The organism is Methylobacterium sp. Leaf113, assembly GCF_001423325.1.
GTDB lineage: Bacteria > Pseudomonadota > Alphaproteobacteria > Rhizobiales > Beijerinckiaceae > Methylobacterium.
The window spans coordinates 1-450,061 of record NZ_LMNJ01000001.1 but is presented as its reverse complement, the minus strand read 5'-3'; the positions used below and the strand labels follow the sequence as shown (position 1 = coordinate 450,061).

431 protein-coding genes, 2 pseudogenes and 1 riboswitch (1 of these 434 cut by a window edge) are annotated in these 450,061 nt (G+C 68.5%); of the genes and pseudogenes, 206 read left to right on the top strand and 227 right to left on the bottom strand.

Annotation, left to right across the window (positions count from 1 at the left end):
- The 3 genes in view from ASF60_RS02095 to ASF60_RS02085 are tightly spaced (at most 14 nt apart) and all read right to left on the bottom strand, a layout consistent with a single transcriptional unit that may run on beyond the window.
- Window positions 1-219, bottom strand: partial view of a GGDEF domain-containing protein gene (locus tag ASF60_RS02095; protein WP_056179486.1) — the 5' end (the start) only. Its footprint begins 645 nt before the window's first position; 219 of the gene's 864 nt are visible here — the first part of the coding sequence; it begins with the start codon at window positions 217-219; its stop codon lies beyond the left edge, outside the window.
- Window positions 216-602 carry a DUF1987 domain-containing protein gene (locus ASF60_RS02090; RefSeq protein WP_056179483.1) on the bottom strand — a complete coding sequence of 129 codons (387 nt, stop codon included), beginning with the start codon at window positions 600-602 and terminating at the stop codon, window positions 216-218. Before ASF60_RS02090 ends, ASF60_RS02095 begins: the two co-directional genes overlap by 4 nt.
- A gap of 14 nt (window positions 603-616) precedes the next feature.
- The gene (locus ASF60_RS02085) at window positions 617-1,231 is read right to left on the bottom strand and encodes a SiaB family protein kinase (RefSeq protein WP_244476931.1); all 615 of its coding nucleotides are present in this window, start codon (window positions 1,229-1,231) and stop codon (window positions 617-619) included.
- Between the two features lie 348 nt (window positions 1,232-1,579).
- On the opposite strand from ASF60_RS02085, the gene ASF60_RS02080 reads away from it, so the two are divergent.
- Both ASF60_RS02080 and ASF60_RS02075 read left to right on the top strand, forming a co-directional pair.
- Window positions 1,580-2,308, top strand: coding sequence for a pyrimidine 5'-nucleotidase (locus ASF60_RS02080; protein WP_056180070.1), 729 nt, complete (start codon window positions 1,580-1,582; stop codon window positions 2,306-2,308).
- Window positions 2,305-2,727, top strand: coding sequence for a metallopeptidase family protein (locus tag ASF60_RS02075; protein WP_056179478.1), 423 nt, complete (start codon window positions 2,305-2,307; stop codon window positions 2,725-2,727). The genes ASF60_RS02080 and ASF60_RS02075 overlap by 4 nt, the downstream gene beginning before the upstream one ends.
- A gap of 61 nt (window positions 2,728-2,788) precedes the next feature.
- On the opposite strand, the gene ASF60_RS02070 is transcribed toward ASF60_RS02075, so the two are convergent.
- The 5 genes from ASF60_RS02070 to ASF60_RS02050 all read right to left on the bottom strand — a co-directional run bounded on the left by ASF60_RS02070 (window position 2,789) and on the right by ASF60_RS02050 (window position 6,766).
- Window positions 2,789-4,027 (bottom strand): hypothetical protein, encoded by a 1,239-nt coding sequence (locus ASF60_RS02070; protein ID WP_056179474.1) that lies wholly within the window; start codon window positions 4,025-4,027, stop codon window positions 2,789-2,791.
- Window positions 4,028-4,158: 131 nt separating this feature from the next.
- Window positions 4,159-4,683, bottom strand: a complete 525-nt coding sequence (locus ASF60_RS02065; RefSeq protein ID WP_056180067.1) for a DUF2937 family protein — start codon at window positions 4,681-4,683, stop codon at window positions 4,159-4,161.
- Between the two features lie 66 nt (window positions 4,684-4,749).
- Entirely contained in the window at window positions 4,750-4,929 is a 180-nt protein-coding gene (locus tag ASF60_RS25415; RefSeq protein ID WP_244478290.1) for a hypothetical protein, read from the bottom strand.
- A gap of 116 nt (window positions 4,930-5,045) precedes the next feature.
- Window positions 5,046-6,047 (bottom strand): WD40 repeat domain-containing protein, encoded by a 1,002-nt coding sequence (locus ASF60_RS02055; RefSeq protein WP_056179468.1) that lies wholly within the window; start codon window positions 6,045-6,047, stop codon window positions 5,046-5,048.
- A gap of 35 nt (window positions 6,048-6,082) precedes the next feature.
- Entirely contained in the window at window positions 6,083-6,766 is a 684-nt protein-coding gene (locus tag ASF60_RS02050) for a YoaK family protein (RefSeq protein ID WP_056179465.1), read from the bottom strand.
- Window positions 6,767-6,934: 168 nt separating this feature from the next.
- On the opposite strand from ASF60_RS02050, the gene ASF60_RS02045 reads away from it, so the two are divergent.
- Genes ASF60_RS02045 through ASF60_RS02035 form a run of 3 tightly spaced genes read left to right on the top strand, consistent with a single transcriptional unit; the run spans window position 6,935 to window position 8,901 of the window.
- On the top strand, window positions 6,935-7,363 hold the full coding sequence (locus tag ASF60_RS02045; RefSeq protein WP_056179462.1) for a response regulator: 429 nt from the start codon (window positions 6,935-6,937) through the stop codon (window positions 7,361-7,363).
- 46 nt (window positions 7,364-7,409) lie between these two features.
- Window positions 7,410-7,772 carry a hypothetical protein gene (locus tag ASF60_RS02040; RefSeq protein WP_056179460.1) on the top strand — a complete coding sequence of 121 codons (363 nt, stop codon included), beginning with the start codon at window positions 7,410-7,412 and terminating at the stop codon, window positions 7,770-7,772.
- A gap of 55 nt (window positions 7,773-7,827) precedes the next feature.
- Window positions 7,828-8,901 carry an ROK family protein gene (locus ASF60_RS02035; protein WP_056179458.1) on the top strand — a complete coding sequence of 358 codons (1,074 nt, stop codon included), beginning with the start codon at window positions 7,828-7,830 and terminating at the stop codon, window positions 8,899-8,901.
- Between the two features lie 18 nt (window positions 8,902-8,919).
- Here the strand turns inward: ASF60_RS02035 and ASF60_RS02030 are convergent, their stop codons facing one another.
- The 14 genes from ASF60_RS02030 to ASF60_RS01965 form a co-directional block, all read right to left on the bottom strand.
- Window positions 8,920-9,501 carry a DUF2939 domain-containing protein gene (locus tag ASF60_RS02030; RefSeq protein ID WP_244478289.1) on the bottom strand — a complete coding sequence of 194 codons (582 nt, stop codon included), beginning with the start codon at window positions 9,499-9,501 and terminating at the stop codon, window positions 8,920-8,922.
- A 47-nt stretch (window positions 9,502-9,548) separates the two neighbouring features.
- Window positions 9,549-10,106 carry an RNA pyrophosphohydrolase gene (locus ASF60_RS02025; protein WP_056179451.1) on the bottom strand — a complete coding sequence of 186 codons (558 nt, stop codon included), beginning with the start codon at window positions 10,104-10,106 and terminating at the stop codon, window positions 9,549-9,551.
- A 61-nt stretch (window positions 10,107-10,167) separates the two neighbouring features.
- Window positions 10,168-11,388 (bottom strand): divergent polysaccharide deacetylase family protein, encoded by a 1,221-nt coding sequence (locus tag ASF60_RS02020; RefSeq protein ID WP_200940886.1) that lies wholly within the window; start codon window positions 11,386-11,388, stop codon window positions 10,168-10,170.
- A 134-nt stretch (window positions 11,389-11,522) separates the two neighbouring features.
- Window positions 11,523-12,845, bottom strand: coding sequence for a S41 family peptidase (locus ASF60_RS02015; RefSeq protein ID WP_056179446.1), 1,323 nt, complete (start codon window positions 12,843-12,845; stop codon window positions 11,523-11,525).
- Entirely contained in the window at window positions 12,845-14,134 is a 1,290-nt protein-coding gene (locus ASF60_RS02010; RefSeq protein ID WP_443136720.1) for a murein hydrolase activator EnvC family protein, read from the bottom strand. The genes ASF60_RS02015 and ASF60_RS02010 overlap by 1 nt, the downstream gene beginning before the upstream one ends.
- A gap of 47 nt (window positions 14,135-14,181) precedes the next feature.
- Window positions 14,182-14,685, bottom strand: a complete 504-nt coding sequence (rlmH, locus tag ASF60_RS02005; RefSeq protein ID WP_056179440.1) for a 23S rRNA (pseudouridine(1915)-N(3))-methyltransferase RlmH — start codon at window positions 14,683-14,685, stop codon at window positions 14,182-14,184.
- Between the two features lie 13 nt (window positions 14,686-14,698).
- Window positions 14,699-15,040 carry a ribosome silencing factor gene (gene rsfS / locus ASF60_RS02000; protein ID WP_338011489.1) on the bottom strand — a complete coding sequence of 114 codons (342 nt, stop codon included), beginning with the start codon at window positions 15,038-15,040 and terminating at the stop codon, window positions 14,699-14,701.
- A 172-nt stretch (window positions 15,041-15,212) separates the two neighbouring features.
- A complete protein-coding gene (locus ASF60_RS01995) occupies window positions 15,213-15,836 on the bottom strand; it encodes a nicotinate-nucleotide adenylyltransferase (protein ID WP_056179437.1) in 624 nt (207 codons plus the stop codon).
- A gap of 30 nt (window positions 15,837-15,866) precedes the next feature.
- Complete coding sequence (locus ASF60_RS01990) at window positions 15,867-17,165, bottom strand: glutamate-5-semialdehyde dehydrogenase (RefSeq protein ID WP_056180061.1); 1,299 nt, start codon at window positions 17,163-17,165, stop codon at window positions 15,867-15,869.
- A gap of 106 nt (window positions 17,166-17,271) precedes the next feature.
- The gene (gene proB / locus ASF60_RS01985; RefSeq protein ID WP_056179434.1) at window positions 17,272-18,408 is read right to left on the bottom strand and encodes a glutamate 5-kinase; all 1,137 of its coding nucleotides are present in this window, start codon (window positions 18,406-18,408) and stop codon (window positions 17,272-17,274) included.
- A 76-nt stretch (window positions 18,409-18,484) separates the two neighbouring features.
- Complete coding sequence (gene obgE, locus ASF60_RS01980) at window positions 18,485-19,519, bottom strand: GTPase ObgE (RefSeq protein ID WP_056179431.1); 1,035 nt, start codon at window positions 19,517-19,519, stop codon at window positions 18,485-18,487.
- Between the two features lie 159 nt (window positions 19,520-19,678).
- Window positions 19,679-19,945, bottom strand: coding sequence for a 50S ribosomal protein L27 (gene rpmA, locus ASF60_RS01975; RefSeq protein WP_056179428.1), 267 nt, complete (start codon window positions 19,943-19,945; stop codon window positions 19,679-19,681).
- A gap of 39 nt (window positions 19,946-19,984) precedes the next feature.
- Window positions 19,985-20,299 carry a 50S ribosomal protein L21 gene (gene rplU, locus ASF60_RS01970; protein WP_055947814.1) on the bottom strand — a complete coding sequence of 105 codons (315 nt, stop codon included), beginning with the start codon at window positions 20,297-20,299 and terminating at the stop codon, window positions 19,985-19,987.
- A 210-nt stretch (window positions 20,300-20,509) separates the two neighbouring features.
- Complete coding sequence (locus tag ASF60_RS01965) at window positions 20,510-22,042, bottom strand: helicase HerA-like domain-containing protein (RefSeq protein ID WP_056179425.1); 1,533 nt, start codon at window positions 22,040-22,042, stop codon at window positions 20,510-20,512.
- 175 nt (window positions 22,043-22,217) lie between these two features.
- Here ASF60_RS01965 and ASF60_RS01960 point away from each other — a divergent pair, with 175 nt between their 5' ends.
- Complete coding sequence (locus ASF60_RS01960) at window positions 22,218-22,607, top strand: DUF2267 domain-containing protein (protein ID WP_056179422.1); 390 nt, start codon at window positions 22,218-22,220, stop codon at window positions 22,605-22,607.
- 200 nt (window positions 22,608-22,807) lie between these two features.
- Window positions 22,808-23,830 (top strand): GNAT family N-acetyltransferase, encoded by a 1,023-nt coding sequence (locus tag ASF60_RS01955; RefSeq protein ID WP_056179419.1) that lies wholly within the window; start codon window positions 22,808-22,810, stop codon window positions 23,828-23,830.
- A 7-nt stretch (window positions 23,831-23,837) separates the two neighbouring features.
- Here the strand turns inward: ASF60_RS01955 and ASF60_RS01950 are convergent, their stop codons facing one another.
- The 3 genes from ASF60_RS01950 to ASF60_RS01940 form a co-directional block, all read right to left on the bottom strand.
- The gene (locus tag ASF60_RS01950; protein WP_056179416.1) at window positions 23,838-24,698 is read right to left on the bottom strand and encodes an SDR family oxidoreductase; all 861 of its coding nucleotides are present in this window, start codon (window positions 24,696-24,698) and stop codon (window positions 23,838-23,840) included.
- On the bottom strand, window positions 24,695-25,840 hold the full coding sequence (gene queG / locus ASF60_RS01945) for a tRNA epoxyqueuosine(34) reductase QueG (protein ID WP_082507707.1): 1,146 nt from the start codon (window positions 25,838-25,840) through the stop codon (window positions 24,695-24,697). Before queG ends, ASF60_RS01950 begins: the two co-directional genes overlap by 4 nt.
- Window positions 25,841-25,956: 116 nt before the next feature.
- Window positions 25,957-26,649 (bottom strand): glutathione S-transferase family protein, encoded by a 693-nt coding sequence (locus ASF60_RS01940; RefSeq protein ID WP_056179414.1) that lies wholly within the window; start codon window positions 26,647-26,649, stop codon window positions 25,957-25,959.
- Between the two features lie 311 nt (window positions 26,650-26,960).
- On the opposite strand from ASF60_RS01940, the gene ASF60_RS01935 reads away from it, so the two are divergent.
- From ASF60_RS01935 to ASF60_RS25950, 6 genes are all read left to right on the top strand, one after another.
- Window positions 26,961-27,764: an undecaprenyl-diphosphate phosphatase gene (locus ASF60_RS01935; RefSeq protein ID WP_056179411.1), complete on the top strand. Its 804-nt coding sequence runs from the start codon at window positions 26,961-26,963 to the stop codon at window positions 27,762-27,764.
- A gap of 287 nt (window positions 27,765-28,051) precedes the next feature.
- Entirely contained in the window at window positions 28,052-29,911 is a 1,860-nt protein-coding gene (locus ASF60_RS01930) for a methylmalonyl-CoA mutase subunit beta (RefSeq protein ID WP_056179408.1), read from the top strand.
- Between the two features lie 65 nt (window positions 29,912-29,976).
- A complete protein-coding gene (locus ASF60_RS01925) occupies window positions 29,977-30,393 on the top strand; it encodes a hypothetical protein (protein WP_056179405.1) in 417 nt (138 codons plus the stop codon).
- Between the two features lie 191 nt (window positions 30,394-30,584).
- Window positions 30,585-31,019, top strand: coding sequence for a hypothetical protein (locus ASF60_RS01920; RefSeq protein ID WP_056179402.1), 435 nt, complete (start codon window positions 30,585-30,587; stop codon window positions 31,017-31,019).
- Window positions 31,020-31,179: 160 nt separating this feature from the next.
- On the top strand, window positions 31,180-32,253 hold the full coding sequence (locus tag ASF60_RS01915; protein WP_244478287.1) for a GGDEF domain-containing protein: 1,074 nt from the start codon (window positions 31,180-31,182) through the stop codon (window positions 32,251-32,253).
- A gap of 155 nt (window positions 32,254-32,408) precedes the next feature.
- Window positions 32,409-33,839 (top strand): methyl-accepting chemotaxis protein, encoded by a 1,431-nt coding sequence (locus tag ASF60_RS25950; protein WP_056179399.1) that lies wholly within the window; start codon window positions 32,409-32,411, stop codon window positions 33,837-33,839.
- Between the two features lie 26 nt (window positions 33,840-33,865).
- On the opposite strand, the gene ASF60_RS01905 is transcribed toward ASF60_RS25950, so the two are convergent.
- Together ASF60_RS01905 and lepA are read right to left on the bottom strand one after the other, a co-directional pair.
- The gene (locus ASF60_RS01905) at window positions 33,866-34,729 is read right to left on the bottom strand and encodes a glycosyltransferase family 2 protein (RefSeq protein ID WP_082507684.1); all 864 of its coding nucleotides are present in this window, start codon (window positions 34,727-34,729) and stop codon (window positions 33,866-33,868) included.
- Window positions 34,726-36,531: a translation elongation factor 4 gene (lepA, locus tag ASF60_RS01900; protein WP_056180052.1), complete on the bottom strand. Its 1,806-nt coding sequence runs from the start codon at window positions 36,529-36,531 to the stop codon at window positions 34,726-34,728. Before lepA ends, ASF60_RS01905 begins: the two co-directional genes overlap by 4 nt.
- Window positions 36,532-36,917: 386 nt before the next feature.
- Here lepA and ASF60_RS01895 point away from each other — a divergent pair, with 386 nt between their 5' ends.
- From ASF60_RS01895 to ASF60_RS01885, 3 genes are all read left to right on the top strand, one after another.
- Complete coding sequence (locus ASF60_RS01895) at window positions 36,918-37,661, top strand: response regulator transcription factor (protein ID WP_056179396.1); 744 nt, start codon at window positions 36,918-36,920, stop codon at window positions 37,659-37,661.
- The gene (locus ASF60_RS01890) at window positions 37,658-38,995 is read left to right on the top strand and encodes an ATP-binding protein (RefSeq protein WP_056179393.1); all 1,338 of its coding nucleotides are present in this window, start codon (window positions 37,658-37,660) and stop codon (window positions 38,993-38,995) included. The genes ASF60_RS01895 and ASF60_RS01890 overlap by 4 nt, the downstream gene beginning before the upstream one ends.
- Before the next feature lie 136 nt (window positions 38,996-39,131).
- Window positions 39,132-39,398 carry a hypothetical protein gene (locus ASF60_RS01885; RefSeq protein WP_056179390.1) on the top strand — a complete coding sequence of 89 codons (267 nt, stop codon included), beginning with the start codon at window positions 39,132-39,134 and terminating at the stop codon, window positions 39,396-39,398.
- An 85-nt stretch (window positions 39,399-39,483) separates the two neighbouring features.
- On the opposite strand, the gene ASF60_RS01880 is transcribed toward ASF60_RS01885, so the two are convergent.
- Entirely contained in the window at window positions 39,484-40,278 is a 795-nt protein-coding gene (locus ASF60_RS01880) for a HugZ family pyridoxamine 5'-phosphate oxidase (RefSeq protein WP_056179387.1), read from the bottom strand.
- A gap of 342 nt (window positions 40,279-40,620) precedes the next feature.
- Between ASF60_RS01880 and ASF60_RS01875 the strand changes: the two genes are divergently transcribed.
- The 5 genes from ASF60_RS01875 to ASF60_RS01855 all read left to right on the top strand — a co-directional run bounded on the left by ASF60_RS01875 (window position 40,621) and on the right by ASF60_RS01855 (window position 44,685).
- On the top strand, window positions 40,621-41,331 hold the full coding sequence (locus tag ASF60_RS01875) for a response regulator transcription factor (RefSeq protein ID WP_056179384.1): 711 nt from the start codon (window positions 40,621-40,623) through the stop codon (window positions 41,329-41,331).
- Window positions 41,332-41,398: 67 nt separating this feature from the next.
- On the top strand, window positions 41,399-43,159 hold the full coding sequence (locus ASF60_RS01870) for a sensor histidine kinase (RefSeq protein ID WP_056179380.1): 1,761 nt from the start codon (window positions 41,399-41,401) through the stop codon (window positions 43,157-43,159).
- Between the two features lie 20 nt (window positions 43,160-43,179).
- Complete coding sequence (locus tag ASF60_RS01865) at window positions 43,180-43,701, top strand: HPr kinase/phosphorylase (protein WP_056179377.1); 522 nt, start codon at window positions 43,180-43,182, stop codon at window positions 43,699-43,701.
- 125 nt (window positions 43,702-43,826) lie between these two features.
- On the top strand, window positions 43,827-44,228 hold the full coding sequence (locus tag ASF60_RS01860) for a PTS sugar transporter subunit IIA (protein WP_056179374.1): 402 nt from the start codon (window positions 43,827-43,829) through the stop codon (window positions 44,226-44,228).
- Between the two features lie 133 nt (window positions 44,229-44,361).
- Window positions 44,362-44,685, top strand: a complete 324-nt coding sequence (locus ASF60_RS01855; protein ID WP_056180048.1) for an HPr family phosphocarrier protein — start codon at window positions 44,362-44,364, stop codon at window positions 44,683-44,685.
- Window positions 44,686-44,701: 16 nt separating this feature from the next.
- On the opposite strand, the gene ASF60_RS23345 is transcribed toward ASF60_RS01855, so the two are convergent.
- The 3 genes from ASF60_RS23345 to ASF60_RS01840 all read right to left on the bottom strand — a co-directional run bounded on the left by ASF60_RS23345 (window position 44,702) and on the right by ASF60_RS01840 (window position 48,903).
- Window positions 44,702-45,601, bottom strand: a complete 900-nt coding sequence (locus ASF60_RS23345; protein WP_056179371.1) for a hypothetical protein — start codon at window positions 45,599-45,601, stop codon at window positions 44,702-44,704.
- A 139-nt stretch (window positions 45,602-45,740) separates the two neighbouring features.
- Window positions 45,741-46,862 carry a CobW family GTP-binding protein gene (locus ASF60_RS01845; RefSeq protein WP_056179368.1) on the bottom strand — a complete coding sequence of 374 codons (1,122 nt, stop codon included), beginning with the start codon at window positions 46,860-46,862 and terminating at the stop codon, window positions 45,741-45,743.
- 472 nt (window positions 46,863-47,334) lie between these two features.
- Window positions 47,335-48,903: a D-alanyl-D-alanine carboxypeptidase family protein gene (locus ASF60_RS01840; RefSeq protein WP_056179365.1), complete on the bottom strand. Its 1,569-nt coding sequence runs from the start codon at window positions 48,901-48,903 to the stop codon at window positions 47,335-47,337.
- Window positions 48,904-49,309: 406 nt separating this feature from the next.
- Here ASF60_RS01840 and queE point away from each other — a divergent pair, with 406 nt between their 5' ends.
- The 3 genes from queE to queC are packed head-to-tail and all read left to right on the top strand — an operon-like array spanning window position 49,310 to window position 51,069.
- Entirely contained in the window at window positions 49,310-49,942 is a 633-nt protein-coding gene (gene queE, locus ASF60_RS01835; RefSeq protein WP_056179362.1) for a 7-carboxy-7-deazaguanine synthase, read from the top strand.
- Between the two features lie 45 nt (window positions 49,943-49,987).
- Window positions 49,988-50,353 (top strand): 6-carboxytetrahydropterin synthase QueD, encoded by a 366-nt coding sequence (gene queD / locus ASF60_RS01830; RefSeq protein WP_056179360.1) that lies wholly within the window; start codon window positions 49,988-49,990, stop codon window positions 50,351-50,353.
- Window positions 50,350-51,069: a 7-cyano-7-deazaguanine synthase QueC gene (gene queC, locus ASF60_RS01825; RefSeq protein WP_056179357.1), complete on the top strand. Its 720-nt coding sequence runs from the start codon at window positions 50,350-50,352 to the stop codon at window positions 51,067-51,069. Before queD ends, queC begins: the two co-directional genes overlap by 4 nt.
- On the opposite strand, the gene ASF60_RS01820 is transcribed toward queC, so the two are convergent.
- The 4 genes from ASF60_RS01820 to ASF60_RS01805 all read right to left on the bottom strand — a co-directional run bounded on the left by ASF60_RS01820 (window position 51,035) and on the right by ASF60_RS01805 (window position 54,722).
- Entirely contained in the window at window positions 51,035-52,033 is a 999-nt protein-coding gene (locus ASF60_RS01820) for a Brp/Blh family beta-carotene 15,15'-dioxygenase (RefSeq protein ID WP_082507683.1), read from the bottom strand. The two genes, queC and ASF60_RS01820, sit on opposite strands and share 35 nt — an antisense overlap.
- A 4-nt stretch (window positions 52,034-52,037) precedes the next feature.
- The gene (locus ASF60_RS01815) at window positions 52,038-52,790 is read right to left on the bottom strand and encodes a bacteriorhodopsin (protein WP_056179353.1); all 753 of its coding nucleotides are present in this window, start codon (window positions 52,788-52,790) and stop codon (window positions 52,038-52,040) included.
- Window positions 52,791-52,909: 119 nt separating this feature from the next.
- Window positions 52,910-53,509, bottom strand: a complete 600-nt coding sequence (locus ASF60_RS01810) for a hypothetical protein (RefSeq protein ID WP_056179350.1) — start codon at window positions 53,507-53,509, stop codon at window positions 52,910-52,912.
- 40 nt (window positions 53,510-53,549) lie between these two features.
- A complete protein-coding gene (locus tag ASF60_RS01805) occupies window positions 53,550-54,722 on the bottom strand; it encodes a zinc-dependent alcohol dehydrogenase (RefSeq protein WP_056179346.1) in 1,173 nt (390 codons plus the stop codon).
- Between the two features lie 285 nt (window positions 54,723-55,007).
- Here ASF60_RS01805 and ASF60_RS01800 point away from each other — a divergent pair, with 285 nt between their 5' ends.
- Complete coding sequence (locus ASF60_RS01800; protein WP_056179343.1) at window positions 55,008-55,454, top strand: DMT family transporter; 447 nt, start codon at window positions 55,008-55,010, stop codon at window positions 55,452-55,454.
- Window positions 55,455-55,494: 40 nt separating this feature from the next.
- Here the strand turns inward: ASF60_RS01800 and ASF60_RS01795 are convergent, their stop codons facing one another.
- The 4 genes from ASF60_RS01795 to ASF60_RS01785 are packed head-to-tail and all read right to left on the bottom strand — an operon-like array spanning window position 55,495 to window position 59,153.
- Window positions 55,495-55,938 (bottom strand): secondary thiamine-phosphate synthase enzyme YjbQ, encoded by a 444-nt coding sequence (locus ASF60_RS01795; protein ID WP_443136715.1) that lies wholly within the window; start codon window positions 55,936-55,938, stop codon window positions 55,495-55,497.
- A gap of 23 nt (window positions 55,939-55,961) precedes the next feature.
- Window positions 55,962-57,686: a cisplatin damage response ATP-dependent DNA ligase gene (locus ASF60_RS01790; protein ID WP_056179336.1), complete on the bottom strand. Its 1,725-nt coding sequence runs from the start codon at window positions 57,684-57,686 to the stop codon at window positions 55,962-55,964.
- Window positions 57,683-58,141, bottom strand: a complete 459-nt coding sequence (locus ASF60_RS24205) for a hypothetical protein (RefSeq protein ID WP_156633756.1) — start codon at window positions 58,139-58,141, stop codon at window positions 57,683-57,685. Before ASF60_RS24205 ends, ASF60_RS01790 begins: the two co-directional genes overlap by 4 nt.
- Window positions 58,110-59,153, bottom strand: a complete 1,044-nt coding sequence (locus ASF60_RS01785; protein WP_056179331.1) for a ligase-associated DNA damage response exonuclease — start codon at window positions 59,151-59,153, stop codon at window positions 58,110-58,112. The genes ASF60_RS24205 and ASF60_RS01785 overlap by 32 nt, the downstream gene beginning before the upstream one ends.
- 41 nt (window positions 59,154-59,194) lie before the next feature.
- Between ASF60_RS01785 and ASF60_RS01780 the strand changes: the two genes are divergently transcribed.
- Together ASF60_RS01780 and ASF60_RS01775 are read left to right on the top strand one after the other, a co-directional pair.
- Window positions 59,195-60,139: a class I SAM-dependent DNA methyltransferase gene (locus ASF60_RS01780; protein WP_056179328.1), complete on the top strand. Its 945-nt coding sequence runs from the start codon at window positions 59,195-59,197 to the stop codon at window positions 60,137-60,139.
- A 261-nt stretch (window positions 60,140-60,400) separates the two neighbouring features.
- Complete coding sequence (locus ASF60_RS01775) at window positions 60,401-61,138, top strand: YoaK family protein (RefSeq protein WP_056179325.1); 738 nt, start codon at window positions 60,401-60,403, stop codon at window positions 61,136-61,138.
- A 34-nt stretch (window positions 61,139-61,172) separates the two neighbouring features.
- On the opposite strand, the gene arfB is transcribed toward ASF60_RS01775, so the two are convergent.
- Together arfB and ASF60_RS01765 are read right to left on the bottom strand one after the other, a co-directional pair.
- Window positions 61,173-61,595, bottom strand: a complete 423-nt coding sequence (gene arfB, locus ASF60_RS01770) for an alternative ribosome rescue aminoacyl-tRNA hydrolase ArfB (RefSeq protein WP_056179322.1) — start codon at window positions 61,593-61,595, stop codon at window positions 61,173-61,175.
- 39 nt (window positions 61,596-61,634) lie between these two features.
- Window positions 61,635-61,931, bottom strand: a complete 297-nt coding sequence (locus tag ASF60_RS01765) for a BolA family protein (RefSeq protein WP_056179319.1) — start codon at window positions 61,929-61,931, stop codon at window positions 61,635-61,637.
- 152 nt (window positions 61,932-62,083) lie between these two features.
- Between ASF60_RS01765 and ASF60_RS01760 the strand changes: the two genes are divergently transcribed.
- The 3 genes from ASF60_RS01760 to cobT all read left to right on the top strand — a co-directional run bounded on the left by ASF60_RS01760 (window position 62,084) and on the right by cobT (window position 65,918).
- The gene (locus ASF60_RS01760) at window positions 62,084-62,710 is read left to right on the top strand and encodes a J domain-containing protein (protein ID WP_056179313.1); all 627 of its coding nucleotides are present in this window, start codon (window positions 62,084-62,086) and stop codon (window positions 62,708-62,710) included.
- 285 nt (window positions 62,711-62,995) lie between these two features.
- Window positions 62,996-63,979 carry a cobaltochelatase subunit CobS gene (gene cobS / locus ASF60_RS01755; protein WP_056179310.1) on the top strand — a complete coding sequence of 328 codons (984 nt, stop codon included), beginning with the start codon at window positions 62,996-62,998 and terminating at the stop codon, window positions 63,977-63,979.
- Between the two features lie 37 nt (window positions 63,980-64,016).
- Window positions 64,017-65,918 carry a cobaltochelatase subunit CobT gene (cobT, locus tag ASF60_RS01750; RefSeq protein WP_056179308.1) on the top strand — a complete coding sequence of 634 codons (1,902 nt, stop codon included), beginning with the start codon at window positions 64,017-64,019 and terminating at the stop codon, window positions 65,916-65,918.
- Between the two features lie 33 nt (window positions 65,919-65,951).
- On the opposite strand, the gene addA is transcribed toward cobT, so the two are convergent.
- The 9 genes from addA to ahcY form a co-directional block, all read right to left on the bottom strand.
- The gene (gene addA, locus ASF60_RS01745) at window positions 65,952-69,443 is read right to left on the bottom strand and encodes a double-strand break repair helicase AddA (protein ID WP_056179305.1); all 3,492 of its coding nucleotides are present in this window, start codon (window positions 69,441-69,443) and stop codon (window positions 65,952-65,954) included.
- Window positions 69,440-69,688 carry a hypothetical protein gene (locus ASF60_RS01740; protein WP_056180045.1) on the bottom strand — a complete coding sequence of 83 codons (249 nt, stop codon included), beginning with the start codon at window positions 69,686-69,688 and terminating at the stop codon, window positions 69,440-69,442. Before ASF60_RS01740 ends, addA begins: the two co-directional genes overlap by 4 nt.
- Window positions 69,689-69,709: 21 nt before the next feature.
- Window positions 69,710-70,123 carry a PIN domain-containing protein gene (locus tag ASF60_RS01735; RefSeq protein WP_056179303.1) on the bottom strand — a complete coding sequence of 138 codons (414 nt, stop codon included), beginning with the start codon at window positions 70,121-70,123 and terminating at the stop codon, window positions 69,710-69,712.
- A gap of 67 nt (window positions 70,124-70,190) precedes the next feature.
- Complete coding sequence (gene addB, locus ASF60_RS01730) at window positions 70,191-73,319, bottom strand: double-strand break repair protein AddB (RefSeq protein ID WP_056179300.1); 3,129 nt, start codon at window positions 73,317-73,319, stop codon at window positions 70,191-70,193.
- A 64-nt stretch (window positions 73,320-73,383) separates the two neighbouring features.
- The gene (locus ASF60_RS01725) at window positions 73,384-74,121 is read right to left on the bottom strand and encodes a nucleotidyltransferase family protein (protein ID WP_056179298.1); all 738 of its coding nucleotides are present in this window, start codon (window positions 74,119-74,121) and stop codon (window positions 73,384-73,386) included.
- Window positions 74,122-74,157: 36 nt separating this feature from the next.
- A complete protein-coding gene (locus tag ASF60_RS01720; protein WP_056179295.1) occupies window positions 74,158-74,583 on the bottom strand; it encodes a VOC family protein in 426 nt (141 codons plus the stop codon).
- A gap of 8 nt (window positions 74,584-74,591) precedes the next feature.
- Window positions 74,592-76,118 carry a tRNA (adenosine(37)-N6)-threonylcarbamoyltransferase complex ATPase subunit type 1 TsaE gene (gene tsaE / locus ASF60_RS01715; protein ID WP_082507703.1) on the bottom strand — a complete coding sequence of 509 codons (1,527 nt, stop codon included), beginning with the start codon at window positions 76,116-76,118 and terminating at the stop codon, window positions 74,592-74,594.
- Between the two features lie 227 nt (window positions 76,119-76,345).
- Entirely contained in the window at window positions 76,346-78,844 is a 2,499-nt protein-coding gene (locus tag ASF60_RS01710) for a sensor histidine kinase (protein ID WP_056180042.1), read from the bottom strand.
- Between the two features lie 369 nt (window positions 78,845-79,213).
- The gene (gene ahcY / locus ASF60_RS01705; protein WP_056179286.1) at window positions 79,214-80,614 is read right to left on the bottom strand and encodes an adenosylhomocysteinase; all 1,401 of its coding nucleotides are present in this window, start codon (window positions 80,612-80,614) and stop codon (window positions 79,214-79,216) included.
- A gap of 333 nt (window positions 80,615-80,947) precedes the next feature.
- Here ahcY and ASF60_RS01700 point away from each other — a divergent pair, with 333 nt between their 5' ends.
- Window positions 80,948-81,280: a hypothetical protein gene (locus ASF60_RS01700; protein ID WP_156633754.1), complete on the top strand. Its 333-nt coding sequence runs from the start codon at window positions 80,948-80,950 to the stop codon at window positions 81,278-81,280.
- A gap of 3 nt (window positions 81,281-81,283) precedes the next feature.
- Here the strand turns inward: ASF60_RS01700 and ASF60_RS01695 are convergent, their stop codons facing one another.
- Together ASF60_RS01695 and ASF60_RS01690 are read right to left on the bottom strand one after the other, a co-directional pair.
- Window positions 81,284-82,900 (bottom strand): AMP-binding protein, encoded by a 1,617-nt coding sequence (locus ASF60_RS01695; RefSeq protein ID WP_056179280.1) that lies wholly within the window; start codon window positions 82,898-82,900, stop codon window positions 81,284-81,286.
- A gap of 10 nt (window positions 82,901-82,910) precedes the next feature.
- Entirely contained in the window at window positions 82,911-83,510 is a 600-nt protein-coding gene (locus ASF60_RS01690) for a nitroreductase family protein (protein WP_056179276.1), read from the bottom strand.
- 306 nt (window positions 83,511-83,816) lie between these two features.
- Between ASF60_RS01690 and ASF60_RS01685 the strand changes: the two genes are divergently transcribed.
- A complete protein-coding gene (locus ASF60_RS01685; protein WP_056179272.1) occupies window positions 83,817-85,190 on the top strand; it encodes a GGDEF domain-containing protein in 1,374 nt (457 codons plus the stop codon).
- A gap of 41 nt (window positions 85,191-85,231) precedes the next feature.
- Here the strand turns inward: ASF60_RS01685 and ASF60_RS01680 are convergent, their stop codons facing one another.
- A complete protein-coding gene (locus tag ASF60_RS01680) occupies window positions 85,232-85,471 on the bottom strand; it encodes a hypothetical protein (protein WP_056179269.1) in 240 nt (79 codons plus the stop codon).
- An 86-nt stretch (window positions 85,472-85,557) separates the two neighbouring features.
- Entirely contained in the window at window positions 85,558-85,785 is a 228-nt protein-coding gene (locus ASF60_RS01675) for a hypothetical protein (protein ID WP_056179265.1), read from the bottom strand.
- Between the two features lie 142 nt (window positions 85,786-85,927).
- Here ASF60_RS01675 and ASF60_RS01670 point away from each other — a divergent pair, with 142 nt between their 5' ends.
- Window positions 85,928-86,197, top strand: a complete 270-nt coding sequence (locus ASF60_RS01670; RefSeq protein WP_056179261.1) for a hypothetical protein — start codon at window positions 85,928-85,930, stop codon at window positions 86,195-86,197.
- Window positions 86,198-86,234: 37 nt separating this feature from the next.
- On the opposite strand, the gene ASF60_RS01665 is transcribed toward ASF60_RS01670, so the two are convergent.
- A complete protein-coding gene (locus ASF60_RS01665; RefSeq protein ID WP_056179258.1) occupies window positions 86,235-86,840 on the bottom strand; it encodes a glutathione peroxidase in 606 nt (201 codons plus the stop codon).
- Between the two features lie 176 nt (window positions 86,841-87,016).
- Here ASF60_RS01665 and ASF60_RS01660 point away from each other — a divergent pair, with 176 nt between their 5' ends.
- The gene (locus ASF60_RS01660) at window positions 87,017-87,541 is read left to right on the top strand and encodes a PRC-barrel domain-containing protein (RefSeq protein ID WP_056179255.1); all 525 of its coding nucleotides are present in this window, start codon (window positions 87,017-87,019) and stop codon (window positions 87,539-87,541) included.
- A 213-nt stretch (window positions 87,542-87,754) separates the two neighbouring features.
- Here the strand turns inward: ASF60_RS01660 and ASF60_RS01655 are convergent, their stop codons facing one another.
- Window positions 87,755-88,189 (bottom strand): histidine kinase, encoded by a 435-nt coding sequence (locus ASF60_RS01655; RefSeq protein ID WP_056179252.1) that lies wholly within the window; start codon window positions 88,187-88,189, stop codon window positions 87,755-87,757.
- Between the two features lie 321 nt (window positions 88,190-88,510).
- On the opposite strand from ASF60_RS01655, the gene argJ reads away from it, so the two are divergent.
- From argJ to ASF60_RS01635, 4 genes are all read left to right on the top strand, one after another.
- Window positions 88,511-89,761, top strand: coding sequence for a bifunctional glutamate N-acetyltransferase/amino-acid acetyltransferase ArgJ (gene argJ / locus ASF60_RS01650; protein ID WP_056179249.1), 1,251 nt, complete (start codon window positions 88,511-88,513; stop codon window positions 89,759-89,761).
- Window positions 89,758-90,492, top strand: coding sequence for an SIMPL domain-containing protein (locus ASF60_RS01645; RefSeq protein ID WP_056179247.1), 735 nt, complete (start codon window positions 89,758-89,760; stop codon window positions 90,490-90,492). Before argJ ends, ASF60_RS01645 begins: the two co-directional genes overlap by 4 nt.
- Entirely contained in the window at window positions 90,489-90,920 is a 432-nt protein-coding gene (gene mutT / locus ASF60_RS01640; RefSeq protein ID WP_056179238.1) for an 8-oxo-dGTP diphosphatase MutT, read from the top strand. Before ASF60_RS01645 ends, mutT begins: the two co-directional genes overlap by 4 nt.
- Before the next feature lie 63 nt (window positions 90,921-90,983).
- Window positions 90,984-92,540, top strand: coding sequence for a DUF6880 family protein (locus ASF60_RS01635; RefSeq protein WP_056179233.1), 1,557 nt, complete (start codon window positions 90,984-90,986; stop codon window positions 92,538-92,540).
- A gap of 9 nt (window positions 92,541-92,549) precedes the next feature.
- Here ASF60_RS01635 and ASF60_RS01630 read toward each other — a convergent pair whose 3' ends face one another.
- Together ASF60_RS01630 and ASF60_RS01625 are read right to left on the bottom strand one after the other, a co-directional pair.
- Window positions 92,550-92,909, bottom strand: coding sequence for a DUF427 domain-containing protein (locus ASF60_RS01630; RefSeq protein ID WP_056179228.1), 360 nt, complete (start codon window positions 92,907-92,909; stop codon window positions 92,550-92,552).
- On the bottom strand, window positions 92,906-93,784 hold the full coding sequence (locus tag ASF60_RS01625; protein ID WP_056179225.1) for a methyltransferase domain-containing protein: 879 nt from the start codon (window positions 93,782-93,784) through the stop codon (window positions 92,906-92,908). The genes ASF60_RS01630 and ASF60_RS01625 overlap by 4 nt, the downstream gene beginning before the upstream one ends.
- A 119-nt stretch (window positions 93,785-93,903) precedes the next feature.
- Between ASF60_RS01625 and ASF60_RS01620 the strand changes: the two genes are divergently transcribed.
- Window positions 93,904-94,131, top strand: a complete 228-nt coding sequence (locus ASF60_RS01620; protein WP_056179223.1) for a hypothetical protein — start codon at window positions 93,904-93,906, stop codon at window positions 94,129-94,131.
- Between the two features lie 49 nt (window positions 94,132-94,180).
- Window positions 94,181-94,945 (top strand): ComF family protein, encoded by a 765-nt coding sequence (locus ASF60_RS01615; protein WP_056179220.1) that lies wholly within the window; start codon window positions 94,181-94,183, stop codon window positions 94,943-94,945.
- Between the two features lie 61 nt (window positions 94,946-95,006).
- On the opposite strand, the gene ASF60_RS01610 is transcribed toward ASF60_RS01615, so the two are convergent.
- Both ASF60_RS01610 and ASF60_RS01605 read right to left on the bottom strand, forming a co-directional pair.
- A complete protein-coding gene (locus tag ASF60_RS01610) occupies window positions 95,007-96,263 on the bottom strand; it encodes a nitrate/nitrite transporter (RefSeq protein WP_056180039.1) in 1,257 nt (418 codons plus the stop codon).
- A 259-nt stretch (window positions 96,264-96,522) separates the two neighbouring features.
- Complete coding sequence (locus tag ASF60_RS01605; protein WP_056179217.1) at window positions 96,523-99,273, bottom strand: PAS domain S-box protein; 2,751 nt, start codon at window positions 99,271-99,273, stop codon at window positions 96,523-96,525.
- Between the two features lie 1,082 nt (window positions 99,274-100,355).
- Here ASF60_RS01605 and ASF60_RS01600 point away from each other — a divergent pair.
- Complete coding sequence (locus tag ASF60_RS01600; protein ID WP_056179215.1) at window positions 100,356-101,279, top strand: L,D-transpeptidase; 924 nt, start codon at window positions 100,356-100,358, stop codon at window positions 101,277-101,279.
- A 126-nt stretch (window positions 101,280-101,405) separates the two neighbouring features.
- Here the strand turns inward: ASF60_RS01600 and ASF60_RS01595 are convergent, their stop codons facing one another.
- The 3 genes from ASF60_RS01595 to ASF60_RS01585 all read right to left on the bottom strand — a co-directional run bounded on the left by ASF60_RS01595 (window position 101,406) and on the right by ASF60_RS01585 (window position 102,607).
- A complete protein-coding gene (locus ASF60_RS01595) occupies window positions 101,406-101,600 on the bottom strand; it encodes a hypothetical protein (RefSeq protein WP_056179212.1) in 195 nt (64 codons plus the stop codon).
- A gap of 301 nt (window positions 101,601-101,901) precedes the next feature.
- Window positions 101,902-102,264 (bottom strand): DUF6481 family protein, encoded by a 363-nt coding sequence (locus tag ASF60_RS01590; RefSeq protein WP_274533537.1) that lies wholly within the window; start codon window positions 102,262-102,264, stop codon window positions 101,902-101,904.
- A gap of 133 nt (window positions 102,265-102,397) precedes the next feature.
- Complete coding sequence (locus ASF60_RS01585) at window positions 102,398-102,607, bottom strand: cold-shock protein (protein WP_056180031.1); 210 nt, start codon at window positions 102,605-102,607, stop codon at window positions 102,398-102,400.
- Window positions 102,608-103,086: 479 nt separating this feature from the next.
- Here ASF60_RS01585 and ASF60_RS01580 point away from each other — a divergent pair, with 479 nt between their 5' ends.
- Window positions 103,087-104,097 carry an AraC family transcriptional regulator gene (locus tag ASF60_RS01580; protein ID WP_156633741.1) on the top strand — a complete coding sequence of 337 codons (1,011 nt, stop codon included), beginning with the start codon at window positions 103,087-103,089 and terminating at the stop codon, window positions 104,095-104,097.
- Between the two features lie 32 nt (window positions 104,098-104,129).
- Here ASF60_RS01580 and ASF60_RS01575 read toward each other — a convergent pair whose 3' ends face one another.
- On the bottom strand, window positions 104,130-106,760 hold the full coding sequence (locus tag ASF60_RS01575; RefSeq protein ID WP_056179207.1) for a bifunctional acetate--CoA ligase family protein/GNAT family N-acetyltransferase: 2,631 nt from the start codon (window positions 106,758-106,760) through the stop codon (window positions 104,130-104,132).
- 168 nt (window positions 106,761-106,928) lie between these two features.
- Here ASF60_RS01575 and ASF60_RS01570 point away from each other — a divergent pair, with 168 nt between their 5' ends.
- From ASF60_RS01570 to ASF60_RS01560, 3 genes are all read left to right on the top strand, one after another.
- Window positions 106,929-107,597, top strand: a complete 669-nt coding sequence (locus tag ASF60_RS01570) for a class II aldolase/adducin family protein (protein WP_056179203.1) — start codon at window positions 106,929-106,931, stop codon at window positions 107,595-107,597.
- 588 nt (window positions 107,598-108,185) lie between these two features.
- On the top strand, window positions 108,186-108,680 hold the full coding sequence (locus ASF60_RS01565) for a MucR family transcriptional regulator (protein WP_056179200.1): 495 nt from the start codon (window positions 108,186-108,188) through the stop codon (window positions 108,678-108,680).
- 346 nt (window positions 108,681-109,026) lie between these two features.
- Window positions 109,027-109,884 carry a restriction endonuclease gene (locus ASF60_RS01560; protein ID WP_082507679.1) on the top strand — a complete coding sequence of 286 codons (858 nt, stop codon included), beginning with the start codon at window positions 109,027-109,029 and terminating at the stop codon, window positions 109,882-109,884.
- Here ASF60_RS01560 and zwf (ASF60_RS01555) read toward each other — a convergent pair.
- From zwf (ASF60_RS01555) to ASF60_RS01535, 5 genes are all read right to left on the bottom strand, one after another.
- The gene (gene zwf / locus ASF60_RS01555; RefSeq protein ID WP_056179195.1) at window positions 109,864-111,378 is read right to left on the bottom strand and encodes a glucose-6-phosphate dehydrogenase; all 1,515 of its coding nucleotides are present in this window, start codon (window positions 111,376-111,378) and stop codon (window positions 109,864-109,866) included. The genes ASF60_RS01560 and zwf (ASF60_RS01555) overlap by 21 nt on opposite strands.
- A 135-nt stretch (window positions 111,379-111,513) precedes the next feature.
- A complete protein-coding gene (locus tag ASF60_RS01550; protein ID WP_056179192.1) occupies window positions 111,514-113,010 on the bottom strand; it encodes an efflux transporter outer membrane subunit in 1,497 nt (498 codons plus the stop codon).
- On the bottom strand, window positions 113,007-116,294 hold the full coding sequence (locus ASF60_RS01545) for an efflux RND transporter permease subunit (protein WP_056179189.1): 3,288 nt from the start codon (window positions 116,292-116,294) through the stop codon (window positions 113,007-113,009). The genes ASF60_RS01550 and ASF60_RS01545 overlap by 4 nt, the downstream gene beginning before the upstream one ends.
- Window positions 116,291-119,416, bottom strand: coding sequence for an MdtB/MuxB family multidrug efflux RND transporter permease subunit (locus ASF60_RS01540; protein WP_056180028.1), 3,126 nt, complete (start codon window positions 119,414-119,416; stop codon window positions 116,291-116,293). Before ASF60_RS01540 ends, ASF60_RS01545 begins: the two co-directional genes overlap by 4 nt.
- Window positions 119,417-119,420: 4 nt before the next feature.
- A complete protein-coding gene (locus ASF60_RS01535) occupies window positions 119,421-120,866 on the bottom strand; it encodes an MdtA/MuxA family multidrug efflux RND transporter periplasmic adaptor subunit (protein ID WP_056179186.1) in 1,446 nt (481 codons plus the stop codon).
- A 748-nt stretch (window positions 120,867-121,614) separates the two neighbouring features.
- On the opposite strand from ASF60_RS01535, the gene ASF60_RS01530 reads away from it, so the two are divergent.
- From ASF60_RS01530 to ASF60_RS01520, 3 genes are all read left to right on the top strand, one after another.
- A complete protein-coding gene (locus ASF60_RS01530) occupies window positions 121,615-122,772 on the top strand; it encodes an aminotransferase (protein WP_056179183.1) in 1,158 nt (385 codons plus the stop codon).
- 90 nt (window positions 122,773-122,862) lie between these two features.
- A complete protein-coding gene (locus ASF60_RS01525) occupies window positions 122,863-123,303 on the top strand; it encodes a DUF4112 domain-containing protein (RefSeq protein ID WP_056179180.1) in 441 nt (146 codons plus the stop codon).
- 37 nt (window positions 123,304-123,340) lie between these two features.
- Window positions 123,341-124,474: an ABC transporter permease gene (locus ASF60_RS01520; RefSeq protein WP_056179177.1), complete on the top strand. Its 1,134-nt coding sequence runs from the start codon at window positions 123,341-123,343 to the stop codon at window positions 124,472-124,474.
- Window positions 124,475-124,491: 17 nt separating this feature from the next.
- On the opposite strand, the gene ASF60_RS01515 is transcribed toward ASF60_RS01520, so the two are convergent.
- The gene (locus ASF60_RS01515; protein WP_056179174.1) at window positions 124,492-124,812 is read right to left on the bottom strand and encodes a hypothetical protein; all 321 of its coding nucleotides are present in this window, start codon (window positions 124,810-124,812) and stop codon (window positions 124,492-124,494) included.
- A gap of 94 nt (window positions 124,813-124,906) precedes the next feature.
- Window positions 124,907-125,554, bottom strand: a complete 648-nt coding sequence (locus tag ASF60_RS01510) for a transglutaminase-like cysteine peptidase (RefSeq protein ID WP_056179170.1) — start codon at window positions 125,552-125,554, stop codon at window positions 124,907-124,909.
- A gap of 340 nt (window positions 125,555-125,894) precedes the next feature.
- Here ASF60_RS01510 and ASF60_RS01505 point away from each other — a divergent pair, with 340 nt between their 5' ends.
- The gene (locus tag ASF60_RS01505) at window positions 125,895-126,281 is read left to right on the top strand and encodes a hypothetical protein (protein ID WP_056179167.1); all 387 of its coding nucleotides are present in this window, start codon (window positions 125,895-125,897) and stop codon (window positions 126,279-126,281) included.
- 76 nt (window positions 126,282-126,357) lie between these two features.
- Here ASF60_RS01505 and ASF60_RS01500 read toward each other — a convergent pair whose 3' ends face one another.
- Complete coding sequence (locus ASF60_RS01500; RefSeq protein ID WP_056180025.1) at window positions 126,358-126,756, bottom strand: DUF3775 domain-containing protein; 399 nt, start codon at window positions 126,754-126,756, stop codon at window positions 126,358-126,360.
- Between the two features lie 102 nt (window positions 126,757-126,858).
- On the opposite strand from ASF60_RS01500, the gene ASF60_RS01495 reads away from it, so the two are divergent.
- The 3 genes and pseudogenes from ASF60_RS01495 (at window position 126,859) to ASF60_RS01490 (ending at window position 128,924) form a co-directional block, all read left to right on the top strand.
- Complete coding sequence (locus tag ASF60_RS01495; RefSeq protein WP_056179164.1) at window positions 126,859-127,650, top strand: DUF429 domain-containing protein; 792 nt, start codon at window positions 126,859-126,861, stop codon at window positions 127,648-127,650.
- Window positions 127,651-127,664: 14 nt separating this feature from the next.
- Window positions 127,665-128,186 (top strand): annotated as a pseudogene (locus ASF60_RS23335) (NUDIX hydrolase); the annotation flags it as partial.
- A gap of 66 nt (window positions 128,187-128,252) precedes the next feature.
- Window positions 128,253-128,924 carry a carbonic anhydrase gene (locus ASF60_RS01490; RefSeq protein WP_056180022.1) on the top strand — a complete coding sequence of 224 codons (672 nt, stop codon included), beginning with the start codon at window positions 128,253-128,255 and terminating at the stop codon, window positions 128,922-128,924.
- Window positions 128,925-129,042: 118 nt separating this feature from the next.
- Here ASF60_RS01490 and ASF60_RS01485 read toward each other — a convergent pair whose 3' ends face one another.
- Entirely contained in the window at window positions 129,043-129,753 is a 711-nt protein-coding gene (locus tag ASF60_RS01485; RefSeq protein WP_056179161.1) for a DUF4142 domain-containing protein, read from the bottom strand.
- A 331-nt stretch (window positions 129,754-130,084) separates the two neighbouring features.
- Between ASF60_RS01485 and ASF60_RS01480 the strand changes: the two genes are divergently transcribed.
- The 7 genes from ASF60_RS01480 to nudC all read left to right on the top strand — a co-directional run bounded on the left by ASF60_RS01480 (window position 130,085) and on the right by nudC (window position 135,196).
- The gene (locus ASF60_RS01480; RefSeq protein ID WP_056179158.1) at window positions 130,085-130,942 is read left to right on the top strand and encodes a universal stress protein; all 858 of its coding nucleotides are present in this window, start codon (window positions 130,085-130,087) and stop codon (window positions 130,940-130,942) included.
- Between the two features lie 93 nt (window positions 130,943-131,035).
- Window positions 131,036-131,635 (top strand): hypothetical protein, encoded by a 600-nt coding sequence (locus tag ASF60_RS01475; protein WP_056179155.1) that lies wholly within the window; start codon window positions 131,036-131,038, stop codon window positions 131,633-131,635.
- Window positions 131,636-131,733: 98 nt separating this feature from the next.
- Window positions 131,734-132,333 carry a hypothetical protein gene (locus ASF60_RS01470; RefSeq protein WP_056179151.1) on the top strand — a complete coding sequence of 200 codons (600 nt, stop codon included), beginning with the start codon at window positions 131,734-131,736 and terminating at the stop codon, window positions 132,331-132,333.
- Window positions 132,334-132,411: 78 nt separating this feature from the next.
- On the top strand, window positions 132,412-133,044 hold the full coding sequence (locus ASF60_RS01465; protein WP_156633768.1) for a cytochrome b/b6 domain-containing protein: 633 nt from the start codon (window positions 132,412-132,414) through the stop codon (window positions 133,042-133,044).
- Complete coding sequence (locus tag ASF60_RS01460) at window positions 133,044-133,823, top strand: molybdopterin-dependent oxidoreductase (RefSeq protein WP_056179145.1); 780 nt, start codon at window positions 133,044-133,046, stop codon at window positions 133,821-133,823. Before ASF60_RS01465 ends, ASF60_RS01460 begins: the two co-directional genes overlap by 1 nt.
- A 46-nt stretch (window positions 133,824-133,869) precedes the next feature.
- Window positions 133,870-134,286: an HIT domain-containing protein gene (locus ASF60_RS01455; RefSeq protein WP_056179144.1), complete on the top strand. Its 417-nt coding sequence runs from the start codon at window positions 133,870-133,872 to the stop codon at window positions 134,284-134,286.
- 4 nt (window positions 134,287-134,290) lie between these two features.
- Window positions 134,291-135,196, top strand: coding sequence for an NAD(+) diphosphatase (gene nudC / locus ASF60_RS01450; RefSeq protein WP_056179140.1), 906 nt, complete (start codon window positions 134,291-134,293; stop codon window positions 135,194-135,196).
- Between the two features lie 12 nt (window positions 135,197-135,208).
- Here the strand turns inward: nudC and ASF60_RS01445 are convergent, their stop codons facing one another.
- Window positions 135,209-136,165 carry a D-2-hydroxyacid dehydrogenase family protein gene (locus ASF60_RS01445; RefSeq protein WP_056179137.1) on the bottom strand — a complete coding sequence of 319 codons (957 nt, stop codon included), beginning with the start codon at window positions 136,163-136,165 and terminating at the stop codon, window positions 135,209-135,211.
- A gap of 168 nt (window positions 136,166-136,333) precedes the next feature.
- Here ASF60_RS01445 and ASF60_RS01440 point away from each other — a divergent pair, with 168 nt between their 5' ends.
- The 3 genes from ASF60_RS01440 (at window position 136,334) to ASF60_RS01430 (ending at window position 141,371) form a co-directional block, all read left to right on the top strand.
- Window positions 136,334-139,732, top strand: a complete 3,399-nt coding sequence (locus ASF60_RS01440) for an error-prone DNA polymerase (protein ID WP_082507678.1) — start codon at window positions 136,334-136,336, stop codon at window positions 139,730-139,732.
- A gap of 167 nt (window positions 139,733-139,899) precedes the next feature.
- On the top strand, window positions 139,900-140,868 hold the full coding sequence (locus ASF60_RS01435) for a sensor histidine kinase (RefSeq protein WP_156633739.1): 969 nt from the start codon (window positions 139,900-139,902) through the stop codon (window positions 140,866-140,868).
- A gap of 38 nt (window positions 140,869-140,906) precedes the next feature.
- Window positions 140,907-141,371: a hypothetical protein gene (locus ASF60_RS01430; RefSeq protein WP_056179131.1), complete on the top strand. Its 465-nt coding sequence runs from the start codon at window positions 140,907-140,909 to the stop codon at window positions 141,369-141,371.
- A gap of 61 nt (window positions 141,372-141,432) precedes the next feature.
- On the opposite strand, the gene fae is transcribed toward ASF60_RS01430, so the two are convergent.
- Window positions 141,433-141,972 carry a formaldehyde-activating enzyme gene (fae, locus tag ASF60_RS01425; RefSeq protein WP_056179128.1) on the bottom strand — a complete coding sequence of 180 codons (540 nt, stop codon included), beginning with the start codon at window positions 141,970-141,972 and terminating at the stop codon, window positions 141,433-141,435.
- Window positions 141,973-142,186: 214 nt separating this feature from the next.
- Between fae and ASF60_RS01420 the strand changes: the two genes are divergently transcribed.
- On the top strand, window positions 142,187-142,402 hold the full coding sequence (locus ASF60_RS01420) for a hypothetical protein (RefSeq protein ID WP_082507677.1): 216 nt from the start codon (window positions 142,187-142,189) through the stop codon (window positions 142,400-142,402).
- On the opposite strand, the gene ASF60_RS01415 is transcribed toward ASF60_RS01420, so the two are convergent.
- The 9 genes from ASF60_RS01415 to ASF60_RS01375 all read right to left on the bottom strand — a co-directional run bounded on the left by ASF60_RS01415 (window position 142,399) and on the right by ASF60_RS01375 (window position 154,611).
- The gene (locus ASF60_RS01415; protein ID WP_056179122.1) at window positions 142,399-142,845 is read right to left on the bottom strand and encodes a hypothetical protein; all 447 of its coding nucleotides are present in this window, start codon (window positions 142,843-142,845) and stop codon (window positions 142,399-142,401) included. The two genes, ASF60_RS01420 and ASF60_RS01415, sit on opposite strands and share 4 nt — an antisense overlap.
- A gap of 143 nt (window positions 142,846-142,988) precedes the next feature.
- Window positions 142,989-146,741: a methionine synthase gene (gene metH, locus ASF60_RS01410; RefSeq protein WP_056179119.1), complete on the bottom strand. Its 3,753-nt coding sequence runs from the start codon at window positions 146,739-146,741 to the stop codon at window positions 142,989-142,991.
- 136 nt (window positions 146,742-146,877) lie between these two features.
- Window positions 146,878-147,795, bottom strand: a complete 918-nt coding sequence (metF, locus tag ASF60_RS01405; protein ID WP_056179117.1) for a methylenetetrahydrofolate reductase [NAD(P)H] — start codon at window positions 147,793-147,795, stop codon at window positions 146,878-146,880.
- A gap of 76 nt (window positions 147,796-147,871) precedes the next feature.
- Entirely contained in the window at window positions 147,872-148,912 is a 1,041-nt protein-coding gene (locus tag ASF60_RS01400) for an ArsR/SmtB family transcription factor (protein ID WP_056179113.1), read from the bottom strand.
- Window positions 148,913-148,983: 71 nt separating this feature from the next.
- Window positions 148,984-149,904 carry an ROK family protein gene (locus ASF60_RS01395; protein ID WP_056180015.1) on the bottom strand — a complete coding sequence of 307 codons (921 nt, stop codon included), beginning with the start codon at window positions 149,902-149,904 and terminating at the stop codon, window positions 148,984-148,986.
- 53 nt (window positions 149,905-149,957) lie between these two features.
- Window positions 149,958-151,349: a dicarboxylate/amino acid:cation symporter gene (locus tag ASF60_RS01390; RefSeq protein ID WP_056179110.1), complete on the bottom strand. Its 1,392-nt coding sequence runs from the start codon at window positions 151,347-151,349 to the stop codon at window positions 149,958-149,960.
- A gap of 289 nt (window positions 151,350-151,638) precedes the next feature.
- Window positions 151,639-152,553 (bottom strand): hypothetical protein, encoded by a 915-nt coding sequence (locus ASF60_RS01385; RefSeq protein ID WP_056179108.1) that lies wholly within the window; start codon window positions 152,551-152,553, stop codon window positions 151,639-151,641.
- A 325-nt stretch (window positions 152,554-152,878) separates the two neighbouring features.
- Window positions 152,879-153,289, bottom strand: a complete 411-nt coding sequence (gene msrB, locus ASF60_RS01380) for a peptide-methionine (R)-S-oxide reductase MsrB (protein ID WP_056179105.1) — start codon at window positions 153,287-153,289, stop codon at window positions 152,879-152,881.
- Window positions 153,290-153,411: 122 nt separating this feature from the next.
- The gene (locus tag ASF60_RS01375) at window positions 153,412-154,611 is read right to left on the bottom strand and encodes a YihY/virulence factor BrkB family protein (protein WP_056179103.1); all 1,200 of its coding nucleotides are present in this window, start codon (window positions 154,609-154,611) and stop codon (window positions 153,412-153,414) included.
- A 500-nt stretch (window positions 154,612-155,111) separates the two neighbouring features.
- Between ASF60_RS01375 and ASF60_RS01370 the strand changes: the two genes are divergently transcribed.
- A complete protein-coding gene (locus tag ASF60_RS01370; RefSeq protein ID WP_056179100.1) occupies window positions 155,112-156,809 on the top strand; it encodes a methyl-accepting chemotaxis protein in 1,698 nt (565 codons plus the stop codon).
- Between the two features lie 111 nt (window positions 156,810-156,920).
- Here the strand turns inward: ASF60_RS01370 and ASF60_RS01365 are convergent, their stop codons facing one another.
- From ASF60_RS01365 to ASF60_RS01355, 3 genes are all read right to left on the bottom strand, one after another.
- Window positions 156,921-158,450 carry a malonate--CoA ligase gene (locus tag ASF60_RS01365; RefSeq protein ID WP_244476927.1) on the bottom strand — a complete coding sequence of 510 codons (1,530 nt, stop codon included), beginning with the start codon at window positions 158,448-158,450 and terminating at the stop codon, window positions 156,921-156,923.
- 106 nt (window positions 158,451-158,556) lie between these two features.
- Window positions 158,557-159,963 (bottom strand): malonyl-CoA decarboxylase, encoded by a 1,407-nt coding sequence (locus ASF60_RS01360; protein ID WP_056179094.1) that lies wholly within the window; start codon window positions 159,961-159,963, stop codon window positions 158,557-158,559.
- Window positions 159,964-160,132: 169 nt separating this feature from the next.
- Complete coding sequence (locus ASF60_RS01355; RefSeq protein WP_056179092.1) at window positions 160,133-160,336, bottom strand: hypothetical protein; 204 nt, start codon at window positions 160,334-160,336, stop codon at window positions 160,133-160,135.
- A 576-nt stretch (window positions 160,337-160,912) separates the two neighbouring features.
- On the opposite strand from ASF60_RS01355, the gene ASF60_RS01350 reads away from it, so the two are divergent.
- Window positions 160,913-162,100 carry an MFS transporter gene (locus ASF60_RS01350; protein WP_056179089.1) on the top strand — a complete coding sequence of 396 codons (1,188 nt, stop codon included), beginning with the start codon at window positions 160,913-160,915 and terminating at the stop codon, window positions 162,098-162,100.
- Between the two features lie 25 nt (window positions 162,101-162,125).
- Here the strand turns inward: ASF60_RS01350 and cobD are convergent, their stop codons facing one another.
- Complete coding sequence (cobD, locus tag ASF60_RS01345; RefSeq protein ID WP_244476926.1) at window positions 162,126-163,157, bottom strand: threonine-phosphate decarboxylase CobD; 1,032 nt, start codon at window positions 163,155-163,157, stop codon at window positions 162,126-162,128.
- Window positions 163,158-163,166: 9 nt separating this feature from the next.
- On the opposite strand from cobD, the gene cbiB reads away from it, so the two are divergent.
- On the top strand, window positions 163,167-164,168 hold the full coding sequence (gene cbiB, locus ASF60_RS01340) for an adenosylcobinamide-phosphate synthase CbiB (protein WP_056179083.1): 1,002 nt from the start codon (window positions 163,167-163,169) through the stop codon (window positions 164,166-164,168).
- A gap of 32 nt (window positions 164,169-164,200) precedes the next feature.
- Window positions 164,201-165,268 carry a DUF3616 domain-containing protein gene (locus ASF60_RS01335; RefSeq protein WP_082507676.1) on the top strand — a complete coding sequence of 356 codons (1,068 nt, stop codon included), beginning with the start codon at window positions 164,201-164,203 and terminating at the stop codon, window positions 165,266-165,268.
- Window positions 165,269-165,422: 154 nt separating this feature from the next.
- Here ASF60_RS01335 and ASF60_RS01330 read toward each other — a convergent pair whose 3' ends face one another.
- The 4 genes from ASF60_RS01330 to cobU all read right to left on the bottom strand — a co-directional run bounded on the left by ASF60_RS01330 (window position 165,423) and on the right by cobU (window position 168,545).
- Window positions 165,423-166,877 (bottom strand): cobyric acid synthase, encoded by a 1,455-nt coding sequence (locus tag ASF60_RS01330; protein ID WP_200940882.1) that lies wholly within the window; start codon window positions 166,875-166,877, stop codon window positions 165,423-165,425.
- A gap of 54 nt (window positions 166,878-166,931) precedes the next feature.
- Window positions 166,932-167,300: a hypothetical protein gene (locus ASF60_RS01325; RefSeq protein ID WP_156633735.1), complete on the bottom strand. Its 369-nt coding sequence runs from the start codon at window positions 167,298-167,300 to the stop codon at window positions 166,932-166,934.
- Window positions 167,301-167,403: 103 nt separating this feature from the next.
- Window positions 167,404-168,015, bottom strand: a complete 612-nt coding sequence (gene cobO / locus ASF60_RS01320) for a cob(I)yrinic acid a,c-diamide adenosyltransferase (RefSeq protein WP_056179078.1) — start codon at window positions 168,013-168,015, stop codon at window positions 167,404-167,406.
- A complete protein-coding gene (gene cobU, locus ASF60_RS01315) occupies window positions 168,012-168,545 on the bottom strand; it encodes a bifunctional adenosylcobinamide kinase/adenosylcobinamide-phosphate guanylyltransferase (RefSeq protein WP_200940880.1) in 534 nt (177 codons plus the stop codon). Before cobU ends, cobO begins: the two co-directional genes overlap by 4 nt.
- 84 nt (window positions 168,546-168,629) lie before the next feature.
- Window positions 168,630-168,822, top strand: a riboswitch (cobalamin riboswitch).
- Between the two features lie 73 nt (window positions 168,823-168,895).
- Between cobU and ASF60_RS01310 the strand changes: the two genes are divergently transcribed.
- The 10 genes from ASF60_RS01310 to cobJ are packed head-to-tail and all read left to right on the top strand — an operon-like array spanning window position 168,896 to window position 179,184.
- Window positions 168,896-169,072 carry a CbtB domain-containing protein gene (locus ASF60_RS01310; RefSeq protein WP_056179075.1) on the top strand — a complete coding sequence of 59 codons (177 nt, stop codon included), beginning with the start codon at window positions 168,896-168,898 and terminating at the stop codon, window positions 169,070-169,072.
- Between the two features lie 27 nt (window positions 169,073-169,099).
- A complete protein-coding gene (locus tag ASF60_RS01305) occupies window positions 169,100-169,855 on the top strand; it encodes a CbtA family protein (protein ID WP_056179072.1) in 756 nt (251 codons plus the stop codon).
- Window positions 169,848-170,336: a DUF1636 family protein gene (locus ASF60_RS01300; RefSeq protein WP_082507675.1), complete on the top strand. Its 489-nt coding sequence runs from the start codon at window positions 169,848-169,850 to the stop codon at window positions 170,334-170,336. The genes ASF60_RS01305 and ASF60_RS01300 overlap by 8 nt, the downstream gene beginning before the upstream one ends.
- Window positions 170,333-171,367 (top strand): cobalamin biosynthesis protein CobW, encoded by a 1,035-nt coding sequence (cobW, locus tag ASF60_RS01295; protein ID WP_056179069.1) that lies wholly within the window; start codon window positions 170,333-170,335, stop codon window positions 171,365-171,367. Before ASF60_RS01300 ends, cobW begins: the two co-directional genes overlap by 4 nt.
- Entirely contained in the window at window positions 171,364-172,278 is a 915-nt protein-coding gene (locus ASF60_RS01290; protein WP_056179066.1) for a DUF4349 domain-containing protein, read from the top strand. The genes cobW and ASF60_RS01290 overlap by 4 nt, the downstream gene beginning before the upstream one ends.
- Window positions 172,279-172,294: 16 nt before the next feature.
- Complete coding sequence (gene cobN, locus ASF60_RS01285; protein ID WP_056179063.1) at window positions 172,295-175,627, top strand: cobaltochelatase subunit CobN; 3,333 nt, start codon at window positions 172,295-172,297, stop codon at window positions 175,625-175,627.
- Window positions 175,624-176,997: a precorrin-3B synthase gene (gene cobG / locus ASF60_RS01280; protein ID WP_056179060.1), complete on the top strand. Its 1,374-nt coding sequence runs from the start codon at window positions 175,624-175,626 to the stop codon at window positions 176,995-176,997. Before cobN ends, cobG begins: the two co-directional genes overlap by 4 nt.
- Window positions 176,994-177,626 carry a precorrin-8X methylmutase gene (locus ASF60_RS01275; RefSeq protein ID WP_056179056.1) on the top strand — a complete coding sequence of 211 codons (633 nt, stop codon included), beginning with the start codon at window positions 176,994-176,996 and terminating at the stop codon, window positions 177,624-177,626. Before cobG ends, ASF60_RS01275 begins: the two co-directional genes overlap by 4 nt.
- Before the next feature lie 11 nt (window positions 177,627-177,637).
- Window positions 177,638-178,429, top strand: coding sequence for a precorrin-2 C(20)-methyltransferase (locus ASF60_RS01270; RefSeq protein WP_056179053.1), 792 nt, complete (start codon window positions 177,638-177,640; stop codon window positions 178,427-178,429).
- On the top strand, window positions 178,426-179,184 hold the full coding sequence (gene cobJ, locus ASF60_RS01265) for a precorrin-3B C(17)-methyltransferase (protein WP_056179050.1): 759 nt from the start codon (window positions 178,426-178,428) through the stop codon (window positions 179,182-179,184). The genes ASF60_RS01270 and cobJ overlap by 4 nt, the downstream gene beginning before the upstream one ends.
- Before the next feature lie 20 nt (window positions 179,185-179,204).
- Here cobJ and ASF60_RS01260 read toward each other — a convergent pair whose 3' ends face one another.
- Complete coding sequence (locus ASF60_RS01260) at window positions 179,205-179,951, bottom strand: cobalt-precorrin-6A reductase (protein ID WP_056179047.1); 747 nt, start codon at window positions 179,949-179,951, stop codon at window positions 179,205-179,207.
- Between the two features lie 13 nt (window positions 179,952-179,964).
- On the opposite strand from ASF60_RS01260, the gene ASF60_RS01255 reads away from it, so the two are divergent.
- The 4 genes from ASF60_RS01255 to ASF60_RS01240 are packed head-to-tail and all read left to right on the top strand — an operon-like array spanning window position 179,965 to window position 183,816.
- Window positions 179,965-181,203, top strand: coding sequence for a bifunctional cobalt-precorrin-7 (C(5))-methyltransferase/cobalt-precorrin-6B (C(15))-methyltransferase (locus tag ASF60_RS01255; protein ID WP_056180000.1), 1,239 nt, complete (start codon window positions 179,965-179,967; stop codon window positions 181,201-181,203).
- Window positions 181,203-181,700, top strand: coding sequence for a cobalamin biosynthesis protein (locus tag ASF60_RS01250; protein WP_082507674.1), 498 nt, complete (start codon window positions 181,203-181,205; stop codon window positions 181,698-181,700). The genes ASF60_RS01255 and ASF60_RS01250 overlap by 1 nt, the downstream gene beginning before the upstream one ends.
- Window positions 181,697-182,509 carry a precorrin-4 C(11)-methyltransferase gene (cobM, locus tag ASF60_RS01245; protein ID WP_056179044.1) on the top strand — a complete coding sequence of 271 codons (813 nt, stop codon included), beginning with the start codon at window positions 181,697-181,699 and terminating at the stop codon, window positions 182,507-182,509. Before ASF60_RS01250 ends, cobM begins: the two co-directional genes overlap by 4 nt.
- Window positions 182,506-183,816 (top strand): cobyrinate a,c-diamide synthase, encoded by a 1,311-nt coding sequence (locus ASF60_RS01240; RefSeq protein WP_056179041.1) that lies wholly within the window; start codon window positions 182,506-182,508, stop codon window positions 183,814-183,816. Before cobM ends, ASF60_RS01240 begins: the two co-directional genes overlap by 4 nt.
- A gap of 17 nt (window positions 183,817-183,833) precedes the next feature.
- On the opposite strand, the gene ASF60_RS01235 is transcribed toward ASF60_RS01240, so the two are convergent.
- Window positions 183,834-184,238, bottom strand: coding sequence for a helix-turn-helix domain-containing protein (locus ASF60_RS01235; protein ID WP_056179038.1), 405 nt, complete (start codon window positions 184,236-184,238; stop codon window positions 183,834-183,836).
- A gap of 485 nt (window positions 184,239-184,723) precedes the next feature.
- Between ASF60_RS01235 and ASF60_RS01230 the strand changes: the two genes are divergently transcribed.
- Window positions 184,724-185,059, top strand: coding sequence for an antibiotic biosynthesis monooxygenase family protein (locus ASF60_RS01230; protein ID WP_056179034.1), 336 nt, complete (start codon window positions 184,724-184,726; stop codon window positions 185,057-185,059).
- Window positions 185,060-185,146: 87 nt separating this feature from the next.
- Here ASF60_RS01230 and ASF60_RS01225 read toward each other — a convergent pair whose 3' ends face one another.
- Complete coding sequence (locus ASF60_RS01225; RefSeq protein WP_056179993.1) at window positions 185,147-186,349, bottom strand: MFS transporter; 1,203 nt, start codon at window positions 186,347-186,349, stop codon at window positions 185,147-185,149.
- A 500-nt stretch (window positions 186,350-186,849) separates the two neighbouring features.
- Here ASF60_RS01225 and ASF60_RS01220 point away from each other — a divergent pair, with 500 nt between their 5' ends.
- Entirely contained in the window at window positions 186,850-188,352 is a 1,503-nt protein-coding gene (locus ASF60_RS01220) for an undecaprenyl-phosphate glucose phosphotransferase (RefSeq protein WP_056179990.1), read from the top strand.
- Window positions 188,353-188,440: 88 nt separating this feature from the next.
- Here ASF60_RS01220 and ASF60_RS01215 read toward each other — a convergent pair whose 3' ends face one another.
- Window positions 188,441-188,929, bottom strand: a complete 489-nt coding sequence (locus tag ASF60_RS01215) for a Fur family transcriptional regulator (protein ID WP_056179031.1) — start codon at window positions 188,927-188,929, stop codon at window positions 188,441-188,443.
- A gap of 122 nt (window positions 188,930-189,051) precedes the next feature.
- Here ASF60_RS01215 and ASF60_RS25945 point away from each other — a divergent pair, with 122 nt between their 5' ends.
- From ASF60_RS25945 to ASF60_RS01205, 3 genes are read left to right on the top strand one after another with little or no spacing between them, the layout of a single operon-like run.
- A complete protein-coding gene (locus ASF60_RS25945; RefSeq protein ID WP_274533536.1) occupies window positions 189,052-189,177 on the top strand; it encodes a hypothetical protein in 126 nt (41 codons plus the stop codon).
- Window positions 189,178-189,184: 7 nt separating this feature from the next.
- On the top strand, window positions 189,185-190,105 hold the full coding sequence (locus ASF60_RS01210) for a metal ABC transporter ATP-binding protein (RefSeq protein WP_082507672.1): 921 nt from the start codon (window positions 189,185-189,187) through the stop codon (window positions 190,103-190,105).
- Between the two features lie 38 nt (window positions 190,106-190,143).
- The gene (locus ASF60_RS01205; RefSeq protein WP_156376132.1) at window positions 190,144-190,968 is read left to right on the top strand and encodes a metal ABC transporter permease; all 825 of its coding nucleotides are present in this window, start codon (window positions 190,144-190,146) and stop codon (window positions 190,966-190,968) included.
- A gap of 64 nt (window positions 190,969-191,032) precedes the next feature.
- On the opposite strand, the gene ASF60_RS01200 is transcribed toward ASF60_RS01205, so the two are convergent.
- Entirely contained in the window at window positions 191,033-191,635 is a 603-nt protein-coding gene (locus ASF60_RS01200; RefSeq protein WP_274533535.1) for an exopolysaccharide biosynthesis protein, read from the bottom strand.
- Between the two features lie 364 nt (window positions 191,636-191,999).
- On the opposite strand from ASF60_RS01200, the gene bcsS reads away from it, so the two are divergent.
- Window positions 192,000-192,710, top strand: a complete 711-nt coding sequence (gene bcsS / locus ASF60_RS01195; protein WP_082507671.1) for a cellulose biosynthesis protein BcsS — start codon at window positions 192,000-192,002, stop codon at window positions 192,708-192,710.
- Here the strand turns inward: bcsS and ASF60_RS01190 are convergent.
- The gene (locus tag ASF60_RS01190) at window positions 192,677-194,320 is read right to left on the bottom strand and encodes a cryptochrome/photolyase family protein (RefSeq protein ID WP_082507670.1); all 1,644 of its coding nucleotides are present in this window, start codon (window positions 194,318-194,320) and stop codon (window positions 192,677-192,679) included. The genes bcsS and ASF60_RS01190 overlap by 34 nt on opposite strands.
- A 5-nt stretch (window positions 194,321-194,325) precedes the next feature.
- Window positions 194,326-194,589 carry a hypothetical protein gene (locus ASF60_RS24200; protein ID WP_156633733.1) on the bottom strand — a complete coding sequence of 88 codons (264 nt, stop codon included), beginning with the start codon at window positions 194,587-194,589 and terminating at the stop codon, window positions 194,326-194,328.
- Between ASF60_RS24200 and ASF60_RS01185 the strand changes: the two genes are divergently transcribed.
- The gene (locus ASF60_RS01185) at window positions 194,567-195,433 is read left to right on the top strand and encodes a methionyl-tRNA formyltransferase (protein WP_056179022.1); all 867 of its coding nucleotides are present in this window, start codon (window positions 194,567-194,569) and stop codon (window positions 195,431-195,433) included. The two genes, ASF60_RS24200 and ASF60_RS01185, sit on opposite strands and share 23 nt — an antisense overlap.
- An 18-nt stretch (window positions 195,434-195,451) precedes the next feature.
- Here ASF60_RS01185 and ASF60_RS25940 read toward each other — a convergent pair whose 3' ends face one another.
- Genes ASF60_RS25940 through ASF60_RS01175 form a run of 3 tightly spaced genes read right to left on the bottom strand, consistent with a single transcriptional unit; the run spans window position 195,452 to window position 195,996 of the window.
- The gene (locus ASF60_RS25940) at window positions 195,452-195,595 is read right to left on the bottom strand and encodes a hypothetical protein (RefSeq protein ID WP_274533534.1); all 144 of its coding nucleotides are present in this window, start codon (window positions 195,593-195,595) and stop codon (window positions 195,452-195,454) included.
- Window positions 195,549-195,848, bottom strand: coding sequence for a type II toxin-antitoxin system RelE/ParE family toxin (locus tag ASF60_RS25935; protein WP_274533533.1), 300 nt, complete (start codon window positions 195,846-195,848; stop codon window positions 195,549-195,551). Before ASF60_RS25935 ends, ASF60_RS25940 begins: the two co-directional genes overlap by 47 nt.
- Window positions 195,736-195,996, bottom strand: a complete 261-nt coding sequence (locus ASF60_RS01175; protein ID WP_056179019.1) for a ribbon-helix-helix domain-containing protein — start codon at window positions 195,994-195,996, stop codon at window positions 195,736-195,738. The genes ASF60_RS25935 and ASF60_RS01175 overlap by 113 nt, the downstream gene beginning before the upstream one ends.
- Before the next feature lie 83 nt (window positions 195,997-196,079).
- Between ASF60_RS01175 and ASF60_RS01170 the strand changes: the two genes are divergently transcribed.
- Window positions 196,080-196,253 carry a DUF2256 domain-containing protein gene (locus ASF60_RS01170; protein WP_082503960.1) on the top strand — a complete coding sequence of 58 codons (174 nt, stop codon included), beginning with the start codon at window positions 196,080-196,082 and terminating at the stop codon, window positions 196,251-196,253.
- A gap of 68 nt (window positions 196,254-196,321) precedes the next feature.
- On the opposite strand, the gene ASF60_RS01165 is transcribed toward ASF60_RS01170, so the two are convergent.
- Genes ASF60_RS01165 through ASF60_RS01150 form a run of 4 tightly spaced genes read right to left on the bottom strand, consistent with a single transcriptional unit; the run spans window position 196,322 to window position 199,000 of the window.
- Window positions 196,322-196,909 carry a nucleotidyltransferase family protein gene (locus ASF60_RS01165; RefSeq protein WP_056179013.1) on the bottom strand — a complete coding sequence of 196 codons (588 nt, stop codon included), beginning with the start codon at window positions 196,907-196,909 and terminating at the stop codon, window positions 196,322-196,324.
- Window positions 196,902-197,927 carry a molybdopterin-binding protein gene (locus ASF60_RS01160; RefSeq protein WP_056179010.1) on the bottom strand — a complete coding sequence of 342 codons (1,026 nt, stop codon included), beginning with the start codon at window positions 197,925-197,927 and terminating at the stop codon, window positions 196,902-196,904. Before ASF60_RS01160 ends, ASF60_RS01165 begins: the two co-directional genes overlap by 8 nt.
- A complete protein-coding gene (locus tag ASF60_RS01155) occupies window positions 197,924-198,625 on the bottom strand; it encodes an XdhC family protein (protein WP_056179007.1) in 702 nt (233 codons plus the stop codon). The genes ASF60_RS01160 and ASF60_RS01155 overlap by 4 nt, the downstream gene beginning before the upstream one ends.
- A gap of 9 nt (window positions 198,626-198,634) precedes the next feature.
- The gene (locus ASF60_RS01150) at window positions 198,635-199,000 is read right to left on the bottom strand and encodes an XdhC family protein (protein WP_056179002.1); all 366 of its coding nucleotides are present in this window, start codon (window positions 198,998-199,000) and stop codon (window positions 198,635-198,637) included.
- 184 nt (window positions 199,001-199,184) lie between these two features.
- Between ASF60_RS01150 and ASF60_RS01145 the strand changes: the two genes are divergently transcribed.
- Together ASF60_RS01145 and infA are read left to right on the top strand one after the other, a co-directional pair.
- Window positions 199,185-200,336, top strand: a complete 1,152-nt coding sequence (locus ASF60_RS01145; protein WP_200940878.1) for a branched-chain amino acid ABC transporter substrate-binding protein — start codon at window positions 199,185-199,187, stop codon at window positions 200,334-200,336.
- A 330-nt stretch (window positions 200,337-200,666) separates the two neighbouring features.
- A complete protein-coding gene (infA, locus tag ASF60_RS01140; RefSeq protein WP_056178999.1) occupies window positions 200,667-200,939 on the top strand; it encodes a translation initiation factor IF-1 in 273 nt (90 codons plus the stop codon).
- A gap of 105 nt (window positions 200,940-201,044) precedes the next feature.
- Here infA and ASF60_RS01135 read toward each other — a convergent pair whose 3' ends face one another.
- The 3 genes from ASF60_RS01135 to recO all read right to left on the bottom strand — a co-directional run bounded on the left by ASF60_RS01135 (window position 201,045) and on the right by recO (window position 204,423).
- The gene (locus ASF60_RS01135) at window positions 201,045-201,260 is read right to left on the bottom strand and encodes a hypothetical protein (protein ID WP_338011488.1); all 216 of its coding nucleotides are present in this window, start codon (window positions 201,258-201,260) and stop codon (window positions 201,045-201,047) included.
- 119 nt (window positions 201,261-201,379) lie between these two features.
- Complete coding sequence (gene parC, locus ASF60_RS01130; RefSeq protein WP_056178992.1) at window positions 201,380-203,629, bottom strand: DNA topoisomerase IV subunit A; 2,250 nt, start codon at window positions 203,627-203,629, stop codon at window positions 201,380-201,382.
- 53 nt (window positions 203,630-203,682) lie between these two features.
- Window positions 203,683-204,423: a DNA repair protein RecO gene (recO, locus tag ASF60_RS01125; protein ID WP_056178989.1), complete on the bottom strand. Its 741-nt coding sequence runs from the start codon at window positions 204,421-204,423 to the stop codon at window positions 203,683-203,685.
- Window positions 204,424-204,550: 127 nt separating this feature from the next.
- Here recO and ASF60_RS01120 point away from each other — a divergent pair, with 127 nt between their 5' ends.
- From ASF60_RS01120 to ASF60_RS01110, 3 genes are all read left to right on the top strand, one after another.
- Window positions 204,551-204,970, top strand: a complete 420-nt coding sequence (locus ASF60_RS01120) for a hypothetical protein (RefSeq protein ID WP_056178985.1) — start codon at window positions 204,551-204,553, stop codon at window positions 204,968-204,970.
- Between the two features lie 76 nt (window positions 204,971-205,046).
- Complete coding sequence (locus ASF60_RS01115; RefSeq protein ID WP_056178982.1) at window positions 205,047-205,751, top strand: gamma-glutamylcyclotransferase; 705 nt, start codon at window positions 205,047-205,049, stop codon at window positions 205,749-205,751.
- 213 nt (window positions 205,752-205,964) lie between these two features.
- Window positions 205,965-207,959: a methyl-accepting chemotaxis protein gene (locus ASF60_RS01110; protein ID WP_244478286.1), complete on the top strand. Its 1,995-nt coding sequence runs from the start codon at window positions 205,965-205,967 to the stop codon at window positions 207,957-207,959.
- A gap of 318 nt (window positions 207,960-208,277) precedes the next feature.
- Here the strand turns inward: ASF60_RS01110 and dnaE are convergent, their stop codons facing one another.
- The 24 genes from dnaE to ASF60_RS00990 form a co-directional block, all read right to left on the bottom strand.
- Complete coding sequence (dnaE, locus tag ASF60_RS01105; protein WP_056178978.1) at window positions 208,278-211,781, bottom strand: DNA polymerase III subunit alpha; 3,504 nt, start codon at window positions 211,779-211,781, stop codon at window positions 208,278-208,280.
- Window positions 211,782-212,080: 299 nt separating this feature from the next.
- Window positions 212,081-212,389 carry a Txe/YoeB family addiction module toxin gene (locus ASF60_RS01100; protein WP_056178975.1) on the bottom strand — a complete coding sequence of 103 codons (309 nt, stop codon included), beginning with the start codon at window positions 212,387-212,389 and terminating at the stop codon, window positions 212,081-212,083.
- A gap of 58 nt (window positions 212,390-212,447) precedes the next feature.
- Complete coding sequence (locus ASF60_RS01095; RefSeq protein ID WP_244478285.1) at window positions 212,448-212,654, bottom strand: type II toxin-antitoxin system Phd/YefM family antitoxin; 207 nt, start codon at window positions 212,652-212,654, stop codon at window positions 212,448-212,450.
- Window positions 212,655-212,727: 73 nt separating this feature from the next.
- The gene (locus ASF60_RS01090) at window positions 212,728-213,441 is read right to left on the bottom strand and encodes an ABC transporter ATP-binding protein (RefSeq protein ID WP_056178969.1); all 714 of its coding nucleotides are present in this window, start codon (window positions 213,439-213,441) and stop codon (window positions 212,728-212,730) included.
- A 14-nt stretch (window positions 213,442-213,455) separates the two neighbouring features.
- Complete coding sequence (locus ASF60_RS01085; RefSeq protein WP_056178967.1) at window positions 213,456-214,760, bottom strand: lipoprotein-releasing ABC transporter permease subunit; 1,305 nt, start codon at window positions 214,758-214,760, stop codon at window positions 213,456-213,458.
- An 8-nt stretch (window positions 214,761-214,768) separates the two neighbouring features.
- Window positions 214,769-216,094 carry a proline--tRNA ligase gene (gene proS / locus ASF60_RS01080; RefSeq protein WP_056178964.1) on the bottom strand — a complete coding sequence of 442 codons (1,326 nt, stop codon included), beginning with the start codon at window positions 216,092-216,094 and terminating at the stop codon, window positions 214,769-214,771.
- A 735-nt stretch (window positions 216,095-216,829) separates the two neighbouring features.
- A complete protein-coding gene (locus ASF60_RS01075; protein WP_200935860.1) occupies window positions 216,830-217,165 on the bottom strand; it encodes a DUF1467 family protein in 336 nt (111 codons plus the stop codon).
- A 5-nt stretch (window positions 217,166-217,170) separates the two neighbouring features.
- Window positions 217,171-217,575 (bottom strand): methylmalonyl-CoA epimerase, encoded by a 405-nt coding sequence (gene mce, locus ASF60_RS01070; protein WP_056178961.1) that lies wholly within the window; start codon window positions 217,573-217,575, stop codon window positions 217,171-217,173.
- 172 nt (window positions 217,576-217,747) lie between these two features.
- Window positions 217,748-219,421, bottom strand: coding sequence for a ribonuclease J (locus tag ASF60_RS01065; RefSeq protein ID WP_056178958.1), 1,674 nt, complete (start codon window positions 219,419-219,421; stop codon window positions 217,748-217,750).
- Window positions 219,422-219,434: 13 nt separating this feature from the next.
- Window positions 219,435-220,214, bottom strand: coding sequence for a biotin--[acetyl-CoA-carboxylase] ligase (locus ASF60_RS01060; RefSeq protein WP_056178955.1), 780 nt, complete (start codon window positions 220,212-220,214; stop codon window positions 219,435-219,437).
- Between the two features lie 4 nt (window positions 220,215-220,218).
- The gene (gene nuoN / locus ASF60_RS01055) at window positions 220,219-221,661 is read right to left on the bottom strand and encodes an NADH-quinone oxidoreductase subunit NuoN (protein ID WP_056178951.1); all 1,443 of its coding nucleotides are present in this window, start codon (window positions 221,659-221,661) and stop codon (window positions 220,219-220,221) included.
- Between the two features lie 12 nt (window positions 221,662-221,673).
- On the bottom strand, window positions 221,674-223,197 hold the full coding sequence (locus tag ASF60_RS01050) for an NADH-quinone oxidoreductase subunit M (RefSeq protein ID WP_056178948.1): 1,524 nt from the start codon (window positions 223,195-223,197) through the stop codon (window positions 221,674-221,676).
- Between the two features lie 31 nt (window positions 223,198-223,228).
- A complete protein-coding gene (nuoL, locus tag ASF60_RS01045) occupies window positions 223,229-225,391 on the bottom strand; it encodes an NADH-quinone oxidoreductase subunit L (protein WP_056178945.1) in 2,163 nt (720 codons plus the stop codon).
- Window positions 225,392-225,534: 143 nt separating this feature from the next.
- A complete protein-coding gene (gene nuoK, locus ASF60_RS01040) occupies window positions 225,535-225,840 on the bottom strand; it encodes an NADH-quinone oxidoreductase subunit NuoK (protein WP_055947368.1) in 306 nt (101 codons plus the stop codon).
- Between the two features lie 43 nt (window positions 225,841-225,883).
- Complete coding sequence (locus ASF60_RS01035; RefSeq protein ID WP_056178943.1) at window positions 225,884-226,504, bottom strand: NADH-quinone oxidoreductase subunit J; 621 nt, start codon at window positions 226,502-226,504, stop codon at window positions 225,884-225,886.
- A gap of 188 nt (window positions 226,505-226,692) precedes the next feature.
- Window positions 226,693-227,181: an NADH-quinone oxidoreductase subunit NuoI gene (nuoI, locus tag ASF60_RS01030; protein ID WP_056178940.1), complete on the bottom strand. Its 489-nt coding sequence runs from the start codon at window positions 227,179-227,181 to the stop codon at window positions 226,693-226,695.
- A 24-nt stretch (window positions 227,182-227,205) separates the two neighbouring features.
- Window positions 227,206-228,228, bottom strand: a complete 1,023-nt coding sequence (gene nuoH / locus ASF60_RS01025; RefSeq protein WP_056178936.1) for an NADH-quinone oxidoreductase subunit NuoH — start codon at window positions 228,226-228,228, stop codon at window positions 227,206-227,208.
- Window positions 228,229-228,240: 12 nt separating this feature from the next.
- Complete coding sequence (gene nuoG, locus ASF60_RS01020; protein WP_056178933.1) at window positions 228,241-230,322, bottom strand: NADH-quinone oxidoreductase subunit NuoG; 2,082 nt, start codon at window positions 230,320-230,322, stop codon at window positions 228,241-228,243.
- A gap of 46 nt (window positions 230,323-230,368) precedes the next feature.
- The gene (gene nuoF, locus ASF60_RS01015; protein WP_056178930.1) at window positions 230,369-231,670 is read right to left on the bottom strand and encodes an NADH-quinone oxidoreductase subunit NuoF; all 1,302 of its coding nucleotides are present in this window, start codon (window positions 231,668-231,670) and stop codon (window positions 230,369-230,371) included.
- A 1-nt stretch (window position 231,671) separates the two neighbouring features.
- Window positions 231,672-232,781, bottom strand: coding sequence for an NADH-quinone oxidoreductase subunit NuoE (nuoE, locus tag ASF60_RS01010; RefSeq protein WP_056178926.1), 1,110 nt, complete (start codon window positions 232,779-232,781; stop codon window positions 231,672-231,674).
- A 19-nt stretch (window positions 232,782-232,800) separates the two neighbouring features.
- Entirely contained in the window at window positions 232,801-233,991 is a 1,191-nt protein-coding gene (locus ASF60_RS01005; RefSeq protein ID WP_056178923.1) for an NADH-quinone oxidoreductase subunit D, read from the bottom strand.
- A 16-nt stretch (window positions 233,992-234,007) separates the two neighbouring features.
- Window positions 234,008-234,655 carry an NADH-quinone oxidoreductase subunit C gene (locus tag ASF60_RS01000; protein WP_056178920.1) on the bottom strand — a complete coding sequence of 216 codons (648 nt, stop codon included), beginning with the start codon at window positions 234,653-234,655 and terminating at the stop codon, window positions 234,008-234,010.
- 18 nt (window positions 234,656-234,673) lie between these two features.
- Window positions 234,674-235,261 (bottom strand): NuoB/complex I 20 kDa subunit family protein, encoded by a 588-nt coding sequence (locus ASF60_RS00995; RefSeq protein ID WP_056178916.1) that lies wholly within the window; start codon window positions 235,259-235,261, stop codon window positions 234,674-234,676.
- 90 nt (window positions 235,262-235,351) lie between these two features.
- Entirely contained in the window at window positions 235,352-235,717 is a 366-nt protein-coding gene (locus ASF60_RS00990) for an NADH-quinone oxidoreductase subunit A (protein ID WP_056179973.1), read from the bottom strand.
- 425 nt (window positions 235,718-236,142) lie between these two features.
- Between ASF60_RS00990 and ASF60_RS00985 the strand changes: the two genes are divergently transcribed.
- From ASF60_RS00985 to ASF60_RS00975, 3 genes are all read left to right on the top strand, one after another.
- On the top strand, window positions 236,143-237,276 hold the full coding sequence (locus ASF60_RS00985; protein WP_056178913.1) for a glycosyltransferase family 4 protein: 1,134 nt from the start codon (window positions 236,143-236,145) through the stop codon (window positions 237,274-237,276).
- Between the two features lie 160 nt (window positions 237,277-237,436).
- Window positions 237,437-239,767 carry an amylo-alpha-1,6-glucosidase gene (locus ASF60_RS00980; protein ID WP_056178910.1) on the top strand — a complete coding sequence of 777 codons (2,331 nt, stop codon included), beginning with the start codon at window positions 237,437-237,439 and terminating at the stop codon, window positions 239,765-239,767.
- 199 nt (window positions 239,768-239,966) lie between these two features.
- Window positions 239,967-240,638 carry a hypothetical protein gene (locus tag ASF60_RS00975; RefSeq protein WP_056178906.1) on the top strand — a complete coding sequence of 224 codons (672 nt, stop codon included), beginning with the start codon at window positions 239,967-239,969 and terminating at the stop codon, window positions 240,636-240,638.
- Between the two features lie 157 nt (window positions 240,639-240,795).
- Here the strand turns inward: ASF60_RS00975 and infC are convergent, their stop codons facing one another.
- Entirely contained in the window at window positions 240,796-241,317 is a 522-nt protein-coding gene (infC, locus tag ASF60_RS00970; protein ID WP_244476923.1) for a translation initiation factor IF-3, read from the bottom strand.
- Between the two features lie 188 nt (window positions 241,318-241,505).
- Window positions 241,506-242,738, bottom strand: coding sequence for a glycosyltransferase family 4 protein (locus tag ASF60_RS00965; protein ID WP_056178901.1), 1,233 nt, complete (start codon window positions 242,736-242,738; stop codon window positions 241,506-241,508).
- A 182-nt stretch (window positions 242,739-242,920) separates the two neighbouring features.
- Between ASF60_RS00965 and ASF60_RS00960 the strand changes: the two genes are divergently transcribed.
- Entirely contained in the window at window positions 242,921-243,700 is a 780-nt protein-coding gene (locus ASF60_RS00960) for an alpha/beta hydrolase (RefSeq protein ID WP_056178898.1), read from the top strand.
- On the opposite strand, the gene ASF60_RS00955 is transcribed toward ASF60_RS00960, so the two are convergent.
- Both ASF60_RS00955 and ASF60_RS00950 read right to left on the bottom strand, forming a co-directional pair.
- Window positions 243,697-243,981, bottom strand: a complete 285-nt coding sequence (locus tag ASF60_RS00955) for a DUF1150 family protein (RefSeq protein WP_056178895.1) — start codon at window positions 243,979-243,981, stop codon at window positions 243,697-243,699. The two genes, ASF60_RS00960 and ASF60_RS00955, sit on opposite strands and share 4 nt — an antisense overlap.
- A gap of 76 nt (window positions 243,982-244,057) precedes the next feature.
- The gene (locus ASF60_RS00950; protein ID WP_056178891.1) at window positions 244,058-244,528 is read right to left on the bottom strand and encodes an Hsp20 family protein; all 471 of its coding nucleotides are present in this window, start codon (window positions 244,526-244,528) and stop codon (window positions 244,058-244,060) included.
- Between the two features lie 593 nt (window positions 244,529-245,121).
- On the opposite strand from ASF60_RS00950, the gene ASF60_RS00945 reads away from it, so the two are divergent.
- The 7 genes from ASF60_RS00945 to ASF60_RS25930 all read left to right on the top strand — a co-directional run bounded on the left by ASF60_RS00945 (window position 245,122) and on the right by ASF60_RS25930 (window position 249,246).
- Entirely contained in the window at window positions 245,122-245,508 is a 387-nt protein-coding gene (locus tag ASF60_RS00945; RefSeq protein ID WP_443136719.1) for a Tat pathway signal protein, read from the top strand.
- Between the two features lie 53 nt (window positions 245,509-245,561).
- Window positions 245,562-246,254: a MotA/TolQ/ExbB proton channel family protein gene (locus ASF60_RS00940; protein ID WP_056178888.1), complete on the top strand. Its 693-nt coding sequence runs from the start codon at window positions 245,562-245,564 to the stop codon at window positions 246,252-246,254.
- Between the two features lie 155 nt (window positions 246,255-246,409).
- Window positions 246,410-246,907: a protein TolR gene (gene tolR / locus ASF60_RS00935; RefSeq protein ID WP_056178885.1), complete on the top strand. Its 498-nt coding sequence runs from the start codon at window positions 246,410-246,412 to the stop codon at window positions 246,905-246,907.
- Window positions 246,908-246,911: 4 nt separating this feature from the next.
- Window positions 246,912-247,988 carry a TonB family protein gene (locus ASF60_RS00930; protein ID WP_056178881.1) on the top strand — a complete coding sequence of 359 codons (1,077 nt, stop codon included), beginning with the start codon at window positions 246,912-246,914 and terminating at the stop codon, window positions 247,986-247,988.
- Window positions 247,989-248,016: 28 nt separating this feature from the next.
- Window positions 248,017-248,547 carry a metallophosphoesterase family protein gene (locus tag ASF60_RS00925; protein WP_056178878.1) on the top strand — a complete coding sequence of 177 codons (531 nt, stop codon included), beginning with the start codon at window positions 248,017-248,019 and terminating at the stop codon, window positions 248,545-248,547.
- A 159-nt stretch (window positions 248,548-248,706) separates the two neighbouring features.
- Entirely contained in the window at window positions 248,707-249,015 is a 309-nt protein-coding gene (locus tag ASF60_RS25400) for a hypothetical protein (RefSeq protein WP_082507668.1), read from the top strand.
- A 96-nt stretch (window positions 249,016-249,111) separates the two neighbouring features.
- Window positions 249,112-249,246: a hypothetical protein gene (locus tag ASF60_RS25930; RefSeq protein WP_274533532.1), complete on the top strand. Its 135-nt coding sequence runs from the start codon at window positions 249,112-249,114 to the stop codon at window positions 249,244-249,246.
- Between the two features lie 20 nt (window positions 249,247-249,266).
- Here the strand turns inward: ASF60_RS25930 and ASF60_RS00915 are convergent, their stop codons facing one another.
- On the bottom strand, window positions 249,267-249,575 hold the full coding sequence (locus ASF60_RS00915) for a hypothetical protein (protein WP_338011486.1): 309 nt from the start codon (window positions 249,573-249,575) through the stop codon (window positions 249,267-249,269).
- A 111-nt stretch (window positions 249,576-249,686) separates the two neighbouring features.
- On the opposite strand from ASF60_RS00915, the gene flaF reads away from it, so the two are divergent.
- Window positions 249,687-250,046 carry a flagellar biosynthesis regulator FlaF gene (flaF, locus tag ASF60_RS00910; protein WP_056178871.1) on the top strand — a complete coding sequence of 120 codons (360 nt, stop codon included), beginning with the start codon at window positions 249,687-249,689 and terminating at the stop codon, window positions 250,044-250,046.
- 87 nt (window positions 250,047-250,133) lie between these two features.
- Here flaF and ASF60_RS00905 read toward each other — a convergent pair whose 3' ends face one another.
- Entirely contained in the window at window positions 250,134-250,553 is a 420-nt protein-coding gene (locus ASF60_RS00905) for a flagellar biosynthesis repressor FlbT (protein WP_056178867.1), read from the bottom strand.
- 242 nt (window positions 250,554-250,795) lie between these two features.
- Between ASF60_RS00905 and ASF60_RS25395 the strand changes: the two are divergent.
- Both ASF60_RS25395 and ASF60_RS25390 read left to right on the top strand, forming a co-directional pair.
- Window positions 250,796-251,188 (top strand): annotated as a pseudogene (locus ASF60_RS25395) (flagellin N-terminal helical domain-containing protein); the annotation flags it as partial.
- A gap of 264 nt (window positions 251,189-251,452) precedes the next feature.
- Entirely contained in the window at window positions 251,453-252,451 is a 999-nt protein-coding gene (locus tag ASF60_RS25390) for a flagellin (protein ID WP_244478283.1), read from the top strand.
- A 118-nt stretch (window positions 252,452-252,569) separates the two neighbouring features.
- Here ASF60_RS25390 and ASF60_RS23325 read toward each other — a convergent pair whose 3' ends face one another.
- From ASF60_RS23325 to modA, 4 genes are all read right to left on the bottom strand, one after another.
- Window positions 252,570-252,974, bottom strand: coding sequence for a hypothetical protein (locus ASF60_RS23325; protein ID WP_082503915.1), 405 nt, complete (start codon window positions 252,972-252,974; stop codon window positions 252,570-252,572).
- 148 nt (window positions 252,975-253,122) lie between these two features.
- Complete coding sequence (gene modC, locus ASF60_RS00890; protein ID WP_056178862.1) at window positions 253,123-254,223, bottom strand: molybdenum ABC transporter ATP-binding protein; 1,101 nt, start codon at window positions 254,221-254,223, stop codon at window positions 253,123-253,125.
- Complete coding sequence (gene modB / locus ASF60_RS00885) at window positions 254,220-254,945, bottom strand: molybdate ABC transporter permease subunit (protein ID WP_056179963.1); 726 nt, start codon at window positions 254,943-254,945, stop codon at window positions 254,220-254,222. Before modB ends, modC begins: the two co-directional genes overlap by 4 nt.
- A 47-nt stretch (window positions 254,946-254,992) precedes the next feature.
- Window positions 254,993-255,784, bottom strand: coding sequence for a molybdate ABC transporter substrate-binding protein (gene modA / locus ASF60_RS00880; RefSeq protein ID WP_056178859.1), 792 nt, complete (start codon window positions 255,782-255,784; stop codon window positions 254,993-254,995).
- Between the two features lie 404 nt (window positions 255,785-256,188).
- Here modA and ASF60_RS00875 point away from each other — a divergent pair, with 404 nt between their 5' ends.
- From ASF60_RS00875 to ASF60_RS24190, 6 genes are all read left to right on the top strand, one after another.
- Window positions 256,189-257,127: a 50S ribosomal protein L11 methyltransferase gene (locus tag ASF60_RS00875; RefSeq protein WP_056178856.1), complete on the top strand. Its 939-nt coding sequence runs from the start codon at window positions 256,189-256,191 to the stop codon at window positions 257,125-257,127.
- Window positions 257,128-257,149: 22 nt separating this feature from the next.
- Window positions 257,150-258,976: an aminopeptidase P family protein gene (locus ASF60_RS00870; protein ID WP_056178852.1), complete on the top strand. Its 1,827-nt coding sequence runs from the start codon at window positions 257,150-257,152 to the stop codon at window positions 258,974-258,976.
- A 171-nt stretch (window positions 258,977-259,147) separates the two neighbouring features.
- Complete coding sequence (locus tag ASF60_RS00865; protein WP_056178850.1) at window positions 259,148-261,316, top strand: protein-disulfide reductase DsbD family protein; 2,169 nt, start codon at window positions 259,148-259,150, stop codon at window positions 261,314-261,316.
- Window positions 261,317-261,733: 417 nt separating this feature from the next.
- The gene (locus ASF60_RS00860) at window positions 261,734-262,966 is read left to right on the top strand and encodes an MFS transporter (RefSeq protein ID WP_056178847.1); all 1,233 of its coding nucleotides are present in this window, start codon (window positions 261,734-261,736) and stop codon (window positions 262,964-262,966) included.
- Window positions 262,967-263,145: 179 nt separating this feature from the next.
- Window positions 263,146-263,298, top strand: coding sequence for a hypothetical protein (locus ASF60_RS24195; RefSeq protein ID WP_156633731.1), 153 nt, complete (start codon window positions 263,146-263,148; stop codon window positions 263,296-263,298).
- Window positions 263,299-263,355: 57 nt separating this feature from the next.
- Entirely contained in the window at window positions 263,356-263,724 is a 369-nt protein-coding gene (locus tag ASF60_RS24190) for a hypothetical protein (protein ID WP_156633729.1), read from the top strand.
- Window positions 263,725-263,747: 23 nt separating this feature from the next.
- Here ASF60_RS24190 and tolB read toward each other — a convergent pair whose 3' ends face one another.
- The 5 genes from tolB to ybgC form a co-directional block, all read right to left on the bottom strand.
- Window positions 263,748-265,067: a Tol-Pal system beta propeller repeat protein TolB gene (gene tolB, locus ASF60_RS00855; RefSeq protein ID WP_056178844.1), complete on the bottom strand. Its 1,320-nt coding sequence runs from the start codon at window positions 265,065-265,067 to the stop codon at window positions 263,748-263,750.
- Window positions 265,068-265,218: 151 nt separating this feature from the next.
- Window positions 265,219-266,601, bottom strand: a complete 1,383-nt coding sequence (tolA, locus tag ASF60_RS00850) for a cell envelope integrity protein TolA (RefSeq protein ID WP_056178840.1) — start codon at window positions 266,599-266,601, stop codon at window positions 265,219-265,221.
- 13 nt (window positions 266,602-266,614) lie between these two features.
- Entirely contained in the window at window positions 266,615-267,061 is a 447-nt protein-coding gene (locus ASF60_RS00845) for an ExbD/TolR family protein (protein ID WP_056178837.1), read from the bottom strand.
- 27 nt (window positions 267,062-267,088) lie between these two features.
- Entirely contained in the window at window positions 267,089-267,805 is a 717-nt protein-coding gene (gene tolQ / locus ASF60_RS00840) for a protein TolQ (protein ID WP_056178834.1), read from the bottom strand.
- 252 nt (window positions 267,806-268,057) lie between these two features.
- Window positions 268,058-268,501 (bottom strand): tol-pal system-associated acyl-CoA thioesterase, encoded by a 444-nt coding sequence (gene ybgC, locus ASF60_RS00835; RefSeq protein WP_056178830.1) that lies wholly within the window; start codon window positions 268,499-268,501, stop codon window positions 268,058-268,060.
- Between the two features lie 382 nt (window positions 268,502-268,883).
- Between ybgC and ASF60_RS00830 the strand changes: the two genes are divergently transcribed.
- Window positions 268,884-271,643: a bifunctional diguanylate cyclase/phosphodiesterase gene (locus tag ASF60_RS00830; protein WP_082507667.1), complete on the top strand. Its 2,760-nt coding sequence runs from the start codon at window positions 268,884-268,886 to the stop codon at window positions 271,641-271,643.
- A gap of 9 nt (window positions 271,644-271,652) precedes the next feature.
- On the opposite strand, the gene ruvB is transcribed toward ASF60_RS00830, so the two are convergent.
- Window positions 271,653-272,705: a Holliday junction branch migration DNA helicase RuvB gene (gene ruvB, locus ASF60_RS00825; protein WP_056179959.1), complete on the bottom strand. Its 1,053-nt coding sequence runs from the start codon at window positions 272,703-272,705 to the stop codon at window positions 271,653-271,655.
- 210 nt (window positions 272,706-272,915) lie between these two features.
- Here ruvB and ASF60_RS24185 point away from each other — a divergent pair, with 210 nt between their 5' ends.
- Window positions 272,916-273,086: a hypothetical protein gene (locus tag ASF60_RS24185; protein WP_156633726.1), complete on the top strand. Its 171-nt coding sequence runs from the start codon at window positions 272,916-272,918 to the stop codon at window positions 273,084-273,086.
- A gap of 276 nt (window positions 273,087-273,362) precedes the next feature.
- On the opposite strand, the gene bfr is transcribed toward ASF60_RS24185, so the two are convergent.
- The 3 genes from bfr to ruvA form a co-directional block, all read right to left on the bottom strand.
- Window positions 273,363-273,860: a bacterioferritin gene (gene bfr, locus ASF60_RS00820; RefSeq protein WP_056178826.1), complete on the bottom strand. Its 498-nt coding sequence runs from the start codon at window positions 273,858-273,860 to the stop codon at window positions 273,363-273,365.
- 62 nt (window positions 273,861-273,922) lie between these two features.
- Window positions 273,923-274,180 (bottom strand): (2Fe-2S)-binding protein, encoded by a 258-nt coding sequence (locus ASF60_RS25385; protein ID WP_082507666.1) that lies wholly within the window; start codon window positions 274,178-274,180, stop codon window positions 273,923-273,925.
- A gap of 252 nt (window positions 274,181-274,432) precedes the next feature.
- On the bottom strand, window positions 274,433-275,050 hold the full coding sequence (gene ruvA / locus ASF60_RS00815) for a Holliday junction branch migration protein RuvA (RefSeq protein WP_056178824.1): 618 nt from the start codon (window positions 275,048-275,050) through the stop codon (window positions 274,433-274,435).
- A gap of 176 nt (window positions 275,051-275,226) precedes the next feature.
- On the opposite strand from ruvA, the gene ASF60_RS00810 reads away from it, so the two are divergent.
- On the top strand, window positions 275,227-275,868 hold the full coding sequence (locus tag ASF60_RS00810; RefSeq protein ID WP_056179956.1) for a YceI family protein: 642 nt from the start codon (window positions 275,227-275,229) through the stop codon (window positions 275,866-275,868).
- Here the strand turns inward: ASF60_RS00810 and ASF60_RS00805 are convergent.
- From ASF60_RS00805 to ASF60_RS00770, 8 genes are all read right to left on the bottom strand, one after another.
- A complete protein-coding gene (locus tag ASF60_RS00805) occupies window positions 275,852-276,160 on the bottom strand; it encodes a hypothetical protein (protein ID WP_056178821.1) in 309 nt (102 codons plus the stop codon). The two genes, ASF60_RS00810 and ASF60_RS00805, sit on opposite strands and share 17 nt — an antisense overlap.
- A gap of 20 nt (window positions 276,161-276,180) precedes the next feature.
- Window positions 276,181-276,606, bottom strand: coding sequence for a hypothetical protein (locus ASF60_RS00800; protein WP_056178818.1), 426 nt, complete (start codon window positions 276,604-276,606; stop codon window positions 276,181-276,183).
- Window positions 276,607-276,725: 119 nt separating this feature from the next.
- On the bottom strand, window positions 276,726-277,292 hold the full coding sequence (ruvC, locus tag ASF60_RS00795) for a crossover junction endodeoxyribonuclease RuvC (protein ID WP_056178815.1): 567 nt from the start codon (window positions 277,290-277,292) through the stop codon (window positions 276,726-276,728).
- Between the two features lie 294 nt (window positions 277,293-277,586).
- Window positions 277,587-278,333 carry a YebC/PmpR family DNA-binding transcriptional regulator gene (locus ASF60_RS00790; protein ID WP_056178813.1) on the bottom strand — a complete coding sequence of 249 codons (747 nt, stop codon included), beginning with the start codon at window positions 278,331-278,333 and terminating at the stop codon, window positions 277,587-277,589.
- Between the two features lie 424 nt (window positions 278,334-278,757).
- A complete protein-coding gene (locus tag ASF60_RS00785; RefSeq protein ID WP_056178810.1) occupies window positions 278,758-279,510 on the bottom strand; it encodes an HAD-IA family hydrolase in 753 nt (250 codons plus the stop codon).
- Entirely contained in the window at window positions 279,504-280,190 is a 687-nt protein-coding gene (gene rpe / locus ASF60_RS00780) for a ribulose-phosphate 3-epimerase (RefSeq protein WP_056178807.1), read from the bottom strand. The genes ASF60_RS00785 and rpe overlap by 7 nt, the downstream gene beginning before the upstream one ends.
- 33 nt (window positions 280,191-280,223) lie before the next feature.
- Window positions 280,224-281,084: a phosphoribulokinase gene (locus tag ASF60_RS00775; protein ID WP_056178804.1), complete on the bottom strand. Its 861-nt coding sequence runs from the start codon at window positions 281,082-281,084 to the stop codon at window positions 280,224-280,226.
- 29 nt (window positions 281,085-281,113) lie between these two features.
- A complete protein-coding gene (locus tag ASF60_RS00770) occupies window positions 281,114-282,175 on the bottom strand; it encodes a class 1 fructose-bisphosphatase (RefSeq protein WP_200940876.1) in 1,062 nt (353 codons plus the stop codon).
- 230 nt (window positions 282,176-282,405) lie between these two features.
- Here ASF60_RS00770 and ASF60_RS00765 point away from each other — a divergent pair, with 230 nt between their 5' ends.
- The gene (locus ASF60_RS00765) at window positions 282,406-283,362 is read left to right on the top strand and encodes a LysR family transcriptional regulator (RefSeq protein ID WP_056178801.1); all 957 of its coding nucleotides are present in this window, start codon (window positions 282,406-282,408) and stop codon (window positions 283,360-283,362) included.
- The gene (locus ASF60_RS00760) at window positions 283,359-284,582 is read left to right on the top strand and encodes an NAD(P)/FAD-dependent oxidoreductase (protein WP_056178798.1); all 1,224 of its coding nucleotides are present in this window, start codon (window positions 283,359-283,361) and stop codon (window positions 284,580-284,582) included. Before ASF60_RS00765 ends, ASF60_RS00760 begins: the two co-directional genes overlap by 4 nt.
- Before the next feature lie 18 nt (window positions 284,583-284,600).
- Here the strand turns inward: ASF60_RS00760 and ASF60_RS00755 are convergent, their stop codons facing one another.
- Entirely contained in the window at window positions 284,601-284,939 is a 339-nt protein-coding gene (locus ASF60_RS00755; RefSeq protein WP_056178794.1) for a helix-turn-helix domain-containing protein, read from the bottom strand.
- 292 nt (window positions 284,940-285,231) lie between these two features.
- Here ASF60_RS00755 and ASF60_RS00750 point away from each other — a divergent pair, with 292 nt between their 5' ends.
- The 7 genes from ASF60_RS00750 (at window position 285,232) to ASF60_RS00730 (ending at window position 290,141) form a co-directional block, all read left to right on the top strand.
- A complete protein-coding gene (locus ASF60_RS00750; protein ID WP_056178791.1) occupies window positions 285,232-285,729 on the top strand; it encodes an META domain-containing protein in 498 nt (165 codons plus the stop codon).
- A gap of 124 nt (window positions 285,730-285,853) precedes the next feature.
- Window positions 285,854-286,027, top strand: coding sequence for a hypothetical protein (locus tag ASF60_RS24180; protein WP_156633724.1), 174 nt, complete (start codon window positions 285,854-285,856; stop codon window positions 286,025-286,027).
- A 256-nt stretch (window positions 286,028-286,283) separates the two neighbouring features.
- The gene (cysK, locus tag ASF60_RS00745; protein WP_056178788.1) at window positions 286,284-287,261 is read left to right on the top strand and encodes a cysteine synthase A; all 978 of its coding nucleotides are present in this window, start codon (window positions 286,284-286,286) and stop codon (window positions 287,259-287,261) included.
- Between the two features lie 123 nt (window positions 287,262-287,384).
- Window positions 287,385-287,726 carry a hypothetical protein gene (locus ASF60_RS00740; protein ID WP_056179949.1) on the top strand — a complete coding sequence of 114 codons (342 nt, stop codon included), beginning with the start codon at window positions 287,385-287,387 and terminating at the stop codon, window positions 287,724-287,726.
- A gap of 2 nt (window positions 287,727-287,728) precedes the next feature.
- Window positions 287,729-288,004, top strand: coding sequence for a hypothetical protein (locus ASF60_RS00735; RefSeq protein WP_056178784.1), 276 nt, complete (start codon window positions 287,729-287,731; stop codon window positions 288,002-288,004).
- Window positions 288,005-288,008: 4 nt separating this feature from the next.
- Window positions 288,009-288,185: a hypothetical protein gene (locus ASF60_RS25035; protein ID WP_200940874.1), complete on the top strand. Its 177-nt coding sequence runs from the start codon at window positions 288,009-288,011 to the stop codon at window positions 288,183-288,185.
- A 300-nt stretch (window positions 288,186-288,485) separates the two neighbouring features.
- Window positions 288,486-290,141, top strand: a complete 1,656-nt coding sequence (locus ASF60_RS00730; RefSeq protein ID WP_056178781.1) for an acyl-CoA synthetase — start codon at window positions 288,486-288,488, stop codon at window positions 290,139-290,141.
- 140 nt (window positions 290,142-290,281) lie between these two features.
- Here the strand turns inward: ASF60_RS00730 and typA are convergent, their stop codons facing one another.
- From typA to ASF60_RS00695, 7 genes are all read right to left on the bottom strand, one after another.
- Window positions 290,282-292,102 (bottom strand): translational GTPase TypA, encoded by a 1,821-nt coding sequence (gene typA, locus ASF60_RS00725; RefSeq protein WP_056178778.1) that lies wholly within the window; start codon window positions 292,100-292,102, stop codon window positions 290,282-290,284.
- A gap of 155 nt (window positions 292,103-292,257) precedes the next feature.
- Window positions 292,258-293,574, bottom strand: coding sequence for an MFS transporter (locus ASF60_RS00720; RefSeq protein WP_056178775.1), 1,317 nt, complete (start codon window positions 293,572-293,574; stop codon window positions 292,258-292,260).
- Between the two features lie 129 nt (window positions 293,575-293,703).
- Window positions 293,704-295,155, bottom strand: a complete 1,452-nt coding sequence (locus ASF60_RS00715) for a hypothetical protein (RefSeq protein ID WP_082507665.1) — start codon at window positions 295,153-295,155, stop codon at window positions 293,704-293,706.
- Window positions 295,156-295,320: 165 nt separating this feature from the next.
- Entirely contained in the window at window positions 295,321-296,637 is a 1,317-nt protein-coding gene (locus ASF60_RS00710; RefSeq protein ID WP_056178772.1) for an ArgE/DapE family deacylase, read from the bottom strand.
- 51 nt (window positions 296,638-296,688) lie between these two features.
- Window positions 296,689-297,027, bottom strand: a complete 339-nt coding sequence (locus ASF60_RS00705; protein ID WP_056178768.1) for a DUF3325 domain-containing protein — start codon at window positions 297,025-297,027, stop codon at window positions 296,689-296,691.
- The gene (locus ASF60_RS00700) at window positions 297,024-298,562 is read right to left on the bottom strand and encodes a PepSY-associated TM helix domain-containing protein (protein WP_056179942.1); all 1,539 of its coding nucleotides are present in this window, start codon (window positions 298,560-298,562) and stop codon (window positions 297,024-297,026) included. The genes ASF60_RS00705 and ASF60_RS00700 overlap by 4 nt, the downstream gene beginning before the upstream one ends.
- Window positions 298,559-298,897 carry an iron transporter gene (locus ASF60_RS00695; protein ID WP_244476921.1) on the bottom strand — a complete coding sequence of 113 codons (339 nt, stop codon included), beginning with the start codon at window positions 298,895-298,897 and terminating at the stop codon, window positions 298,559-298,561. Before ASF60_RS00695 ends, ASF60_RS00700 begins: the two co-directional genes overlap by 4 nt.
- A gap of 397 nt (window positions 298,898-299,294) precedes the next feature.
- Here ASF60_RS00695 and minC (ASF60_RS00690) point away from each other — a divergent pair, with 397 nt between their 5' ends.
- On the top strand, window positions 299,295-299,960 hold the full coding sequence (gene minC, locus ASF60_RS00690) for a septum site-determining protein MinC (RefSeq protein ID WP_056178765.1): 666 nt from the start codon (window positions 299,295-299,297) through the stop codon (window positions 299,958-299,960).
- Window positions 299,961-300,171: 211 nt separating this feature from the next.
- The gene (locus ASF60_RS00685; protein WP_200940884.1) at window positions 300,172-301,113 is read left to right on the top strand and encodes a DMT family transporter; all 942 of its coding nucleotides are present in this window, start codon (window positions 300,172-300,174) and stop codon (window positions 301,111-301,113) included.
- A 44-nt stretch (window positions 301,114-301,157) separates the two neighbouring features.
- Here ASF60_RS00685 and ASF60_RS00680 read toward each other — a convergent pair whose 3' ends face one another.
- Together ASF60_RS00680 and ppk2 are read right to left on the bottom strand one after the other, a co-directional pair.
- A complete protein-coding gene (locus ASF60_RS00680; RefSeq protein WP_056178759.1) occupies window positions 301,158-301,952 on the bottom strand; it encodes an enoyl-CoA hydratase in 795 nt (264 codons plus the stop codon).
- Window positions 301,953-302,071: 119 nt separating this feature from the next.
- Window positions 302,072-302,989, bottom strand: coding sequence for a polyphosphate kinase 2 (gene ppk2, locus ASF60_RS00675; RefSeq protein ID WP_056178756.1), 918 nt, complete (start codon window positions 302,987-302,989; stop codon window positions 302,072-302,074).
- Window positions 302,990-303,155: 166 nt separating this feature from the next.
- Between ppk2 and ASF60_RS00670 the strand changes: the two genes are divergently transcribed.
- On the top strand, window positions 303,156-303,284 hold the full coding sequence (locus tag ASF60_RS00670; RefSeq protein WP_055945825.1) for a hypothetical protein: 129 nt from the start codon (window positions 303,156-303,158) through the stop codon (window positions 303,282-303,284).
- 19 nt (window positions 303,285-303,303) lie between these two features.
- Here ASF60_RS00670 and ASF60_RS00665 read toward each other — a convergent pair whose 3' ends face one another.
- Window positions 303,304-304,944 carry an ABC-F family ATP-binding cassette domain-containing protein gene (locus ASF60_RS00665; protein WP_056178753.1) on the bottom strand — a complete coding sequence of 547 codons (1,641 nt, stop codon included), beginning with the start codon at window positions 304,942-304,944 and terminating at the stop codon, window positions 303,304-303,306.
- A 123-nt stretch (window positions 304,945-305,067) separates the two neighbouring features.
- Window positions 305,068-306,252, bottom strand: coding sequence for a patatin-like phospholipase family protein (locus ASF60_RS00660; protein ID WP_056179936.1), 1,185 nt, complete (start codon window positions 306,250-306,252; stop codon window positions 305,068-305,070).
- 426 nt (window positions 306,253-306,678) lie between these two features.
- Here ASF60_RS00660 and ASF60_RS00655 point away from each other — a divergent pair, with 426 nt between their 5' ends.
- On the top strand, window positions 306,679-307,800 hold the full coding sequence (locus ASF60_RS00655; protein WP_056178750.1) for a histidine kinase dimerization/phosphoacceptor domain -containing protein: 1,122 nt from the start codon (window positions 306,679-306,681) through the stop codon (window positions 307,798-307,800).
- Window positions 307,797-308,240: a response regulator gene (locus tag ASF60_RS00650; RefSeq protein WP_056178747.1), complete on the top strand. Its 444-nt coding sequence runs from the start codon at window positions 307,797-307,799 to the stop codon at window positions 308,238-308,240. Before ASF60_RS00655 ends, ASF60_RS00650 begins: the two co-directional genes overlap by 4 nt.
- A 275-nt stretch (window positions 308,241-308,515) precedes the next feature.
- Here the strand turns inward: ASF60_RS00650 and ASF60_RS00645 are convergent, their stop codons facing one another.
- Entirely contained in the window at window positions 308,516-310,372 is a 1,857-nt protein-coding gene (locus tag ASF60_RS00645; protein WP_056178743.1) for an ABC transporter ATP-binding protein, read from the bottom strand.
- Window positions 310,373-310,552: 180 nt separating this feature from the next.
- Here ASF60_RS00645 and ASF60_RS23315 point away from each other — a divergent pair, with 180 nt between their 5' ends.
- Both ASF60_RS23315 and ASF60_RS00635 read left to right on the top strand, forming a co-directional pair.
- Window positions 310,553-311,206: a helix-hairpin-helix domain-containing protein gene (locus ASF60_RS23315; RefSeq protein ID WP_082507699.1), complete on the top strand. Its 654-nt coding sequence runs from the start codon at window positions 310,553-310,555 to the stop codon at window positions 311,204-311,206.
- Window positions 311,207-311,295: 89 nt separating this feature from the next.
- Window positions 311,296-311,511 (top strand): hypothetical protein, encoded by a 216-nt coding sequence (locus ASF60_RS00635; RefSeq protein ID WP_056178740.1) that lies wholly within the window; start codon window positions 311,296-311,298, stop codon window positions 311,509-311,511.
- Window positions 311,512-311,560: 49 nt separating this feature from the next.
- Here the strand turns inward: ASF60_RS00635 and ASF60_RS00630 are convergent, their stop codons facing one another.
- The 3 genes from ASF60_RS00630 to ASF60_RS00620 all read right to left on the bottom strand — a co-directional run bounded on the left by ASF60_RS00630 (window position 311,561) and on the right by ASF60_RS00620 (window position 315,678).
- Window positions 311,561-312,169 (bottom strand): GNAT family N-acetyltransferase, encoded by a 609-nt coding sequence (locus ASF60_RS00630; RefSeq protein WP_056178737.1) that lies wholly within the window; start codon window positions 312,167-312,169, stop codon window positions 311,561-311,563.
- Window positions 312,169-314,529 (bottom strand): Orn/Lys/Arg decarboxylase N-terminal domain-containing protein, encoded by a 2,361-nt coding sequence (locus tag ASF60_RS00625; protein ID WP_056178734.1) that lies wholly within the window; start codon window positions 314,527-314,529, stop codon window positions 312,169-312,171. Before ASF60_RS00625 ends, ASF60_RS00630 begins: the two co-directional genes overlap by 1 nt.
- Window positions 314,530-314,649: 120 nt before the next feature.
- A complete protein-coding gene (locus tag ASF60_RS00620; protein WP_056178731.1) occupies window positions 314,650-315,678 on the bottom strand; it encodes a CorA family divalent cation transporter in 1,029 nt (342 codons plus the stop codon).
- 281 nt (window positions 315,679-315,959) lie between these two features.
- On the opposite strand from ASF60_RS00620, the gene ASF60_RS00615 reads away from it, so the two are divergent.
- The 3 genes from ASF60_RS00615 (at window position 315,960) to ASF60_RS00605 (ending at window position 318,268) form a co-directional block, all read left to right on the top strand.
- Window positions 315,960-316,289: a type II toxin-antitoxin system PrlF family antitoxin gene (locus tag ASF60_RS00615; RefSeq protein WP_244478281.1), complete on the top strand. Its 330-nt coding sequence runs from the start codon at window positions 315,960-315,962 to the stop codon at window positions 316,287-316,289.
- A gap of 6 nt (window positions 316,290-316,295) precedes the next feature.
- A complete protein-coding gene (locus ASF60_RS00610) occupies window positions 316,296-316,799 on the top strand; it encodes a type II toxin-antitoxin system YhaV family toxin (RefSeq protein ID WP_443136718.1) in 504 nt (167 codons plus the stop codon).
- A 218-nt stretch (window positions 316,800-317,017) separates the two neighbouring features.
- On the top strand, window positions 317,018-318,268 hold the full coding sequence (locus ASF60_RS00605) for a NupC/NupG family nucleoside CNT transporter (protein ID WP_056178726.1): 1,251 nt from the start codon (window positions 317,018-317,020) through the stop codon (window positions 318,266-318,268).
- 33 nt (window positions 318,269-318,301) lie between these two features.
- Here ASF60_RS00605 and minE read toward each other — a convergent pair whose 3' ends face one another.
- From minE to dctP, 6 genes are all read right to left on the bottom strand, one after another.
- Window positions 318,302-318,601, bottom strand: coding sequence for a cell division topological specificity factor MinE (gene minE / locus ASF60_RS00600; RefSeq protein WP_056178723.1), 300 nt, complete (start codon window positions 318,599-318,601; stop codon window positions 318,302-318,304).
- Window positions 318,598-319,413, bottom strand: a complete 816-nt coding sequence (minD, locus tag ASF60_RS00595) for a septum site-determining protein MinD (protein WP_056178720.1) — start codon at window positions 319,411-319,413, stop codon at window positions 318,598-318,600. The genes minE and minD overlap by 4 nt, the downstream gene beginning before the upstream one ends.
- A 14-nt stretch (window positions 319,414-319,427) precedes the next feature.
- Complete coding sequence (gene minC, locus ASF60_RS00590) at window positions 319,428-320,135, bottom strand: septum site-determining protein MinC (protein ID WP_056178717.1); 708 nt, start codon at window positions 320,133-320,135, stop codon at window positions 319,428-319,430.
- A gap of 318 nt (window positions 320,136-320,453) precedes the next feature.
- A complete protein-coding gene (locus tag ASF60_RS00585; RefSeq protein WP_056178714.1) occupies window positions 320,454-321,806 on the bottom strand; it encodes a TRAP transporter large permease in 1,353 nt (450 codons plus the stop codon).
- Complete coding sequence (locus tag ASF60_RS00580; RefSeq protein WP_056178712.1) at window positions 321,803-322,477, bottom strand: TRAP transporter small permease; 675 nt, start codon at window positions 322,475-322,477, stop codon at window positions 321,803-321,805. The genes ASF60_RS00585 and ASF60_RS00580 overlap by 4 nt, the downstream gene beginning before the upstream one ends.
- Window positions 322,474-323,496, bottom strand: coding sequence for a TRAP transporter substrate-binding protein DctP (gene dctP / locus ASF60_RS00575; RefSeq protein WP_056178709.1), 1,023 nt, complete (start codon window positions 323,494-323,496; stop codon window positions 322,474-322,476). Before dctP ends, ASF60_RS00580 begins: the two co-directional genes overlap by 4 nt.
- A 182-nt stretch (window positions 323,497-323,678) precedes the next feature.
- Here dctP and ASF60_RS00570 point away from each other — a divergent pair, with 182 nt between their 5' ends.
- Together ASF60_RS00570 and ASF60_RS00565 are read left to right on the top strand one after the other, a co-directional pair.
- Window positions 323,679-324,335, top strand: a complete 657-nt coding sequence (locus ASF60_RS00570) for a GntR family transcriptional regulator (RefSeq protein ID WP_056178703.1) — start codon at window positions 323,679-323,681, stop codon at window positions 324,333-324,335.
- A 150-nt stretch (window positions 324,336-324,485) separates the two neighbouring features.
- Window positions 324,486-326,162, top strand: coding sequence for a methyl-accepting chemotaxis protein (locus tag ASF60_RS00565; RefSeq protein WP_056178700.1), 1,677 nt, complete (start codon window positions 324,486-324,488; stop codon window positions 326,160-326,162).
- Between the two features lie 12 nt (window positions 326,163-326,174).
- Here ASF60_RS00565 and ASF60_RS00560 read toward each other — a convergent pair whose 3' ends face one another.
- The 3 genes from ASF60_RS00560 to ASF60_RS00550 form a co-directional block, all read right to left on the bottom strand.
- Window positions 326,175-326,873 carry a GntR family transcriptional regulator gene (locus tag ASF60_RS00560; RefSeq protein ID WP_056178696.1) on the bottom strand — a complete coding sequence of 233 codons (699 nt, stop codon included), beginning with the start codon at window positions 326,871-326,873 and terminating at the stop codon, window positions 326,175-326,177.
- Window positions 326,874-326,981: 108 nt separating this feature from the next.
- The gene (gene zwf, locus ASF60_RS00555; protein WP_056178693.1) at window positions 326,982-328,460 is read right to left on the bottom strand and encodes a glucose-6-phosphate dehydrogenase; all 1,479 of its coding nucleotides are present in this window, start codon (window positions 328,458-328,460) and stop codon (window positions 326,982-326,984) included.
- A gap of 197 nt (window positions 328,461-328,657) precedes the next feature.
- The gene (locus tag ASF60_RS00550) at window positions 328,658-329,515 is read right to left on the bottom strand and encodes an SDR family NAD(P)-dependent oxidoreductase (protein ID WP_056178689.1); all 858 of its coding nucleotides are present in this window, start codon (window positions 329,513-329,515) and stop codon (window positions 328,658-328,660) included.
- 160 nt (window positions 329,516-329,675) lie between these two features.
- On the opposite strand from ASF60_RS00550, the gene ASF60_RS00545 reads away from it, so the two are divergent.
- Window positions 329,676-331,367, top strand: coding sequence for a L,D-transpeptidase family protein (locus ASF60_RS00545; RefSeq protein WP_056178686.1), 1,692 nt, complete (start codon window positions 329,676-329,678; stop codon window positions 331,365-331,367).
- Window positions 331,368-331,535: 168 nt separating this feature from the next.
- Entirely contained in the window at window positions 331,536-332,756 is a 1,221-nt protein-coding gene (gene zigA / locus ASF60_RS00540; protein WP_056178683.1) for a zinc metallochaperone GTPase ZigA, read from the top strand.
- Window positions 332,757-332,860: 104 nt separating this feature from the next.
- Here zigA and ASF60_RS00535 read toward each other — a convergent pair whose 3' ends face one another.
- Together ASF60_RS00535 and ASF60_RS00530 are read right to left on the bottom strand one after the other, a co-directional pair.
- Complete coding sequence (locus tag ASF60_RS00535; protein WP_056178680.1) at window positions 332,861-333,220, bottom strand: hypothetical protein; 360 nt, start codon at window positions 333,218-333,220, stop codon at window positions 332,861-332,863.
- Between the two features lie 93 nt (window positions 333,221-333,313).
- Window positions 333,314-334,372 carry an alpha/beta hydrolase gene (locus ASF60_RS00530; RefSeq protein ID WP_200935857.1) on the bottom strand — a complete coding sequence of 353 codons (1,059 nt, stop codon included), beginning with the start codon at window positions 334,370-334,372 and terminating at the stop codon, window positions 333,314-333,316.
- Window positions 334,373-334,636: 264 nt separating this feature from the next.
- Here ASF60_RS00530 and meaB point away from each other — a divergent pair, with 264 nt between their 5' ends.
- From meaB to ASF60_RS00515, 3 genes are all read left to right on the top strand, one after another.
- Window positions 334,637-335,635 (top strand): methylmalonyl Co-A mutase-associated GTPase MeaB, encoded by a 999-nt coding sequence (gene meaB / locus ASF60_RS00525; RefSeq protein ID WP_056178677.1) that lies wholly within the window; start codon window positions 334,637-334,639, stop codon window positions 335,633-335,635.
- A gap of 6 nt (window positions 335,636-335,641) precedes the next feature.
- Entirely contained in the window at window positions 335,642-336,265 is a 624-nt protein-coding gene (locus ASF60_RS00520) for a pyroglutamyl-peptidase I family protein (RefSeq protein WP_082507664.1), read from the top strand.
- Between the two features lie 225 nt (window positions 336,266-336,490).
- Entirely contained in the window at window positions 336,491-336,835 is a 345-nt protein-coding gene (locus ASF60_RS00515) for a CsbD family protein (RefSeq protein WP_056178674.1), read from the top strand.
- 81 nt (window positions 336,836-336,916) lie between these two features.
- On the opposite strand, the gene ASF60_RS00510 is transcribed toward ASF60_RS00515, so the two are convergent.
- The 3 genes from ASF60_RS00510 to ASF60_RS00500 all read right to left on the bottom strand — a co-directional run bounded on the left by ASF60_RS00510 (window position 336,917) and on the right by ASF60_RS00500 (window position 339,748).
- Window positions 336,917-337,702, bottom strand: a complete 786-nt coding sequence (locus tag ASF60_RS00510) for a 3-hydroxybutyrate dehydrogenase (protein ID WP_056178671.1) — start codon at window positions 337,700-337,702, stop codon at window positions 336,917-336,919.
- A gap of 114 nt (window positions 337,703-337,816) precedes the next feature.
- The gene (locus tag ASF60_RS00505) at window positions 337,817-338,560 is read right to left on the bottom strand and encodes an acetoacetate decarboxylase (protein ID WP_056178667.1); all 744 of its coding nucleotides are present in this window, start codon (window positions 338,558-338,560) and stop codon (window positions 337,817-337,819) included.
- Window positions 338,561-338,629: 69 nt separating this feature from the next.
- Window positions 338,630-339,748 carry a patatin-like phospholipase family protein gene (locus ASF60_RS00500; protein WP_244478279.1) on the bottom strand — a complete coding sequence of 373 codons (1,119 nt, stop codon included), beginning with the start codon at window positions 339,746-339,748 and terminating at the stop codon, window positions 338,630-338,632.
- Window positions 339,749-340,083: 335 nt separating this feature from the next.
- Here ASF60_RS00500 and ASF60_RS00495 point away from each other — a divergent pair, with 335 nt between their 5' ends.
- Entirely contained in the window at window positions 340,084-341,046 is a 963-nt protein-coding gene (locus ASF60_RS00495) for an acetyl-CoA carboxylase carboxyltransferase subunit alpha (RefSeq protein WP_056178664.1), read from the top strand.
- 351 nt (window positions 341,047-341,397) lie between these two features.
- Window positions 341,398-342,873: a L,D-transpeptidase family protein gene (locus ASF60_RS00490; RefSeq protein ID WP_056178659.1), complete on the top strand. Its 1,476-nt coding sequence runs from the start codon at window positions 341,398-341,400 to the stop codon at window positions 342,871-342,873.
- 26 nt (window positions 342,874-342,899) lie between these two features.
- Here the strand turns inward: ASF60_RS00490 and ASF60_RS00485 are convergent, their stop codons facing one another.
- The 4 genes from ASF60_RS00485 to ASF60_RS00470 all read right to left on the bottom strand — a co-directional run bounded on the left by ASF60_RS00485 (window position 342,900) and on the right by ASF60_RS00470 (window position 347,584).
- A complete protein-coding gene (locus tag ASF60_RS00485; RefSeq protein ID WP_056178657.1) occupies window positions 342,900-343,526 on the bottom strand; it encodes a LysE family translocator in 627 nt (208 codons plus the stop codon).
- A gap of 162 nt (window positions 343,527-343,688) precedes the next feature.
- Entirely contained in the window at window positions 343,689-343,946 is a 258-nt protein-coding gene (locus tag ASF60_RS00480; protein WP_056178656.1) for a hypothetical protein, read from the bottom strand.
- A gap of 134 nt (window positions 343,947-344,080) precedes the next feature.
- A complete protein-coding gene (locus tag ASF60_RS00475) occupies window positions 344,081-344,797 on the bottom strand; it encodes a PhoH family protein (RefSeq protein WP_056178653.1) in 717 nt (238 codons plus the stop codon).
- A gap of 414 nt (window positions 344,798-345,211) precedes the next feature.
- The gene (locus ASF60_RS00470; RefSeq protein ID WP_056178650.1) at window positions 345,212-347,584 is read right to left on the bottom strand and encodes an ATP-dependent helicase; all 2,373 of its coding nucleotides are present in this window, start codon (window positions 347,582-347,584) and stop codon (window positions 345,212-345,214) included.
- Between the two features lie 191 nt (window positions 347,585-347,775).
- On the opposite strand from ASF60_RS00470, the gene ASF60_RS00465 reads away from it, so the two are divergent.
- The gene (locus ASF60_RS00465) at window positions 347,776-348,027 is read left to right on the top strand and encodes a hypothetical protein (protein WP_056178648.1); all 252 of its coding nucleotides are present in this window, start codon (window positions 347,776-347,778) and stop codon (window positions 348,025-348,027) included.
- A gap of 158 nt (window positions 348,028-348,185) precedes the next feature.
- On the top strand, window positions 348,186-351,761 hold the full coding sequence (locus tag ASF60_RS00460; protein ID WP_056178643.1) for an AsmA family protein: 3,576 nt from the start codon (window positions 348,186-348,188) through the stop codon (window positions 351,759-351,761).
- 110 nt (window positions 351,762-351,871) lie between these two features.
- Here ASF60_RS00460 and ASF60_RS00455 read toward each other — a convergent pair whose 3' ends face one another.
- Window positions 351,872-354,025 carry a S9 family peptidase gene (locus ASF60_RS00455; protein ID WP_056178640.1) on the bottom strand — a complete coding sequence of 718 codons (2,154 nt, stop codon included), beginning with the start codon at window positions 354,023-354,025 and terminating at the stop codon, window positions 351,872-351,874.
- Window positions 354,026-354,479: 454 nt separating this feature from the next.
- Here ASF60_RS00455 and ASF60_RS00450 point away from each other — a divergent pair, with 454 nt between their 5' ends.
- Entirely contained in the window at window positions 354,480-354,914 is a 435-nt protein-coding gene (locus ASF60_RS00450; RefSeq protein ID WP_056178636.1) for a MucR family transcriptional regulator, read from the top strand.
- 223 nt (window positions 354,915-355,137) lie between these two features.
- Window positions 355,138-356,034 carry a DUF6456 domain-containing protein gene (locus ASF60_RS00445; protein ID WP_244478278.1) on the top strand — a complete coding sequence of 299 codons (897 nt, stop codon included), beginning with the start codon at window positions 355,138-355,140 and terminating at the stop codon, window positions 356,032-356,034.
- A 16-nt stretch (window positions 356,035-356,050) separates the two neighbouring features.
- Here ASF60_RS00445 and ASF60_RS00440 read toward each other — a convergent pair whose 3' ends face one another.
- From ASF60_RS00440 to ASF60_RS00430, 3 genes are all read right to left on the bottom strand, one after another.
- A complete protein-coding gene (locus ASF60_RS00440) occupies window positions 356,051-356,476 on the bottom strand; it encodes a SufE family protein (RefSeq protein ID WP_056178633.1) in 426 nt (141 codons plus the stop codon).
- Between the two features lie 115 nt (window positions 356,477-356,591).
- Window positions 356,592-357,632, bottom strand: a complete 1,041-nt coding sequence (locus ASF60_RS00435) for a sensor histidine kinase (protein ID WP_056178631.1) — start codon at window positions 357,630-357,632, stop codon at window positions 356,592-356,594.
- Between the two features lie 144 nt (window positions 357,633-357,776).
- Window positions 357,777-358,781, bottom strand: coding sequence for a 2-hydroxyacid dehydrogenase (locus ASF60_RS00430; protein WP_056178628.1), 1,005 nt, complete (start codon window positions 358,779-358,781; stop codon window positions 357,777-357,779).
- 288 nt (window positions 358,782-359,069) lie between these two features.
- On the opposite strand from ASF60_RS00430, the gene ASF60_RS00425 reads away from it, so the two are divergent.
- On the top strand, window positions 359,070-359,666 hold the full coding sequence (locus tag ASF60_RS00425; RefSeq protein WP_056178625.1) for an SH3 domain-containing protein: 597 nt from the start codon (window positions 359,070-359,072) through the stop codon (window positions 359,664-359,666).
- 60 nt (window positions 359,667-359,726) lie between these two features.
- Here ASF60_RS00425 and ASF60_RS00420 read toward each other — a convergent pair whose 3' ends face one another.
- The gene (locus ASF60_RS00420) at window positions 359,727-360,236 is read right to left on the bottom strand and encodes a cupin domain-containing protein (RefSeq protein WP_082507662.1); all 510 of its coding nucleotides are present in this window, start codon (window positions 360,234-360,236) and stop codon (window positions 359,727-359,729) included.
- Between the two features lie 323 nt (window positions 360,237-360,559).
- On the opposite strand from ASF60_RS00420, the gene ASF60_RS00415 reads away from it, so the two are divergent.
- On the top strand, window positions 360,560-361,684 hold the full coding sequence (locus ASF60_RS00415) for a glycosyltransferase family 61 protein (protein ID WP_056178621.1): 1,125 nt from the start codon (window positions 360,560-360,562) through the stop codon (window positions 361,682-361,684).
- An 18-nt stretch (window positions 361,685-361,702) separates the two neighbouring features.
- On the opposite strand, the gene ASF60_RS00410 is transcribed toward ASF60_RS00415, so the two are convergent.
- The 6 genes from ASF60_RS00410 to ASF60_RS00385 all read right to left on the bottom strand — a co-directional run bounded on the left by ASF60_RS00410 (window position 361,703) and on the right by ASF60_RS00385 (window position 368,355).
- A complete protein-coding gene (locus ASF60_RS00410; RefSeq protein ID WP_056178617.1) occupies window positions 361,703-362,638 on the bottom strand; it encodes an ABC transporter permease in 936 nt (311 codons plus the stop codon).
- Window positions 362,631-363,791 carry an ABC transporter permease gene (locus ASF60_RS00405; RefSeq protein WP_082507661.1) on the bottom strand — a complete coding sequence of 387 codons (1,161 nt, stop codon included), beginning with the start codon at window positions 363,789-363,791 and terminating at the stop codon, window positions 362,631-362,633. The genes ASF60_RS00410 and ASF60_RS00405 overlap by 8 nt, the downstream gene beginning before the upstream one ends.
- Window positions 363,784-365,298 carry an ABC transporter ATP-binding protein gene (locus ASF60_RS00400; protein ID WP_244478277.1) on the bottom strand — a complete coding sequence of 505 codons (1,515 nt, stop codon included), beginning with the start codon at window positions 365,296-365,298 and terminating at the stop codon, window positions 363,784-363,786. Before ASF60_RS00400 ends, ASF60_RS00405 begins: the two co-directional genes overlap by 8 nt.
- A gap of 62 nt (window positions 365,299-365,360) precedes the next feature.
- The gene (locus ASF60_RS00395) at window positions 365,361-366,446 is read right to left on the bottom strand and encodes a BMP family ABC transporter substrate-binding protein (RefSeq protein ID WP_056178614.1); all 1,086 of its coding nucleotides are present in this window, start codon (window positions 366,444-366,446) and stop codon (window positions 365,361-365,363) included.
- Between the two features lie 143 nt (window positions 366,447-366,589).
- Window positions 366,590-367,603 carry an isopenicillin N synthase family dioxygenase gene (locus ASF60_RS00390; protein WP_056178611.1) on the bottom strand — a complete coding sequence of 338 codons (1,014 nt, stop codon included), beginning with the start codon at window positions 367,601-367,603 and terminating at the stop codon, window positions 366,590-366,592.
- Between the two features lie 71 nt (window positions 367,604-367,674).
- Window positions 367,675-368,355, bottom strand: coding sequence for a cysteine hydrolase family protein (locus tag ASF60_RS00385; RefSeq protein ID WP_056179906.1), 681 nt, complete (start codon window positions 368,353-368,355; stop codon window positions 367,675-367,677).
- 462 nt (window positions 368,356-368,817) lie between these two features.
- Between ASF60_RS00385 and ASF60_RS25030 the strand changes: the two genes are divergently transcribed.
- From ASF60_RS25030 to ASF60_RS00365, 4 genes are all read left to right on the top strand, one after another.
- Entirely contained in the window at window positions 368,818-369,891 is a 1,074-nt protein-coding gene (locus ASF60_RS25030) for a hypothetical protein (protein ID WP_056178608.1), read from the top strand.
- Window positions 369,892-370,424: 533 nt separating this feature from the next.
- Complete coding sequence (locus tag ASF60_RS25025) at window positions 370,425-371,207, top strand: hypothetical protein (protein WP_200940872.1); 783 nt, start codon at window positions 370,425-370,427, stop codon at window positions 371,205-371,207.
- The gene (locus ASF60_RS00370) at window positions 371,128-372,408 is read left to right on the top strand and encodes a DNA-packaging protein (RefSeq protein WP_056178602.1); all 1,281 of its coding nucleotides are present in this window, start codon (window positions 371,128-371,130) and stop codon (window positions 372,406-372,408) included. The genes ASF60_RS25025 and ASF60_RS00370 overlap by 80 nt, the downstream gene beginning before the upstream one ends.
- A 36-nt stretch (window positions 372,409-372,444) precedes the next feature.
- A complete protein-coding gene (locus tag ASF60_RS00365) occupies window positions 372,445-373,602 on the top strand; it encodes a phage portal protein (protein WP_056178599.1) in 1,158 nt (385 codons plus the stop codon).
- Between the two features lie 76 nt (window positions 373,603-373,678).
- On the opposite strand, the gene ASF60_RS00360 is transcribed toward ASF60_RS00365, so the two are convergent.
- Window positions 373,679-374,116, bottom strand: coding sequence for a type II toxin-antitoxin system VapC family toxin (locus ASF60_RS00360; protein WP_056178595.1), 438 nt, complete (start codon window positions 374,114-374,116; stop codon window positions 373,679-373,681).
- Window positions 374,113-374,412, bottom strand: a complete 300-nt coding sequence (locus ASF60_RS00355) for a type II toxin-antitoxin system Phd/YefM family antitoxin (protein ID WP_056178592.1) — start codon at window positions 374,410-374,412, stop codon at window positions 374,113-374,115. The genes ASF60_RS00360 and ASF60_RS00355 overlap by 4 nt, the downstream gene beginning before the upstream one ends.
- Before the next feature lie 207 nt (window positions 374,413-374,619).
- Between ASF60_RS00355 and ASF60_RS25020 the strand changes: the two genes are divergently transcribed.
- The 3 genes from ASF60_RS25020 (at window position 374,620) to ASF60_RS00340 (ending at window position 378,013) form a co-directional block, all read left to right on the top strand.
- Window positions 374,620-375,231, top strand: coding sequence for an HK97 family phage prohead protease (locus tag ASF60_RS25020; protein WP_056178589.1), 612 nt, complete (start codon window positions 374,620-374,622; stop codon window positions 375,229-375,231).
- The gene (locus ASF60_RS00345) at window positions 375,228-376,544 is read left to right on the top strand and encodes a phage major capsid protein (RefSeq protein WP_082507660.1); all 1,317 of its coding nucleotides are present in this window, start codon (window positions 375,228-375,230) and stop codon (window positions 376,542-376,544) included. Before ASF60_RS25020 ends, ASF60_RS00345 begins: the two co-directional genes overlap by 4 nt.
- 275 nt (window positions 376,545-376,819) lie before the next feature.
- Window positions 376,820-378,013 (top strand): cupin domain-containing protein, encoded by a 1,194-nt coding sequence (locus ASF60_RS00340; protein ID WP_056178586.1) that lies wholly within the window; start codon window positions 376,820-376,822, stop codon window positions 378,011-378,013.
- A 58-nt stretch (window positions 378,014-378,071) separates the two neighbouring features.
- On the opposite strand, the gene ASF60_RS00335 is transcribed toward ASF60_RS00340, so the two are convergent.
- Together ASF60_RS00335 and ASF60_RS00330 are read right to left on the bottom strand one after the other, a co-directional pair.
- Window positions 378,072-378,989, bottom strand: coding sequence for a S1 family peptidase (locus ASF60_RS00335; RefSeq protein ID WP_082507658.1), 918 nt, complete (start codon window positions 378,987-378,989; stop codon window positions 378,072-378,074).
- A 136-nt stretch (window positions 378,990-379,125) separates the two neighbouring features.
- Complete coding sequence (locus ASF60_RS00330) at window positions 379,126-379,881, bottom strand: trypsin-like serine protease (protein WP_056179898.1); 756 nt, start codon at window positions 379,879-379,881, stop codon at window positions 379,126-379,128.
- Window positions 379,882-379,967: 86 nt separating this feature from the next.
- Between ASF60_RS00330 and ASF60_RS00325 the strand changes: the two genes are divergently transcribed.
- The 8 genes from ASF60_RS00325 to ASF60_RS00290 are packed head-to-tail and all read left to right on the top strand — an operon-like array spanning window position 379,968 to window position 383,636.
- Window positions 379,968-380,537: a head-tail connector protein gene (locus tag ASF60_RS00325; protein ID WP_056179895.1), complete on the top strand. Its 570-nt coding sequence runs from the start codon at window positions 379,968-379,970 to the stop codon at window positions 380,535-380,537.
- A gap of 23 nt (window positions 380,538-380,560) precedes the next feature.
- The gene (locus ASF60_RS00320; RefSeq protein ID WP_056178583.1) at window positions 380,561-380,917 is read left to right on the top strand and encodes a head-tail adaptor protein; all 357 of its coding nucleotides are present in this window, start codon (window positions 380,561-380,563) and stop codon (window positions 380,915-380,917) included.
- Window positions 380,914-381,348: a DUF3168 domain-containing protein gene (locus ASF60_RS00315; RefSeq protein ID WP_056178580.1), complete on the top strand. Its 435-nt coding sequence runs from the start codon at window positions 380,914-380,916 to the stop codon at window positions 381,346-381,348. Before ASF60_RS00320 ends, ASF60_RS00315 begins: the two co-directional genes overlap by 4 nt.
- Before the next feature lie 44 nt (window positions 381,349-381,392).
- The gene (locus ASF60_RS00310) at window positions 381,393-381,800 is read left to right on the top strand and encodes a phage major tail protein, TP901-1 family (protein WP_056178576.1); all 408 of its coding nucleotides are present in this window, start codon (window positions 381,393-381,395) and stop codon (window positions 381,798-381,800) included.
- A complete protein-coding gene (locus ASF60_RS00305; protein ID WP_056178573.1) occupies window positions 381,800-382,123 on the top strand; it encodes a gene transfer agent family protein in 324 nt (107 codons plus the stop codon). Before ASF60_RS00310 ends, ASF60_RS00305 begins: the two co-directional genes overlap by 1 nt.
- Window positions 382,120-382,338, top strand: coding sequence for a phage tail assembly chaperone (locus tag ASF60_RS00300; RefSeq protein WP_056178570.1), 219 nt, complete (start codon window positions 382,120-382,122; stop codon window positions 382,336-382,338). Before ASF60_RS00305 ends, ASF60_RS00300 begins: the two co-directional genes overlap by 4 nt.
- A 16-nt stretch (window positions 382,339-382,354) precedes the next feature.
- The gene (locus tag ASF60_RS00295; RefSeq protein ID WP_056178567.1) at window positions 382,355-382,951 is read left to right on the top strand and encodes a phage tail tape measure protein; all 597 of its coding nucleotides are present in this window, start codon (window positions 382,355-382,357) and stop codon (window positions 382,949-382,951) included.
- A 31-nt stretch (window positions 382,952-382,982) separates the two neighbouring features.
- A complete protein-coding gene (locus ASF60_RS00290; RefSeq protein WP_056178563.1) occupies window positions 382,983-383,636 on the top strand; it encodes a DUF2460 domain-containing protein in 654 nt (217 codons plus the stop codon).
- Here ASF60_RS00290 and ASF60_RS00285 read toward each other — a convergent pair.
- Complete coding sequence (locus tag ASF60_RS00285; protein WP_056179892.1) at window positions 383,617-384,558, bottom strand: pyridoxamine 5'-phosphate oxidase family protein; 942 nt, start codon at window positions 384,556-384,558, stop codon at window positions 383,617-383,619. The two genes, ASF60_RS00290 and ASF60_RS00285, sit on opposite strands and share 20 nt — an antisense overlap.
- A gap of 325 nt (window positions 384,559-384,883) precedes the next feature.
- A complete protein-coding gene (locus ASF60_RS00280) occupies window positions 384,884-385,498 on the bottom strand; it encodes a glutathione S-transferase family protein (protein WP_056178560.1) in 615 nt (204 codons plus the stop codon).
- 133 nt (window positions 385,499-385,631) lie between these two features.
- Between ASF60_RS00280 and ASF60_RS00275 the strand changes: the two genes are divergently transcribed.
- From ASF60_RS00275 to ASF60_RS00225, 11 genes are all read left to right on the top strand, one after another.
- Window positions 385,632-386,540 carry a LysR family transcriptional regulator gene (locus ASF60_RS00275; protein WP_056178557.1) on the top strand — a complete coding sequence of 303 codons (909 nt, stop codon included), beginning with the start codon at window positions 385,632-385,634 and terminating at the stop codon, window positions 386,538-386,540.
- 12 nt (window positions 386,541-386,552) lie between these two features.
- The gene (locus ASF60_RS00270; protein ID WP_056178554.1) at window positions 386,553-387,464 is read left to right on the top strand and encodes a DUF2163 domain-containing protein; all 912 of its coding nucleotides are present in this window, start codon (window positions 386,553-386,555) and stop codon (window positions 387,462-387,464) included.
- An 8-nt stretch (window positions 387,465-387,472) separates the two neighbouring features.
- Window positions 387,473-387,934 carry an NlpC/P60 family protein gene (locus ASF60_RS00265; RefSeq protein ID WP_056178551.1) on the top strand — a complete coding sequence of 154 codons (462 nt, stop codon included), beginning with the start codon at window positions 387,473-387,475 and terminating at the stop codon, window positions 387,932-387,934.
- 41 nt (window positions 387,935-387,975) lie between these two features.
- Entirely contained in the window at window positions 387,976-391,869 is a 3,894-nt protein-coding gene (locus tag ASF60_RS00260; RefSeq protein WP_056178549.1) for a baseplate multidomain protein megatron, read from the top strand.
- A gap of 50 nt (window positions 391,870-391,919) precedes the next feature.
- A complete protein-coding gene (locus ASF60_RS25380; protein ID WP_056178546.1) occupies window positions 391,920-393,440 on the top strand; it encodes a DUF2793 domain-containing protein in 1,521 nt (506 codons plus the stop codon).
- Between the two features lie 370 nt (window positions 393,441-393,810).
- Window positions 393,811-394,551 carry a lysozyme gene (locus ASF60_RS23300; protein WP_082507657.1) on the top strand — a complete coding sequence of 247 codons (741 nt, stop codon included), beginning with the start codon at window positions 393,811-393,813 and terminating at the stop codon, window positions 394,549-394,551.
- 92 nt (window positions 394,552-394,643) lie between these two features.
- Complete coding sequence (locus tag ASF60_RS24160) at window positions 394,644-395,171, top strand: hypothetical protein (protein WP_056178542.1); 528 nt, start codon at window positions 394,644-394,646, stop codon at window positions 395,169-395,171.
- Window positions 395,172-395,326: 155 nt separating this feature from the next.
- Window positions 395,327-395,674 carry a hypothetical protein gene (locus ASF60_RS00240; RefSeq protein WP_056178539.1) on the top strand — a complete coding sequence of 116 codons (348 nt, stop codon included), beginning with the start codon at window positions 395,327-395,329 and terminating at the stop codon, window positions 395,672-395,674.
- Between the two features lie 9 nt (window positions 395,675-395,683).
- Window positions 395,684-395,890 carry a hypothetical protein gene (locus tag ASF60_RS00235; RefSeq protein WP_056178535.1) on the top strand — a complete coding sequence of 69 codons (207 nt, stop codon included), beginning with the start codon at window positions 395,684-395,686 and terminating at the stop codon, window positions 395,888-395,890.
- 170 nt (window positions 395,891-396,060) lie between these two features.
- Complete coding sequence (locus ASF60_RS00230) at window positions 396,061-396,432, top strand: PepSY domain-containing protein (protein WP_056178533.1); 372 nt, start codon at window positions 396,061-396,063, stop codon at window positions 396,430-396,432.
- 86 nt (window positions 396,433-396,518) lie between these two features.
- On the top strand, window positions 396,519-397,196 hold the full coding sequence (locus ASF60_RS00225) for a response regulator transcription factor (protein ID WP_056178530.1): 678 nt from the start codon (window positions 396,519-396,521) through the stop codon (window positions 397,194-397,196).
- Window positions 397,197-397,198: 2 nt separating this feature from the next.
- Here the strand turns inward: ASF60_RS00225 and ASF60_RS00220 are convergent, their stop codons facing one another.
- The gene (locus ASF60_RS00220) at window positions 397,199-397,420 is read right to left on the bottom strand and encodes a hypothetical protein (protein WP_056178527.1); all 222 of its coding nucleotides are present in this window, start codon (window positions 397,418-397,420) and stop codon (window positions 397,199-397,201) included.
- Window positions 397,421-397,611: 191 nt separating this feature from the next.
- On the opposite strand from ASF60_RS00220, the gene ASF60_RS25925 reads away from it, so the two are divergent.
- From ASF60_RS25925 to ASF60_RS00180, 9 genes are all read left to right on the top strand, one after another.
- Window positions 397,612-397,746 carry a hypothetical protein gene (locus ASF60_RS25925; protein WP_274533531.1) on the top strand — a complete coding sequence of 45 codons (135 nt, stop codon included), beginning with the start codon at window positions 397,612-397,614 and terminating at the stop codon, window positions 397,744-397,746.
- An 11-nt stretch (window positions 397,747-397,757) separates the two neighbouring features.
- Window positions 397,758-399,176 carry a sensor histidine kinase gene (locus tag ASF60_RS00215; protein WP_056179889.1) on the top strand — a complete coding sequence of 473 codons (1,419 nt, stop codon included), beginning with the start codon at window positions 397,758-397,760 and terminating at the stop codon, window positions 399,174-399,176.
- Window positions 399,177-399,343: 167 nt separating this feature from the next.
- Window positions 399,344-400,828, top strand: coding sequence for a c-type cytochrome biogenesis protein CcmI (ccmI, locus tag ASF60_RS00210; RefSeq protein ID WP_056178524.1), 1,485 nt, complete (start codon window positions 399,344-399,346; stop codon window positions 400,826-400,828).
- Between the two features lie 242 nt (window positions 400,829-401,070).
- Window positions 401,071-401,619 carry a cytochrome c maturation protein CcmE gene (ccmE, locus tag ASF60_RS00205; RefSeq protein WP_056178521.1) on the top strand — a complete coding sequence of 183 codons (549 nt, stop codon included), beginning with the start codon at window positions 401,071-401,073 and terminating at the stop codon, window positions 401,617-401,619.
- Window positions 401,620-401,710: 91 nt separating this feature from the next.
- The gene (locus ASF60_RS00200; protein ID WP_056178517.1) at window positions 401,711-403,714 is read left to right on the top strand and encodes a heme lyase CcmF/NrfE family subunit; all 2,004 of its coding nucleotides are present in this window, start codon (window positions 401,711-401,713) and stop codon (window positions 403,712-403,714) included.
- Window positions 403,711-404,181 carry a cytochrome c-type biogenesis protein gene (locus ASF60_RS00195; RefSeq protein ID WP_056178514.1) on the top strand — a complete coding sequence of 157 codons (471 nt, stop codon included), beginning with the start codon at window positions 403,711-403,713 and terminating at the stop codon, window positions 404,179-404,181. Before ASF60_RS00200 ends, ASF60_RS00195 begins: the two co-directional genes overlap by 4 nt.
- 138 nt (window positions 404,182-404,319) lie before the next feature.
- Entirely contained in the window at window positions 404,320-405,018 is a 699-nt protein-coding gene (locus ASF60_RS00190) for a DUF1007 family protein (protein ID WP_056178511.1), read from the top strand.
- Window positions 405,009-406,016 carry a nickel/cobalt transporter gene (locus ASF60_RS00185; protein WP_056178508.1) on the top strand — a complete coding sequence of 336 codons (1,008 nt, stop codon included), beginning with the start codon at window positions 405,009-405,011 and terminating at the stop codon, window positions 406,014-406,016. The genes ASF60_RS00190 and ASF60_RS00185 overlap by 10 nt, the downstream gene beginning before the upstream one ends.
- 96 nt (window positions 406,017-406,112) lie before the next feature.
- Complete coding sequence (locus tag ASF60_RS00180) at window positions 406,113-406,889, top strand: hypothetical protein (protein WP_244478276.1); 777 nt, start codon at window positions 406,113-406,115, stop codon at window positions 406,887-406,889.
- Here ASF60_RS00180 and ASF60_RS00175 read toward each other — a convergent pair.
- Together ASF60_RS00175 and irr are read right to left on the bottom strand one after the other, a co-directional pair.
- The gene (locus tag ASF60_RS00175; protein WP_056178504.1) at window positions 406,844-407,428 is read right to left on the bottom strand and encodes a histidine phosphatase family protein; all 585 of its coding nucleotides are present in this window, start codon (window positions 407,426-407,428) and stop codon (window positions 406,844-406,846) included. The genes ASF60_RS00180 and ASF60_RS00175 overlap by 46 nt on opposite strands.
- A gap of 221 nt (window positions 407,429-407,649) precedes the next feature.
- Window positions 407,650-408,159, bottom strand: a complete 510-nt coding sequence (irr, locus tag ASF60_RS00170) for a Fur family transcriptional regulator Irr (RefSeq protein WP_056178502.1) — start codon at window positions 408,157-408,159, stop codon at window positions 407,650-407,652.
- Between the two features lie 384 nt (window positions 408,160-408,543).
- On the opposite strand from irr, the gene fabA reads away from it, so the two are divergent.
- The 3 genes from fabA to fabI all read left to right on the top strand — a co-directional run bounded on the left by fabA (window position 408,544) and on the right by fabI (window position 411,780).
- Window positions 408,544-409,110 (top strand): 3-hydroxyacyl-[acyl-carrier-protein] dehydratase FabA, encoded by a 567-nt coding sequence (gene fabA / locus ASF60_RS00165; RefSeq protein ID WP_056178498.1) that lies wholly within the window; start codon window positions 408,544-408,546, stop codon window positions 409,108-409,110.
- A gap of 172 nt (window positions 409,111-409,282) precedes the next feature.
- Window positions 409,283-410,509, top strand: coding sequence for a beta-ketoacyl-ACP synthase I (gene fabB / locus ASF60_RS00160; protein WP_056178496.1), 1,227 nt, complete (start codon window positions 409,283-409,285; stop codon window positions 410,507-410,509).
- 437 nt (window positions 410,510-410,946) lie between these two features.
- Entirely contained in the window at window positions 410,947-411,780 is an 834-nt protein-coding gene (gene fabI, locus ASF60_RS00155) for an enoyl-ACP reductase FabI (protein WP_056178491.1), read from the top strand.
- Between the two features lie 36 nt (window positions 411,781-411,816).
- Here the strand turns inward: fabI and ASF60_RS00150 are convergent, their stop codons facing one another.
- The 5 genes from ASF60_RS00150 to ASF60_RS00130 form a co-directional block, all read right to left on the bottom strand.
- Entirely contained in the window at window positions 411,817-412,386 is a 570-nt protein-coding gene (locus tag ASF60_RS00150; RefSeq protein ID WP_056178488.1) for an NUDIX domain-containing protein, read from the bottom strand.
- A 108-nt stretch (window positions 412,387-412,494) separates the two neighbouring features.
- Entirely contained in the window at window positions 412,495-412,764 is a 270-nt protein-coding gene (locus ASF60_RS00145; protein ID WP_244478275.1) for a hypothetical protein, read from the bottom strand.
- Entirely contained in the window at window positions 412,761-413,210 is a 450-nt protein-coding gene (locus ASF60_RS00140; protein ID WP_056178484.1) for an RNA polymerase sigma factor region1.1 domain-containing protein, read from the bottom strand. The genes ASF60_RS00145 and ASF60_RS00140 overlap by 4 nt, the downstream gene beginning before the upstream one ends.
- 240 nt (window positions 413,211-413,450) lie before the next feature.
- Window positions 413,451-414,494: a YihY/virulence factor BrkB family protein gene (locus ASF60_RS00135; RefSeq protein ID WP_056178481.1), complete on the bottom strand. Its 1,044-nt coding sequence runs from the start codon at window positions 414,492-414,494 to the stop codon at window positions 413,451-413,453.
- A gap of 62 nt (window positions 414,495-414,556) precedes the next feature.
- The gene (locus tag ASF60_RS00130; protein ID WP_056178478.1) at window positions 414,557-415,564 is read right to left on the bottom strand and encodes a LysR family transcriptional regulator; all 1,008 of its coding nucleotides are present in this window, start codon (window positions 415,562-415,564) and stop codon (window positions 414,557-414,559) included.
- A 101-nt stretch (window positions 415,565-415,665) separates the two neighbouring features.
- Here ASF60_RS00130 and ASF60_RS00125 point away from each other — a divergent pair, with 101 nt between their 5' ends.
- From ASF60_RS00125 to ASF60_RS00110, 4 genes are all read left to right on the top strand, one after another.
- Window positions 415,666-416,274 carry a YceI family protein gene (locus ASF60_RS00125; protein ID WP_056179883.1) on the top strand — a complete coding sequence of 203 codons (609 nt, stop codon included), beginning with the start codon at window positions 415,666-415,668 and terminating at the stop codon, window positions 416,272-416,274.
- A gap of 34 nt (window positions 416,275-416,308) precedes the next feature.
- Window positions 416,309-416,911, top strand: a complete 603-nt coding sequence (locus tag ASF60_RS00120; RefSeq protein WP_056178475.1) for a cytochrome b — start codon at window positions 416,309-416,311, stop codon at window positions 416,909-416,911.
- Window positions 416,908-417,504, top strand: coding sequence for a YceI family protein (locus ASF60_RS00115; protein WP_082507653.1), 597 nt, complete (start codon window positions 416,908-416,910; stop codon window positions 417,502-417,504). Before ASF60_RS00120 ends, ASF60_RS00115 begins: the two co-directional genes overlap by 4 nt.
- A 365-nt stretch (window positions 417,505-417,869) precedes the next feature.
- A complete protein-coding gene (locus ASF60_RS00110; protein ID WP_056178473.1) occupies window positions 417,870-419,048 on the top strand; it encodes an MFS transporter in 1,179 nt (392 codons plus the stop codon).
- Window positions 419,049-419,172: 124 nt separating this feature from the next.
- On the opposite strand, the gene ASF60_RS00105 is transcribed toward ASF60_RS00110, so the two are convergent.
- The gene (locus ASF60_RS00105) at window positions 419,173-419,478 is read right to left on the bottom strand and encodes a hypothetical protein (protein WP_056178469.1); all 306 of its coding nucleotides are present in this window, start codon (window positions 419,476-419,478) and stop codon (window positions 419,173-419,175) included.
- Window positions 419,479-419,645: 167 nt separating this feature from the next.
- Window positions 419,646-419,969 (bottom strand): ATPase inhibitor subunit zeta, encoded by a 324-nt coding sequence (locus ASF60_RS00100; protein WP_056178466.1) that lies wholly within the window; start codon window positions 419,967-419,969, stop codon window positions 419,646-419,648.
- 300 nt (window positions 419,970-420,269) lie between these two features.
- Between ASF60_RS00100 and ASF60_RS00095 the strand changes: the two genes are divergently transcribed.
- Window positions 420,270-421,715, top strand: coding sequence for a phospholipase D-like domain-containing protein (locus ASF60_RS00095; RefSeq protein WP_056178463.1), 1,446 nt, complete (start codon window positions 420,270-420,272; stop codon window positions 421,713-421,715).
- Here the strand turns inward: ASF60_RS00095 and ASF60_RS00090 are convergent.
- The 3 genes from ASF60_RS00090 to ASF60_RS00080 all read right to left on the bottom strand — a co-directional run bounded on the left by ASF60_RS00090 (window position 421,606) and on the right by ASF60_RS00080 (window position 424,049).
- Window positions 421,606-422,370 carry an endonuclease/exonuclease/phosphatase family protein gene (locus ASF60_RS00090; protein ID WP_162241283.1) on the bottom strand — a complete coding sequence of 255 codons (765 nt, stop codon included), beginning with the start codon at window positions 422,368-422,370 and terminating at the stop codon, window positions 421,606-421,608. The two genes, ASF60_RS00095 and ASF60_RS00090, sit on opposite strands and share 110 nt — an antisense overlap.
- A gap of 131 nt (window positions 422,371-422,501) precedes the next feature.
- Window positions 422,502-423,428: a histone deacetylase family protein gene (locus ASF60_RS00085; RefSeq protein ID WP_056178457.1), complete on the bottom strand. Its 927-nt coding sequence runs from the start codon at window positions 423,426-423,428 to the stop codon at window positions 422,502-422,504.
- 72 nt (window positions 423,429-423,500) lie between these two features.
- Complete coding sequence (locus ASF60_RS00080) at window positions 423,501-424,049, bottom strand: cupin domain-containing protein (RefSeq protein ID WP_056178454.1); 549 nt, start codon at window positions 424,047-424,049, stop codon at window positions 423,501-423,503.
- A gap of 178 nt (window positions 424,050-424,227) precedes the next feature.
- Between ASF60_RS00080 and ASF60_RS00075 the strand changes: the two genes are divergently transcribed.
- The 9 genes from ASF60_RS00075 (at window position 424,228) to ASF60_RS00035 (ending at window position 440,204) form a co-directional block, all read left to right on the top strand.
- Window positions 424,228-425,565 carry an aspartate aminotransferase family protein gene (locus tag ASF60_RS00075; RefSeq protein WP_056179877.1) on the top strand — a complete coding sequence of 446 codons (1,338 nt, stop codon included), beginning with the start codon at window positions 424,228-424,230 and terminating at the stop codon, window positions 425,563-425,565.
- A 33-nt stretch (window positions 425,566-425,598) separates the two neighbouring features.
- On the top strand, window positions 425,599-427,098 hold the full coding sequence (locus tag ASF60_RS00070; protein ID WP_056178451.1) for a CoA-acylating methylmalonate-semialdehyde dehydrogenase: 1,500 nt from the start codon (window positions 425,599-425,601) through the stop codon (window positions 427,096-427,098).
- A gap of 674 nt (window positions 427,099-427,772) precedes the next feature.
- Window positions 427,773-430,058 (top strand): AAA family ATPase, encoded by a 2,286-nt coding sequence (locus ASF60_RS00065; RefSeq protein ID WP_056178448.1) that lies wholly within the window; start codon window positions 427,773-427,775, stop codon window positions 430,056-430,058.
- Between the two features lie 221 nt (window positions 430,059-430,279).
- Window positions 430,280-432,598: a glycosyltransferase gene (locus ASF60_RS00060; protein ID WP_082507651.1), complete on the top strand. Its 2,319-nt coding sequence runs from the start codon at window positions 430,280-430,282 to the stop codon at window positions 432,596-432,598.
- Window positions 432,599-432,818: 220 nt separating this feature from the next.
- Window positions 432,819-433,787 carry a polysaccharide pyruvyl transferase family protein gene (locus tag ASF60_RS00055; RefSeq protein WP_056178442.1) on the top strand — a complete coding sequence of 323 codons (969 nt, stop codon included), beginning with the start codon at window positions 432,819-432,821 and terminating at the stop codon, window positions 433,785-433,787.
- Window positions 433,788-434,000: 213 nt separating this feature from the next.
- Window positions 434,001-435,050 (top strand): glycosyltransferase family 2 protein, encoded by a 1,050-nt coding sequence (locus ASF60_RS00050; RefSeq protein ID WP_244476913.1) that lies wholly within the window; start codon window positions 434,001-434,003, stop codon window positions 435,048-435,050.
- 466 nt (window positions 435,051-435,516) lie between these two features.
- Entirely contained in the window at window positions 435,517-437,313 is a 1,797-nt protein-coding gene (locus ASF60_RS00045) for a type I secretion system permease/ATPase (RefSeq protein WP_082507650.1), read from the top strand.
- A gap of 116 nt (window positions 437,314-437,429) precedes the next feature.
- Window positions 437,430-438,695 (top strand): HlyD family type I secretion periplasmic adaptor subunit, encoded by a 1,266-nt coding sequence (locus ASF60_RS00040; RefSeq protein ID WP_244476912.1) that lies wholly within the window; start codon window positions 437,430-437,432, stop codon window positions 438,693-438,695.
- Between the two features lie 180 nt (window positions 438,696-438,875).
- Window positions 438,876-440,204, top strand: coding sequence for a polysaccharide biosynthesis/export family protein (locus tag ASF60_RS00035; RefSeq protein ID WP_082503882.1), 1,329 nt, complete (start codon window positions 438,876-438,878; stop codon window positions 440,202-440,204).
- Between the two features lie 233 nt (window positions 440,205-440,437).
- Here the strand turns inward: ASF60_RS00035 and ASF60_RS00030 are convergent, their stop codons facing one another.
- Window positions 440,438-441,232 carry a ParB N-terminal domain-containing protein gene (locus tag ASF60_RS00030; RefSeq protein WP_056178433.1) on the bottom strand — a complete coding sequence of 265 codons (795 nt, stop codon included), beginning with the start codon at window positions 441,230-441,232 and terminating at the stop codon, window positions 440,438-440,440.
- Between the two features lie 1,460 nt (window positions 441,233-442,692).
- Between ASF60_RS00030 and ASF60_RS00025 the strand changes: the two genes are divergently transcribed.
- Together ASF60_RS00025 and ASF60_RS00020 are read left to right on the top strand one after the other, a co-directional pair.
- A complete protein-coding gene (locus ASF60_RS00025; protein ID WP_056178430.1) occupies window positions 442,693-443,841 on the top strand; it encodes a hypothetical protein in 1,149 nt (382 codons plus the stop codon).
- A 656-nt stretch (window positions 443,842-444,497) separates the two neighbouring features.
- Entirely contained in the window at window positions 444,498-444,989 is a 492-nt protein-coding gene (locus ASF60_RS00020; RefSeq protein ID WP_156376106.1) for a hypothetical protein, read from the top strand.
- Window positions 444,990-445,820: 831 nt separating this feature from the next.
- Here ASF60_RS00020 and ASF60_RS00015 read toward each other — a convergent pair.
- A complete protein-coding gene (locus ASF60_RS00015; RefSeq protein ID WP_056178424.1) occupies window positions 445,821-446,864 on the bottom strand; it encodes an acyltransferase family protein in 1,044 nt (347 codons plus the stop codon).
- Window positions 446,865-446,919: 55 nt separating this feature from the next.
- Window positions 446,920-448,368: an oligosaccharide flippase family protein gene (locus ASF60_RS00010; protein ID WP_056178421.1), complete on the bottom strand. Its 1,449-nt coding sequence runs from the start codon at window positions 448,366-448,368 to the stop codon at window positions 446,920-446,922.
- A 1,073-nt stretch (window positions 448,369-449,441) separates the two neighbouring features.
- Here ASF60_RS00010 and ASF60_RS25260 point away from each other — a divergent pair.
- Window positions 449,442-450,061: glycoside hydrolase family 16 protein (locus ASF60_RS25260; protein WP_210168775.1), on the top strand; the 620-nt coding region annotated here is incomplete at its 3' end.

Genomic DNA, 450,061 nt, shown 5'->3' with positions numbered 1-450,061 from the left:
CAGCTGCATCCGGTCGCTCATCCGCACCAGACGGCGCTGCTCGCGGTAACCTCGGCGATAGGCATCGGCCAGGGCCTGGACGCCGCCAGCCACATCGGAGAGGCCGGAGAGCATCGCCTCCGTCCGGGTCAGCACGGCCTCTTCGGCGTCGTAGAGACTGAAGGAATCCGACACCTTCTCCGGCGTGTTTCCAGTCGCGGCTCTGACTGCGCGCGTCATGCGGTTTCCCTCACCAGCTCGAAGCGTGCATGGGAGAAGTCGGCCGCGAAGTCCTCGCCCGCCTCCTCGATCGTCTCGTCGCCATCCAGGAAACGCCACTCGACCGTGACCCGACGTCCCTCTTCGGCGGCATCCTCGAGCGGCATGAAGAGGTTCATCAGCGCCTTGGCACTTGACGAGTTGAAGTAGGCCAGCCGGACCTCGAACACGATCGGGGTCTCGGACGCGATCGCCAGGTAGGCGCGCAGGGCCTGCAGCAACGGCCCGAAGAAGGCGGCCGCATCTTCGGGGTAGGATTCGCCCCGCAGGGACAGGTGCCCGGCCGCGAAGTCGAAGTCGACCTGCGGAGAGCGGTCCGTGGCGGGAATCTGGATTCGATCCATCGGTGGCAGGCTCGTCAGATATAGGCTTTGAGGCAGAAGAAGCTGCGCGCGGCGCCGAGCTCCTGAAAGTCGTACTCGACCGGCGCAGAGGACCGCCGTGCGATCTCGATCAGACCGATGCTTCCCCCGAGGCTGCCCTCATCCGGCGGCTGACGCAGCTTCTCGCGGTAGAAGGCCTTCAGCTCATCGCTGTTGAGGCTGGCGATATGGTCGAGCCGGGCCCGCAGCGAGGGCACATCCGCCTCGGGCAGTTCGTTGCCGCAGACGACGTAGAAGCGCCCCGCTTCCATGCCGACGACGATGACCCCGTTGCTGATCAGTCCCGGCGAGGGTCCGGACGGCTGCGCGACCTTGTCGGCGGAGTATCGGATGACGTTCTGCGCCTGCTCCACGAAGATCGCGAAGACGCGCTTGGCCACGGTCGCGTCCGTTTCACCCTGGCTCATCCGCAACCTCAGCACCTCGCCGAGCGAGAAGAGGACATTCTCGGAGATGTCGCCGCCGAAGGAGAGAATAACGCCCTGACGCCGGGAGGCATCGAAGAAGTTCATGAAATCGCGAGCGAGCAAAGCAATTTCTCCCGGTTTACGGGGTCGTACGCCGCGGCACACCTTGCGCTGTACGGCCACACTGCAATAGCCGCTCGTTCGTGTATGTCGGGTTAAGGTGATACGCCGGAAATTTCAACCGCGTCTTGAGCAGCATATCGCCAGATCAATGCCGGCAATGCCTATTCACCATTCAAATATTGCCGGATTGCCTAAATGCCAATCATTTTACGCTGGAACAGAACGGCCTCGATCGCGACCTGATCTCATTGCGATGGCCTCATGCCGATGGTCTGGCCGGCCACCTGCTTGTCGGATCGCTGCGGCCATGCTCTGAAAAGGAGCGACGCCACGCTTTCCTTCTCGGAGTCCGGCCCCTACTTCGAGCGGCCGGGCTTCCCCGCCCACCCCGAACCGCATTGCGACACCGTGTTCCTGCCCGGCGAGATTCACTTTACCACCGCCCAGTCCCGCGGCTTTCGCCACGTCGATACCTGGGTCTTCGACCTCGACAACACGTTGTATCCCAGCGATGCGCGCGTCTGGCCACAGGTGGACGAGCGCATCACGCTCTACGTCATGCGCCTGTACGGCCTGGACGGGCTGTCGGCCCGCGCCCTGCAGAAATACTTCTATCATCGCTACGGGACGACCCTGAAGGCGCTGATGGTTGAGGCTGAGATCGACCCGCACGACTTCCTCGATTTCGCTCACGACATCGATCACTCCACGATCCGTCTCGACCCTGCCCTCGGGGACGCCATCGAACGGCTGCCCGGTCGCAAGCTGATCCTCACCAACGGCTCCCGCCGCCATGCCGAGAACGTCGCGGCCAAGCTCGGTATCCTCGACCATTTCGAGGATGTGTTCGACATCGCGGATGCGGACTTCGTTCCAAAACCAGAACGCTCGACCTATGAGCGATTCCTGAAGCGCCACGGGGTCGACCCTCGTCGGGCAGCCCTGTTCGAGGACATCGCCCGCAACCTGGTCGTTCCGCACGAGATCGGCATGTCCACCGTTCTGGTGGTGCCCCCGACGGTCGACCCGTTTCGCGAAGCCTTCGAGCAGGAGGCCGTGCGCGAGCCGCATATCGACCATATCACCAGCGATCTGGCCCGGTTCCTGGAACAGCGCGTGCTGCCGGAACTCGTATGACCCGCGAGATCCCCCGAGACTGGACGTCGGCCCGAGCGCCGGGGCTCGTGGATTTCGAGGACCTGGCGCACGCCGCCTTCTCCAACCTTCCGCTGGTGTTCCGCAATCTCTGCGCGGGCCTCGTCATCCACATCGAAGACTTTCCCGACGACGAGACCTTGCAGGAAATGGACTGCGACAGTCCCTTCGATCTCCTCGGTCTATTCCGCGGCATCGGCCTGGCGCAGGGGGGCGATGTCGCGACCGGACAGATGCCGAACCAGGTCTGGCTCTATCGCCGCCCCCTTCTCGACGACTGGGCCGAACACGACGAGACCCTCGGCCATCTCGTCACGCATGTCCTCATTCACGAGATTGGCCATCATTTCGGCCTGTCGGACGCCGACATGGCGGCAATCGAGGCCGCCGCGGACGCGTAACCCCGTGCCCCTTATAAGAAGCGATCGTCCGGCGCCCGAAAAGCGTCCGCCGCTGTCGGGGTCAGGCCTTCAGCGCGGAGGGCAACAGGCTGGCCTTGGGCCGGCGGGTTCGGAACTGACCGCGCTCCACCGCCACGAAGACCAGGATGGCGACCGCCAGAGTGGTGAGCCACCACATCACGGTCATACCGACGCCGATACACGCGATGACGAAAGCGGACGCGAAGGCCGCCATCGCCCCCGGCACCAGAACGGAAGCTTCGCGCCCCGCTCGGCGAATGGCGGCATGCAGGGCGAATGCGGCGGCGAAAGCGCCCACCAGGCCGAGTTCGTACCAAAGTTCGAACAGCAGGGTGCGTGGCGCATTCATCGGCAGCAGGTTGACGAAGCGGCCGCGCAGGGCCGTCTCCAGGCCGTGCCCGGTGATGAGGCGCACCGGCTCGCTGGTGACGATCGTCTGCCATGCCTTCAGGCTGAGGACGCCGGGGGCGCGGCCGCCGAACAGGGTCGCGCCAATCGGGCGCGCCAGGAACGGGAGAACCGGACCCAGCACGAGAAGCGCCGCAGCGGTGCCCGCCAGGAGACGCGGAGTCGAAACCGGTCGGAAGGCGGTGAGCGCGAAGGCCACGGCTCCGATCGCGAGCGCGACCAGGGTCGTCGGGCCCGGGGAAATCAGGAGCGCCACCGACACCACCAGGCCGAGGCCAAGTGCCTCGCCATTGCGCCCGCGCGACCGAAGCCATGATACGGCAGGCCAGACGAACAGGATGAGAAGGATCAGACCCCGGTCCAGGATGGAATCCTCATCGGCGCGCAGGAAGCCCTGGCCGAACGGCCCTTGTCCCGTGAGCCCGAGCCCGATGGCGAACAGGGCTGCCGCCGCGACGCCCACCGGCAGGAGGTAGAGGTTGGCCGAACGCATCCGGTCGGGGAGAGCAAGATATCCCCCGATGGTCATCAGCAGGGTCGCGACGAGGTTGAGAAGCCGCTCGGTGGCGAGACTGAGGAACGGAGTCCAGATCAGCGACAGCGCCGACCACAGGATCACCAGGGCGCCGGCCAGGAAAGCGGACGAACGAAGCAGGCGCGTCGAGGCCGGCCGGACCGAACGGGACTTGCCGTCGATGGCGCTGGCGAGCACCAGCAGCGCAATGGAGATCGGTGCGAGGATCACGACCGCGCGCCGGGCGACTTGAGCGGCGACCGGCATGACCACGAACAGGCCGATGAAGCCGATCCGGCGCAGAAGCGCGGCGGCGTCGAGGGCTGGATCGATGGAGGTGATAGGCGCGCGCGGCATGGGTTCGATTAAGGCCGTGAATCGACGCCAGGATGGGGCCCGCGTGCTGAGGCACAGACCCTAGTCCACCCAGTTCGGCCGGGCTGTAGACGTCGTGCAACAGTCGGGCCTCCGCGGCCCGGCGCTCTGGTTCATGCCCGCCGGGGCACGGGTCGCGTGCGTCGGCCGACGACGCGCTGGCCGAGATCCACGAGCAGGCGAAGACCCGCCCAGGCGACGAGAAAGCCGAGCAGTCCTGCCGTCACGCCATCGGCCGTCGTGGGAATGGCGGGCGCGTAGTCCTGATAGGTTGCGCGCGCGAGAGCGAGGTCGGGATCACGCAGCAGGACGACGACGCGTCCGAGAGGCCCGGCTGCCTCTGCGAGCGCTTGGCGCTGCCGGGTCAACGCAGCGAGGCGCGCGATGTCCTGGCGAGCTGCCTCGCCGCGGCGGGCCACCAGTGCATCGCCGTCGCTGCGCAGGCGTGCGACAGCATCGTCCCGGCTTCGGCCAGTCGCGACAGCATCGGCTTCGAAGCCGGAGACGACACGGCGGAGTTCATCAAGGGTGCCGCCGAGTCGCTGGGCATATTGCTGAGCGAATTCCGGGGCCTGCGCCGCGATCGCGCCAACGAGGAGCCCGAGGGCGAGCCCGAGAGTGCGTAGGACGCGAAACATCGGCACCTCTGCGCGCTTGCGGGTGTGAGACAAAGCGTGGCGGCACGGCCGGTTCCGGTCGTTCCATCACGCCTCGCGCTCGCCCTCCTCCCTGGCGAACGCTTCGACGATGTCGGCCTCCGTAATCTCCGGCATCGCACGCAGGACCTTGATGGCACGAGTCGGCCGTCCGGACACCATGATGAGGATCACAGTCTCCAAGCCGGGGCAGGCCGGATCAGCACAGACAATCTCGCTGGCCTTCACGACGGCAGAATCCGGCAGGGCGCTACAACGTCGGACCCAGCCGACGATCGCCGCGCGGGCCGCCTGATCCGCAGGGGGGCGGCGGGCTCCAAATCCCAGCAAGGCCACGATGCGCCTCAGGCCGGAAGGTTGAGGATGCCGGCCTGCCCATCGGCGCAGCCAAAGGCAAGACGATTGCCGCGCCCATCCCAGGCCAGGGCCGAGATGGCGCTGTCTTTGACCGCCCGGCGCACCAGCAACTCGGAGGCGTCCGCGAATCGCACGAGCAGGATGCAGCCGTCCTCGTAGCCAATGGCCAACACGAGTGCCTTGGGGTGAAACGAGACGCGCGAGACTCGCGCCGGGCGCACGCCGCACTCGCGGGGGGCCTTACCGGTCGGGCCTTCCTTCGAGTCGAACGGCCAGACGATGGCCGCCTCGGCGCCGCTCGTGGCGAGCCAGTCGCCGTCGCCCGACCAGGACACCGAGCGCACCTTCGCCGGGTAGCCGGACATCCGCATATGGCCGCGGTCGGGCTGAAGGCGCCAGCCATGCAGGGAGTTCTCTTGCATGGTGGTCACCACAAAACGACCGTCCGGCGACCAGGTCACGTCGATATGAGACCCCTTCCACTCGACGAAATCGGGCGCGGTTTCGAGGTTCGGATACCAGAGGGTGGCGCCGTTGTAGTGTGCGACCGCGAGCCTGTAGCCCTTTGGCGCGAACGCAAGCCCGCGCGCTGTGGAGGGGGCCGCGAAGGTCTTCTCGCGGCCTTTGGCATCACGGGCGACGACGTTGCGGCCGGCCGCATAGGCGATGCCTCCATCGGCATGCAGGGCGAGAGCGTCGATCCAGGCGCCGTTCTTCACGCTCGCAACCTCGATGACCTCGCCCCGGCCCGATATCGCCACAACCCGTCCGTCATCGCCTCCCGTGACGAGGCGGCGGCCGTCACTGGCACCCACGAGAATACCGGCATCCGGATGCGCCTCCACCCGCTTGGCTTCTTCATCCGACACGACAAGAACGGCGCCGTCGCCGAGCGCGAACGCGACCGTGTCCTGCAGCCAGACCGCCTGCGTGACGTGGGCGCCGGCCACAACCGGCATGACGTGATCGAGGAGGGAGGGGGCTCTCATGCGGACAGATCTCTCGAAGCGCGAAACTCGCGGCCTCACCTCGCAACGATCTTGGTGCCACTCCCCTTGGACACGGGAGTGCGCGCGATCAGGATCGTCGCGACGAGCGCGAGGACACCGGCGATGCCGGCGGGAATAGCGAGGGCATACAACGCCAGCTTCCCATAGGCGACCGTTCCGGCGATCGATCCGATCAGGAGCGAGAACCAGACGACGGCATCGCCGACCCAGGCCAGACGGGCGCCGCGGCGTGCGAGTGCCAGCGCCAGTTTCTGCCCGAAGCCGAACAGCGCTCCCGTGACGAAGGTGGTTCCGGCCCGGAAGCCCTGAACATGCGAGAGCACGGCGTTCTGCGCACCCATGGCGAGGGCCAGCATGAGGGACGCGATGCCGGAATCGGGAGCCGCCGTCGCAGCCTGGAAGGCCGCACTCACCACCGCCGTTTCAAAACCGAGGATGACCGGCGTGACCCAGCGCGCCGGGGTCAGGGCCGAGAGGCCGCCGCCGCAGATCCCACCAAGCAGGAACGCGAGAATCAAGAGCGCCGGCAACAGCGCGTGGTGCAGGTTGCCGTGTCCGAGCGAGACCGCGAACTGGGTGGTATTTCCGCTCATGAACGAGGTGTAGAGGCCGCCGAGCCGGATGAAGCCAAGAGCGTCGACGTAGCCTGCAAGGGCCGTGAGGACGACTCCGAAGCCGAGGTGCCAGGTACGGGTCATGGATGCTGCGCGCACCCGTTCACCACCGAGCCCGCAAGGTTAAAGCTTCGCTTACCAAGTCCGCGCAATTGGAGTGAATGGCAGCGAACGATGCCGACCGGCCGCCCGTTTGTCTTGCGATCCGGCACGGGCCTCAGGGCCTCACGCCGGGTGAGTCGGAGTTGCGTCATGATTTCCTTCGCTTGCGCTTTTCCCACCGTGCCCGCCTTCCGTCCGCGCATCGCCACCGAGACCGTTCTGGTGGTCGAGGATGAGGCGATGGTTTGCGAACTGGCTGCCGAGGCCTTGCTCGACGAGGGCTACCGGGTCCTCACGGCAGCCGATGCCGACGCAGCCGAGGACATCCTGGCGCGGGAACGGGTGGACCTGCTCTTCACCGATATCGATTTGGCTCGCAACACGAACGGCATCGCGTTGGCGCATCGCGCGCGCCGGCACTTGCCGAACCTGCCGGTCGTCTACACCTCGGGAGGGCGCGGACATTTGTCCCAGGCCGATGCGGTCGCGCATTCCATCTTCGTTCCCAAGCCCTACCGGCTGAGCCAGCTCGTGGCCCTCGCCAACGAGATCCTGCGTTCCGACCCTCAGCACGCCTGAACCGGCCGCGCATCGTGCGCGCGCCGCCCCCCCCTGGAGCCCCACGATGCGCACCCCCCTCGCCACCGCCCTCGTTCTTTTCGCCAGCGCTGCCGCGGCACAGGCCGCCTGCGATGTGAAGGGCGCGAAGCTCGAAGAGGCGATCGCGGCGAAGAGCGAGCTGCGTGAAACCGCCAATAAGCAGACGGTGCGGGACCTGCGCACCCTTCGGGATGCCGCCATCGTGCTCGAAACCTACAAGTACGCCGCCGAGTGCGAGCGCCTCGTGGAGATCGTGCGCGCGCTGGCGGCCAATCCCGAGAAAACGATCGAGCGCGGAGGCGATACGGACGAGGACAAGGCCGAGGATCTCATGGAAGCCCGCGAGCCGAAGGCTCCGACCGCCGGAGAAACCCTGAAGCCCAAATAAACGGCTTGGGCGTTGAGGTGCGCATGACAGTGAGGCGTGGGGCAGACGAAACGGCATGGTCAAGGACATTCAGTTCCGCGAGGCGGGTCTCGCGCACGCGGCCCAGAGGCTGCCCTCCGTCGTAGTCGACGACTACAACATCGAGCTGAAGGACGGTGACGGCTTCATCGGCGATCGGGTCTCCAAATCAGCTTTTCGCGAGATGCTGGAAGCGTGCCGCGACAGCCTACGCGCGCTCGGTCCCGATCCTCTCGGCGACAAGAAAAGCTGTGATTTCTCGAAGCGGCGCCTCGACCAGATTCTGGTCGCCGACGACCCGCTCGCCTCGGGCGTCGTGTTCAGCGCTATCGAGGGCTTCGGACAGGAACTCGCGCGAGTGGTCAAAATCTTCCTGAACCAGGACGGGTGGGCCGGAACGCAGGCGATCGTGGTCGGCGGCGGGTTCAGCGACAGCCAGGTCGGCTGCCTCGCCATCGGTCGAGCCGGTGTCCTCCTGCGCGCAGCGGGTATCGATGTGACCCTCGAGCCCATTCGGCACCATCCCGACGAGGGCGGCCTGATCGGTGCGGTGCATCTGGCGCCCGCATGGATGTTCGCGGGATATGACAGTCTGCTCGCCGTTGACATCGGTGGCAGCAACATCCGTGCCGGCGTGGTGACGACGAACCTGAAGAAAGCGCCGGACCTCTCTCGCAGCGAAGTGTGGCGCTCGGAGATCTGGCGACATCGCGACGAAGATCCGATGCCGAGTCGGGACGAGGCTGTGGACCGGCTGATCGGTATGCTGTCGGATCTCATTCGCCGAGCGGACCGGGCCAGCTTCAGCTTGGCTCCCTTCATCGGCATCGGCTGCCCGGGCATGATCGAGGCCGATGGTACGATCAAGCGTGGTGGACAGAACCTGCCCGGACACTGGGAAGGCGACGACTTCAACCTTGTGGAGCGGATCGCGGCAGCGATCCCCAGGATCGGGGATCACGCCACCATGGTGGTGATGCACAACGATGCCGTGGTCCAGGGACTGAGCGAGGTCCCGAATCGCCAGGATGTTACCCGCTGGGGGGTGCTCACCATCGGCACCGGGCTCGGCAATGCCCGATTCACGAACCGGGGTGCGGACGAACCCTGATCCGCCGCACCTGAGCTGTCAGCGCGTCTTCGCGCTGGTGCGTACGAAGGACTGGGCGATGCGCTCGCGCAGCTCTTCGTTCAGTTCGATATCGACGAGGCGCCACGACCAGCCGCGGAGGCGCAGGCGGATCCGCAATCGCCGATCCCTCCCCGCCTCGGGTGGTATGCCGATCACGACGGTGCGGAACCCGCGCATCTCGGAGGCGCGATAGAACGGGATCAACCGCCGGACGCTTTCGATGTGCAGGCCACCTGCGGACTTGGTCTTCGGCCCGTCGCGTCCGAGCTCGACGGATTGCGGCCAGCCGTCGTCCAGAAGGTCGACCACCGTGGCAGGTGTCACCAGAGCCTCGGCGATTGGGATCGCCAGGGCGGCGGCGGCCTCGGCGATGCGCTGCCGATCCCGCGGCTCGACATCGGGTGCCGCCGGATCGGGCGCCTGGGCGGCCGCGACCGCCTGTCGGATGACCGACAATCGGAGAGTCCGGAAATTGACGTGCCGGGCGATGTAGTCCGTGTCGTGGGCCTGAACGGCGCGGGCCAGATCGTATAGAGCCCAGAGCGGGGTCAGCGTAAACGCGAACCAACCGATGACCAACAGAATCGGAATCGACCACCAGCGCATCGTGACCCGGCCTCAGGCGATCACGTGGCGGCGTGCCATGTGGTGAGCCCCGCGAAGGCATCCACCACACCCTCGTAGACCGGACGCTTGAACGGGACGATCAGGTCCGGCAGGCCGGACATCGGCTCCCACCGCCACGCATCGAACTCCGACGGGAAAGCCCCCGCGCCCGGATTCGCAACGTCGATCTCGTCGTCGGAGCCAACGAAGCCGAACGCGAACCATTTCTGGGTCTGGCCCCGGTATCGCCCCTTCCAGGCCTGCTTCAGCACGGCCGGCGGTAGATCGTAGGACAGCCATTCCGGCGCCTCGCCGAGGCGGACGACCGACGCCGAGGAAACATTGGTCTCCTCGTAGAGCTCGCGCAGCGCCGCGGCCTCGGGGTCCTCGCCGGCGTCGATCCCGCCTTGAGGCATCTGCCAGGCACGACCATCGGCAATGTGCTCCGGACCTGCATCTGCCCGGCGCCGTCCAATGAAGACGAGCCCAGCGCGCGAGATCAGGGTGATACCGACGCAGGAACGGTACGGAAGATCGGCGCCGTCGGCGGTCGGAGATGCGGTCATGGCGGGGACCATAGGCAGGCCGGTGAGGTGTCGCAACGCACGAAACGGCGTCGCCACGCAATTCAGAGTGGGGTCATGGCCGGTTGCTGGTCAGACGGGTGCCTGCACCGCTGCCGCCCAGGGCCACGCTGACGGGGACAAGCCTGATCCCCCGCATCTCCGCTTCGGCGGCCCAGCGGGCGATTCGGTCGATGCTCATCGGGAGCGCGCTGGCAGAGGCAAAAGCGAACCCCTTCTGCCGCGCCTGAGCTTCGAGGCGAGCCAGCTCCCGATCAATGGCGTCGGGACGCGGAAGAGCGTCGAGGACGATCTCTGCGCGGGCGACAGGCACTTTCGCTTTGGTAGCCAAAGACGCTGCCATTGAGCGCGGCGAGGTGCCGTCATCGACGAAGCCGAGGCCACGGGCACCGATCTCGCGCAAGATTGGCTCCAAAGCGGCCGGGTCGCTCGTGAGTTTGGCACCCATGTAGTTCACGATCCCGATGAACCCGGAGAACCGGCTCATCACCCAGCTCAAGCGATCGAGGTTCTCGGGCGGACGCGAGCTGGTCAGCAAGGTCTGTGGACCAGGGTCGCTGTCGGGATAGTCGAAGGGCTCCATCGGGGCCTGAAGCAGGGCTTCGTGCCCGGCTTCGCGGGCTCGCGCGACGGTTCGCTCAAGATCGCTGCCATAGGGCGCGAAGGCGAGGCTGACTGCCGGTGGAAGCCGGGTGATGGCGCTGGCCGTGGCCGCTTGGCTAATTCCGAGACCCGAGACCAGAATGGCAACCCGAGGGCCGGCTCCGCCGGTATCGGGCCGCGCATAGACGTCGAGCGCACGCAATCTGCCTTCGCCGAGACGCGGTATGTTGCCGTGGCGGCCGCGCTCGACGAGGCGCGGATCGGGAGCGGCGCTCAGGCGGATTGGTGCCGCGGAAGGGACCTGGATCACGACCGCGTCGGTTGGCGCCGCCGTTCCAGTCGGGCGCACCACCGTCACACCGGAGGCGTTCTCGACATCGCTGGCACTGCTGGAACCTGTTTTCGGACGTTCGACATTGGCTTGCACCTGGGCCGAAGCTTCGGGAGCAGCCTCCGACTGGCGCAGCGCGATGATCGCGGTAGCGCTCGGCTCGCCCCCCCCGGGATCGCCCACGACCATGAGAATGCTGGTACCCAGAACGAGGCCCGCCACGAGGCCGCCCAGCACCATCGGGGCGGTGACGCGCGCCTGCCGCAGCGACCGCAGCCAGGAACCAGCCTTGGGCTTGCCGCCGAGCGGTCGGGTCAGGATTTCGTCGGTGGCCACGCGCAGCCGCTTCCCCAGGCTCCCGGTCCGAAGTTTGTGGCGGTTCCGCCCGAAACGGCGACGGCCCCCAACATCGGTCCTGAACCGACATTGGGGGCCGCGGTGGTTAAGGCTTCGCTAAGGCGCGCCGGGCATCCGCCTCAGTTCGGCACAACTGCCTTCGGCGTGTTGGCCGCGCCCTTCTGGATTCCACGCAGGAAATCGAAGGCTGCCGTGAGCTGCTTGTCCTTGGCCGGGTCCGGCGGAACGTAAGCGGACGACCCACCGCGCTCCTCCACGTCCTTCTGCTTCAGGTGCCCCTTCAGGCCGGCCTCGCCCTTGGTCTCGTCCTTGCCCTTCAGTTCGTCCGGCACTTCCTGCAGGACCTCCTGATCCGGCTCGATCCCCTTGGCCTGGATCGAACGGCCCGACGGCGTGTAGTAGCGCGCGGTGGTCAGGCGGAGTGCACCGCTTCCGCCGAGCGGGATGATCGACTGCACGGAGCCCTTGCCGAACGACCGGGTGCCCAGCACCGTGGCACGCTTATGATCCTGCAACGCACCGGCAACGATCTCGGAGGCCGAGGCGGAACCGCCATTGACCAGGACAACAATGGGCTTGCCCTTGGTTAGGTCACCGGCCTTGGCCGAGAACCGCTGAGTCTCGTCCGGATTGCGGCCGCGGGTCGAAACGATCTCTCCGCGATCGAGGAAGGCATCGGAGACCATCACGGCCTGGTCGAGAAGGCCGCCGGGATTGTTGCGCAGATCCAGCACGTAACCCTTGAGCTTGTCGGCGCCGATGTCGGTATTGAGCTTATCGATCGCGGCACGCAAGCCATCGAAGGTTTGCTCGTTGAACTGAGTCAGGCGGATGTAGCCGATGTCGCCGCCCTCGGCGCGCGAGCGCACCGGCTTGATCTTGATCACATCGCGATTGAGCGTGACTTCGATCGGATCCTTCGACTCCTTGCGGCTGATCTTCAGCTTCACGGGCGAGTTCACAGGACCGCGCATCTTGTCGACGGCCTGGTTCAGGGTGAGGCCCTGAACCTGATCCTCGTCGATCTGAGTGATGATATCGTTGGTGAGGATACCGGCCTTCGAGGCGGGGGTGTCGTCGATCGGCGTGACGACCTTGATCAGGCCATCCTCCATCGTGACCTCGATACCCAGGCCGCCGAACTCGCCGCGTGTCTGCACCTGCATGTCGCGGAAGCTCTTGGAGTCCATGTAGCTCGAATGCGGATCGAGCGAGGTGAGCATGCCGTTGACGGCCGCCTCGATCAGCTTCGCCTCATCGGGCTTCTCCACATAGTCCGTGCGGATTTTCTCGAACACGTCACCGAACAGGCTGAGTTGACGGTAGGTCTCGGCGGAGGCCGCAACCGCGCTCGTCCCCGAGAGAAGGCGGGTCTGGGTCGCGACCATGGAAGACCCGACGCCGAGGAACGCGCCGACTAGAACGAGGGAAACCTTGCGCATTATCCGCGAACCTTCTCGCTGGGGCTTTTCGCCCACCAAGGCTCCGGGTCGATGGAGCCGCCGTCTTTTCTGAACTCAACGTATAAGACCGGATCGCTGCGATCACCGCCCGCCGCTTCGGGACTGGTGCCGCCCTCCCCCATCGCCGCCACCGGCTCGCCCGCGAGCACGAACTGGCCGACCTCGACGTTGATCTGGTCCATCCCCGCCAACAAGAGATAGTAGCCATCGCCGGCGTTGATGATCAAGAGTCGCCCGTACGACCGGAACTGGCCGGCAAAGGACACCCAGCCATCGGCCGGTGAGGAAACCACTGCTTTCGGCCGGGTCGAGAGCGATATGCCGCGGGTGCTTCCGCCATTACCATCGGGCTGGTTGAAGCTGCGCAGGAGGGCGCCGCTGACCGGGCGCGGCAGGTCCCCCCGCGTGTCGACGAAACGGACCTTCGGCGCCAAGCGAGCCGGGTCACGCGCCGCGGCGACCGCGAAGCGTTCCTGCGTGGCGCGGACCTCGCGGGATTCGGCGGCCCGGGCCTCCTCGGCGGCCCGCCGTGCCGACGCGACCTCCCCCTCCATCCGGTCGAGCAATTCCTTCAAGCTGCGAGCCTGAACCGAGAGTTCGGCAGTGCGGGTCCGCTCGGCGGCCAGCCCGCTCTCGACCTCGGCCTGTCGTGTCCGGCGCGCCGCAATGAGAGCATTCAGGCGCTGCTGTTCCCGCGCCCAACCCGCCAGATCGTTGGTCAATCCTTCGCGATCGGCAGCGATGAGACCCTTCAGGCGGACGAGTTCGGTCAGGTCGCCGGCCAGGGTCTCGGCTTCCCCGCGCAATTCGGGCACGACTGCACCAAGCAGCATCGACGTGCGGATGACCGCGAGCACATCCTCGGGACGGACCAGGACCGCCGGCGGCGGCCGGCGACCCATGCGCTGGAGCGCCGCAAGGATCTCCGCGATAACGCCCCGCCGGGATTCGAGCGAGCGCCGAAGTGCCGTCTCACTGGTTCCGAGGGTCTTCAGGCGGTCCTCGAGTCGGCTCATACGGACTTCGGTGGCCTGGGCCTGACGCGCGGCATCGACGAGGGCGGTGTTCAGCTTGGCCCGGTCGCCGCCGATGGCGGTAATCTCGGCCTCGAATTTGGCCCTGGCTCCCGTACTGGCCGCAAGCGCGTCTTCGATGCGCTTCAGGTTGTCGGCGCGGCGGGTCTTCTCGTCGAGCGCGTTCTGGACAGCCTCCGGCGTCGAGGGCTCCTCGGCGCGGGGTACGCACGTAAGAGCGAAGAACGCGGCCATCATCAGGCCGCTCCTCACCCCAGTACGTCTACGTCGGGTGCCCGATGTCATCGGTCGTCGAGGTTTCCGCGGTGATACGGGTGGCCGGCAAGGATCGTCAGCGTGCGGTACACCTGCTCCAGGGCGAGGACGCGCACAAGCCCATGCGGCAAGGTGGCGGCTCCGAACGACAGGGCCAGTTCGGCACGCGACCGGACGGACGGGTCCAGACCATCAGCGCCCCCAATCGCGAGGATAAGGGCTGAGCGTCCTGCATCACGCCAGCTCCCGACACGCTCCGCTAGGAGCTCGCTGGTCAGATCGGAGCGTCCGCGCTCGTCGTAGACAGCCAGCACGGCACCGGTTGCGGAAGCGTGCCCAAGGATGGCCGCCCCCTCCTCGGACGCACGGTCCTGTGCGCGCCGTGCGCGGCTCTCGGGAATTTCGGCGATGTCGCAGGCTGCGAACCCGAGTCCCCGCCCGACTTGAACGGCTCGCTCACGATATCGCGCGGCAAGATCTCGTTCGGGACCGGGCTTCAGACGGCCAACTGCCGCGACCAGCAAGCGCACGATGCGCTGGACTTCATTCGGCCAGGGCAGCGGCGGGACGGTCGGCCCCCCACATCTTTTCCAGATTGTAGAAGCCGCGCACTTCCGGTCTGAAGATGTGCACGATGATGTCGCCGGCATCGATCAACACCCAATCGCAAGCCGGAAGTCCCTCGACCCGAGCCGTACCAAGCCCTTTGGACTTGATCTCCTGGAGGACGCGATCCGCGATCGCGCCGACATGGCGCTGAGAGCGGCCTGACGTGATAATCATCGTATCGGCCAGGGAGGTTCGGCCCATGAGATCGATCTCAATCGTCTCCTCGGCCTTCATGTCCTCGAGACATTCGAGGGCGAGACTCCGGAGATCGTCGATCTTCCGGTTGGTGGATTCCTCGGAGCCCGGGGCTCCGGTGTGGACCGCGTCGTTCAGCGTCTGGGTTCCTGCAATCGCCATCGTCATCCCACCATCGTACTCCGAATAGGGATAAAGTGGAACGTGGCTCTTGCCTTTTCCATCGAAGGCGCCCGCCGTCCCGTACAGACGCCTACGCGAACACGTCTGGTGCGGCTCGCAGAGCCGTGGACGAGAGGGTCGAACGCGGCCCGTGGAGAAAAACCCAAGCTGGCGCTGCGCGATCAGGCAAGCTTGCCGCCTCCGACTCCGCGATGCGCCAGCGCGCAAGGACGCGGGCGGCGCGAGCGGCCGGTGCGGTCAGGGTGAAGCCCGGACGATCGACGATGGCGAGCGGCATCAGGGCGGCAATCTCCGAATATCCCTGCCAGCGGTGAAATGTCGCGAGGCTGTCGGCTCCCATGATCCAGACGAACCGCACAGCCGGATTTCTCTGTGTGAGGAACCGCAAGGACTGACGGGTGTATCGGGCGCCGATCTCCGACTCGAAATCCGTGACCCGGATTCGGGGATGGTCGGCGACGCGCTGCGCCCGTTCGACCCGGCGGTTGATGGCAGCGAGGTCGCCCCGATCCTTCAAGGGGTTACCTGGCGTCACCATCCACCAGATCGCATCAAGCCGCAGCCGCTTCAGGGCGACGAGGCTGACATGCCGATGGCCGAGATGCGCCGGATTGAACGAGCCCCCGTAAAGACCGATGCGCAGGCCCGGCGAAACGGGTGGCAGATGCGCCGGGCCCGACGCCTCAAGGCGCATCGCGCCTCGATCGGATCGCGGGAGTTGGCGTCAAGGGCGCGTCTGCCCGTTGCCGTGAACCCGGTACTTGAAGGTGGTCAGTTGCTCGACCCCCACCGGCCCACGTGCGTGCATGCGTCCGGTGGCGATGCCGATCTCGGCACCAAAGCCAAACTCCCCGCCGTCGGCGAACTGGGTGGAGGCATTGTGTGTGACGATGGCCGAATCGACCTCCGCCAGGAAGCGTGAGGCTTCCGTCAGGTCATCGGTGATGATCGCGTCGGTGTGATGCGATCCGTTGGTCTCGATATGTTCGATGGCGGCATCGAGACCGTCGACGACCCGAACCGAAATGATGGCGTCGAGATATTCGGTGCGCCAATCGACCGGCGTGGCGGCGCTAACGCGGGCATCGATCGCCTGCGTGGCCGAATCGCCGCGCACGGCGCATCCGGACTCAAGAAGCGCAATGACGAGCGGCGCCAAATGCGTATCGGCGCAGGCGCGGTCGACAAGCAGGGTTTCGGCGGCCCCGCAGATGCCGGTGCGCCGCATCTTGCTGTTGAGCACGATGGTGCGGGCCATCTCGAGGTCCGCGCCCGCCGCGACGTAGACATGGCAGATACCGTCGAGATGCGCGAAAACGGGGACGCGAGCTTCCGCCTGCACCCGCTCGACCAGACCGCGCCCGCCGCGCGGCACGATGACGTCGATACCACCGTCGAGGCCGGACAGCATGGCGCCGACCGCCGCGCGATCCCGGGTCGGCACGATCTGGATGGCGTCGGCCGGAAGACCCGCCGCCTCCAGCCCTGCCCGCATGGCACGCGCAATGGCCATGGCAGAGCGGTGGCTGTCGGACCCGGCGCGCAAGATCGCCGCATTGCCCGCTTTAAGGCAGAGCGCGCCCGCATCGGCCGTGACGTTGGGCCGACTCTCGAAGATGACGCCGATGACGCCGAGAGGCACGGCAATGCGTTCGATCAACAAGCCGTTGGGCCGCTCGAAGGCAGCGATCTGCCGCCCCACAGGATCAGGGAGCGCTCCAATTTTGGCCACCGCGTCGGCAATCGCCCCCAGACGCCCTTCGTCCAGGGTGAGGCGGTCGAGGAGCGCCTGGGTCTGGCCCGCGGCGCGAGCCGCCTCGACGTCGAGAGCGTTTTCCGCCAAAATCGTGTCTCGTTCCGCCCGGAGGCGTTCGGAGATGAGGCGAAGCGCGGTGTCCTTGATCTGAGCTGGAGCGAGAGCGATCTTGCGGGCCGCAGCACGGGCACGCTGGCCCAGGGCGTTCATCTCCGCGGAGAGATCGGCGGGGGGCGTAAACTCAGATCGCAGGTTCAGAACGGGCACGGCCTTCATCCTCGCGACCGTCGCGATGGCACGCGGCCGCCTTGTGTTCCGACCCGTCATGCCACGCCGGAGGCCATTAGAACAAGCTTACGGGCTGACGGATCAGCTATTCCCCCACCATCGCGAGGTCATCGCGGTGTACCATTTCCGCGCGTCCCGGATGGGTCAGAAGATCGGCGATTTCCCGGCTCGGCCGGCCGATAATGCGCAGGGCCTGGTCGCTGTCATAGGCCACGAGTCCGCGTCCAAGGGTCCGTCCAGCTTCATCCCGGATCACCACGGCATCGCCGCGTCCGAACCCGCCCTGGACGCGGGTCACGCCCACAGGCAGCAGGCTGGCGCCACCCTGGAGAGCACGCGCGGCGCCAGCATCGACGGTGAGGATACCACGTGGCTCCAGAGAGCCGGCGATCCAGCTCTTGCGCGCCGTCACCGGGTTCGAGCCTGATAGGAACCAGCTGCAGCGCCCGCCCTTCAGGATGGTACGCAGCGGATTCTTCTCGCGCCCATCGGCAATGACCATGTGGGTGCCGCCGCTCGCAGCGATCTTGGCTGCTTCGACCTTGGTGCGCATACCGCCGCGCGAGAGTTCGGAGGCCGGACCACCAGCCATCGCCTCGATCTCCGGCGTGATCCGCTCGATGATCGGAAGGTGCTGCGCATTCGGATCGGTATGCGGCGGGGCCGAATAGAGCCCGTCGATGTCAGAGAACAGCACCAGGACGTCGGCTCCGATCATCGTGGCGACGCGGGCGGCCAGACGATCGTTGTCGCCGTAGCGGATCTCGCTCGTGGCGACCGTGTCATTCTCGTTGACGACCGGGACGGCGCGCACTTCGAGGAGCTTGAGCACCGTGGCGCGGGCATTGAGGTAACGCCGACGTTCCTCGGTGTCCTGCGGCGTCACCAGGATTTGCCCGGCGGCGATGCCGTGATGCCCAAGGGCCTCGGACCAATGGCGCGCCAGGGCGATCTGCCCCACGGCCGCTGCGGCCTGGCTCTCCTCCAGGCGTAGGGTGCCGGGCGGATAACCGAGCACCGTCCGGCCGAGCGCGATGGCGCCCGATGAGACAACCAGCACATCCGTCCCGCTGGCGTGAAGATCGGCGATGTCCTCGGCCAAAGCGCTCAGCCAGGCATGGCGCAGACGACCGCGCACGCGGTCAACGAGCAGCGCCGAGCCCACCTTGATGACAATGCGGCGGAAGTCTTGGAGCTTGGGAATCTGGACGTCGGTGGTCATCGGCAGTGTCGGCGGGAGGACGGTGAAGCGTTTGTGACGAGCGCGTGTCGCCGGCACAAGGGCCGTGCGCTCCCGTTCAGGGCTGCCACGCCTCGGCCGGCTGCGCCTCAGCCTCTGCCAGCTTCGCCGCATCCATCTCGCGAGCAAGCGCCCGCAGGGCCTCCTGCACACCGAGGCCCGTGGCTGAGGAAAGCACCAGCGGCTTCTTCTTCGAGGCACGCTTCAGACGGGCAACCTGCTCCTTCAACACATCCGGGTCGACAACGTCGGCCTTCGAGAGCGCGACGATTTCGGGCTTTCCGTCGAGGCCGTTGCCGTAGGCTTCCAGTTCGCGCCGGACGAGCTTGTAGGTCTGGCCGGCATGCTCGTTCGTCGCCTCCACCAAGTGGAGCAGCACCCGGCAGCGCTCCACGTGGGCCAGGAACTTGTCGCCCAAGCCGACGCCGTCATGAGCGCCCTCGATCAATCCCGGAATGTCGGCAAGCACGAATTCCCGCTCATCGGAGCGCACGACGCCGAGTCCCGGATGCAGGGTGGTGAAGGGATAATCGGCGATCTTGGGCTTGGCCGCCGTCACGGTAGCGAGGAAGGTCGACTTGCCAGCATTGGGAAGCCCGACCAGTCCCGCATCGGCGATCAGCTTCAGGCGCAGCCACACCCACTGCTCATGGCCTTCCAAGCCCGGATTGGCGTGCTTCGGTGCCCGATTGGTCGACGTGGTGAAGTAGGCATTGCCAAAACCGCCGTTGCCGCCCTTGGCGAGACGCACACGCTGGCCGACATGGGTCATGTCGGCGATCAGGGTCTCGCCGTCCTCGGCCAGGATCTCGGTTCCGGCAGGAACCTTCAGCACCACATCGGCGCCGTTGGCACCGTGGCGGTTGGAGCCCATGCCGTGCTCGCCTTTCTTGGCCTTGAAGTGCTGCTGGTAGCGGTAGTCGATCAGGGTGTTGAGGCCGTCGACGCACTCGACCCAGACATCGCCGCCGCGCCCGCCGTCGCCACCGTTCGGGCCGCCGAACTCGATGAACTTTTCACGGCGGAAGGCCACGCATCCGGCGCCACCGTCGCCGGAGCGGACATAGACCTTGGCTTCGTCGAGGAATTTCACGGGCGGGCTCGGATCAGTTCGGATGTCGGGATGTCGTGTGTCGCCGGAACGACAAAGCATGAAACGACAACGGGGAAGATGGTTTCCCATCTTCCCCGGGATCATGTGGTGGCTAGGCCCTCTCCCGGGAAGATCCCGTGAGAGCCTCGGGGAAGCGCCTTACTCGGCAGCTTCCTGCATCGGGACAACGGTGACGAAGGCGCGACCGCGCTTCGTCTCAAACAGCACGCGGCCGGCCGCCTTGGCGAACAGGGTGTGGTCCGTGCCGATGCCGACATTGGTGCCGGGATGCCACTTGGTGCCGCGCTGGCGCACGATGATGTTGCCCGGAATGACGGCTTCCGAACCGAACTTCTTCACGCCGAGGCGCTGACCAGCCGAGTCGCGGCCGTTGCGGGACGAGCCGCCTGCTTTTTTATGAGCCATGGGAAATTACTCCGAAGTCTTGGATCTCAGGTCGGATCGTCAGGCGCTGATGCCGGTGATGCGGACCACCGTGTGATGCTGGCGGTGGCCCCGCTTGCGGCGGGAGTTCTGACGGCGGCGCTTCTTGAAGGCGATGACCTTCGCGTCGCGGCCGTGGCTGACGATCTCGCCGGTGACGCTGATGCCCGAGAGCAGCGGCGCGCCGACCTGAGTGGCGCCTTCGCCGTTCGTGAACAGGAGCACGTCACCGAAGGTGACGGCCGAACCGGCTTCGCCTTCGAGCGTGGCGATCGTGATGGTGTCGTTGGCGGCAACGCGATACTGCTTGCCGCCCGTCTTGATGACTGCGAACATCGTTCTCTCTTCGTGTTCTCTGCCGGCCTCCGGCGCGCCTCGCGGCGAATCCTGGACCGTCTTCTTGTTCAGGTCATCCGCACCATCGGATCGAGCCGGGGGCGAACGCGAAACGCGCGGACTTCGTCGAGGAAGCCGCGCGAGAGGGGGTGGATAGGCGGGGATGGGGTGATTTGTCAATGACGGCGGGTGGCACCGAGGTGACCGGGCCTACCGCTTCGTCAATCCGCCGAGCACGTTGCGAAGGATCGCATTGCCCACCTCGGTCCCGACTTTCCGTGCCATCGAGCGCGCGGCGTTGCCGAGGACCTGTTCGGCAAGGCTCGGGGGCGGGCGGCGCCCCTTCCCCACCGGCTTGGTGCCGAGAACGCCGCCGAGCCAGCTCCCGAGCATCCCGCCCAAACCGCCCTCCGTCACCTCCGGGCCGTCGGTTCCGCTGCCGTCGAGCCCCTTGCGGGCGGCCAGCATCTCGTAGGCACTCTCGTTGTCGACGGACTGGTCGTACTTTCCGTGCACGGGACTTTTTGCGATCAGATCGGCCCGCTCGGCCGGTGTGATCGGACCGACTCGGCCCTGCGGGGGTGCGATCAGGGCGCGCTCGACCACGGACGGCGTGCCCTTGGCTTCCAGGAACGAGACGAGCGCCTCACCAACGCCGAGTTCGGTGATCGCCTTGGCGACGTCAAAGCCAGGATTCTGGCGGAATGTCTCGGCGGCGGCCTTCACGGCGCGCTGATCGCGGGGCGTGAAGGCGCGCAAGGCATGCTGCACCCGGTTTCCGAGCTGGCCGAGGACCGATTCCGGTACGTCGAGAGGATTCTGCGTCACGAAGTAGACGCCGACGCCCTTCGAGCGGATCAGGCGTACCACCTGCTCCACCGCATCCAGAAGGGCCTTCGGGGCATCGTCGAACAGGAGGTGCGCCTCGTCGAAGAAGAAGACGAGCTTCGGCTTGTCGAGGTCGCCGACCTCCGGCAGCTGCTCGAACAGCTCCGAGAGCATCCAGAGCAGGAACGAAGCGTAGAGCCGGGGCCGCTGCATCAGCTTGTCGGCGGCCAGGATGTTGACGATGCCCCGGCCCTCGCGGTCCACCCGCATGAAGTCGTTGAGGTCGAGGGCCGGCTCGCCGAAGAACCGGTCGGCGCCCTGGTTCTCCAGCATCAGGAGTTGTCGCTGAATGGCGCCGACGGAGGCCGCCGAGACGTTGCCATACTGGCCCGAGACCGCCTTCAGGTTCTCGGTGAGGTAGAGCAGCAGGGCACGGAGGTCCTTGAGATCGAGGACCGGCCATTTGTTGTCGTCCGCGACCCGGAAAGCGATGTTGAGCACGCCCTCCTGGGTGTCGTTGAGTTCCAGCAGGCGCGCCAGCAGCAACGGCCCCATCTCGATGACGGTGCAGCGGATCGGATGGCCCTGATCCCCGAACAGATCCCAGAACACGGTCGGAAAGCGGTCGGGCTGGTAGGGAATGCCGAGCTCGTCGGCGCGCTTGACGAAGACCGGCTTCGACTCGCCGGCAACGGCCAGCCCCGAGAGATCGCCCTTGATATCGGCGGCGAAGACCGGGACGCCGGCATTGGAGAATCCCTCCGCCATCACCTGCAGGGTCACGGTCTTGCCGGTGCCCGTCGCTCCGGCCACGAGGCCGTGGCGGTTGGCGAGCCGAAGCGTCAGGCCCTCGGGTTTTAGACTTCCATCCTTGAGGGGCGCCTTGCCGACCAGGATCGTACCGTCGTCCTGCATGATCGTCCGCTCCTCGTGCCCGTCGCAGCGCCGAAGCGTCGACCGTGAGCGTTATGGCGCCCGGGCGCGGCATTTTCCAGCGGTTCGCCGAGCGCTCTTGATTTCGCGTCGGCGAGGCCGGATGGACAAGATCCCGACTGTGCAGAGATGCCGACCGTGCAGGAGTCCGTTTAAGATGGAAGAGTTGATCGCCCGCGTAACGACCCGGACCGGCCTTGATGCCGCAACGGCGCAGACCGCCATCGGCCACATCCTGGCCTTCCTGCAGAAGGAGGGGCCGGCCACGGAGGTGAGCCAGTTGCTCAGCGCTCTGCCGGGATCCGAGGCCGCGATCGCCGAAACCAATGCCGGCGAAGCCGGCGGCGGCGGCCTGATGGGCATGCTCGGCGGCATGATGGGTGGTGGCGTCATGGCGCTCGGGCAGAAGCTGATGGCTGCCGGCGTGCCGATGGGCCAGATGCAGCCGCTCGGCCAGGAATTGTTCGCCTATGGCCGCGAGAAGGCCGGCGAGGACGTGATGGGCCCGATCGTCGGCTCCGTCCCGGGCCTGAACCAGTTCGTCTGAGACCAGCGTCGGATCCTTCGGCGACTACCCATCGGGACGTCGCCGGAGTGTGGACCTTCTCCTCCGGCAAGCCCCTCTGGAAAAACAGCAATCCTTGTCATAAAAGCGTGTGCGCTTCGTGGTGATGTGACCTCCCGAAGGCACGAGGCCAAGGGCTCCAGCGGAGCACGCCTCGCGGTCCCGACAGGGCGGATTGGACGATGGTCCCGAACTTCGCGCGCGATGCCTCCACGGCGTGGCTTAATGGCTGGGAGGCGCACGTTCATGCGCCCTTCGCCCGGCTGAAGCAGCGCACCGCCGAAGCGGGGCGCAGTGGGCTTCTGCTCCCGGCGGGTGGGGCACCGATCCGGTTCAAGCCCCGCCTCAGAACGCCCCTCGCCGCCCCGGGGCTCGCGCCGACCCTCGGCCGTATCGGCTCCCTCGAGGTGCGGCTGGCCACCTCCGCTTCGGAGATCCGGCGGGCGCAGCGCCTGCGCTACCGGGTGTTCTTCGAGGAAATGTCGGCCGTCCCGAGCGGTCTCGCGATGCTGTCGCGCCGCGACGTCGACGAGTACGATGCGGTCTGCGACCACCTCCTGGTGATCGATCACGCCGCCACGGACACGCCGAACTTCGCCGCCAAGCCGTTCCGGCGCACCCAACCCAAGGTTGTCGGGACCTACCGTCTGCTGCGGCAGGATGCGGCCGACCGCAATTTCGGGTTCTACACGGCCGGCGAATACGACATCGCCCCTCTGATGGCGGCCAATCCGGGGGCGCGGTTCCTCGAACTCGGGCGCTCCTGCGTGCTGAAGCCCTATCGGACCAAGCGCACGGTGGAACTGCTCTGGGCCGGAATCTGGGCCTATGTTCAACACCATAGCATCGATGCCATGCTGGGCTGCGCCAGCCTGGAGGGGACGGACCCGGATCGGCTCGCACTCCCCTTGAGCTTCCTGCACCACCATGCCCGGGCCTCGGAGGGTTGGTGTGCCCGCGCCCTGCCGGAGCGCTACGTGGCGATGAACCGGGTGGCTCGCGAGGCCGTGGACCCGAAGGCCGCGCTCCAGGCGCTGCCGCCGCTGATCAAGGGCTACCTGCGGATCGGCGCGACCTTCGGCGACGGGGCCGTCGTGGACCATCAGTTCGGCACCACCGACGTCTTCGTGGTGCTGCCCGTCTCGGCCATCGCGGCACGCTACCGGGAGCATTTCGCGCCGGCGGCGAACCGCCAGGCGGCGTAAGGCAACCTCAGGTTCGTGCATCCGCCGCGAGGGCGGCCAAGCCTTCGCGGTAGGTCGGATAGGCGAGCGTCACGCCAAGCTCTTCTTGGATCAGGCGATTTCGCACCCGCTTGTTCTCGCCGTAGAAGCTGCGGGCCATCGGGCTCAGGTCGGCGGTCTCGAAATCCACCTCCGGCGGCAGCGGTAGGCCGGCGAGCTTGGCGGCATATTCGGTCACGACCTGCGGCGGGGTCGGCTCGTCGTCGGTGACGTTGTAGGTGGCACCGGCGCGGGGATGGGCGATCGAGGCCAGCAGCGTGGTCGCGATATCGTCGACGTGGATCCGGTTAAACACTTGCCCCGGCTTGATGATTCGCTGCGATTTACCCTCCCGCAGCTTCACGATCGGGTTGCGGCCCGGGCCGTAGATGCCGGAGAGACGAAAGACCTGGACGGCCTTGCCGGTCTCGGCGCCGAGGGCGTGCCACTGATTTTCAACGGCGAGGCGCCCACGGGAACGGCCGCTCACCGGGCGGGGCGGCGTCGACTCGTCGATCCAGGCGCCCTCGTGGTCGCCGTAGACACCAATGGTCGACAGATAGCCGATCCAGCCGATGCGACTGGCCGCGATGGCCTCGCGGTATACCGCGAGGGTCGTGTCGACGTCGCGGGCGGGCGGGGCCGAAACCAGCAGCACATCCGTATCGGCCAGGTCGGCCGCGATGCGGGGGTCATCGGAGTCCGGTCCGAAGGCCCGCATCTCGGCGAGATCGCTGGGGCCGGCCCGGGACGGATCGGTCACGGTGGCGCGGACCACGCCGAAGCGGTCGCGGGCACGCTCCACGAATCGACGGGCGGTGAAACCGAGTCCGAAGACGAAGAGGTTCATGTCGGCGTCTGTCCTGTCGTCTCGGGCGGGGTCGGGTCCAGGGCCGAGTCCCACTCGGCCCGGACCATGGCGTCGGTTTCGCCCAAACCCCGGGCGTTGAAAAGCGCGCGCAGCGGCGCGGGCGCCAGCAGGCGCCCGAGCGCCCACACCGCCATGCCGCGCACCAGGGGCGCGGGATCGTCCAGGCAGCGCTCGGCCTCGGCGGCGAGGCCGAGATCGCCGGAGTTGCCGATGGCGATGAGGACATTGCGCAGGAATCGATCCCGCCCGGTGCGCTTGACCGGCGTGCCGGCGAAGCGGGCGCGGAAGGCTGCGTCGTCGAGGCGGGCGAGGTCGGCGAGCGGCGGGGCGGCGAGATCGCTCCGGGCGGCCATCCGCCCCTCCGCGGCCGTCGCCGCGAACTTGTTCCAGGGGCAGACGGCGAGGCAATCGTCGCAGCCGAAGACGCGGTTGCCGATGGCCGACCGGAACTCCGTCGGAATCGGCCCGGCATGCTCGATGGTCAGGTAGGCGATGCAGCGGCGCGCATCGAGGCGGTAGGGCGCCGGAAAGGCACCGGTCGGGCAGATGTCGAGACAGCGCCGGCACGAGCCGCAATGGTCGGCCTCCGGCGCGTCCGGGGTCAGGTCGGCGGAGGTGTAGATGGCGCCGAGCAGGAGCCAGTTGCCGAGGGTGCGGGACACCAGCACCGTGTGCTTGCCCTGCCAGCCGAGGCCGGCGGCGGCCGCCAGCGGCTTCTCCATCACGGGAGCGGTGTCGACGAACACCTTCACGCGGACGTCGCCCTTGGCCGAGAGGTAGCCGCCCAGTTCCTTCAGCTTGCCCTTGACCACCTCGTGGTAGTCGCGGCGCTGGGCATAGGCCGCGATGGCGCCCCGCTCGCGCCGGGCCAGGAGGTCCAGGGGATCGGCCTCGGGGCCGTAATTCATCCCCAGCATGACGATGCTGCGCACGCCCGGCCACAGGGTGGCGGGGTCGGCGCGCTGGTCGGCCCGCTCGACCATCCAGTCCATGGTGCCGTGATGGCCCTCGCCGAGCCAGGCGGGGAGCCGGTCCTGCAGTTCGGGCACGGCGTCGGGCCGGGTGATGCGGATCGATTCGAAGCCGAGCAGCCGCGCCCGCGCCTCGACGGCCCGGCGCAGCTCCGCCCCGGCCAGGATCGGCCGCGCGGGTTTCGACGCAGGGCGGGCCGGCGACGCGGCGCGGGCCGCCGGCAGGTCCGGTGCGTCGTATGCTTGCGGTGCGTCGTGCGCTGCGTTCAAAAATCCAGGTTCGCGTAATGGTCCGCCGGGGCCATGCCGGGCACCCGGTCCGCCAGTAGCGTGCGGAACGACGGGCGCGACTTCACCCGCGCGTACCAGTCCCTCGCCGTCTCGTCCTCGTCCCATGGCACGTCGCCGAGATAATCCACGCAGGAGAGGTGGGCCGCCGCCGCGAGATCCGCATAGGTCAGATGGTCGCCCGCCAGCCATTTCCGGCGGGACATCAGGTAGCCGATATACTTCATGTGGTAGCGCACGTTGGTGCGCGCGGCGCGAATGGCGTTCATGTCCGGCGGGCCGCCGCCGTTGGCGCTGTTCATGAAGCGCTTCGAGATCTTCTCGGTGACGAGGTACTCGGTCACCTCGGCGTCGAACTTGACCAGGAACCAGTCGAGCAGGCGCCGGACCTCGACCCGCGCCGCCGTGGTCTCCGGCAGCAGGCGCCGGCCGCTGAGGCCGAGGCCCCGGGTCTCGTCGAGATACTCGGCGATGATGCCCGCCCCCGGGATCGCGAGCCCGGTCTGCTCCACCAGGACCGGCGTGGTCCCGGCCGGATTGATCAGCAGGAAGGCCTCGCGCCGGTCCCACGATCGCTCCTCCATCAGCGTCGGCTCCATGCCCATCTCGGACAGGACCAGGCGGATGAAGCGCGAATGCGGGCAGAAGGAGGAATGGTAAAGCGTCGCCATCGAGGCCGTTTCGAACGGGGGAGGTGTGCCGGGAGACGGAGCGCGTCGAGGCCCTGCGGGATGAGCGGCAAAGAAAGACTTATTGCCCGATCGTTGCCGCCTCATTAACACGCATGTCGCGAACGCGATAACCGTCCGTCAACCTTGATGGATCAGGCAACCTGGATGGATCAGGCAACCTGGATGGATCAAGGTCGAACCCGCAGGACGATTCACGCGCGTCGAGCGGTCCTGGCTGCCACCGCAGACCGGCCGGGGCTTTCGAACTCAAGTCCGACCGACACATCCCCAACCCGCGAGGCGAACAGATGATGGATGCGATGGGCATCGCAAAAGCGGTCGTGCTCGGCGTGGTCGAGGGGGCGACGGAGTTCATCCCGGTCTCGTCCACCGGGCACCAGCTCCTGGTCGGCCACTTCATCGGCTTCGAATCGCCGAACAACACCTTCGAGGTGCTGATCCAGCTCGGCGCGATCCTGGCCATCCTGGCGGTCTATTTCCGCCGGCTCCTCGGCATCACCCTGGCGCTGCCGAACGACCCGAAGGCGCGCCGCTTCGTCCTCGGCATCCTGCTGGCGTTCCTGCCGGCGGCGATCATCGGCGGCCTGTTCTCGAAATACATCAAATACTACCTCTTCAACCCCTGGATCGTGTGCGCGACCCTGGTCGCCGGCGGCATCGTGCTCCTCGTCCTCGACGACACCGACCTCGACGTGAAGAAGCGGGACGTCTTCGACTTCACCCTGCCGATGGATTTCAAGATCGGCCTGTTCCAGTGCATCGCGATGATTCCCGGCGTGTCGCGCTCGGGCGCCACCATCGTGGGCGCGATGCTGATGGGCGCCGACAAGCGCTCGGCCACCGAGTTCTCGTTCTACCTCGCGATTCCCACCATGGCGGGGGCCTTCGCCAAGGACCTGCTCGACAATTACAAGAACCTGTCGCGGGACGACACCGGCCTGATCGTCATCGGCTTCATCGTGGCCTTCATCTCGGCCTTCATCGTGGTGCGGACGGTGCTCGACTACGTCTCCTCCCACGGCTTCCGGCTGTTCGCCTGGTGGCGCATCATCGTCGGCTCGCTCGGTTTCGCCGGCCTGATCATTTTCGGATAGGCGATCCGGCGGATCGGCTTCGGATCAGCGATTCCGGGCCCGACGTCAGTCGATCGTCCGGCGGCGAAGGTTTTCGGACGGTCCTCCGAGACCGAACAGGCTGGAACGAGGACGACAAAGCCCGCGTCGAGCGTATTCGGCGCTGGGATATAAAATACAAGACGAGGGGGCGATTGCGTCCGTGCGCGACGCCGTGCAAGGGCTGTCCGGAACCAAGGTCCGGTCGTTCCTGGCCGGCGACCGGTCAGCATCGACCGGCGTAAAAGCACACGCGGAGGCCAGCCCCGATGGAAGACCGTCCCCTCGCCGACCTGTTCCCGCCCGCGACCCGCGAGCGTTGGCTCGGCCTCGTCGACGGGGTCCTGAAGGGCGGCGACTTCGAGAAGCGCCTGGTCTCCAAGACGGCGGACGGCATCCGCATCGAACCGCTCTACGATCCGGCCTCGCCGGTGGCGCAGCCCGCCCGGGCTCCGGGGCCGTGGCGCGTCTCGCAGCGGGTCGACCATCCGGACGGCGCCACCGCCAGCGCCCTCGCGCTCGCCGACCTCGAAGGCGGGTCCGATGCCCTGACCCTGGTCTTCGCCGGCGCACCGGCGGCCCGCGGCTACGGCCTCACCGCCACGACGGCCACCGACCTCGACGCCGCCCTCGGCAACGTGATGCTGCCGCTGATCGCCACCCGCCTCGATGCGGGCGCGCGCGGCCTGGAGGCCGCCCACCTGATCCGCGCTGTCGTGGCGGCGCGCGGCGAGACCCTGAAGGGCCTCGACCTCGACCTCGGCCTCGATCCCATCGGCGTCCTCGCCTCGGGCGGGACCCTGGCGGAAGATTTCGGCGCCGGGATCGCCGGCGCGCTCGCGACCTTCGACGCCGAGGGCTTCAGCGGCCGGGCCTGCCTCGCCGATGGCCGGCCCTACCACGAGGCCGGCGCCAGCGAGGCGACCGAACTCGCCGCCGCCCTGGCCACGGCGGTCGCCTACCTGCGCGCCCTGGAGGCCAATGGGCATGCGCTCGAACGCGCCCGCGACGCCGTCGCGGTGCTGCTCACGGCGGATGCCGACGAATTCCTGACCATCGCCAAGTTCCGCGCCATGCGCCGGCTCTGGGCCCGGGTGGAAGCGGCCTGCGGCCTCGCGCCGAAGCCCCTGCGCCTGCATGCCGAGACCGCCTGGCGGATGATGAGCCGGCGCGACCCCTTCGTGAACATCCTGCGCACCTCCATGGCCGCCTGCTCGGCCGGCCTCGGCGGTGCCGACGCGATCACCGCCCTGCCCTACACGGCGGCGCTCGGACTCAGCGACGCCTTCGCCCGCCGGGTGGTGCGCAACAGCCAGATCGTGCTGATCGAGGAATCCAACCTCGCCCGCGTCGCCGACCCGGCCGCCGGCGCCGGCAGCTTCGAGACCCTCACGGAGAAGCTGGCCGAGGCGGCCTGGACCGCCTTCCAGGCGATCGAGCGCGAAGGCGGCATCGTGGCGAGCCTCCGGGCCGGCGCGATCCAGGAGCGGATCGCCGCCACCCGGGCCACCCGGGCCAAGAACGTCGCCACCCGCCGCGAAGCGCTGACCGGCGCCAGCGAGTTCCCCTACCTGGCGGAGAAGCCCGTGACGGTGCTGGAGGTCGCCCCCGTGACGGCGCCGCCGGCCGGCGGCTTCGGCACCGGCCCAGCCGTGACCTGCGCCCCCCTGCCCTCCGGGCGCCTCGCCGAGCCCTACGAGGCCCTGCGCGACGCCTCCGACGCGGCCCTCGCGGCGACCGGCCGGCGGCCCTCGGTGTTCCTCGCCAATCTGGGTCCGGTCGCGGTGTTCAACGCGCGCTCGACCTTCGCCGCCAATGCCTTCGCGGCCGGCGGCATCGAGGCGGTGAACCAGGAGGGCTTCACCGATCCGGTGGCCCTGGCCGACGCGTTCCGCGCCTCCGGCGCCCGCATCGCCTGCCTGTGCTCGTCCGACGCGCTCTACGCCACCCATGCGGCGGATGCCGCCCGGGCGCTCAAGGCGGCGGGTGCCGTCACGCTGTACCTCGCCGGCAAGCCGGGCGACCTCGCTGAAGCCCTGACCGCGGCGGGCGTCGACGGATACCTCCAGGCCGGGGGCGACGTCCTGGCCCTGCTGACGGGAGCGCTGGCGCACGCGACGCAGGCCTGATTGCGCAACCGCGACCGCTCTTCGATGGTTTGTGGCCCGTCGAGTCGAACCCAGAACGGAAAGCCATGCGACGCCCAGCCCTTGCCGTCACCCCCCGGTCGATGACCGCTTTGGCGGCGACCTCCCTCGTGCTCCTGAGCGTCTCCGTCGGCAGCGCCGGTGCCGCCACCAAGAAGGTGCAGGTGCCCAACCGCTACGACGGGACCTGGAGCATCGAGGTGGTCACCCTCGACGGCCCCTGCGACCGCGCCTATCGCTACGGCGTGCAGATCCGGCGCGGGGAAGCCAGCTATGCCGGCGGCGAGTTCAACATCCGCGGGCGGGTGGCGCAGAACGGCGCCGTGCGGGCCGTGATCTCCCGCGGCGACGATCACGCCGACGTGATCGGCCGTCTCGGCCGCCAGGGCATGGGCAACGGCACCTGGACCACCACCGGCGTGATCGGCTGCAGCGGCCGCTGGAACGCCGAGCGCCGGGGCTGAGGCGCCTCCGGCCGGCGCGCCGGTCCGGGAATTTCTCTGCATCCCCCGGCCGAGCCCCTGTGATGGGCGTGCCACATCGGCACGCCGATCGCGGCCCCGAACGTCGACGGCCCGGTTCTGCCCTTCTCCCGACGAAATCCGTGAGGAATACTCAGGCCCGATCGAGAACGATTTGGCACGGGGCTTCCCTGATGAGAGCTTTGCTGTTCGGCGCGGTGGTGATGACCTTGGGCTGTGGCGCTGCGGCCGAGGCTGCGGGCCGCAATCCGGCCCACCCGCACCGGGTGATGTCGCCCCTCGAGATTGCGGCGACGGACTGCTTCGCCGAGACCGTGCTGGCCAATCCCGCCGCCCTGCGGCATGCCCGGGCCGGACGCTGGTACGAGGCCGCCGGGATCACCGGCTTCCTGTGTCGGCCCGAGGTCGACGCGATGATTCAGGCCCATGACCGCCTGTACGGGCGCGGCACCGGCGCCCGCTACTTCCAGACCGCCTATACCCGCCATCTCGGCCAGCAGCTCGCCGATCGCCTTCAGCCGATGCTGGAGCGCAAGGCGATGGCCAGCGCCGAGCCGCCCGCCGACAAGGCCGAGGTGGTCGAGGCCGTAGACAAGGCGGCCGAGTAGACCCCGAAGTCGATCTCCACGCAGATCGCGCCGCACGGCAGATCCCGAGGGCGAACCTTAACTTTGCGTCCGGTACGGTTTTTTGCCGAAACATCCCGGGTCGCGAAGGCGCTCCGGGACCTTGCGCTCGCTCCAAGACCGCACGCAGGAACCACCCGCCTTGGCTCGCACCGGGTACGACCTTCTCAGTACCCCGGCGGCCACCGCTCCGTCCGAGCGCCCGCCGGGTGTCGATCTGGCCTCGGCGGCCCTGCGGCTCGCCGGCAAGGTCGCGGATGCGGCGGCCGCGCAGCAGGCGCGCGATGCCGCGATGATCGCCGAACTCCGGCGCGACCTCGCGGCGCAGACCGCCCTGGTGCGGCAACAGGCCGAAACCCTCGCCGACCAGGAGCACGTGTTCGAGCGCGCCTCGGCGGCGGCCGGGATCGGCCTGTGGCAATGCCGCCTGCCCTGCGAGACCCTGCGCTGGAGCGCGGGCGTCTACGACCTGTTCGAGATGCCGCACGGATCGGCGGTGAGCCGGCAGGCGACCCTGGCCTGCTACACCGAGGAGGCGCGCCGGACCCTGGTGGCGATGCGCGCGGAGGCCATCGCCCGGCGCACGTCCTTCACCCTCGAATCCGAGATCGTCACCCTCCGGGGCAGCCGCCGGGCGATCCGGATCTCCGCCAGCGTGGAGGTCCGGGCGGGCCAGCCGGTCCGGCTCTTCGGGTTCAAGCAGGACATCACGGACGCCAAGCGGCACGCCGACCGGATGCGCTACCAGGCCGAGTTCGACCGGATGACCGGGCTGTCCAACCGCAGCGTGTTCGACGCCCGGCTGGCGGAGATGCCGGAGACCGGCGCCCTGCTGCTGATCGACCTCGACGGCTTCAAGGCGATCAACGACGCCCACGGGCACGCGGTCGGGGATGCCTGCCTGGCCGAAGCGGCGCGGCGCCTGCGCGACGCCTGCCGGGCGATCGATCTGGTGGCGCGCATCGGCGGCGACGAGTTCGCCGTCCTGATCGGCCACGATGCCGACGGGGCCGTCGGCGAGGCCATCGGTCAGCGCATCGTGCGGGCCATGCGGGTGCCGTTCGTCCATCGCAGCGTGAGCCTGCACTTCGGCGCCTCCGTGGGGGTCGCACGCGCCGCGCAGGCGAACCCGGTCGACCTGTTCACCCGGGCGGACGCCGCCCTCTACGCCGCCAAGGCGGCCGGACGCGGCACCGTGCGGATGGCGCCTCCGTAATCAGCGCGCCCTGGAATGGTGAAAATTCGCTCGCGGTCTGGCGTCACTTTGCGCTGCGCAACCCCCGGCTGGACAGGGTCCGTCAAGCCCGGCCTCCCTATCCTGGCGCGACGGGCGCCGCGCGTCCGCCCTGCCCTCCTTCGCCGAGGCCCCGCGTGCGCCGGACGACCTTGAAGACCCTGACGTCCTGGTTCACCCCCTCCCGGCGCGAGCCCGCGCCCAGATCCGCGCCGCACGATCTCGCCGCGATTCTCGCCTTCCTCGACGCCGTGGCGCGGGCCTGCAGCACGGCGCCGACCCCCGAGGCCGCCACCCGCGACTGCCTCGGGATCGTGGCCGGCTTCACCGGCTGGCCGATCGGGCACGCCTATCGCCGCCGCGACCCGGACGGGGCGATGCTGTCGATGCGGACCTGGTCCTTCGCGGCGGGCGACGGCGGGACGGACGCGGCGGACTTCGTGGCGATCTCCGAGCGGGCGGTGTTCGCCCCCGGCCAGGGCCTCGTCGGCCGGGTGGCGGCCGGCGGCGCGCCGGTCTCCTGCGCCGACGTGACGGCGCTGGCGGGCTTCGTCCGGGCCGGGACCGCCCGCCGCAACGGGGTGCGGGGCTGCTTCATGTTCCCGGTCCGCGTCGAGGAGCGGGTCGAGATCGTGCTGGAGTTCTTTTCGCGCGAGGCCGCAGAACTGAACGACGACCTTCTGGCGCTGATGGCCTATGTGGGCGACCGCCTCGCGCTGGCGCTGACCGAGCACGCCCGGCGCGACCGGGCGCACGCCCTGACGGTGACCCTCGACGGCATCGCCCGCCAGCTCGCCGAGACCACGGTGGCGGTGGAGGACGGAGCCCGGACGGTGCTGGGCGTCGCCGGCCACGTGGACGAGCGGCGCCTGGAGGTCGACCGCACCTCGGCGGAGGCCTCGCGGGAGATCGAGGCCGTGACCCGGGCGGCGCAGGACCTCGTCGCGCTCTCGCGCGAGGCCTCGGCCCACGCGGCGCAGGTGGGGACGGTGGCGGGCGGATCGGCCCAGGCCCTGGAGGCGGCGGTGGCGGTGTTCACCGACCTGCAGCACCGGATCGCCGGCGTCGGCAAGATCAGCGCGCTGATCTCCGCCATCGCGGGCCAGACCAACCTGCTGGCGCTCAACGCCACCATCGAGGCGGCCCGCGCCGGCGAGGCCGGACGGGGCTTCGCCGTGGTGGCGACGGAGGTGAAGGCCCTTTCGAGCCGGGTCGCCGAGGCCACCGCCGAGATCGGCGCCCAGGTCGACCAGCTCCGGCAGGTCGCCGCCCGGTCGACCGCCTCGCTGTCGCAGGTCCAGTCCGAGATCGAAACCGTTCAGCGCAAGGCCAGCGACATCGGCACCGTCAGCGCCGCGCATCAGGTCGCCGCCGGCGCGATCGCGGACGGGATCGGCCGCGCCCGTGCCACCATCGGGCAGACGACCGACCATCTCGACGCCCTGAGGGCGACCACCGCCGATGCGCTCTCGTCCTCGCGGGCGCTGGAGACCACCTCCGTGCGCCTGCGTGACCAGGGCCGGGACCTCGGCCAGGCGACGCGTCACCTGACGGGCCAGGGGGCCTGAAGCCTGCGACGCCGATCCGCCGGGCCTCAGCCCGGATCGGCCTGGGTGTCCGACGCAGCGCGCTTGGCGCGGCGCAGGAAGGGGAGCCCGGTGGAGGGCCGGCCGCGGGTGGCCTCGTGCATCTTGGCGATCCGGATGAAGCGGCCATAGGCCAGCACGCTCGCCATCACGAAACCGTCGAGGCCGGCGAGGAAGAACCGGCGCAGGATGTAGAATTTCAGGAAGTTGAGGGGGTATTCGAACACCAGGCGCAGGCCGGTCTCGAAGCGCGATCCGATCGGCTGGGTGTCGGCGGCGAGCTGCCCGACATAGTTCGACTTGGCGATGGCGTGGTTCCAATCGCGGAAGGTGTGGTGCCAGACCACGGACCGGATCGTCACCGGCTTCTCGGCCGTGGTGATCGCGAGCTTGTCCCAGTTCGGGTTGTCGGTCGTGCGGGCCACGCGCCGGTCGTAGAGATAGATGTTCTCGGTGCAGAACGCCCAGGGCGACGGCCGCGCGTGGTGCGGCAGCACCATCGCCTTGCGGACGATCATCAGGGACGGGATCTGGGGAGCCGCGAAGATCCCCCGGATCTCCAGGACGATCTCCGGGGTCAGGATCTCGTCGGCGTCGACGCTGAAGACGTGGTCGTGGCGGCAGAGGTCTTCGCCGAAGCGCCGCTGCGGCCCGAATCCCGGCCAGGGATTGACCACCACCCGGGCGCCGAGGGACTCGGCGATCGCCACCGTGGCATCGGTCGAGCCGGCGTCGATCACCAGGATCTCGGCTCCCAGGGGCAGGACCGAGCGGAGGCAGGCCGCGATGCGGTCGGCCTCGTTCAGCGTCCGGATCAGGACGGTGAGCGGGATGGGGGCGGCGTTCGGCTCCACCTCCGGGGCCCGGCTCAATCGTCCATCTTCAGGGCGGCGATGAACGCCTCCTGCGGGATTTCGACCTTGCCGAACTGGCGCATCTTCTTCTTGCCCTCCTTCTGCTTGTCGAGGAGCTTGCGCTTGCGCGAGATGTCGCCGCCGTAGCACTTGGCGGTCACGTCCTTGGACAGGGCCTTGATGGTCTCGCGGGCGATGATCTTGCCGCCGAGCGCCGCCTGGACCGGGATCTGGAACAGGTGGCGCGGGATCAGGTCCTTCAGCTTCTCGCACATGGCCCGGCCGCGATGCTCGGCGCGGGTGCGGTGGACCAGCATCGACAGGGCATCGACCGGCTCGGCATTGACCAGGATCGACATCTTCACGAGGTCGCCCTCGCGATAATCCGAGATGTGGTAGTCGAACGAGGCATAGCCCTTGGAGATCGACTTCAGGCGGTCGTAGAAATCGAACACCACCTCGTTGAGCGGCAGGTCGTAGACGACCATGGCACGCTTGCCGACGTAGTTGAGGTCGACTTGTGTCCCGCGCCGGTCCTGGCACAGCTTGAGAACGCCGCCGAGATACTCGTCGGGGGTGAGGATGGTGGCGCGGATCCACGGCTCCTCGATGGCGGTGATCTTCATCACGTCCGGCATGTCGGCTGGGTTGTGCAGCTCCTTGATGGTGCCGTCCGTCATCTGCAGGCGGTAGACCACGGAGGGCGCCGTGGAGATCAGGTCGAGGTTGAACTCGCGCTCCAGGCGCTCCTGGATGATCTCGAGGTGAAGCAGCCCGAGGAAGCCGCAGCGGAAGCCGAAGCCGAGGGCCGCCGAGGTTTCCATTTCATACGAGAACGACGCGTCGTTGAGCCGGAGCTTGCTCATGGCGCTGCGCAGGGTCTCGAACTCGGCGGCATCGACGGGGAAGAGCCCGCAGAACACCACCGACTGCACGTCCTTGAAGCCTGCCAGCATCTCCTTGCAGGGGCGCTTATCCTCGGTGAGCGTATCGCCCACGCGGGTGTCGGCCACCTCCTTGATCGAGCCGGTGAAGAAGCCGACCTCGCCCGGGCCAAGCTCGGCGATATCGGCCATCTTCGGCCGGAACACGCCGATCTTGTCGACGCCGTGGACCGCGTCGGCCCGCATCATGCGGATGTTCATGCCCTTCTTGAGCACGCCGTCGACGATGCGCACCAGCACGACGACGCCGAGATAGACGTCGTACCAGGAATCGACCAGCAGGGCCTTGAGGGGTGCGTCGCGGTCGCCCTTGGGCGGCGGCAGGCGGGTGACGATGGCCTCCAGCACCGCCTCGATGTTGAGGCCGCTCTTGGCCGAAATCGCCACGGCCTCGGAGGCGTCGATGCCGATCACCTCCTCGATCTGGGCGCGAATGCGCTCCGGCTCGGCCGCCGGCAGGTCGATCTTGTTGAGGACGGGCACGATCTCGTGGTTGGCGTCGAGCGCCTGGTAGACGTTGGCCAGCGTCTGCGCCTCGACGCCCTGCGAGGCATCGACCACCAGGAGCGAACCTTCGCAGGCGGCGAGACTCCGCGAGACTTCGTAGGCGAAGTCGACGTGGCCGGGGGTGTCCATCAGGTTGAGGATGTAGTCCTTGCCGTCCTCGGCCTTGTATTCGAGCCGCACCGTCTGGGCCTTGATGGTGATGCCGCGCTCCTTCTCGATATCCATCGAGTCGAGCATCTGCTCGCTCATGTCGCGCAGCGCCACGGTGCCGGTGGTCTGGATCAGCCGGTCGGCCAGCGTCGACTTGCCGTGATCGATATGCGCGACGATCGAGAAATTGCGGATGTTGTCGATGGGCGTCGTTGTCATCGAGGATGCGATCTCCGGCGCGCGCGGCCCGCCGTCCAAGGGACGGACCCGGCGCACGGTTTCTTGGAATGGGAAACAGGTCGCCCGCAGATAGCAGCGCCCGCCCCGTGCGCCAAGCGCAGGACCCCACGCGCAGGACCCCACGCGCAGGACCCCACGCGCAGGCCCCCGAGCGCAGGACCCCGAGCGCAGGACCCCGAGCCCATGGTCCAGGCGTATCGCCCAAACCCTACGGTCCCACCCCTGCGGCGAGTGCGCCGCCTGCGCCGGACCCGGCCGGGGAGCCGGGTCAGCGGCGGGCTTGCGGCGGCCTGCGATTTCCGGCTGATTCCCACCGCCCGCCGATTCGCCGCAGCGGCCGCATCCCCGGAGCCGAGACGTCAGCCATGAACCCCCTGGAGGAATCCGGTCCGATGCCGGACCTGGGCCACGTCCTCCTGGTGGAAGACGATGACGGCCTGCGCATCCTGGTGACCCGGGCGCTGCGGGACAGCGGCTACCGTGTCACGGGATGCCGCAGCGGCGCCGAGATGTGGCGGCTCCTGCCCCAGGGCGGGGTCGACCTGATCCTCCTCGACGTCATGCTGCCCGGTGCGTCGGGCATCGACCTGCTGCGCGCGCTGCGCGTCCGCTCCACGGTGCCGGTCATCATGGTCAGCGCGCGCGGCGAGGAGGCGGACCGGGTGCTGGGCCTGGAACTCGGGGCCGACGATTACATCGCCAAGCCGTTCGGGCGCCCGGAGCTGCTAGCCCGCGTCCGGGCGGTGCTGCGTCGCTCCGTCCTGGCGCCGGCGGCCTCCCCGGGCAGCGGCGAGGCCCTGGCCTTCGCGGGCTGGCGCCTCGACCTGCGCAGCCGGGCGCTGGTCGACCCGGGCGGCGCCGGCGTCGACCTGTCCGGCGCGGAATACGACCTCCTCCTGGTGTTCCTCGACCATCCCGGGCGGGTGCTCGGCCGCGAGCAGATCCTCGAACTGTCGCGCGCGCGCCTGGGATCGCCGTCCGACCGCAGCGTCGACACCCTCGTCAGCCGCCTGCGGCGCAAGCTCGACCCGCCCGAGGGCGAGCCGCCGGTGATCAAGACGGTGCGCGGGTCGGGCTACATGCTGGCCGCGAAGGTCGAGCGCCGGTGAGACGAGTCTTCGCCCTGGCGCGCAGCCTCGAGGCCCGGACACTCGTCGTCCTGCTGGCCGCCATCCTGGCCGTCCATGGCGGAGCCCTGCTGCTCTATCGCCAGTCGGCGGCCGCGGCCGCCGACGAGGCCTTCGCGGCCCAGGTCGCGTCACAGCTCGCCCTGGCCCGCGACGCGGTGATGCGGCGCCCGCCGGCGGAGCGGAACGCCGAGGCCAAGGCGCTGTCCAATCCGCATTTCGAGGTCGCCTGGACGGAGACCCCCGCCCCGCCCCGGCCCCGCAGCGACCCGGCCCTGGCCCCCCTGCACCGGCGCCTGACCGCCCTCGATTCCAGCCTCGGCACTGGCCTCTCCCTGGCGATGGAGGGCGACACGGACCCACTCCACCGGCTCGATCTCGGCGGGACGCTGGCGCTCGCGGACGGCAGCCAGCTCGCCTTCCACTCGGCCCACGCCTCGGGCATGGCCCTGCGCAATCCCTGGGCCATGCTGGCGACCGCGATGGCGATCCTGGTCGGCCTCGCCGCCGTGTTCCTGACCAGCCGGATCGCCCGGCCGCTGCGCGCGCTCGGCCACATCACCGGGCTGATCGGCCATGCCGTCGGCCAGGGCCGGATGGTGCCGGTGCCCGAGGTCGGCCCCGACGAGACCCGCGCGATCGCCCGCGCCCTCAACGGCATGCAGGTGCGGATCCGGGACCTCGTCACCGAGCGGACCCAGGCGCTCGCCGCCGTGTCCCACGATCTGCGGACGCCGATCGCGCGCCTGCGCCTGCGCCTGGACGGCGTCACCGACGCGGCGCAGCGCCACGCGATGGCATCCGACCTCGACGACATGCAGGCCATGATCGACTCGACGCTGGCCTACCTGCGCGGCGATGCCGATCCGGAGGTCCGGCGGGTCACCAACGTCGCCAGCCTGCTGATGAGCATCGCCGATGCCGGGCAGGATGCCGGACATGCGGTCGTCTACGACGGACCCGGCCGGGCGCTCGCCGCCATCCGGCCGGTGGCGCTCCGGCGCGCCCTCGACAACGTGGTCGACAACGCCGTCCGGTACGGGGAACGGGCCCGGATCGGCCTGACCATCGCGGACGCGACCCTGGAGCTGCAGGTCGACGACGACGGCCCCGGCCTTCCCGCCGACGCGGTCGAGCGGGCCTTCGCACCGTTCACCCGCCTGGAAACCTCGCGCAACCGCAACACCGGGGGGACCGGCCTCGGCCTGACCATCGCGCGCCGGGTGATCGAGGCGGAGGGCGGCCGCATCGGCCTGGAGACCCGGCCCGGCGGCGGCCTGCGGGTGCGGATCACCCTGCCGCGCCCGACCGGCTGAGGCGGCCGCGACCCGCCACGAGGGTCCGGTGCCCTGCGCCACACTTCGTCACAGACCCGGCATCGGGGAGCCAAACGCCTCGGCTACATCAGGTCTCGACGCAGCCGACGGGGCTGCGAGACTTGAGGACGAGACCATGTCGCGCATCACCATCACGCTTCTGTCCCTGGCCCTGATGACCGCCCTGGCGGGACAGGCCTCCGCCACGGAGGGCAGCGGAAACTCCGACAACCCGTCGCAAGCCGTCCCGAACACCGGCGGCGTCTCGGGCGGCCCGAACCACCACACCGACCGCGGCATGCCCGAGCGCGTCGACGTGACCGAGAGCACCAAGCCGGTGCACGCGGCCAAGGACGGCCACACGCACGACCACAGCAAGACGCATCCGCACGACAAGAAGTAAGGGCGCGACGGAGGGGCCGGGGCGAACGTCGATCCGGACGTTCGCCCCGGCGCGTTCGTGTCGGCGAAGCGATCCGCGCCCGGGCCTAATCGGCCGGGGCGGCCTCCCCGGCCCGTGCCCGGGCCGCCATCGCCACCAGGGCCTTGCGCAGGGCACCCATCTCGCGGACCGGCTCGGGGTAGAGCACCCGCGCGGTCCGGTCGCCGGTGAGGAGATCCAGGCCCTCCGGGTCGAGGCCGGTGAGCCGCCACGGCCCGGGTTCGGCGCCGGCTCCCTGGGCGTAGAGCGCGAGGGCGTCGGCGTGGTCGGCGTTCATGTGCTCGACGGCGCCGGCCTCGCCCGCCACCAGCCCCTCCGCGCCGGTGAGATCCAGGCGCAATTCCGCGGCCGTCAGCACGGCGGCCTTGGCGAAACCGCCGTTGAGATGCCCGGCCTTCGGCTCCAGAGCGAAGAACCCGAAATCCGGGAAATCGGCATAGAGCTTGGATTTCGGATGCCGGGCCACGAATCGGGCGCGGGCGCGCGGCTCGGCCGTCTGCGTCACGCGCCCGGTCACGGTCAGGCGCGGATGGGCCAGCGGGTCGCCCTTGCCGCCGGCGCTGAACAGCAGCGAGGCGCGGGAATCCGCCAGCAGGTTGCGGGTGTGGGCCGAGAGCCGCGACAGCAGCATCAGGGGCGTGCCGTCGACGTCGGTGGCGAGGGTCACCAGCGAGACGAAGGGCGTGCCGTCCTCCGGGTCGAGGGTGGCGAGCGCACCGGAGCGGATGCTGCGCAGGAGGTGCCGCGCCAGTCCGATCGAGTCGAACGGAGCCTCGGCCGCCGGAAGCGGAGCCGCCTGCCGGCGCGGCGCGGACCCGGCGTTGTTGTCAGCCTCGGCCATCGATGATCCCCCGAATTCGTGATCGCGCCGCGGCGCTCAGGCCGCGTTCAGCCGGCGGATCATAGCGGTTGCAATCCGCTCCGCACGAGAGCGCAGACATGCGGCCCAATGGCCTCAGTCAAGCACCAAACGGACAAACAACCGAGATCGCTCGCTTTTATCGCCCGTTGCCATTACACAGCCTGACTCTCCGCGCGAACGCGGCCCGCCTCCCCGGCACGGTCGCCACCGCGTTTTTGCCGATCCTTGCCCGCCGTCCACGACGGCGAATCAGGGTGGGATGCGGAGGGGCGGGCGCCGTCAGACGTCCGCCAAGCCGCATCCGAGCAACAGGACACGCGCATGCCGACCATCGCCCTCGTGGACGACGACCGAAACATCCTCACCTCCGTCTCGATCGCGCTCGAGACCGAGGGGTACCGCATCCAGACCTATACCGACGGCGCCTCGGCGCTCGACGGGCTGAAGCATTCCCCGCCCGATCTCGCGATCTTCGACATCAAGATGCCGCGCATGGACGGAATGGAACTTCTCAGGCGTCTGCGGCAGAAATCCGACCTTCCGGTGATCTTTCTGACCTCGAAGGACGAGGAGATCGACGAATTGTTCGGCCTCAAGATGGGCGCCGACGACTTCATCCATAAGCCGTTCTCGCAGCGGCTCTTGGTCGAGCGCGTGAAGGCGGTGCTGCGCCGCTTCGCCCCGAAGGACGGCCCGGGCGCCGCCGCCCGCGAGGCCGATGCCGCCGCCCGCTCCCTGGAGCGCGGCCTGCTGATGATGGATCCCGAGCGCCACACCTGCACCTGGAAGGGCGAGCCCGTGACCCTGACGGTGACGGAATTCCTGATCCTCCAGGCGCTGGCCCACCGCCCCGGCGTCGTGAAGAGCCGCAACGCCCTGATGGACGCCGCCTACGACGACCAAGTCTACGTCGACGACCGCACCATCGACAGCCACATCAAGCGCCTGCGCAAGAAGTTCAAGGTGACCGACACCAACTTCGACATGATCGAGACGCTCTACGGCGTCGGCTACCGCTTCAAGGAAAGCTGAGGTCCGGCCCCGGCCAGCCCCCTCCGGTTTCCCGCATAGCCCGCCCCTTCCCTGACAACGGACGATCGTGCCCTCCACAGACCAAGCCGAAATTCCGTCGCGCGGCGTGCTGGGCTGGCCGCGCCAGATCTGGAACGGGATCGGCCAACGCGCTTCGTCGAGCCTGACGCGGCGCATCGTCGTGCTCAACCTCGTCGGGCTGATCGCGCTGCTGTTCGGCTTCCTCTACCTGAACCAGTTCCGCCAGGGGCTGATCCAGGCGCGGGTGCAGAGCCTGCTGATCCAGGGCGAGATCATCGCCGGCGCCATCGCGTCCTCGGCCTCGGTCGAGACCGACGCGATCCGGATCGATCCCGACAAGCTGCTCCAGCTCCAGGCCGGCGAGGTCGAGGAACTGTCCTCCCCCCTCACCTTCTCGCTGAATCCCGAGCGGGTGGCCCCGCTGCTGCGCCGGCTGATCACCCCCACGGGCAACCGCGCCCGGGTCTACGACCAGGAGGGCGGCCTTCTGTTCGACACCCGCACCCTCTCGGCCCGGGGCGAGATGGGCCGGAGCGACCCGGACGTGCGCCCGCGCAAGCGCACCTGGCTGGAGGCGACCTGGGAGTCCCTGCAGGCACGGTTCGGGGCGCGCTTCGGCGGCGACGCCCCGCCCGGCGTCAGCGAGGATGTCGGCCCGGCCAGCGGGCACAGCCTGAAGGAGGTGCAGGTGGCGCTCTCGGGCGCGCGCGGCACCATCGTGCGCCGCAACCCGGCGGGCGAGACCATCGTGTCGGTGGCGGTGCCGATCCAGCGCGCGAATTCCGTGCGCGGCGCCCTGATGCTGTCGACGCAAGGGGGCGACATCGACCGGGTCATCGCCTCGGAGCGATTCGGCCTGCTGCAGGTCTTCCTCATCGCGGCGGCCGTGATGCTGGTGCTGTCGATCCTGCTCGCCGGTGCCATCGCGGGGCCGGTGCGGCGCCTCGCCGATGCGGCCGAGAAGGTCCGCCTCGGCATCAAGTCGCGCGAGGAGATCCCGGATTTCACCGGGCGCACCGACGAGATCGGCCACCTGTCGGGGGCGCTGCGCGACATGACCCAGGCGCTCTATCGCCGGATCGACGCCATCGAGAGCTTCGCGGCCGATGTCAGCCACGAACTGAAGAATCCGCTGACCTCCCTGCGCAGCGCCGTCGAGACGCTGCCGCTGGCCAAATCCGACGATTCGCGCAGCCGCCTGCTGGCGATCATCCAGCACGACGTGAAGCGCCTCGACCGGCTGATCTCGGACATCTCCGACGCCTCGCGCCTCGACGCGGAACTGGCCCGCGCGGAGGCGCGCCGGGTCGACATGCGCAAGCTGATGTCCACCGTGGTCTCGGTGGCCAACGAGCGCCGTCGCGCGAAGGACGCGCCGATCCAGTTCGACTGCGACGCGCCGGCCGGAGAGACCGATTCGCCCTTCACCATCTTCGGCCATGACAGCCGGCTCGGGCAGGTGGTCAACAACCTCCTGGACAATGCCCGCTCGTTCTCGCCCCCCGACGCCAAGGTGCGGGTGGCCCTGCGCCGGGTGCGCAACGACGTGGAGCTGATCGTCGAGGACGAGGGGCCGGGCATCCCCGAGCATGCCCTGGAGCGGATCTTCGAGCGCTTCTATACCGACCGTCCCGAGCAGGGGTTCGGTCAGAATTCCGGCCTCGGCCTCTCGATCTCGCGCCAGATCGTCCAGGCCCATCGGGGCACGATCCGGGCCGAAAACCGCCCGGGTCCGGCCGACGAGGACGGCGAGCCGACGGTGCGCGGCGCCCGCTTCATCGTGCGCCTGCCGGCGGCGGCCCGCTGAGCCCGGAGGCCGGCGCGGCGATGCCCGACCCGTCGCACCGGAGCGAAGCGGTGCATGCCAGCTGCATCGCCCTCGGCCGGGCCGGCCTGCTGATCCGCGGTCCCTCGGGGTCGGGCAAGTCGACCCTGGCGCTCCTGCTTCTCGACAGGGCCGCCCTGATGGGTACGCCGGCCGCCCTCGTGGCCGACGACCGCGTCCGGCTCACCTGCGACGGCACAGCGGTGATCGCGCATGCCGATCCGGTGCTCGCCGACCGCATCGAGGTGCGGGGCCTCGGGCTCCTGCGCGCCAACGACACCCTGTCGTCGGTGCCGGTCCGCCTCGTCGTCGATCTCGTGGCGGAACTCCCCCGCCTGCCGGAGCGCCCCCTGGCGTCCGTCGTGCTGCTCGATCGCGCCCTGCCGGCCCTGCGCCTCGATCCGGGCCTGCTGCGGTCCGGGCTCGGGCCGCGCCTCGTCCTCGACGCCCTCGCGGGCTGCGGCGGCGTGGCGCTTGGGACGCACCGGCCAATCCTGACGCTGCCGCCGGACCCGGGACCGTAGCGCCGGAGCCACCACCGTGGCATGATGATGACGGCCGAGCATACAAAACGCCGCAATCACCTTGCGCTCGACCGTGCGCTGCACAAAATGGCGGCTCCGCTCACAAGGCGTTGGAACCCGCGTCGATGATTGGAATGGTGCTCGTCACCCACGGCCTGCTGGCGACCGAGTTCAAGGCTGCCCTTGAACACGTCGTCGGGCCGCAGAAGCAGATCGAGACCATCACCATCGGTCCCGAGGACGATATGGAGCTGCGCCGGCTCGACATCATGACGGCCGTCGGCCGCGTGAATACGGGCAAGGGCGTCGTCGTGCTCACCGACATGTTCGGCGGCACGCCCTCGAACCTTGCCCTTTCGTGCATGAACGGCGGACAGGTCGAGGTCGTGGCCGGCATCAACCTCCCGATGCTGATCAAGCTCGCCAGCGTGCGCGATGCCGAGCCCCTCGGCGATGCCGTCCTGCACGCCCAGGAGGCGGGCCGGAAATACATCAACGTCGCCTCGCGCGTGCTCGCCGGCAAATAGCCTTTCTTACGCCCCCACCACAGCTTACAGGCATTCCAGGGACCCGCCCGACGCGGGGACCCGCCGAGGCCGTGCGACGCGGCGCGGTTCGCCAGCGAGGGAACGGCCAACGCCCATGAGCCACGACGAACCCATGAGCCACGACGAAGACGACGCCGAGGACACCCTCCCGCCGGTGCCCGAGGGCGGCCTGATCCAGGTGCTGCCGATCATCAACCGGCGCGGCCTGCACGCCCGGGCCTCGGCGAAGTTCGTCCAGACGGTGGAGCGATTCGACGCCGCCGTCACCGTCACCCGCTCGGGCGAGACGGTGGGCGGGCGCTCGATCATGGGCCTGCTGACCCTCGGGGCGGCGCAGGGCACCTCGATCGCGGTGGTGACCTCGGGCAGCGACGCCGAGAGCTGCATGAGCGCCATCGCCGATCTGCTCGCCAACAAATTCGGCGAGGACGAGTAAAGGACGGCGGCGCGGCTCAGGCCGAGCGGTCGGCGCGGCGCGGGGCGACCCCGGTGGAGGCATCCTCGGACACGCGGCGCCAGACCACCGCCTCGGCGCCATGCCCCAGGGTGATGCTGGCGGCGACGACCGCGTCGCCCCGCCGCGTCAGCGCGACGGTGACCTGTCGGCGCTGCGCGAACAGGCGCGTCACCACCCGGACCAGGGCGGCCTCGGACGGATCGCCGATGATCGGCGCGGCCGAGACTTGGGCGTCGAGAAGCAGGAACTCCTCCACCGCATCGCGAACCCGATAGGGATCGCTGATCCGCTCCACCCGGGACGCGGCCGGAACGGTGCGTACCCCGATCAGGCTGTGGGTCGGGATGCTGGCGCGCCGGATCACCGCGCGCAGGAGCCTCGGCCCCTCGGGCGCCTTCGGGGAGTCCACGGCCGATTCGAGCACCAGCACGGCCCTCGGACGCAACGCCCGCAGGTGGTCGGCCAGGGCCTCCCGGACCTCGCCGACGCTGTCGGGCGCGATGGTCGGCGTGACGGTGGTCCCGTGCGGCTGCCACGGCGCGATCCGGGCCTGACCCCAGAGCGTGTGCGGCATGGCCAGGGGCACGATCGCGGCAAGCTGGTCGGGGCCGTTGCCGGTGCGCCATGCGAGGGCAAAGACGAGATCGCGCCCGCCGGCCTGATGCTGGGCCGCCGACAGCAGGTAATCCGGATCGGCATGGACCGGGTCGGCCACCCGCACCCGCACCAGGAGAGCGCGCCAGGCCGCGATCTCGCCGTCGCTGAAGGCCGCCGCCCGCCGGAGGTCGATGCGCCAGGCGCTGGCGGCCGGGGCCGGAGACACTGGGCTCGCGCCACTCGCCGGGGCCGCCATCCGCCCCGCGCCGCCTTCGATGACCGTGAAAAGCTGTCTCATCGTCTCGATCCGATCCCGCCGATGTTCCATTTTGGAACAATGGAGCGCCCGGAGGCGCTGGTTGGGGGAGAGGTCTCAAGAACGATGCCGCCCGATTCCGGACGAACGGGCCTCGACGGCGGACGAAACCGGAGCCGGCTCAGCCACCCGGGATGGCGAGCGGATTGTTGGTCAGGGCCTCGGCATCCGGGCCATCGACGCGCGGCCGGCCGAGGAAGGCGTCCCACAGCCGTGTGACGAAGGCCGGGTCGAGATCGCGCACGATCAGCACGAGGCGCGAGCGGTGGTCGGCATCCGGCCAGGCGTCGAGATGCACCGGCGCGTGGATGATGTGCTGGACTCCGTGCACCACCAGCGGCCGCTCGGGCGCGTCGGCCAGGGCGACGAGCCCCTTCAGGCGCAGCAGGTTCGGCCCGTGGGCCGAGCGCAGGAGATCGAGGAACATCTCGAAGGCGGCCCGGGGCACGGGCACGTCGCTGGCGAGGCTGAAGGCCCGGATCGACGCATCGTGGCGGTTCACATCGTGATGATGATGGCCATGGTGGTGGCCGTGATCATGATGCTGGTGCGCTTCCCGCTCGACCTCGGCTCCGAGCCAGGCGCGCACATCGGCGCTCTTGCCGTCGAGGCCGAACAGGCCGCCGAGGAGATCGCCCGGGGCGACCGCGGCGTCCCGGAACGGGGCGGTCGGGTTCAGGGCGCGCAGCCGGGCCTCCAGGGCGCGGCCGTCATCGGCGGCGAGATCGCGCTTCGTCACCACGATCTGGTCGGCCACCGCCACCTGCCGCACCGCCTCCACATGGGCATCGAGGGTCGAGGCACCGTTGACGGCATCGACCACCGTGACGACGCCCTGCAGGCGATACCGGATCACGAGGTAAGGGTGGTAGATCAGGGCGTGCAGGATCGGGGCGGGATCGGCGAGGCCGGTCGTCTCGATCACCAGCCGGCGGAACGGCTGGATACGGCCGTTGTCGCGCTTGCGCAGCAGGTCTTCCAGGGTGGCGATCAGGTCGCCGCGCACGGTGCAGCACAGGCAGCCGGCGCCCAGCAGGACCATGTCCTCGTCGATCCGCTCGATCAGCAGATGGTCGAGGCCGATCTCGCCGAACTCGTTGACGATGACCACGGTGTCGGCCAGGGCCGGATCGCGCAGCATCCGGTTGAGCAGCGTCGTCTTGCCGGCGCCGAGGAATCCGGTGAGGACGGTGAGCGGGATCGGCTCGGGCGCGCGGGGATCGGGCTGGGACAGGTCGGTCATGACCCTGACCTAGCCCTCTCGGCGGCCCCGCTCAATCCTCGCGAGTGTTATAATGTTACAGAACGCACCCGGTGCGGTGGCGTATCGGTGGAGCTTTGCACCGGTCGGCGGGGCTGCTCTGTCGGATCGCTCGTGAAGCCCGCCTGTTGCGGCCGCGAGAGTCCTTCCTGATGGAAGGCCGCGTATGAAGCACACCGTCATTCCGGGGCGCAGCAGGCGAGCCCGGACTCCAGATCCGCCGACGGTGGAAAGTTCTGCACCCCCTGCGTGTCTGGATTCCGGGCTCCGCTCCGCGGCCCCGGAATGACGCGGTGTTGCAACGGGCCTGTGGGCGAGCACGTCAGCAATGCGCTCTGCCCTCGTCGCGCGCTGACCGAAGGTGGACGGCTCTGGGGCCGAGCGTGGGCGTGCGATAGCCCGCCCGGCCATCAACCCGCTCGCGCGACGCGAACGCGAATGCCGGGAGGCCGTCCTACTCGTCGGCCTGGGCCTTGCCGGCCGACTTGGTGGCCTTCGCCTTCGCGGCGGCACCGGCCGGCTTGCGCTCGGCCTTCGCATCGGTCTTGCCCCCAGCCTTAGGGGCCACCTTCGCCGCCGGCTTCTTAACGGTGCCGACCTTCAGCTTCGGGGCGCCCTCCAGCACGGGCGTCGAGTCGGCGGGAGCGTAGGCGCTGGCCGTGGCCGGAACGCCGGCCTTGCCGCGGGCGAGCGCCTTCTTCGGCTCGGGCTTGGTGGCGGGCTTGGTGGCGGGATTGGCAGCCGTCTTCGCCGATCCGGCTGCGGCGCCCTTCGCCTGTCGGGCAGCCTGGGCCGCCTCGCGCTTGGCCGCGACCGCGTCGAGCTTGGCCTTGCGGGCCTCGGCGACCTTGGCCGCCTTCTCGGCCTTCTCGGCCTCCTCCTGCTCGTTGAGCGCGATGGCGCCTTCGGCCGGATCGCGCCCGATCCAGACCAGGATCGGCTGCAGCGGCGCGCGCGGCGGCAGGGCGCGGTTGCGCAGGGCCGCGCTGTTCATGGTGGCGAAGGCCAGCGCCGCGGAGGGCGGCGCGGCGGCGGCCATCAGCTGCGCGTTGGCGTTGTCGGCGCTGGCTCCGGCGGCGCCCGCGCTCGCCGTGATGGCGCCCTGGCCCTCGTCCACCGGCATCGGCTTCTTGCGGTCGCAGATATAGGGCCGCAGGTCCGGAGGCTCGGAGACGCCCGAGGTCGGCAGGGCGTCGAGGGTCTGGGCACCCCAACCCGGGGACTGGCCGAAGCCGTAATCGAACAGATCGGCGGCCTTCAGGTCGCGCTCGCGGGCGCTGGGCTGGCCCATCACCACCGTGAGGATGCGGCGGCCGTTGCGGGTCGCGGTGGCCACCACGTTGAAGCCGCCCGAGCAGATGAACCCGGTCTTCATGCCGTCGGCGCCGGCATAGCGCCCGAGCAGGCCGTTGTGATTGGCCATGACCGAGCGGCCGAACTGGATGGCGCTGATCGAGAACAAAGCCCGGCTTTCGGGGAAATCGCGGATGAGGGCGCGGCCGAGAACGGCCATGTCGCGGGCCGAGGTCCATTGCCGCGCATCCGGCAGGCCGTTCGGATTGGTCCAGCGGCTTTCCCGCATGCCGATGCGCTGGGCGGTCTCGTTCATCATCTGGGCGAAGCCCTCGACCGAGCCGCCGAGATTCTCGCCGATCGCCCAGGCCACGTCGTTGGCCGACTTGACCATGATGATCTTCAGGGCGTTGTCGAGGGTGAGCTTGGTGCCCGGCCGGAAGCCCATCTTCGAGGGCGGCTCGGCGGCGGCCGCCGGCGAGATCGTCAGGAGCGTGTCGAGGGAGAGCTTGCCCTGCCGCACCAGGTCGAGGGCGACGTAGGCGGTCATCAGCTTGGTGATGGAGGCGGGAAACCACGGGTCGGTGGCCGCCTGGCCGTAGATCACCTTGCCGGAATCGACGTCGACCACCAGGATCGGGGCCGTCACGGCGCTCGCGGGTCCGGCGCCGAGCAATCCCGCCGCCACCGCGAGACCAACGACGAGCCGCCTCAACAATCCGTTCGACATCAGGCCTGTCTCAGAAAGGAACGCAACGGCGCGATCGAGGATCGGCCCGGGAGGACGGCCGGTCAACGGCCAAGCTTGCATGCCATCGACCTGGGGCGGCATCAAGCGCCGATGCGCAGGTCGCCGGAGGGTGGCACGACCCCCATCAAGACGGGTTCCGTGGCAACAGCATGGCGGACCGTCTCGCAGATGCGAGGAGTCGGCAATTACATGGTATAGGCCGGTTCAGTGCATGGGTGGGTGCCGCCTCGGCGCTGTGGTGCCGACGCCGCACGGCCCTTATGTGCGCGGGAGCCAGCTTTGGCAGGCGCCGGGGTTCTGCCGGGCGCCGGGCGATGGCACGAGAGTCTTTCAAGGTTTAAGGAGCGCCGGCCGGGTCGATGCGGGGTCGGGCGCCGAGGACGTGATGGGTTACGCGGTCAAGGAACTGTTCCACACTCTCCAGGGCGAGGGCGCGCAGGCGGGCCGCGCCGCGGTGTTCTGCCGCTTTGCCGGCTGCAATCTCTGGTCCGGCCGCGAGGAGGACCGCGCCACCGCCGCCTGCCGGTTCTGCGACACCGACTTCATCGGGATGGATGGCGAGGGCGGCGGGCGGTTCTCCACCGCGCCGGATCTGGCCGACGCCATCGCGAAAACCTGGGCGGGCGGGCCGCGCCACCGCTACGTCGTCTTCACCGGCGGCGAGCCCCTGCTCCAGCTCGACGAGGCCCTGATCGCGGCCGTCCACGCAGCCGGCTTCGAGATCGCGGTCGAGACCAACGGCACCCTGGCGGCCCCGCCGGGCATCGACTGGATCTGCGTCAGCCCGAAGGCCGGCAACCCCATCGTCCAGCGCAGCGGCCACGAGCTGAAGCTGGTCTTCCCGCAGGCCGAGGCCACCCCGGACGCCTTCGCGGATCTCGATTTCCGCCACCACTGGCTCCAGCCGATGGACGGGCCGGACCGGCTCGCCAACACCGCCGAGGCCGTGGCCTATTGCCGGCGCGACGCGCGCTGGCGCCTGTCGCTCCAGACCCACAAGATCATCGGGATTCCGTGAGGAACCCCGCAGGATCCCGTCCGCTCGCACGATGAAGATCACCCGATGAAAATCACCCAAGCCTTCACCTTCGAGGCGGCCCACCGCCTGCCGAACGTGCCCGAGACCCATCGCTGCCACCGCATGCACGGGCATTCCTACCGGGTCGAACTCACCCTCTCGGGCGCCATCGACCCGGCCACCGGCTGGGTGGTGGATTTCTTCGACGTGGAGCACGCCTTCGCGCCGGTCCTGGCCCGCCTCGACCATTATTGCCTCAACGAGATCGAGGGGCTGGAGAACCCCACCGCCGAGCACATCGCGGCATGGATCTGGGAGCGCACCAAGGCGGCGCTGCCGGCCCTCTCCTCCGTGAAGGTCTACGAGACGCCGATGTCCTGGGCCGAGTACGAGGGCGAGAGCCACCGATGAGCGCGGGCAGCGCCCTGGTCCTGTTCTCCGGGGGACAGGATTCGACGACCTGCCTCGCCTGGGCCCTGGAGCGCTTCGAGCGCGTGGAGACACTGGGCTTCGATTACGGCCAGCGCCACCGCATCGAACTCGACTGCCGGGACACCCTGCGGCGGGGCATCGCCGCCCTGAAACCCGAATGGGCGGCGCGCCTCGGCGAGGATCACACCCTGGCGCTGGACGCCCTCGGGCAGGTCTCCGAGACCGCGCTGACCCGCGATACCGCCATCGCGTTCGAGGCGGGCGGTCTGCCCAACACCTTCGTGCCGGGCCGCAACCTGCTGTTCCTCACCTTCGCGGCGGCGCTCGCCTACCGTCGGTCGCTGACGCATCTCGTCGGCGGCATGTGCGAGACCGATTATTCCGGCTACCCGGATTGCCGGGACGACACCATCAAGGCGCTGCAGGTGGCGCTCAACCTCGGCATGGATCGCCGCTTCGTGCTGCACACGCCGCTGATGTGGATCGACAAGGCCGAGACCTGGCGGCTGGCCGAAGACCTCGGCGGCCGAGCGCTCGTCGACCTCATCGTCGAGGACAGCCACACCTGCTATCTCGGCACCCGCGGCGACCGCCATCCCTGGGGCCACGGCTGTGGCCAGTGCCCGGCCTGCGACCTGCGCGCCAAGGGGTTCGCCAGATTCACCGCCGAGACGGTGCCGGCTGCGGGCGCCTGATCGGGGCACAAGCCGGGACCTCCAGCGACGAGGCTCCGAGCCGGCCCGCCAGCCGGTCGAGCAGGACATGCGGCACGGTCAGGGCGGAGAGCATCTGCAGCGTCAGGGCCAGCAGGGCGGCGGCGGCATCCGGGGACCCGGCGGCGTAGAGCGGCCACAGCCCGGCGCCGATCAGGAGCGTCAGGCCGAACACCGGCAGCGACGCGCGCACCGCCCGCGGCATCGTGTCGATGCCGGGCGCCCGGTGCAGGTCGCGCACCAGGGCGCGCATGTGACGGGGTCCGTGCAGACCGACGAAGTACAGGGTGAAGGCGGCAAGCGGGGGCAGCAGCCAGAAGGCGCAGGCGAGCGCGGCCATCTCGGCCAGCACCGTCGGACGACGACGCTGGCCGACGATCCAGCAGGCCGCCAGACCCAGCCAGAGCCACGACGCGGCGCTCCACCAGACGGGGAGTTGCGGGAGGGCGACCCGCGTGACGGCCGCGAAAAGGCCGGCCGTCTCGTCGGGGCGCAGCAGAGCCGGCAGCGCGATCGGCAGAGCCCCGCGCACCAGGGCCTCGAACGGCCGCCCCGGGCCGGCATCTTCCTCCCCGAAATGCATCACCGAGAGGGCGAGGAAGCCCGCCAAGGTGACGAGGGGCGCGATCTGCCAGGCGACGAGAACCAGCGCCGCGAGGCCGAGATACGGGACCGCGAAGATCCCGAACCAGGCCCGGCCATAGCGTGGGCGCAGCAGGGGCGCCGCCACCGCGCCGTCGAGGGCGCCGTGCGGGACACCGAGGACGATGACGACCGTGAGGGCGACGAGCCAGGAGGCCTCGCGCGGCAGGAGGGTAGAGGCGACCAGCACGAGCGCGACGAGCGCACCCGCTGCCGGCAGCAGCCATGCCTCCGCTCCCGCCCAGATCCGGCGGCGCGTTCGAACCGGTGTCCCGCGGAACGGGATGGACGCGCGCGCCGCCATTCCGTCAGGCCGCCCGGCGCAGGGGCGTCGCCGTGGCATGGCCTTCGGCGAGGTCGCGGTCGACGGCGCGGGTGGTCTCCCGGGTGGCCATGATGCCGTAGACGACCTTGGCGGTGAGATCGAGGATCGCCACGACGGCCAGGGCCACGGCCGGCGACAGGATGCCGAGACCGTCCTGTCCGACGAGGAGCACCACCGGATAGGCGCACCATACCGCGGTCAGGAACACGGCGTTGCGCCGGAAATCGGATTGCACGTCGGCCCGCTCGGCCGCGTTCTCCTCGCGCAGCTGGACGAAGATCCCGTAGAACACCGCCGCGAACGCGCCGCACGAGATGGCGAACCAGGTCCACTTGATCCAGGCGACCGTGGACAGGCCGAAGGCCAGGGCCGTGACGATCATGATCAGATCGGAGCCGATCAGACCCCAGACGACGGCCGGGCGGCGCATGCCCGAATGCATCGCGGTGCGCGCGAGGCCGAGCAGCAGCAGGGGCGTGGTGAAGGTCCAGTCGATGTAGCGCGCGAAATAGAACTGGCGCGCGGTGTCGGCCGCCTCGGGACCGGCCGGGAGAAGGATGTTGCCCTGCCCGGTCGCCATCGCGAAATAGGAACAGGCGGCGATGATCGGCACGATCCCGTGGATGATCGTATCCGCCTCCTCGGCCTGGGTGCGGCGCTTGCCCAGGAACAGGATCGCGGCGGCCCCCGCCGCCATGCCGGCAAAGCCGAGCCAAAGCCAGAATTGAGGCGTCATCAAACACTCGTGAGTCAGGGATGAAAAGCGCGCCCCGAACGTGGCGTCACCCCTGCCCAAGTTGTCTCAGCCCGGATCGTTGCCCGCCGCGCGGTCACAGTCGGGTGAGACCGACGCGTCTAGCTCCACGCTCGCAGACTTTCCGGCGTGGTGAAGTCCCGGGGCCGGACGTCGCGGGCGGCGCCGCGCATCGCCGCGACACCCCTCGGAAAGCCGCTGCGGCTCCGGTAATCCGCCCGCACCGGCTCCGAGGGGGCCAGCGGCGCATCCGAGAGCGCCCGGGCGCAGAGCAGATCGACCACGCCGACGCCGGCCAGCGCACCGAGGGCGACGGCGGTGTTGGCGCGATGACGCGGATCGCCGGTGAGGCCCGGCAGCACGGTGGCGAGGTCGAGGCCGTCTCCGGCGACCCGGGCCCAGATCCAGGGCGTCGGATCGTGCGCGCCCAGGATGCCGGCGCCCTGGACGATCTCGCGGACACCGTAGGCCCGCACCAGGGCACCGGCGCGCGGCATGCCGAGCCAGCGGGCGATCGCGTCGCCGCAGGTGACCTCCGTGACCCCGAGGGCGAGGGAGAACCAGCCGAGGCCCCGCGCCACTTGGCGGGTGGACGGATCGGGCCGGCGGCGGCGGTCCGAGGACAACCGGGCGGACGGGGCGTCGGCTCCCCCGCGTGCGCGGTGGGCGCTCGGCTCCTGACGGGACGCGGATGCGGGCATGCGGGCCTCCTGAATTCGGTCTGGATACGGGAGCGGACGGTCAGGGCCGGAGCACGACCTTGATGCAGTTGTCCTTCTTGTCGCGGAAGGTCTTGTAGAGGTCCGGACCGTCCGCCAGTCCGCCCCGGTGGGTGATCACGAAGGACGGGTCGATCTGGCCATCGGCGATGCGGGCGACGAGATCGTCGGTCCAGCGGTTGACGTGGGTCTGCCCGGTGCGGAGCGTCAGCCCCTTGTTCATCAGGGCGCCCATCGGGATCTTGTCGACGAGCCCGCCATAGACGCCCGGAATCGAGAGGATGCCGGCCGGGCGACAGACATAGATCATCTCGCGCAGAACCGTGGCCCGGTCGCTCTCCAGCATCATGGCCTGTTTGACCCGGTCGTAGACTTGCTCCAGCGCCCGGGGGGCGTGCGCCTCCATGCCGACGGCGTCGATGCACTTCTCCGGGCCCTTGCCGGAGGTGAGCTGGTTCAGGCGCTCGACGGTGCTCTCGGTGCTGTTGTCGATGGTCACGGCGCCGCCGGCGCGAGCCATCTCCAGGCGCTCGGGCACCCGGTCGATGCACACCACCTGGCGGGCGCCGAGCAGGATCGCGGAGCGGATCGCCATCTGGCCGACGGGACCGGCGCCCCAGATCGCCACCGTGTCGGTGGGCTGGATGTCGGCCTGCACCGCCGCCTGCCAACCGGTCGGGAAGATGTCGCCGAGGAACAGGACCTGCTCGTCGGTGAGCCCGTCCGGCACCTTGATGTGGGTCTTGTCCGCGAAGGGCACGCGGACGTACTCGGCCTGCCCGCCCTGATAGCCGCCGGTGAGGTGGGTGTAGCCGAACAGCCCGGCGGTGGTGTGCCCGAACGCCTTGGCGGCGAGGTGCTTGTTGCGGTTCGAGCGCTCGCAGACCGAGAAGAAGCCGCGTTTGCACTGGTCGCACTCGCCGCAGATGATGGTGAACGGGATCACCACCCGCTCGCCCTTGCGCAGGGTGCCGTTGACGCCCTTGCCGGTCTCGACCACCTCGCCCATGAACTCGTGGCCCATGACGTCGCCCTTCTCCATGCCGGGCATGAAGTGGTCGTAGAGGTGCAGGTCGGAGCCGCAGATGGCGCAGGCCGTGACCTTGATGATCGCATCCCGATCGTCCTCGATCCGCGGATCGGGTACAGATTCGCAGCGAATGTCCTGGGCGCCGTGCCAGACCAGAGCCTTCATCGCGTTCCTCCCATCGTCCGTGTTCCCATCGCCGATGCTGCGAGAACCGTGAATCCGGGCGTGAGTTCGGTGATCACGCGCTGACGCTCGGGTTTGCGGTGGACCCGAACGACGGGCGGGCTCCCGCCGAACAAGCGTCTTGCAATCGAGGCACGGGCCCGTCCTCGAAACCGATGCGATCCGAAATCAGAAATTGACGGCCGGGCCGTGGGATGGTTGTCGACCCGGACGAGGCGGCTCCCCAGAAAGCCGCGACGCCATCCCGTGCAGGAAAGCATCCGGCCCATGCTCAACCTCGTGCTTCCCCTCGCCCTCTCGATCATGGCGGGCGCCAGCATCGTGGTGCAGCAGGCGTTGATCGCGAACCTGCGGATCGCCCTGAACTCCTCGGCCTGGGCCGGGTTCGCAAGCTACTTCGTGGGGCTGCTGTCGATGGTGGTGCTGGCCCTGGCCCTGCGCGATCCGCTGCCGGCGGCGGGCCTGGCGGCGCGCATTCCCTGGTGGGCCTGGAGCGGCGGGTTCTTCGGCGCGGTCTTCATCGCCCTGGCTACGATCCTGGTGCCGCAGCTCGGCGCCGCCACCTTCCTGGCGCTGCTGGTCACCGGACAGATGCTCGCCTCGGTGGCGTTCGACCATTTCGGCTGGCTCGGCCTCGCTCAGCGCGCCCTCGACGGGCCGCGCATGATCGGGGTGGCGCTCCTGATCGGCGGGGTGATCCTGATCCGGCGATGACCCAACCGGCGATGACCGAACCGGCGAGCGGTGCCGGCGATCACGCCCCGAGCGCCTGCAGCACGATCTCGCGCCGGTGCGGCCGGTCGCGGTGCTCGACGAGGTAGATCCCCTGCCACGTCCCCAGCGCGAGGCGGCCGCCCGCCACCGGGATCGACAGGCTCGAATCCGTCACCATCGTGCGGATATGGGCCGGCATGTCGTCCGGTCCCTCGGCACCGTGGACGTAGCCGGCATGGCGGGGGGCGAGGCCGTCGAGGGCGGTGAGGAGGTCGGTCTGCACGTCCGGGTCGGCGTTCTCCTGGATCGTCAGGGAGGCCGAGGTGTGCCGGCAGAACACCGTGACGAGGCCGTCCGCGATCCCGCTCTGCGCCAGGAACGCCGCCACCGCCCGGGTGATGTCGGTGAAGCCCTGCCCCGGGGTCGAGACCGTGATCGTGGCGCCGGCCTGACGCGTCGCCGCACCGCTGGCGAACCCCTGCATCGCACTGATTTTTCCCGCCGGCCTCATCCTTGCGCCTCCGTCAGGGTTTCGCCCGGCGCGATCTCGCGCTCGCCGCGGGCCAGGATGGTCTCCAGGGCGTCGATCCGGTCGGCCTCCGCCGCCGGCTTGTCCCAGCGGATGCGGGCCACCCGGGGAAACCGCATGGCGACGCCGGACTTGTGCCGGGTCGAGCGCTGGACGCCCTCGAAGGCGATCTCCAGCACGAGGCCGTGGTCGAGGCCGTAGGACACCTCGCGCACCGGGCCGAAGCGCTTGGTGGTGTTGTTGCGGACGTAGCGGTCGAGCTTGGCGAGCTCGGCATCGGTGAAGCCGTGATAGGCCTTGCCGACCGGCACGAGTTCGGGCGTGCCGTCCTCGCGGTCGCGCCAGACGCCGAAGGTGTAGTCGGAATAGAACGACGAGCGCTTTCCGTGCCCGCGCTGGGCGTACATCATCACGGTGTCGACCCGGAACGGTTCGCGCTTCCACTTCCACCACGGCCCCTTGGGCCGGCCCGGCAGATAGACGCTGTCGCGGGCTTTCAGCATGACGCCCTCGATGGCGTCGGCATCCTCGCCGGCGCCGACAGCGGCCGGATCGGCGCGCGCGGCGGCCAGCTCGTCCCAGGTGGTGAAGGCCACCAGGGGCGAGAGGTCGATGCGGGCGTGGTCGAGGGCGGCGACGAACGCCTCGAGCCGCTGCCGGCGCGCTTCGAAGGGCAGCGGGCGCAAATCCTCGCCCTCCGCCTGCATCAGGTCGTAGGCGCGGACATGGGCGGGAAACTCCTCCAGCAGCTTCGGCGTCACGGCCTTTCGGTTCAGGCGCTGCTGCAGCACGTTGAAGCTCTGCACGCGCTCCTCGCGCAGGATCAGCAATTCGCCGTCGATGGCGCCCGAGAAGGTGATGGCCTCGGCCAGATCCGGGAAGGCGCCGGAGATGTCCTCGCCGGTGCGGGAATAGATCCGCGCCACCTGCACCCCGGCCTCGTCCCGTCCGCCGACAAGCTGGACCCGGATGCCGTCCCATTTCCACTCGCCGGAGAACGCCGCCGGATCGAGTTTTTCGAAATCCGCCTCCTCGTCGATCGGGTGCGAGAGCATCGGCGGCCGGAACGGGGCCGGGTTGAGGGTGGTGGGACGCTCGGCCCGGCCCTCGACCCAGGCGAACAGGGTGGCGTAGGGCGGTTCGAGCCCGTGCCAGACCTCCTCGACCGCATCGGCCTCGTGGCCGCCGAGCGCCCCGATGGCGGTCTTGGCGAGGCGGGCCGAGACGCCGACCCGGAGCGCGCCGGTGATCAGCTTCAGGAGCGCCCAGCGCCCCGTCTCGTCGAGGGCATCGAGCCACGCGGCGATCCGGGCGGGCAGGTCCGCCTTCTTCACGGTGCCGAGGGTCTCGACCACCTCGGCGAGGGTGGGCACGTGCGGGGGCGGGTTGTTGTGGCCCGGGCCGATGACCGACTCGCCATCCTGGGCCAGGGGTGCCGGCCAGATCAACGCCGTGGTCTCGGCGAGATCGCCGACGTAGTTGTGCGAGAGCCCGAACAGCACCGGATCGACGCGGGCCTCCACCAGCCCCCGGATCATCGCGGGCTTGGCCTCGCGAAAGCTCAGGCCGCCGGTCATCGCCGCCAGGGCGTAGCCGCGCTCGGGGTCCGGGGCATGGGCGAAGTAATCCTGCAGCAGGCGCAGTTTGGCGTTGCGGCGCGGCTCGTAGGCGAGGCGGTCGAGGAGATGGGCGAAGTCGTTCATCTTTTCGAACTACTTGGGAATTTTACCCTTATTGTTATCGGTTTTTTTCTAAAAGAAACAGATATATTACAAACCATTTGATTTTTCAGAATTTTTTCGCATAATCTATCTTGATAAAAATTGACATGCTTTTCTTCCCCAACGTCAACCGCAAATGGCGGCTGCATTGGAAATGGGTTTGTTGGCATATATTGTGTGCCATCCACATTTTTCCTTGAAGCAAACGAAAATCCAGTCACCTGAAATTTTTTTCCACCAATGTTCGCTAATCGAAGGTTCATTATTTTACCCAATCCATCATCAGGCAACAATATTAAATCGCCACCAATCGATGCCCTCAATCGGAAGCCATTTAATTTCCACTGAATAACATTGAATATTAGAGATAATACACTTATGATAAAGGCAATCACAGATATCGGGTCAATTTCCGATTTTAGCTGAAGGCTCATCATTGCCTAATTCCTCGTCGCCGTAGCCGAGCAGGTGCAGGGGCTTGGCCTTGATGCCTTGCGTCCCGCACCAATGCACCAGGGCGTCCTCCTGCCCGTGGGTGACCCAGACCTCGCCGGCCCCGGTCTCCCGGATCGTGCGGCACAGATCCGGCCAGTCGGAATGGTCGGAGATGCAGAGCGGGAGTTCGACGCCCTTCTGGCGCGCCCGGGCCCGCACCCGCATCCAGCCGGAGGCGAACGCCGTGACGGGGTCGGGGAATTTTCTCGACCATACGTCCTGAATCGAGGAGGGCGGGCACAGCACGATGGCGCCGTGCAGCTTGCCGCGCTCGGTGGCCACCACCTTGGGGGTCTCGCCCAGCGCAATCCCCTCCTGCTTGTAGAGCTCGGTCAGCTTTTCCATGGCGCCGTGCAGGTAGATCGGCCGGTCGTAGCCGGCCTCCCGCAGCAGGGCCATCACCCTCTGCGCCTTGCCGAGCGCGTAGGCGCCGACGATGTGGGCGCGCTCGGGAAACAGGGCCACCGAATCGATGAGCTTGCGCACCTCGTCGCGGGTGTCCGGCATCCGGAACACCGGCAGGCCGAAGGTGGCCTCGGTGATGAAGACATCGCAGGGCACCACCTCGAACGGCAGGCAGGTCGGATCGTAGGCGCGCTTATAATCGCCCGAGACCACCACCCGCACGCCCTGCGCCTCGATCGCGATCTGGGCCGAGCCGAGCACGTGCCCGGCGGGGGCGAAGCGCACGGTGACGTCGCCGATGCGGATCGCCTCGCCCAGGGGCGCCTCCTGCCGGCTGGTGCAGAACGCGTCGCCGTAGCGCACCGCCATGATGCGCAGGGTCTCGGGCGTCGCCATCACCCGGCCGTGACCCGCCCGGGCATGGTCGGCATGGCCGTGGGTGATGAGGGCGCGGGGCACCGGCCAGGTCGGGTCGACGTGGAAGCCACCGAGGGGGCAGTACAGCCCCTCCCGGGTCAGGGTGAGAAGATCGCTGGCGCTGAATGTCATCGGCGCGGCATATAGGGCGCCCGAGGCCCACGCGCAGCCACATGTCCCGCACGATCACCTCCGGCGACCTCCTCGCCGACCGGCGCTACGCCTATGCCCAGGCCTGCCTCGACGAGGGCGACCCCGACGCCGCCGCCGAGATGGCCGAGCAATGCCTGGAGATCGCGCCCCGCTTCGCCCCGGCCTGGTTCCTCCTCGGCCGCGCCCGCGAGGCCCGCCATGGCCGGACCGGTCGGCCCGACGACCATCATGCCGCCCTGCGCGCCTACGCCAATGCGCTGGAGATCGACCCCGACGACGCGCAAGGCGCGCGCATCGCCCTGGTGCGGATCGGCGCGGGCGCGGCCCTCACGGCGATCTCGCCGGGCTACGTGCGGGCGCTGTTCGACGCCTATGCCCCGCGCTTCGACCGCCACCTCGTCGGCGGCCTGGCCTATCGCGGGCCGGACCTGCTGGTGGAGGCCCTCGATGCGCTGGTGGGGAGCGGCACGCCGCTCGGCCGGGTGATCGATCTCGGCTGCGGCACCGGGCTCGTCGGCGCCGCCCTCGGCCACCGGCCGACCCATCTCACCGGGATCGACCTGTCGCCCCGGATGCTGGCCGAGGCCGCCCGGCGCGGCGGCTATCACCGGCTGGTGGAGGGTGAACTCGTCGCCGCCCTGGCGGCCGAAGCGGCCGGCGGCGCCGATTGCGTCACCGCGGCCGACGTCCTGATCTATGTCGGCGACATGGTCGGGATGCTGGCCGGCGCCGCACGGGTGCTGCGGCCGGGCGGGCACCTCGCCTTCACGGTCCAGTCCCACCCCGGCGACGGATGGGTGCTCGGGCCGGATGCCCGCTACGCCCATGGCGACCCCCTGGTGCGGGACACCCTGACGCGTTCCGGCTTCACGCCGGAGACCCTCGCGCCTGCCGTGATCCGCCGCGAGAACGGGGCCGACGTGGCGGGCCGGATCGTGGTGGCGCGTCGTGATGGCACGTCGTGAGGGCATGTCGTGAGGGCACGGCCTGCGCGGCGATCACGATCCCGTTGCGCCCCTTGAACCCGGGCGGGCAACACGGTTGAACCAAAACTCAGCGTCGCTGTTGCCAGCCGGGACCCGGGCGCTTCAGGCGCACCGGGCCCCGTCCGCGTCGCGCCGCCCCTGACGGCATCATCGGCTTGCCTCGGTGCTGTCCCGACCGCCCTTCGCCGACTGTGTCGCCCCGCGCAGACCGGCACGCCCCACAAGCACATTGGAGATCTCATGGCAGAGCCGCAGAACAAGTCGTTTCCGGCGAGCGCCGCGACGCGGATTCCCTTCGCGCTGGCGCTCTCGGCGGTGGCGGGCTGCGCCGATTCCATCGGCTTCCTCGAATTCTCTCAGCTGTTCATGTCGTTCATGAGCGGGAACACGACGCGCTTCGGCGTGTCGGTGAGCCGGTTCGACTGGGAGAGCACCTCGCGGGTCGCCTCCGTCATCGTGCTGTTCTGCTTCGGCGCCTTTGCCGGAACCTTGATCGCCGCCTGGGTCGGGCGCTGGCGCCTGTCGGTGCTGCTCCTGCTGCAATCCGTCCTGCTCACCATCGGCCTGATCGTCCCGCACGGGACCTTCGCGTTCCCGCTCCACGCCTATCCCATCGTGATCGCGCTCGGACTTCAGAACGCGACCCTGCAGGACGAGGGCGGGCGCAGCCTCGCGCTCACCTACGTGACCGGTGCGGTGGTGCGGTTCGGAACCGGCCTCGCGAACCTGCTCCTCGGCACGGTGGCGCCCTCGTTCTGGATCCAGGCGCCGCTCTGGGCGGCGCTCAGCACCGGCGCGGTCATCGGCGGCTTCCTGCAGATGCGTTACGGCGAGGACGCTTTCCTGTTTCCCGCGGCCGTCTCGGCCCTCCTGGCGATCATCGCCCTCGGGTTGACCATCGCCAAGCCCGGCAGCGCCTATGTCAGCGGCGAGGTCGAGACGCACCCGCCGGACGGCACGGCGGCGGTCCGGCCCTGATCGGCGCCGCCCGCGCCGGGGCGGTCGCACCGCCCTAATCGGCGCCCCCGCTCCCGCGCAGGCGCTTGGTCGCGCTCCGCTTCGACTTGTCGTCGAGGCGGCGCTTCTTCGAGGCGAGAGTCGGCCGCGTGGCGCGGCGCGGCGTCGGCGGCACCGCCGCCTCGGCCACGAGTTCGGCCAGCCGCTCGCGGGCGTCGGCCCGGTTGCGATCCTGGGTCCGGAAGCGCTGGGCGCTGATTACGATGACGCCGTCCACCGTGAGGCGCCGGCCGGCCAGCCGCATCAGCCGCACCGCCACGGCGTCGGGCAGGGAGGCCGAGCGCCGGGCGTCGAAGCGCAGCTGCACGGCGGTGGAAAGTTTGTTGACGTTCTGGCCGCCGGGACCGGAGGCGCGCACGAACGTCTCCTCGAGTTCCGCCTCGTCGATGGCGATATGGGGCGTGCAATGCAGGGCCAAGGCGGCGTCTCGTCTCTCGCTCGGGGCGTCGTGGCGCGATCAGGCCGCCTCGGCAGGGGTGCGGGCGCGCACCGCCAGGGCGTGAAGACCGCGCTTGAAGGCCGGATCGAGGGCCGCATTGACGATCCTGTGCCGGTCCACCCGGCTCTTGCCCTCGAACGCCGCCGCCACGACATCCAATCGGAAATGCGTCTCGCCCTCGGGCCGGGCGCCCATGTGCCCCGCATGCAGGTGGGATTCATCGATGACCTGCAGGGCCACCGGGGCCAGCTCGGCCTGCAGCGTCTCGGTGATCCACGCCTTCAGGGTGGGGGCTGCGGTCGCGTTTTCAGTCATGGCGGGTGGTTCCCTCGTTCGTTCCCGAGCGTTACGTCATGGGTCGCCGGAGCGTCGGCGACCCGCGTTCCGCGTCAACCCCCGACAGCCGCATGCGGCATCAGGCCCGCCGCTCTTGTGTCTCGGACCCACCCCCTCATAATCGCCCCATCATGGATCTCAACTCGCCCCTGTTCGACAGCATCCGCATCAAGCCGTCCTGCGACGAGCCGAAGACGGCTGCGACCCAGACCTGCGAGACCCCGGGGTGCAAGAATCCGGGCCTCTATCGCGCGCCCAAGGGGCGCAAGGCTGAAGGGCAGTACTGGCGCTTCTGCATGGACCACGTGCGCGCCTACAACGCCACCTACAACTACTTCGACGGCATGAACGACGCCGCCGTGCAGGCCTTCCAGAAGGACGCGATCATCGGGCATCGCCCGACCTGGGCGATGGGGGTGAACCCCGCCACCGCCGGCGAGAAGGGCAAGGCCGCCCCGAAGCGCGACTGGGCCTATGTCGATCCGCTGGACATCCTGCGCGCCGAGGGCGTCGGCGAGACCGCCCGGCGCAAGGCCGCGCCCGAGCCGCGCCGGCCCCGGCACTCGGCCGCCACCCTGAAGGCGCTGGACGTGCTCGGCCTCGACGAGAACGCGGATTCGGCCGCCATCAAGGCCCAGTACAAGACCCTGGTGAAGCGCTTCCACCCGGACGCCAATGGCGGCGACCGCTCGTTCGAGGAACGGTTGCGGGACATCATCCGGGCGCACGATGCGCTTCGGGCCGCGGGACTCTGCTGAGGCGTTCCCCCGCCCGCGCCGGCGACGTTCCGGAGCCCCCAACCGGCCCGGCCGAAGAGTTCCGGCACGATCGATGCACGTTTTCCGGGGCTCCCCTGCTCAAGGTGGGCGGCAATTGTCGCGCGAGGCCCTATATCGTGCGGAGTCACCCCTTGGCGTCGCCCGGCGCCGACCTTTAGATGGCGGTCGCGCGCGGCTCGGTTCCCGAGCCGTCAGACCCCGAAGCCCGAACAGCCTGCGTGTTCCGCGCCCGAAGCCCGGCGCCCGCGCCCCGACGAGGTCCTTATGCTATCTGACGTCACGCCCGCCTCGCTGCCCGACCGGAAAGTCTCCGTGCGCGAGGCCTTCGGCATCGACCTCGATCTCATGGTGCCGGCCTTCTCGCAGCGCGAGGAGCACGTGCCCGATCTCGACCCGGACTACATCTTCGACCGCGAGACCACCCTGGCGATCCTCGCCGGCTTCGCCCGCAACCGGCGCGTCATGGTCACCGGCTATCACGGGACCGGCAAGTCGACCCATATCGAGCAGGTCGCCGCGCGCCTGAACTGGCCCTGCATCCGGATCAACCTCGACAGCCACGTCTCGCGCATCGACCTCGTCGGCAAGGACGCGATCGTGCTGAAGGACGGCAAGCAGGTCACCGCCTTCCAGGACGGCATCCTGCCCTGGGCGCTCCAGAACAACGTCGCGCTGGTGTTCGACGAGTACGATGCCGGCCGCCCGGACGTGATGTTCGTGATCCAGCGCGTGCTGGAACTGTCGGGCCGCCTGACCCTTCTCGACCAGAAGCGGGTGATCAGCCCCCACCCGGCCTTCCGCCTGTTCGCCACCGCCAACACCGTCGGCCTCGGCGACACCTCGGGCCTCTATCACGGCACGCAGCAGATCAATCAGGGCCAGATGGACCGCTGGTCCATCGTCACCACCCTGAACTACCTGGCCCATGACCGCGAGGTCGACATCGTGCTCTCGAAGGCGGCGCACTACCAGCGCGACGGCGGCCGCGACATCGTCAACCGCATGGTGCGGGTCGCCGACCTGACCCGCAACGCGTTCATGAACGGCGATCTCTCCACCGTCATGAGCCCCCGCACGGTGATCACCTGGGCCGAGAACGCCGACATCTTCCAGGATATCGGCTTCGCCTTCCGGGTGACCTTCCTCAACAAGTGCGACGAGCTCGAGCGCACCCTGGTGGCCGAGTTCTACCAGCGCGCCTTCGGCAAGGATCTGCCCGAGAGCGCGTCGAACGTCGCCCTGAGCTAGTCTCCGTCCCTCTCCTTCGAGGATACCGTCGACCCGCATGTCGATCTCCAACCGCAAAGCCGGCGACCGGCGCGAGCCCGTCGCCGAACCGCTCAAGCGCTCGGTGGCAGGCTGCCTGCGCGCCATCGCCAAGCGCTCCGAGATCGAGGTGGTCTATGCCAGCGACCGCCCGGCCCTGACCGGCGATAAGGCGCGGCTGCCGGAGCCGCCGCGCAAGCTGACGCCGGAGGACGTGGCGATCCTGCGCGGCAACGCCGACTCGATGGCGCTCCGCCTCGGCTGCCACGACGTCGCCGTCCATCGCCGGCTGGCGCCCGAGAACGCCGGCGCCCGCGCGGTGTTCGACGCCGTCGAGCAGGCCCGGGTCGAGGCCATCGGCTCGCGCCGGATGTCCGGCGTCGCCTCGAACCTCTCGGCGATGCTGGAGGACCGCTACCATCGCGGCGGCAAGTACGAGGACATCACCGACCGCGCCGATGCGCCGATGGAGGATGCCGTCGCCCTGATGGTGCGCGAGCGCCTGACCGGCGCCGCCCCCCCGACCGCGGCCCGGAAGATCGTCGATCTCTGGCGCTCGCATATCGAGGAGAAGGCCGGCCCGAACCTCGACGGGTTGATCGGCTCGATCGAGAACCAGCGCGCCTTCGCCCGCTCGGTGCGCGACCTCCTCAGCTCCCTCGACATGGCGGACGAGACCCCGTTCGATCCCGAGGACGACGACAACGAGGACGAGAACGAGTCGCAGGACGACGAGCAGACTCCCAGCGAGGGCGAGGCCGAGGAGCAGTCGCAGGGCGACCGCTCCGAGATGGAGACCTCGCAGGAGGCCTCCGACGAGTTGCAGGAGGGGGCCACCGAGGCCGCCGACGCTCCGTCCGGCGAACTGCCCGACGAGACCGAGAACGCCGAATCCGAGGAAGCGTCCGAAGCCTGGCGGCCGCCGTCGCAGCGGGCCAACGAGCCGCGCGGACCCGAGTACAAGGTCTTCAATCCACGCTTCGACGAGATCATCCACGCGGAGGATCTCTGCGACGTCGAGGAGCTGGCGCGCCTGCGCACCTATCTCGACAAGCAGCTCGCCCATCTCCAGGGCGTGGTCGGACGCTTGGCGAACCGCCTGCAGCGGCGCCTGCTGGCGCAGCAGAACCGGGCCTGGGACTTCGACCTCGAGGAAGGGCAGCTCGATCCGGCCCGTCTCGTGCGCGTGGTCACCGATCCCTACCAGCCGCTCTCGTTCAAGCGCGAGAAGGACACCAATTTCCGCGATACCGTCGTGACCCTCCTGCTGGACAATTCCGGCTCGATGCGCGGGCGTCCGATCACCGTGGCGGCGACCTGCGCCGACATCCTGGCCCGCACGCTGGAGCGCTGCGGCGTCAAGGTCGAGATCCTGGGCTTCACCACCCGGGCCTGGAAGGGTGGGCAATCGCGCGAGGCGTGGCTGGCGGGCGGCAAGCCGAACGCGCCGGGACGCCTGAACGACCTGCGCCACATCGTCTATAAGAGCGCCGACGCCCCGTGGCGCCGGGCGCGCAAGAACCTCGGGCTGATGATGCGTGAGGGGCTGCTGAAGGAGAATATCGACGGTGAGGCCCTGGACTGGGCGCACAAGCGGCTCCTGGCCCGCCCGGAGCAGCGCAAGATCCTGATGGTGATCTCGGACGGCGCGCCGGTCGACGATTCGACCCTCTCGGTCAATCCGGGCAATTATCTCGAGCGCCACCTGCGCTGGATGATCGAAGACATCGAGACCCGCTCGCCGGTGGAGCTGCTCGCCATCGGCATCGGCCACGACGTGACACGCTATTACCGCCGCGCCGTCACCATCATCGACGCCGAGGAACTCGGCGGCGCGATGACGGAAAAGCTCGCCGAACTCTTCGAGGAGGATTCAGGCGGCGCGGCTCCGACCAAGCGGGCGGCCGGCGGGCGCCGCTAGGCTCCCGCCCTCCCCTCAGACTCCGCCGCCGGCTCAGGCCGCGCGGCGTGACAGGGCGTCGAGGGCTTCGGCGATCTCCGTCGGGTCGAGCCGGCGGATGACCGGACCGGAGGTCCAGACCAGCATCGGGACCACCCGGCGCCCCGGATAGATCTCGGCCAGCAGCGCCGCATAGAGGGCGATCTGCCCGGCCTCGGCGCGCGGCAGCGGCGCGCCCTCTGCGGGCGGCCGGCCAGTCTTGAAATCCGCCACCAGCACGGACTCGTCGGTCAGCGCCAGGCGATCGACCCGGCCGAAGACAGGGCGCGACACGCCCCCGACGCGCACGCGCCCGGACAGGGTGACTTCGGCCCGCGCCTCCCGCGCGAAGAGCGGAGCGAGGTCGGGTTCGTCGAGCAGCCGCAAGGTCGCGGCGACGATGCCGGCCTGCTTGGCCCGATCGAGGCCCGGCGAGCGGGCGCGGACGAAGGCGGTGGCGGCGGCTTCGCGCTGGCTCGGCTCGATCCGCGGCAGGTGCTCCACCAGCGAGTGGATCAGGGTTCCGCGCCGGCGTGCCTCGCTGTCGGCCTGCCGGCGGCCCGGCTCGCGGCGGGTGTCGGCCGCCCCCAGGGCACCGGACGGGGTCACGGGCGGCGCCGCCTCGATCTCGGACGCCACCGGCGCTTCGAGCCAGGCCGGCAGTTCCGGCGCGACCGGCGCCGCCGATGCCGGAGCGGCGTGCGGCGCCGCGGTGCCGCCATCCCGCCACAGGGTCGCGGGTCCGTGCGGCGTCTCCAAAGCGTCGCCCGGCCCGAATTCCTGCTCCAGACCGGTGCGGATCATCTCGCACCAGGCCGCCTCGCTCGGGGCCTCGTGCCCGCGATAGGGCGCGATGACGAGGCGGTCGGCCGCCCGCGTCATGGCCACGTAGAGGAGGCGGTTGTGCTCCTCGCGGGCGCGCGACTGCAGGGTGGCGCGGGCTTGCGTGACGGCGTCGCAATCGCCCGCCTTGGCCCCGGCCCAGACCGGCGGGAGCGGCCGGGCACCCTGGCCGAAGCGCTGCGCCCCCGGCAGCAGCGGCAGCAGCGGCGGATCGTTGCGGCCCAGCGCCTCGCAGCCGTCGATGACGACCACCACCGGAGCCTCCAGCCCCTTGGCGCCGTGGACGGTCATCACCCGGACCTCGTCGCGCCCGGAATCGAGGTCGCGCTTGACCGTGTGGCCCCCCTCCCCGCGTCCCGGGACGATGTCGTAGCGGGCGAGAAATCCGCCGAGGGAGGGCGCATCCGGCCCCTGCTCGGCCTGCGCCGCCGTCATCAGGAAGACGTCGATGGCGTCGCCCGCCTCGCCGCCGAGGCGTGAGACCAGGGCGCGGCGCCCGCCCCGGGCCCCCAGCAGCGTCGCGTAGAACCCGAACGGCCCCTCGCAGGCGGCGAGAGCGATCCAGGATTGCAGGGCTTCGTGCCCCCGGATCGCTGCCGGATCGCCGGCCGCGGCGTGGCGCGCCAGGGCATCCTCCAGGGTCTCGTGCAGATCGCGGCGAGCCGCGATCCGGACGAGGTCGTCGTCGTCAAAACCGACCAGCGGCGTCTTGAGGGCGCCCGCCAGGGTCAGGTCGTCGGCCGGCAGCAGCCCGGCCCGACCCACCGCCACGAGATCGTTGACGGCGATATGGGCGGCGATGTCGAGGCGATCCTGGCCGGCGACGGGCACGCCGAGGGCCTTCATGGCGCGGATCACCTCCTCGAAGGCGGCCGAGCGCTTGCGCACCAGGATGAGGATGTCGCCGGGCCGCCAGACCCGGCCGGTCTCGTCGCCGGTGGTGATCCAGGTCAGGGCCGCCCGCGCGACCCGGCGCGCGGTGACGACGGCGGGCGCGTTGGTCTCGGGCGCGTCGACCGGCGCCGCCCAGGCATCGGGCTCGGGCTCGTCGGCCGGCTCCTCCAGCGGCCAGAGTTCGACCGCGCCCGGCGCCGAGGCCCGGGCCGTGCTGTGGGTGGTGCCGACGGCGGTGTCCTCGAAGGACAGGCCCTCGTAGTGCTCGGGGATCTTGAAGGTGGCGTCGACCGCCCGCAGGACGCCGCCGGCCGAGCGGAACGACAGGTTCAGGTGGACGTCCGAGAAGGCGAGATCGGCCCCTTGCGCGGCCCGCTGCCATTCCCGGCGCGTGGTCTCGAACTCGCGCGGCTCGGCGCCTTGGAAGCTGTAGATCGACTGCTTCGGATCGCCCACGGCGAAGCGGGTGCGCGCCACCTCGCGGGCGCCCTCGCCGGACGCGAACTCGGCGGTGATGCGGCGCAGGATCTCCCACTGGTGCGGGTTGGTGTCCTGCGCCTCGTCGATGAGGACGTGGTCGACGCCGCGATCGAGCTTGTAGAGCACCCAGGTGGAATCGACCCGGCCGAGGAGGTCGAGGGTCTTGTGGATCAGGTCGTCGAAATCGAGCGCCCCGAGGCGGGCCTTCTGCGTCTCGACCCGGCGGTGGATCTCGGCCGCCAGGGTGAACAGGGCACGGGTGCGCTGAAGGGCCTGGACACCGCGCAACGTATCCTGCAGCGGCTCCAGCCGGTCGCGCTCGTCGCGCAGGGCCTGCTTGACGTCGTCGGGCACCGCCTTGGTTCCGAGGCTCTTGTCGGCTTTCGGCAGCCCCTCCTTGGTGAAGAAGACGCCGCGATAGATCTCCAGAGCCTCCGCCGGGGACTCGGCGCGAGCGACCTGCACCAGCCGGTCGGCGATGCCCTCGTCGGTGGCCTTGCCGGTGCGCATCCGCGCGGCGACGTCCGTCAGATCGCCGAGAACACCGTCGAGCATGCGGGCCTCGATGGCCTTCACGCTGTCGCCGGGCCGGACCCCGAGAGCGTCGGCGAGTGCGGCGAACGACCCGTCGAGCCCGAAGCGGTCGGCCAGGACGTCCCGCGCCCGCATCGCGTTGCGGATGGCCTTGCGCAGGGCGTCGCCCGTCGCCTCGGGGCCGACGATGGCCAGGGCTTCGCGCAGGTCGGGATAGGCGCCCCCGATGGCGTCGGCCAGGACGTTGCCCGTCTCGATGAGGAAGGCGTCCGCCGCCTGCGTGTCGTCCAGCACGACGAAGCGGGCCGGCACGTTCGCCTCGAAGGGGAACATGTGCAGCAGGCGCTCGCACAGGGCGTGCAGGGTCTCGATCTTCAGGCCGCCCGGCGTCTCGACGGCGCGGGCGAACAGGCGCCGCGCCACCTGCAGCGTCTTTCGCGAGGGGCGCTCGCCCGTCAGCTCGGTGAGTTCCGCCGTCAGGGTGGCGTCGTCGAGGGTGACCCAGCGGCCGAGCACGCGGAACACCCGGATCGACATGTTGGCGGCCGCCGCCTTGGTGAAGGTGAGGCACAGGATGCGGGCCGGCGGCGCCCCGTCGAGGAGCAGGCGCACGACCCGGTCGGTGAGCACCTTGGTCTTGCCCGCCCCCGCATTGGCCGAGACCCAGGCCGAGGCCCGTGGATCGGCGGCGCGGCGTTGCGAATCCTTGGTGAGATCGTCGACGACGAAGGCTTCGCGCATCGTTGTTCCACTCATCGCTCGGGCCTCATCGCGTCGCCGGGCGATGCCGGCACGTCCGGAGCCCTGTCGAGCAGCGCCAGGGCGGCGCCCACATCGGCGCGCGCGGACCGCTCCTGAAGCGCCCTCAATCCGCGCCGATGACCGAGCCCCTCCGCGATGAAGGCGACCAGCAGCTGATTGATGGAGACATTATCCTCGTCGGCGGCGCTCTTGGCCTGCACCATGACGTGGTCGGGCAGGCGGAGTGCGAAGTTCGGCATGGTCATCTCCTCCTTGATCGATCAGCGGGTCAGAAAGGCCCTGGGGCTCATCGCCAGGATTCCGAAAGCTGACAGGACCGGCTTCCGGAAGTGGCGATCGTGGGTCAGGATGATCTCGGCTCCGGCGGCCAGCGCGCATTCCACGTAGAGGTCATCCTTCGGATCATCCAGAAACGGCCTGAAGCGGAACCACGGCAGGGTCAGAACGGCCGTGGCGCAGAGGGCGTCCAGGATGGCGTCGATCCCGGCTTCGTCGATCCAAGGGTCCGGCCCCAGCAGGCCCGGCCGTTTCAGAACATCCTCGTATTCGAGCACCACCGCCGGCGAGAGGGCGAAAGCGAACCGTTGCGTCAGCACGCCCCTGAGGACGACGTGGGATGCGCCATTCCGTGATCGCAGCGCGCCAAGCACGACATTGGCATCAACGACGATCATGACGCCAAGATGATATCACCCGCGATATCAGTCAAGTGCGTCTCCCGGGTCATCCCATGGGCCTACCTCAGCCTTCGCCCTCACCGCCGAGGGACCATTCGAGCACCCGGGCCAGGTGGTCGTAATCGCCGTAGGACTTGGCGTATTTCGGGTAGGGCCGCGAGGTGTAGGCGGCCTCGCCCGTGAGAAAGCGGGCGACCAGGCCGCGGAAGCGGGCGACATGCTCGGTCACGATGGCCGGGACCTCGCGCTCGTCGCCGCGCGGGGCCTTCACGGCCAACGGCTCGAACGGTTTGCGGCCGCCCGAGGCGTGGACGTAGAGGAGATCGGGCGTCAGCGTACTGGCCGGGAAGCCCTCGAAGGCGCCCGCCATGAGCATGGCGGCCTCCAGGGTGAGTTGGGGCGAGAAACCGGCGAAGACCTCCTTGTTGCTCGGTGGCAAACCGGTCTTGAAGTCGACGATGCAGGCGCCTCCGTCGCGGCGGCGCTCGATCCGGTCGGCACGGGCCCGCAGGGTGAAGCTCTCGGTCCCCATGGGGATCACCCACTTGCCCGAGATCTCGGGATGGACCCTGGCCACATCCGCGCGCCGCTCGGTCTCCCAATCGAGGAATTTGGACGCCAGCCGCTCGTAGCGCGGCCACCACTCGGCATAGAGCTCCGGGTAGGTGTCCGAGATCGGCCGGAAGGCGTTGAGCGCAAGGTTGAACAGCCGCTCCACGGCGGCGTCCGGCAGGGCCTCGGGATGGTCCTCGGCGAATTGTCCGAGAATGTCGTGGATCAGCGTGCCCCGATCGGCGGCGCCGGGTTCGGCCGCCACCGGATCGAGGGGGTCGAGGCCGAGCACGTGCCGGGCGAAGATGACGTAGGGGTCGCGCACCAGGGTCTCGACCTCGGTGACGCTGAGCGAGCGCGGGAACAGCGCCGGATCGGGCTTCGGCCGCGGCTGCTTCAGGCGCGGCTGGGCCGGGCCGGTGCCCTGGTCGAGGGCGGCCGCGTAGGCCGAGAAGCGGCGCCCGGCCCCGAGTGCCCGATTCCAGCACGCCTCTCCGCTGAAGGCGCGCAGGCGCTGGAGGAAGCGCGACGGCACGGTCGGCGCGCCCTCGCGCTTGGCCGCCCGGGTGACGAGGGCGTCGTGGTGGCCCAGAGCCTGGACGAAGTCGTGCGCGCTCTGGCCGATGCGGCGCTCGGGCGGGTTGAGGCCGATGCGCTCGCGCATGGGCCGGTTGAGGAAGGCGTCGGTGGTCGTCTTCATCGGCCAGACGCCCTCGTCGAGGCCACCGAGCACCACGCGGTCGACGCTCATCAGGCGGGCTTCGAGCAGGCCGAGGATGCGCAGGCGCGGATGCGGGCGCCCGTCGCTGCAGGCGACCAGGCGTTCGCGGGCGAGCGCGGTGAAGAAGGCCGGATAATCGCCGAAGCGCCCGGGCAGAAGGCCGGGCTCGGCCATCTCCAGATCGTCGAACAGGGCGTCGAGCACCCCGAGGGAGGCGTCGTCGACGGCCTCGCCTTCGGCCGCATCGATCAACATGTCGAAGGTGGCACGGTGGTTCGCCGCGTAGGCGACGAGATTCCCGACGCCCCGATGGTCGACGTCGAGAAATCCCGTGAAGGCCAGTTGCAACCGATCCAGGAGATCGGCGGCCAGATCCCAGTCCTTTTCAGTCAGGCGGCGCTTGGCGCGCGGGCGCCGTCCGGTGGCGGCCCGCTGATCGGCCAGGGCCTCGCGCAGGCCCGCAAAGCCCGGCGCCGGGGCGGGGCCGCGCAGGGTGCCGATCTCCAGGGCGGCGGCGGCCCGCACCACGTCGCTGCGGGGCAGGCCGAGCCGGACATACGGGTGCGACAGGAGCGTGATGAGCCGGGCCGGCTCCAGATCGGCGGCCAGTTCCGCGGCGAGCCGGGCGAGACGCCCGGCCCGGCTGCGCGACAGGGCCTCGCCCCCGGAATCCTCGGCGACGATCCCCCAGCGCGCCAGTTCGGCCGCGACCCGTACGGCCAGGGCCCGGTCCGGCGTGACCAGGGCCGCCGTGGCGCCCGGCACTTCCAGGGTCTCCCGGAGCGCGATGGCGATGATCAGCGCCTCCTCCCGCTCGTCGGTGGCCTCGACCACGGCGAGCCCCTGCATCCCGGCCTCCGCCAGGGCCGCGCGGTCGGGCGGATCGAGATCGGCCCAGGCCTCGGTGGTCTCGGCCGGACGCAGGGCCTGCGACAGCAGGCCGAAGCGGGCGCGGCCCTCGGCGGAGGGGTCGCCGAGAGCGACCACCCGCGACCGGTCCAGGTTCAGACAGCCCGGCCCGAGGAGGCGATGCAGGATCGCCTGGGGATGGCCGTGGGCGATCTCCCGCGAGAACCCCTCGCCGGTCTCGATGGCGTCCCAGCCGGAGGCATCGAGGTCGGAATCGAGCCCCGGCAGCACCACGGCGCCACGCGGCAGGCCCGCCACCGCGCCGATGAGGCGGGCGGTCGCCGGCACCGAGCCGGTCGAACCGGCCACGATCACCGGGTCGCCCGGGCGCTCGCGGGCGAGGCGCTCGGCCTCGGCCAGGACGAGCCGGCGGGAACGGGACACCGGGTCGCTCATGCCGCGCTCGGCCAGGATACCGGGCCACGCCTCGGCGGCGATCTTCACGAAATCCAGGGTCAGGCCGAAATAGCGCGAGTACTCGGCCTCGACCGCGCCTCCGATCTCGGCCCAGGGCAGGCCCTCCACCGTGAGGGCGTCCATCAGGCGTTCAAGGTCGGCGGCGAGGCCGATCGCGTCGGCCGGGGAGGACGGCACCAGGAACGGCACGTCGTCGTCGATGGGCAGCAAGGTGCGGTCCACCGCCTCGGCCCAGCTCTGTACCAGGCGCGCCAGGATCAGCCGACGCTCCAGAGGCGGCATGGCCGGGGCGAGCAGGTCCGGTCCGTTCTCCAGGAGTGGATTGGCGGCAAGATCGAGTTCCGCCTCGTCCGCCTCGCCGAGGGGCACCATGCGCGGCAGGAGGGCCGCCTGTCCCAGCCGCGCCGCCAGGATCGCCGAGAGAGCACGCACCGCCCTCTGGGTCGGCAGATAGACGGTGACGGAGGCGAGCGCGTAGGGATCGCTGCCGATGTCGCCGACCAGCCGCCCGGAGATCAGGGCCTCGGCCAGGGTCGGCAGGAAGCGCGCGGCAGGCGGAATGGTGAAGACGTGGGATTCGTCGGAGGTCGGCATGCCATGATCCATGCCACCAAATGGCGCCGCCTGGAATGCGGCGCCCTGACGATCCCCGAGCGCTTCAGACCACCGGCGCCGTCGACTTCACGCGGGCCTCGGCGGCGGTGATCGCTTCCGGCGTTCCGACATGGAGCCATTGTCCGTCGAGACGGAGCCCGTACAGGCGCCCGGCCGCGATGGCGCGGTCGAACAGCAGGTTGAGGGAGAACGCGCCCTCGGGCGTGTCCGCGAACAGCGCCGGCTTCAGGATCGCGACGCCCGCGTAGATGAAGGGCGCCACCTCTCGTTCGCCGCGCCGCTCGAGAGCGCCGGACGAGGTCATGACGAAATCGCCGCCGCCCTCGTAGCCGAGGCTGGTGGCGGTGGGGGCGACCAGGAGCAGGATGTCCATCGCCTCCGGGTCCCAGGCGGCGATCAGGCGGCCGAGATTCGATTCCGGCCCCTCCAGCCAGAACGAATCGGCGTTGAAGACGACGAAGGGCGTGTCGCCGAGGAGCGGCAGCGCCTTCTTCACCCCGCCGCCCGTCTCCAGCAAAGACTCACGCTCGTCCGAGATCACGATCGCGGGCGCGGTCCGGCGCTTGCCGACATGGCCCTCGATCAGGTCGGCGAGGTAGTGGACGTTGACCACGGCGTCGGTGATGCCGCCCTCGGCCGCCCGGTCGAGGGCGTGGTCGAGCAGCGCGCGGCCGGCCACCTCCACCAGGGGTTTGGGCACCGTCGCGGTGATCGGGCGCATGCGCTTGCCGAGTCCGGCCGCGAGGACGAAGGCGCGGGTGATGGGAGCAGCGTCGGACATGGTGGCTTCGTCTCGTCGGGTCGGGATGGGATCGGCTCAGGCGGGCAAGCGTACGCTGCCATCGGCCAGGGGCAGCAAGTCCGGGTTCCAGGCCACCTCCCAGAGCGCACCGTCGGGATCGGAGAAGTAGCCGGAATAGCCGCCCCAGAACGCGTCCTCCGCCGGTTTCACCAGGGTGGCGCCCGCCTCGACCGCCCGCGTCAGCACAGCGTCCGTCTCGGCCCGGCTCGCGGTGTTGTAGGCGAGCGCGAAGCCCCGGAAGCCATGGCCCTGCGGGGCGATTCCCGCATCCCCGGCCAGGGCCGCGCGCGGATACAGGGACAGCACGAGGCCGCCGACCTGAAAGAAGGCGACGCCCTCCGTCGCATAGGTCGAGCGCGTCCAGCCCAAGGCCTCGTAAAAGCGCACGGCCCGGGTGAGATCGGCAACTCCGAGGGTGAGGAGGGTGAGGCGGGGCTGCATCCTGGGTCTCACGCCTCCTCGGCCGCGTCCGGGGCGGCCTTCGGCACGAGATGCGGCAGGTGCGCCTCGTGCCACAGGCGCAGGCGGGTCAGGGCCGGGTGGTTGAGGTTGCGGGCGAGATAGGCCTCGATGCGCGGCAGGTGGGCAAGGTAGCCGGGCTTGCCGTCGCGCCGGTCGAGGCGGGCGAAGATGCCGAGGATCTTGGTGGCGCGCTGGGCCGCCAGCACCGCGTAGGCCCGGGCGAAGGTCTGCATGTCGAACTCGGGCTCGCGGGCCCGGCGCTCGCGGACGTAGAGCCCGAGCAGGCGCAGTTCGAACTCGGCGGTCGCATCGACCCGCGCGTCCTGAAGCAGCGAGGCGACATCGTAGGCGGGATGACCCAGGACCGCGTCCTGGAAGTCGATGACGCCGATGCGCTCCAGCCCCTCGCGGTCCGGCAGCCAGATCAGGTTCGGCGAGTGATAGTCGCGCAGGGTCCAGGTCGGGCGATCGGGCTTGATGCTGTCGAGCACCTCCGCCCACAGGGCCACGAACTCGGACCGGGCGGCATGGGGCAGCTCGGCGCCCCGGACCGACGGGCAGTACCAGTCGGGCAGCAGCTCGGTCTCGAACACCAGGGCTTCGAGATCATAGGGCGGGAGCACGTGGTCGATCCCGTCGGCCACCGGCAGGACGCCGGGGAGTTCGGTGGCGTGGAGCTTCGCCAGCAGGCGCACCGCCTCGGCGTAGCGCTCCGGACGGGGGCCATTGGCATCCACCACCGGCTCGGAGCCGAGGTCCTCGATGATCAGCAGGCCCTCGGCGAGGTCCTCGCCGTAGATCCGCGGCGCCGAGAAGCCGAGGGCACGCAGGCCCCGGTCGACGCCCACGAAGGCATGCACGCTCTCGGCGAGCTTGACGATGGCGCTGTAGGGGCGGCCGTTGCGCACCGGCGGGCCGTCCGGACGGGGCGGCGAGATCATCAGCACCGCGCTCTTCCCATCCGGCTTCACCAGCCGCTCGTAGGCGCGCGACGAGGCATCGCCCTGCATGTTGATGCGGGTGGCCTCGTCCCAGCCGCTGCGGACCAGGAGGAGCCGGAGGGCGCGAGCCCGCTTGAGTCGCGCGTCCATGCCACCGCTGCCGTCGATGCGGGCGAAGCGGGCGCCATCGCCGAACTCGGCCCGGAGCGAGAGGTCGATCCACAGCATCGGCGCGTCGCGGGGGCCGAGGCGCTCGGGCCATTCCACCAACGTGATGGCGGTCTCGGCCATCTCGTCGAAGCCGAGTTCGACGAGTTCGTCGGGGCTGCGCAGGCGGTACAGGTCGGCATGCACGATCGGGCGACCGTTGGCCGCTTCGTAGGGCTGCATCAGCGTGAAGGTCGGGCTCGGCACATCGAGAGCCGGATCGCCGACCAGTTCGCGGATCAGCGCGCGGGCCAGGGTGGTCTTGCCGCCGCCGAGGCCGCCGGACAGGGCGACGATGTCGCCCGGCACCAGGAACTCGGCGAGGAAGCGGCCGAGATCCTCGGTGGCGCCCTCCTCCGGGAGCATGATCTCCCAGGCCGATTTCACCTCACGCTGGGGTGTGTCGGCACCATCCTCGTTCAACGCCCAACTCCTTCATGGCCGTGCGCCGTCGCGATCGGACCCGGATCGCGCGGAGACACGCTGTCATACCGGCGCATCCTTAACCAAATCGCGGGACCCACGAAGGCTCCCTCCCGTCGGTCCAAGGCTCCTTCCCAACGGTCATCGAGTCGTTGGTCCGACGAAGGCCGCTACTCGGCGGCATCCCGCCGCGCGCTCGGCTCGCTGATGGGAAAGGTGCAGGTGACGCGGGTTCCCGCGCCCGGGGCCGATTCCAGGCTGACGCGGCCGCCATGCAGTTCCACGAACGACCGGACGATCGACAGACCGAGCCCGACCCCGCGATGGCGCGTGCCCAGGGTGTTGCTCTCGAACCGGTCGAACACCCGCGCGGCGACCTCGTCCGGCATGCCCTGGCCCTGGTCCACCACCGCCAGGGTGAGTTCGGCGGCGTTGCGCCGGACCTCGACGCGGACCTGCTGGCCCGGCGACGAGAAGCCGACCGCGTTCGACAGGAGATTGAACAGGATCTGGCGCACGCGCTTGCCGTCGGCGACGAAGCTGCCGACGTCGTCGGGCACGTCGAGGTCGAGGGTGATGGCGGAATCGGCGAGCCGGTCCTCCAGGCCGCGCACGGCGGCGTCGACGGTGGAACGGACGTCGACCACCTCCCGGGACAGTTCGAGCGAGCCGGCATCGATGGAGGCGAGGTCGAGGATGTCGTTGATCATCACCAGCAGCGCGCCCGACGAGCGCATGATGTGACCGGAATATTCGCGCTGGCGCTCGTTGAGGGCGCCCACCGTCTCGTCGCCGAGGAGCTGGGTGAAGCCGATGATGTTGGTGAGTGGCGAGCGCAGCTCGTAGGAGACGTGGTTCACGAAGGTGTCGCGCAGCTGCGAGGTGCGCTCCAGGGCGTCGTTCTTGTCGGTCAGCGCGCGCTCGACGTTCACGCTGGCGGTGACGTCGATCAGGGTGAGCAGGGTCGCGCCCTCGGGCAGCGGCTGGGCGGCGCAATCCAGCACCGTGCCGTCGACGATCTCCAGGCGACAGGTCAGACCGGCGCGGCTCTCGAGCCCCGTGATGGCACCGCGGATGTCGATCCACGGGTCCTCGTCGGGCGAGAGCGTCTGGCAGGCGGCGATGACCGCATCGACCCGGGGACGCTCGCCCAGGGTCTCGGGGTCGAGGCGCCACAGAGTGGCGAAGGCACGGTTGGCGAAGGTGAGGCGGCCATCGGCGCCGAACACCGCCACGGGCTCCTTGAGGGTGTCGAGGGTCTCGGCCTGCACCCGCATCAGCGCGTTGTAGCGCGACTCGAGCTTCATGTTCTCGGAAACGTCGTCGAACAGGTAGGTCAGGCCGCCCTGCGGGTTGGGGTCGGCGACGACCCGGAGGGAGCGCCCGTCGGGCAGGTACCACCAGGCTTCGTTGGCCTCGACCGCGCGATAGGCGGCCAGCACGTCGGCCTTCCAGGACTTGAAGTCGGCCTGTTCGGGCAACTTGCGCAGGGCCCGCAGCCGGTCGAGGATCTCGCCGTCGAGGGGGCGGCTGTCGAGGAAAGCCTGATCGAGGTCCCAGAGCTGGCGATAGGCGGTGTTGTGGAAGATCAGGCGCTGGCGGGCGTCGAACATCGCCACGGCGGTCGGCAACTGATCGAGGGTGCGGACATTGGCGTCCATCTGGCGCTGGAGGTCGGCGCGCACGCTTTCCAACTCCGAGACGTCGACCGCGATGCCGACGCGGCCGGTCTCGATCGCGGTCTCGGTCACGTCCAGGGTCCGGCGCCCGCCGGCCACGACGGCGGAGAGGCGATGGGCAGCGCGACCGCCGGCGGCGAGCCGGGCGGCATCGTCGCGGGCGATGAACTCGCGCGCCTGCCGGTCGAGCAGCTCGACGCCGCCCTCGAGGGCGTTCTCGCGGGTCCCTGCCTCCACCGCCGCCACGTAGGCGAGGTTGACCCAGGCCAGGGCGCCGTCGCGGTTGCGGCGCCAGACCGGCTGCGGGATCGCGTCGAGGAGGCTGCCCAGGGCGGACAGGCCGCGCTTGGCCTCGTACAGGGTGAGACGCAGGTCGATCAGCTCGCGCTTTTCGTCCGTGGTCTCGCGCAGGCGCAGGATCGCGCGGCCGGACAGGGCCTGCCCATGCGCGTCGATGAAGCGGCCCGACTGGGTGCGCAGGCTCAGGCGGAATCCGGTTCCGCGCGCTCGCAGGGCCTCGACCGCCGTGTTGAGCGCATCGGCGTCGACCGCGTGCAGCCAGGTCTCGAAGCTGAGGAAGCCCGCAAGCGGGCCGGCGGCGGCGCGCTTGCCGTCGATGAGGCCGATATCGCCCTCGACCGTCGGCGTTCCGCGGCCGGACCACGTCACCAGCACCTGGCGCTCGGCGTTGAGCAGCATCTCGGCCCGGTCGTGCGATTCGCGCAACGCGGAGAGTTCGTTGACGAGGTCGCGCTCGCGCCGGGTCCAGCGGCTGCGCTCGCGCATGTGCAGCAGGGCGACGATGGTGGCGAACACCGTAAGGCCGATGAGGATCGCGAGCCCGGCCGCGTTGTGCGTGTACTGCCCGACCCCCGATGCGACAGCGCTGACGTCTATCCCCGGTCCGGCCGCGCGCGCCGGAGTGCCGGCGACGGCGACGACAAGGGAGCCGACGCACAGCAGAATGCGCGCCGCTCGATCGACCCTCATGATCCGTCCCGCCTCCACGAATCTTCGATGAGACGCCAAAGCGCGCCCTTCCCGCAGCCGCCTGAAGGCCGGCTGCGGGCCACTCCATCTGAGGAATCCGCCCACACTAGCGCGAGGCGGAATCCTCCCGGAAGAGGGTTAAGCTTAACTTTAGAGCCTTCAAGGGCGATGGGCGGCGGAGGGCGCAGAAAAGCCACACTGCGGCGCCCGGAAATGCGCCGCGGGTCCGAACACCATCAGGCCCGGCGCAACGCAATACGTGTCGCAAAACGCAAGAAGCCTCGCAAAACGCAAGAAGCCCGGCACATGGCCGGGCTTCGCGCGCCGCGTCAAGCGTCGGACGGTGCCCCGGAGGGCACCGCACCGGGCTCAGTAGCGGTAGTGGTCGGGCTTGAACGGGCCGTTCTCGGAGACGCCGATATAGGCGGCCTGGTCGGGACGGAGCTTCGAGAGCTTCACGCCGATCTTCTCAAGGTGGAGGAGCGCCACCTTCTCGTCGAGGGCCTTCGGCAGGGTGTAGACCTGCTTCTCGTACTTGCCCGGGTTGGTCCAGAGTTCGATCTGGGCCAGGGTCTGGTTGGTGAACGAGGCCGACATCACGAAGGACGGGTGGCCGGTGGCGTTGCCGAGGTTCACCAGGCGTCCCTCCGACAGGAGGATGATGCGGTGGCCGTCGGGGAAGGTGATCTCGTCCACCTGCGGCTTGATGTTCGACCACTGCATGTTCTTCAGGCCGGCGACCTGAATCTCGTTGTCGAAGTGGCCGATGTTGCAGACGATTGCACGGTCCTTCATGGCCCGCATGTGCTCGATCGTGATGATGTCCTTGTTGCCGGTGGCGGTCACGAAGATGTCGGCGCGCGGGGCGGCGTCCTCCATCGTGACGACTTCGTAGCCTTCCATCGCGGCCTGGAGCGCGCAGATCGGATCGACCTCGGAGACCAGCACGCGGCAGCCGGCATGGCGCAGCGACGAGGCCGAACCCTTGCCGACGTCGCCGAAGCCGGCAACCATGGCGACCTTGCCGGCCATCATCACGTCGGTGCCGCGGCGGATACCGTCGACCAGCGACTCACGGCAGCCGTAGAGGTTGTCGAACTTCGACTTGGTGACGGCGTCGTTCACGTTGATCGCCGGGAAGAGCAGCTTGCCCTCCTTGGCGAGATTGTAGAGGCGGTGAACGCCGGTGGTGGTCTCCTCGGAGACGCCCTTGATCGAGTCGGCGAGACCGGCGAACCAGCCCTTCGGCTTCTCGGCGAGCTTCTTCTTGAGAAGCGCGAAGAAGATTTCCTCCTCCTCGGATTCCGGCTTGTCGAGGAAGGCGGTGTCGCCGTTCTCGGCGCGCAGGCCCAGGTGCACGAACATGGTGGCATCGCCGCCATCGTCGAGGATCATGTTCGGCAGGCCGCCGTCATGCCAGTCGAACAGCTTCGAGGTGTAGTCCCAGTACTCCTCGAGGGTCTCGCCCTTGATGGCGAAGACCGGGATGCCGGCGGCCGCGATGGCGGCGGCGGCGTGGTCCTGGGTCGAGTAGATGTTGCAGGAGACCCAGCGGATGTCGGCGCCGAGCGCCTTCAGGGTCTCGATCAGCACGGCCGTCTGGATCGTCATGTGCAGCGAGCCGGCGATCTTCGCGCCCTTGAGCGGCTGCGACGGACCGAACTCCTCGCGCGTGGCCATCAGGCCCGGCATCTCGGTCTCGGCGATCGAGATCTCCTTGCGGCCGTATTCGGCCAGACCGATGTCCTTGACGATGTAATCCTGGGCCATTTCGTAATCGCTCCGTCTCTCGTTGCGTGTCGGCGAGGGCTATAGCAGGGCGGGCGACGGGAGGCAATCAAGATATAAAGATGTCTTTATGCGAACGGTTCCAGCCAGCGTCGTCCGGCCGGAACGAGCGCCCTGCATGACAAATCCCGTAGAACGTGCATTTTTTCAGATCAGTTGCGGCTGTGATCGGTGTGCCATTCGGGCAGGCTCCGGTGCAGGCGCACCACGCGGGGGCAGCAATCCATGATCCGGCACTCCGTCCCTTCGGCCGTGATCGGTCTTCTGGGGATCAGTCTTATCGGGATCGGGCCCGCTCAGGCGGGACCGAGGCGCGTGGCCACGTACGAGAAAGTGGTCTTGGGAGGCAGCCGCCTTACGGCGGCCTCGTTCGCGTCGCTGGATCCGACCTGCAAGTCCCTCGGCCCCATGACGATCAGCCTGATCGAAGCGCCGCATGACGGCCGCGTCCAGACGGGACAGGGACGGGAATACCCGAGCTTCTCGCTGTTCAACGCGCGCGCGCATTGCAATGCCCGCAAGCAGCCCGCCACCTTCGTGTTCTACACGCCGGCCCCCGGCTATACGGGCCAGGACGAATTCATGCTCGAACTCGTCGATCCGGCCGGAAATGTCGGCCGCGCCCGCTTCCGCGTAACCGTACGGTGAGACTCAACCTTCGTCGCGCAACTGGCGCCGGATGATCTTGCCCGTGGTGGTCATGGGCAGGCTCTCGCGAAACGCGATCTCGCGTGGATATTCGTGGGCCGAGAGGCGGGTGCGCACGAAGGCCTGGATCTCGCCCGCGAGAGCGTCGGAGGCGGCAAATCCTTCGCGCAGGACGACATAGGCCTTCACGATCTCGGTGCGCAGCGGGTCCGGCTTGCCGATGGCGGCGGCCAGCGCCACGGCCGGGTGCGCGCAGAGGCAATCCTCGATCTCGGCCGGGCCGATGCGGTAGGCCGCCGAGGTGATGAGGTCGTCCTCGCGCCCGACGAAATGCACGTAGCCGTCGGCGTCGCGCCGGGCGGTGTCGCCGGTGAGCATCCAGTCGCCCGAAAACTTCTTCTCGGTCGCCTCCGGCTGGTTCCAGTAGCCCAGGAACATCACCGGGTCGGGCCGGGCGACGGCGATTTCCCCGGGTTCGTCGACGGCGGCCTCGGTCCCGTCGGCCCGCAGGATCGCCACCCGATGACCCGGCACCGGACGGCCGGTCGATCCGGCCCGTGCCACGCCGGCCGAGGGGCAGGCGGCGAGGACGAGGTTGCACTCGGTCTGGCCATAGGCCTCGCCGATGGTGAGGCCGAGTTCCCGTTGGGCCCAGGCGAAGGTATCCGGACCCAGGGCCTCGCCGGCGGAGGCGATGTTGCGCAGGCGGGAGAGATCGAAGCGCCCGCGCGGATCGGCGACGCCGCGCAGCATGCGCAGGGCGGTGGGAGGCAGGAACGCGGTGGTGATCGCCCGTTCGGCGATCAACTGGAGCGCGGCCTCCGGCTCGAAGCGGAAGCTCGGACAGGCCACCACCGGCACACCGAGATGCAGGCTCGGCAGCGTCGCGTTGAGGAGGCCGCCGGCCCAGGCCCAGTCGGACGGCGTCCACATCCGGTCGCCGGCCTTCGGCGGGAAATCGTGCATCAGGCAGAAGCCCGGCAGATGCCCGAGCAGCACCCGGTGGGCATGAAGAGCCCCCTTGGCGAGGCCGGTGGTGCCGGAGGTGTAGATCATCAGCGCGGGATCGTCGGCCCGGGTGTCGCGGGCGGTGAACGCGTCGGATCCCTCCGCCATGAGGGCATCGCAGGCCACGGCCTCCCCGAGGGCGCCGTCGGTGCAGACCACGAGGTCGAGGTCCGGCAGGTCGGCCCGGATGGCCGCGAGCTTGGCGAGGCCGCCCGCGTCGGTGACGAGGGCGCGGGCTCCCGCATCGGCGAGGCGGTAGCGCAGGGCGTCGGGTCCGAACAGACCAGCGAGCGGCAGCGCGATGGCCCCGAGCTTGTAGGCGGCCGAATGGGCGACCACCACGGCGGCCGATTGCGGCAGCAGCACGCCGATGCGGTCGCCGGGGACGACGCCCCGGCCCCGCAATCCGGCGGCCAGCCGGTCGGATTGCGCCTTCAGGTCTGCGAACGTCGTCTCCGAGACCCGCGTCCCGACCACTTCCTGGATCGCCACGCGGCCCGGATCGCGGGCAGCCCAGCGGTCGCAGACATCGACGCCGATGTTGTAGCGCTCCGGGATGTCCCAGGCGAAACCGGCGACGAGACCGTCATAGTCGGGTGCGGGTCTCAGCACGGCATCCGGCTCAGGCGTCGATCGCCTTGAAGGCGCCGGCGAAGGCGAAGTCGGTGATCGGCCGACGTCCGTTCGGCACCTCCTTGGCGCGCTGCTCCTCGCTGAGTTCGGCCGGGTTCGCCACGCGCCCGACGGCGTAGGCCGCCTCGACCTGATGGTCCGCCGGCACCTTGAGCACGGTGACGGAGCGCTCCTTGTCGAACCCGCCCATGCCGTGCACGTGCCAGCCCTGGCGGATCGCCTGAAGCTGGAAGTTCGCCGAGGCGGCGCCGGTGTCGAGGGAATGGCTGGCCGAAGGCTTCAGGCCGTCGCCGGTCTTCATCAGCTTGCTCGACACCAGGATGACGAGGGCGCCGGCGCCTTCCGCCCACTTGCGGTTGGCCGGCACCAGCAGGTCGAGGAAGGTCTCCCACTCGGGGGTGCCGCGCAGGGCGTAGACGAAGCGCCAGGGCTGCGAGTTGTAGGACGACGGCGCCCAGCGTGCGGCCTCGATCATCCGGAGCAATTCGGACTCGGGCACCGCCTCGCCCGCGAAGGCGCGCGGCGACCACCGCTCGGTGAAGATCGGGTCGATGGCGTGGTCGGGCTGGCGCGGGTTCGAGTCGGTCACTGGCAGGCTCCCAAGGGTAGTGATCCCGGGCCGGTCGTCGCGCTCGGGATATCGGACCGGTGCGCCGTGCGCGCGTGTCGGGACCGGTTCAGGCCCCCTCCCGTGCAACGCCGAATCCAGTCCAACCCAGCCATGCACGAGATGGGCCGGGGGAGGCAATCGGCCATTTCGCGCCCCTCGGTCCAGCAGGACGAACGGCTTTCGCCGATCGCCGGCATTTTAGCGATCAGGGAAACCATGCCGACAGGACTTGTGAGCCAGATTCAGCCCTGGGCAGCCCTCGCCCGACCTTGGATTCCCCCATTCGTGACACGTTCGTCCGCTGCCCGATCGTCTGACGATCCGGGCCCGCAAGCCTGTCGCCGGGCTCCCTATCGCCACGTCTCCGCTCGCAAACCCGTCCTGCATGCGAGCGATCGCCGGCTCGCCCTCATCGAGCGGACCCTGCGGGCCACACGCTGGCGCCTCGCCTTTCCGGCCGAACTCGAAACCCGGTTCGAGACGGAGACGGGACCGCGCCGCGTGCGTCACCTGCGCCGGTCCATCCTCATCGGGCTGGCCGTCTTCCACCTCTATGGCTGGGCGGCTTTCGTCACCACGCCCGACATGGCGGGCCTGAACCTCGCCCTGCGGCTCTGCCTGATGACGCCCGTGGCGGTGGCGCTGTTTTGGTCTCTGAGCCGGGTCGGGTCCGAGACCCGCGAAGCCCTGTGCAGCCTCAGCGTCCTGATCGCCGCGCTGATCCCGGCCCTGATCCTGTGGCTCGGCACCGGGCCGAACGTCGCGCACGCGGCCACCGCGATCTGGCTGACGGTGATCTTCGCCAACATCTCGCTGGCACTGCGGTTCTTCTGGGCGTGCCTGATCTCCGGCGTCGTGTCGATCGCCGGAGGCCTCGCCATCGCGGCCCATCCCGAGATCGCGCCCGATCTCGCCCGGCTGGTGCGCCTCGACATGCTGATCGGCATCGCTTTCAGCCTGGGGGCCTGCCACCAGATCGAGCGGGCGCACCGGCGCAATTACCTGCACAGCCTGAGGGAATCCCTGCGTGCGCAGCAGCTCGTGGTGGCCAATGCCCGGCTCACGCGTCTCTCGACGACCGACCCGCTGACCGGCCTCGCCAACCGGCGCGCGTTTTCTCAGCGCCTCGAAGCCCTGTGGCACAGCTCCCGGCGCGGCGAACCCTTCGCGCTGATGCTGGTGGATGTGGACCATTTCAAGCGCTTCAATGACCATTACGGTCACGGGGCGGGCGACGACTGCCTGTGCGCGATCGCGGATCTGCTGACCTCGCGGACCGGCAACGCCGCCGACCTCGTGGCGCGTTACGGCGGCGAGGAATTCGCCCTGCTGCTGCCGAGGCTGGACGCCACCGCGGCCATCGCCCTGGCCGAGCGCATCCGCGTGTCGCTGAACGCCCTGGCCCTGCCGCATGCGGGACGCGACGACGGCCTCGTGCACGTGACCGTCAGCGTGGGCGTCTCGGCGAGCCCGGACGGTGCCGAGACTCCGGCGGACCTCATCGAATCGGCCGATGCGGCCCTGTACGAGGCGAAATCGGCGGGACGCAATTGCACGCGACGGGCGCCTCCGCAGCGGGCTGCGGCCGGAGCCGGTGCGCGCCCGCCGCTGGCGACCTGGAGGATTCCCGACCGGAAGGACCTGCGACGCTCGGCCTGAGCGCCGCAGGTCCTCCCGGTTTTTTTATCGGGCGCTTCGACTTAATCGACCACCTTGGCGGTCGGTCGATCGTTGCCCGGGGCGGTCTCGTCGTGCCAGTTGCCCTGACCGTCCTGATAGCGGATGCCTTCCGTCGATCCGGGCACCTGCTGCTCGGCCGCGGCCGCCTGGGCGGCCTGAAGAGCCTCGTCATGGCTCGGAAAGGTCTCGGAGAACACGTCACCGACCTTATAGGCGTAGCCGCCATCGTGCTCGACGATGCGATAGGTGATCTCGGACATCGACTGTTCCTTCCCCGTTACGTGCGCCCGTTCGGCGCGCTTACGCATACGGGAGGGCGAACACGGAGCGGTTCGGGAGGTTCCCCTCAGTGCCGCGTCGGGGTGATCCAGGTCAGGGTGGGAATGGCCGCCTCGCAGCCCGCGATCAGGGAGCCCCGCACGTCGGATGGATCGTAGCCCGGCCCGTCCGGAAATCCGATCACGTGGGTGGTGGCGCTGTCGGCACGGCGGATATGGGCGACCCATCCTTCCGGCGCCCGTTCGAAGACGATCTCGAAGACGGCCCCGGCGTGTTCGAACCGATGTGCTTTCATCTCGCCCTCTCTCACACGGCTCGAACCGGACAGGCCGGTCTGAGATCGCGCGCCGGATGTGGGGGCTTGCACTCTCGGAGCAAAGGATGTCGGAAGCGAGCGATCGTCCCGCCCCTCCCATCCGGCCAAGGCCAGGAGCCGCATGCGCCCGTCCCGTCCCGCCCTGGTCTTCGCCCTCGCCGTCCCGCTGCTGATCGCGGGGGGCGGCGCCCGAGCCGAGTTCAACCTGTTCGGCAGCGCCGACCGCACCCCGGCCAACCCCTTCGCGTCGAATTACGCCTCACCCCCGGTCCGCGCTACGGCCGAAGGGCAGCGGCGGAGCCGCCGCGCCAAACCGGCAGCCAAGCCAACAGCCAGTCCGGCGGCCAGGCCGGCTCCGGCCCTACGCCCACCGCGCGACATTCCCCAGTAGCGAGCCCCGGTAGCGCGGTTTGTCTCCGCGAGCCGGATCAGGCGGCCGGCAGCGCATTGGCGATCGCCGTGACGATGCGCGGATCGTTGGGCTCGACCGAGGACGGAAAGGCGCCGATCAGGCTTCCGTCGCGGTCGATCAGGTACTTGTGGAAGTTCCAGCCCGGCGTCGCGCCGGGCTTCTCGGCGGCGGCCCAGCGATAGAACGGATGGGCGCCGGGACCGCGCACATGGGTCTTTGCGGTAACCGGAAAGGTGACGCCGTGATTCTTGCGCGCGGCCTCCGCGATGGCGAGGCCGTCCAGCGGCTCCTGATTGCCGAAATCGGCGGACGGCACCGCGATCACGGCGAGGCCGCGATCGCCGAACCGGGTCCACAGGCCCTGCAGACCGGAAAACTGGCCGGCATAACCGCAGGCGGTGGCGGTGTTCACGATCAGGATCGGCCGACCGGCATAGGCCGACAGCGGCAGGGTGCCGCCCTCGGGCGTCTCGAACGCGAAGGCCCCGGCGCGGAGGTCACCGGCGAGCACCGGCCGAACGCCCCAGGCGAGCGCTCCGCCGAGGATCGCCAGGGCGTGGCGCCGCGACAGGGTTCGCCCGGTCCCGGGGCGGCTGAGATTGGAAGGCAGGAAGCTCGACATCGCGCCACACCCGTCTTGGCGGAGGACCCGTTCCACCGCACCCGTCGCTGACAACCTAACGCCGGCGCGGGGTTCGTCCATCGGCAGTGCCGCCGGACGGGAACCTTTCACGGAGGCTCGAACTTGAGCGTGTGCCATTACGGACCCCACGCTCGACCCTCGGAGAGACTTCGCCCATGCGCAGCCTGTTGCTCGGCACGACCCTTCTCGCTGCCAGCGCCACCTTTGCCCTCGCCCAATCGCCGGACGCCACGACGCCGGCGACCTCGTCCTCGGCGCCGATGCAGGCTGCGCCCGCCACCCTCGCCAACGATCTGCGCCCCACCTTCGTGGTGCAGAACAAGAGCGACATGGTCACCTCGAAGCTGATCGGCCTCACCATCCAGAACGGGGCCAGCGAGACCATCGGCGAGATCGCCGACGTGGTCCTCGACGACAAGAACACGGTGAAGTCCTGGGTGGTCGGCGTCGGCGGCTTCCTCGGCATCGGCACGAAGTACGTCGCCATCGATCCGAGTGCCCTCAAGCTCTCCCGCGTCGACGACACCACCCTGAAGGCGACCATCGACACCAACAAGGACCAACTGCGCGCCGCGCCGGAATACATCTATCTCGGCAAGGCCAAGGCCAACGCGGAGACCAAGCCTGCGGATTCGAGGCCTGTGGACTCCAAGCCTGTGGACACGAACAAGGCTCCGTAACCGCCGCTCCGGCGATCCCCACCCGTTCGGGAAGCCCTCGGCCTCGGCGCCGGGGGTTTTTTCTTATGAAGAGGGCATTTCCGCACGGCGACCGGAACCCTCCGACGCGGCTTGTCAGGAATCCGTCACGAAACCGGAGTAAGGCGCCCGGGAAACGCGGTCGGGGCGCGGCTTCGACGGTCGGGATGGTGAATCGACGTGGCGACGATTCGATCAGGCGGAGTTGCGCAGAGCGTCACGAACCGTGCTCGCGACGTTGTCGATGCGCCGGACCGCGAGGATGCCGGCGCGGGCTTCGGGGCGGTCGCCGTCGAACAATTCCTCGAGCAGCCGGGTCGGTTCGACGTCGCTCTCCAGCGATTCCAGATCGCTCGCGAACACGATGCGCAGATGAGGCCGCAGGGCACGGGCCTCCTGGACCAGCTTCTGGCAACACAGCTCGCCCTGAAGGCTGACATCCGTCACGAGGACATCCACCGGAAGACCGAGGGCCAGCACCGTCATCGCGTCGACACCGCAATCCACCGTGGTGGCAGCATAGCCAGCGCGCCGGATCTGCGACGTGACTTCGTCACGCCAATGCTTTTGCCGACCCGCGATCAGAACCTGGACGCCGTAGGCGCCACCCGGCGAGGCTGGTAGTTCCATAGTCGAGACTCCCCACTCGCGCCTGGACATCCGTGCCGATCACCCCGGAAACTGTGCGTCGCACCATGCTATGTCACGTTCGCTCGAACAGACAAGCCCTGCCGACAGGCGAAGTCTAGCGACGGACGCGTCCGGGAGGCTCGGCGCCCTCCCTCAAGTCTTCGACCGCCGAGGCGTTCCCATCCAAACCGCCCCGCTTCGCCGTCCGCCCAAACCGTGGCACGAGAGCCACCGTCGCGGTTGACGGGACCTGCGCCCACGAGGCAACACCGCGCGCGACGCCTGCGCGGGACCGTAGAGACGAGAGCCGGAGCTTCCATCATGTCATCCGCCAAATCCCCGCCCGTCTCGCCACTCGCGCCGACGTCGAACCCGGACCTGCCGCCGATCCGCGGCGTCGGCATCGCCACCGCGCAGGCCGGCATCCGCTATTCCGGCCGCACCGACGTGCTCTACGTGGCGCTGGCCGAGGGCACGCAGGCCGCCGGCGTGTTCACCCGTTCCAAGTGTCCGTCCGCCCCGGTGGATTGGTGCCGCGAAGCCCTGGGCAGTGCGGGCGCCCGGGCGTTGGTGGTGAATTCCGGCAACGCCAACGCCTTCACGGGCCTTCGGGGACGCGACGCCGTGGCGCTCACGGCACGCATTGCCGCCGAGGCCGCGCGGTGCCGGCCGGAGGAGATCTTCATCGCCTCGACCGGCGTCATCGGCGAGCCCCTCGACGCCACCAAGTTCGAGGGCGTGCTGGCCGATTGCGCCCAGCGGACCGAGGATGGGCCGAGCGCCTGGGCCGCCGCCGCCCAGGCGATCATGACCACCGACACCTTCCCGAAGCTCGCCACGCGCCGGGCGAACATCGACGGCGTCCCCATCACGATCAACGGCATCGCCAAGGGCGCGGGCATGATCGCCCCCGATATGGCGACGATGCTGAGCTTCGTCTTCACCGACGCCGCCCTGCCGCAGGACGTACTGCAGACGCTCCTCTCCGCCGGCACCGCCACCAGCTTCAACTGCGTGACGGTAGACGGCGACACCTCGACCTCCGACACGCTGATACTGTTCGCCACCGGCGCAGCCGGCAATGCCGCCGTCTCGGGCGCCGACGATCCGCGACTCGCCGACTTCCGCACCGCCCTCGACGACCTCCTGGTGGAGTTGGCCCAGCTCGTCGCCAGGGACGGCGAGGGCGCGCGCAAGTTCGTCACCGTGCAGGTGTCCGGCGCCAGCAGCGACGCCTCGGCCCACCGCATCGCGATGTCGATCGCCAACTCGCCCCTGGTGAAGACCGCCATCGCGGGCGAGGACGCCAATTGGGGCCGCGTGGTCATGGCGGTGGGCAAGGCCGGCGAGCCGGCCGACCGCGACCGTCTGGCGATCTGGTTCGGCGATGTGCGCGTCGCCCGGGAGGGCGCGCGCGATCCCGACTACAGCGAGGACGCCGCGAGCGCCGTCATGCGCGAACCGAACGTCACCGTGCGGGTCGACCTCGGCCTCGGCGACGGCGGCGCCCGTGTCTGGACCTGCGACCTGACCAAGCTCTACATCGAGATCAACGGGGATTACCGCTCGTGAGGCGCAGCCGCACCGCGCTCCTTCTCGCCCTGGCGCTTCTCGGACCTGGCACTGAGGTCCGGGCCGAGGACCGGCCCGCCGCGACGGAAGGGCAGATCAGCGTCGTCGGCCGCGCCCGCTCGGAGGTGGCGCCGGACTTCGCCTCGGTCGAGATCGGCGTCGAGAGCCGGGGTGCGACCCCGGCCGCCGCCCTCGACGGCGCCAGCACCGCCGCCAGGGCGATCCTGGCGCTCGCCGCCGAGTTCAAGGTCGCGGAAGCGGATCTCGGCACCTCGGCGGTGACGCTGCAGCCGGCCACCCGCTCGATGCGCCAGCCGGACGGGAGCTTCGCCGAGAAACCCGACGGCTACCGCGCCAGCAACACCGTGCGTGTGCGTCTCGCCGACATGGGGCGCCTCGGCGATCTGATGCGCCGGGCTCTCGATGGTGGCGCGAACCGAATCGACAGCGTCGGCTTCGGCCTGCGCGATCCGGATGCCGCCGAGAGCGCCGTGCGCAGTGCGGCGATGAAGGATGCGCGCCTCCAGGCCGAGCGGCTGGCCGAAGCGGCGGGCGTCACCCTCGGACGGGTCGTGTCGATTCAGTCCCCGGCCACGGGCGCTCCCCCGCCGATGGCCTTCGCGGCGCCCGCGCCGATGCGGGCCAAGCGCGGCGGCGCTCCGGTCCCCCTCGTCGCCGGCACCATCGAGACCGCGGCCGACGTCTCGGCGACCTTCGCGATCGCCCGATGAGCGGGACGAATCCTGCCACCCCCCTGCGCATCCTGCTGGTGGTCGCCGTGGCGCTGGTCGATGTCGATGGGCGGGTCCTCCTGGCCCAGCGGCCACCGGGCAAGCAGCTCGCCGGCCTGTGGGAGTTCCCGGGCGGCAAGATCGACCCGGGCGAGCGGCCGGAGGAGACCCTGATCCGCGAACTGGCCGAGGAACTCGGCATCACCGTGCAGGAGGCTTGCTTGGCGCCCCTGACCTTCGCGAGCCACGCCTACCCGGATTTCCACCTGCTGATGCCGCTCTACATCTGCCGGCGCTGGGAAGGCCTGCCGCGCGCGATGGAGGGGCAGGCTCTCAAGTGGGTGCGGCCGCGCGATCTGAAGGACCAGCCGATGCCGCCGGCCGATGCACCGCTGATTCCCTTCCTGTTGGACCTGCTCGGACCGTGATCCACTTGCCCTGAGGACATTCCGGAGGCCCGCGCCGCCTCGCCGGGAAGAGGACAGCGCACCATGGCACGCAAGGCCACCCCAGCCCCGGAGGCGTCCCGGCAGCGGAAACCGAGCTCCAAGGGCGCTTCGGCGAAAGGCTCTCCCGCGAAAGCGGCTCCCACCAAGCCGAAGCGGGCCTCGCGAAAAACCACGCCCTGTCCCGAGACCCTGACCGAACTCGGGCTGGAGCGGCTGATCCAGCTCGTTCTGTCCGAGACCGCGCGCAATCCGACCTTCAAGAAGCTGGTGACGGCGGCGGTCGCCAGCCTCCAGGGACCGGACGCCATCGCGGCCCTGGTCGACCGGCGCCTGACCGCTCTCGAACGCGGCCAGGGTTATATCGACTGGCAGAAGCAGCGCGCCTTCTCCGCCGATCTCGATGCCATGCTGACGACGGTGGTGAGCGAACTCGCGGCCCTCGACCCGCGGGCGGCCCTCGACCGGCTGATCCGCTTCCTCGGTGGCGCCGACGACGTCCTGGGGCGGGCGGACGATTCGAGCGGGCGCCTCCACGGCGTCTATGAACGCGCGGCCGACGCGGCCGCGAGCCTGATCGTCGACCTCCCGGGCGACGAGGCGGCCGCCTTCGCGGCACGGCTGGTGCCACGGCTCGGCGCGGACGGTCATGGCTTCGTCGAGACCCTGATGCACGACCTGATCCCCCGCTTGCCCGAGACGGCGCACACCGCCCTCGACATGGCTTTGAAAGCAGCGACGCCCGCCGCGCCGCCGGCCCGAACCGGCGGCGAGAAGGCCTGGACGGCCCAATGGGCGCGTAACCGCTTCATCCGGATGCGGCAGGCCCTGGCGGACCGGGCGGGCGACGTCGACGCCTTCATCGCCTTCGAGAAGGAGGCGTCGCCCGAACAGCCGGACCGGGTCCGGATCGCCGAACGGCTCCTGGCGGCGGATCGGGCGCCCGAGGCGCTCGAGTGGATCCGCAGGTCACAGAAGCGCGGGCCGGTCATCGTCACCCGCGAGGCGCTGTTGACGGGGCAATTCGATCACCATGCCCCGGAGCGGGCGCGGCAGGCCGTCGAGATCCGCATCCTCGACACCCTCGGGGACAAGGCTGGCGCACAGGCCCTGCGCTGGCAGGAATTCGAGCGCAGCCTCGATCCGGCGATGCTGCGGGCCTATCTCGCCAAGCTGCCGGACTTCGAGGACGACGCGGCGCTGGAGCGGGCCTTCGACCATGCCGAGGCCTTCGCGGACCGCTACCGCGCGCTGGCCTTCCTCATCCACTGGCCGAACCCCGACCGCGCCGCCCGCCTGGTGATGCAGCATCGCGGCAGCTGGGACGGCAGCCGCTATGACATCCTGGTGCCGGCCGCCGAGGCGCTGGAGCGAACGCAGCCGGCGGTGGCGAGCGAACTCTATCGCCTGCTCATCGACAGCATCCTGGAGCATGGCCGCAGCGCGGCCTACGGCCATGCCGCCCGCTATCTCACCGCTCTCGACAGCCTCGCGGCCCAGGTCGAGGAAGGGCGCCTGACCCCCGATCCGGAGGCGTATCGGGCCTCGCTGCGCCGCCTGCACGGCCGCAAGTCCGCGTTCTGGGCCCAGGTGCGGGACTGACGCGGTTCCTCACGCCAGCTCGATCGGGTCGATCTTGTCGGGATAGAAGGCGAGATGCCCCGCGATGGCGGCGACGGCCGGATAGGGCGCCTCGTAGCTCCACACCGCATCGGCGCGGGAGGCGTCCGGTGTGGTCAGGCTGAAGTAGCTGGCGTCGCCCTTGTAGGGGCAGTGCGTGCGGCGGGCCGTGGGGGTGAAATGCGCCCAGCGGGCATCGGCTCGCGGGACGTAGACCACGGGCGGATAATTCGCTTCCGTGAGCATCAGGGCCGCGTCGGTCTCGGCCAGGAGGGTGCCGGCGAGGCGGATGCGGATGCGCCCGGGATGCGGCACGATGGTGATCGGATGATCGGCGCCGGGCTGTCTCATGCGTCGGGTTCCTCGGCTGTGCGTTCGGTGGTGCCCAGGGCTTCGGCGAGCCGGGCCTGGGCGGTCCCGGGTTTCAGCGGCTTCTGCTGGCTCTCGTGCGGCGCCCACCCGGACAGCCACAGGATCTCGAAACTGGCGCGGACGCGGCCATCCGGATCGGCGAAGCGCTCCGCATAGAGGGCGGCCGCCCGCAGGAGCGTCTCGCGCCGCAGGGGCGTCCGGCGACGCTCGGTCAGGACGTTGGTCAGCCCCATTGCCCGCAGGTCGCGCATGAGCGCGAACAGGTCCCGGTAGCGGACCGTGACGGTCTCGACATCGGTCACCGGCAGGGCGAAGCCGGCGCGCTGGAGCAGGCTTCCCATCTCGCGAACCTCGGCGAAGGGAGCGACGCGCGGGCTGACGCCGCCCTCGACCTCGCTCTCGGCCTGTCCGAACACCTGCCGCAGTTCGGTCAGGGTCCGGCCGCCGAGCAGGCAGCCGATGAACAGCCCGTCCGGCCTTAGGCTCCGGCGCAGCTGCGCCAGGGCGCCCGGAAGGTCGTTCACGTGCTGAAGAGCCAGGAGCGAGACGGCGAGATCGAAGCGACCGGGCGCCAGCGGCAGCAGCTCGGGATCGGCCACGACGCTGCCGGGCTCAGGCCGGGCCGCCAGACGCGTGATCCGCTCGACCCGGCCGCCCGCGCGCAGGTGCTCGGCGGCGAGGGGCGACGGCGTGGCGAGGTCGAGAGCCTCGGGAAAGGTTCGGAGCACCGCTCCGAGACGATCGTCGAGATCCTCGACCACCCGCCGCAGCAGGAAATCGGCGTAGCCCTCGCGGTGGGCGCGGGCGAGGCGGTGGCGGGCAAGGCCCGTATCGAAGAGGGGTGGTGCGGTCATCGCGATCTTAGATGGCGCGGCGAGGCTCCGACCGCCACCCGCGCCGACACCGGAACGCCCGTCGGGCCTCCCTCGTTGAAGCGATACGATTCGATGACGAATCGAGGAGACGTGACGCCATGAAGTCTATCCTGTTCGGCGCGACCCTCGCTCTTGCGGGACTCAGCCTCGCCACCACCGGAGCCGACGCCAAGGGGTGCCTGAAGGGCGCCGCGGTCGGCGGTCTCGCCGGGCACGTCGCAGGCCATGGCGTCCTCGGTGCGGCAGCGGGTTGCGCGGTCGGGCGCCACCAGGCCAACAAACGCGACCGCCAGCAGAACCAAGCGCAGCCGCAACAGAACAACTGATCACAACCGAGAGTCGCATTCCGCCTATGCGGGCGGTAGGGTCGCCGTCATGGCCCCTGCCGCTCGCCCGTTCGTCGCAGGCCTGCGCGCCGCCTGGAGCGGTGCCCTCGCCCTGGTCTACCCGCCGACCTGCCCCGGCTGCGGCGGCGCCATCGCCGATCCGCATGCGCTGTGTGCCCGCTGCTGGGCGGGACTGAGGTTGATCGAGCGGCCCTTCTGCGACCGGTTCGGCACACCCTTCGCCGTCGACCACGGTACCGGAACCCTATTGTCGCCCCGCGCCATCGCGGAGCCTCCGGTCTTCGCTCAGGCCCGTGCGGTGGCGCTCTACGAGGGTGTCGCCTGCGACCTCGTCCATCGCCTGAAATACGAGGACCGCCTGGACCTCGCCGCCGTGCTGGCGCGGATGATGGCAGGTGCGGGCTCGGACCTGCTCGCCCGGGCGGATTGCCTCGTGCCGGTGCCTCTGCATCGCTGGCGCCTGTGGCGACGCCGCTTCAACCAGGCCGCCCTCCTGGCGCAGAGGATCGGGCGGATCGCGAATCGACCGGTGGAATGCGGATACCTCGCCCGGGTGAAGGCGACCCGCCCGCAGGTGGGGCTGAGCCGGGTCGCCCGGGCGACCAACCTTCAGGGCGCCTTTCGCGTCCCCGAGGCCAAGCGGCCGCTGCTGCAAGGGCGACGCGTTCTTCTTATCGACGATGTCATGACCACGGGCGCGACGGCCAATGCCGCCGCGCGGGTGTTGCTGCGCGGCGGCGCAGCGTCGGTCGATGTCCTGACCTTCGCGCTGGTCTCGGGCGAGGTCGGCTGAGCCGCCCCACGCGTGCGCTGACGGTCTTCAGACCATGACGTCCTTCAAGCGGTGACGGTCCTCAAGCAGTCACTTGGCCGAAGCGTCCGGCCTCGGCCGGTCCGGAAGCCGCCGGCTCCAGGACCTTGCCGCGCGGGCCGACCCAGGTGCCGACCCACTTGCGCTGCCACACGAGGAGGCAGACCAGCACGACCGCGGCGAAGAGGGCGTAGCCGACGAAGCCGAGGGCGAAGGAGCCGGTATACTGCTTCGACAGGCCCATGACGTTGGGCAGGATTGCGCCACCGAGGGCACCCACCTCGCCGATCATCGAACCGGCCACCGCCGTGTTCGCCGGCCAGCGCAGGGGCACGAGTTGGAACAGGGCGCCGTTGCCAGCCCCGAGCGCGGCGAAGCACAGCATGAACAGGGCCGTGGTCAGCGCCAGCGACGGGGTCGCGGTCAGGAGCAGGAACGACCCGACGGCGGCGATCAGCACGACGGACAGGACCAGGATGCCGCCGAGCCGATCGGCGAAGTATCCGCCGGCGACGCGGATGCCGGAGCCCATCAGGGCCGCCAGCATGGTGAGGCGGCCGGCCTCGACCTTGGTGACGGCGAACTGCTCGTAGAAGAAGGTCGGCAAGAAGTTCGACAGTCCGATGAAACCGCCGAAGGTAATGATGTAGATGAGGTTGAAGGCCCAGCCGTCCTTCTGGAACAGGCAGGAGATGTGCTCCTTGAAGGACTGGTGCTCGGCGTCCGGCGGCTCCTTGGCAAAGACAATCATGACGATCAGCGGGATCGCCATCACGCAGCCGGCGAAGCCGTACACGGCCTGCCAGCCATAGGCCTGGGCCAGCGGCGGCGCGAACAGCACGGCCAGCACGGTGCCGGAATTGCCGGCGCCGGCGATGCCCATGGCGAGGCCCTTGTGTTCCTTCGGAAACCAACCCGAGCCGAGGGACAGGGCGACGCCGAACGAGGCCCCTGCGATACCGAGCAGGACGCCCATGGCCAGCACTTCGTCGTAGGTGTCCACGTAGAAGAAGCCGAAGGCCATCGCCAGCATGATGACGCTCATCTCAGTGATGGCGGCGTTCTTGCGCCCGATATACTGGGCGAGGATACCGAGCGGGAAACGCATGATCGCACCGGCCAGGATCGGCAGCGAGATCATGAACCCGGTCTGGGCCGGAGTGAGCTTGTAGGTCTCGGTGATGAACGGGCCCATGGCGCCGTTGAGCACCCAGATGGCGAAGCAGAAATCGAAGTAGAGGAAGGCGGCGAACAGGGTCGGGGGATGACCGGATTTCATCACGGTCTTGAAGCTGGCCATGGAGTGCGTCTCGAGGTTCACGGCCGCCGGGCGACCGCTCATGCCAAGGGATCCGGACTCACGCCGTCCGCATGCGGAGCGCCGTTGCCCCGCGCGTCGCCGATCGGCAACGGGCTCCCCGAAGCACCGAACGTGCCAGGCCAGACGCGAGGGCTTCACGGTCTCCCGTCGGTGATCGATCGCCGTCGTGCGATGGCGCGTCAGGCGGCACTGCCCAGGAAATGGGCCTGACGGGGTCGGAATCCGGTGGACGCCGGGATCAGCCGTCGGCCTGGAACGCCGAGAGTGGCGCCGCGATGGCGCAGGTGACGCCATCGGGTGGAAAGTCCAGCGCGATGGTCCCGCCCACCTGCCCGGCGAGCCCGCGCTCGATGAAGCGCGACCCGAAGCCCTTGCGCGCCGGCTTCGTCACGGGCGGACCGCCGACCTCCGCCCAGGACAGGGCGAGGTGCGGCTCGCCGGCTTCGTCGCGGACCTCCCAGCGGATGGAGACATGCCCGGTCTCCTGCGAGAGCGCCCCGTACTTGGCCGCGTTGGTGGCGAGTTCGTGCAGCATCAGCGCCAGCGAGAGGGCGGGCTTGGCGCCGATCTCGAGATCCGGGCCATCGAGGCGGAAGCGGCCGGCCTGGTCCTCGTGCAGTTTCAGGGCGCCGCGCACCACCGGGCCGATTAGCGTGCTGCCGAGAGCGCCGCCCATCAGAAGGTCATGCGCTTGGCCCAGGGCGATCAGGCGGCCGGCCAGAACTTCCTTGGCGGTATCGACGTCGACCGCCGTCCGCATGGTCTGGGTGGCGATGGACTGCACCATCGCCAGCAGGTTCTTCATGCGGTGGCTGAGTTCGCGATTGACGAGTTCCTGCTGCTCCTCGGCGCGGAGGCGGGCCACGGCGGCACGGGTCCGGTCGACGACGTTGCGCACGAAGTCGAGGATGTCCGGGGTCCAGTCGCGCCGCTTCGAATCATGCAGGCAGAACACCGCCACCAGTTGCCCGCGCTCCATCAGGGGCAGGTTGATCACGGTGCGGACGTCGAGGGCGCGGAACCCTTCGGGATAGCCGGCCGTGCGCGGGTCCTGCTCCACATCCGCGATGACCACGTCCCGGCCCTGGCGCAGCTCGGGCAAATAGGAGCCGTAATCGTCGTAGCGATGCCGCCCGACGAGGCTGGCCACCCCCGGCAGCGTCCAGTCCCGGATGACGTCGAGATACACGCCGGACGGATCGAGGGTGCCGTAGGCGGCTCGGGTCAGACCGAGGGTGCGTCCCGCAATCTCGGCGGCCACGAAGGCGATCTCGGCCGGGTCCTGCGATTCGCGCAGGCGCTCGCCGAGTTCGACCAGGGCGGCCTGGCGCTCCTCGGCGCGCTTGCGCTCGGTGATGTCGACGGAGGCACCGGGGAAGCGCAGCGGCGTTCCGTCGGCGGCCCGCACCAGGCTTCCGCGCGCGATGACCCAGCGATGCGAGCCGTCGGGCTGAACGATCCGATATTCGCAGGCGAATTCCCTTGCCCCCGCGAAGAGCCGGTCCAGCTCCGCCTGGAACCGGCCCATGTCGTCGGGATGGAAGTTGCGGATGTAATCCGCCAACGGCGCGCCGAGGGCGGCGCGCTCCGGATCGACGGTGTAGATCCGAGCGAAGTTGGCGTCCGCGTAGATGACGTCCTCACGCAGATCCCAGTCCCAGGTCCCGATCATGCCGGAGGCGTTGAGGGCGAGCGCCAGGCGCTCCTCGCTCCGGCTCAGGCGGGCGCCCGCCGCCTTGCGCTCCGTAATATCGGTCAGGGTCAGCACCGCGCCTTGCACCAGCCCATCCTCGATGATCGGTGCGTTGTTGGTGACGACGTCGATGGGGGTTCCGTCCTGGCGGAAGAACGTGGTCTCGCGCTCGCGCAGGGCCTCCCCGCTCTTCAGCGAGCGCACGACCTCGCAGGCCTCGCGCGGATACGGTCGGCCGTCGGCATGGTGGTGATGCGCGGTGTCGTGCAGGTTGCGCCCGATCAGACTGCCGTTCGGCCAGCCGAGCATGGCTTCCGCCGCCGGGTTGGCGAAGGTGACGACGTCGTCGCGGGTCAGGCGGATCACGGCCTCGCTGAGATGGTCGGTGACCGTCTGGAGCAGCGTCGTCTGCTTGATCAGGGCGTCCTCGGCCTTCCGTTGGGCGGTGCGGTCGCGCAGGATCTTGAGGTAGCCGATATGGCTGCCGTCCTCGTCCTTCAGGGCCATCATCTCGCCCATCGCCCAGAAGCGCGTTCCATCCTTGCGGACGTGCCAGCGCTCGTCGTTGGCCCGTCCGAGCTCGCGCGCGACCCGCATCTCGTGCTCTGCCAGGCCGCGCAGGCGGTCCTCCTCGGCGAAGAAGAGTTCGGCCGGACGCCCCACGATCTCGGCCTCGGCCCAGCCGAGGATGCGCTCGGCGCCGACGTTCCAGCTTGTCACGAGGCCGGTGAGATCGAGGGTGATGATGCCGTAATCGATGGCGCTCTCGATGATCGCCGCGTTGTGCCGGTCGCTCGCGCGGCGCTCCCGCAGCGCGCGCCGCAGGTTCAGCTCGGTCATCACCTGCCCGGCCAGCGTCCGCAGGATGAAGGCTTGCGCCTCGGTGAGTTCCCGCGGCTTCACGTCGAGGACGCAGAGCGTGCCGAGCGCCGTCCCCTCGGGCGCGTGCAGGGGCATGCCGGCGTAGAACCGAACGTGCGGCGTGCCCGTGACCAGGGGGTTGTTCGCCGTGCGCGGGTCCCGGGTGGTGTCCGGGATCACGAAGAGGCCGTCCTGCTGCACGGCGTGGGCGCAGATCGATTCCGCCAGCGTGGTCTCGGCGCGATCGAAGCCGATCCGGGCCTTGAACCATTGCCGATCGGACTCGACCAGCGAAACCAGGGACACCGGCATCTCGAGAAGCATCGAGGCCAGCCTGACGACGTCCTCGAACGCCGCCTCGGGGGCGGTATCGAGGATGCCGTAGCGCGCAAGGGCCGCGGACCTGGTCTCGGGCGCGTCGCCGGTCCTACTCAATCGCCCCTCCGGTCGCGGTCGCACAGACGCGTTGCCGCCCATGACCGACACGGACGATCCGACGAGCGAACGCGTGGCCGCTGCAGCTTTACCTGCGTGCCGCCGATCTTCCTACGTAGAACGACGCGCAGACCGTAAAATTCGCCGAGGCCAATGCCCAAACACCTATATCCGGCCGGGCCGTTCATACGAAATCCGGTCGATCCCTGCGGGGCGGCGGCGTCGAACGACGTTGATTTCGCTTCGATCGCGCCGCGGCGAGCCGCCGTCCTTATGGTGCGCCACCACCTGCGTGACGGCGCACTGACGGTTCGGCGTGCCGATCATCATGGCCCACGAGGCCCTGGAACGCGACCTGTCCTGCCGTGACCAGATGCGGAGAGGCGAGAGCCATTGTCGAGACCTCCCCTTGGCCGAACGTCGTCGCGGCGGCGAGGTCGAGCCTGCGCATGTCCCGATACGGCGCCGCGGCGCTCCAGCCGCCTCAACGGCACACGGTGACGCCGCGGACGATCCAGCCCTCGCCTGCTTGCCACAACTTGCGGCGCGTGCGCTGACAGGTGGCGTTGTCGGGCTCGCTCGACGTCCAGGTGGTCGCCGGGACTCGCGCGTCCGCCGGCCTCGGCGTCGGCGTGCGGTTCGCCGAAGCCTCCCCCGGTACCAGAGCGACGAGCAGAAACGCCGCGAGCAGCGCTGGACGCGCGCGGAAGGTGTGATGCGGAGGGACCGGCACGGGTCGCGTTCCATGATTTTGAGTGGGGCCCCTTTCGGGTCACTTCCTATGGCGACACGGCCACGCTTTTGACAACCGCTGCCCGCGGCGTCGGACCTGATGACGACGGCTTTTCTGAAGACATGGTGAAAGTCTCCCGCCGGTCGCCGCGTGGCGAGTCTTCACGCGGTTGTTCGAAGAACTCCAGATCGATGCCGAGCCGTGGGCATTGTGCTCGGTTTGCATCGCCGACGACCTTTGGTAGTCACGCAAGGCTGCCCATCCTCAAGGTGACGTGACGCGCGCGTGACGACTTGCTAGGCCCGGCGTCGAGCGAACCATTTCAACGACGACCGCCCGAGCGACCTCCATGTCCCACACGACCCGCCGCACGCTTCTCACCGGGGCGACGACGAGCCTCGCGCTCCTCACACCCGTCGGGTCCGCCCTCGCCCAGAGCCGTGGCCTCTTCGGCGACGGCCTCGACGGCAATGGCCCGTATGACGACGAGCGTCTCTATCGCGACGAGGAGGGACGGCTCTATCGCCGACGGGGCGGCCAGTACGTGCCCTATTCGGATCGGGGCCAGGACCGCACTCTCGACCGGATGGGGGGGCAGCGGGGCCGTGCCGCAGTGGTCGACGATCCGGATGCGGATCTCTACGCGCCGCGCCAGGTTCCGCCGGCCTCGCCGCAACAGGCCGCGCCGGCCAAGCCCGTGGACAATGGCCCGATCGACTACAACCGCGCCTATGCGGCGATCACCGACGAGCCGTTCCCGGTCTACGCCTTCAACTGGCGCAAAACGAACCCCTCGTTCCTGCGCCAGGAGATCGCCTATACGGGCCCCGAAACGCCCGGCACCATCGTGGTCGACCCGCGGGCGCACCACCTAATCCTGGTGCAGCCGAACGGCCGGGCGCGTCGCTACGGCGTTGGCGTCGGCAAGCAGGGCTTCTCGTGGTCCGGGGCCTCGACGGTGAACTCGAAGCAGATGTGGCCGGACTGGTATCCCCCAAAGGAGATGATCGCGCGCACGCCGAAGCTCGCCAAGTCGGTGTCACAGCTCCAAAGCGGCCTCGGCGTGCCGGGCGGCGCGCACAACCCGCTCGGGGCTCGGGCGCATTATCTCTGGCAGGGCAACAAGGACACGCTCTATCGCATCCACGGCACACTGGAGCCGGATTCGATCGGCAAGAGCGTGTCGTCGGGCTGCATCCGCATGATCAATCAGGACGTGATCGACCTGTACGGCCGCGTCGAGATCGGCAGCCGCGTGGTGGTGCTGACCTGACGCGGTGGGAAGTCTGTTTCACGGAAACCGGGACAGCGGAGGCTGTCCCGGTGGTCATCCCGTCGATGCTGCAGCGTCCCGGAGACGCCACCCCTACCGGGGAACGATCGCCGGGCGGAACAGGCGTCAGACCTCGGTGATCTCGCCTTCGCGGACGGCGCGCTCGCTCGCCCCGGACTTGATCCGGTAGAATGGCTCGCCGGTCTGGTCCTCGGGCACCAGACGGACGATCTCGAAGATGTCGGACACGTCGGTCTTGGGGGAGGCGTAGCCGATCTGGGCCCGGCGCACGCGCTGGCCGAGTTTGAACTTGTGGGACATGGCGCGGATCTCCTCGATCGCGGCTCGACGGACAGAGGTCACGCCGAAGGGGGTGCGCCGGCTTCGGCGGACCCGGTGATGCGGACCGGTCCAGGAGGACAGATCATTGCCGGCAGGTTCGGGGCGAACCCGCCGTCGACCGCGAGATCGATCTCACGGTCGGACGATTTTCGGCGACGCGCTGAAATCAGCGACGCGCCATGGCCTTTCTCAAGAGCCTTGGCCCTAGCAACGACACTTCGCCTTATCGAAATGCCTTAGCCTTATCGAAAAGCCTTGGCCTTAGCGAAAAGCCTTGTCTTCAGCGACGAGCCTTGGCCTTGCGGGCTGCATAACGGGCATCGCGCTGCGCCTTCTGCTCGAGGCGGGCTGCTGCGGCCTGGGCGACCTTCTCCTCGGCAGCAAGGATCTCTTCCGCAGCGAGACGCTCCCGCTCTTCCTCGGCTTCGGCGGCGCGCTGGGCCTCGGCCTCGATGCGGGCCTGCTCGCGGGCCGCGACGCGGACCTCCCGCTCCCGGGCGATCTGGGCTCGCTCCGCCTTGCGGGCGACCACGGCCGGATCATCCGCCGGCGGACGATCGCGGAAGCGGGCCAGCGCTGCGGCGCGGGCTTCCGTCGCGGCCTTGAGGCGATCGGTCATCGAGTTCGGGTTGAATTGGCTCACACAGGATCCTGTTATGCGGGAGGCCGCGCTGGGCGCGCTCCCCTCGGAAAGGGTCTTAGAACACAAGCGAGCCGCCTCCCATGCGGGAGGCGGCTCTCGAAACAGGTCGGGCTCCGCGTGGGGCCCGCCTTATTCAGACGGTCTGGAGGCTACCGGCGGACTGCTTGCCGCTGCGCTTATCGGTTTCCATCTCGTAGGAGATCTTCTGGCCTTCGGCGAGACCACGAAGGCCAGCGCGCTCGACAGCCGAGATGTGCACGAACACGTCGCTTCCGCCGTTATCCGGCTGGATGAAACCGAAACCCTTTGTTTCGTTGAACCACTTAACAGTACCGACAGCCATCGTATTCCTTCGCCCTTGCGGGCTTATCTTCCGGAGATCCACGCGATCATGCGCGGCCGTCTCCATCACCAATCCGACGCCCAATAAGGGTAAGCCCGGTTCCGCTTCGAAACCGCGCCGCAGAAGTTCTGCCGTTGGGTTGATGGCGGTTTTGTACGCGCTTAGGCGACAATTAGCAAATCGAAAGTCAAATGATGTGCCGGGCGCGGTCGATCTGGATGCGCTGATTTGCGGATTATCGCGATCTTTTCCCGGACTGATCTGGCCTGTCGCATCGGGTGGGGCCGAATCGTTGCCGCCGTCGCGGCACCGGTGGAAAGGCCGAGCGGTCCCCTTTCGTCCGGTCTCTCCGGGACGCCCCTCAATGAGGCCGCTCCGGGACGGCGTTTGAGGAATCACCTATCTTGCTGGGAGGGAACTGAACGGCGAATCCGCTATTGTTGTCATCAGCGCCAAGCCTCGCAGTGGTGAACGCCGCCTTGCACGCATTGTCCCCGGACCATCAGGCCACGGACGGTCTCTTTCCGTTACGGCGCGTGCATTTCTCCAGCCGCGATTATCCGCCGGACGAAGCCGCTCACGTCTATCAGCTCATGTTCGCCAGTTCGGCCCTGGTCACACCGCTGGTGGCTCCATTCCAGGTGGAGATTACGAGCTTCTGGACCGAACACCTGCGTTTCCATTTCATGGATGGGGTGCCCTTCGTCTTTCACCGTCCGGCGCAGAAGCTTGGCTATGACGGTCTCGACGTTATCGTGTTCCAGCACATCGAGACCGGCGACATCATCGGCAATTTCGACGGGCGCGAAGTCCGCGCCGGCACGGGGTCGGTCTATGTCATCGATTTCTCGCGACCGACGATCATCCGCGATGCCCAGGGCATTCCCCGGCAGCGACGCAACTTCGTCAGCATGCCGCGCCCCTTCGCAAAGCGATGGTTCGGCCGGCTGGATCAGCTGCACGGCCTGGTGATCCCACCCGAGATCGCCGCGCCCTACACGGCGCAGCTGCTGCGCCTCCGCGAGCGCCTGCCGAATCGCGATGCCCTCGATGCCGAGACCCTCGGGCACACTGCGACCCTGATGGCCCAGGCCATCACCGGCGCCCTCGGGCACGGGACGTCGCATGCCGATCCGGCCCGGTCGTTCCGCAAGGCCTGCCTGTATATCGAGGCATCCCTGGCCGATCCCAATCTCAGCGCTACCGAAGTGGCGCGCAGCATCGGCGCGTCGCGCTCACGCCTATTCGCCATGTTCCAGCCGGTGGGCGGGGTCGAATCCTACATCCGTTCGGCCCGCCTCGCGCAGGTCAAGGCGGCTCTCAGCGCGCCGGCTCAGCCGCATCCCATCGCCCGGCTCGCCGAGGAGGCCGGGTTTCGCAGCGCCGCCCAGATGAGCCGCCTGTTCCGGCAGCATTACGGAATGACGCCGTCGCAATTCAGCGCCAGCGCCGACCCGGGCGGCGTGCGCCGGATCTCGGAACGGGCCTGATCGGAGGCCAGATCGCGCAAGCCTGAGACGCCCTACAGGGCCAGCGAGACCTTGACCACGCCGGCATCCTCCCTGTCGGGCCGCGTGGTGAACCCGAGCTGCTTGCACACCGCGAGCATCGGCCGATTCTCCCGCAGAACCGTTCCCTCGACCCGGGACAATCCCTCGATGCGGGCCCAGTCTATCATCAAGCTCATCAGGGCATGGCCGAGGCCCGTGCCCTTGCGGTCTCCGTGGATCAGGATGGCGTATTCGCCACTCTCGTGGTTGGCGTCGGCATGGAGCCGCACGGCGCCGAGCATCGCCCCGGTGGCGTCGTCGATGGCCACGAAGGCGATGGCGCGGGCGTAGTCGAGCTGGGTGAGCTTGGCCAGGAAAGCGTGGTTGAAGTCGCGCACCGGGGCGAAGAAGCGCAGGCGCAGATCCTCGGCACTGACCGATTGGAAGAAGGCGAGGAACAGCGCCTCGTCTTCGGGTCGAACCGGCCGCACCCGGATGGTCTCGCCCTTCAGGTGCAGCACACGCTCCCACTCGACCGGGTAGGGCCGGATCGCGAAGCGCGGATGATAGGTGCCCCGCGCGCGGCGGCCCGTCGGAGCCTCGGGCGCCACCATCACGCGAGCATCGAGAGCCAGGGCGCCGGTCTCGTCGGCCAGGAGCGGGTTGATGTCGAGTTCGCGGACCTCCGGGCAATCGGCGGCCATCTGCGCGAGCTTGACCAGCACCAGGGCCACCGCGTGGCGGTCCACCGCCGGGACGTCGCGATAAGCGGCGAGGCGCCGGGCGACGCGGGTGCGGTCGATCAATTCGGAGGCGAGCCGCAGGTCGAGGGGCGGCAGGCCGAGGGCCCGGTCGTCGATGACCTCCACCGCCGTGCCGCCGCGCCCGAACACCACCACCGGCCCGAAGGTCGGATCTTCGGCGAGGCCTGCGATCAGCTCCCGCTGCTTGCCGCGCCGGATCATCGGCTGAACCGCGAAGCCGGTGATCCGTGCGTCCGGCGCCAGCCGCCGGGCCCGCGCCAGGATATCGGCGGCCGCCGTGCGCACATCGGCCTCGCTGGTGAGATCGAGGCGGACGCCGCCCACGTCGGACTTGTGCACGATGTCGGGCGAGACGACCTTCAGCGCGACGGCGCCGCCCGCCGCGATGATGCTCCAGGCTGCGGTCGCGGCGGCATCGATGTCGGGCGCCAGCGTCAGGGGCACGCTGTCGATGCGGTAGGCCGCCAGCAGGTCGGCGACCGCCACGGGATCGAGCCAGGTCTGGCCCTGGGCCACGGCGCGGGCGACGATGGCGCGGGCCGCCTCGACATCCGGCGAGAAGTCGCGCGGCAGTGAATCCGGCGTGCGCATCAGGTCATCCTGCGCCTCGCGGTAGCGGACGAGATGCAGGAACCCCTCGACGGCGGCATCGTCGGTGGAAAAGCGCGGGATGCCGGCCGCCGCGAGCCGGCTCGCGGCTTCGGCCTCCTCGCCGATCGTCACGGCGAAGACGGGCTTCCGGCGCGCCCCGCTGCGACGGACCCGACTCACCGTCTCGGCGATGGCCGTCGCCACCGCGGTGCCGTCGGAGCGCGCCGTCGGCACGTGGACCGCCAGCACCGCGTCGTTGTCGGGGTCGGTCAGCAACGGCGCCAGGGCATCCGCATAGGCCTCCGGTCCCGCCGCGACGCCGAGATCCACCGGATTGCCCAGGCGTCCCGCCGCAGCCAGGATGCCGCCCCGGTCGGCGAGCCGGTCGGCGGCCAGGGCACCGATACCCCGCCCATTGCCGACGATCGCCAAGCGGTGGCCGGGGAAGGGCCGCTGCCGCCCAAGAGTTTCCACCGCGGAGAACATCGCGTCGAGGCCATCGACCGAGAGCAGGCCCGCCCGTCGAAACGCCGCCTCGTAGACCGTATCGGGCCGGGCGAGCGCGCCGGTATGCGTCGTCGCGTGGCGCGGCGGCGCCCGGTGGCGGCCCGCGCGCAGGACGACCACGGGCTTGGCCCGCGCTGCGGCCCGCGCCGCGGACATGAACTTGCGCGCGTCCACTACCCCATCGAGGGAAAGCAGGATCGCACGGGTGCGGATGTCGGCGGCGAAGTAATCGAGGCAGTCGGCCACGTCGATATCGCAGGCCAGGCCGAGAGACATCACGGCGGAGAAGCCGACGTCACGCCGCGCCGCCCACTCGACGATGCCGGCCGCGACCGTGCCCGATTGCGAGACCAGGGCGAGGTCCCCCGCCTTCGGTGCGCGCGACAGCAGGCTCGCATCCAACCGGGCGCCGGGAACCGAGAGACCGATGCTGCCCGGACCGAGCAGGCGCAGGCCGTGCCGGCGGGCTTCCGTCCTGGCCGTCTCGCAGAGATCGGCGCCGACATCCGGCGTCACGATGACGGCGGCCGCCGCGCCCCGCCGGCCGGCATCCGCGATGTGCTCGGGAATCGAACCGGCGGGGGTCGCCAGGATGACGAGATCGGGGGCGTCCGGCAGGTCGGCGAACGATGGAAATGCGCCGGACGCCGCATCGGAGCCGATCCGGAGAATCGAGCCGAGGAACTGCGCGCGCAGGAGATTCGCCAGGACCGCCTCGGCCAAGCCGTCGGGCCCATCCTCCAGGCCCGCAAGGGCGATCGCACGGGGCGCGACCAGAGCCTCGAAGCGGTAGGTACTCATCGGCCGAACTGCCTCTGCTCGGGGAATCGGACGGCTATTCTCGCGTCGCTCCGAAACCGGAGGACGCCACGGACCGGGCCGACCCGGCCTGGTGCCGGGCGCACCCGGCAGCCGGTGTTATAGACCGCCGGCGCCCGCACGGTAGGGCGTCCCATCCTGGAGATCCGCATGCCGACCACCCTCCCCGAGTCCAACGACAACGCGGCGCGCGCCGGTCTCGTGTCCGCGATGCGCGACCTTCTCGCCCTCGGCTTAAGTCAGGGCACTTCCGGCAACATCTCCGTGCGGTCCGCCGATGGCTTCCTGGTCACGCCCTCCGGCATCCCCGCCGAGGTGCTGCAGCCGGAGCATATCGTGGCCATGACCTTCACCGGAGAAGCTTCGCCCGGCCTCGCGCCGTCGTCGGAATGGCGCTTCCATCGCGATATCCTGGTGGCGCGGCCGGAGATCAACGCCGTGGTCCATGCCCACCCGACCCATTGCACCGCTTTCGCGATGTGCGGGCAGGACATCCCGGCGGTTCATTACATGATCGCGGCAGCGGGCGGCCCGACGGTGCGATGCGCGCCCTATGCGCCTTATGGAACGGAAGCCCTGTCGGCCCTGGCTCTTGCCGCCCTGAAGGACCGGACAGCCTGCCTGCTGGCCAATCACGGCATGATCGCCATCGGACCTGACCTGAAGAAGACCCTCTGGCTCGCGGTCGAGATCGAGGCGCTGTGCCAGCAATACGCGATCGCCCTGCAGGTCGGGCGCCCGATCCTCCTCGAGGACGATGAGATCTGGCGGACCGTGGAACGGTTCAAGTCTTACGGACCGCGCAACTTAGAGTTATAAGGCCTAGACCTTACGGCCACCTGCAAGAGTATTCCAAACCTGCCGGTGCGGGCCCGATGACACCTACGTAGATTTTTCTTCGAGCGATGGATTCTCGCTGCCGGCGCATCGCGGCTTTTTCCGGCCGCGAGACCAACCATTTTGGGTCTGGATTTTGTATTCAAGGACTAATTTAGGCCATCCGGCGGGTTTTGCTCGATATCGGCTCTAAAGGTCCGTTTGCGGTCAGATCGAACCCCGCTTTTGATCTGTAACAGATCGCTATCAACGACCCCGTCAAAATTCGTTGCGAGCGAAATGCCCGCCCGTCAGAACCGTTCACAGCCCTCAACGGGCATCTGTGTAGTTCTGCAGAATTTTGGACCAATCCAGGCCGGTTTCTCAGAATGCATGCAGTTGGTGGTCTATTCCAGTTCACTAGCAAATGCCGCGGTCTATCCATGCGAGACCTAAACAGCCTCTTGCCTTTTTCTTTGCGTCATCATAGCTAGAAGCAAGTCACAACCATGACGCCCCTTGTCAAACCTCCCCGGCGGCAGCTTCCCACCGGGGTCCGCAACCTTCACAAGCGCATTGAGAGATCAGGTAATGAGTGCTGAGACGGAAATCCTGCCCGACTACATCGAACTTGCGGCAGACATCGTGTCTGCGTTCGTAAGCAACAACTCAGTTCCGATCGCGGACCTGCCGGCCCTGATCGCGTCTATTCACGCGACCCTCGGCAAGCTGAATCAGTCCGGCGTCGAAGAGAAGGTCGAGCCGCTGACCCCGGCCGTTTCGGTCAAGCGGTCCATCACCCCGGACTACATCGTCTGTCTGGAAGACGGTAAGAAGTTCAAGTCGCTGAAGCGCCATCTTCGGACGCGCTACGAGATGACGCCCGAGCAGTATCGCACCCGGTGGAGTCTCCCGAGCGACTATCCGATGGTTGCGCCGAACTATGCCGCCGCCCGTTCGGAACTGGCCAAGAACATGGGTCTGGGCCAGCAGCGCCGGAAGCAGGACAACGTCCTCGTCGACATCGAAGCCAAGGCCGCACCGCTCCCGCGCGGACGTCGTCCGCGCCTCGCCGCTCAGGCCTGAGCCGGATCGCAAGCGACCGCGCCGGAAAGGCGCAGCGCAGAGGCCGGAGCATCACGCTCCCGCCTCTGCGGCGTTATCCACAGCGAGTGACCAATCGGGCGATGGAGCGTCCAGGCTCGTGTGAAATGCCGCTTTTTTCTTGGACCAGACCGGTCTTCGAAGAGGAAGGGCGCGCTCTGTACCTCTTCGCCCTGTATTCGGGCACCGCATCTTCAGACGCCGGGACGGAATTCCTGGCGGCCAATCCGACCCCGTTAGAGAACGCGCAACCCGCGGCTGGCACGGTCCGGCTCGATGAGGCCGGCGGTCGGATGACCCCGGCGCCTTCGGGGGTTGGAACCACATCATGTCGGACCGATCGCGTCTCGTGGCGCGCCTGTTCTGGACTTCGGTCTTGGGAGGGGGCTTCGCCCTCTGGTTCGGCCAGCCCGGCGCCATCGGTGCGGGTCTCGCGCTCGTCGCGATCCTTCTCCACCATCTCGACCGTCCCCGGCGCATCCGTCGACTGATCCGGCGGATCGCGCGCGGGCACGCGCCGACGCTTGCGCTCCGCCGGCGGCAGGAATGCTTCGTCGATGCCTATGGCAATCTGATCAGCGATGGATGGGAGCGGGAACGCGCCTATTTCGCCGAGCGCACCATCGTGCCGCAGCTCGAAGCCCGCGGGCTCGGGGCGGCGATCGACGACCTCTGGAACGAAATCCTCGACACCATCGAGCGCGTCGCATCAGAGATTAACCTGCCCGACGAGAGTGAGGCGCCAGAAGACGGCATCGCTTACGAACGCTACTGCGCCGAACGACTGCGGGAGGCGGGCTGGGCCGCCCGCGCGACGCAGGCCAGCGGCGACCAGGGGGCCGACATCGTTGCCGAGCAGGCCGGCATCCGTCTGGTGGTCCAGTGCAAGCGCTATGGTCGGCCGGTGGGGAATGGCGCCGTGCAGGAAATCGCCGCGGCCCTGCATTACTGGTCCGGCGACATGGCGGCGGTGGTCTCCAATGCCGGGTTCACGCCAGCGGCGCGAAAGCTCGCCGCCGCCACCGGAGTCCTGCTCCTGCACCACGATGCCCTGACGGAGCTCCAACCGGGATCACCGGACAAGGGCCGGCCGGCCAGTAGGCAAGGCGCGGGCCGGCCGATCTCGACAGCATCCCGGGGCGCGAAACCATCGAAAGCGACGCGGTCATCCCTCGCCGAGCGGTAGCCACCGATGGCCCTGGGCGGCCAGTAACGCGGTCGCACCTTCCGGCCCGTCGCTGCCGGCGGAATAGAACTCCACGGGGGCATCGATCCAGGCCTTCAGCAACGGATCGACCACCGCCCAGGCCGCCTCGATGCTGTCGGCGCGCTGGAACAGCGTCGCATCGCCGATCAGGCAATCGTAGAGCAGCGTCTCGTAACCGACGCTCGGCGTTTCCTTGAAGAAGTCACCGTAGTCGAACGCAGCGGTGACCCGACCGAGATCGAGTCGCGGCCCGGGCCGCTTGGCGTTCATGACGATATCCATCCCCTGCTCGGGGTCGATCCGGAAGCGAAGCACATCCGGGGTCACGGGCGCATCGGGAGCCGCGAAGGGCGAGCGGGCCGGAGGCCGGAAGTGAAGTGCGATCTCGGTCACGCGGTTGGTCATCCGCTTGCCGGTGCGGAGGTAGAACGGAACGTCCTTCCAGCGCGGATTGTCGATCGAAAGCTTCAGCGCGACGTAGGTCTCGGTCCGCGAATCCGCGGCGACGTTCGGTTCGTCGCGGTAGCCGGGCACGGCGTGCCCGTGCTCCCGACCGGCGCCGTACTGGCCTCGTACCGCCTGCGCGGGCTGAACCGGCTGCACCGCTTGGATCAGCCGGGCCTTCGCATCGCGGACATCCTCGGCATCGAGGGTCGCGGGGGGCTCCATCGCCACCATGCAGAGGAGCTGGAACAGGTGGTTCGGCACCATGTCGCGCAGCGCCCCGGTGGGCTCGTAGAAGGCACCGCGGGCCTCGACGCCGATGGTCTCCGCCGCAGTGATCTCGACATGGTCGATGTGGTCGCGGTGCCAGACCGGTCCGAGCAGACCGTTGGCGAAGCGGATCGCCAGGATGCTCTGCACCGTCTCCTTGCCGAGGAAGTGATCGATGCGAAAGAACTGGCTCTCCGTGCCGTGCTTCAGAATGCGCGCGTTGAGCGCTCGCGCCGAGTCGAGGTCGCTGCCAAACGGCTTCTCGATGACGACGCGGCGGAAGGCACCGGACTGTTCCTTGAGCAGGCCCGCCTCGCCCAGAGCATCGACGACCGGGCCGAAGAAGCGAGCCGAAACGGCGAGATAGAAGATCACGTTGCCGGACAGCGCACCCGCGAGGCTCGAAAAGGTCTCGGCGGCGGTGAAGTCGCCCTGGCGGAAGCTCAGTCGCTCGCGGACGAAGCCCCAGGCTTTCGGATCGATGCGTTCCGGATGGAATTCCGAGGTGCGGTCCGTGGTGAAGGACTGCATCGTCTCGGACAGATCCTTACGCCAGCCCTCGTCGGTGTTCGGGTTGTGGTCGACACCGATGACCCGAAATCCCGGATCGAGCAGGCCTCCGGCGGCCAGATTGTACAGGGCCGGCATCAAAAGTCGCTTCGTGAGATCGCCGCCGGCTCCGAAGATCACCAGGGTGCAGGGCGGTGCCGCCGGAACGGCCTCTGGCTCGGGTGCATCGGCGGGGGGTGTCTGATCCATGGCCCACGGCCTCCACTCACGGTTGCCGGGCGGCGCGCCGGCAAAATCCGCTCGTCAACCTGCGGCATCGCGGCACGTTCCGGCCAAGGTCGTGACAGATCGCACAGGCTGCCACGGACCGCTCGGCACCGGCCCCTACTCGTCCATGCGGACGGCCTGCCCGGAATCCACCGGCAACCGGGCTTCCTTCAGTTCCTCGCCGGTCGGCAGGCTGCGCACGTCCCAGCCACCGCCCAGGGCGCGGATCAGCGAGACGGCGGTGGTGAAGCGGTTGAGTCGGATCTGGAGGGCCGTGACCTCGTTGTTGAGGGCGAGCGCCTGCGCGGTGACCACGGTGGTGAAGTTCTGCGTGCCGGCCCGGTACTCGTTGAGGGTGATCTCCACGGCGCGGCGGGCGGAGGCCAAGGCCTCGTCCTGGGCCACCTGCTGGCGGGCAAGGATCCGCACGCCGGCCAGTCCGTTCTCGACCTCCGAGAAGGCTGTCAGCACCGTTTGACGGTAATTCGCGACGCTGGCGTCGTAGGCCGCACGGGTGATGCGCAGGGCTGCCGCGCGCGCGCCTCCGTCGTAGAAGACTTCGGACCCGGCGGCCGCCACCGACCAGACCTGGTTTGCGGCCGAGAACAGACCGTTCGCCGGGTTGCCGGAGATGCCGCCCGAGGCCGACAGCGTCACGGTCGGATAGAACGCCGCCACGGCGACACCGATCTGCTCGCTCTGGGCCTGAACGTTGCGTTCCGCCTGGGCCACGTCCGGGCGCCGCTCGAGCAGACCAGAGGGGATGCCGACCGGAACCCCAGGCGGACGCGCGGCCAGCGGCGCCACCGGGAGGCTGAGCTCCGACGGTGGCCGGCCGACCAGCAGCGCGATGGCGTGTTCGAAGGTGGCGCGCTGCAGACCGACGGCGATGGCCTGAGCCTGGGTGGTCTGCAGCTGGGTCTGCGCCGTGATCACGTCAGAGCGGGCTGCGACCCCGGCATTGTACTGGTTCTCGGTGATTGCGAGGCTTCTCTTGTAGCCCTCGATATTCTCGTTGAGCACGCGCTGGAGCGAATCCTGGTAGCGCAGCGTGAGATAGTTGGTGGCAAGCTCGGATTGCAGCGTCAGGCGCACGAGGGCGAGTTCGGCGGCGGTGGCCTGGGCGGTCGCGACCTCGCTCTCGATGTTGCGGCGGATGCGGCCGAACAGGTCGAGTTCCCAGCTCGCCTGCCCCTGGAGCGACACGTTGGTGCGCTCGATGCCGATGGTGCGGGACCGCGAGATGCTGGGGGCGCCGGTCACCGTGGGAAACAGCGCGGCGCGGGCCTGGGCAACGAAGCCGCGTGCCTGCTCGTAGGCCGCCACCTGGGCCCGAAGACTCTGGTTGTCGACGTCGACGAGGCGGATCAACCGGTCGAGGGTGGGATCGCGAAACACCCGCCACCAGTCGCCGCGCTCGGCCCCGTCGTTGGGCGCGGCCGGGCGCCAGCCCTTGCGGCTCGCCACAGAGGCGGCACTGTCCTCGCGGGTGCCGCCCTGCTTGAACGCCAGCGGTGTCTCCACCGAGGGACGCGAATAGTCCGGCCCGACCATGCAGCCGGAGAGGAGTCCGGCGAGACCCAGCGTCGTCAAAAGTTCGGGGCGCAGCCTCATTCGGCCGGGCTCAGCGCGGTGCCGTCCGCCGGCGCGCGGCGGCGCAGCCGGTCGAGATACAGGTACACGACGGGGGTGGTGTAGAGGGTCAGGATCTGGCTCACGATCAGGCCGCCGACGATGGCGATGCCGAGGGGCCGGCGCAGTTCGGAGCCCTCCCCGCCGGCGAGGATAAGGGGCAATGCACCGAGCATCGCGGCGAGCGTTGTCATCATGATCGGGCGGAAGCGCAAGAGGCAGGCCTCGAAGATCGCATCCTGCGGGGAGGCTCCGTGCGTACGCTCGGCATCGAGGGCGAAGTCGATCATCATGATCGCGTTCTTCTTGACGATGCCGATGAGCAGGAAGACCGCGATCAGCGCGATGACGGTGAATTCGGTGCCGGAGACGAGAAGTGCCAGCAGAGCACCGATGCCGGCCGAGGGCAGCGTCGACAGGATCGTGATGGGGTGGATGAAGCTCTCGTAGAGGATTCCGAGAATCGTATAGACCGCCAGCAGCGCGGCCAGGATCAGCAAGGGCTGGCGTGAGGACGATTCCTGGAAGCTCTTGGCCGAGCCTGCGAACTCGCCGTGGATGGTGGCAGGCAGGCGCAGATCGGTGATCGCCTGCTCGATGGCGGCGGTGGCATCGGACAGGCTCTTGCCGGGCACGAGATTGAACGAGACCGTGGTGGCGACGAACAGGCCCTGGTGGCTCACCTGCACAGGCGCGTTGCCGGTCTCCAGGCGGGCGAAGGCCGAGAGCGGAATCATGGTCTCCTTGGCGCTCGAGACCGGCGCGCTCGACGAGGCGCCGCCCTTGCCGCCCGCGATGGCGTTGGCGGCCGCGTTCCGGGCGGAGTCGGTCGCGATGCTGGCGGCCGTCGCATCGGCCGTTGCCGCCGTGCCCGCGGAGGCCGGGCCACCCGCCACCGTGCCCGCCACCGCGTTGGTGGTGGCCGAACCCCGGGCCTTGCCGCCCGAAGTCGAGACGTAAAGCATCTTCAGGGTGTCGGGGCTCTGGAGGTAGCGCGGCGCGATCTCCATCACGACGTGATATTGATTGAGAGGATTGTAGATCGTCGAGACCTGACGCTGGCCGAAGGCGTCGTAGAGCGTGTTGTCGATCTTGTCCGGAGTCAGGCCGTAGCGGAAAGCCGTGGCCCGATCGATGACGAGGCGGCTTTCGAGACCGCCCTCCTGCTGGTCCGAGGTGACGTCCCCGAAGATCGGGTTCTTCTGCAGCGCCTGAACCAGCTTCGGCGCAGCGGCATAAAGCTCTTCCGCCGTGTCGCCCTGAAGGGTGTACTGGTATTGGGCGAAGCTCTGGCGGCCGCCCATGCGCAGATCCTGGCGCGGAAACAGGTAGAGCCGGGCGCCGGCGACGCGAGACAGCTTCGGGCGCAGGCGCGCCATCACGGCGGTGATCGAATCGCGCTCGCCCCGGGGCTTGAGGCCCACGAAGACGTTGGCCGAGTTGGTGCCGCGCCCGCCGGTGAAGCCCACGACGCTGTCGACCGCCGGGTCGGCCTGCACGATGGCGGTCGCCTGCTCCAGCTTCTGCTTCATCGATTGAAACGAGATGCGCTGGTCGGCTTGGATGCCGCCCATCATCTGTCCCGTATCCTGCTCGGGGAAGAAGCCCTTCGGCACGATGATGTAGAGGTAGACGTTCAGGCCCACGGTCGCGAGCAGCGAGAGGGCCACCAGACGACGATGGCGCAGGGCGATGCGCAGGGTGCGTTCGTAGCCCCTCAGCATCCCGTCGAATCCGGCCTCCAGGACGCGCACGAACCCGTTCGGCCGCACGGCCCGATGAGGTGCCTCGCGCCGCAGCAGCAGCGCGCACATCATCGGCGTGGTGGTGAGCGAGAGCACCAGCGAGATGAGGATCGCCAGCGACAGCGTGACGGCGAATTCCTGGAACAGGCGCCCGACGATGCCGCCCATCAGCAGAATCGGCAGGAACACCGCGATGAGCGACAGGCTCATGGAGATGACGGTGAAGCCGACTTCGCGTGAGCCGAGAAGGGCCGCCTCGACCCGGGGCCTGCCCTTCTCGATGTGGCGCTGGATGTTCTCCAGGACCACGATGGCGTCGTCGACCACGAAACCCGTGGCGATGATCAGCGCCATCAGCGACAGGATGTTGAGGCTGTAATCGAGCAGGTACATCGCCGAGTAGGTGCCGACGATGGAGATCGGTACCGCCACCGCCGGGATCAGCGTGGCGCGGCCCGAGCGCAGGAACAGGAACACCACGAAGACGACGAGGACGACAGCGATCAGCAGCGTCTCCTCGGTCTCGGCCAGGGAGGCCCGGATGGTGGCGCTGCGGTCGCCCGTGACCATGAGGTCGATGTCGCCCGGAAGCGCCGCCTTCACCTGCGGGATCGCGGCCTTCAGCCCCTTGATCGTGTCGACGACGTTGGAGCCCGGCTGCTTGTAGATGAACAGGATCACGCCCGGCTTGCCATTGACGAGCCCGAGGTTGCGCCGGTCCTCCACCGAGTCCTCGATCTGGCCGACATCGGTGAGACGCACGGCGGCGCCGTTGCGATAGGCCACGACGAGATCCCGGTAGTCGGCCGCCACCCGGCCCTGGTCGTTGGCATAGAGCTGGTAGTGACGCGTCTCGGTCTCGATGGCGCCCTTCGGCGAATTCGCGTTGGCGGATGCGAGCGCCGCGCGGATGCCCTCGAGCCCGATCCCGTAATTGAACAAAGCCGTCGGATCGAGTTCGACCCGCACCGCCGGGAGCGAGGAGCCTCCGATATCGACGTTCCCGACCCCGGGAAGCTGGGACATCTTCTGCTGCACCACCGTGGCGGCGGAATCGTAGAGTTGTCCCGGCGTCAGGGTATCTGAGGTCAGGCCCAGGATCAGGATCGGCGCGTCGGCCGGGTTGAATTTCCGATAGGTGGGATTCGACCGGAGCGCCGTCGGCAGATCGGCCCGGGCGGCGTTGATCGCCGCCTGGACGTCCCGGGCCGCGCCGTCGATGTCGCGGTTGAGCCCGAACATCAGGACGAGGCGGACCGAACCCAGCGAACTCGTCGAGGTCATCTCGGTGACGTCCGCGATGGCGCCGAGGCGGCGTTCCAGGGGCGCCGCCACGGTGGTTGCCATGGTCTCGGGCGAAGCGCCGGCCATCTGCGCCTGGACCAGGATGACGGGAAAATCCACCTGCGGCAGCGGCGCCACCGGCAGCTTCAGGAAGGCGAAGATGCCGGCAAGCAGCACGCCGATGGTCAGCAGCGTGGTGGCGACCGGCCGCCGGATGAACGGCTCGGAGACGTTCACGGCAGCGCCTCGACGCTGTCGGCCCCGCCGGCGCGGCGGCCGGACAGGCGGCGCTCCAGGCGATCGAAGGCGAGGTAGATCACCGGCGTGGTGAACAGGGTCAGCACCTGGCTGACGATGAGGCCACCGGCGATGACGATACCGAGCGGCTGGCGCAGTTCCGAGCCGACGCCGGTGCCGACGATCAGCGGCACCGCCGCGAACAGGGCCGCCAGCGTCGTCATCAGGATCGGCCGGAAGCGCAGAATGCAGGCCTCGTAGATCGCGTCGCGCGGACTCATGCCTTCCTCGCGCTCCGCCTGGAGCGCGAAGTCGATCATCATGATGGCGTTCTTCTTCACGATGCCGATGAGGAGCACGATGCCGATGATCGCGATGATGTCGAGGGAGAGCCCGAACAGCATCAGCCCGATCAGCGCCCCGATCCCGGCCGAGGGCAGCGTCGACAGGATGGTGATCGGGTGGATGAAGCTCTCGTAGAGCACGCCGAGCACGATATAGACGGTCACGATGGCGGCCAGCACCAGGAAGAGCTGGTTCGAGAGCGCCGACTGGAAGGCGAAGACCGAGCCCTGCGGTACGACGCGGAAGCTCGGCGGCAGGTCGATCGACTGACGGGCCGCCTCCACCGCCGTGACGGCGTCGCCGAGGGCTGCTCCGGGGGCGAGGTTGAACGACACCGTGGTGGCGGGGAACTGGCCGAGATGGCTGATCAGCAAGGGGGCCCGCCGTTCGCTCACCCGCGCCACCGCCGAGAGCGGGACCTGGCCTGCGGCCACGGTCGAGGACGGCAGGTAGATGTGGTCCAGGCTCTCGATGGTCTTGTGCAGGTCGGGATCGGCTTCGAGGATGACCCGGTACTGGTTCGACTGGGTGAAGATGGTCGAGATGATGCGCTGGCCGAAGGCGTCGTAGAGGGCGTTGTCGACGGTGGCCGGGGTGATGCCGTAGCGGCCGGCGGTGGGGCGGTCGATGGTGATGTAGGCCGCCAGCCCGCTCGCCTGCAGGTCGCTTGCCACGTCCATCAGCAGCGGGGAGGCCTGCAGCGCCCGCACGAAGCGCGGGACCCAGGTCTCGAACTCGGTCAGGTTCGGGTTCTCCAGGATGACCTGGTACTGCGTCGCCCCGACCGCCGTGTCGATGGTGAGGTCCTGCACCGATTGCAGGTAGAGGCGGATGCCCGCGACATTGGTTGTGGCTGCCTTGAGCCGCTCGATGATCTCGGGCGCGCGGGCGATGCGCTGATCCTGCGGCTTCAGGTTGATCAGGAAGCGTCCGGAATTCAGGGTCACGTTCTGGCCGTCAACTCCGATGAAGGAGGACAGGCTCTGCACATCCGGGTCTTTCAGCACGATGGCGGCGAGCTTCTGCTGGCGCTCGGCCATCGCCGCGTAGGAGACGGTCTGGTCGGCCTGGGTCACGCCCTGGATGACGCCGGTATCCTGCACCGGGAAGAACCCCTTGGGGATCACAACGAACAGGTAGGCGGTGAGCGCGATCGTACCGAGGGTGACGATCAGCGTTAGCGTCTGGTGGCGCAGCACCACCCGCAGCATGCGGCCATAGCCTGCGATGATTCCGTCCATGAAGCGGCGCGCGCTGCGCGCGATGAGTCCCTCGTGACGGTCCTGGACACCGGGCACGTGCGCCTTCAGCAGGCGCGCGCACAGCATCGGCACGAGGGTGAGCGAGACCACCGCCGAGATGATGATGGTGGCGGCCAGCGTGATGGCGAATTCATGGAACAGGCGCCCGACCACGTCGCCCATGAACAGGAGCGGGATCAGCACGGCGATTAGCGAGACCGTGAGCGAGATGATGGTGAAGCCGATCTCGCGGCTGCCCTTGAGCGCGGCCTCCAAGGGCGAGTCGCCCTCCTCCACGTGGCGGGCGATGTTCTCGATCACCACGATGGCGTCGTCGACGACGAAGCCGGTGGCGATGGTGAGAGCCATCAGCGACAGGTTGTCGAGGGAGAAGCCGTAGAGATCCATCACCGCCAGGGAGCCGATCAGGGAGAGCGGCACCGACAGGCTCGGGATCAGGGTCGCCGAAACGCTGCGCAGGAAGAGGAAGATCACCAGCACCACGAGGCCGATGGCCAGCGCCAGTTCCACCTGGACGTCGTGGACCGAGGCACGGATGGTGGTGGTGCGGTCGGTAAGCACGGTGACGCCGATGGCGGCCGGCAGAGTCGCCTGAAGCTGGGGCAGCAGCGCCTTGATCTTGTCGACGGTACTGATGACGTTGGCGCCGGGCTGGCGCTGAATGTTCAGGATGACTGCGGGCGTCTCGTCCATCCAGGCACCGAGCTTGGTGTTCTCGGGACCGTTGACCACGTCGGCGACGTCCGAGAGCCGGACCGGTGCGCCGTTCTTGTAGGCGATGATCGCATCGTCATAGGCCTTCGGGTCGCGAATCTGGTCGTTGGCGTTGATGGAATAGGACTGTGTCGGCCCGTCGATGGTCCCCTTGGGGGTGTTGACGTTGAGGTTGGTGACCGTGGTGCGCAGGTCGTCGATGTTGAGGCCATAGGCCGCCAGGGCGCGAGCGTTGAAGCGGATGCGTACGGCGGGGCGCTGCCCACCGCCGGTGCTGACGAGGCCGACGCCGGCCACCTGAGAGATCTTCTGGGCCAGTCGCGTCTCGGCCAGATCGCGCACTTCCGTGAGCGGCAGGGTCTTTGAGGTGAGCGCCAGGGTCAGGATCGGTGCGTCGGCCGGGTTGACCTTGGCGTAGATCGGGGGCGCCGGCAGGTCGGAGGGCAGCAGGTTGCCGGCCGCATTGATCGCGGCCTGGACCTGCTGCTCGGCGATGTCGAGGGCGAGATCCAGGCTGAACTGCAGGGTGATGACGGAGGCGCCGGCCGAACTCTGCGACGTCATCTGGTTGAGGTTGGCGAGCTGTCCGAACTGCCGCTCCAGGGGGGCCGTCACCGCCGAGGTCATCACCTCCGGGCTCGCGCCCGGATAGAAGGTCTGGATCTGGATCGTCGGGTAATCGACCGACGGCAGCGCCGAGACCGGCAGGTTCAAATACGACACCATGCCGACCAGCAGGATCGCCAGCATGAACAGCGTGGTGGCGACGGGCCGCAGAATGAAGAGGCGGGACGGATTCATCGGCTCATTGGGCCTCGGCCGGACGTTGCCGGCGGCGCTCGCGTTTCTGGCCTTCGGGCGCGACGGCATCCGCCTTGACAGCATCGGGCTTGGCGCCCTCCGTCACCGGCGCGGCGGCCGGCATCGCGGCCCCATCGGCGGTCGGGCGATTGCCAGGCGCGCCGGTCCGAGTCTTGCCGGCCTCCTCGGTGATGCGCACGGGGGCGTTGTCACGCAGACGATCGGTGCCGTCGACGACCACGCGGTCGCCGACGCTCAAGCCCTCGGTGACCACCGTCCGCGGGCCGTCCGCCTCGCCGAGCTTGACCGGGCGGACCACCACCTTGTCGTCCCCCTGCAGCAGGTAGACGTAGGTGCCCGGGGTGCCGCGCAGGATCGCCGCGGTCGGAACGATGGGCGCGTCGCGCACGGTATCGACCACGAGCTTGGCGTTGACGAACTGATTGGGGAACAGCGCGTCGTCCTGATTCTCGAAGATCGCCCGCAGCTTCACCGTGCCGGTGGTGGTATCGATCTGGTTGTCCACGGTGTCGAGGACACCGGTGGCGATGATGTTGGTGTCACCCCGGTCGTAGGCCGTGACGGCGAGCTTGGCGCCGGAGCGCACGCGGCGCATCACCCGCGCGACGTCGTCCTCCGGCAGGGTGAAGACCACCGAGATCGGATGGAGCTGCGTCACCACCACGATGCTGGTCGAGGCAGCCGTGATGTAGTTGCCCTGATCGATCTGGCGCAGGCCGACGCGTCCCTCCACCGGCGAGACGATGCGGGTGTAGGTGATATTGAGCTTCTGCTGGTCGACGAGGGCTTGGTCGGCCGCCACCGTACCCTCGTTCTGCTTGACGAGGGCGCCTTGCGTGTCGACGTTCTGTTTCGAGATCGAATCCTGTTGAGAGAGCCGCTGGAAGCGGGCGAGATCGAGTTTGGAATTCTGCAGCAGCGCCTGATCCCGCATCAGTTGGCCCTGGTACTGGGCGAGCTGAGCCTCGTAGGGGCGCGAATCGATCTGGGCGAGGAAATCGCCCTTCTTGACGGTCTGACCCTCGCGAAAGCCGATCTCCGTGAGATAGCCGCTGATCTGCGAGCGCACCGTGACGGTGGCGAGCGGCGTCACGGTGCCGAGGCCCGCCAGCACGATCGGGACGTCGCCGGGCGCGACCGTAGCAATGCCGACCGCCTGGGGCGGCTCTGCGTGGCCGCCGCGTCCACCCGAACCCTTGCCGCGCCCGGGCGCGGTAGCGACCTGAGTTTCCGACTTCGGAGCGAGGTAGAAGCGATATCCGGCATAGCCGGCGCCTGCCAGGATCAGGAGCAGGATGAACCAGAAGCGAGCCCGGCTGCGGCGCCCGACGGGCGGTTCAACGGGCGTCTCCCGCGGGCGCGCGTCGCCAGGCAGCGTTCCCGGGTACTCGCGCGCTGTCTCGGTGCGGATGGGCGAGGTTTCGTTCATGGCGTGACGATCATGGCGTGTTGCAGCCGGCGTTGCGAGCGGGAGATTCGGCGGCCTCTCACGAGACACGCGGATTCGACCACCAGTCCATTCGGAACCGCCGGCCCGCTCGTGCGGAGACAGCAACCACGGATGCTCCGGGTCGATGTCAGACAAGACCGGCGCGCGCCCCGGCCCAGAATCGGGCAACGTCGCACCCGGCTCGCACCACGGGCCGGTGCGGGACGTCTTCCGAGCAGGGATACGGAATTCGTTGCCCCGGCCGGTCCCACGTCATCATGGCAGTCGCGACACGGCATGGGACGGGTTCTAGTAGACCAATACGACGCCAGTACGGCCTTCGCGTTTCCACGATATTGCTGGCGCGCCGGTCTTCAACGAGGGCCCGCAACGGGCGATCGAACATCCGGCGGGCGAGAAGACGGGCGGGTTGGCAATTCCCCGCAAGGCGAGTCTCAAGTCGACACGAAAGAGGCCGTCGCTGGGGTGAGCGACGGCCTCTTCTCGTAACGGACCGGAGCGGCAACGACACAAGTCCGGAACGAGGGGGCGAAGTCCCGTGCTGGCGATCGCCGCTCCAGCCGTGAACCGAAACCTAAGTGATGGGTGATGAAAGTCAACAATCGTCAGGTAGCGTTGAGCAGACCGGCGGGGAAGGCGTGCGAAGACGCACATTTCGTCCGGATGGACGAGCGTGCTACGCCTCCGGCTTCCGCGTCATTCCCGTTGTCTTCGAACCCAGCGTCTCATGAATCCCGTCCTTGCCGATCTGCCGACGACGATCTTCACGGTCATGTCGGGCCTCGCCCGGGACCTGAACGCGATCAATCTCGGCCAGGGCTTTCCCGACGACCCCGGCCCGGAGGATGTCCGCCGGAGAGCGGCCGAGGCGGTTCTGCACGGTGACAACCAGTATCCGCCGATGATGGGCCTGCCCGAGTTGCGCCGGGCGATCGCGACCCATTACGCGCATCACGAGGACCTCGACCTCGACCCGATGTCCGAGGTGATGGTGACCTCGGGTGCCACCGAGGCGATCGCAGCATCGCTGTTCGCCCTGATTGCGCCGGGCGACGAGGTGGTGCTGTTCGCTCCCCTCTATGACGCCTACCTGCCGCTGGTGCGCCGGGCCGGCGGAATCGCCCGGATCGTGCCGCTGCAGCCGCCGCATTTCCGGCTCGATGCGGCGGCCCTCGCGGAGGCCTTTTCGGACCGGACGAAGCTCGTCATCCTCAACAATCCGCTCAATCCCAGCGCGACGATCTTCGGGCGCGAGGATCTGGCGCTGCTCGCATCCTTCTGCACCCGGCACGACGTGATCGCGGTCTGCGACGAGGTCTGGGAGCACATCGTCTTCGACGGAGCGCGCCATATCCCCCTGATGGTGCTTCCCGGCATGCGCGACCGGACCATCAAGATCGGCTCGGCCGGCAAGATCTTCGGCCTCACGGGCTGGAAGGTCGGCTTCGTGATGGCGGCCGCCCCCCTCCTGCGCGTCGTCGCCAATGCCCACCAGTTCCTTACCTTCACGACACCTCCGGCACTGCAGACGGCGGTGGCCTACGGCCTCTCCAAGGAGGACGCTTCCTTCGCGGCGATGCGCGCCCGCTTCGCGCGCTCCCGCGATCGCCTGACGGCAGGCTTGAGCGAACGCGGATTTCGTGTCCTGCCCTCCCACGGCACCTATTTCCTCAATGTGGACCTCGCGCCGCTCGGCTGCGACGACGACGTCGCGTTCTGCGACACGCTGGTACGCCAGCACGGTGTCGCCGCGATCCCGATCAGCGCGTTCTATCCCGATGCCTCGGTGCGCCATCTCGTCCGGCTGTGTTTCGCCAAAGCCGACGATGTCCTGGACCGGGCCCTCGACCGGCTCTCGGCCGTCGCGCGGCCTGCAGCCCGATGAAACGGTTCGTGCAGACGGCGCTTGCGGGCGTGCGACGCCGGGGCCACATCACCGTTCATGACAACGCCGCGCATCGCCCGGAGCCCGACCATGGACTTCACTCAGACCGCCGGTGCCACGACCCGCTTTCGCGCCAAGGCGGACGATCGGGAGGCGACGCTGCTGCGCCTGGAGGCGTTCGCGCACCTGATGGATTCCGCCTTCGTGATCCCGGGCCTCAATCGGCGTGTGGGCATCGACGCCCTGGTCGGACTGGTTCCCGTGGTCGGCGATGTGGCAGGAATGCTGCTGGCCTCCTACATCGTGGTGGAAGCGCGTCGCCTCGGGGCCCCGCGCTGGCTAATCGCCCGGATGGCGCTGAACATCGCGGCCGATGGAGCGCTCGGAGCGGTGCCCCTGGCCGGAGACCTGTTCGACGCGGCCTTCAAGGCCAATCGCCGCAACGTCCGCCTGCTGCGCCGCCATCTCGAGCGCCATGGCGGTCTGCGCCCGAACGAGATCGAAGGCACGGCGACGCGCATCGACGGCTGAGCGGCCTCTCGGTGAGCGGCAGCAAACGGGGCGCTCGATGAACGAGGTCGCGCGACCCGAGAGGGCTCAGGCCGTCGCCCTGCCGCTGCCGCCCCGCGGTCTGTCGCCGCTTAATCGGCGACGGCTCGCCAATTTCCGACGCAATCGGCTTGGCTACTGGTCCTTCCTGATTTTCTCCGCCCTGTTCGTCACCAGCTTGTTCGCCGAGTTCATCGCGAACGATCGCCCTTTGGTGGTTTCCTACAAGGGCGAGATCCTGTTCCCGGTCCTGATCGACTATCCGGACGAGAAGTTCGGGGGGTTCTATGCCCGCCCGAACTACCGCTCGGCCGAGACCCGCAAGGAGATCGCCGATCACGGCTGGGCGATCTGGCCCCCGATCCCCTATTCCTACGACACCATCATCGACGGCTTGCCGACCCCCTCCCCGTCGCCGCCGACCTGGATGCTGACGGAGGCCCAGTGCCAGAATGTCGGGAAGTCGTGCTCCGAACTCGAGACGCACTGGCTCGGCACCGACAACACCACCCGCGACGTGCTGGCCCGCATCATCTACGGCTTTCGCATCTCGGTGCTGTTCGGGCTGATCCTGGCCCTGATCTCCTCGGCGATCGGCGTCGTTGCGGGAGCGGTCCAAGGTTATTTCGGCGGCTGGGTCGATCTGGCGCTGCAACGGTTCATCGAGGTGTGGAGCGGAATTCCGACCCTTTATCTGATCATCATCATCTCGGCCTTCATCGAGCCGGGCTTCTTCATCCTGCTGGGTATCCTGCTGCTGTTCTCGTGGGTGTCCCTCGTGGGCGTCGTGCGCGCGGAATTCCTGCGAGCCCGCAACTTCGAGTACGTCCGCGCCGCACGGGCCCTCGGGCTGTCGAACATCCGCATCATGAGCCGGCACCTGCTGCCCAACGCGATGGTGGCGACGCTGACCTTCCTGCCCTTCATCCTCAACGGATCGATCGGGACGCTGACGTCGCTCGACTTCCTCGGCTTCGGTCTCCCCCCTGGATCGGCGTCGCTCGGAGAGTTGCTGGCGCAGGGCAAGGACAACATACAGGCGCCCTGGCTCGGCCTGACCGGCTTCTTCGTCGTGGCGGTGATGCTGAGCCTGCTGGTGTTCGCCGGCGAGGCCGTGCGGGATGCCTTCGACCCGCGGAAATCTTTCCGCTGAGATCTGCGCGTGGGCCGTCAGAGCGGGCGCTGGCGTCCGCCGTCGAGAAGCCAGTCCTTGGCGCGCAGGAGCAGGGCCGGGCGGACGCGGGCGACGTCGTCACCGTCGACCAACGGTGAGACCGACAGAGCGGCGAGATAGGCCTGCTCGCTTTGTCGGCAGGTCCGCAGCGCAGCATCCGCGGCGATGATGCGGCTGGCGATCGCGGCCTGGAGGGCAAAGTTTCGCTGCAGGCACGAACGCCACGCGGCATGGCGATCGGGCACGGCCGCACCATCCTGCGCCACGGCGGACGACATCATCAGGAGAAGCAGGAGCGCGGTGGGGCGGATCGTCATGAGGCGGGGCTTCCCGAACGGGCGCACCCTCGCGTGACCACGCTTAACCGCGAGTTAAAGGATCGCGTTGTCCACAATCCCGAACCGGGACCACTCAGCGGTTGGCGGTGGTGACTGGCGACATGGCCCGACCAAGGGACACCCAGGCGACAGTATCCTGACTCTCACGCTTGATGAAGGTGTAGCCGGTCTGGCGCCAGGGCAGGATCGCACTCGTCTTGTTATCGAGAATGATGTCGCCCCGGTCGGTGATGAGGGTGAGCACGGCGTGGCCCTCGCCCTTCTCGTCGATGACCACGGTCATCCGCATGGCGCGGCGCGGTAGGCCCATCTCGGCCAGGAGCTTGCGCTTGAGGAGTTGAAAATCCTCGCAGTCGCCGGAGCCGTCCTCGGCTAGGTCCCACCGGTCGGCGACATGGAGGTGATCCATGTCAGTGACGGCCACCAGAGACTTGTTCACCCGGCGGTTGACCGCGACGATGGCGCTCCAGACCCCCGCCGTCAGGGTGATCTGGGTCGGCTCGGCGGTGTTCACGGAGCATTCGCTGGCATAGGTCGCGCAGAAATCGACCCAGGCGGCGATGGGACGGGTCTGGACACCGGCGCTGATGGCGCTCGGAACGGTCGGCAGCGAAGCCAGGGTCTGCGCAGCGGCGCCGGAGCCGGCGAGCAGGCCGGCGGCGCCGATGGCAGCACGGCGGACCGTCCGGGCCGAGAAACGCTGGGAAAACCCGTACCGCATGACCGCCCTTGGCCTCGTTAAGCTTCTGTTAACGAATGTCCCACGGCCGGCGTTGCACGACAATCGGCGGGTTAAGAAAAGGTTAACGGTGTGGATGATGGGGGTAACGGCTCCCTCGACCGGCACCCCAACGGTTCGCGGTTGCGGTTCGCCGTCTGCGACCGGCCGGCGCATTCGGCTGAGATGAGCGAGCAAGTCGTCCGGGCAGAATCCCAAAGGCGACGCTTGGGGTCGGTCGGTGGCGGTTCCCAGTGGGAAACGCCGCGGGCGCTTGTCACCGCGGGCCACGGCTCCATTTTCTCGACGGAGGGTGGTGGATCACGAAGACGAGGCTTCGACGATGGACCCAGATCACGCTGTTCGAGCCGATCGCTCGCAGGTGGCGCCGCTCGCGCTTGCTGCGGTCCTCTCGGCCGGGCTCTCGATGCCCGTGTCGGCCCAGGACCTGCCCTACATCGACCCGGCGCGAGGCACCCTATTGATCCATGGAAATTACTGCGGACCGGGCAATCGGAGTCCAAGGCCCCCGATCGACTCCCTCGATCTCGCCTGCATGCATCACGACATCTGTTCGCCGCCGCGCGGGGAAATCCCCACCTGTGCCTGCAACGACCGACTCCATCGCGAGGCCGAGGCGGTTTCGCTCGATGCGAGGCAGCCGCAAAGCCTGCGTGAGACGGCCGGTTTCGTCGCCGATACCGCCCTGGCATTGCCCTGCCAGCCGTGAAACGCTGCAGGTCCCGGACGGCTGCTCGGGCTAGGGCCGGTCTCGCTGATGCGGGACCGGTCCGGCTGTTTCGTCGTCAGGCCTGCGGCAGGTCCGGCGTGATCCCCAGATTGGCGAGCCCCTCATCGAGGAGATCGCCCGCGTTGGGGATGCCCAGGATCTCGTGGGCGGCGCCCTCCCCGGCCGCTTCGCGCTCGCGGGCGAACCGGACCGCGTCGGCCCATTCCTCCGGCTCCATGTCGCCACGCCCGATGTAGAGAAGGGCGAGCAGGTCGGCGCGCTCGTCATCGTTGAGGGCGCCGATCATGGCGCTCAGCTCCTCTTCGGTCGCATCGTCGGTGCCGGACACGAGCACGTCGGTGGCGCCGTCATCGATGGGATTGGAACCGGAATCGGGGTCAGTCGGCCCTTCCTTCACATCGATGGCCCGAACCCGCAGGATGATCTCGGTGACCTTGTCGACGGCGATGTCCATGAAAGCAGTCCTGTTTCGGCGGTCGCCGGCAGCGGCGGCCTTGAGCAGCGACAACGGGCCAAGCTCGATCCGGTTCGCGTGGCCGTATCCAGGGTCGCTCCGATGACGCGCTGGATCGGCGGCCTCGACGGCTGCCGCGGGGCTTGGGCCGGCGTCCTTCTCGATCTCGACGACCCGGCGCGCTACCGCGCCGCGCGTTTTGACCAAGTCGCCGACCTTCTCGACGCCCCCGAGGCGCCGCTTCGCGTCGGGATCGATATTCCGATCGGCCTGGACACCCACGTCGTCGCCGGCGGACGCATTGCCGACCGGGCCGCCCGGGCCATGCTCGGATCGGGTCGCGCCAGCGTCTTTCCGGTGCCGGCCCGGTGCGCGGTCTACGCAGCGACCTACGCGGAGGCCAAGGCCCTGTCCCGCTCGAACAGCACGCCGCCCTTCGCGCCCTCGATCCAGTGCTGGAACATCCTGCCCTATATCCGTGAGGTCGATGCACTCCTCGATCGCCGGCCCGAACTGGGCATACGCCTGCACGAGGTCCATCCCGAGATCGCGTTCCGCCGGCTCAACGGCGGGCGGGGCCTGTCGGCTGGAAAGAAGGGACCGGGGCGCCAGCAGGGTCTGGCCGAACGTCGAGCCTTGCTGGCCATTGCGGGCCTTCCGGAGGGCCTGATCGCCGCCCGTCCGCCCGGTGTCGGTGCCGACGATCATCTCGACGCGCTCGCCGGCCTCGTCGTGGCCCGCGATCTTCTGGACAACCGGGCCATCCCCCTGCCCGATCCGCCAGGACGAGACGATCGCGATCTGCCGATCGTGATCTGGATGCCGGCCGTTCCAACGGGTACGCCCCTGGCTCCTTTGGATTTCCCTGGTAAAGCGGGAAAGGACAGCGAATAACCAAGGAGTTGATCGTGACGCAGGACTCCTCCGTGACGCCGAACCTTCCGGTTCGCGACATCGCCCGAGCCTTGGTGTTCGATCCCGATGACCGCCTTCTACTGATCGCCTACGAAGCGGTGCGCCCGATCGATCCCGCCGCGCCCGAGGCACGCACCTTCTGGTTCATGCCCGGCGGCGGGCTTGAGCCGGGTGAGACGCATGTCGAGGCCTGCCGGCGCGAGCTTTCGGAAGAGATCGGCGTGACCGATGCCGCGATCGGCCCCCAGGTCGCATCCTGCGATGGCCCGTTCCACCTGTTCAAGACCCCGCGCTTCGCACGCGAGCGCTACTTCGTCGTCCGCCTGCCCGATGCCACCGTGGACACGAGCCGCCTCGCCGAGACCGAGGACAATCCCGTGCTCGGAACTCGCTGGTGGACCCTCGACGAACTGGAATCCACCGCCGAGCGGATCGAACCGGCAGGCCTCGCGCAGGTCGCCCGGGACGTCGTCGCCGGGCGGATGCCGGCCCCTCCCGTTGCCCTTGCCTGGCAATCACCCTCAGCCGGCACGCCCCATGAAGGCCAGCCCTCCACCGACACGCCAACAGAGGATTCCCGCATGTTCCCAGAGACGCTCAAATCCGGCTACCGCTCCTTCATTGACGGACGGCTCCCCGACGAAGCCAAGCGCTACGCCAAGCTGGCGCAGGGCCAGAGCCCGGAAGTGCTGATGATCAGCTGCTGTGACAGCCGCGTCTCGCCGGAAGTGATCTTCGATACCGGACCGGGCGAACTCTTCGTCATCCGCAACGTCGCCAACATCGTGCCGCCCTGCGAAACCGGCGGTGATTTTCACGGCACCTCTGCGGCGATCGAGTTCGCCGTGCAGGGGCTGGAGGTGAAGCACATCGTGGTGCTGGGGCATGCCAGCTGCGGCGGCATCAAAGCCTACGCCAACCCCTCGGCACCGCTTTCAAAGGGCGATTTCATCGGCAAGTGGGTGTCGCTCGTCGGTGCGGCCGCCAAGAAAGCCGGCGATCAGAGCGGGCCGGACTACCTGACCCGGCTCGAATACGCGATGGTCGCGCAGAGCCTCGAAAACCTGATGACCTTCCCGTTCGTGCGCAGTCGGGTGATGAGTGGGCGGCTGGCCCTGCACGGAGCCCATTTCGGCATCGCGCGCGGTGAATTGCTGCTGCGCGATCCGGATACCGGCGTCTTCAAGCCCGCGATCGACCGCGAGGGGCGCAGCCTCAGCCCGACCTCGCTGATTGGCTGCTTCCAGTCCTGACAGGACCCGCCAGCCACCCTGGCGAATACGAAAAAAGACGTCGAGCCCCGGGGCTCGACGTCTTTTTTTTCAGGTTATTCACCGGGAAACCGCGTCCCGGAGCTGAAGACCCGCTGGTTCAGCGGGCGCCCGGCAGGCGCTGGGCCATCTGGTAATGCGACTGCAGAACTGGAAGGGCCTGCTCGGCATGGGCGCGCAGAGCGGGATTCGGGCCCGAGGCGGCGTAGGAACGGAACATGCCGATCGTCATCTCGTGCGACTGGACCTGCATGCTACCGTAGAGACGGTCGAATCGCGGGCCTGCCGGAGTCTGCGACAGCTCGGAGAGCATCGCCTGCTGCTGCGGGTTCGGTTGGACGAGGGTGGTCCCGGCTGTCGTATCGACGTCGCCGGTGAAGGCACGGCTACCGGCGGCGGCACCGCGAGCCGCACCGCTTCCGATCCCCTCCACGCCCCCGACCGGTCCGCCGCTCAGGGTACCGCCGACCACACCGGTCGCAATCCCGGTCGCGGCACCGACGGCACCACCGGCCACGGCGAGCGGTGCAGTGACCAGACCGCCAAGCCCTTCGTTGCTGCGAGCGGCCGCATAATTGCCCTCGCCGCCGGCCAGCGCAACGTTGGCGGCGCGGTGATCGCGGATCGCCTCGCGGGCGAAGCGCAGAACCTGCGGATTCCGGCTCTTGTTGAGTGCGATCTGGCTCGACTGAATCTCGAAAGCGTTGGCCTGCATGGCCTCCATGCGGAAGTCACCCTGCATACCCTGCGCGAAGGCCGGTGCGGACAGAGCAGCCATGACAGCCGTGAGAGCGAAAGTCTTCTTGATCATGCGTTCCTCAATGCGAACAGTCAGAAGCGGCAGCACACACTACGAAGCGTATAGGCATAGAGCATCGCTGACCGGCTACGATTGCTGGGCCAACAACCCAAGATGATTTCAGTTCCCATCTCGAACTGGATTATTCGGCAGCTTCGCAAGCGAGAGGTCGATCTTCCAAACGGTCAAGCTTTTCGGCAAGTAAGCTTAAGATGCTCGGTTTTCTCGCCGGAGATGGGATCCCATGGAGAAAACCCTGTGTGGTCATGCCATCGGAGTTTTCCGAGGTCGCGTTTCGCACTAGCCTAACGGGCATTCGTGCCGTTGCGAGAAAGGCTCCGCGATGAAGACCCTGCTCGTTCCCGTTGCCCTCCACGATGCTCTGCCCTCCGTTTTCGAGACCGCCATCCTGACCGCACGGCGGTTCGGCAGCCTTATCGAAGGCGTGTCCCTCCGCCCTGCCCTCGCGGAGTACGTCCCCGTCGACATGGTCGGGGGAATGACCTGGCTGCGCGACGAAGAGGCGGACAAGGTCGAGGCCGAGCGCGCCGGAAACCAGTTCATCGACTTCATGACCAAGGCCGGTGTTCCCCTGGCCCCCGAGGGTCCGTGCAATCCGGAGGTTCTGGCCGCCGGTCCACGCTATCGCTGGCGGGCCGACGTGCCGGCCGGCGACGGTTTTCTCGGCCAACATGCCCGCCTGTTCACCGCCACGGTGGTGGGTCGGCCCGGCACCGAAGAGGGGGCTCCGCGGATGACCACCTTCGAGACCGCCCTGTTCGAGAGCGGTCGGCCCATCCTGCTGGCCCCTCCGATCGCCCCAGCCACCCTCGGGGATGCGATCCTGATCGCCTGGAACGGCTCGACCGAGACCGCCCGGGCCGTCGCCTTCGCCATGCCGTTCCTCCGTCAGGCCCAGCGCATCCGCGTCATCAGCGTCGAGGGCGGCACGGTCCCGGGCCCGACAGCCGAGGACCTTGCGCGCGCCCTCGCGTGCGAGGGCATCTCCGCTGATTTCCGGGCCTACTCGGCCGGACGACGCACGCCGGGCGAGGTGTATCTCGCGGAGGCCGAAGCCTTCGGCTGCGATCTTCTGATCAAGGGGGCCTATACCCAGAGCCGGCTGCGCCAGATGATCTTCGGTGGCCCGACGAGCCATCTCCTGACGCACGCGGCCATTCCCATGCTGATGGCACACTGACGCATCCGGGTCGCGCGCAATTGACTTGCGCGCTGGACAAAGGGAAGGCAGCGTCTCCACCGCCGGCCGGTGCCGGTTGCCAGGAGTCTCTGCATGAAGTCGCTGACCGTCGCCCTCGCCCTGTCCGGCCTCGCTTTCAGTCTGCCGGTCCGAGCCGATTCGCCCGTGGTCCGTATCCGGGGCACGATCGAGGCGGTGGACGGCGCGAGCGTGACCATCAAGCCGCGCCTCGGCGCCCCCGTGCAGGTGAAGCTCGGCGACTCGCTCCGGGTCGCGACCGCCAACAGCGCCAAGATCGGCGACATTCAGCCGGACAGCTACATCGGGACCGCGGCCACGCCGCAGCCGGACGGCACCCTGAAGGCCCTCGAAGTCGCGGTCTTCGCACCGAGCATGCGTGGAACCGGTGACGGTCACTATCCGTGGGATCTCGAAAAGGAGAACACCATGACCAACGGCGCGGTGGGCGCCCTCTCGGGAACCACCGACCGGACGATCACGGTGACCTACAAGGGTGGCGAGAAGACCATCACGGTGCCGGAGGGCGTCCCGGTCGTGGCGCTTGCGCCTGGCGATGTCAGCAAGATCAAGCCGGGCGCCCGGGTCGTCGCCTTCACCAAGGCGGATGCCGGCGGCGTCGCCGTGGCGGACCGGATGATCGTCGGCGAAAACGGCACCGTTCCGCCGATGTAACCGGGGCTGCAGCTCGGTCGAAAGCCTCGCAGAAACCCGCAGCCGCCGGGTGGCGGCGGACCCAAAGCGTCCGCCCAAAATCAACCAGGAAAAACGCCATGATGAAGACGCTGCTGGCCGGCCTGACGCTCGGCCTCGCGCTTGCCGCCGCGCCAGCGCACGCCGCCGATGTGGTGCGCTATCGCGGCACGATCGAGTCCGTCGAGGGGTCGACGGTGACGATCAAGCCCCGGATGGGTGAGACCAAAACCGTGATCTTCGGAGACGACACCAAGATCCTGGCCGCCAGCACCGGCAAGCTGTCCGACATCAAGTCGGAGAGCTACATCGGTACCGCCGCCATCCCGCAGCCTGACGGCACCCAGAAGGCCCTGCAGGTCACGGTCTTCGCCTCGTCGCTCCGCGGCACCGCCGATGGCCACTATCCGTGGGATCTCGGCTCCAATTCGACCATGACCAACGGCGCCATCGGCAGCCTGTCCGGCACCGAGGGACGCACCCTGCTGGTCAAGTACCAGGGTGGCGAGAAGAAGGTGATGGTGCCGGAAGACGTGCCCGTGACCCTGGTCGATCCGGGCGAGAAGAGCATCATGGTGCCGGGCGCCAAGGTCGTGGCCTTCACCAAGGCGGGCGCCGACGGCAAGCTCAATGCTGCCGTCCTGATCGTCGGCCGCAACGGCACCGTCCCGTCGATGTGATTGCTCCCTCGCCCCGCCGGCATCCCCCGGCGGGGTCGGCCCGAGATATTGGCCTAAGCTGCTGAGGTCCTGTTGACGATCGCCCTCGAAACACCCTCGCGACTCGTGGTGATCCATCCCCTCGTCGTGCGGATCACCCATTGGATCAACGCGGTCGCGGTGTTCTGCATGCTGTTCAGCGGCTGGGCGATCTACAACGCGTCGCCGCTCTTCCCCTTCGTGTTCCCGAAATGGGCGACCCTTGGCGGCTGGCTCGGCGGCGCCCTCGCCTGGCACTTCGCCGCGATGTGGCTCTTCGCCCTGAACGGTCTGGCCTACATCGCCTACGGCGTCCTCGCCCGGCACTTCGCCACCGCCTTCCTGCCCCTCAGCCCCGGCGCGGTCTGGCGCGACGCCCGGGCGGCCCTGCGGCTCCGGCTGAGCCACCGGATCGGGCGCTACAACGCCGTCCAGCGACTCGCCTACCTGATCGCGATCGTGCTGGGCCTGCTCCTCGTCGCCTCCGGCTGCGCCCTGTGGAAGCCCGTACAGTGGCAGACCCTGGCGAACCTGTTCGGCGGGTACGAGTGGGCCCGGCGAGTCCATTTCGGCGCCATGGCGGGTCTTGGCGCCTTCATCCTCCTGCATCTTGCCCTCGTGGTGGTCGTGCCGAGCACGCTGCTGGCGATGATCACCGGTCGTGCTCGCATCTCCGAGGAAACCGTCCGCTGATGACCCGCGATCCCGATACCGCCGCCCGGCTGAAGGCCCTGCGCAGGGACATCGCCCCGGAACTCGCGAGTCTGGAGCGCCGCATGCTCCTGCGCGGCGGCCTCTCGGTTGGCGCCCTGACGCTCCTATCCGGCTGCGACCTCTCCACGGGAAGCAACGGCACCCTGGCCGACCGGGTGCTCTGGGCCATGTCGCGGGCCAACGACCGGGTCCAGCAATGGCTGTTCGACCCGGCGACCCTGGCCCCCACCTACCCGGCCTCGATGATCGATACGCCGTTCCGCTTCAACGCCTATTACCCCCCGGACAACATTCCCGAGATCGACGAGGCGACCTGGACGCTCGAGGTTTCCGGCCTCGTCGCCGACAAGGCGCCCTGGACGCTGGCGAAGCTGCGGTCCCTGCCGCAGGAGAGCCAGATCACCCGCCACATCTGCATCGAGGGCTGGAGCCAGATCGGCCAGTGGAGCGGCGTGCCGCTGCGGAGCTTCCTGGAGCGAAGCGGCGCCGACCTCACGGCGAAGTATGTCGGCTTCAAATGCGCCGACCGCTATTACGGCAGCCTCGACATGCCGAGCGCCCTGCATCCGCAGACGATCCTGGCCCTCGACTTCGCCGGCCAGCCCCTGGCTCCCGAATACGGCTACCCCTTACGGGTCCGGGTGCCGACGAAGCTCGGCTTCAAGAGTCCCAAGCACATCGCGGCGATCTTCGTCACCAACGACTATCCAGGCGGCTATTGGGAGGACCAGGGCTACAATTGGTTCAGCGGGATCTGACGGCGGCCCTCGCATCGGCTACGGTTCCGCTCTACACCGCAATGGCATGGATACCGACTTCGCCCTCGACCCGCAGCTTGCTGCCGACACCGTGCATGTGGGCGACCTCGCCCTCTGCAGCGTCCTCCTCATGGATGATGCCCGCTTTCCCTGGTTGATCCTGGTGCCGCGCCGGGTCGGCGCCAGCGAGATCACGGATCTCGCGCCCGAGGAGGCCCGCAGCCTGATGGACGAGATGCGGATCGCCACCGGGGTGATGCTGGCCCTGGCCAAGCCCGACAAGGTGAATGTCGCCGCCCTCGGCAACGTGGTGGCACAGCTCCATGTCCACGTGATCGGGCGCTTCCACTCCGATCCGGCCTGGCCGAAACCCATCTGGGGCATCGGCACCGCGACCCCCTACCCCCATCATGCCCGCGCTCAGATGATCGACCGCATCGGCGCCCTGTTCGCGGCGGCCTGAAGCGATGAGCGACCCGCTGGCCCAGCTCGGCTACGTCCACAGCCGCCTCGTTCGCCACTCCGCCGAGAGCGCGGCGGTGATTCCCGACCTCGACGCACCCGGTGCGTGCATCGTCGTGCTGGCCGGGGACCGCGTCGTGCTCGCGGGCGAGACGGCGCTTTTGGCGCCGGACACGGCGACCCGTCTGGGCACGCGCAGCCTGACGCTGTTCCTCGGCCGCCTCGATGGGCACCCGGTCTTCGCCACCGCCGTGCCGGCGGAGGTGGCCGAGGGCCTTGAGGCCGATCCGGAGTTCCGCACCAACGACTTGCGCAGCCTCGCGGGCGAAGGCCGGATCGCCCCCCATGAACTCGGGCTCCTCGCTACGGCGAAGTCCCTGCTCGGCTGGCATGCGCGCCACGGCTTCTGCGCGAATTGCGGAACCCCGACGACCCTCGCGGCCGGCGGCTACCGCCGCGAATGCGCGGCCTGCGGCACGCACCACTTCCCCCGCACCGATCCCGTGGTAATCATGCTGATCACCCGGGGCGATGCCTGCCTGCTCGGACGCTCGCCGCGCTTCAACGAGGGCATGTATTCCTGCCTTGCCGGTTTCCTGGAGCCCGGCGAGACTGTGGAGGATGCCGTACGGCGGGAGACGTTCGAGGAGGTCGGCCTGACCATCGGGGCCGTACGCTACCACGCCTCGCAGCCCTGGCCCTTCCCGTCCTCGCTGATGATCGGCTGCGTTGCCGAAAGCCTCGACGACATCATCACAATCGACCCGGAGGAACTCGCCGACGCGCGCTGGTTCTCGCGGGCCGACGTCACCGCCATGCTGGACGGCCGCCATCCCGAGGGACTGACTGCGCCGCCCCCGCTGGCGATCGCCCACCTGCTGGTGCGGGCCTTCGTCGAGGGGCGGGCCTGAACCCGAGACCGTTCACGCGAGGACGCGGATCGGCGCACCGTCGAGATAAGCCGAAATATCCTCAACGATTTCAGGGAAGTAGGTGCGATAGTTGCGCTCTGTGACGTAGCCGAGATGCGGCGTCGCCAGGACGTGGGGCAGGCGACGCCAGAGAGAATCCGGCGGCAGCGGCTCGGTCTCGAAGACGTCGAGGCCGGCGCCGGCGATGCGGTTCTCGCGCAACGCGGCGATCAGCGCGGCCTCGTCCACGATCGCGGCCCGGGACGTGTTGATGAGGTAGGCGTCAGGCCGCATCCGGCTCAAGGCCGCGGCGTCGACGAGGCCGCGGGTGCGGTCGCCGAGGACGAGGTGGATCGAGACCACGTCGCTGTCCTCCAGCAGCGCCTCCAGGGAGGGCGCCAGGGCGACGCCCTCGGTTGCGGCCCGGTCGGCCGTGAGGTTCTGGCTCCAGGCGCTGACCCGCATGCCGAAGGCCTGGCCGATCCGGGCGACGCGGGCGCCGGTCTTGCCGAGTCCCAGGAGGCCGAGGCGGCGACCCGCGAGATCACGGCCGACGCTGCTCTGCCACGGTCCGCCGCTCCGCAGCGCCTGCACCTCGGGTACGAGGTGGCGGGCGAGGCCGAGGATCAGCGCCCAGGTCAGTTCCACCGGCGGTTCGGGGTGACTGGCGGTGCCGCAGACCGTGACGCCGTGGGCGCGGGCGGCGGCGAGATCGATCGCGGCGTTTCGCATACCGCTGGTGACGAGGAGCTTCAGGCGCGGCAGCCGGGCGAACAGGTCGGCCGGAAAAGGCGTGCGCTCGCGCATCAGCACCACGATCTCGCAGTCCTGGATCGCATCGACCAACGCGTCCCGTATTTCGAAGGTCGCGTCGAGGTCGCGGAGTTTGACGCGGTCCAGCAGCCCCGACCAATCCGCCATCGTCGGGCCGACGCCCTGGTAGTCGTCGAGGATCGCGCAGGTCAGCATGGGACATCCTGTCTGGGGAGGATGGGGCTACGCCACGGCGGAACGCTTGGCCAGGGGGCGGCGGGGCTTTGACTCCGGCGCCCGAAACCGGCACCCCCGGGATCGAATATGATCACGATTCGTTCTCAAGCTTGAGACGGGTTCGGCGACGCGGGGGGAGCGAGCGAGATGGGGCCGACATCCGGGCCGCCGACGTCCAAGCCGCCGACGTCCAACGGGCCGACATCCGGGCTGCCGGCCTACGCCGAACTCGCGGTGACCACGAACTTCTCGTTCCTGCGCGGAGCTTCGTCCCCCGGCGAGATGGTGGGGCAGGCCGCCGAACTCGGGCTGCACGCCATCGGCATCGCCGACCGCAACACCCTGGCGGGGATCGTGCGGGGCCATGCCGAGGCGAAGCGGCGCCGGGCCGCCGGCGAACCCGGCATCCGCTTCCTGCCGGGCGTGCGGCTGGTGACCGAGGACGGCTTCGAGGTCGTCGCCTACCCAATGGACCGGGCCGCCTATGGCCGCCTGTGCCGGCTCCTGACCCTGGGCAACCGCCGCTCGGAGAAGGGCCAGTGCCGGTTCGGCTTTCCGGAGCTTCTGGAGGCCAGCGCGGGGCAGATGCTGATCGCGATTCCCCCGGAGGATCTTGCAGGGAGGAACCTCGTGGGCAAGGACCTCGACGACACGCATCCGTTCCTGGAGCGGCTGGCGGTGCTGGCGGACCAGGCGCCCGGCCGGGTTACCCTGGCGGGCAGCCACCGCCGGCGCGGCGACGAGCGCCGCCGCCTCGGGCAACTCGCCGTCTGGGGAGACCGCCTCGGCGCGCCCCTGGTGGCGGTCTCGGACGCGCTCTACCACCACCCGGACCGACGCCCCCTGCAGGATGTCGTGTCCTGCATTCGCGAGGGCTGCACCCTGAACGCGGCGGGCTACCGCCTGGAGGCCAATGCCGAGAGGCACCTGAGGCCCGCCGATGCGATGGCCCGCCTGTTCGCCGACCATCCCGAGGCCCTGGCCCGCACGATCGAGATCGCCGAGACCTGCGACTTCTCCCTGGACGAACTGACCTATGAATATCCCGACGAGCCGGTGCCGCCGGGCTTCACCGCTCAGGCCTACCTCAGAGATCAGGTGATGAAGCGCGCCCAATGGCGCTATCCCGATGGCATTCCAGAACAAATCACGAACACGATCGAAGACGAGCTGCGCCTGATCCACAAGATGAACTACGCGCGCTACTTCCTCACCCTGTTCGACATCGTCGAATTCGCGCGCAAGCGCGGCATCCTGTGCCAGGGGCGCGGCTCGGCGGCCAATTCCGTGGTCTGCTACTGCCTGGGCATCACGGCGGTCGACCCCACCGAGATCCGGCTGCTGTTCGCCCGCTTCATCTCGGAAAACCGGGCCGAGCCCCCCGACATCGACGTGGATTTCGAGCACGAGCGCCGTGAGGAGGTGATCCAGTACCTCTACGACCGCTACGGCCGCGACCGGGCCGCGATCTGCGCCACGGTGATCCATTACCGCCCGCGCAGCGCCATCCGGGAGGTCGGCAAGGTCCTCGGCCTGCCCCCCGACATCACCGGCGTGATGGCCGACACGGTCTGGGGCTCCTGGGGCAAGGATCTGCCGGACGCGCATATCCGGCAGGCCGGGCTCGACCCGGACAATCCGCGGATCCGGCAGGCGCTGGAACTCGCCCATGCGCTGATCGGCTTCCCGCGCCACCTGTCGCAGCACGTGGGCGGCTTCGTGCTGACGCGCGGGCGCCTGGACGAGACCGTGCCGGTGGGCAACGGCGCCATGGCGGACCGCACCTTCATCGAGTGGGACAAGGACGACATCGACGTCCTCGGCCTGATGAAGGTCGATGTGCTGGCCCTGGGCATGCTGAGCTGCCTGCGCCGGGGCGTGGATTTCCTGGCGCGCGCGTACGGCCACGACTACCCGACGCTGGCCGACCTGCCGCGCGAGGACCCCGCCACCTACGCGATGCTGGCCCGGGCCGATTCGGTCGGCGTGTTCCAGGTCGAGAGCCGGGCGCAGATGTCGATGCTGCCGCGTCTGAAGCCGCGGGAATTCTACGATCTGGTGGTCCAGGTCGCGATCGTGCGGCCGGGTCCGATCCAGGGCGACATGGTCCATCCCTACCTGCGCCGGCGCCAGGGGATCGAGCCGGTGGAGTACCCCTCGCCCCATCCCGACCATGGGCCGGCCAACGAACTCGAGAGCGTGCTCCGGCGGACCTACGGGGTGCCCCTGTTCCAGGAGCACGCCATGCAGATCGCCATCACGGCCGCCGGATTCGAGCCGCACGAGGCCGACGGCCTGCGCCGGGCCATGGCGACCTTTCGGCACAACGGCCAGATCGTGAACTTCCGCACCAAGTTCGTCGAGGGCATGGTGGCCCGCGGCTATCCGCGCGACTTCACCGAGCGCTGCTTCAAGCAGATCGAGGGGTTTTCCACCTACGGCTTCCCGGAGAGCCACGCGGCGAGCTTCGCCCTGCTGGTCTACGCCTCGGCCTGGATGAAGTGCCGGCACCCGGACGTCTTCCTGGCGGCGATCCTGAACTCCCAGCCGATGGGCTTCTACCAGCCGGCGCAGCTGGTGCGCGACGCCCGCGCCCACGGGGTCGAGGTGCGCGGCATCGACGTCAATGCCAGCGACTGGGACTGCACCCTGGAGCCCGCCTCGGAGCCGCCGCCCCCCGGTGTCGAGCGGCGCTTCGCCGTGCGCCTCGGCCTGCGCCAGGTGAGCGGGGTGCCGCAGGCCGCCATGCACCGCCTCGTCGCCCTGCGGGGCAATGGCTACGCCAGCATCGAGGGCCTGCAGGCGGCCCTGGCGCTGCCCCGCAACGCCCTGGAGCGGCTGGCGGAGGCGGATGCGTTCCGCTCTCTCGACCTCGACCGGCGGGCCGCCCTCTGGGCGGTGCGGACCCTGGAGGGCACCTCGGCCCGCAAGGCCGCCCTGCGGGCGGGCGGGGACCGGCGGGCGCACCTCCTCGACACGCCGATGCCGCTCTTCGCCTTCCACGCCGATGACGGGCTGTTCCGGGCCGAGCCCGCCGTGGCCCTGCCCGCCCTGGAGGCCTCCGAGCACGTGGCCGAGGATTACGCCGCCACCGGCCTGTCGCTGAAGGGCCACCCGGTGGCGTTCTTCCGGGAGCGCCTGGCCCGCATCGGCGCGATCCCGGCCCGCGACCACCACGACGCCACCCGCGTGGCCCACAACGCCCGGGTCACGGTGGCGGGGCTCGTGCTCACCCGGCAGCGGCCGGGCACGGCGCGCGGCACGGTGTTCCTGACCCTGGAGGACGAGACCGGCATCGCCAACGTCATCGTCTGGCGCGACGTGTTCGAGGCCAACCGCGCCGTCGCCATGGGGGGGCGCTTCCTCGCGGTGCGGGGCCGGGTGCAGCGCCAGGGCCTCGTGGTCCACCTGCTGGCCGAGCGCTTCCGCGATCTCTCGCCGGCGTTGCGCGACCTGCGGGCGGGCGGCCTGCGCCTGCCGCCCGAGACCACGGATTTCGGGGCGCCCGAAGATCGACGAATTTACCGCAGTCGCGATTTCCATTGAGGTTAAATCACGACTGTCGCCCCGGCCCGCTGGTCAGCCGACGCCGGCCCCAGTAAATCTGGTGCGATTCCAAAGAGACGACGACGCTGCCCCAGTTTTCGACCCGCACCTTAAAGAGTCCGGTCTCATGGTGGAAAGGCTGGCAGGCCGTCCACGCGACCGAGCGCCTGCGCGCGCGCGTCTGGCTCGGCGAGGGCGCCGCACTGGCTGCCTCGGCCCTGGCCCTGGCCCTGCGCTTCGCCCTCGACGACGTGCTGCCGCCGGGCTTTCCCTACCTGACCTTCTTCCCGGCCGTCATCCTGACGACCTTCTTCTTCGGCCTGCGGCCCGGCATCACCTGCGCGATCCTGAGCGGTCTGGCCGCCTGGTACTTCTTCATCCCGCCGGACACCGGCTTCATCCTCGACGGGCCGAGCGCCCTGGCCCTGACCTTCTACGCCTTCATCGTCACGGTCGACATCGCGCTGATCCACATCATGCACCGGGCGGGCGAGCGGCTGCGCACCGAGCAGGCGGTGACGGCGGGGCTCTACGAGCAGCAGCGCACCATGTTCCAGGAGCTGCAGCACCGGGTCGCCAACAACATGCAGTTCGTGGCGGCCCTTCTGACGCTGCAGAAGCGCAAGGTCGGCGACGACCCGAAGGCGGCGCTGACCGCCCTCGACGAGGCTCGGGTGCGGCTCGAGACGATCTCGCGCATCCACCGCCGCCTCTACGATCCGAGCAGCATCGAGGGCCCGGTCGGCCAGTACCTCAAGGAACTCTGCGCCGACCTCCTCGATGCCACGGGGGCACAGAACATCGTCTGCCTGGTGGACATGCCCCCGGTGCGGCTCGACCTGTCCCAGCTCACCACCCTGTCGTTGCTCGTGGTCGAGTTGGTGACCAACGCCCTGAAGCACGCCTTCCCGGACGGGCGGCGCGGCACCATCACGATCCAGATCGAACGGCTCGATCCCGAGCGCCTGCAGCTGACCATCGCGGATGACGGGCGCGGCATGCCGGTGAACTTCGACCCGGAGACCAGCCGCAGTCTCGGCTTCCGCATCGCGCAGGGCCTCGCCGGGCAGCTCGGCGGGCAGCTCGATTACAGCAATGCGGGCGGCACCGTGGTCCGCCTCGCTTTCGCGGCCTGAACGCCCCTCACGCCGTCCCGGACAGCCGGAGCCCAGCCATGCGACCGCCCAGCGTCCCCCTGCTCCTCAGCGCGTTCTGGCTCGTCGTGGGTCTTGGCGGTTCCGGCCCCGCGCGGGCCGACGATTGCGACGGCCTCGCCGGCCGCATTGCCGGCGCCATGGGCGGCAAGGTCGGCCGGCGGACCGGCCCCAGCATCGACATCCGCGTTCCCGGCGGACTCAAGCTCGACCTGACCTGCCGGGCCGAGCCCATCGTGCAGGCGGCCTCGGCCGAACCGACGCCCTCGGCGGCCTATTTCGCCGACCTCGCCCTGGCGGCCGAGATCGTGATCGGCGAGAGCGCCGGCGCGGTCCAGGCGTCCATCGCCACGGCGCATGCCACCGCCCTCAAGGAGCGGCGCAAATCCTTCATCCAGCAGAACGGATGGTCGGCGAGCTGCTACACCGACACCAGCGGCTCGATCCGGACCCTGTGCTCGGTGGGACGGATTCCGCCGGGGTGATCCCCCCTCGGGAGGCGCGGATCAGCCGAGACCCGCACCCCGTCGTCAATCCCAGCGCAGATCAGTACTCGATCACGTCTTCCAGGGCGTAGTGCTTCACCGTCTTCCGGTTGGCGATGAGCTCGTCGATGGTGGGCTCACCCCGCATGGCGCGGCCGATGGCGAGCTTCGTCGCCTCGTAATTGGTGCGGTAGAGGTCCTTCTGGTCGAGGTTGGCGTCGTCGGCGCAGCGCGGGTCGAGCCAGATCATGATGATCATGCAGAGGTCGTCGAGGCCGTCCTTCGGCAGCACGCCCTCGATCACGCAGTCGATGATCGCGTCGCCGGTGGCGGCCTGGACCACGCCGCCGAGAAGCTCGACATAGGCGGCCGTGTGGATCGTCGCCTTGGTGGTCATCATGGTGGCCGGGCGCACGAGCTGGTTGAGGTCGCGCACCACGAACATCCGGGTGTGGCCCTGGACCTGGCCCATCATGCCGGCGAAGGCCTGGCCGGCCGGGCCGCGGGTGGAGCCGATCAGGACCTCGGGCATCGCGTCGGTGTACTGCCCTTCCGCCGCGAGCACGGTGGCCTCCCCGGTACGGAACCAGATCTCGGACATGGGGTCTTCCTCCAACGAATGATGCTCGGGCCCGGTCTTCGGGCCGCGTCGGGGCGCACAAACACCAGGGGGCGGCACGGCGTCAATCGAGGCCGCCCGATCTCTCCCGCCCGGATGCTCTTAACCGCGCCCCTGGCCTCGCGCCGCGGGATCGGTCATGCAGGAGCGCCGCCGACCGGGAGAGTCGACGGCGGGGAAGAGGCGCGTGAACCCGATGAGTACGGAACGGGACTGGAGCGTGGCGGTGGCGGCCACGCCGGACGGGGTGCGGATCGAGATCGGCCTGCCCGACCTCGACGGACGGCCCGTCACGGCGATCCTGGCCCTCGACCGGGAGGAGGCCCGCACCCTGGCCCGCGCGCTGCTCGCAGCCTCCGGCGACGCGATGGAGCGGACGTTTCCGCGCGCTCCCGGATCGGCCGAAGGTTAGAGACCGACGCGGTTGCTGCGGCCCGGCAGCCGCGGCACCTTGGCGTCGCGGGCCTCGATCGGCGCCGCGCAGGTGTAGCTGAACTCGGTCTGCAGGTCGGTGAACACGGTCTCGCCGCTGATCCGGCAATCTTCGCGCGCCGTCTCGTTGAGGTAGGTCCGGGCCGCCTCGCGGAAGCGCTTGACCCGGGTCAGGCCCGGATCGCCGCCGACGAACGCATCGTCGATGCCGCAACCGGTGGTCTCGCGCAGGCTGTTGGACACGATCAGCATCTTGCGGACCCGGCGCTGGTCGTAGACCTCGTAGGGGTCCTTGCAGCCGATGGTCACGACCTGGGGCGTCAGGCTGACATAGGTCTTCGAGATATAGGCGAAGCCGGTGCAACCCGAGGCGATGAGCCCGAGCGCGACGGTGGCGACGAGGGAGCCGGTGAGCCGGTACACGATTCAGGCGCCCTTCGCTGGTCTCGGGCCATGGTTGAGCCGGACCGGCATTGAAGCGCAGGCGGGCCCACGGTCAAGCCTCGCCCGGCCACATCCCGGTGTGATTCGATCCCGCCCCGGATTCCGGGACGGGATCGGGCGCCCTACTCCGCGGCGGCCGCGAGGTAGCGGGCCGGATCGTAGTTGAGGATCGGGCCGAGCCAGCGCTCGACCTCGCGCACATCCATGCCCTTGCGCACGGCATAATCCTCGACCTGGTCGCGCTCGACCTTGGCGACGCCGAAGTAATGCGAGTCCGGGTGGGCGATGTAGAGGCCCGACACCGAGGAGCCCGGCCACATGGCGTAGGACTCGGTGAGCTTCACGCCGATGCGCGACTCGGCCTTGAGCAGGTCGAACAGCGTGACCTTCTCGGTGTGATCGGGCTGCGAGGGATAACCGGGGGCGGGACGGATACCGGCATATTCCTCGCGCACGAGGTCTTCCGGCGCATACGTCTCGTCGGCGGCATAGCCCCAGAATTCGCGACGCACGCGCTCGTGCATGCGCTCGGCCAGGGCCTCGGCGATGCGGTCGGCCAGGGCCTTGACCAGGATCGAGCGGTAATCGTCGTTGGCCCGCTCGAAGCGCTCGGCGATACGCACCTCCTCCAGGCCGGCCGTGACCACGAAGCCGCCGACGTAATCGGCGATGCCGGTCTCGGCAGGCGCGACGAAGTCGGACAGGCAGGTGTTCGCACGCCCGTCACGCTTGCTCAGCTGCTGGCGCAGGCCGAAGAAGGTCGCGAGTTTCTCCGACCGGCTCTCGCCGGTGAACAGGGTGATGTCGTCGCCGACCGCGTTCGCCGGCCAGAAGCCGATGACCGCCTTCGGGTTGAACCAGCGCTCGGACACGATCTGGGCCAGCATCTCCTGCGCGTCGTCGAACAGCGCCTTGGCGGCCGGACCCTGATTGGGGTCCTCGAAGATCGCCGGATAGCGGCCCTTGAACTCGTAGGTCTGCAGGAACGGCGTCCAGTCGATGTAGGGCACGAGGTCGGCGACCTCGTAGGAGGAGTAGACCCGTGTACCGGTGAAGCTGGGCTTCCGGGGCTGGTAGCCCGACCAGTCGATCCGGAACGGGTTGGCCCGAGCCTTGGCCAGCGGTAGGCGCTGCTTGTCGAGTTCGGAGCGCGCATGCGCGTCCGAGACCTTTCGGTACTCGGCCCGGATGTTGGCGATGGTGGTGTCCCGCGTCTCCTTGGAGAGCAGGCTGGAGACCACGCCGACGGCGCGGCTCGCATCGGTGACGTAGACCGTTTGGCCCCGGTTGTACGAGGGGTGGATCTTCACGGCCGTGTGGACGCGGCTGGTGGTGGCGCCGCCGATGAGGAGCGGCACGTCGAAGCCTTCGCGCTCCATCTCGGCCGCGACGTGGACCATCTCGTCCAGCGACGGGGTGATGAGGCCGGACAAGCCGACAATGTCGACGTTCTCCTTGCGCGCGACGTCGAGGATCTTGGCCGCCGGCACCATCACGCCGAGGTCGATGATCTCGTAGTTGTTGCAGGCCAGCACGACGCCGACGATGTTCTTGCCGATGTCGTGGACGTCGCCCTTCACGGTCGCCATCAGGATCTTGCCGGCGGCCTGGCGCTTGCCGTCACCGCCGTTGGCGAGCTTCTCCGCCTCCATGAACGGCTCGAGGTAAGCCACGGCCTGCTTCATCACGCGGGCGGACTTCACCACCTGCGGCAGGAACATCTTGCCTGAGCCGAACAGGTCGCCGACCACGTTCATGCCGGCCATCAGCGGCCCTTCGATGACGTGGAGCGGACGTTCGACGCCGAGGCGGGCTTCCTCCGTATCGGCGACGACGAACTCGGTGATGCCGTTGACCAGGGCGTGCTCCAGGCGCTTCTGCACCGGCGCCTCGCGCCAGGACAGGTCGGCGGTCTTGGCCTGGACGCCGCCGCCGGACTTGAAGCGCTCGGCCGCCTCCAGCAGGCGGTCGGTGGAATCGTCGCGACGGTTGAGGACGACGTCCTCGCAGAGCTCGCGCAGTTCGGCCGGAAGCTCGGCGTAGATCGCGAGCTGGCCGGCATTCACGATGCCCATGTCCATGCCGACCTGGATCGCGTGATACAGGAACACCGCGTGCATGGCCTCGCGCACCGGCTCGTTGCCCCGGAAGGCGAAGCTGAGATTCGAGATGCCGCCCGAGATGTGGGCGTGGGCCAGGGTCTCGCGGATGGTCTTGGTCGCCTCGATGAAGGCGACGCCGTAGCCGTTATGCTCCTCGATGCCGGTGGCGACGGCGAACACGTTCGGATCGAAGATGATGTCTTCCGGCGGAAAGCCGATCTGCTCGGTGAGGACCTTGTAGGCCTTGGTGCAGATCTCGACCTTGCGCTCGTAGCTGTCGGCCTGACCCTGCTCGTCGAACGCCATCACCACCACGGCGGCGCCGTAGGAGCGGCACACCTTGGCGTCGCTGATGAACTTCTCGACGCCCTCCTTCATGGAGATCGAGTTCACGATCGCCTTGCCCTGGACGCACTTGAGCCCGGCCTCGATGACGTGGAACTTCGAGGAATCGATCATCACCGGCACGCGGGCGATGTCGGGCTCGGCGGCGACGAGGTTGAGGAACTCGACCATCGCCTTCTCGGAATCGAGCAGGCCCTCGTCCATGTTGATGTCGATGATGCTGGCGCCCGCCGCCACCTGATCGCGGGCGACGTCGAGGGACGCCGCGTAATCGCCGGCGGTGATCAGCTTCCTGAACTTGGCCGAGCCGGTGACGTTGGTGCGCTCCCCGACGTTCACGAAGGGGATCTCCTTCGTCAGGGTGAACGGCTCCAGGCCCGACAGGCGCATCAGGCGGGGCACCTCGGGGATGGCACGGGGCTTCACGCCCTCCACGGCCTGCGCGATGGCGCGGATGTGATCCGGGGTGGTGCCGCAGCAGCCGCCGACCATGTTGACGAGGCCGGCGGTGGCGAACTCGCCCACCAGCTTGCCCATGGCCTCGGGGCTCTCGTCGTAGAGGCCGAACTCATTGGGCAGGCCCGCATTCGGATAGGCGCAGACCAGGGTGTCGGCGATGCGCGACAGTTCCGAGATGTGGCCGCGCATTTCCTTGGCGCCGAGCGCGCAGTTCAGCCCGATGGTGAGCGGGCTGGCATGGCGCAGGGCATTCCAGAACGCCTCCGGCGTCTGACCCGAGAGCGTCCGGCCGGACAGGTCGGTGATGGTCCCCGAGATCATGATCGGCAGGACCATGTCCCGCTCCTCGAACACCGCCCAGGCCGCCGCCACGGCCGCCTTGGCGTTGAGGGTGTCGAAGATGGTCTCGATCAGGATCAGCTCGGCGCCGCCATCCATCAGGCCGCGGACCTGCTCGATATAGGCCTGCTTGACCCCATCGAAGGTCACGGCCCGGTAGCCCGGATTGTTGACGTCCGGCGAGATCGACAGGGTGCGGTTGGTCGGGCCGATGGCGCCGGCCACGAAGCGGCGGCGACCGTCCTGCTCTTCGGCGAGCTTGGCGGCCTCGCGGGCGAGGCGCGCGCCCTCGGCGTTCAGCTCATGGACGATCGATTCCATGCCGTAATCGGCCTGGGCGATGGTGGTGCCCGAGAAGGTGTTGGTCTCGCAGACGTCGGCGCCGGCCAGGAAGTAGTCGAGGTGGATCTGCCGGATCGCGTCGGGCTGGGTCAGGATCAGAAGGTCGTTGTTGCCCTTCTGGTCGTGGCCGTGATCGGGAAAGCGCGTGCCGCGAAAATCCGCTTCGCCGTAGCCGAGGCGCTGGATCACCGTGCCCATCGCCCCGTCGAGGACGAGGATTTTTTCCGCCGCCCGCTGACGCAGGGCCGCTTCGATCTCTTTTCCGTCAACGGGGCGCAGGTCGGTCATGGGCTTCTCACGCGTCAATCCGGGTTCGTGGAACCCGGAATCCGGAACCGCGACGGGTCCGGACAGTGAACTTCGATGGAGTCGGCGACTCTTGAGTCTCGGGCGTGCCGATCGGCGCGCCCGGGACAAGGGATGATCAGGCGGCCTTCGCCACCGTCTTCGGCGCCTGGGACCGCAGGCCGAGCACGTGGCAGATGGCGTAGACGAGGTCGGAGCGGTTCATCGAGTAGAAGTGGAAGTCGTTGACGCCGTGGTCGACGAGATCGAGCACCTGCTCGGCCGCCACCGCCGCCGCCACGAGGCGCCGGGTCTCGACGTCGTTGTCCAGGCCCTCGAACCGGGCCGCGAGCCAGTACGGCACCGAGGCGCCGGTGCGGCGGGCGAAGTTCGCAGCCTGCTTGAAGTTCTGCACCGGCAGGATGCCGGGGATGATCGGGATATCGATGCCGGCGGCCCGCACCTTGTCGACGTAGCGCAGATAGATGTCGTTCTCGAAGAAGAACTGCGTGATCGCCTGATCGGCGCCGGCATCGACCTTGGCCTTCAGGGCATCGATGTCGGCATCGAGCGAGGACGCCTCCGGGTGCTTCTCGGGGTAGGCCGAGACCGAGACCTTAAAGTCGCCGATGCGCTTGATGCCGGCCACGAGGTCGGCGGTCTGGGCATAGCCGCCCGGATGCGGCCGGTAGGCGGTGCCGACGCCGTCCTGCGGATCGCCGCGCAGGGCCACGATGTGGCGCACGCCGGCATCCCAGTAGGATTGCACGACCGCGTCGATCTCCTCGCGGGTGGCGTCGACGCAGGTCAGGTGGGCGGCCGGCTGAAGGCCGGTCTCCTTGACCATCCGGGCGACGGTGTTGTGCGTGCGCTCGCGGGTCGAGCCGCCGGCGCCGTAGGTCACCGAGACGAATTTCGGCTGGAGCGGCGCGAGGCGCTCGATCGAGGACCACAGGATCTTCTCCATCTCCTCGGTCTTCGGCGGGAAGAACTCGATGGAGACGCGGATCGGACGGTAGCCGTCGCGGCTGGCGCGATGGTGGGAGGCGGAAGGCATCGGGTTCGTCCTCTATGTCGGTCGGTTCAGACGGTCTGCGAAACGAGAGCAGGATCGGGATCTGCGGGGGACGCCCTCAGGCGACGGCCCGTTCCTGAAGGATTTTTTCCGGAGCGGGACGGGGTGGCGCCGCGGCCATCTCGGCGGCGTTGGTGGCGAGCCACAGCGTCACGGTCAACTGGTCCTCGACCTCGCCGGTGGGGGCGAGATCGCGGGTGGTCACGGTGGGCAGGCCGGCATCGTTGAGCCAGCCCGTCACCTGCTCGGGCGCGAAGCCGAGGCGGCGATGGGCCTGGGCCTCGCGCAGGAATTCGAGATCGTGGGGGGCGAAGTCCACCACCAGGAGGCGGCCGCCCGGGGCGACGAGGCGCGCGGCCTCGCGCAGGGCGCGGGCCGGATCGTCGAGATAGTGTAGCACCTGATGCACCAGCACGAGATCGAAGCCGCCGCGCCCGAAGGGCGGCGCGTGGATGTCGCCCTGGCGCAGATCGACCCGCGACAGGCCCATGCGCTCCAGGTTGGCCCGCGCCACCGACAGCATGGCGTGGTTGGAATCGAGGCCGACGGCCCGGGCGGCGCGGCCGGCCAGCAGGCCGAGCATCCGGCCGGTGCCGGTGCCGAGATCGATGAGGTGGCCGATCGGACGATCGCCCAGCGCGTCGAGGACGGCGGCCTCGACGGTGGCTTCCGGCACGTGCAGCGAGCGCAGGCGATCCCATTTCGGCGCCAGCCGGGCGAAGAACGCCTGGGCCGTCTCGGCGCGCTGCGCCCGCACCGCCTCGAGACGGGCGAAATCCTCGGACAGGGGCGGATGTGCCGCATCGAGGCCCGCGATCAGCGGCTCGACGAGGCCGGCGCGCTCTTCCACCAGGCGAAAGAAGGCCCAGGCCCCCTCGCGGTGCCGATCGACCAGCCCGGCCTCGACCAGCAGTTTCAGGTGGCGCGAGATCCGCGGCTGCGACTGGCCCAGAATGTCGGTGAGGTCCGAGACCGACAATTCGCCGGCGGCCAGCAGGGCCAGGATGCGCAGGCGCGTCTCCTCGGCGGCGGCACGCAGAATGGCCAGCGCATCGCCGAAGGGCAGGACAGGTCCGTCTTGAGATCCCGAGTTAGACATAAAGATATCTTTATGTGAAACCGGGCGCCGTGACAAGCGCCTCCGGGCCATCGTGATATCGGGATCGCCGCTCAGGCCCCCGGCAGGCCGGCGGGTCCGTCGTTCCACAGCCACGCGGCGCCCCGAACCCCGGAGGCATCGCCGTGCCGGCTGGCGACGATGGGGGTGTCGAAGGCATCGGAGAAGACATGCGGCGCGACCCGTTCGGGCAAGCCGGCAAGGATTTCGGGCACCCGTGAGAGACCGCCGCCGATGACGACGATGTCGGGGTCGATCAGGTTGATGCCCTGGGCGATGCCGCGCCCGAGCCGGTCGAGGTAGCGGGCGATCGTCGCGTCCGCCGCCGGATCGCCGGCGCGCAGGGCGGCGATCACCGCCTCGCCGCCGATCGGCGTTCCTGTGCGGCGGGCATGGTCGGCGGCCAGGCCCGGGCCGGACACCCAGGTTTCGAGACAGCCGTAGCGGCCGCAATAGCAGGCGGGGCCGGGGCGCTCGTCGTCGCGCGGCGCCGGCAGCGGGTTGTGGCCCCACTCCCCGGCGATGCGGCCGCGCCCGGACAGGGCACGGCCCGCGATCGCGATTCCGGAGCCGACGCCGGTGCCGAGGATCAGGGCCCACACGGTGCCGAGCCCGGCCCCCGCCCCATCGACGGCCTCGGACACCGCGAGGCAATTGGCGTCGTTCTCGACGCGGACGGGCCGGCGCAGGACGCGCTCGAGATCTCCGGCGAACGGCTGACCGTTCAGCCAGACCGAATTGGCGTTCTTGACGAGGCCGGTGCGGGGCGAGACCGCCCCCGGCATGCCGATGCCCACCGTGCCCGCGCATCCCGCCGCGCGCTCCAGCGACGCCACGAGGTCGGCGATGGCACCGAGCGTCCCCGCGTAATCGTCCCGGGGCGTCGCGACCCGCTGCTCGGCCCGGGTTGCGCCCCGTTCATCGAGGGCGATCCCGGCGATCTTGGTGCCGCCGAGATCGATGCCGATGCGCAGGCGCGCCGGCCGTGATGGGTCGGACGAAGCGCGGCCGGACAGAACCGGCCCCGTCAGCGGGCCGGAGCCGGGATCGGCGCCGCACCGTCGACATCCATGTTCGGCGCATGGTCCGAAATGTCGGTGCCGATCGAGACCGGGTGCTCCATGACCTGGCGCAGCTTGACCTGATCCAGCTCGCCCTCCCAGCGGCTGACCACCACGGTGGCGACGCCGTTCCCGATCAGGTTGGTGATGGCCCGGCACTCCGACATGAACTTATCGACGCCGAGGATCAGGGTCATGGCCGCCACCGGGACCGGGTTGTTGGGAATGGCGCTCAGGGTCGCCGCCAGGGTGATGAAGCCCGCCCCGGTGACGCCGGACGCCCCCTTCGAGGTCAGCATCGCGACCAGGATGATGGTGGCGTACTGGGCGAAGGACAGGTCCGCGCCCACGGCCTGGGCCAGGAACAGCGTCGCCAGCGTCATGTAGATGTTGGTGCCGTCGAGGTTGAACGAGTAGCCCGTCGGGATCACGAGGCCGACCACCGAGTCGGAGGCGCCGAGGCGGCGCATCTTCGTCATCATGTGGGGCAGGACCGTCTCGGAGGACGAGGTGCCGAGCACGATGAGCAGCTCGTCCTTGATGTAGGCGAGGAACTTGAAGATCGAGAAGCCGGCGACGCGGGCGATGCCGCCGAGCACCACCACCACGAACAGGAAGGCGGTGACGTAGAAGGTGCCGACGAGCCAGGCGAGATCGATCACCTTGCCGATGCCGTACTGGCCGATGGTGAAGGCCATGGCGCCGAAGGCGCCGATGGGCGCCAGCTTCACCACGAGGCCGATGATGCGGAAGAAGATCTGCCCGGCCGTGTCGATGGCGTGGGTGATGGCCTCGCCGCGCTGGCCCATGCCGGTGACGACGACGCCGGTGAGGATCGAGATCAGCAGAACCTGGAGCAGGTCGCCGGTGGCGAAGGCGTCGAAGAAGCTCTTCGGGATCAGCGCCATGATGTGGCTGGTCACCGAATCGTTGGCCGCCAGTTTGGCGTATTTCTCGACCGCCCCGGCATCGAGCTTGGTCACGTCGGCATTGAAGCCCGCGCCGGGCTTGACCACCTCGCCGACCAGGATGCCGATGAGGAGCGCGACGGTGGAGACCACCTCGAAGTAGACCAGCGCCTTCAGGCCGACGCGGCCGACCTTCTTCAGGTCACCGATCGAGGCGATGCCGTGCACGATGGTACAGAAGATGATCGGCGCGATCATCATCTTGATCAGCGCGATGAAGGCGTCGCCCAGCCACTTGACCGACTTGCCCCATTCCGGATTGAGCCAGCCGAGAAGGATGCCGAGCGCGATGGCGATCAGCACCTGGATGTAGAGAACCTTGTACCAGGGCTCCTTGTGGGTGCGGGGCGCGCTGGCTGCCGCCGCTCCGTGTGTCGTCACCTGGGCCATGATCCCTCCCGCTGCGCGCCGCGCAACCCATTGATTGTTAATCCCGACGCTAGCCAGTTTATTCGCGCCGCTCAATCGCGGGGCCGGGCGTCGGATGACAATTCGCGAGCCGTCACACGGACTTCGCGGGCACCTGTGGGACGCCTGCCTCGCTCCGCCGCCGGCCTGCCCTCAGTCTCCCCCGTCCGCGCACCCACGCGAAACCCGCCCCCGGTGAGGGAGGCGGGTGGCTGTCGATCGGGCGGCGCTGCGTCGGAACGGCGTTTCGTCGGGAGGCCGGCGCGCCGGTTCAGGTCTGCTGGGTGCGCCGGGGGCGGACGGTCCAGCGCTCGAACTCGGCGGCGATGTCCTCCTCGCCGCGCGAACCGCCCTTCGACGGAACCTGCGGGTTGCCGAGGGCCTGGGACAGGCTCTCGATCACGTCGTCGATGCGAGAATCGATCTGCGAGGCGGAATCGGGCTGACCCTCGGCCGGAGCGACATCGGCGTGGGGTTCGGGTTCGGGCTCGGCCATCGCGTGCGTCTCGACGGGAGCGGGCTCCTCGACCCGGGGCACCGGCGGAGCGGCTTCGGCCGCGGCGGGGGCCGCGACCGCACCACCGCCGGCCACGCGCCGCAGGGCCTTCATCATGCCGTCGCCCTCGTTCGCCTTCGGCGCGCCGTAGCGCCCGAAACCGAAGCGCGGCTCGACGAGATCCAGGATCGCATCGAGGGCGGCGTTGGACAGGCCGATCTCGCCGGGTTGCGGCACGCCCTGGAGCGCGACGGCGTGGCGGTCGTAGCTCGGGTCGCCGCTCACCTCGGGGCCGAACCAGGCCGGCACCGCGAAGCCCTGGGCCTCGTCCGGCCCGTCGAAGGCCACGGTCACGAGGTCGAATTCACCCGGGGCGACGTAGCGGTCGACCAGCGCTTCGCGGCCGCCCCCGAGGGCGAGCGCGGTGCGGTCGTAAGCGGCCTTGCCCGAGCACACGTCCATCAGCGCGTCGCCGTGGGCGCGCGGCACGTCGGTGCGCTCCTCGCTGGAGCTGCCGTCCGGCGCCGAGGTGACGAGGACGAGGTGGCAGGTCTGTCCGTCGACCCGGACGTAGGAGACGCGCCCGGCCTGCGGGGCGAAGTAGCCCTCGGAGATCCGCGAACCGCCGCGTTCCTTGCGGATGAGGCGCACCAGGGCGGGGGCCACGAGAAACCGGCGTACGAGGCTCATCGACATTCTCCGCGGAGTCGGCCGGCCCCGGGCGGGACACCGGACCGGCGCTGACGTCAGGGCCGCCGACCTCCAGCGATGCGAGGCCGATCGACCGGCTTCAGGCGGCTCGCCGCATCGGGCCGGACGACCCGCCACGTCGAACCATGACATAAGATAGGATATGCGATCATTCCCGGTGTCGCCGGGACCGATCTGGCAAGAATTCTCCGTTCCGGACTAAGCAAAACGACGGCGAAATCAAGACCATCGTGGCATTCCGGCGGGCTTCATCCCCATCCGGTTCTCGTCGAACATCGACGGGAACCGGGCGGGACCGGGCCGGTCAGGCCTCCGGTTCGAAGCGAAGGGACAGCCCGTTCATGCAGTAGCGCAGGCCGGTGGGCGGCGGGCCGTCGTCGAAGACGTGGCCGAGATGGCCCTTGCAGCGGGCGCAATGCACCTCGGTCCGGGTCATCCAGTGGCTGCGGTCGACCGTGGTCTCCACCGCCCCGTCGATCGGATCGAAGAAGCTCGGCCAGCCGGTGCCGGATTCGAACTTGGTGCCGGTGACGAAGAGCGGTGCGTCACAGCCGGCACAGTGGAACACGCCCGGGCGCTTCTCGGCGTTGAGGCAGCTGGTGCCGGCCCGCTCGGTGCCGTGCTCACGCAGCACCCGGTACTGTTCCGGGCTCAGGCGGGCGCGCCATTCGGCCTCGCCGAGGGATTCGATGTCGTCGGTGGGGGATGCGGACATGGGGCGACGGCTCCTGTGCGGGTGTCGGGACGTGCCCCTTATGTAGGCGCCGGACACCATCCCGGGGAGGCCAGCCCGGCAAGGTCGTCCCGGCAAGGTCGTCCCGACACGTCGCCGCCCCGTTAGGCCACCGCCCCCAGGGTGTCGGCCATGCGGGCCCGGCGTGCGCCCATCGGCCGCTCCGGTCCGGTGGTGGTGTCGCGCGCGGTCTGGTGCTCCATCTCGGCGTTGATCTCGCCGCCCAGCAGCACGATCGTGCTGGAGATCCAGATCCAGGTCATGAAGCCGATGGCGGCGCCGAGCGAGCCGTAGGTCTCGTTGTAATTGCCGAAGCTGGAGACGTACCAGGAAAACAGGATCGAGGCGGCGAGCCAGAGCAGGCCCGCCACGGCGCCGCCGACCCCGACCCAGCGCCAGCGCGGGCGCTCGCGGCTCGGACCGTACCGGTAGAGCAGCGACAGGCCGCCGAGGACGACGACGAGGAGGGCGGGCCAGCGCAGCAGGGCGATGAGCCAGGCGGTGTCGCTGAGGCCCACGAAGGTGAACACCACCGGCAGCACCACGATGCCGGTGAGGGCCAGGATGGTGAAGATCAGCGCACCGATGGTGAAGGTGAGCGAGCGCAGGTTCAGCATGATGAACGAGCGCTTCTCCTCCTCCTCGTAGACGATGTTCAGGGCATCGAACATCGCCTTCATGGCGGCGTTGGCGCTCCAGAGCGAGAGCAGCAGGCTGGTGAAGAAGGTCAGCCCGAGGGAGCCGCTGCCCTTGGCGGCGATGCGCTTGACCTGATCGCCGATGATCTCGATGGCCCCGGAGGGCAGCACCCCCTGCATGCTGGCGAGGTGCCCGTTGATCGAGCCCACATCGGCGACGAGGCCGTAGCAGGACACCAGCGCGGCGACGGCGGGGAACAGCGAGAGCAGCGAGTAGAAGGTCACGCCCGCCGCGACCGAGAGGACCCGGTCGGCCATGAATTCGAGATAGACCCGGGTGAGGATGTCCTTCCAGCCCGACGCGGTGATGTCGGCGGGCGACTGCGCGGCCCGCCCCCGCGCCACCTCTGTGGCGGCGATGTGCTCGGCGGCGGCCCCGGAATGCGAGCGCGCGCCTTGATCCTTGGAGGGAGAATTTTTGGATATCTGGTCGTTCGACGGAGACTCCTGGGACGGATGATCCGGCGCGCCAACCGGGCCGGTCCGGGCCGGTCGCTTCGGTGCGGCAGCGAGCGCGATCAGCGCGGTGCCGAGCAGCAGCGTCCACAGAACGGGGCTCGCCGGCTCGCCATCGGGTGCGGGACTGCGGCGGAGAGAAGATGGCATGGCAGAACCGGAACGAAGATGGACGGCGCGTAGGCGCCCGGGAGTCTCGGCGCCCCGTGTTCCGGGCGCCCGGGCTCAACGTGACGCAGGCTTGACCGTTCCGAATCCGGCCGCCTTTGCGGGAGCTTGCGCTCTGCGCCCGATCGCGCGGACGCGCCGCACCCGAAGCTCATCGTCTCCCGCGCCCGTTCCGGCCAAGACCAATTGACACACCAGAAATCCACCGAAGGTTGTACCATCCTCCGCCTTCTCTCCCTACGGGCCATTTCACTTCCAGACCGTTGGGATTACGCGCGAACGTTCTTCAGAGGCGAGGACATATTGATATAGAAAATCCGAAATCAGTATTTGATTTCTGCATAGTTCCTTTGATTCGATTTTTATTACATATTTTTCAAATAAGATTCAATGATTAATCCGATCTTCATCGCTGATCTATATCGTCCCGCATCGCAGAAGCTTTCATGTTTGACGGCTTCCCCACATAAGGAGCCGCGTGCGTGAGACTCGTCAATCAAGCCAGCGTCCTGGCCAAGATCGCCCTTCCCCTGCTCGCCCTGGGCGCCCTCACCCTTGGGCTCGTCTTCTACGCCCGCGGGTCGATGAACAACATCGCGGAACAATCGAGGCATGTGATCGAAGTCCTCAACGCCCGCCAGGAGGCCTATCTCAATGCCCAGTTGCGCATTACCGAGGCCGCGCTTCAGAGCCGGAACATGATTCTGGAGACGGGCGAAGAGCAAATGGCGAAATACAAGGTCCAGTACGTGTCGGCGACAACGGCGGCGCTGGAAGTGACCGACAGGCTGATCGACCTGGCCGATACACCGGAACGCCGCAAGATCGCCCAGGACCTGCGCGGATTGACGGAAGCCTATTTCGCGGTCCTGAACCGCGTGCTCCAGCACGGGCTCCGGAATGAGGCGGCGGCCGCAATCCAGGTTCTCCGGGACGATGCGCAACCCGCGCGGGCCAGCCTGAACAAGTTGCTGGACCAGCGTGCCAAGCGCATCACGGAGGAGATGAAAGCCGGAAAGGACAGCCTCGACGCGGAAACGTCCGACACGATCGCACGCCTGATCACCATCACCGCCGTCGGGCTCGTCCTCGCCGCCGTCCTGTGCGGCAGCATCGTGGTGCTCGGGATCACCCGGCCGCTGGGCCGCCTGGTCGCGATCCTGAACCGCATGGCCCAGGGCGAGATCGACGCCGACATCCCGGAAGCCCGGCGCGGCGACGAAATCGGCGCGGTCGGCAAGGCCGTGGACGGGATCAAGGCCATGGTCGCCCGCAAGACGGCCGAGGAGGCGGAGGTCCGCCGCATCGCCGACGAGGCCGCCATCGCCGCTCGCCGCACGGCGATGATCGAACTCGCCGACAGCTTCGAAGGAGCCGTGGGCGGCATCATCGGCATGGTCTCCGCCTCGTCCACCGAACTGCAGACGACGGCCCAGACCATGACCGCCACCGCCAGCGCGACCGCGTCGCAATCCACCACCGTGGCGGCGGCGGCCGAGGAAGCCTCCGTCAACGTCAGCACCGTGGCGGCGGCAGCCGAGGAACTCGGCAACTCGGTGCAGGAGATCGGCCGCCAGGTCGCGAACTCCTCCCAGATGGCCCAATCCGCCGTGACCGAGGCCGACACCACCTCGGTCCTGGTCCAGGAACTGAGCACCGCCGTGTCTCGGATCGGCGACGTGGTCAGCCTGATCTCGACCATCGCCGGCCAGACCAACCTGCTGGCACTCAACGCCACCATCGAGGCGGCCCGTGCCGGCGAGGCCGGCCGCGGCTTCGCCGTGGTGGCGGCCGAGGTGAAGGAGCTTGCCAACCAGACCGCCCGGGCCACCGAGGAAATCGGAAGCCAGATCGGTCATATCCAGGGGGCCACGGGACAGGCCGTCTCGGCGATCGGCTCGATCACCACCCGCATCCGCGACATCAACACGGTGGCCACGGCGATCGCGGCGGCGGTGGAGCAGCAGAGCGCGGCGACGCAGGAGATCGTCCGCAACGTGGCCCAGGCCTCGGTGGGGACCACCGAAGTGACGAGCACCATCACATCCGTCGCCCAGGCGGCGGACGAGACCGGCGCAGCCGCCAGTCAGGTGCTGGGGGCTGCGGGTGAACTGTCCCGCCAGTCGGAGCACCTCAACGCCGAGGTGCAGCGCTTCCTCGGCACCGTCCGCGCCGCGTAAGCAGCCGGACGCCGCGCGACCCGCCCGGGCCGAACGGCACTCTCCAGAACCGCCGGGCCATCGCACGCGATGCCCGGCGGCTTTGCCGTTCCTGCGTCTCTGCCCCTGCTCTCAGGCGGGACCGGCGTCGTAGAGGCCCGCATGGGCCTCGCGCAGCAGGTTCTTCTGGACCTTGCCCATGGTGTTGCGGGGCAGTTCGTCGACGAAGAGCACGCGCTTGGGACACTTGTAGCGGGCGAGCCGCCCTTCGAGGGTGCGCAGGATCGCGGATTCGTCGGGCACGCCCTCGCGGCCCACCACCACGGCCGTGACGCCCTCGCCGAAATCGGCGTGCGGCAGGCCGATCACCGCGGATTCGACCACGCCCGGAAGGGCGTCGATCTCGTTCTCGATCTCCTTCGGGTAGACGTTGTAGCCGCCCGTGATGATGAGATCCTTGCCGCGCCCGACGATGTGGACGTAGCCGTCGGGGTCGATCTTGCCGAGATCGCCGGTGACGAAGAAGCCGTCGGCCTTGAACTCGGCCGCCGTCTTCTCCGGCATGCGCCAGTAGCCCCGGAAGACGTTCGGGCCCTTCACCTCGATCATCCCGACCGCGTCGACGTCGAGGACCGCACCGGTCTCCGGGTCGACCACCCGCACGGCGACCCCCGGCAGGGCCGGCCCGACCGTGCCCGCCACCCGCGCACCCGCATAGGGGTTCGAGGTGTTCATGTTGGTCTCGGTCATGCCGTAGCGCTCGAGGATGGCGTGGCCGGTGCGGGCCTCCCAGTCCCGGTGCGTCTCGGCCAGCAGCGGCGCGGAGCCGGAGACGAATAGGCGGATGCCGGCGGTCGCCTCCGGGGTCAGGCCCGGCTCCTTGAGCAGGCGGGTGTAGAAGGTCGGCACCCCCATCATGGCGGTGGCGCGCGGCAGCAGGGCGAGCACCCGGGCCGGGTCGAAGCGGCCGAGGAACAGCATCGTACCGCCGGTGGCCAGCACGGTGTTGGTGGCCACGAACAGGCCATGGGTGTGGAACACCGGCAGGGCGTGGAGCAGCACGTCGTCCGCGGTGAAGCGCCAAGCTTCCCCGAGGGTGCGGGCGTTCGAGGCGAGGTTCTCGTGGCTCAGCATGGCGCCCTTCGAGCGCCCGGTGGTGCCCGAAGTGTACAGGATGGCGGCCAGATCCTCCGGCCCGCGGGCGACGTCGGTGAAGGCCTCTGTCTCGGCATCGGCGGCCTCGGCCAGGGTGCCATGCCCCTTCGCGTCGAGGGTGTGCAGCACCGGCACGCCAGCGCCACGCGCCACCGGCTCCAGGGCCTCGCGCCGGGCCGGATCGCAGACGAACAAGGCCGGCTCGGCATCCCCCAGGAAATAGGCGATCTCGGTGGGGGTGTAGGCCGTGTTCAGGGGCAGGAACACCGCCCCGGCGCGGACGGCGCCGAGATACAGGAACAGGAATTCCGGGCTCTTCTCAGCCTGCACCGCCACCCGGTCCCCGGGCTTCACGCCCGCCGCCGCCAGCGCCGCCGCGTAGGCCCCCGAGCGCACGATGAGGTCGGCATAGGAATAGCGCGCGCCCTCCCCGGTCTCCAGGAAGAGCTTGGCGGCGGGATCGGCCGGCAGGTTTCGGCGGACGAGGTCGAACAGGTGGTTGGTCATCGGCGTTTCGGACATGATGGCGACGGATACGCCGTCGATCGCGAGAATCCTACGATCTTCGGCGGGTCCCTTCGAGGAACGGCGGAAAGCGGGCTCGGCTGGCGGATCACGCCTCGGCCAGGGCCACCGCCCGCATCGGCGGCAGATTGGTGCGCAGCTCGCGGCTCACCGCGCTGGAGGCCGCGACGGTGCCGAGATTGGCGTAGGTCTCGTGGTTCTTCTCGATGGCCGTGAGGTCGTAGAGATAGTTGACCATCAGCCCGCGCGACTGGGCCAAACCCTTGCCCGAGACGTCGCCGAGGAAGTTCAGGCGCTCCAGCCGGGCGCCGTTGCCGAGATGGAACCGGGCCACCGGGTCGAGGGGCCGGCCGCGCTCGTTCTTGGCGCGCAGGAAGTAGGCGGCCGCGGCCGGGATCATCGCCTTGCGCACGGCCTCGCACTTGGCCTTGTCGCCGTGCCAGTCGGGCTCGTCGATCAGCCGCAGGGCCTCGACGTCCTCGCGGGTCAGTCCCTGCGGCGCGTCGGAGCGGCGCTCGCGGTCGAGCCAGGCCGAGAAGCCCGGCACCGGCGAGAGGGTGACGAAGGTCTTCAGGCTCGGGATCTCGCGGGCCAGATCCTCGACCACCTGCTTGATCAGGAAGTTGCCGAAGGTGACGCCGGCCAGGCCCTTCTGGCAGTTCGAGATCGAGTAGAAGATCGCCGTGGTGGCGGCCTTGAGGGGCAGCGGCTCGCGCTCGTGGGCTAGGATCGGCGCGATGGCGGGGGCGATGCCGGCGGTGAGCGCGACTTCGACGAAGATCAGCGGCTCGTCCACCAGGGCCGGGTGGAAGAAGGCGAAGCAGCGCCGGTCGGTCGGCTCGATGCGCCGGCGCAGATCGTCCCAGCCGGTGATCTCGTGCACCGCCTCGTAGCGGATGATCTTTTCGAGGATATGGGCCGGCGTGGTCCAGTCGATGTGGCGCAGCACCAGGAATCCGCGATTGAACCACGAGGCGAACAGGTGCTCGAAATCGCTGTCGAGGCTGTCGGCCGCGTCGATGAGGTCGGGGTCGGCCTCCTCCTGCCGCAGGTCGCGCCGCAGGCCGAACAGGTCCTCGCGCATCCGCACCAGGGCACGGGTTCCGTCGCGGGCGAGGTTCAGGCGGCGGATCAGTTCCTGGCTGCGCGGCTCGGCCGCGTCGTGGAGGACGCTGAGGGCCGCCCGTGTCGGATCGGCCCGGTAGGCCGCGATCGCCTCGTCGACGGCGGTATGGTCGGCGGCGAATTCGGTGGCGACGAGGCGCAGGAAGCTGCCGCGCTCCGGCTTCGCCAGGGTGGCGTAGCGCTCGAGGATCAGCCGGGCCAAAGCGACGCCGGAGGCCTCGCCGCGCCGGGAGATCAGGTCCTCGCAGAGCTTGACCAGTTCCTGGGCGGTGGCGCGGGCCGCCAGATCACCGCGCCCGATTCCGATGAGATCCCGGCCCCGGTCGCTGATGGTCTGGAGCAGATCGCCGAAGAAAGAGATCGCCGCCATGTCACGCCGCCTGACCCTTCGCTGACGCCCGGCACGGGCGAACCAAAGCCCCGCGCGTCGTGGGTACCCGGCTTGGCCGTTACTTTAGGGCGTGTCCGCTCCAGAGGCCAGAGACCGGGGCGGCAAAGCGTGTCGAGGCGCGAAAGACCAGCCGGCGCGACGGGAACACTCAGTTCTGGCCGCCGGATGCCGGGGCGATGTCGGCCCGGTCGGCCCGCTCGCGCCAATCCTCGACTCCGTGCTGGCGCGCGAAGCGCAGTTCGGCCGCCCGCAGCGCCCGCATCGGGTCCCGGGCCCGGGTGATGTCCACCGACCCGACGGTGAAGGGGACGCCGAAGATCTGCTTGGCAAAGTGGACGCGATACGTCGCCATTCGAAACTCCCTGGTCGATGAGCGGATCAGGCTGCCTCAGCCGGACGATCCCGATGGACGGACCGCGGGCGCGATCCGCAAGATTTGCTACCGCAAAGGCGCGTTTGTCACGGCGAACACCCGTCCCTGTTCAGACTCATCGCCTCGAAACCGGATCAGAGCGCAAGATGCGAAGAATTCCAAGTGTGACCCGAGCCGAAGCCCCCCGCCGCATCAGTCGCCGATAAGAATGTGTATATGGGACACGCGAAATCGGATGCAAAGCACCCCGCGACGTCATGGTTCGACGCCCGAATGCAAGACAATGCGCGATGACCGGACAGTGTATCTCAAGCTTGGTCGGCGCGGCCGCAGCAGCGCCGTTCCCGACCTCCGCGGGCGGAGGGACAAACCCAAGACGGGCGCGGGTTGCCGAAGCCGGCGCGCGGGCCTAACCGGTCGGCGAACGCCGCGTTCCGATTCCCCGATCCTGTCGCGCCCATCGGGCCTGCGACCTGCGAGCTTGTCCGACATGATGGCTGACTTCGATCCGCATCCGCGCGCACCGGCGCGGCGCTGGCTGCCGGTGGCCGGCGCATGAGCGCCCCATCGGGCACGGCCGCCCCCACGCCGCACGGCTTCACGCCCCGGGCCCGATTCGGCCTGACGCTGATCGCCGGCGGCGCGGTGGCCAACATCTACTACAACCAGCCCCTGCTGGCGCTGCTGGTGAACGAGTTCGGCGCCCGGGCGGCGCTCTGGGTGCCGACCGCCTCCCTCATCGGCTACGGCCTCGGCATCCTCGCGCTGGTGCCCCTCGGCGACAGCCTGTCCCGGCGCAGCCTGATCATCGGGCAGACCCTCGGCCTCGCTCTCGCGCTGCTGGCGGCGGCCCTGAGCCCGAACCTGGCGGCGCTCGCCGGCGCGAGCCTCGTCATCGGCATCCTGGCCTCGGCGGCCCAGCAGGCGGTCCCGTTCGCGGCCGAGCTCGCGCCGGACGCCACGCGCGGGCGCATGGTCGGCCAGGTGATGACCGGCCTCCTCACCGGCATCCTTCTCGCCCGCACGGCGAGCGGCCTCGTCGGCGCGCAGTATGGCTGGCGCGCCGTGTTCTTCGCCGCCGCCGGCATCGCGGTCCTGATGGCGGGCATCGCCGCCGCGACCCTTCCGGGCGCCGCGCAGACCCGCCCCCTGCGCTACCGCGCCCTGATGCTGTCGATCCTGCATCTGGTGCGGTCGCAGCCGGCCCTGCGCCGCGCCAGCGTCTCGCAGGGGCTGCTGTTCGCCGGCTTCAACGCCTTCTGGGCGACGCTGGCGCTGCTGGTGGAGGCGCCGCCCTTCAACCTCACCGCCGCCGGGGCCGGCCTGTTCGGGGTGATCGGTGTCGCGGGCGCCTGCGTCGCGCCGCTCTCCGGCCGCTTCGCCGACCGCCACGGCCCGCGCCCGATGGTGGTGATCGGCGCCCTTCTGGTGGTCGCCGCTTTCGCGGTGCTGTGGGCCGGGATCTGGTCCCTGGTGGCGGTGGGGATCGGCGTGCTGCTGATCGACATCGGGCTGAACGCCGCCCTGATCGCCAACCAGACCCGCGTCTACGCCCTGGTGCCGAGCGCGCGCGGCCGAATCAACACGGTGCTGTTCACGGTGATGTTCGTGTTCGGCGCATTCGGCGCCTTCGCGGGCTCGCAGGCCTTCCTGATCGCGGGCTGGTCCGGCGTCTGCACCGTGGGCATCGCCCTGGCGGCGGCGGGTTTCCTGGTCAGCGCGCTCGAGCGCAAGGGCGCCTGACGGCGCGCGGTCGGCCCGCCGCGCCCTAGCGCAGGATGCGCGACAGGCGGCACCACTCGGTCTTGTCCGCCGGCAGGCCGAAGCGCAGGCGCCCAGGCGCTCCGGCGAAGCGCCGGACGTAGATCCCGGCCGCACCGAGGCGCTCGAACAGGGCGGCCCCCGCGGGAAAATCGGCGGTGCGGAACAGGCCGGTGCCGCCGACCACAGTGCCGCCCGCCCGCGCGATCATCCGGTCGAGGCGGGCCGCATCCGCCCCCCGGGCGACCCGGGCGTCCTGCCGCCAGGCCTCGTCCGACAGGGCGGTCCGGCCGATGGCGAGCGCCGGCCCCGACACCGCCCAGGGACCCAAAGCCTCGGCGAGGCGTGCCGCCAGGGCGGGGTCGCAGAGGGCGAAGCCGAGGCGGATACCGGCGAGCCCGTAGGTCTTGCCGAAGGAGCGCAGCACCACGAGGTCCGGCACGATTGCGGGCGCCAGGGACTCGACCGGCTCCAGGTCGATGAAAGCCTCGTCGACCACGAGCAGGCCGCCGCGTCCGGCGAGGTCGCCGGCCAGGGCGAGCAGCGTCCCGGCGGTCCAGCGACGCCCATCGGGATTGTTCGGATTGACGATCACCACGACGTCGGCGCCGGCCGCCCCCCCGATCTCCGCCACGGTCGCGACGCGATGACCCGCGCGGGTCCAGGCCGCGGCGTGCTCGGCATAGGTCGGCCCCAGCACGGCGACCCGGCCCGGCGCCCGCAGGCGCGGCAGCGTCTCGATCAGGATCTGGGTGCCCGGCGCCGCCACGATGCGGTCCGGGTCGGCGACCCCGTAGGCGCGGGCGGCCGCCCGATGCAGGCCCGCGAGGTCGGCCGCCGAGGGCAGACGGTGGAAGGCGCTGGCCTCCAGGGCCGGACACGGATAGGGCACCGGATTGATCCCGGTGGAGAGGTCGATCCACGGCTCGGGCGCCTCAGGGAACAGGCTCCGGGCGGCATCGAGATCGCCGCCATGGGCGATCGGCTCTCTCACCGACACCTCTTCCGCCACCTCTTCCGCCACCGGGCCCGAACTCACCGAGACGCCATGTCCTGGACCGCCCTCACCCATCCGCCCGATACGCTCATCGTTCTGGTGCTGGCCCTCGCGATCGAAGCGGCGGCCGGCTATCCGGACCGGCTCTACAGGGCGCTCGGCCATCCTGTCACCTGGATCGGCGCGCTGATCGGGACCCTGGACCGGCGGCTGAACCGCGGCACGCCCGCCCGGCGCCGGATCGCCGGCGTGGCGGGGCTTCTGGTCCTGCTCGGTCTCGTCGGCGGCCTCGCCCTCGCGCTCACCGCCCTGGCGCGCGCGGCGGGGATGTGGGCCGCCCTCCCGATTCTCGCCGTACTGGCGGCGAGCCTGCCGGCCCAGCGCAGCCTGCACAGCCACGTCGCCCGCGTCGCCGCCGACCTGCGCCGCGACGGGCTCGCGGGCGGGCGCGTCGCGGTCTCGATGATCGTCGGGCGCGATCCCGAGAGCCTCGACGAGGCCGGCATCTGCCGGGCCGCGATCGAGAGCCTGTCCGAAAACTTCTCCGACGGCATCGTGGCACCGGCCTTCTGGATCGGGGTCGGCGGCCTGCCGGGCGGCACGCTCTACAAGGCGATCAACACCGCCGACAGCATGATCGGCCATCGCACCCCGCGCCACGAAGCCTATGGCTGGGCTGCCGCCCGCCTCGACGATCTCGTCAACCTGCCGGCCTCGCGGCTGACCGGGCTGCTGATCATCCTGGCGGCGGCGCTCCGGTCCGGGGCCTCCCCCGGCGCGGCATGGCGCGCCGTGCGGCGGGATGCGCGCCGGCACCGGTCGCCCAATGCCGGATGGCCCGAGGCCGCCATGGCGGGCGCCCTCGGCCTGCGCCTTGCCGGCCCGCGCACCTACGGCACCACCCGGGTCGAGGATGGCTGGATGGGCGATGGACGGGCGGAGGCGACCCCCGCCGACGTCGAGCGCGCCCTGGCCCTGTACCGCACCGCGTGCGGGCTCCTGTTCGGCCTCGCGGCCCTGCTCCTCGCCCTTTTCACCGGCGCCCTGCTATGAGCGCGGCACCGCCCCTCCCCCGGAGACCCGCCATGATCCGCCGCTCGCTCGTCGCCGCCGCTTCGGCGCTGGCGCTCTCAGGCCCGGCCTGGGCGCAGGTGCTGCATCCGGTCGACAGGACCTACACCGTCGCCGAGGGGCTGGCGGGCGAGATCACCAAGCACAGGAGCAAGCCCGCCGAGGACATCAGCGGCATCGCCTGTGCGCCGGCCGAGGCCGGCCCACGCACCTGCATGGTGGTGGACGACGAGGCGGCGGGCGCCCAGTTCGCCACGCTCCAGGGCACCACCCTCACGCCGGGGGCCGTGATCGACATCGTCGGCCGCAAGCCGCCGAAATCCGCCGTCGGCGCGCCTCCGGTCACGGGCGAATGCACCCTCGGCCAGGGCGCCTACCGGGAGATGGACGGCGAGGCCGTGGCCTATGCCGCCCCCGATTTCTACGTCACCGGCTCGCATGGCTGCAGCCGGCGTGGGCGCGAGTTCAAGCTGTCCACCGGCCTCCTCGCCCGCCTGCGCCCGAACCCGGACGGCACCGAGGCCCGCGTCGAGACGACCTACCGCCTCAACGACGCCCTGCGGACCGCCGACACGGTGGGCGCCTATGCCCTGAAGGACCTCGAGCCGCGCGAGGGCGGCAAGCCGCTGTCCGGCCTCAACGTCGAGGGCCTCGCGGTGATCGGGGACACGCTCTATGCCGGGCTGCGCGCACCGGTGCTGGACGGCACGGCCTTCCTGGTCTCGGTGCCCGTCGCCCCGCTGTTCGCGCCCGGCGACGCGCCGCTCGCCGCCAAGCCCGTGACGATCCCCCTCGCCCTCGGCGCTGATGCCGGCATCCGCGATCTCACCGCCCTGCCGGACGGGCGCCTCCTCGTGCTCTCGGGGCCGACCCGGAACGGCCTGTCCGTGCCCTATGGGCTGTTCCTGGCGGACCTGCCCTCGGGCCGGGTCACGCCGCTCGGCACCCTCGCGCCGCTGGAGGGCGACGAGGCCCGGGGCAAGCCCGAGGGCATCGTCCGCCTCGGCCCCGGCCGGGTGCTGGTGGTGTTCGACAGCGTGCTGAACGGCGGCCCGCGCGAATACGCGGTGGCGATTCCTTAGGAGCGCGACGCGCCACAGGGACCTGAGGAACAGGATCTCAGGGCAGATGGCGGCGTGCGCGAGGCGCGTCCATCTCGGATGGGGCCGGCGTCGGGTCGTTCCTCGCCGAGCCCATTCGGCGCGGACCCGGCGGTGAGCCAAGTCCGTTCCGTCGCTACGACGCCAGCGCGAGCAGCGCGTCGCAAGAGACATGCGCTTCGAGGTGATCGGCGAGACGATCGAGCACCGCCTCGATTCCGGCCTCGTAGGCGAGGCCGCTCGGGGCCGCGCCGAGACGGGCGAGCCAGGCGCCGCGCTGGCGGTCGTCGGCGAACAACCCGTGCACGTAGGTGCCGGTGACGCGCCCGTCGGCCGAGATCGCCCCGTCGTGACGCCCGTCGCGCAGGCGGATCGCCGGGCGCGCCGTGTCCGGCCCGGTGGTGTCGCCCACATGCATCTCGTAGCCCGAGAACGCGACCGCGTCGGGCAGGCTGGTGCCGGTGACGGCGGAGAGATGCTTGACCGGCGTCATCACGGTCTCGATGTCGAGGAGGCCGAGGCCGGCGACGGAGCGGGCCTCCCCCTCGATGCCGTGCGGGTCGTCGATGCGCCGGCCGAGCATCTGGTAGCCGCCGCACAGCCCGAGCACCCGCCCGCCGCGCCGGACATGGGCGCGGATGTCGATGTCCCAGCCTTGGGCGCAGAGGAATTCGAGATCGTCGATGGTGGTCTTCGAGCCCGGCAGCAGCACGAGGTCGGCGACCGGAATCGCCTCGCCCGGGCGGACCAGCACCACCGCCACGTCGGGCTCGGCCCGGAGCGGGTCGAGGTCGTCGAAATTGGCGATGCGCGGCAGCACCGGCACGGCCACGACCTTGCGCCGCGCGCCGCCGGGGGCCGATCCGGCAAGGCCGAGGGCGTCTTCCGCCGGCAGGCGCACCGCGTCGGGGAAGTGCGGGATCAGCCCGAAGCTCGGCCAGCCGGTCGCCGCCGCGATGGTGGCCATCCCGTCCGCGAACAGGGTCGGGTCACCGCGGAAGCGGTTGACCAGAAAGCCCCGGATCATCGCCGCGTCCTCGGCGTCGATCACCGCTTTCGTGCCGACGAGGCTGGCGATGACGCCGCCCCGGTCGATGTCGCCGAGCAGGATCACCGGCGTGCCGGTGGCCCGGGCGAACCCCATATTGGCGATGTCCCCGCGCCGCAGATTGACCTCCGAGGCCGAGCCCGCGCCCTCCACCACCACGAGGTCGGCCTGGGCCTTCAGATGCGAAAAGCTCTCCAGCACCGCACCGAGGAGACGCGGTTTCCAGGCCTGGTAGTCGCGCGCCTTGGCGGTGCCGACCATGCGGCCCTGGACGACGACCTGACTCCCGGTCTCGCTCTGGGGCTTCAGCAGCACCGGGTTCATGTGCACCGACGGCGCCACCCCGGCCGCGCGGGCCTGCAGCGCCTGCGCCCGCCCGATCTCGCCGCCATCGGCGGTGACGGCGGCGTTGTTCGACATGTTCTGCGGCTTGAACGGCCGCACGCTCAGCCCCCGCCGCGCGAAGACCCGGCACAGACCGGCGACGATCAGCGACTTTCCGACATCCGAGCCGGTGCCCTGGATCATGATGGCGCGGGTCATCGGGCAAGGACCTGTCAGCGTCGATGGCGCCGCATCGGAAGCGGAGGCCATCATTCAGGGGCGAAGATGCTGCGTGGCCTTCTGCTGCTGATCGAGCACGCTGGCAATCAGGGCGTCGCATTGCGGCTTCGCGCCCTTGCAGACGGCGCTCAACTGAATGTCGATCCGATCGCCCGTTTGAACGACCTGACGGCAGATGAAGGCCGGGAACTGCCCGGATTTCGGCTTGGCGAAGGTCCAGAGGATCAGGCGGCGCGGTTCCTCCGCGGCGATGAAGTCCGGCGTATCGAGCACGACGCGGCCACCCGCGCGGGTGATGTCACCGACCATCTGATCGATCGAGGCAGCCTCGTACCCGCACAGCGGGGCCGCGCTCGCGGACGACAAGGCGAACACGCTCAGAGCCGGCAACCACGGAATCACGCCCCGCATCTCCTGATTGAAACCCAGGGAACAGCGCAGGTTTCGCGCCCTCGATCAACAGGACGTTGCGCTTTCGGGTCGCCCCGTCGACAGACATCCGTTCCTAGAATTCGATGCCCACCTGGGCTTTCACCCCGGCGGCGAAGTGGTGCTTCACGGAGCCCATTTCGGTGACGAGATCGGCGGCCTCGATCAGGGCCGGCTTGGCATTGCGGCCGGTGACGATGACGTGGAGGTCAGGCCGGCGCGCCCGGAAGGCCGCCACCACGGCATCGAGGTCCAGGTAATCGTAGCGCAACGCGATGTTGAGCTCGTCCAGCACCACGAGGCGGATCGTCGGATCCGCCATCAGGTCGAGGGCCTTGGCCCAGGCGTGCTCGGCGGCGGCGATGTCGCGGGCCTTGTCCTGGGTCTCCCAGGTGAAACCCTCGCCGAGGGTGTGCCAGTCGATCCGGTCCCCGAAGACCTGGAGCGCGTGCTTCTCGCCCGTGTCCCAGGCGCCCTTGATGAACTGGACCACGCCGACGCGCCAGCCATGGCCCAGCGCCCGCAGCATCAGCCCGAGGGCCGCCGTGGTCTTGCCCTTGCCGGGACCGGTGTTGACGATGAGAAGCCCCTTCTCGATCGTCTTGCCGGCGACCTCGGCGTCCTGCACCGCCTTGCGCTTCTCCATCTTTTCGCGATGGCGTTCGGCGTCGTTCACGGCGTCCGTCATGGGGTGGCTCCAGCTTGGGGTTTCACGATCAGGGGCAGGCCCGCCACCAGGAAGACGACGTGGTCGGCCTGTCGCGCGAGGCGCTGGTGCAGCCGCCCGGCGGCATCGCGAAACCGGCGGGCCAGCGCATTGTCCGGCACGATGCCGAGCCCGACCTCGTTGCCGACCAGCACCACCGGGCCGGGCGCCGCCGCGCAGGCCGCCAACAGCGCGGCGGTGGCGGCCTCCACGTCGGCCTCGGCCAGGATCAGGTTGGTGAGCCAGAGGGTGAGGCAATCGACCAGCACCGGCCCGGGCGCAGCGGCCACCGCCCCGGCCAGGTCCATCGGCACGTCGCGGGTGATCCAGTCGGCCGAGCGGCGCTCCCGGTGGAGCGCGATGCGGTCGCGCATCTCGTCGTCCCAGGCCTGCGCCGTGGCGAGGTACAGCCAGGGGGCGGGACAGGCCTCGATCAGCCCCTCCGCGTGGGCGCTCTTGCCGGAGCGCGCGCCGCCGAGCACGAGAGTCAGTCTGGGAGGGAGGTTCGGCATGGGCCTCCTGTGCCCGAAATCGAGCCCTCGGGTCAAAGGCCGGAATCCGATCCGGGCCGCGTTGTCAGCGCGACGGCAACCGCGTAGAAGCGTGGATCGGACGGTGCCCCGGCGACGGGGTGAAAAGGGAATGCGGTGAGGGGGCGACCCTGAAACCGCAGCTGCCCCCGCAACTGTGAGCGGAGACGGGACTGCCATCGGCCACTGGAGCGATCCGGGAAGGCGGCAGGACCAGCGACCCGCGAGCCAGGAGACCTGCCGCCGAGAGTGGACCTGCCATCGAGCGTGGACCTTCCGTCCACCCGATCGATCCGTGACGGCCGCCGGCGGGGCGGCCAGGAGATGAACCGATGTCGACCAACACCCTCGTCCTGACCGGCACCCGCACCAACGAGCGTCTCGGCGCCGTGCTCTTCGCCGCCTTCCTCGGCCTCGGCCTCGTGTTCATGGCGGGCTTCGCCCCCGCGATGGCGCTGCACAATGCGGCGCACGACTTCCGCCACAGCCAGAATTTCCCCTGCCACTGAGCGCCTCCGCTTAAGGCAGACACCCCCATGATCATCCGGCTCGTGTCGGCGGCCCTGGTCGCCGGCTTCCTCGCGGCTGTGGTCGCGACGGGCCTGCAGCTCGCGCTCACCTCGCCGCTCATCATCGCGGCCGAGCGCTACGAGACGCAGGCCTCGGCAGATCCCGCACGCCTGTCGCCCGCCTCCCTGGTCGTGCGCGTCCACGGCGGTCACGATCACGGCACCAAGGACCCCTCGGTCGCGGGCGGCGAGGTCGCGCCCGACTGGCAGCCCGGCCCCGGCCTGCCGCGCATGGCCTTCACGGCGCTGGCCACCCTGGTGGGCGGCGTCGGCTACGCGCTGCTGCTCGGCGCCGTGCTGCTCGCCTGCAACCGCGAGCCAAGCCCCGAAACCGGCCTGCGCTTCGCCATCGGGGGGTTCCTCGCGGTGGCCCTGGCACCGGCTCTCGGGCTGGCGCCGGAACTGCCCGGCATGGCGGCGGCGCCGCTCGCCGACCGCCAGTTCTGGTGGGTGATGACGGCGCTCGCCACCGCCATGGGGCTGTACCTCATCGCGATCCGGCGCGCGCCGATCACCATCGCGGGGGGCATCGTGCTCCTGGTCGCCCCCCATCTCGCGGGCGCGCCGGAGACCAGCCACGCCGCCTCGAACCTGCCGGCGGCCTACGCGGCGCAGTTCGCCGCACGCTCGCTCGGCATCGCCTTCGTGTTCTGGGCCGTGATCGGGCTGGCCTATGGCTGGGCCTGGGGATTGTTCGGCAAGGCCCGGACGGCCCATGCCTGACCAGTCGACTGACCCGTTGCTGGATCAAGGACCCAAAGACCTGCGTCAGACGGACAGCGCCGCCGTCACGCTCTACGTCTGCGCCACCTGCCGGGCGGCCGGGGACGTCTCCGAGCCACGCGCCGGGGCGCGCCTGCTCGCCGCCCTCCAGGAGGCGGTGAGCGCGGGCGGTCATCCGGGCATCACGGTCGAGAGCGTCGAGTGCCTCTCGGTGTGCAAGCGGCCCTGCACGGTGGCGGTCGCGTCGCAGGGGCGCTGGACCTACGTCTACGGCGATCTCGATCCGGTCGCCTCGGCCGGCACCATCCTGGACGGCGTCGCGCTCTATGCCGAGACGCCGGACGGCATCGTACCGTGGAAGGCCCGGCCGCAGGAATTCCGCAAGGGCGTCGTCGCCCGTATTCCGCCGTTCTCGCCGCCGCTCCCGCCCACATTCCCGCCGCCCGTCGCGGCGCCCCCCCATCCGGACGCCGCCGAATGACCCTTGTCGCCAAGATTCCCTGCACGATCGTCACGGGCTTCCTCGGAGCCGGCAAGACCACGCTGGTGCGCCACCTCGTCGAGAACGCCAACGGCCGCCGCCTCGCGATCATCGTCAACGAGTTCGGCGATATCGGCTTCGACGGCTCGTTCCTGGCGGCCTGCGGCATCGAGGGCTGCGGCGACGAGGACATCGTCGAACTGGCCAACGGCTGCATCTGCTGCACCGTGGCCGACGATTTCGTGCCGGCCCTGAACAAGCTCCTCGACCGGGCCGATCCGCCCGAGCACATCCTGATCGAGACCTCGGGCCTCGCCCTGCCGAAGCCCCTTGTCCAGGCGTTCCAGTGGCCGGCCATCCGCTCGCGGGTGACGGTGGACGGCGTGGTCGCGGTGATCGACGGACCGGCCGTGGCGGCCGGCTTCTTCGCCGACGATCCGGCGGCTCTGGCCGCCCAGCGCGCCGACGATGCCAGCGTCGACCACGACAACCCGCTGGAAGAGGTGTTCGAGGACCAGCTCCTCTGCGCCGACCTCGTGGTGATGAACAAGGCCGACCTCCTCGACGAGGCCGGGCGCGCCAAGGTTCGGGCCGAGGTGCTCGGGCACCTGCCCCGCGCGGTGAAGATGGTCGAGGCCGAGCACGGCCGCCTCGACCCGCGCGTGATCCTGGGTCTCGAGGCTGCAGCCGAGGACGACCTCGACGCGCGCCCCTCCCATCACGGTGAGGGCGAGGACCACGACCACGACGATTTCGACTCGGTGGCCCTCCCGGTTCGGTCCGCCGCCACCGCCGAGGATCTGGCGATCCGCGTCGCCCGCGCCGCCGAGACCGCGGGCGTGCTCCGCATCAAGGGCTTCGCCGAGGTCACCGGCAAGCCGATGCGCCTCGTGGTCCAGGGCGTCGGCGCGCGGATCAGCCATCATTACGACCGGCCCTGGAAAGCCTCCGAGCCGCGGGACGGCCGCCTCGTCGTCATCGGCCTGAAGGGCTTCGACCAGGGCGCCGTCGCCGAGGCTCTGGCGGGATGAATCGCCGCGCGGCCCTGCGGCCCGTCCCGGCCGGGCTCCGCCGGCGGCGGCTGCCGCTCGCCGCCCTCGGTCTCGCGGCCCTGCTCGGAATCGGGGGCTGCCGGGATGCCAGGCGGTCGGACACGCCCGCCGGCGCACCGGTGAGCGCCACATCCCCGGCGCCGCGAACCGCGGTCAAGCTCGCCTATACCCACGAACTGACCATCGATCTTCCGGCGGATCGCGTCGGCGCGCACTTCGCAGCGGCGCGGGACCGCTGCGTGACCGACACGGTCCTCGACTGCACCCTGATATCGGCCTCGTTCGGCGAGAGTTCGCGCCCGTCCGGGCGTCCCTCCGCAAAGCTCGACATCCGCCTTCCGCACAGCGCGGTCGCGGCCTACCTCGCCTTCGTTACGGCGCCCCTTCCGGGGGAGCAGGCGAGCGATGTCATCCTGCAGCGCCAGGCGACCCGGGCCGACGACCTGACCCCGACGATCGAGGATGGCGTGCGGCGGCTCGCCCAGCGCAAAGCCTACCGCGAGCGCCTCGACGCCCTGGCCGCGAAACCCGACACCCGCGTCGAGGATCTGATCCGGATCGCGCAGGAAATCGCCCAGGTTCAAGCGCAGATCGAGGAGGACGAGGCCAAGCAGCGCGGCCTCGAGCGGCGCGTCGAGACCGAACTCATCGCGCTCTCGTTCCAGGCCGATCAGGCACGCGCAGGTCCCCTCGCTCCGTTGCAGGAGGCCTGGGCCAGGGCCGGCACCATCTTCGGGGCGAGTGCCGGCGCGGCCTTGCTCTTCGCCATCTGGAGCCTGCCCTGGCTCCCCCTCGTCGCTCTCGCGGTGCTTCTGTTGCGCGGCCTCTGGCGCCTGCGCCGCCGCCGTCGCGGCGGCCTGCGCAGGCCCCTGTCGGAGGAGCGGCCATGAGGCCGCGGCACCCGCCATGCACCTGATCCGCATCGATACGGTCTCCCTCGACGAGGGTGAAGCCGCGGTCGATCTCGGTCAGGCGCCGGGCGACATCGTCTTCCTGTCCTTCACCGATTCCGACCTGTTCGGCATGGGTCAGGCCTTCGCGAAAACCTTTCCGGCGGGTTCGCCCGAAGCGCCGACCCTGCGGCTGGCCAAGCTCGCGAAGCTGCGCCACCCGATGTCGGTCGACCTCTACGTCGATGCGGTGATCGCCAAGGCGCTGATCGTCGTCATCCGCTGCCTCGGCGGCCTCGATTACTGGCGCTACGGCATCGAGCGCGCGAGCGCGGCGGCGCGGGCCAACGACGTGATCCTGGTGGTGCTGCCGGGCGACGACCGGCCCGACCCGCGCCTCGACGGCTTCTCCACACGGCCGGACCTGGCTCCGGACCTCGACGCCTATTTCCGGGCCGGCGGCGCGGAAAACCTGCGCCGCCTGATCGGACGCCTCGCCGCCGAGATCGGATCGGCCGGGCCGGTCGAGCCGCCGCTGCCCCTGCCGCGCGGCTTCATTGCATGCCCCGGCTGCGGTCCCGTCGACGACGCGCAGGCGCTCGCGGCCGGGCGGCCGTTCCAGGCCCTTCCGGCCGAGGCGCCGCTGGCGCTGGTGGTGGTCTATCGCTCCAGCGTCCTGTCCGGCGACACCGTGCCGATTGCCGCGCTCGGTGCAGCGCTCCAGGCGCGCGGCCTCGCCGTGATGGCCGTGGCGGTGTCGAGCCTGAAGGACCCGGCCGCGACGAAGCCCCTGCGGACGGCGATCGCCGCGCACGGTCCCGCCATCGTGATCGCCGCCACCGCCTTCTCGGCGCGGGAGGACGCGGGCTTCGTCCTTGATGCCGCCGATTGCCCGGTCCTCCAGGCCTTCAGCATCGGTGCGGCGCGCGACGCCTGGGCCGCCTCCGCCCGCGGCATGGGCGCGGCCGATCTCGCCATGCAGGTCGCCCTGCCGGAATTCGACGGGCGCCTCTCCGGATTCCCGATCGGGTTCAAGGAGGAAGGTCCGGAGAGCCAGGGATTCGCCGAGCGCCGGGCCGTGCCGCATGCGGACGGCATCGCGGCCTTGGCCGACAGAGCCGCCGCCTGGGTCCGCCTGGCCCGCCTCCCCCGCACGGAACGCCGGCTCGCCCTGGTGCTCTCGGATTATCCGGCGCGCGGCGGGCGCGCGGGCTTCGCGGTCGGCCTCGACACCCCGGAGAGCGCGCGCGCGATCGTGGCGGATCTGGCCGAGGCCGGCTACGCGGTCGGCGACCTGCCGGAGAGCGATGCGCTGATGCGGGCGCTCACCCGGGGGCCGAAGGATTGCGTCGTGTCCCTCGACGCCTATCGGACCTGGCTCGGCACGCTGCCGGACGACGCCCGCGCGGCCGTCGATGCCGAATGGGGGCCGCCGGAGGCCGACCCGGCCTGCCGGGACGGGGCCTTCCGCTTCGGGACCGTGCAGGCGGGGGCCATCGCGCTGTTCCTCCAGCCCGATCGCGGGCGGGCGGCGGACCGCAAGGCCGCCTATCACGACCCCGACGCGGTCCCGACCCACGCCTACCTCGCCTTCCACCTCGGGCTGCGCACCCGGTTCGATGCCCTGATCCATCTCGGCACCCACGGCACCACGGAGTGGCTGCCCGGCAAGGCCGTGGCGCTCTCGCCTGCGTGCTGGCCGGCGCGTTCCATCGGGGCGCTGCCGGTGGTCTATCCCTTCATCGTCGACGATCCGGGCGAGGCGGCTCCGCTGAAGCGGCGTCTCGGCGGCATCGCCCTCGGCCACCTGACGCCGCAGACCGGCGTGACCGGGCTCGACCCCGACGCCGCGCGCCTGCGTGACCTCGTCGAGGAATATTCCGACGCCAGCGTGCTCGATCCGCGCCGCGCCGCGATCCTGGCGCGGACCATTCTCGACGAGGCCGCTTCGGCCGGCCTGCTCACCGGCGCCGGGATCGATACCGGCACGCCGATGCCGGATGCGCTGGCGGCCCTCGACGCGCATCTGTGCGACCTCGGCGAAGTCACCGCCCGCGACGGGCTGCACGTGTTCGGCCGAGCCGGAGCGGAATCCCCGGACGACGTGGCGGCCTGCGCCGAGGGCGAGCGCCTCGGCCTGCTGCGCGCCCTCGACGGCCGTTTCGTGCCCCCCGGTCCCGCCGGCTCGCCGTCGCGCGGACGCACCGACGTGATGCCTACGGGCCGCAACCTCGCCACTCTCGATCCACGCAGCCTTCCGACCCGGGCCGCCACCCTGCTGGGGGCCAAGGCCGCCGACGCGGTGGTCCTGCGCTACCTGCAGGACGAGGGCGCCTATCCGGCCCGGATCGTGATGGACCTCTGGGCCTCGCCCACCCTGCGCACGGGCGGCGAGGACATCGCCCATGCGCTGGCGCTGATGGGCGTTCGCCCGGTCTGGGACCATGCCTCCACCCGCGTCACCGGCTTCGAGGTGCTGCCCCTGGCGCTCCTCGACCGTCCGCGCATCGACGTGACGGTGCGGGTGTCCGGCGCGTTTCGCGACACCTTCCCGGAAACCCTGTCGCTGCTGGCCCGCGCCGCCGCGGCGGTGGCTTCGCGGGACGAGGAGGACGACGAGAACCCCCTCGCGGCCGCTCGCCGCCGCGGCGAGGCGGCGTCCCGCGTCTTCGGCGCGGCCCCTGGGCGCTACGGTGCCGGAGCCGGCGGGCTCGCCCTCGACGGGGCCTGGGACAGCCGCGACGATCTCGGGCGCGCCTATCTCGACGCCACCTCCTACGCCTATGGCGGCGCGACGGACGAGGCGGATGCGGGCTTCGCCGAACGCGTCGCCCGGGCCGATGCCTACGTGCACGCCTTCGACGTGGCCGAGCGCGACCTTCTCGACGGCGACGCCGCCGTGGAGGCGATGGGCGGGTTCTCGGCCGCCGCCGCGCTGACGGGGGGAACCCCGGCCCTCTACAGCCTCGACGTCGCGACGCCCGAGACGCCGAAGGCCCGCACCGCCCGCGAGGACGCCGCCCGGCTGATCCGGGGACGCCTCGCCCATCCGCGCTGGATCGCGGCGCAGCTCCGGCACGGCTATCGCGGGGCCCAGGACCTGGCGCAGGGCGTCGATGCCGTGTTCGTGCTCGCCGCGGCCACCGACGCGGTCTCCCATGCCGATCTCGACCGGCTCTACGGCGCGATGGTGGCCGATCTCGACACCTTCGAGACCCTGCGGGCGGCCAATCCGGAGGCGGCCCGCGCCATCCTGGAGCGCTTCGACGACCTGCGCCGGCGCGGCCTGTGGCAGACCCGGCGCAACGCCATGGCGGCGGACGAATTGCTGCGCGAGGCGGCCGAATGAGCGTGCCCTATCGCGTGGCCCCCCAAACGCCGGGCCGGCGCGTGTCCCCGGAGGCCCCGAGCCGCCGCGGCTGGTGCCCGAGCCTCGCCCGGCCGATGCCCACCGGCGACGGCCTGCTCGCCCGCGTCCACCCGCCCCTCGGTCGCCTCACCCCCGCCCAGGCCCGGGCGGTGGCGGACGGCGCGCGCCGCTTCGGCAACGGCCATATCGACGTGACGGCACGGGCCAACCTGCAGGTCCGCGGCGTCACCGAGGCGACCCGGTGCGGCCTCGCCGAGAGGCTGGAAGCGGCCGGGCTCGGCGATGTGCGCCATGACGGAGGGCCTCAGCGCCTGACCCTGACCACGCCGCTCGCCGGGCTCGAACCGGATGCGGGCGCCGATGTCCCCGCGCTCGCGCGGAAGATCGAGGCGATCGGGCTGGCGATTTCCGGGCTGCCGCCGAAGACCCTGGTGGCCGTCGAGTCGGCCGCAGGCGGGATCACCCTCGGCGCGGCGGAGGCCGATCTTCATCTCGTCGCCACGCGAGAGGGCTTGGCGCTGCATCTTGCCGGCGACGCGGCGAGGTGGGGTCTTTCCGGCGCGGAGGCCTTGGTCGTCGTGGATGCGGTCCTGCGCCTCCTGGCTGCGAGCGGGCAGCGCCGGATGCGGGATGTCCCGGCCGAGACGCGCAGGCACGGCCTGGAGCAATTCGGCCTGCGCCGGGTTCCGCCCTCCTTCGAAAGGTCCGGCCCGCGCCCGGGCGTATTCGCCCTGAATTCCGACCGTCCGGCATCCGCCGACCCGGTCGTGTCCCGTTCGCCAGCGGATGGTGCCCGCGCTCTCCTTGTCGATGCCCCCTTTGGGCGCTGCAGGGCCGATGCCCTCGACAAGCTCGCCGATACGGCGGCCGCCGCCGGCGCCGACGGGTTGCGCCTGTCGCCGACGCGCGGCTTCCTTCTCGTCTGCTCCAAGGTCAGTGCCGCCGAGACCGCGCGCGAAACCCTGGCCGCGGCCGGCTTTCTGACCCGGGCCGACGATCCGCGCGGCGCGGTGGCCGCCTGTCCGGGCGCCCCGGCCTGCGCCTCCGGCTCGACGCCGACCCTGGACGACGCCGCCCGCCTGGCGGAGGCGTTCCGGTCCTTCGCCACGCGGGGCCTGCGCGCCCATGTCTCGGGCTGCGCCAAGGGCTGCGCCCATCCGGGAGCGGCCGACCTCACCCTGGTGGGGCGCCACGGGCTCTACGACGTGGTGATCTCCGGCCGGCCCGATGCCTTGCCGGCGACGCACCTCCCTTTCGAGGCCGCGCTGGAGCGCGTAAGGAGGGCGGATTCGGCATCGTCTCTCGCCCAGATCTTCCCGCACCCTTCGCCAGGACCCGGACCGTCATGAGTTCCCGCCTCGACTACCTGCGTGACGGAGGGGAAATCTATGCCCGCTCCTTCGCGATGATCCGGGCGGAGGCCGATCTCGCGCGCTTCCAGGGCATTGCCGAGCGGGTCGTGGTGCGGATGATCCACGCCTGCGGCATGACCGACCTGCCCCGCGACGTGGAGGCCTCCGAGGATTTCGCCCGGGCCGGCGAGGCCGCCCTGAAGGCCGGCGCGCCGATCCTGTGCGACGTCCGCATGGTCGCCGATGGCGTCACCCGGGCGCGGTTGCCGGCCGACAACCGGGTGATCTGCACCCTGAGCGATCCGCGCGTGCCCGCCATGGCCGCCGCCATGGGCACCACCCGCTCGGCCGCCGCCATGGAATTGTGGCGCGAGCACCTGCCCGGCAGCGTGGTGGCGGTGGGCAACGCCCCGACCTCGCTGTTCCGGCTCCTCGAACTCCTCGACGAGGGCGTGGCCCCTCCCGCCGCCGTCATCGGCATCCCGGTCGGCTTCATTGGGGCGGCGGAATCGAAGGAGGCCCTGGCGCGCGACGGCCGGGTGCCCTTCATCGTGGTGCACGGACGGCGCGGCGGCAGCGCCATGACGGCGGCGGCCGTCAACGCGCTCGCGCAAGAGATCGAGTGAGAGATCGAGTGATGGACGCGAGCGAGGGGCTTCCCCCCGAGGCGGCGGAGCGCACCGAGATGCCCCGCCTGGCGACCACCGGCACCCTGTTCGGCGTCGGCATGGGGCCGGGTGAGCCGGATTACCTCACCGTCCGCGCCGTACGGGTGCTGGAGCGGGCGCCGGTGCTGGTGCATTTCTGCAAGAAGGGCCGGCGCGGCAATGCCCGCACCATCGCGGACGCGGTGGTGGCCGCCGAGCCGGCGCGCGAGTGCCCGCTGGTCTATCCCTACACCACCGAGCTTCACCCCGAGCATCCCGACTACGTCGCGGCGTTGGCCGCCTTCTACGACGACGCGGCCGCCCGCCTCGCCGACCATCTCGGCGCGGGCCGGGACGTGGCGATCCTGTCGGAGGGCGATCCGTTCTTCTACGGCTCGTTCATGCACCTGTGGCGCCGCCTCAAGGACCGCTTCCCCGTGGAGGTGGTGCCCGGGGTCACCGGCATGTCCGGCTGCTGGACCCGGGCCGGAACCCCGATCACCTGGGGCGACGACGTGCTCACCGTGCTGCCCGCCACCCTGGCGCAGGCCGACCTGGTGGAGCGACTGCGCGCCACCGACGCCGCCGTGCTGATGAAGCTCGGCCGGCACCTGCCCAAGGTGCGGGCGGCGCTGGCCGAAGCCGGCGTGCTGGAGCGCGCGGTCTATGTCGAGCGCGGCACCATGGCGGGCGAGCGGGTGATCGCGCTCAAGGACAAGCCCGACGACGACGCGCCCTACTTCTCGATGGTCCTGCTGCCCGGCGAGGGGCGCCGCCCGTGAGCGGTTCGCTGACGGTGATCGGTCTCGGACCCGGCGATCCGCGCCTGCTGACGGCAGCGGCCCAGGCCGCCCTGGACCAGGCCGAGGACCTGATCGGCTACATCCCCTACGTCGCCCGGGTTCCCGAGCGGCCGGGCCTGATGCGCCATGCCAGCGACAACCGGGTCGAGGTCGACCGGGCGCGCCACGCTCTCGAACTGGCCGCCTCCGGCCGGCGCGTGGCCGTGGTCTCCGGCGGCGATCCCGGCGTCTTCGCCATGGCGGCCGCCGTTTTCGAGGCGGTGGAGGCCGGCGACCCGGCCTGGGCCAGCCTCCCCATTACGGTCGAGCCCGGCATCACCGCCATGCTGGCGGCCGCGGCCAGGCTCGGCGCGCCGCTCGGCGGCGATTTCTGCGCGATGTCCCTGTCGGACAACCTCAAGCCCTGGGAGGTCATCACCGCCCGGCTGGAGGCCGTGCTGCAGGCGGATTTCGTGGTGTCCCTCTACAACCCGATCTCCTCGGCCCGGCCCTGGCAGCTCGGCCGGGCCCTCGATCTGGCGGCCGGAATCCGGCGCGGCGACACACCGGTGGTGTTCGCCCGCGCGGTCTCGCGCCCCGACGAGGCGATCCGGATCCTCACCCTCGATCAGGCCCGGGACACCACCGCCGACATGGCCACCGTGGTGATCATCGGCGCTTCGGCGACCCGGCTGATCCCGCGCGGCGACGCCACGCCCTTCGTCTACACGCCGCGCAGCGTGCCGGCCGCGTGATGCGCAGGGCGGCGCAGGCCTCAGAGGATGGCGATCCGATCCAGCGCGGCCGTCACGTCCGGCACGCTCGGCACCTCCGGTTTGTGCGGTCTGGCGACCATGATCACCGGCAGCCCGAGCGACCGCGCGGCGGCAATCTTGCCGTAGGTGGCGCTGCCGCCGGAATTCTTCGAGACCAGGACCTCGATCGCGCTCCCGGACAGGAACGCCGCCTCGGCGGCCTCGTCGAAGGGGCCGCGAGCCTGGATCGTGCTCAGGCGCGGCACCGCCAGATCGACGCTCTCGATAGCGCGGACGACGTAGTCGTGCTGGGGCGCGGCCGCGAAGGCCGCCACCTCCTGACGCCCGATGGTGAGGAAGACCCGGCGCGGCGCGGGGCCAAGCGCTCGGGCTGCGGCCTCCATGTCGGGCACCTCCGTCCAGTGGTCGCCGGACACCGGTTGCCAAGCCGGACGCCGGATCGCCAGCAGGCGCGTGCCGGTGCGGGCACAGGCCTCGGCGGCGTTGGCGCTCATCCGGGCCGCGAAGGGATGGGTCGCGTCGACCACCAGATCGGTGCGGTCCTGGGCCAGCCACGCGGCCAAGCCATCCGCGCCGCCGAACCCGCCGATCCGGGTCGGCACCGGCTCCGCCTTCGGCTGGCTGGTACGGCCGGCGAGCGACAGAGTGACGGCGTGGCGGTCTCCGCACGCCAGCAATCCGCGCACCAGCGCGCCGGCCTCGCCGGTGCCGCCCAGGATCAGAATCCGCATGCTTTCGCCGTCCATGGGGGCGTTCTCCATGACCGATGACACCGAGTCCACCCCGCGGCCGGCGGCGCCCTGGCTGACCATCGTGGGCCTCGGCGAGGACGGACGCGCGGGCCTGAGCCCCGCCGCCAGCGCGGCCCTCGACGGCGCAAGCCTGATCTATGGCGGGCGCCGGCACCTCGCCTTGGCGGCGCCTCTGGCGGCCGAGACGCGGATCTGGCCCAGCCCGATCGCCGAGGCCTATCCGGGTCTGCTCGCCCGGCGCGGAACACCGACCTGCATCCTCGCCACCGGGGACCCGTTCCACTACGGCATCGGCGCCGAAATCGCCCGCCTGGTTCCGGCCGACGAGATGCGGGTTTTTCCGCATCCGTCCGCCTTCAGCCTCGCCTGCGCCCGCCTCGGCTGGCCGATGGCCGAGACCGCTTGCCTGACCCTGCACGGCCGGGCGCTGCCCCGGCTGATCCCGCATCTCCAGCCCGGTGCCCGCCTCCTGGTCCTGACCTGGGACGGGACGACGCCGGGGGCGGTCGCCAGCCTGCTGCGCGAGCGCGGCCTCGGCGCCTCCCGCCTGACCGTCCTGGAGGCCATGGGGGGCGCGCGGGAACGCCGCCGCAGCGCCCTGGCTGACGGTTTCGCCTTTCAGGAGATCGACCCCCTCAACACCCTGGGCATCGAGGTCGTGGGATCGCCCGAAGCCCGGGTCGTCGGCTTGAGTCCCGGCCTCGACGATGCCTGGTTCGAGAATGACGGCCAGCTCACCAAGGCCGACATCCGGGCCGTGACGCTGGCCGCCCTGCGTCCGCGCGTCGGCCAGACCCTGTGGGACATCGGCGCCGGGGCCGGCTCGATCTCGATCGAGTGGATGCTGCGCCATCCGAGCCTCAAGGCCGTCGCCATCGAGGGCAGCCCGGTCCGGGCCGCCCGTATCGCCCGCAACGCCGACCGGCTCGGCGTACCGGACCTGCGGGTGGTCGAGGGCCGGGCCCCCGACGCGCTTGCCGGATTGCCCGAACCCGACACCGTGTTCGTCGGCGGCGGCATCACCGTGCCGGGCGTCCTCGATACGGCTCGGGCCGCCCTGCGCCCCGGCGGACGCCTCGTCGCCAACGTGGTCACCCTCGAGGGGGAGGCGGTGCTGCTCGCGGCCTTCGCGCGCCAGGGCGGCAGCCTCAAGCGCCTCGCGGTCGCCCATGCGGATCCGGTCGGGCCTCTGCACGGCTGGCGCAGCGCCATGCCGGTGACGCAGTGGAGCTGGGTGAAGGCCTGATGCCGGGCGATTCCGGCCCGCCCCATCCCAATGCGCCCCATCCCGGCCCACCTCTTGCCGGCCCACTTCATGCCGACCCTCCTCATGCCCGTGCGCCCGACCTCATCGCCGGGATCGGCTTCCGCCGCGCGACCCCGGCCGATGAGATCCTCGCGCTGGTGGCACGGGCCTGCGACGCGGCCGGAGTGCCGCTCGCTCGCGTGGCCCGCCTCGCCACCGCGGCCGACCGGGCCGGGGAGCCCCCGATCCGCAGCGTCGCCGACGCCCTAGGCCGTCCCCTCGACGCCATCCCGTCCGAAGCCATGATCGCCGTCGACGCGCAGGTATCCACCCGCTCGCCGCGGATCGAGGCCTCGCGCCGAGTCGGCTCGGTGGCGGAAGCCGCGGCTTTGGCCGCCGCCGGGGTCGGGGCGACCCTGGTGGTGCGGCGAATCGCCAGCGCCGGAGCGACCTGCGCCCTTGCGCTTCGCGCACAATCCGTCACGCAGGGCTCATGACCGTTCACTTCATCGGCGCCGGTCCGGGCGCGGCCGACCTCATCACCGTGCGCGGGCGCGATCTCATCGCGCGCTGCCCCGTCTGCCTCCATGCCGGCTCGCTGGTGGCGCCCGAAATCCTGGGCTGGTGCCCGCCGGGCGCGCGCATCGTCGACACGGCCCCCCTCGACCTCGACGCCATCGTGGCCGAATGCGCGGCCGCCCACGCGGCGGGCCACGACGTGGCGCGCCTGCATTCGGGCGACCTGTCGATCTGGAGCGCCCTGGCCGAGCAGACCCGCCGGCTCGCGCAGGCCGGCATTCCCTTCACGGTGACGCCGGGCGTGCCGTCCTTCGCAGCCGCCGCCGCGCTGCTGCGACGCGAACTCACGGTGCCGGGCCTTGCCCAGTCCGTGGTTCTCACCCGGACCTCGGGGCGGGCCAGCGCCATGCCGGAGCGCGAGACCCTCGCGGCCTTCGCCGCCACCGGCGCGACGCTGGCCCTGCACCTGTCCATCCACGTCATCGACACGGTGGTGGCCGAGCTGACGCCGTTCTACGGCGCCGATTGCCCGGCCGCGGTGGTGTTCCGCGCCACCTGGCCCGACGAGCGCGTGCTGACCGGAACCCTGGCGACCCTGGCGGGCCAGGTGGCGGAGGCCGGCCTGGAGCGAACGGCGCTCATCCTGGTGGGACCCGCGCTCGACCCGGCGGAGTTCCGCGAAAGCGCCCTGTATTCGCCCGATTACGATCGCCGCTTCCGCCCCACCGGCAGTACCGTGCTGGGAGAGCGCGCGGCCGGCTCACCGGCGACGGGAGAGCGCGCATGAGCGTGCCCGGCCTCCTCGTCGCGGCGCCCCGCTCGAGTTCGGGCAAGACCACCGTGACGCTGGCGTTGATGCGGGCGCTGGCCCGGCGCGGACTCGCCGTACGGGGCGCCAAGTGCGGACCGGACTACATCGACCCCGCCTTCCACCAGGCGGCCACCGGGCATCCGAGCTTCAACCTCGACAGCTTCGCCATGCCCGAGCCGATGCTCGATGCGGTGGCGGCCCTGGCGGCCACCGGCGCCGACCTCGTGGTGGCCGAGGGGTCGATGGGGCTGTTCGACGGTATCGTGGCGCATGAGGGCCGGACGGGGGCGAACGCCGACATCGCGGCGCGCTACGGCTGGCCGGTGATCCTCGTCCTCGACGTGTCGGGCGCAGCCCAATCCGCCGCCGCCCTCGCCCTCGGCTGCCGGGCCTACGATCCCCGCATCCACATCGCCGGGGTGGTGCTGAACAAGGTCGCGAGCCCGCGCCATCGCCGTCTCGTGGAGGCGGGCCTGAGCCGCATCGGCATGCCGGTGCTCGGCGCCCTGATGCGCGACGCCAGCCTCGTCCTGCCCGAACGGCATCTCGGCCTCGTCCAGGCCCGCGAGACCAACGACCTCGAGGCTCGCCTCGACCGGCTCGGCGACCTCGCCGAAGCGGGGCTCGACCTCGACGCGATCCTGGCCGCCGCGGCCGGTGCGGCGCCCGGCCCCGGCTCGGGCACCCTGCCCCGGCCGCCGGGCCAGCGCATCGCCCTGGCGTCCGATGCGGCCTTCTCGTTCCTGTACCCGCACATGGAGGCGGGCTGGCGCGCGGCCGGGGCGGAACTGGTCCCGTTCTCACCGCTGGCGGACGAGGCGCCGCCGGCCGATTGCGATGCGTGCTGGCTGCCCGGCGGCTATCCGGAGCTGCATGCCGGCCGTCTGGCGCAGGCCGATCGTTTCCTCGGCGGCCTGCGCGACTTCGCGCAGCATAAGCCGGTCCACGGCGAATGCGGCGGCTACATGGTCCTCGGCGAAAGCCTGGAGGACGCCGCCGGCGTGACGCACGCGATGGCCGGGCTGCTGCCCGTGGCGACGTCCTACAAGGCGCGCCGCCTCCATCTCGGCTACCGGGTCGCGACGCTTCTGGCCGAAGGGTCCCTCGGCGGTGCGGGCGCGCGCCTGGTCGGGCACGAGTTCCACTACGCCAGCGAGCGCAGCGACGCACCGACGCAAGAGACCGGCCTGGCTGCCGTGACCGACGCGGAAGGCGTGCCCCTCGGCATCGCGGGGCACCGGCGCGGCTCCGTCACCGGCAGCTTCTTCCACTGGATCGGGTAGGGCCTCGACGCGAGCCCCTACTCGGCAGCGGCGGCGGGCTCGGGGGCCTGCTTGCCCATCTTGGCGGCGGTGCGCACGATCGCCAGCACGTCGCGGCGCAGTTGATCGTCCTCGATCAGCGCGTAGGCCCGCAGCAACTCGATGGCGCCCTGCGCACTGAGGAAGCCGAAGACGTCCGACTGGGTGCCGCCGACTTCGTCCTCCTCGAAGAACGCCGAGACCGGAACCTCGAGGAGACGGGCGATCTCGCGCAGGCGACCGGCGCCGACGCGGTTCTGGCCCTTCTCATACTTCTGGACCTGCTGGAAGGTGACGCCCACGGCAGTGCCGAGTGCGGTTTGACTGAGGCCGCGCGCCTTGCGCAGTGCGGTGATCCTCAATCCGACGAGGCGATCAACGTCGGTAGTCTGCTTCGGCATCATCTCTCGATTCAGTCCCTAAAGAAATTCCCGCTCGGCCTCGCTCCCGGAAGGGCTGGGAGAATTGAGCGCTTTCGTACAAAGCTGTGCAGGACACCCCAAGCTCATTCATCACGAAACAAAGGCAGTCGAACGTCAATTTCACGAGCTCTGTGAGACTATCCTTGTCTGCCGTCAAATGCCACTGGGCGTTTTACTCCGCATCAGCATCGGACCTGACCATTCTGACAGCTTGACCACAAAGCCGGCACGGATTGCAAGCGCGACGTTGTGATCTCCAAGCCGAGATTCGCTGCATTGCGCTGTCATTCGCAGCACGAAACCCTTCGGCGTCACCTTCGGTAACGACACGGATCGGGGTTCAGGCGGGGCGGCTCCGGCCGCGGCCGCGACGCATGCGCCGAATCCGATGGTCTTTCCCCGGCCGGCGCCCCAGATTCCCTTCGTCGATGGGGACCGCCCCGGACGCCCGAAAACCCAGGTGGATCATGTTTATCGCAATGAATCGCTTCAAAGTCGTCAAGGATGCGACGGAAGATTTCGAGCAGGTCTGGCTCGGTCGTGACAGTCATCTCGGCGAGATGGCGGGCTTCGTCGAGTTCCACCTGCTGCGCGGACCCGAGCACGAGGACCACGTCCTCTATGCGTCGCACACCATCTGGTCGTCGAAAGCCGATTTCGAGGCGTGGACCCGCTCGGAGCAGTTCCGCAAAGCGCATGGCCGCGTGCCCTCGACCAAGCCCCTGTACCTGGGCCATCCGCAATTCGAGGGATTTGAGGCGATCCAGACCGTCGCGCGCCCCGATTCGGAGGCCGCGGCGTAGCGCGCGGGTCCTATTCCCGAGGACGGGGCCCGTCCGCGACCCCGCGCACCTCCGGCGTCGGGCCGGCTGTCGTGGCCGAGACGGGGGTCAGCGGCTGGCGAGGCGCGGCAGCAATGCCGCGCTGAGGCCGATCAGCGGCAGGTAGGCCGAGAGGGCGTAAACGAACTCGATGCTGGTGTGGTCGGCGACTTCGCCCAGGATCGCCGCCCCGAGCCCGCCCATGCCGAAGGCGAAGCCGAAGAACAGGCCGCCGACCAGCCCCACCCGGCCGGGCAGCAGTTCCTGGGCATAGACCAGGATCGCCGGCATCGCCGAGGCCAGGATTGCCCCGATCGGGATCGTCAGCGCCACCGTCCAGGCCAGGTTGGCATGGGGCAGGATCAGCGTGAACGGCAGCACGCCGAGGATCGAGCCCCAGATCACCGGCTTGCGGCCGACGCGATCCCCGATCGGGCCGCCCAGGATGGTGCCAGCGGCGACCGCCCCCAGGAAGACGAACAGGTAGACCTGGGACTGTGCCACCGACACGCCGAAGCGATGGATGAGATAGAACGTGTAGTAGGACGAGAAGCTCGCCATGTAGAAATACTTGGAGAAGATCAGCGTTAGCAGGATCGCGACCGTGGCGACGATGCGGGCGCGCGAGAGCGGCGTGACCGTCCCCGGGCGGGATCGGGCCGGCGCCCGGGCACTGGCGGCGAGCCGGTCCCGGTACCAGCGCCCGACGATGCCGAGGACGATGATGCCGGCGAGCGCGGCCAGGGAGAACCACGCTACGCTGGACTGGCCGTGCGGCACCACGATGAAGGCGGCGAGCAGCGGGCCGAGAGCCGTGCCGGCATTGCCGCCGACCTGGAACACCGATTGGGCAAGCCCGTAGCGCCCGCCGGAGGCGAGGCGGGCGACCCGCGAGGCTTCCGGGTGGAAGATTGCGGAACCGATCCCGACGAGGCCGGCCGCGAGCAGCAGCACGCCGTAGGTCCAGGCCATCGAGAGGAGCAGGAGCCCGACCAGGGAGGCGGCCATGCCGAGGGCCAGGGAGAACGGCATCGAGCGCCGGTCGGTATAGAGCCCGACGACCGGCTGCAGCACCGAGGCGGTGAGCTGGAACACCAGGGTGATGAGGCCGATCTGGCCGAAATCCAGGTGGAAGCTCTGCTTCAGCAGCGGATAGATCGCCGGAAGCAGCGACTGCACCAGGTCGTTGAGGAGGTGCGACAGGCTCAAGGCCGCGAGGATGGCATAAGCCGTCCCTCGGGCGGCGCTGGCTGGAGCCGGCGACGCAGGCATCGACTCGACGGTGTCATTCAGGGTCGGGGACATCGGAATTCCGTCACGCGCCGGGACGACGCACAGGTTTCTTTACCGTCACGCCGCGCAGCCGGAGGGCGCGCAGCAACGGCAATCTCGAGGCCGCCCGGAGACAAACCAAGGTTGCGCCAGAACAGCGCCGACACTATGCGCCGTGCTTGTCCACACCTGACGCGCGAAATCAACCGAAACTCGGCCCCTGTTCATCTCCAGTTGTTTTCTCATCGAGCAGTAGAGACGCCTCCCGGGCAGGCCGGATCGGAATCCCGGTCTGTACAGCGCACAGCCCGGCCGTCTAATCCTGCGGCGTTGCGGCAAGCCATGGTGACTGTCGGGCTGATCGCTCCCGGTGATCTCGAAACACTGCCGAGAAACGTCAGGTCCGGTCTTTGCTGAGTCTATCGCAGAAACCAAGATTGAGTCGCATTTTGTCTCAACTTGGGACAGTCTTCGCATCAGGACGGGACATGGCGCTCCAGATGTTTCACGATCGGATCCCGGAGGCTTTCGAGAAGCTTCCGGTCACACGCACGCGCCGCGATGTCTGGGCGGCTCTCCTGCCCCGTCGCCGACGGGCGGCGTTCCGCATGGGCCTGTCGGCGGCGACGGCCTGTGTGGATCTTCTCACCATCTTCACGGTCGCGGCTCTGGTCGACGTCACCTATTACGGCGGGCTCGTCGGTGCGATTCCCGAGGTCAGCACCAGCGGCAGCTTCGAACTCTCGGTGCTGGTCGGATTGTTCGTCCTCCTGACGCACATCGTGCGCGAGGATTACCGGATCGAGACGCTGCTGGCGGACCGGCCGCACCTGCGACGGACCGCGACCGCCTGGGTCGGAGCCTGGGCCATCGTCCTGGTGATCGGCTTCGGCACCAAGACGACCCACGATTATTCGCGCCTCGTCTCCCTGGGGTTCTTCTTCACGGGGTTGCCCGCGATGTTGCTGGTCCGGTGGGGCATGCTCAGCTTCGTCCGCAAGGCCGCGACACCGAACTCGGCCTCCACCAACCGGGTTCACCTCGTCGGCTACGAGGAGGATATCGCGCGGTTCTATGCCCACAACGACGCCGAAGCCCTCGGCCTGCGGGTTATCGGAACGAGCTACCTGCGCCGGATCGACACAATGGGCGACGACGAATCCCGCCGTGCCCAGCTGTCGGAGGATCTCGACCTCGCGGTTTCGGTGGTGCGCTTCCTGCGCCCGGACGACGTCTTCATCCTGGTGCCGTGGTCGGCATCCGCGGACATCGAGCGCTGCATCGACGCCTTTCTGCGCGTGCCGGCCGCCCTGCATCTGCGCCCCGGCGCCGTGATGGACCGATTCCCCGACCTCAAGCTCGCCCGGGTCGGCGGCCTGTCCGGCATCAACATCGGACGGCGCCCGCTTCAGGCCGGCGAACTGTTCCTGAAGCGCAGCCTCGATCTGGTGCTCGCCCTGATCGCCCTGGTGCTGCTCAGCCCGCTGTTCCTCGTGGTGGCGGTGCTGATCAAGCTGGACAGCCCCGGTCCGGTGTTCTTCCGGCAGAAGCGCTATGGCTTCAACCAGCAGCCCTTCGGCGTCTTCAAGTTCCGCAGCATGAAGGCCGCCGGAGACGCGGTGTTCAAGCAGGCGACCCGCAACGACAGCCGGATCACGCCGGTCGGCCGGGTTCTACGCCGCTCGAACATCGACGAGCTGCCGCAGCTCTTCAACGTGGTGCGGGGCGAGATGTCTCTCGTCGGCCCCCGCCCGCACGCCCTCGCGCATGATCGCAGCTTCGAGAACCGCATCGCCCTCTATGCGCGCCGTCACAACGTCATGCCGGGCATCACCGGATGGGCCCAGGTCAACGGCCTGCGCGGCGAGACCCTGACGGATCTCGACATGGAACGGCGCGTCCAGCACGACCTGTACTACATCGACAATTGGTCGGTCTGGTTCGACATCCGGATCATGTTCATGACTGTCTTCTGCGCGCGCGCCTACAAGAATGCGCGCTAAGGGGAAACGCCGCCCGAACAGGGCCCGCCGCTCGAGTCTTTCGTTTGTCGTGTCGGGATAACCGGCCTCCACGGATCCCTGACAAACGCTAGTCGTCGGCGGACCGCCCCCGACATGCGCCGCACTCGCCCTCGACTTCGAGGATCCGGCTCGTCGGCTTGAAGCCGACCTTGGCCAGGGTGCGCCCGAGCTGATCCTCGACTTCCGGCGACGTGGTCTCGTCGATGGTTCCGCAGTTGCGGCAGATCAGGAAGACGAGGCCGGCCCCGTCCGTGTGCGCGTGGCCGCAGGACACGAAGGCGTTCCGGCTGGCGATCCGGTGGACCAGTCCGTGCTCCGTCAGGAAGTCGAGGGCGCGATAGACCGAGACCGCCGCCACGCGCCGGCCGGGCTCGCTCAAGGCCTCGGCGATGTCGTAGGCCCCCATCGGCCGGGTCTGGCCTGCCACCGCCGCCAGCACGTCGCGACGCAGGCGCGTAAACTGGAGGTCGCGCTCGCGACACAGGCGCTCCGCCCGTGCGATCGCCTCCTGCGCGCCGCCGCAACCGTGGTCATGCGTCGCCGCATGGTCGTGCATGGTCTGCCCCGCGAACCCGGACCGTTGAACTGGCCGAGTGTTACAGTGTATCATCACCAACATAAGCCGACGCTTCCGTTCGGGCAAATGATCCATCCGTGACCCGACCCCCGCGTCCTCCCGTGTCCCTTCGCTCTCCCGCGCCCCTGCGCCGCTCGCTGTTCCAGGCCGGCGCATCGCTGCGCTTTGCGGTGGCCTTCGCCCTGAGCCTGCTGCTCTGGGGCGCCATCCTGTGGGCTTCGCGATGAGGTGCCGATGAGCTGCGACGTGCCCGGCGCCATCGCGCTCCGTGGGCTGACCCTCGGCTACGACCGTCACCCCGCCGTCCACCACCTCGAGGGAATCATCCCGCCCGGCGCCCTCCTGGCGCTGGTCGGGCCGAACGGTGCCGGCAAGTCCACGCTCCTGAAGGGCATAGCCGGCGAGATCCCGTGCCTGGAGGGCCGGATCGAACGGCCAGGGCTCGATGAGGCCATCGCCTACCTGCCGCAGGCCGCCGAGATCGATCGCAGCTTTCCGCTCAGCGTCCTCGATCTCGTGGCGATGGGATTGTGGCGTCGTCTCGGACCCTGGCGCAGCGCGCGGCGCCACCAGTCGACCCTGCTGGAGGCGCTCGCCACCGTGGGCCTCGCGGGTTTCGAGAAGCGCCTGATCGGCACCCTGTCGGGTGGCCAGTTCCAGCGCGCCCTGTTCGCCCGCCTGATCGTGCAGGAGGCCCGCGTGCTCCTCCTCGACGAGCCCTTCACCGGCGTCGACGGGCGTACCACCGCCGACCTCCTCGGCCTCATCGGCATCTGGCACGGACAGGGCAGGACCATCGTGGCGGCCCTGCACGATCTCGGACAGGTGCGGAGCCACTTTCCGCACAGCCTGCTGCTCGCGCGCGAGGCTGTCGCCTGGGGACCGACCGAACGGGTGCTGACGGCCCCGAACCTCGCGCGCGCCCAGAGCCTGTCGGAGGCCTGGGACGAGGATGCGGCGGTGTGCGCCGGGCACGATGCGGGCGGGACCGAACCGGCCCATCGACACGACCATGCTCACGTACACGATCATTCCGCGCACGATCATTCCGCGCACGATCATTCCGCGCACGATTCTGCCGCGCACGATTCTGCCGCGCACGACTCTGCCGCGCACGATCATTCCGCGCACGACCACCACGGGCACGCCGCGTGATCGACCTGCTGTTCGGCCCCTTCCTCGAATTCGGCTTCATGCGCCGGGCGCTCGTCGGCTGCCTCGCGCTGTCGCTCTCGGCCCCGCCGGTCGGCGTCTTCCTGATGCTGCGGCGCATGAGCCTGATGAGCGACGCCATGAGCCATGCCATCCTGCCCGGGGCGGCCGTGGGCTTTCTCGTGGCCGGACTGTCCCTGCCGGCCATGACCCTGGGCGGCCTCGCGGCCGGCCTCGCGGTGGCGCTGATGGCCGGCTTCGTGACCCGCTCCACGGTGATCAAGGAGGATGCGAGCCTCGCGGCCTTCTACCTGATGTCGCTCGCGGGCGGCGTCCTCCTGGTGTCGTTGCGGGGATCGCAGATCGACCTCCTGCACATCCTGTTCGGCAGCGTCCTGGCCCTGGACGATCCGGCCCTGTGGCTGCTCGGGGGCATCGCGACCGTGACCCTGTTCGGCCTGGCGGCCCTCTACCGGCCGCTGGTGATGGAATGCGTCGACCCGCTGTTCCTGCGCACGGTCAGCCGGGCCGGCGGGCCGGTGCATTACGCCTTCCTCGGCCTCGTGGTGATGAACCTCGTCGGTGGATTCCAGGCCCTGGGGACCCTGCTGGCCGTGGGGCTGATGCTGCTCCCCGCCATCGCGGCTCGGTTCTGGGCGGCCGACCTGTCCGGGATGATCCCGGTCTCGGTGCTGATGGCGATCCTGTCGAGCGTGATCGGGCTCAACGTCTCCTACCAGGCCGACGTGCCCACCGGACCGGCGATCGTGCTGGCGGCCGGGGCGCTCTATCTGGGGTCGATGCTGGTGGGACGCCGCGGCGGCCTGGTCTGGCGGCTGTTCCGCGCCCGGCACCTCGAAGCCTGACGGCGCGAGGCGCCACGGAGGGCCCCCTGGTGTGGGAAGCGCCGCCGGCGGGGGCAGGCGCGGCTCAGAGGTTGAGCAGGCTCATGATGCCGGAGATGATGGCGTAGACGAAGCCGGCATTGAGGAGGACGCCGACCGCCCCGATGGCGAGGCCCCCCATCACCACGACGCCGTCGCGCTCGACGAGTCCGAGGCCGACAAGACAGATGGCGAGGCCGAGGGGAATCTGCCCGACGATCGGCGCGGCCACGATCAGCGCCAGCGACAGGGTGAGGAGCAGGAGGCCGACGCCCCGCATGCCGAGGCCGGTTTCGAACAGGCTCATGCGCGGACGCGACCAGTGCTCGAGACGGCGCAGGAGCGGCACGGCGCGGCTCGCCGCGCGCTCGACGTCCCGGCGGGCGACAGACCGGCGCAGCAGCGCCCGCGGCAGCCAGGGCGAGGCCATGCCGGCCGTGATCTGGATCGCCACCAGCAGCAGCAGCAGCCCGCAGACCAGCGGGATCGGCGGCGGCATCGGCAGGCAGTTCGGCAGTCCGAGAATGACGATGAGGAGCGCGAAGGCACGATCCTTCAGCACGGCGACGATGTCACCGACGGTCAGCCGTTCACCCTCCTGCTCGGCGAGCACGGTGAGAACCTCGGAAGTTCTGGCAGCGGGTGACAAGAATGCTCGGCCATTGGCGACTGTCCTGCGCCGGGCTGTAGCCGAGTTGGGGGCCGAGGCCAAGCGGCGCATCCGCGCGCCGCGCGATGACCCTCGGGCGATTCGCCGAAACGTGACGCCGCGCCGCCAAGAGCAATACAATCTCAGATTGAATTACCGAAAATCCATTTCCGTGAGGTATGAAGATTGGGCAGAAAGCGACCGGGCCTGTTTCGAATCGTCACGATACTTTATTATAACCTGAAAATTCCGAGCCTGTTCTTGATTTCCATTAGATTGAGTCAAACACTACCGGCTTCGTATACCATGAAGCAGGCAGGCGGTGCGTGTGCGCGCGGGGCTTTTGGGCGGAGCCAACCGCTGGATGGGACCCGTCGCGGGCCTCGCCGGTCTGGTTGCATCCGCGCCGACCGCGCCGGTTCGCGGAGCGGAGTTCGCCGGTCCGTCCCCGGTATCGGTTCTTCTCTTCGGGAGCCTGGAGGCCGGGCCCTCCGTCTTCGTCACGACGGGCGCCAAGGCGGCGCTGGATCGGATCGATCGGGAGGGGTTCGTCGCCCTGGCCAGTGTGGGCGGTGGTCAGCGTCGGGAAACGGCAGGCATCCGCGCCACCACCATCGGAGCGGTCGTGTTCGGCTATCAATGGTTCGCCGATTGGGGCGTGGTCGCACTCTACGCGGGAGCGGAAGGCACGGCGGACGTGATCTATGGCTGCGGCTGCCTGCGGGCGCTGCCGCCCCGCTTCGGCCTGCGCCTGCACGGGGAGATCTGGGCGCGGCCCAGCGACGAAACCCTGTTCGTCGCCACCCTGATCCTCGGTAGTACGCGCGCCAGTGCCTGGGGCCGGGCCGCCTGGGGGTATCGGGCCTTGGGCGACTGGGTTTGGGGCGCCTATCTCGGACCGGAGGTGTCGTTCTACGGAGACGAGACCGGGTACCAGAAATGGGGCGCGGGCCTTCACGCCACCGATGTCGATCTCGGCCGGGTTCACCTCAGGTTCTCGGCCGGGCTGCAATTCGCCAGCGAGCGGCAGGATATCGGCCCCTATGTCGGGCTCACCGTCTGGTCGCCCTGGTGACGGGCGCCTCGGCGCGCCGTCGGAGGTTCGGGGAACGCGAGGTCGAGGGTGCCCTGCTCGGTGGATGGCGGGCCGACCGGGGCGCCGTCACCGAGGCGATCGAGAAACCGGGACGCCTCCGCGACGATCGCCGCCCGCCGGGCCGCGTCCATGCGCTCGATCGCGCGGTAGGGCATCGCCAGGCGGGGGTTGTCGCCCAGGCGGTCCGCGTGCCGGATGAGGAAGGCCCAGTACAGATAGTTGAATGGACAGGCCTTCGGACCGGACTTCTGGGCGACGTTGTAGGCGCAGGATCGGCAGTAATCCGACATGCGGTTGATATAGGCACCGGAGGCCGCGTAGGGCTTCGAGCCCATCACGCCGCCATCGGCCCACAGCACCATGCCGTGGACGTTGGGCAACTCGACCCACTCGTAGGCATCAGCGTAGACCACGAGGTACCATTCCTCGACCTGGGCCGGCGCGATCCCGGCGAGGAGGGCGAAGTTGCCCGTCACCATCAGGCGCTGGATGTGGTGGGCATAGGCGTGGGTCCGGGTGGCGTCGATGCACTGCGACAGGCAGTTCATCTCGGTCTCGCCGGACCAGTAGAACCACGGCAGATCGCGGCTCGCCGCGAGGGCGTTCGAGGTCGCGTAATCCGGCATCCGCGCCCAGTAGAGCCCGCGCACGTATTCGCGCCAGCCGAGGATCTGCCGGATGAAGCCCTCGACGCAGTGAAGCGGCGCCGCACCCGTCCGATAGGCACGCTCCGCCGCCCGGCAGACTTCGCCCGGCGTGAGCAGGCCGGCATTGAGCGCAGCCCCGATCAGCGCGTGATACAGGAAGGGCGCGCCGCTGCGCATCGCATCCTGATAGTCGCCGAAGCTGGGAAGACAGACAGCGAGGAAGTGCTTGAAGGCCGTGAGGGCCTCGCCGCGCGTGACCGGCCAGGCGAAGGCTTCGGTTGTGCCGAAATGATCCGGGAATTCGGCCTCTACCAGGGCGATCACCTCCCGGGTCACGGCATCGGGCGGGAAGCCGAGGCGTTCCGGCAGGATGTGGCCCTTCGGCAGCCCCTTGCGGTTTTCCGGGTCGAAGTTCCAGCGCCCCCCGACAGGCTCGGCCCCATCCATGAGCAGGCCGGTACGCCGGCGCATGCCGCGGTAGAACGTCTCCATGCGCAGGCTGCGGCGATCGCCCGCCCAGGCGGCGAACTCCGCCCGGGGACACAGGAAACGGTTGTCGTCGCGGATCTCCACCGGCAGGCCGAGATCGTCGCGCCAGGCCTGCATCATCTCCCAGACCCGCCACTCCCCCGGTTCGGTCACGACGATCCGGTCCGGGGCGTGGCGTGCGATCGCCCGTTCCAGCTCCCCGGTGAAGCTGCCGGTGTTGCCGGGCGCATCGAGCCGGACGTAGTCGACGGCGATCCCCTCCCCGTCCAACTCCGCCGCGAAGTGGCGCATGGCCGAGAACAGGAAGGCGATCTTCTGCTTGTGGTGGCGCACATAGGTCGCCTCCGCGCGGACCTCGACCATCAGGACGATGTCGTGGTCCGGGTCGAGATCCGTCAGGGTGGCGATGCGACGGGTGAGCTGGTCGCCGAGCAGGAGCCTGAGGGTGCGGATGGCGATCAGCCCTCGCCGCGCGCGGCCGGGCGCGCGGCGACCGAATTCGACATCCCGACCGGCGCCGCGTCACCCGTCGCGTCGGCGACCCGGTCCCGCCGCAGAGGCGCTTCCAGCCTGGCTACTCTCAACTTCGACGCTCCCAATTCGCCGCCGATCGGGTAGGTATGGCGAAAGCCGGTGACGGGGAGCCGTCGTCGCGCGGGATCGACCGATCCGTGACGTCGCAGGACCGCCGAGGGGCCCATGAAGTTCGCCTTTGCCGGCATCGATTTCCTCGGCGGCGTGTTTGAGGCCCTGATCGGGGCCGGCTGGACGCCGATCAAGCTGTTCACCCGCCCCTGCGACGGGCTCTACGACCACAACGAGGCGGTCGTGGCGAGCGCTCGCCGCCACCGCATTCCGATACAGCTCTCGCGGTTGAAGCCCGAGGATCTTGCTGCGCTGGCGGACGCGCAGGGGCGCGACTGGGCGCTGGTGGTCGCCGGCTATCCCTGGATGATCCGGGGCTGGCGAGGTTCTGCCGCCTACGGGCTCAACTTTCATCCGTCGCCGCTTCCGATGGGCCGGGGACCCTATCCGCTGTTCAAGGCGATCAGCGACGCCCAGTCCGAATGGGGCGTCACCGCCCATGTGCTCGCGGAGGAGGGTTTCGACACGGGCGACATCCTGGCCCAGGAACGCTTTCCCCTCGGCGCCCTGGAATCGCACGAGACCCTGCTGGCCAAGTGCCAGATGGCAGCGAGCCGCATCGCCTCCGGTCCCATCGCGCGCGATCTGCCGGCCCTCTGGAAGGCGCCCGTGCCCCAGGGCACCGGCTCGTACTGGCCGCGAGTGACGGATGCGGACCGGACCCTGGATTTTCGCAGCGAGGTCGACGCGATCCTACGCCGGGTGCGGGCCTTCGGCACCATCGAGACGATCGCGCGGATCGGCGAGAGCCGGGTCTACGTGGCGGCGGCGGAGGGCTGGCGCGAGGCGCACCGCCACCCGCCCGGAACCGTGGTGCAGCGCTATCGCCGCCACGTCGTCGTCGCCGCCCGCGACGGCTTCATCCAGCTCAATCGCTGGAGCCCCGTCCCGGCGACGGAGGTCGGGCATCTCGGGCGATAGGCATGCGACACCGGCTCTTCAGAGCGCAAGGCCGCGCACGCTCCGCCCATGGACCAGTGCAAGGATCAGCACACCGTCCGGGATTTCCTCATAGAGGATGACATGGCTCTCGAACTCATGTCGCCGTACGCCTTCCGCGAGCCGATGGGCGGGACGTCCCAAGGCCTGGATTGTCGGCGAGGAGGCGAAAGCAGCGATCAAGGCCTGTTCGATAGCGCTGGGCCTGAACGTCCCCGAAATTTTGAAGCCCGAAGACGAAGAGGTCGAGAAGATCGTCATCTGCCCTTTGCGTCAGGCGATACTCACCCACGCCTCGATCCGCGCGCCAGATCCTGTGCCTGCGCGAAGATCGCGTCGACGTCACGCGGACTGGAGCCGCTGGCCCGAGCCTCGGCGACGCTCTGGCGGAGATCATCCATCGTCATGGCCATTCCGCGCCGCTCCCGATCACGCCGGATCAGATCGGCAAGATAGGCGCTTGAACTGGCGTAGGCGCCGGTCCGGACCTGAGCGTCAACCCAATCCGTGATCGGATCGGGAAGGGAAACGGTCATGGTGGCCATCAAGCCCCCTTTTCGATCAATGCGCTGCACCCGACGATATCACGATGAAGCCGGTTGCGGCGCGAAGAATGGACCTGATCCTCATGGCGCGCATGCGCAAGAAAGCCGACCTGCCCACCAAGATCTGCGTCCAGTGCGGCAAGCCGTTCGCGTGGCGCAAGAAGTGGGAGCGCGTCTGGGACGAGGTCCGCTACTGCTCCGACCGGTGCCGGGCGGAGGCCAAGCGCGGCGCCCGCGCGGGGGAAGCCCAAAGCTGAATCCGAGAGTCTCTCGTTTTCGTTTGTCGTGTCGGGATGACCGGTTTCCGCTTGTCCCTGACACACTTCTAGCGAAGCGCGTCGAGGCCGGCGGGGGTGTCGACGTCCTGGGTCACGCCGACATCCATCGCGATCTCCAGCACGTCGGTGCGTCCGGCCAGCAGGCGCCCGGCGCCCTGGTCGCCCGTGAGGGTCGCGAGGGCGGGACCGAGCCGAGAGCGGTTGAGCAGGACCGGGTTGCCCCGCTGTCCGCCATGGACCGGCACCACGGCGGAGGGCGCCGGGTCCGCCACGCGAAACGCCTCGGCGAGACGCGTCAGGTGTTGGGGCGTGACGCGCGGCATGTCCCCGAGAAGCACCAGGACCGCCGCGACCTCGGCCGGGAACGCGGCGAGGCCGGCCTGGAGGGAAGTCGAAAGGCCCTGCGCGTAGTCCGGGTTCATGACCGGGACGAGATCGAGCCCATCGAGGGCGGCGCCGACCCGGTCGGCATGGGCGCCGAGCACCGCCACCACCGGGCCGAGCCCCGAGCCGAGGGCGGCCTCGGCCACATGGCGCACGAGGGGCTGCCCCCCAAGCGCCTGCAGCAGCTTCGGCTCCGTCCCGAAGCGGGTCCCGCGCCCGGCGGCGAGGAGGATGAGGCCGAGGTCAGGCATCGTCCTCGGCCGGGCTGCCGCCGGAGCGGGGCTGGGGCCGGGACACGATCTCCATGAGGAGCCCGCCGACGCCGAGGCCGACGATATCCGCGCGGGTCACCGCGAGGCCGGCCAGCAGCCGGTGCAGCACCCAGTCGAAGCCGTTCTCCTTGGGCGAGCGGGCACAGCCCGGTGCGCCGATCACCGGCACCTCGGCCACCGCCCCGACCAACAGGAGGTTGCCCGGGTCGACCGGCATCCCGAGATGCTCGACCCGCCCGCCCGCCGCCTCGATCCCGGCGGGAATGACGTCGCGCCGGTCGGCGATGGCGGAGGCGCCGAACACCACGACGAGTTCGGCCCGATCCTCCGCCACCGCCGCCCGGATCGCGTCCGCCACCGCTTCGCGGCGATGCGGGACGCGGGCCTCGGCGACGAGATCCGCCCCCGTCGGGGCGAGCCGGTCGCGCAGATTGTCCAGCGTCTTGTCGATGGTCGTGGGCTTGAGCCCCGGCAGCAGCGTCGAGACCACGGCGACCCGGCGCAGGCGATATGGCGTGACCCCCAGGGCACCTCCGGGCGCGGCCCGGCAGGCCCGCGCGAGAGCCTCGCCCGAGACCGCGTACGGAATGATCTTGACCGTGGCGACCATCTCGCCGGCCACCACCGGCTTGTAGGGAGCCAGGGTCGCCACCGTGATTGCCTCGTCGACCCCGTTGACGGCGTCGATGGCAGCCCGGTCGATGCGCAGCAATCCGGCGCTCGCCGCGTGCAGGTTGCAGCGCCCGGTGAAGGGCGGCGCGCGATCGAGATGCGGGCCGGCGAGATGCGCCGCGAGGCGCTCGGCCGCCGCATCCTCGGCCACGTCGCCGGGTTCCAGGGTGACGGCGACGAGCTCCGACAACCCCGCCGCGTCGAGACGCGCCGCATCCTCCGCGGGGATCACCCGGCCCTTCCGGAGGGTGACGTCGTGCGCCCGCACCGTGTGGGCGGCGATCAGCCCGACGGCCTCCCGGGTGGGAACGGCGCCGAACTTCACGGGGCGTCCCCGAGGCGCGGTGCCCGCAGCGCGGCAATGATCTGGGCCAGGATGGACACCGCGATTTCGGCCGGGCTGACGGCGCCGATGTTGAGTCCGATCGGCGCCGCGATCCGGCCGATCTCGGCTTCCGAGAACCCGGCCTCGGTCAGGCGGGTGACGCGGGCCGCGTGGGTTTTGCGCGAGCCAAGGGCGCCGACGTAGAAGCAATGCGCCCGCAGGGCCGCGACCAGCGCTGGATCGTCGATTTTCGGATCGTGGGTCAGGGCCGCCACCGCGCAGTAGCGATCGGGGGGTGGAACCGGCCCCGCGAAGGCATCGTCCGGCCATTGCGCCACGAGGTCGACGCTGGGAAAGCGCTCCGGGGTCGCGAAGGCGGTGCGCGGATCGATGACCGTCACCGCGAGGTCGAGGGCCTGGGCCATCGGGACCAGGGCCTGGCTGATATGCACCGCGCCAATCACCACCAGCCGCACCGGCGGGGCCTGCACGGTGAGGAAGACGCGGCGCCCCTCGGCCTCCGCGAGGCCGCTCTTGCCGGAGGCGAGATGCCGGGCGAGCAAGTCTGCGAGCGGGTCGCCGGCGATCTCGGCCTCTCGCACTACGCGCTGGGCGCCGCCGTCGAGGTCGGTCACCAGGATGGCGGCGCGGCGGGCGGCCCGTTCGGCATTGAGAATCGCGAGGGTTTCGAGCTGCATGGCCGCGCCTCAGGCCACGGGCTCGACGAAGACGCGGATGCGCCCGCCGCAGGACAAGCCGACCCGCCAGGCGGTCTCGTCGGCAACGCCGAATTCGATCACCCGCGCCCGCCCGTCGGCAATCGCCTCAAGACCTTCGGTGATCACCGCCCCCTCGACGCAGCCGCCGGAAACCGATCCTAGGAAGTTGCCCTCGCCATCGACCACGAGATGGCTGCCCACCGGGCGCGGCGCCGACCCCCAGGTCTCGATGACGGTGGCGAGCGCCACGGCGCGGCCCTCGCGCCGCCAGGCTTCGGCGGCGCCCAGGATATCGTTGAGGGCGATATCGTTGCGGGCGATATCGTTGAGGCGGTCGGTCTCGGTGGAGAGCATGGTCCTGACGAACTCCGGCGCGCGATCGGACCCGGCAACGGGACCCCTGACCCACGAATTAAGCGCCCGCGCGGCGGGGACAATGCGGCCTCGCGAACGATCGCGCCAGGGCGTGACTTCCCGCACCGACCCGCCGGCCCTATCCTGAGTGCCGGATTCTCACCGTCACGGACCTGCCCTCCCGATGCTCAGCCCGCGCGCCCAGGTCATTTCGCGAGCGTTCGCCTTCGGGCTCGCGGCCTGGTCTGTGACAATGGCCGGGCGCGCCGAGGCCCAGGTGCGGATCGGCGTGTCGGCTCCCCTGTCCGGCCCGGATGCGGCCTTCGGCCAGGGGGTGCGGCTCGGGGCCGAGCAGGCGGTTGCCGATCTCAACAAGGCCGGAGGCGTCAACGGCCAGCGCCTCGTCCTGGTGGTCGCGGACGATGCGGGCGAGGGCAAGCAAGCCCTGGCGGTGGCCCGGCGATTCGCGACCGACCGGGTCGGCCTCGTGGTGGGCCCTTTCGGTGCCGGAGCCGCCGGTCTCGCCATGCCGGCCTATGCGGAGGCGGGCATCGTCGCGGTGACGCCCGGGTCGACCGATCCAGGACTGACCGGCAAGGGTCTGTGGAACGTCTTCCGCACGGTGCCGAGCGAGTCCGAGCAGGGCACCGTCGCCGGGGCCTATCTGGTCGGCCACCATTCCGGGCAGCGCATCGGCATCGTCCACGACAAGAGCCTGTTCGGACGCGGCCTCGCGGAGATCGTCAGCCGGGCCTTGAAGGCGGCCGGACAGCCGGAGGTGGCCTTCGAAACCCTGAACCGGGGCGAGCGCGACGTCTCCACCCTGGTCGCCCGCCTCAAGCGGGCGCGGGTGGAGGTGGTGTATTTCGGCGGGCTCGCGCCGGACGCGGCCGTGCTCCTGCGGGCTTTGCGCGACGCCGGGGTGAGCGCGCCCCTCGTCGGAAGTGACGGGCTCCTCGATCCGGCCTTTCCGCAGGGCGCCGGGCTGGCCGCCGAGGGCACGGTGATGACCCTGGCACCCGAGCCGCGCCGCCTGCCCGAGCCAAAGGGAGCCAAGGCACCGCGGACGGCCGAGGCGAATGCCGTTGCGGCCCAGGCCTACGCCTCCGTCGAGGTTCTGCGCCAGGGCGTCGAGGGCGCCGGCTCCGCGGACGGACAGGCGGTTGCCGCGTTCCTGCACCAGGGCCGCCCCATCCGCACGATCCTCGGCGACCTCGCCTACGATGCCAAGGGCGACCTCAAGGCCGATCCGCGCCGGCCGACCACCCTGCTGCAGGTCTGGAAGCGGACGCCCGACGGCCGGATCGACTACGCCGGCAACACCGTCACGCCGTGAGACGTCGCCTCCCTGGACCGGTGCCGGCGCGATCCGCCGTCAAGCCACCCTGAAGGATTCATCCGACCGGCCATCCGCCCCGCGTCCCCAGCCCAATTCCGAAGCGACATCTTCCGGTCGTACCGAACCTTCGACCACAGCATGCCGCTTTCGTCGGCCCTCGCCTCGGGAAAAGCTTGCTTCGGAGCGGTCCGGACATTATGTCGGGGCAACGCTCGCCGGTGTTGCGCATCCGATGGGATCGGACCCGCCGCCCGCCGCGTTTTGCCGAACGGCTTCGTTTTGTGTCCCGGGTCGCCCCTTTTCAGGCCGTCCGGCTGGAGAGTGTGGATGGCGAAAGAAGAGTTGATGCAGTTCGACGGTCTCGTGATCGAGATCCTGCCGGACGCGCGCTATCGCGTGCAGCTCGACCAGGGGCACGAGATCGTGGCCTACACGGCCGGCAAGATGAAGAAGAACCGCATCAAGACTCTGGCCGGCGACCGCGTCACCGTCGAGATGTCGCCCTACGACCTGGAAAAGGGCCGTCTCGTGTTCCGGCACAAGGACGAGCGCTCCTCCGGCCCCCGTCCGCCGATGCGCGGCCAGTTCCGCCGCCGCTGATCCGACGCATCCGCGATGCCTCTCCGTTTCGAGAGGCATCGATCGACGAACGCGTATGCGTCCAGGGACTCCGAGGCGGTGTCGAGAGCGTGCGGCTCGCCCGCTTCACGCACCGATGAACTTGATGAAGGCGGTGCCCACCCCGAACAGGGCCGCACCGACCGCCATCCTGGACAGGGCAATCCGCCAGGGTGCGAGCATCCTGTCCCACTCGCGCGTCATGGCCTCGTCCATCAGCTTTTTCGGCTCGGCGACGAATTTTTCGCTTTCCTCGCGTGCGCGCCGGATGCGTCCGATCCGCTCCTCGAGGTCAGGCGTCAACGGTGTTGGACCCTCGCCCATCGGGATCGTCTTTCGTCGCGTGGAATCGCGTAGCTGATCTTGCCCTCCTCCCGTGAGGGATCCAGCGCGCGCGCGTGATGCGCGCGCTGGATGTTCTCCTACTTCCCGAACCGCTCGAACTTCGGGAAGCTCCGGGTCATCAGGGTGCCGGCATCGGAGCGGTGCCCCATCCATTTCTCCAGGATTCCCGCCTGGGCGAGCCGGGCCTCGCCGCCGGTCTCGCGCCAGGGCAGGCCCTCCGCGAGGGTGAAGATGTGAGCGTCGGTCAGGGCGGTCTGGCGGCAGCGCTGCAGGCGTACGCCCTTGCCGCGCACCATCTCGGGCAGTTCGCTCAGCGGAAAGACGAGCATCAGGCGGTCGGCGCTGCACACCGCGATGTGGTCACCGGCAGCCGGCACCAGCACGGCGGCGGTGGCCGGCGCGTCGAGGCCCATGATGCCCTTGCCCTTGCGGGTGTTGGCCACGAGCGCATCGGCCGGGGCCAGGAAGCCGCGCCCGTCGGTCGCCGCCACCAGGACCTTCCCGCCCGGTTGGTAGGGGATGGCGGCGACGATCTCGGTGCCGTCGTCGAAATCCACCATCAGGCGGATCGGATCGCCGAAACCGCGCCCGCCCGGCAGCTTGGCCGCCTCCAGGGTGAACACCTTGCCGTTCGAGGCCAGCACCAGGATCTTGGCCGTGGTCTCGCTCGGAAAGGCCAGCTTCAGGCCGTCATCGCCCTTGAAGGCGACGCCCGAGAGATCGGCGACGTGGCCCTTGAGCGCCCGGATCCAGCCCTTGTTCGAGACGATGACGGTGATCGGTTCGCGCTCCACCATGGCGGCGGTGAAGTCGATGCCGGCGGTGTCCGGCGGGTTCTCCAGGGTGGTGCGCCGGGCGCCGATCTTGGTCTCGGGTCCGAAGGTCTTCTTCACCGCGCGGATCTGCTTGGTGATGTCGGCCCATTGCAGCTTGTCGGAGCCGAGCAGCCCCTCGATCCCCTCCTTCTCCAGGGTCAGAGCGTCGAGTTCGCGCTGCATCTCCATTTCTTCGAGCTTGCGCAGGGAGCGCAAGCGCGTGTCGAGGATGGCGTTGGCCTGGATCTCGGTCAGCGCGAAGCGTTTCATCAGGGCGGGCTTCGGCTCGTCCTCCTCGCGGATGATGCGGATCACTTCGTCGAGGTCGAGATAGACGATGAGCAGGCCGCCGAGGATTTCCAGGCGGCGGTCGATCTGACCGAGACGATGGCGCGAGCGGCGCTGGAGCACGACGCGGCGGTGGTCGAGCCACTCGCGCAGCGCCTCGGCCAGGCCGATGACGCGGGGGACGAGCCCGCCCACCAGCACGTTCATGTTGAGCGAGATGCGCGATTCGAGCTCGGTGAGCCGGAACAGCGATTCCATCAGGATCACCGGATCGACGTTGCGGGCGCGCGGCTCCAGCACGATGCGGACATCCTCGGCCGATTCGTCGCGCACGTCGGCCAGCAGCGGCAGCTTGCGCTCCTGAAGCAGCTCGGCGAGCTTCTCGATCAGGCGCGCCTTCTGCACGCCGTAGGGGATCTCCGTGACCACGATGGTCCAGGTTCCGCGTCCCAGATCCTCTTTGGCCCAGCGGGCGCGCACGCGAAAACCGCCGCGCCCGGTGCGGTAGGCCTCGGTGATCGATTCGGCGCTGTCGATCAGGATGCCGCCGGTGGGGAAGTCCGGTCCCTTCACGAAGGTGAGGAGTTGGGCCGAGGTCGCCTCGGGATGACCGATCAGGTAGAGCGCCGCGTCGCACAGCTCGGCGGCGTTGTGGGGCGGGATCGAGGTCGCCATGCCGACCGCGATGCCTTGGCTGCCATTGGCCAGCAGGTTCGGGAAGGCGGCGGGGAGCACCACCGGCTCCTCCTCCTGCCCGTCGTAGTTCGGGCGGAAATCCACCGAATCGTCGTCGAGGCCTTCGAGGAGGAGGCGTGCCACCTCCGTCATCCGGGCTTCGGTGTAGCGCTGGGCGGCGGCGTTATCGCCGTCGATGTTGCCGAAATTGCCTTGTCCGTCGACCAGCGGGTAGCGCTGTGCGAAGTCCTGCGCCATGCGCACCAGAGCGTCGTAGGCTGCCGTGTCGCCGTGCGGATGGTATTTGCCGATGACGTCTCCGACGATGCGGGCGCATTTCTTGAAGGCCGAGGTCGGATCGAGCTTCAGGAGCCGCATGGCGAACAGGATGCGACGGTGGACGGGTTTGAGCCCGTCGCGGGCATCGGGCAGCGCCCGGTGCATGATCGTCGACAGCGCGTAGGCGAGGTAGCGATCCTCCAGCGCGGTCTTCAGCTCGACGCTCTCGATGCCATCGGGACTCGATGGCGGCTCGAAGGGCTGGCCCATCACGAACTCCCGGGCCTCAGACGACCCAAATCAGAACAAAACACGAACGGAATTTAGGCGTTCCGCGTGCCCAATGCAACGAAGCGCGCGCGCTCCTCCGGAGCCGGGATCGCGCGCGGCCCCCAGATGTGCTGGTCGAGGAAGTACCCCGTCAAGGTAAACCCCTCCGTAACGGCACGGGAATCGGGGGTCATCGGCGCCAGGCCCCCCGGATCGCGGGCGCGCAGGAAGTCGGGCAGCGCTAGGAGCTTGTCGCGATAGGGCTCGCCGGCCGAGGCGCTGACGGCCCGGCCGCTGCGGGGCGAGACGTAGATCAGGGCATCGTTGCCCCCCGTCGCCGCGCAGGCCGCGAGATCGAGGCCGAAGCCCAGTTCCGCCAGGAGCGCCAGTTCGAAGCGCACCATCAGGGGCGGGGCGATGTCGGGATCGTGCAGGTGGCCGATCAGGAGCCAGGCGGCCTCGAACAGTTCGGGATGCGGATCGCGCTCCGGCAGCAGCCGGAGCAGGCCGGCCAGATGGCTGACGCCGTAGAGCGCCAGGGCCGAGCCCATCAGCCGGGCGGCGACCGACTGGACCGGCTCGACCGCGAAGGCCCCGAGGCTCCCGTCGAGGCGCGCCCGCCAGGTGGCGCGGACCCGGTTGCCGGGCTGCAGCACCGGCTGCATCCGGCGTGAGCGTCCGCCATGCACCAGCCCGAGATGGCGGCCGTGATCGCGGGTCATCAGTTCGAGGATGACGCTGGTCTCGCCCTGTCGGCGCAGGCCGAGCACCAAGCCGTCGTCGGTCCATTGCATGGGCTGTCTTACGGCGGGGATCGCCCATTGCAAACGCGACGGGATGGCGCCGGTTGCAAGCCCGACGTTGTTCGCGCTTTGCGGGAATGTCACTACGCTCGACCACACCCGAATCGAGGCCCCCGCCATGCCATATCCCTGTCGACCGCCGAGCCTCGGGCCGACCCTGCTGGCGGTCCTCACCATCGTGGCTCTGGCGGGCTGCACCGCGCGCGGATCGATCCCGATGCCCGCCGCCACCGCGCCCATACGCGAGCGCCTCGCCGCCCTGGCGCTGAGCCAGACGGAATTCGGCTCACTCTCGCTGATCCCGGTCCGGTTCATTCACAGCCGGGTCTCCGGCCCCTTCCTCGACGAGGGCCGCACCCTCTACTGCGTGTCGAGCCGGATGCGGGGCCGCAGCTTCGGCCGGTCCGAACGGCCCAAGATCGTCATCCAGGAGAAGGCAGGCGTGCTCACCGTCATCAACGAGGACAAGGAGGCCTGCGACTTCCAACGCACCGAGCCGTTCCCCGAACTCGAGACGATGGCGGCCAACACGGGTTGAGCCAACATGGGGTGAGACGGCAACGGTTGAGCCGGCGCGTCTTGCCCTGCGGAGCGCCCGATGATTCGGTGGGGCCATGCCGGACCAGCCCCTCGCCCTGAGCCTCGACCTGATCGCCCGCGCCCACCCGCTGCCGGTGGCCGACGACGCCACCGCCCTGGCCCTGATGACCGACGCCGAGTTGGCGCCGGGCCTCGCCGCCGCCCTGGCGGCCCACCCCGCCCCGTCGGAGGGGCTCTGGGTGTTCGGCTACGGCTCCCTGATCTGGCAGCCGGAATTCGCCTATGCCGAGCGCCGCGTCGGCACGCTGCATGGCTATCACCGGCGGTTCTGCCTGTTGCAACGCCGGTTTCGCGGCAGCCCCGGCAATCCCGGCCTCGTCCTGGCCCTCGAGACCGGTGGCACATGCGAGGGCGTCGCCTTCCGACTCACCGGGGCGACGGCCGCCGAGACGCTGCTGCCGGTCTGGCGCCGGGAGATGCGGGGCAACGGCTATCTCGGATGCTGGGTGCCGGTCGCGACGGCGGCGGGGACGATCCAGGCCCTCACCTTCGTGGTCAACCGCGAGAGCGACCGCTACACCGGCCCGATCTCCGACGCGGCCATCGCCGAGCGGATCGCCGACGGAGCCGGACATCTCGGCCCCAGTGCCGAGTATCTGTTCCGCACCGTGGCCGCCTGCGTGGCGGAGGGCATCCGGTGTCCGCACCTGCTGACCCTTCAGGCCCTGGTGGCCGAGCGCCTGCAGGCACGCCTGGCGTCGAACGGGCCGAACGTCTGAGGAGACGTCGAGGCACCACAACGCCTCATTGAAATTACAACCATAGGTATCAGTTCGCCCGCTGTCGTTCCTCTACGTGCGATGAGCTTTATTGGCTCACCGAGACATCTGTATGGTGGAACGATTTGGATCAATACTTGCTGTTCAGACTTCTTTATTTGTTTCCATCTACGCCGATTGATCAGAGAAATTACTCTTCTGGAATACGTCGTCATGCTCGGAATTCGTTCGCGCCTCTATGCCGGCTTCGGCAGCCTGATGATCATCACCGGCGGGCTCGGGCTCACCGCCCAGTATCAGCTCGCCTCGGTGGTCGACGATTACGGCCTGAGCGCGCGGTTGGAAGAGGGCGCGCGCAACGTCTTCTCGGTCAATGGCCAGGGTGAGCGTCTGTCCGGTCTGGCCATGGAGTTCCAGGCGAACCCGAGCCCCGAGCGGGTGATCGAGATGGAGCAGGCCCGCGACGCCATGTCGGGCCTGCTGAAGCGTCAGGTCGACATCGCCCTGTCGGCCGAGCGGAAGGCCCTGTACGCCGCCATGTTCGACCAGACGTCGGCCCTCAAGGACGACATCCGGAACCTCGGGCAGGCGGGGGAGCCGGTGGCGCAGAGCAAGGCGACGCTGTTCAAGACCGGCGACGAACTCACCCGGGTCAGCGGCCTCCTCATGGCGGAGGTCCGCAAGACGGGCACCGCCGCACAGATCAGCCAGGCTGCGAACCTGGAGAGCGCCGTCCTGCTGATGCGGGTCAGCAACTGGCGCTTCCTGGCCACGCGCGACCCGAACGGCCCTGCGACCTTCGCCACCAACAGCCAGAAGGTGGATCTCGCGATGAAGGCCCTCCGGGCCCTCGATCCGGACGGCGTGTTCACACGTCCGACGAAGGCGCTCGACGAGACCGTGTCGGCCTATGTGGGCGCCTTCAACGGCGCGGTCGCCGCGCTGGAGGCGACACGAGCCGCCTATGACGATGCCTTGAAACCGCACCTGGCGGCTTTGGGCCGGTCCGGTCTGACCGTGCGCACCAAGATCGAGGCGGCGGTGGCCGAGATCCGGGCCGCCACGGAGGCGAGCGTGAGCCGGGCGCGCCTGATCCAAATCGCGCTGATCGCCCTCGCGCTCGCCCTCGGCGGCGCGCTGGCGTTCCTGATCGCCCGCAGCATCATCGGGCCGATCGTCGGGATGACGCGGGCGATGAGCCGCCTCGCCGCGGGCGAGACCGCAGTGGCGGTGCCCTCGCAGGAAGCCGTGGACGAGATGGGCCAGATGGCCAAGGCCGTGGACGTGTTCCGTCTGAACGCGATCGCCCGCATCGCCCTGGAAGAGCAGCAGGTCGCCGAGCAATCCACCCGTCAGCGCCGGGCCGACCGGGTCGACGCGCTCGTACAGGGCTTCGAGCAGACCATCGCGGGGGCGATCGGCATCGTCACCTCGGCCGCGACCGAACTCGACGCGACGGCGCAGTCGATGACCCAGGTGGCCGAGAGCACCAGCGGCCAGGCCGCCGCCTCCAGCGCCGCCGCGGCGGAAACCTCCGCCAACGTGCAGACCGTGGCGGCGGCCGCCGAGGAGATGGTGGCCTCCCTGCACGAGATCGAGCGGCAGGTGCAACAATCCAGCGCCGCGGCCGGCGTCGCGGCCCGCGAGGCCGAGGCGACGGATGCCACCATGGGAACCCTGACACAGGCCGCCGACCGGATCGGCGAGGCGGTGACGATGATCTCCAGCATCGCCGGCCAGACCAACCTGCTGGCGCTGAACGCCACCATCGAGGCGGCCCGCGCCGGTGAGGCGGGACGCGGTTTCGCCGTGGTCGCCGCGGAGGTGAAGGAACTCGCCGGCCAGACGGCTCGGGCCACGGATCAGATCAGCGGTCAGATCACCGCGATCCAGCACGCGACCGCTCAGGCCGTCGCGGCGATCCGGCAGATCGGGCAGACCATCGTGTCGGTCAACACCATCGCGGAGAACATCGCCATGACGGTGGTGGAGCAGACGGCGGCGACCGGCGAGATCTCGCGCAACGCGGCGGAGGCGGCGCGCGGCACCCACGACGTCTCGATGAACGTGTCCCGGGTCCTCGCCTCGTCCGGCGAAACCGGCACGGCCGCCCAGCAGGTCCTGATGGCGGCCGGCGAGCTCGCGACCCAATCGGTGAACGTGAAGCAGGAAGTCGAGGGATTCCTGTTGGCCATCCGGGCGGCGTGAGGAGCGGATTCGACTGATCCCCGCGCCCTCCCCCCCTTGTGGGAAAAGGGTAGGCGTGGGGGCGGGTCAGGTGACCCTCAAGCTACGGAGGCCAGCGGAACCACCCCCACCTTCAACGCCTCCCCACAAGCTCGATGGATCGCGGGCAGGCCCGAGATCCGCTGGGGAGGAGGGCCGCGTCGCGCTGAGATGACTGAATACGGTCGCTGACAGAATCGGATTTACGACGTCACGGAACGGCTTCGCGCAACCGCACGCTTTTCCGCAGACGGTGGCTCGGCTCGAACCGAGCCGGCCGCTGTTTGACGAAATGCCTCGTCAATTGACCTCGACCTGAACCACCCCCGGGACAGCCCGCAGGGCGCCGGCGATCTGCGGGGTGGCCTGGTAGCGGCCCGGCAGCTTGACCTCGACCTCGCGCTCACCGTCGAGAAGGAGGATGAGGGAGACCTCGCCCTCCCCGCGGACCTGGAGGCGCTGCTGCACGGAGGCGATCGGGCGCTCGTCCTTGAGATAGACGCGCATGCCCTTCTGGTGGCGGGCGACCGCCGCGTCGAGGGGTTCGGCGGTCATGATGCGGGCGCGCACGTCCTCGCCCTCGAGGTTGGCCTGGAGCTGGAGCACCAGCGGACGGCCCGGCTCCAGGATCTCGCGGTACTGGCCGAGCCCTTCCGAGAAGATGATCGCCTCGAAATGCCCGGTCTGGTCGGACAGGATGACGATGCCGAGCTTGTTGCCGGTCTTGGTCCGGCGCTCCGAGCGATCGAGCACGGAGGCCGCCACGCGGCCCACGCTGGTGGTGCCGGCCCGGACGGCGCGGCAGAACTCGGCCCAGGTCTGGACCCTGAGCTTGCCCAGGAGGTCGCCGTACTCGTCGAGGGGATGGCCCGACAGGAAGAAGCCGACCGCCTCGTATTCCTTCTTCAGCTTGTCGGCCATCGGCCAGGGATCGTAGGGGGGCACCCGCAGGGTGACGTCGGCGGCGGTGATGCCGCCGAACATGTCCTCGATGCCGGTGCTGGCCGCTTCGGCCGCGCCCTGAGCGAGCTTCATCATGGGCTCGATGGCGGCGCAGGCCCGGGCCCGATCCGGCTCGATGGTGTCCATGGCGCCGGCCGCCACCAGGTTTTCCAGGGTGCGCTTGTTGAGCATGCGCGGGTTGAGCCGGCGGGCGAGGCAGGCGAGGTCGCGGAAGGGCTTGTCGCCCCGCGCCTCGATCAGGGCCTCGACCGCCCCGCGGCCCACGCCCTTGATCGCCGCGAGGGCGTAGTGGATGCGCCCCTCGCGCACCTCGAAGCCGACGCCGGAGGTGTTGATCGAGGGCGGCTCGACGGTGATCTTCAGGCGCTGGGCGTCCTGGCGAAATTCGGCGAGCTTGTCGGTGACGTCGATGTCGAGCTGCATCGCGGCGGCCAGGAACTCCACCGGATGGTTCGCCTTGAGGTAGGCGGTCTGGTAGGTCAGCAGGGCGTAGGCGGCAGCGTGCGACTTGTTGAAGCCGTAATCGGCGAACTTGGCCAGCAGGTCGAAGATCTCGTCGGCCTTGGCCTTGGTGAGGTCGCGCTCCATGCAGCCCTTCACGAAGCGGTCGCGCTGGGCGTCCATCTCGGCCTTGATCTTCTTACCCATGGCGCGGCGGAGCATGTCGGCCTCGCCCAGCGAGTAGCCGGCCAGGACCTTGGCCACCTCCATCACCTGTTCCTGGTAGACGATGATGCCGAAGGTCTCCTTCAGGATCGGCTCCAGCTTGGCGTGCGGGTACCAGCTCGCCTCGTTGCCGGCGTCGCGCCCGAGCTTGCGCTCGCAATAGACCGGGATGTTGGCCATCGGACCCGGGCGATACAAAGCCACCAGCGCGATGATGTCCTCGAAGCGGTCCGCCTGCATCTCGACGAGGGCCTTGCGCATGCCGGCCGATTCCACCTGGAACACGCCCACGGTCTCGCCGCGCTTCATCGGCTCGTAGGTGGCCTTGTTGTCGAGGGGCAGCGAGGCGAGGTCGACGATGATGCCGCGCTGGGCCAGGAAGTCGGTGCAGCAGCGCAGCAGCGTCAGGGTCTTCAGGCCGAGGAAGTCGAACTTCACCAGGCCGGCGGCCTCGACCCACTTCATGTTGAACTGGGTCACCCGCATCCCGGTCTTCGGGTCGCGGTAGAGCGGCACCAGCTGTTCCAGCGGCCGGTCGCCGATGACCACGCCGGCGGCGTGGGTCGAGGCGTGACGGTGCAGGCCTTCGAGCTTCTTCGAAATTTCCATGAGGCGGGCCACGATCGGCTCCTCCTCGATCGCCTGCTGCAGCTTCGGCTCGCCCTCGATGGCCTGGACCAGGGTGACGGGGTTGGCCGGGTTCTGCGGCACGAGCTTGGTCAGCTTGTCGACCTGCCCGTAGGGCATTTCCAGCACGCGGCCGACGTCGCGCAGCACGCCGCGGGCGAGCAGGGTGCCGAAGGTGATGATCTGCGCCACCTGCCGCTCGCCGTAGCGCTGCTGCACGTACTGGATCACGCGCTCGCGGCCCTCGACGCAGAAGTCGATGTCGAAATCCGGCATCGAGACGCGCTCGGGGTTGAGGAAGCGCTCGAACAGGAGGCCGAAGCGGAGCGGGTCGAGATCGGTGATGAGGAGCGACCACGCCACCAGGGAGCCGGCGCCCGAACCGCGGCCCGGCCCCACCGGAATGTCGTGGTCCTTGGCCCACTTGATGAAGTCCGACACGATGAGGAAGTAGCCGGGAAACTTCATGCCCACGATGACGTCGAGCTCGAAGGCCAGGCGATCGCGGTAGACCTGCTCGGACATGCCCGGCGCGGTGCCGTGCTGAGCGAGGCGCAGTTCGAGGCCGGCTTCCGCCTGCCGGCGTAGCTCGGCCGGCTCGTCGAGGGGCGGGGCCGCCGCGATCTCGGAGGCGGCGGCGTCGGGTGCCGCGGCGGCGACCACGCCGAAATTCGGCAGGATGGGCTTGCGGGTGCGCACGCGGTAGGCGCAGCGCATGGCGATCTCGACGGTGGCGTTGAGCGCATCCGGCAGGTCGGAGAACAGCGCGCCCATCTCGGCGCGGGTCTTGAAGCCGTGGCGCGGCGTGAGCTTGCGGCGGCGGTCGTCCGAGACGAGGCGCCCGTCCGCGATGGCGAGCAGCGCGTCGTGGGCGTCGTAGTCGCCTTCCTTGGCGAAGAAGGGTTCGTTGGCCGCCACCACCGAGAGGCCGTGGCTGTCGGCGAGGCGCAGCAATTCCCGCTCGACCATGCGCTCGTCGGGCAGCCCGTGGCGCAAGATCTCGACGTAGAGGCCGTCCTCGCCGAAGGCGGAGCGCAGCTGTGCGAGGCGCCCCGAGGCGAGTTCGGCCCGGCCCATCCGCAGGGCGCTGTCGAGGGGGCCGGTGGAGCCGCCCGTGAGCGCGATCAGGCCGGCGCTCGATTCGGCCAAAGCCGCCACGCTGACGCGGGGGGCATCGCCGAGGGCGCCGTCGAAATAGGCCCGGCTCGCCAGCCGCAGCAGGTTGCCGTAGCCGGTCTCGTCCTGGGCCAGCACCACGATGTTGGCGCAGCCCGATTGCGCCAGCCCCACCCGCGCCATCGGATCGGGCGCCTCGAAGGCCACGGTGAGTTGCAGGCCCGGGATCGGCTGGATGCCGGCGCCGGACGCCTTCTCGGAGAATTCGAGCGCGCCGAACAGGTTGTTGGTGTCGGTGAGCGCCAGGGCCGGCTGCCGGTCGGCCAGCGCCGCCTTGACGATGTCGCCGACCTTCAGAGCCCCCTCGAGCAGGGAGAACGAAGAATGGACGTGGAGGTGGACGTAAGCGGGGTCTTTCAGGATGCGCGCCATGCGACCACCAGCCCGAGTCGGGGTTTCCAATCCATGACAAACCGATGCCGCGGCCCGTTTCGCTGTGGACCGCTCAGCCTCTGTGCCCCGGGTGCAACGCTATCGCAACGGCGCCAGTGCGACAGCCCAGGCAGCGACCGACACCGCCAGCAGCCCGAAGGCCATGAACTCGACCGCACCCGTCAGGATCATCCGCTTGAACATCGGCATCGCCTCTCGTTGAGGCCCCGAGTTTTGTTCTTGTTTTGTTCTTTGTAAAGCGGTTTTGCACATGCATGTGCGGCAAGGTTAGCGGATCGTCAATTCGGGGCGCGCCCTCGGAGCCCTCGCACGTGCCAGGCGTCGTAATGCCAGCGGCAGTGGAGGATTTCGAGGGCCCGATCCGGTCCCTGCCCGGCGACCCGGTAGACAAGGCGGTGCTCCCCGGTCATCCGTCGCGACCACCAGCCCTTGAGATGGCCTTTCAGCGGCTCGGGCTTGCCAATGCCCTGAAACGGATGCCGCCGGGCCTCACCGATCAACACGGTAATGCGCTGGAGGGTCGTTCGATCGGCCGCCTGCCCGTGAAGGTAATCGTCCCAGGCATGGTCAGACCAGACCAGCGTCACGGCTGGATCAGGTCCCGATCCGTCCCCCCGGCACCGTCGCGTTGCGCCATGGCTTCGGTCAGGCGCCGGGCATTCGCCGGTGTCCCGAGCAGGTGAAGGGTCTCACGCAGGCTCTCGAACTCGGCAAGCGGTAGGATGACGAGATCTTCGTGTTCTGCCGCGTCACCACCAGTTCGGCGCGATCCGTCTCGACCCGGTCGAAATGGGTCGCCGGGTTCTTCCGCAGCTCGGTGAAACCGACATGGGTCATGGCTCTAAGCCTCATGTACACACCCATGGACGTGTTCTGACGACTCTGCGGATGCAAGGCGGTGCCGCGATCAGGCCGCCCAGCCCGGTCACGCCACCTCTTCGATCAGCCCGTCCCGGATCGTCACCCGCCGGTCCATGCGGGCGGCCAGGTCCATGTTGTGGGTCGCGATGAGGGCGGCGAGGCCGGAGGCGCGCACCAGCGCCACCAGGATGCCGAAGACGTGGGCCGCGGTGTGCGGATCGAGATTGCCGGTCGGCTCGTCGGCGAGCAGCAGGCGTGGGCCGTTGGCGACGGCGCGCGCGATGGCGACGCGCTGCTGCTCCCCGCCGGACAGTTCGGCCGGCCGATGGACGAGCCGGTCCTTCAGCCCGAGGAAGCTCAGGAGCTCCGTCGCGCGCGCCTTGGCCTCGCGGTTCGACAATCCCCGGATGAGCTGGGGCATGACCACGTTCTCCAGGGCCGAGAACTCCGGCAGGAGATGGTGGAACTGGTAGACGAAGCCCATCTCCTCGCGGCGCAGGCGGGTGCGCTCGGCATCGGCCATCGCCGCCGTGGGCGTGCCCCCGAGGTAGATCTCGCCGCCATCCGGGCGCTCCAGCAGGCCGGCGAGATGCAGCAGCGTGCTCTTGCCGGCGCCCGAGGGCGCCACCAGGGCGACGAGCTCGCCGGGCCAGATCGCGAGGTCGGCCTGCCGCAGGATCTCGAGGGCACCGGTCCCCTGCGGGTAGCGCCGCTCCACCTTGGCGAGGAACAGGGCCGGGACCGGCTGCGCGCCGGGCGCCTCGGCTTTCGTGGTCATGGAGGTTCGGGCCTTCAGCCGTAGCGCAGGGCCTGCACCGGATCGAGCCGGGCGGCGCGCCACGAGGGGTACAGCGTCGCGATCAGCGACAGGGCGATGGAGGTGACCACCACGACGGTGATCTCGTTGGCGTTCATCTCGGCCGGGATCTCGGCGAGGAAGCGCACGGTCGGGTCCCAGGCGGAGGGGAACAGCACCCGCTGGATGCCCTTGATATTGACCGTGATCAGGATGCCGAGCGCCAGCCCGCTCAAGGTCCCGACCACGCCGATCAGCGCGCCGTTGATCAGGAACACCCGCATGATGGTGCCGGGGGTCGCCCCCATGGTGCGCAGGATGGCGATGTCGCTCGACTTGTCGCGCACCAGCAGGATCAGCCCCGAGATGATGTTGAGGGTCGCCACCACGACGATCAGGCTGAGGATCAGGAACATCACGTTCCGCTCCACCTCCAGGGCGCCGAAGAAGGTTCGGTTGCGCTGGCGCCAGTCGGTCAGCAGCACCGGGCGCTCGGCCGCCATCTCCAGATCGGGTCGCATCGCCGCCACCGATTCGGCATTGTCGAGATAGACCTCGATCAGGCTGACGTCGGAATCCCGGTTGAAGAAGGCCTGCGCCTCGGTGAGCGGCATGAACACGAAGGTCGAGTCGAACTCGGTCATGCCGATCTCGAAGATCGCCTTGATCGAATAGCCCTTGGTGCGGGGCGCCGTCCCGAACGGGGTCGAGGCCCCTTTCGGCGTCAACAGGTTGATTTGGTCGCCGGCCTGGACCCCGAGGGATTCGGCGAGCCGGCGTCCGATGGCGACGCCCGAGCCGTCGTCGAAGCCTTCGAGGCTGCCGCTTTTGACGTTGCTCGCGATGGCGCCGATCTTGTCGAGATCCTCGCCCCGGATGCCGCGCACCAGCACGCCGCTGCCGGCGCCGCCATAGGGCGAGGAGGCGAAGGCCTGCCCCTCCACCAGGGGAATCGCGGCCCGGACGCCGGCAACCTTGGACAGGCGCTCGGACAGGTCGGCATAGTCGGTGAAGAGCTTGTCGATCGGCGAGACGAAGACGTGCCCGTTGATGCCGATGATCTTCGACAGGAGCTCCGTGCGGAAGCCGTTCATCACCGAGAGCACGATGATCAGCGTGGCCACGCCGAGCGCGATGCCCAGCAACGAGAAGAAGGCCACCACCGAGACGCCGCCGCCCCGGCGCCGTGCCCGCAGGTAGCGCCCGGCGATGATCCACTCGAATCCGGCGAAGGGCGGCGTACTCCCGCGCTGGAACCGCGTGCGAAGACCCGCGAGCCTGTCCGTCAGGGCCCCCGCCATGATGCGCCTCAGACCCGCTTCAGACGGGCGAGCAGGTCGATCGGGGCGATGCTCTCGCGTTCGGCCCCGGCGCGCCGCTTCAGCTCGACCTTGCCCTCTGCGAGGCCGCGCGGGCCGACGATGACCTGCCAGGGCAGGCCGATGAGATCGGCGGTGGCGAACTTCGCGCCCGGGCGCTCGTCGCGGTCGTCGTACAGCACGCTGAGCCCGGCGGCCTCCAGGGTCGTCTGGATCTCCGCGCAGGCCGCGTCGGTGGCAGCGTCGCCGGTCTTCAGGTTGATCAGGGCGACGTCGAAGGGCGCGACGGAATCGGGCCAGATGATCCCGGCCTCGTCGTGCGACGCCTCGATGATCGCCGCCACGAGGCGGCTCGGGCCGATGCCGTAGGAGCCCATGTGGACCGGGCGATCGACCCCGTCGGGACCGGTGACCTTTGCGCCCATCGGCTCGGAATACTTGGTGCCGAAATAGAAGATGTGCCCGACCTCGATGCCGCGCGCGGCCATCTGCCTATCGCCCTGCACCTCGGCGAAGGCCGCCGGCTCGTGCATCTCGGAGGTCGCGGCGTAGAGCGAGGTCCAGCGGTCGACGGTGCCCTGGAGCGCGGCGACGTCCTCGAAATCGGTGGTCACCGGCGGGATCTCGAAGTCGAGATACTGGCTGTCGCAGTAGACCTCGCTCTCGCCGGTCTGGGCCAGGATGATGAATTCGTGGCTGAGATCGCCGCCGATCGGCCCGGTATCGGCCCGCATCGGGATCGCCTTGAGACCGAGACCCGCGAAGGTGCGCAGATACGCCACGAACATCCGGTTATAGGCATGGCGGGCGGCGGCCTGGTCGATGTCGAACGAGTAGGCATCCTTCATCAGAAACTCGCGCGAGCGCATGGTGCCGAAGCGCGGCCGCACCTCGTCCCGGAACTTCCACGAGATCTGATAGAGGTTCTTCGGCAGGTCCTTGTAGGAGCGCACGCTGCCACGGAAGATCTCGGTGACGACCTCCTCGGCGGTGGGCCCGAACAGCATCTCGCGGTCGTGGCGGTCGGAGATCCGAAGCATCTCCTTGCCATAGGCCTCGTAGCGGCCGGATTCGCGCCAGAGCTCGGCCGACTGGATCGCCGGCATCAGGATCTCGATGGCGCCCGCCCGGTCCTGCTCCTCGCGGATCACCGCGCAGACCTTGTTCAGCACGCGCAGGCCGAGCGGCAGCCAGGCATAGATGCCGGCGGCCTCCTGGCGTACGAGGCCGGCCCGCAGCATCAGGCGGTGGGAGACGATCTCGGCTTCCTTGGGCGTCTCGCGCAAGGTCGGCAGGAAATAGCGGGAGAGACGCATGGAAGGCCCTGGAAACAGCGTGCCAGTGGGTCAACGGCACGCCCCGGCACACAACACATTGCATCAGGAAAAGACAAGCGCGGCCAGGTGACACCGATCCGCTCAATCGCCGTTCCGGTGCGGTCACGCGGACAAATGCGCAGAACCGACACGCATTCCGGTAGAAAAGCGCAAGAATGTGTCACGAAGGACGTGACAATGAGAATTGTTGTTCCTATAAGCGCCCCGTGATGGTTGCACCGCCCAAGCAGCGGCGCCGCACGGTCCGAGTCTCGGGAGGAATTTCAGCCGCCACGCCGTCAGCAATGCGTGAGACAATCGAGGCTGAGCGCACTACCATCTTTACAAAGCAAGGCTTAGGCCTTGCTTTTTTTATGCCTAGACGCTTGCGCGGGGCTGGCATCGCCTCTTCGGCGTCTGCGTCGCTTGGGTGCCCTCGTCCAAAAGCGGTTCGATCGGAGATTCCATCCCCGGTGTCATTCCGGGGCGCCACAGGCGAGCTCGGACCCGAAGGGGCGCGCCGGCGGTGTGCAATTCAGAGCCGCTGACGGCGTAAGTTCCTGAACGACTTGCGTTTCTGGACTCCGAGCTCCGCTGCGCGGCCCCGGGATGACGGGGTGCTGCGTCTGGACTTCGCCCCCGATGCGAGCTTATGCGGTGACTCTGTCCCGGCGTCGACGGGGATGCGGCCCGACCGCTAAGAGACAGCTGCGTAAACCCGGTCGCGCCGTCGCCTCAGAGCCCCGCCAGCTCGAACACCTGGATCGTCACCAGGAAGACCACGCTCGCCAGGAGCGAGGTCAGGATCGCCTTCTCGCGCAGGCGCGGGCTGGCCGGCGCCCCCGGGTCCTGGCCGGGCACCATCCGTGCCGGGTCGCTCTCCACCTGGTTGCGCAGGGGCAGGATGACGAAGAGCAGCGTCCACCAGACCACGAAGTAGAGGGCGAGCGCACCGAACACCGAGAGCTTGAACAGGCTCACCGCGACGGCGACTGCCGTGGCAAGCACCACCACCATCACCCCGAGGGTGCGGAGGGTGGAGGCGGCCAGGGCCTGGAGGACTGCGCCCATTCGGCTCAGACCTGTTCCAGCTCGACGAGGGTGCCGAGGAAGTCCTTCGGATGCAGGAAGAGCACGGGCTTGCCGTGGGCGCCGATCTTCGGCTCGCCGGTGCCGAGAACGCGCGCGCCCTGGGCCTTCAGCTGGTCGCGCGCAGCCAGGATGTCGTCGACCTCGTAGCAGACGTGGTGCACGCCACCGTTGGGATTGCGCTCGACGAAGCTCTCGATCGGCGAGCCCTCGCCGAGCGGCGCCATCAGCTCGACCTTGCTGTTGGGCAGGTTCACGAACACCACCGTGACGCCATGCTCGGGCTGCGGCAGCGGCTCCGTGACGGTGGCGCCCAGGGTGTCGCGATAGATGGCGCAGGCGGCGTCGAGATCGCGAACCGCGATGGCGACATGGTTCAGGCGTCCGATCATGATGGGCTCCCCCCGTTATGCTTGCCCCGCGAAATGCCCCTCTCCCCTCTGCGGGAGAGGGTGGCCCGCGAAGCGGGACGGGAGAGGGGAGCACCCGTTCCGGAGAGGTCCACCCCTCTCCAACCTTGCTCCGCAGGCCCCCTCCCCCGCCGAGGGGGGGAGGGTCGATACCCTAGACCTCGACCACCTGCACGTGGCAGGCGGGCTTCTTGCCCCAGACCTCGTTCACGGCCGAACGGATACCCCGGTCGACCGCCTTCTCGACGGCCTCGGCGTCCTTGCGCTTCGGCTTGGACAGGCCCGACAGGGTCCGCGAGACCGACTCGACCACCACGTCCAGCATCGCCTGGCCGTTGCGGCCGCGATTGGGCAGGCCGATGATGTCGATGGCGGGCTCGCCCAGGATCTCGCCCTGGACGTCGATCGCGATGGCCACGGAGACCAGACCGGCCTGCGAGAGCTTGCGCCGCTCGGGGATGGCCCGGTCCTTGGCGTCGATCAGGACGTTGCCGTCCTTGAACAGGCGCCCGGCCTTGACGTGGTCGACGATCTCCGGCGTGCCGGGCGCGAGGCGCACGACGCTGCCGTTCCGGGCCTTGACGATGTTGGGAACGCCCTGGGCCCGGGCGAAACGCGCGTGCTCGTCCAGGTGCAGGGCCTCGCCGTGGACCGGGATCGCGGTCTGCGGTCGGGTCCAGGCATACATCTCCGCCATCTCGTCGCGGCGGGGATGGCCGGAGACGTGGACCAGCTTGGTGCGGTCGGTGACCACCTCGATGCCGGCATTGATGAGGTCGTTGATGATCGCGCCGACCGCCCGCTCGTTGCCGGGAATGGCGCGCGAGGAGAAGATCACGCGGTCACCCGCGGCGAGCGTGATGTCCGGATGGTCGTCGCGCGAGACCCGGGCGAGCGCGGCCCGCTCCTCGCCCTGCGAACCGGTGAGCAGGGCAACGACCTTGTCGCGCGGCAGGTAGCCGTAGCTGTCCGACGACCGGAATTCCGGCAGGCCGTCGAGGAAGCCGCATTCGCGCGCGACTCCGATGACCCGGTCCATGGCGCGGCCGACCGCGATGACTTCACGGCCACAGGCCTGGGCGGCCTCGGCCACGGCCCGCATGCGGGCGACGTTGGAGGCGAAGGTGGTGACCGCCACGCGGTGCGGCGCCTCGGCGATCAACTCGCGCAGGGTGGCGGCGACCTCGGCCTCGCTCGGGGACCGGCCCTCGCGCACGACGTTGGTCGAGTCGCTGATCATCGCCAGGATGCCCTCGTCGCCGAGCGCCCGGAAGGCGGCCTCCGACGTCACGTCGCCGAGGATCGGGGTCGGGTCCAGCTTCCAGTCGCCGGTGTGGAGCAGCAGGCCGTGCGGCGTGCGGATCGCGACCGCGTTGGATTCGGGGATCGAGTGCGAGACCGGCACGTACTCGATCTCGAAGGGACCGATCTGCACCCGGCGCCCGGCCTGGATCTCCTTCAGGATGACCTTGGGGGCACCCGGCTCGCTCAACCGGCGGGCTTCCAGCAGGTTCTTGGCGAACCGCGTCGCGTAGACCGGCGCCTTGAGCTTGGGCCACAGCTCACCGATGGCGCCGATATGGTCTTCGTGCGCGTGGGTGATGAAGATGGCGAGGAGGTCGTCCTTGCGCTCCTCGATGAAGCTCAGGTCGGGGAACATCAGGTCGATGCCGGGGAAACCCTCCTCGCCGGCGAAGCCCATGCCGCAATCGACCATGATCCATTTGCGCCGCTTCGGGGGGCCGAAGCCGTAGAGCGCCGCGTTCATGCCGATCTCGCCCACGCCGCCGAGCGGCACGAAGACGAGTTCGTCTTGCCCTGTCGTCATTGTCCGTCAAACCTCAAGCCGCCGTCGCGGCCGTTCCCAGATGCACCTCGCCCGCCGTCACGGTCCGTCGCGTTCCATCCTCCGAGCGGACGACGAGGCGTCCCGCTCCGTCGATCGTCTCGAAAATTCCGTGTACGAGGGTGTCGCCTGTCCGCACCGAAACCGGCGCGCCGATCCCGGCCGCGTCAGCGATCCAGCGCTCGCGGATTCTCTCGAACCCGCGGCCACGGTCCCATTGTCGCGCTGCGTCGATGACGGCGTCCGTCAGGTGGACGAACAGATCCTCGGCGCGCGTGTCGTACCGCATCTGCCTGAGGCAGGTTGCGGGATAAGGCAAGCCCTGTGGCGCCGCAGCGACGTTGACGCCGAAGCCCATCACGACCGCGCGACGCCCGCCGGGGCGGCTGTCGGCCTCCAGCAGGAGGCCCGCGAGCTTGGCGCCGGAGGCCAGAACGTCGTTCGGCCACTTCAGGCGGCACCCTTCGACGCCGGCAGCGGCGAGGGCGGCGGACAGGGCGACACCGGCGACGAAGCCGAGGGTCGGCACCTGGCCGGGCTCCACGTCGTCCACCGGCCACAGCAGGCTCGCGGTCAGGTTGCCGGGCTCGGAGGCCCAGGCATTGCCGCGCCGGCCCCGGCCCGCGTCCTGCCGATGGGCCACGATCCAGAGCGGACCGGTCTCGCCGGCCCGGAAACGCGCCATCGCCTCGGTGTTGGTGGAGTCGAGGCGCTCGTGGACGTGGAGGCGATGTCCCGCGACCCGCGCCTGCGGGCCGAGGCCGTATCCGCTCAAGGGGCTAGAACAGCGACTTGGCGGCGGCACCCGCGGCGTCCACCAGCGGGGCCGGCACGATCCCGAACAGCACCACCACGAGACTCGCCAACGCGAGGACGATGCGGGTGCCGGGCGCCATCGGCTCGTAGGCGGCCACCGGCTCGTCGAAATACATCACCTTGACGAGGCGCAGATAATAGAACGCCCCGATCACGCTGGTGACCACGCCGATGATCGCCAGGGCCACGAGGTCGGCTTTGATGGCGGCGGCGAAGACGTAGTACTTGGCGAAGAACCCGGCCAGCGGCGGGATGCCCGCGAGGGAGAACATCATCGCGGCGAGGCAGAAGGCCAGGACCGGATGGGTCCGCGACAGGCCGGAGAGATCGTCGACGGTCTCGAACATCTGGCCGCCGCGCCGCAGCGACAGCAGCACCGCGAAGGCGCCCAGCGTCATCGCGAGGTAGATGATCATGTAGACGACGACGCCCCGGATGCCTTCCGGCGAACCGGCGGCGAGGCCGACCAGGGCGTAGCCGACATTGCCGATCGACGAATAGGCCATGAGCCGCTTGAGCGAGCGCTGGCCGATGGCGGCGAACGAGCCGAGCGCCATCGAGGCGATCGCCACGAACACGATGATCTGCTGCCACACCGCCGTCACGTCCGGGAAGGCGCCGATGAAGAGCCGCACCGTCATCGCCATGGCGGCCATCTTGGGCGCCGAGGCGAAGAACGCCGTCACCGGCGTCGGCGAGCCCTCGTAGACGTCGGGGGTCCACATGTGGAACGGCACGGCCGCGAGCTTGAAGGCGACGCCGGCGGCCACGAAGACGATGCCGAGCACGATGCCGAAGCCCGCCGTGCCGTCGAGCGCCGCGACGATGCCCGGGAAGGAGACGGTGCCGGTGAAGCCATAGACCAGGGAGGCGCCGTAGAGCAGCATGCCCGAGGAGAGCGCCCCGAGGACGAAGTACTTCAGCCCGGCTTCCGTGGACTTCAGGTTGTCGCGATGGAACGCCGCGATGACGTAGGCGGCGAGCGACTGCAACTCGAGTCCGAGATAGAGCGAGATCAGGTCGTTGGCCGAGGCCATCACCATCATGCCGACGGTGCACAGGATCAGCAGGATCGGGAACTCGAACCGGTCGATGCGCTCGCGCTGGAAGTAGTCGCGCGAGAGCAGGATCGTGGCGGCCGAGCCGAGCAGGATCAGCGCCTTCATCACCTTGGAGAAGTTGTCGATGATGAACGAGCCGTTCAGGGTGGTGATCTTGGCGCCCGACTGGGACATGACCGCGAACAGCGCGAGCACCAGCAGGATCAGGGCGCCGACATTGACGCCCTCGGCGGAGCGCTCGCCCCGGAACGCCCCGTAGAGGATCAGCACCAGCACGCCGATGCTGAGGATCAGCTCCGGCAGGGCAGGCCCGAGCGCGGGCAGGACGATCTGAGCGGCGTTCATCGGATCAAGCCTTCAGCGCGACACGGACGGCAGGGTGGCCGCGGCGGTCTGCGTGTTCGAGAGCGCGGTCCGCATGCTCTGCATCAACGCTTCCGTCGAGGGCGCGAAGGTGTCGAGCACGGGGGCCGGGTGGACGCCGTAATAGATCGTCAGGGCGACGAGCGGCGCGATGATGATCTTTTCGCGGAGATCCAGGTCGAGGATGCCCTGCAGGTTGGGCTTCTCGAGCTTGCCGTAGATCACGCGGGCGTAGAGCCAAAGGGCGTAGCCGGCCGACAGGATGATGCCGAACACCGAGAAGAACGCCACCGTCGGGTTGGCCCGGAAAGCCCCCATCATGGCCAGGAACTCGCCGACGAAGCCCGACGTCCCGGGCAGGCCGACATTGGCCATCGTGAACACCATCATGGCCGCCGCGTAGAGCGGCATCCGCTTCACCAGCCCGCCATAGGCGGCGATCTCGCGGGTGTGCATCCGGTCGTAGACGACGCCGACGCAGAGGAAGAGCGCGCCCGACACGATGCCGTGCGAGATCATCAGGAACAGCGCGCCCTGGATGCCCTGCTCGTTCATGGTGAACAGGCCGAGCGTCACGAAACCCATATGCGCCACCGACGAGTAGGCGATGAGCTTCTTGATGTCGGTCTGCATCAGGGCGATCAGCGAGGTGAAGATGATGGCGATCACCGAGAGGGCGAACACCATCGGGGCGAAGGCTTGGCTCGCATCCGGGAACATCGGCAGCGAAATCCGGATGAAACCGTAGCCGCCCATCTTGAGCAGGATGCCCGCCAGAATCACCGAGCCGGCGGTTGGCGCCTCCACGTGCGCGTCGGGCAGCCAGGTATGGACCGGCCACATCGGCATCTTCACGGCAAAGGAGGCGAAGAAGGCCAGCCACAGCCACGTCTGCATATGCACCGGGAAGCGGGTGTGCAGCAGGGTCGGGATGTCGGTGGTGCCGGCGTGCCAGTACATCGCCATGATGGCGAGCAGCATCAGCACCGAGCCGAGCAGGGTGTAGAGGAAGAACTTGAAGCTGGCGTAGATGCGCCGCTTGCCGCCCCAGATGCCGATGATGAGGAACATCGGGATCAGGCCGGCCTCGAAGAACAGGTAGAACAGCACCAGATCGAGGGCGCAGAACACACCGATCATCGTCGTCTCGAGGACGAGGAAGGCGACGAAGTATTCCTTCACCCGGATGTTCACCGAGAGCCACGAGGCGCCGATGCAGAACGGCATCAGGAACGTGGTCAGCAGGATCAGCGGCATCGAGAAGCCGTCGACGCCGAGCTTGAACCGCGTGGTTTCGCTCAGCCAGGCATGGGTCTCGACCAGCTGGAAATTCGCGGTCGTCGCGTCGTAGCGGCCCCAGGCCACCAGCGAGAGCAGGAAGGTCGCGAGGGTCGTGATGAGCGCGGCCCAGCGGGCATTGCGCTTCGAAGCCTCGGTCTCCTCCCCGAGGGTGAGGATGAAGGCCGCGCCGCAGAGCGGCACGATGAGGAGGCCGGAGAGAATTCCGAGGCCTAACATGAGCGGGCGCTCCGATACGTGACGGCGGCCATCAATGGGCGACCTTGGGCAGGCCGGTCAGCATGTACCAGCTGATGAGGGCGGCGACGCCGACGAGCATGACGAAGGCGTAGTGGTAGACGTAGCCGGTCTGGAGACGGACGACGCCGCGGGTCACGTCGAGGACGCGGGTGGCGATCCCGTCCGGACCCATGCCGTCGATGACCCGGCCATCGGCCTCCTTCCAGAGGAACTTGCCGAAATCCTTGGCCGGTCGGACGAAGATCCGGTCGTAGAGTTCGTCGAAGTACCACTTGTTGAGCAGGAACCGGTACAGGCTCGGCTGCTGGGCTGCGAGTTGGCCCGGCAGTTCCGGCCGGCGGATATACATCCAATAGGCCAGCACGAAGCCGATCAGCATCATGATGAAGGGCGAGTAGGCCACCAGCGCCGGCACCGCGTGGATGTCGTGCATGATGTGGTTGTCCGGGCCGTGCCCCAGGGCGTGGCCCCAGAATGTCTCCATGCCCTCGCCGATGAAGCGGTTCTTGAAGATCAGCCCGGCGAAGAGCGCCCCGAAGGCCAGGATGCCGAGGGGGATCGTCATCACCAGCGGGCTCTCATGCGGCGTGTGCGCATGATCGTGGTGCTCGATGGCGCTGTGCGAGGCCGGCTCGACGTCGTGGCCCTTGTCGTCGTGGGCGACGCCCTCGTGGTGGCCCGGGGCGCCGTCGGCCTCAGCCGACGAATTGACATGGACGGCCTCAGCCGACGAACCCACATGCGCGACCTGGGCGGAGGCGCCGGCCTGGACAGCCGCATGCCCGGCGGCATGGTGATCGTCGTGATGCGCGGCGCCATGGCCGGCCCAGCGCGCCGGTCCCTCGAAGGTCATGAAGAACAGGCGCCAGGAATAGAACGAGGTCATCAGCGCGGCGACGACGGTGCAGATGAAGGCCAGGGTGTGACCGGGCCGCGTCGACGCATAGGCCGCCTCGATGATGGCGTCCTTCGAGTAATAGCCGGCTGTGAAGGGGAAGCCGATCAGCGCCAGGGTGCCGATGGTCATCATGGCCGAGGTGAAGGGAATGTAGCGGCGGAGATTGCCCATGTTCCGCATGTCCTGCTCGTGGTGCATCGCGTGGATGACCGAGCCGGCGCCAAGGAACAGCAGCGCCTTGAAGAAGGCGTGGGTGAAGAGGTGGAACACGGCGGCCGAATAGGCGCCCACGCCGAGCGCCACGAACATGTAGCCGAGCTGCGAGCAGGTCGAGTAGGCGATCACCCGCTTGATGTCGTTCTGCACGAGGCCGATCGTGGCGGCGAAGAACGCCGTGATGCCGCCGATCACCGTGACCACGATGAGGGCGTTGGGGGCGAGTTCGAACAGCGGCGACAGGCGCGCCACCATGAACACGCCGGCCGTCACCATGGTGGCGGCGTGGATCAGCGCCGAGACGGGGGTCGGCCCCTCCATCGCGTCGGGCAGCCAGGTGTGCAGCAGGAACTGGGCCGACTTGCCCATGGCACCCATGAACAGCAGCAGGCAGGCGAGCGTCAGGGCGTTCCAGTCGTAGCCGAGGAAGTGGAAGGTCGCGTCCTTGATCTCGGGCGCGCGAGCGAAGATGCCATCGAAGGCGATCGATCCCGTCAGCACGAAGACCAGGAAGATGCCGAGCGAGAACCCGAAATCGCCGACGCGGTTGACGATGAAGGCCTTCATGGCGGCGGCGTTGGCCGAGGGCTTCTCGTACCAGAACCCGATCAGCAGGTAGGAGGCGAGGCCGACGCCCTCCCAGCCGAAGAACATCTGCACCAGGTTGTCAGCCGTCACCAGCATCAGCATGGCGAAGGTGAAGAGCGACAGGTAGGCGAAGAAGCGCGGCCGGTGCGGATCCTCCTCCATGTAGCCGATGGAGTAGAGGTGCACGAGGGTCGAGACCGAGGTGACCACCACCAGCATGATCACCGTCAGGGTGTCGATGCGGAAGGCCCAGTCGACCACGAGGTCGCCGGCGGTGAACCAGGTCGCCACCTGCACGCGGGTGGCGTGCTCGGTGCCGGGCACCTCGAGGAAGGCGCCCCAGGACAGCAGCGCCGAGAAGGCGAGGAGGCCGGTGGTGATGCCCTCGCTGAGCTTCGGGCCGAGCTGGCGGCCGAACAGGCCGGCGAGCAGCGCACCGACGAGCGGGAGGAAGACGATCGCGTGATACATCGCTGGCTTGTCCGGCCTCCTGGGGTGCGCCCGGGCCCGCGCAGGGCGCGGGAGCCGATGCGGCGCCCTGTGTGTCGTGTCACCGGTCCGGCGCGCGGAGACCGCGACGCCGGACCGTCAGAATCGATGGGTGTCGGTTCCGCTCACCCCTTCATCATGTTGACGTCCTCGACCGCGATCGAACCGCGGTTTCGGAAGAACACGACGAGGATGGCGAGGCCGATGGCCGCTTCCGCCGCCGCCACGGTCAGCACGAACAGAGCGAAGACCTGTCCGGTGATGTCGTTGAGGTGGGTCGAGAAGGCGACGAGGTTGATGTTGACCGCGAGCAGGATCAGCTCGACGGACATCAGGATGACGATGACGTTCTTGCGGTTCACGAAGATGCCGAGCACGCCCAGCGTGAACAGGATCGCGGCGACCGTCAGGTAGTGGCTCAGGCCGATCATCGGATGTGGCTCCCGGTCTCTGCCGTTCGAGGTCCGCAGGCCATCAGACTTCCACGCCCTGGCGCGAGGGTACCTTGCGGGTCTCCACCGCCATGGCCTGCGTGCGCGCGTTCTGGACGGAGATGTTCTGACGCTTGACACCCGGACGGTCGCGCAGGGTCAGCACGATGGCGCCGATCATCGCCACCAGCAGGATCAGGCCGGCGAGCTGAAAGAAGAAGACATAGTCGGTGTAGAGCACCCGGCCGAGGGCCTGGGTGTTGGTGACCGCCTCGGCGCTGGCGACCGGGCCGAGGGGCGCCTGGATCAATCCGGGATCGATGGTCCACGACCCGACCACCAGCAGCAGCTCGATCAGGAACACCGCGCCGATCAGGGCGCCGATGGGCAGGTATTGCTGGAAGCCCTGACGCAGCTGGGCGAAATCCACGTCCAGCATCATCACGACGAACAGGAACAGCACCGCGACGGCGCCGACATAGACGACGACCAGGATCATTGCCAGGAACTCGGCGCCCATCATCACGAACAGCCCGGCGGCGTTCACGAAGGCCAGGATGAGGAAGAGCACGGAGGCCACGGGATTGCGCGAGGCGATCACCATGAAGCCCGAGGCGATGGTCACACCTGCGAACAGGTAGAAGAAGGCAGCGGCTGCGCTCATGCGATTCTAGAGATCAGCCGTCCCGAGGACGGCCCCTTCTGCCGAAACTGTGCCACGGCCCACCGGCCGCCCGTCTATAGAACCCGCCCCTGCGGTGCACAACCGCCTCGGCGCGCCTGGGCCGGTTCCGCGGAGGCAGAACCGGCGCTCTGTTTCATCCGCCCGGAGTCGGGCCGCATTCCGGTCGTTCAGCGGTAGGGCGCGTCCACCGAAAGATTGCGGGCGATCTCGCGCTCCCAGCGGTCACCGTTCAGCAGGAGCTTCTCCTTGTCGTAGAGAAGCTCCTCGCGGGTCTCGACCGAGAACTCGAAGTTCGGCCCCTCGACGATCGCGTCGACCGGGCAGGCCTCCTGACACATGCCGCAATAGATGCATTTCACCATGTCGAGGTCGTAGCGCGTCGTGCGGCGGGTGCCGTCGTTGCGGCGGGGGCCGGCCTCGATGGTGATGGCCTGGGCGGGGCAGATCGCCTCGCACAGCTTGCAGGCGATGCAGCGTTCCTCGCCGTTGGGGTAGCGACGCAGGGCGTGCTCGCCCCGGAAGCGCGGGCCGCGATGGCCCATCTCGAAGGGGTAGTTGATCGTGGCCTTCGGCTTGAAGAAGTACTTCATCGCCAGGACGAACCCGGACGCGAACTCCTTCAGCAGCAGACCCTTAGCGACCTGATCGAGCTTCATGGCTCGGATCTCCGTGAGGGGTTGTCAGGCGCCCGGCGCGAGGCCGGTGAGCTTGAGGACAAAGGCGACGACGATGACCGAGACGAGCGAGAGCGGCAGGAACACCTTCCAGCCGAGGCGCATGAGCTGGTCATAGCGGTAGCGCGGCACCATGGCCTTCACCATGGCGATCATGAAGAACAGGAAGCTGGCCTTCAGGGCGAACCAGATCAGGCCCGGCACCCAGGTGAAGGGCGCGAACGGGATCGGCGAGAGCCAGCCGCCGAGGAACAGCACCGTGCCGAGCGCGCACATGGTCATGATGGCCACGTACTCACCCAGCATGAACAGCAGGTACGGCGTCGAGGAATACTCGACCATGTAGCCAGCCACGAGCTCCGATTCCGCCTCCGGCAGATCGAAGGGCGGGCGGTTCGTCTCGGCCAGCGCCGAGATGAAGAACACCACAAACATCGGGAACAGCCAGAGCCAGTACCAGCCCAGGATGCCCAGCGAGGTGTCCTGTGCCATGACGATGCGCGACAGGTTGAGCGACCCGGCGCAGAGCAGGACGCAGATGATGACGAAGCCGAGGGAGACCTCGTAGGAAATCATCTGCGCCGCCGAGCGAAGCGCGCCCAGGAAGGCGTATTTCGAGTTCGACGCCCAGCCGCCCATCAGCACGCCGTACACTCCGAGCGAAGAGATCGCGAAGATGTAGGTGATGCCGACGTTGAGGTCGGCGATGGCCCAGCCCTCGGCCAGCGGGATCACCGCCCAGGCGGCGAGCGCCAGGGTGGCGAAGACCAGGGGCGCCAGCAGGAACAACGCCTTGTTGGCGCCGGCCGGGATGATCGGCTCCTTCAGGACGAATTTCAGCAGATCGGCGAAGGACTGGAACAAACCCCAGGGCCCGACCACGTTGGGTCCGCGCCGGAGCTGGACCGCCGCCCAGATCTTGCGATCGGCCAGCAGGGCGTAGGCGATGAAGACGAGGAGCAGCGCCAGCAGGACGAAGCTCTTGAGCACCAGGAGCAGGACGGTGCCGAGGATTTCCCAGAAGGTCATGGCAGGAAATCCTTATTCGGCCGCTTCGAGGCCGCGCACCCGGGCGAGGCTCGAACACTCGGCGAGCACCCGCGAGGCACGGGCGATCGCGTTGCTGAGATAGAAGTCCGGGATCGCCGAGGCGAAGGCGGTGCGGCTCGGCTCGCCGCTCAAGGCCGACAACGTCTCGACCGTGGCCACGGCGTCGCTCGGGGCGATCGCATCGAGGGCGGCGAAGTGCGGATGCTCTGCATAGAGGGCACGCCGAAGCGCCGCCAGCGAATCGAACGGCAGGCGCCGGCCGAGCACGTCCGACAGAGCGCGCAGGATCGCCCAATCCTCGCGGGCATCGCCCGGCGGGAAGCCGGCCCGATTGGTGGTTTGCACCCGACCCTCGAGGTTGACGTAGGTGGCGCTTTTTTCGGTATACGCGGCCCCTGGTAGGACGACGTCGGCGCGGGTGGCACCGCGATCGCCATGCGTGCCCTGGTAGATCACGAAGGCGCCGGGTTCGATTGTGACCTCGTCGGCACCCAAGTTGTATACCACGTCGAGCGAACCCGCTCCCGCGATCCCGGCGAAGTCCAGCCCGCCCTCCCCCGGCACGAAGCGGAGATCGAGGGCGCCGACCCGCGCAGCAGCCGTCTGGAGCACGCCGAAGCCGTTCCACTCGGGCGTCACCGCGCCGATATCCTTCGCGAGCTTCGCCGCGGCGGCCAGAATGGCGGCGCCGTCGGGTCGGGCGAGCGCCCCCGTGCCGACGATGATGAGCGGACGGCTGGCGGCCTTCAGGGCCTCGGCGAAGCTGTGCTGGCCGGAGGCGAGGTCCGCCAGCGTCTCGGGGCCGGCACCCAGATAGGTGTGCGGATAGGTGAGGTCGACGGGCTCGCCGATGAGGCCGACGGCCAAAGGTCCCATGCGCCAGCGCTTGCGGATGCGCACGTTGAGCAGCGAGGCTTCGAGACGGGGATTGGTTCCGACGAGCAGGATCGCGTCCGCGTCCTCGATCCCGGCAATGCCGGTGCCAAGGGTGTAGGCAGCCCGGCCCCAGGACGGGTCGATCGCTTCGCCGGCCTGCCGACAATCGAGATTCGTCACGCCAAGCGACGTCATCAGTGCCTTCAGCGCGTAGATCTCCTCGACACCGGCCAGATCGCCGACCACGGCGCCCATGCGCTTCGGGTCGGTGTTCTTCACCTTGGCGGCGATAGCACCGAACGCCTCACCCCAGGACGCAGGACGCAGGCGGCCATTCTCGCGCAGATACGGCCGGTCCAGGCGCTGGGTGCGCAGGCCGTCCACAGCGTGGCGGGTCTTGTCGGAGATCCATTCCTCGTTGATCCCCTCGTGAACCCGCGGCTCGATCTGCATGACCTCGCGACCGCGGGCATCGACCCGGATGGCGCAGCCAACCGCGTCCATCACATCGACAGATTCGGTTTTCGACAGCTCCCAAGGCCGAACCTCGTAGCTCTGCGGCTTGTGGACCAAGGCGCCGACGGGGCAGAGGTCGGCGACGTTGCCCTGAAGCTCGGAGCCCATCGCGGATTCGAGGTAGCTGGTGATCTCCATGTCCTCGCCGCGCCCGATGGCGCCGAGATCCGGCACGCCAGCGACTTCTGCCAGGAAGCGGACGCAGCGGGTGCAGTGAATGCACCGATTCATGGCGGTCCGCACCAGCGGACCGATGTATTTCTCCTCGACCGCGCGCTTATTCTCGCCGTAGCGGGTCGAGTCGACGCCGTAGGCCATCGCCTGGTCTTGGAGATCGCAGTGGCCGCCCTGGTCGCAAATCGGGCAATCGAGCGGGTGGTTGATGAGGAGGAATTCCATCACCCCCTCGCGAGCCTTCTTCGTCTGGCCCGAGCGTGTCAGCACTTCCGGCGGTTCGCCGTTGGGACCGGGCCGGCAATCCTTCACCGCATAGGCGCAGGAGGCCACCGGCTTCGGCGCGCCCTTGAGCTCCACGAGGCACATCCGGCAATTGCCCGCGATGGACAGCCGCTCGTGAAAGCAGAAGCGCGGAATTTCCGCGCCCGCCGCTTCGCAGGCCTGGAGCAGCGTGTACTCCGCCGGAACATCGACCTCGGTGCCGTCGACGACGATCTTGGTCATTCGCTGAGTCTCGGTCTCGAAACTTGGGGACGGGTCGCGGGGCGGATCACTCCGCCGCCATCGGCACCGGGTCGGAATGCGGATTGGCGCTGTAGCGGTCGATGCGCTTCTCGATTTCGGGCCGGAAGTGGCGGATCAGCCCCTGGATCGGCCAGGCCGCCGCGTCACCGAGCGCACAGATGGTGTGACCCTCGATCTGCTTCGTCACGTCGAGGAGCATGTCGATCTCGCGGCGCTGGGCCCGGCCCTCGGCCATGCGCAGCATCACGCGCCACATCCAGCCCGTACCCTCGCGGCAGGGCGTGCACTGGCCGCAGGATTCGTGCTTGTAGAAGTAGGCGATGCGGGCGATGGCCGAGACGATGTCCGTGGAGCGGTCGAGCACGATGACCGCCGCAGTACCGAGGCCGGAGCCGAGGTTCTTCAAAGTGTCGAAGTCCATCTTGGCGTCGATGATCTGCTCGGCCGGCACCAGGGGCACCGAGGAGCCGCCAGGAATGGAGCAGAGCAGGTTGTCCCAACCGCCGCGCATGCCGCCGCAATGCTTGTCGATGAGTTCGCGGAAGGTGATCCCGAGCTCCTCTTCGACGTTGCAGGGCTTGTTGACGTGGCCCGAGACGCAGAACAGCTTGGTGCCGGTGTTGTTCTTGCCGCCCAGGCCAGCGAACCACGCACCACCGCGACGCAGGATGGTGCCTGCCACCGCGATCGACTCGACGTTGTTGACCGTCGTCGGGCAGCCGTAGAGGCCCATATTGGCCGGGAACGGGGGCTTCAGGCGCGGCATGCCCTTCTTGCCCTCGAGGCTCTCCAGAAGTGCCGTTTCCTCGCCGCAGATATAGGCGCCGGCGCCGTGATGGACGTAAATGTCGAAGGGGTAGCCGTGGATGTTGTCCTTGCCGACGAGCCGCGCTTCGTAGGCCTCGTCCACGGCCCGCTGGAGGGCGTGCTTCTCGGCGACGTACTCGCCGCGGATATAGATGTAGCAGGCATGGGCGGCCATCGCGAACGAGGCCAGCAGGCAGCCCTCGATCAGGAGGTGCGGATCATGCCGCATGATCTCCCGGTCCTTGCAGGTGCCCGGCTCGGACTCGTCGGCGTTGACCACGAGATAATGGGGGCGCCCGTCGGACTTCTTGGGCATGAACGACCATTTAAGGCCGGTCGGAAATCCAGCGCCACCGCGCCCGCGCAGGCCCGACTGCTTCATCTCGTCGATGATCCAGTCGCGTCCCATCTCGAGGAGGAACTTAGTACCGTCCCAGGCGCCGCGCTGCTTGGCCGCTTCCAGCCCCGGTGCGTGCAGGCCATAAAGGTTCGTGAAGATGCGATCCTGATCGGCGAGCATGTCAGTTCCCCTTCTTGGGGGCGGGAGACCGAGGGGTGGACGGCTTCGCGCTGGAGGCTTTCGCCGTCGACGGCTTCGTGTCGACCGGCGGAGCCTCCGCAATGTCCGCGCTGGCACCCGATGCGGCCGGCTGGGGCGGCGGTTCGTTGCGTCGCAGATCCGATTGCGTCCCGGCTTCCGCGCCGGCGGCTTCGACCTTCGCGATCGTTTCAGGAGCAGGCATCGGTGCGGCCTGAGTTGGCGACGTCGCGGTCGACTCCTTGGGGTCGGCGGCGTCTGCCGTATCGCCGGCCTTCACAGGCATCTCCCCCGCTGCGGCACGCTGAGCCGGCGCGTCCGTCACCGGCTTCTCAACGGCACGGCCCGCATCGGGGCGAGCCGGCTTCGGCTCGGAAGCGGCACGCTGCTCAGACGAGGCGGCCTCGGCCTTGCCCTGCTCGGTGCCGGCCTCAGCTTCTTTGTCCTCGAAACGCTTGCGCCAAGCACCGACGCGCGATCCGTCGAACAAGGTTGCGTCGATAAGGGTGTCGGCACCACCGAGGGGCTCCGAAGAGGTTCGCCCGACCTGCGAGCCAACCTTCACCGGCCGCCCTGCAGCCAGATCGTCCATCAGCTTGCCGAGGAGGTCAGGTGTCAGGTCCTCGTAGTAATCCTGATTGATCTGCGCCATTGGCGCGTTGCAGCAGGCGCCCAGACACTCGACTTCGAGCCAGGAGAAGTTGCCGTCGGCGCTGACATGACCCGGAGCACCGAGACGGTGCTGCAGGTAGTCTTTCAACTCACGCGCGCCGCAGGAATCACATGGAACGGTCCCGCAAAGCTGGATCCAGAATCTACCCACTGGCTCCAGGGCGAACATCGTATAGAACGTCGCCACTTCGAGCACGCGAATATGCGGCATCCCGAGTTCGTCAGCCACCGCTTCGATGGCCTTCTGCGGCAACCAGCCGCCATTCTGCTCCTGCGCCTTCCACAGGAGCGGAATCACCGCCGAGGCCTGGCGCCCCTCCGGATACTTCTCGATCTGGCCCTTCGCCCACGCGGCGTTCTCGGACGAAAACGCGAAGGCGGCGGGTTGCTCGGATGCGGGGGCGAGTCTGCGGTTGGCCATCAGTTCTGAACCTTGATCGTCACCGGTCCACCTCGCCGAACACGATGTCCAGGGTGCCGAGCACGCAGGACACATCGGCCAGCATGTGGCCACGGCACATCCAGTCCATCGCCTGGAGATGGGCGAAGCCTGGAGCGCGGATCTTGCAGCGATAGGGCTTGTTGGTGCCGTCGGCGACGAGATAGACGCCGAACTCACCCTTCGGCGCTTCGACGGCGGCATAGACTTCGCCGGCCGGCACGTGGAAGCCCTCGGTGTAGAGCTTGAAATGGTGAATCAGCGCCTCCATCGAGCGCTTCATTTCGCGGCGCGGCGGCGGTGCGATCTTGCCGTCGGTGGCGGAAATCGGCCCCTGACCGGCTGGCTCGCGCAGCTTGATGCAGCACTGCTTCATGATCTTGGCTGATTCGCGCATCTCTTCCATGCGGATGACCTGGCGATCATAGGTGTCGCCGTTCTTCCCCACGGGGATGTCGAATTCCATTTCCTCGTAGGCTTCGTAGGGCTGCGATTTGCGCAGATCCCAAGGAATCCCTGAGCCGCGCACCATCACGCCGGAAAAGCCCCAGGCCATCGCTTCATCGACCGTGACGATGCCGATATCGACGTTGCGCTGCTTGAAGATCCGGTTTCCCATGACAAGGTTGTCGAGGTCGTCGACCACCTGCAGGAAGGGATCGATGAACGCCTCAATGTCATCGATGAGTGCGGGTGGCAGGTCCTGATGGACGCCACCGGGACGGAAGTAGTTGGCATGCAGGCGAGCGCCCGACGCGCGCTCGTAGAAGATCATCAGCTTCTCACGCTCCTCGAAGCCCCAGAGCGGCGGCGTCAGGGCACCGACGTCCATCGCCTGCGTGGTGACGTTAAGCAGATGGGAGAGGATGCGGCCGATCTCGCAGAACAGGGTGCGGATGAGTTGGGCGCGCCGAGGCACCTGCAACCCGAGCAACTTCTCGATGCCGAGGCAGAAGGCATGCTCCTGGTTCATCGGCGAGACGTAGTCGAGCCGATCGAAATAGGGCGTCGCCTGCAGGTAGGTCTTGTGCTCGATCAGTTTCTCGGTGCCGCGATGCAGCAGGCCGATATGCGGGTCGACCCGCTCGACGATCTCTCCGTCGAGTTCCAGCACCAGGCGCAGCACCCCGTGTGCGGCCGGATGCTGAGGCCCGAAGTTGATCGCGAAATTGCGGATGTTGTGCTCGGTCATGGCCTCGCTCCGCCGCTCAAGCCGACGTCTTCTCGTCGCCCGGGAGCACGTATTCCGTGCCCTCCCACGGCGAGAGGAAGTCGAAGTTCCGAAATTCCTGGGTGAGCTTTACGGGCTCGTAGACCACGCGCGCCTCATCCTGGTCGTAGCGGACCTCGACGAAGCCCGTAAGGGGAAAGTCCTTCCGCAGCGGGTGCCCTTCGAAGCCGTAATCGGTGAGCAGACGCCGTAAATCCGGATGGCCCGAGAACAGAATGCCGTAGAGGTCGTAAGTCTCCCGCTCGAACCAATTCGCCGCCGGGAAAACCTCGATGACGGAGGGTACTGGCGTCTGGTCGTCGGTCTGAACCTTCACGCGGATGCGGGTGTTATGGCGCAACGAGAGCAGGTGATAGACCACATCGAACCGCTTCTCACGGGCCGGATAGTCCGCGCCGCAAATGTCAATGAAGCAGCGGAAGGCACAGGCTGGATCATCGCGCAGATAGGTCAGTGCATAGACGATATCGCTTGCCTGGACCACGAGGGTCAACTCGCCGAACGCAATGGCACGCGAGACGATCGCGGGGCCAAGGGCACCGGCGACGTGATCGCCGATTCGCTCAAGCGCCGTCATTCCCGAGTCGGGACTCGTGTGAGGAAGGATGCTGATGCCGTTGGTCATGCCGGAGCGTCCTTATTCCTAGCGCTCGATCGTGCCAATGCGGCGGATCTTCTTCTGGAGCAGGAGTACGCCGTAAAGCAGCGCCTCGGCGGTCGGGGGGCAACCCGGAACATAGATGTCGACCGGCACCACCCGGTCGCATCCGCGCACCACCGAGTACGAATAGTGATAATAGCCGCCACCATTGGCACACGAGCCCATGGAGATCACGTAGCGCGGCTCCGGCATCTGGTCGTAGACTTTGCGGAGGGCGGGCGCCATCTTGTTGGTCAGGGTGCCGGCAACGATCATGACATCGGATTGCCGGGGCGATCCGCGTGGCGCGAAGCCGAAGCGCTCACAATCGTAGCGCGGCATCGACATCTGCATCATCTCGACGGCGCAGCAGGCGAGGCCGAAGGTCATCCACATGAGCGAGCCGGTCCGCGCCCAATTGATGAGGTCGTCCGTAGAGGTGACCAGGAAACCGCGATCAGCGAGTTCATTGTTGATCGACAGGAAGGTCGGATCGTTCGCGCCGATCGGCAGCCCCGTGTTGGGATCGATGATCCCTTTCGGAGCCGGCGCGATCGCCGGAGCGTGGGACAGGTCGGGGCTGAAGGCCATCGGTTTCTCGGGATCAGGCTTCGGGCAGGCTGAGTTCGGATAGACGGAGCTCGAACAGGCAGGCGTAGAGCAAGCTGTGATTCGTGAGCGCTAGTCCCACTCGAGCGCGCCCTTGCGCCACTCGTAGACGAACCCCACGGTCAGAACCCCAAGAAACGCCATCATCGACCACATTCCGAACCAACCGAGCTCACCGAACGTGATCGCCCATGGGAAAAGAAAGGCGACCTCGAGGTCGAAGATGATGAACAGGATTGCAACGAGATAGAAACGCACGTCAAACTTCATCCGCGCGTCATCAAAGGCGTTGAAACCACATTCGTAAGCTGAAAGCTTCTCGGGATCGGGGCTGTTATAAGCAACCAGGAAGGGGGCGACGAGCAGAGCTACGGCGATGAATCCCGAAACGCCGATAAAGACGATGAGCGGCAGATAGTCTGCCATCAGGCCGGTCATGCAGGACCCCTCGTGTTCGCGGGCGATTGCGACGCCCTGAGCGCCGTCGGCCACGTGGAATTGCTCCAATGCCAGACTGCGCAGGCGCGAGGCTTAGACGACCCCCTGGGGTGAAACAAGGGCATCGTGCGTCGCACAAAATCTCGCATGCATCCCAGGTAGTTCTTCGCCCGATCCACACAACACGACGGATGCGCGCAGGGTCGCCCCAGGGGGCCTCCTGGTGGGCACGAGCGAAGACTGATTCATCATACCGGACAGTGACCAGCGCGAGGATATCGGGGACATCCTGGGCCATTTGTCAGGGAGATCTGGCGGCAGGCGCGGATGGGGAACCATAACCTTGGCCGTCCGTTTCGTTCATGTCCCACTCAGGCCGGATCGCGTTAGGTCGGCGCAACATTCGACCTCACAGGAGACGCTTCGTGCGCATTGCCCAGATTGCTCCGCTGTCGGAGGCCGTACCCCCGAAGTTCTATGGTGGGACCGAACGCGTGGTCTCGTGGATCACGGAAGAGCTGGTTCGTCAGGGCCACGACGTCACTTTGTTCGCGAGCGGCGACTCTGAGACGTCCGCCAAGCTCGCGGCCTGCACGCCGGAGGGCCTGAGGTTGCTGGGCTATCGCGACCATACCGCAAGCCATCTTGCGATGCTCCACCATGTGCACAAACGGGCACATGAGTTCGATATCCTGCACTTTCATATCGACCTCTTGCAGTATCCGATGTTCGAGGACCTGAACCACAAGTGCCTCACCACGATGCACGGTCGCCTCGATGTGCCGGATTTCATGCCGGTCTATCGGACCTTCACGGGCATGCCCTTGGTGTCGATCTCAGACAACCAACGTGATCCGATGCCGGAGAACGTGAATTGGCTCTCGACGATTCATCACGGCCTGCCAGCACAGAACTGCCCGTTCTATCCTGAGGCCAAGGGCGGCTATCTCGCCTTCCTCGGCCGCATCTCGCCGGAAAAGCGGCCCGACCGGGCCATCGAGATGGCCATCCGCTCGGGCGTGCCGCTCAAAATCGCCGCCAAGGTCGACAAGGCTGACCAGGACTATTGGGACGAGGTCATCGAGCCGATGATTCATCATCCCCTCATCGAGTTCATCGGCGAGATCAACGAGGAGCAGAAGAAGGACTTCCTCGGAAACGCACTCGCCCTCGCCTTCCCGATCGACTGGCCGGAGCCCTTCGGCCTCGTCATGATCGAGGCGATGTCGGCTGGAACCCCCGTAATCGCATTCCGCAACGGCTCCGTGCCGGAGGTCATTGCCGATGGCATCTCGGGCGTCTTGTGCGATTCGATGGATGATGCGGTCGCGGCAGTCGATAAAGTCAAGTCGATGAGCCGAGCCGGGGTGCGCAAGCACTTTGAGGGGAACTTCACCGCTGAGTGCATGGTGCGCAAGTACGTGGCGGCCTACGAGCAATTGCTCACTGGCACCAATTCAGTGATCAAGCTTCCGCATGCGGGATCTTTCACGTCCCACTACGGCGAGTTGAATGGCTCGGCGCTGCCGCAGATCTCGGTCGCCGCCATGCCGGCCTGATCCGGCCAAACCTCGGTCTTTGCGGATCCGATTCTGCTGCTTCCGGAGCGGGCTGGCGCCGCAAGATTGCCGCACTACCTCTGCCACTGAGGGCCGCCGCGCCGCACTTTGCGACCGGCGGCTCTTTCGATTCGACCCCCCTTTTCGGAGATGCGCAGGCATGGCAGCGGATACACTGAAGGCGACCTCCGAGCCCGCAAGCGAGACGCGGATTTCTCAAGGCTTCCAGGATGCCGACGAAGTTCTGCCGCAGTACCATATCGAAGCGCAGACATCCCTGGTCGAACGCCCACTCCGCTCGCTGAAATACGGCGAAGCCTTCGCGGTTCTCGACAGCTACGGCGACATTGGAGTGCTGCCGGGTCCTGAAGGACTCTACTTCCAGGACACGCGCTATCTCTCCCGCATGCACGTCACCATCGAGGACCAGCGCCCCCTGCTGCTCTCCTCTGTGATGCAGGACGACAACGGCGCGCTCAGCGTCGACATGACGACGCCCGATATTCGCATCGACGCTCACGACGAGACCACGATCCCGCGTGAGTTGATCGCGATCGAGCGCACCAAGTTCCTGTTCAAGGGTGCGTGCTACGACCGGATCGGTCTACGCAATTACGATTCCCGCCATTGGCACCTCAAGGTCGCCGTCACCTTCGACGCGGATTTCCGCGACCTGTTCGAAGTTCGCGGCATGGATCGCCCGGTGCGCGGCAAGCGCAGCGTGCAGGTGGCGAGCGATGCTGAGGTCCAGTTCCGTTACGCCGGCCTCGACGAGGTGGTACGGACCACAAGTCTCCACTTCGGTCCGAAGCCGAAGCATATCGAGCCGGGCCGGGCCGAGTTCGTCGTTTCCCTGCCGCCCGGGGGGCGCGCCTCGCTGTTCCTCCGCGTCGTCTTTGAATCGCACCGCGCCTTCACCAGCGCGCCTGCCGCGGAGCGCGTCGGTGAAGATGCGGCCGCCGGGCTATCCCATGCCGCCGGCAGCACGGCCTCCGCGCGCCATCCGAAGGGCCTTGCCGAGGGTGTGATCTTCGCGCGGGCATATCGCGACTCGCGCCGTGATCTGCGGCAGCTCACCGCCGGCATCACCACGATCATTTCGTCGAACGACCAGTTCAACGAGGCCGCCTGTCGCGCAACCGCCGATCTTTATATGCTGGCGAGCCGGACGCCGGAGGGCATCTATCCGTTTGCTGGGATCCCCTGGTACTCGACGGTGTTCGGGCGCGACGGCATCATCACCGCCATGATGGCGCTTTGGATCGATCCGAACTTCGGAAAGGGCGTGCTGCGTTACCTCGCGTCGACGCAGGCCAAGGCGATCGACCCGGCCGCGGACGCGCAGCCCGGCAAGGTGCTGCACGAGACCCGTCGCGGCGAAATGGCCATGCTCGGCGAGGTGCCCTTCCGCCACTACTACGGTACCATCGACGGTACGCCACTCTTCGTGATGCTGGCCTGGGAATACTACGCGGTCACGGGCGACCTGGAAACCATCTCGGCGATCTGGCCGGCGCTCGAATTGGCGCTGGACTGGATGAACAAGTACGGCGACCGCGACGGCGACGGCTTCGTCGAATACGCTCGGGACACGGACAAGGGTCTCGAAAATCAGGGCTGGAAGGACAGCCACGATTCGATCTTCCATACCGATGGGAACCTCGCCAAGGGCCCCATCGCCCTCTGTGAGGTCCAAGGTTACGTGTATGCGGCGAAGAATGGGGCGGCTAAGCTCGCCTCCCTTCTCGGCCGGGACGACCTTGCCCAGCGTCTCGGCGAGGAAGCCAAGGCGCTCCGGCAGAATTTCGACAAGGCGTTCTGGTGCGAGGCGATCGGCACCTACGCCCTCGCGCTCGATGGCGAAAAGCGCCAATGCGCAGTCCGCTCCTCGAACGCCGGCCACGCGCTCTTCACCGGCATCGCGTTGCCAGAGCGTGCGGCCAGTGTCGCGGCCAACCTGCTGTCGAAGGACGGCTTCAACGGCTGGGGCGTGCGTACGATCGCCCGCGGCGAGGCTCGGTACAACCCGATGTCCTACCACAACGGTTCGATCTGGCCGCACGACAACGCCCTGATCGCCTTGGGGCTGGCGCGCTATGATCTCAAGCCCGAAGCCTCGCGCATCTTCCAGGGCATGTTCGATACGGCTTTGTACCAGGATCAGAAGCGGTTGCCGGAGCTGTTCTGCGGCTTCATGCGGCGCCATCAGCGAGGACCAGTTTCCTACCCGGTGGCCTGCTCACCGCAGGCCTGGGCTGCTGCGGCGCCCTTCGCCTTCCTGGCGGCTTGCCTGGGTCTGGAAATCGACCATGACCGCAACCGGGTCCGCTTCCGCAACCCGACCCTGCCGCCCTTCCTCGACGGCGTCTCGATCTTCAACCTGAAGATCGGCACCTCGCGGGTGGATCTGCGCCTGCAACGCTATGGCGAGGACGTCACCGTGAACGTTCTGCGCCGCACGGGGGATGCGCAGATCTCGTTGCTCAAATGATTCGATCGGGCGGCGCCTGAAACGTCGGTCTCCGGCGTCGTCCCTTCGTTTTCGCACTCTATGCCAGCGAATACCTTCCGGTCAGACATACGAATTTCGGCACGCGCTTACACAGAAGACTGTGGCACGCCCCCGCGCTGAGGATCGGCCTACAGCAGCTCTGAAGTGGGAAAGGCTCAAACCGAGACTGATATCAAGCATGCTTGTCGTGCTCTGTAGCCTCGTCCTGGCCGCTGCACGGGCCGACGTGAGGGTCGATGACATCCGCGAGGGCGAGCAGATCGCACATCCCGCGGCTGCATCGGACAGCTGTTCCTATCTGCTGTTCGTACCTCACGGCTACCCAGCGATGCCGCGCCAGGAATGGCCACTCGTGATTTATCTCCACCGCGCGGGCAGCCTCGGCGACGATCTGGATCTCGGGAAGCTATGGGGATTGCCCAAAGCCCTCACTTCGCACCCGGGCACACCGTTCTTCGTTTTCTCGCCGCAGGCCAAGGGCAGCCTTCAGATCGGTGGACGGTGGAAAACGGAGCGGATCAAGCGGTTGCTCGCCGACCTGCGCGGCATCTACAGAATCGATGCGAGCCTCATTTATCCGACAGGTTGGTCCATCGGCGGAAACGAGACTTGGCGCTGGGCAGTTAAGCAGCCCCATCTCTTTGCCGCCGCAGTGCCGATCGGAGGACATGGTAACCTCAACCGGGATGCCGATTTGCTGACGGTCTGCGCGTCAAAGGATATGCCGCTCTCGGCCTTTGACGGAGATCACGCCGCCAGACAAAGCAACCAAAGTCGTCGAGGCTCTCTACCGATGTCGCGGGGGCACACAGCAGCCTCGCCTGACCATCCTGCCCGCGACCGGCCATAACGCCGCCGATCCGGCCTAAGCTGTCCGGCCTTGTGGCTGCGGATGCTTAAACGGCGGCGGTCGACCGTGCCTTCGCTGGTCGCTCCTTCAGTCAACCAAAAAGGCGCCGTTCCGGAGGGAACGACGCCTTGATCAATTCCTACCTCAGACGGCTGCTTTAGCGCGGTGCCAGGATCATGATCATCTGGCGTCCCTCGAGCATCGGCTCGCTCTCGACCTTGGCAATCTCCTGAGTTTCGTTCTTGACCCGCTCGAGCAGGCGCAACCCGATATCCTGGTGCGCCATCTCACGGCCGCGGAAGCGCAGGGTCACCTTGACCTTATCACCTTCCTCGAAGAATCGAATCACGGCCTTCATCTTGGTGTCGTAGTCGTGCTTGTCGATGCCGGGACGGAGCTTGATCTCCTTGACCTCGACCGTCTTCTGCTTCTTGCGCGCTTCGTTCTGCTTCTTCTGCTCGTTGAAGCGGAAGCGGCCGTAATCGAGAAGCTTACAGACGGGAGGAACGGAGTTCGGAGCGATCTCGACGAGATCGAGGCCTGCCTCCTCGGCCAAGGCGATGGCGTCGAAGAAGGCGACGACGCCACGGTTCTGCCCGGTGTCGTCGATGAGCTGCACTTCGCGAACGCCACGGATATCCCGGTTGGCGCGCGGCCCGTCCTTCTGCGGGGCCGGCATAGCTCTCATAGGTCTACGAATGGCTTTGTTCTCCTAGTGAAACGACGAAACGGCAGCCCGCGAACCCAAGCCCCGTTTGGGGTCGATCCTGGCCACCCATCGCTCGCGAAATTCGTTGCGACACCTTGGCGAAAGTCTCGTGCAAGTCAACACGGTCGTCGCCGTTTGGTTCATCGGGTCCGACGCGGTCATCGGTGCGTGGCAAGCGCCTGCTTCGCAAGGAGGTCTGCGTAGACCGCGAGCGTATCGCCCACCATCCCCTCCAACGAAAAATGGGCTTCCACATGCACCCGTCCGCGGCGGGTCATGGCATCACGGGCACTCGCACCGAGCGAGAGCGCTTCGCAGAGGGCATCGGCCAAAGCCGCCGCATCACCGGGAGGAACCCGCCATCCCGTCCGCTGCGAAGTCGGCACCTCCGGCGGCGACAGCACCGTCTCCGGCACGGCACCGAGATCCGACACGATCACGGGCGTCCCGAGCGCCTGCGCCTCGACCGCGGAGCGCCCGAAAGCTTCCGGCTCCACCGATGGGACCGCAACGACGGAGGCTGCCCGGAACGCTGCGGGCATGTCGGCGCAATGCCCGACCCGATGCACGATGCCCCGCAGGCCGCGGGCGGCGACAAGGGCGTCGAGCTCGCGCTCGTAGGCGACGCGCCCCTGCGGGTCGCCGGCCAGCACGATCGCGACGTCGGTGACGCCCCGGTCCCGCATCAGGGCTGCTGCCTCGATGAGGACGCGCTGTCCCTTCCACGCGGTCAAGCGCGCGGCCAACAACACGACGCGCTCGTGAGGGGCGACACCCCAGGCCCGTCGCAGAGCCTCGACCCGGGCCGGGAGGACCGCGGCAGGCGTAAACAGGGAGAGATCGGTTCCGCGATGGATGACCCGGATCCGGTCGCCTGCCTGCTCCGGATGCAGAGAGCGGATCAGGGCCGCGGTATAATGCGAGTTGGCGATGACGACATCGCCGCGCGCCATCACGGAGTTGTACAGGACCTTGACGCCCGTTCGGCCGGAATAACTCCCGTGATAAGTGGTGACGAAGGGAAGCTTCATGCGGCGAGCGGCACCGAGCGCCACCCAGGCCGGCGCCCGCGAACGAGCGTGGACAATCTGCACCCCCTCACGCCGGCAAAGCCGCGCGAGCCGCCCGACATTCAACGCCATGGCGAATGGGTTCTTCGAAGCCGCCGGGAAGGGAAGCCAGACCCCTCCTTTCGCCTGCAACTCGCCCACCAGGCGCCCGCCCTCGGTGGCCACCAGGGCTCGGGCACCGGCGGCTGCGAGAGCTGCGGCGACATCGACGGTCGTACGCTCGGCACCGCCTGCGTCCAGTTCGGGGATAATCTGCAGGATGGTGGCACCGGAGAGCGGCGCGCGCTCGCTCGGAAATCCGCCGCGGACCTCGCCGTTCATAATACGCGCGCCGAGACGGCCCGAAGTTCGAGAGACGATTTCGGGTAGTCTTCCCGAAAGTGGCAGCGTCCGTCCGGCGTATCGGTCATGGACGCAGCTTGAACGCTGCGCTTTACGGCTCGGTAAACGAAATGCGAAAGCGATGCATTCAGTTCGAGGCACCGTCGAGCCAAGGTTGAGAAATGACGTCTGCGCAGGGCGAAGCTCCCGAATTCATCGTCGTCGGCGAAGGGGGAAAGGCACGACGAATCGCGGTGCGATGCCGGGCCGGCGATGGCTCCCCGATCGTCTGGCTCGGAGGCTTCCGCTCCGATATGGGCGCGACGAAGGCGATGGCACTCGATGCTTGGGCCGAACGGAATGGACGTGCATTCGTCCGATTCGACTATACCGGGCACGGTGAATCGGACGGTGTTTTTGCCGAATCTACCCTTTCGACGTGGCTTGCGGACGCCCAGGCGGTCATCGAAACCTTCGCGCCGAAGCGCCCGCTGCTGGTCGGATCATCGATGGGGGGGTGGATCGCCTGCCTTGTCGCGCAGGCTCTCACGAAACAGCAGAGGCCGCCATCAGGGCTCGTTCTCATAGCCCCGGCACTGGATTTCACGCAGGACCTGCTCTGGGAGCGTTTCAGCCCGGATATCCGCGCCACGATCGAACGAGACGGGGCTTGGTTGAGGCCCAGCGCCTATGATCCGTCCCCGGTGCCGATTACCAAAGCCCTCATCGCGGACGGACGAAGGCACCGCTTGCTTGGCAATGCCTTCGATCCAGGCTGTCCGGTTCACATCCTGCAGGGCATGGACGATCCCGATGTTCCCTATACGCACGCCTTGAAGGTGGTCCAATCCCTGCCGAAGGCCGGCACGCTGCTCACCCTCATCGCCGACGGAGACCACCGCCTGTCCCGACCGCAAGATCTCGCACGGCTGGTTAGGGCAGTGACCGACATGTCAGCCTAGTGAAGACTGACCGTGTACAGATCGTTGGCTGCGGCATTGGCCACGATCGCATCGCGCGAATCGGCCAACAGGATCGGCGCGCCGCTGGCGGACAGGAGAGCGAACAGGTCGAGACCAGGCGTGAGATCGGGAGCCTGCGGGAAGATGCGCTTCACCTCATCGGATCGGATAGCGCGCACATAGGCAATGTGCCCCTCACCCAAAGCCGCCAGATCGGCCGCGTTGAACTCGGCCGGGTCGAGATCGGCCTCGGTGATCAGATTGGTGTTGAACTCGGTCATGGACTGCCCTCCTTCTTGGCAGAGCGGTACACCGGGATCGCTTCCCGGTGGTCTATATGCGTTGAAGCCCCCAACATCACACCTCGTCGCGGGATGCGATGGCAATCTTGCGCACGATCCGGTCCGGCTCAGGCCGGGTCAGATCGATAGAAAGCAGGCCGTTGGATAGATCGGCACCCATCACCTCCATGCCGTCGGCAAGCAGGAAGGCCCGCTGAAACTGTCGCGCTGCGATGCCGCGATGGAGGAACTGCCGGGTCTTGTCGTCCATCTGCCGACCCCGCACCACGAGTTGGCTCTCCTCGAGCATCACATCGAGTTGGTCGCGGGTGAAGCCTGCGACTGCGAGGGTGATGCGAAGACGCTCCGGCTGTTGCTCGGTGCGTGGCAGCCGCTCGATGTTATAGGGCGGATAGCCATCATTAGCCGCCTTCGACACGCGGTCGAGGGCCTGCTCGATTTCGTCGAAACCGAGAAGAAAAGGGTGTCCGAACGGAGAGGGCCGAGTCGTCACAAACGCATGTCCTTCCAGCGAAGCCCGAAACATTGTTTCATGAGGCACTTCGGTGATCGGGGCCCGCCTGCGCAGCACCCCTTCCGGAGATCGCTCGCCGGTTACAGCGATATGGAGGTGGCTGCTGGGTGCATCAAGGGTCTGATGCATCAAGGGCTTGGTGCATCCTGGGTCTGGCCGGGATGCGCCATCTGCCTAACCTGCCATAAGCTCGGGTATTCTCGGCATTTCACCCCAGGATACTATGGCACATTGTAAGCTTGGCCACCGGAAGGCCGACGAGTAACAGTTTGGAATTCCTCTGATATTCGGCCCGGACCTTGATCTACGGTCACGACCTCGGATATGCCGGCCTCGCATGATGAGCGCCCCGAACGCGGTCTTCTGATCTCGTCCTATGGCGCATGTCGAATCGAACCCGTGCCCTCCCGGTCCGTTGCGACTGATTGTCGAGCCGGACCCCCGAGCAGGCGTCGGGAGCGTCGCGGAGGGCGACGGGACCCTTGAATGGAGCGCGCTGCGTGATCAGAGAACGGTCTTTGCAAAGTATCAAGACACATGCAGCGCGGCACCTCGTGTCAGGCCTCGCCTCCCTGACGATTCTCGCTGGCTTCGGCGGCGTGACGATGGCTCAGGACAAGGCCGCAGCGCAGGACAGCAAGGGACCTATTCTGAAGCTGGAATTGAACCGCCTGGAACCGGCGGGTGAGTCGTGCCGGACCTACCTCCTGGTCGATAACAGCCGAGGCCAGGCACTGAAATCCTTGAAGGTCGATCTCTTCGCGTTCGACAACGACGGGATCGCTCAGAAGCGCCTTGCCGTGGAACTCGGCCCCGTCCAGGACCGCAAGACAATGGTTCGGCTGTTCGACTTCCCGGCGATCGCCTGCCCGAAGATCGGCCGGGTCCTTCTCAACGATGTGCTCTCCTGTGAGGGCGGCGACGCCAGTCGCGAAACCTGCCTCGAGCGGATCGAGACCGAGAGCAAAACGGCAGCGACGTTCACGCGCTGAGCGGCGCCCTTCTTCCTATCGTCAGAAACCCGCACGCACCGAGAGAGCCCGCCATGGACCCGACAGCCGCGCCGGCCGGAGTCGCCCACGACTTATCCTTCTTCGGACTGTTCCTGCAGGCCGATCCGATCGTGAAGGGCGTCATGCTCCTGCTCGTGGTCGCCTCGATCGCGTGCTGGACCGTCGTGTTCGAGAAGATCGTACGGGTTGCGGCCGCCAAGCGTCAGGCTCGCGCCTTCGATGCCCTGGTGCGCTCCGGAGGCGCGCTGGAAGCCTCCGGTGGTGGCATCGACGCCCAGATCACGGGAGCTGCCGTCGAGGCTTGGCGCGATCAGGATGCCACCGAGACCCGTGCCGAGCGGCGCGATCGCATCGAGCGCGCGATGCGGGCCGCCCTGACTTCACGCATCAAGCGCTTGCAGACCGGGCTACCGTTGCTGGCCACCGCCGGCTCGACGGCGCCGTTCATCGGTCTGTTCGGCACGGTGTGGGGCATCATGAATTCGTTCTCGTCGATCGCGAAGAGCCAGGATACCTCCCTCGCCGTCGTAGCCCCCGGCATCGCCGAGGCACTGTTCGCAACGGCCATCGGCCTCATCGTCGCCATCCCGGCGGTCATGGCCTACAACAAGCTCATCAACGATGTCGGCCGGGTTCAGTCGAGCTTCATTTCGACCATCGGAATTCTCGGCAACCGACTCGCCCGCGACCGGACTGTCCACGGACGCGCCGCCGCAGCGGAATGACGGTGCGGATTGCAGCGGTGATCTCTCGGGCCTGATCGGGTTCCAGGTCAATTCAGAGCCGTTTCGGTACCACGACAGCGCCGATTCAGACACAGCAATCTCTGCGATGGGCCGGCTTACGGTCGTCCACCCTGGCCCCGGAGGGCCGCTTCACGATGGCAATGGGTTCGATCCGCGCCGGCGGCGGCGATGACGAGGATGGCCTCGACGCGGCGCCGATGTCCGAGATCAACGTCACCCCGATGGTCGACGTCATGCTCGTGCTGCTCATCATCTTCATGGTAGCCGCGCCCCTGATGACGACGGGCGTGCCGGTACAGCTCCCGAAAACGACCGCTCAGAAGGTAGCGCAGGCCCAGAAACCGCTCGAGATCTCCATCGATAAAGATGGCAAGCCTTATCTCGCCAAGGAAGAACTGTTCCCGGATACGATCCTGCCACGTCTGCGGACATTGGCAGCGCAGGATCCCAACCAGGTCATGCTGGTGCGCGGGGATCGCGACGTCCCCTATGGTCGGGTCATGGAAGTGATGGGGCTCGTCGGACAGGCGGGATTCTCCAAGGTCTCGCTGATCGCGCAATCACCCGGCGGCGCGCTGCCCTCGGCACCGGCGGCCCCTGCCCCTGCCGCCGCCAGCGGAACGCCACGCTGATCTCATGAGTGTCCTTCAACCCCCGAGCGCCTTCGCAACGACACGCGGCCCGGAGCGGCAAGGCCCATCCGGCCTCGCCTATGCTTTCCTGGTCGCTCTCGCGCTGCACATCGCGGCTCTCGTCGGCATGATGGTGTTCGGCGCCGCGCCAACGGCACCTCCTGGCGAAAACATCGTCACGATCGATCTCGCCCCGCAGATGACGGAGGCAGATACACAGTCGCCAGCCGAGCAAGCCGCGTCGAGCCCGGCTCCGCCCGAAGCGAACCCCGTCGAAACACCGGAAGCCGAGCCGGTGGTGAAGCCGATGGAGACGACGGAGGTCGCCCCACCGGAAGCCACCACGCCGCCGCCACCGGACGCGACACCCGTCGCCCCGGAAGCCACCACGATGGCCGAGCCGACGGATGCGCCGGTGCAGCCACCGGTGGAGGCGGTGGCGGAGCCGCCGCCGGAGGATCAGGTCATCACCTCGTCGGCGCCGGAAGCGCCCGCGCTGGCTCCGCCGCCACCCACCGTGGCGGTCGCTCCCAAGCCAACGGAAATCGAGAAGCCGAAGCCCGACCCGGCCAAGATCCTCGAAGCCAAGCGGGAGGCGAAGCGAAAGGCCGACCGTGAGGCTCGCCTGAAGGCAGAGCAAGAGGAGCGGCGCGAAGCCGCCAAAGAGGCGAAGGCCAAGGCCGCCAAGGAAGCGGCCCGCCGTGCGGCCGCGACCGCCAGCCAGGGGCGTGCGCAGCAGAACTCCGCGTCCGCGTCCCGTCAGAGCAGTGCCGGCGCTGCCGCCGGCGGCAATGACCCGAACGCCCTGCGCGCCTGGCAAGGTATGCTGAGCTCCGCCATTCGCGGCCGGATGAACGCCAATGCGGCGGCGGGGACCAGCGGCGGCGTCGCTGTGGTGCGATTCACCGTGTCCCGCTCCGGGCAGGTTCTGAGTGCGGGCCTTGCCAGCAGCAGCGGCATCGGTGCGATCGACAGCGCAGCCCTGGCGACCGTACGCGGCTCGCTTCCGCCCGCACCCGCCGGCATCACTCTGAGCAGCCTGGCCGTGACCGTCCCGCTGCGCTTCAGCCCAGGGCGGTAATCGAGGTGTCCGGCAGTAGGCGCTGATCATGCCGGTGTGGTTCACCAGCGACACGCATTTCGGAGATTCGCGGGTCCTGCGGATCGACAAGCGTCCCTATACGGACCTTGCGGCTCACGACGCAGCCTTGATCACCGCCTGGAGTGCCGTGGTGAAGCCGGAGGATGAGGTCTGGCATCTCGGCGACTTCGCTCTCGGCCCTTCGGACACCCGCATCGCCGAGATCCTCGCATCCCTTCCCGGAACCAAGCACCTGATCGTTGGCAACAACGATGGGCCTGGGACGCTGCACGCATCAGACTGGACGTCGGTTTCGCACTACGCCGAACTCACCGTCGACGACCGTCGCCTCGTTCTCTGCCACTACGCCTTTCGCACTTGGAACGGGATCGGGCGGGGGGCCATCAATCTGCATGGGCACTCGCACAACCGCCTGAAGCCCATACCCCGACAGTATGATGTCGGAATTGACGCTCAGGGTCCTGCTCCGGTCAGTCTTGCAGCGATCCTGACCTCCCGCCGCAAGCGGACGGCAGCGCACAAAAGCGTGGAACCTTAGCGGCGGGTCCGCCGTTTCCGGAACCTGAACGCAGGATGAGCAGCGCAACGCCTATTTCGTTTTGGGCCAAGCCAACTCTCAACTTGCGGACACTCTCGAACGATCCGTGAATTCAATTCACCGGCCGCACGCCCCAGTGTCCACATCTCAGGTGTTTCCATGCGTCACCCGCTTCGACTTACGCTCGGCACGATGCTCCTTATCAGTCTCGCGGCTCCTGCCCTCGCAGCCCCTGCCTGTCTCGATGCGCAGCGCAAAATCGATGAGGCCAACGCGCTCCGCTTCCAGTTCCGCCAAGAGGCTCGGCTCGGCAACCACGATCGCGCCTGTGACACGCTGGACGAGATTGGAGACCGCTATGCGGATGCCCGGGATGCATTCGAGGATTGCGGTGCCGGCGTCGTCGCTATCGACCTGCGCAGTGAAGCTCGCGCTCTGCGGGCTGCCAAAGCTGCGCACCGCTGCTGACTGACAGGGTGCGGACCCGCACGCCCCTCCGGACCCGAACGATGCACCTTCCCATCCCACCCGGCCGATGATTCGCCGCCGCCAAGGTCAGCCCTGATGAACACCACCGCCGACGTGAACGCCCTCCACCGTAACCCGGCCATCGGCCCGTCCTTCGCGGCAGCCCTGTGCGGCTTCCTCAGCACCACCGTGGCGACCACGATGGTGATGTTCCTGATCAGCAGCATCTGACTACCCGGCCTCTCCCGCCTTCAGGGAGCGACAAACCAGAACCGACGCTTTGAGAACAGCATGTCGGGCTGTCCAACGGTCGCCAGCGGGCGACAGGCAGGATCAAGGCGGTTGGTGGCCGGAGATTTGGCTGCCGGCATCAGGAGCGCATTCGAGACGGGAAACAGTCCCAGCTTGGCCTGGACGCTCGGATGTCGGACGGCCGAGATCGTGACCAGCCCGACCAGGAGGCCGCCCGCCATCGTCCCCAGAATGAAGTTCATCATGATGGTGGAATCCGGCGCCCGTCGCGTGGTCTGCGCGGGCGCGACCTTTCCCTCGCCGCTCATCTCGGCATGATTACGGCATAGGTTGATATTACGATCCCTTAATCATCGGCTGCCTAAGGTCGCCTCCGCTGCCCCGAATCGGGCTTGCGCACCTTGAGGGAGGATCGAGCGATGTCGTACGGGGCCAGCGCCTATGCCCGGGTTTCACAAACGGCGTTGTCGCCGCGCGAAGCGGAAGCCGCCGTGCTGATCAAGGCTGCGACCCGACTTCAAGCCATCCAGTCGGATTGGTCCAATCAGGCACCGGGGCTCAGTGAGGCCCTGAACTTCAACCAGAAGGTCTGGACCATCATCGCTGGGGCCGCCACTGCTCCAGAGAGTCCGCTGCCTGCTGAGATCAAGAACAGCATTGCCGAACTCTCGACCTTCGTCTTCAAACGGATGATCGATACGTTGATCGAACCGACCGCCGAGAAGTTGTCCGCCCTCATCAGCATCAACCAGAATATCGCCGCCGGCCTCCGCATGTAGGCTGACGGCGGCGTGCTCCTGCCGCACGAAAGAGCCCGCCGCTTCCCAGCGGTGGGCTCTTCCGATTCCTGCGGCAAGCTCCGAAATTCAGCGGTTCGTCGACGGATCGGGATTGGCTGGGGGCACCAGCCGTTCCGCTAGCGACTGCTCGTATTGGATCAGGTCCTTGCAGCGCTTCAGGGCTCGGTACAACTCGCCCTGCGCGATGAAATCGTGAATGTCGCGGAGATAGGGCGCCATGCTCGGCGCGGCCGCCATCAACGCATTGGCCTGGGTGATGAACAGGTCCTCCGCTTCGGGCGTGCTGTCCGCAAGATACAAGACCGTCAGAGTGACGTAGAGGCGCTTACAGGCCGTATCGGCCTCGCTCTCCAGGATGATGTCGCTCTCTCGCAGAAACTTTGTCACGGTCTCGATGACGAAGCTGGAGCGACGCGATCCATTGCGAATTGCCGTGCCGCCAATGAGCAGACGCTCGAACGGCTTGAGTTCGATCTTCAGAGGCATGGCGCTACTCGTTGCGGATCTGGGAGCATACTCGCCTAGCATGGTTAACAGAACCTAAATAAGGTGATGCGGGCGGATCGCCAAATAATTGATATATCTTTCTATTTTCAATATTCGCCATGTTTGACCGAGCTCATTAACAGTTCGTTCGCGAGGCTCATTAAGTCGATTGCAAGGGATCGATGGTCATCTGCGGTCGCCTCCAAAAACGGAGGCGCACCGATCAGAATGGATCGACCATCATGTCTTCAGGCGTCACCCTCACCGCTGCCACACGCCAGAACCTGCTTTCGCTGCAGGGAACTGCGGACCTCCTATCCAGCACCCAGAACCGGCTCTCGACGGGCAAGAAGGTCAACTCGGCCCTCGATGACCCGACGAGCTTCTTCACCTCTCAGGCCCTGTCGGGCCGGTCGGGCGATCTTGGTTCGCTGCTCAACGGTATCTCGAACGGCGTCCAGACCATCCAGGCTGCCAACCAAGGCATCACCTCAATCCAGAAGCTGGTCGACTCGGCCAAGTCCACTGCCAACCAAGCGCTGGCCGACAAGAGCTCGGTCACGAACGGAACCCCGGCGACCGCCGCAATCCTGACCGCCGTCACCGGCTTTCAGGGCACCACGACGGCCGCCACCGACGGCACGCAGGACTTCTCCGGCACCCGGAATGCAGTTTTCACTGTCGGCGACGGTACCAATTCGACGACTATCACGCTCGACGCTTCAACGCTGGGCGGTGTCACAAACAATGTGTCCAAGGTCACGGCAGACGACGTCGTATAAGCTATCAATAATCAGATCTCGAACGAAGCTGGGCCTGCTGCGGTCACCGCTTCCAAGACCACGGACGGCCGCATCGTATTCACTTCGAACGCGACAGGCTCGGCTTCTCAGGCCATCGTGACCAACACGACTGGCAACGAGGTCGACATCGGCTTTGGCACTGGAACTGCTGCTCAGACGGCCACGGGTGCAGCCGCGAAGAACAGTGCGACAGCCGCTGTCGTGTCCGGTGAGGCAATCGCTGCCGGGCCCTTCGATTTCTCCGGTGCTGCCCTCGCTCCCACCTTCGAGATTCAGCTCGGCTCAGGTCCCAAAAAGACCATCACCGTCGCCGACGGCGCGACGGCAAACGCGACCACACAGACTGAAATCGCGGCGTCGATCAACGCTCAGCTCAATGCCGATACCGGGTTTGCTGGAAAAGTCTCTGCCAGCTTCGTGTCCAATCGGCTTACCTTTACGACGACTGCAACCGGCTCATCCGAAAGCGTCAGCATCGGGAACGCAGCCGGCTTCAACCTCGGCTTCGGCACTGCTGGTTTGACAGCTGCGGCGAAAGTCGGCGTCGGTGAAGGCTCGGCCAGCGGCACCAACGCGACCCGGACCTCCCTCGCCAAGCAGTTCAACACCCTGCTCGACCAGATCACTCAGCAGGCCAAGGACTCGAGCTACAACGGCATCAACCTGTTGTACCGTTCGGGCACTGACGCGAAGGAAAACTCGCTGAAGGTGACTTTCAACGAGACCGGCTCTTCAAGTCTCAGCATTGAGGGTTCCAAGCTCGACTCGGATGGACTGGGCCTCACCTCGGTAACTGGCGGTTTCCAGTCGGATGATGAGATCAACAAGGCACTGACGGCAATCACCCAAGCCACCAGCCAGCTTCGTGCCCAGTCCTCGACCTTCGGCTCCAACCTCTCGGTGGTGCAGAACCGTCAGGACTTCTCGAAGAACCTGATCAACATCCTCGACACTGGCTCGGCCAACCTGACGAACGCGGACCTCAACGAGGAAGCCGCCAACTCGCAGGCCCTGTCGACCCGCCAGTCGATCGGCATCTCGGCCCTCTCGCTCGCCAACACGGCGCAGCAGGGTATCCTGCAGCTCCTTCGCTAAGGGATGAGCCCGTCGCCGGCCTTCGGGCCGGCGCTTTCTCCATCTATCCATCGAACCGTATAAAAAAGGCCGGGGCTCATCGCCCCGGCCTTTTTTTCGTTTGGGTCGGCGCTTCGGCTCAAGCCGTAAGGTCGAGCGGACGAGCAGATAGCTTGGCCCGGGCCTCGGCTGCCTCGGCATAGGCGCGGGCCTTGAGCACCACCGGGTCCGGCAGTTGTATCACCACGTCACCCGAGGCCGGATCGACTTCCTGATAGATCACTGTCTTGGTGTCCTGGTCGATCCGGATACGCGGCTCCATCGCGGCCTGAGCCGCTCGTGGGGTTCTGGCGTCCTCGTCCGGTTCAGGAGCCCGTGCCGTCCCGATCCGGGCATCGGAACTCTGGTCCTGACTGCGGATATCGACCTTGACCGCAGGCGCAAGGGGAGCTGGAGCCTGGACAGGCTGAACGGGAGAGATCGGGGCCGGCGTTGCGCCGACGACGTAGGATGCTGGCGTCGCGCCTAGGCTGGGGATCGACATCGCACGCTCCTGCGGTCGGCTGTTGCGGTCGTCTTCTAGACACGACGCGCGACGTGAATGGGATCTTAAGGAATCCGTTCGGGCGCGAGGATCTTGATCCGCAAGCTCAAGCCGACAATAAATTCAGCACTTGAATTTTAACGACCAATCAGATCTCGATCGCACCAACTCCGTGAGGGTCGAAGGCTACGCTCTTAATAATCGCGAAGACGGGTGTGCCGGGCGCGAGGCTAAGGTCCTGAACGGAGGCCCGCGTCAGGCGCGCGGAGAGTACGGCACCGCTGCAATCCACCTCCACCAGCACGGCACCCTCGGCCTGATCATGAAGGGCCGAGACGTGGCCGCACAATCGATTGCGGGCGCTCAGGCCCCGCGGATCGTCAAGAGAGAGCAGAACGTCGCGGGCAGGCACGTGGATTCGTACGGTGGTTCCGACCGCCTGGCTCAGACGTGGCACCAGCAGGCGCCCTGCACGGCCGGAGAGACGTGTCAGCCCGGCATTCGGCACGTCCGCCTCCACCACCATGTCGAGGAGCGCGCCGGCCTGGGCGGCATGAAAGGCGCCGAGGTCACCCCGTCGCAGGATGGCCTCGGCGGGTCCGGCGGCGGCGATTCGGCCGCCCTCCAACACCACGATGGTGTTGGCGAGCCGGGCGACCTCGGAGACCGCATGGCTGACATACACGATGGGGAGGCCGGCAATGTCGCGCAGGCGTTCGATCAAGGGCAGGATCTCGGCCTTGCGCTCGGCATCGAGGGCGGCCAGCGGTTCATCCATGAGAAGAAGGCGGGGCCGCGACAGCAGCGCCCGACCGATCGCGACCCGTTGGCTTTCGCCACCGGAGAGACCCACGACCTGTCGGTCGAGGAGGTGGCCGATGCCCAGAAGATCGATCACCGCCCCCGGTTCGAGCCCGGCGGCATCGCGCAGCCCGCGCGCGAACCAGCGCCCATAGGCGAGGTTCCGCCGCACCGAGAGGTGGGGTATCAACCGCGCCTCCTGGAAAACCGTTCCGATCCGACGCCGATGCGTAGGCACATGGATGTTGCGGACCGTGTCGAGGAGGATTTGATCGTCCAGGGCAATCCGGCCCCGGTCCGGCCGAACCAGCCCGGCCATGCAGGCGATCACCGTGCTCTTCCCCGAGCCTGAGCGGCCGAACAGAACGGTCAGCCCAGGAGGCGCCGTGAAGGCCGCGTCGAGGTGGAAGGCGTCCCGCTTGAGGGCGAGATCCACCGTGATCGTCATGCCCCCCCGCCTCCTCTCGCCATCTGCTCATGACCTTGGCCCAGCCGACGCCCGAGCCTGCGGGCGAGAAGCTCCGAAATGAGCAAGGCCCCCATCGAGATGGCCACCGAGATCAGGGTGAGACGTAGGGCGCCCGCTTCGCCACCGGGCACCTGGGTCAGCGTATAGATCGCCGACGGCAGGGTCTGGGTCTCGCCGGGGATATTCGACACAAAGGTGATGGTCGCCCCGAACTCCCCCATCGCCTTGGCAAAGGCCAGGACCGTGCCGGCCAACACACCCGGTAGAGCGAGCGGCAGAGTTACGGTGAGAAAGACGGCGAAGGGGCTGGCGCCCAGGGTCGCGGCGGCTTGCTCCACTCGACGATCCACGGCCTCCAGGGACAGGCGCATGGCCCGAACCATCAGGGGGAAGCCCATCACGGCGCAGGCTAGTGCTGCTCCGGTCCATCGGAAGGAGAGCACGATGCCGAACTCGGCCAGCATGCTCCCGAAGGTACCCCGTCGCCCGAAGGCGAGAAGGAGGAGGTAACCCGTCACGACGGGCGGCAGGATCAGCGGCAGATGGACCAGACCATCGAGAAGCGCACGCCCCGGAAAGCGCTTCCGCGCCAGCACCCAGGCGATCGCAAGCCCTGGGACGAGGCTTGCCAAGGTGGCGACGGACGCGACGCGCAGGCTCAGCGCGATCGCGCTTCCCTCATCTGGAGTCAGGCCGAACATGTCCAGGAGCGGATTGACCAAGGCTCAGTGGACCCGGATCGGACCGGTCAGGTCCGATTCTCCACGCCGATAACTGAGAACCCCTGGCGTTCGAAGAATACCCGTGCGGCCGGACTGCGCAGATAGGCGAGGAAATCCGCTGCGTCCGGGTTGGTTGAAGCCTTGGTGAGGGCGACCGGATAGATCACGGGCGGGTGGCTCGCGGCCGGAAACGCAGCGATGACCTTGACGCTCGTGTCCGAGATCGCATCCGTTGCATAGACGATGCCGAGGGGTGCCTCGCCGCGGGCGACGAGAAGGAGAGCGGCGCGGACATTCTCGGCCTGAGCAACCCGGTCCTTCACGCTGTCCCAAGCCCCAAGCGTTTCGAGGGCGGCCTTTCCGTATTTTCCCGCCGGGACCGCTTCGACATTACCCATGGCGATGCGTCCCTCACCCAGAGCCTTCGTGAGGTCGAGACCCGGCTTGAGATCGACGGTGAGAGACGAGTCCTTCGGCGCGATCAGCACCAAGGCATTGCGCAGAAGGCTGGTGCGGGTCGAAGCCTGAATGCTGCCCTTGCCCGCCACGTAGTCCATCCAGGCAAGATCGGCGGAGAAGAACAGATCGGCAGGCGCGCCAACCTCGATCTGCTTGGCCAGAGCGCTGGACGCTGCATAGGAAATCCTGACGGTCTTTCCCGTGGCCTTCGTCCAGGCCCCGCTAACATCATCCAGCGCGTTCTTCAGGCTGGCGGCCGCGAAGACCACCACCGGCGCCTCGGCACACGCAGGGGTTCTAGCGACTCCCAGGACCAGGCACAGGATCGCACCGAGCCACGCCCGCCGAATCTGCACCATCACCCTGTCTCCCGTTGCCAGCCAAGCCGATCCGGCAGGTCGGCCATAGCATGGTTCGGAACAACGCCGTCAGTTGCCGCGATCTTCGTCCTCCGAGGGCGAGCGCTCCGAGCGGTGCAGACGGCTCAACAGAACCAGCATCGAACCGGGAAGCGGCCCCGTCAGAGTTTCGGCATCCGAAAAGATGCCCCGGTCGCGAACGAGGCGACGGCGGGCCTTGGACCTCTCTGCGAGGACGACCGGCGTTCGACCGCCGGTTCTTCTGATTTTCATACGCACAACGCACGCTCCGAAACCGACGTGAGCCTGGAGAAGCCACAGCAAACGCGGATCTCACGCTTCCGTTCCGGCCAAGCTTCCGCGCCTGGTGGCGGCGGGACGTCGCGGGTGATAGAGCCCCGGGCATGCTCGAAGGCCTGCCCCCCCACCGCCCGACCCATGTGCTCCGCCTCCTCACCGATGAGGGCTCGGCGCGCGCGATGACCGATCTTCTCGGCGAGATGTTCGACCCGACTCAGACAGCGGTCGCCGCCTTCGAGGCGGAGGACGGACAGACGTGGAGGCTGGAGGCCTACTTCGCCGACGCCCCAGACGAGGACATGATCCGCGACTTGATCCGGCCCGTGGTGGGTGAACAGGCGGATGTCGCGAGCTTCGAGACCATCGATCAGCAGGATTGGGTCCGTGCATCCCTGGAAGGCCTGAAGCCCGTGCGGGCCGGACGCTTTCTCGTTCATGGCAGCCACGACCGCGACACGGTGCGGGCGAACGATCTTGCCATTGAGATCGAGGCGGCGCTGGCTTTCGGGACCGGCCATCACGGTACGACACTCGGCTGCCTCAAAGCCTTGGCGGAGATCCTCAAGCGCGGGCGCCCCGCCCACGTGCTCGATGTCGGCACCGGCACCGGCATCCTGGCCTTCGCGGCGGCCAAGGCGCTTCATACACCGGTCATCGCCGGAGACCTCGATCCCGAAGCGGTGACCACCGCTGTCGGCAATGCCCGCCTCAATGGCCTCGGGCCGGTGCTGCGGCTCTACCAGGGACCGGGCGTCCGCCATGCGCTCGCCAATCGACCGCGCCGGTTCGACGTGGTCTTCGCCAATATTCTGGCACGTCCCCTGAAGGGCTTGGCACCCTCCCTCACGGCGGTCGTTGCCGATCAAGGTATCCTGATCCTGTCCGGCCTGATCGAGCGCGACGTCCCGGGCGTCCTCTCGACTTACCGCCACCGCGGGTTTCACCTCGCCCGTCACGGCCTGATCGAGGGCTGGGCCACCCTGGTGCTGAAACGTGGCGGCAGCGCCCCACGTCCGCGTCGAGGCTGGTTGCGGCACTCCTGAGCCCGGCGTAACCCTGGGCGCCATGACCCGCGCCCGTTTCCAGACCTTCGACGATCCGAGCCACAGCCAGGGCGCAAGCCGCATCCGGGCCCTCCGCGAGGCCCTGCGTGCAGCCGGGCTCGATGGGTTCGTGGTCCCCCGTGCCGACGAGCATCAGTCCGAATATGTCGCCCCGCAAGCCGAGCGCCTCGCTTGGCTGACCGGCTTCACTGGATCGGCTGGTACCGCCGTGATCCTGCACGATGAAGCCGCGCTCGTCGTCGACGGACGGTATACCCTGCAGGCGCCGGCTCAGGTCGATACCGCCGTCATCACTCCGGTACCGCTGGCCGAGACTCCCGTCTCGGCCTGGGTCGGCGCCCACCTCAAGCCGGGCGAAGTTCTTGCCTACGATCCCTGGCTTCACACGCCCGACAGCGTGGCGCGCCTGGGGCGAGCAGCGAGTAAAGCCGGAGCGACCCTCCGAGCCGTGGAAGCGAATCCTGTCGACAGCGTCTGGACCGACCGACCCGGCTCACCCGCGGGCAGCGTGGTGGTCCATCCCTTGGCGTTCGCTGGAGAGGCCGCAGCCGAAAAGCTCGGTCGCATCCGTGCTGCCCTGGCTGATGTCGATATTGCGGCTCTGGTGATCTCCGATCCGCATAACCTCGCCTGGGCCTTCAACCTGCGCGGCTCCGATGTAGCGCATACGCCTCTGGCGCTCGGCTATGCAGTGGTGCCGCGCGAAGGGCGCGCCGCCCTCTACCTGACGTCGCCGAATCTCAGCCCGGAGTTGCGCACCGCACTGGAACCTCTCGCCGACCTTCATCCGCGCGCAGCCTTCGAGGATGGTCTCGCCGCGCAGGCGGCAAACGCCGCCCGTGTCAGGCTCGATGCCGGCACGGCGGCCTACGCCTTGAAGCTTCGTGTCGAGGCGGCCGGCGGGGTGGCTGATCTCGGCCCCGATCCGATCACCGCCATGAAGGCCGTCAAAAATCCATCGGAAATCGCCGGCACCCGGGCGGCGCATCACCGTGATGGCGTCGCGGTCACGCGCTTCCTCGCTTGGCTCGATGGCCAAGGCGAGGGGCTGACCGAGATCGCCGCGGTCAAAGCGCTGGAGGATTTTCGTGCGGAGAGCGGCCTTCTCCGCGATGTCTCGTTTCCAACGATCTCGGGCAGCGGCGCCAACGGTGCCATCGTGCACTACCGGGTGAGCCGGGAAACCAACCGACACATCCTGCCTGGCGAGCTGTTCCTTGTGGATTCCGGAGCACAATACGAAGATGGGACTACCGACATCACCCGTACGGTGGCGATCGGCATGCCGTCGGAAGCGATGCAGGATCGTTTCACACGCGTCTTAAAAGGACATCTGGGCATTGCCCGCGCGGTCTTCCCGCAGGGAACGACGGGTGCGCAGATCGATTCCTTCGCGCGCCTTCCACTCTGGGAAGCCGGGCTCGACTTCGACCACGGGACGGGCCACGGGGTGGGGGTCTTTCTGTCGGTCCATGAGGGGCCGCAGCGCATCGCCAAGACCGGAATGGTCGCCCTCGAACCGGGCATGATCCTTTCGAACGAGCCGGGCTACTACAAGCCGGGCGCCTACGGCATTCGGCTGGAAAACCTCGTCCTTGTCGAAACGCGGACGATATCCGGCGGCGAACGGCCGATGCTCGGTTTTGAGACCCTGACGTTGGCGCCCTTTGATCGGCATCTCATTCGCCTCGATCTGCTGACCCCCGAGGAGCGAGCCTGGATCGACAGCTACCATGCGCGGGTATGTGCCGAACTGAGCCCGGATCTGGACGTTGCAACCCGGAACTGGCTCGAGCAGGCCACGCGGCCATTGACCACTGTCGCTTGAGGCAGAGCCGCACCGGGCAGCAGACATGCACCGACTGTGCGACGATCCTGTCGACTCCGCCTGACTGTTCCGGCTCGGAAAAATCGGAGACAGAGGGTCTCGCGGCTTCGGCATTTTGTGCCCGCGTGGAACGGACGTAATCTCGCCGCTTCCGGAACCGAATAGGCCCTGATGATCCGGCTTCTCGCCCTGGCGCTTACGCTGTTCGGTCTCCTCCTTCCTGTCGCGCATGCGCAGGGGTTCAAGGTGCCGACCGACCTGGTGAAGGCGTCCCTCGTTGGGGAGCCTTCTGCGATCCGGCCTGGCGAGCCCTTTACGGTCGGCATCCGCTTGGTGATGCGTCCGCATTGGCACATCTACTGGCGCAATCCGGGGGATTCGGGCCTCGCCCCGGAGATTGCCTGGACCTTGCCCAAGGGATTTTCGGCTGGCCCGATCCAGTGGCCGGTGCCGAGCCGCATCCCGGTCGCGCATCTGATGAATTTTGGCTACGAGGGCGAGGCTGTTCTCCTGGCCGAGATGATGCCACCGGCCACGCTGGCGCCGGGTAAGGCCGTGACGCTGCAAGCCAAGCTGACCTATCTTGTCTGCGAGCGCGAATGCGTGCCTGGGTCGGCCGAGCTTCGCCTGACCCTGCCGGTCGCCGCCAGCGGAACCAGTTCTGGAACGGCACCGGGCGCGATGATGCTGTTTGCGGAGGCTCGAGCAGCCCTGCCGGTTCCCGCGCCTTGGCCAGTTCGCTACGGCAGCGAGAACGGGCGTCTGCAGGTCCACCTTGCCACGTCTTCCGACCTCAGGGCGTCTGCGGTTGCCTACTTCCCCTATGCGGAGACCGCGATCGAGAATGCGGCGTCCCAGCAGGCACGCAGCGATGCCAGCGGGCTGCATATCGATCTGGCACGCGGCGACGCGACGGAGGTCGCGCCGGCAAGCCTGCCGGGCGTTCTGGCCTTCGACGAGACGACGCCTGACGGCGTGGTCCGACGCGCCTACGCGGTCGGGGAGCCACCATCATCTACGGCTCTCGCCTCCACCGCAGCGTCTTCCGCTCCGGCCACGCCGATACCCACCCAGACATCAGAAGACGGGCTAACCCTTTGGAGCGCCGCCGGCCTCGCCTTTCTGGGTGGGCTCCTTCTCAACCTGATGCCCTGCGTCTTCCCGGTCCTGTCGATCAAGGTGTTGAGCCTTGTGCAGCATTCCGGCGAGCCGCTCCGGCGCATTCGGTTGCATGGCCTCGTCTACACCGCAGGTGTCCTGACAGCCTTCCTCACGCTTGCCGGACTGCTGATTGCGCTGAAGGGAGCGGGTGCCGGAATCGGGTGGGGCTTTCAGCTGCAATCGCCGTTGGTGGTCGCAGGCCTTGCCTACCTGTTGTTCGCTATGGGCCTCAGCTTGTCCGGCGTTGTGCATGTGGGTGCGGGGATCGTCGGGATCGGCGACGGACTGAGCCGACGGGCCGGGCTGGAGGGATCGTTCTTCACAGGCATCCTCGCCACCGTGGTTGCAACACCCTGCACCGCGCCCTTCATGGGATCGGCGGTCGGTTTCGCGCTGACGCAGGAGGCTGGTGTCAGCCTGGCGGTATTCGCCAGCCTCGGCCTCGGCCTCGCGCTACCCTTCCTTGTGCTGACGATCTGGCCAGCGGCATTGCAGCGTCTGCCTCGGCCGGGTGCCTGGATGGACACCCTGAAGGGTGCCCTAGCCTTTCCAATCTACGCCACGGTGGCCTGGCTGGTCTGGGTCCTGGCTCAGCAGGTTGGTGCGGCCGGCCTGCTCGCCGCCCTCATCGGCCTCGTCCTCGTGGGATTCGCGGCCTGGGTCTGGGAACGTGGCCAAGCGGCTGGGCGGGTGGGTGGCTGGATCGCACGCGGAACCGCCATCGCGGCGATGGTCGCGCTTGCCGCGCTCATCTTCGGACTCGACCGGGACAGATCCACGTCCACAACGGCGCAGGCGGAGCAGGACGCTTTCAGCCAAGCGCGTCTCGATGGACTTCTGGCAGAGGGCAAGCCGGTCTTCGTGAACATGACGGCAGCCTGGTGCATCACCTGCCAAGTCAACGAGCGCGTCGCCCTGCGATCCGATGCCGTTCAGGCTGGTTTGAAGGCGCGCGGAATTACTTATCTCAAAGGTGACTGGACCAACCAGAATCCCGAGATCACCCGCCTGCTTGAGCGCCACGGACGGAGCGGAGTTCCGCTATATCTCCTGTATGCAGGCTCTAAAGAGCCGACCGTCCTACCGCAGATCCTGACGCCCGGCCTGGTTCTGGAGGCTCTGAGTACGGTGTCTGTCTCAGCCGCCGATCGCAGCGCAGCCCTGAGCACTGGGCCATAGATCGAACCGAGCGTAGGCCAGACTCTGATGCCAGCGGGTATTCCAACGGCCACGCGGGCGAGGCGCGCCCGCTCACGGCTCGCATCGTCGCCGATGCTTTCTGCACCAAGCGTCCCTACAAGGCGGCCATGCCGCATGAGGAGGCGCGGAATTTCATCGAGAAGGACTGGGGCCGTCACAACGACCCGGCCTGCGTCGACGCCTTTCTGACCCGTTGGGAACAATGTCGTTCGGATCGACGAAACGCCAACGTCACTCAGTGAAACGTTCCCCGGCATGACCAAGCCTTGGCTCCATATTCCGGAATTGCCGCGCGAGAGTCCCTGCCAAGCTGCCTAACCCCGCCGGGACGGCACACCATCGGAATCTGTTCCGACATGCCTTGACGGGCTGGGCGCCCTCCCCCAGCACCACGCGATGAGCCCTGCTTCCGCGCCGCGATGGACCGTCTTCCGCAATCGCGATTTTCGCCTCTTCGGCTCCGCCCGCTTTCTCACCGGTCTCGCCTTCCAGATGCAGGCGGTCGCCGTCGGCTGGTTCGTCTACGACATCACCCACTCCGCTCTTGCTCTCGGCCTCGTGGGACTGGCGAGTTTCCTGCCCGCGATGCTGTCAGCCTTGGTGGCGGGCCATGTCGCCGACACCTACGATCGACGCATCGTAGCCGCCGCCGCCTACGCGGCCCTGGCTTTGGCCAACCTCGGCCTTCTCCTAGCGGCGCATCTCGGCACCACGACCCTTTGGCCGATCTACGGCCTCGTCGTCGTCATCGGCACCGGTCGTGCCTTCGCCAATCCGGCGTTGCAGGCCCTGCTGCCGACGCTGGTGCCACGCCCCCTGTTCGGTTCGGCCATCGCCTGGAACGCCTCTCTCTGGCAAAGCGCTTCGATCCTCGGGCCGGCGACGGGCGGCTTTCTCTATGCCCTCGGGCCGGCGGTCGTGTTTGGCGCAGCATCCGCCGGTTTCGCCCTGGCCAGCGGTCTTATCCTGGCGATCCGGTTCCGCCCTACCCCGGTTGCAGAGCGCCCACCGGTAACCTGGGCGACGCTGTCGGCTGGTCTGACCTACATCCGCACGCACCCCGTGGTCCTTGGCGCCATCTCTCTCGACCTCGTGGCGGTCTTGCTCGGGGGGGCCACCGCCCTCCTCCCGATCTTCGCGGCCGAGGTGCTGCATGTCGGCCCTCTCGGCCTCGGCGTCTTACGCAGCATGCCGGCGGCCGGTGCGGTGCTCACCGCGGTCGCCCTCGCCTACTGGCCCTTGCAGCGGCGTGCCGGCCTGCGAATGCTTCAGGCGGTGGGGATCTTCGGCCTGGCGACGGTGGGTTTCGGTCTCTCGACTTCTCTGCCGCTGTCGATGGCCTGCCTGTTCGTTACCGGCGCAGCCGACATGATCAGCGTCTTCGTGCGCCAGACCTTCGTTCAGGGTGAGACACCGGATGCGATGCGCGGCCGGGTCTCGGCAGTCAATTCCGTCTTCATCGGCGCCTCCAACGAACTTGGCGAATTTGAATCCGGCACCCTGGCGGCTCTGATCGGCGCCGTTCCCGCGGTCGTGGCCGGTGGACTGGCGACCCTGCTGGTCGCCGCTCTGTGGGGCCGAGTGTTCCCGGCGCTGCGGGCACGGGATCGGCTCCTGTCGGCGGAATGAGGAACGGGACGACCCCTTGCTCGGCATTGCTTCGAGCGAGTGAGGGATACATCGGCTCGGGACAAATCCTTCATCCATGATGCCAAGCCGTATCCGGCACCAATCCGTCCCTCAAAGCCGAGCTTTTATACATGACAGCCGAATGCACGCAGAGGTAGAGATACGAACCGGAGGATGCGATGGCCGACATCAAGGTGGTTGCCGGGAATTGCGGCAAAGGCAGGGGCACGTACCAGGCAGACGTTCTGACCAGCCCGGACGGCGTCGAGCGCTCGGTCGAAAGCATCTTCACCGATGAGGCCCACGGGGACGTCGCAGGCGCACGGAATTGAGGTGGACAGGTTCTCGACGGCCTGAAAGGAAGCCTCGCCCTTGCGTCGAACATCGACTTGAGCGGAACGGCGCTACTCGCCGCCACTGCATTGACCTCAGTGTCGGCCGAAGAGTCTCAGCCTCAGACCTTGCTGGAAATAACATTTCAGGATGGAGGCTTGCTAATCGCCTTGGCCGATCCACGACTTCCGGCTTTGATCAGTAACGATCGAAAGGTCCTGCGACGGGGCTTTGCCCGGGCCGCGCAGCGTGTAGCCCAACCGGTCGATGTCCCGACGAATGCCGAATTAACCCTGGTGGCGACGGCAAGCGATGCTGCGCAAGCCGCCGCAGGCGCCGTTCAGGCAGCGGCCGGAGCTGCCGGTGCCTCGCTGAGTTCCGCCTTCGGTTTCGTCCGTCGGACCGGAGGCTTCGAGCGCGGCTGAAGAACCAGCCGCGCTCGAAGCGTTTACTTCCCCGACAGCAGCGGCGACCAAGTCGGGTCGGACGCGTAGGACGGCGTCGGTACCGGCTGCTCAACCTTGCCGGTGATATCCACCATGTAGAGCTTGCCGCCGCCCTGGCCGCCTGGATCACGGAAAAACAGCACGTATTGACCATTCGGCGCGAAGGTCGGACCCTCGTTGTGGAAGCCTTCGGTCAGCACGCGCTCGCCCGTCCCGTCGGGCTTCATCACGCAGATAGCGAAGCCTCCTTTGCGCTGGCGCGTGAAAGCGATGAGGTCGCCGCGTGGCGACCAGGCCGGCTGCGAGGCCGATCCTTCGCCGAAGGAAATGCGGGTCGGGTTCGAGCCCGAGGCGCTCATGACGTAGATCTGCTGCGAACCTCCGCGATCCGACTCGAACACGATCTGGCTGCCATCGGGTGAGAAGGTCGGCGAGGTATCGATGGCGTTGCCGTTGGTGATCGGCGTCTGCGCCTTCGTGGCGAGGTCCATGATGACGATGTCGGCATTGCCGCCCTCCTGAACGCTCATCACGAGGCGGCGGCCGTCGGGCGAGAACCGCGGGCTGGTGCTCATCGAACCGGATTTGCCGAGCGCCTGCCGGCTCCCGGTCTCGAGGTTGATGACCTGAATACGCGGTTGCTGGCCGGTGGTCTGTGTCATGAAGGCGATGTCTTGAGTCGCCGGCGAATAGCGCGGCGCGACGACGGCGTTGTCGCCGTTGGTGAGCGCCCGCACATTGGCGCCGTCCTGGTCCATCACCATGAGTCGCTTGCGCCGGTTCTCCTTAGAGCCGGACTCGTCCACGAAGGCGATGCGACTGTCGAACCAGGGGCCAAGACCGGTGATCTTGGTATAGACTGCATCGGAGATGAGATGCCCGGTGCGGCGCGCGTTGGCTGGATCGGTGCCGTATTGCTGACCTGTCATCTGCTGGCCGGAGGTGACGTCCCAGAGCCGAAACTCGACTTTGAGCTTGCCCGAGGCGTCGCGCGCGACACGCCCGGTGATCAGAGCCTGAACACCGGCCGCCTTCCACTTGTCGAAACCCGGGACCGCATCGAAACCCGGGGCCTCGGGGAACTTCCCCTTCTCCACGGGGGTGAAATAGCCGGAGCGACGCAGATTGTTCGTGACCACGCTGGAGACAAGGAGGCCGAGGCTCGGATCACCCGAGAAATCCGTGACCGCAATCGGCATCGGCTGGAACGATCCACCGCCGATGCGCAGGTTGAGTTGCGCCGTCGCCGGGTTGAGGCCGAATAGAACAAGGGCCAGGAGAGCTAGGAGCGACGTCAGGCCCCTGGGAAGACTGGGATGCATGTTCGATTCCGTGGTCGTGGGAATGCGAGGATCGGGGATGGGTTCGGAGCGGCGGGCATGCGTCGACCCGGGACAAGGGACCGAGGCAGGACGAACCACGTCAGCGCCCGGCGTCCGGAAAGCTCTACGCCGTCACCACCTGACGGCGCTATCACACCCGCGAGAACTCGAACTCCGCGTTGATGGCTTTCCAGTCGTTGTAATACGGCGCGTACTGGGTCGGTATCTTGTAGGGGGCACATCGGCGCACGGCGCGCTGAGCCGCCTCGGCGATCGAACGATCGACCGCATTCGCGCCCCCCCGCATGATGCGAGGTTCGGTGGTCAACGTACCATCCGGATTGAGCCGGATATCGAGCATCGGCAGCACCACCCCTTGCGTAGCGCCTGGAGGCGCCACGTAACAACGCTCGATCTGCTGCTGGAGCATTCCCACGAGAGCATCGCGCAGGGACGGTGACAGGCGCTGGGCGTTGCCGGAGGCAGCCCCGAGGGACGCGGTGCGCTGTACCTCTCGGCCTGTGGCGCCGGTGGATTGCGATGGCGCCTTCGTGGCGAGGAGCGAGCGGATATCGCCCGCGCTGAACTTATCCGCGAGTTCGGCCTGCTTCTTGGCCTTGGCTTCCCCATCCGCCTTCGCCTTGGCATCGGCCATCGCCTTGGCCTTCGCCTTGGCGGCGGCATCCGCCTTGGCTTTCGCGGCAGCCTCAGCTTTCGCCTCGGCTTCCGCCTCCGCTTTGGCTTCGGCAAGTTCCTTCTGGCGCTCGGCCTCGGCCTTGGCTTTCGCCTCCGCGGCAGCCTTGGCCTTGGCCTCGGCTTCCTTCTCGGCCTTCGCCTCCGCGTCGGCCTTCGCCTTGGCTTCAGCCTTGGCTTTCCGGGCTGCCTCCGTCCTTGCCTCGGCCTTCGCAGCCTCGGCCTTGGCTGCGGCTTCGGCCTTCGCCTCTGCCTCGGCCTCCTGCTTCTCGATCAGTTCGGCAAGTTGCTCGCGCTTGATGGCTTCAGCCTTTGCCTTCGCAGCGGCGGCCTTCGCTTCGGCCGCTTCGGCTTTGGCCTCGGCAGCGGCCACGGCCTTCGCCTCGGCGGCGGCAGCGGCTTTCGCAGCTTCAGCCTTCGCGGTCTTTTCCGCCGCTTCCGCCTTAGCTGCTTCGGCCTTGGCTGCTTCGGACTTCGCTTCCTGCGGATCGGGTTCGCTGGAACGCAGCGGCATCTCCTCGGCGCTCGCCACCTTCATGTCGGCTGGTCGTTTCGGCGGGGCAGGAGCATCGACCTTGGCGTTCTCGGGCTCGCGCTCCTCGAACTTGTCGGCAACGCGGTCGGCCCGAGGCTTGGCGTTCGGCTGCGGCGCGTCGGCATTGCGTTCGCCCTTGGTGAGTTCCGAGTATTGCTGCTCGGTCATCACTTCAACGGGGACACCCTCTTGCGCATCGGGCAGCGCCGGGGCTGCCACCGACAGCAGGGCGACCGTCAGCAGGCCGACATGCGTCGCGGCCGAGACCCAGACACCCGGTTCACTGCGCTTGAAGGGAATCCGCACCGTCCCGCGCCCGCTACTTCTGATCTGGCTCAGTGACAAGGGCGACCTTCTTGAAGCCGCCCCCGGTTACGATCGCCATCACCTGCGCCACCCGGCCGTAATCCACCCGCTTGTCGCCGCGGACGAAGACCCGCTCGTCGAAGCCGGACTTCGACGTTTCGGTGAGCTTCGGCACGATGGTATCGTCGGAGAGTTCGTTCTCGCCCAGAAACACCTGACCGGACTGACGAATCGACAACGTCACTGGCTTGGTGTCGGAATTGAGTGGGCTCGCCTTTGATTGCGGGAGGTCGAGAGGCACCCCCACCGTCATCATCGGTGCCGCAACCATGAAGACGATGAGCAGCACCAGCACGACGTCGATGAACGGCGTCATGTTGATCTCGTTGATGGCAGCGTGTCGGCGTCCCCGCCGACGCCGTCCGCCCCCGCCCTGCGCTGCTCCGTGGGCCATGCCCATGTTCGTTCCTCGGCTATCGGTGTGGGATCAGGCGACGAGCGAGAGGCGCTCGTCGATCTGCCGCGAGAGGATGGCGGAGAACTCGTCGGCGAAACCCTCGAGGCGCGACTGGTTCTTGGCTACCGTCGCCTGCAATTTGTTGTAGGCGAGCACGGCCGGAATGGCAGCAAAGAGACCGATTGCCGTTGCGAACAGCGCCTCGGCAATGCCAGGCGCCACGACTGCCAGAGAGGTGTTCTTCGAGGCCGCGATCGACGTGAAGGCCGTCATGATGCCCCAGACCGTCCCGAACAAACCGATATAGGGGCCTGCCGAACCGATCGAGGCGAGAAAGAGCAAGCGGGACTCAAGGCGCTCGACTTCGCGCTGGATCGTTACATCGAGCACCTTGTCGATCCGCTGAGACAAGCTCTGGATCTGACGTCCGGAACCCTCGAAAGAGCGTTTCCACTCCCGCATGGCGGCCACGAACAAAGCGCCTTGCCCGACGGCCGGACGATCGTTGAACGAGCGGTAGAGTTCCTCGAGCGACCGCCCGGACCAGAATGCCTCCTCGAAGGCGTCCATCTCAGCCTTGGTCCGACGAAACAGCAGCGTCTTGTCGACGATGATCGACCAGCACCAGATCGATGCGCCGATCAGCCCGAGCATCACGACCTTCACGACGAAATGCGCCTGAAGGAACAGGCCGAGCAACGTCATGTCTGGGGCCGGCATCGCCTGCATGGCATCGGCTGGGTTCATGACATGATCCTCGAAAAACCCCGCGCGCAGGCGTCACGGATTCGGCGGTCCGACTCACGCGCCTCAATCAGAACCTTGTGCGATTTCAAGGCTCAATGGCTCGCGAATCTGTCGAAAGTATGGGGCGCCTTGTGCATCGCACACGCCCGCTCTCAGATCAGTTAAGCATGCGTCAGGGTTAACATTCCCTTGCCGTCCCCAGAGGTGAAGGTCGCCCTCATTCCGGCGAGGTCCGGGAGATCAGTCCATCGTTCAGCGGCTTGACTGCAGGTGATCACCGCTTTGGTCCGGGGCGAGTCTCAGGCGCAAACTGTCGGGCAGGCGGACTGCCCGACCGTCGCGAACGCAAGCGACGACGACCTCCGCCTTCACCAGTCCCTCGTCCCCGCGCCGAACCTCTTGGGCGAGGTGCATTGACGCGCCCTTCATCGCGGTCGTCCAGGTCCCGACCATCAAGATGTCGTCCATCCGCGCGGGCTTGGCATAATCAATCACCATCCGTCGAACCACGAAATGCAGACCTTCCGCATCTCGATGCAGATCGGACTGATCACCGGCGAGACTACGCAGGAGTTCGGTGCGCCCCCGCTCCATGAAACGGAGGTAGCTCGCATGGTAGACGAAGCCGGAAAAGTCCGTGTCTTCATAGTAGACGCGCACTTGCAGGGTGTGTTCGCCAGGATTCCCGAGGGTCAACGGTGAGGCTCCCGAATTCGTGATGGGGTACGGCGTAGATTGCGTCCTCGCCGTGTTTTGCGGCAGCAGTCGAAGGGATCGTCAACGCCGCTTTGGGGGAGGCGGACCGTTTGGATCGCTTAGTGGCTGGCGGCTCTAGCAGATTCGCGATCTCGAGCAACGAAGTTCCACTTCAATGTTCGGCCGATTAAAACCAGCGCGTGCAAACCATCCCAAGCACCGCCGCGCTCACGTCGGGAGGTCTCATAGGAAAAATTAACCCGTTTCCTCACTGGTCGCAAGAGATGCGCCTGTGCGCAGAGCTCTTGGCTCTTTGACGAAGCTGACTTGAGCGTTGCTGCATCAGTGAGCAAGCCATGATGATGGTGCTCAGGATGGTATCATGCTTTTGGCTAAGGCTCGGATACGATTTTCTTACCTGATCAATGTGATAAAAAACCTTCTCTCCAAATCCTTTGTCTTACCGACACTGGCAGATGCCTTGCTCGGACTCGCCATTGCGGCGAGCGCAGTCTTGTTCGTTATGGACCTTCACGACCGTGCTGTCTCCGACACGGAGCAGAACCTCATCAGCTTGACGACCGTCCTGGCAGATCAGGCCGACCGCGCCCTCCAGGCGATCGAATTGGTGCAGGAGGCAGTCATCGACGAGGTCCGAGCGGCCGAAATCACGACGCCAGCGGCATTCGACGTCCATCTCACGACGCGCGCCATGCACGAATCCCTCCGGGCTCGAACGGCGGCCCTGCCCCAGGTCAATGCTGTGACAGTGGTCGACCATACCGGGAAGCTGCGCAACTTCACGCGGTTCTGGCCGATCCCCGACGTCAATATCGCCGACCGGGACTACTTCAAGGCGCTGGCATCAAATCCTGCGCTTCAGCGCTTCATCAGTGAACCGGTCCAGAATCGCGGCAACGGAACCTGGACGCTCTATATCGCCCGCAAGATCTCCGCCCCGGATGGCAACTTCCTAGGTCTCGTACTCGGGGCCGTAGAGTTGCAGTACTTCACCGGCCTTTACAGCCAGATCGCGCCACAACCCGACTATGTCATCTCCATGTTCCGGACAGACGGGGTTCTTCTGGTCCGCCATCCGCATTGGGAGGGTGCGATCGGGCGCGGCTATTCGACGACCGGTGCCGCCCTGATCGCCGCGCAGAATCGGGCCGGCGGTGTCACTCGAACCGTCAGCCCTATCGATGCACAGGACCGTTTCGTCGCGACCAGAACTCTGTCGAATTACCCTGCGATCCTGAGCGTCAGCCGGACCACAGCGGCGGCGCTCGCACCCTGGCACCGTCACGCTATGGTGCTCGGCCTGTCGGCAGGCCTGCTCGATCTCGGCCTCATCGGCCTTCTGGTGCTTGGTTTCCGTCAGGCCCGCGGACAGGAGATGCTGCTGCGCGCTGAGGAGCAAGCCCGGAGCGAACGCGACCTCCGTCATCAGTATGCTCGCTTCGGGATCGCACTGGACAACATGGCGCAGGGCGTTTGCCTGTTCGACTCGGACGACAGGCTCGTCGTCATGAATGCGCGCTACATCGAACTTTACGCTGTGCCGTCGGACCTGCGACAGCCCGGAACGACACTCGCCTCGATCCGGGCCTATCTTGTCGCGTGCAACGGCGATCGAGGCCCGCCCTGGCCGAACCGGGAGAGTGCTTGGGAAATGCCGGCAGCCTTCACATGGGATCTCGCGGATGGGCGAGCCATCGCCATCAAGCACGTTTCCAACCGTGATGGCTGGCAATGCACGCATGAAGATATCACCGATCGGCGCCAGAGTGAGGCGCAGATCCTTCGGATGGCACGTCACGATACGCTCACCGGCCTTCCGAACCGTGCCTTCCTGCGCGAACATTTGGAGACCGTCCTCGATCAACGGATCTCCGGATCGCTCACGGCTGCCCTGTATCTCGACCTCGACGGCTTCAAGATGGTGAACGACACGCTGGGCCACCCGGACGGCGATGCCCTCTTACGCCAAGCTGCACAGCGCCTGCAGGACTGCCTGCGGGCGACGGACTTCGTCGCCCGTCTGGGCGGCGACGAGTTCGCTATCGTCCAATCCGGGATCGCCGATCCCGCGGATGCGGCTGATCTCGCAGCGCGCATCGGCGCCATGCTCCAGATCCCGTTCACGCTTCAGGACCAGGAGATCGTGGTCGGCACAAGTATCGGCATTGCGGTCGTGGATGCGGAGGCCGACACCGACAGCGATACCATTCTGCGCCGTGCCGACGTGGCACTGTATCAAGCCAAAGCAGCGGGTCGCGGAACCTGGCGTTTCTTTGCAGACGATATGGATACGGCGATCCAGCGACGTCATCGTCTCGGAGCTGAGCTACGCCGCGCGTTGGCTGCTGGCCAGTTCGAGTTGCATTATCAACCCCTCGTCGCGGCGCGGGCTCGCACCCTCAACGGCTTCGAGGCCCTGCTGCGCTGGCGCCATCCGGAGCACGGTCTGATCAGCCCCGCGACGTTCATTCCGCTGGCGGAGGAGACCGGATTGATCCGGCCCATCGGGGCCTGGGTGCTGGCTCAGGCTTGCCACGATGCGGTCGATTGGCCGGATGCTCTTAAAGTCGCGGTCAATCTCTCGTCCGTGCAGTTCGTCCGGGGCGACCTCGTCAATGACGTAGCCCAAGCGCTGATGCGTTCCGGGCTTCCCGCAAGCCGCCTGGAGCTCGAGATTACGGAATCCGTGCTGCTCCAGGACAATGCCGAGACCCTGAGGACCCTGCATCGACTCCAAGCCCTCGGTCTGCGGATCGCCATGGACGATTTCGGCACCGGCTATTCCAGCGTCAGCTACCTGCGGCGCTTTCCCTTCGACAAGCTCAAAATCGATCAGAGCTTTGTCCGGACTCTGGGGCGGGACGCAGGCAGCGTCGCCATCGTCCGGGCGATGGTGGGTCTAGGTAAGGCCTGCAACATGGGTGTTGTGGCCGAAGGTGTCGAAACGCTGGAGCAGGCCGCCATTTTAGAAGCCGAGGGCTGCGATGAAGTGCAGGGCTTCCTGTTCAGCCGTCCCCTTCCGCTCGCAGACCTGACGAGCTTTCTCGCGAACCCGGCATCCGCAATATCGAGCTTTCACGAAGCCCGGGTCGACGCGAAGCCGCAACGCGACGCGGCCTGATGGGTCGGTTCAGGCGTCCGGATCGTCCGCATTGAACAGGCCGAACTGCCCGCCCGATTCGCGTCGGGGCCCGGGAAATCCCATATGCCGAAAAGCGTGGGGCGTGAGCATCCGCCCGCGCGGCGTCCGCTGAACGAAGCCCTTTTGGATCAGGAACGGCTCGATGATGTCCTCGATGGCATCGCGCGGTTCGGACAGCGCGGCAGCGATGGTCTCGATCCCCACGGGTCCACCGTTGAAAGATTTTGCGATCATCGTCAGGTACTTGCGGTCCATGACGTCGAGACCCGCCGGATCGACGTCGAGGAGTTGAAGCGCCCGGTCGGCGATAGCACGCGTCACCGTCGGGGCATCGGCCACGATGGCGAAGTCGCGCACTCGGCGCAGGAGCCGCCCAGCGATACGGGGCGTGCCTCGCGCACGCTTGGCGATCTCGTTGGCCCCCTCGGCCGACATGCCGAGGCCCAGCACCCGGGCGCCGCGGCTCACGATCAGTTCGAGTTCATCGACGTCGTAGAATTCCAGGCGGATTGGAATGCCGAAGCGGTCGCGCAAGGGCGTGGTCAGAAGGCCAGCACGGGTCGTTGCGCCGACCAGAGTGAACTTAGGCAGCTCGATTTTCACGGAGCGCGCAGCCGGTCCTTCGCCGATGATGAGGTCGAGCTGATAATCCTCCATCGCTGGATAGAGGATTTCTTCCACCGCCGGATTAAGACGGTGAATCTCATCGATGAAGAGTACGTCGCGCTCTTCGAGGTTGGTGAGCTGCGCCGCCAGATCACCCGCCTTGGCGATGACGGGACCGGAGGTCGATCGGAAGTTCACCCCGAGCTCACGCGCTACGATCTGCGCCAGCGTCGTCTTGCCCAGGCCGGGCGGGCCAACGAACAGGACGTGATCGAGCGCGGAACCAGTCTTCTTCGCCGACTCAATGAAGATGCTCATGTTGGCACGCGCCGCCCGCTGTCCGATGAACTCGGATAGGCTCAACGGGCGGATCGATTGCTCCAGGTCATCCTCGCGCCGCTCGGGCGTGAGCAGCGACTCGGGCAGCGGGTGCAGGGTCGGCGATTTTGGTGCCGACGCCTTCGAGGCGGGTCTCGGAGGTTTGCTCACACGGACTCTCGGTAGTGGGCAGTGGCGCCCGCGTCCATCATCTGTTCTCGTGGCCGATGTCGCATAAAGGCGCCGCGCGCGCTACATTGCGTCGTGGAACAGGACCTCCGCAACGCCTCGGAAAGGGCTCGGCCACCCGGAGCGGAGCGCGGCGCCGTGAGCAGTGCGTTGCACGCGTACGAAGGGGCGGCCCTCAATGAGTTCGAGGACCTTCCCGGCGACAAGCTCGGCAACGAGCGCAGGGAGTCGATCGGTGGGTATGAATGGCGCGTCGCGCCGAGAGCGACATCGGCGGATAGCCTCAGCGGCCTGTTCGAGGTTCTCTGACCTGGGATGGAGGCTCGGGACCATATCGACGCGTTGCAGGGTTAGCCGCGATTGCCGTCCCTCAAGCACTAAGCACCGGCAACAGGGGACCAACCGTATGTCGAGATCGACGTCCGGTTAGAGGCGAGTTGGAGCCGCTTTCCTGTGCCTGAAGGCCCCGAAACCATTCTGGACCTCCCAGGGGCTCGGGTTACGCTTCGGCTGCGTGGGATCTGCCACGGCGTCTTCACCGGGTGAGCGCCGCGCTTGAAGCCCGGCGCCCGAGGCGTTCCGACGCTACTCGGCTTCCGGAGCGATCGGCTCCAGGCCGCCGATATGCTTCTGCGCGTAGAGCGGCAGGCCGATCTGCGAGATCAGCTCCAGCTGCGTCTCGAGGAAGTCGATATGGCCTTCCTCGTCCTCGGCCAAATCCTCGAACAGGCGCTTCGAGACGCGATCGTTGATCGAATCACAATATTTGGCGGCTTCAAGGTACAGGGCGCGTGCCTCATTTTCGGCAGCGAGGTCGCACTCGATGATCTCCTGGACGTTCTGGCCGATCCGCAGGGGATCAAGTTCCTGGAGGTTCGGGAAGCCGTCGAGGAACAGAATGCGATCGACGAACCGATCCGCATGGTTCATTTCTTCGATAGATTCCTTGCGCCAGAACTTGGCGAGATCGATGTAGCCCCAATCATTGAGCATGCGGAAATGGAGCCAATACTGGCTAACCGCCGTTAGCTCGCTGCGCAGTCCTCGATTGAGGTACTCGACGACCTTCGCATCACCCTTCATCCGCCCAATCTCCCTCGAAGCACGTTAAGCTGGAGGGGAGCTTCAGCACCCGGAATGGGCGCTCAGGCGGCAATCCCCTCCTCAGCAGTTTGGACCTTGACCAAACTACAGGAGCTCGCGCAAGTCGCCGTACACGCATGCGCCGCCTCATCGAGAGCATTTTGTAGAATGCCGCGGATGGTCCGGGCGCAGCGCCCGCATTTCGGGCTGCACCCGAGGCAGGCCTGAACCTGGGCCGGCGTACGCGGACAATCCGGGCCACGATGCAGGCAGGCGCGCACAGCTCGATCGGACAGGACGTTGCAGGAACAGACGATCATTGGGACCGTAACTCGTGCGTGGCTCGTGCCGCTGGGTGAGGCCATCGGGTAGGATGACCCCGATTGCTCCGTCGAAGGATGAGCGACAGTGATGCTTGAGCGCGAAAACCGAACCCATGCATCGAATTGGTCGCCAGATTAGAATTATTGAAAACTGCTTTGTTATCAGAAGGTTAGGTCTTCGCACCCGATCTGGCAACGGATGATGGCGAAGTCAAGGACGCAATCGTCTCGCGCGAGACGATGTCCACCTCAGCGAGCGAGTTCGCGCAGGCCCAGCCGGATCAGCGTCTTCGCCTCTGCGCTCTCTCCAGCCTGCTTCAACGCCTCGGCAATGGCAGAGGACGCCTGAACAGGAGCGTAGCCGAGATTGACCAGGGCCGAGATGGCATCCGTGACGGGTTGTGGCGCGGTGCGATTCTCGACCGCACCCGACAGCGCGATCACCGCAGGATCGATCGCTGCGAAGGCGGGGGCCTTGTCCTTGAGTTCCGCCACGAGGCGGGCGGCCAGACGCGGACCGACACCGGGTGCACGCGCGACCGCCCCCTTGTCCCCCATGGCGATAGCCGAGGCCAGGGCCGACGGCTCGAGCACCGAGAGCAACCCGAGAGCGACCTTGCTCCCCACTCCCTGTACGGTCTGGAGTAGGCGGAACCACTCGCGCTCGGCATCCGAGCGGAAGCCGTAAAGCCGGATCATGTCCTCGCGGACGTGAGTCTCGATCGCCAGATCTGCCGCCTCGCCGATTCCAGGCAGGCGCTGGAGCGTCCGGGCGGAGCAGTGAACCACGTACCCCACCCCTTGGACGTCGAGGATCACAAAGTCCTCGCCGTAGGAATCAATCACCCCCTTCAGCTTGCCAATCATCGCCTCAACCATTCTCCTGCCGCCGGAATGCCTACAAGGCGGCACACCGGAGCGCCATGTGCCGCGTCGCGCCAACGACAAGCGACTGTTCCCTCCCCGGCCTCGTATGTCTTGAGGCCGGGCGAGGTTCGTGAAATCAAAGGCGCCTGACCCCAGACACACGGATGACCGACCCGATGCGCCAAACCGCGCTGTTTCTCGCCTTCGGATTCCTGCTCACCGCCGGCGCGGTCGCGGCCGTCGAGACACCGGCGACTGCCACTGTGCCTTCGGCAGCGCCCTCCAGCGATCCAACTCAGGTGCGTCGGGGCTCCTATGTCCTCGATCCCGCACACGGCAAGATCACCTGGTCGGTGAGCCACCTCGGATTCTCGACCTATTACGGGTCGATCACGGATGTGAGCGCTCGGGCGGTGCTCGACCCGAAGGAACCCGGAAAATCCAGTCTCACGGTCACCATCGGTACGGACAGCATCAATGGCCTCAACGACCACCTCAATCAGAACCTGAAGTCCCCCGACTTCTTCGATACCGCGAAGTTTCCGAGGGCGACCTTTACGGCCACCAGCATCGAACCGACCAGCCCGACCACGGCGCGGATCAACGGCGACCTGACCCTGAAGGGCGTGACCAAGCCGTTCGGGTTCGACGCGACCTTCAATCAGGCCGGGACCAATCCGGTGAGTAAGGCCTATACCGTCGGCTTCGACGGACGGGCTGTCATCAAGCGCTCCGATTTCGGCATCAGCGCTTACCTGCCGATGATCGGCGACGAAGTTTCCCTGCGTCTCGAGGGTGAATTCAAGGCTTTAGAGTGACCCCACGCCCCGGCGCCCGCAGCCAGCGATAGATCTCGGCGAGCAGAGCCGTCACCAGCACCAGCATCGCCATTTCGATCAAGGCGGAAGCAAGAATCCGAATCGCCAAAACGAACGGGGAGAGATCTGCGCCAGCCCGCTCGGACCCGTGAAGCATGCGGTCGATGAAGCCCAGGGGCAGAATGGCTGCGACGAGGATCAGGCCGATCCGTCCCGCCGACCCACGGGTCATCGCGATCACCGCGCGCAGGTTCGCATCGGGAGCGCCAGCTGCCAGCGCAGGCGCAAGCATGCTGCTCCAGATCTGCAGGATCAGGATGGCGATCCACGCCGAGAGGCCGGGATCACCCGGGCTGATCCGAAAGTGTCGGTCGATAGCACCCGATCCAATACACCACTGACCAGAAGCCAGAACAGTTCGAGAGCCAGGAAGTCCTGGAAGGGGCCGGCTCGCCCAGTGACGATCGCCTGCACGGAGCCATCGACTCCGATGATCGTCCGGAACATCGCCATCCAGTAGGGGGCGAGTAGAATCGTACAGATCCCATCGACCAGGAAGATGTCTTCGTGGAAGCGGACGGGTGCGGCCGCATCAGCCATCAGCGTGTGCGCCGCTTCCTTGGCAAGAACGACGAGGAACGCGAAGGTTGTGGCGGGGCCGAGACTGCGCATGGACGGAGGCGCGACGATCAACGCATTCCGAAACGTGTCCGCCATCGGCAGCGTCGGACGCGTCATTCCAGGATCAGCCATTTCGCTCGATCTCCACCCAATCCGCTGGGATGCTCAGAAGGTGCGAACCGCCTAGCCGGGATGGGTGCATGGCCTCGACGTCTAAGTCGGGGCCATGCACCGCCTCAGTTGCGCGCCAGGGCGGCCGCGATCCGGGCCGCCGCGAGGCTGCTCGCCCCGGCGACGGGAGCGTGCTGGCGCTTCAGCGCATGCCCTCCCCGATGGCTGTTGTGGGTGATGGCGATGGCAAGTGCATCCGCTGCGTCGGCGACCTTGAACTGCGCCAGCGGCAGCAGGAACTTCACCATGGCCTGGATTTGCGCCTTCTCGGCATGCCCCGAGCCGGAGACCGTCTTCTTGATGAGATTGGCCGAGTATTCGAATACCGGCGTTCCGGCCAGAGCTGGCACCAGAAGGGCCATGGCGCGGGCATGGCCGAGCTTGAGCGTCGCCTGCGCGTCCTTGTTGACGAAGGTCTCCTCGACGGAGACCTCATCGGGCCGAAACGACTCCACGATGCGAGTGATGCCCTCGTAGAGTTCACGCAGGCGCAAGGCGAGCGGCAAATCTCCGTCAGAGGTGACGACACCGCAATCGACATAGGCGAGCTTCGTACCCGTGGCCGTCACGACGCCCCAACCGGTGCGCCGCAGGCCCGGGTCAATGCCAAGGATGCGGACGGGAAGCGTCATGCGAACACAATCATGGACGGGTCGGCTCCAGGCGCGGACTTCGCGCCGATCCGAGCGTTAGGGACATACCGTGAACGGAGCGTTATGCCAACGGCCACGGCGTTCGGATATGCGAACGCGTCAGCCCCACGTCAGATCAGCGTCGAAACTCTCTTGCGAGAGATTGGCGTGATCGCCGCCAGAGTTCTTGCTTCGGCCTTTAAAACGCGCGCGTGAGGCCGGCATTCTCGATGACGAGATCAAACGTGACCGCGACATTCTGAAGGCCGGCTCAAGCAACCGGTTCCAGAGCATTCAGCCCTGAAGCTTCTCCATGAGCGCGTCCGAGAGCGCGAAATTGACAAAGACGTTTTGGACGTCGTCCTGGTCCTCGATCACCTCGACGAGGCGGATCAGCTTCTCGCCGGTCTCGTCATCGACCTCGATGGTGTTCTGGGCCTTCCACACCAGGGCAGTCCGGCGCGGCTCGCCGAAGCGCGCCTCCAGCGCCTTCGAGACTTCGCCATAGGCGTCCTGAGCGCAGATGATCTCATGACCGTTCTCGTCCGAGCGCACATCGTCCGCGCCGGCCTCGATGGCGGCTTCCAGCACGGTATCGGCATCCGCAACCTTGGCGTCGAATTCGACGACGCCGACATGATCGAACATGAAGGAGACGGCGCCCGTCTCGGCGAGGCTGCCACCGGACTTGGTGAAGGCCGAGCGCACGTCCGAAGCGGTGCGGTTGCGATTGTCGGTCTGCGCCTCGACGATGAGCGCGGCACCACCTGGACCGTAGCCCTCGTAGCGGATCTCGTCATAGCTCTCGGCATCGGCACCCTGCGCCTTCTTGATCGCGCGCTCGATGTTGTCCTTGGGCACGTTCTCGACGCGCGCCGCGATGATGGCGGCACGAAGGCGGGCATTCATCGCCGGATCGGGCAGCCCGAGCTTGGCGGCCACCGTGATTTCGCGGGCGAGCTTGCCGAACAGCTTCGAGCGGACCGCGTCGACACGGCCCTTGCGGTGCATGATGTTCTTGAACTGGGAATGGCCGGCCATGACGTGACCCTAGACTGGAAGAACGAGGGCGGATCGCGAGGGCCATCTGCCGGGGCGGCACGCCCGCGATGCCGGACGAACGGATTTGGCCGGCTTATAGGCCGCCCGCCGCACCGATGACAACGCTGCGGCGCACCGTGGGCAACCCTGGCATCGGCGCGGTGGCATTCCGCTTCGCGGACGCTATCCTGTTGGAATGACGCACGATGCCATCCATCGAGAACGCTCCGAGACGCTCCTTGCGGACGCCCGAACCCAGCCTGAGATGACGCAACGCTGGCTTAAGCTGGGGATCGCGGGAATCCTCGGGGTGGTTGCCGGTGCGATCCTGTTCCCGAAGCGTGCCGAGGGCGAACCCATCGGACAGATCGGAACGCGCGGGCGCTCACGTGGAGGGCGCCCGAAAGTCTGACGTTGCGCGCACTCAGGAAGCGACGTGGGCGTGCCAGGCGCGCAGGGCACTCAAACTGACGATGCCACCCGGCCACGCGTGTCCGAAGAGGTGTCGGTGCGGCGCGCCGGGCTCGCCGAGATCCGAGACCGCGGAGAACGCGCCGTCGAGGCGGTGACTCTCGGTGTAGCGGCTGCGGGTGGCGATCACCGGCAGGCCTGCATCGAGGGCCGAGCGGATGCCGGCAGCGGAATCCTCGAAGGCGACGGCTTCCGAAGGAGTGACGTTCAGTCGCCGGAGGGCTAGGTCGAAGACGTCGGGGGCCGGTTTCTTGCGGGCCGCCTCGTCGCCGCAGGCGATCACGTCGAAGGGCACATCGCCCGCGGGGAAGTTGATCCGCAGCAGCGTGTCGACGTTGGGGCGGCTCGTCGTACTCGCCACCGCGAGTTTAATGCCCGCGGCCCGCGCCTCGGCGATCAGTCGGCCGACGCCTGGGCGCAGCGCGAGGTTGCCACCCTTCACTAGGTCTCCGTAGCGACGGGTCTTGCGGTCATGGATCTCCCCCATGCGCGAGCGCAAGGCATCAACCTCATCGGCATGCTCGGTCTCGACGTAGTGGCGCAGGCGCTCCTTGCCTCCCATTACCGTGAGAAGATCGGCATAGCGGGCCGGTGACCACGACCACGGCAGGCCCATATCCGCGAAGGCGCCGTTGAAGGCCTGCCGATGCAGATCCTCTGTTTCCGCCAACGTCCCGTCGACGTCGAAGATGAGTGCCCTCAGCATGCGAGGGGGCCGACTCCCGCAGACGCGGCACCGGCACGGATCGCGGCAATGCGCTCCGCGTAGCCCGCCGCACCGCCCTTGAACACGGCGTTGCCCGCCACGAAGGCGTTGGCGCCGGCACGCGCTGCAAGCGCCACCGTTTCGGGGCTGATGCCGCCATCGACTTCGATGTCGATATCCCGCCCGGCGGTCATCGTGCGAATTCGGCGGATGGTCTCCAGCGTCGAGGGAATGAAGCTCTGGCCACCAAATCCGGGATTCACCGTCATCACCAGGACGAGGTCGACGAGATCGAGAATCGGCTCGATCGCAGAGGCCGGCGTACCCGGATTGAGGGCGATTCCGGCCCGCTTTCCGAGATCGCGGATCGCCTGGAGCGAGCGGTGACTGTGTGGGCCGGCCTCGACATGGATCGAGATCGTGTCGGCGCCGGCTTCCGCGAAAGCCGCGAGGTAGGGGTCGGCGGGGGCGATCATCAGGTGCACGTCGAAGTGCTTGGCCGAGTGCGGTCGTAGCGCCTTGATCACAGCCGGACCGAAGGTGATATTGGGCACGAAATGTCCGTCCATCACGTCGAGGTGGATCCAGTCGGCACCCGCCTCGGACACCGCGCGCACCTCCTCGCCGAGCTTGGCGAAATCCGCCGAGAGAATTGAGGGCGAGATGATCGGGCCGTTCATGAATGGGGTCCTCTGCTGCGCATCACCGGAGCCTTATGCCATCCGGCGCTTGCGCTCGACGAGTTGCATGATGATCGGCGTCAGAATGAGCTGCATGGCAAGATCAAGCTTGCCGCCCGGGATGACGATCGAATTGGCGCGGCTCATGAACGAGCCCTGGATCATCGAGATCAGGTAGGAGAAGTCGATCCCCTTGGGGTCCTTGAAGCGGATCACCACCATCGATTCGTCGGCGGTGGGAATCCACCGCGCGATGAACGGATTCGAGGTATCCACCATGGGGACGCGCTGGAAGTTGATGTCAGTCCAGGTGAATTGCGGGCAGATGGTCTGCACGTAGTCTGGCATGCGACGCAGGATGACGTCGGTAACGGCCTCGGTGGAATACCCCCGGAACGAGCGGTCCCGGTGCAATTTCTGAATCCATTCGAGATTGATCACCGGCACGACGCCGATCTTGAGGTCCGCGTAGCGGGCCATGTCGACATTGTCGTCGACAACGCAGCCGTGCAGCCCCTCGTAAAACAGCAGGTCGGAGCCCGTGGGGAACTCCTCCCAGGCCGTGAAGGTCCCGATCTCGGTGCCGTACTGCGCCGCGTCCGCTCCGTCATGCGCATAGTGGCGCGTTCGCCCACGACCTGACTCGCTGTAGGTGCGGAACACCTCCTCAAGTTCGGGCAGCAGGTTGGCTCGCGGCGCGAAGTGGCTGAGGTTGGGCTCCTCGGCCATCATCCGTCGCATCGTGTCACGATCATAGGCGTGGAATGCGTCGCCCTCGATATAGACCGCGCTCACATCCTCGCGGCGAAAAATCTGCTCGAAAGTGTTGCGGACTGAGGTGGTCCCCGCCCCCGAGGAGCCGGTGACCGAGATGATGGGGTGACGCGCAGACATCGTTGTTCGTGCTGACCCGCGCCGGTGCGCTAGCTGCGCATCAGGCCGCGCTGCCCGAACAGGGGCGAGCGGCCGGCAGCGGCGTTGCGACCGTCGTAGTACTTCGCGACGCACGCGACCTCGTCGAGCGAACCGAAGATCAGCGGCACGCGCTCGTGAATGCCGGTGGCGCTGATATCGAGGATGCGGCGCTCGCCATCGATCGCACCGGCACCGGCCTGCTCCATCAGCATCGCAATGGGGGCGGCCTCGTAGAGGAGACGCAGGCGCCCCTGGGCGTAGCCCTTCCGGTTGTCGCCCGGATACAGGAAGACGCCACCGCGCAGGAGCACGCGCTGAGCATCGGCGACCAGCGAGCCTAGCCAGCGCATGTTGAAGTCCTTGTCCAGGGGACCGTCCGAACCGCGCAGGCAATCCTCGACATAGGCCTTCACAGGTCCGTCCCAGTGCCGGGCATTCGAGGCGTTGATCGCGTATTCCTTCGCCGAAATAACGACGTCCAGGCGCGGGTGCGTCAGGCGGAAGGTGCGTTCGGCGCGGTCGAGCGTGTAGATCTGCGTGCCGTGGCCGAGCGTGACGACCAGGGATGTCGCCGGCCCATAGGTCACGAACCCTGCTGCGATCTGCGCAGTGCCGGGGGTGGTGAAGGAGGAGATCGAATCCGCGTCTCCGGCCACAGCGGGACGGATGCCGAAGATCGACCCCACCGCCATATTCACGCCGATGTTGGATGAGCCGTCGAGCGGGTCGATCGCCACCGCGAGCGGTGCGCCGGCGGTGAGTTGCATCATGCCCTCGGCCTCTTCCGAAGCCACCACAGCGACCGGCGCACCGCGCAGAGCCTCGGTGAATCGCTCGTGGGCCAGGACATCGAGCGCTTTCTGGACGTCGCCGTCGCTGTTGTGCTCGCCGGTGGCGGCGAGATCGGCTCCGCCGAGCATGCCCCGGCCGATCACCTCGCTGACATCGACGGCGGCTTCGGCACAGGCGGCGACCACGGCCGCCGCATCGGCGAGTTGCGCATCGGCCGTTACCATTGTCGCGAGGCAATCCGCGAGAGTGGATCCGAACTCCAGAGACACCGTCGACATGAACGTCCGTCCTTCTTCATTCCTGACAGGGAGGTCCCGGCCGACAGCTTCGAAGCGGAAGACTCCGCTTTCGCTCACCGACCGTTCACCGTCGCATCCTGCCCCTTGGCACGAGAGCGGCCAGCGACACCAGGGCTTCGAAAGCTTCGGCCCCCTCACGGCCCACATCGTATCACCGAAAGAATTCTGAAAAAACTTGCGAGCGATTCCAAAAAAACTAAAACCGCCTGATGCGCAACCTTTCCCTCAAACAGCTCCAGGCCGTCGCCGCGGTCGCCCGCCTCGGCACCATGACGCGTGCCGCGCAGGAGCTCAACGTGACCTCGGCCGCCCTCTACGCGCGCATCCGCCAGTTGGAGGAGGAAGCCGGCCTGATGCTGTTCGACCGGACGCCCACAGGCTTGAAACCGACCGATGCCGGGCGCGAGATGCTGTGGGCGATCAACAGCATCAACACCGTGCTCGAAACCTGCGCCGACCGCCTGGAGACCCTGAAGGGGGGCAGCGGCGGACGTGTGGCCATGGGGGTGGTTTCCACGGCCAAGTACTTCGCTCCGGGGGTGATCGCCGGCTTCGTCGGCCTGCACCCGGCGGTGGAGATCAATCTCACGGTTGGCAACCGCGGCGCCATGGTCGAGGCTCTGCGCAACTACGAGATCGATTTTGCCATCATGGGCCGTCCGCCGCGCGATTTCGCCATTGAAGCAGAAATCTTCGGGCCACACCCGATCGTGATCATCGCAGGACCGCACCACCCCTTCGTCGGTCGCGCGGGCCTGACGCGAGCGGATCTCGCTCAGGAATCCTTTCTCGTCCGCGAGGAAGGCTCTGGCACCCGCACGGTGTTCGAGGAGTTCATGGCAGGCGTCATGATCAAGCGCGCCCGCCTGGGGATCGATTCCGGTTCGAACGAGACGATCAAGCAGGCTGTGATGGCAGGACTCGGCATCGCCCTCATCTCTGCCCATACGGTGGCAGCCGAACTGGACAGCGGGCGCCTCGCCGTCCTCAACGTGGAGGGCTTGCCGATCCGACGCGACTGGTACGCGGTACGCAGGGCCGACAAGGTTCTGGGCCCCGCTGCTGCGGCGTTCTGGGATTACGTTGCCAAGGACGGTGGCCGTTGGCTGCCCCAACTCCGGCTTTCGCAGAACCCGTCGTCGGTCACCGCGGAGTTCGAGGCATGAGCACGGCCGGTGTCGTCATCGTCGGCGCCGGTCAGGCCGGCTTCCAGGTCGCGGCCTCCCTGCGCGAGGCGGGCTTTGCCGATCCCATCACCCTGTTGGGCGACGAGGGCCTGCCCTATCAGCGCCCCCCCCTGTCGAAGGCTTATTTGGCTGGGAAGACCGATGCGGCCGGCCTCTGCCTGCGGCCGCCATCCTATTTCGTCGAACACAGGATCACCCATCGGTCGGGTGTGACCGCGACGGCAATCGACCGCCGGAAACGACGCGTGGCGCTCAGCGATGGAAGCGCGCTGGCCTACGACCATCTTGTGCTGGCCACTGGCGCCCGCAATCGATCGCTACCGGTCCCAGGGGCAAACCTGGCAGGCGTCCATCAACTGCGGACCCTCGCCGATGCAGACGCTCTCAGGGCGGCCCGTGACAGAGCAAACGCCATCGCGATCATCGGTGCGGGCTTCATCGGCCTGGAATTCGCCGGCATCTGTGCCGGCTCCGGCATTCCCGTGACCGTCATCGAGGCGGCGGACCGGCCGATGGCCCGGGCCGTCTCGCCCGAGACAGCTCGCTTCTTCACGAACGCGCACACCCGAGCCGGGATACGCTTCGCCTTCGGTGCCGGGGTTTCGGCGCTGGAGGGCAAGAATGGTCGCGTGGCCGAGGTTCAACTGGCCGATGGCTCCTCGATCGCAGCCGATCTTGTCCTGGTCGGCATCGGCGTCATTCCCAACGAGGATCTGGCCGAGGCCGCTGGTCTTGCCGTTGGCGACGGTATTCACACCGACGCGGTTCTGGCGACATCCGATCCGGGGATTTCGGCGGTGGGAGATTGTGCGTGCGTGCCAAGTCGGTTCGCGGCGGGGCAACCCGTCCGGATTGAATCGGTCCAGAACGCCGTGGATCAGGCTCGCTGTCTGGCGGCACGCCTGACCGGGCGCCCGACATCCTATGCCGCGGTACCGTGGTTCTGGAGCGATCAAGGGCCGCATAAGCTCCAGATCGCAGGTCTGACACGGCCGGACGATGTCAGCGTGCTGCGTCCGTCGGCAACGGGATTGTCGGTGTTCCGGTTCAGGGCGGGAGATCTCACCGGCGTCGAGACAGTGGACAGAGCCGCCGATCACATGGCGGCCCGGCGCATCCTCGGCCTTGGTCTCCGTTTGAGTCCCGAACAGGCGGCGGACGCGACGTGCGACCTGAAAGCTCTTGCCACCGCCCGATAGGATTTAACGGAGCAGTCTCTAGCGGTCGTTCTCGGTGTTGAGAGCATCCACCCGTGTGCCCTCGCCACGACCCTGCTCGCTGAGACGGACACCATCGGAGCCTCCGTCCTGGCTGAATAGGACCCCTTGGGTCATGAAGACGCTGCGCAGCGCTTCGATCTGACCCGATGGTGCCTCGCGCCCACCCGATTCGAAATCGCGCACGAAATCCTCACCGAGCCCGAGTTTGCCGGCAAGATCCGATTCCGACCAGTTGAGGAGCGCGCGTGCGGCGCGTGACTGAGCCGGCGTCATGGTATTCGGGCCGGAGGCCTCGGCCTGCAATCCGCTCGGGATACCCTCGTCCGATCCCACCACCGCGCAAACTCCCACATCGTGACACTCCGCCGGACAACGGCAGCATGGGGCGATCGTTCAATGAGAAATGGCGAGCATGGAAAAATTGTCGGCGTGTTGGTTTGTGGGGGATCGAGCCGAATCCAGCCTCACGTGGACTTGACCATATTTGTGCTGGAATCTTATCGGATTGGCCGCAGCGCACGTCCTGCTAGACGGTTGCGCGCGCGATGCCGCGGCGAGCCCCGGATCGGGACCGGCGCGGTTGCAACGTTCGACGCGACGCGAAGCGCGCTTGAAAGGGAGCCAGACGATGAGAGCAATCCCAATCGCCGTGGTCGCCGGCGCCATCGTGGCCGGGATCATGTCCACGGCGGCGAACGCGCAGATGGGCAACAACGTCACGGGATTCGGCCGCGACGCTCGCGAAAAGCCGGAGAAGAAGCAGTACGTTCCGGCCGCCAAACCGCAGGAAAAGATTTTTCCGCTCGACGCGACTTGGACGGCGGTCAGCCTGAACGGAAAGCCCTTCGGCGGCAACGACCGTCCGAGCTTCATGATCGACAAGCAGTATCGAGCCCGCGGCTACGGCGGATGCAACACCTTCGCGGCAACCGCGTTCCCGCTCAGGGAACAGCACCTTGCCGTCGGTCCGCTCGCACTGACCAAGAAGCCCTGCGACAAGGGTCTGGGTGCCAGCGAGCAGGATTTCTTCATTGCGCTCCGTACCGCAGGGCAATGGGATCTGGTCGGGTCGCAACTGGTGATCAAGAGCCAGAAGGGCGAGTTGCGTTTCGACCGGGCTCTCTGAAACGCGGGCTTTAAGGCTCCGTTGACGACGATCCGCGGTCGCGACCGCGGATTTACGCCGCGTTCAAGACGCCCTGCGCCTTCTTACCCCATCGCCGAGTCTCTTGGCGGATGGGGAGCATGTGATGAGCACGAGGCTGTCATGGACGACCGGCAGCAATGGCCTTCGGCCCGGCCTCCGGGAGGAAACCCGGTACGCCTGGCCCCAGAGCGTCCATGCGGGTGCCGCGATAATCGCGGGGGCGAGCCCCGCACTCGCCACGGTGATGATCGTTTGCGCGGCCCTGCTGATCCACTGATCCCCGGAGCCTCTCTGCAGCCTGCCTAGCGCGAAGAACTAAGTTCTCCGGCTTAAGCTTGGAACAGTAGAAAAATCCTACCGTGCTTCAATAAGGTCGGCATTAGAGAAGGATTGTCTTTGACCTCCGGGCTTTGCCGATTGCTTCCATGGAAACGACACGATATCTCCCGGCTCTGAGGTCGTCCCATGCGAGATCCGGCGCGTCCTTGTGCCGGCCGCCTGCGCGCCACCCACATGCTGTTCAGGAGAGATCTATGGCCGCGTCCCAGAGCCCCGCTTCCACCCGCATGCCGGGCCACGGCCACATCTTCGGCTCGATCACCGAGACCATCGGCAACACGCCCCTGGTGCGCCTGAACCGCATCACCAAGGAGCACGGGGTTGACGCCGAGATCCTGCTCAAGCTCGAGTTCTTCAACCCCATCGCGAGCGTCAAGGATCGCATCGGCGTCAACATGATCGACGCCCTGGAAGCCTCTGGGAAGCTGAAGCCCGGTGGCACCCTGGTGGAGCCGACCTCGGGAAACACCGGCATCGCCCTGGCATTCGTGGCGGCCGCCCGCGGCTACCGTCTCATCCTAGTGATGCCCGAGACCATGTCTCTGGAGCGCCGCAAGATGCTGGCGTTCCTCGGAGCCGAACTCGCGCTGACCCCCGGCCCGCAGGGCATGAAGGGCGCCATCGCCAAGGCCGAAGAGCTCCTCAACGAGATCCCGGGCGCGATCATGCCCCAGCAGTTTTCCAACCCCGCCAACCCTGAGATCCACCGCAAAACCACGGCCGAAGAGATCTGGAACGACACCCAGGGCCATCTCGACGCCTTCGTGGCCGGTGTCGGCACTGGCGGCACCATCACGGGTGTCGGTTCGGTGCTGAAGCCGCGCTTGCCCGGCCTGAAGATTGTGGCCGTCGAGCCCACCGACTCGCCGGTCATCTCCGGCGGCCAGCCCGGCCCGCACAAGATCCAGGGCATCGGCGCCGGGTTCATACCGGACAACCTCGACAAGTCGATCATCGACGAAGTCATCACGGTCTCGAACCAGGAAGCATTCGATACCTCGCGTCAGCTGTCACGTCTCGAAGGCATTCCCGGTGGCATCTCCACCGGCGGCAACGTGGCTGCGGCCCTGAAGCTGGCCGCCCGTCCCGACTTCCGCGGCAAGCGCATCGTCACCGTCGCCTGCTCCTTCGCGGAGCGTTACATCTCGTCGGCGCTGTTCGACGGTCTCTGATCAGCGATCGGGTCCGGCAGAACACGGCCGGACCCACCTCGTCCGTCTGTGCGGATGTGCGTCCGCCCACGAGGCAACCTCGTGGGCCGCGACGGGTTGAGCCTCCAAGATCAGGAGGACACCATGACCGACGAGCCGCGCGAGCGACCCTCGCTGAAGGATTTCGACGCCTACGCCGATCGCAATGGCCACGACCTGGGACAGGACAACGCCCGCGATGTCGGCCTCCCCTCTCGGACCCAGGGTGACCTGAAGGGCAACCCGATGGGTGAAGCCGAGACTGCCCGCATCGCCTCCGGCACGCCCGGATCGGATGCTTCGGACCAGACGGCGGCCGAGACGCCCTCCGCCAACCTCAAGCAGATCGGCGACGCCGCGCAGAACGCAGGGTCCGCACCGTCCGGCGCCGCGAAGGAAGCGATCGATCGCGCAACCGCGCCCAACGGTAAGGATGCGGGAGAGTAGCGATGCCGAACGACCAAATTCCCATCGTCGGCACCCGCAAGCCGGACGCCGATGTCGGCAAACCCGGCGCACCTGCCGTGGCAGGGGGCCGTCAATCCGCTGCGCAGACCTCCATCACGCAACAGGGCTCCGGTGGCGAGACGGATACGCGCCGCAACGCCGCCTGGACCGGAACGCCGAAGGGTCGCAACCCTGCTCCGGTCGGTGGTTCGTCGGATGGTCAGTCGGATCGACGCCAGCCCGGCGGCACCGGTTCCGAAATGAGTTCTGGAGAGTGATGCGATGACGGCGCAGAACGAAACGGATCGGCCGAAGGACAATGCCCCGGCGAAGGGCAAGCCCGCCAACACCGCGCCCGACGCGGTGATGGATCCGAACGAAAAGACGGACGGCAAGCCGGGGCAAGGGCCGAAGGGCGGTAACCAGCCGGATGGCGAGACGGACCCCGGCAGCGGCTGACGGGGAACGCTCCCGCGCCACGGCTCCAGACGCTCTCCGATCCAGCAAGCACATCGGGGAGAATTCGGACGAAGGCGCCAGTCAACGCCGGCTTGAAATTTAGTGTAGCGACAGTGATTCCGCGATTTGCGTCGAGCATCTGCGTATCCTGCTGCCGGCCGAACCGGCAGAGCTCCGTGCGGTGCCCGTCCTGCGCGTTCGTAACCGGCACCCCAGCGAACGATCGACTTCCACCAAGCCCCCCTGTCTCCTTGTGAGATGGGAGCGACGCGATACTCTGCGGATCAGGGAGATCCGCCGATGAATGCCTCGACAACGGCCGACAGGGCCGCGCCATCGATCTATGACCGGGACCTCGACCGGAACCCGGCGAATTACCAGCCGCTGACCCCGCTGAGCTACCTCGACCGGGCGGCGCGCGTCTTTCCAAACCACATTGCCGTCATCCATGGTCCCCTGCGGCGCAATTATGCCGAGCTATACAGGCGCTGCCGCCGGTTCGGGTCGGCGCTTGCGGCGCGTGGCATCGGGCGCGGCGACACCGTCGCGGTGATTCTGGCCAATACGCCGGAGATGATCGAGGTCCATTACGGGGTGCCGATGACGGGCGCCGTCCTCAACACCCTGAACACCCGCCTCGATGCCGCCGGGCTCGCGTTCTGCCTCGACCACGGCGAGGCCAAGGTGCTGATCGCCGATCGGGAGTTCGCCAAGGTCGTGGCCGCAGCCCTGGCTCAGGCCCGGGTGAGGCCACTGGTGATCGATGTCGACGACCTGGTATACACCGAGGGTGACGAAACGGTCGGCAGCCTCGACTACGAAACGCTCCTGGAAGAGGGCGACCCGGCCTGGGACTGGGCGATGCCGGGTGACGAGTGGGACGCGATCTCGCTCAACTACACGTCGGGCACCACCGGAAATCCGAAGGGCGTGGTCTACCACCATCGCGGGGCCGCGCTTCTCAGCCTCGGCAATGTGATCACGGGCAATCTCGGCCAGCACCCGGTCTATCTCTGGACCCTGCCGATGTTCCACTGCAACGGCTGGTGCTTCCCCTGGACGCTGTCGGTGGTCGCCGGCACCCATGTGTGCCTGCGGCAGGTGCGGGCCGGCGCGCTCTATGCGGCATTGGCCGAGCACGGGGTAACACATCTCTGCGGGGCGCCGATCGTGATGCAGCTCCTCCTCAACGCCTCCGAGGCCGAGCGCCGCCCCCTGCCCCGGCGGGTCGCCTTCCTGACGGCGGCCGCGCCCCCGCCCCAGGCGGTCCTCGGTGCCATGGGCGCGGCCGGCTTCGACGTCACCCACCTGTACGGCCTGACCGAGACCTACGGTCCGGCGGTGGTGAATGCCTGGCATCGGGATTGGGACGCCCTGGACGCCGAGGCGCGTGCGGAGAAGATGGCGCGCCAGGGCGTGCGCTACCCGGTGCTCGAGGGCTTCGATATCCGCGATCCCGAAACCTGCGAATCGGTGCCGGCCGACGGCGTGACGATGGGCGAGGCGATGTTTCGCGGTAACGTGGTGATGCGCGGCTACCTGAAGAACCCGAAAGCCACCGCGGCGGCCTTCGCGGGCGGCTGGTTCCGCTCCGGCGATCTCGGGGTCAAGCACCCGGACGGCTACATCCAGCTCAAGGACCGTTCGAAGGACATCATCATCTCGGGCGGCGAGAACATCTCGTCCATCGAGGTCGAGGACGCCCTGTTCCGCCACCCCGCCGTCTCCGCCGCCGCCGTGGTGGCCCGGCCGGACGCGAAATGGGGTGAGACCCCGATGGCGTTCGTCGAGCTGAAGCCCGACGCCACCGTGGAGGCCGACGCCCTCATCGCCTGGTGCCGCGACCGGCTGGCCGGCTACAAGCTCCCCCGCCACATCGTCTTCGGCGAGTTGCCGAAGACGTCGACCGGCAAGGTGCAGAAGTATCTTTTGCGCGCGCGCGCGAAGGAGAGTTGAGCCGGCATCACGGTCATCGATCGCAGGTCGGGACCCCGTCGATCGGTGGTACCGGGACGCCCTGAGATCGTATTCCAACGTAAAAAGGCCGGGCTTTCGCCCGGCCTTTCGTCGCACAAGTGGGTTGTGACTGGGGTCGCTTACGCCACCCCGCCCGAGCGCTCGAAGCGCTTGCGCTCGTTGGGGTCGAGGTAGGTCTTGCGCAGGCGGATCGACTTCGGCGTGACTTCCATCAGCTCGTCGTCCTGGATCCAGGCGAGCGAGCGCTCCAGGGTCATGCGGATCGGAGGGGTGAGGCGCACGGCCTCGTCCTTCGAGGTGGTGCGGATGTTGGTGAGCTTCTTGCCCTTGAGCACGTTCACCTCGAGGTCGTTCTCGCGGTTGTGCTCGCCGATGATCATGCCCTGATAGACCTTGGCGCCGGGCTCGATCATCATCGGGCCGCGATCTTCCAGGTTCCACATGGCGTAGGCCACGGCCTCGCCCTTGTCGTTCGAGATCAGCACGCCGTTGCGGCGGCCGGGCATCTCGCCCTTGTAGGGCTCGTAGGCCTTGAACAGGCGGTTCATGATCGCGGTGCCGCGGGTGTCGGTCATGAGTTCACCCTGGTAGCCGATGAGGCCGCGGGTGGGCGCATGGAAGACGAGGCGCAGGCGCGAGCCGCCCGACGGCTTCATCTCGATCATCTCGGCCTTGCGCTCGGACATCTTCTGCACGACGACGCCGGAATACTCCTCGTCGACGTCGACCACGACCTCTTCGACGGGCTCGAGGACGTTGTCGTTCTCATCCTTCGAGAGCACCACGCGGGGACGCGAGACGGCGATCTCGAAGCCTTCGCGGCGCATGGTCTCGATCAGGATGGCGAGCTGGAGTTCGCCGCGGCCCGAGACGAAGAACGAATCCTTGTCGGCCGCCTCCTCGATCTTGAGCGTGACGTTGCCCTCGGCCTCCTTGAACAGGCGGTCGCGGATCATGCGGCTCGTGACCTTGTCGCCCTCGGTGCCGGCCAGCGGCGAATCGTTGACGATGAACGACATGGTGACGGTGGGCGGATCGATCGGCTGGGCCTGGATCGGGGTCTCGACCTGCGGGTCGCAGAAGGTGTCGGCCACGGTGCCCTTCACGAGGCCCGCGATGGAGACGATGTCGCCAGCCTCACCCACGTCGATGGGCGCGCGCTCCAGGCCGCGGAAGGCCAGGATCTTCGAGACGCGACCGGTCTCCACCAGCTTGCCGGTGCGGTCCATGACCTTGATGGCCTGGTTCGGCTTGACGGTGCCGGACGCGATGCGGCCGGTGATGATGCGACCGAGGAACGGGTTGGCCTCCAGCAGGGTGCCGAGCATCCGGAACGGACCCTCCTCGACCTTGGCCTGGGGCACGTGCGCGAGCACGAGGTCGAACAGCGGTGCGAGTCCCTCGGTCTGGTCGCCGTCGGGCGCCGTCGCCATCCAGCCGGCGCGGCCGGACCCGTAGAGGATCGGGAAGTCGAGCTGATCGTCGGTGGCGTCGAGCGCCGCGAACAGGTCGAACACCTCGTTCACCACCTCGGTGATGCGGGCGTCCGGACGATCGACCTTGTTGATCGCCACGATCGGCTTCAGGCCGATCTTGAGGGCCTTGCCGACCACGAACTTGGTCTGGGGCATCGGGCCTTCGGCGGCGTCGACGAGCACGATCACGCCGTCGACCATCGAGAGGATGCGCTCCACCTCGCCGCCGAAATCGGCGTGGCCGGGGGTGTCGACGACGTTGACGCGGGTGTCCTTCCAGACGACCGAGGTCGCCTTGGCCAGGATGGTGATGCCACGCTCCTTCTCGAGATCGTTCGAGTCCATGGCGCGTTCCTCGACGCGCTGGTTCTCGCGGAACGATCCGGATTGCGACAGCAGCTTGTCGACGAGCGTCGTCTTGCCGTGGTCGACGTGGGCGATGATGGCGATATTACGAAGCTTCATGGGGTATCCGAAGCGAGAAGAGCCCGTCACGCGACGGGCCGCAGGAGGCGGCCGGCTACGCCGGGTCACGGGATCGAGCTATCGCGTCGCAATATAAGGTGTGGGCCTCCGGGGCAAGGGGCGACATCCGCCGGGCGCGGCATGCCCCTCCCCCGTCAGGTGCGTGCGGTTTCCGCGCGCAAAGCCCGGACCCGGTAGCGGCCGAGCGCCGTGACGCACACGAACGAGATCGCCGCGAGGGTGGTGCCGAAGGCGGCGATGGGCCACCAATGGCCCTGGAAGCGTTCGGCCAGGAGGGTGCCGACGATCGGCGTGAGCCCGCCCGCAAGGGCGCCGCACACCTGATAGGCCACGGAGATCGCGGTGTAGCGCACCCGCGTGGGGAAGGCGCCGGCCACGTAGCCGGCAATGACCGCGTAGAAGGTGGCGCTGCCGAGCACGTTGAGGGCGAGGCCGAGGGTCAGGGCCGGCACAGAGCCCATGTCGACCAGGAGGAAGAGCGGATAGGGTGCCAGCATCGCCCAGATCAGAGTGCCCTGGAGGAACAGGCGCTCGTTGCGAATCAGCTCCGCGATCCGCGCGCCCACCGGCGTCATCACGAACTGGACGCAGGCCGCCACCAGCAGCGCGTCGAGGATCGTGGCCCGGGGCAGGCCCAGATACTGGGTCGTGTAGGTGATCATGAAGGTGTTGAAGAGGTAGACCGAGCCGATCGCGAAGGTGTTGGCGCCGGCCGCCAGGGCCAGCGGCGTCAGGCTGGTGGCCAGAACCTCCCGAATCGGGGCCGGCGCCCGGGCGGCCCGGCTGCAATCCGCCTTGAAATCCGGTGATTCGCCGACGCCCAGGCGGATGAACAGGCCGACCAGGAGCAGGACCACGCTGACCAGGAACGGCAGGCGCCAGCCCCAGGCCAGGAAGCGCTCCGAATCCATGAGACCGGCCAGGCGGAAGGCCAGCAGCGACAGGATCTGCCCGGCCGGGCTGCCGAGTTGGGCGAACGACGCGAAGAAGGTCGCGCGCCCCTTCGGCGCGTGCTCGGCGGCCAGCAGAACCGCCCCGCCCCACTCGCCGCCGACCGCGATGCCCTGGAGGATACGCAGGCCCACGAGGGCGATGGGCGCCCAGATCCCGATGCTGGCATAGGTCGGCAGCAGGCCGATGCCGGTGGTGGCCAGCCCCATCATCACCAGGGTGACCACCAGGGCCTTCTTGCGCCCGAGCCGGTCCCCGACATGCCCGAAGATCAGTCCGCCGAGGGGCCGGGCGAAGAAGCCGACCGCGAAGGTGCCGAAGGCCGCCAGGGTCGCCACGAAGGGCGTCGCCTCGGCGAAGAACAGCGGCCCGAACACCAGGGCGGCGGCGGTGCCGTAGATGAAGAAGTCATACCACTCGATGGTGGTGCCGACGAAGGCCGCGATGGCGGCCCGGGCCGGTTGGCGCGGCGCGGGATCGGGTCTCGGGGTCGCGGACATGGGGTGGTCTCCCGGGCGAAGGAGCGGGGCGGCCGGACGGACCAGCAAGCCCCGGACCGCGCCGCGCGGTCAGGCCCTCGGCCCATCCTGACGCCCCGCGCGACCGGATGCGCGCGGGTCGCCCAGCCGCTACTTCGCCGCCACGGGCCGCACCGACCACGTCGCCCAGTAGACCGGGCGGCCGAAGACGCTGGAACCGTTCGCGCCGCCCGGCCCCGGCGCCACCCGGTCGAGCCAGGTCAGGAACCCGGCCTTGGCCTGATAACTCGTCGGGGTCGCGAGATTGCCGTAGCGGTCGGTCATCCAGAAATGCTGGCTGCGGCCGAACCGGCCCGAGCCATCGCCGCCCGAGCGCAGGCCGAGATAGGCGGTGGAGCGCATGATCGCCTGCGGGTCCGAGAACCAGGTCAGTCCGGCCAGGGAACCCGGGGCGAGGTCGGCGCTGTACTGCACGCAGATGTCGGCGACGGGGCCGTCCATGGTGTTGGCGGGACGGTTGCAGCGGTAGGCCACCACCCAGCGGTCCATGTCCCGGGCCTTGGCCACCCGCATCAGGCTCTGGGCCGGCAGCGGCTCCGCGATGGTGCGGGGCGCCGACCACACGCGGTCGGCGGTGAGATCGCGGCTGGTGCGCAGGTAGAGGCCCATCCGCCGGCTGGCCATCGGCGCCCCGCAATCGGAGGGCAGCACGTCGGTGTAGTAGTAGTGATAGACCTGATCGACCACGCTGATGGCGCCGACGAGGTCGGTGCGGTCGAGGCCCTGGCCGGCGCAGTTGCCGAGGACGGGGGCGCCGGTCTCGTCGAGGACGGCGCTGGGGCCCGGCGCATCGGCAGCAGCCTGCGCGCGACTGCGGCGGCCACGCCGTGACCGGCCCTCTGCTCGCTCCTGCGCTCGCCCTTCCGCCCGCCCCTCGCCGAACGGCGTCCAGGCGATGCCGTCCAGGCTGCGGCTGCGGATGTCGAAGCGGGTGAAGTCCAGGGTGCGGGCCTGGAGCAGCGCGTGCCGCTGACCGGATTCGGTGGGCACGGCCGCGAGGAAGAACACGTAGCTGTAGGCATCCCCGCCCCAGGCGCGTCCGGCCACGGTCATCGGATGGCGGGCGGCGATGCCCTCCTCCACCGGCACCGGTGCGGGGGGCGCTTCCGCCCGGCCCCGGCCGCCGCGCCGACGCCGCTCCTGGCTGCGCGCGACCGTGCGGGCCATCTCCCACAGGCGGCCCTGCGTCGGCGGCATCGCGGTGGCGAGCTGCTCCGGCATGGCGCCGGAGCGGATCGAGCCGCCGTCCAGGGCCTCGGTGGCGCGCCGCGGCGCGCAGGCCTCCGTCTCGCCGCGCCTGGATTTCGGGGCGGCCAACGGCGTCTCAGCCTGGTAGACGGCCTGGAGCGGCCCGGTGGCGGGCGTCGTCCGGACGAGCTGGACGCTGCCGGCCGATTCACAGGCGCGAGGGGTGAAGAACACGCCCTCGGCCTCGCCGCCCCGGCAGATCTCCAGGGTGCCGCCGCCGGTGACGTAGCAGCTGGTATCGGTGGTCTGCGCCGCCGCCCCGGAGATGCCCAGCGCCGCCATCAGGCCGGCCAACAGAGGCGCCGACGCGCGGTGATGGGCGCCGGACGGCGCGGCGGGTGGGGAAAAACGCTGATGTGTCACGGGCCTTAGGGGTAGCGCGCCGGGGCCTTTCGGCAAGGCGGCGACCGGGTGCCATCCACATCGCGTTGCGTCACGTTTTCGCGGATGCGGCTCGGGTCAGGGCGCGGACCGGCGCTCCGTCCCGCACCATTCGGCGATGAACAGCGCCATCGCGGTAGTGATCCGCTGGACCGAGGCGAGGCTCACGCGCTCGTCGAAGCCGTGGATGTTCTGACTGATCGGGCCGTAGCAGAGTGCGGGCACCCGGTCGTAGAGCGCGTAGACGCGGGTATCGAGATAGCTCGGCGACATGAAGCTCTCGAGGTCCCGGCCGGTCGCGGCCCGGTGCGCCCGCCCCAGCACCGCCTCCGCCTCGGAGCCCTCCGCCAGGGCGTAGCCCTCGGCGAAGAAGCCGTTGAAGGCGATCCGGGGCGGGGTGTTCGACAGGAAGGCGTCGTCGCGGGCGAAATCGGCCACCGCCTGCTCCACCGCGCGGGCGGCCTCCGCCGCCGAGAGCCCGGGATACAGGGCGATGCGGCAGTCGATCCGGCACCAGGCCGGCACCGACGAGGCCCAGTCGCCGCCCTCGATCCGGCCGACATTGAGGTTGATGGCGTCGGGCTGGTCGGCGAAGTGGGGATGGGCCGCCTTCTCGGCGTTCCAGCGCGCCTCCAGGGCCCGCAGGGCGCCGATCACCCGATAGGTGGCGTCGATGGCGTTGGCCCCGGCCCCCATCTCGCGGACATGGACCGGGCGGCCGCGCACCTCGACGGTGAACCACAGCACGCCGACATTGGCGCGCACGAGCTTCTCGTCCTCGGGCTCCGGGATCAGGACCGCATCGGCGCGGTAGCCGCGCAGATGGGTCATCAGGGCGCCGTTGCCGGTGGATTCCTCCTCCACCACGGATTGCAGGGTCACGGTGGCGGCCGGCTGCAGCCCGAGCCGCGCCAGAGCGTCGAGGGCGAACAGGTTGGCGGCATGGCCCGCCTTCATGTCGGCGGCGCCACGCCCGTACATCCAGTCGCCATCGATGACCGGCTCGAAGGGCGGGTGGGTCCACAGATCGGCCGGCCCCGGCGGCACCACGTCGACATGGGCCTGGAGGATCAGCGAGCGCCCGGTCTCGGCCCGCGGCCGATGGATGCCGACCACCAGGGGCGCCCGGGAATGCGTCTCCGACAGCGCGCCCCCGCCCGGATGGGCGGCGAGCGCCGCCGCGTCCATGGCGAAGCGATCGATGGCGTAGCCGCGGTCGCGGAAGGCGCGGAACACGAAATCCTGGATCGCGTGCTCGGCCCCGCGCGTCGATTCGAACCGCACCAGGGCCTGGGTGTGGGCGACCTGCTCGGGAAACCCGGCGGCGACGGCCTCGGCGATGCGGGCGGCCAAATCTGGGTCGAGCGCGGGGCTGAGAGCGGGATCGGGGGGCATCGGCTCTCCTGCGCGGCGACGGATCGCGTCAGGATAGCGAGGCCGGGGCGATCAGGCGAGGAGCACCGCCGCCAGGGCCAGCGGCAGGGCGAGCAGGGCGGCCGGGCGAATCCAGGCGGGCCGGTAGGACACCAGCGCGACCACCAGAAGGGCCGCGCCGGTGAGGGAGCCGATCCACTGCACGGGTCCGAAATTCCAGTCGGAGGTCAGGATGGCGGCCGCGAAGGACACCGCGATCACCGCCCATCCGGCGAGGCGCAGGCCCCGCGCGCGCGTCCGGCTCTGGCCCCGTCCGGCAATGGCCCGATGGTGCCGGTCCATCGACAGGCACAGCGCAGCGAGGCCGGCGAAGCTCAGGGCGAGGTTCAGGGCGATGGAGAGCGGAGTCATGCTTTGACGAGACCTTCGGGCGCCAGACCGCCGGCGGGGCGGGCCGCTCGGGCGGCCGCGCGACGACCTTCGTAGAGGGAGACCGCCCGGGCCCCGAGCGCCAGGACGAGGCCGAGCCCCAGCATCGCGGCATCGAAGGCCAGGAAGTCGAAGCCACGATCCGTGGTCAGGGCACCGACGATGGGCACGGCGCCGAAGAGGAGCCCGGCGGACAGGCCCATCTCGACCCAGGCCCGTCGGTGCGGCCGGGCCAGGGGCACCAGGGCGGCGAGCGCCCAGGCGCCGAAGAACACGCCGCCCTCCCAGGTCGCCCGGTGGGCGAGGTCGACGGGCAGCAGCCGGTTGGCGAGGAAGAACGCCGCCATCCCGATGGGCAGGCCCAGGATCGTGCCGATGTTGAGGCCGCGCACGAGGCGCAGGCCGAACCGGGGCGCCTCGCCGGCCTTCGGCATGCGGGCGACGCTCCACAGGACGAGACCGGTGGCGATGGTGGCCGCGCCCATCAGGCCGCAGAGGAAGAACAGCGCCCGCAGGACGGGGCTGGCGAAATGCGCCTCGTGCAGGCCCATGAAGCTGGTGAAGACGTGCGCGGCCGGCTTCATCGTGCCCACCCGCTCGACCACGGCGCCGGAAACGGCATCAAAGGCGATCTGCGGATGCTGGTGGGCCAGCCCGTGCGGCTCCTCGAACACCGCGACCACCGTGGCGCCGGCGTCGCCCGGGTTGTTGACGATGACCATCTCGAGGGGCTCGAACACCTCGCCCTGGGCGCGGGCCAGCAGCGGCGCCAACGGCAGGGCCTCGGCCGGACGGCCGGCGGCCGGGCGCCAGGTCGTGCTCTGGGCGGATTCCACGAAGAAGCGCAGGTCGTCGCCCTTGTAGGCGGCCGTCACCCCCCAGGGCATGTACATCAAGCCCAGCGTGACGATGCCCGTATAGGTGATCATCAGGTGGAACGGCAGGGCGAGCACGCCGGTGACGTTGTGGGCGTCGAGCCAGCCGCGCTGGGCCGACTTGTCCCGTCGGAAGGTGAAGAAGTCGGCGAAAATGCGCCGATGCGTGACGATGCCGGAGATCAGCGCGACGAGCAGGATCATGGCCGCCCCGCCGACGATCCAGCGGCCGAGCGTCGGCATCATCTGGAGTTCGTAGTGGAAGCGGTAGAAGAAGTCGCCGCCTTGGGTGTCCCGCGCCCGGGTGGGGGTTCCCGTCTCCCGATCGAGCAGGGCCTGGCCAAGGGGCGCCTCCAGGCTGTCCATCCAGTAGACGCCGATCACCGGACGGTCGGGCTGCGGCACCGAGACATACCAAGCCATGGCCTTCGGGGCATGCGTCTTCAGGTAGGCGATCCCGCGTTCGGCGGCGGGGATGGGGTCGGAGGGTCCGGCGCGCAGTTCCGGCCGCATCCACAGCGAGATGTCGGCACGGTAATAGGTGGCGGTGCCGGTCACGAAGACCGCGAACATCACCCATCCGGTGACGAGGCCGGCCCAGGTGTGGAGCCAGGCCATGGATTGGCGGAACCCCGGCCTCATGCGGGCGGCCCCGCCGCGACGAGACCGAGGGCGACCCACAGGCCCACGCCGACGAGCGCCATGGGAATTCCGAGTCCGATCGCGGCGCGCAGCAGGGTGCGGGCGGCGAAGACCCAGATGACGGCACCGGCCAGGATGGCGAAGCTGAGCAGTGTGGCGGTGGCCACCGCCTCCGAGCGCACCATCGGCAGGGTCAGCGACAGGAACGCGGTGGCGAGCGCCGCCAGGGCGTAGCCGCCGAAGGCTGCGAGCACCACGCGCCCGGCCACGGCTGCGCGGTAGCGCCAGCCTTGTCGCGCGCGGACCCTGTCCAGGGAAGCGGAACCATCAACCACGGGCAGCACCTTCGAGACGCGCGCGGGGCACACCCGCAAGATCAGGCAAGAGCGGCAGTCCCGGCCGTGCCAAACCTGCCGGCCGACCCCCGGATGTCGCGAGGATTTGCTCCGCTATAGCGATCCTCGTCTTGAGCCTGCAAACGCTATGTTATGGAATCATTCCAATTCGACATTCAAACGCTGCAAGAGGCGCGACATCCTCAAAGGCCCGGGATGGAACGGCGTCGGAAATCGTGTTGACGGACCGCAGGTCGCGCCCTGTGCCCCCGGAACGCGGGTTAGGATAAGGTGGCGATCAGCGCCCGCTTTCCGCGAACACCGCCCGAGAACAAGACACCCGATCGTGACCGCAAGCTCAACACGTCCCCCGATCCGCTTTCGCGGCCGTTCCTTCATGGCCCTGGTGCTCGCCCCGGTGCTGCCCGTCTCCGAGTGGCTTGCCGAACTCGACGCGCTGGCCCGGCGCTCGCCCGCCTTCTTCGTCGGGCGCCCGGTCATCCTCGACGTGGCCGGACTCGGGCTCGAACGGGAAACCCTCGTCGCCCTGGTGGCCGATCTCGCCGCCCGCGACGTCGCCGTGATGGGCATCGAGGGAGCCGATCCGGGCCAGCTCGGCGCCGGCCTGCCGCCGCCCCCGGCCGGGGGGCGTCCGGTCGACGCGGTTCCCACCCCGGAGGCGACGCCGGACGCCGAGGCGGACGCGCCGGTGATGCCGTCGGCGCCGGCGCCGTTCCGCTCGCTCATCCTCGATGCCCCGGTGCGCTCCGGCCAGACCATCCTGCACCTGGAGGGCGACATCACCGTGATGGGCTCGGTGGCCTCGGGCGCCGAGGTGATCGCCGGCGGCTCGCTCCACGTCTACGGCGCCCTGCGCGGTCGGGCGATCGCCGGGGCGGCGGGCAACCCGGACGCCCGCATCACCTGCCGCAAGTTCGAACCGGAACTCATCGCCATCGACGGCCTGTATCGCACGGCCGATGATCTCGGCCCGGTCCAGCGCGGCCTGCCGGCCCAGGTCCGGCTCGAGGGCGACGCGATCAAGGTGGCGGGCCTGGAATAGCCGCGGCGAGGCGGCGCAGCGGGGCGGGCCGTGCGGGCCTGTTCCACACGGATAACGGGCATCGATCGCACGCGCGCCTCTTCTGGATTGCGGAGCAAGGAACGGGAGGCGTGCCGGCGCGGCGCGTCGTAGGCGGGAGCAGGATCAAGTCGGAAGGACCTCCGCCGTGCCCCGCTCCGTCCCTCACACCCTGTCCGCGCCCGAGTGGGCGATGCTGCTCGCCCTGTCGGTGCTCTGGGGGGGATCGTTCTTCTTCACCGGTATCGCGCTCCAGGCGCTGCCGCCCTTCACCCTCGTCGTCCTTCGGGTCGGCGTGGCGGCCCTCGTCCTCAACCTCGCCCTGCCGCTCACGGGATCGCGCCTGCCCCGCACGCGCGCGGTCTGGACGGCGTTCGCCGGCATGGGGCTCTTGAACAACGTTCTGCCGTTCTGCCTGATCGTCTGGGGACAGACACACATCGCCTCCGGGCTTGCCGCCATCCTGAATGCGACGACGCCGCTCTTCGCCGTTGCGGTGGCCCACCTGTCGACCTCGGACGAACGGATGACGGGCAACCGGCTCGCGGGCGTTCTCGTCGGCCTGGGCGGGGTTGCGGTCATGATCGGGCCTGCCCTACTGACCGCTCTCGGGACGAACGTCCTGGCGCAGATCGCGGTTCTGGCCGCAGCCCTCTCCTACGCGGTGGCGGGCGTCTTCGGGCGCCGATTCAAGCAGATGGGCGTCCCGCCGGTCGCAACGGCGGCGGGGCAGGTCACGGCATCGACGCTCCTGCTGCTCCCCATCGCCCTCGTGGTGGATCGGCCGTGGACGCTGGCGATGCCGGGTCTGCCGGTCTGGGGCGCCGTGCTGGGCATCGCCACCCTGTCCACCGCCCTGGCCTACGTGCTCTATTTCCGCATCCTTGCGACGGCGGGGGCGACGAACCTGCTGCTCGTCACGTTCCTGATTCCGGTCTCGGCCATCCTGCTCGGCACCCTGGTGCTGGGCGAGCGCCTGGATTTCCGGCACTACCTCGGCATGGCCCTCATCGGCTGCGGCCTTGCGGCCATCGATGGTCGCCTGTTGCGACGTGATCGCCTGTCGAGATTTGGTCGACCGCAGCCAAGCAAGCCTTCCGATCCTCCCGGGGTCGATCTGGGGCGAGACATCTGAACGGTCCGTTGGTCGCGGGCGCGGATCGGCTGCGAGCGCCGTTCCTACCGGCCGGTCCAGTTCGGCGGCCGCTTGGCCAGGAAGGCCTCCATTCCCTCGCGAAAATCGGCGCTGGTGTAGCAGAGGCGGATGAGGTCGTCGCCGGGACGCTCGGCCCCCGTCGCATCCTCGCCCTGGAGGCGTCGCAGGCCCTCCTTGGTCGCCCGCAGGGTGAGCGGCGCGTGGCCGGCCATCAAGGTCGCGAGGTCCGTGGCCCGCGCTGCCAGCGCGTCGGCATCGGCCACCACTTCACCGACGAGCCCGATGGCCAGCGCCTCCTCGGCGCCGACGAGGCGGGCGGTGAAGATCATGTCCTTGACCCGGGCCGGGCCGATCAGGGCCGAGAGCCGGCGCAGGTTGCCGAGCGAGAGGCAATTGCCGAGGGTGCGGGCGATGGGAAAGCCGAGCTTGGCGTCGCGGGTGGCGATGCGCAGGTCGCAGGCGGCGGCGATGGCCGCGCCGCCGCCGGTGCAGGCGCCGGCGATCGCCGCGATGGTCGGCACCGCCAGCCGCTCCAGCGCGCCCATCACCCGGTCCATGAAGCGCTCGTAGTCGATCGCGTCCTGGGCGGTCTCGAAGCTCCGGAACTGGGCGATGTCGGTGCCCGCCGCGAAGGCCTTGGCCCCCGCGCCCGTGATGATCAGCGCCTTGATGCCGGTATCGGCCTCGATCCGGGCGCAGTGATCGATTAGCCCCTGGTACATGCCGAAGGTGAGGGCATTGCGCGCCTGCGGCCGGTTCAGCGTCAGGCGGGCGATGCCGCCCTCGGCCGTGAAGAGGAGTTCGTCGGTGCTGGTCATGCCGGATACCTGGACGGGGGCTGGACGGAGGACTGGCGGGCGAGAGGCGTGGAAGCGTCCCACACCCTCTCGCCCGGAGCACTCGGTCCGGGCAAGCGGCCGGCTTCGAATCAGCGTCCTCAGAACACGGGCGGCACGAACATCGCGGCCGGAACCGGGTGGCGGATGTAGTCCTCGTGGCGCTCGCGATCCGGCAGGTGCACGGGCGGATGCTCGACGTCGCCGTAGGGAATCTGCGCCAGGAGGTGGCTGATGCAGTTGAGACGGGCGCGCTTCTTGTCGACGGCCTCGACCACCCACCACGGCGCTTCCGGGATGTGGGTCCGGGCCAGCATGTCCTCCTTGGCCTTGGTGTAATCCTCCCACCGGCGGCGGGACTGCACGTCCATCGGGGACAGCTTCCACTGCTTCAGCGGATCGTGGATGCGCATGTTGAAGCGGAATTCCTGCTCCTCGTCGGTGATCGAGAACCAGTATTTCAGCACCACGATCCCCGAACGGGTCAGCATGCGCTCGAATTCGGGCACCGAGCGGAAGAACTCCTCCACCTCGTCGGGGGAGCAGAAGCCCATCACGCGCTCGACGCCGGCGCGGTTGTACCAGGAGCGGTCGAACAGCACGATCTCGCCGGCGGCCGGCAGGTGCGAGACGTAGCGCTGGAAGTACCATTGCGTGCGCTCGCGCTCGCTCGGGGCGGGCAGCGCCGCGACCCGGCAGACGCGCGGGTTCAACCGCTGGGTGATGCGCTTGATGACGCCGCCCTTGCCGGCGGAATCGCGGCCCTCGAAGATCACGACGACGCGCAGCTTGTGGGCCTGGACCCAGTCCTGCAGCCGCACCAGCTCGTGCTGCAGCCGGAACAGCTCGCGGAAGTAGACCTTGCGGTCGAGGCCGGGCGGACGGGCTGGCTGCCCGAGTTCGTCGGCCAGTCGCTCCAGGCGCTCGTCCTCCATCTCGAGTTCGAGTTCCTCGTCGAAATCGTCCGCCACCTCGCGGCGGATCGCCTCGACCTCCGCTGCCCGCTGCGCGCTGTCCATGCCCGACCCCAGACCCTGCCGTGGAAACCGAGGGGCTTAGATCACGGTTGTATGACAGGCCGGATACGGACTGGCGGCCCGGAGGGAACGTCCGCCGGCCCCTGCGTGTTGATGGTCAAGCTGCGCCGTTCCTGCCCGGCGCCCCACATCGCAAGAGGGTCACACCATGAGCCTGATCGGACGCATCGTCACCAAGCTCCTCGGCAACGAGGACCGTCCCGTGGTCCGCGACGACCGCAACTACGATTCCGGCACGCCCCTCGGCCGCCTCGTGACCAAGATCCTCCGGAAGTGAAGCCGGCAAGCCGGGCGGCTCAGGCCGCCCGGCGCTTGGACTTCTTGTCGCGACCCGGCTTTTCGCGGCCCTGCCCGGGCGCGCGCTGACCGGCGCGGGTCCGGTCGAGCACGAATTTCGCGTAATCGTCCATGTCCCCGGCAAACGGCTTGACCGTGTTGTCGGCCGCCAGCCACAGGCGATCCGCCACCAGCTCCATCAGCGAGCGATCGTGGGTGATGAGGATGACCGCCCCGCCGTAATCGTTCAGCGCGTCGAGGAGCGCCCTCCGGCTGTCGATATCGAGGTGGTTGGTCGGCTCGTCCAGAATGAGCAGGTGCGGCGCCTGCATGGCCACGAGGTTGAGGAGCAGGCGCGCCCGCTCTCCTCCCGAGAGCGCGTCCACTGTCGTCTCCTGCTTGTCGAACCCGAGCCCGAAGCTCGCGAGCTTGGCGCGCCTCCCCGATTCGCTGTCGTCGGGACGCTCGCGCCGGATGATGGCGAGCGGGGTGTCCTTCGGGTCGAGGGCCTCGATCTGGTGCTGGTGGAACCAGCCGACCTGCACCCGCCCTTCCCGCACCATCCGCCCGTCCCGCACCTGGAGCGCGCCCGCCGCCATCTTGGCGAAGGTCGACTTGCCGGCGCCGTTGACCCCGAGCAGCCCGATGCGGTCGTCGACGTCGAGGGTCAGGTTGAGGTCGCGCAGGACCGGCGCATCGTCGCCATACCCGATGGTGGCGTCGGTCAGGTGCATCAGCGGCGGCGCCAGGGGGCGCTTCGGCGAAGGCAGGTGGAACGGCGCCACGTGCTCCTCGATGGTGGTGGCGATCGGCTCCAGCTTGGCGAGGCGCTTGACGCGGGACTGCGCCTGCGCGGCCTTCGAGGCCTTGGCCTTGAAGCGGTCGATGAAGCTCTGCAGATGGGCGCGCTCGGCTTCCTGCTTCTGCTTGGTCGAGGCCTGGAGACGGGCCTTCTCGGCCCGGCGCTTCTCGAAATCGTCGTAGCCGCCGGTGTAGAGTTCGAGCTTGCCTCCGGCCACGTGCAGGATCGCATCGACCGAATTGTTGAGCAGCTCGCGGTCGTGGCTGATGATCAGGGCCGAGTGCGGATAGCGCTTGAGCCGGGCTTCCAGCCAGAGGGCGCCCTCGAGATCGAGGTAGTTGGTCGGTTCGTCGAGGAGCAGCATGTCCGGCTCGGCGAACAGCGCCGCAGCGAGGGCCACGCGCATGCGCCAGCCGCCGGAGAACTCCGCCATCGGACGGGTCAGGTCCTCCACCGAGAAGCCGAGGCCGGCCAGGATCTCGCCGGCCCGGGCCGGGGCCCGGTCGGCATCGATCTCGATGAGGCGGGCATAGATCTCGCCCAGGCGTTCCGGCTCGGCGGTCTCGAGTTCGGTGTTCAGCGCATCGCGCTCCACGTCGGCCGCCAGGATCGTGTCGATCAGGCTGACCGGGGTCGCGGGGTGTTCCTGGTCGACGGAGGCGACGCGGGCGGTCTTCGGCAGCAGGATGGCGCCGCCGTCGGGCTGCAGCTCGCCCAGGATGATCTTGAACAGGGTCGATTTGCCGACGCCGTTGCGACCGACGAGCCCGACCTTCGAGCCGGGCGGCACCGCCACGCTGGCACGGTCGAAGAAGCGTCGGCCCCAGGCGCTGAAGGTGAGGTCTTCGATCTGGATCATTGCGGGGGGCTCGCCGGGGGCGCGGGCACCGAATGAACCCTGACGCGATGCCTTCGCTCTATCGCAGCGCACCATGGAGCGCGAGGGGGGCGGCACGCATCCGACCCCCTCGTGCGACGCGCATTACTGGGCCGCGACCACCGACGCCTTCACCAGGGGCGCGACCGGCACGGTCTTGCGCCAGAATGTCCCGGTGCGGCCGGTCTGGTACCCGGTCTCGTACAGGCTGCGCATGTAGCCGGTGTCGAAGCCGCGCGCCGTCGAGGTGTTGGGCGCCGATTCATCGATATAGGCGAGGTTGAAGCCGATGCCGTTGCCGCGGGTGAAGGCGTAGGTCGAGGCCAGGGTGGCGCGGCTGCGGGCGCGGCTGGCGGTGGTGAACGAACGCTCGACGATGGAGAGCGTGTTGTTCTGGGCGAGATCGAATTCCGGCTCCAGGCGCCCGTTGATGATGACGTAGATGTCCGACTTGGCGCCCGCCTTGAAGCGGGCGTCGCGCAGCAGGAACGATTGCGGCAGGGTGAACACCGGCGTCACCACCGAGCCGTCGACATGCATCTCCTGGAAGGTGCGCTGCGCTGCCTGGACGTCGATGAGCTGGGGCGGGAACACGGCCGGGATGCTGGCCGAGGCGGTGAGCACGTCCGTGAACAGGTCGAGGGCGGCCGGGCCGCCGCTGGCCGCGATGGCGCCCATGTTCCAGATCACGGCGCGCTGGGCGTCGAGATTCGTCGTCACCACGAGGAGGCGCCGGCCCTTGGCGTGCTGCGCGGCGATGGCCGTGAGCAGGTCCGGCGTGACGTAGCGGCGCACGAGGTCGCGCAGGCGCCCGTCCCCGAACAGGCCGGAGCCGAACAGCACGTTGGCGAAGCTCGGCGACTGCACCAGGGTCGAGGCGATGCCGCTGGTGTAGATGTCCTTCAGAATGGCGTCGTATTCCGGCCCGACGAACGCGAAGGGCGCGATCAGCGCGCCCGTGGAGACGCCGGAGACCAGGGAGAACTCGGGACGCTTGCCGGATTCGGTCCAGCCGTTCAGCAGGCCGGCCCCGTAGGCCCCGTCGCCGCCGCCGCCCGAGAGCGCCAGGTACGCGAACGGAACCCGGCTGTTCTCGGGCCGCGCCGACATCTCGGTGAAGGTCTTTTCCGAGGCATCCGCGTAGGCGCGGACATTCGGATCGAGCCCCGGCAGCACGGCGGCGGCGGCCTCATCGGCCGTATAGGGAATGCGCGGCGTGGAGCCACAGGCTGCGAGCTGTCCGGCCAGGAGCAGGGCAAAGCCCGCCCGAGCCCATCGGAGACGACGCATGTTCGAGATGTCCACTGCCAGAATTCCGGAGGCCCAACCCCGGGGTAATCCTAGCACGGGAAAAGCAGCTTGGCAGTTGTCGTCTTGCGGCCAAGCCTCGCGACAGATGCGGGGTGTGGCATTCGCGCAGCAATCCGAGCGCGTCCGCCGACATTCGCCACGCGCGGGTGCGGAAAACCGCGATCCCGGCGCGCGGCGATGTCAAATGAACTTCCAAGGGGCGAAGCCGTTGGAGCACCGTACGGCAGCGGTTGTCCGCCGCCGGGGTGATCCGACGTCCCTATTACCATCGTGAAGCCTGCCCACGCCGACTGATCGCCCCGCGCGGGTCAGCCGTGTCGCCCGCATGCCGTCGACGGTCGTGACGAGGTCGGCGCGGGCGGGAAGGCCCCACGTGTCAGCGGGACGAGGACGAGGCGAGAGACGATGGAACGAGACGACGCGTGGCACCTCACGAGCGACCTCAGGGTCGAGGGCGGCAAGGGCGATCCCTTCGCCGCCGCGATCCGTGCCACCCGTATGGCGATGATCGTCACCAACCCGCGCCTCGACGACAACCCGATCGTCTTCGTCAACGACGCCTTCCTGCGTCTCTCGGGCTATGAGCGCTCCGAGATCATGGGGCAGAACTGCCGTTTCCTGCAGGGGCAGGACACCGACCCGAACGCCATCGGGCAGATCCGGGCCGCGGTCGATGCCCGGCGCGACATCGCCATCGACATCCTGAACTACCGCAAGGACGGCAGCCCGTTCTGGAACGCGCTGTACATGAGCCCGGTGATCACCGAAGGCGGGGACCTGCATTTCTTCTTCGCCTCGCAGCTCGACGTCACCGACCGGGTCGACGCGCAGATGCGGACGCAGAACGAGAAGGAGCATTTCGAGCGCGAGGTCGCGCGGCGGACGCGGGAACTGTCCGATGCCCTGGCGGCCAAGACCATGCTGGTCCACGAGGTCGACCACCGGGTGAAGAACAACCTGCAGATGGTGGCCTCACTCCTCACCATGCAGACCCGCAGTATCACCGATCCGACGGCCCGCGACGCGATGAAGTCGATGCTCACGCGCGTCGAGGCGTTGGGCACGGTGCACAAGCGCCTGTACCAGTCGCGCGACGTGGAGCGCTTCGACGTCGCGGAATTCACCCGGGAACTCGCCACGGACCTCGTGCGCGGCTCGGGCCATGCCGGCATCACCCTGCACCTGGACCTGGAGCCCGTGGAGGTTCCGGTCGAGAAGGCGCCGCCCGTCGCCCTGATGATGAACGAACTCATCACCAATGCGCTCAAGCATGCCTTCCCGGGCGACCGGCCGGGTCGCCTCTCGATCCGCGTCCATCCCGACGGTCGCTTCTTCGGCATCCGGATCGTCGATGACGGCATCGGCATGCCCCCGGACGTCGTGGGGGCGCGCTCCTTCGGCAAGCGCCTGGTGGAGAGCCTGGCGCGCCAGTTGAATGCCAGCCTGACCTGGCAGCCGGGCCATCCCGGGACCCTGATCGAGATCCGCCTGCCGCGCGAAACGCCGGGCGCAAAGGACAGCACGTGAGCGAGCCCCTGCGGGTCCTGATCGCGGAAGACGAAGCGCTCATCCTGATGCAGCTGGAGTTTCTCGTGGAGGATGCCGGCCACATCGTGGTCGGCACCGCCGCGACCTCCGACGAGGCGATCCGGGTCGCCCGGGAGACCCGGCCGGACCTCGTCTTCGTCGATCTCCAATTGCGGGGCGGTTCGTCCGGCATCGACATCGTCCGGGCCCTGCGCAGCGAAGACGCGATGGTCCTGATCTTCGTCACGGCCAACGCCCAGCACATCCCGGATCATTTCGAGGGTGCGGCCGGCGCCATCCCGAAGCCCTTCACCGAAGCCGCGATCTTCGACACGATCGCGTATTTCAGCGAATGCGTGCGCAGCCCGCCGCCCCGCGCCCCGCAACCCCTCGGCCTCTCCCTCGCACCGGCCTATCTGGCGAGCCTCGGCGGCGCGTGAGCGACATCTGACGTTCCGACCCCGCACCGAAGGTGCGGGAGGAGTGGCTTGGGAACTCCAGCCCTTCACCGCGAACCTTATTACCCTCAATGGCGCCGGATTTTTCCCCTGCTTCGGTCATACGGCGCCGTTTCATCAAGTCTGAAAGCAGACCGTCCGACCGTCTGCACGGGGCCGGCAGCAGACGGTCCCAGGCGCTCAGAGTTTGCCCACACCCGTTCGCCCCCTCGGGCGGCGGGCGGGTGGCCGAATGTCCGCACGCCGGTCACATCGCTTCAGCGGTAGCCGGCCGCCTGGAGTTCGAACAATTCGGCGTAGCGGCCGCCGAGGGCCTGTAGCTCGGCGTGGCTTCCCGATTCGATGACCGTTCCGCCATTGAGGACGAGGATGCGGTCGGCCATGCGGACGGTGGAGAAGCGGTGCGAGATCAGCACCGCCGTGCGCCCGTGGCTCAGTTCGCGAAAGCGCTGGAACACCTCGAACTCGGCCCTGGCATCGAGGGCGGCCGTGGGCTCGTCGAGGATCAGGATCTCGGCCTCACGCATATAGGCGCGGGCGATGGCGATCTTCTGCCACTCGCCTCCCGAGAGGTCGACGCCCTCGGCGAAGCGCTTGCCCAGGGGCTGGTCGTACTGGAGCGGCAGCCGCCTGATGACCTCGTCGGCCAGGCTGCGGCCGGCGGCCCGGGTGACCCGCTCGTCATCGTCGCGCGCATCGATGCGGCCCACCGCGACGTTCTCGCGGGCGGTGAAGCTGAAGCGCACGAAGTCCTGGAAGATGACCCCGATCCGGCTGCGCAGGTCGTCGAGATCGTAGGCGGAGAGGGGCAGGCCGTCGAGGAGCACGCGGCCTTCCGTCGGGTCGTAGAGCCGGGTGAGCAGCTTCACGATGGTGGTCTTGCCGGCGCCGTTCTCGCCCACCAGGGCCAGCACCTCGCCGGCCGCCAGATGGAAGCTCAGGTTGCGCACCGCCCAGGTTTCGGTGCCGGGATAGCGGAAGCCGACCGCCTCGAAGACGATCCCGCTCCGGATCGGGCGCGGCAGGGGCGCGGGGATCGCGGGCGAGCGGATCGCCGGCACCACCCCGAAGAACGAGAACAGGTCGTCGAGGTACTGCGCCTGCGCGGCGATCTGCGAGAAGCCCAGCAGCAGGCCCTCGATCAGGCTGCGCAGGCGCTGAAACGAGCCGGCCAGGAAGGCGAGATCGCCGATCGAGAACTGTCCCGCGGCCGTGCGCCAGACGATGGTGGCGTAGGCGAGATAGTAGGCCAGCGTCCCCAGGGCGGCGAAGGCCCCGCCCCAGCCGGCCCGGCGCAGGGCCAGGGCGCGGTTGTCGGCCACGAGCTTGGTGGCGAGTCCCCGGTAGCGCTCGGCGATGTAGCCGTTCAGGCCGAACAGCTTCACCTCCTTGGCGGATTCGACGCTGGCACCGAGGAAGCGCAGGTAGTCGATCTCGCGCCGCTCCGGCGTGCGCGTCCAGGCCAGGCGGTAGCCCTCGCGGTTGAAGTAGGTCTCGTTGAGGAAGGCCGGCACCAGGGCAACCACGAGCAGCAGGATCAGCCAGGGCGCGAAGGCCACGAGGCCGAGGGCGAAGGCCACCAGGGTGATGAGATCCTGGCCCTGGCCGAAGAGCTGGAACAGAAGGTTCGAGCGGCCCGTGACCTGACGGCGCGCCCGCTCCAGCTGGTCCTGCTGCGTGCTGTCCTCGAACTGCTCGAGGTCGAGATCGGCGGCGTGGCGCATCAGCTTCAGGGTCGCGGCATTGCCGTAGAGGTCGGCCACCAGCCCGTCGACGAGGGTGCTGGCCCGCCCCAGGAGGTCGGCCAGGATGGCGAGCCCGAACTCCGCCGCTACCAGAAGGGCGAGGTGCCGGAGGGCCGGATCGGCCAGCCAGGCTTCCGGGCCGAGGCCGCCCGGGTGGGGCCGGGCATGCTCGGCCACGATCGCGTCGAGGATGAGCTTGGCAAGGTAGAGCATGGCGACGGGCAGGCTCGCCCGCGCGAGGCGAAGGCCGAGGCTCGCCATGAGCAGGCGGGGACTGGCGGCGTAGACCAGGCGGAACAGGGCTGGCACGTGGCGCAGGGCGCCGAGGCGCGCGGTCCACGCGGAGGGAAGAGCAAGACGTTCGAGCATCGAGCGGGACCATGACCGGGACCGGTGCCCCCGTCGATCCCGTTCGCGTCGCGTCCAGGCCGCGTCCGTGTCGCAGCCGGAGGCCCTAAGCTCTTGAGGACAGAGGGTTCGACGGCGAGACGTGGCTTTGCGCCCTATGGTAGTCGTCACCGAATGTTCACCAAGGCGAGGCCGCCCACGATGCTCAGCGGTTCAGCGATCCTGCGGGTCGGCATCCTGATCGTGGTGGCGGCTGTCCTTGCCGGGATCATCCAGTTTCTCCGGCCGCATGGGGACGGCGCGACCGAAACGGCGACCGAGCCTTCGGCCGAGACGCGGACCGTGACTCCTCCGCCCTCCGTCGGGAAGGCCGGAACCCAGGCGGTGGTCCCGCCGGCGGTGACGCGGCCGGTGAGCCCTGTCGTGCCGGCACCCGCGCCGCAGGCATCGCCCATGCCCGCCCCGGCATCACCACCAGCCCCGACCTCGCCGCCGATGGCCGCCCCGGCTCCCACTCCAACCGCCGACGCGCGGATGCCTGCCTTTCCGCCTTCCTCGCCGCCCGCCTCACCCGCGCCCGGCCGCAGCAACGGGCACCCTGCCCGCCCGGCGTCGCCGTTCACCGGCGAGCAGGCCATCGACAACGCCGCCGAAACGGCGGGACCGCGCGGCGTGGCGGTGATCGACCTCAATACGGGCAGCGTCTCGGAGCTGAACGCCCTCAGGGGCGGCGGCATGATCGGACGCGCGATCGCGCAGAAGCGCCCCTATGCCTCCGTCGGCGAGCTGCTGTCGAAGCGCGTCCTCAGCCGCGCGGTGTACGAGCGGATCAAGGATCAGGTCACGGTGCGCTGAAACCCGTTTCGGGTAGCGCACCGCGCGGCGCCTGCCTACAATGCCAGCCCAGGAAGCCGGAAAGCCGCTTCGATCACCAGGGACGAGCCATGTTTGCGCAAGCCGGGGGCGTTACCTTTCGCGAGGATCTCGGCGTCGAGGAGACCACCGAGACCGACAACATCGTCCGCTGGGACGGCGAGAAGCTCTATGTCGAGCACGACATCTATCACAACGGTCAGCTCGTCCACCGCAAGTACCGCAAGAACGTCAGCGAGGCGGTCGCCCGGGCGCTTCAGGCGCTGATCAACCGGACGCAGCAATAGGCCGGGGCGGCGAACCTGCGACGCGCCTCGGCGCGTCCGCGTCCGCCTCCTACTTGCCGATCCAGTCGTGCTCGGCGACCACGGCTTCCACCGGGCGCGTCCAGGTGCCGGGCTGGTCGGAAGACCCCGTGCCGAGCGCGCACTGGACCATGACGCTGTCGCTCCAGCGCCCGTACTTGTAGCCCACCGCCGGCAGCAGCCCGACGCGGACGAAGCCGCAGGCCTCGTGGAGGCGCAGGGACGCCTCGTTCTGCGCGTCGATGTAGCCGATCATCTGGCGGTATCCACCCGCCGCGCAGGCCTCGATCAGCGCCGGCAGCAGGCGCCGGCCGATCCCGGCGTTCAGGTGCTCGTGGTGGACATAGATCGAGTGCTTCAGGGTGTAGCGGTAGGCCGGGCGCTTGCGGAACGGAACCGCGTAGGCGTAGCCGGCCACGATCCCGTCGCGGTCGGCCACGAGGTGCGGCAGGCGCTTCTTGCGCATGGCCTTCCGGCGCTTCTTCAGGTCGTCCGGGTGGAGCGGGTGCGCCTCGAAATCCCCGACATCGCCGACGCCGCGCCGGATGTGATGGGCGTAGATGTCCACCATGTCGGGCACGTCGGCATCCGACGAGGGCCGGATGACGAGGTCGGGATCACTCTCGGCCGCGCCCGCCATCAGCGGCTCTCGCGCATGACGCGGGGCTCTCGCATGACGTAGGTGTGGAACCGGATCGTCCCATCCGGATCGACGTCGCGGAACACGCCCTGGATCTCGGCCTCGAAGCCCGGGAACAGGTTCGCGGAGCGCTCGAACATCTTGAAGTAGTCCAGCATAGGTTTGGCCCGCTCGTCCAATCGCTCGCCCGGCAGCACCGTGCCGATGCCCGGCGGGTAGACCAGAAGCAAGGTCGTCGCCACACGACCCTCCGCCTCCGCGATCGGAACGTAATCGACGTTGTTGCGGGTGAGCTGCTGGACCGCCTCCTTCGGCGTCATCACCATCTCGGGCAGGTGGCCCGGCTCGAACTGCTTGCGCTGGAGCGTGCTGGTGCCGTGCTCGCGGTGGAAGGCGTGGAAGTCGGCGCAGAGGTCGCGCAGGCGCACGCCCTTGTAGCGGTTGGGCCGCCGCCGCACGAACTCGGGCATCGCCTCCTCGAGGGGCACGTTGTCGTCGTGCAGGCGCTTGAAGGCGACCAGCCCCGAGATCAGCGTGCCGGCCTTGGAGGATTCGACACCCGGCGTCAGCAGGAAGAGCAGCGAGTTGAGGTCGTTCTTCTCCGGCACGATGCGGTTTTCCCGCAGGTACTGGGCAACGATCGGCGCCGGCACCCCATGCTCGGCATATTCCCCGGTGTGCCGGTTGAAGCCCGGCGTCAGCACGGTGAGCTTGTTGGGGTCGGTCATCGCGTAGTCGGGCGCCACGTGGGTGAAGCCGTGCCAGTCGGCGCCCGGCGTCAGCTCCCAATATTTCACGTTGCTGGCGAGCTCGTCCGTCGAGAGGCTTTCCCACGGCACCCGGCCGTCCGGTCCCTTGACCGTGTCCGGCACGAAGGGGTCGAAGAACCAGCGCTTGAGCGGATCGCCCTCCTTCTCCTCGAACTCGCGGCGGATGGCGCGCACCTTCTTGCGCCACTCGATGCCGAGCCGGATGGTATCGTCCCACAGGACGACGCCGGAGCGGCCCTTCATCATCTGCGCGCCGACATCGAGGGAGGCGAACAGGGGATAGAACGGCGAGGTCGAGGCGTGGACCAGGAAGGTCTCGTTGAAGCGCCGGTGTTCGATCCGCCGGGTCTGGCCGCGGATGTGGCTGTCCTTGGTGTGGATCTGCGAGGCCTGGGAGAAGCTCGCCAGCTGCTTGTGGGTCGACTGGGTGGCGATGATGCCGGGCGAGGTCTCGTCGAGGCCCTTCAGGCCCATGGCGAAGCGTCCGGCGAAGAGCGGGTGGAACTTCATGAAGCCCGCCCAGGCCTCGTCGAAGAGGATGTAGTCGCAGAGATGCCCGATCTTATCGAGGATCATCTGCGCGTTGTAGATCGTGCCGTCGTAGGTGCATTGCTCGACCACGGCCACGCGGAACGGCCGCTCGCGGCGCCAGGCCTCCGGGTCGGTGATCAGCGGGTTGTCGCGGATCTTTTCGCGGATGCGCGTCTCGTCCAGGGCTTCGTGGTACATCGGGCCGATCAGCCCGTAGGCGTTGCGGTCGGTCTCCAGGAAGACCGGGATCGCGCCGCCGAGGAAAAGGGCGCCGTGATGCGCGGCCTTGTGGTTGTTGCGGTCGAACAGCACGAGGTCGCCCTCCGCCACCAGGGCCGAGAGCACGATCTTGTTGGAGGCCGAGGTGCCGTTGAGGACGAAGTAGGTCTTCTCGGCCCCGAAGATGACGGCCGCCTCCTTCTGCGCCTTCAGGGCCGGCCCCTCGTGGACGAGGAGGTCGCCGAGATCGAGCACCGAGTTGTCGAGGTCGTCGCGAAACACCGCCTCGCCGAGATGCTCGACGAAGATGCGCCCGATCGGCGAGCGGTTGTAGAAGATGCCGCCGTTGTGGCCGGGGCAGGTCCAGAGCTGGTTGCCCTGCTCGGCGTAGTCGACCAGCGCGCCGAAGAACGGCGTCTTCAGGGTCTCGGCATATTGCTTGACCCGGCTCACCAGGCCGCGGGCGATGTAGTCCGGGGTTTCCTCGGCGAGGAAGATGTAGCCGTCGATGAAGTCCAGCACCTCGACGGGGATGTCCTCCAGGCGCTTGCGGCGGACCATGATCACGATGGGCATTTCCAGCCCGCGCTTGCGCATGAGGTTGATGAGGGCGGCCGCCTTGCCGTCGAGGCCGCGCTTGCCCCAATCCACCACCATGCAGCCGATGGCCGAATCGGTCTGGACCGCGATGGCCGCGTCCTCGACGCGGCGCGCCCGTACCACCTCGAAGCCGAGCTTTTCGACCGAACCGATGATCTGCTGGACGCGCACACCCTCGAGGTCGTCCGGATCGAAGTTCGGCGCGCACATCAGGACGGTGAAGCGGCGAAAGAAGTCCATGCGGGGAAAGGCTCCAGAAGGCTGTTGGCGCACCGTTCGCGACGGGACGTGACGCTTCGATGACGATCCTGCGGCGGCGGCGGTGTTTTCAGGCTCCGGGCCGTGCGACAGAAAGCCGGCTTACGATCCGGCACGCCGTTTGACGAGCCCGAGGCGGCGGATCATGCCGTAGACGGCCAGCGCCGCGAGGCCGCAGAGGACCAGGGCGACGAGCGAGCCGTTCTCGAAATCGCCGAGGAACAGCCCCTTGGTGTTCATGCCGAACACGCCCGTCACCAGGGTCGGCGGCAGGAACAAAGCGGTGAGGATCGACAGGGTGAAGAGCTGGCGGTTGGTCTCGGCGGCCGTGCGGCCGGCGATCTCGTCCTGCAGCAGGCGGCTGCGTTCGGACAGGACCAGCATGTCGCGGTGGAGCGAATCGAGCCGCTGGACCACGCGGGCGGCCATGCTCACCACCGCCACCGGCAGGGCGTCGTCGGCCTCCTCGGTCTCGGATTCGAGGCGGTGGAACACCGCGCTGAGGCCCGCGAGCTGGCGATGCTGGCGCACGGCCTGCCGGCGGATCGGCGCCAGCGGTTTCGGGTCGTCGGGCTGGTCCTCGTCGAGCATCCGGTCCTCGATGGCATCGAGGTCGTCGGAGAAGCGCCGGGCGCAGGCATCGAGGGCGGCGGCGACGCTGGTGACGAACAGCTCCAGCAGCCCCGCCGGAGCCGGAACGCAGCGCCCGGCCAGCACCGCATCGCGGGCGGCCTCGGCGGCGGCGGTGGCATGCCGGCGCCCGCTGACCAGCAGGCGTTCGCCCAGGACGCAATGCAGACGCCCGGCCGGCTCGTCCGCGGTGCGGCCGCCGAATTCGCGCTCCCGGTCCGCGATCACGAGGCCGAGATCGCTGCCTTCGATGACCACGCGCTGGTGACCGTCGCGGGCGAAGGTGGCAGCGGCGAGCGCCGGAGGCCCGAAGCGCCCGGCGGCGATCAGCTCGTCGAGGCGCGCATCGACAAGGTCGAGATGCAGCCAGAGGAAGCCGTCGGCGACGGGCTCGGGCAGGCCGCCGCCGGTCTCCAGAAGCCGCCCGCAGCCCTCGGCGTCGAACACCATGGCGAAGAGCAGGCACGGCAGGTCGGTGACGTCGGTGAGAAGGCGCGGCATCGCGGGCAGCCCCGTTGCCGGCAAACCGCCGCCGGTCGCGGCTGGATCGCAGGCGCGGGCGACACTGTCATGACAGCCCGTTCTTCAGGGATGCCTTGAGATCTGGGGCGTTCCACCCCCCGCCGATGGTCCAAGATCATCGGACACCGTCACGCCTCACGAGCGAATCTGGACGCTCGGCGCCCGATCGCAAAGCGCGATCCTGAACCGTCAGCGAACTTCGCGTCTTGCCAGTTACCCATCCGCGAAGTAAGGAATTTTCCTTACAAACGGTAGAGGCTATGATGGCGATCCTGGTTCGCGAGCGGAGCAAGATCACCACGAAGGGTCAGACGACGGTACCCAAGGCCGTGCGTCGGGCACTTGGCGTGAGCTATGGCGGCGAGATCGCCTACGTCGTCGACGAGTTCGGTCGCGTGAGCCTGCTCAAGGCGGAGGAGGAGACGGACCCGGTAATCGAGGGATTCCTGGCGTTCCTCGCGCAGGACATGGTCCGCAACCCGGCGAACATCGCGGCTTTCCCCGCTGGCCTCGCGGAACGCATGACGGCGCTCACGGACGGGATGAACGTCGATCTCAATGAAGATATCGACGGAGCCGTGACGCTCTGAGCCATGATGACCGATGGCTGGACGATCTTCGCCCATCCACTGTTCCTCGATCAGCTCGAGAGGGCGACGGCGGCTGTCGAAGCAGCCAAGGCGGCCGATCCGAAAGGCTATCAGGCCACGGCGCAGGCGAAGCTCCTCGCCATGATCGCGAAATTGATCTTCGAGACGATTCCGTCCGATCCGACACGGCAGGAATATCGCCAGGGCGACACACTCGGGCGGTCCCGAAAGCATTGGTTTCGGGCCAAGTTCGGCAACGGCCGATTCCGCCTGTTCTTCCGTTATGACAGCAAGGCAAAGGTCGTCATCTATGCCTGGGTGAACGATGAGAACACGTTGCGGACCTACGGCTCGAAGACCGACGCGTATCTTGTGTTCAAGGGAATGCTCGACAAAGGCAACCCTCCCGACGACTGGCAAACGTTGCTGGCGTCGGCATCGACAAAGGCGGTTACTGAGCGCCTCGAAAAGGCCAAGCCGAAGAAGCGTGCGCGGCCTCGTCCGGATTGAACGACGACCACCGTTATTTTCCGCAGCGGAATCCATCGCCGGGACCGGACTGCGAGCCTCGCTCCACGAGGACGAGCGCAACACGCTCTGCGTCCAGAGACGAAGGGGCGACGGCATCCGATCGCCCCGCGATCAGCTCTCGGTGGATGCCCCGACTTCGCCCGCGACAAACGCCGCGGCATCGGGCTTGCTCTGCGCCGTCAAAACAGCGGGGCGGCATGGTCGAGAAGCTTTTTCACGCGGGCGCGAGCCTGGCTCTGCTGCTCGCCGTCGCGGTGCTGTTCTCCACCAACCGCCGGGCGATCTCGCCCCGGGTGGTGCTGTCGGCCCTGGCGCTGCAGGTGGCGCTGGGCGCGCTGGTGCTGTTCGTGCCGGCCGGCCGGGCCGGCCTCGCGGCGGCGGCGGGCTTCGTCCAGACCGTTCTGAATTACGGCGACCGGGGCACCGCCTTCCTGTTCGGCGGCCTCGTCGAACCGCGGATGTTCGAGCTGTTCGGTGGCAGCGGCTTCATCCTCGCCCTGCGCATCCTGCCGCAGATCCTCTACGTCTCGGCGCTGATCGCGGTGCTCTATCATTTCGGGGTGATGCAGGCGGCCGCGCGCGGGATCGGCGCCGTGCTGCGGCGGCTGATCGGAACCTCGCCGATCGAGACCTTCTCGGCGGTGATCACCATCGCCATCGGCCAGAGCGAGATCGCCATCGCGCTGCGGCCGTTCCTGATGGCGCTGACCTCGGCCGAGCTGTTCGCCGTGATGTCGAGCGGGGCCGCCTCCACGGCGGGCACGATCCTGGCCGGCTACGCGGCCCTCGGCGTTCCGATGGACTATCTGCTGGCGGCGAGCGTCATGGCGATCCCGGGGGGCCTGCTCTACGCCAAGATCCTGGTTCCGACGACGGAGCCCACGCGGGTGACGACCACGCGGGTGACCTTCGGCGAGACGCGGGCGGTCAACGTGATCGAGGCGGCGGCCGACGGCACCCAGAAGGGGCTGGCCGTGGCGGTCTCGGTGGGGGCGATGCTGATCGCGTTCACGGGGCTGATCGCCCTGCTGAACGGCTTCATGGGCTGGACGGGGGGCCTGCTCGGCTATCCCGCCTTGAGCCTCGAGGGCCTTCTCGGCGCGGTGTTCGCGCCGCTGGCCTGGTTGATGGGCGTGCCGTGGGATCAAGCCGGTCTCGTCGGCGGGGCGCTGGGTCAGAAGATCGCCTTCAACGAGTTCCTGGCCTACGCGCAGCTCTCGCCGGTGCTCAAGGGCGGTACCCTCGATCCGCGCACGGCCGCGATCCTGTGCTTCGCGCTGTGCGGCTTCGCCAACCTGACCTCGGTGGCGATCCAGCTCGCGAGCCTGGCCAGCCTCGCGCCGGAGCGCAGGGCGGAAATCGCCCGCTTCGGCCTGCGCGCGATCCTGGCCGGCACCCTGTCCAACCTGACGAGCGCGACGCTCGCCGGGTTGTTCATCGGGGCCTGACGGCTGTGCCGGCCGGGATGCTTGCGCGGAGGGTCATGCGGCGGCGAGTTTCACCGCCTTGACCTTTGCGGGACCGGCCTTGGCGACGGCCGTGAGCGGCAGCTCGATATCGATGTCGAGGGTCGACATGTCCTGGCCGCGGTCGAGGCGGATCTGGACCTTGTCGCTGTTGACCTCGACGTGCTTGGCGATGACCGCGAGGATTTCCTCGCGCAGCACCATCACGAGATCGGAGCCGCCGACCCCCGCCCGTTCATGGGCGAGGATGAGTTGCAGGCGGTCGCGGGCGACCGGCGCCGAGCCGCGCCGGTTGAACATGTTGAGGAGGCTCATGCTGCCCTCCGGGTGAAGAGTTTGTCAAGGAAGGACTTCTTGTCGGTGGGGACCGACATCGGGACCGCATCGCCGTTGAGGCGGCGCACGGCGTCGGTGTAGGCGCGGGCCGGGGCGCAGAGCGGGTTGTTCAGGGTCACCGGGCAGCCGACATTGGAGGCGCGCAGCACTTCCATGCTCTCCGGGATGATGGCCAGCAGCGGGATCGAGAGGATCTCGAGCACGTCCTCGATCTTGAGCATGTCGCCGCGATCGGCCCGAGCAGGGTCGTAGCGGGTGAGGATCAGGTGCTTCTCCATGGTCTCGCCGCGCTCGGCCTTGAGGGTCTTGGAGTCGAGCAGGCCGATGATCCGGTCGGAATCGCGCACCGAGGAAACCTCGGGGTTGGTCACCACCACGGCGACGTCGGCGTGGCGCATGGCCAGCGTGGCGCCGCGCTCGATGCCGGCCGGGGAGTCGCAGATCACCCAGTCGAACTTTTCGCGCAGCTCGTCCATGACGCGGGCGACGCCCTCGTCGGTGAGCGCATCCTTGTCGCGGGTCTGCGAGGCGGGGAGGAGGTGGAGCTTCTCCAGCCGCTTGTCGCGGATGAGCGCCTGGTTGAGCTTGGCGTCGCCGTTGACCACGTTGATGAGGTCGTAGACGACCCGGCGCTCGGCGCCCATCACGAGATCGAGGTTGCGCAGGCCGACGTCGAAATCGACCACCGCCACGCTCTTGCCGGCCTGCGCGAGCGCCGCGCCGAGGGCCGCCGTCGTCGTCGTCTTGCCGACGCCGCCCTTGCCTGATGTCACGACCAGAACTTTGGCCATATGAGCTGTCTCCCTCAATCCAAGGATGCGAATTTGATGGCGCCGCCATCGAGCCAGATTTGCACGGGCTTGCCGCGCAGGTGGTTACCCATCTCCTCGGCCGTGCGGACGAGGCGGTCGATGCCGAGAAGCTCGGGCTCGAACTTGCGGCAGCAGATGCGGGCGCGGGGGTTGCGGGCGGCACCGGCGATGGCCCGGCCGCGCAGCGCGCCGTAGACATGGATGGAGCCGCCGGCGAGGATCTCCGCGCCGGAAGAAACCGACCCCATCACGGTGACGTCGCCGGTGGGGTGGACGATGGATTGCCCAGACCGGACCGAACCCTCGATGGTGAGGGAGGTCGTGGCCGGCTCCGGGGGCGCCTCGAGCACCTCCGGCTCGGGCTGGACCGGAACCTCGATCGAGCTCAGGGGCCGCCCCTGGACCAGGAGCGGCGGGCGCCCCGGTCCGAGGAGGGAGACCTGCGTTCCCTCGATGCCGAGGATGCGGATCTGCCGGCTGCCGAGTTCGGCCAGCAGGGTGTCGAGGTCCGACGCGGCGGGCTCCAGCGCCGCCACGTCGAGGATCAGGGCGCGCCCGTCGAACAGCGTCGGCGAGCGCTTCAGCGCCTCGTCCAGATCGGCGAACCAATCCGGAAGCGGAGTTTCCGGAGCCAGCACCAAGGACTTGAAGGCACGGCCACGAAGCTGAACGGGTCTGCGGGGAGGGCTTGTGTCAGTCACGGGCTCTCGCGATTCCTTACCAGACCATTGATGCCCGGTATGGTTACCGCTTCGTTAACAACCCGTGCTCAAAGGATTAAAGGCGCGCATTTTCCTCTGATCCGATGATCCAGGGATGGGAGGATGGGCCGGGCGCCCCCGAGTCCGGCGCAGAGTTCGGCCCCGTTTCGCCCCGATCCCCTCCCCGCACCCCGGAAACGGATCGGCCCCGGCCGGGGCGCGCGACGGACTGCCCCTGTCGCACGCCCCATCCGGGGCCGGGTCGATTCGACGATGGCGCGGCTTGCGCGGCGCCGGCCCTTTGCGCGGCGCCGGCCCTCACCGCGTGGTGGGCAGGAGCCAATTCGGCAGCCACATGGCGATGCTGGGCACGAGGCAGAGGATCAGGATCGCCACGGCCATCAGGATCACGAAGGGCAGCGTGCCCCAGATGATGTCCCTGAGCGGGATGTCGGGGGCGATGTTCTTGATGACGAAGATGTTGAGGCCCACCGGCGGGTGGATCAGGCCCATCTCCATGGTGATGGTCATCACGACGCCGAACCAGACGAGGTCGAATCCGGCCGCCTTGAGCGGCGGCAGGATGATCGGTGCCGTCATCAGGATGATCGAGACCGGCGGCAGGAAGAAGCCGAGCAGGATCACGAGGCCGAGGATCGTCACCAGCAGCACCCAGGGCGAGAGCTGCATCGCCACGATCGCGCTCGCGGCCGATTGCGAGATGTGCAGGTAGCTCATCACGTAGGCGTAGAGGAGCGACATGCCGATGATGAGCATCAGCATGGTGGATTCCCGCAGGGTCGCGGCGAGGATCGGGTTGACGTCCCGGGGGCGCCAGACACCGTAGATGATGGCGATCAGGCCGAGCGCCAGCAGGCCGCCGAGGCCGGCGGTCTCGGAGGGCGTGGCGTAGCCGCCGTAGAGCGCCACCATCACGCCGGTGAGCAGGATCACGAAGGGCAGCACCCGCGGCAGCGTCGAGAAGCGCTGGCGCATGCTGTAGGTGTCCTCCGCCAGAATGGCCGAGGGGGTTCCGTGGCGCTCGTAGGCGTCCTTGGCGGCGGCGTATTCCGCGCGGAAGCGATAGACCGACCAGGTGGCGAACAGGGCGACCAGCAGTAGGCCCGGCCCGATGCCGGCGAGGAACAGGCGCCCGAGCGACTGCTCGGCGGCCACCGCGTAGAGGATCATGGTGATGGAGGGCGGCAGCAGGATGCCGAGCGTGCCGCCCGCCGCGATGATGCCGGCGGCGAAGCCCGGCGAGTAGCCGCGCTTGCGCATCTCGGGGATGCCCGCCGAACCGATGGCCGAGCAGGTGGCGGGGGAGGACCCCGCCATCGCGGCGAAGAGCGCGCAGGCGAAGACGTTGGCGATGCCGAGCCCCCCGGGGATGCGGTGCATCCAGGCATGCATGGCGGAGTAGAGATCCTGGCCCGCCCGGCTCCGGCCGATAGCGGCGCCCTTCAGGATGAAGAGCGGGATCGACAGCAGGGTGATGGAGGCCATCTCCTCGTAGACGTTCTGCGCCACCGTATCGAGGGAGGCGCCGGGCATGAAGACGTACATGAAGGCCAGGGCGACGAAGCCCAGGGCGAAGGCGATGGGGATGCCGGCGAGCATCGCGCTCAGCGTCGCGCCCGCATACAGGAAGCCGATGGCGGCGACGCTCATGGGTGGGAGCCCGTCTTGAGGGAAGAGTTGTTCAGGGAAGGGTTCTTCAGAGAAGGTTTGTTGAGATCGGCGCCGAGGCCGACCTTCGGGTTGGCCCAGCCGGCCGCGCGCGGCCCGTAGGTCAACGCCTCGATGATTTGCAGCAGGAATTGCAGGCCGAGGAAGCTCATGCCCAAAGCCATCAGCGCGTAGGGAATCCACAGGGGCGGCCCCCAGGAGGATTGCGAGACCTGACCGTCGACCCAGGCCTCGTGCAGCAGGCTCCAGCTCTTCCAGGCGAAGAAGGTGACGAACACGATGCTGATGAGGTCGGCCATCAGCAGGCGGACCCGGTTCACGCGCGGCGAGAGCAGTCCGCTCAGGGCCTCAATCGCCACGTGGCCGCGCTTGGCCTGGACGGCCGCGGCCGAGAAGAAGGTGGCCCCCACGATGAGGAACACCGCCATCTCGTCCTGCCAGTCGGTGGGCTCGTGCAGGGCGTAACGCACCACCACGCTGTAGCTGAGCACGAGGCAGGCGCAGACCAGGGCGATGCCGCCGAGCAGCATGATCACCCGGTTGATCGCCTTCATGCCCCGGTCGAGATGCCCGAGCAGGCCGGGAATCCGGGGCTCGGGGGCGACCGCCGCGGTTTCGGAAGCGGCCGAGGCCGCGTCGAAGGCGTGGCTCACGACACCTGCTCCGCCAGCTTGAGGAGCTCGGCGCAGTTCGCCGACTTGCCCGCGAAGTCCTTCCAGGCCGTCTCGCGGGCGATGTCGCGCCACTGGCCGAGCGTCTTCTCGTCGAGGTTCTGCACCTTGGCTCCGGCCTTGCCGAAGATCTCCTCGACCTTGGTGTCGTCCGCCTTGGCACCGGCCTGCCCGAAGGGCTCGAGCTCCTCGCCGATCGCCATGACGAGCTCCTGCTGGTCCTTGGGCAGGCGCTCGAACGCGATTTTCGACATCATGAGCGGCTCGAGCATGAACCAGTAGGAGCGCTCGCGGCCCGAGGTCAGGGCCTTCGATAGTTCCTCGAGGCGGAACGAGATCAGGCTGGTGGACGAGGTGATGACCGCATCGCAGGCCCCGGTCTGCATGGCGGCGTAGGATTCGCTGGAGGGGATCGACAGGGTCGCGGCGCCGGCCTGCTTCATCATCAGGTCCATCTCGCGCGATCCGCCGCGGACCTTGAGGCCCTTGGCATCCGCCGGGGTGTAGAGCGGGCGTTCGCGGCTGGCGACGCCGCCCGATTGCCAGACCCAGGAGACGAGGAGGATGCCCTTGGAATCGAGGATCTCGGTGATCTTCCGGCCGACCGGCGCCTTCTTCCAGGCGATGGCCTGCTCGTAGGAGCTCACCAGCGCCGGCATCAGGCCGATATTCATCTCCGCCACTTCGCCGCCGGCATAGGGCGACGGGTAGAGCGACAGGTCGAGCGCGCCCTTCCGCATGGCGCCGAACTGGGCGTTGGTCTTCATCAGGGACGAGCCCGGATAGACCTGCACCTCGATGGCGCCCTTCGAGCGCTCGGCCAGCAGGGCGGCGAACTTCCGCGACAGACGATCGCGGAAATCGCCCTCATCGATGGTGCCGCCGGGAAACTGGTGCGAGAGCTTCAGGGTGGTGGTGGCAGCCCGGGCGCGGGAGCCGAGCGAGAGGATGGCGGGGGCGGCGAGGCCGCCGGCGACGAGGGCACGGCGCGTCAACATCATGGCGAGTCTCTCCCTGGGCAGGCCTCTGGCCGCCTCCTTTTTGCAGCGCAGCATTTATACTGCACCGCCACTTCTTTATACATGAAACGACGTCTTGTATATTTTGTCAACGAAGATGAATAATGGAGCGCGCCTGATTGTTGTGAGTGGGCAGGATGAAAACCGGACTGGGATCTCCGCGCATGAACCAATCGCGTCGCCTCAGGCACACCATCGAAACCGAGATCGTGGATGGGCGTCTGTCCATCGGGGCACGCCTCGACGAGACGGAGCTGGCGGAGCGCTTCGGGGTGTCGCGCACGCCGATCCGCGAGGCCTTGCTGCAACTGGCGATGACCGGCCTCGTGGAGATCAAGCCTCGGCGGGGCGCCATCGTCAGCGCCCCGGATCCGCAGCTCCTGATCGCCATGTTCGAAACCATGGCGGAGATCGAGGCCTCGTGCGGCCGCCTCGCGGCGCGGCGTCTGGTGCCGGACGACGAGGCGGCCCTGAAGGCTGCCCTGGCGGCCTGCGGCGTCTCGGCGGCGGCCGGCGATCCCGAGACGTATTATGCCGAGAACTACGTCTTCCACACGGTGGTCTACCGGGCCTGCCGGAACGGCTTTCTCGAGGAGCAGGCGCGCCAGCTGCACCGGCGGCTCGCACCCTTCCGACGCCTCCAGCTCCGCGCCCGCAACCGCCTCGGGCAATCGCTCGCCGAGCACGAAGCCATCGTCGCCGCGATCGTATCGGGTGACGAGGCCGCCGCGTCCGACCGGTTGCGCGCCCACGTCATCGTGCAGGGGGACCGCTTCTCCGACCTCGTGGCCGGCCTGCGCTCGATCAACGCCGCGGCCTGACAAGCGCCGGGCTTTACGCAAGTCCTTGTCGCGGCACGCAACTCTGATCCCACAGGTTGAATCCGAGAAGATTCCGGAAAGCCATTCTTAAGGGCGTCATTCTAACCGTGTGGTGACACTGACAGACCTGCCGCTATTCGGACCCTTGCCATGCGCCCCTCCCTCAAGAAGACGCTGATCGGACTCTTCGGTCTGCTGACGGTCATCACGACGGGCCAAGGGCTCGTCTCGCTGGCAAAGCTCGACACCATCGGCGACCGCATCACAGTGCTGTCCGACAACGTTCTACCCTCGGTTGATTCCGCGCACACGATGAATGCTTTGGTGATGCGCATCCGCCTTTGGCAGTTCCGCTACGTCCTGGCCGAGACCGCCGAGGAGCGCGGCAACAGCGTCACCCAGGCCGCCGGTCTGGCCAAGGAGTTGGAGGCGAAGCGGGCCGCCTACCAGGCCCTGGTGAGTTCCCCCGAGGAGGGGGCGCTGTACGCGGACGTCACCGGCAAACTCGCGTTGATGAGCCAGGATTGGAGCCGGCTTCAGGGTATGGACCCGGCCCGGCGCGACGAGATCCTGACGCTGTTTCGCGGTGCCATGAACGCCGACTATCTCGCGACCTCGGGCGCCTTGCGCAAGCTGGTCACCTTCAACGACCAGGTCGGTGGAGCCGCCAAGGCGGCCGCGCGTGCCGAACAGGCCAGCGCGATGCGGGTCACCCAGATCATGCTCGGGCTGTCGGCCCTGATGGCGCTGGCCGCCATGGGCTACACCCTCCTGGGGGTGACCCGCCCGCTCGGCGCGATGACGGCGGCCATGCGGCGCGTCGCGGATGGCGACGCCGAAACCGAGATTCCCAGCGTGGGCCGCCGCGACGAGATCGGCGCCATGGCCGACACTCTTGACACCTTCCGGGCGAATCTCGTGCGCAGCCGGGTTCTGGAGGATGAAACCCGCCTCGCCCGGGCGGGCGCCGAAGCCCAGCGCAAGGCGGCGATGCGTGAGATGGCCGACGGGTTCGAGGGCGCTGTCGGCGGGATCCTCGGCCGGGTGACGGCGGCGGCGAGCCAGCTGCGCGGAACGGCCCAGAGCATGGCCGGCACCGCCTCCGCGACGGCGCAGCAATCCACCACGGTGGCGGCGGCGGCGGAACAGGCGGCGGCCAATGTCGGCATGGTGGCGGCGGCAGCCGAGGAACTCGGAGCCTCCGTGCAGGAGATCGGGCGTCAGGTCGACGGCTCGACCCAGCTCGCCCAGCGGGCGGTGGACGAGGCCGCCGAGACCGCGACGCAGGTTCAGGAACTGAGCGCCGCGGCCGCGCGGATCGGCGACGTGGTGGCGATGATCGCGAGCATCGCGGGCCAGACCAACCTGCTGGCGCTGAATGCCACCATCGAGGCGGCCCGCGCCGGTGAGGCGGGTCGCGGCTTCGCCGTGGTCGCCGCGGAGGTGAAGGAACTCGCCAACCAGACCGCGCGGGCCACCGAGGAGATCAGCGGGCAGATCGGCCGGATCCAGGGTTCGACCGGTCAGGCCGTCTCCGCGATCGAGGGCATCAGCAGCCGCATCCGCGAGATCAGCACCGTGGCGACCTCGATCGCGGCGGCGGTCGAGGAGCAGGGCGCGGCGACGCAGGAGATCGTGCGCAACGTGGGCGAGGCAGCCACCGGCACCGGCGAGGTCACCACGAACATCACCGGGGTCGCCGGAGCGGCCGAGGAAACCGGCGCAGCCGCGTCCCAGGTCCTGGCGTCGGCCTCCGAACTCTCACACGAATCCGAGCATCTGGCGCAGGAACTGGCACGCTTCCTCGGGACGGTCCGGGCGGCCTGACCGGCGCCCGGCTCAGGCCGTTGTGCCGGAAGCGTCCTGGCCTGCCGTCCCGAAATTCTCGGCGATCACCGGAGTCCGGGCCCGGATATGGGCGCGCATCAGCGGAGCCAGCGCCTCGCCGTCCCGGGCGCGGAGCAGCGCGATCATCTGCTCGTGCTCGCGGACGGATTGCGCCCATTGCTCCGGCGTCTGGTGCACGGCGTAGCGCGAGCGCTGGATGCGGCCCGAGAGGCTGTCGTAGATGCCCCCCAGGGTGGCATTGCGGCTCGCCCGCATGATGCCCTCGTGGATCGCCCGGTTGAGGGCGAAGTAGACGCCCTCCTCGCCGGCCTTCCAGGCCGTCACCATGGCGTCGTGGTCGCGGGAGATGCCGTCGATCTCCACATCGGTGATGATGCGGCAGGCAAGATCGGCGGCGGTTGCCTCGAGGCCGGCGATGACCTCGATCATTTCCTCGATCTCGGATTGCGACAGGCTGGCGACCCGGGCGCCGCGATTCGGCAGCAGTTCCAGCAGGCCCTCGGTGGCGAGGATCTTGATGGCCTCGCGCAGGGGCGTGCGGGAGATGCCGAAGCGCTCGGTCAACTCGCTCTCGTTGATCCGGGCGCGCGGTTCGAGCTCGCCCGAACAGATCAGGTCGCGCATGCGGTCGACCACCTCATCGTGAAGGTAGCGCCGGTTGATGCCGAGGCCCGTCTCGATCTTGTTCATGGGTCCACGACGTCTGGAAGAGAAATGAAGAATACGTCTTCGTGGTAATCCCTCGTCTGAGACCTGTCGAGAGAGTGCGGAATTATACCCCCGGTCCTCGCCCCGGCGTCAGCGGATTTCTTCGTGCCAGGTCCGGCCGTCGCGCTCGATCAGCGCGATGGCGGCGGTCGGCCCCCAGCTGCCGGCCGGATAGGGACGCGGCGGCTCGGGCCGGTCGGCCCAGGCCTTGAGCAGCGAGTCGGCCCAGGCCCAGGCCACCTCGACCTCGTCCCGGCGCATGAACAGGGTGGCGTTGCCGCGCACCACATCCATGAGCAGGCGCTCGTAGGCATCGGGGTAACGCTGCTTGAAGGTCTCCTCGAAGGAGATGTCGAGGTTGGTCGGGCGCAGACGCATGCCGCCCGGCCCCGGGTCCTTGGTCATGACTTCGAGCTTGATCCCCTCCTCCGGTTGGAGCCGGATGACGAGGCGGTTGGGCTCGCGCCCGAAGGCTTCCTCCGGGAAGATCGAGAACGGCGAGGCGCGGAACTGCACCACGATTTCGGAGAGCTTCTGCGGCAGACGCTTGCCGGTGCGCAGGTAGAACGGCACCCCGGCCCAGCGCCAGGACTGCACCTCGAGCTTGAGAGCCACGAAGGTCTCGGTGCGACTGTCGGTGTCGCCGCCGAGGTCGGTGCGGTATCCGTCCACCGGCTTACCCGCGACGGCACCGGCGGCATACTGGCCCCGCACCGTCACGGTCTGCACGTCGTGCGGGGTGATCGGCTTCAGGGCCCGCAGCACCTTCAGCTTCTCGTCGCGGACCGAATTGGCGTCGAGGGAGAGCGGGCTCTCCATCGCCATCAGGCAGAGGAGTTGCAGCATATGGTTCTGCACCATATCCCGCAGCGCGCCCGAGGTGTCGTAATATCCGGCCCGGCCCTCGACGCCGACGGTCTCGCCCACCGTGATCTGGACGTGGTCGATGACGTCCGCCGTCCACAGGCGCTCGAAGATGGTGTTGGCGAAGCGCAGGGCGAGTAGGTTCTGCACCGTCTCCTTGCCGAGGTAGTGGTCGATGCGGAAGATCTGCTCCTCGGGAAACACCTTTCCGACCGCGTCGTTGATGGCGCGCGCCGATTTCAGGTCCTTGCCGATCGGCTTCTCCAGCACGACGCGGGACTTCTCCCCGATCAGGCCGTGCTGGGCGAGGTTCTGGCAGATCGAGCCGTAGAGGTCGGGCGAGGTGGCGAGATAGTAGGGCCGCACCTGATCCGGACGCTCGGCGAGCTTGGCGGCGAGATCTTCCCAGCCGTCGTCCCCGGCCCCGTCGACCGCCACGTAGTCGAGATGGTCGAGGAAGGCCGCGATCGTGTCCTCGGCGAGATCGGCGGCGGGGACGAAGCGCTTGATCGCATCGCGCGCCCGCTCGCGGAACGCCTCGGTGCTCATCTCCGAGCGCGACGCCCCGATGATCCGGCTCGTGCCCGGGATCTGCCCATCCTTGAAGCGGTAGTACAGGGCCGGCAGCAGCTTGCGTGTCGTCAGGTCGCCGGTGGCGCCGAAGACGACACAGTCGAAGGAGGCGACGGGGATGATGGTGGCCAAGGGCGGCTCCCGTTCGGTTTACAAGTCGGCCCGCAGCACGTCGGCTCGCAGGAGGATCGTCACGCGGTTGCCCTGCACGGACAGGGCGCGAAGAATCGCACCCGCTGTGTCGGCTTCCCGGCGCCGCTATGCAAGGCGTCCGCCACCTGCGCGGCGTGCAGAACGGAGATGGTCCGGGCGAGCGTCGGTCGCGGCGATCAGGACCCGGCGAAGCGCTGGAACGCGGCGGCGTGGTCGGGGTGCCAGCGCGAGAGCGCCGGACGGTTCTCGATGATGTCCCCGGCGGCCCAGGCGATGCGCTTGGCGTCCTGCGCCCGGGTCGTCTCGTTGTCGGGGCAGAGAATGTAGAAATCGCCCTGCGCCAGGCCGGCCATCAGGACATCCACCGTCTCCTCCGGCGTCCAGGCCCCCTCGGGCTTCTCGGTGACGCCCCGCGCCCGGGTCAGGCCGGTATAGACGAAACCCGGGATCAGCAGATGGGCGCTGACCCGGGCGCCCTCCCGTCCACGCAGGTCGTGGGCCAGCGCCTCCGTGACGACCTTCACCCCCGCCTTCGACACGTTGTAGGGCGTGTTGCCCGGCGGTGTGGTGATGCCCTGCTTCGAACCGGTGACCACGATGGCCCCGGGCGCGCCACCGGCGATCATCCCGGGCGCGAAGGCCTGGATACCGTTGAGGACGCCCCACAGATTGGTGTCGAGGATGCGCCGCCAGGTCTCCGCGTCCGAGAACAGCGTCCCGCCGGCCTCGATTCCCGCATTCAGCATGACGACGGCCGGTGCGCCGCCGGTGGTGGCGGCGTCGCGGAGGGCAGCGACGTCTTCGGGACGGGCGACATCGGTCGGCATGGTGTAGACCGGGGCTTGGACCGAGCTGTCCCGCGCTACGGCGGCGACCGCCACCTGCGCGGCGTCCAGGGCGGAACCGGGCAGGTCGGCCAGCCAGACCGCCAGGCCCTCGGCGGCGAAGCGCTTGGCCGCCGCCAGCCCGATCCCGCTGGCCGCGCCGGTGACGATGGCGGTTCGCCCCGCCTGAAATGCCGGATGCCTGCTCATGCTGTCTCCTGTCGGACGGAAGTCTGCGGGGCACGCCCTGTGTGGAGGTGCCGTTGCACGCGTCAGGTAGGGCACCCCGTGGAGGCCGGCAGCCGGGCACAGGAGATTGGTAACCCTCTATGCGCATGGTTGGGGAGACTTCACACGCGAGAGACCCGCGATGCGTTCGCGCCACAGTGCCGTTCTCCTCCGCCTACCGGCGCGGTCCGTCCGCCCACCCGCTCGATCAATCCGCCTGCGCGCGGGCCTGTCGCAGATGGCGCTCGTCCTGGCCCTCGGCGGCACGGCCTGGGCGCAGGACGCCCGCATGCCGGCCAAGGCCCCGTCGGAGCCTCCCGCCAGGGTGACGACGGAGCTTCCGAAGGTCGAGACCCTGTCGGCCACCGCGCCGGTGACGCCCGCCGTCCAGGCCATCGTGCCGAATGCGGCCGACGCGGCGCCGGCCCCGGTGAAGAAGTCGCGGGAATTGCCGCCCCTGGTGGTGGCGCGGGTCTCCACCGACCCGGTCCCGACCCTCAGCCCCGCCACCTTCCTCGATACCCTGCGCATGGCCGACCGCTACCAGGCCATGGTCGATGCCGGCGGATGGACGGCGCTGCCCGCCGATCTCGTGGTGAAGCCCGGTGCCAGCAGTCCGGCGATCCCCGCCCTGCGCAAGCATCTGGTCCTGGTCGGCGATCTCCCCGCCGAGACAGCGATGAGCGATCAGCTCGACGCGCCCCTGGTGGCGGCGGTCAAGTCCTTCCAGGCCCGCCACGGATTGCCCGAGACCGGCCTGATCGGGCGCCAGACGGTGGCGGCGCTCAACGTGCCGGCGGCCACGCGCCAGCGCCAGCTCGCCGCCTCCGCGGCCCGGCAGATCGGCTCGAACTTCCCCTACGGCGACCGCTACGTCGTGGTGAACATTCCCTCGGCGACCGTGGAGGCGGTCGATCACGGCATGGTGGTGCGCCGCTACGTGGCGGTGGTCGGCAAGCCCGACAAGGCGACGCCCCGCATCGAGGCGCGCATCACCGACGTGAACCTCAATCCGACCTGGACGCTGCCGGTCTCCATCATCAAGAAGGAGATCATTCCGAAGATGCGGAAAGACCCGGGCTATCTCGCCCGCGAGCGCATCCGCATCCTCGGCCCCGGCGGCGTCGAGGTCGATCCGACCGCCATCGACTGGTCGACTGAAAAGGCGGCCAACTACACCCTGCGTCAGGATTCCGGCCTGGAGAACTCCCTGGGTCAGGTCCGCATCGACATGCCGAACAAGCAGGCGGTCTATATGCATGACACGCCGTCGAAATCGCTGTTCGCCCGCGAGGTCCGGTTTCACTCGCATGGCTGCGTGCGCGTCGCCCAGGTGAAGGAGCTGGCCGGCTGGCTCCTCGAAGGCACGCCCGGCCCCAACGGCCAGGGCTCGACCTGGGGTCCGATCGAGATCGAAACCAGCATCGCCACCAACGAGCGCCTGGACATCAAGCTGCCGAAGCAGATCCCGGTGACCTTCGTGTATCTCACCGGCTACGCGACGCCGGACGGCCGTGCCCATTTTCGCGATGACATCTACGGCATCGACAGCCCGGCGGTGCCGATGCCGGATGTGGCGGCGACGGGCACGATCGCTCCGCCGGCCAAGGCCAAATCGACGGATATCAAGTCAACGGATATTAAGTCGACCGTTGCCAAACCGACCGTCGCCCAGCCGACAGTCGCCAAATCGAGTGCGGCCAAATCGAGCGCGGCCAAATCGGGCGCGGCCAAGCCGGTCCGGTCCGCTCCGGTCACCGAGACGGCCGCGACGAACGATCCGGTTCCGCCGCGTTCGATCCCGAGTCGCGCCGCGCTTCCGCCTGTGGATTGATCGGCTTTCGGCCCACGCGGCGATCCGGGGCTCCGAAACCCGGAAATGAGCGGAGGGTCCGTCCGATCCACTCGGGCGGACGGGCGACGGACGGGGATCCACAACCTTGACAACGCCGAGCAACTCCTACGAATGTTACGTTATAACATTCCTAAAGGAGCTGTGTTCATGCTGCACCCCGATCTACGCCTGCCCGTGACCGTGCTGTCGGGCTTTCTTGGCGCGGGCAAGACCACCCTGCTCAACCACGTTCTGAACAATCGGGAGCAGCGGCGCGTCGCCGTGATCGTCAACGACATGAGCGAGGTGAACATCGATGCCGACCTGGTGCGGGGTGGCGAGGCCAACCTGTCGCGGACGGACGAACGCCTGGTGGAAATGACCAATGGCTGCATCTGCTGCACCCTGCGGGATGATCTACTGGCGGAGGTCCGGTGCCTCGCCGAGGCCGGGCGCTTCGACTATCTCCTGATCGAGGGCACCGGCATCGCCGAACCGCTGCCTGTCGCCTCGACCTTCTCATTCCGGGATGAGGAGGGGCGGGCGCTCTCCGACGTGGCCCGCCTCGACACCATGGTGACGGTGGTGGACGCGGTGAACCTGCTCAAGGATTACGGCTCGGCGGACTTCCTGAGCCATCGCGGCGAGACCGCGGGCGAAGGGGACACACGAACCCTGGTCGACCTCCTGGTGGAGCAGATCGAGTTCGCCGACGTCGTGGTCATCAACAAGGCGACGGATGTCTCACCCGAAGCGCTCGCCCTGGTGCGCTCCGTGGTGCGGGGCCTCAACGGCGATGCGCGGATCGTCGAGGCCTCCCACGGCCGCATCCCCCTGTCGACGGTCCTGGACACGGGCCTCTTCGACGAGGACAAGGCCCAGGAACACCCGCTCTGGTTCAAGGAGCTCTACGGCGCCGCGGAGCATGTGCCGGAGACGGAAGAATACGGGATCGGCACGTTCGTGTACCGGGCGCGGCGCCCGTTCGACCCGACGCGGTTCAACGCCTTCGTCGACGCGACTTGGCCGGGCCTGATCCGCGCCAAGGGGCATTTCTGGCTCGCCTCCCGGCCGGACTGGGTCGGCGAGTTCTCCCTGGCGGGAGCCGTGGCCCGGGTCAGCGCCATGGGCTTCTGGTGGCACGCGATTCCGCGGAGCCGGTGGCCGGAGGAATCGGAGTTCCGCAGCCGTCTCGACGCGGTCTGGAGCGAGACCTGGGGAGATCGCCGCCAGGAGCTGGTCTTCATCGGGACGGGCATGGACGAGGCGGCCATCCGGGCCGCCCTTGATGCTTGCCTGATCGACACCGGGCCGGACCAGGGCACCTTCGATGCCGCCCCCTATCGCCCGCTGCCCGATCCGTTCCCGCCCTGGCAGCGCGCGGCCTGACCTCCGTCCCGCCGATCATCGCGACCGGCGGGGCCTGGCGCGGGGCCAACGAAGGCGACGTTCAGTCCGGTCACCCGCGATCGGGCCACCGGACCCTTCGACGGTCAGGAATCGAGGCCGCCATCCTCGTCGATATCGACCAGGAACACGATGTCGGCGTCGTCTTCCTCATCGCCGTCCTCGTCCTCGTCGTCGTTCGACGCCTGGGCGTGGTGGGCATCCGGCTCGAAGGGCTCGTCCTCCTCGGAATCGTCCTCCGCGAGGGCGTCCTCGAAGATTTCGGTCTCCTCCTCGGTGGCGGGGCGGATCTTGAGCGGAGAGGTGCCGTTCCACAGCACCTTGCCGTCGCTCTTCATGGTCTGGATGTCGTCCTTGAAGCCATCGCAGGTGAAGAGGTCGTTGGCGACCTCCTCGGAGCCATTGATGACCGCGATGGCCACGCCATCGATCTCGAGAGTGAACATCGCGAATCCTTCCTGTCTGCGGCCGGGGCCGCCGTCCGTGTAGGGGCGAACGCGGCGCAGGCCAAGGGCTGGTTTCCCGACGGCAGCCGCGACTCAGGCTCCGCCGCTGGCCCGGGCGATGGCGCGCTTGACCACGCCCTGGACGTCGGGGTTCGACAGGAACAGGTCGTGGTTGATCAGCCCGCCGCCATAGTCGGAGGCATCGGCCACGCGCACGCCCAGCGCCTCCAGGCGCTCGCGATCCGCCGCCCCGGCCCGGACCACGCCGCCCGCGATGGCACCCGAGAGTTCCAGGGCGCGATCGTTGGTCGAGGAGATCACCGTGATCTTGTGCACGTCCGGCCCCATCCGCTCGACCGCGCTGGTGAACAGGTCGATGTCGATGTCGGGCGCAGCGAGCACCACCGCGCCGATGCGGGCCATGGCGGCCTCGCCGGCCTCGGCCCGCAGCATGCGCAGGGTCTCGAGGGTCAGCAACGTGCCCATGGAATGGGCGACGATGTTGATGCGCCCGCCGGATGACGAGTTCGCGAGCGCCTTCAGGAGATCTTCGAACCCGTCGCGCGACCACAGGGCGCTTTCGCGGTCGTAGCCGTAATCGAAGGTGGCCGCGGCCGAGGGCCAGGTGAACAGCGCCGAGGCGCCGCGGAAGCGGATGCCGTCCGAGAGCTTGGCGGCGCTGACCGCTGCTGACTGGAAGCTCTCGCGGTAGCCGTGGACGTAGATCAGGACGTCGCGTCCGAGGGCGGCCTGGGCGAAGGCCGCGGCCGCGCCCGGACCCGTCTCCACCTGCGGCACGGCGGTCACGGCCCAGTCACCGGTGACCACCGAGGAGACCTTGCCGATCAGCGAGCGGTCGGGCGCCGAGAGCCGCACTTCGGCGAAGCTGAGGCCGCGCCCGCGCTCGGAGCTGAAATAGGGGCTCTTCGGGGGCGAGCCGACCGGCTTGCGCGTGGTGGCCACGAGGAGGATGGGGCTGACGTCGAGGGCCGACTGGCGCTCGGGCACCCCGCCGCCCACCGCGTCGCTGACGAGACCGTCGGCCACGCAGCCCGCCAGCCCCGGCGTGAGGCCGGCCACCCCCGAGAGGGCGGCGAAACGCAGGAGCGCGCGACGGGTGGGAGCGTGGGGGCGGATCTCGGATCGAATCATGTCGTGCAAGGCAGCCCTGAACGTGGCGGCCCCGGGGCGGGCCTGACGTGGAGCTATCCTGTCGACGAGGATCGTGACCATGGCGGGGCGTGAGCGTGGCCGTGGCGATGTGGATTGCGGGCACAGGCAGTCCTGTGTCCCCGATCCCACAGGACTCGGACCTGTCTCGGACCCGGCTGGGATCACGCCGGTTTGCGGGGGAAGCGCTCCCGGGCAGGCGCGCCCCCCTCGACGAAACCCGGCGGGACCGGCAAAGAAGCAGCCATGGCCGTCTCATCCGCACCCGCCCTCGACATCGATGCCTTGCGCGAGCGGCTGCTCGGGGGAGACCGCGCCGCCCTGGCGCGGGCCATCACCCTGGCGGAGTCGAAGCGGGCCGATCACCGGGCGGCGGCACGGGCGCTCATCGATGCGGTGCTGCCGCACACCGGAACCGCGATCCGCGTCGGCATCACGGGCGTGCCCGGGGTGGGCAAGTCGACCACCATCGACGCGCTGGGCGCCAATCTGACGGCGGCGGGGCACAAGGTGGCGGTGCTGGCGGTCGACCCCTCCTCCACCCGCACCGGCGGCTCGATCCTCGGGGACAAGACCCGGATGGCGCGCCTCGCCCTCGATCCGAACGCCTTCATCCGGCCCTCCCCCTCCTCCGGCACGCTCGGCGGCGTCGCGGCCAAGACCCGCGAGACCATGCTGCTGTGCGAGGCGGCGGGCTTCGACGTGATCCTGGTCGAGACGGTGGGCGTCGGCCAGTCCGAGACGGCGGTGGCCGACCTGACGGACTTCTTCCTCGTGCTGATGCTGCCCGGAGCCGGCGACGAACTGCAGGGCATCAAGAAGGGCATTCTCGAGCTGGCCGACATGATCGCGGTCAACAAGGCGGATGACGGCGAGGGCGAGCGCCGGGCCAGCGCCGCCGCCTCCGAGTACCGCGCGGCCCTGCACATCCTCTCGGCCCCGAGTTCGACCTGGACGCCCCCCGTGGTCACGATCTCGGGTCTGAACAACAAGGGCCTCGACGGCCTGTGGGAGCGGATCGTCGATCACCGCAACAAGCTCACGGCCACCGGCGAGATCGCCCAGAAGCGCCGTGCCCAGGACGTGAAGTGGATGTGGGCCCTCGTCCATGAGCGCCTGCACCAGCGCCTCGTCGGCTCGGCCGAGGTGCGGCGCCAGACGGCGGAGGCCGAAGGCGCGGTGGGACGCGGGGAATCCTCGCCCGCCGCCGGGGCCGAGGCCATCGCCACCCTGATCGGCCTGTAGGGGCCAGTGCCCGGCGGCCTGTTGATCACCGGCTTCGGCCCGTTTCCTGGCGTGCCTCGCAACCCGAGCGCGGCGCTCGCACGCCGCGTCGGCGCCCTCGCGCGTGCCAAGGTCGGTGGCGAACCCGTGCGGGTCCTGATCCTGCACACAACCTACGCGGCGATCCCCGCGATGCTGGAGCCGGCCCTGGCCGAGGCTCCGGCCGCGATTCTGCTGTTCGGGGTCGCGTCCCGCGCCAAGCGGGTCCGGGTCGAGGTGCAGGGCCGCAACCGCACCAGCCGGCTGTTCCCCGATGCCTCGGGGCGGATCGCGGCGCGACCGACGCTGGAACCCGGCGGCCCGGCCACCCGGCGCTCGCCGGCGGCGGCGCCCGCCCTGGCGATTTTGCGCCGGAGCGGGATCGCCGCGATCCCGTCGCGGGATGCCGGGTGCTATCTCTGCAACGCCACCTATTTCCGCGCCCTCCGGGAGGGGCCTCCGGCGCTGTTCCTGCACATCCCGCTGCCGCCCAGGACCAGGCGGCCGGCCAAGGCCGTTCGCAGGCTACGCCAAGCCCCCGGGGAGACCCTCGCCCAAGCCTGCGCGGAGGTGGCGCGCCGTCTCGTCCTGCGCGCCCGCGCCCGCCGCTGACTTGCGGCTGCCTTGCGGCTGGCTTGCCGCTGCCTTACCGCCGCGCAGATCGCGGGGCCTTGGTTTGTCGGTGGTGGTTTGCCGGCGCCGGAAGATTTTCATCTCACCGCATGGGTCCCGTTGGCGCCGTCGGGCGTTCTGTGAAGGTCGGATGCGGGTACCCCGGCCTCGGATACGACTGCCTCGGACGGGCCGCCCGCATCATCCGCGTTGAGGAGAGAGAGAATGGTCGATACGGATCGCATCGTCGGCGCCGCCAAGGAAGTCGGCGGCAAGGTTCAGGGCGCTGCGGGAGACCTCGCCGGCTCCTCGCGCCACTCGGCCGAGGGCCGCTACCGCGAGGCGGAGGGCCGCGCCCAGGACATCTACGGTCAGGCCAAGGACACCCTGCGGGATGTCGCCGACAACGTCTCGGATTATGCCGGCGACGCCTATGAGCGTGGCGGCTCCTACCTGCGCGATGGCGGCCGCGTCGTCAGCCACCGCGTCGAGGAGAACCCCTTCGTCGCTCTCGTGATCGCGGGCGCCGTGGGTTACGGCCTCGCCCTGCTCCTGCACAGCCGCCGCTGATCGCAGGATCGTCACGGCCTCCGTTCCGCCCTCCATCGAGGCAGGGCGGAACGGAGGGTCACGGAACGGAGCGGTGCCGCGCTACTGCGCGGTCCAGCCGCCGTCCATCGCCATGTTGGCGCCCGTGATCTGGCTCGCCGCATCAGAGGCCAGGAATACCGCCAGGGCGGCGACCTGATCGATGGTGACGAAGGCTTTCGTGGGCTGCGCCTTGAGCAGCACCTCGTTGATGACCTCGTCCTCCGTCATCCCGCGCGCCTTCATGGTGTCGGGAATCTGGCTCTCCACCAGGGGTGTCCAGACGTAGCCCGGCGAGATGCAGTTCACCGTAATGCCGTGGGTGGCGAGTTCGAGCGCCGCCGTCTTCGTCAGGCCGACGAGGCCGTGCTTGGCCGCCACGTAGGCCGACTTGTACGGCGAGGCCACCATGGAATGTGCCGAGGCGGTGTTGATGATCCGGCCCCAGCTGCGCTGCTTCATGCCCGGAATGGCCGCCCGCATGGTGTAGAAGGCCGAGGACAGGTTGAGGCTGATGATCTGCTCCCACTTCTCCGGCGGAAACTCCTCGATCGGCGCGACGTGCTGGACGCCGGCATTGTTCACGAGCACGTCCACCGAGCCGAAGCTGTCCGCGCCCAGCCGGATCAGCCCCTCGATCTCGCCGGGCTTGGTCAGGTCCGCCGGCGAATAGACCGCCTTCACGCCGAACTCGGCCTCGATCCCGGCCCGCTCCTTCTCGATGTCCTCCGGCTTGCCGAAGCCGTTGATGACGACGTTGGCGCCCTCCTTGGCGAAGGCACGGGCATAGGCGAGGCCGATGCCGCTGGTGGAGCCTGTGACGACGGCGGTCTTGGATGTCAGGATCATGAAAACCTCCTTGAACGCTCTACCGAGGCGGATGCCGGTTCGGCGAGCGCGGGCGAACGAAGCCCGGGACTCGTGGTCCGGCGAGCCGGAGCACGGGTCGAGACGTCCGGGCGATCAGGCGAGATAATCGTGCAGCACCTGCCCGTAGGGCAATGTGAAGTCGACCACCATGTGTCGGCCTCCGACGATGCGGCGCACGGGCAGGTCGGCCACCCGGCAATTGACGTGCGGGATGAGGTGAAGCCGCGCCTCGCCCTCCCAGGCGCCATGGACGGTGATGTCCTCCAGGCGGTAGCCGACGAGCTGCGCCACCTTGGTCCCGCCGTCGACGTCGGGCAGGAGCTTGAGGTTGACGTTGAGCTTGCCGAGGCCCGCCTTCACCGCGCCGAGATCGTTCCCGAGGCTCCGGTGCTTGTAGGTCATGGTGCCCATCGCCACCCGTTCGTCGTCGTAATGAAGCGTGCCGGTGAGCGTATCCTTGGTGAGCTTGAGGCGCGGCACGCCCCACTTCTTCGGAAAGCCCCAGATCTCGCGCCCCGCCGTGATCGGCGGCTCGTCGTCGAGATACATCTGGATCGAGAAGTTGCAGGCCTCGCCCTTGTAGGTGGCCAGCGCGCCCGAGCCGCTCTCCTCGTAATCGCCGAACCCCGAGGAATCCGGCATCTTCATCCACTCGTAGTACACGAGGTTGTCCGGATGCGGCTCCAGCGGCTCGGGCAGGGCCCGGCGCAGGGCGTCCGCATCGGTCTCGTAGGTCACGATCAGGTATTCGCGCCGGAGAAAGCGATACGGCCCGCGCGGATAGCTCGGGCTGAAAGCCGGCATCGAGGGGACCTGAAGGATGTCGTCGCGGGTCACGGGGTCATCTCCCTTTGTAGGATGGGATCCCCTGGGCACGCGGGGATCCCTCGGGACGGTGCGGTGGGCTCAATCCCGCGCGTCGCGGGTGAGGTCGAACACGGAGACGCCGCTGGCGTCGTGCGGCCGGTCGCGCCAGGTCGGGCTGCGCAGGGAGCGCCGCATGTCGCCGACACCGGCGGCCCAATGCTCCAGCATGGTGGTGCGCGAGAACTCGTAATCCTTCGAGTTTCCCTCGTAGGCCTTGCGACGGTAGATCAGCTGCATGATCGTGACGGCGTTGTCGCGACTGATCCGCCGCAGGAACTCGACGTCGGGATCGCCCTGCCATTCGGGCGGCAGCTTGGCCAGCAGGTTGCGGGTCGCGGCCTTGGCCTTGCGGATCTCGATGGTCACGTCGGTGTTGAGCCGGGTCCGGCTGGAGAAGCGGATGTCCTTCTCGCGCTCGGCCGCCTCGATCAGCGTGCGGGGCATGGCTCCGCGCGCGGAGAACAGATCGACCTGGAACACCAGCAGGTCGCGCTGGCTCTCCTCGTCGAGGACGTATTGCAGCGGTGTGTTCGAGACGATGCCGCCGTCCCAGTACGGCTCGCCGTTGATGGTGACCGGCGGGAATCCCGGGGGCAAGGCCCCGGAGGCCATGATGTGCTCGGGGGTGATGCGGTCGCACCGGTTGTCGAAATAGGCGAAGTTGCCGGTGCGCACGTTGACCGCGCCGACGCTGAGCCGGGTTCGGCCTTCGTTGATCAGATCGAAATCCACGAACCGCTCCAGCGTCGCCCTGAGCGGCCCCGTCTCGTAGTAGCTCAGGGCCTCCGGCGCGCCGGCGGGATAGAGGGTGGCGGGAGGGATGCGGGGGCTGAAGAAACCGGGCACGCCGAAGGTGGCGATCCAGCCCGCGCTCGCCTCGTTGAACGCCGCCCGGGCCTTCTCGCCCGGGAACCAGGGAACCCCGGTCACCGCCGAGGAAACGAGTTCCCAGAAGGCCCTCATCCGCTCGACGCGACGCTCGGGCGGGTTGCCCGCGATGAGAGCCGCGTTGATGGCGCCGATGGAGATGCCCGCGACCCAATCCAGGGTGCGGCCGTCGGCGGCCAGCGCCTCGTAGATCCCGGCCTGATAGGAGCCGAGCGCTCCACCGCCCTGAAGCACGAGGACGTTGGATTCTCCGCTGGGAAATGCCGTCACGACCAGGGTCCTCTCAATCGTCCGAAGCGGGTGTCGCCTCGGCGGGTCTCCCGAGCCGACCCGCCGCCCGCGACCCAACCGATGGTTGCTCGATCCGGGTGACGCCACCATGACGCAGGGCCACCGTGATCGCCATCCAGGGGCGGGACGAACCGCGCTCATTGTCAGCCGAGGTGGGACCGAGGCCCCTCGCAGGACGCACCGATGGTTGACAGGCGGGGCTGCTTCGCCAACACCCCCCGCCCAGTCGCGGCTTTTGCCGCACGCCCTCCGCCGCGATCGTCCCTGACCCGGCCGCCCCGCGCGCGAGGGCGACGAACAAGGATCCCTGACCCATGTCGGTGACGCGCTCCTATCTCGATTTCGAGAAGCCGGTGGCCGAACTCGAATCCAAGTTGGAGGAGCTGAAGACCATGGCGGCGCGCGACGGCGCGGTCTCGATCAGCGAGGAGGTCGGACGCCTGGAGGCCAAGGCCGCCGCCGCCCTGTCCGACATCTATGCCGGGCTGACGCCCTGGCAGAAGACGCAGGTCGCCCGGCATCCGCAGCGGCCGCACTTCATCGATTACTGCGCCGGCCTGATCACGGATTTCACGCCCCTGGCGGGCGACCGGGCCTTCGGTGAGGACCAGGCCATCGTCGGCGGATTCGGGCGCTTTCGCGGGCGTCCGGTCTGCGTCCTGGGCCAGGAGAAGGGCTCCACCACCGAGACCCGCCTGCGGCACAATTTCGGCATGGCCAAACCGGAGGGCTACCGCAAGGCCGTGCGCCTGATGCAACTCGCCGACCGTTTCGGCCTGCCCGTCCTCGCCTTCGTCGACACGGCCGGCGCCTTTCCGGGCATCGAGGCCGAGGAGCGCGGACAGGCCGAGGCCATCGCCCGCTCGACGGAAGCCTGCCTCGCGCTCGGCGTGCCGAACATCGCCGTCATCATCGGAGAGGGGGGATCGGGCGGGGCCATCGCGCTGGCCACCGCCAATCGGGTCCTCATGCTCGAGCATGCCATCTACGGCGTGATCTCGCCGGAGGGCGCCGCCTCGATCCTGTGGCGCGATCAGGGCCGCGCCGCTGACGCCGCGACCGCCATGAAGATCACTGCGCAGGACCTGCTGCGCCTTGGAATCATCGACGGCATCATCCCCGAGGCCACCGGCGGGGCGCATCGCGGGCGGGAGGCCGCCATCGAGGCCGCCGGTTCCGCCATCGTGGCGGCCCTGACCGAGTTCCAGGGCCTGAGCCCCGACGAGATCCGCGACCGCCGAGCCGCCAAGTTCCTCGACATCGGGCGAAAGCTCTGAGGCACAGCAGACCGATGCGACACCCTGCCGCATCCGAGCCTTGGAACCAATCGGACTTCCTCCTCCGAGCGCCGGCCTGATTTTCGCCACACCTGTGCCGACCGGCGAGGCCGGGAAAGCCCTGCGGAATCAAGCCGGCTGGTGGCCCTGAACCCGTCTGCCGGGAAGCCCGGCTCCAATTGCGGCAAGATCGGGGAGATCAAGCGATCGTGACCGCAATCCACATGCGGCCGGGCCGGCCCGCCGCGTCGCCTTGCGGTAACAACCGGGTAAGTTTAACGACGCTAAGGGGTTGGGGAGTGGCATTCCAGGGGTGAGCCCCCGGAACGCGTGACTGAGGATAGGTTCCCCATGGCTATGCGCCCGCTCGTGGCCGCCGGTTTCGCTTTGCTCGCCCTGTCGCTCGGCGCCTGCCAGGACGGTTCGACGGGCGGCGGCGTTCCGCTTCGGGCCCTCGCCCCGGTGTCCCCCAAGACCGTTGCGCTCATGACCCAGAAGGGCATGTCGCAGAACGACCCGATCCTGATCCGCGCCTTCAAGAAGGAAGCGGAGATGGAGGTGTGGAAGCGGGCCTCCAACGGCCAGTACGCGCTGCTCAAGACCTTTCCGATCTGCCGCTGGTCGGGCCAGCTCGGTCCGAAGACCAAGCAAGGCGACCGACAGGCCCCCGAGGGGTTCTACACCGTGACGCCGGGTCAGATGAACCCGAACTCGTCCTATTACCTTTCGTTCGATACCGGCTATCCGAACGCCTACGACCGGGCCAATGGGCGCACCGGCAACTACATCATGGTCCACGGCACCTGCTCGTCGGCCGGCTGTTTTGCCATGACCGACGAGTCGATGGGTGAACTCTACGCCCTCGCGCGCGACTCCTTCGCGGGTGGACAGCGCGCGTTCCAGTTTCAGTCCTATCCCTTCCGGATGACGGCGGCGAACATCGCCAAATTCCGCAATGACCCGAACGCGCCGTTCTGGAAGAACCTCAAGGAGGGCTCGGATTATTTCGAGGCTCTGCGCGAGGAGCCGCGCGTGGGCCTCTGCGGCACCAAGTATGTCTTCGGCGGGGCCGATGCGGCGGCCGGCTCCTGCGCACCCAAGGTCGATCCGATGGTCGCCGAGAAGCGCGAGCGCGACAACCGCGAGGTCGCCGACCTCATCGCGAAGGGCACGCCGGCCACCCGCCTCGTCTATGACGACGGCAGCCAGAACCCGGTGTTCCGCAGCCAGCAGACCCCCGCCAACACCCTGACCTTCGCGAGCCTCGGCAAGCCCGAGCCGGAATTGCCGATCGACCCGAAGGAATATGCCCAGCATCGGCTCGGCGACGTCAGCCGCCCCGAGAGCCTGGCGGCCGGCGAGCGCGAGATCGAGGTCGACGCCAAGGGCCGCCCGGTGATGATGGCGACCGCCGCTACGATTCCGACCAAAACCGCCGCTGCGAACCTGTCCAGGAAGGGCGCCGGTCCGGCGGCAAAGCCCGAGCCCGTGGTGGCCGAGCCCGCCAAGCCCGCCCGCGTGATGGTGGCGGATGCGGACGGCGACCCGGCGGCCTACAAGAAGGTGCTCGGGAACCTGTTCAGCAACGGCACACCGGCGACCCCGGCGACCGATGCCGCCACCGTGCCGGCCGTCGCCCCGAAGCCTGAGGTCGGCGCGGCCAAGTCCGCACCGAAGCACGCGCCGGCAAAGGCCGCCCATGCCGCGCTGATTCCGACCAAGACGGGCAAGCCCGCGGACGACAAGGCGGCGAAACCGGCCTCGAAGGTGATCTCGTCCATCGGTGCCTCGCCGAAGACCACGGGGTCCACCACGCCCAAGAACTGACGCGGCCGAGCCCGGATCCTTCCGGCTCAGCGCGTGCCGAGGAGCATCGCTCCGAAGCCGAGGAAGATCCCACCGGTGATGCGGTCGAAGGCACGCCGCAGCGCCGGACGGGTCAGCGACGCGGCGAGCCGCCGGCCGCCCAGGGCATAGACCCCGTACCAGAACAGTTCCGCCCCCGCGAAGGTGACGACGAGGATCGCGAATTGCGGCGCTTGCGGCCGCGACGGATCGACGAATTGCGGCAGGAAGGCGCTGGCGAAGAGCAGGAGCTTGGGATTGCTCAGACCGATGAGCAGTCCGTCACGATAGAGCCGCCTCAAGTTCACCGATGCCGGTGCACCCGCGGCGCCGGGCATTTCCAACGCCCCGTCGTGGCCGCGCCAAGCCCGGATGCCAAGGATGACCAGATAGGCGACGCCGGCGTAGCGCAAGCCGTCGAACAGCACGGGCGACGCGAGGAGAACCGCACTCAATCCGGCGGCGGAGGCGACGAGCACCAGGATGACGGCGCTGAGGCAGCCCGCCATGGCGGCGACGCTGCGACGGAGACCGACGCGGACGCTGCGAGCCAGAATATGGAGCATGTTCGGGCCGGGCGTGCCGGACAGGAGGAAGACGACGCTGAGGAACAGCCACCAGGTCTGAAAGGTCACGGCCGGGCACTCCTGATCGCGTACGCTCCGACGCGACGATCGCTCCCGTCCTATCAGGCCTTCGCACGGCGTGACGCCCCCGCCGACACGCGGGGCAGCCGAGCGTGCAACGAAAAAAGGGCCCCGCGAGGGACCCTTCTCTCCATCGATCAGAGCGATCGATTACATGCGGCGCATCATCCGGCGATCCATACGACGGTGCATCATGCGACGCTCCATATCGCGGCGCATCATCCGACGCTCCATGCGACGGTGCATCATGCGACGCTCCATCCGGCGCTCCATGCGCATCTGCACCGTGGACACAGTCTCGGGGGCGGTCACGCCGATCGGGGCGCCGGGAGCGGCAGAGGCGGAGGTGGCGAGGCTGGCACCGCCGAGCGAGGCGAGCACGGCGAAAGCAAGGGTCAGTTTCCTCACGTGAAGACTCCCATTCTTTTGTGTCCGAGCGCGGCACCCGGTTTGTTCCCGAGGCCACAGGGCCTGGAAAATCTGTCGCGCACCGGAGTACGCGGCGGACCCCGTTCCGGTCCGCCGCTACCCCAACCCGCAAGTCAGAGATTCGTTTCCTCGAACGCCCGGACCCATTCAGCACAAATTCCCGAGCGCACGATGTCGTCGAGGGTAAATTCCACCACGGGCACTGGCATCATCCGGCTCTTGATGAGGTGGATGACGGTCCGAAGGCCGGACGTCTCGCGCAGGTCCGTCTGGGACACGTCGCCGTTGATGATCACCTGGCAATCGTCGCCGATGCGGGTGAGGAACATCTTGATCTCGGCCGTAGTGGTGTTCTGCGCCTCGTCGAGGATCACGAGGCAGTTCTTGAAAGTGCGTCCGCGCATCACCTCGAAGGGCACCACTTCGATGTCGCCGGTCTTGACCGCGATCTCGAAGGCGGCCTCGCCCATGCGCTCCTTCATGGTCTCGGTGAGGGGCGCGACCCAGGGGGCGATCTTCTCTTCCAGGGTCCCGGGAAAAAAGCCCAGTGAGCGGCCGGAGGGCACGTTCGGGCGGGTGATGATGACCTTGGCGATGCGGCGCTGGCGGAGCTGGTCCGCGGCGCGGGTGCCGGCGATGTAGGTCTTGCCGGTGCCGGCGGGCCCGAGGACGATGACTTGCTTGTGGAGGGCGAGGGCGTCGAGATACTGCGCCTGCCGGTCGGTGAGTGGTTGGATCGGACTGAGATTACGTTCTTCGTCGAAACGGGTCTTGTGCAGACGGACCGGACGGTCCTCAACGAGTTCAAGTCGTGTACGGCGTCTTTTCATCGATCAACACTCCAACCGGACTTGCCAACCTGGATTCAATCTGAGCCTGACTTGCTGAACTTGCTTCGCGTCATCTTACAACCGATCCCGTTCCGGCGATCCTTTCTGCTTCGCCCGCTTCACAGCCAATCCGGATCTTGCCCGCGAGTTCCGGCAAGGACCATCGTGCCTGTGGATGCCCGTCGCGACCCGGCGGGCCGCGGACCGTTGCGTTGCACGCACCATGCCGCGACAGGCGCGACAGGGGCGTGACAACCACTATTCTTGGCAATGATGTAAAAAGTCTGCGCTGATCCTGGCGCGCCGGGTGCAATGCAGCAACGACGTCGATTGGGTCGGCCCTGTGTCGGCAAAGACGCAGTCTCGGCCCTCATCGGTCGCGCGCTCCCCCGCGCTTCGCCGGGGCCTCGGGGATCAGGCCGCCTGGATGAAGCTGTCCAGCACCATCTTGCGGCCGGCCTTGTCGAAATCCACCGTGAGCTTGTTGCCGTCCACACCCGCGACGGTGCCGGGACCGAACTTGGTGTGGAACACTCGCATATCGACCGAGAAGGCCGACGGCGCTCCGGTCGACGTGGCGATCAGTTCGCCCTCGATCTGGCGTGGTCCGCCGCGCGCCGCGGGAGCGCGGTTGCCGACGCCGAAGCCGTTGGGGTTCGCCTTGGCGTACTGCGCCGTGTTGGCCTGCGCCCGCTGCCAGCCCGGCGTGCCGTAGGACGAGCCGAACGGAGTCGGGTTGCAATCGAAACGCGACGCGCCGGCCGAGAAGTGTGCGGGTGCGTCGAGCACATCGACGCTGTCCTCGGGAAGCTCGTCGATGAAGCGGCTCGGGACGGTGGAGGACCACAGGCCGTGGATGCGCCGGTTGACCGCGAAGGACAGCTTGGCGCGCTTGCGGGCCCGGGTGAGGCCAACATGGGCGAGGCGGCGCTCCTCTTCCAGTCCGGCGCGGCCGCTCTCGTCCAGCGCGCGCTGGTTCGGGAACAGGCCGTCCTCCCAGCCGGGCAGGAACACGGTGTCGAATTCCAGGCCCTTGGCGGCGTGGAGCGTCATCAGCGAGACGCGGTCGGCCCCCTCCTGCTCGCTCGCCTCCATCACCAGGGAGACGTGCTCGAGGAAGGCCGCGAGATCGGGGAACTCCTCCATGGAGCGCACGAACTCCTTGAGGTTTTCTAGGCGCCCGGCCGCGTCGGCGGACTTATCCTTCTGCCACATCTCGGTGTAGCCGGATTCCTCCAGGATGGTCTGCGCCACCTCGGAATGCGGCTGCGTACCCACCAGGCGCGACCACCGTGAGAAGCTCTCGACCAGGGCCCGCACGCCGGAGCGGGCGCGGGGCTTCAGCTCGTCGGTCTCGACCACGAGCCGGGCCGCCTGAAGCAGCGGCACCCGCTCGGCGCGGGCATAGGCGTGGAGCGCCTGCAGGGTGGCGTCGCCGAGGCCCCGCTTCGGGGTGTTGAAGATGCGCTCGAAGGCGAGGTCGTCGGCCGGGTTGGCGGTGACGCGCAGATAGGCCAGCGCATCGCGGATCTCGGCCCGCTCGTAGAAGCGGGGCCCGCCGATGACCCGGTAGGGCAGCCCGAGCTGGACGAAGCGGTCCTCGATCTCGCGCATCTGCGCCGAGACGCGCACCAGCACGGCGATCTCCGACAGCGGATGCTGCTTGGCCTGAAGGCTCTCGATCGCTTCCGCGAGTTGGCGCGCCTCCTCCTCCGAATCCCAGGCGCCGGAGACCGTCACCTTCTCGCCGGCGACATCCTCGGTGCGCAGGGTCTTGCCCAGGCGCCCCTCGTTCTTGGCGATGAGGCCGGAGGCGGCGCTGAGGATGTGGCCGGTGGAGCGGTAGTTGCGCTCCAGGCGCACCACCACGGCGCCGGGGAAGTCGTGTTCGAACCGCAGGATGTTGTCGACCTCGGCCCCGCGCCAGCCATAGATCGACTGGTCGTCGTCGCCCACGCAGGCGACGTTGCGGTGCCCCTGGGCCAGCAGGCGCAGCCACAGGTACTGAGCGACGTTGGTGTCCTGATACTCGTCCACCAGGATGTAGCGGAAACGGCTCTGGTAGTTTTCCAGGACGTCGGGGTTCTCGCGCCAGAGCTTGAGGCAGAGCAGCAGAAGGTCGCCGAAATCGGCGGCGTTCAGGGTCAGAAGCCGGGCCTGGTAGGCCGAATAGAGCGTGCCGCCCTTGCCGAAGGCGAAGGCCTGGGCCTCGCCCGGGGGCACCTGCTCGGGCAGGAGGCCGCGATTCTTCCAGCCGTCGATGGCCGAGGACAGGGCGCGTGCAGGCCAGCGCTTCTCGTCGATGTTCTGGTCGACGATGACCTGCTTCATCAGGCGGAGCTGGTCGTCCATGCCCAGGATCGTGAAGTCCGAGCGCAGGCCGACCAGCTCGGCGTGTCGGCGCAGGATCTTGGTGCCGATGGAATGGAAGGTGCCGAGCCAGGGCATGCCCTCGCCGGCCGGGCCGATGAGCCCGCCGATGCGGTGCTTCATCTCGCGGGCGGCCTTGTTGGTGAAGGTCACCGAGAGGATGTCGAAGGGTCGCGCCTTGCCCGTGGCGATGAGGTGGGCGATGCGCGTCGTCAGCACCCGGGTCTTGCCGGTACCGGCGCCGGCAAGCACCAGGACCGGGCCATCCGTGGCCTCAACGGCGCGGCGCTGCTCGGTGTTCAGCCCTTCGAGATAAGGGCTCGCCTGCGGCCGCAGGGAGGCCATGGCACGGGCGGCGATGGAGGTCGGGGCGGCGTCGGAGGCGGAAGCGCCGGCCGCGTCGAGAGGCTTCGTCATCGCGCATCCCTGGACCAAAACGCGAACGGCGTCGAGAGTGATGCCAGTCCCCTCCCGGTCTTCGGGGGTCGGCCGACCGGTCGGTGCCGTTCGGGACGTGCGGCAGGATGCCGAGATTCGGGAAGCCGCCTTTCCATCGACGCGCGGTCTCACCAGATCAGGACGAAACCCCACCGAACAAGGACGTTCCGATGCTTAGCCCCCGCCTGTTCTTCGTTGCCGGCCTCGCGCTCCTGACGGCCGGCCCGGCCCTGGCGCAATCCTCGCGCGCCATCGACAGCCTCAACGCCACCAACGACCGGCTCTCCGACCGCAGCCAGCTGCGCGGCATCGAGCAGCGCCAACAGTTCGACACCAACCAGACGCGGATGCAGATCCAGCGCAGCGACCTGTTCCGGCCGAGCGCACCCGCGGCACCGATCGTGGTTCCGGGCCGGCGCTGAGCTGCGGCCGGGCCGGGATCGGCGGGACTGACGCAGGCCTCGTGTCGGACGGAGCGACTTTGACCGCGCCAGGGCTCTGGCGCGCGTCGGCCTCCCCTGTGCTATGTCCGCGAACGGAGCAGGGGCGAGCCCCCGGGTGACGAGGCGGAACAAACACGGTGCGTGACATCCTGACCGCGCTGGCGGGCGCCGTCATCCTGCTCCTCGTTGCGGCCCTCGCCGTCCCACCCTTCGTGGCCTGGGAAAGCTATCGCGCCACCCTCGACCGCACGATCAGCCGCTCGCTGGGCGTGACGGCGCAGACGGAGGGCCGGATCGGCGTCCGCCTCCTTCCCTCGCCCAGGCTGAAGCTCGATCGCCTCCGGCTCGGCGCCGCCGCCGGATCGGCGCCGAAGCTCGATCACCCGCTCCTCGATCTCCAGGGCGTCAGGGCCGAACTTGCACTGGCACCCCTGCTGAAGGGCGAGATCCGCTTCACCGAGACCCGGATCGGCCGGGCCGAGGTCAAGCTGCCGGTCACCGACGGTGAGGCCATACTGCTGCCGGCCCGCGGCTTGGCGGAGGCCCTGCGGCGCGACCTCGCCATCGAGGATCTGACGATCCGGCAATTCGTCCTGACAACCCAGGTGCCGGCGACGGGGCGGACCGAGCAGTTCTATGCCGAAGCCCTGCAGATCTCGGCCCCGGCGCTGGGCGGACCCTGGCGCGCGGAGGGAACCAGTCGCGGCGTACCTTTCCGGCTCTCGACGGGCGAGATCGGGTCCGACGGCGTCAGCGTGAAGATCGCCGGCGGTGGCGATACGCAGCCGCGCTTCGAAGCCGATGCCCGTCTCAGCCTTGCGCCCGCCGGAACGGGCGCGTCCGGTCGGCGCTTGGCGACCGCGGTCGCGGAAGGCAGCGCCCGCATCGTCGTCGGGCCACCGGTCCAGGCGGCAGGCGCCTATCTGCCGTTCTCTCTCGGAGGCAAGTTCACCGGGCGCGGCCTCACAGCCCGGTTCACCGATGTCGCCCTGGAGATCGATCCCGGCGGACAGGCCCTGCGCCTCGGCGGCACGGGGCAGCTCGACCTGAAGCAATGGCGCGCCGGCCTCGCCCTCTCGACCCGGCGCCTCGACCTGGATGCCTTCCTGACCTCGGCGGCCGGACAGGCGCTGATCGCGCGCGGCGTTCCGGCGATCGGCGGCCGGAACGGCTTCGGCCTGCCCGTGATGGTCGATCTGGACCTCGCGGTGGAGAGCTTGGCCCTCGGCCTCGACGAATGGTCGCGGCTCGCCGCCAGCGGCACCCTCGACCGCACCGGCGGGGTCGTCCTGCGTCGGCTCGACGTGACCGCGCCGGGTGCGGCGGTGCTCGGGGCCAGCGGCGAGATCGACACCGAAGCGGGCCTGCGCTTCACTGGACGGTTGTCCGTCGACGCCCCGGCCTCCGACAGCTTCGGCCGCCACCTGCGCCGTCTCGGGTTCGAGGGTCCGGCCGTGGCCGTGATGGATGGCCGACCGGTCCAGTTGGCCACCGATCTGTCGGTGGACGCCTTGACGGTGTCGCTGCGCAACCTGCGGCTCGGCCTCGGCGAGGCGCGCGTCACCGGGAATGCCCGCTACGCGGCAGCCGACGGCGCTCATCGGGGGCGGTTTGATGCGCAACTGGTCGCGCAGGGCCTCGACATCGCGACCCTGCCGGTCCTCGGAGGCACGCTGGCCGACCTACGGGGCCACGATGTCGGGCTCACCCTCCTGGCCCGCGACGTCCGCTACGGCCCGTCCGGCGCGCATTCGGGTGGCGGCACCATCGCGGCCAGCCTCCAGTCGGACGGCCCGAGCCTCGTGGTCGACAGCCTCGACATCAGCGATCTGGCAGGCGCCAACGCCAAGCTGTCGGGACGCATCGATCCGGACGGCACGGGCCGGATCGCCGGGCGGGTCTCGGCGGCGGTGGCCGCCCCCCTGTTCGCGCTCCTCGACCGGGTCTGGCTGGCGGAAGCCCAGCGAATCCCGGCCTTCCTGCGCGCCGGAGCCCTCGACCTTGCCGTCAGCCTCGAACGGGATGCCGGCACGGCCGATACCCTCCGGGTCGCCGCCAAGGGCGAGGCCGCCGGTGGCCCCCTCGACCTCGACCTCCGGAGCCGTTCCGGCCGCATCGACAGCCTGGACCTCACCCTCGCGACGGCGGATGCGGGAACCTGGCTCGAACGCCGCGACATCCCGGCCCTGCGGCGCCCCGGCCGCCTTCGCCTCGTCGGTACGCCCGGCCCTGCCGAAGCCGATGGCAGACCGTTCGGGCTCGCCCTGCGGGTCAGCGGGTCCGTCGCCGACGTCACGATCGCGACGGTGCAGCCCGTCCTGCTGGACGGCCGCGAGAGCCTGCCCAGCGCCGGCGAACTGCACCTCAGCCTGCCGGACGTGGCGCCGTTCCTGACCCTCGCCGGCAGTGCCGTGCCGATCCCGGGTCCACTTCCGGCCGAGCTCGGCTTGCGCCTGTCCCGGGCCGGGCCGGATGCACGGGTGGGCCTCGTCGGCCGAGTCGACGGCGCGCCGGTGTCGGCCGACCTCACGCGCACGCCGGAGGGCGAGATCCACGGCAGCGCCAGCCTCGCGCGCCTGTCGCTGCCGCTCCTGGCCGCCGCCACGGTCCTGCCGTCCGAACCGTCCAAGGCCGCGGCCTCCGATCCGGCCAGCGCGCGCTTCGCGCCGGTTCCGGCCGCGCAAGCCTCCATCTCCCTCGCCCTCCGGGTCGATACCCTGGACCTCGGACGCGGACTGGTCGCGACCGGCGCAGCCCTGGGCGTCAGCCTCGACGGGGAGACCCTGACCCTCCGCGACCTCGACGCGACCCTCGCGAAAGGTCGGGTCGCCGGCAGCGCGACCGTGACGCGTCAGGGCGGCGGCGCGGCCGTTTCGGGCGAAGGCACGCTCACCGATGCGGCGATCTCCGGCCTTGCCGGTGGCGGCCCCGTGGCGGGTCGCGTTACGGCGCAACTGCGCTTCGGGGCCTCCGGTACCAGCCTCACCGGCCTGATGAACAATCTCGGCGGCAGCGGAGAGATCACTTTGGCGGGCCTCAGCCTGCCGGGTGCCGATCCGGCGGGACTCCAGCGGGCGGTGACGCGAGTGCTCGGGGAAGACGATCCCCTTCGCGAGGGGCGGCTCCAGGCCCTCGTGGTGGAAGAACTCGGCGCAGGTCCACTGACGGTGCCGGGGCCGGTCTCCAGCCCGGCAAGCCTCGTCGGCGGAACGCTGCGGGCCGGTCCCCTCACCCTGGAGCTGGGTGTCGCCAAGTGGAGCGGCACCTGGGGCTTCGACCTGCGAACCGCACGTCTCGACGCGCGTGGGACGCTCAGCGCAGGACAGCCGCCGAAAGGCTGGACCGGAGGGAACCCGGCGATCCAGCTCGGTTTCAGCGGGCCGATCCATGCCCCCGAGCGCAGCATCGATGCCGGGCCGGCGACGAACGGCCTTGCGGCCCTGGTGCTCCAGCGCGAACTCGAGAAGATCGAGATCTTCGAGGCCGACCAGAGCGAGCGCCAGCGCCGCCGCGCCCGCATCGAGATGGACAAGGCTCGCGCGGCGGCCCTGAAGGCAGCCGCCGATAAGAGTGCGGCCGAGGAGGCCGCCCGTGAAGCACGGGACGCGCAGGCTCGCGAGGCCGAAGCTGCCCGGGAAGCCGCCCGCGAGGCCGCGCGGCGCCTGCGCCCGGAGGCGGAGGCACCGCAGCCCGAGGCGACGCCTCAGCCCTAGAGTTTGTCAGGGATCAGCGGAAACCGGTGATCCCGACCAGACAAACGGAAACGAGGGGCTCGCGAGTCTGGTTGGTTCAGAATGAACCTGACAGGCTTGAGAAATCCGGCTCAGGCCTTACCGACGGCCCGGAGGGCGAAGGCCTGGATCAAGCCGACCTCTTCGAGGCGGTCGAAGCGTCCGGCCGCGCCGCCGTGGCCCGCCTCCATGTTGATGCGCAGCAGGATCGGGCCGCCGCCGGTCATGGTCGCTCGCAGGCGCGCGACCCATTTGGCCGGCTCCCAATAGGTCACCCGTGGGTCGGTCAGTCCGCCAAGCGCCAGGATGGCCGGGTACGGCTTCGCCGCGACGTTGTCGTAGGGCGAGTAGGACAAGATCGTCTCGAACGCCGTCAGGCTCTCGCGTGGATTGCCCCATTCGGGCCATTCAGGCGGCGTCAGCGGCAGTTCGCCGTCGAGCATGGTGTTGAGAACATCGACGAAGGGCACGTCTGCGACGATGGCGGCGAAGAGTTCCGGCGCAAGGTTGGCCACCGCCCCCATCAGCATGCCGCCGGCCGAGCCGCCATGGGCCACGATGCGGCCCTCGGCCGTGTAGTTCGCCTCGATCAGCGTCCGGGCGCAGGCGACGAAATCCGAAAACGTGTTGGGCTTCTTCTCGCGCTTGCCATCGAGATACCAGCGCCAGCCCTTCTCGGTCCCGCCGCGCACGTGGGCGATGGCGTAGACGAACCCGCGATCGACCAGCGACAGGAGGTTGGTGCGGAAAGCCGCCGGCATCAGCGTGCCGTAGGAGCCGTAGCCATAGAGCAGCAGCGGCGCCGAGCCGTCGAGGGGACAGTCACGGCGGTGCAGCAGCGAGATCGGCACCGTCTCGCCGTCCGGCGCCGTGGCGAAGAGACGGCGGGTGACGTAATCCTCCGGCTTGTGCCCGCTCGGCACGGTCTGCCGCTTCCGCAACTGCCGCGCCCGGGTCACGCAGTCGTAATCGTAGGTCTCGGCCGGCGTCGTCATCGACGAGTAGGTGAAGCGGATCACCGCCGTCTCGAACTCGTGGCCGGGCTGGAGACCCAGCGAATAGGCTTCCTCGGCGAAGGCCACCACGTGCTCGCTGCCCTGCGTGTCGCGCACGACGATCCGAGGGCGTGCATTCTCGATCTCGAGACGGACCAGATGGTCAGCGATCACGTGCTGATGGCGGATCATCACGCCCGGTCGATGGGCGATGACGTCGGTCCAGTTCTCGCGCGCCGGCGCTTCCAGGCGGGCGGTCACGATCTTGAAGTCCTCGGCACCCTCCGCGTTGGTGAGGATGAAGAGGTGATTGGCCCAGTTCTCGACCGAATAGATCAACAGGGGCTGGCGCGGCTGCACCACCATCAGGGTTCCGTCGGGCACCCGCCGGTCCAGCAGATGGACCTCCGAGGTCTCGTGATCGCTGGCGGTGACCGTTAGAAAATCGCCCGACTGCGTCTCCTCGATATGCACGAAGAAACCGGAATCCGGCTCCTCGTAGACGAGGGTGTCGGCCTCCTGCCCGGTGCCGATCCGGTGGCGCATGACCCGGGCGGGGCGATGGTTCTCGTCGACGGCGACGTAGAAGAACGCCTGGTTGTCGGCCGTCCAGACGACCTCACCGGTGGTCGCCTCGATGCGGTCGGGCAAATCCGCTCCGGTCTCGAGCGTGCGGACCTGGATGGTATGCAGTTCCGATCCCTTGGTGTCGGCGCTCCAGGCCAACAACGCGTGATCCTCGGAGTGGACCGCCGAGGCGATCTCGAAGAAGGCGAGCCCCTCCCCCTCCCGATCCCCATCGAGGAGGATCACTTCCCCCTCCTCCGGTCCACCATCCGCCGCCGTCTCAGCCCCCTGACCCGGCATGACGACGACGGTGCGCGGGCGCCGGCACACCAGCGGATGCTGGCCGCCCTCACGATGCCGGGTGTAATAGGCATAGGGCCCGTCCGGCTCGGGCACGCTGCTGTCATCCTCGCGGATGCGCGCCCGCATTTCGGCGACGAGCGTCCGGCGCAGGTCCGCGGTCTCGGCTAGAGCCGCTTCCGAGTAGGTGTTTTCAGCCGCCAGATACTCCCGAATACTATCAGGCAAAGCGGCAGGATCTTTCAGGACGTCGCGCCAGTTCTCAGCCTTCAGCCAAGCGTAATCGTCGCTCAGCACACGACCATGAACCTCGTAGCTGTGCGGCCTCACATCCGCGATCGGAGCAACGGAGGGCGTGGAAATCGATGCGGACTGGGACGCCATCGCGAAAATCCTGTCACAGGTGCGTGAGAAGGGGCCGTCTCGGTCCCCTCGTCCTGCCATGTGGCCCGGACGAGGCCGACAGGCAAGCAGCCCGGAGACAGGCCCACCTTCTGCCGGATCGGCACGGACAAGATTGCCAAATCGACCCGCCAAGTGGCTCGAGACCATCCCCCAATGGTTTCGATGTCAAATTCTGGTGATCAGAGATTGTTGAAATATTGTTCTAAGGTGTTGCTTAAGATTACCGAAGACGCGCATTGGCGTCTTGCGACCTGATCAGGAATAGCATATCCAGAAATCGTGGCGGGCGAAGTTGCTGCGCATTCTATAGCGCATGCGGGACAGATGGCGACGCGGCGGAACCGATCCGCAGAGCCTATGGGCGTGGACGCGCAAGCGTCCGAACTCCCTGTAACCCTTTCAAACGCATCGCATTAGGAGAATTCTTCCGATCATGAGCGACATCGAACATTCTGCGGATTATGTCGAGCTGACCGTCGACATTGTTTCAGCTTATGTGAGCAACAACCCGGTGCCTTCCGGTGAGCTGGCGCAGTTGATCACGCAGACTCACAGCGCTCTGAAGCAGATTGCCACCGGTCAGATCGAGGCGAAGGCCTCGTCTGCACCGCTTCAGCCGGCAATCTCCGTGAAAAAATCCATCACGGCAGACCATATCATCTGCCTGGAAGATGGGCGGACTTTCAAGTCGCTGAAGCGTCATCTGCGCGCGAAGTACGACATGAGCCCGGAGCAATACCGCGCCAAATGGGGCTTGCCGTCCGATTATCCGATGGTTGCTCCGAATTACGCCAAGGCGCGCTCCGACCTCGCGAAGGCGATCGGCCTTGGCCAGACCCGGAACGGGAATTACGACGAAGCCGCCTGAACAGGCCGCGACCGGCCTCCGGTCGATGCGATCGCTACCGCGGCGGGGGTGTCGACCCCCGTCTCGGGGACCGATCCCAGGATTGTCTGGTCCGGGCGCCGACGATGCGCCAACCCGGAATCGCTTTCCTGGAAAACGCGTCAAGACTTGATCTAGGCTTTTTTTCCCTTACTATCGAGGGCATGGCGCTTGCCCGCCACCGTTCTGAGTAATGGAACAAATCATGAACAAATCTCGCACGACCCCGCCTGTCGCCATCACGACCCCGTCGACCGACCGCGGCACCGGACGTGATCCGTCCGCTAATCCCGAGGGGACGGCGATCGGCCCGGAGGCCGGGCGTCTGCTCGCGGCTTTGGCACCGGAAGGCGCCTATGCGCTTCCCGATTCCACCGACACCGAGGGCTGGATCGTTCGAGAGGGAGGCAAAGGGATTTCGGTGGGAGGCGGCCGGTTCCGCCAGGGCGCCGGGGCCGAACTGCTGGCTCGGGATCTCGCGGAACGCGGCACGGGCCGGCGTGCCCGGCTGACGATCAGTCCGGCCGGACGCGCCCGCTTGCGGCGCGAGAGCGCGGGCGCCCATCCGCCCTATCTCGCCCAGCATCTCGAACTCGTGGGACGGGGTCCCGGGCCAGACCGACCCGTCCGGGACGCCACGGAAAGTCCTCTCGCCTGGATGGCACGCCGACGCGACCGCGACGGTACGCCTCTCATCGACGCGGCCTGCTTCGAGGCGGGCGAGCGCCTGCGCCGCGATCTCGCGGGGGCGGCGCTCATGCCCCGGATGGGACAGGACTGGAGTGGCGTGAAGGTCGATGGTTCGGGTCCGCGCGATCCGGCCGCCGGGTCCGACGCGATGCTGGCTGCGCGCCAGCGCGTGCGTGCAGCCCTCGGTGCCGTCGGTAACGACCTGTCCGGATTGCTGATCGACCTCTGCGGCTTCCTGAAGGGGCTGGAGCGGATCGAGGCGGAGCGGCGATGGCCGGCACGCTCGGCCAAGGTTGTCGCTCGTATCGCCCTGGCACGGCTGGCCGAGCATTATGGCCTGGAGCGCGAGGCCGTGGGGCCGAACCGCAGCCGCCTGCGCCAGTGGCGTGAGCCGGTCGCAGGCTTGAACTGAGGCGGTGCGCCTTGCCTCAGGCTGCCGTGAGACGGACCGCATCCCGGTGGATGCGCTCCGCCATGGCGCGAACGCCGTTGGAGCGCTTCGAGGTGAGATGGGCACCGAGGCCGATCTCCTTGAAGACCTGGAAGACGTCGACCTTTGCGATGTCTTCCGGCGTCTTGCCGTCATGAAGCGCCATCACCAGGGCGATCAGTCCCTTGGTGATGACCGAGTCGCTGGTTCCCCTCAGATGGAGGCGGGGCGGCTCCTGCGAGCGATCGATGTGGGACTCGACCCAGACCTGACTTTCGCAGCCGTGGACCCGATTGTCCTCGGTCAGCATGTCCTCGGGAAACGGCGGCAGGGCACGCCCCAGTTCGATCAGATACTCGTAACGGTCCGGACCCTCATCCAGGATTCCGAAATTGTCGACGATGGTCTCGATGGGTGGAAGCATGGTCCGGGTGGGCTCGCCTGGGTCGGATGTCTTCTGCGTCGGATGTCTTCTGCGTCGGATGTCTTCTGCGTCGGGTGTCTTCCGCATATAGTCCCTGCGCGCGCCAATGCGATCCTCAGGACGGCTGAGCCAGCACCTCCGGCAATTGCAGTTCCAGGGGCTCGGCGGCGGTGCCGACGCCCCGCACGGCGATCTCGGCTTGCGACGCATAGGCGGCGATCAGGCGCGGACCGAGGTTCGGCACCTCGAGCTTCCCCGGCGCGGCGCCCTCGCCCGCACCGGACACGATGTTCAGCCGCACCGGACCGCCGGCCGCCGCATCGATCTGGATCGCGATGGCGCAGGCGACGGATTCAGCCGTGGTGTCGAGGCACTCGGACACCACTTCGGCCACGATCATGCCGAGGGCATTGGCAGTGCGCGGCTCGACGAGACTGGTCCCGCGTCCGCCGACGGTGACACCGATCCGCCCGGCCCGGCGCAGTTGCCCGAGGCCGGAGGCGAGGCGGTGCAGGTAGTCGCGCAGGTCGATGGAGGCGATGTGCGGCGCTTCGTGCAGGTGCTGCTGCACCAGCGCGATGGCGCGCACCCGTTGCCCGAGCGCCTCGAAACTGCCCCGGCACGGAGCCGGCGCGGCACGCCCGTAGAGACCGATCAGGCTGACCATCACTTGGAGGTTGTTGCGGACGCGGTGGTAGACCTCGGCCAGCAAGGCCTCCTTCTCCACCAGGGCGCGCTCGGAATCCTCCTCGGCGTGCTTGCGATCGGTGATATCGAAGCAGGTGCCCAGGAACCCGACGAAATCGCCGTTCTCCCGCAGGGGCTTGGCCGTATCGAGAAGCCATCGGTACGCCCCGTCGTGACGCCGGAGACGGAATTCGGCCGTGAAAGGCTCTTGCGCCTCGAACGCCTTCGCCACCAGGGCGGCGTGACGCTCAAGGTCGTCGGGATGGAGACCGCGGCGCCAGCCGTGGCCGAGTTCCTCGTCCGGCGACCGACCGGTGAAGGCCAGCCAGGATTCGTTGTGATGAACGGCGGCGCCGTGATGATCGGCACGCCACATCATCAGGGGCACGAAATCCGCGAAACGGCGGAATTCGCCGCACCCCATTACGCTCACCGATGCCGCCTCGGTCGACGGTGTGTCCGCGGCCATGATACTTTGATCCACCCGTTCCTGGTACCGACCCCGCCATGGCCAGTGCCGGTCAACGTGCCGGGCATGGGCCCGTTCCGATCCTACGTTGTGACGAACGCCGTCATCCCCAGGGACCTGTGCCGATCGCCGGGAGGCCTGCGTTCAGAGCATGCTGGGAAGGATACGGTCGGGGGGCCGGTGCCCGTCCATGAAGGTCTTGATGTTGATGATGACCTTCTCGCCCATATCGACGCGGCTCTCGTGCGTCGCCGAACCCATATGCGGCAGGAGCACGACCTTGCCGGCGCGGGCGAGCTTGACGAGGCGGGGGCTGACCGCAGGCTCCTGCTCGAACACGTCGAGCCCGGCGCCGGAGATGTCGCCGGCCTCGAGCAGGCGCGCGAGGGCGTTCTCGTCGATGACCTCGCCGCGGGCGGTGTTCACCACCACGGCCTCGGGCTTCAGCAACTTGAGACGGCGGGCCGAGAGCAAGTGGTAGGTCGCGGGGGTGTGCGGGCAGTTGACCGACACGATGTCGACGCGGGCCAGCATCTGGTCGAGGGATTCCCAGTAGGTCGCGTCGAGGTCGCGCTCGATCTGGGCCGGAACCCGGCGGCGGTTGTGATAGTGGATCTGCAGGCCGAACGCCTTGGCCCGGCGGGCCAGGGCCTGGCCGATCCGACCCATTCCGACGATGCCGAGGCGCTTGCCGGTGATTCGCCGACCCAGCATCCAGGTCGGCGACCAGCCGGTGGTCCAGGCGTCGTCCGGAATGATCCGGGCGCCCTCGGTGACGCGGCGGGCGACCGCAAGGATGAGCGCCATGGTCATGTCGGCGGTGTCCTCGGTGAGGACGCCGGGGGTGTTGGTGACGGTGATGCCACGCTCCAGGGCGGCGGCCACGTCGATGTGATCGACACCGTTGCCGAAATTGGCGATCAGCCGCAGGTTCGGGCCGGCCTGGGCGAGGAGGCCCGAATCGATCTCGTCGGTGACGGTGGGCACGAGCACGTCGGCTTCGCGCAGGGCCGCCACAAGGGCGTCGGGCGCCAGGGCGGCATCGTCGGTGTTGAGCCGGATCTCGAAGAGCTCGCGCATGCGCGTCTCCACGGCCTCGGGCAGACGCCGCGTGACGACCACGAGCGGCTTGCGCTTCAACGACGACATGCACCCTCCCCGCGCACGGTGTCGCTCGGCGTCCACGTCCGATCCAACCGAGACCCGGCCCGAGATCCGACGCGGCGGACGACGCCGCAAGCTTACCGTGCGTTAACCACGCACCGGTCAAGACATTCGAGACGACGGGCCGGCAGCCCACAAGGCTGTGGCGACCCCGGGGGTCTTGCGACCCTGTGGGCCTCTCTACCAGAGAGGCGGCGGAACACAATGCACGCCGGGGCCCGCCGCCACCCTGGGGCGACGCCCGCCCCGGACAGCGTGAAGGATCACCGGACGATGCGCGCGCCTGCCCTGCTCCCGACCCTTTCCACCGCCTTGCCGGCCCTGTTGCTCGCCACCCTCCTGTCCACCGGCCCCGTCGCGGCGGCCCCGGCGGCGGGCGCCGGTCCCGACGTCGCGCTCGGGCCGGTGACCAAGCTGCCGTTGCCGCGCTACGCCAGCCTGAAAACCGACCGGGTCAACCTGCGCGAGGGACCCTCGAAGGACCACCGCACCCTCTGGGTGTTCCAGCGGGCGGGGCTGCCGATCGAGATCGTGGCGGAGTTCGAGACCTGGCGTCGCATCCGCGACTCGGAGGGCACCGAGGGCTGGGTGCTGCACTCGCTGCTGTCCGGGCGGCGCACCTCCGTGGTCACCGCCGGAAAGGGCGCGGACAAGAACCCGGACAAGGCCGCCGTGCCGCTCTACGCCAAGGCCGATGCCGCCTCCGGCGAGGAAGCCCGCCTCCAGGCCGGCGTGATCGGCAACGTCAAATCCTGCACCGGGACCTGGTGCCGCATCGTCGTGGCCCTGCCGTCGAAGCGGGGCGACGTCGACGGCTACATCCGCCAGGACCGGCTCTGGGGCGTCTATCCCAACGAGAAGGTCGATTAGGCGATCGGCCCGTCAGGATTTTTGCCTCTCGGCACTGCTGTCAGTCAGAAGTTGTGCCGGTCAGGATTGCCGCATGAAGGTGTCGGGGGTCCCCGTGCCGTCGGTGACGAAGCGGATGTCGCGGGGCTCGCGTCGGGGGGTGTCGACGGAGAGGAACACCATCGGGTGCTCCAGGATCTCGGGCACCGAATGCACCACCCCGCGCTTGAAGAACACCAGCGTGCCGGGGCCGACCGTGACCGGGGCCTCGTCGCCGAACGCCATCCGGCAGCGGCCGGACAGGACGTAGAGGTACTCGTCGCAGGAGGCATGACTGTGGGGCGGCGTCGGGTGGTAGACCCGGAACACCCGGGCGCTCGCGGCCGGATCGTCGGTGAAGCGATGATCCGCCACCATGGTGTCCGAGGTCTCGGGCAGGCGCGCCGCATAGGCCGCCACGTCGAAGACGCCATGCGCCGTCAGGCTTGTCAGGGCCGCCGGCAGGCTTGTCAGGGCCGCCGTCAGACTTTCCGGGTCCGCCGGCAGGCTTGTCGGGTGGTCCGCATTCTCCGCGAGGGTGTCGGTCCGCATCACTCGGGTGCCCCACTCGATCCTGATGGCGCGGGTTTTCGCGCGCGATGCGCCATCCTAGCGGAAAAAGCGCTGCCCGGGAGCCCGGACAATGGACCGGGGCCGGAACCGGTTCGCAAGTCCGGATCGCAAGTCCGGTTCGCACGACCGGATCGGCTTGGCGAATCCGGCTTGCCCAATCCGGCTTGCCCAATCCGGCTTGCCCAGTCCGGCTTGCCACGGCGGCGGGTCCCTGGGCATCGTCCCCCGGCGCGGCGCCCCGGGCGCAAGGCCGCAGGCCGGCGAGGGAGCGGGTTTGGCAGGCGGAGCGGACGGAGCGGCCCATGGCGGTGAGTGAACCGGACCTCCTGTCGGCCGACGACGTGATCGATCTCCGCCGCAACGTCGAGGGCGGGCGCGGCACGGTGATCGACGTGACCCGGGCGGAGCGCTCTCGCCTGATGCCGCCGGCCTTCCTGGCAGGCGCCGTCACACCGGACCTGCTGGGGCTCTATCACGCCCAGCACGTGGTGCTCGGGACGGCGGTCTACGCGCTGCCCGACGCCGAGATCGTCGGCGAGGGCATGATCCTCACCGAGGGCCGGTTCAACCTCAGCCTCGACCTGCAGACGGACCTCGACTACCTCAACCGCCACCACCGGGGCACGCGCGCCCGGCAGGCCGAGGCCAGGCGCGTCCAAGCCCCCGGCCGGTCGGTGCTGCTCGCCGGCCCCGGTCATCTCGGCTACGGCCACTGGCTCGTCGATTTCCTGCCGAAGCTCCACCTGCTGCGGGCAGCCGGCTACCGGGTCGAGCGCCTGAGCTTCCTGCTGCCCGACGACACGCCCGGCTTCGCCCGGGCCTGGCTGGCGCTCCTCGGCATCGGCGAGAGCCAGTGCCGGTTCTACGACCGGACCCGCGACCGCGTGGCCTGCGACGAACTCCTGGTGCCCTCGACGCTGCGGTTCGGCACGCGGGTGTCGCCTCTGTTCGCCGAGGCCGCCGCCGGCCTGCGCCGGGCCGCCCTCGGGCGGGGGCGCGGCTCGCGCACCCGGACGAAGCTGTTCGTGGCGCGCTCGGCCAACGCCCTCACCCACAGCCCCCGGCAGCTGGTGCAGCGGCAGCTGTTCGAAGATCTGGCCGTGGCCCGCGGCTTCACCCGCGTGACACCGGAGCGCCTCGGCCTGCGCGAGCAGGTCGCCCTGTTCCAGTCGGCCGAAATCCTGGTCGGCGAGTACGGCTCGGGCCTGCACGGCTCGATCTTCGCGGAGCCGGGCAGCCTCGTCCTGGCCGCCCGCGACAATCAGGCCGACCTCGGCTTCCTGCAATCGGGCCTCGACGCCGTGATGGGCCATCAGACCGGCTACCTGATCGGCGCCCCCGACCCGGAGGGCGGGGGCGGATTCTCGGTCGATCCCGCCGACCTCGCCCTGGCCTTCGACTGGCTGAGCTGGCCGCGGGATCGGTGACGGGGGTTTCGGGCCGGCTCAGCGACGCTCCTCGCGCATGTGGGCGACGCCGAGGGCCCGCGGCTCCAGGCTCCGGCCGTCCTGGCGCAGGCAGATCCAGATCATGACCGCGAGGGTGGCCAGGTAGGGCGTCATCAGGAGGAGGTATTGCGGCAGGGCGAGGCCGGCGGCGGCGATGCGGGGGATCAGCGCCTCGATGCCCCCGAACAGGAGTGCGCCCCCGAGCGCCCGCCAGGGCTGCCAGCGGGCGAAGATCACGAGGGCGACGGCGATCCAGCCGCGCCCGCCCGTCATGCCCTCGACCCAGATCTTGGCGACACCGACCGCGAGATAGCCGCCCGCGAGCCCGACCAGTGCCGAGCCGAGGGCGATGGCCCCGTACCGGGTCAGGGCGACGCCGATGCCGGCGGCATCGGCCGCGTCGGGGCCGTCGCCGACGGCCCGCAGCCGCAGCCCGAACATCGTCCGGTTGAGGACATAGGCGACGAGGGCGACGAGGGGGACCGTGGCGAAGACCAGGGGATCGTGCTGGAACAGGATCGGCCCCAGCACCGGAATCTCGGCGAGCGACCCCAGGGGAACGTTGTGCAGGCCCGCCACGGGCCGGCTGGTCCAGCCCGCCCGCGTGGCGATCACGCCGGTCATGCCCTGCGCCAGGAAGACCAGGGCGAGGCCACCGATGACCTGGTTGACCCGCAGCGTCACCACGAGCAGCGCATAGACCAGCGAGAGCAGAGCCGCCGCGAGCGCCGCCACGATCAGCGCGAGGAGCGGATAGTCGCCGACCCCGAGCAGAACGCCGATGCCGCTCATGGCGCCGATGAGCAGGAAGCCTTCGGCCCCCAGGGAGAGCACGCCGGCCTTCTCGGTGATGATGAGGCCGAGCGCGGCGAGCGCGTAGGGCAGCGCGAAGATTGGCACGTTGGCCAGCCAGTTGACGAGGAAGTCAAACATCGGGACGCCTTCCCGGCACCCATCGCACCCGGTGCCGCAAGAAAAAATCGGAGGCGGCGACGCCGATGACGATCACCGCCTGGATGAGTTGCACCATCGCGCTGGGGATGCCGTAGAACACCTGCAGGCTCTGTCCGACCACGTAGAGCACGCCGACCAGCACCGCGGTGACGAAGGTGGCGAGCGGATTGTTGCGGGCCAGGAACGCGATGAGGATGCCGGAGAAGCCGTAGCCGTTGAAGAACGACTGGGTCAGCCGGTACTCGACGCCCGCGCAGATGCTGAAGCCGGCCAGACCCGCCAGCGCCCCCGACAGCAGGGCGGCGGCCAGCATCACCCGCGTCATCGGCAGGCCCTGACCCTCGCCCAGGCGCGGATTGGCTTCGGCCACGCGGGAGAGGAACCCGAAGCGGCTGACGTTCAGCAGCCACCAGCACAGCAGGGTGAGGAGACCTGCCAGCGGCAGCGCCCAGGTCAGGTCACCCCAGCCGAGACTGCCGAGACGCTCGGCGAGGTCGTATTGCTTGGAATTCGGGAAGCTGCTCACCGGGTCCTGCCAGGGCCCGTACAGCAGCTGCAGCAGCCCGTTGAACGCGACGTAGTTCAACAGTAGCGTCGAGATGACCTCGTTCAGCCCGATGCGGATCTTGAGGACGGCCGGGATCAGGACCCAGGCTGCCCCGGCCAGCGCCGCCGCCAGCATCATCAGGCCGAGCCGCGCGGGCGCCGGACCGACATCGTGGATCGCGATGGCGGTCGCCGCCATCGCGCCCAGGATCATCTGACCCTCGATGCCGATGTTCCAGAACCGCACCCGGAAGGCGACGGCCGCCGCGAGCCCGACGATGGCGAGGGGGCCCGCCTGGACCAGCACCGCCGCCAGGCTGGACCGGCTGGTCACCATCGAGACGACGAATTCCTGGAAGAGATCCGCGAGGCCGACGCCGGAGACGACCAGGATGGCGGTCGCGAGCCCGATCCCGACGACGAGGCCGCAGGCGAGCACGACGCCCTGATACCAGCCGGAGACGTGCTGCCGGATCTCGACCGTGACGCGGCCGCGCCCCGCCAGCTTGGCCGCGGGCAATTCGGGCACCGGCACCGGCAGCTCGGGGGCGGGGGACAGGAGGGGAATGGGAAGGGTTTCAGGCATGGTGCACCATGGCGACGCCGATGGCCTGCCGGTCGGCGGGCGCGTCGAACTCGCCCACGATTCGGCCCCGGCTCATGACGCCGATCCGGTCCGACATCAGCATCACCTCGTCGAGATCCTCACTGATCAGGAGCACGCCCGCGCCCGCGTCGCGGGCCTCGCGCAGGCGGCGGTGGATATCGGCCGTCGCCCGCACGTCGAGCCCGCGGGCCGGAGAGTGGGCGAGGACGAAGCGGGGCCGGCCGGCGAATTCGCGGGCGATGACGAGCTTCTGCGCATTGCCGCCCGAGAGCAGGCTGGCCTTCTGGCGCGGGCTGCGCGCGCCCCGGATGTCGAAGGCCGCGATGGCGGCTTCCGTGCCGGCGCGGATCGCGGCGCGATCGACCCGGAGCCAGCCGCCGAAGCGCCCGGAGGTCAGCCCGCCCACCGCGTAGTTCTCGGCGACCGAGAGATCGCCGGCCAGGCCGTAGACCTGACGGTCCGCCGGGATCGCGGCCAGACCCCGCGCCCGGCGCAGCTTGGGACCGGTGGCGGTGACGTCGTCGCCCGCGAGCGCGATGCGCCCGGCCCCGGCGCGGCGCACCCCCATGAGGATCTCGGCGAGTTCGGTCTGCCCGTTCCCGCCGACGCCCGCGATGCCGTAGATCTCCCCCGCGCGGATCGTGAGGTTCAGGCCGTGCAGGGTCTGCAGCCCGTCCGACCGGGTGCCCGCGAGGTCTTCGACCGCGAGCACCGGGCCTTCGATCCGGGTGGCCGGGCAATGGACGGGGTTCGCGGTGGCGCCGACCACCAGGGTGGTGAGTTCGGCCGCCGTGAGGCTCGCCGGATCGGCGCTGGCGACGATGCGGCCGCCGCGCATCACGGTGACGCGGTCGGCATGGCGCTGCACCTCGCCGAGCTTGTGGGTGACGAGGATGACGGCCGCACCCTGGCGCGCCAGGGCCTGCATGGTGGTGAGCAGCGCCTCCGCCTCGCGGTCGGTGAGCACGGCGGTGGGCTCGTCGAGAATGAGGATACCGGCGCCGGCCACCAGCACCTTGAGGATCTCCACGCGCTGCTGCTCGGCCACCGACAGGCTTCCGACCGGCCGCCGGAGATCGACGGCGAAGCCCACCGCCTCGCTCTGCGCGCGGATGGCCGCCTCGACCTCGGCGAGGCCGGTGCCGTAGCGGGGCGCCCCCTGCGCCAGCAGGATGTTCTCGACGGCGTTGAAGGCTTTGACGAGCTTGTAATGCTGGTGGACCATGCCGATGCCGAGGTGCCGGGCCGCGACCGGCCCGCTCAGCTCGACCTCGCGGCCCCGCACGCGGATGCGGCCCTGGTCGGGCCGATAGAGGCCCGCCGCCACGTTCATGAGGGTGGATTTGCCGGCGCCGTTCTCGCCCAGCAGGGCGTGAACCTCGCCGGTTTCCACCGCGAAGTCGGCCTTGGCGAGCGCCTGAAAGCCGTCGAAGGTCTTCGAGACGCCGAGAAGTTCGAGGGCCATGCCCATCGCTGCACCGTCCATGGGGTTGATCGCTTCGTCGGACACGGGATGGCGGCCGGGTGCGAAGCCCGGCCGCCGAACGGTCATTTCTGGGTGATCACGCCCTTCACGTACCAGTCCATCTTCCAGAGGTCCGCGTCGCTCAGGACCTGTCCGGCCGGGACCCGCAGCTTGCCGTCGCGATCCTCGAGGGGGCCGGCATAGATCTGCTTGCCCTCGATGATCGCCTTGCGCTCGGCCAGGATCTCCTTGACCGCCGCCGGGGGCACGGCCGGACCGCAGCAAGCGATATCGGTGCCACCCTTGGCCATGCTGAGTAAGGCGCCGTTGGGCGCCGGCACCCACGTGCCGGCCATGATCTTCTTGATCTCGGGGAGCAGGGCCTTGTCCCAGGTCCAGACCGAGGAGCAGATGGTCGCCTTGGGGGCGAATTCCCGCATGTCGCGGTGGTGGCCGGTGCCGTAGATGCCGCGCTCCTGCGCGACGATCTGGGTGGCGGGCGTGTCCACGTGCTGGCCGAGCACGTCGACACCCTGGTCGACCAGGGCCTCGGCCGCGGCGCGCTCCTTCACCGGGTCGTTCCAGATGCCGGTATAGACCACGTTGAGCGTGGCGTTCGGGTTCATCTTGCGGGCGCCGAGTTCGTAGGCGCTGATCGTCCAGTTCACGACGCCGAAGGGATTGGCCGCGACGAAGCCGAGCTTGCCGGTCTTGGACACGGCGCCGGCGGCCATGCCGCACAGATACTGGCTCTCGTAGGTGCGCCCGTAGACCGATTCGAGGTTCGGCCCGTTGGTGGTGCCCGACAGGTTGAGGAAGGCGACGTCGGGATACTTCTCGGACAATTCCTTGAAGGTGTCGGAATAGCCGAAGGCGGTGCCGATGATGATGTTGTAGCCGCGCTTGATGAAGAGCTCGACCACCGGACGGATCGCCGTGGCGTTCTCCTTCACCCCGTCCACGGCCGGGATCTTCATGTCCAGCGCCGCTTCCATCTTCACGCGGGCCTCGTCGGCGGCCTGCGACCAGCCACCGTCGTTCTTCTGCCCGAAGATCACCATGGCGATCTTGGGTTCGGCCTTCAGCTTGAAGGGCGCCGCGACGGCCGGCGCGAGCGGGAGCAGGAGAGCCAGCGCCACCGCGGCGGCTTTGAAGAAGGGTCGTGTCATGTCGTGGAAACCTCCAGGAGAAACGCCGCCGGATGGGGGCGCAGAGAGCGGTGAGGGGTGGTGGGTGGACGGGGCGGGGCGCCGGCTGGCGTCACGACGCCGGCGTGACCCGGACGGTGTCGACGGAGGCGCGGCGCGCCATCTCAGGCTGCCCGCGCGACCCTGCCGAAGGTCGTCTGCTTGACGAACTTCGCGCGCAGGTGGGCGCCCGAGGTGACGGGCGCATATTTCGCGGGCCTGCCGGGTCCCTGGCAGGTCGGCAGGCAGGCCACCTCGGCGTCGTAGTTCGGCTGGTGGAAGAACACGATCGACAGACGATCGACGTTCTCCTCCGTATCGAATCTCGGGTTGACCACCCGATGGACCGTCGACGACCAGATGTCGTTGGTCCATTGCTGCATCAGATCGCCGATGTTCACGATGAAGGTGCCTGGAATCACCGGCACATCGACCCATGCGCCGAGCTTGTTCTTCACCTGCAGGCTCCTGTCGCCGATCTCCTTGCGCAGGATCGTCATGCTGCCGTAATCGGAATGGGCGCCGGCGCGGAGCTGATCGAGCAGCGGGGCGTTGGTCTGGGCCGGGTAGCGCAGGGCGCGCATCATCGAGATGCTCTTGTCGATGGTCGGATCGAAGTGGGTCTCGTCGAGCTTCAGCCCGAGGGCGAAGATCCGCATCAGGTCACGCGCCAGGCGGTCGACCGCGCGGAAATACGCCGTCCACACCGTCCGCAACTCCGCCGGTTCATTCGGCCAGATGTTCGGGGCGAAGTGCGGCCCGGCGGCGGCGCCGAACGCATAGGCATCGTCGGGCGGCACGTCGACCGGGCCGATCGAGAGCGATTCCTTGATGTCCGGCGGCGTCGGCGCGTCGAGGCTGAAGGAGAGGCCCTCCCCGCCCACGGCGCTGTAGCCCCGGACCTGATCGGGGGCCGGCCGTTCGACGGCGAGCTTCTCGGCATGGGGACGCTCGAAGAACGCCTTCGAGACCGCGTAAGTCGTCTCGATCAGCGATTCCGGGATGCCGTGGCCCGAAACCACCAGGAAACCGATATCCCGGCACGCCTGATCGACCTCGGCGGCGACGGCGGCTTTGCCCTCCGGCGTCCCCGCACGGTAGGGCGTCAGATCGATCACGGGAACCTGCAGAAGCGTCATGGCGAGGTCCTTAGTTTGACCATATGGTCAGAAACCGTAAGGCAAACCCCATGCCAGCACAGGTTGCGCACCTACGGCAGGCGGCAACGCCAGGCCTGCGTGATCATCGCGGCGTCGCTGACCAGGCCGAGATGCGTGGCGACGATGCGCAGGGCGGACGCCTCCAGGGCGGCGTCGGTGCCGGCGACGAGGTCGGCCGCCACGACGACGTGGTAGCCGAGGTTCGAAGCGTCGAAGGCCGAGTTGAGGATGCAGCAATCCGCCAGGCATCCGTCGAACACGATGGTGCGCGTGCCGAGGTTGCGGAGCAGAAAATCCAGGTCGGTCGGATGGAAGGCCGAGAGACGTTTCTTGCCTTCGACGATCAGATCCCGGTCCTCGACCTCGGTGACGAAGTCGTTCCAGCGTGTTCCCTCGATCGCATGCTCGTCGGCGTTGGGGATGTCTCCGACATGCAGCGGGAAGACCAGGCGCCAAGCGGCCTTCAGGCCGTTGACATCGTCGACGCCGCCTGCGCGAAGCCTGCTGCGCACGTGGATGACGCGGATGCCGGCCGCCCGCGCGGTCCGGTGAAACGCGTCGACCGCCGGTACGATCGCCCGGGCGCGGGGCGCCGGGCACGGGCAGGCCGGGTCGTCATCGAGATGACCGCGATGCAGGTCGATGGAGACGACCACGGTCGTTGCCGGATCGAAGAAGGGCGCGAAGGCCGCGCCGAGTTCCTGCGGCCGACCATCGATATAGCTTCGCATCGCGAGCGCGACTCCCACCGGCCCCACACCCATGCGGACGAGGCCCCCTGGGTCATCACTATCGGTCCCGCTCCGATCTTGCGACGATCAAGCTGCAACTGAATTAATCAGACTTGCTCTTTTATTTTTCAGTAAGTCCATCGCGCGCGCAGATCGGCCGATCTTGGGCAGGCGGCTCGTTGCGTGTGGCCTCCGGCAGCGCACGAGCGATCCACGCCCCATCGGCCTGGCGAACAGGAGGACGCCGCGTGCGGCGCACGGACGTTCGCCGGCTTTTGATCGGCGGCCCTCCCGGAACGAAGCGTTAGGAATCTCAGCGGAAAAGCCTGCGCGCCTGAAGACTTCGTAAGTCCCATCGCGGTCATGAGGATAGACCGCGAAACTCCCGGAAAGTCTGGTTTCGCGGCCCCTGCACGTTTGCGATCGTCCGGTCGCGCGCGTTTTCGGACTTGGAGAAACACCATGCGTTGTGGCCGTCTCGGAGGATCGCGCGTCGCGACCCTCGTCGTCATCCTCGGCGCGGGTCCGTCCCTCGCGGCCGAGCGGCAGCCCTTCGAGATGGTGAAGGGCTGGGAGATCGAGCGCACGATCGGCGACACCAGCCCGCACGCCTGCCTGATGAGCCACACCTACCAGGACAAGGACGACGGCAACGCCGTCAACGGCATCATCTTCGCCCTGGGTGAGACGGAAGCGGCGCTGGGCCTCGTCTATGAGAACTGGACGTGGGACAAGCAGGAGAGCGTGAAGGTGCCGTTCTTCCTCGACAAGACCCGCTACGACGCCGAGGCGCGCTGGATCGGCGACGGGCAATCCCTCACCGCCACCTTCCCGACGAGCATCGTCCCCAGGCTGATGGCGGCCCAGACCATCATCCTGAAGTTCGACAACGGCAACGCCGATTTCGAGATCGGCGGATTTGCGGAGGGCTACGAGTCCCTCCGGCGCTGCAACGCCGCCAAGGCCGAGATCGCCAAGGTTGAAACTCCCAAGGGCGAGGCTCCCAAGGTTGAGGCTCCCAAGGTTGAGGCTCCCAAGATTGAAGCTCCCAAGGGCGGAGCCGCCGTGGCCGCGGCCCCCGTGGCAGCCCCGCCGGCCCCTGCCCCGGCCCCCGCAGCCCCCGCACCGGCAGCCCTCGCGTCGGCCGGGCGCTATGAGATCACCACCATCGGCGAAGGCGCCGATTTCACCGGCTGCATGGCGCTGAACGAGCCTGCGGGCCTCGCCCTTGTGGCGGTCGGGCCGAGCCTCGGCCTCATCGCCACCTCGGCGAAGTTCCCCTTCCCGAAGGGCAGTGCCGTCGCGGGCGCCTGGACGGTGGATGGGGCCGGGGCCACCGACTTCGCCGCCAAGATCGACACCGCTCGGACCGTCTCGATCGATGTCCCCAACACCGTCGAAGCGGTGACGCGGCTCACCGCCGGCAAGAGCCTCGTAATCCAGGCGAACGGCATCGCGGTGCCCTTCGCCCTCGGCCCGATGCAGCAGGCCTTCACCGACCTGTCGACCTGCATGGGGACCAAGAAGGCGCCGTAACGCGAGGTGGCGTCGGCGGGGCGGCCCATCCGGCCCCCTCTCCTGAAAGGCAAAGCCGACCGCAGGCGCCAGTTTGCACGCCGAACAGTCTTGTAAGGCTCACCGTCATCCCGGGGCCGCGCAGCGGAACCCGGGACCCAGAAACACAGGTGATGCAAAGCTTTGAACGATCGGCGGCACAAAACATAACGCCGTCGGCGGCTCTGGATTGCACGCCGATGGCGCCCCCCTTCGGAGCCGGGCTCGCCTTCGGCGCCCCGGAATGACGGCGTGTCCCCCTCTACGATCGCGCCTCTTTTCCGAGAGGCCTGCCGTCCGACAGACGGGACCTGTGCGTGCGTGAAGCCGCGTGGTTCGATCGGGCGGGTACGAGGAACGGTTCGCTGCGCCCACCGAGACCCAGCACCGGAGGCCGATCTGCGCTCAGCCGTTCCAGAATAAAGTCCGAAATTAGGACTTTATGTTTGACAGCGCGACGCTCCTGAGGTATCAAGAGCCTACGCTCCAGAAGTGTGAATGACGGGGAGGCGGCGGTGGCGAAGCTCGAGCCGATCGTCGCGTCGATCCGGGATGCCGTCGCGGCGGCCATGCGGGACACCGCGCGTCCCGTCACCGCCATCGCGGCCGAGACCGGCGTGCGGGTCACCACCATCCGGACCTGGAACAAGCGCTACGGCTGGCGCCCGACCGCGGCGACGGCCTCCACGGCCTTCACGCCCGAGCGGTGGAAGCCGGAACGGCGGGCGGCGGTGGCGCGGCTCTACCGCGAGGATTGGATCGACATCGGCGACCTCGCGCTGGCGCTCGGCACGGCCCGGCACCGGGCCGAGGCCCTGTTCGCGCAATGCGGCCTGGAGGGGCGCCGGCCCGGCGAGGTCGGGCGTGCCCTGGGGCGGGAGGCCGATCCCCGCCGGATGCGGGCGGCGCTCCGCGCCCAGATCGCCCGTCAGATCCTGCTCTTCGATGCGGCGCTGAACGGGGTGGCGGGCACGCAGGCCTCCGCTGGCGACCGGGCCTCCGCCGGCGACCGGGCCTTCGACAGCGCTCGCGTGCTGCGGGACCTCGGCGGCCTGAAGCGCCTGCTCGACGAGACCACCGACGACACGGCGGGAGGAAGCGATGGAGCAGGCTCCGGCGACGACGAGGCGGCCGCCCGCGACGGGCCGGACGGCGATCTGCCCGCCCTGCGCGCGGAGATCGCGCGGCGCGCTGCGGCGCTCTGCGGCGAGCGGGCGGATGCCGGCCCTCCTGGAGAGCCTGCCGCCGCCCCTGATCCGGGCGCTGGCGACGGACTGGCTGCTGACGGCGCGGGATGACCAACTGCCGCCCTGCCCCGGCCTCGATCATTGGACCACCTGGGCGGTGATCGGCGGGCGCGGGGCGGGCAAGACCCGCACCGGTGCCGAGTGGGTCCGGGCCCTGGCGCTCGGCGACCCGGCCTTCACCCGGCGGCCGGTGGGGCGCATCGCCCTGATCGGCGAGACCTTCGCGGATGTGCGCGACGTGATGGTGGACGGGCCCTCCGGCCTCCTCGGCCTCACCGGTCGGCGGCCGCGCTGGTCGCCCTCGCGCCGACGCCTCGAATGGGACAACGGCGCGGTCGGCCTCGTCTTCTCGGCCGAGGAGCCGGATTCCCTGCGCGGGCCGCAATTCGGGGCGGCCTGGTCCGACGAGATCGCCAAGTGGCGCTACGCCGAGGCCGCCTACGACATGATCCAGTTCGGCCTGCGCCTCGGGCACCGCCCGCGCGGCCTCGTCACCACCACGCCCCGGCCGATCCCGCTGCTGCGGCGAATCCTGACGGATTCGCGGACGGTGGTCAGCCGGGCGCGCACCGCCGACAACGCCGCCAACCTCGCGCCGTCCTTCCTCGACGCGGTGGTGGGGCGCTACGCGGGCACCCGCCTCGGGCGCCAGGAACTCGACGGCGAGCTGATCGAGGACCGGGCCGATGCCCTGTGGATCCGCGACGGCCTCGAAGCCCACCGGGTCCCGCGGGCGCCGGAGGATTTGCGCCGCATCGTCGTGGCGATCGACCCGCCGGCCTCCTCTCGGGCCGGGGCCGATGCCTGCGGGATCGTCGCGGCCGGGCTCGACGCCGCCGGCCACGCCTACGTGCTCGCCGACGCCACCCTCGCCCGGGCGGCGCCGGAAGCCTGGGCCTCGGCGGCCCTGGCGCTCTACCATCGGCTCTCCGCCGACGGCCTCGTGGTCGAGGTCAACCAGGGGGGCGAGATGGCGATCGCCGTCCTGGCCCAGGTCGATGCCGCCGTGCCGGTGACGGCCGTGCGGGCCACGCGGGGCAAGTACCTGCGGGCCGAGCCGGTCTCGGTGCTGTACGCGCAGGGACGCGTCCACCATGTCGGCGCCCTGCCGGACCTGGAGGACGAACTCTGCGATTTCGGCCCGGACGGCCTCTCCTCCGGGGCCTCGCCCGACCGCCTCGACGCCCTGGTCTGGGCGCTGACGCACCTGCTGCTGCGGAGCGCGCCGGAGCCGCGCATCCGGCGGCTCTGACACCCGACCGACTCTCATCGCTTCCGCGAGGCCCCGATGGCGAACCTCCTCTCCCGGCTCGTGCGCCGCGCCGCGCCCGACACCAAGGCGGCCCCCGTGCCGGGCCTCGGTGTCGCCTTCTATGGCGAGGGTCGGCCCTCGTGGACGCCGCGCGACATCGGGGCGCTGGCCCGCGAGGGGTTCCAGCGCAACGCCATCGTCCACCGGGCGGTGCGGCTGGTGGCCGAGGCCGCCGCGAGCCTGCCGCTCGGACGGGTGGGCGAAAGCGCCGCCGGACCCCATCCGCTGGAGACGCTGCTGGCCCGGCCGAACCCGCGCCAGGGCGGGGCGGGACTGCTCGAAGCGCTGTACGGACACCTGATGGTCTCCGGCAACGCCTACCTCCAGGCGACGGGCCTCGACGGCGTGCCGCGCGAGCTGCACGCGCTCCGGCCCGACCGGATGCGGGTGGTGCCCGGCCCCGACGGCTGGCCGGTGGCCTACGATTACGCGGTCGGCGGGCGCATGCTACGATTCGACCAGGTGACGGAGGGCGTGGCCCCGATCCTCCACCTCACCCTGTTCCACCCGACCGACGACCATTACGGCCTCTCGCCGATGGAGGCGGCGGCGGTGGCCCTCGACATCCACAACGCGGCCGGCGCCTGGAACAAGGCGCTCCTCGACAACGCGGCGCGGCCCTCCGGCGCGCTGGTGTTCGCCACCGCCGCCGGCTCGACCCTGAGCGACGCGCAGTTCAGCCGGCTCAAGGGCGAGCTGGAGGCCAATTACCAGGGCGCCGGCAATGCCGGGCGGCCGCTGCTGCTGGAGGGCGGGCTCGATTGGAAGCCCCTGGCGCTCTCGCCCAAGGACATGGATTTCGTGGAGGCCAAGAGCGGCGCGGCCCGCGAGATCGCCCTGGCCTTCGGCGTGCCGCCCCTGCTGCTCGGCCTGCCCGGCGACAACACCCTGGCGAATTACGCCGAAGCCAACCGCGCCTTCTACCGCCAGACCGTGATCCCCCTGGTGCGCCGCACCGCCGAGGCCCTGGCCCATTGGCTCGCACCCGCCTTCGGCCCCATCCGCCTGGAACCGGACCTCGACGCCATCGAGGCCCTGGCGCCCGAGCGCGAGAGCCTGTGGCGCCGGGTCCAAGCGGCGGATTTCCTGACCGAGGCGGAAAAGCGCGAGGCGGTGGGCTACGGGCCGCGTTAGAGTTTGTCAGGGATCGGTGGAAACCGGTTATCCCGACACGACAAGCGAACAGGAAAGACGTGAGAATCTGCCTGGTTCAGAATGGACCCGACGGTTCTGGTGCGGACATCCCCCGTCCCGCCTGCGCAGACCCGGAGCAGGTCACGAACGCAACCGGATAGGCCGGAACGTGTCGGTCCTCGGAGAGGAAGACGGCGTCCTCGGCTTTCGCCTGGGCGATGAGCAGGTGATCCCACGGGTCCCCATGGTGCCGGGGAAGGTCGCCGAGTGCCAGCAGATGTGCTGGCGTGATCCCGACCACTTCGAAGCCCTGGTCCCGAACCGCGTCGAGGATGTCGCCGAGATCGGCCCTCAGCTTACCGACGCGCACCTTCACTTGGATCTCCCAGAGCGAGGCAACCGAGACGAGAACGTCGTTGGTGGGGTCTGCGATCAGGTCCCGAGCGGCCGGACCGAGCTTCGGGTCCGCGAGCAGCCACCAGAGCAGGGCATGCGTGTCGAGGAGAAGTTTCATTCCTCCTCGGTCTCCGAGACCTCTCCGTCCATCGCACGTCCCTCCATGGCGGCCAGCAACTCGGGCGGCAGGACATCGAAATCCGGCGCCATCTCGATCTGCCCGCGCAGCGTGCCAGGCCTGCGCCGGGGCAAGGGCTGGGGCGGGTGAACGATCGCGATGACCTCGTCGCGGGCGGTCACCGCGAAGGAAGCGCCATGACGGACCTGGCGCATGAAGCCGGAAAAATTACCGCGAAATTCGCGCACGCCGACTTTGGGGAGCGCGCGCGGAACCGTCTTGTCGTCCTGGGCCATGCTCTGCCTCCACCGTGTACACACGATGTGTCCACATTTGGCGCGAACGGTCAACGGGACGTGCCATCAGGCCGTCCGGACTCGATCACCACGGCCATCCGGCCTCTGCCGGGTTCTTGACCTCTCGCAGATTCGTCGGCCCGCGCGGCTCGGACGACGAGCCGGGCGCGGGCGGTTCGAATTCCAACTCATGCGGCGGAGCCCCCCATGGACGGCCATTTCACCGGCTATGCCAGCCTCTTCGGCGTGCCCGATCTCGGGCGGGACGTGGTGGCGCCCGGCGCCTTCGCGCAGAGCCTCGCGGCGCGCGGCGTCGCCGGCGTCCGCATGCTGTGGCAGCACGATCCGGCCGAGCCGGTCGGGCGCTGGCTCAGCCTGCGGGAGGATGCCCGGGGCCTGCGCGTCGCCGGCCAGCTCAACCTCGCGGTCCAGCGCGCCCGGGAACTCGACGCCCTGCTGCGCGACGGTTCGCTCGACGGGCTCTCGATCGGGTTTCGCACGCTGCGCGCCCGGCCCGAGCGCGGCGGCAACCGCCGGCTTGAGGCGATCGACCTGTGGGAGATCTCGCTGGTGACCTTCCCGCTCCAGGCCGGCGCACGGATCACCGCGCCGGCCCAGGCCGCTGCCACGCCAAATCAGGCCGCCGCCACGCCAAATCAGGACGCCGCGGCTCGCATCCGGGCGGGCGTCGCCCTGGCCAACGACATCCGGGCCCTGGCCCACCGCATGGCGCCGCACCGGCGCGCGGCTTCTCCCTCCACCCGGCCCGGGCCTCGGCCCGGCGCCATCCTGCCCGCCCGCTCAGCGAGGTTCGCATGACCGTTCAGATTCCCGGCCAGATTTCCGGCCACCCCCAGCGTCTGGCACCCGAGGTGAAAGGCCTGCTGCCGCCCCTGGAGGACAAGGCCGCCACCACCGCCGACCCGGCGGTGGGCACCGCGCTGACCGACCTCTCCCGCGCCTTCGAGGCCTTCAAGGAGACCAACGACGCCCGTCTGGCCGAACTCGAGGGCCGCGCCCCCGGCGACGTCCTCACCGAGGAGAAGCTCGCCCGCATCGACGCCGCCCTCGACACGGCCCGCACCCGCCTCGACCGGCTCACCCTCGACCACCGCCGCCCGCCCCTGGGCGGAGGCGCGCCGGCTCCGCGCGACGGGGCCAGCATCGAGCACAAGGCGGCCTTCGACCTCTATGTCCGGGCCGGCGAGAGCGGCGGTCTCAAGCGCCTGGAGGCGAAGGCCCTCTCGGCCGGCTCCGGCCCGGATGGCGGCTACCTCGTGCCGGCCGAGGTCGAGCGCATGGTGCTGACCCGGCTCTCCAACCTGTCGCCGATCCGGGCGCTGGCCACCGTGCGGGTCATCTCGTCGGGCCAGTACAAGCGGGCGGTCTCGGTGCGGGATGCCGTCTCGGGTTGGGTCGCCGAGACCGCGCCCCGGCCGCAGACCGACACCCCGGTCCTGTCCGAGCTGAGCTTCCCCGCCATGGAACTCTACGCCATGCCGGCGGCGACCCAGACGCTGCTCGACGACGCCATCGTCGACATCGACGCCTGGCTCGCCGACGAGGTCGAGACCGCCTTCGCCGAGCAGGAGAGCACCGCCTTCGTCACCGGCAACGGCGTCAGCCGCCCGCGCGGCTTCCTCAGCTACGAGACGGTGGCCAACACCGCCTGGGTGCCGGGCAAGCTCGGGACGGTGTCGACCGGCGTCGCCGGCGCCTTCCCGGCGGCGAACCCGTCGGACGTGCTGTTCGACCTCGTCTATGCCCTGCGCGCCGGCTACCGGCAGAACGCCACCTTCGTGATGAACCGGCGCGTGCAGGCCACGATCCGCAAGTTCAAGGATCAGGACGGCAACTACCTGTGGCAGCCGCCGCTGGCGGCCGGGGCCTCCGCGACCCTGCTGGGCTTCCCCGTCTCGGAGGCCGAGGCGATGCCGAACGCCGCCGCCGGCAGCCTCTCGGTGGCGTTCGGCGATTTCCGCCGCGGCTACCTCGTGGTCGATCGCGCCGGCCTGCGGGTGCTGCGCGACCCCTACTCGGCGAAGCCTTACGTGCTGTTCTACACCACCAAGCGCGTCGGCGGCGGCGTGCAGGACTTCGACGCGCTCAAGCTCCTGGCCTTCGCGGCCTGACACCGGCGCCCCGGACCTTCGGGTCCGGGGACTCCTTGCGGCTCCTGAGGCTCCTGAGGCTCCCGGGGCTCCTGGAGCTCCTGGAGCTGCGTGGGCGACACGGCCCTGGTCTTGATGAAACGGAAACGCTGTCGCGCGATCGTCAGACCAAGATGTGGATACACTCGGGCGCGGCAGGAAATTCAAGACGCACGCGGGCGCTTAAACAGTTCCGGGGCGCTCCCGCCGGCCGGAGACCTGTCGTCGCGGCGGCGCCCGCGCTCGAAGGAGGCACCATGGACCAGACCAACCGCCGCATGTTTCTCGGCGCGCTCGCGGCCGGAGGCAGCCTGGCCGCCGGTGGGGCACGGGCGGTGGAGGACGGCCATGCGTCGGGAGCCGACGTGGCCCCCGATTCCACCTTCCTGCGCACGATCCCGCGTAAAGCTGGCACCGCGCCCGCCTTCACGGCCTCCCTCGACGGCGGACCGATCAAGGCGACCTCGGGCGGCTGGGCGCGGGAGATCACCACGCACCAGCTTCCCATCGCCACCGGGATCGCGGGCGCCCATATCTTCCTCAATGCGGGCGGCGTGCGCGAGATGCATTGGCACGCCTCGGCCGAGTGGGGCTACATCATCGCCGGCCATTGCCAGGCGACGGTGATCGACGAGGCCGGCGAGATGGAGGTCGTCAACTTCGGACCCGGCGACACCTGGTACTTCCCGGGCGGCCACGCGCACGCGATCCAGACCCTCGGGACCGAGCCGTGCCACGCCATCCTGGCCTTCGACGACGGCCTGTTCGGCGAGCACGGGACCTTCGGGCTGACCGACTGGATGAGCCGGATCGACCCCACCCTCCTACGCGGCGCTCTCAATGTGCCGGAGGCGACGCTGGCGGCCCTGCCGGGCGGCGAGACCTACATCATCCAGGGGCCGGTCGTACCCCGCGACAGCGTGGCCGCGCGGGCCGAGCGCCTCCTGCCGCCGGCGCGCAGCCATCGCTTCGCGCTGGCCGATGCCGCCGCATGCGCCGAGGGCGCCGGCTCGGCGATGCGGGTGGCGCCCGCCAGCGCCTTCCCGGTCTCGTCGGGGATGACCGGCTTTCTGGTGCGCCTCGCGCCGGGCGCGGTGCACGCCCCTCACTGGCACACGCGCGCGAACGAGTGGCACTACGTGGTGCGGGGCCGGACGCGCGTCACGCTGTTCGCACAGGACAAGCACATGGGCGTGGCCGAGCTTGGGCCGGGCGACTGCGCCTACCTGCCCCGCGCCTGCGGACATTCGGTGGAGAACATCGGTGCAGAGACCGCCGAGATCGTCGGCGTGCACGACAGCGGCCTCTTCGATGAAACTCTGCTGGCGACCTGGCTGGCCCGGGTGCCGCGCCCGATGCTCGCCGCCAATCTCGGCGTCCGTGAACAGGCGGTTGCCGGGTTCCCGTCGGTGGCCCAGACCTTCAGCCGACCGGTGAAGGACCGCACCTGAGACCCGCATGAAGGGGTGGCGTCGACGCCTGACTGGGGTCGCGCCGGCGCAGACCGGATCAGCGCCGGCCGGGCTTGGCCATCCAGTCCGAGCGGGTGGCGCCGATCGAGGCGCCGGAGGGCATGCGGGCGAACTCGGCGGCGCGCTGGCTGATCCAGCCCGCATGCTCGCCCGTGGGGGTCACGGCGGTGAAGCCGCCGCAGGCGGTGCGGGCCTTGCGGTCCTGGCGCATGGCGCCGCTCGACCAGCTCACCACCCCGACGATCTGGTAGCCGCCGGGGACGGCGCGCAGGATCGGCCCGCCGGAATCGCCGAGGCAGGCGCCGGCCCCCGCCGTCTCGGCCATGCGGCGGCGGTCGGTGACCACGGTGACCCGGTTGGCAACCTGAAGCGAGCCGATCGAGACGAGATGGGCCTGGCGCAGGGTGCGGGCGGTGTTGCGGCGGTTCTCCGCGACGACGCCGAAGCCGGCGATGTCGACGGCGTCGCCGGTGTTGATGGCGCCGCCGCGCGGGTCGAGGGGCAGGAAGTCGTCGCTCAGGGGCTCGGCCAGCTTGATCAGGGCGAGGTCGATTCCCGGCTGGTCCTCCGGCGTGGTGCCGGGCACGAAATCCGGGTGCATGGAGGCCGCGATGGCGTTGATGCGGCGTGAGCGGAAGGCCCGGTCGACCGCCACCACGCTGTAGCCGGCCTGGTGCATCACACAATGGGCGGCGGTGAGCACGAGGTCGCGGGCGATCAGGGTGCCCGAGCAGATCTCGCCCTGGGTGCTCTCGATCCGCACCACCGAGGCGCGCAGCCCGTTGGGATCGCGCGAGACCTCACCGTTGATCACCGCCGAGGCCGGCGTCCCGAGGGCCGCCAGCACGAGCGCGGCCCCGGCCAGGGACGCCGCCGTGCGGCCCGTTCCGAAGGAGGCGGCTTGGATAAGAGCGGCTTGGATGAGGGCAGACGGGCGCGGCGCGGTCGGCAACATCGTGTCTCTCCCGCGTCCGGCGATGGTCTGGACGTGAACGGAACGGAGCGTACCGGAACGCAATGGCTCGGCCAAGCTCTGGTTCCGCCCGCCGCCCGATCACCGCAGGTCGAGGGTCACGCGGCGGCGCGGGCGCTCAGGGGGCGGACCAGCGCGCGGCACTCTGCCAGCCCCCCAGGGTGCGGTCGATCCAGGCCTGCTGCGGGGCCAGCAGGATGCCCTGCGAGATGCCGCCGCAGGCTTTGCCGGCGACCCAGGCCGAGACCGCCAGGACGGCCGGTCCGGCGGCGATCGGGCCGCCGCTGTCGCCGTGGCAGGCGCTCGCCCCGCCGGGGCCGGCGCCGAGCCAGACCAGAATGCGGCTCGGGCCGTGCGGCGCGACCACGCCGAGATCGACGCTGCGATAGGTGCCGGTGCTGCGGGCATCGCCCGGGGCCGCGACGCCGTAGCCCGAGAGCGTCAGGCGCTCGCCCGCGCCCGGCATCGTGGCGCTCAAGGTCGCCGGCACGAACCGGGCCGGCAGGGGGGCCGCGAGGCGCACCAGGGCGAGGTCGATGGAGCGGCGGCGGCCCGCCACCGCGCCGGCATCGTAGCCGGGGTGGAGGGCGCGGGCGGCGATCTCGGCCAGCACCGGCGCGCCGGCCGCGTCCTTGTAATGCACCCGGTGCTCGGCCCGGGCCGCAACGCAGTGAGCCGCGGTGAGCACCGCATCGGCCGCCACCACGATGCCGGTGCAGACGCCGCCGTTCGAGGACAGCACCATCACGGCCGAGGCCGCCGCCTCCGGGGCCGGGCGCCCGCCCACCACCGCGCCCGCCGGTCCGGCGGCAGCCAGCCAGGCCAGGGCGCCCGGCAATGCCAGGCGGACAAGCGGCCTCGATCCGCGCGCCATCGCGATCCTTCCTTCGCGCGCCATCGCGATCCTTCCTTCGCGCGCCATCGCGATCCTTCCTTCGAATGTCCCAGACGGAGACGACGATGACCCCGATACGCGTCGATGCCGCCATCGTCGAGCCGGTCACGCTCGCCGAGATGCGCGGCTACCTGCGCCTCGATCCCGACGACGGCGGAGCCGAGAACGCCCTGGTGGAGAGCCTGATCGCGAGCGCCCGGGCGCAGGTGGAGCTGGCCGCCGGCCGCATCCTGGTGCCCGGCCGCTATCGCCTGATGCTCACGGCCTGGCCGCGCGACGGCCGGCTGCCGCTATCCCTGAGCCCCGTGGTGGCCGTGGCGCGGGCGGGGCTGGTCGACGGCGCGGGCCTCGTCATCGATCTGGCGCCCGGTTTGGTGCGGGTCGGGGCGGACCCCATCGAGGCGCCGGGCCTCATCATCGATCCGGCCGTGCCGGCGCTCAATGAACGCGCTGCCCTGATCGAGGTCGATGCCGGGCACGGGGGCGCCGGGCCGCCGATCCCGCCGGGTCTGGTCCAGGCGATCCGGCTCCTCGTCGCGCACGCCTTCGAGCATCGCGGCGACGGCCCCGGCGACGGGTCGCCGCCGCCGGCGATCGCCGCCCTGATCGACCCGCTGCGCCGCCTGCGCCTGTAGCGCCGTTTCCCGGAGATCGTCCCATGGCTGACCCCTCGACCGGCGTGCCGATCGGCGCGCGGCGCCGCCGTTTCGTGCTCGAACGCCCGCTGGAGGAGCCCGACGGCTTCGGCGGCGTGGTGCGCCGCTACGTCGCCGGGCCGCTGCTGTGGGGCGCAATCGAACCGCTGCGGCCCGTCGCGCGGACGCGCTTCGGGCGGGCCGAGGCGGTCGCCACCCACCGGATCCGATTCCGGTTCGGACCCGAGATCACCCCGGCGATGCGGCTCGCGAGCGGGCCGCGCCGCTTCGCCATCCAGAGCGCGGGCGACCCGGACGGGCGCCGGCGCGAGGTGGTCTGCCAGGTCGAGGAACTCGTCGGCGAGGCCGGTGCCGCATGAGCCTGCCCCCTTCCCCCACCAGCCCGCTGCTCGCCCTGCGCGCCGCGATCCTGGCCTATCTCGCCACCGACGCCGCCCTGGCCCGCCTGATGGGCGGCTCCGTGCGCCTCGGCGACGAGCCGCCGCGCGGCAGCGCCCCCGTCTACGCCCTGTTCGGCGATGCCGAGATCCGCGACGATTCCGTCGACGGCGCCCGGCGCCACCGGCACGCCCTCGGGGTGACCGTGTTCGCCCGGCCCGGCTCGATCCGCAGCGCGGTCGATGCCGCCGAGCGCATCGCCGACCTGCTGTACGACGCGCCGCTGAGCCTCGCCGGCCACACCCTCGTGCGCCTCGACATGGAGGCCATCGCGGTGCGGCGCGACCCCGCCAGCGGCGAGGCCCGCGCCACCCTGACCCTGCGGGCGATCACCGAGCGCCGGCCCGCCTGATCCCCCCTCCCCCCTCGCCCCCCTCGAACATCCGGAGCTGAACCATGGCAGCGCAACGCGGCAAGGACCTGCTCATCCGCATCGCCAACGGCGGCGCCTTCCTGGCCGTGGCGGGCCTGCGCGCCCGCCAGATCGCCTTCAACGCCGAGGCCGTCGACGTGACCAACGCCGATTCCGCCGGGCGCTGGCGCGAACTCCTGGCCGGGGCGGGGGTGCGCCGCGCCGCCGTCTCGGGCGCGGGCGTCTTCCGCGACGAGGCCTCGGATGCCCGCCTGCGGCAGGTGTTCTTCGACGGCACGCTGGAGACCTACCAGATCGTGGTGCCGGGCTTCGGCACCCTGGAGGGGGCGTTCCAGATCGCCAGCCTCGAATATCGCGGCGACCATGCCGGCGAGGTGACCTTCGACATGGCCCTCGATTCGGCCGGCCCCCTCGCCTTCACGGCCGCCTGATGGCCAATCGCAGGCGCGGCGAGGTGGCGCTCGCCCTCGGAACGGAGCGCTACACCCTCTGCCTCACCCTGGGCGCGCTCGCCGAACTCGAGGATGCCCTGGGTGCCGCCGACCTCACCGACCTCGCGGCCCGCCTCGGCGAGGGCCGCCTCAAGAGCCGCGACCTCATCGCGCTGCTCGGCGCGGCCCTGCGGGGCGGCGGCCACGACCTCGACGCCTCCGCGGTGGCGGACCTGCCGCTGGCCGGCGACCTGGAGACGATGGGCACGGCCATCGGGGCGGTGCTGGCCGCCGCCTTCGGGGAGAGCCCCGCCCCCCCTTGAGTCCCACGGGCGGGACGGCGCCGGAGCCCCCCTCCGCCTTCCCGTGGGACGAGGCGCTGGCGCTCGGTCTCGGGCGTCTGCACTGGCGCCCGCGCGATTTCTGGCGTGCCACGCCGCGCGAATTGATGGCCGCCGCCGGCCTGTCCGGCCCCCGGGCCGCCCTCGACGGGACCGGCCTGCGCGACCTGATCGACCGCTATCCCGATCCCCCCTGAGCCGAGAGAATCCGCCATGACCGACACCGAACCCGGGAGCGGCACCGCCGCCCGTGCCGACACCGCCCGGGTCAAGCAACTGGAGACCCTCGACAAGCTCGCCCAGAAATTCGGCCAGAGCCTCTCGAAGGCGCTGACCGGCAATGTCGGGGCCGGGCGCCAGCTCGACAGCGTCCTGGGCAGCCTGACCACCAAGCTCTCGGACGTGGCGCTCAAGGCGGCCCTGAGCCCGGTGAAGGCCGGCATCACCCGGCTGGTCAACGGGCTGATGGGCGCGGGCGCCGGGGCGGCCGGGGGCGAGGCCGCCTTCGCCCGCGGCGGGGTGGTGGCGCAGGGCCGGGTGCGCCCGTTCGCGGCGGGCGGCGTGGTGGCGGCCCCGACCTACTTTCCGATGCGCGATGGCCTCGGCCTGATGGGCGAGGCCGGGCCGGAGGCGATCCTGCCGCTGAAGCGCGGCAGCGACGGCCGCCTCGGCGTCGCCGCCGGCGCCCAGGGCGCGAGCCCCATCACCGTCAACATCGCGACGCCCGACCTCGAGAGCTTCCGCCGCTCCGAGGCGCAGGTGGCCGCCGGCCTCGCCCGCGCGGTGGCGCGGGGCCGGCGCGGCCTGTGAGCGGGCGGGGCAGGTATCGCAGGAGCGCATCATGGCCATCGAACCGCCGAGCGACTTCCACGAGGTCCGCTTTCCCCTCGACGTCGCCCTGCGCGGCAGCGGGGGGCCGAGCCGCCTCACCGAGATCGTCACCCTGGCCTCGGGCCGCGAGCACCGCAACAGCCGCTGGGCCGATTCGCGCCGGCGCTACGATGCCGGCTTCGGCATCCGCACCCTCGATGCGCTGCACGCGGTGCTGAGCTTCTTCGAGGAGCGGCGCGGCCGGCTCTACGGCTTCCGCTACCGCGACCGGGTCGATGCGCGTTCGGGGCCGCCCTCCGGCCCGATCGCCGCCACCGACCAGGTTCTCGGGCTCGGCGACGGGACCACGCGGGTGTTCCAGCTCGCCAAGACCTACGGCACCGGCCCGATGCCCTATCGCCGGATCATCGCCAAGCCGGTGGCCGAGAGCGTGCGGGTGGCGGTGGACGGCGTCGCGGTGGCGCCCGCCCAGGTCGTCTGCGACGGCACCACCGGGCGTCTCACCTTCGCGGCCGACGCGGTGCCGGGCGCAGGCCTCCGGGTCACCGCGGGCTTCACCTTCGACGTGCCGGTCCGCTTCGACACCGACGATCTCACCATCGACCTGTCGGCCTTCAGCGCCGGCGAGATCCCGAAGGTGCCGCTCATCGAGATCGTGCCGTAGCCGGCGCAGCAAAGCGCAGCGGCCACGCGCCCGGACGCCGGATCACCGTGCGGGGGGCGAAGCGCCACAGGCGCTCGGCGCCGGGGAAGTCCGCACAGTCGGGGGCATCGAGGATCACCGTGGGGCGGCCGGTCATCTGCAGCAGGTCGCCGCTGGCGAAGTCGATGACCAGGAGCCCGGCGCGCGGGTTGGCCAGCATGTTGCCCAGCGTGTTGAAGAACCGGTTGCCGGAATAATCCGGCACCGTCAGCACGCCGTCCGATCCGACCCGGACGAAGCCGGCCGGGCCGCCGCGATGCGAGACGTCGACCTGCCGCGTCCCGTCCGTGCCCACCGCGTAGCTGGCGACGAACATCGTCTCCGCGCCTTCGATCAGCGCGCGGGCGCGCGCATCGAGGTGATCCGACACCTGGGCGGCAACCGGCGCCGCCGGGACCGGCTCCGGGGCGGTCCGAACCCGGATGTATTGCGGGCAATTGCCGAAGCTCTGCGCCACGCGGATCGCGAAGCCCTCCGGCCGGTGGCACGCCACGGTGCCGTTGAGGCGGTTGCGCCGCCGGGTGGCGAGGTCGATGCCGAGGAGCCCGATGGCGGCGCCGTCCGCCAGCCCGGCCTCGGCGGGATCGTCGGGCAGGGGCGCCGCCCGCACCCGCAGGTGCTCGGCATCGGGGGCGTCGAGGAAGCCCGGCGCCCCGGTCCGCACCGTCGCCCAGGCCTCGCCGGCCGGGTCGACCGTGCCCAGCACCACGAAGGGCAGATGCGCGTAGAAGGCGCGGTGCTGGTCGATCAGGTGGTCGCGGATCACCCGGGGACCGAGCTCGGCCATCCGCCCGGCGACCCCGACATGCGCCTGGATCGCGACCTCGCCCGGATGCCAGGGCCCGGCGGGGCGGATCTCCGAGCGCGCGTTGGGGAGGGACATGGGGAATCTCCCGAGATTGAGCTTGATCATGATCCGATGAAAGGTCTCGGCGGGATTGGGCACTCCGCCTCCTGACCGGCGCGGTGACGGCGGACGGCACCACAGGGTCTTTCCGGGGCGCCACAGATGAGCCCGGCCCCGGAGGGGCGCGCCGGCGGCGTGCGATCCAGAGCCGCCGACGGCATAACATCTTGCACCGTAAGACAGTCGCCGGGCTCCGCTGCGCGGCCCCGGGATGACGGGGTGCTGTGCGCGTGTTTCCCAGAGGACGAGTCGGATCCGCGCCAGCTTGCGACCGTTCGGAGCCAGCCACCTGCCGGGACGGTCAGGCGGCGCGCAGGCCGGCCGGACTTTGCGGGAACGGCACGAAGCCCGGCAGGGCCTCGATACGGGCGAGCCAGGCGCGGACCTGCACATAGGAGGCGAGGTCGACGTTCCCCTCGGGTGCGGCGGCGACGTAGCTGTAGAGCGCCACGTCCGCGACGGTGGGGCGGTCGCCGGCGAGCCAGGGCCGGTCTGCGAGTTCGGCCTCGACGCGGCCGAGGATGGCGTGGGCACGGGCGATGACCTCCGCGGCGTCGAAGGTGGCGCCGAACAGGGTGACCAGGCGAGCCGCCGCCGGCCCGAAGGCGATGGGGCCGGCCGCCACCGAGAGCCAGCGCTGCACCCGCGCCGCGCCGGCCGCATCCTCCGGCAGCCAGTCGGTACGGCCGAGGCGCTTGGCGAGGTAGACCAGGATGGCGTTGGAATCCGGGACGACCGTGTCGCCGTCGACGAGCACCGGCACCTGCCCGAAGGGATTGAGCGTCAGGAAGTCCGGCGCCCTGTGCTCGCCCCGGGCGAGGTCGACCTCGACGATGTCGCAGGGCTGGCCGACGAGGGACAGGAACAGCCGGGCCCGGTGGGCGTGACCGGACAGGGCAAAGTGGAACAGCTTCATGAGAGATCTCCTGTCGGGCCGGAGCGTCGGCGACATCCGCATTCAAGACCCTCCACCGGACCAGGAGAATGCTCTTTCTTCGGAAGCCACCGTTCCGCTGAATGGAATAGTCTGGACATCGGGAGGCGCAGGCATGGATCGGTGGCAGGCGATGCGGGTCTTCGTCCGGGTTGCGGAGGGCGGGGGCTTCGCCGCGGCCGCGCGCCAGCTCGCCATGAGCCCGCCCGCCGTGACCCGGGCGGTGGCGGCCCTCGAGGACCGGATCGGCACGCGGCTGCTGACGCGGACCACCCGCTCGGTGAAGCTCACCGAGGCGGGCGGGCGCTACCTGGAGGATTGCCGGCGCATCCTGGCGGAGATCGAGGAGGCGGAGGCCGCCGCGGCAGGGTCCTACGCCACGCCGTCCGGCACGCTCACCGTCACCGCGCCGGTGCAGTTCGGCCGCCTCTACGTGCTGCCCGTGATCACCGACTACCTCGCGCGCCATGCCGCCGTCTCCGCCCGCGCCCTGTTCCTCGACCGGGTGATCAACCTGATCGACGAGGGGGCCGATGTCGGCGTCCGCATCGGTCCGCTCGCCGATTCCGGGCTCACGGCGGTCCGGGTCGGCGCCGTCCGCCGGGTGCTCTGCGCCGCGCCGGGCTATCTCGAGCGGCACGGCCAGCCAGCGACCCTGCGGGACCTTCGCCACCACGCCGTCATCGGCTCGGCGAGCCAGGGGCTCGGGGCGGACGGACGCTTCGGCCCCGAGCCGGGGACGGCCGTCGCCCTGCGGTCCCGGCTGAGCTGCAACACCATCGATTCCGTCCTGGCGGCCGCGCTGGCAGGCCAGGGCATCGCGCAATTGCTGTCCTATCAGGTCGCGCCGGCCCTGGCCGAGGGGCGTCTGCGCCTCGTGCTCGAGGATCCGGCCGCCGCCGCGATGCCGGTCCATGTGGTGAGCCCGGAGGGGCGCCGGGCCCCCGCGAAGGTGCGTGCCTTCATCGACCTCGCCGTGGCGCGCCTCCGGGCTGATCCGCGGGTGAACCCGACCCATTCCTGAGGAGGTTGGACCATGCGCGATCTGCCCCCCGACCTCGCCGCGCATCTCGCCGGCGGGGCCACCACCCTGTGCCATGCCTGGGCGCTGAGCCGGCGCGACGGTGCCCGCCTCGGCTTCACCGACCACGACCGCGACCTCACCTTCGGCGGCCTGACCTACGCCGCCCGGTCCGGGCTGGAGGCCGCCGAGGCCAGCGCCGAACTCGGCTTCGCCATCGGGGGCGGCGAGGTGGCGGGCGCCCTCTCGGCCCTCGGCCTCACCGACGCCGACATCGCGGGCGGGCTCTACGACGGGGCCTCGGTGGAGACCTGGCTGGTGGATTGGAGCCGACCGGAGACGCGGCTCCTCCTCGATATCGGCACCATCGGCGAGGTGCGCCGGGCCGGCACCGCCTTCGTGGCAGAACTGCGCGGGCTGATGGACCAGCTCGACGCCGAGCGGGGCCGGACCTATCGCGCCACCTGCGGCGCCGATCTCGGCGATGCCCGATGCCGCGTGAATCTCGCCGACGCGCGCGTTTCCACCACCGGGACGGTGCGTGCCGTGCCGGAACCGGGCACGCTCGGCGTGACCCTCGCGGGCGTGTTCGCACCCGGCTGGTTCACCGGGGGACGGCTGACCTGGACCAGCGGTACCCAGGTCGGCCAGGAGGGCGACATCCGCGAACAGGCCGACGTTCAGGACCGCACCGGCGACGCGAGGGCGATCCGGCTCGACCTGTGGCAGGCGCCGGCCCGCCCGGTGGCGCCCGGCGACCGCTTCCGCCTCCATGCGGGCTGCGACAAGCGCCTCGCCACCTGCCGCGAGAAATTCGCCAACGTGCCGAATTTCCAGGGCTTCCCGCACCTGCCGGGCAACGACTTCGTGCTGCGCCCCGTCCCGGGCTCCGGCCCGGGCCTCGACGGCGGCAGCCTGTTCCGGTGAGGCACACCATGACGCCTGAAACGGGGATGACGCCCGGGACGATCGTCCTCCTGGCGCGCGGCTGGATCGGCACGCCCTATCGCCATCAGGCCTCGCTGAAGGGCGTCGGCTGCGACTGCCTCGGGCTGCTGCGCGGGGTCTGGCGCGAGGCGTTCGGATCGGAGCCGGAGGCCGCCCCGGCCTACGGCGCATCCTGGGCGGAATCGGCCCCGCCCGGCACCGATCCGCTGGCGGAGGCGGCCGGGCGCCACCTCGCGCCGGTTGCCCGCGCCGAGCCGCGGGCCGGCGACGTGCTGCTGTTCCGGTTTCGCGCCCACCTGCCGGCCCGGCACTGCGCCCTCGCGTCGGGCGCCGGCACGATGATCCACGCCCATGACGGCGCCGTCGTCACGGAGGTGGCCCTGACGGGCTGGTGGCGGCGCCACCTCGCCCACGTCTTCCGCTTCCCGATTTCGGGAGACGGAGGCTAGCCGCACCGCCCCCGCTCTCGCCCCCTCTTCCGGAGTCCGCCATGGCCACGCTGATCCTGCAAACCGCCGGGGCGGCGGCGGGTACGGTGCTGGGTGGCCCGATCGGCGGGATCATCGGCGGCGCCCTCGGGACGATGGCGGGGTCGGGCCTCGACGCGGCCCTGCTGGGGGGCCTCGCAGGGGGACGCACCGTCGAGGGGCCGCGCCTGTCGGACGTGGCGGGCCTGAGCTCGACCGAGGGCGAGCCGATCCCGCGCGTCTACGGCCGGGCCCGGATCGGCGGCACCCTGATCTGGGCGACGCGGCCCCTGGAGGTGGCGAGCACGGGCGCCGTCACGGCCGCCGGCGGCAAGGCGATCGGGGGCGGCAAGGTCAAGCGCACCGCCTATGCCTACTTCGTCGATCTCGCCATCGGCCTGTGCGAGGGCCCGGTGGCGGGCGTCCGGCGGGTCTGGGCGGACGGGCGCGAGATCGACCTGACCACCGTCGCCCTGCGGTTGCATCGCGGCGCGGCGGACCAGGAGCCCGACCCGCTCATCGTCGCCAAGGAGGGGCCTGAGAACGCGCCGGCCTATCGGGGCCTCGCCTACGTGGTGTTCGAGCGGCTGGCGCTCGCCGAATTCGGCAACCGGATTCCGCAATTCGCCTTCGAGGTGCTGCGCCCGGTGGCGGGCCTCGCCGGGATGATCCGGGCGGTCTGCCTCATCCCCGGCTCCACCGAGTTCGGCCTCGATCCGCTCCGCGTCACCGAGGAGGCCGGCTACGGCACCACGCGCCCCGCCAACCGGTTCCAAATGCAGGCGGGTGCCGACGTCGTCGCCTCCCTGGACGCGCTCCAGGCCCTGTGCCCGCGCCTCACCCGGGTCTCCCTGGTCGCGAGCTGGTTCGGGGACGACCTGCGCGCCGGCCGCTGCACCATCCGGCCCCGGGTCGACAACGCCGCCAAGGTCACCAGCGGCGACACCTGGGCGGTGGCGGGCCTGCGCCGCGACGCGGTCGCGCCCGTCTCGACGGCCCCGGGCGGCGGCCCGGCCTATGGCGGCACGCCCTCGGATGCGGGCCTGACCCGGCTGGTGGCGGAGCTGAATCGGCGCGGCCTCGGCGTGGTGCTCTACCCCTTCGTGATGATGGATGTCGCCGCCGACAACGCGCTGCCGGACCCGCACGACGGGCAGGCGGGGCGCCAGCCGGCCTATCCCTGGCGCGGGCGCATCACCTGCGACCCGGCTCCCGGACGGCCGGGAAGCCCCGACGGCACGGAGGTGGCCGGCGCCCAGGTGGCCGCGTTCTTCACCCAGTACCGCACCCTGGCGCTGCATTACGCCGCGCTGGCGGCCGGCTGGGCGGCGCAGGGCCTACCGCTCGCCGGCTTCATCGTGGGCAGCGAGTTCGTCGGCCTCACCCGGGTGCGGGCGGAAGCCGGGCGCTACCCCGCCGTGGAGGGATTTCGCGATCTCGCCGCCACCCTGCGCCAGCGCCTCGGCCCCGACGTCGCCCTCGTCTATGCCGCCGACTGGACCGAGTACGGCGCCGATGTGCGCGACGGGGGCGCCACTCTCCGGTTTCCCCTCGACGCCCTGTTCGCCGATCCCGCCATCGACGCGGTGGGCATCGACTACTACCCGCCCGTCACCGACTGGCGCGACGGCGCCGCCCATGCCGACCTGGCGCTGGCCGACGCCATCTACGACCCCGCCTACCTGAAGGACCGGGTCGGCGCCGGCGAGGCCTTCGACTGGTACTATGCCGACGCGGCCGACCGGGCGGCGCAGCGGCGCACGCCGATCACCGACGGGCGCTACGCCAAGCCCTGGACCTTCCGGGCCAAGGATCTGGTGGGCTGGTGGACGAACCGCCACGTGGAGCGGGACGGCGGGGTCGAGACCCGCGCGACCGCCTGGGTGCCGCGCTCGAAGCCGATCTGGCTCACCGAAATCGGCGTGCCGGCGGTGGACAAGGGCACCAACGGGCCGAACGTCTTTCCCGACCCGAAATCCGCCGAGAACGCCAGCCCGCCCGCCTCGCGCGGCACCCGCGACGACCTGATCCAGGCCCGCGGTCTCGCCGCGATCCTGGAGCGGTTCGACCCGGCCCTGCCGGGCTTCGAACCCGCCCACAACCCGGTCTCGTCCCTGTATGGCGGCCCGATGGTGCCGGCGGAGGCGATCTTCGTCTGGTGCTGGGACGCGCGACCCTACCCGGCCTTCCCGGACTTCGACAGCGTCTGGGCGGATGCGGGCAACTGGTCGGTGGGCCACTGGATCACCGGCCGGATCGAGGGGCTGGAACTCGACCAGCTCGTCGCCGCCATCCTGTCCGACCTCGGCATCACGGTGCCGGCGGCGATCACCGCGAACGCCTTCCTCGACGGCTACGTCATCGACCGGCCGATGTCGGCACGGGCCGCCCTCGAGCCCCTGGCGCAGCTCTACGGCCTCGACGTCTCGGCCCAGGCCGGCGCCCTGACGATCCGGGGGCCGCGCCGGGAGGTGCCGCTGGCGATCGCGGCCGACGACCTCGTGGTGCTGCGCGAAGCCGAAGCCCCCCTCGCCCGGGTCCGGGCGGAGGAAGCGGAGCTGCCGCGCTCGCTGGAGATCGGCTTCACCGACGGCGACACCGCCGAGTACCGCCGGGCGAGCGCCGCCGCGATCCGCCCCAGCGGTGCCCGCCGGCGCGAGACCCGGATGGAAGCCGCCGTGGTGACCCGGCGGGCCTGCGCCGAGGCCCTGGCGGAGGCCGCCCTCGATGCCCGCCTCGCGGCCCGGGACACCGCCCGCTTCACCTTGAGCCCGCGCCGGATCGACCTCGCGCCGGGCGACCTCCTCGCCTTGCCGGGCGAGCCCGGACCGCACCGGATCCTGCGCATCGCCGACAGCCCGCGCGGGCGCCAGATCGAGACCCGCGGCGTGCCCCTCCACGGCCGGACGCCCCGGACGGACGACCGCGCCGGGATGCGCCCCCGCCGCGCCGTGCCGGCCCTGGCCGGGCCGCCCTTCGCCGTCGCCCTCGACCTGCCGGCCGATCGCGGCAGCCCCACCGCCCTTCAGGTGTTGGCGGTGGCGGCGGACCCGTGGCCCGGGCCGGTGGCGATCTGGCGCGCCGAGGGTGAGGACGCGGCGCTCGTCCCCCACGGCTTCGTCGATCTTCCCGCCTGCCTGGGGGAGACCCTGACCGCCCTGCCCCCCGGCCCGCTCTGGCGCTTCGATCGCGGCGCCCGGCTCGATGTCCGCCTGCGCCACGCCGGCGATCTCGCCGCCATCGGCGAGGCGGCGGCGCTGGCCGGCGGCAACCTGTTCGCGGTCCGCAGCACGAGAGACGGGGCGATCGAGCTGATCGCGGCCGCCGGGGTGACGCTGATCGGGCCCGGGACTTACCGGCTGACGGGGCTCCTGCGCGGTCTGGCCGGCAGCGAGGCGCAGGCCGCCCGGGCCAGCCCCGCCGGCAGCCTGATCGTGCGCCTCGACGGGGCGGTGGTGCCGCTGGTGGAACGCCTCGACGAGGCCGGACGGCCCTTCCGCTACCGCATCGGCCCGGCGACGGGCGAGCCCGCCGATCCGGCCCATGTCGCCCTGCGGGCCACGGCCGGCCTCACCGCCCTGCGCCCCTCGAGCCCCGTCCACCTGCGGGCGCAGCGGGAGCCCGAAGGCGTGCGTCTCGCCTGGATTCGCCGGACCCGGCGCGACGGGGATTCGTGGGACGCCGCCGAGATCCCGCTGGAGGAGCCCGAGGCCTACCGGGTCACGGTGTTCTCGCCCGAGGGCCGGCCCCTGCGGGTTCTGACGGCGGCCGCGCCGGGCCTCCTCTACCCGGCGACGGACGAGGCGGCGGATTTCGGCGGCCCCCAGGGGCGCCTCGACGTCGCGGTGGCGCAGGTCGGTCTGGCGGCGGGGGTCGGCCCCGAGACCCGCGCGCAGGTGGCGGTCGCGTCCGCCTGATCCGCCGCGACGCCGCCGGAGATTCTCGACCCTCAAGCCGGAGCCGACCGATGCCCGAGACGACCCCCAGCCTGGCGCTGCCGCTGATCGCGGCGGGTCAGGCGCAGAAGCACGTCACGCACAACGAAGCGCTGATGGGCCTCGACGCGCTGGTCCAGCTCGCCTGCCGCGACAAGGACCTCGGCGCGCCGCCGCCCACCCCCGCCGAGGGCGATCGCTACCTGGTGCTGAGCCCGAGCCCGACCGGGGCCTGGGCCAGTCTGTCCGGACAGATCGCCCGCTTCCAGGATGGGCGCTGGAGCGGCCTCGCGCCCAAGCCCGGCTGGCTCGCCTGGATGCTCGACGAGGACGAACTCTACGCCTTCACGGCAACCGGATGGATCGGACTCCGCTCCGCTCCGAAGCTGCTCCAGAACCTGACGCGCCTCGGCATCGGCACCACGGCCGACGCCGCCAATCCGTTCGCCGCCAAGCTGAACACCGCCCTCTGGACCGCCCTGACGACGGCGGAGGGCGGCACCGGGGACCTGCGCTACACCCTGAACAAGCAGGCCGCCGGCAACATCCTGTCCCTGCTGTTCCAGAGCGCCTTCACGGGGCGTGCCGAGATCGGACTGTCCGGCAACGACGATTTCGCGATCAAGGTCGCGCCCGACACGGGCGGGTTTCGCGAGGCGCTGCGGATCGACCGGGCATCGGGCCGGGTCGATCTCAAAGGGCCGATGCCAAGCCCGCTCCTCGGCGCGCCCGCCCTGCGCCTGACCCAGGACCTCGCCACGGACGGCAGCCTGCTGGGGGGCGGCCTGACCGTGCAGGCCACCAGCGGCGGCACTCCCTGGCCCCTGGCGGGCCTTGCCGGCACGATGGGCACGGCCGGCGCGTCGAGCGGGTATCCGGGCGGCCTCGCGATCTTCGTGAAGCCGGCGGACGGCGCGCGCCCCGGCACCCTGCGCGAGGTGGCGCGCTTCGGCCCGGACGGCAATCTCGGCCTCGGCACCAGCGCCACCCTGACGACGAAGCTCGGGGTGGCGGGCATCATCGCCCACACGGCCGACAACACCTGGAGCCTCGGCACCCCGGCCCTGCGCGCCGCGGTGCTGTATGCCGGCACGGGCGCGATCAACACCTCGGATGCCCGCGAGAAGACGCCCGTCGTTCCCCTGGCCGAGGCCGAGATCGCGGCGGCGCACGCGCTCGCCCGGGAGATCGGCACCTTCCGGTTCCTTGAAGCGCTGGCGCGCAAGGGCGCCGGGGCACGCCGACATGTCGGCCTGACCGTGCAGCGGGCGACGGCGATCCTCGAAGCCCATGGCCTCGACCCATTCGCCTACGGCTTCCTGTGTCGCGACGCGTGGCCGGCCGTGCCGCCCCGGCCGACGATCCCCGCCTCCCCCGCCGAGGTCGATGCGGCGGGCGCCGAGATCGTCGCGGCCGTTCCGGCGGAGGACGCGGTGCCGGGCCGCGCCGCCGGGGAGCGCTACGGCTTCCGCACAGACGAGCTGCTGCTGTTCCTGGCCCGGGGCCTCGAAGCGCGGCTCACCGCCCTGGAAGCCGCCCCGAAGGGTGCCTGACCGAGAGGGGCCTGACCGAAAGGGGGCTCGCCATCCCTCCCGCGCCCCTCAGCGCAGGTAGCCCGCCGCCCGCAGGTCGGCCTCGACGGCGGCGCACAGATCGGCGAGCGGATTGTCGTTCTCAGCCGGGGGAAGGTCGAGGGGCCGCATGGACGGGAAGGTCCGGTTGAGCGCCGGCGCGGCCCCGCCGCCGGACCGGTCCTGCCCCCCTGATTTCTGCCTCAAAGCAGCCGAGATGAGCTTTCGCAACACATCCCCCTCCTGATCCCGCGTCGGAATCAGTTGTCGCGTAGAGATTCCGGCAAATCAACCGGAACTTCTGCGCTCATCACTTCAGTGCTCTCTCACTTTCATCATCCGGAGACGCGGCATGACCCTCAGTGCCATCGGCGAAGCCGTGCTCATCGCCCGCGAAGGCCGGCGCTTAAGCGCCTATCGCGACAGCGTCGGCGTCTGGACCATCGGGATCGGGCACACTTCGGCGGCGGGTCCGCCCCTGGTGACGCCGGGCCTTCGCCTGACCGAAGCGGCTTGCGACGCGCTCTTCCGCCGCGACGTCGCCCGCTACATCCAGGCCGTCGCCACGGCGGTCGGCGACGATCTGCCGGACCACGCCTTCGACGCCCTGGTCTCGCTCTGCTTCAACATCGGGCCGACGGCCTTCGCACGCTCCACCGTGGTCCGACGCCTGAAGGTCGGCGACCGCGACGGCGCGGGTAAGGCGTTCCTGCTCTGGAACCGTCCGGCGGAGCTGATCCCGCGACGCGGCGCCGAGGTCGACCAGTTCCGCACGCCCTATGCCGAGGCCCTGCCCCGGGCGCGACGGGGCGATGCGGCGGCGATTCCCATGCCCAACGCCGCCACCCCGCCGCTGCCGACCGCGCGCCGGACCGTGCCGCGCCTGCCGTTGTCGCCCCGAGCGCCTGCCCAGGCGCCAACGAAACCTCAGGCGCCAGTCCAGCCCGAGGCTCGCGTGACGCCCGAGACTTCTGTGGCGCCCAAGACTTCTGTGGCGTCCAAGACTTCTGTGGCGCTCAGGGTTCCGGTGAAACCGGGCGCCCTGGCGACGCTGTGGTCGGCGGTGCGTCGCCGCCTGCGCGGCGAGGCCTGACGTCCGGCCCTCGCGGCCATCCACCTTGCTCCGCCCATCCACCGCGTCCTGCCCCGCCCCCGCGTCCCGCCCTGCCCCCGATGGAGTTTCCGATGATCCGTTCTCGCATCCGCCGCGCCGGCTTCCTCGCCGCCACCGGCCTCTTTCTCGTCGCGACCACGCGTCCGGGTACGGCGGCGGAGATGGCCTCCGTCGCGCTGCCCTGGGGCGACGCCGTCGCGTCCGCGATCCAGGGCCTCGGGAGCGTGCTGGTGCCGCTCGCCGTGACCGCGGCGATGGCGGCCGTGGCCCGGCTGACCGGCCCGCTGCGCCTCCTGATTACCGCCAGCCTGGTGGAACGCCTCGTCCGCAACGTCGCCGATTACGCGGTCAACGCGGTGGCGGGCGCGACCCGCGGGCAGACACTGACGGTTCCGGTCGGATCGCTGGTGATCGCGCGCGCGGTGCAGCGCGGCCTCGACGCCGCGCCGGGCTGGCTCATCCGGGCGGCCGGCGGCGGCGCGGGCCTCGGCGAGAAGGTGTTCCGCAGCCTGCCGCTGACCGAGGAGGCGACGGTCGCCAACACCCTGGTGCCGGCCCTGCGCGCAGCCGAGGTGGAAAGCCGGCGTCGGACGCCCTGACCCTGCGGAACCCGGACGCGGCAAGCCGAATGACGCGCGAGGCCGGGCGGGCGAGAGGCCGCGCGCGCGAGGCCGGGCGCGGAAGCCTGACGACGGCAGGACCGGGCAGGTGCAGAACCGGGCAGACGGAGGACCGGGCAGACGGAGGACCGGATTTGGAAAAGATCGCCTTCGAAGCCGCCCGGCTCCTGGTCTCGCAGGAGGGCGCCGGCTGGATCGTCGCCGTCCTCCTCGGGCTCGCCTGCATCCACCTCCACCGTCAATCCTTGCGCGTGCAGGAGGCGCGCCTCGGCGACATCGGTGCGACCGCGACCGCCCTGGAACGGGCCTCGCAGACCAACGCCGCCGTGGCGGCGGCCCTCGAAAGCCGAACCCGCGTGCTCGAAGACCTGTCGCGGCTGGCGACCGAGACCGCACGCGACATCGAGCGCAACGACGCCCGCGCCCGGGAGAAGCTGGACGACATCCTGCGCCGTCTCGCCGAGACCCGGCCCCGATCTTGAGGACGTCCCATGGACCGCATCGCCCATCTCCTGCACGGACGCCGGAACCGCCGCCGGGCGGCAACCCTGCGCCTGTGCGCTGCCCGAATCCGCTTCGACCGCTCGGCGGCGGCCGTGCGCCGCGCCGCGCGCGACCATATCGACGGTCACGCCGTGGCCGGAACGCGCCTGCGCATGGCCCTCGCCCGCCTTTCGGCCCTGGCGGGGACGGCCTGAGCACCGGGTCGGACCGCACGGGAACCGATTGGCCGAGGTTATGCTTGGGGTTGTGCCGAGCAGGGTCGGGGGTTGAGCCGGACCAGGCTTGCCGGGTCGCCCTCGGCCCGACCCCGGCGCGCGCTGGCATTCAGGGCGCATTCAGTGCCTCCCCCCTAGACTGTTCCCACATGCGCATCCTCCTCGCCCTGTTGCTGATCGGACTGACCGTCGCGGGCTTCGCGACAGGTTCGATCGACACGTTCGCGGAGGAGACCACGACCGGCACCAGCTCGGTCGCGGCCCCCTTGGTCGCGATCCCCCGCAGCGAGACCTGCCTCAGTCCGGCGGATCTGCGCGAAGCGGTGGCCGACAAGCGGGTGATCGCCCCGGTGGCGGCCATCCGCGCCGCCCGACAGGTGATTCCCCGGGCGGAGATCCAGCGCGCGCGCCTGTGCCGGCAGGACGAGACCCTCGTCTACCTGCTCACGGCCCTGCGCCGGGACGGACAGTTCGTTCACGTCATCGTGGATGCGACCACGGGGCAGGTCAGCGGTCCGTGACGCCGTTTCGCCGGCGGCCGGAGACGGCTAACGTGCGCTGCGCGCCGACCCGCGGGTTCGGGCCATCATCGTAGGAGTTCGATACCGTGCGGTTGCTCGTCGTGGAGGATGACCGGGACATCAACCGGCAGGTGGTCAACGCCCTGGAGGAGGCCGGCTACGTCGCCGACAAGGCCTTCGACGGCGAGGAAGGCGGCTATCTCGGTGAGAGCGAGCCCTACGACGCCATCATTCTCGACATGGGCCTGCCCAAGACCGACGGCGTCAGCGTGCTGCAGAAGTGGCGCCGGGCCGGGATCAAGACCCCCGTCATCATCCTGACCGCCCGCGACCGCTGGTCCGACAAGGTCGACGGCTTCGATGCGGGGGCCGACGACTACGTGACCAAGCCGTTCCACATGGAGGAGCTGATGGCCCGCGTGCGCGCCCTGCTGCGGCGCGCGGCCGGCCATGCCACCAGCCAGATCGCCTGCGGGCCGGTGGTGCTCGACACCCGCTCGGGCCGGGTCTTCGTGGACGGCAACCCGGTCAAGCTGACGAGCCACGAGTACCGCCTGCTCTCCTACCTGATGCACCATACCGGCCGGGTGGTCTCGCGCGCCGAGCTGACCGAGCATCTCTACGACCAGGATTTCGACCGCGATTCCAACACCATCGAGGTCTTCGTCGGCCGCCTGCGCAAGAAGCTCGCGGTCGACCTGATCCAGACCGTCCGGGGCCTCGGCTACCTCGTCGACCCGAACCAGCCGGTGGCGCGGGGGTGATGTCAGGGGCGCGGGCTCATCGCGAGGCACCTGCCCTTGATCCGCGTCTGCATGGGCGCAAGCACGAGGGCGACGATGCAGCTTCCGTCCGCGGGCTTTCGTGCGATCACCAGGACGGCGGGTCGATCCGTCTGCGCCGCCGTTTGACCGTCGCGGTCCTCGTTCGACCAGAGGAAGGCGTAGCGGATCACGGTTCCGACGATCGGCGGCTCACCCGGGATCATCGTCCGCGGCCCGCGCTAATCCGGGTCCGTCAGTCCCCCTGAAACCTTGGCGCTCAAGATCGCGTCGGCGATGTCGTCCGGGGGTCATCGACCGTGGATGAGCTTGAACAGGTTCATGCCGCGCTCGCACGCAAACAATTATCGCGAACTACCCGTAGATTACGGAAAACCTGCAACAGGCGAGGTGAGACATGCGGCTCGGCGCAGGCTATGATTTGACCGTCGGCGATCTGAAATCGGTTCAGGTCGCCAGCGGTCACGCCACCATCATCGACCGCGACGATTTCCCTTCCAATCTGTGGCTCAGACCTGCAGCCGTGGCGTAGACTTGGTCCACATGATCCCCTCCCCGTCCTGGCTGCCCATGCGTCGCCGCTCGATCGCGGTACGCCTCGCCACCTCGGCGCTGCTGGCGAGTTCGGCGATCCTGCTGATCGCCGCCTGGATCCTGACCACCCTGTACCGCGAGAACACCGAGCGGGCCTTCGACAGCCGCCTGCTGGTCTATGCCAACAACCTCGCCACCGATCTCGTCTCGCCCAACGACCCGGAGAGCCGGTCCTTCACCTTGAGCGATCCGCGCTTCGACCTGCCCCTGTCGGGCTGGTACTGGCAGATCGGGCGCCCCGACGCGAAGCCGCGCGACCTGCGCACCTCACGCTCCCTGGTGGGCGTGCCCCTGAAGGCCGCCGCCACCTCCGACAGCAAGGCGGGCATCGGCCAGATCCGCCAGGGCTACGGGCGGGCCCAGGACGAGCGCCGCCTGCGCATCATCGAGCGCGACGTCGATATCGGGGAGGACGGCCGCTACACCGTGCGGGTGGCCGGCCCCGCCGACGAGATCGAGAACGACGTCGACCGCTTCCGCTTCTCGCTGATGGTCACCTTCGGGCTGCTCGGCCTGTCACTGGCGCTCACCACCCTGCTGCAGATCCGCTTCGGCCTCGCGCCGCTGGCCAAGCTGCGCACGGCGCTGGGTGCCATCCGGCGGGGTGAATCGGACCGCATCACCGGCGAGTACCCGCGCGATATCGCCCCCCTGGCGGGCGAGGTGAACCTGCTGATCGAGACCAACCGGGAGATCCTGGAGCGGGCGCGGACGCAGGTCGGCAACCTCGCACACGCCCTCAAGACCCCGCTCTCGATCATCGTCAACGAGGTCGGCGCCGCCGATGCGCCCGGTGACCTCGCGGCCAAAATCCGCGAACAGGCGGCGGTGATGCGCGACCAGGTCAACTACCATCTCGACCGCGCCCGGGCGGCGGCCCTGGCCGGCACCCTCGGCACCTCGACGGAGGTGGAGCCGGCGCTGGCCGGTCTGGTCCGCACCTTCGGCAAGATCTACCGCGACAAGGATATCGCCTACGAAGTCCATGTGCCTCCCGGCCTGCGCTTCCGGGGCGAACGCCAGGATTTCGAGGAGATGATCGGCAATCTCGTCGACAACGCCTCGAAATGGGCGCATGGCCGCGTCGCGATCCGGGCCGAGGCGGTCGGCAAGGACGATTATCCCCACCTTCTGGTGGCGATCGAGGACGATGGCCCCGGCCTCGCCCCGGACGATCGGGCCGCAGTCCTCGGGCGCGGCCGGCGCCTCGACGAGTCGAAGCCCGGCTCGGGCCTCGGCCTCTCGATCGTAGCCGATCTCGCGGCCCTCTACCGCGGCCGTTTCCGCCTGGAGGAGGCCGCGCTCGGCGGATTGCGGGCGGTGATCGAGGTGCCGGGGGACGCGCCGGCGGGCATCGTCCCACACTGACCCGCCGGACTGGGGCGACCGGACTGGGGCGGATTGATCCGCCCGGCATATCCGCTAGGGTTGCGCGCTCCCCCGAAGGGCTGCGCGTGACACCGTGTCGCCCGACGCCTGCATCGTGCTGGCGGGAACCCGCGTCTACATGCAAGCGGGGCAGCGTTCGGGGCGTGATGACGGCACTTTGGTTCATACTGGCGGTCATGACGGGTGCCGCGGTGTTCGCCCTGCTCTGGCCGATGTCGCGCCGGGCCAATCCCGCCGCCCCGCCCGAGGCCGGCGGTCTCGCCACCGAGACCGGGTTCTACGAGGATCAGCTCCGCGAGATCGAGCGTGACCAGGCCCGGGGCCTGATCGCCGCACCCGAGGCGGAGGCCGCCCGCACCGAGGCGGCCCGTCGCCTGCTGCGCGCCAACCGCGCCGGCGTTCCGGCGGCGCAGGACATCGCCGAGCCGGCCCTGCGCCAGCGCCGGGCGGCCTCGGCGTTCGCCCTCTCAACCATCCCGCTCGTCGCCCTTATCGCGTACGGCCTCTACGGCTCGCCGCACATGCCGGCCCAGGGCCAGGCCGAGCGCTCGGCCGCCCAGACCGGCGACCAGGATCTCCTCAAGGCGATCGGCCAGATCGAAGCCCGGCTCGCGGCCGATCCGACCGACGGGCGCGGCTGGTCGGTGCTCGCCCCCGTCTACATGCGGATGGGCCGGTTCGACGACGCCGCCCACGCCTACGAGGCGGCCGCCCGCCTCCTCGGTGAGACGCCGCAGCGCCTGTCCGATTGGGGCGAGGCCCTGGTGGCGGGCAGCAACGGCGCCGTCACACCCCAGGCCAAGGCGATCTTCCAGCGCGCGGTCGACCTCGATGCTCAGGCGGCCAAGCCGCGCTTCTACCTGGCGCGCGGCGCCGAACTCGACGGCGACATCCCGGAAGCGATCCGGCGCCTGCAGGCCATGGCCGAGGCTGCCCCCGCGGATGCGCCCTGGTTGCCCCTCGTGCGCGAAAACCTCGCCCGACTGAAGGGCGAAGCGGCCCCGGCCTCCCCTGACTCCGATCGCGCCGCCGCACTCCAGGCGCTGCCGCCGGCGAGCCGGGACGGCGCCATCCGGGCCATGGTCGACAGCCTCGACAAGCGCCTCGCCGACCGGGGCGGCACGCTCGAGGACTGGCTGCGGCTGGTGCGCTCCTACGGGGTGCTCAAGGAGACCGACAAGGCGGCCGCCGCCCTCGAGCGGGCGCGCAAGGCCCTGGCCGACGAGCCGGAGGCCAAGAATCGCCTGGACGAGATGGCGCGCGAGATCGCCCTCGGGGCGAATGCCGCGCCGGTCGCGCCGGCGGCCAACCCGGACGAGGCGGGGCGCGCCGGGACCGAGGCCGCCGTGGCGGCCGTCAAGGCGATGCCGGCGGCCGAGCGCGATGCCGCGATCCGTGGCATGGTGGCGGGCCTCGACCGCCGCCTGGCCTCCAAGGGCGGCAGCATCGACGATTGGCTGCGCCTCGTGCGCTCCTACAGCGCCCTCGGCGAGCGCGACAAGGCGGCTCAGACCCTCGACCGGGCCCGCATGGCGCTCAGCCCCGATCCCGGAGCGATCGAGCGCCTCGATGAATTGTCGCGCGAACTTCAGCTTCGCCCTCAGGCACCCCGGCCGGCGCCCAAACCCTGACATCGCAACCCGCCGACACCTCAACCCACGGACGTCCCGATACGGGCTCGGGGCTGCGCCGGAGCCGCGCGGCCCCTGACAATCGGTCCCGGCCCCGGCCCCGGCCCTTGACCGCGCCAGCCACTCGGCCGACACCGTGAGCCACCCGATTTTATCCTGGATCACGTCCACCGGACTGCAACGCCGGCGGGGCACACCCTTCCCGCCGCACCGCCCCGAGCCACCGAACCGGACCCCTTTCCGTGACACGCAAGAGCCGCCGCCTGATCCTGATCGCCGCCTGCGGTGCCGTGCTGGCCCTGGCGCTCGGCCTGATCCTGTCAGCCATGAGCGGATCGATCGTGTTCTTCCGCTCGCCCACCGAGGTGGCCTCCCAGGCGGTCGCGCCGGGAACGCGCTTCCGCTTGGGCGGCCTCGTCAAGGACGGCTCCCTTCAGCGCGGGCCGGACCAGACCGTGGATTTCTCGGTGACGGACACCAACGCCACCGTGCAGGTGCAGTATCGCGGCCTGCTGCCGGATCTGTTCCGCGAGGGCCAGGGCGTGGTGGCCGAGGGCACGCTGCAGCCCGGCGGTATCTTCCGCGCCGATACGGTGCTGGCCAAGCACGACGAATCCTACATGCCGCGCGAGGTCGCCGATGCGCTGAAGGCGCAGGGCCGTTGGCAGGAGGGCAAGGGCATGGTCGACAAGGGCATGGTCGACAAGGGTATGGTCGACAAACCCAGCCCGGCCGCCGAGGCCAAGCCTTCGGTGGGGGACAAGACCCTCGGTCAGCGCAGCGAGCGATGATGCGCCGCCGCGTCCAACATCTCGCCTCGCGACCCTCCGCTTTTCGACCCTTCGCCCCTCGGTCACTCTTTCCCGGAAGGACACCCCAGCCTTGCTGATCGAGGTCGGCCATTTCGCGCTGGCGCTGGCGCTGGCCCTGTCCCTGGTTCAGGCGGTGATGCCGGTCTGGGCCGCGCGTTCCGGCGATCAGGCCCTGCGGGCGGTGGCCACGCCGGCGGCCCTGGGCGCCTTCGCCTGCATCCTGTTCAGCTTCGGCGCGCTGACCTACGCCCATGCCACGTCGGATTTCTCGGTCCAGAACGTGATCGAGAACTCGCACACCACGAAGCCCTTCCTCTACAAGATCTCCGGCGTCTGGGGGAACCACGAGGGCTCGATGCTGCTCTGGGTCCTGATCCTGGCCCTGTTCGGAGCCCTGGTGGCGGTGGCGCGCGATTCGGTGCCCCCGACCCTGCGGGCCAACACCCTCGCGGTGCAGGGCCTGATCACCTTCGTGTTCGTGCTCTTCATCATCACGACCTCGAACCCGTTCACCCGGGTGAGCCCGGCCCCGGCCGAGGGCAACGACCTCAACCCGTTGCTGCAGGATTTCGGCCTCGCGGTGCATCCGCCGCTGCTCTACGTCGGCTATGTCGGCTTCTCGATCACCTTCGCGTTCGCCATCGCGGCGCTGATCGAGGGCCGCATCGACGCCGTCTGGGCGCGGGCCGTGCGGCCCTGGACGCTGACCGCCTGGAGTTTCCTGACGCTCGGGATCGCGATGGGCTCGTACTGGGCCTATTACGAGCTCGGCTGGGGCGGCTGGTGGTTCTGGGACCCGGTCGAGAACGCCTCGCTGATGCCCTGGCTCGCCGGCACCGCCCTGCTGCACTCCACCGTCGTCATGGAGAAGCGCGACGCCCTGAAGGTGTGGACGGTGCTGCTCGCCATCCTGACCTTCTCGCTCTCGCTGCTCGGCACCTTCATCGTGCGCTCGGGCGTGCTGACCTCGGTCCACACCTTCGCCACCGACCCGACCCGCGGCGTGTTCATCCTCGCCATCCTGATCCTGTTCATCGGCGGCTCGTTCACGCTCTTCGCCTGGCGGGCCCCGATGCTGCGCCAGGGCGGCATCTTCGCGCCGATCTCCCGCGAGGGCGCGCTGGTGATGAACAACCTGTTCCTGGCCGCCGCCTGCGCGACGGTGTTCGTCGGAACGCTCTACCCGCTGTTGCTGGAGATGCTGACCGGCGAGAAGATCTCGGTGGGACCACCCTTCTTCAACTACACCTTCATTCCCCTGGCGATCCCCCTGCTGCTCATCGTGCCCTTCGGCCAGACCCTGGCGTGGAAGCGTGGCGACGTGCACGCGGCGACGCAGCGCTTGTTCGCGGCCCTGGCCGTCGCCCTGGTGATCGGACTCGCCGTCCTGGCCCTGACCTGGGGCGGACCGATGATGGCCCCGGTCGGCATCGGCCTCGGCGCCTACCTCGTGGTCGGCTCCGCCATGGAGATCGTCTCGCGGGCCCGCGGCTATGGCGCCAATCGCACCCGGGGCGCCGCCGCGATCTGGCGCCGCGCCGCCGGCCTGCCGCGCTCGGCCTGGGGCACGGCCCTGGCCCATGCGGGCGTCGGCGTGGTGGTCCTCGGCATCGCCGCCCAAGGCTGGGCGACGGAAGGCCTGAAGACCCTGAAGCCCGGCGAATCCCTGGCGTCCGGCCCCTACGTGGCCACCCTCGACCGGGTCGGCCCGCGCGCCGGCGAGAACTACGCCGAGACCGCCGCCTTCCTCACCATCCGCAATACCGGCGGCGACTTCATCGGGACGGTGGAGACCGGCAAACGGTTCTATCCGAGCCGCAAGATGACGGTGACCGAATCCGGCCTGCTGACCATCGGGGCGAGCCAGGTCTATGCCAGCCTCGGCGAGGTGCTGCCCGAGGGCGCCATCGGCCTGCGGCTGTACTACAAGCCCCTCGTGCTGCTGATCTGGCTCGGGGCGGTGGTGATGGCGCTCGGCGGCGCGGTGTCGCTGACCGACCGGCGCATGCGGGTCGGCGCCCCGGCGCGGGCGAAGGCCAAGGCGCTGCCCCCCGGCATGGCGCCCGCCGAATGAGCCGCGCGCCCGCCAGACGCGCGGCCGTCGCGCTCGCCCTCTTACTCGCAGCCACGGGCGGCGCCCGCGCGGTTCAGCCGGACGAGGTTCTCAAGGACCCTGTGATGGAGGCGCGGGCACGGGACATCTCGTCGGGCCTGCGATGCCTCGTATGCCAGAATCAGTCCATCGACGATTCCGATGCGCCCCTGGCGCGGGATCTGCGCCTCATCGTGCGCGAGCGCCTGAAGGCGGGAGACGACGACGCGCAGGTGCAGTCCTACGTGGTCGGGCGCTACGGCGAATACGTGCTTCTGCGCCCGGTCTTTGCCCTGCACACCCTGCTGCTCTGGCTCACCCCGATCGCAGTGGTGATCCTCGGACTGTTCGGTCTCTGGCGCCTGTCGCGCCGCCGGGTGGAGTCGGCCCCCGAAGGCCTCAGCGCCGCCGAGCAGGCCGAGATCACCGCGCTGACCCGGCGGGACTGATCGGAGGCCGCCCCCACGGCCTCCCGGTCCGGCGCCTCGCTTTCGCCCCACTGACCCCGGAGACATCGGATCGCGCAGAGCCACGCGGTCAGCGCCTGTTAACGATGTCTTCACCTTAAGTCGCGAGCGTCCCGTGCCATGCCGATCGCGTCGCCGTTCCGCCTCCTGACCCTCTGCGGGCTGACGCTCGCGGCGTCCAGCCTCGCCACGCCGAGCCTTGCCCATCCGCACGTCTGGGTGACGACCAAAGCCGAAATTGCCTATGGCGAAGGCGGGCGGGTGACGGGCATCCGGCACGCCTGGAGCTTCGACGCCTCCTACTCGGCCTTCGTCACGCAGGGGCTCGACGCCAACAAGGACGGCAAGCTCACGCCTGACGAACTCGCCGGCCTCGCCGCCGAGAACACCGCCAATCTCGCCGAATTCGCCTACTTCACCAAGATGAAGGTCGGCGGCAAGGAACAGGCCTTCGCCGATCCAATCGAGCCCCGCATGGTCATGGAGGGCGACAAGCTCACGCTGAGCTTTCTGCTGCCCCTCAAGACGCCCGTGGCGCAGGGCCGCGGCGTCACCGCCCTGGAGGTCTACGATCCGACCTTCTTCGTCTCGTTCGCCCTGGCGGAGGGCAGCGATGCGGCCCGCCTCGCCGGAGCGCCAGCCGGGTGCGCCGCCACGGTGACGCGCCCGAAGACCGATCCGGGAGCGGACGGCAGATCTGCGGACGGCAAAACGGCGGATGCCAAGCCGGGGATGTCGGAAGCCTTCTTCGAGGCCCTGACCTCGGCCTCCAATTACGGGCTCCAATTCGCCAACCGGGTTATCGTCGCGTGTCCGTAGGCGCCGCCCTCGAGACCGGATCGCCCCGGTCCGCCCGGCGTCTCGGCCGACAGGCGCTCCTCGCCCTCGGGGCGGTGGTGGCGGCGACACTCATCGTCGCCGGCCTCGTCTGGCTGGTGAGCCCCGAGATGCGGGCGCCGGCGCCGCGCTCCCCCTTCGGGATCGGCTTTCGCGAGGCCGCCCCTGCCGCCACCGGCCTCGGCAGCTGGATCCTCGCCCTGCAATCGAGCTTTTCGCGCAGCCTTCAGGCCTCGGTCCAGGCGCTGAAGCAGGACGGCCCCTGGGGGCCGATGATGCTGCTGGGCTTCAGCTACGGCGTCTTCCACGCCGCTGGCCCGGGCCACGGCAAGGCGGTGATCGCCGGCTACATCGTCGCCGGCGAGCGAGCCCTGACGCGCGGCTTCACCCTGAGCTTTGCCGCTGCCCTGCTGCAGGCGCTCGTGGCCATCGCCCTCGTGGGGATCGGCACGCTGGTGCTCGGCGCCACCGCCGCGGGCATGACCCGCGCCGGCACGGTGATCGAGACCGTCAGTTTCGCCCTGGTGGTCCTCCTCGGCCTCAGCGTCACCTGGCGCAAGGCCGGGCGGCTCGCCGGGCTCGGGAACGCCGCCTGCGCGCCCGATTGCGGGCACGTCCACCTCACCGACGCGACCGCCCTCGCACGCCTCCACACCTGGCGCGAGCGGGCCGGGGTGGTGCTGGCAGCCGGCACGCGTCCGTGTGCCGGGGCCGTCCTGATCCTGGTCTTCTCCGCCTCGCAGGGCCTGCTTGCCGCCGGCATCGCCGCGACCTTCGCGATGGCGCTCGGCACCGCCCTGACCACGGGCGCGCTCGCCAGCCTCGCGGTCTTCGCCAAGGCCTTCGCCCTTCGGCTCGCGGGCGGACGCGGCCAGGCTGGCGCCCGCGCGGTCGGGACGCTCGAACTCCTGGCGGGCGCCTTCGTGCTGGTGCTCGGCCTCGCCATGCTGGCCGGGCTCGCGGCCAATCTCGGCGGCTGAAGGCGGGGGGCGCTCGTCAACCTCTCTCGTGAAGCTCTCTCGCAAAGCCCTGTGCGACGTGCCAGTCTCCCGGAGACTGGCGGGAGATCCAGAGGCATGGCGGCGGGCTTCGAACAGATTCTGAACTGGCGGCTCCTGGCCGGCTCCCATGATTTTCCCGGCCCGGACGGCGGCACCTGCATCAACGAAGCCGCCATCGTGGCGGCGGGCCTGCCCTACCGGGCGATCCGCGCCTCGACCGATTGCCCGCCCTGCTTCTCGCAACCCCTCGCCGCCTATGCCCTCGGGCTGAACGACGCCATGCCGGATGGTGAGCGCCCCCGGCTGATGGCCTTCGTGCTCCGCCTTGCCGGCTCCGCCGCCGAACCCGAGACCGAGGCGCGGCGCGTCGCTTTCCTGGCCGAGGCCAGCGTTCGGCGGATCCTGCCTCCCCTCCTCGACGCTGCTGGTCTCCCGGCCCTCGCCGCCCGCTGCGACGGCGCGTGTGGCCCCGAGGGTGCGCGCGCGGCGGCCCGCGATGCGGCCTGGGAGGGTGGAGCGTTGGCCGATGCCGCGTCACGACGGGGCGCCTGGACCCAGGGCGCCCGCGCGTCGGCAGTGGCCCGCGCAGCCTCGGCGGCCGTGAAGGCGTTCTGCGATGCACGCTGTGCCGCCGAGGTCGCGGAAGGGGCCGCTCCCTTCATCGACGGAACCTGGGCGGTGGGCGCCCAGATCCTCGATGAGGCCCTGGCGCTCGGGCGCGGCGCCCCGTCGATCGATGCGGGGCTGGCGCGGGACCGTTTCGATGCCGCGCGAGCACGGGCTGGCCTGCGCGGTCCGGGCTCGAGTCAGACGAGGACCGGCTCGGCGGTGGGGTCGAACGTGACGGTCTGACAATTGTCGAGCCAGACCCCGGTCAGGTGGTAGAAAAAGGTGCCGTGCCCGACCACCGCGATGCTGCGCTCCGGCCGGGCAGCCAACCAGTCGCGAAAACCGAGGACGCGGGCATCGAACAGGGTGCGGGGCTCGATGTGCACGCCGCTCGCATCCGGCTCGCCCTCGGCGTGCCACCAAATTTCCGGCAGGTGATCGACCGCGACGTCGGGGAACTCGGTGGCCAGGATCGAAGCGGCGCGGCCGACGTCGCAACTGCTTTCCTGGCATTCGCGGTGCAGCACCTCCACGAGGATGCGCGGCCGGCTCGGATGGTCGCCGAAGATACCCTGGGTGGTCTGAATCGCCCGGGTCAGCGGCGACGTGACCACGAGGTCGAAGGGGATGTCGTGCAGGGCCGTCCGGGCCGCCTGGACCTGGCCCAGGCCGCGCTCGGTCAGCCGGGCGTCCACGTGTCCAGGGTCGCGCCCGGTCAGCCGATGGGCGGCGTTGAAGGTCGATTCGCCGTGGCGGACGCAGACGATGCGGGAGGGAGCCATACCAGTCCGGTGTCAGAGGGGAGACGGGAGAGGCGGCCGGAGCCGCCGGAGCGATCATTCGCCCAGCGATAACCCGGGCCGGTCCCCATCGTTGCGGCACCGCCGCTCACGACGGGAGGAGGACGGCACCGGGACGGCTGCCGCGAACGAAAAAGGCCCGGTTGCCCGGGCCTCGATCGTGGTCTTGCGGGATCCGCCCTCGTCCCGGTTCAGGTCTTGGTTCAGGCCTTGCGGGCCAAGGGGGTGCGGCGACGCAGACGCACGATGACCTCGACGCCGGCGATTTCCATGCCCTCGGGCGCATCCGGCAGCGAATCGACCGTGATCCCGCAATCGGGCATGTCCAGCACCTGCCCCTCGTCCTCGAGGAAGAAGTGGTGGTGCTCGCTCGGATTGGTGTCGAAATAGGCCTTCGAGCCGTCAAGAGCGAGCTGACGCAGCAGGCCCGCCTCGGTGAACTGGTGCAGGGTGTTGTAGACGGTGGCCAGCGACACCGGCACCTTGGCGCGCATCGCCTCGTCGTAGAGCATTTCCGCCGTGAGGTGACGATCGCCCCGTCCGAACAGCAGCCAACCCAGAGACAGGCGCTGACGGGTCGGGCGCAGACCCGCCCGGCGCAGACGATCGCGCAGATCCGACAACGGACATCCGCGACGGCCGGCAGCCGCATCGCCGGCGGAAACGGAAGTCCGCGCGTTCAGCACGGCCTGCAGGGGCAGAAGGTTCGACATCGGGCTGACAAACATCCCACGCGGAAAACAGAACAGAATGAGGGAATATCTATACGGAACCCGCCGTCCTACCGCAACCCGAGCCACGCGCGGGGCTGCCAGACCGGGCTCCGTGTCCGGCCCATCGTCGGCCTCCCCGTTTCAAGTCCCCCGGCATTCCCATGCAGTGTTCCTCGGTGGATCTTCCGATCCCAGGCATCGACTTCGGGAGAACTTTGGGAGCTGGGGCAGCTTTGAGGTGCACAGGCCCTGTGTTAACGAAGCGCCGATTTCGCGCCGCATCGCCGGCGGAACCGGCTCGCGCCGGGTCCGCATCGGGGTTGGCGACACGAGCCCCAGGGGCCCCGCGCCCCGGACCCATCCTCGAGGACCGAACCGCTCATCATGTCTTCCGCTTCCGATCCGAACGCTCCGTCGGGCACCGCCCCGGCGACCGCCGCGCCCCAGCGGGCCTCGCACTATTCCTACGAGGAACTGCTCGCCTGCGGCCGTGGCGAGCTGTTCGGCGCCGGGAACGCGCAGCTGCCGCTGCCGCCGATGCTGATGTTCGACCGCATCGTCTCGATCGGGTCGGAGGGCGGCGCCCACGGCAAGGGCCACGTACTCGCCGAGTTCGACATCCGGCCGGACCTCTGGTTCTTCGGCTGCCACTTCAAGAACGATCCGGTGATGCCGGGCTGCCTCGGCCTCGACGCGCTCTGGCAGCTCGTCGGTTTCCACCTTGGCTGGCTCGGTGCTCCGGGGCGCGGTCGCGCGCTCGGCGTCGGCGAGGTCAAATTCTCGGATCAGGTCCTCCCCACGGTGACCAAGGTCGTCTACGGCATCGACATCAAGCGGGTCCGCCTCGGCAAGCTGGTGCTGGGCATCGCCGATGGCTGGCTCGAGGCCGACGGGACCCGCATCTACGAGGCGAAGGACCTGCGCGTCGCGCTGTTCCAGGCCCAGGCCTAGATTCCAAGCCTAGGCCCAGCTCTGGACCCAGTTCTAGACCCAAGCCGCGGGCGGCTGAACCCGACGCGGTTGAGATCGGGACGCCCGAGTCCTACCTGAATCCACGCGAAGGTGCCGTCTCAAGAACAAGCACCGCGAAGAACAAGCCCCGGCGGCGGAGAGCATCGTGTCCATGCGGCGTGTCGTGATCACCGGGATGGGCATCGTCTCATCCATCGGCAACAACACCGAGGAAGTCCTCGCCTCCCTGCGCGAGGCGAAGTCCGGCATCGGGCGCTCGGCCTCCTACGCGGAGCACGGCTTCCGCAGTCAGGTCGAGGGTCGCCCGACCCTCGATCCCGAGGGCGTCGTCGATCGGCGTGCCATGCGCTTCCACGGCGGCGGCACCGCCTGGAACCACGTCGCCATGGACCAGGCGATCCGGAACGCCGGCCTCGAGGCGAGCGACGTTTCGAACGATCGCACCGGCATCATCATGGGCTCCGGCGGTCCCTCCACGAAGGTCATCGTCGAATCCGCCGCCATCGCGCTGGACAAGGGTCCGAAGCGCGTCGGCCCCTTCGCGGTGCCCAAGGCCATGTCCTCGACCGCCTCGGCGACACTGGCGACGTGGTTCAAGATCAAGGGTGTGAACTACTCGATCTCCTCGGCCTGCGCGACGTCGAACCACTGCATCGGCAATGCCGCCGAGGTCATCCAGGGCGGGCGCCAGGACATCATCTTCGCGGGCGGCTGCGAGGATCTCGACTGGACCCTCTCGGTGCTGTTCGACGCCATGGGCGCCATGTCGTCAAAGTACAACGACACTCCGGCCCGGGCCTCCCGCGCCTATGACGCCAATCGCGACGGCTTCGTCATCGCGGGCGGCGCCGGCGTGCTGGTGCTCGAGGAATACGAGCACGCCAAGGCGCGCGGCGCGACCATCTACGGCGAGATCGCCGGCTACGGCGCGACCTCGGACGGGTACGACATGGTCGCCCCTTCCGGCGAGGGCGCGGTGCGCTGCATGCGCCAGGCGATCGAGGGTCTGAAGGGCGCCAAGATCGACTACATCAACCCGCACGCCACCGCGACGCCGGTGGGCGACGCAAAGGAAATCGACGCCATCCGCCAGGTCTTCGGACGCGGCGACGCCTGTCCGCCGATCGCCGCCACCAAGTCGCTCACCGGCCACTCCCTCGGCGCGACCGGCGTGCAGGAGGCGATCTACGCGCTCCTGATGATGAACAACGACTTCATCTGCGAGAGTGCCCATATCGACGAGATCGACCCGGCCTTCGCCGACATGCCGATCCTGCGCCAGCGCCGGGACGGGGCCAAGCTCGGCCACGTCCTGTCGAACTCCTTCGGCTTCGGCGGCACCAACGCGACGCTGGTGCTCAAGCACGTCGACGCCTGACCCGCGTGATCCGGAGCGCAGGCGCAGTCGTGCGGCCGCAGCTTAACGGTTCGTTCACGGCTCCGGGGAACCCAAAAGAGTCTTCCGCCGTTCCTTGTTTCTGAAGGAATTCTGGAAGGCTCCGCCATGTTGTGGTTCGCCCTCGGGACGGTCGGCGGCATCGCTCTTGCCGGGACCACCGCCGTCTACATCAAGCAGGTCATGATCGACCGCGCCAACTGCGACACCAACGGCCACTTCTGAAGGCCGCGCCCTCGCGACGCGGCAACCGATCGTTCTCGACAGACCCCGACGCGACCTCACCGCGACGGGGTCTGTGCGTTTTCGGGCCTGTGCAGACCGGCCCGGGATTGGACAGGGCCACGAGCGCCGCGCTAAGCCTCCCCCAACGGTGATGGGTCCTCAGGCGGCCCGCGTTCTGCGTCCGGGGGAAGTGCATGACAGGTTTGATGGCGGGAAAGCGCGGCCTCATCATGGGGGTCGCCAACGATCACTCGATCGCCTGGGGCATCGCCAAGGTTCTGCACCGGCACGGCGCCGAACTGGCCTTCACCTATCAGGGCGACGCGCTGGGCCGCCGGGTGACGCCGCTGGCCGCCTCGGTCGGCTCGGACATCGTGCTGCCCTGCGACGTCGAGGACGTCGCCAGCGTCGATACGCTGTTCACGGCCCTCGATGCGCGCTTTCCGGACGGGCTCGACTTCGTGGTCCACGCGATCGGATTCTCCGACAAGGGCCAGCTCAAGGGCCGCTACGTCGACGTCACCACCCGCGAGAACTTTTCCCGCACGATGACGATCTCGTGCTTCTCCTTCACGGAGATCGCGCAGCGCGCGGCCAAGCGGATGCCGCGGGGCGGATCGCTGCTCACCCTGACCTATGGCGGCTCCACCCGGATCATGCCGAACTACAACGTGATGGGCGTGGCCAAGGCGGCCCTCGAAGCGTCGGTACGCTATCTCGCGGGCGATCTCGGCCCCGACGGCATCCGGGTCAACGCCCTCTCGGCCGGACCGATGCGGACCCTGGCCGGCGCGGGCATCGCCGACGCGCGCCTGATGTTCAACCACCAGAAGGCCCATGCGCCCCTCCGCCGGACCGTGACCCAGGAAGAGGTCGGCGGCTCGGCCATGTACCTGCTCTCGGAGCTGTCGGGGGGCGTCACCGGCGAGATCCATTTCGTCGATTCCGGCTACAACATCATCTCGATGCCGCGTCCCGACGTGCTCCAGGCCCAGGACGAGGCCGGCGTGATCGGCGACGCGGTCTGACCCCTTCGCCGACACCATCGCCCACCAGTTCGCCGATTACCCGGCGAACAGGTCCGGCCTGCGGACCCGCAGGGCCAGCACCAGGGTCAGGGTCTTGAGGTCTGTCAGCTCACAGCGCTCCGCCATGCGGGCGAGGTCGGCCAAAGGCATCTCGACGACGCGGATGTTCTCGTGCTCGCCCTCTGCGCCACCTCCGCCGGCCACGCGGTCGGCCTCGGCATAAGCCGCCAGGAACAGGTGGATGCGCTCCGTCGAGATGCCGCCGCAGGAATAGGTGGCGCCGACGAAGTCCAGGTCACCGAGGCGAAGGCCCGCTTCTTCCAGCACCTCGCGCCGGGCGTTCTCCTCGGGCGTGCCGTCGTCGATCAGCCCGGCCGGTGCTTCGAGCTGGCTCTGCTCCCCGTTGGCGTACAGGGCGGGAACGCGCAGCTCGCGCACCAGCGTCGCGACCCGGCGCTCGGGATTGTAGGGCAGCACGCCGACGGAATTGCCGTGGTCCTCGATTTCCCGCTCGGCCTCGCTGCCGTCGGCGAGGCGAACCCGGGCCAGCGTGTAGCGGCTCCAACCGTCATGAAGGGTGCGCAGGCTGAGGATCTCGGCTTTCAACGGCGATGTTTCCTTAGCCAAAGGGACGATGGCGAAAAGGGGTGATGAGGAACCGGGTGATAGCGAAGGAGGCCGACGCGGCGTCCCGGACGACGGTTCGGCCGGCACTCACGGCCCTCCGGCCAGCGCGCCCTCGATCACCATGATGAGGGCGTCGAGATCGATCCGCCCGTCGACCGTGAGATACCCCGGCTCGCTGGCATCAAGCGTCAGCCCGGGCTCGCCGATCTCGGCCTGACGCTGCAGCTCGGCGATGATCGCCTCCGCGATGGTGCCCTGGATGTCCATGTCGATCTCCCGCGTGCGCATTCTGTCGGGGCCATCCTGGGCCAACGCCGGGGCGGGACCGAGGTTCGGGCATTCCAGGCCCACGCTCATCGCCCGAGCAGCATCAGGACTGCGAACAGCAGGGTCAGCACGATCAGGCCCGCCACGAGCACCGCGCGCCCGACTCGGCCCTCCTTGACGGGCGGATCGGCCTCGGCCTGTCCCTCGCTGGAGGCTGACGGGGCCTCCTGCCGTGGCTTGGCGCCGGACTCGCGCGGCGGGGAGGCGGGGACGGCCGGGCTCGCGGGACCGGGGGCGGGCGCGAGCGGCACCGGCGCGATTCCACCCGGATGGGCGAGCCCTGGAACCAGATCCTCCAATTCCACCGCGATGCCGGCGGCGTCGAGGTCCAGGACGACCTGCGCGATCGCCTCCGCGCTCATACTCTGGATCGGCAGGGCCGCCTGCAGGTCGGCCGGCGTGAGTTCGCCCCTCTCCCGCCCCAGGGCGATCAGGCGGTCGAGGTCGCGGCGTGCGAAAGCCGGGGCTCCGCTCAATGTCGGCCGCCCGTCATGGCGTTCCCCCGGCGGCCCCGGTCGGCTCCTCCCGGTGCGGGATGATCCGCATCTGCGGCCCGTATGCTGTCGCCGTCGGGCGTCTCGCCGGCCATCCGCCACTCCCTTCGCCAGACGCAGTCCGTGCGCCCCACGCGACGCTGTGGATCGAGAAACCCGGCTGGCCGTGGCGCTGTTCCCCATATGCCGGAACCGGGTCCGGAGCCGGAGCCGGGTCCGCCCTCACGCCTGGCTCGGCCCCACGCTGTCGGCGGCATAGGCCTGCCGGACGCCCAGCGGCTTCGGGCGTCCCTCGGTGCTGTCGCACCCGGTCTGGCGCTCCATCTCCGAGTTGATCTCGGCCCCCACCAGCATGATCACGATCGACAGCCACATCCAGGTCATGAAGCCGATGCCGGCGCCGAGCGAGCCGTAGATGCGGTTGTAGCTGTCGAAACTCGCCACGTACCAGGAGAAGAGCCCGGAGGCCGAGACCCAGAGCAGCGCCGCCAGGGTACCGCCCCAGGTTACCCAGCGCCACTTCGCCCGGTTCCGGCTCGGGCCGTAGCGGTAGATCAGCGACAGGCTGAGGCTCACGATGGCGAGGAGAACCGGCCAGCGCACGATTTGCAGGATCGTGTCGGTGGCGGTGACGACGCCGAGGCGATCGAGGATCGCGGGGAGCAGCACGACCGCGCTGGTGGAGACGAGGAAGAACACCACGCTGGTGATCGTGAACAGGAAGGTGGTGGCGTAGAAGCGGACCAGGGTGCGCTTCTCGCGCTCCTTGTAGATCACGTTGAGGGCATCGAAGAGCGCGCTGACCCCGGAATTGGCGCTCCACAGGGCGATCAGTAGGCTGATGCCGGATGTGGTGCCGAGGGAGCCTGTGCCACGCTGGGCGATCCGTACGAGCTGATCCGACAGGAGCTGGAGGGCACCAGGGGGCAGGATATCCGCCAGGAGGCTGACATGCTGGCTGATGACGTTGGGGTCCGAGAACAGCCCGTAGATCGAGACCACGGCGACGAGGCCTGGGAAGACGGCGAGCAGGGCGAAGAACGCGACGCCCCCCGCCGTAGTCAGCACCCGGTCCTGCGGTATCGCCCAGAACACCCGCCACAAGATGTCCCGCCACCCGGCCCGGGGGATGTCGGCGGGATCGGTCGCGCGGCGCCCGCGTCCGGGCTCGTGCGCGCGCTGGCGCGCCTGCGCCAGTTCGTCCGGATTCAGCGCCCGGGTGCTGACCGAGCGCCAATCCTCACCCTCGTCCTCGTCTTGCACCATGCCGAGATCCCGCCGGACCGCTCGTCGCCGGAACGCTGCCGCGCGGCGTTCGCCCCGCGCCCTCACACTCTGCCTGAATGCGCATGATCCGTCGCCACCGAGGCGCGCACCCGCGTGGGACGATCATGCCCGGCCATGCTGCAGATCGCGGCCTGCCGGGCCATCTCCGCGCGGACATGCTCGCGGAATAGCAGCACCCGCGCGGGAAGCTCCCGCCCCGCCAGGGTGACGGCCCGCAGAGTCCCGCCTCGGCTCGCCCAGGCGGGCAGGACGCGCACGAGGTCGCCCCGGACCAGGGACTTGGCGGCGACGAGGCTGGGGATGTGGCCGATCCCGGCTCCCGCCAGGGTAAGGCGCAGCACCGTGGCGAAATCCGTCGCCCGTACGGCCGGGCGCAGGGTGACGCCCTGCTCCCGGCCATCGCCGTCGGAGACGAGGATCTGGGTGGCCCCGAGGCGCTCGCGGGCCAGTACCACATCGTGCGCCGACAACGCGGCGATCTCGACCGGGGCCGGGCGTTGCGCCAGGTAGGCGGGTGCCGCGTAGAGACCGATGGTCAGGTCGGCGAGGATCGGGGCGGTGTAGCCGCTGTCGGGATGGTCGCCACCGCCGAGGCGCAGCGCCAGGTCGACCCGGTTGGCCGCAAGGTCGAGGCGGCTGTCGGTGATGAGAAGTTCGAGGGTGATCCGCGGGTGGCGCGCCCGAAAGCTCGCCACGAGGTCTGGCAGCACTTCGACCCCGAAATCGATCGAGGCCGTCACCCGCAGGTGACCGCTGGGCTGCGTGCGGGCGCCCCGGGCCGTCTGCAGGGCCTCGTCGAGGAGGGCGAGGCTCTCCAACGCCCGGGCATGGAAGGCGAGCCCTTCGGCGGTGGGCGAGACCGCCCGGGGCGTGCGGGCCAGCAGGGTCACCTTCAGCACCGATTCGAGGCGGGCCACGCGCCGGCTGACGCTGCCCTTGGTCTCGCGCAGGACCACGCCGGCCTGGGTCATGCTGCCGAGATCGACCACCGCGCAGAACGCACGCACGTCGTCGAGGTTTCCAGCGAAGGTTTCCAGATGCGCAACCATGTGTCCCCGATTAGCGCGCTATCGCACCGCGGGGAAGCGGCCTATCTGCGCTCCATCGAACGGCACCCCTCGGTGTCCCACGATCTCGGAGTCGCCACGTGATTCGTCTCTCCTCGTCGCTCATCGCCCTCACCCTCGCGCTCTCGGCACCCGCCCTGGCCCAGACCCCGCCGACCCGCGACCCGGCCCAGATCCAGGCCGGCACCTACGCGGTCGATCCCGGCCACACCCAGGTCGGCTGGACGGTCTCGCATATGGGCTTCTCGAACTACTCGGGCGGCTTCTCGGACGTGTCCGGCACCCTGGATCTGCAGCCGAAGAACCCCGGCGCCTCGAAGTTGTCGATCAAGATTCCGGTCGCCTCGGTGACGACGACCAGCGACAAGCTGACCGGCGAGCTGAAGGGCGACCAGTGGCTCGACGGGGCGAAGTTCCCCGAGATGACCTTCGTCTCCACGAAGGTGACGCCCGAGGGCAAGGACAAGGCCAAGGTCGCCGGCAACCTGACCCTGCACGGCGTGACGAAGCCTGTCACCCTCGACGTCAAGCTCATCGGCGCCGGCGTCAACCCGCTCAACAAGAAGGTCACGGTCGGCTTCGAGGCCACCGGCACGCTCAAGCGCTCGGAATTCGGCGTGAAGACCTACGTGCCGCTGATCGGCGACGACCTGCACCTGACCATCGCGGGCGCCTTCGAACGCCAGGACTAAGCCTCGGCCGTCCACCAGACTCACGGAGAGCGTCATGATCGGGACCGCCCGCACTGCGCCCCGGCCGCGCTACACCCGCGTCGCCATCGCGCTGCACTGGCTCAGTGCGCTGGCGGTGCTCGGGCTGATCGCGATCGGTCTCGTCATGTCGCATGGGGACCTGGCGCCGATGCGCCGGTTCCAGCTCTATCAATGGCACAAGTCGGTCGGAATCACGGTGCTGGTCCTGTCGCTGCTGCGGCTCGGCTGGCGCCTGTCCCATCGGCCGCCACCCCTGCCCGCGACGCTGCCGGCCCGTGAGCGGGCCGGCGCCCACGCGGCGCACGCCCTGCTCTACGGCTTCCTCCTCGGCCTGCCGCTGATCGGCTGGGCCGTGGTCTCGGTCTCACCCTTCAACCTGCCGACCGTGCTCTACGGGATCCTGCCCTGGCCGCACCTCCCGGTGCTGCCCGAGCTGGCCGACAAGGCTGCCATGGAGGCGGTGCTCAAGCAGGTCCATGCCTGGGGGGCCTGGATCCTTATCGGTCTCCTGCTGCTGCATGTGGGCGCGGCCCTGCGCCACCACCTCGTCCTGCGCGACGACACCCTTCGGCGGATGCTGCCCCAAACCTCGCCTCCCTCTGGATCGTCGCCATGATCACCGTCCGTCTCGCCCTCGTCGCCGCCCTGGCTCTTGCGTTCCTGGCTATCGCTTCCCTGGCGCGCCCCACCGGCGCCGAGGCCGCCGCCTGGACCGTGGATGCGGCCAAGAGCCGGATCGGGTTCTCGGGGGTCCAGGTCGGCGTACCGTTCCAGGGGCGGTTCAAGCGCTTCACCGCCCGGATCGACTTCGATCCCGCGGCCCCGGAGGCCGGGCACGCCGTGGTCGACATCGATCTGGCGAGCGCCGAGACCGGCGACGCCCAGCGCGACACCGCCCTGCCTCAGGCGGAGTGGTTCGACACCAAGGCGACGCCGCAGGCCCGTTTCGAGGCGACGCGGTTCGTCGCCAAGGGAGGCGATGCCTACGAGGCCGTCGGCACCCTGACGATCCGCGGCATCCGCCGCGACGCGATCCTGCCCTTCCGGCTGACCCGCGCGGGATCGACCGCCCGGGCGGTCGGGCACCTCGACCTCGTACGCACGCAGTTCGGCGTCGGACAGGGTCCCTGGGCCTCGGGCCAGTGGGTCGCCCTGGAGGTCGGCGTCGAGATCGACCTGACCGCGACGGAGACGGCGTCCAAGCCCTGAGACAGCGTGACCGGGCGTGCCAGTCATCGATCTCGTCAGGTCGCGCTCCGCTTGCGGCAGATCGCCAGCGCCTGCGTAACCGACAGGGCGTGGTGTCATTGCAGTCCGGTCGAGAAACGCGGACCCGGCAAGATGAGCCCGCCTATTTTGGTGGATTCTCTTCCGGGTACCTGGTCCTGGCACCTGGACATCTCGAGGCTTGCGACGAAATCTGTGGGTATGCTTCCGCTCCGGACGGCCCGTCCGGCCAGCGGCGATGATCTTCGCATCGACGTGGCCAGTTCCACCACGTATGGCGAAGGCCAGTCGAAACCGGGCTCGTCGGCCTTCGCAGGACGAGCGTCATCACACGAAAGACATCGGACCTGACGGCGGAGTTCTCGACCACGCGCTTGATCGTGATCCTGGCCTTCGCGGGCTTCGCCAGCACCTTCGCGGGCCGCTCCATCGAACCGCTCGTCGGCGTGCTGGCGCGCGACCTGCAAAGCGATCCCCATACGGTGGCGCTGCTCTCCACCGCCTTCGCCCTGCCCTACGCGCTGATCCAGCCCATCCTCGGGCCCGTCGGCGACGCCCTGGGCAAGGAGCGGATCATCGCGATCTGTCTCGCCATTCTCACCTTGGCGCTGGCCGGTTGCGCCGTCACCACCAACCTCGACACCCTGTTCGTGCTGCGGATGATCGCGGGAGGCAGTGCCGGGGGTGTCGTCCCGCTCGCCCTGGCGCTGATGGGCGACCGCATCCCGATCGAGCGCCGCCAGGTCGCCATCGGCCGCTTTCTGGTGGCTGTCATCCTCGGGCAGCTCTCAGGCTCGACCTTCGCGGGGCTGATCGAGGGGGTGATCGGCTGGACCGGGGTCTTCGCCATCACCTCCGCGGTGGCGGCCCTGGGCTGCGGCGCGGCCTGGATCGGGTTCGACAGGAGGGACGCCGCGGCGGCCCGGCGTCCGGAATTCCGCACGGCGGTGGCGCGCTACCGCACCATCCTCGGCAATCCGCGCGCCCGCATCCTGTTCGGGGCCGTCTTCATCGAGGCGATCTCGGTGTTCGGGATCTTCCCCCACCTCGCGCCGCTGATCGAAGCGCGCGGCGAGGGCGGCGCCCGCGAGGCCGGACTGGCGCTCGCCGGCTTCGCCGCCGGGGGGCTGCTCTATTCGGTCTCGGTCGGCCTGCTCCTGCGCTTCCTCGGAATGTCGCGAATGCTGATCGGCGGTGGGTTCATTTGCGCCGGGGCTCTCGTCACCCTCGGCCTCGCCGGCACCTGGCAGCTCGACTGTGCCGCCCTGGTGGCCATGGGTCTGGGCTTCTACATGCTCCACAACACCTTCCAGGTGCAGGTGACGGAGGTAGCGCCGACCGCCCGGGCCTCGGCGGTCGCGCTGCACGCCTTCTCGTTCTTCTGCGGGCAGGCGCTGGGCGTGGCGATCCTGGGGGGAGCCCTGCAGAGCCTGGGACAAGGGGCGTCCCTCGGTCTCTGCGCCCTGGTGATCGCCATCCTCGGGGTCGTCACGGCCCGGCGCCTGGCGACGACCCCCTCGCGCTAGAGTTTGTCGCGGATCGGTAGAAACCGGTTCTCCCGACCAGATATACGAAAACGAAAGCCTCGGGGGTCTGGCTGGTTCAGAAAGAACCTGACAGACTCTCGGACCCCCTCGTGCGAGCCGGACCCTACTGGTTGCCGATCGAGGGACCGCCCGAAGTGCCGCCGGTGCCGGGCGGGCCGCTGGTCGGTGTCCCGCCGATGTTGACGCCCGGGGTGCTGCCGGGGACAGAGGTCGGGCTGGGGTTGCCGGGCACCGCCTGAGCCGGGCGGCCGGCCGGACCCGTCGCGTCGGGCACTTCGCCGGGCGCCATCGAGGGCGGCCTCACGCCCGTATTGCCGGCGCCACCGGTGGGCGCCAGCGTCTGGGCGAAAGCGGGTCCGCACAGGCACACGCCCCATGCCGCCGCGTGTACCAGGGTCCGGAAATGCATGGATTCGTCCGTTTCGGTTGACGTCGGTGACGCAACCGCCGAAACACCCGGAAGTTCATGGGTCTGGACGTTGGTGGCCACGCGTTCCCGGATGGGCGCTCCTGTCTCCGGACCTCCGCGCCACCAGCCCCCTCACGTACCGACGCCTGTCCGGGCCGGAACGCGGTTCAATCCGGGCGAGGCGCCTGGGCTCCGGGTCCGGGTGGCCTGCACAACTGCTGGGCCAGGATTCCGATTTCGGCGGAGACGCCGTTCGCCCTCAGGTCGGCCTGGACCCGCTCCACGAGGGCCTGGCTGCGTGCCCCTTGGATAACCGAGGCCATCAGCTCGTCCGCGTAGGCGTCCGAGCTGAGCCGGTCGACGCCGAGCAGTTCGGCGGCATAGGCCGCCAGCGACTTCACGCCCTGACAATGCGCCAGGAACCGCGCCTCCTCGGAGCGGACGAACCGCATCTCGGCCGCACGCTCGCGCTCCTCGAACAAGCGAGACATCCCCGCCACCCTCCCTGAATATTGGCCAAGTTTTACGCCAAATCCTCTTCGCCTCCATTTACGAGATCGAAGACCAGTTTACCTTCACAAAGATCAAGCAACGGCGCGATCTGGAGCACCCGCAGGGCTTTCCTGGCTTCGACCGGACGCAAGCCGGCGCGACCGGGCCGAGCGCTCTGGATGTTTCGTCATGCTCCCGCGCACTCGGACTTCCGCGCACTCGGACCTCCGCGCACCGGGAATTGGCGCATCGGTCGACCTTGGCGTATCTCCCCGCTGGATCGAGGATCGGGAGCGGCGTTGGAACAGGCATTGCTCTCATGGATCGGCGCCCTGGCGTCGATTCCCACCGAGGTCGTCTGGCTTGCGGGCGCCACCCTGTCGGGCCTGATCAGCATCCACATCCTCCTGCGCAAGCGCGAGGTCGGCGCGGCCATCGGCTGGATCGGACTGGTGTGGCTGGCGCCCCTGTTCGGCAGCGCGCTCTACGCCCTGTTCGGCGTCAACCGGGTCACGCGCCGGGCGCAGAAGCTGCGCATCAAGCCGTCGCGCCCCAACCCGGCAGACCGCGCGGAGGAGCCCGAAGGACCGCCCCTGCCCGAGCGGTTCCGCCCCCTCGACCGGGCGGTCCAGCGCATCACCGCCCTCTCCCTCCAGGCCGGCAACCGCATCGAGACCCTGCGCAACGGCGATCAGGTCTATCCGGCGATGCTGGCGGCGATCGGCGAGGCGCAGCACTCGGTGGCGCTCTCAAGCTACATCTTCCGCAAGGATGAGATCGGGCGCGCCTTCCTGTCGGCGCTGGAGGACGCCCATCACCGGGGCGTCGCGGTGCGGGTCCTGGTGGATGGAATCGGCAGCGGCTACTTCTTCGCTGCCATCTATGGCGGGTTGCGACGGCGCGGCGTGCCCGTCGGCCGCTTCATGCATTCCGTGCTGCCCTGGCGGATGCCGTTCCTCAACCTGCGCACCCACAAGAAGCTGCTGATCGTCGACGGAGCGCTCGCCTTCACGGGCGGGATCAACATCGCCGACGAGAATCGCGTGGCAACGAACCCGCCCGAGCCGGTGCGCGACGTCCATTTCCGCATTGAGGGGCCAGTCGTGGCGCAGCTCACGGCGGCTTTCGCCAGCGACTGGGCCTTCGTGATGGACGAGGACTTGGAGGGGCCGCTCTGGTTTCCGCCCCTCGGCCCCTGCGGCGAGACCCAGGCCCGGGTCGTCACCTCGGGGCCGGACGCGGACCTGCGCAAGATCGAACTGGTGGTGCTCGAGGCGATCACCTGCGCCCGAACCAGCATCCGCCTCATGACGCCCTATTTCCTGCCGAGCGAGGTGCTGGTCAGTGCGCTCTCCCTCGCGGCCCTGCGCGGCCTGGCCGTGGACGTGATCATCCCGATGGACAGCGACCACGCCGTCGTCGACTGGGCGACGCGGGCCCATGTCGATCCGCTCCTGCGCAGCGACGTCCGGATCTGGCTCGACGATCCGCCGTTCGATCACGCCAAGCTCCTGGTGATCGACGACGCCTGGTGCTTCATCGGCAGCGCCAACTGGGACACCCGCAGCTTCCGCCTGAATTTCGAGCTGAACGTCGAGGCCTACGATCCGGGATTGGCCCGGCACCTCGATGCCTTCATGCGAGAAAAGATGAGCCTTCGGCTGACGCTCGAGGACCTGTCCCGCCGCGACCTCCCCGTCCGGCTGCGCGACGCAGGTGTCCGATTATTGCTGCCATACCTGTAGGCTTGTCGGCCTCCGCCGGGTCCCGCAGGGTGGACCCCTGGGTCGGCGCCAGGTGGACGATGATCGGCCGGTGATCCGATTCCCCGCGCGGCAGCACGCTGCGGCCGTGGCAGGTCAACCCGCGCACGAGGCAGCGGTCGAGCCGCAGGGGCACGACCCGCGCCATGGCGTGGGTCGGCAGGCGCGGACCGACGTCGCGGAAGCCCGGCAGCAGGGTCGGCCCGACGAGGTTGTAGTCGCCGATGACGGCGGCCCGTTCCGGCAGACTCTGCTCGATGCAGCGCAACTGCCGGCGGTTCAGCACCTGCCCGTGCGAGAGATGGACGTTGGCGACGCCGAAGGCGCCGAGATCGATGACCTGACTGACCCGGTCGAACATCGCCCCGGCGGGCAGCGCGATGGCCTTCGGGGCCGTGACGAACGGCGTCGGGCTCCAGACCGCAAGGCCATGGATGCGCCCGGGCATCTGGGCCCAGGCATAATGGCCGCCGACTTTGGCCCGCAGACCCTCGATCTCCTTCGTGGCCTCCTGCATCAGCACGAGGTCGGGCTGCTCGCGCTCGATCAGCGCGGCGATGCCGGCGACGTTGGCGCCGACCCGCCGCAACAGGTTCCAGCTGACGATCTTGCGCAGGCCCGGCCTGTCCTGGCCCAGGCGCCCATGGGAGGTCTGGAGGGCACGGGCCGTCAAGCGGGCCAAGCGACGATCATTCAGCATTGTCACATAGGTGGGTCAGGCGCCCGCCTCGGAAAGCCCGAGCCGGCGCGTCGTCGGAACCAGCCCCGTCACGACTCCATGAGGACCGCCACGTGCGCGGCGGTGGATTCGGCGAGGCCGCGCAGGTCATAGCCGCCCTCCAGCAGGGAGACGATGCGCCCATTGCAGGCCTGCTCCGCAATCGTCATCACCGCACGGGTCGCCCAGGCAAAATCTTCCGCTTCCAGCATCAAATTGGCGAGAGGGTCGCGCCAATGGGCATCGAAACCGGCCGAGATGATGATGAGGTCGGGCCGGAAATCCGTCAGGCGGGGCAGGATGCGCGCCGTGAACGCCTCGCGGAACCGCTCGCCGTCCGCTCCCGGCTTGAGGGGGGCGTTGACGATGGTGTCGTGGTCGCCGGATTCCGAGACCGCACCGGTGCCGGGATAGAGCGGCATCTGGTGGGTGGAGCAGAACAGCACGGCGGGATCGGCCCAGAAGATGTCCTGGGTCCCGTTGCCGTGGTGCACATCCCAGTCGACGATGGCCACCCGATCCACCCCATAGGTGGCCTTGGCATGACGGGCCGCGATCGCCGCGTTGTTGAACAGGCAGAACCCCATGGCGCGGGTGCGCTCGGCATGGTGGCCCGGCGGGCGCATGGCCGAGAAGGCGTTGCGGGCCTGGCCCGTCATCACCGCGTCGACGCCCTGGACCGCGGCACCGACCCCGCGCAGCACGCAGTCGATGGTGCCGGGCGACAGCACGGTATCGGAATCGACATGGACCAGTCCCTCGGCGGGAGCGGCTGCCACCATGGCCCGGACCCATTCCTCGGGATGGGCCAGCGCAACGGTCTCCAGGCTCGCGGGCTCCGGCGCCCGGCGGTCGAGGGCCGCGAAAGCCTCCGTCCCGAGCGCGTCCTGGACCGCCTGCATGCGCTCCGGCCGCTCGGGATGCCCATGCGGGGTCCGGTGCCCGAAGGCGGCCTCGTGGCTGAAGAGAAGGGTCATGCGGCGCTCCGAAGCCTGCGTCTACTCGTGGTATACCAGATCGTTCGGTGACGGCCAGAGGCGCATTCCACCTCAGAACGTCGGCGGCGTGCAGGCGCTCACGACCTCGCAGGCGACGGGACCGACGCAGCGGAAGCGATGAGGACGGCGGCTGTCGAACGAATAGGCGTCGCCCGGTCCGAGGATGCGACGCTCCGAATCGACCGTCACCTCCAGGCGGCCGGACAGGATGATGCCGCCCTCCTCGCCGTCATGGACCAGGGGCACGCGGCCGGTATCGGCGCCCGGTTCGTAGCGCTCCCTCAGCAATTGCAGGCTGCGACCGAACAGGTTGTCGCCGACCTGCCGGTAGGAGATCGGCGCCCGGCCGATCTCGGTGAGTTCGTCGGCGCGGTAGAACGCCTTGCGCGAGCGCTCCGGCTCCACCGCGAAGAACTCCGACAGGCCGATGGGAATGCCGTCGAGAATGCGCTTGAGGGCCCCCACGGAGGGGTTCACACCGTTCGATTCGATCAATGAGATCGTGGAATTCGGGACACCGGTGCGCTTGGCGAGCGCACGCTGCGACAGGCCGTGGGCGGTGCGGACGAAGCGCAGGCGCGCGCCGAGATCGATGCTCATCGGAACCCGTGAGTCGGCCCCAGGGCGGAACGCCCGTTAGGGATGTTCAGGATTCGCCGACATTGCCCGCAGAGCCCCCGTCTTATCAAGCACTTCGTCTCGCGCAGAAAAGGACTTGTCCGGCCGCGACAATCGGCGCTTCTTCGGAGGCAGCGACATCTCTGGGTTGAAGATCTTCATGGACCACCACCCGACAGCCAATGCTCCTGGGCTCGATGCCTACTGGATGCCCTTCACGGCGAACCGGCAGTTCAAGGCCGCGCCCCGCATGCTCGCCTCGGCCAAGGGCATGCACTACACCGCCACCGATGGACGCAGCGTCCTCGACGGCACCGCAGGCCTCTGGTGCGTCAATGCCGGGCATGGCCGGCAGGGCATCGCCTCGGCGGTGGAGCGCCAGCTCACCACCCTCGATTTCGCGCCTTCCTTCCAGATGGGGCATCCGGCGGCCTTCGACTTCGCCGAACGGCTCGCCGCCATCGCGCCGGGCGGCCCGGAAGCCGGGCTCGACCGCGTGTTCTTCACGGGCTCCGGCTCCGAATCGGTCGACACCGCCCTGAAGATCGCGCTGGCCTATCAGCGCGCCATTGGCCAGGGCACGCGCACCAAGCTGATCGGGCGCGAGCGCGGCTATCACGGCGTCGGCTTCGGCGGCATCTCGGTGGGCGGCCTCGTCAACAACCGCCGCGTGTTTCCGCTGCTGCCGGGCGTCGACCACCTGCGACACACCCACGACCCCGAGCGCAACGCCTTCTCGAAGGGCCTGCCCGCACACGGCGCGGACCTTGCCGACGATCTCGAACGCCTCGTGGCGCTCCACGGCGCCGAGACCATCGCGGCCTGCATCGTCGAGCCGGTGGCCGGCTCCACCGGCGTCCTCCTGCCGCCGACGGGCTACCTGGAGCGCCTGCGCGCGATCTGCGACCGGCACGGCATCCTGCTGATCTTCGACGAAGTCATCACCGGTTTCGGCCGCCTCGGCACGCCCTTCGCAACGGATTACTTCGGCGTGATCCCCGACCTCGTCACCACCGCGAAGGGGCTGACCAACGGCACCCTGCCGATGGGAGCGGTCTTCTGCGCGCGGCGTGTCCACGATGCGCTGATGCACGGCCCGGAGGCGGTGATCGAGCTGTTCCACGGCTACACCTATTCCGGTCACCCGGTCGCCTGCGCCGCCGGTCTCGCGACCCTCGACATCTACGCGCAGGAGGGCCTGCTCACCCGCGGCGCCGATCTTGCCGACGATTGGTCCAGCGCCATGCACGACCTGCGGGGCGCCGGCCACGTCGTGGACATCCGCACGATCGGCCTCGTCGCCGGCATCGAGCTGTCGCCCCGGCCCGGAGCCCCCGGGGCGCGAGCCTACGACGTCTTCGTCGACTGCTTCGAGCGCGGCCTCCTCGTCCGGGTCACCGGCGACATCGTCGCCCTGTCGCCGCCGCTGATCGTGGAGCGCGACCAGATCGACACCATGGCGTCGATTCTCGGCGACGCCATCGCCCGCGCGGCCTGAACTTTTCCGAAGCGCCTTCTGTCAGGACTTACGATGACCACCACGATCTCCCACTTCATGGGCGGCCGCACCGTCGCCGGCACCGGCACGCGCTCCGCCCCGGTCTTCAACCCCGCCACCGGCGAGGAGACCGGCCGTGTCGCGCTGGCCAGCACCGCGGACGTGAACACGGCCGTGGCCGCCGCCAAGGCGGTCGCCCGCACCTGGGCGTCGACCACGCCCCTGCGCCGCGCACGCATCCTCAATGCCTTCCTGCGCATCGCCGAGGACCGGATCGACGAACTCGCCGCCCTGATCACCGCCGAGCACGGCAAGGTGCTGTCGGACGCCAAGGGCGAGATCCAGCGCGGCCTCGAGGTGGTGGAGTTCGCCACCGGCATCCCCCAACTCCTCAAGGGTGAGGTCACCGAGAACGTCGGCACCCGCGTCGACAGCCATTCGCTGCGTCAGCCGCTCGGCGTGGTCGCCGGCATCACGCCGTTCAACTTCCCCGTCATGGTGCCGATGTGGATGTTCCCGGTGGCGCTGGCCTGCGGCAACTGCTTCATCCTGAAGCCCTCCGAGCGCGACCCCTCGCCCGCGCTGCTGGTGGCGGCCTGGCTCAAGGAGGCGGGCCTGCCCGACGGCGTCTTCAGCGTGGTGCACGGTGACAAGGAAGCGGTGGACGCCCTCCTGCACCACCCCGACATCGCAGCTGTCAGCTTCGTCGGCTCGACCCCGATCGCCCGGTACATCTACGCGACGGCGACGGCCAACGGAAAGCGCGCCCAGTGCCTGGGCGGGGCCAAGAACCACATGATCGTCATGCCCGACGCCGACCTCGACCAGGCGGTGGACGCACTGATGGGCGCAGCCTACGGCTCGGCCGGCGAGCGCTGCATGGCGATCTCGGTGGCGGTGCCCGTCGGCGAGAAGACCGCCGACGCGCTGGTGGCGAAGCTGATCCCCAAGGTGCGGGCGCTGAAGGTCGGGCCGGGCACCGATCCGGATTCGGAAATGGGTCCTCTGGTGACACGGGTCCATCGCGACAAGGTCAGCGGCTACATCGATGCGGGTGTGGCGGAGGGCGCCGAACTCCTCGTCGACGGGCGCGGCCTGAGCCTGCAGGGCTACGAGGGCGGCTATTTTCTCGGCGGAACGCTGTTCGACCGGGTCACCCCGGACATGTCGATCTACAAGGAGGAGATCTTCGGCCCCGTCCTGGCGATCACCCGGGTGCCGGACTACGCCACGGCGGCGAAGCTCATCAACGAGCACGAGTTCGGCAACGGGACGGCAATCTTCACCCGCGACGGGGATGCGGCCCGCGAGTTCGCCCACGGGATCGAGGTCGGCATGGTCGGCATCAACGTGCCGATCCCGGTACCGATGGCGTTCCATTCCTTCGGCGGCTGGAAGGCGTCGCTGTTCGGCGACCACCACATGCACGGGCCGGAGGGGGTGCGCTTCTACACCCGCCTGAAGACCATCACGACCCGCTGGCCCACCGGCATCCGCGCCGGTGCCGACTTCGTCATGCCGACGATGTCCTGAGCGGACCATCGAGTGCCCGCACACTATTTGACGACTCCGGCGCGCCGGGGTCGTCGCGGAACGCGGGTGCGATCTCGTCGCCGAGACACAGCGCTGGCGAAGTCACGCAAAGAGTGATGATGGACCGGATTCGGCGCCCGTCCGTAAGTATGCAGTAAAGATTCACACAGCGGACGTGGCTATCCAAGGTTCAACCCGATGTGTCGGCTGCTTCAACAGCGGCGGCACGCTTCGAATCTTCGGGATATTAATCTTAACGTTGATTTTCATACCGGCAGGTACAACCTGACATACGTTGGACCACCGTCTCTGAACTAAGAAATCAGTCAACAAAGGTCGACCCGCGCGACTGAAAGCACGAAGTTTTTGAATTCAGGCTGACGGACACCCAGTCATCGCCCCCGGATCTAACCATCCAGCACCAATGATTGATAGTATTACAAGATAACAAAAACTCGGACTTATTTTATTGATGCATGCGCTTCTGCACGTGCTTTCGAAAATTTGACCAGCCTTTACTGTGCTGGAGCCTCGCAGATCGGCTCCGATCGCCCGGACTCACGCGAGTTCGCGCGCAGTGCGGCATGTTGCTCGCGACCGGAAATCCGTTTATTGAACGCTACGATCCGTCTTATATTCATCCAGATCCGAACGGATTGCGACAGGCCAGCATAATGCTTCATGTGAAGGGTAGTTCTGCATCCTACCTTGATGCCGATCAGGATGCTGGGAACGAAGCCTTCTCGTGGCTTCCGTCGGCGTTCGCCTTCCTCAGACGATCACGGGTCATCGTTGCCGTTTCAGCATCCTTTCTGCTGGCCCTGGCCATCCTGTATCTTTTCATCGCAACGCCAAAATACGATGCGACCGCGGATATCCTGATCGATCTGCGCCAGGCCGAGCTGTTCCGGCAGCAGAACACCGCCACCGATGCGCAGGTGCTCAATGCCATCGTCGAGAGTCAGACCGAGATTTTAAGGTCGAACACCGCTGCCCTCGGCGCGATTCGACAGCTCGGCCCGTCGGTCGACAAGGAGCTGAACGAGAAAGGCCTGCTTCAATCGCTGTTGGGCCCGGTGATGGGGCTGATGGGCAGCGGCCCTCCCCTCACCCAGGAGCAGCTTGAGCTTGCCGCGGCCGAGAAGCTCATGACGCTGTACTCGGTGCGGCGCGTCGGCATCACCAACATCATCGAGGTCTCGGTCCGTACGCCGAACGCAGCGCGCTCCGCTCGCTACGCCAACGCCATCGCCGATGCGTTCATCGCCGATCAGCTCGAAGCGAAGTACGAGACGACCCGTCGTGGACGCGGATGGCTCGAGGGCCGTCTGGCGGAGCTGCGCGACCAGGCGACGGCCGCCGACCGGGCCGTCCAAGACTACAAAGCCAAGATGAATATCGTCGACACCGACAAGGGTCTGATGAGCGAGCGGCAGGTCGGCGACCTGAACGGAAGCTTGATCGTGGCCCAGGCGAAGACTGCGGAAGCCAAGGCCCGCCTCGACCGCATCACGGACATCGTCGACAAGAACATAACCGATGGATCGATGACCGATCTCACGCAGAATCAGGTCATTGTTCGTCTGCGTCAGCAATATTTCGATACCGCGAGGCGCGAAGCCGACATTTCGGCCAAGTACGGCACCAACCACGTCGCAGCCGTGAACGCCCGCGCCGAGATGGCGGAACTCCAGCGCTCCCTCCGCAGCGAATTCAACCGTCTCGCGGAAGCCTACAGGAGCGACTACGAGGTTGCGCTCTCGGGTGAGGCGGCCATCAAGAAGCGGCTCGACGGCCTGGTGGCCGATGCGGGAACCAGCAATCGCTCCCGGGTCGAGTTGCGGTCGCTGGAAAGCTCCTCGCAGACCTACCGGTCCCTCTACGAGAACTTCCTGCAGAAATACACGCAGGCGGTTCAGGATCAGTCCTTCCCGATTTCCGAAGCCCGCGTGGTCTCCCCGGCCAGGCCTCCCCTGCGAAAGTCATGGCCAAAGGGCCTCGTCATCATCGGTCTGGCCCTCGTCGGTGGCGTTGGGCTCGGGTTGATGATCGCCCTGTTCCGAGAGCTCGTTCGAAGCAGCCTGCGGACGCCGTCGGCCGTGGAACAGGTGACCGGCCTGGCCTGCGTGGCGATGATCCCCCGCGTCGAGACCTTCAAGACCCTCAAGGATATCGTGCCGAGAGCCCTGGCCGCGCTGGGCTTGAGGCCTCCCCTGGTCTCAAGATCCATGCTGGTCGACGCCGTGATCAATCCGAGATCCGGAACGGCGGCGGCCATGCAGGAGGTCAAGATGCTGCTTGATCGCCCGTCAAGCCGCGCCGGGAATGGCGGTCGGGTGATCGGGATGATCTCGGCGATTTCCGGCGAGGGCAAGACGATGGTTGCATCGAACCTCGCCCATTATCTCGCCCATTCCGGAAAGCGCGTTCTCCTTCTCGATTACGACCTTCGCTCACCGTCGATGTCACAGGCCCTCGCTCCGGAGGCGGAGACCGGACTTCTCGAGTCGATCAACACAGGACGGCTGCAAGGCCTGGTGACGCTGCAGGCCCGCGGCACCAAGCTGCACATGCTGCCGACGATCGCCGACCCTCAGCTCGATCATGCGTCGGAGATCCTGCGGTCTCCCAACAATGTCGCCCTGCTGAACGCCCTGAGATCATCCTACGATTTCATCATCGTCGACTATCCTCCGGCCCTCGACTTCCCGGATGTCCGTGCGACCGACGAGCTCATCGACGAATACCTTATGGTGGTCGGATACGATCGCCCGAGCCGACGTGACCTCGCGGAATGCATTCTGCGCGACCGGTTCGACACGACGCGGGTGCTGGGGATCGTCTTCAACCGGACCGATCCGAATCGGCATACCAAGCAGCGCTCGCGGATTGGACGGTATATGCCGTGGAACTCCGAGGGTGGCTCGCGCTACGTCGGCAATACGACGGCATCGTCCTGATCGCCGTTCCCGTCCCGGGCATCGTCCGCCTTCGACGCCCGGGCACGGCCCATGAGCCAGCCACAGACCGCAATAGCGTTGGCCAGAGTTCGATGGCCGAGAATCGATCTTCGCATCGCGAAACGGTTCGGTCGCACACACATTCGATGACCTCGCGGTCTCCCGCCACGGCGACGTCGCCGCTGGCCGGTGCGCCGCGGCATGACCCGACAGGCTGATCGATGGACGCTCCCTCGAAAGCGGCGCGAACGAGCCGGACGATTGCGGCGCCCGATCCAGGTGGGACCCGCGAGGCCACCGGCGCCCCCCGCATTTCCGTGATTATGGCCAATTATTGCGGTCGGGATCATCTGGCAGACGCGATCGAGAGCGTTCTCGCGCAGACTCTGACCGATTTCGAGCTGATCGTGGTGGACGACCGGTCTCCCGACGACAGCGTCAGCGTCATCCAGGGTTACGCCGAACGTGATCCACGCGTTCGCCTGATCGCACTCCAGGAAAACCTCGGCCCTGCAGGCGCACGGAATCGCGGGTTCGACGTCGCCACGGGGGACTGGATCGCCATCGTGGACAACGATGACCTGATCCACCCGTCTAGGCTGGCATTCCTGCTCGATGCAGCGCTCGCCGACCAGGCCGATATCGTCGCCGATGATCTGCTGATCTTCAACGACCGAAGCCCCGGCATCACCACGATGCTGCCGGAGGCGGCCGATGCGCCGTTCTGGGTCGATGCGGCGGGTTTCATCCGATCCAACGTGATCTATGCTCCGCGACCCTCGCTCGGCTTTTGCAAGCCGATGATCCGGCGGCAGGCCCTCGGCGCCCTGCGCTACGACGAGACGCTCCGGATCGGAGAGGATGCAGACCTCCTGCTGCGCCTCGTCGTCGCCGGACGCACCTTCCGGATCTACCCTGAACTCCTGTATTTCTACCGCAAGCACAGCGCCTCGATCTCCCACAGGTTCAGCGAGGATGATTCCCGCCGCCTGATCGACGTCGAGCAACGCTTGATGCGCGAGCATGCCAGGCTCGGTGCCGATGTCGTTGCGGCGCACCGGGAGCGGCTCGCATCCCTGGAGCGTGCCGCGGCATTCGCGATGCTGGTCGCCGGGCTGAAGGCGCGATCGCCGGCGGCCGTCCTCGGGGCCGTGCGCGCCGCGCCGGCGGCCTTGTGGCTGCTTCGACTGCCGCTGAAGGCCGCCCTGAAGCGGCGCCTGGGAGCCTGGAAGCGCCCCCCTGCCCTCCAGACCGAGCAGCCCGGAATCCTGGTGCTGAGCCGCCAGCGCATTGCGGGTGCCACCAACGGAAGTTCGGCCTACCTCATCAGCATCGCGCGTTTTCTGCGCCAGCACGGCTACCGGGTCAGCTACCTCTCGCCCTCTCCGACCACGTTCGGCCGGTGGCCGTTTCTTCGGGTGGTCGACGAAACACGATCGGCGTTCGACGCCTTTGTGGTCCGCGGGAGCGTTCGCGTCGGAAGTTATCTTCTGGTCCGGGATCCCAAGGTCTGGCTGCGGGCCTGCCTGTCGGTGGCGGAGGATCTTCTACTGCGGGTGCGAATCTTGGCGCGCCGGCGGATGGCGAGCGCTCCGTACGCGGTGAGCCAGCCCCTGACCCGGCAGGATTGCCTGTTCCTGGCGCGACAGGGACGCCAGGGCAACGATGCCATGTTGCTCGACTATGCCTTCCTGGCATCGGCGCGGCCCTATGTGCTGCGGCCGGACGCCCGCTCGCTCATCGTCATGCACGACCTGTTCTCCAGCCGTGTCGCACGCTTCGACAAGGCCAGCGCCCAGGATTCCGTGGCACTTCTCGATGCCGACCAGGAATACGCCCTGCTCGCCCAGTCCGACGGCGTCGTGGCGATCCAGAGCGCCGAAGCGGAGGCCGTTCGGGCGCGGTTGCCCGACCAACCCGTCATTCTCGCGCCCATGGCGGTGTCCGTCGTGGCCGAACCGGCACCGGGGCAGGACGGAACCCTCCTGTTCGTCGGCAGCAACACAGCACCCAACGTCATCGGGATGCAGTGGTTCCTGGCGTCGGTCTGGCCCACGATCCGCGCGCGGCATCCGACCGCCACCCTGCAGATCGCGGGCTCGGTCGCCCGGAGCCTGTCCAGCCTCCCAGAGGGAGCGACGTGCCTCGGCGTCGTCCCGGACCTCGCCCCTCTGTATCGTGAGGCCGGCGTCGTCATCTCGCCGCTGACGGTCGGGTCCGGACTGAAGATCAAGTTGATCGAGGCCATGGGCTTCGGCAAGGCGATTGTCGCGACATCGACGACAGTGGAAGGTGTCGAAACTCTCGTCGAGGGCGCCGTGGTGGTGGCCGACGAGGCGGCGACCTTCGCGGTGGCGGTGTGCGATCTCCTCACGGCGACGGCGCGTCGGACCCATCTCGCCCGGGAAGCCCTTGCCGTGGCCCGATCCTCTTTCGCAGCGGAGGCGTGTTACGGCCCCCTGCTTCCTGCCTTGTTCCCGAATCGGGAGACGAGGCGACCGGGGCTCAGCGCAGAGACCACAGGTGGCTTGACGGGATGACAGACGCCGGACAGGGATTGATCAGCGCTTGCAGCGAGGCTGACTGAACCGGTTGACGCCCTCGACAGAACGGCAAGATCCATTCGTTGCCACCTAAGTAATAATCATCGCTTTCGGAATCCAAATCCGATGAACCGTCACGACTTGGACAGTGGATTTGGATGAACAGACAATGCACGGCGTTCACGGACGCGCTTATCAGCAAATTTAGGAACCTGCCTTGAAACTACGATACTATCATACCAAGGTTCCCAACTTCGGCGATGATCTGAATGCCAAGCTGTGGCCGCATTTTGCCCCCGATCTATTCGACGACAGCACGACAGAAGCGTTTGTCGGCATCGGTACCATCATCGGCTTCCCCTGCGCGCCGCAAACCAAGCTGAACGTCTTCTCCAGCGGAGCCGGGAACGATCCGCTGAGCCGCTGGTCCGGCCTCGACGTCACCTACTGGTGCGTGCGCGGGCCCTTATCCGCCCGGCATCTCGGTCTCACCCCCGATATCGCCATTTCGGATGGGGCGGTCATCACCCCTCTGGCCGAAGGTTTTCCGCGCAAGCGCGTGAGCGAGCGCGGCGTGCTGGTAATCCCGCATTGGGAAAGCCTGAATGATCCGAGCTGGAACGAGATCGCGCGCCTGACCGGATTCGAACTCCTGGACCCGCGCGGCTCACCCGAATCCGTCATCGGTCGCATCGCCGAAGCGCGCTGCGTTCTCACGGAGTCCCTGCACGGTGCCATCCTGGCTGATACCTACGGTGTCGAATGGGCCGCGTTTGCGACAACGGGCAACTTCCAGATTTCCAAGTGGCTCGACTGGGCCATGTCCTGTGGCCACAAACTCTCGGTCACGATCGTCCCGCCTCCCACCGCCCAGGGAATCCTCAAGTACGGCCGGCCGGGAGCGCCGTTCGGCGACACGATCGGCATCACCGAGGGTGCCGCGATGGAGGAGATGCGGCGGCGAACTTCGGAACCCAAACCGCCGCGTCTTCAGGATCGCGCGAAGGGATGGATCAAGCAGACCGGTGTCATGAGCCGTTTTCTGAACATGTCGCCGGAGCGGACGGCGCAAGCTCTGATTGACCTCTCGTCGCGCCTGACAACGCCCAGTCGTGAATCGACCGTGAAGACGCTTCAGGAACGAATGCTCGATCGCCTCGAGCAGTTGCGGCGCTCCGCGCGCTAACGTTTTCAGGGCTCTTAGACACGTGAATTCGATGCTGCGGATCGTCTCCATCCCTTACCCAGCGGGTAGTCCGTGCGTGACATAGGCTCGACCGGCAACCGGCTCAATCTCGCGATGCCGATGTAGTCGAGGTTGCGTTCATCCGCCCGCTCCAATGCACAGCGTCGGCCGTCAAGGTTAATTTGATACATCGCCGCAGAATTACATAAAACATTGACGCACCAATTAATATTTCGTAAAAATTACACGTTCGAAGGCTGGAGCAGTGAAATGTCATCACCGGATGATGGAGTTATTGTCGTCGTTCCAGTGTTGAACGAGGAAAAGCACCTCAAGACCTGTATTGACGCGCTCCTGCGCCAGGATTGCAAGGCCATCACCGCCATCGTGATCGCGGATGGCGGCAGCACGGACGCGACGCGCCAGATCGCACGCGATCTCTGCAGCGCTCATGCGGTTGTTAGATTGGTGGAGAATCCCAAGCGCATCCAATCCGCCGCGGTCAATTTGGTCGCTGCCTCATCGATGCCGGGTGCAATCCTGGTGCGGGCGGATGCGCATGCCGATTACCCGAACGACTTCGTCTCGCTCTGCGTCGAGGCCCTGCGCGACCATGAGGCCGAAACCGTGGTCGTTCCCATGCGGACGGTGGGCCTTCAGCCTTTCCAGCGGGCTGTGGCGGCGGCCCAGAACAGCCTGCTGGGGAATGGCGGTTCGGCCCATCGGCGCAACACCGAATCCCGATTTGTCGATCACGGGCACCATGCGGCCTTCCGCAGGTCCTTCTTCTTGCGCATCGGCGGCTACGACGAAACCTTCACCCACAACGAAGATGCGGAATTCGATGTGCGGGCGGTCGCGGCGGGCGGCCGGATCTGGCTCTGCGCCGAGGCGATGATCACCTACTATCCGCGCGGGCGCCTCGACAGCCTCTCGAAGCAATACTTCAATTACGGGCGGGGCAGAGCGCGAAACATGATCGCACACCGCAGCCGGCCCAAGCTCAGGCAATTGGCGCCGCTGCTGATCAGCGGCTCCGCACTTGCCAGCCTGATCGCGATCCCGGTCATTCCAGAAGCCGCCCTGGTGCCGATCGCCTATGCCTGCCTCTACTCCGGATGGTCGGTCTTCGCGTCGGTTCGCACGCGCGATCCAGCCGTTCTCGGCATGGGGGTCGCCGCGGCCGCTATGCATGTGAGTTGGTCGGTGGGATTCGTCAAAATGGCAATCGAAGCCGGGCTTCGGCGCAGCGCCTCGGCGTAACGACGCTGAGGCGCCAGCCCCGATTCGATCGATCGCCCAATCGATAGACGGCAGAGGCAACCAACTTCTTCGGAACGGGCAAGACCAGCGAAGGTCGCCGCGCGCCCGTCGAGGGCTTCGGGCACCCGGTCCATCGGTGTTTTTCCGAGACATGTCCGTGCCGATGCCGGGCGACGGGTTTACCGTCTTAAGAACAAACTCCGATCGACTTTGGCTGTCAGTTGAGCCGAAACGCAACATCAGTTATCGATCCCACTTTGCCGTTTCCAGGATTCAGAAGCGACATCGTTTTTCAGACACGTTCCTATGCTCTTGAAGAAATCGGGCCCTTGATCGGACCCGCAGGTAGGGAACACCAACTCTTGAGTGACCCGCGGAGGGTGCGCTTAATCTTTTCGTGAGCCACATTTCCAGGTTCGCAGCTCGGCTCCGTTCGTCGGTACAAGTTCCAAGTGAGGTCAGGGTTGTGCATAAGGCGTCGGATACCCCCGAGATAACGGCAGCCATCAGCAAATGTCGCTTGGCATTTTTGTTCGTGGCGATCACCAGCGGCCTCATCAATATTCTATACTTGACCGCATCGTTCTTCATGCTCGAAGTCTACGATCGCGTCATTCCCAGCCGATCGATTCCGACGCTGGTCGGTCTCGGTCTCCTGGCCCTCGTCCTGTATGCCTTCCAGGGTTTGTTCGAGACGCTCCGGACGCGAATCCTCGGTCGAATCTCCGGGGCGGTCGATGAAGCGATCGCCCACCGGGTTTTCGACGTGGTCGCGCGTGCGCCTCTGCGGGGCCCGTCCGACCATGACGGGTCGCTGCCCATGCGCGACTTCGATCAGGTCCGATCCTTCCTGGCGGGACCGGGTCCGAGCGCGTTCTTCGATCTGCCCTGGATGCCGGTCTATATCGTCATCTGCTCCCTGTTCCATCCGCTGATCGGCGTCGCTGCCATCGTCGGTCTGGTGATCCTCTTCCTGCTGACACTCCTGAGCGACTGGACCACGAGCCGGAAGATCAAGTCGAGCGTGCACTACGGATCGCGACGCTACCTCCTGGCGGAAGCCGGACGGCGGAACGCGGAGGTCCTGGCCGCCATGGGCATGCGGCGCCGGTTCGGCGCACGTTGGGCTCACGTCAATCGCGAATACATGGATATTCAGCAAAACGTTTCGGACCTTGGCGGAGGCGTCGCCTCTCTCACCAAGGTCTTCCGCATGAGCCTCCAATCCGGCGTCCTCGCCCTGGGCGCGTTCCTGGTGATCAACAACCAAGCGACCGGCGGCGTCATTATCGCGAGTTCGATCCTGGTCGCACGGGCCCTCGCGCCGGCCGAGATGGTCATTGGAAACTGGAAAAGTTTCATCCAGGCGCGCCAATCCTGGAAGCGCCTCTCGGATGCACTGGCCCTCAATGCCCCCGAGAAGGACCTGCAGGTTCTGCCGGCCCCCACCCAGACCATCGCCTTCGAGAACGTGAGCATCTCGCCGCCCGGCTCGCGCCGCGTCGTCGTCAAGGGCGCGACGTTCTCCCTTGAGGCCGGACAGGGCTTGGGGATCATCGGACCATCGGCCTCCGGAAAGTCGTCGCTGGTGCGCGCACTGGTCGGGATCTGGCCCTGCGCGAGCGGGTCGGTCCGCATCGATGGCGCATCGCTCGATCAATGGACGTCGAACGAGCTCGGACCGCATGTGGGCTTCCTGCCGCAGGAGGTCGAACTGTTCGCCGGCACCATCGCGGAGAACATCGCGCGGTTCGAACCGGACGCGACGTCCGAGAGCATCATCGCCGCCGCGCAGGCGGCCGGAGTCCACGCCCTGATCCTGCGCCTGTCCGAAGGCTACGAGACGGCGATCGGAGATGGCGGCATCGGCCTCTCGGCCGGGCAGCGCCAGCGCGTCGGACTGGCCCGCGCGCTCTATCGCGATCCCTTCATGGTCGTTCTCGACGAACCGAACGCGAACCTCGACCATGAGGGCGAAAACGCCCTGACGTCGGCGATCATGAGTGTTCGCGAACGGGGCGGCATCTGCGTCGTCGTCGCGCATCGGCCCAGCGCCCTGGCGGCGCTCGATACGGTGATGCTGATCTCCGAAGGTCAGATCCAGGCGTTCGGTCCCAAGGATGATGTCCTGAAGCGGATTCTGAAGCCCACGTCGCAGTCCGATGCATCCGAGGCGGAATCCGATCGGAATCGACCACGGCCCACGGGGCAGTTGCGGGCCGATGGCGTGCCCGGCGCCCTGACCCTGCAGGAGAGTGCGTGATGTCCTCGACGAGCGTTCCCTCCCTGAGACCGGGCACCGGTATCGCCCGCTTCGCGCCTCCGCGCTCGCCGGTTCAGCTTCCGCCGGCCCGAGCCCACGGATCGCTGAACCGCCACATGATCCTCCTGGCGCTGAGCTGGGCGGTCCTGGTATTCGGCGTCGCCGGCTGGGCGGTCTTCACGAACATCTCCGCCGCTGTCATCGCGCCCGGCCAGCTCGTGGTCGAATCCGATGTGAAGAAGGTCCAGCATCCGACCGGGGGCGTGATCGGCCAGCTGCTCGTGCGCGAGGGCTCGAAGGTCAAGGCCGGCGACATCCTCATCCGTCTGGACGAGACGCAGACCCGCTCCAATCTGGAGATCATCCTGAAGGCGTTGGATGAACTGGATGCCCGCCGTGCACGGGACGAAGCCGAACGCGACGGCGTCCGGGCCGTCGTCTTTCCACCGGACCTGATGGAGCGTGCGGCGACCGATCCATCGGTGGCGCGCCTGATCGACGGTGAGGAACGCCTGTTCAGCACGCGGCTCTCCGGGCGTGAGGGGCAGAAAGCCCAGTTCCGCGAGCGCATCGATCAGCTTCGCCAGGAAGTGAAGGGCCTCACCAAGCAGACCTTTGCCAAGGACCGTGAGATCAGCCTGATCACCCAGGAACTCAAAGGTGTGAATGAGCTCTTCGCGAAGAACCTCGTGCCGTATGCCCGCGTGACCTCGCTCGAGCGCGATGCCGCCCGTCTCGAGGGCGAGCGCGGCCAGCTCTCCGCCTCCATCGCCTCGGCGCAGGGCAAGATGACCGAGATCGAGCTCCAGATCTTTCAGGTCGACCAGGATCTGCGCACGGAGGTCAGCAAGGACCTGTCCGAGATCCGCGGCAAATGGTCGGAACTGAGCGAGAAGAAGGTGGCCGCGCTGGATATGCTGAAGCGGATCGATATGCGCGCGCCCCAGGACGGAACGGTCCATGAGCTGACAGTGCACACCATCGGCGGCCTCGTGGTTGCGACCGAACCCGCGATGCTGATCGTTCCGGAAGCTGATCAATTGGTCGTCGACGTGAAGATCCAACCCCAGGACATCGACAATGTGCGCCTGGAGCAGAAGGCCCTCCTCCGATTTCCGGCTTTCAACACGCGCACGACGCCCGAAATCAACGGCGAGGTCTCACGCGTCGCTGCGGATGTGACGCACGACACCAAGACCGGTGTGAGCTACTACTCGGCGCGTATCCGAATCCCGGAGGATCAGAAGGCGCGTCTGAACAATCTGCGCCTCGTTCCGGGCATGCCCGTCGAAACGTTCATGCAGATCGGCGAGCGCACAGTCCTCTCCTACTTGACCAAACCGCTGACCGACCAGATCGCCAAAACCTGGCGGGAACGCTAGACCTGACGGGAACGCTAGACATGGCGAAAGCGATAGATAAGGCATGAGGGTCAGGCGCCTCAGCCGTGCCGCACATGCGACACGGCACCTTGAGATCGCGAGACGACGACGGTGCGTAGGTTTTTCTTGAGGCACGCCGCACCGCCAGCCAGGCTCCGGTGCGGCAGGGATGCAGATGGTATGACGGTCTTCGAGCGGTGGACAGTAAGGTTGAACGGACAGCTGACATACGCCACGGCAGCGTCGAAGCGTCCCGCTCATCCGGTGCGGTCCCTTGCGCTGGCGGTCCTTGCTGCGGTCACCGGCTTCACATCACCCGTGAGCGCAGCCGAATACAGGCTCCAGCCGGGTGACACCCTGGAACTGTCGGTGGCCGGGATTCCCGAACTCCGCCAGCGCCTCCCCGTCACGATCGACGGTGATATCTCGGTTCCTCTGGCCGGCGACATCAAGGCCCAAGGCAAGACGGTCGCGGAGGTCAGGGATTTGGTGCGAGAGGCCCTGCCACGCCAATCGCTGAACATGCGAACCTCGGGGAACGGTGAACAGCAGACGGTTGTGGCACCGGGCGAGATTTCGCTGGTCATCGCGGATTATCGACCGATCTACGTAACGGGCGATGTCAGCAAGCCCGGTGAGCAGCGCTACACGCCTGGCTTGAGCGTGCGTCAGGCCGTGTCGCTCGCGGGCGGCTACGACCTGCAGCGCTTCCGGATGGACAGCCCGATACTGGCGACGGCTGACCTTCGCGGCGAGTACGAGAACCTGTGGATCGACCTCGCCCAGGGGCAAGCGACGATCGCCCGGCTGCGGACGGAACTCGACGGAAAGCAGCAATTGGACGAGACCGGCCTGGAGAAGCTGCCGATTCCGGCATCGACCCAGGAAAAAATCCTCCAGAACGAGCAGGGCCTGCTGAAGTCGCGGCTCGATGATTATTCCAAGGAAACCGCACACCTCAAGAATGCGCAACGCATCACCGAAGAGCGTTTGACGGCTATTCAGGATCAGTATCGCAAGGATACCGAGGCGGCGAAACTCGACGTCGATGAGATCGAGCGCATCGCCGATCTCAACAAACGCGGCGTTGTTCCGTTGACCCGCGCAGTCGAAACGCGGCGCCTGAGTCTCACGACAGCCACGCGGGCGCTTCAGACGGGCGTCGAAACTGAGCGTGCGAAGCGGGATCTGCTGGAAGCCCAACGCAGTGTCGCGCGGCTCTCCGACCAGCGCCGGGCCGACCTGATGCGCGACATTCAGGATGCAACCGTCAAGCTCGCCCAGACCCGCAGCAAGCTCTCCGCGGTCGGCGAAAAACTCCTCTACACCGGCGTCGTCCGATCACAGATGGTGCGTGGGACCGGCGGAAAGCCTCAGGTAATCATTCACCGTCGGGGCGGTTCTGGTGTCGAGATCCTTCAGGCGGACGAAGATGCGTCGCTTCAGCCCGGGGATACGGTCGAGATTGCGCTGAAACTCGAGTACGAGTTCAAGCCATCCGCCAAATAACGCTGCCCCCCTCTCGACCGTCTCGCCGTTTCCACAACTGACGTGGCTCGGTGCGCAGTGCTCGACGATCGGCTCATCGATGAGACGGTGTGACCAGCTTTTCCACGAGTTCCTATAGGGCTTTGCGCATGATGACAGCGCGGGCCTTGCTCGATCAGGAGTACAGGGACGGGCGCGTTATTCCGGTTTGGATCGGCCTGTGAGCGCGCCTGCTGGGCCGATACGGCTCGGCGCTAATGGGTATTTGCCAGCTGAAGATGCCGGCCCGACCCGGCCTGGCTCAGCAGCCGCGCGAAGTTCTTGCGAATCTTCTCGGCGAGGGAACTGGTCGGGCCCTTCTCACCGTCCTTCGTGCGCTCGGAAACCTCAGTCGAGATTCGCTCCAGATCGATCTCGTTTGCGGCCGCGAGCACGCGCTCTTCGTAGCCCACGAGATCCGAGAAACTCGAGACGGCTTCGCAGAGGGCCTTGATCAGGCGAGCCGACAGCATGCCGGGCTTATTGTTGTTCGTCTGCGTCACGCACCGGAGGGCAATGACCAGATCGTTACGCTGATGCCGACGCAAGCAGGCGCGCAACGCACCCACGGCCATCGTCTGCCCGGGAACCTGACGGTCGGTTGCAATTGGATAGCGCAACAGGTTCACGTCGGCCTCGGAGCAGACATCGGTGATTTCGATCGCCCAGGTTTCGCGGGCCGTCAACGCGGCCGCATACAGAGCCATCGGCGTGATCGGCGTGATCACGCCATTGATCGCCTTGAAGGCGGCCGCTTGCTCTTCGTGAGCCGCGATCACGACCTGACAGGGAACTCTGTCGAATCCGCAGAGTGCTGCCGCCGTCGTGCGGTGCTGCCCGTCGATAATGGCAAACTGGCCGCCCTCTACGGGCGACACCACGACCGGCGCAAAAAAGGTCCAGCGGAAATCCCGAGCAATCCGGGCAACGTTGATTCGCCCACGGCCGACGATGGGGCGCTGATAGGACATATCAACGACGAGATCTTCGATCTTGAGCCATTGCAGCATCGGCGCTGGACCCGGCGCCGGAGCCTGTGGCGACTCGAACCCATCGACCGAAATTTGGCGCACAACGTCACCCACTGTTCCCTAACCAATCCACGGGATATACATAAAATTTAGAACCATCAAGAATACGAACCTGTTACCCACTGAGCGGCCTGGTAAACTACTTAGTACCGCCTTGCCCTGCATTGAATCGCCATGCAGGCAGTTTTGGTTGTCCGGCAATCAGACGACAGGTGTCCGGGTCTTTTTCTAATGAGTCTGAGCAAATATCAATCCGTCCGCCTCATCATAATGATATCTACAAATTATCGGCCACAGAGTCAGCAATCGATCCAGCTTTACTATTTGTAAGTATCTTATTACATACTTGTAAATACAATAATCAATACATAACAGAAAATTTTGTACGTCTAGGACCTGCCCCTGCTTCGCCGTTGGTCAAACGCGATTGTTTCGAGGAAATCCACACATCGATTGGAAGCTGACGTTTGAAACTGGCGTGTCGCCGCCAAGATCCCAGACCGTGAAGCACCGTGCGGAAGAGGCTGAGCGGTCAGCTTGTCGGGAGATATGGTTGACAGTCCCCCTCGAAGGTCCAGAAAGCTGGATGAACCAGCAGACTCGGAACCGCGCATGTGGGAATCCAAAGAATCTCTGCAGCGAGACGATCGGCCTCACTCACGAGAGAGTGTCGGCGAAGGGGACGGGCCTCTGCTGGTCTCCCGATCTCGCTCGTCAATTGGTTGAAAGGCGCGCCATCGCAGCACAGGCGGCCCTTCGGATACGATCGACGTCCGGTGCTGGAGGGATGCTTCGCAGTGCCGATCCGCAATGACATCGATCCGCGGCGATTGGCGGAGGCCTCATCCATCTTCCGCGTATGATCTTTTCTCGACGAGAACGAAATAGCAACAGAGTGAAATTCCGCGGCGGTCCGCATTTAGAAATCTGCAATGCTCTCCGCCGCTCGGCCTCAAGTCCGACAGAACGTCGGCACCGGTGGCAGCGACACCACCATGGGTGGAGAGATAGCATTCTAATGGCTCGGCGATGCTCTTCTTGGTCAGGCACCCGGGCGACCAGCCGAGTCTGCGGAACCCTCGCAACCGCGCAGCGGAGCCTTCATCTAAAGATTCGGTTGCCACTGACAAAGCTTCCTCGGTGAGCCATCGCGAGACACGTTCACCATTCTGCCAGCAAGAATGGTGGGCTCCGAGCAGGTGGAGTTCCAGCGCTCGCACAGGCTGAATGGGGTGAGGGGATTCTACACCTTTCCTAGCTTACTCAAGGTTGCGGAGCGGTCTGCGTGGAGCAAAGCGGCGCGTAGGTTCCCCTTACGTCGTGAGACATCCCTGTCGACAGCTCAGACGAATGCGAGGAAAACACCCGTCCGAACCTGGCACCGTGGCGGCTCTCGTCACCAGGTCTCCTGCGGCGCATCGATTGCGGAAGGCGCGACATTGAAGATCGCATATTTCGTCCACGATCTAACGGATCCGGCTGTTAAACGGCGCGTCAGCATGTTCAAGGCTGGCGGAGCGGAGGTTCTGCTCACCGGCTTTCGTCGCGGGGCAGTCCCGACATCCGTGGACGGCATCGTGCCTTACGATCTGGGCCAGACCGCCGATGCCCGTTTCGTCGCACGCCTGAGCGCAACGATGCGTCACGCGCTCCTGGGACGCCGGCTCCGGCACCGTATTGCCGGCGCGGACGTCATCGTTGCGCGAAATCTGGAGATGCTGGCCATCGCTCAAAGTGTCCGAGGCCGGCGAACCGCGGTGCCCCTAGTCTATGAATGCCTGGATATCCACCGCCTCATGCTTTCCCCGGGTCCGGCAGGCGTTGCATTGCGCACAATCGAAGGGGCGCTTTCCCGGAACGCCAGTCTGCTGATGACCAGCTCACCGGCCTTCGTCACAAACTACTTCGAGCCGCGCTCAAGTGTGAACCTGCCGGTTGTTCTCGTGGAGAACAAAGTGTTCTTGGGTCAGGCAGACGTGCCTGATCCGCCGCCCGGGACCAGGCTCGATATCGGCTCATGGAAAATCGGCTGGTTTGGCGCGATCCGATGCGCGAAAAGTTTTGCGATCCTCTCGGCGGTCACCCGGCGACTTGAGGGCCGCCTGAGCGTGATCATAAGGGGTCGGCCGGCCTACTCCGAGTTCTCGGACTTCGATGCCATGGTCGCTGCGGAGCCCTTCATCTCGTTCGAGGGTCCGTATCGCAATCCAGACGATCTGATGGCGATCTACGGAGAGGTCGACTTTGCGTGGGTGATCGACTTCTTCGAGGAAGGCCTGAACTCGGAATGGCTCCTGCCGAACCGCCTCTACGAGAGTGGCTGGGCCGGAACGATTCCGATCGTGCGGGACGCGACCGCCACCGGACAATGGCTCGCGCGGCAAGGCGCAGGCGTTCGCCTTCCGAATGACCTCGTCGAGAGCCTCGTTGGATTTTTTCGGGAACTCGCGCCCGCTCAGATCGATCGGCTCACGACCGAACTCGCTCAGATCGATCCGAGCAACTGGATCTGCACCCAGGCGGAGTGTCGTGATCTGGTCGGACGCCTGACCACGCGAGATCTGCACGGCTCGCGCCCCACGACTTAAGTCGAACGTCGCGGGAGGAAGGCCGTGCGCCGGCTCCTCCCTGAGCGGTGAGAGGACGAGCAACGCGAGCGTTTTCAGCCACGTCCGGCATTCAGGGGCGCGGAACGTGCTCTGCCAGCACTCCCGATGCAGTACCCTCGTGAAGGCTCAACCCAAAATACGAAGCTTTCATGGAAAGCTCTCGTGTGTCGGTTTTTGCGCCGCCTGTCGGCCTGCCAGTTGGTCCACTACGTGAGCCAAGTCTCGACTCTATCTTCGTTCTATAAACAGTCATCTTGCCAGCATCTACCGGGATGCAATGCATCTCGCTGCATGCGCCAGCAATGATTAAGCGGCAGGATGTGCACTTTTATCATCATGCAAGCTGGTCGGCCGCAGTGCAGCGCCGCTTGCTTGGTTGAGATTCACAGACACAGCCCTAGCATTGCTGAAAATCTGTGAATTTCAGAACTGATGCAATTCAGTAACTACGCCATTTGGCTGCGCCAAAACTACCTAGATGCCCATTTGGATGATTGACTCCGTGTCGCCCCCTAGTTAACACGCCGTTAGGGACGTTTCAGCAAATGAACGCGTCCTTCATAGTGCACAAATTTCCTGATTATTGATCATCGTTGCCACGGCTGCCGTGTGCACAAGCTCTCGAGGATACGACAATGGCAATGGTTGATGGTGTTACGACCGCTCCCGACGCGAATGGTAAAATTCAGGGTAATGGCGGCGACGTAGACAAGATGGCCGGTGGAAGCGGCAACGATCAGCTTCAGGGTCATGCTGACTTCAACCAGTATTATGGCGGCACCGGCAACGACACCTTCGTTCTGGCTGCGAAGTTCGGTCAGGAAACGGAGGTCGCATCCAAGGATTTCGGGACCCTGGCGACCTACATCACCGACTTCCGCGGCGCGGGTGGCCCTGGCGCCGGCGAGCAGGACTTTATCAATCTGAGCGGCTTCGGTTCCGATGCCAAACTCGACCTCCTCGGCGCCGGCGCTGAGACTGCTTCGGGTGCGAAGGTGTATTACTACAGCATCTTCAACACCAACACGGGCGACTACTACAACTTCGCTGTGAACTCGCTGAACGGCAAGGCGCTCGACACCGGCGACTTCAATTTTTACGCTCCGCACGACGGCGCGTTGGTCTAACACTCGCCTAGCCTTTCAAAGTTAGGGACAGCCTGTGAAAAAAAGGCGGCGCACGCGCCGCCTTTTTTCGTTTGTGTTTTCATGTCTTCTTCTATCGATGGGAACATCCGATCCGACCGATCGCTTGAACGGGGCTGGGCGGCAACCTTGATATGGCCGGCGTCGTCGGTCACTGGGACGCCAGATCCGGGATGGTGACGGCTGCACAGGCGGCCCGTAGCCCTGTGCCGGGTTCCGGTTGGATTCAATATCCATATTTTTCTATAGCTCGATCAAGGGTCGCGTTTCTTCGAAGGAGGATCGGTAGCCTCCGCCGCGCGCATGCGTCCCGAAGCTCGCGCATGCGTCCCGAAGCTTTCGTCGAAAGGACGGACAGTCACCGTTGTCTCATGCCGATCCGACCGTAAGGCCCGGGATCAGGCGACTCCTCTTGGAGACGCATTCGCGGAGCGCTTGAAAGAGTGTCTCGCCACGAGGACCTTCGGTTCGAGGCAGTGTGCAGCGGATGGGCCCGGAGATGCCGCGCAGACGCATCGCGTCAGCCCGCGCCAATCACGCCCAGCCTCCTCGCTGGTCGGCAGGTTCGGTAAAGGGCGCTGCATGCCGTGGTGCTTATCAGCGGCCTGTTCGGCGTGGCGCTCGCAAGACGCCGGAGGTCTCCCGGGTTCGGTCGCTGGCATGCCGGCGTCGCCTGGAGACAGATGGCCTTTTCGCCACGACGTCCGGCACTCCCCGTTTCGACAAAGCCGGATCGGCGACGTCCTCCTCCAGGCCGTTGCGTCTTCGATCCCTCATCAGTTCGGTGCAGCCCGGGATCGAGCCGCAGCCCAACTACAAGGCACCCGCCGGATTCTTCGGGCGAGAGAGATGGAGCAGGCGTCGTGCTACCCGTGTCATCGGTATCTCGAGGGTCCGATACACCAAGAGAGCCAACGCAATTGATATCGCGTATATGACTAAGACAACCAACAAGCTCAAAGGGAGAGACAGGGGCTGAAGCTTGTTCGACAGCTTGATGACGACTTGGGCAACGAACGGATGCGTTAGATAGAGGGAGTAACTTGCATCACCGATCGCCACGAGAGGACGCCAGCTCAGGGAAAGCCCTCCCCGATCCATGATGAGCGCTGCAACGACCAGAACGGCCGCAGGGATCCCGGCAATCGGCAGCATACTCGATGACAGGACGGCGGCGAGCAGCATCGCCGGAAGAGCGATGATTGCGAGGCACAGTGCGATGACGGCCGCCCGCTTGCTGTGCGGGAGGATCGCATAGATTCGGGCAACGATCATGCCCAGGGCAAACTCAAGGATGACGGGCCGCGTAAAGAAGAGAGCTGGGACATTCTCAAAGGTGATGGCCTGACCCAGTACTGTCGTTGAGACCAGCACCCCGATCGCAACCAGGACCCTCAAATTCAGATCTTTGATGAAGAGACAAAGGGCAAACACTGCATAAAACATCATTTCATAATTTAACGTCCATCCCAAGAACAGCAGAGGCGCAACTTTTCCGTCGTCTCTCAAGTAAGGCCAAAAAGCCAGGGAGTTCACGAGATTCGAAAGGCTTGCTTTGGTTGCTCCGAGCAGTTGGGGTTGCAAAACCGCAATGGCGAAGATCGCGATGGTTAACAGCCAGTATAAAGGAGCAACCCTGGCCACGCGATTTGCGAAGAAGCCGAGGGGGGTCGGGCCATTTCGGTCCGACGTATAAACCATGATGAAGCCGCTGATGACGAAGAATAGATCAACCCCCGTGCTCGCGGCGATCCCGATATAATGAAAATTTCCGAACGACTTTATGATCGCTTCGCAGTGGACAATAACGACAAGGAGGGCCGCCAATCCTCGAAGAACCTGAATATTCTGAATCATTGGGCCACCCTCATTACACTCGCATCAAGCGACAGCGCTTCCACCTCTACCAACATCAGGTCGGCTTCGCCGGGGATCGCTTTTCTGCGATCTTGACGCGCACCAGGTTCGAAATCTTCGAGAGATCACGCCGATAGATCACGAGGACGGACGCCATCGCTAAAACAGAACTGAGGGCGATCATCAGAACTGACGCAGGGATGCCGTGGAGTCCTGTGGGCGCCGATAAGGCGACGGCGCGCGTCGCGCCTGCAGCAATGAGAGAGAACAGCAGCAAGGGAGAGAGCACGTTCCAAAAGCAGGTGGCGATCACCGGCCCGGTTTCCCGGCGGGTCAGATAGGCGGACACGAGATAGAAGACCCAACTCTTCAGCGCGATGGCCAAGGCAACCCACACGAGGCCGTATCGCGAGAGCAATACGACAGAGCCAAGTCCGACAATCATCGAACACAGCGCGTAGATGAGGAGAACGTGATTCCGCCCGCTGACCGAAAGCAGTGACCCGTAGATGCCGCCATAGATCCGCGCCAATCCGGACAGTGCGAGAAGCGCACAGACGGGCGCAGCACTGAGCCAGCGATCCCCAAAGACCCATCCGACCCATTCCTCGGGAAAGGAGACGAAGATGATGATTGGCAGTCCGAACAGCACGGTGGTCAGTCGCATCGCGGTCGTAACGATTTCAGAACGCGGCGCCGCACCCCGGCTCGCGAAGAGCGGTTGATACATGATGACCGAGAAGGATGATGAGGTGCTCATCAAGACCGTCTCGATGCGCTTCGCGAGATTGTATGTTCCGACGAGCGCGGCGGACACAAAGCCTGAAACGACCAGCGTATCCGCATAATTGTTGGCGGCGGCGACGATGCGAACGGCCGACGAGTAGCCGGCCTCGCGAAACAAGGCTTTCAGGGGCGCCGTCCCGAGCGTGGGTCTGACGCGGCCCATCTGGCCCCGAGCCACCAGGAAGAAGTTCAGCATCGACTGGAGGAGATAGTAAAGGATCAAGCCCTCGAGAGCGTGGCCCGCAAAGGCCAGGACCGATCCCACGCCCGCCGCGACGAAATTGGCGATGACCGTCCGCATCGCCAGGCGCCGGAAGGTGAGTTGGCGCGCGAGGGCGGCCTGCGGCTGGACCGACGTGACGTCGAACAGCAATTTCGGCGCGAGGAGAAGTAGGATCGGGCCGATCGCCTGAAGATCGGGCATGTATCGCCCGACCAGAACGATCACGCCCATATAAACCGCGGTTGCGATCAGGCCACTGAGAAGGAGCAGTCCCAGGGAGGCGCATTCCTCTTCGCGCGTCGTCTCCGGACGTAGCAGGACCTCATACAGCCCCTGGGGACAGAAGGTCTTGAGAATTTCGAGGATCGAGACGGCAATACCGACCGCGCCCACTTGGTACGCCTCGCCGGTGCGAGCAAAAATAATGAACAGCAGGAAGGGGATGACCACCGTCGCGGCGGTATTCAAAAGCGACCAGATCACTGGGCCGAGCATGTCTCACCAACTTTCGCGCCACCATCGGGATCGCCACGGTCCTGTTAGCCCATGTTTCCAGGGAAGGCGATGAAGCGGTGCGCACGGGTTCGCGGTGGATTCCAAGCCTGCGCGGCGCAGCCGTAGGCACCGGAACCAGTGCCGATGCTGGATCGGCAGCGGCTGGGATGACGCCGCTCCAGAACGCCTCCGCAGGCGCGAACCGCAGCCGCGGGAGACCCTTCAACCGAGCGGATTTGGTAGGGTTTTCGATTTGGTAGGCATTTGCATCATCCCACGAGAGCAACGCTCGCAAATGCTCCGATGCAAGCAATTTGATCGATCGATCGAACGTTTATTTCGAGCGGATACAACCAGATGTCCTCATCGCATTGAGGACGACCCCGGTGGCCACATATCTCAACTCCGCTGGAAGCACGCTGTCGACGAGTGGGGCAACCAGAAAAGGGTTCATCGCACCTGCCAAAGAGACTCTTGCCGGAACAACCGGAAACGATGCTCTGCGGACAGGCGGTGCCAGCACCCTCGTTGGCGGCCTCGGCGATGACACCTATTTTGTGTATGGCAAGAACGACATCGTTTCTGAGAAAAGCGACGAAGGAACCGATACGATCAACTCGACGGCGAATTATTATGTTCTGCCAGCGTTCGTCGAGAACTTGATCTTAGCAGGGCTCCATTCGAGCGGCAAAGGCAATGCGCAAGACAACATCATCGTCGGCACAGGTTCCGGCAACCAAACCCTGAATGGCGGCGCCGGAAACGACGTGCTGATCGGTAGCGCCGGGAAAAACAGCTTCATCATCGCCAAAAGCGAAGGCTCGGATGTCATCGTTGGATTCGATCATACGAAGGACGTGATCGAACTTGATAACTATCAAAGCTTGAATAGCTTCGAAAAACTCAAATCTGCGATGTCCCAGGTCGGGGCGGATACGGTCATCAAGCTCGAGACTGGCGAAACGCTGACCCTGCGCGATCACAAGGTCGAAGATCTGTCCGCGGCGAATTTCCGCNGCGCGGCGGGTGAGGCCGCTCATGCCCGACCCAGGACCGAAAAACTCAAATCTGCGATGTCCCAGGTCGGGGCGGATACGGTCATCAAGCTCGAGACTGGCGAAACGCTGACCCTGCGCGATCACAAGGTCGAAGATCTGTCCGCGGCGAATTTCCGCCTGCCCGTCGATATGTCGAAGTATCAGCTGACCTTCTCGGACGAGTTCAACACCTTTTCGGGATCCGCAACCGGAGTCGCGACGACGTGGCAGACGAAGTATCCGCARGCCGGACTCCGCACCCTGCCCAACAACAAGGAAGATGAATACTATTCCGACAGCTCGGTCGGGGTGAACCCCTTCAGCGTCAAGGACGGCGTYCTCGATATCACYGCCGCGCGCGCGACCCAGGGCGTCGAAACCCCRCTCGGCTCGGGCCTGGATTGGACYTCCGGCGTCATCACCACCTACAAGTCCTTCTCCCAGCTGTATGGCTACTTCGARRTTCGCGCCCAGCTTCCCGCCGGCAAGGGCTTCTGGCCGGCCTTCTGGCTCCTGCCGGCCGATCTGTCCTGGCCGCCCGAACTCGACGTGTTCGAGGTGCTCGGCGACGAGCCGGGCACGATCTACGCCAGCACCCATTCCAAGGTCGGCGGTCCCAATGTGACCGAGACCCAGACCGTCTTCGGAATCGACAC

Bases quoted from the DNA above. Each gene is read 5' to 3' on its own strand.
- ASF60_RS00750 (WP_056178791.1), top strand. From the start codon at position 285,232: ATGAGAGCAATCCCAATCGCCGTGGTCGCCGGCGCCATCGTGGCCGGG.
- ASF60_RS01375 (WP_056179103.1), bottom strand. From the start codon at position 154,611: ATGCCATCTTCTCTCCGCCGCAGTCCCGCACCCGATGGCGAGCCGGCG.
- ASF60_RS01810 (WP_056179350.1), bottom strand. From the start codon at position 53,509: ATGCCCGCATCCGCGTCCCGTCAGGAGCCGAGCGCCCACCGCGCACGC.
- ASF60_RS01170 (WP_082503960.1), top strand. From the start codon at position 196,080: ATGGCGCGCATGCGCAAGAAAGCCGACCTGCCCACCAAGATCTGCGTC.
- ASF60_RS01710 (WP_056180042.1), bottom strand. From the start codon at position 78,844: ATGAGGGTCGATCGAGCGGCGCGCATTCTGCTGTGCGTCGGCTCCCTT.
- ASF60_RS01760 (WP_056179313.1), top strand. From the start codon at position 62,084: ATGGATCTCAACTCGCCCCTGTTCGACAGCATCCGCATCAAGCCGTCC.
- ASF60_RS01520 (WP_056179177.1), top strand. From the start codon at position 123,341: ATGAACGAGGTCGCGCGACCCGAGAGGGCTCAGGCCGTCGCCCTGCCG.
- ASF60_RS01805 (WP_056179346.1), bottom strand. From the start codon at position 54,722: ATGAAGGCTCTGGTCTGGCACGGCGCCCAGGACATTCGCTGCGAATCT.
- ccmI (WP_056178524.1), top strand. From the start codon at position 399,344: ATGACGGCACTTTGGTTCATACTGGCGGTCATGACGGGTGCCGCGGTG.
- ASF60_RS24160 (WP_056178542.1), top strand. From the start codon at position 394,644: ATGATCCGTTCTCGCATCCGCCGCGCCGGCTTCCTCGCCGCCACCGGC.
- ASF60_RS01570 (WP_056179203.1), top strand. From the start codon at position 106,929: ATGCCGACCACCCTCCCCGAGTCCAACGACAACGCGGCGCGCGCCGGT.
- ASF60_RS00410 (WP_056178617.1), bottom strand. From the start codon at position 362,638: ATGTTTGACTTCCTCGTCAACTGGCTGGCCAACGTGCCAATCTTCGCG.
- ASF60_RS00865 (WP_056178850.1), top strand. From the start codon at position 259,148: ATGATCCGGCTTCTCGCCCTGGCGCTTACGCTGTTCGGTCTCCTCCTT.
- nuoG (WP_056178933.1), bottom strand. From the start codon at position 230,322: ATGACCAAGATCGTCGTCGACGGCACCGAGGTCGATGTTCCGGCGGAG.
- ASF60_RS01165 (WP_056179013.1), bottom strand. From the start codon at position 196,909: ATGCCTGACCTCGGCCTCATCCTCCTCGCCGCCGGGCGCGGGACCCGC.
- ASF60_RS00515 (WP_056178674.1), top strand. From the start codon at position 336,491: ATGGTCGATACGGATCGCATCGTCGGCGCCGCCAAGGAAGTCGGCGGC.
- ASF60_RS00790 (WP_056178813.1), bottom strand. From the start codon at position 278,333: ATGGCCGGCCATTCCCAGTTCAAGAACATCATGCACCGCAAGGGCCGT.
- ASF60_RS00810 (WP_056179956.1), top strand. From the start codon at position 275,227: ATGCGCCAAACCGCGCTGTTTCTCGCCTTCGGATTCCTGCTCACCGCC.
- ASF60_RS01920 (WP_056179402.1), top strand. From the start codon at position 30,585: ATGAGAGCTTTGCTGTTCGGCGCGGTGGTGATGACCTTGGGCTGTGGC.
- nuoN (WP_056178951.1), bottom strand. From the start codon at position 221,661: ATGAACGCCGCTCAGATCGTCCTGCCCGCGCTCGGGCCTGCCCTGCCG.
- ASF60_RS00180 (WP_244478276.1), top strand. From the start codon at position 406,113: ATGGCGGCGGGCTTCGAACAGATTCTGAACTGGCGGCTCCTGGCCGGC.
- ASF60_RS01665 (WP_056179258.1), bottom strand. From the start codon at position 86,840: ATGTCGAGCTTCCTGCCTTCCAATCTCAGCCGCCCCGGGACCGGGCGA.
- ASF60_RS00425 (WP_056178625.1), top strand. From the start codon at position 359,070: ATGCGCGCGCCTGCCCTGCTCCCGACCCTTTCCACCGCCTTGCCGGCC.
- rpe (WP_056178807.1), bottom strand. From the start codon at position 280,190: ATGAACGGCCCGATCATCTCGCCCTCAATTCTCTCGGCGGATTTCGCC.
- ASF60_RS00830 (WP_082507667.1), top strand. From the start codon at position 268,884: ATGCTTTTGGCTAAGGCTCGGATACGATTTTCTTACCTGATCAATGTG.
- ASF60_RS00340 (WP_056178586.1), top strand. From the start codon at position 376,820: ATGGACCAGACCAACCGCCGCATGTTTCTCGGCGCGCTCGCGGCCGGA.
- ASF60_RS01840 (WP_056179365.1), bottom strand. From the start codon at position 48,903: ATGTCGAACGGATTGTTGAGGCGGCTCGTCGTTGGTCTCGCGGTGGCG.
- ASF60_RS00530 (WP_200935857.1), bottom strand. From the start codon at position 334,372: ATGATTCGATCCGAGATCCGCCCCCACGCTCCCACCCGTCGCGCGCTC.
- ASF60_RS01775 (WP_056179325.1), top strand. From the start codon at position 60,401: ATGGCAGAGCCGCAGAACAAGTCGTTTCCGGCGAGCGCCGCGACGCGG.
- cobG (WP_056179060.1), top strand. From the start codon at position 175,624: ATGAGCGTGCCCTATCGCGTGGCCCCCCAAACGCCGGGCCGGCGCGTG.
- ASF60_RS01845 (WP_056179368.1), bottom strand. From the start codon at position 46,862: ATGACCGACCTGTCCCAGCCCGATCCCCGCGCGCCCGAGCCGATCCCG.
- ASF60_RS25925 (WP_274533531.1), top strand. From the start codon at position 397,612: ATGCGGCTCGGCGCAGGCTATGATTTGACCGTCGGCGATCTGAAATCG.
- ASF60_RS01875 (WP_056179384.1), top strand. From the start codon at position 40,621: ATGCCGACCATCGCCCTCGTGGACGACGACCGAAACATCCTCACCTCC.
- fabB (WP_056178496.1), top strand. From the start codon at position 409,283: ATGCGGCGTGTCGTGATCACCGGGATGGGCATCGTCTCATCCATCGGC.
- ASF60_RS00620 (WP_056178731.1), bottom strand. From the start codon at position 315,678: ATGCCGCGCCTTCTCACCGACGTCACCGACCTGCCGTGCCTGCTCTTC.
- ASF60_RS00415 (WP_056178621.1), top strand. From the start codon at position 360,560: ATGGCGGTGAGTGAACCGGACCTCCTGTCGGCCGACGACGTGATCGAT.
- ASF60_RS01500 (WP_056180025.1), bottom strand. From the start codon at position 126,756: ATGGACATCGCCGTCGACAAGGTCACCGAGATCATCCTGCGGGTTCGG.
- ASF60_RS23300 (WP_082507657.1), top strand. From the start codon at position 393,811: ATGACCCTCAGTGCCATCGGCGAAGCCGTGCTCATCGCCCGCGAAGGC.
- ASF60_RS01865 (WP_056179377.1), top strand. From the start codon at position 43,180: ATGCCCGACCCGTCGCACCGGAGCGAAGCGGTGCATGCCAGCTGCATC.
- ASF60_RS00290 (WP_056178563.1), top strand. From the start codon at position 382,983: ATGGCCATCGAACCGCCGAGCGACTTCCACGAGGTCCGCTTTCCCCTC.
- ASF60_RS23315 (WP_082507699.1), top strand. From the start codon at position 310,553: ATGCTCAGCGGTTCAGCGATCCTGCGGGTCGGCATCCTGATCGTGGTG.
- ASF60_RS01880 (WP_056179387.1), bottom strand. From the start codon at position 40,278: ATGGCCGAGGCTGACAACAACGCCGGGTCCGCGCCGCGCCGGCAGGCG.
- ASF60_RS01635 (WP_056179233.1), top strand. From the start codon at position 90,984: ATGGCACGCAAGGCCACCCCAGCCCCGGAGGCGTCCCGGCAGCGGAAA.
- ASF60_RS01495 (WP_056179164.1), top strand. From the start codon at position 126,859: ATGACGCGCTGGATCGGCGGCCTCGACGGCTGCCGCGGGGCTTGGGCC.
- ASF60_RS01440 (WP_082507678.1), top strand. From the start codon at position 136,334: ATGGGGCCGACATCCGGGCCGCCGACGTCCAAGCCGCCGACGTCCAAC.
- ASF60_RS00280 (WP_056178560.1), bottom strand. From the start codon at position 385,498: ATGAAGCTGTTCCACTTTGCCCTGTCCGGTCACGCCCACCGGGCCCGG.
- ASF60_RS01885 (WP_056179390.1), top strand. From the start codon at position 39,132: ATGTCGCGCATCACCATCACGCTTCTGTCCCTGGCCCTGATGACCGCC.
- ASF60_RS01460 (WP_056179145.1), top strand. From the start codon at position 133,044: ATGACCCGCGATCCCGATACCGCCGCCCGGCTGAAGGCCCTGCGCAGG.
- ASF60_RS00945 (WP_443136719.1), top strand. From the start codon at position 245,122: ATGGCTCAGGACAAGGCCGCAGCGCAGGACAGCAAGGGACCTATTCTG.
- ASF60_RS00175 (WP_056178504.1), bottom strand. From the start codon at position 407,428: ATGGCTCCCTCCCGCATCGTCTGCGTCCGCCACGGCGAATCGACCTTC.
- ASF60_RS01430 (WP_056179131.1), top strand. From the start codon at position 140,907: ATGCGACCGCCCAGCGTCCCCCTGCTCCTCAGCGCGTTCTGGCTCGTC.
- ASF60_RS00550 (WP_056178689.1), bottom strand. From the start codon at position 329,515: ATGAGCAGGCATCCGGCATTTCAGGCGGGGCGAACCGCCATCGTCACC.
- ASF60_RS24195 (WP_156633731.1), top strand. From the start codon at position 263,146: ATGGCCGACATCAAGGTGGTTGCCGGGAATTGCGGCAAAGGCAGGGGC.
- ASF60_RS00765 (WP_056178801.1), top strand. From the start codon at position 282,406: ATGCGCAACCTTTCCCTCAAACAGCTCCAGGCCGTCGCCGCGGTCGCC.
- ASF60_RS00470 (WP_056178650.1), bottom strand. From the start codon at position 347,584: ATGACGAAGCCTCTCGACGCGGCCGGCGCTTCCGCCTCCGACGCCGCC.
- ASF60_RS01205 (WP_156376132.1), top strand. From the start codon at position 190,144: ATGCGCCGGGCGCTCGTCGGCTGCCTCGCGCTGTCGCTCTCGGCCCCG.
- cobN (WP_056179063.1), top strand. From the start codon at position 172,295: ATGCACCTGATCCGCATCGATACGGTCTCCCTCGACGAGGGTGAAGCC.
- ASF60_RS00435 (WP_056178631.1), bottom strand. From the start codon at position 357,632: ATGGCCGCGGACACACCGTCGACCGAGGCGGCATCGGTGAGCGTAATG.
- ASF60_RS00660 (WP_056179936.1), bottom strand. From the start codon at position 306,252: ATGCGTCGTCTCCGATGGGCTCGGGCGGGCTTTGCCCTGCTCCTGGCC.
- argJ (WP_056179249.1), top strand. From the start codon at position 88,511: ATGTCATCCGCCAAATCCCCGCCCGTCTCGCCACTCGCGCCGACGTCG.
- ASF60_RS01335 (WP_082507676.1), top strand. From the start codon at position 164,201: ATGATCCGCCGCTCGCTCGTCGCCGCCGCTTCGGCGCTGGCGCTCTCA.
- ruvC (WP_056178815.1), bottom strand. From the start codon at position 277,292: ATGACGCTTCCCGTCCGCATCCTTGGCATTGACCCGGGCCTGCGGCGC.
- cobU (WP_200940880.1), bottom strand. From the start codon at position 168,545: ATGCCGAACCTCCCTCCCAGACTGACTCTCGTGCTCGGCGGCGCGCGC.
- ASF60_RS00260 (WP_056178549.1), top strand. From the start codon at position 387,976: ATGGCCACGCTGATCCTGCAAACCGCCGGGGCGGCGGCGGGTACGGTG.
- ASF60_RS00445 (WP_244478278.1), top strand. From the start codon at position 355,138: ATGAACAAATCTCGCACGACCCCGCCTGTCGCCATCACGACCCCGTCG.
- parC (WP_056178992.1), bottom strand. From the start codon at position 203,629: ATGGGCCAGCCCTTCGAGCCGCCATCGAGTCCCGATGGCATCGAGAGC.
- ASF60_RS01385 (WP_056179108.1), bottom strand. From the start codon at position 152,553: ATGAGCCTCGTACGCCGGTTTCTCGTGGCCCCCGCCCTGGTGCGCCTC.
- ASF60_RS01820 (WP_082507683.1), bottom strand. From the start codon at position 52,033: ATGGCGGCGCGCGCGTCCATCCCGTTCCGCGGGACACCGGTTCGAACG.
- rpmA (WP_056179428.1), bottom strand. From the start codon at position 19,945: ATGGCTCATAAAAAAGCAGGCGGCTCGTCCCGCAACGGCCGCGACTCG.
- ASF60_RS01525 (WP_056179180.1), top strand. From the start codon at position 122,863: ATGGACTTCACTCAGACCGCCGGTGCCACGACCCGCTTTCGCGCCAAG.
- ASF60_RS01735 (WP_056179303.1), bottom strand. From the start codon at position 70,123: ATGATCGTCGTTGATGCCAATGTCGTGCTTGGCGCGCTGCGATCACGG.
- bcsS (WP_082507671.1), top strand. From the start codon at position 192,000: ATGGGACCCGTCGCGGGCCTCGCCGGTCTGGTTGCATCCGCGCCGACC.
- modB (WP_056179963.1), bottom strand. From the start codon at position 254,945: ATGTTCGGCCTGACTCCAGATGAGGGAAGCGCGATCGCGCTGAGCCTG.
- ASF60_RS00940 (WP_056178888.1), top strand. From the start codon at position 245,562: ATGGACCCGACAGCCGCGCCGGCCGGAGTCGCCCACGACTTATCCTTC.
- ASF60_RS01585 (WP_056180031.1), bottom strand. From the start codon at position 102,607: ATGGCTGTCGGTACTGTTAAGTGGTTCAACGAAACAAAGGGTTTCGGT.
- nuoL (WP_056178945.1), bottom strand. From the start codon at position 225,391: ATGTATCACGCGATCGTCTTCCTCCCGCTCGTCGGTGCGCTGCTCGCC.
- ASF60_RS01860 (WP_056179374.1), top strand. From the start codon at position 43,827: ATGATTGGAATGGTGCTCGTCACCCACGGCCTGCTGGCGACCGAGTTC.
- infA (WP_056178999.1), top strand. From the start codon at position 200,667: ATGGCGAAAGAAGAGTTGATGCAGTTCGACGGTCTCGTGATCGAGATC.
- queE (WP_056179362.1), top strand. From the start codon at position 49,310: ATGGGTTACGCGGTCAAGGAACTGTTCCACACTCTCCAGGGCGAGGGC.
- ASF60_RS00860 (WP_056178847.1), top strand. From the start codon at position 261,734: ATGAGCCCTGCTTCCGCGCCGCGATGGACCGTCTTCCGCAATCGCGAT.
- ASF60_RS00710 (WP_056178772.1), bottom strand. From the start codon at position 296,637: ATGCCCCCCGATCCCGCTCTCAGCCCCGCGCTCGACCCAGATTTGGCC.
- ASF60_RS00560 (WP_056178696.1), bottom strand. From the start codon at position 326,873: ATGAACAAGATCGAGACGGGCCTCGGCATCAACCGGCGCTACCTTCAC.
- ASF60_RS00035 (WP_082503882.1), top strand. From the start codon at position 438,876: ATGACGGTCTTCGAGCGGTGGACAGTAAGGTTGAACGGACAGCTGACA.
- ASF60_RS01575 (WP_056179207.1), bottom strand. From the start codon at position 106,760: ATGAGTACCTACCGCTTCGAGGCTCTGGTCGCGCCCCGTGCGATCGCC.
- ASF60_RS00335 (WP_082507658.1), bottom strand. From the start codon at position 378,989: ATGTTGCCGACCGCGCCGCGCCCGTCTGCCCTCATCCAAGCCGCTCTT.
- ASF60_RS01065 (WP_056178958.1), bottom strand. From the start codon at position 219,421: ATGACGACAGGGCAAGACGAACTCGTCTTCGTGCCGCTCGGCGGCGTG.
- ASF60_RS25380 (WP_056178546.1), top strand. From the start codon at position 391,920: ATGCCCGAGACGACCCCCAGCCTGGCGCTGCCGCTGATCGCGGCGGGT.
- ASF60_RS00320 (WP_056178583.1), top strand. From the start codon at position 380,561: ATGGCTGACCCCTCGACCGGCGTGCCGATCGGCGCGCGGCGCCGCCGT.
- nuoI (WP_056178940.1), bottom strand. From the start codon at position 227,181: ATGAAGCTCGATCAGGTCGCTAAGGGTCTGCTGCTGAAGGAGTTCGCG.
- typA (WP_056178778.1), bottom strand. From the start codon at position 292,102: ATGAAGCTTCGTAATATCGCCATCATCGCCCACGTCGACCACGGCAAG.
- ASF60_RS00420 (WP_082507662.1), bottom strand. From the start codon at position 360,236: ATGCGGACCGACACCCTCGCGGAGAATGCGGACCACCCGACAAGCCTG.
- ASF60_RS01935 (WP_056179411.1), top strand. From the start codon at position 26,961: ATGGATGCGATGGGCATCGCAAAAGCGGTCGTGCTCGGCGTGGTCGAG.
- ASF60_RS01035 (WP_056178943.1), bottom strand. From the start codon at position 226,504: ATGAGCGCAGCCGCTGCCTTCTTCTACCTGTTCGCAGGTGTGACCATC.
- ASF60_RS01925 (WP_056179405.1), top strand. From the start codon at position 29,977: ATGCGACGCCCAGCCCTTGCCGTCACCCCCCGGTCGATGACCGCTTTG.
- recO (WP_056178989.1), bottom strand. From the start codon at position 204,423: ATGCAATGGACCGACGACGGCTTGGTGCTCGGCCTGCGCCGACAGGGC.
- ASF60_RS00010 (WP_056178421.1), bottom strand. From the start codon at position 448,368: ATGCTCGGCCCAGTGATCTGGTCGCTTTTGAATACCGCCGCGACGGTG.
- ASF60_RS01350 (WP_056179089.1), top strand. From the start codon at position 160,913: ATGAGCGCCCCATCGGGCACGGCCGCCCCCACGCCGCACGGCTTCACG.
- ASF60_RS00270 (WP_056178554.1), top strand. From the start codon at position 386,553: ATGCGCGATCTGCCCCCCGACCTCGCCGCGCATCTCGCCGGCGGGGCC.
- ASF60_RS00395 (WP_056178614.1), bottom strand. From the start codon at position 366,446: ATGACACGACCCTTCTTCAAAGCCGCCGCGGTGGCGCTGGCTCTCCTG.
- addB (WP_056179300.1), bottom strand. From the start codon at position 73,319: ATGCCGACCTCCGACGAATCCCACGTCTTCACCATTCCGCCTGCCGCG.
- ASF60_RS00775 (WP_056178804.1), bottom strand. From the start codon at position 281,084: ATGTCTGCGCGTCACCCCATCATCTCGGTCACCGGCTCCTCGGGGGCG.
- ASF60_RS00235 (WP_056178535.1), top strand. From the start codon at position 395,684: ATGGACCGCATCGCCCATCTCCTGCACGGACGCCGGAACCGCCGCCGG.
- ASF60_RS00975 (WP_056178906.1), top strand. From the start codon at position 239,967: ATGCTTGTCGTGCTCTGTAGCCTCGTCCTGGCCGCTGCACGGGCCGAC.
- ASF60_RS00285 (WP_056179892.1), bottom strand. From the start codon at position 384,558: ATGTCCCTCCCCAACGCGCGCTCGGAGATCCGCCCCGCCGGGCCCTGG.
- ASF60_RS00950 (WP_056178891.1), bottom strand. From the start codon at position 244,528: ATGTTTCGGGCTTCGCTGGAAGGACATGCGTTTGTGACGACTCGGCCC.
- ASF60_RS00345 (WP_082507660.1), top strand. From the start codon at position 375,228: ATGACCGTTCAGATTCCCGGCCAGATTTCCGGCCACCCCCAGCGTCTG.
- ASF60_RS00680 (WP_056178759.1), bottom strand. From the start codon at position 301,952: ATGACCAGCACCGACGAACTCCTCTTCACGGCCGAGGGCGGCATCGCC.
- ASF60_RS01740 (WP_056180045.1), bottom strand. From the start codon at position 69,688: ATGCCGAACTTCGCACTCCGCCTGCCCGACCACGTCATGGTGCAGGCC.
- ASF60_RS00305 (WP_056178573.1), top strand. From the start codon at position 381,800: ATGGCCAATCGCAGGCGCGGCGAGGTGGCGCTCGCCCTCGGAACGGAG.
- cobO (WP_056179078.1), bottom strand. From the start codon at position 168,015: ATGACGGACGCCGTGAACGACGCCGAACGCCATCGCGAAAAGATGGAG.
- queD (WP_056179360.1), top strand. From the start codon at position 49,988: ATGAAAATCACCCAAGCCTTCACCTTCGAGGCGGCCCACCGCCTGCCG.
- ASF60_RS00265 (WP_056178551.1), top strand. From the start codon at position 387,473: ATGACGCCTGAAACGGGGATGACGCCCGGGACGATCGTCCTCCTGGCG.
- ASF60_RS01725 (WP_056179298.1), bottom strand. From the start codon at position 74,121: ATGTCCGACGCTGCTCCCATCACCCGCGCCTTCGTCCTCGCGGCCGGA.
- ASF60_RS00315 (WP_056178580.1), top strand. From the start codon at position 380,914: ATGAGCCTGCCCCCTTCCCCCACCAGCCCGCTGCTCGCCCTGCGCGCC.
- ASF60_RS01000 (WP_056178920.1), bottom strand. From the start codon at position 234,655: ATGACCAACGGCATCAGCATCCTTCCTCACACGAGTCCCGACTCGGGA.
- ASF60_RS01565 (WP_056179200.1), top strand. From the start codon at position 108,186: ATGAGTGCTGAGACGGAAATCCTGCCCGACTACATCGAACTTGCGGCA.
- ruvA (WP_056178824.1), bottom strand. From the start codon at position 275,050: ATGATTGGCAAGCTGAAGGGGGTGATTGATTCCTACGGCGAGGACTTT.
- ASF60_RS00325 (WP_056179895.1), top strand. From the start codon at position 379,968: ATGACCCCGATACGCGTCGATGCCGCCATCGTCGAGCCGGTCACGCTC.
- ASF60_RS24180 (WP_156633724.1), top strand. From the start codon at position 285,854: ATGAGCACGAGGCTGTCATGGACGACCGGCAGCAATGGCCTTCGGCCC.
- ASF60_RS01360 (WP_056179094.1), bottom strand. From the start codon at position 159,963: ATGGCGGCGATCTCTTTCTTCGGCGATCTGCTCCAGACCATCAGCGAC.
- cobT (WP_056179308.1), top strand. From the start codon at position 64,017: ATGTCGATCTCCAACCGCAAAGCCGGCGACCGGCGCGAGCCCGTCGCC.
- nuoK (WP_055947368.1), bottom strand. From the start codon at position 225,840: ATGATCGGCCTGAGCCACTACCTGACGGTCGCCGCGATCCTGTTCACG.
- ASF60_RS00705 (WP_056178768.1), bottom strand. From the start codon at position 297,027: ATGACTCCGCTCTCCATCGCCCTGAACCTCGCCCTGAGCTTCGCCGGC.
- mutT (WP_056179238.1), top strand. From the start codon at position 90,489: ATGAGCGGGACGAATCCTGCCACCCCCCTGCGCATCCTGCTGGTGGTC.
- cysK (WP_056178788.1), top strand. From the start codon at position 286,284: ATGGCCGCGTCCCAGAGCCCCGCTTCCACCCGCATGCCGGGCCACGGC.
- ASF60_RS02035 (WP_056179458.1), top strand. From the start codon at position 7,828: ATGGTCAAGGACATTCAGTTCCGCGAGGCGGGTCTCGCGCACGCGGCC.
- ASF60_RS00720 (WP_056178775.1), bottom strand. From the start codon at position 293,574: ATGTCCGCGACCCCGAGACCCGATCCCGCGCCGCGCCAACCGGCCCGG.
- ASF60_RS00545 (WP_056178686.1), top strand. From the start codon at position 329,676: ATGCGTTCGCGCCACAGTGCCGTTCTCCTCCGCCTACCGGCGCGGTCC.
- ASF60_RS01095 (WP_244478285.1), bottom strand. From the start codon at position 212,654: ATGAGGCTTAGAGCCATGACCCATGTCGGTTTCACCGAGCTGCGGAAG.
- ASF60_RS01655 (WP_056179252.1), bottom strand. From the start codon at position 88,189: ATGGAACTACCAGCCTCGCCGGGTGGCGCCTACGGCGTCCAGGTTCTG.
- ASF60_RS00145 (WP_244478275.1), bottom strand. From the start codon at position 412,764: ATGAGCGTGGGCCTGGAATGCCCGAACCTCGGTCCCGCCCCGGCGTTG.
- ASF60_RS00785 (WP_056178810.1), bottom strand. From the start codon at position 279,510: ATGCTGAGGGCACTCATCTTCGACGTCGACGGGACGTTGGCGGAAACA.
- ASF60_RS01445 (WP_056179137.1), bottom strand. From the start codon at position 136,165: ATGCTGACCTGCGCGATCCTCGACGACTACCAGGGCGTCGGCCCGACG.
- ASF60_RS00360 (WP_056178595.1), bottom strand. From the start codon at position 374,116: ATGAAACTTCTCCTCGACACGCATGCCCTGCTCTGGTGGCTGCTCGCG.
- ASF60_RS00430 (WP_056178628.1), bottom strand. From the start codon at position 358,781: ATGTCGTCGTTGAAGCGCAAGCCGCTCGTGGTCGTCACGCGGCGTCTG.
- fabI (WP_056178491.1), top strand. From the start codon at position 410,947: ATGACAGGTTTGATGGCGGGAAAGCGCGGCCTCATCATGGGGGTCGCC.
- msrB (WP_056179105.1), bottom strand. From the start codon at position 153,289: ATGTCCGCATCCCCCACCGACGACATCGAATCCCTCGGCGAGGCCGAA.
- ASF60_RS01785 (WP_056179331.1), bottom strand. From the start codon at position 59,153: ATGACATTCAGCGCCAGCGATCTTCTCACCCTGACCCGGGAGGGGCTG.
- ASF60_RS00135 (WP_056178481.1), bottom strand. From the start codon at position 414,494: ATGGTGCAAGACGAGGACGAGGGTGAGGATTGGCGCTCGGTCAGCACC.
- ASF60_RS00365 (WP_056178599.1), top strand. From the start codon at position 372,445: ATGGCGAACCTCCTCTCCCGGCTCGTGCGCCGCGCCGCGCCCGACACC.
- ASF60_RS02010 (WP_443136720.1), bottom strand. From the start codon at position 14,134: ATGGCCGCGTTCTTCGCTCTTACGTGCGTACCCCGCGCCGAGGAGCCC.
- tolR (WP_056178885.1), top strand. From the start codon at position 246,410: ATGGCAATGGGTTCGATCCGCGCCGGCGGCGGCGATGACGAGGATGGC.
- ASF60_RS01560 (WP_082507679.1), top strand. From the start codon at position 109,027: ATGTCGGACCGATCGCGTCTCGTGGCGCGCCTGTTCTGGACTTCGGTC.
- ASF60_RS01680 (WP_056179269.1), bottom strand. From the start codon at position 85,471: ATGTCCGAGATCACCTATCGCATCGTCGAGCACGATGGCGGCTACGCC.
- ASF60_RS00040 (WP_244476912.1), top strand. From the start codon at position 437,430: ATGATCCTCCTGGCGCTGAGCTGGGCGGTCCTGGTATTCGGCGTCGCC.
- nudC (WP_056179140.1), top strand. From the start codon at position 134,291: ATGAGCGACCCGCTGGCCCAGCTCGGCTACGTCCACAGCCGCCTCGTT.
- ASF60_RS00800 (WP_056178818.1), bottom strand. From the start codon at position 276,606: ATGACGCGTCCGACGCTGCCGATGGCGGACACGTTTCGGAATGCGTTG.
- ASF60_RS02065 (WP_056180067.1), bottom strand. From the start codon at position 4,683: ATGTTTCGCGTCCTACGCACTCTCGGGCTCGCCCTCGGGCTCCTCGTT.
- ASF60_RS00905 (WP_056178867.1), bottom strand. From the start codon at position 250,553: ATGCCTCTGAAGATCGAACTCAAGCCGTTCGAGCGTCTGCTCATTGGC.
- ASF60_RS00390 (WP_056178611.1), bottom strand. From the start codon at position 367,603: ATGACGCTTCTGCAGGTTCCCGTGATCGATCTGACGCCCTACCGTGCG.
- nuoH (WP_056178936.1), bottom strand. From the start codon at position 228,228: ATGACCTTCTGGGAAATCCTCGGCACCGTCCTGCTCCTGGTGCTCAAG.
- ASF60_RS00070 (WP_056178451.1), top strand. From the start codon at position 425,599: ATGACCACCACGATCTCCCACTTCATGGGCGGCCGCACCGTCGCCGGC.
- ASF60_RS25935 (WP_274533533.1), bottom strand. From the start codon at position 195,848: ATGATCTCCGCCAGAGCGTCGCCGAGGCTCGGGCCAGCGGCTCCAGTC.
- ASF60_RS25030 (WP_056178608.1), top strand. From the start codon at position 368,818: ATGCGTTGTGGCCGTCTCGGAGGATCGCGCGTCGCGACCCTCGTCGTC.
- ASF60_RS01480 (WP_056179158.1), top strand. From the start codon at position 130,085: ATGAAGACCCTGCTCGTTCCCGTTGCCCTCCACGATGCTCTGCCCTCC.
- ASF60_RS00930 (WP_056178881.1), top strand. From the start codon at position 246,912: ATGAGTGTCCTTCAACCCCCGAGCGCCTTCGCAACGACACGCGGCCCG.
- ASF60_RS00400 (WP_244478277.1), bottom strand. From the start codon at position 365,298: ATGGACGGTGCAGCGATGGGCATGGCCCTCGAACTTCTCGGCGTCTCG.
- nuoF (WP_056178930.1), bottom strand. From the start codon at position 231,670: ATGCTCGCCGATCAGGATCGCATCTTCACGAACCTTTATGGCCTGCAC.
- ASF60_RS01260 (WP_056179047.1), bottom strand. From the start codon at position 179,951: ATGGACGGCGAAAGCATGCGGATTCTGATCCTGGGCGGCACCGGCGAG.
- ASF60_RS25035 (WP_200940874.1), top strand. From the start codon at position 288,009: ATGACGGCGCAGAACGAAACGGATCGGCCGAAGGACAATGCCCCGGCG.
- dctP (WP_056178709.1), bottom strand. From the start codon at position 323,496: ATGATGTTGACGCGCCGTGCCCTCGTCGCCGGCGGCCTCGCCGCCCCC.
- ASF60_RS01485 (WP_056179161.1), bottom strand. From the start codon at position 129,753: ATGATCAAGAAGACTTTCGCTCTCACGGCTGTCATGGCTGCTCTGTCC.
- ASF60_RS00220 (WP_056178527.1), bottom strand. From the start codon at position 397,420: ATGATCCCGGGTGAGCCGCCGATCGTCGGAACCGTGATCCGCTACGCC.
- ASF60_RS00965 (WP_056178901.1), bottom strand. From the start codon at position 242,738: ATGAACGGCGAGGTCCGCGGCGGATTTCCGAGCGAGCGCGCGCCGCTC.
- ASF60_RS01475 (WP_056179155.1), top strand. From the start codon at position 131,036: ATGAAGTCGCTGACCGTCGCCCTCGCCCTGTCCGGCCTCGCTTTCAGT.
- ASF60_RS01225 (WP_056179993.1), bottom strand. From the start codon at position 186,349: ATGCCTGCGTCGCCGGCTCCAGCCAGCGCCGCCCGAGGGACGGCTTAT.
- ASF60_RS01300 (WP_082507675.1), top strand. From the start codon at position 169,848: ATGCCTGACCAGTCGACTGACCCGTTGCTGGATCAAGGACCCAAAGAC.
- ASF60_RS01795 (WP_443136715.1), bottom strand. From the start codon at position 55,938: ATGCAGGGGTTCGCCAGCGGTGCGGCGACGCGTCAGGCCGGCGCCACG.
- ASF60_RS01510 (WP_056179170.1), bottom strand. From the start codon at position 125,554: ATGCGGTACGGGTTTTCCCAGCGTTTCTCGGCCCGGACGGTCCGCCGT.
- queC (WP_056179357.1), top strand. From the start codon at position 50,350: ATGAGCGCGGGCAGCGCCCTGGTCCTGTTCTCCGGGGGACAGGATTCG.
- ASF60_RS01595 (WP_056179212.1), bottom strand. From the start codon at position 101,600: ATGTCCCACAAGTTCAAACTCGGCCAGCGCGTGCGCCGGGCCCAGATC.
- ASF60_RS01625 (WP_056179225.1), bottom strand. From the start codon at position 93,784: ATGACCGCACCACCCCTCTTCGATACGGGCCTTGCCCGCCACCGCCTC.
- ASF60_RS00740 (WP_056179949.1), top strand. From the start codon at position 287,385: ATGACCGACGAGCCGCGCGAGCGACCCTCGCTGAAGGATTTCGACGCC.
- modA (WP_056178859.1), bottom strand. From the start codon at position 255,784: ATGGTGCAGATTCGGCGGGCGTGGCTCGGTGCGATCCTGTGCCTGGTC.
- ASF60_RS01610 (WP_056180039.1), bottom strand. From the start codon at position 96,263: ATGGCCAGCTTCAAGACCGTGATGAAATCCGGTCATCCCCCGACCCTG.
- ASF60_RS02015 (WP_056179446.1), bottom strand. From the start codon at position 12,845: ATGCGCAAGGTTTCCCTCGTTCTAGTCGGCGCGTTCCTCGGCGTCGGG.
- ASF60_RS00805 (WP_056178821.1), bottom strand. From the start codon at position 276,160: ATGCTTGCGCCTGCGCTGGCAGCTGGCGCTCCCGATGCGAACCTGCGC.
- ASF60_RS01110 (WP_244478286.1), top strand. From the start codon at position 205,965: ATGCTCGGAATTCGTTCGCGCCTCTATGCCGGCTTCGGCAGCCTGATG.
- ASF60_RS00565 (WP_056178700.1), top strand. From the start codon at position 324,486: ATGCGCCCCTCCCTCAAGAAGACGCTGATCGGACTCTTCGGTCTGCTG.
- ASF60_RS00085 (WP_056178457.1), bottom strand. From the start codon at position 423,428: ATGACCCTTCTCTTCAGCCACGAGGCCGCCTTCGGGCACCGGACCCCG.
- ASF60_RS00355 (WP_056178592.1), bottom strand. From the start codon at position 374,412: ATGGCCCAGGACGACAAGACGGTTCCGCGCGCGCTCCCCAAAGTCGGC.
- ASF60_RS01670 (WP_056179261.1), top strand. From the start codon at position 85,928: ATGCGCCCGTCCCGTCCCGCCCTGGTCTTCGCCCTCGCCGTCCCGCTG.
- bfr (WP_056178826.1), bottom strand. From the start codon at position 273,860: ATGAAGGGTGATGCGAAGGTCGTCGAGTACCTCAATCGAGGACTGCGC.
- ASF60_RS00700 (WP_056179942.1), bottom strand. From the start codon at position 298,562: ATGAGGCCGGGGTTCCGCCAATCCATGGCCTGGCTCCACACCTGGGCC.
- ASF60_RS01550 (WP_056179192.1), bottom strand. From the start codon at position 113,010: ATGAGGCTGCGCCCCGAACTTTTGACGACGCTGGGTCTCGCCGGACTC.
- ASF60_RS25400 (WP_082507668.1), top strand. From the start codon at position 248,707: ATGCGTCACCCGCTTCGACTTACGCTCGGCACGATGCTCCTTATCAGT.
- ASF60_RS01150 (WP_056179002.1), bottom strand. From the start codon at position 199,000: ATGCTCTCCACCGAGACCGACCGCCTCAACGATATCGCCCGCAACGAT.
- ASF60_RS00370 (WP_056178602.1), top strand. From the start codon at position 371,128: ATGCCGGCCCTCCTGGAGAGCCTGCCGCCGCCCCTGATCCGGGCGCTG.
- ASF60_RS01050 (WP_056178948.1), bottom strand. From the start codon at position 223,197: ATGTTAGGCCTCGGAATTCTCTCCGGCCTCCTCATCGTGCCGCTCTGC.
- ASF60_RS01120 (WP_056178985.1), top strand. From the start codon at position 204,551: ATGCCATATCCCTGTCGACCGCCGAGCCTCGGGCCGACCCTGCTGGCG.
- ASF60_RS01955 (WP_056179419.1), top strand. From the start codon at position 22,808: ATGGTCCCGAACTTCGCGCGCGATGCCTCCACGGCGTGGCTTAATGGC.
- ASF60_RS01220 (WP_056179990.1), top strand. From the start codon at position 186,850: ATGTTTCACGATCGGATCCCGGAGGCTTTCGAGAAGCTTCCGGTCACA.
- ASF60_RS02090 (WP_056179483.1), bottom strand. From the start codon at position 602: ATGGATCGAATCCAGATTCCCGCCACGGACCGCTCTCCGCAGGTCGAC.
- ASF60_RS01530 (WP_056179183.1), top strand. From the start codon at position 121,615: ATGAATCCCGTCCTTGCCGATCTGCCGACGACGATCTTCACGGTCATG.
- minC (WP_056178765.1), top strand. From the start codon at position 299,295: ATGGCCCTGGTGCTCGCCCCGGTGCTGCCCGTCTCCGAGTGGCTTGCC.
- addA (WP_056179305.1), bottom strand. From the start codon at position 69,443: ATGAGTGGAACAACGATGCGCGAAGCCTTCGTCGTCGACGATCTCACC.
- ASF60_RS00475 (WP_056178653.1), bottom strand. From the start codon at position 344,797: ATGAAAAGACGCCGTACACGACTTGAACTCGTTGAGGACCGTCCGGTC.
- ASF60_RS01815 (WP_056179353.1), bottom strand. From the start codon at position 52,790: ATGACGCCTCAATTCTGGCTTTGGCTCGGCTTTGCCGGCATGGCGGCG.
- ASF60_RS00645 (WP_056178743.1), bottom strand. From the start codon at position 310,372: ATGCTCGAACGTCTTGCTCTTCCCTCCGCGTGGACCGCGCGCCTCGGC.
- ASF60_RS02040 (WP_056179460.1), top strand. From the start codon at position 7,410: ATGCGCACCCCCCTCGCCACCGCCCTCGTTCTTTTCGCCAGCGCTGCC.
- ASF60_RS00875 (WP_056178856.1), top strand. From the start codon at position 256,189: ATGCTCGAAGGCCTGCCCCCCCACCGCCCGACCCATGTGCTCCGCCTC.
- modC (WP_056178862.1), bottom strand. From the start codon at position 254,223: ATGACGATCACGGTGGATCTCGCCCTCAAGCGGGACGCCTTCCACCTC.
- minE (WP_056178723.1), bottom strand. From the start codon at position 318,601: ATGAGCCTCCTCAACATGTTCAACCGGCGCGGCTCGGCGCCGGTCGCC.
- meaB (WP_056178677.1), top strand. From the start codon at position 334,637: ATGGCCGTCTCATCCGCACCCGCCCTCGACATCGATGCCTTGCGCGAG.
- ASF60_RS00605 (WP_056178726.1), top strand. From the start codon at position 317,018: ATGGTCGAGAAGCTTTTTCACGCGGGCGCGAGCCTGGCTCTGCTGCTC.
- ASF60_RS01995 (WP_056179437.1), bottom strand. From the start codon at position 15,836: ATGCGCCTTGAGGCGTCGGGCCCGGCGCATCTGCCACCCGTTTCGCCG.
- ASF60_RS00845 (WP_056178837.1), bottom strand. From the start codon at position 267,061: ATGGGCATGGCCCACGGAGCAGCGCAGGGCGGGGGCGGACGGCGTCGG.
- ASF60_RS00585 (WP_056178714.1), bottom strand. From the start codon at position 321,806: ATGAGCGTCGCCGCCATCGGCTTCCTGTATGCGGGCGCGACGCTGAGC.
- lepA (WP_056180052.1), bottom strand. From the start codon at position 36,531: ATGACAACGACGCCCATCGACAACATCCGCAATTTCTCGATCGTCGCG.
- zigA (WP_056178683.1), top strand. From the start codon at position 331,536: ATGCTGCACCCCGATCTACGCCTGCCCGTGACCGTGCTGTCGGGCTTT.
- nuoE (WP_056178926.1), bottom strand. From the start codon at position 232,781: ATGGCCAACCGCAGACTCGCCCCCGCATCCGAGCAACCCGCCGCCTTC.
- ASF60_RS00925 (WP_056178878.1), top strand. From the start codon at position 248,017: ATGCCGGTGTGGTTCACCAGCGACACGCATTTCGGAGATTCGCGGGTC.
- ASF60_RS01420 (WP_082507677.1), top strand. From the start codon at position 142,187: ATGAGTACGGAACGGGACTGGAGCGTGGCGGTGGCGGCCACGCCGGAC.
- ahcY (WP_056179286.1), bottom strand. From the start codon at position 80,614: ATGGCCCAGGATTACATCGTCAAGGACATCGGTCTGGCCGAATACGGC.
- ppk2 (WP_056178756.1), bottom strand. From the start codon at position 302,989: ATGGACAGCGCGCAGCGGGCAGCGGAGGTCGAGGCGATCCGCCGCGAG.
- ASF60_RS25385 (WP_082507666.1), bottom strand. From the start codon at position 274,180: ATGATCGTCTGTTCCTGCAACGTCCTGTCCGATCGAGCTGTGCGCGCC.
- ASF60_RS02070 (WP_056179474.1), bottom strand. From the start codon at position 4,027: ATGCCGCGCGCGCCTATCACCTCCATCGATCCAGCCCTCGACGCCGCC.
- ASF60_RS01270 (WP_056179053.1), top strand. From the start codon at position 177,638: ATGGACGCGAGCGAGGGGCTTCCCCCCGAGGCGGCGGAGCGCACCGAG.
- ASF60_RS00685 (WP_200940884.1), top strand. From the start codon at position 300,172: ATGCTGCTCGCCCTGTCGGTGCTCTGGGGGGGATCGTTCTTCTTCACC.
- ASF60_RS01540 (WP_056180028.1), bottom strand. From the start codon at position 119,416: ATGAATCCGTCCCGCCTCTTCATTCTGCGGCCCGTCGCCACCACGCTG.
- ASF60_RS02055 (WP_056179468.1), bottom strand. From the start codon at position 6,047: ATGAGAGCCCCCTCCCTCCTCGATCACGTCATGCCGGTTGTGGCCGGC.
- ASF60_RS01085 (WP_056178967.1), bottom strand. From the start codon at position 214,760: ATGGCGGGGGCCCTGACGGACAGGCTCGCGGGTCTTCGCACGCGGTTC.
- ASF60_RS00405 (WP_082507661.1), bottom strand. From the start codon at position 363,791: ATGCCTGAAACCCTTCCCATTCCCCTCCTGTCCCCCGCCCCCGAGCTG.
- ASF60_RS00060 (WP_082507651.1), top strand. From the start codon at position 430,280: ATGGACGCTCCCTCGAAAGCGGCGCGAACGAGCCGGACGATTGCGGCG.
- ASF60_RS00980 (WP_056178910.1), top strand. From the start codon at position 237,437: ATGGCAGCGGATACACTGAAGGCGACCTCCGAGCCCGCAAGCGAGACG.
- metH (WP_056179119.1), bottom strand. From the start codon at position 146,741: ATGACCGACCTGCGCCCCGTTGACGGAAAAGAGATCGAAGCGGCCCTG.
- ASF60_RS01660 (WP_056179255.1), top strand. From the start codon at position 87,017: ATGCGCAGCCTGTTGCTCGGCACGACCCTTCTCGCTGCCAGCGCCACC.
- ASF60_RS00665 (WP_056178753.1), bottom strand. From the start codon at position 304,944: ATGATCCAGATCGAAGACCTCACCTTCAGCGCCTGGGGCCGACGCTTC.
- ASF60_RS00760 (WP_056178798.1), top strand. From the start codon at position 283,359: ATGAGCACGGCCGGTGTCGTCATCGTCGGCGCCGGTCAGGCCGGCTTC.
- ASF60_RS01765 (WP_056179319.1), bottom strand. From the start codon at position 61,931: ATGACTGAAAACGCGACCGCAGCCCCCACCCTGAAGGCGTGGATCACC.
- ASF60_RS00195 (WP_056178514.1), top strand. From the start codon at position 403,711: ATGAGCCGCGCGCCCGCCAGACGCGCGGCCGTCGCGCTCGCCCTCTTA.
- cobW (WP_056179069.1), top strand. From the start codon at position 170,333: ATGACCCTTGTCGCCAAGATTCCCTGCACGATCGTCACGGGCTTCCTC.
- ASF60_RS01185 (WP_056179022.1), top strand. From the start codon at position 194,567: ATGAAGTTCGCCTTTGCCGGCATCGATTTCCTCGGCGGCGTGTTTGAG.
- ASF60_RS00020 (WP_156376106.1), top strand. From the start codon at position 444,498: ATGGCAATGGTTGATGGTGTTACGACCGCTCCCGACGCGAATGGTAAA.
- ASF60_RS01455 (WP_056179144.1), top strand. From the start codon at position 133,870: ATGGATACCGACTTCGCCCTCGACCCGCAGCTTGCTGCCGACACCGTG.
- ASF60_RS00065 (WP_056178448.1), top strand. From the start codon at position 427,773: ATGCTTCATGTGAAGGGTAGTTCTGCATCCTACCTTGATGCCGATCAG.
- ASF60_RS00610 (WP_443136718.1), top strand. From the start codon at position 316,296: ATGACCGATGGCTGGACGATCTTCGCCCATCCACTGTTCCTCGATCAG.
- dnaE (WP_056178978.1), bottom strand. From the start codon at position 211,781: ATGGCGCGCATCCTGAAAGACCCCGCTTACGTCCACCTCCACGTCCAT.
- ASF60_RS00105 (WP_056178469.1), bottom strand. From the start codon at position 419,478: ATGCATTTCCGGACCCTGGTACACGCGGCGGCATGGGGCGTGTGCCTG.
- proB (WP_056179434.1), bottom strand. From the start codon at position 18,408: ATGACCACCGACGTCCAGATTCCCAAGCTCCAAGACTTCCGCCGCATT.
- ASF60_RS01620 (WP_056179223.1), top strand. From the start codon at position 93,904: ATGAAGTCTATCCTGTTCGGCGCGACCCTCGCTCTTGCGGGACTCAGC.
- ASF60_RS00455 (WP_056178640.1), bottom strand. From the start codon at position 354,025: ATGGCGTCCCAGTCCGCATCGATTTCCACGCCCTCCGTTGCTCCGATC.
- ASF60_RS00130 (WP_056178478.1), bottom strand. From the start codon at position 415,564: ATGGTTGCGCATCTGGAAACCTTCGCTGGAAACCTCGACGACGTGCGT.
- ASF60_RS00120 (WP_056178475.1), top strand. From the start codon at position 416,309: ATGATCGGGACCGCCCGCACTGCGCCCCGGCCGCGCTACACCCGCGTC.
- metF (WP_056179117.1), bottom strand. From the start codon at position 147,795: ATGCCTTCCGCCTCCCACCATCGCGCCAGCCGCGACGGCTACCGTCCG.
- ASF60_RS00535 (WP_056178680.1), bottom strand. From the start codon at position 333,220: ATGTTCACTCTCGAGATCGATGGCGTGGCCATCGCGGTCATCAATGGC.
- ASF60_RS01005 (WP_056178923.1), bottom strand. From the start codon at position 233,991: ATGACCGAGCACAACATCCGCAATTTCGCGATCAACTTCGGGCCTCAG.
- ASF60_RS00510 (WP_056178671.1), bottom strand. From the start codon at position 337,702: ATGATCCTGACATCCAAGACCGCCGTCGTCACAGGCTCCACCAGCGGC.
- ASF60_RS01965 (WP_056179425.1), bottom strand. From the start codon at position 22,042: ATGCAGGACGACGGTACGATCCTGGTCGGCAAGGCGCCCCTCAAGGAT.
- ASF60_RS01290 (WP_056179066.1), top strand. From the start codon at position 171,364: ATGAATCGCCGCGCGGCCCTGCGGCCCGTCCCGGCCGGGCTCCGCCGG.
- ASF60_RS01720 (WP_056179295.1), bottom strand. From the start codon at position 74,583: ATGCAGCCCCGCCTCACCCTCCTCACCCTCGGAGTTGCCGATCTCACC.
- ASF60_RS00215 (WP_056179889.1), top strand. From the start codon at position 397,758: ATGATCCCCTCCCCGTCCTGGCTGCCCATGCGTCGCCGCTCGATCGCG.
- ASF60_RS24200 (WP_156633733.1), bottom strand. From the start codon at position 194,589: ATGCCGGCAAAGGCGAACTTCATGGGCCCCTCGGCGGTCCTGCGACGT.
- mce (WP_056178961.1), bottom strand. From the start codon at position 217,575: ATGATCGGACGCCTGAACCATGTCGCCATCGCGGTTCGCGATCTCGAC.
- ASF60_RS00990 (WP_056179973.1), bottom strand. From the start codon at position 235,717: ATGACCGGCCTGATGGCAGACTATCTGCCGCTCATCGTCTTTATCGGC.
- ASF60_RS00295 (WP_056178567.1), top strand. From the start codon at position 382,355: ATGACCGACACCGAACCCGGGAGCGGCACCGCCGCCCGTGCCGACACC.
- ASF60_RS01400 (WP_056179113.1), bottom strand. From the start codon at position 148,912: ATGTCTAACTCGGGATCTCAAGACGGACCTGTCCTGCCCTTCGGCGAT.
- ASF60_RS01960 (WP_056179422.1), top strand. From the start codon at position 22,218: ATGGAAGAGTTGATCGCCCGCGTAACGACCCGGACCGGCCTTGATGCC.
- ASF60_RS02025 (WP_056179451.1), bottom strand. From the start codon at position 10,106: ATGGTCCCCGCCATGACCGCATCTCCGACCGCCGACGGCGCCGATCTT.
- ASF60_RS01210 (WP_082507672.1), top strand. From the start codon at position 189,185: ATGAGCTGCGACGTGCCCGGCGCCATCGCGCTCCGTGGGCTGACCCTC.
- ASF60_RS01305 (WP_056179072.1), top strand. From the start codon at position 169,100: ATGATCATCCGGCTCGTGTCGGCGGCCCTGGTCGCCGGCTTCCTCGCG.
- cobM (WP_056179044.1), top strand. From the start codon at position 181,697: ATGACCGTTCACTTCATCGGCGCCGGTCCGGGCGCGGCCGACCTCATC.
- ASF60_RS01390 (WP_056179110.1), bottom strand. From the start codon at position 151,349: ATGGCCCAGGTGACGACACACGGAGCGGCGGCAGCCAGCGCGCCCCGC.
- ASF60_RS01240 (WP_056179041.1), top strand. From the start codon at position 182,506: ATGAGCGTGCCCGGCCTCCTCGTCGCGGCGCCCCGCTCGAGTTCGGGC.
- cbiB (WP_056179083.1), top strand. From the start codon at position 163,167: ATGTCCTGGACCGCCCTCACCCATCCGCCCGATACGCTCATCGTTCTG.
- ASF60_RS00770 (WP_200940876.1), bottom strand. From the start codon at position 282,175: ATGTCGACGGTGTCTCTGGAGTTCGGATCCACTCTCGCGGATTGCCTC.
- ASF60_RS01675 (WP_056179265.1), bottom strand. From the start codon at position 85,785: ATGAAAGCACATCGGTTCGAACACGCCGGGGCCGTCTTCGAGATCGTC.
- ASF60_RS01230 (WP_056179034.1), top strand. From the start codon at position 184,724: ATGTTTATCGCAATGAATCGCTTCAAAGTCGTCAAGGATGCGACGGAA.
- ASF60_RS01535 (WP_056179186.1), bottom strand. From the start codon at position 120,866: ATGAACGAAACCTCGCCCATCCGCACCGAGACAGCGCGCGAGTACCCG.
- ASF60_RS01310 (WP_056179075.1), top strand. From the start codon at position 168,896: ATGTCGACCAACACCCTCGTCCTGACCGGCACCCGCACCAACGAGCGT.
- ASF60_RS00440 (WP_056178633.1), bottom strand. From the start codon at position 356,476: ATGCTTCCACCCATCGAGACCATCGTCGACAATTTCGGAATCCTGGAT.
- ASF60_RS00190 (WP_056178511.1), top strand. From the start codon at position 404,320: ATGCCGATCGCGTCGCCGTTCCGCCTCCTGACCCTCTGCGGGCTGACG.
- ASF60_RS01365 (WP_244476927.1), bottom strand. From the start codon at position 158,450: ATGACCAACCACCTGTTCGACCTCGTCCGCCGAAACCTGCCGGCCGAT.
- ASF60_RS01490 (WP_056180022.1), top strand. From the start codon at position 128,253: ATGTTCCCAGAGACGCTCAAATCCGGCTACCGCTCCTTCATTGACGGA.
- ASF60_RS00465 (WP_056178648.1), top strand. From the start codon at position 347,776: ATGCTTAGCCCCCGCCTGTTCTTCGTTGCCGGCCTCGCGCTCCTGACG.
- ASF60_RS01155 (WP_056179007.1), bottom strand. From the start codon at position 198,625: ATGCAGCTCGAAACCCTCGCGATTCTCAATGCCGAACGGGCCGCCCGC.
- zwf (WP_056179195.1), bottom strand. From the start codon at position 111,378: ATGGATCAGACACCCCCCGCCGATGCACCCGAGCCAGAGGCCGTTCCG.
- ASF60_RS01895 (WP_056179396.1), top strand. From the start codon at position 36,918: ATGAACCCCCTGGAGGAATCCGGTCCGATGCCGGACCTGGGCCACGTC.
- ASF60_RS00655 (WP_056178750.1), top strand. From the start codon at position 306,679: ATGGAACGAGACGACGCGTGGCACCTCACGAGCGACCTCAGGGTCGAG.
- minD (WP_056178720.1), bottom strand. From the start codon at position 319,413: ATGGCCAAAGTTCTGGTCGTGACATCAGGCAAGGGCGGCGTCGGCAAG.
- ASF60_RS01250 (WP_082507674.1), top strand. From the start codon at position 181,203: ATGCCGGGCGATTCCGGCCCGCCCCATCCCAATGCGCCCCATCCCGGC.
- ASF60_RS00275 (WP_056178557.1), top strand. From the start codon at position 385,632: ATGGATCGGTGGCAGGCGATGCGGGTCTTCGTCCGGGTTGCGGAGGGC.
- ASF60_RS01800 (WP_056179343.1), top strand. From the start codon at position 55,008: ATGCTCAACCTCGTGCTTCCCCTCGCCCTCTCGATCATGGCGGGCGCC.
- ASF60_RS01780 (WP_056179328.1), top strand. From the start codon at position 59,195: ATGTCCCGCACGATCACCTCCGGCGACCTCCTCGCCGACCGGCGCTAC.
- flaF (WP_056178871.1), top strand. From the start codon at position 249,687: ATGTCGTACGGGGCCAGCGCCTATGCCCGGGTTTCACAAACGGCGTTG.
- ASF60_RS01355 (WP_056179092.1), bottom strand. From the start codon at position 160,336: ATGGCGACGTATCGCGTCCACTTTGCCAAGCAGATCTTCGGCGTCCCC.
- ASF60_RS01090 (WP_056178969.1), bottom strand. From the start codon at position 213,441: ATGACCACGAAAGCCGAGGCGCCCGGCGCGCAGCCGGTCCCGGCCCTG.
- irr (WP_056178502.1), bottom strand. From the start codon at position 408,159: ATGTCGAACCTTCTGCCCCTGCAGGCCGTGCTGAACGCGCGGACTTCC.
- ASF60_RS00960 (WP_056178898.1), top strand. From the start codon at position 242,921: ATGACGTCTGCGCAGGGCGAAGCTCCCGAATTCATCGTCGTCGGCGAA.
- ASF60_RS01175 (WP_056179019.1), bottom strand. From the start codon at position 195,996: ATGGCCACCATGACCGTTTCCCTTCCCGATCCGATCACGGATTGGGTT.
- ASF60_RS00230 (WP_056178533.1), top strand. From the start codon at position 396,061: ATGCGCATCCTCCTCGCCCTGTTGCTGATCGGACTGACCGTCGCGGGC.
- ASF60_RS24205 (WP_156633756.1), bottom strand. From the start codon at position 58,141: ATGATGAGCCTTCAGCTAAAATCGGAAATTGACCCGATATCTGTGATT.
- ASF60_RS01255 (WP_056180000.1), top strand. From the start codon at position 179,965: ATGACCGATGACACCGAGTCCACCCCGCGGCCGGCGGCGCCCTGGCTG.
- ASF60_RS00615 (WP_244478281.1), top strand. From the start codon at position 315,960: ATGATGGCGATCCTGGTTCGCGAGCGGAGCAAGATCACCACGAAGGGT.
- ASF60_RS00080 (WP_056178454.1), bottom strand. From the start codon at position 424,049: ATGAGCATCGATCTCGGCGCGCGCCTGCGCTTCGTCCGCACCGCCCAC.
- ASF60_RS00570 (WP_056178703.1), top strand. From the start codon at position 323,679: ATGAACCAATCGCGTCGCCTCAGGCACACCATCGAAACCGAGATCGTG.
- ASF60_RS25020 (WP_056178589.1), top strand. From the start codon at position 374,620: ATGGACGGCCATTTCACCGGCTATGCCAGCCTCTTCGGCGTGCCCGAT.
- ASF60_RS01115 (WP_056178982.1), top strand. From the start codon at position 205,047: ATGCCGGACCAGCCCCTCGCCCTGAGCCTCGACCTGATCGCCCGCGCC.
- ASF60_RS01600 (WP_056179215.1), top strand. From the start codon at position 100,356: ATGTCCCACACGACCCGCCGCACGCTTCTCACCGGGGCGACGACGAGC.
- fabA (WP_056178498.1), top strand. From the start codon at position 408,544: ATGTCTTCCGCTTCCGATCCGAACGCTCCGTCGGGCACCGCCCCGGCG.
- cobS (WP_056179310.1), top strand. From the start codon at position 62,996: ATGCTATCTGACGTCACGCCCGCCTCGCTGCCCGACCGGAAAGTCTCC.
- ASF60_RS00995 (WP_056178916.1), bottom strand. From the start codon at position 235,261: ATGGCCTTCAGCCCCGACCTGTCCCACGCTCCGGCGATCGCGCCGGCT.
- fae (WP_056179128.1), bottom strand. From the start codon at position 141,972: ATGTCCGAGATCTGGTTCCGTACCGGGGAGGCCACCGTGCTCGCGGCG.
- ASF60_RS01515 (WP_056179174.1), bottom strand. From the start codon at position 124,812: ATGACGATCCGCCCCACCGCGCTCCTGCTTCTCCTGATGATGTCGTCC.
- ASF60_RS01075 (WP_200935860.1), bottom strand. From the start codon at position 217,165: ATGGGCGCAGTCCTCCAGGCCCTGGCCGCCTCCACCCTCCGCACCCTC.
- ASF60_RS01930 (WP_056179408.1), top strand. From the start codon at position 28,052: ATGGAAGACCGTCCCCTCGCCGACCTGTTCCCGCCCGCGACCCGCGAG.
- ASF60_RS00495 (WP_056178664.1), top strand. From the start codon at position 340,084: ATGTCGGTGACGCGCTCCTATCTCGATTTCGAGAAGCCGGTGGCCGAA.
- ASF60_RS01940 (WP_056179414.1), bottom strand. From the start codon at position 26,649: ATGGCGACGCTTTACCATTCCTCCTTCTGCCCGCATTCGCGCTTCATC.
- ASF60_RS01215 (WP_056179031.1), bottom strand. From the start codon at position 188,929: ATGCACGACCATGCGGCGACGCATGACCACGGTTGCGGCGGCGCGCAG.
- ASF60_RS23345 (WP_056179371.1), bottom strand. From the start codon at position 45,601: ATGAGACAGCTTTTCACGGTCATCGAAGGCGGCGCGGGGCGGATGGCG.
- ASF60_RS01235 (WP_056179038.1), bottom strand. From the start codon at position 184,238: ATGATGCCGAAGCAGACTACCGACGTTGATCGCCTCGTCGGATTGAGG.
- ASF60_RS00450 (WP_056178636.1), top strand. From the start codon at position 354,480: ATGAGCGACATCGAACATTCTGCGGATTATGTCGAGCTGACCGTCGAC.
- ASF60_RS01470 (WP_056179151.1), top strand. From the start codon at position 131,734: ATGATGAAGACGCTGCTGGCCGGCCTGACGCTCGGCCTCGCGCTTGCC.
- ASF60_RS00915 (WP_338011486.1), bottom strand. From the start codon at position 249,575: ATGAGCGGCGAGGGAAAGGTCGCGCCCGCGCAGACCACGCGACGGGCG.
- ASF60_RS00075 (WP_056179877.1), top strand. From the start codon at position 424,228: ATGGACCACCACCCGACAGCCAATGCTCCTGGGCTCGATGCCTACTGG.
- ASF60_RS00030 (WP_056178433.1), bottom strand. From the start codon at position 441,232: ATGCTGCAATGGCTCAAGATCGAAGATCTCGTCGTTGATATGTCCTAT.
- ASF60_RS01505 (WP_056179167.1), top strand. From the start codon at position 125,895: ATGGACCCAGATCACGCTGTTCGAGCCGATCGCTCGCAGGTGGCGCCG.
- ASF60_RS02050 (WP_056179465.1), bottom strand. From the start codon at position 6,766: ATGACCCGTACCTGGCACCTCGGCTTCGGAGTCGTCCTCACGGCCCTT.
- ASF60_RS00310 (WP_056178576.1), top strand. From the start codon at position 381,393: ATGGCAGCGCAACGCGGCAAGGACCTGCTCATCCGCATCGCCAACGGC.
- proS (WP_056178964.1), bottom strand. From the start codon at position 216,094: ATGCGTCTCTCCCGCTATTTCCTGCCGACCTTGCGCGAGACGCCCAAG.
- ASF60_RS01855 (WP_056180048.1), top strand. From the start codon at position 44,362: ATGAGCCACGACGAAGACGACGCCGAGGACACCCTCCCGCCGGTGCCC.
- infC (WP_244476923.1), bottom strand. From the start codon at position 241,317: ATGCCGGCCCCGCAGAAGGACGGGCCGCGCGCCAACCGGGATATCCGT.
- ASF60_RS00490 (WP_056178659.1), top strand. From the start codon at position 341,398: ATGGCTATGCGCCCGCTCGTGGCCGCCGGTTTCGCTTTGCTCGCCCTG.
- ASF60_RS00635 (WP_056178740.1), top strand. From the start codon at position 311,296: ATGTTTGCGCAAGCCGGGGGCGTTACCTTTCGCGAGGATCTCGGCGTC.
- ASF60_RS00015 (WP_056178424.1), bottom strand. From the start codon at position 446,864: ATGATTCAGAATATTCAGGTTCTTCGAGGATTGGCGGCCCTCCTTGTC.
- ASF60_RS00955 (WP_056178895.1), bottom strand. From the start codon at position 243,981: ATGACCGAGTTCAACACCAATCTGATCACCGAGGCCGATCTCGACCCG.
- ASF60_RS02045 (WP_056179462.1), top strand. From the start codon at position 6,935: ATGATTTCCTTCGCTTGCGCTTTTCCCACCGTGCCCGCCTTCCGTCCG.
- ASF60_RS01275 (WP_056179056.1), top strand. From the start codon at position 176,994: ATGAGTTCCCGCCTCGACTACCTGCGTGACGGAGGGGAAATCTATGCC.
- ASF60_RS00735 (WP_056178784.1), top strand. From the start codon at position 287,729: ATGCCGAACGACCAAATTCCCATCGTCGGCACCCGCAAGCCGGACGCC.
- ASF60_RS00630 (WP_056178737.1), bottom strand. From the start codon at position 312,169: ATGGCGGGCGCGGCCGAGAGTGATCCCGACCTCGTCATCCGGCCCTCG.
- ASF60_RS01790 (WP_056179336.1), bottom strand. From the start codon at position 57,686: ATGAACGACTTCGCCCATCTCCTCGACCGCCTCGCCTACGAGCCGCGC.
- ASF60_RS01330 (WP_200940882.1), bottom strand. From the start codon at position 166,877: ATGACCCGCGCCATCATGATCCAGGGCACCGGCTCGGATGTCGGAAAG.
- tolB (WP_056178844.1), bottom strand. From the start codon at position 265,067: ATGCATCCCAGTCTTCCCAGGGGCCTGACGTCGCTCCTAGCTCTCCTG.
- ASF60_RS00385 (WP_056179906.1), bottom strand. From the start codon at position 368,355: ATGCGAAGCTATATCGATGGTCGGCCGCAGGAACTCGGCGCGGCCTTC.
- ASF60_RS00100 (WP_056178466.1), bottom strand. From the start codon at position 419,969: ATGTCTCGCTTGTTCGAGGAGCGCGAGCGTGCGGCCGAGATGCGGTTC.
- ASF60_RS00625 (WP_056178734.1), bottom strand. From the start codon at position 314,529: ATGGACTTCTTTCGCCGCTTCACCGTCCTGATGTGCGCGCCGAACTTC.
- ASF60_RS23325 (WP_082503915.1), bottom strand. From the start codon at position 252,974: ATGTCGATCCCCAGCCTAGGCGCGACGCCAGCATCCTACGTCGTCGGC.
- tolQ (WP_056178834.1), bottom strand. From the start codon at position 267,805: ATGAACCCAGCCGATGCCATGCAGGCGATGCCGGCCCCAGACATGACG.
- ASF60_RS00870 (WP_056178852.1), top strand. From the start codon at position 257,150: ATGACCCGCGCCCGTTTCCAGACCTTCGACGATCCGAGCCACAGCCAG.
- ASF60_RS01615 (WP_056179220.1), top strand. From the start codon at position 94,181: ATGGCCCCTGCCGCTCGCCCGTTCGTCGCAGGCCTGCGCGCCGCCTGG.
- ASF60_RS02075 (WP_056179478.1), top strand. From the start codon at position 2,305: ATGACCCGCGAGATCCCCCGAGACTGGACGTCGGCCCGAGCGCCGGGG.
- ASF60_RS01630 (WP_056179228.1), bottom strand. From the start codon at position 92,909: ATGAGACAGCCCGGCGCCGATCATCCGATCACCATCGTGCCGCATCCC.
- ASF60_RS25930 (WP_274533532.1), top strand. From the start codon at position 249,112: ATGAACACCACCGCCGACGTGAACGCCCTCCACCGTAACCCGGCCATC.
- ASF60_RS00670 (WP_055945825.1), top strand. From the start codon at position 303,156: ATGAGCCTGATCGGACGCATCGTCACCAAGCTCCTCGGCAACGAGGAC.
- tsaE (WP_082507703.1), bottom strand. From the start codon at position 76,118: ATGCTCCCGGAGGAGGGCGCCACCGAGGATCTCGGCCGCTTCCTCGCC.
- ASF60_RS01145 (WP_200940878.1), top strand. From the start codon at position 199,185: ATGCTCAGCCCGCGCGCCCAGGTCATTTCGCGAGCGTTCGCCTTCGGG.
- ASF60_RS01950 (WP_056179416.1), bottom strand. From the start codon at position 24,698: ATGAACCTCTTCGTCTTCGGACTCGGTTTCACCGCCCGTCGATTCGTG.
- ASF60_RS00730 (WP_056178781.1), top strand. From the start codon at position 288,486: ATGAATGCCTCGACAACGGCCGACAGGGCCGCGCCATCGATCTATGAC.
- ASF60_RS00115 (WP_082507653.1), top strand. From the start codon at position 416,908: ATGATCACCGTCCGTCTCGCCCTCGTCGCCGCCCTGGCTCTTGCGTTC.
- rplU (WP_055947814.1), bottom strand. From the start codon at position 20,299: ATGTTCGCAGTCATCAAGACGGGCGGCAAGCAGTATCGCGTTGCCGCC.
- ASF60_RS00330 (WP_056179898.1), bottom strand. From the start codon at position 379,881: ATGGCGCGCGGATCGAGGCCGCTTGTCCGCCTGGCATTGCCGGGCGCC.